Consider the following 358,545-nt stretch of genomic DNA (forward strand, 5'->3'; position numbering starts at 1 on the left):
GGCCAGGTGGACGCTGTGGTTATCGACAACGCTCCCGCTCAGGAGTTTGTGGCTGCCAACCCCGGCCTGAAGATCCTGGACACCGAGTTCGCTGTTGAGGACTACGCCATCGGTGTGAAGAAGGGCAACACCGCTCTGCTGGACGCCATCAACGGCGCTCTGACTGAGCTGATCGACAACGGTACCGTTCAGTCCATCGTGGACAAGTACATCACCGCTGACTGATCTCAATTTGGTTGTAAGACATAGGAAAGGGCGGCCCCGATCAGGCCGCCCTTTCCGTCCGTGTCAGAAAGGAGGTAACCCATGCAGGAATTTTGGATGGACATTGTCCAAAAATTCAACCTGGCTTTTGTGACAGGGGACCGCTGGAAGCTCTATCTCCAGGGCCTGGGTGTCACCCTGCAGCTCACCGTTTTCGCCCTGATCATCGGCATCGTTCTGGGCGTGGTGGTGGCCGTCATCCGTGCGGCCCACGACCAGCAGCGGCCGGGCCGCCGGAACTTCGGGCTGGGCATATTGAATGTTATCTGCAAGATCTATATCACCGTGATCCGGGGCACCCCCATGATGGTGCAGCTGCTGATCTGGGGCTTTGTCATCTTCAAGACCAGCCGGGATCACACCATGGTGGGTATCATCGGCCTGGGCATCAATTCGGGCGCCTACGTGGCGGAGATCGTCCGGGGCGGCCTGATGAGCGTGGACGTGGGACAGATGGAGGCCGGCCGCTCCCTGGGCCTGAACTATCTGGATACCATGCGCTTTATCATCATTCCCCAGGCATTCAAAAACATTCTGCCTGCCCTGGGCAACGAGTTCATCACTCTGTTCAAGGACACCTCTCTGGTCTCCGCCATCGGCGGCACCGAGCTGGTGTACTACTCCGGAGCGGTGGGCGCCAAGACCTATGAATACATGTTCCCCTATCTGGGCATTGCCGTCATGTACCTGGTGTGCGTGATGATCCTCACCTGGCTGCTGGGGATTCTGGAAAGGAGGCTGCGTCAAAGTGATAGACGTTAAACATCTGTCCAAATCCTTTGGGGACCACCTGGTGCTGGACGATATCTCCGAGCACATCTACCCCGGGGAAAAAGTGGTCATCATCGGGCCCTCCGGTTCCGGCAAGTCCACCTTCCTGCGCTGCCTCAATCTGCTGGAGATGCCCACCAAGGGTACCATCACCTTTGAGAATACCCCCATCACCGACCCCAAGACCAACATCGACCTGATCCGCCGGCAGATGGGCATGGTGTTCCAGCATTTCAACCTGTTCCCCAATATGACCATCCGGAAGAATATCACCCTGGCGCCGGTGCGCACCAAGCTGATGAGCCAGGCGGAGGCCGACGACACCGCCACTGCCCTGCTGCGCCGGGTAGGCCTGGAGGAGAAGGCGGATTCCTATCCCAACCAGCTCTCCGGCGGCCAGAAGCAGCGGATCGCCATTGTCCGGGCCCTGGCCATGAAGCCCAAGGTCATGCTGTTTGACGAGCCCACCTCCGCCCTGGACCCCGAGATGGTAGGCGAGGTGCTGGAGGTCATGAAGCAGCTGGCCGACGAGGGCATGACCATGGTGGTGGTCACCCACGAGATGGGCTTTGCCCGGGAGGTGGGCAGCCGGGTGCTGTTCATGGACGGCGGCCACATTCTGGAGCAGAACGAGCCCCACGCCTTCTTTGCCAACCCCAAGGAGCCCCGTACCATCGAGTTTTTGTCCAAGGTACTGTAAAAAGAATAAAAAAGCCGCCCCATCCGGTAGGATGGGGCGGCTTTTGCTGTATCGTGGTTATTCCGCGGAGATCATATAGTAGTACACAGGCTGTCCGCCGGACAGCAGGGTGATCTCGGCGTTGGGGCAGCACTCGGTGAACAGATCCAGGGCCTTCTGGGCCTCCTTTTCCGACACGTCCTCCCCGTAGAAGATGTTGATGAATTCTGCGTTCTGCTGGTTTTCATCCTCCGCCAGCCGGCGCAGCAGCTTATCCAGCTTGCGGTCGGTGCCGAACAGCTGGTGCTCGGTGAGCGCCAGATAGTCGCCCCGCTTGATGGCGAAGCCGTCAAAGTCGGAATCCCGGGCGGCGTAGGTGATCTCGGAGGTGTGGACGTGGCTGATGGCCTCGGTCATGGCGGAGACGTTGGCCTCCTCCTCGGCCTCAGGGTCCATCACCATCAGGGCGGAGATGCCCTGCGGCACCGTCTTGGTGGGCAGGACCACCACCTTCTTGCCCTCCGCCAGGGGGACGCACTGCTGGGCGGCCATGATGATGTTGCCGTTGTTGGGCAGCACGAACACGATCTCAGCGGGAGTGGCGTCGATCTCCTTCATGATGTCGTCAGTGGAGGGATTCATGGTCTGGCCTCCGCTGATGACGCCGTCGGCGCCCAGATCCCGGAACACGGCGGCCAGGCCTTCGCCGGCAGCCACCGCCACCACGCCGTACTTCTTCTCCGGCGCGGCCACCTTGGGCTTCTCCGGCGCGTGGTCGTGATCGTCCTCATCCAGGTCGTCGGTGCTCTGGATGTGCCGTCCGGCGGCCAGATCCTCCGCCTGGGTGCGCATGTTCTCGATCTTGGCCAGCTCCAGGGTGCCGTATTTCTGGGCCTCGGTGAGGGCGGCGCCGGGGATGTCGGTGTGGACGTGGACCTTGAAGCAGTCGTCATCCTCGCCGATGACCAGGCTGTCGCCGATGCTGTTCAGATAGGCCTCAAAGGAGGTCAGCTCCTTGTCGGTGGTCTTGCGGACGATAAACACCGTGTCGAAGGTAAAGGTGATTTCCTCGGCGGCAATGGCGGCGTAGTCGGTCTTGCTTTCCGTCTTGGTATCCCCGGCGCCGTCGGGCAGCGGCACCCCCCGCAGGGAGTCCAGCATGCCCTGGAGGATGACCAGGAAGCCCTTGCCGCCGGCGTCTACCACGCCGGCCTTCTTCAGCACGGGATTCATCTCGGTGGTGTGGTCCAGGGCCACCAGACCCTCCTGGATAGCGGCCTCCAGCACGGCCTCCGGGTCGTTGGGGGTCTTGCGGGCGGCGTCGGCCGCCCGGGCGGCGGCCAGCCGGGAGACGGTGAGGATGGTGCCCTCGGCGGGCTTCATGACCGCCTTGTAGGCGGCAGCCACGCCGAAGTCCAGGGCGATGGCCAGATCCCGGCCGTCGATGGTGTCCTTGTCCTTGACGGCCTTGGAAAAGCCCCGGAACAGCAGGGACAGGATGACCCCGGAGTTGCCCCGGGCGCCCCGCAGCAGGGCGGAGGCGTTGATGGCGGCCACCTCGCCCACCGTGCGGGGCTGCTTTTTCTTCAGCTCGGCGGCGGCGGTGGAGATGGTCAGGCTCATATTGGTACCGGTGTCCCCATCGGGGACGGGGAATACGTTCAGCTCGTTGATCTGCTGTTTCTGCAGATTGATGGAGGCGGCCGCGTGGATCAGCGCCTGGGCCAAAGACGCTCCGTCAATACGCTCTCTCATGTCTGTGTTCCTTCCTTTCGATGGCGGTGGGTCAGCCGATGACCATGGAGTCGATGCACACGTCCACATTGCGCACTTCAGCGCCGGTGGTGCGGTGCACGATATAGCGGACCTCGCTCATGATGGAGCGGCTCACCGCCATCAGGTTCACGCCGTTGTCCACGATGATGTGCAGCTCGATGGAAACGGAGGAATCCTCATTGTACGTGACCTTGACGCCCTTGCCCATGGATTCCCGCCGCAGCAGATGAACCAGACCGTCGGCCTTGGAGCGCACCGCCATGCCCTTCACGCCGTAGCAATTGGTGGCGGCGGCACCGGTGATATTGGTAAACACCTCGCTGCTGATGGTGATCTCGCCCTGTTCCGTTTGGAATTTCATTGATGCATCCCTTCCTTTCCTGGGGTGGATCCGGCAGCCGGATCAATACAGATACCCGTTTGATGGGAGAAGCTTATTTCATATTTCGTCACTCTATTGTATTCTATTTTCAGGAAAATTACAAGGGAAAAAGTTTCGGGAAAGTGGGGGCGGACACTTGTATTTTGTACCGGAAACGTGTACACTGTTACCATCCGCAAACATGTGGAAAGAAAAGGAGGCTGTTTGTTGCTATGAAGAAATTGATCTGCAGCCTGGCCAAGCTGTTTGCGCTGCTGGCCGTTCTGGGCGCGCTGGTCTATGCCGCCGTTCTTTACTGGGACAAGATCATGGAGCTGCTGTGCAAGCTGAAGGGAATGCTTGGCTGCAAGGACTCCTGCTGCTGTGCCGACGAGACGGCTGATTACGCCGACTGGGAATAATCCTGACAGAAAAAAGACGGGGCGCGCTGCCATCAGGCAGCGCGCCCTTCTTGTATTGTTACCGCTTCAGCGCAACGACAACCCCCAGCTATGCTGGGGAGAGTAAAAAGAATTATATAGTGAAAAAACCTTCTGGTAGAATGGAAGTTGCGGTCGGCCAACTGCAACACCAAAGAACCAGGAGGTTTTTTCGATGAAAGAAAAAGATATAGGGAGTTTGCAACATACGACATGGAGATGTCAATACCATATCGTATTCGCGCCCAAATATAGACGGCTAGCGATATATGGACAAATCAAGAAGGATATCGGACAAATTCTGCGGAAATTGTGTGAGCAAAAAGGTGTGGAAATTATAGAAGCAGAAGCGTGTCCGGATCATATTCACATGCTAATCAGCATACCGTCCAGGTACAGTGTATCACAAATCATGGGGTATCTCAAAGGGAAAAGCAGTCTCATGATATTCGACCGGCATGCGAATTTAAAATACAAGTACGGAGACCGGCATTTCTGGGCAAGAGGGTATTATGTGGATACAGTGGGGCGCAATAAGAAGCAGATACAGGAGTACATCCGGCATCAATTAGAGGAGGACCGGATTGCAGACCAGATCAGCATCAAGGAATTTATCGACCCGTTTACGGGTAGCAAGAATCCCAAGGCATAAAAATAGCCCCTTCAGGGGCCGGCCATGAGTCAGCAATGCAGTTGGCCGACCCATTCGCGGCCCCTTTAGGGGCGTTGTCCGTATTGTGCCCTTCTAGGGCTTACTCAAGCCCCCGGCTTAGCCGGGGGTCCTGACTTCCGGCCTTTACTTGGCAGCCTTGGCAGCCCGGATAGCCTCGATGAGCATGGGAGTGACCTTGTACAGGTCGCCGCAGATGCCGTAGGAGGCCACGTCGAAGATGGGGGCGGACTCGTTCTTGTTCACCGCGATGATGCACTCGGAATCCTGCATGCCGGCCAGGTGCTGGATGGCGCCGGAGATGCCCAGGGCAACATAGATGCGGGGGTGAACGGTCTTGCCGGTCTGGCCGACCTGGTGGTCGGCGGACAGCCAACCGGCGTCAACCACGGCACGGGAGCAGCCCACAACGCCGCCCAGGACGCCCGCCAGCTCCTCAGCCAGCTTGATGCCGCCCTCAACGTCCTTGCTGATGCCGCGGCCCACGGACACCACCACGTCGGCGCCGATCAGGTCCACCAGCTTCTTGGCGGCCTTCTTGACCTCCAGAACCTCAACATGGATGTCGGACTTGTCCAGCTTCACGTCCACGTTCTCGATCACGGTCTTGGCAGCGCCGGCCTCGTCGTAGGGCTGGGTCTGCATCACGCCGGGACGCACGGTGGACATCTGGGGACGGAACCGGGGGCAGATGATGGTGGCCATCAGGTGACCGCCGAAAGCGGGACGGGTCATCTTCAGGTTGGTGTTGCTCTCGAACACGGTGTTGTCCACGTCGATGGTAGAGGTGGTCTTGAGGAAAGCCTTGTACTTCTCCACGTCCACATCCAGGTGGGTGCAGTCGGCGGTCAGACCGGTGTGCAGCCGGGCGGCGCAGCGGGGGCCCAGGTCACGGCCGATGTTGGTGGCGCCGATCAGGAAGATCTCGGGCTTCTTGTCCTCCACCAGGTCGCAGATGACCTTGGTGTAGGCGTCGGTGGTGTACACGTCCAGCAGCTCGTGGTTGCAGTAGTAGACCTTGTCGGCACCGTAGCCGCCCAGAGCCTTCAGGTACTCCTCCTTGATGTCCTTGCCCAGAACCACGCCGCACAGCTCAACGCCCAGGTCGTTGGCCAGCTTGCGGCCCTCGCTCAGCAGCTGGTAGCTGGTGGACATGATCACGCCTTCGCGCTGCTCACAGAAAACCCATACGCCCTTGAAGGCGGCGGTGTCTTTACTATCGAAAGCCATTGTTTGCTCTCCTTTCACTTCTTAGATAATGTGCTTGTCGTTGAGGATGGAGACCAGCTTCTCAACCGTCGCCTTGTCGGCGCCCTCCATCATCATACCGGCGCCCTTCACCGGGGGAGAGAAGGACTTGTACACATTCGTGGGAGAGCCTTTCAGGCCGATGGTATCCACGTCGATGAGGGGATCGTCCTTCAGAGTCTCATAGTTGTAGATCTCCAGAGGCTTCTGGTAGCACTCCATGATGCCGCCAACGCTCATGTAGCGGGCGTCGTTCAGCTCCTTCACGCAGGTCAGCAGGCAGGGGGTCTGCACCTTGATGGTCATGTAGCCGTCCTCCAGCAGACGCTTCACGGTGACGGCCTTGCCCTCCACCTTGATCTCGGCCACATAGGAGACCTGGGGCAGGTGCAGCTTCTCGGCGATCTGGGGACCCACCTGAGCGGTGTCGCCGTCGATGGCCTGACGGCCGCAGAACACGATGTCGTCGTCGTCCACGCCGATCTTCTTGATGGCAGCGGCCAGAATCTGGGAAGTGGCGTAAGTATCGGAACCGCCGAACTCACGGGCGGAGACCAGAACGGCCTCATCGCAGCCCATGGCCAGCAGCTCGCGCAGCATGCCCTCAGCGGGGGCGGGACCCATGGAGACCACCACTACCTTGCAGCCGGTGGCGTCCTTGATCCGAAGAGCGGCCTCAACAGCGGCCAGGTCGTCGTGGTTGGTAATGGTGGCCATGGCGGCACGGTCCATGGTGCCGTCTTCCTTCACCGCAACCACGCCGGAGGTATCAGGTACCTGCTTGACACAAACGATGCATTTCATATCGTAATTTTCCCTCCCGATTTACTTTAAAGCCATATTGCTGGAGATCACGATACGCTGCACCTCGCTGGTACCCTCGTAGATCTCGGTGATCTTGGCGTCCCGCAGCATACGCTCCACGGGGAAGTCCTTGGTGTAGCCGTAGCCGCCGAACATCTGCACCGCCTTGACGGTGTACTTCATGGCGTTTTCCGAAGTGAAGAGCTTGGCCATGGCGGCCTCCATGGTAAAGGGCTGACCGGCCATCTTGCGGGCGGCGGCCTGATAGGTCAGCAGCCGGCCGGCCTCTACAGCCACTTTCATGTCGGCAAAGGTGAACTGCGTGTTCTGGAAGCGGGCGATGGGCTTGCCGAACTGGGACCGGTTCTTGGTGTAGGTGATGGCCTCCTCCATGGCGCCCTCGGTAATGCCCAGGGCCTGGGCGGCAATGCCGATACGGCCGCCGTCCAGGGTCTGCATGGCGATCTTGAAGCCCTTGCCCTCCTGGCCCAGCAGGTTCTCCTTGGGCACGATGCAGTCCTCAAACACCAGCTCGGCGGTGGGGGAGCCGTGGAGTCCCAGCTTTTCCTCGTGCTTACCCACGGAGTAGCCGGGGAAGGAGGACTCCACGATGAAGGCGGAGATGCCCCGGGTGCCCTTGGCGGGGTTGGTCATGGCGAATACCACAGCCACGTCGGCCACATAGCCGTTGGTGATAAATATTTTGCTGCCGTTGAGAACGTAGTGATCCCCCTCCAGCCGGGCGGTGGTGGTGCCCTTGGAGGCGTCGGAGCCGGCGTTGGGTTCGGTGAGGGCGAAGGCACCCACCTTGTGCCCCTGGGTGAGCATCCACAGGTACTTTTTCTTCTGCTCTTCGGTACCGTTGCGCAGGATGGGGTCACAGCACAGGCCGTTGTGGGTGGCCACGATGTCGCCGGTAGAGGCGCACACCTTGCTCAGCTCCTCGATGGCCAGGGCGGAGGACAGGTCGTCGGCGCCGGCGCCGCCGTATTCCTTGGGCACGCACATACCCATCACGCCGCAGTCAAACAGCTTCTCGATGTTTTCTCTGGGATACTCACAGGTGCGGTCTGTCTCCGCGGCAATGGGCTTAACTTCACTTTCCGTAAAATCCCGGACCATTTTTTGAATAAAGGCCTGCTCTTTTGAAAGAGTAAAATCCATGTCTGCTTCTCCTTTGACGCATTGTTCTTACAGTTTATTCAGGTTTAAATCCATCAACAAGATTTTGGGCCTCACAGTCCGGAGCGCCCCAGTGTATCAGCCTTCCGCATGGCCTGGTAGACCTCTTCGGGGGTGATGTCGGCCCGAAGATTTCGTGTGGACTGAGTGGGTACACAGGCTGCCTCGGCCGCCTTACGCAGGTTTTCTTCGATCACTGTGTGAATGCCGAGATCGGCAAATGTGGTGGGCAAGCCTACCCGCTTCATAAAGTCCAGGACGGAGGCGATTTCCGCGCTGGGCGCCTTTTCCAGCACCAGCTGGGTCAATACACCAAAAGCCACCTTTTCACCATGATACATACCGTGAGTCTGCGGCTCCTGCGCCAGACCGTCGTTCACGGCGTGGGCCGCAGCCAGACCGCCGTTTTCGAACCCCAGGCCGCTGAGATAGATGGAGGCCTCCACCGTGTCCTCCAGGTCCTGGGTGACGGTTCGCCGCTTTACCGCCTCCAGAGCACTCTCTCCGTGCTCCATCAGCAGGTCGTAGCAGAGGCGGGACATCATCAGTGCGGTGTTGGACACGTTGCCCCGTGCCATCGTCCGGGCGCCGCTCTTGTGGCAGGCCCGGGCTTCAAACCAGGTGGCCAGCGCATCCCCGAGGCCGGCGGTAAACAGCCGGGCGGGTGCCTTGGCGATGATCTCGGTATCCACTACCACCAGATCCGGATTCCGGCGCATGATGACGGCCTTTACCACCACGCCCTGCTCATTGTACAGCACGGCGACGCCGCTGCACGGCGCGTCATTGGAGGCGACGGTAGGCACGATGACGCAGGGAAGACCCAGGTTTTCCGCCACAGCCTTGGCGGTGTCCAGGGCCTTGCCGCCGCCCATTCCGATCACACCGTCACACAGCTCCGCCTTGCACAGGTCCATTTTGGAGAACACTTCCTCCTTTGTGGCCTCTCCGTGAAAGGGCGCAAATACGACCTGCTTTTCCTCTGCGGTCAAACTCTGCTGGACGCGATCACCAAAACGGTTCCAGTTGTTTTCGGAGCCGATCAACAGGAATCGTCTCCCCAGTTTTTTTAAATTGTGGCCCAGACGGTCCAGCTCTCCCGCGCCCTGAACGTAGCGCGCCGGGGCCTTTAGTGCATATGTCATAGCAGATGGCTCCTATTCAAATGTTTTTGGCCCCTCAATTTTCCTTGATGTGAGCCAGCTTCTTGGCCAGTTCCTTCTTCATGGCCAGGTTGCCCTGACGGGCGATCATGATGCGCTGGGCCTGCGGCGAGCCGGCGCCGTGCATGGACTCGGTGCGGTAGCCCACAGCGGCGGTGCCCAGACACAGGTTCTCGATGAGCCGCAGCACCCGCAGCCGGTTCTCAGTGGTCACCCCGGGAGCGGCCTTCAGGTACTTGTCGATGACGGGGCCCAGCTTGGGATCCCGGAAGTCGGCCTCGGAGGGGGCGGTGACCATCAGACCGCCGGCGATGTCCTCAGCCAGACGGACGATTTCGTAGGGGAAGCGGGTGACGTTCTGCTTGCACACGTTGGCCAGCAGCAGGTCGATCATGTAGTTGCCGCTGGCGGTGGGGTGGCCCTCGGCGGAGCAGGCGATGCCGCAGCAGTACAGGGTCTCGTTCAGGTGGGTCATCTCGATGAGCTTGTCCTTGATGTGGGAGGCCTTGGCACAGCCGTTGTAGTCGGCGGCCAGGGCGGCGGCGCCGATGAGCACATCGCCCACGCCCACCTTGCATCCGCCGTAGCTCTGGCGGTGATAGCCGGCGAAGCGCTCCACCATCATGCCGGCAAATTCGGTCTCGCCGTTGAGGAAGATCCGGTCGTTGGGCACGAACACGTTGTCAAACACGGTCAGGGCCTCCACGCCGCCGAACTCGCTGTTGCCCACGTCCAGCTCGCTGCCCTCCCGCTTGCGGGTGTCGCAGCTCTGGCGGCCGATGATCATGTAGATGCCCTGGGTGTCCACCGGCACGGCGAAGGACACGGCGTAGTCCTTGTCCTCGGGGCCCATGGAGATGGTGGGCATGACGATGACCTCGTGGGAGTTCAGAATGCCGGTCTGGTGCATCTTGGCGCCCCGGACCACGATGCCGTCGGGACGGCGCTCCACCACGCGGAGGAACAGGTCGGGGTCCTCCTGCTGGTGGGGAGCCTTGGACCGGTCGCCCTTGGGGTCGGTCATGGCGCCGTCCACCGTCAGGTCCCCGGACTGGACCCGCAGCATGAATTTCTTGAAGTTCTCGTGGTAGCTGGTGCCGTACTTCTGGTCGATCTCATAGGTGGTGGAGTACACCGCGTTGAAGGCGTCCATGCCCACGCAGCGCTGGAAGCAGGCGGCGGTCTGCTGGCCCAGCAGGCGCTGCATCTTTACCTTGTTGCGCAGATCCTCGGTGGAGCGGTGGATGTGGGTGAAGCGGTTGATCCGCTCTCCGGTCTCGGGGGAGATGACGGTCATCAGTTCCTGATACTCCGGCTTCTGCGCCAGATCGTAGGTCATGCGGACGCTGTTGAGGGCGGGGCGGAGGATGGGGTCATCCACCGGATTTTCCACCTTCTTGCCGAACATATAGACCTGCATCTTCATCTTCCGGATGCTCTCGATATACTGTTCGCCGGTCATAAGAGCCATAATTACTCACCTTTCTTTTCTGATGGCAATAATAAAAAAGGGCGCGCCGCAAAGTTCTGAATTTGCGGTACGCCCTTCTCCGGTGTGGGAGGGCCCAACTCAGCCCTGCGCCACCATGTCCCGGATGCTGGTCAGGTGCTGCTTGGAGCGGCTGCAGAAGAAGCCCAGATCATTCATGCAGGTCACGAACTGGAAGCCCTGCTTGATGCGGCGGGCGGCATCCTCTGCACTGGCGGTGACAATGCCGGGGATGACATTGTTTTTCTGGCAGGCCTTGAGGACCTTGTCGATGGCGGCCACCATCTCGGGGGAATTCACCGAGTGGCTGGCGGAGGAATCAGCCTTGAACTGAATCCCCATGTCCAGGGACAGGTCGCCGGTACCGATGAAGATGCAGTCGATGCCGGGCACGGCGGCGATCTCATCGATATTGTTCACGGCCTCCAGGGACTCGCACTGGGCGATGGCCAGCACGTTGTCGTTGCAGGTGTGGATATAGTCGGGGTAGTTGCCCCAGCGGGGGCCGCGGCCGCCGTTGGCGCCCCGCTTGCCCAGAGGCGCGTACTTGGTGAAGTTGACCATATTCCGGGCCTGCTCGGCGGTGTTGATCAGGGGGGCCATGACGCCGTTCAGACCCACATCCAGCATACGGCTCATCATGGGGCCGTCGTCGGGGTCATAGACCCGCATCAGGGGGGCCATGCCGTACATCTCGGAGGCACGGCACATATGCACCAGGGTCTCGGCGTCGGTCTGGGCGTGCTCACAGTCGATGAGCACGAAGTCCAGACCGTTGATGCCCAGAATCTCGCAGTTGGTGGCGGAGCTGGAGGCCACGAAGGCGCCCAGCGCGTAGCCGTTGGCCGCGATCTTTTCCTTGACTAGATTACGCATTTGCATAGCTGCGGCAGTCCTTTCTGTTGAACGAGAGTGGCGGAACGCTTAGGCGCGCACCTCCGCGCTGGCATCCTGAGGAGCGTCCAGATCGGGAACTTCCCGTCCGCCGGCATCCCAGTCGATATCGAACTCGGACTTCAGCCAGGCCTTGTACTCGTCACAGCTGGAGGAACGACGGGGAGACATGATGTCCATCTGATAGCAGGGGCCCTGAGAGCGGTACACGTGAGCGTAGTGTACATAGTGAGGGGGCACGTTGACCCAGCAGCCGGGAGCCAGACGATAAGGCACGCCGTCCACCCAGTAGTCGCACTCGCCCTTCACCACAGTGGCGATCTGCTCGTTGGGATGGGTGTGGGGGCCGATGGGCATGCCGTTGTACATCTTGCCGAGGCACATATGCATGTTAGCGGCCTCCATGGCGAAGCACTTCATGTAGCACATCACCTTACCGTCTACATCCTTGCGGTGGTTGGGCATCCAGGGCAGGTCGTTGTAATTGCCGTACATGATCTTGGCCATAATTGTTCTCCTTTCTAATCTGGAACTGTGATTTGGACCGACGAACGGTTCTCTGCCCTGGGTATAGTGCAAAATTGATGCCAGCTTTTCAAATCCGCATAAATCCTGTTTTCTGCGGCATTGAGCCCCATCCGGCAGGGGGGATAAGGGCGAATTAAAGCGATTTTGCATTAAAAGCGTGCATTACGATGCAAAAACAACTTGGATAAGGGGCCAATCTCCTTGAAAACAATAGGTGGGGACTTGGCATATAAATTGCACATTATTTTTACATCAAAATACTGCGCCAACCGGCGCACGATCAACGATATCAAAAAGGGTGGGTGAATCTCGCATGAGTCAGACAGTAAAAAAAGAGGTGTTCGGCACTACGGAGCGGGGTCAGGAAGTGCTGCTGTTCCGAATTCCCAACAACACCAATGATTACATTGAAGTGACCAACTACGGCTGCTCCATTCGGGGGATCTACGTCCACAACAATCAGGGCGTCATTCAGAATGTGGCATGGGGCGGGAAGAGCCTGAGCGAGTACGAGAAGACAAATCCCAGCACCATTTTCGGGGGCAAGCTGGGCCAGGCCCTGGCCCACAAGGTCTGGGATGTGGTGGACGTGGGGGAAAACTATGTGTTTATGGCCAGCCAGTGCGAGGCTGACGAGGCGGGCTGCTCCAGCGCGGTCAAGGTGGGCTGCCACATCATGTGGGTCAACCTGAACCGGCTGGTGATCGACCTGTTCGTGACGCCGGCAAAGAGCGTGGAGCTGCCCCTGTCCACCCAGCTTCTGGTGGATACCGACAGATACAAGAATCTGAAGATCCGTTCCTTCTGCCCCCAGGTCATGGAGCCGGGCAAGGAGCCCCGCCCCGTGAACGAGACCAAGTACGCCGATATGCAGTTCAGCGATGTGGACGGCGCGGCGGATACCTTTGTCAGCACCCATGAGGAGATCAAGCCCATGGCCGAAGTGGCTGATATGGGGGAGGGCATGTATCTGTCCGCCTATACCACGCTCTCCGCGCTGCGGATGGAAAAGGAGGCCGCTTCCGGCGCGGTCCGCCTGGTGCAGGAGGCCTGCCAGCCGGTGGCCCTGGGCAGCGGGGTCTCCTTTACCGCCCGGGCCATTTATGGTGTGGACTATCTCCGCCCCCAGCCCGCCAGTGAGGAGGAAGAGGTGGACATCAACCCCATGTCCGTATTCTTCGCCGGCGAATGAGAAGATCCGCCTGGGACCCGGAGACGCAAAATGGAACAGTTTAAGCACCTTTTTACCCCGCTGCGCGTGGGGAGCATGACGGTAAAAAATCGGATCTTTATGGCCCCCATCTCCACTCACATGGCGGATACGGAAGGCCGGCTCACGGAGGATGAGCTGAAGTACTACGAGGCCCGGGCGAAGGGCGGCGTAGGCTACATCACCGTGGCCAGCGTGCTGATCGAAAAGCTCAGCCGCTACGGGACCTACCGCAATCTTGGCCTGTATGAGGACTGGCATGTGGAGAACCTCCGCCGGCTGACGGAGCTGGTCCATGCCCACGGCACCATGATCGGGGCGCAGCTGCTCCATCCCGCCGTGGCGGCCCCTTCCAGCTATAACGAGGGCCGCCGGCCCGTGGCGGCCTCCCCTGTGGTGACCCGGCCCTATTCCGAACTGCCCAGACCGCTGACGGTCCCGGAGATCCGGGACTATGTGGCGCTGTTTGCCGGGGCTGCCCGCCGGGCCAGGCTGGCGGGCTTCGATGCGGTGGAGATCCACTGCTGTCACCGGCACGGCCTGCTGGGCCTGTTCCTCTCCCCGCTGCACAACAAGCGGGTGGATGAGTACGGCGGCGGCGTGGCCGGCCGGGCCCGGTTCGCGGTGGAGGTCATCCAGGCCGTGCGGGAGCAGGTGGGACCGGAGTTTCCCATCATTGTCCGCATGTCGGCCTGCGATGAGGAGCCGGGGGGACAGTCCCTCACCGAGGGGATGGAGCTTGCCCGGCGCTTCGAAGAGGCCGGGGCCTCCATGATCCATCTGTCCGACGGCTGCTTTGACAGCCCCTGGAACACGACGGCGCCCTTTGGACGGGCCCAGGGCTTCAATATGGAGTATGCCGCCAGGATCCGCCGGGCGATCCACATCCCCCTGGGTGTGGTGGGCCGGATCAACGAGCCCTGGGTGGGCGAATTGATGCTGGAGCAGGGTGCCTGCGACGCGGTCTATGTGGGCCGGGCCCTCATCTGCGATCCCGACTTTCCCAATAAGGCCCGGCTGGACCCGGAGACCATCCGCCCGTGCATCGGGTGCCTGCGCTGCCTGGCCTCGGTCAATGCCGATCAGCCCTTCTGCTGCACCATCAATCCGGAGGCCGGACGGGAGGCCATGGCGGCCTCATCCGCGCCGCCTGTGGCCGGGAAAAAGGTCCTGGTGGTGGGCGGCGGACCGGGCGGACTGACGGCGGCCATTTACGCGGCGGAGCGGGGCCACAGCGTTACGCTGGCCGAGCGGGCGGACCATTTGGGCGGGCAGATGTATCTGGCCGCGTTCCCGCCCTGCAAGCAGGAGATCGCCAAGGCCACCGCGTATTTCATCCGGCGGGCCCGGAAGGCCGGCGTGGACATCCGTCTGAACTGCCCGGTTACCCCGGCCTGGATCCGGGAGGAGCACTGGGACCTGGTCATCCTGGCCACCGGGAGCCGCAGCCTGATCCCCGGGTTCCTCCGGGGGGCGGAGCGGCTGGTCACCGCCTGGGATGTCCTGGAGGGGAAGGAGATTCCCGGACAGAACACCGTGATCGTGGGGGGCGGCTCCGTGGGCTGTGAGACGGCGGACTTCCTCCTTCCGGCCCACCGGGACCTGAAGGCCAACAGCCGCCGGGTCACGGTGCTGGAGATGGACACCGTCCTGGACCGGGAGGATCGGACTTCTGCCCGGTCCCTGCTGATGCTGCGGCTGGCGGAAAAGGGATGCAGGCTGCTGACCGGTGCCAAGGTGGTGTCCGTCAGCGGCAGGACCATCACCTATGAAAAAGACGGACAGACCCGCACCATTTCCGGCGTGGACACCGTGGTTTCCGCCGCCGGCCTTGCGCCTGAGACGGAACTCCGGGCGGAGCTGGAGCAGGCGGGCGTTCCGTTTGCGGCAGTGGAGCAGACGGCCAACATCCAGCAGGCCACCGCACAGGCCTACCTGCTGGTGCGGGAGCGCCTGTAAGGAATAAAAAAACAGGAGCGGCATCCCATAAGAGATGCCGCTCCTGTTTTTGGCTTGAGGCCGGTTACCAGTCGGTGATGCCCAGCGCCTTGGCCTTGCGCACAATGGTGGACTGGGTGGTGCCCAGCGCCTCCGCCGCCTTATACGTAGTCTTGTAGGTGGACAGGGCCTCGGAGATCAGCCTGCGCTCCAGAATGGCCACCGATTCTTTCAGGCTTACGCTGCCCGGCATGTTGACCGATTCTGTGGCGTCGTTTCCCATGGCAGCGCATACCTGGTCCACGGTGATGGCGTCCTTTTCGCCGATCACCACCAGCCGCTCCACCGCGTTTTCCAGCTCCCGGACGTTGCCCGGCCATGAATATTGTTCCAGGGTAAATACGGCCTGGCTGGTAAAGAATTTGGATTTCTGGTATTTTTTGTTGAACTGGCTGAGGAACGCGGAGGCCAGCAGGGGAATGTCCTCCTTGCGCTGGCGGAGGGCGGGAATCTGGATGGGGAATACGTTGAGCCGGTAGAACAGGTCCATGCGGAAGCTGCCGTTTTTGGTCATGGCCATCAGATCCCGGTTGGTGGCGGCGATGACCCGTATATCAATGGGGATTTTTTTGGTGCCGCCCACCCGGCGGAACTCCCGCTCCTGCAGAACACGCAGCAGCTTGGGCTGGAGGTGAAGGGGAAATTCGCCGATCTCATCCAGCATGATGGTACCCCCGTTAGCCATTTCGAACAGGCCGACCTTGGTGGAAATGGCCCCGGTAAAGGCGCCCTTCTCGTGGCCGAACAGCTCGGACTCCAACAGATTCTCCGGAATGGCGGCGCAGTTTACCGTGATAAAGGGCTTGTCCTTTCGCTGGCTCTCGCTGTAGATCTCCTTGGCAACCATCTCCTTGCCCACGCCGCTTTCGTCGGAGATCAGGACGCTGGCATCTGAGGAGGCGACCACCGTGATGAGCCGCCGCAGGGATACCATGGCCTTGGAGCTGCCGATGAGGTTGGAATCGGCCTGGTTGCTGCGGAGATACTGCAGCTCCTGCTGGAGCACGGAGTTTTTCTGCATTTCCCGTTCGATGGCATCCCGCCAGCGCCCCAGCGCGGTCAGATCCTGCACCATGGTGACCACGCAGAGCACATTATCGTCGTCCCCGAAAATAGGGGTGGCGGTGACCATCATCTGCCGGAAGTCGGGGGTTTGGGTCATACAGGTGATCTGCCTGCCCAGCTGGGCCGCCTGTACGGCGGCGGAGACGGTCTTGGGTTCGGTAAAATGCTCGTAGCTGATCTTTTCCGGCTCCTCGGAGGCCTCATCCTTCAGAGACAGGTAGAAATTCAGATGCTCCTTCTCCAGCAAATTGTGGATGTGCTGGCCTACGGCCTCCTCCGGAGACTTCCGGTACATGATGGACCAGGCCTTGTTGACAAAGCGGACAATGCCGTCCGGGGTGGTGATGTGGATGGGCTGGTTGACCAGGTCGGCCATCACGTAGATATTGAGAAAACGCGGATCTTCCCACGGCTGCGGGGTGCTGGCCATGTGGTGTCCCTCCCTTGAATCATTTTCAGATTTTTAAATTGTTTTTGCATCGCTTGCTGGGGATTCCTTCTACTCCAGCGTTTTGCGGACAGATTGCATAAAAATCCCGTTTTGAGCCGCCGGGATGTAATGCAATTTTGAATTAGAATAATCATACTCCAAATTTGAAAAAAGCACAAGCCCCCTTGAACTGCAAGGAAAAAAGAAGTTTTTTGTCGAAGATGGAATTGGCACGCGGTTTGCGTATATCATGGGCAGAAATTCCGTTAGGAAAGGGAGCAGGACAAAGAGCATGAAAAAGAACAAGAAGATTTTTATTACCGCCGCCCTGACTGGTGCTGTTCATACGCCCAGCATGAGCCCCTATCTCCCCATCACCACCCAGCAGCTGATTGATGAGGCGGTCCGGGCCTATGAGGCGGGTGCCGCCGTGGTACACCTGCACACCCGGAACCAGACTACCGGTGAGCCCGATTCCAGTCTGGATCTGATGCGGGATGCGGTGGCCGGTATCCGGGAGCGCTGCGACGTGATCTGCTGTGTCACCACCGGCGCCAGCCAGATGATGTCCCTGGAGGAGCGGCTGGCTCCCATTCCCGCGCTGCAGCCCGAGCTGGCCTCCTGCAACGCCGGCTCCATGAACTTTGTGCTGGCCGACATCGCCAAAAAGATCCCCGATGGGTTCGGCTGGGAAAAACCCTACCTGCTGGGTACCCGGGGCAACGTGTTTGCCAACAGCTATAACGGCCTGGAGCAGTACGTGCGCACCATGAACGAGAACGGTACCCGCCCCGAGTTCGAAGTCTACGACGTGGGCATGATCAACAACATCGCCTACTTCATCCGGGAGGGCGTGGTCAAGACGCCTCCCTACCTCCAGTTCGTCATGGGCATCACCGGCGGCCTGCCCGCCACGGTGGCCAACGTGAACTTCCTGTATGAGACCGCCTGCAAGCAGCTGGGCGACTTCCACTGGTCCGTGGCCGCCGCCGGCCGGCATCAGATGCCCATGGCGGCCACCGCCCTGGCGCTGGGCGGCAACGTGCGGGTGGGTCTGGAGGACAACCTCTACCTGACCCCCGGCAAGCTGGCCAAGTCCAGCGGTGAGCAGGTGGCGGCGGTGCGCACCATGGCCAACATCATGGGCCTGGACGTGGCCACTCCTGCCGAAGTGCGTCAGATGCTGGAGCTGAAAGGCGCTGACAACGTTAAGGTTTAACAGGGAGGAAGCACAATGAGCATTTGCAAAGAGCTGGATGAGGCGGTACAGAAATATCTGCGCACCGCCACTTTCCCGGTAGCGGTAAAGATCCTGGACGATGAATCCCAGTTTCCTGAGCGCACCCGCCGCCCTCTGCGGGATCTGGGCCACAAGCTGAACCTGTGCCAGGGCGTGGCGCTGGCCCGGCGCTATGGCTGGACCATCGGCTTCTGCCAGGAGGATCACCGCTGTGCCAACTCCCTGATCCTTATGGGCATCAAGGAAGTGCCTGACTTTATCAAGAACGGCAGCATCGTCTCCCCGGCCTATACCGACACCCTGGAGCACGGCGCCATCACGCAGAGCATTACCCCCCGGTCGGAGCGGCCCCTGTCGGCCATCCTGCTGGCTCCCCTCCACCGGGCGACCTTTGACCCGGACCTGGTCCTCTTCTACTGCAACCCCGGCCAGGCGGTGCGGCTGGTGCAGGCCGCCCTCTATCACTCGGGCGGCACCATTGAATCCAAGTTCATGGGCCGCTGCGCCTGCGCCACGGAGATCGCCGTGACCCTCCAGACCGACCAGTGCCAGGTTGTAGTGCCCGGCGGCGGCGAAAAGGTATTTGGCCTGCTGGGCGACGACGAGATGGTATTTGCCGCTCCGGCCAGCAAGCTGAACGACATCATCCGGGGCCTGGCCGATTCCCACAAAGCGGGGGCGGCCCGCATCCCCTCTCCCTATTTTGGACTTCAGGAAGAGCCCAGCTTCCCGCCCATCTACGCGGAGCTGGAGCGTTACTTCGGCCTGCGGGAGGAATAAAGCAGGTCCGAACACCGGCGCCATCGTCGCCGGACCGGCACACCGGTCCGGCGGGCGTACCATAAAAACGCAATTTGACCGGTAATTCAAACTGCGGCCCCATCAAAACCACGTGTAAGGAGGAAGTTGAAATGAGCGAAATCATGTCCGGCAACTGGAACCAGATGCCCTTCCGCCCTATCCGGGAAGGAATTAAGCAGGTGACCCTGGCCATGGGTGCGGATGATGTGACCATCACCATCGGCATTGTGCAGGCCGGCCACGAGAAGCGGCCCCACTCCCATCCCGAGGAGCAGGTGGCCATGGTAATCGAGGGCGAGTGCGATTACTATGTGGACGGTGTGCCCTATCACCTGACGCCCGGCGGCTTCGTGGTGGTGCCCGGCGGTGTGGAGCACTATGTGGATGTCCATGATACCGACATCCCCTGCTTCCAGATGGATATCTTTGGAACTCCCCGCCCTGAGTTCAAGGAAAAGTATACCGAATTTTTGAAGAGCTTGAAGAAATAACTTGCTGAAACCGAGAAAGGAAGAATGTATACTATGTTTGATGAGCGAGACATTTTGAAGGGTATCATCGATCTGCATGTTCACGCCGGTCCCTCCGTGGCCAACCGGGCTGTGGACGCTGCCGATATGCTGAAGGAGGCTATCGTGGCCGGTTACCGGGGCTTCCTGGTGAAGGACCACTATTTCCCCTCCTGCATGGGCGTTAAGATGGTGCAGGAGCACTGTGATGCTCAGGGCGTGGAGATTTACAGCTCTATGGCGCTGAACAACTCCATGGGCCTGTTCAACGCTCTGGCGCTGGATGCCGCCATCAACATGGGCGCCAAGATCATTTACTTCCCCACCGTGTCCTCCAAGAACCACATCGATCACCACAAGGGCAACTTCGTGGGCGCCGGCAAGATGTCCGTGCCTGAGGTCCCGGTGGTCTACGTGGACGAGAACGGTGTGATGGATCCCGCCGCTGTGGAGTGCCTGAAGATCATCGCCGAGAAGGACGTGATCCTGGGTACCGGCCACGGCACCGCCTGGGAGATTGATCACCTGGTGGAGAAGGCTGTGGAGCTGGGTGTGAAGCGCATCCTGGTCAACCACCCCCACTTCCACATCGGCGCCACCTATGAGCAGATGACCAAGTGGGCCAAGATGGGCGCTTTCATCGAGCTCAACGTGTGTGTGTTCACCTCCGGCTCCAAACTGGGCACTGTGGATGATCAGGTTATCGCCGATATGCTCAAGGCGGTGCCTCTGTCCAATATGATTCTGGACTCCGACATGGGCCAGAAGGGCAACGGCTCCCCCGTGGAGGGCATGTACCGCTTCATCCGTCTGCTGATGGATAAGTTCGGGCTGAGCGAGGCCGACATCAACCTCATTGCCAAGGAGAACCCCGCCAAGCTGCTGGGCCTGTGATCCGGCGCAAGGCACCAATCGCAATCCCCGTATACACGACACCCATCACTCATCCAAAACATTCCGCACAAAGTATTAGGAGGTAAGTATGAAAAAGAAAACTGCTCTGCTCCTGGCCGGAATCCTTTCCGTGTCCATGCTCCTCTCCGCCTGCGGCAATTCCAGCGCGCCCTCCGGTGACAACACACCCTCCGGCGACGGTGGTACCGAACAGTCCAGCGCGCCCTCCGGCGAGCCCGTCACCATCACCTTCGGCAGCTACGGTTCCAGCTCCATGCCCCCCGCAATGGGCCATGAGGACGCCATCGACTACATCTCCGAGACTTCCGGCGGCACCATCACCGTGGACTTCATTCCCGACGGCGTGCTGGGCGGCGAGTCCGATATGATGCAGCAGGTTATGGACGGCACCATTCAGGCCACTGAGTGCTCCGCCTCCTCCCTGAACCTGTATACCACTCTGTCCGAGTGCTTCCAGCTGCCCTTTCTGATCACCGACTATGAGACCGAGCAGGAAGCTCTGAGCAGCGACGCCGCTCAGGCTATCTACGACCAGATCGAGAAGGACCTGGGCCTGAAGATCATCGGCTTCTCCGAGAACGGCCTGCGTCACTTCGCCAACAACGTCCGCCCCATCACCTGCGTGGATGACCTGAAGGGTCTGAAGCTGCGTATCGCCCCCTCCAACATGCTGACCGACGCTATCGAGCGCCTGGGCGCCTCCCCCATGACCGTGGGTTACAACGACGTCTACTCCGCCCTGCAGAACAAGGTGGTGGACGGCGAGGAGATCAACATCACTTCCATCTACGCCCTGAAGCACTATGAGCAGCTCAAGTACATCTCCGAGATCGGCATGTATCCCTATCCCGCCTTCGTGGTGTTCAACCTGGACTTCTGGAACAGCCTGACCGCCGACCAGCAGCAGATCATCATGGACGGCTTCCAGCTGGGCTGCGACAACGTGTTCAGCACCTACCTGCCCGACTATGAGACCGAGGCCCGCACCGAGATCGAGGCCGAAGGCACCACCGCCTTCAACGTGATCGAGGGCGATGCCAAGCAGGAATTCATCGACATCTGCACTCCCATCTGGGACGAGTACCACGAGAAGGATCCTCTGATTGCCAACTTCATCGACTATGTGAAGTCTCTGAGCTAATTTCCAGCCTGTTGTTATCCTGTGTTCGGGTGGGGGACGGGGGTCCGTCCCCCCGCCCGGGTTAAGAGAGGAACGATTTATGAAAATAATTACGCGCATTCTGGATGTTCTGTGCAAGGTATTCAAATGGATCACTGCACTCATCCTGGCCGCCATGCTCGTCGCTTCCGTAGCGGAGATTATACGCCGTTACATCATGGGCCATTCTTTCGTATGGGCCGATGAGTTTGTCCGGTACTGCATTGTAGCCGTGGCTTTCCTGGGCGGCTCTGTCGCTTACCGGGAGGCGGGAGGCCTGGTTTCCTTTGATATGGTCCAGACCCACATTTACGGCAAGATCCGTGTGGTGCTGGAGCTGCTCATCAATACCATTGTTCTGGCCTTCTCCTGCTATATCTTCTATAACTCCATTCAGAACCTGCAGCTGCCCTCCATTTTCCGGCAGATCAGCATTGGCCTGGGAATTTCCATGGCCATCCCCTATCTGCCCATCACCATCGGCATGGGTATGCTGATCCTCCTGGCTCTGGAGAAATACTACACGATTTTCTGCAATTGCCGCTCCGGCGCATATAACAAACACCCGGCCAAGCCGGAGGAAGGGGGAACCGACGCATGACTTTGGTTGTGATCGTATTCCTGGCTGCCTTGGTGCTGGGCGTGCCCATCTGCGTAGTGCTGGGCCTGGCTGGTCTGACCCACGTTGCCACCATGGGTGTGGACACTTACTTCAACATCATTACCCAGAAAATTTTTGCAGGCGCCAGCGTCTCCAGCCTGACCTGCATTCCGTTCTTTATCATGGCCGGTGAGCTGATGAATGCCATGGGCGTGACTCAGAAGCTCATCAACTTTGTCCGCTCCCTGGTGGGCCACTTCCGCGGCGGCCTGGCCATCGTGGTGGTTCTGGTGGCCATGATCCTCTCCGCCATCCTGGGCTCCGCCAACGCGGTGGCCGCCATCCTGTGCGCCGTGGTGGTGCCTGAGATGATCCGGGACGGCTATCGGAATGACTTCTCCTCCGCCCTGGTGTGCGCTTCCGGCGTACTGGGCCCCGTCATTCCCCCCAGCGTCACCTTCGTGTACTTCAGCGTGCTGTCCGGCGTGTCCGTCACCGCCATGTTTGCCGGCGGCGCCATCCCCGGCATCCTGATCGGCCTGGGCTACATCCTGGTGATCCGTCTCCAGACCAAGCGCCTCAACCTGCCCCGCAGCACGGAGCGCTTTGACGCCAAGGAGTTCGGCATCTCCTTCGTGAAGGCCATCCCCGCCCTGCTGGTGCCCGTGATCCTGGTAGGCGGCATCACCCTGGGCATCTTCACTCCTCAGGAGTCCGGCGCCGTGGCCGTTGTGGCCGCCATCGTGGCCGGCATCATCTACCGCAAGTTCAAGCTGTCCATGCTGCCCACCGTGTTCATGCGCTCCGTGCCCGTTACCGCCGGTATCTTCATCATTATCGGCTTCGGCAACATCATGGGCTGGACCATGGCTGTGGACAAGATCCCCGACCGGATCTGCGAGGCTGTGCTGAGCTTTACCCAGAACGGCGCCATCATCATCCTGCTGATGTTTGCCATCCTGATCGTGGTGGGCTGCGCCATGGAGGCTACCGCCGCCCAGCTGATCTTCACCCCTGTTCTGATGCCTCTGGCCGAGGCCGCCGGTATGGATATGGTGCAGTTCGGTGTTTGGTTCTGCATCATGATCACCCTGGGCCTGGTTACCCCGCCCGTGGGCATGACCCTGTTTGTCACCTCCAACATCACCAAGGTTTCTCTGATCGACATTTCCAAGCAGCTGCTTCCCTTTATCGCAGTGGCTTTCGCGGTCACCTTGCTGATGGCATATGTGCCGGGAATCATCATGTTCCTGCCCAACCTGATGGGCATTACCTGATTGCTGCATGCAAACACACCCAGCGGCCGAAGCACTTCGGCTGCCAACTGTGGTGGCTGCCGCCCTTGGCGGCGGCCACCACAGTTGCTTTTTCAAGCGCTATTCCGTGTATCGGGAGGGAAATCCTATGTCACGATCCAGGAGAAAAACCGTTTTGCCCCTGTTGGACACAGGACTGATGCTGGCCATCGGCCTGCTCTACTTGCTGCGGTCGGTGACCGGCTGGGAATTGCTCTGGCTGCGTGCCGTGGTATCCGGCGCGCTGCTATTGATCTTTCTGCCCCGTATGTCCAAATCCTTCCGCATTCCTGGGTGGATCTTTACCCTCTGCGGTGCGGCCATGCTGATCTGGAAGGGAGCTCCGGCGGCGGTGTGGGCCCAGGGACTGAACTCCATGCTTCTCACCGCGGCTATCATCGTGGTGATGCAGACCCTGTCCATTGCCATTGGAGCGGGGAATTACAGTCAGGCTATTTCGGATGCCATGCGCCGGTGTGCGAAGAACCAGGGCGTTTTGTATTTCCTGGTGGAGATCTTTGCCCACCTGCTGTGCAGCATCCTGAATATCGGCGAGGTCATTATCGTCCTGGGTTCCTTTGACCGGAAGCTGACGGACCAGATTGAGGACTATCCCGACTATGTCTCCGGCGCTATTGCCCGGGGCCACTGTACCGCGTTCCTGTGGGCGCCCGGTTCAGTCACCGTGCTGATGACCCTTCAGCTGTTCGGCTTGGAGTGGCCGGGATATGTGCTGCCCGCTGTGGGGCTGGCCTGCCTGGGGATCGCGTTGGGGGGCGGCATGGAGTATCCCAAGCTGCGGGGCCGTGCGCTGGCCGGAGAGAATACGGCTCCCGCCCCCGGCTCCTTCCGCAAGCTGTGGACGCTGGCGGCAGTGATTGTGGTGATCGTGTGCGGCATTTCCTTTTTGGAGCCGCTGTTTCCTCAGACAAGCAGCGGCGAGCGCCTGATTTTAGCGGTGGCGGTGGTCTCCGTGGTTTGGCTGCTCAGTCAGGTGCGGAGCGGCAAAATAGGCGAACAGGTGAAAAAATTCTGCATAGATACCCTCCCGGATTCGGGGAGCCTGTGTGCGTTCTTTATTTCTATGGGCTTCTTTTCCAATGCGCTGCAATATATGGGCCTGGATGTGATTTTGGAGCGGGCGGCTGCCCCGCTCAGTACGCTGCCGGTCCTGCTGCTCTTGGCCGTGGTTCCTCTGGTTATTATTGCGTTTTCCCTCATCGGCGTACATCCCATGGTGTCCCTGGCCGTGCTGGCGCCTTTGTTTACTCAGCTGACGGGAAACGCCAGCGCACTGCAGCTGTCCCTGTCCACAGCGCTGGGCTGCTGTCTGTCTTATATGCTCTCTCCGTTTGCCGGACTGGTCCTGCTGCTGTCCCACCTGCTCCGTTTACCTGCCCGCCAAATCGCGCTGGCACGCAATTTTCGCTTCTCAGTCCTCTATTATGTGATTTCTGTCATCCTGATCACTGCCTTTGTCTCCTGAAAGAACGGGCTCCAAAGCCGTATGGTTTGGGGCCCGTTTTGTGTAACCGGAAAGGAAACCAGACAAAAATGATACCCAATAAGAAATGTTTGTGTTGTTGACAGAGCGCCGTGTCAGTGCTATATTGACAAACATAGGAGTGATAAAATGGAACTGGAAAATTGCATTAATTTCTTGTTAAGTACCGCACAGCATAATGTATTTCAGTATTTGAACAGCCAGCTTGCGGAATATGGCATCACTCCGGCGCAGTACGGCGTTATGAATTGCCTGTGGAAATACCGGGAGCTCACCCCCAAGCAGATTGGAGAGCTGCTGCACCTGGAGGCCTCGTCGGTGTCCGGTATTCTGGAACGGATGCAGAACAACGGCCTGCTGGAGCGGAATGTGGATCCTGAGAACCGGCGTATGATCCGTGTTTCCCCGACGCAGAAGACCCTGGATCTTCAGTCTGCCATAGAGAAGATTATTCTGGAGATGAATGAGCGGGTGCTGGCGCCGTTTACCCGGCAGGAGCAGGAGCGGATCCGCCAGAGCCTGACCGTGATCGGCAATCTGGATCTGACTTGACCGCAGCCGTACAGACCTAAAAACAGCGAAACGGGACACGCCGCAGTTTTTTGCGGCGTGTCCCGTTCTTTGGAGCAGATATAACAAAAACCCTGAAACCATCGTGGTTTCAGGGTTTCCATTTGGTGGACGATACAGGACTTGAACCTGTGACCTCCCGCACGTCAACACCAAGTTTTGCTTTTTTCTAATCTTTTTTGGAGGTTTACAGCCATTTCTATTCCGAATAGATTGTTTTCCGGTTCGTTTGAAACGCACACTTTCCGGCTGTTTCGACCCTGTCTGTGGCTGGTTGTGTGGTCAAAGAAACGATAAAAATAGAACGAGAATATCCTGGAAAGCCGTATGCTATCTTCACTCTATTGAGGGAATCTGGTGAAGGAAGATGATTTTAATACGCTGTTAACAAAGATATCCTTCTGAGGTTCTCAACGCATTTACTCAACCAGACCATATTTGACCTTTATACGATCCAGTTTTTCCAGCATAGGTTCCGCACCAAACCACAAAAACAGCCAGGTGGCCATGGCGTGGATGCAGTCAAAGGGCATTCCTACGACATAACTGCTCAGCAAGATGCCGCCTGTCAGTTCCCGGTTTGCCGTCAGAGCCGAAGCCGGATTCATGATACCACCGTAAATCAGAATCGCGCAGAGAGCACCAAAGACACACAATGCGCCCCGGGTCCTCATCAAAAGTCCCTTGCGGAACAAAATGCCCGCCAGAAATCCGATGATACCCATGGAAAACATCTGCCATGGTGCCAGGGGGCCTTGCCCGAACATGACGTTGGAAGCCAGCATCGTCATGGCTCCCACCAAAAAGCCGGTTTCCCCGCCAAAGGCCACGCCTGCAATAATGGTCACCGCCATCACCGGCTTGAACTGGGGCAGCATGAAAAAGAATGCCCGGCCTGCCACGCCAATGGCGCACAGCACCGCGATGATGACCAGCTCCCGGGCCTGGGGCTTCCGGCCTTCAAAGGCCAGGAAAAAGGGAAGCATGGTTTCCAGCAGGATCAGGAGGGAGATAAAATAATACTTCTTCCCGCCCAGATAGGTGATCCCCACAAAGAGCGTCACCGGAATGAGCAGCAAGATCAGAACCGTTGCCGCCAGTGTGCGTTTGGCCAGCTTCCGCTGTTCCTTCGGCGTCTGCTTCAGATAGTCCGGCCGATGGCTGCGGCGTGTAATACAGACGGCAAACACGATCAGGGAAATGCAAAAAATCAGGTATAGCACCAGCTGCTCGCCCGCCAGGGAAGTCAGCCCCTCGGCGGTGACCATTTCGGTTAGATCCGCCACGCCCATAAAAGAAAGAAACAGAAAAAGCGCGACCCCCGCTGACAAGGCCGCCAGAAGCTTGCGCCACCAGGGCAGCTTTTTGGGCTTTTCCGCCGCGCTTCCTTCTTTCGGCTCCGGCAGGGGAGGGATGTCGTCCGGCAGCTCCGGCGCAGGCGGCAGATACCCGCCGCACAGGGCAATCACGTCCTCCGGCGTCACAGCTTCAGGCTCCAGCTCCCGCGCCATGCGGTTGGCGGAGGTAGTATAAAAACTGTTGCCCGAAAAGAAAGCCCGGGGCGTACCCTCTGCCACGGTGCTGCCGTCAAAAAACAGAGCGCAGCGATGGGTATAGCGGGCACAGAATCCGATATCATGACTGACCATCAGGATCGTAACGCCCCGCCGCAAAAGCACCTGCAAAATCTCCGCAAGCACCTGTTTGAACTCCGCGTCCAGTCCCTTGGTGGGCTCGTCCATCAGCAAAATGTCAGGATCCAGCAGTAAGACCTTGGCCAAAGCCGCCCGCTGCTGCTCACCTCCGGACAGGTCGTAGGGGTGACGATCCAACAGGCCTTCCAGCCGGCACAGAGCGACCACATGGGCGATCCGCTCCGCCTGCTCGGCTTTTCTGCTGCCCAGAATCTCTGCCAAATCCTCCCGAACCGTTTTCTTTACAAAGAGGGCCTGGGGATTTTGGGGCAAAACACCGATTGTGCCCTGACAGTTTACCGTTCCCCGATAGGGCTTCAAAAGTCCGGCCAGCAGCTTTAGAGACGTGGATTTACCAGCGCCGTTTCCGCCCAGAAGGGCGTAGAACTCCCCTTTTTTCAGGGTAAGGCTCAATCCACGCACCACATCCGGGTTGTTTTTCTCATACTTGAACCACAGCTCCGATGCCTCCAGTACAGGATCTTCCGGATATACCCGTGACGGTTCCGGCGGTATTGGATGCAGCGGATGCTTTGCTCCATAGTCTGTCAGCCACTCCCGGCCTTCCCGAACTGTAACGGGGCATGAACCGTTCTGTTCCACTGCCGCCCACACCCGCATGGCAGTGGGCATGGCCAGAAACATGGTGTGCCCGCTCGTCCGCAGGGCAGCGCCCACCTCGGCAGGTGTGCCGCTGCACAGCAGCCGCCCTTCCTCCATGACGGCAACTCTGGTGGCCAGGGGGAAGGCGTCTTCCAAACGATGCTCGGTCAGAATGATGGTTGTGCCCAGCTCCCGGTTGATCCGCCCAAGGGTGGCCAGAAAATCCGACGCTGCGATGGGATCCAGCTGGGAGGTGGGTTCGTCCAGGATCAGTACGGAAGGCTGCATGGCCATGACGGAGGCCAGATTGAGCAGCTGCTTCTGTCCGCCGGACAGCTCGGTCACATTTTTGTAAAACCAGTTTTCGATGCCAAAGAAGGCCGCCATCTCCGCCACCCGCTGGCGGATCACCGGCGTTTCATAGCCCAGGCTCTCCAGCCCAAAGGCCAGCTCATGCCAGACCTTGTCAGTGACGATCTGGTTGTCGGGACTCTGCTGGACAAAACCGATTCGCTCCGTCTGCTGCCGCTGATCCATGGAATCCAGCGGTTGTCCTTCAAAGAGAATGGTGCCGCTCCGTCTGCCATGAGGCGCGAGAACTGTTTTCAGCTGCCGCAGCAGCGTGGACTTTCCGCAGCCGGAGGGTCCGCAAAGTACCAGAAATTCTCCCTGCCGGACAGTCAGGCTCATGTCCCGCAGGATAGCCCCGGACTGCTCCGGATAGGAAAAGCAAAGGTGTTCAATTACAAAGGTGTCTGTCATGGAATATTCTCTCTCTTCCGCAGCAGGACCTGTTGGGTCTCTACCGCTTGTACCCGCTCCGCTCTGGCACGGGAGGTCAATTCGTGGGTCAGCCATGTCGGGTCGATCCGCTCCAGAACGGGCAATATGGCTGGATCCGTCCAGGGCCGGTGCTGGTCGATCTGAAGCACATGGGCATAATTGATGGAAAAACGCTGCCCGAATTCCTCCGGCCATTCCTCTGGCAGCCGGCCCGTGTGGCTTTGGACATAGGGACCGCTGAGGGACTGATGGAAATGGACGCCGCGAATCATAGCGCTGAGGCTGCCGTGCCGATCCAGCATAGCGCTGATATAGGCGGCTCCCTCACTTTGGCTTCGCAGTTCGGTACAACAGTTTATCAGATGCCCTGTATCCAGCAGGATTCCTTTATTGGCATAGCGTATGCCGTCCAGCAGCCGCTCTGTCTGCCTGGGCTCGGTGAAGGTAAAGCCCGGCCACCATTGGTTTTCCACCAGAAAAGCAAACGGCCACTGTTTTCCAGGCAAAAGCTCGTTGATGAGCTCCACAGCGGCGGTGATGACCTGATCGTTGGTGTGGGAGAAGCGATAGGTAAAGCACTCCTCCATGGAGACGTCTGAAACATGGAACACCACATATTCGGCGCCCAGGCGTTTTGCACGTTCCAGGTCGTCACGGTACTGCCGCAGCAGCGTCTCCCGGCCCAGTCCGCCGTACACAGCGGAGGCTTGTTCCAAAGTGCCGTATTTCTCCTTCAACGCCGGCCAGTTACCGTTCCAGAGATCCACCCAGTCATGGAAAAAGATCAGGTGGTAGCCCTGTACCAGCCCGGCAGGGAGTGCTTCCGGGATGGGTTCCCCACCCCATATGGCCTCAATGCCGTCACAGCCCAGGGCGTGCACCTCCTGCTGCAGGTCCGTCCAGTCCCGGTATTCCCGCAGCGTATCAGAATAGAGCGGCAGGCTCATACTTTGAATCATGTTGCAGTCTCCTTACTATGCAGCCCAGCCCACACCCGGTCTGCATGGACGTTGATTGCCACCGGCGTCAGGCACAACCCTGCCCAGCAAAGCAGAAGGCAGACGGTCACAGGCGTCAGCGGCGCGCCTTTTATGGTTGGATAATACCGCCAGAAAAGGCCGCCTGTCAATGCGCTCCAGCCGAGAACACCCCCGCAGAAGCAGAGCCACAGCAGGATCATCTTGTCCCGCTCATCAAAGCGGTAAATGGAAAATGCCGTTCTGCCCGGCAGCCCATAGCCCCGGCTCTTCATGCTGTCCGCCGTCTCAATGGCATTTTCCAGCGCCCAGGTAACCATAATGGAGAAGATTGTCACGGCGTTTCGGATCCGCCGCAGGAGGCTGCCATCGGAGACGTCCCGCCCCACACAGCGCTGGGCCTCGCTGACCACATGAAGCTGCGCCTTGAACTTGGGCACAAAGCGCAGCGTCATGGACAGCACCAGGGACAGGGCCGGGATCACTCTGCCGAACAGATACACGAACTTGTCGGAGGTCATCACGGCGGTATAACAGGAAAACCAGGAGATCACGGCGGCCAGCATGGCGGCGGCGGAAACGCCGTAGAGAATGCTCTCCAGCGTCAGGGGGTTACCCGTGGGCAGATAGGTCAGGATTGTAATGCCCTGGTGATTGAAGGCGGGATTGATTATCAGTGTCAGGAGCATCATGGGCAGGAGAAACGCCAGGGAAAACCGCACCGCCCGCTGACCGTTGAGGTACACCGCATAGACCACGCTGCCAGCCAGAGAAAGCCCCAAAATGATAGGGTGCAGGCAGAACATGGTCACCAGCAGGACCAGCGCAAAATACAGGAAATTGATGACTGGGTGGCAGCTGGAAAAGGCATCTCGATTTTGCACGGAGGTCTCCTTTCTGTTACGCTACCGGCCTGCCGACATCAGCTCCATAATCGCAGGTATAGACCCACTCCACTACATCGCCGTCCTGCAATTGATAGCGGCTGCATCCGTAGTTGGGAAACCAGTCGTTGACACTGTACATCCAGCCGGACAGCTCGCCCACATCGAATTCGTAGAGGTTGTGGATGCCTTCGATATAGGCGGAGTTATACATAGGCGTATCCTCAAACTCCATATGGATCTTCTGCTGCTTGCAGGTGCGCTGGAGTACGTTGAAGACGCTTTCCCCCTCATAGAAGGTAACGGTCATGGGCTCCAGGATCCATCCGTCCTCCGGAACCAGTTCTTTTTTCTCCGGATCACAGAGATCCAGATTATCCAGGATGGTCGCACAGGAGATGGAAATGGTGCAACTGTACGCTGTTGTGCCGATGGTCACATCCTGAGGCTCCACCGGCAGCGGTTTGCCTTCCGGCACCGGATCGGTCAAATACTGATCTTTTCCCGTCTCCGGGTTAATGACCATCTCTGGCTGGTCGGATGGCCGGGGCTGTTGGGGCTGCTTGGAAGCGGACGGCTCAGCAGTCTGCTCCGGTGTCGCTTTTGCTGGTTCTTCCTTTGTATCATCCACCACTGCGGAGGGCTCCGGTGTATGTTCCGCAGCTGTCTCCCCGGGGGTCGGAACTGCCGGGGGCTCCTGCGTCTGGACCGGTTCCGGCGTATCGTGTAGATCACCTTCCAGCGCAGGCTGGGACGCCTCATTTGCCGGGACAGTCCAACCCCGTGCGCCGGGAGCATTACCCCCATACCAGAACGCGCCGGCCAGCACTGACGCGATCAGAACCGGTATGAGTACTTTCCATTTATGCTGTTTCCACCACATGACGGATTCTCCTTACAGCAGTTTGGCGCTGTCCAGCATACGATACAGCATTTCGGCGATCTCACAGCGCAGGATCGCACGGGCAGGCTCCACATTCAGGTCGCTCTGGTTGAGGATGTCCTCGCCATAACAGAACGCCACTCCCTCCTGAGCCCACTGGGCAATGGTCACGTAGTCGGTAAACTGTGCCAGAACGTTGAGGATCTCGTAGTTTTCCAGCTCCGTATCCATACCGCAGAGCTTGGCGGCACGGGCCACCATGACGGCGGCTTCCTGCCGGGTAATGGTGCCGTCGGGATTAAAGCGCCCATTGCCTGCCCCGGTAATGATGCCGTAGGAATAGGCAGTCCCCACATAACCGGCGTACCACGCGTTGGAGGACACATCGGTAAAGGCGTTGGTGGCCTTGGGCGTCAGCCCCAGAGCCCGCACAACGATGGCGGCAAACTCCGCACGGGTCATGGTGGCATTGGGGTCAAAGCGGTTGTCGCCCTTGCCGTTGATGATACCCCGGGAAGCCAGCGCCTCGATGGCCGTCTGGTTGGCGTGACCGGCCACATCGGCAAAGGAGACGCTGCCGCTGACGGGTACCGGCTTGACGTCGGCGTGCTTGCCGGGCAGGCCAATGGTTTCCTTCGTTACGCCAGTCACATGAATGGTCACGTCATCCATGTGGTAGAGTGTGCTCTTTCTAACAGCGGCGCGCTGGGCTGCCACCAGGCCGTAGAGGCCCTGCTCGCTGGCCATCTGGCTATCACCGTTTCCAGCGGAGGTATGGAGGAAGCTGCCGTTGTCCTGCCGGTAGCTGAGCAGATTCTCCAGCAAGGTATGGCCGTTTTTCACAAAGCGGGCGTCATTCAGATCAATGCCCAGAGCGCACAGGCCCACGATGACCTGCACCACGCTTTCGGAGCTGCTGGTATTATGGCTGGCATAGCCGCCGTTGCTCTCCTGGGCCGCGCTCAGGCAATCCAGTGCCCGGTCAATAGCCGCCTTGACCTCGGGCTGGGACTGATAGCCGGCCAGAGCCTGGAGGGCCATGCCGGTAATATCGGGGTCGCTCTGACCGGCACCGCCCTTGTCAGTCAGGTTCCAGCCGCCGTCGTCCAGCTGCCGGCCAAGGATCTCGTCCACATACATCTGCCGTGTGGCCTGGGTCTTGGCGTTCTGGTTCCGGGGCATATCATAATTTCCTGAATCCAGCGCGATCAGCGCCCAGATCGGGCCGTTGATACCCTGCCAGATGGTTTTGTCAAAGTCTCCCAGAGGAGTGAGCAGGTTATAGCCCGCCACATCGGAGGGATCGGCGCCGATGGCGGTGAGGGCCACGATGAGGCGGGAATATTCGGTGTACTTCTTGTCGTGAAGGTTACCCTTGTGCTCCTCCACATAGTCCTCCACCGTGGCATAATAATCATCCCAGTATTTCTGGGGAACGTCGTAGCCGGAACGGGCCAGACCGATGACAGCCCATTCGCCGCCCACGGATCCCACCTGAGGCTCACGAACGGTGTTGAGCATATACTTGACGCTGCCCTGTACTGCGGCGGTCAGATCCGTCTCCACCGCAAATGCGGGGACACTCAGGCTGAGCAGCAGCATGAAAGCCAGGAGAAAGCCTGTTCCGCGTTTGAAAACTGTTTTCATAGGAACTCCTTTCCGTGCCGGGGCGTCTTGCGCCCCGGCACGCCGTTTGTTATTTCGTCAATTCTGTGAAGCGCATGAGGATGGTCGCCACTTCGGCACGGGTGGCCGTACCGGTGGGATCAATGACATTGGCGGTTTTGCCGGAAATCAGTCCGGCGCCCACCGCCCACGCCATGGCATCGGAAGCCCAGGCGGCGATCTGATCGCCGTCAGCGAATTTGCTCAGGTCGCCTTTGGCGCTGGTGTCCAATTTGCTGTACTTGGCGTAGCGGTAAAGCATGGTAGCTAACTCTTCACGGGTGATCGCCTGCGTGGGTGCAAACTTGCCATCGCCGACGCCGCTGACGATACCGTTGGCGCTGGCCCAGGCCACGGCAGAGGTATACCAGGTATCCGGTGCCACATCCATAAACGTTTTACCTTCACCCCTTGCAGCAGGCTCGCCGGACAGACGATACAGGATGGTGGCCAGCATGGCCCGGTTCAGGGACTCGTCAGGAGCAAAAGTAGTGTCGCTGGTGCCGTTCATCAGGCCGTTTCCATAGACATAAGTAATGGCTTCAGCGGCCCAGTGGCCGGACAGATCGGTGAAGGGCATGGTCTTCTGTGTGGTTACCACAAAGGTGCTCAAATGGGTGATCTTCACCTACATGCTCAGTTTCCCGTTTTGCTTGATGCAGGTTCCGGAAACAGTTTCTTTGGAGCCGTCGGCCCTGAGTGCGATCACCTTGTAAGTCTCGCCGGAGACAAAGGCGGAGCCAGTCACCGGAATGGTGACGGTCAAGGATTTTCCGTCAAAAGTGGTAAGTTCCTTTTTGCCGGAGGTAATGGTCACTTCCACTACTATCGCGTCTTCCAACTGGGAAGCGCTTACCTGCTCCTTGACATCCTCAGGTTTCTTGGCTTCCACTGTGATCGTCACGGTGCTGCCGCCGGCCTGCCGGGCAATGGCGTCCAGAGCGGCGTTGGGAATGGACACGCTGCCCACACCGGTCTGCACTTCCAGGGCCGCGTCGGTGTTCTTGACCACGTCCTTCAGGGACTGGGTGGAAACTTCCGTCATCACCTTTTTGGCCTCGCCGGTGACCTGAGGCGCAATAACAATGGCGCTGCTGCCCTCGGTCTTGGCCGTAGCGATACCATGACAAACACCAGCAGCAGGCTCAATACTCGTTTCTTCATATTTCCTCCGTCTCTCCTTTCGAGTGTTGCTCTGCCAGGACATAAAAAATGCCGTGACAGATCCCAATGATCGCCACAGCCGTGTTCCCATGGTCGGGTCGCATTTCGACGACCCTTTGCATTCCTTGTAGGTCTTCTGACTTGCGCTTCCGGAGAAATTCCCCACAACGCCGGATCTGCCTTCCCAGGTCTCCCCAGTGACTGACTTTCGTCAACGATCCGGTGTCTCGGCGCTTACAGCGGCGGTTACCGTTCGGGACTTGCACCCGATTCCCTTGTTCATCCCTCCCTCTGCTTCCGCCGAGACAGGGCCACAACAAATGCTCTATTTACTTGTCAGTTATCCATCTTCGCCTCCTGCCATTTCTCAAAATGCTCCGCGGCGGCAATTACGTTCTCCCACGAACGGAATCGCTCACAGAGGATCTTCGCCTGCGGTACATCACGTTTGCGCGGCGGGTATCCAAGGCGGCATCTGCGGCGGGTCACATCCTCCAGAGCACCGCAGATCTCCGGCTCCTCCGCCAGCATCTGTGACCAATCCGGCATAATCAAATCCGGTGTTGGTAATCGCCGCATCCCGGCTGCCCGCAGTGCGCCTGGCCAGGTACCAAACCGCGCTTTCAGGTAGATGCGATACAGAGAAAAGACCTCATCCTGTGTGGGCGCACGTCCCAGGCGTGACGCCGCATCGTGCAGAACAGCCAGCAAATCCTCGTCGGAATAACTGGCATAGACCGCCCTGCCAAGCCCACTGGACAGCGTAAGAGATGTATAAGGGTGCTTTTCGCCGTTGTCTGCGTACTCTGGTGGAGCTTGCTGTGCCCATTTCTGTATCAAATTGCGGTATTGTTCTGCCTCTTGCGGCGTAAGTCTAGCTGGGCGAGCCTGCCTTCGCTTGCTGACGGTCTTCACCCCCCTTCCAGTTTCGGGATCTGCTGCCGGCTCAGAAAACAAAAAGCCGGCAGACAATGGTGTCTGCCGGTAAAAAGCAGATATCCATTGCCGATCCCTGCAAATAGAGTTTTTGTACATTAAAAATGTACAAAAACCCAAGCCATCTCCAAACATGGACATGGCTGCAAAAATCGGCAATGGATACCACCTTGATCAATTACCATGGAACAGGCTGACAATCCTGGCTTATGGCCGGAGCCAAATACAGTAGAGGTAAGACTGCGCCGGATTCTCACCGGCTTGTCAGTTGGCATATGTCAAGCATATGACCTGTTCACGAAAATATTCTATCCGCTTTTTATGACGTTGTCAAGGGAATCCGAAGACAAGGATACCTATGGCAGCCCTTGTCTTCAACTGCCGACTTTTGCCGGGCTGGTTCTTTGGGTCAAACTTGCTGTTTCCTCAGGATCGGACTTCCGGGATCCACAGCTGGGGATGCTGTGGATCCCGGAGATCCTTGAGAGGGAAGTATGCTTCAACGAGGAGGCAGTTACTTTGCCAGTTCCTCGCCAAAACGCATCAGAATCATGGCCACTTCGGCCCGAGTAGCGGTGCCTTGCGGCACAATAGTGGTTGCGGTACGCCCGGTGATCAGCCCCTCCGCGTATGCCCAGCGCAGAGCCTCAACTGCCCAGTCGCTGGCGTTCCCGGCGTCAGTGAATGCCGAGAGATCACCAGCTGCGGCTGTATCATGCTTCATAAACTTGGCGTAACGGTAAAGCATAACGACCAGCTGCTCCCTGGTGATACTGTCAGTGCCACCGAACAGACCATTTCCGTAACCTGTGACGATGCCGTTCCCATTGGCCCAGGCTACGGCGTTAGTATACCAGGTATCCGGCGCCACATCGGTGAAGGCCGGGGCTTTACCGTCTCCGGCGGGCGAGCCCGCCAGGCGGTACAGCACGGCAGCCAGCATGGCGCGGCTCATCTCCGCGTCAGGGGAGAAGGTTGTTGTACTGGTGCCGTTGAACAGGCCGTTTTTATAGACGTACTGAACCGCCTCAAAATACCAGGCATCCTTATCCACATCCGTGAAAGGCAGACCGGCATCCAGAGCCGCGAAAGCCGCCTCAGCCTCTGTCAGTACGTTGTAGTTGCGAACCAGCTTCTTCTGGGTGTCGGTCAAGGCATCATATGCTTTCCGGGCCGCTTTGATCTTATCGCCGCTGTCCTTGGTAACAGTTCCGATGGCGTTGATGAGTTTTTCCACCGCCTGGGCCGCTTTCTGGTTATCGTCATAGCCGTGAGTTCCGGGAACTGTATGGTAGTCACCGGTATAGAAGAAGGTGATTTTATCGCCGTCGCTCAGGTAATACTGGTTCAGCGTTATCTCCGGCAGTGTACCGTTGACACGGTACATCCAACCACTGCCTTCGCCATGCTCCAGTTCGGAAAGGGTAACGCCGTTGGAATCCGTCACAGCGCTGACATAGGAGCCGCTGCCCTCATAGCGATATCCCGCCTCACGCAAGGCCGCCTGCAGCGCATCCCACGCCGTCCAGTCCTGACTACCGCTGCCGGTAAAGGTGTATGCGCTTAAATCAGCAAAGTTTTCGAAGCCGCCGCCGCTGACAGAAACCGTAGCCTGAATCTGTTCCGGCTGGGGATTCGGATTCTCTCCGCCCTTGGTTCCCTTTACTGTTACCGTCACAGAAACCGGGCGTTTATAGAACTGTTCAAACTGCGCGTAAGCCGGATTGCTGCCAAATTTCTCCCAGTATTTCCCGTATGCGCTGTGGGTCAGGACACTGTCCAGCGTAACCTTTGTGTCGTACTCCGGGCGGGTGACCAGGAGATTTTCGCAGGCGATGACGGTGGGACGGCTGGAGCGATACTCCCGCCACGGCTGGGCGTTCATCGGGTCGTAACCCGGCAGATCATCCACTTCCGCTCCGCCGAAGGTCAGGTTGATCGCGCCGTAGATATACTGCGGCTGCCCCTGGTCGCCCTTTAAAACTTCCGCAAACGGTTCCAGATTCTCTGTCACCTGGGTCTTATCCGTATTCTTGCCGCGGATGCCGTTCCAGTAGGCGTTCTCCGTACAGACGCTGTCCATGAACGCCGCAGCGGAGTTGATTTCATCCTCTGTCAACGGCTGCACGGTCAGGGAAAACGTCTTCTCTCCCAGCAGGGCATTGTTGCGGCGATCCAGAATTCGCACCGTATAAGACACATCCACAGCAGGGTTGCCGGGCAGCGGGCGGTAGACCACAGCGTGGTAGCCGCTGAATTCCAGCACATCGGTGTTGCTGCTGGTCATGGTCACTTTCTGATTATAGCGATCCGGCAGAATACCGGCGGACTCCAGCTGGCCGGGTGTGGGCATTTGCAGATCTGCGGTAACCTGGGTGGGAGTCACAGGCGTCTCTTTGTCCACAAAGTCCCGCAGCAGGGAGGGATACTTCTCCAGAGCCTCGTTGATCTGAGCGGACTGATCCACATCATTGGGTGCCACTGTAATAACGAATTTTCGAATGGCAGCGTACCAGTCCTGTACAGCGCCTTCAGCAGTTGCCTCCTGAATCATGTAGTCATCCAGGCGGTTGAACCGGGCTGTGGCGATCAGCGGGAAGGTAACCGGATCGCCACCGAACGGCGGGCGGTTGAGCGTAGCGGTATAGGATCCATCCGGGTTTGTCTGCACCGTCAGCGCATCCGTGTCGGTAGACGACCACTGAATGCGCACATCGCCGTAGGTATCCAACCGTGTGGGAAGGATCAGGCCTTTGTCCACCTGGCCGTCTACGGTGACCGTGTACCACCAGCCCTCGTCCTGGGTCACTGTGGCGGTATTGGTGTTCTCGCCCCGAATCTGCTCCCAGGTGATGGAGTTTACTGCACGGGAGAGATAGTCTTCGAGATAGTCATTTGCCCAGCCGATGTGAACTGTCATCGACACCTGTACGGACTGGTCGCCCAGCAGCAGCCGGAAGGTCACATCACGATAGAGCGCATAGTTGATGCCCAGGCCGCCTTCATCCCTGTAATAGGTGATCGTACCATCGTTGGCCAGGTAGCTGCCAGCCTGAGGCAAGACTTTGGTGCCGGGCGCAACAAACTCCACTTTTATGGCACGGGGGTCATCATCATATCTATACTGGGCCATATCCACCGGGTAATCCTTTCGGAGCAGATACTGTTCCATGGCCTGGCGGATGTTGGTGTGGCCGTAAGCCTCCAGGGGCTGGATGAACGTACCGCCGGACTGGGCCTCGCCACGGATCCCCTCCAGGGTCTCCAGATCCTGCGCGCCCTGGGACCAGAGAACCAGCCGGAATTCCTTCTGCTTGGAGGCTTCTCCCTTTTTTACCTGGGCGGTCAGGGTGATTTCCAGCTTGCCGTTTTCCGGAAGGGTGAGCGCACCGTCAGGCAGTGAAATACCGCCCTCCGGCGATGTCGTCCAGGTGATGGCACTGCCATGCTCGCCCTGTCCGGGCAGTTTCAGGGTGAGGGCATTCCGGATCTGGTAGATACCCTGGCTGTCGGCGGAGAGAGTCTTGCCGTCTGTTGTTTGCAGGTTCAGCGCCGCCAGATCCGCCGCCGCGTCCTCCTCATCGGTGCTCACCACCGGCGCGCTGCCGCCCTGCCAGCTGAGGATGGGGAAGCCGCTGTTGACCCCGTCGGTATCCATATGGAAGGCGCTGCCCAGTTCGTAGGCAAAGGCGTCGGTTCGCATCTCGTCAGCGCTGATTGCCTTGGTATCAGGCGCAGTGGACGCGGTATTGTCGGCAACGGCGGGAATGGATCCGTTGGGAAGGAAGAAGGTATTCTCCACCGTGCCCGCATTGGTGCCGATCACAAGGCCGATGCCATTCTCAGGGCCGGTGACCGTGCCGGAGAAATAGGCATTTCGCAGCGTGCCGTCCGCATACAGGGTACCCACCAGACCGCCCAGGGCGGAGTTGGTATCGCGGCTGGAATCGGCCCAGACGCTTCCCGTGGCGTAGCAGTTTTCAATGATGCCGTAGGCATAGCCGGCAATGAAACCGGTATGCAATGCGGTATTATACGACGCGGTATTGTTCTTGAGCTCCGCCGAAACAGCGCAGCCGCGGATGCTGCTGCCTTTCTGCGCTCGGCCGGCGATGGCGCCCAGACTGACAGAACCATAGGAGGGGCCGTAGTTCGTGACACTGCCCTCAAAAGCGCAGTTTTCCACAGTTCCCGAAAGCGTGCTGACAATGCCGCCCAGGTGACCGCTGCCGGTAATGCTGCCCATTACCACAAGATTTTTGACGGTTCCATTTGCGTCCACTGAGTCAAAGAGCGGCGCGGTGACGCCGGAGATTACATGCCCGCCGCCGTCCAGAGTTCCGGCAAATTGCTTGATGCCGGTCCAGGGCTTTCCGTTGAGATTGATATTGGCAGTCAGTTGACCCTTAAGGCCGGTTTCGCTCTCTGTCTGCTGGGCAAACCAGGCCAACTCCGCCGCACTGCCGATCTGGTAGACGCCTTCTGCCTGCGTGGGCTCGGTCACAGCTGTGCCGTCCCAGCCCTCACCGGCATCCGTCAGGGCGCTCACTTCGATGGTGCGTTCCTCCGTCAGCGTAAAGCTGCCGCGGCTGGGCAGGCAGTTCGTCTTGGCGACTTCATAAGAGTAAGTCTCTCCGGCAGGCAGGGTAAACACATTTCCCTGACGGAAGGCATCCATGCTGCCGGCGGTGGGGTGCGTTACCGCAAGGGAAGCGCCCTCCGGCATCCGGAAGGTCACCTTGCAAGTCGGAAGTTTGTTCAGAGAGACGGTCACGCTGCTCTGGTCGGGAATCGAAAAGCTGCCCTGGGTCGTCTCGTATCCGAAAGCCGAGGCGGTATATTTATACGCGCCCTCCGGCAGAAGATAGGTGCCGTCACTCTGGGGCGCAACGGTCTCTCCCTTGGAATTGCGCACCGTAAAGGCACCGCCCTCCGGCAGGTCGGTATAGGTCAGCGGGTACAGAGCGGTCACACGGAAATTCTTAAGGCAAACCCCATCACTGCCTTCATTTCCACCGCTGTCCTTTTCATATTGAAAGGTCAGGGAGTCGCCGGCGGCTACGGAAACAGCGAACTCCGTCCATTCCCCATTGCCGCTGGCAGTGATCAACGTGTCCGTCCCATGCTTCAGCGTGAATTTGTCATACTTTTCTTCCGAAGACACCCGATAGGCAAAATCCAGCCGGGCAGCCTGGGAGAAGGTAAGGGTCATGATGGCGGACGAACTGCTCTTTCCGGCATTATCGGATATCAGCCCACCGTCCTGCTCCGTGTCCCGGACAAAGCCGTAGCGTGTGCCGTTCTCGGCGGTTATGGCAGGAGAAATAGCCTTAAAGTAGTCGGAAAGTGTCCACTGGTGTTCCAGCGTCACCGGGACGGTGACCGCGTCCTCCCTTACTGTAAAGGAACCGCTGGCCGGCTCACAGCCCTCGCAGCTGATCGTGTAGGTGTATTCGCCGGCCGGCAGCTGATACACATTGGCCTCGTCTCCGCTGTGGGCGACCGGTTCCCCCTGGAAGAGGACGCTGATCATATGCGGCGCGGAAATGTCCTCCGGACGGGTAACCTGGAATGTGACGGCTTGCCGGGTGCTGGCATCCAGCGTCACCGTCTCCGTCACGTCAGCACCGTGTACGGTGATCTGCCCCGTCCGCTCCGCATAGCCAAAGCAGGATACCATGTAGTTATATGTGCCGTCGGCCAGCGCATAGACTACCGTTCCGTTGCTGTTGGAGACAGGCGCGATGGCTTCCCCGCCGCCCCGGGGTGTCAGAACGATCTGGGCATTTTCCGGACTAAGGGTAAATGTCGCGGTATGCAGGGTCTCCAGCGTAAAGCCTTTCAGATAGACGCAGTCGTTCCCTTTGTCTAAGCTGTAATCCTTGATGTAAGACAATGTGACGGTGTCGCCGCCATTTACATCCAGGGTATGCTCCGTCCAATCCACTTCTCCGCCGATTTTGGAGCCGCCGTTGATGGACAGGCCATCGCTGGCACTGTAGCTGCTTCCCTCGGACGACACCTTGTACCAGAAGGAAAGGCTGCCCTGGGCAACGGATTCGTCAATCGTAATGGTCACGGTGACCTGGGAACTGCTCTGCCCCTTGCTGTTGGAGCGGAGAACGCCGTCCTCCTCCACAAACTCCTGACCGGGTTCTCCTTTATAGCTGGAATTGTGGCTGTACGCCACCTGGGCTTTCCCGGCCAGAGCGTTGAACACAGCGCTGGGGAAGGGCTTCTCCGACACGGTAACCGGGAATGTTGCGCTGCTTCCGCAATAGGTGACCGTGACCGTCTTCTCCCCGGCTGCCGAGGAATCAAAGCCGCTGACGTCGACGCCCTCGGAGATCTCCCGGGTGGAGCCGTCGGAGTAGCTGACTTTCACTACAAGGCCGGCAGTGTCCAGTGTGTCTCCGACGTAATAGGCCGTCTTGGCGGGCTGGTTTTTGATTGCGATGCTGGTGACCGTTTTCAGGGAAACCGCCTCAATTTTGCTCTCGGAAAGAGCGATGCTTCCCTGGGCGCTTTCCACATCCGCCGCTTTCGGCATCACCACATAGTCATAGGTCTTGTTTAGGAGCAGCGTATAAGCTCCGTTTTCCCCGGCGGTCATTTCCTGGCCATCCAGCGTCACGGTGATAGTATACTGATCCGCGCCTTCAACCTGAAAGCTCAGAGTTCCCCACCGGTTGTTATCCAGCCCCAGTGTGATGGGATCTACCCGGATTTCCGCACTGCTGTTGGCCTGCTCTTCGGAAATGGTAAGTGCTCCGTTCTGGGATGTATAGCCCTCACAGCTGACCGTATAGTTGTAGCTGCCGGCGGCCAGGGCCGCGATTCGCGTCTCCCCCTGGCTGGAGGAGTACACGACGCTGTCGCTGCTGCGGATGGTCAGCTCAGCATTGGACGGCGCGATGGTAAACACAGCGGAAGCGGTCGAGATCTGCCAGGACAGGACCGGATAGTCCCCGGTCTTTACCCGGAAGCCCTCGCCCAACACGGTGGCAAAGTCCGCACCCTTCATCTCCTCCGATGTTTTAGCGGCAACCGTCTGGTCATTACCATTGATACCGATGGTACAGCTGCTATCCAGATAATAGCAGTTTTCCGATGTGGAATTGTACATCCATCCGGCAATGGCACCAAAATTGGTGGCCTTTTCCTGCACGGTAATGGCGCCGGTGCTATAACAGTTGTTCAGGCTGCTGCCGCGACCGTAATCATCTCCTGCGTAGCCGACGATACCGCCCAGGTTTGCACCGGAACGGTTCCGTTGACTGGAAATCTCACCCTGGTTATAGCAGTTGGTAATGGCAGTGGCCTTGGTTTGACCGGCAATGCCGCCAGCGTACTGGTCAGTTCCGCTGAGCGCCACACTTCCGGTATTGCCGCAGCCGGTGATACTGCCGCCGGTACACTGTCCTGCGATGCCGCCCGCATACTTGCTGCCGGCGGTGATGGACGCCGTATTCAAACAGTTTTCAATCGTACCGGAGCTGAGGCCCGCGATGCCGCCCACCTGACTGGTACCGCTGACCGAACCGTCAGTAATGACATTGCGGACGGTCGCGCCGGAGGACAGCTCAGAAAAGAGCCCCAGCTTGCTGTCGCCGGAGATGGCGAGGGTCACCTTGTGCCCTCCGCCGTCAAAGCTGCCGCTGAAGGCCTGACCATAGGGGGCGGACACTGTAATGTCACTTGTCAAAATATAATCCCCACCCGGCTCCATGGCGGCAAACTCACCGACGCTGGACACCGGCTGCGCCGTACCGGAGGCCAGTGCCGTTGACGGCAGAAGTCCAAGGGTCAGGCACAGCACCAGAAAAAACGAAAGAATCCTTTTTTTCACAAAGCTCCACTCCTTCAAACCATTTTTATAAAAACTGTTTTCAAAAAACAGGGCTTTTGGAACGGGGCCGTACCTGACAAAAAAGGAGCGGACAATTCTGTCCGCTCCTGTGTCGTCACTGCGTGAAAGCGACAGCACAAACGTGCTGCCGCATAAGGCATTTTTTGTCAGAGCAGCCCCGGAGATCCGGGGGTAAGCTCTTAGTAGGTCTTCTGACTGATGTGTCCAGGCGGAGCTATGCCCGCCAACGCAAATCCGCCGCCTTCCCAGCTAAGCCATTACAGCCGCCAGTGACCTGCTTTCGCAGAAAACGGATTTGCTCCACAATCACAGCTATAGAATCGCCCCTTTGCCGCCGTTTTCACGGACGGGTCACGGACGAAACATGTCCAGGATTCTCACCTGATTCCCTTGTTCAGAAACAAGGATGCGTGTCCAGCTCATAAGAGCCGGGTCGCGCATTTGCCACAAAAGCCGGATTTCATATTTAATTTTCCTTGTTGCTTTTGCATTATAGCACAAGCCGTATCAAAATGCTATTCTGTTTTTGCTATTTTTTAAATTTCTTCAGAAAGGAGCCCTTGGAACCCTGTTTCTAAACAAATTAAAGAGCATTTGACAACCTGCACAAGGCGTGCTATGCTATATTCAAATCCATTCTTGGTTCCAGGCCCGGCGTTTGCCGCCGGTTTGAAAATTTCATATCACTGTATCTATTGCATGGTGTGGCTGTTTGCTGTAACGATCCTGCCAACAAGGATCAGGCAGCAGCTAAAACGAATGGGATATCCAAGTCCCGCGCGACCGGCACTGTGTACGTGAGGCCATTCCGAAGCGGCGTATGCCGTCTGGACGAAAGTCCGCCATTGCGGGGGAAGACCCTGTGAGAAGGTAGGAAATGGACGCAGAGGGCCAAGCTCTCATAACGTAAGTCAGGAGACTTGCACCATGGCAGGATGCAGGGGGAAACAGCGGGCGTGTCCTCCGTTGTGTACGTTGCTTTGCTCGCTGGCCTTCTTGTTAGGGCCAGCGTGTTTTTGTCAGAAGGAGGTGCCGCCCGGGCACCTCCTTTTTCTGTTTCACCGCCGGTCAGTATATCATGAGTGATGTATCAGTCAGTAAAATGAAAGGAGAAGCGGTATGGAATCATCGACGTCCGAAAAGCACTTTCAGTTCTTTTCCAACAGCAAATGCGAATACTTCCCCTGCCATTCCACCAATGACCCGGAAAACTTTAACTGCCTGTTCTGCTACTGCCCGCTGTATGCACTGGGAGATAAATGCGGCGGAAACTTCACCTATATTGCCGGGGGGATTAAGGATTGCAGCGGCTGCTTGATTCCCCATCGCAGGGAGGGCTATGACTATATCATCGGCAAGTATGGCGAGATCAAAAAACTGGCGCAAAAAACCAACTGACAGGAGGCAAGCGTTATGATAAGTCGAACCTGGTTTGAAAATCCGGATCATGTGGTATACGCCGTAAAGGATGAGGTAATCCCCCGGCTCTCCCGGGAGCTGGGAATCAGCGATCTGGCCCAGCGGATTGAGGATTTCAGCAAGGCTCCCACTCAGGAGGGGGAAAACATCAAGGGTCTCAAACGCACCACTCTGAAGCTGATGGTTCCTAACCTGGTTTTCGGGGAGCCCATCGAAATGGGAGAAAATGTATGGATCTATATGGGCGAGCTCTGTCCGGCCTATTGTCTGTACACGCCCTGGGAAAAATAGAAAAAGCACATGGCCTGTACCCGACGCAGGGACAGGCCATGTGCTTTTCTGCATGTCCGAATACCGTTAAGATACCTGCTCCCAACGCTTGAGGGAGGCCATCATATATGAGGCTACGTCCATATCATAAACCTCATGGAGAAACTCTCTTGTTAGAAGCATATTGGCAGGCCCCATCCCTGCCACAGAACCATTTTTCAAAAACAAAAGCTGCTCGGAGAGCATCAGGGAGAGGTTGATGTCGTGGAGTACGCCGATGACAGTCCGTCCTTTTTCCTGAGACCAGTTTTTAAGATAGCTCACCAGCTCTGTCTGGTGCTTCAGATCCAGGTGGTTGGTGGGCTCGTCCAGTAAAATGATCTCCGGTTCCTGGGCCAGCGTCCGGGCCAAAAATACCCGCTGAAGCTGGCCGCCCGACAGCTCGGAGATCTGACACTCCCGCAGCGGCTCCAACCCGGTGGCCCGCAGATACTGCTCCACACACTGCTTGTCCTCTCTGGACGGGGATGCAAAAAGTCCCCGGCGCAGCTTCTGATACCGGCCCATCATCACTGTTTCAAAGACCGAAAAAGAAAAATAGACGGTGCTCATTTGGCTCATCATGGCCATGTGAGACGCAATCTCCGGCCGGCGCATGGCGGCCACCGGCTTCCCATCCAGGGTCAGTTCCCCACGGCAGTCCAGAAGACCGGAGATGGTACGCAGCAATGTGCTTTTCCCGCAGCCATTAGGCCCCAGAATGCACAGATTTTGTCCCAGAGGCAGATCAAAGGTAATATCGTGCAGAATATCTCCGTTTCCATATCCGGCACAAATATTTTTCAGATGCAGCATACAAACTCCACCTCATTTCAGCTTTCTGCCGCGGAAGAACACCAGTGCGAAGAAGGGAGCGCCTACCAGTGCTGTCACCGCTCCTACAGGAATAATCGTGGGCGCCATCACCGTGCGGGAAACCAACTCCGCCAACATCAGAAATGTGCCGCCGAACAAGGCGGACAAGGGCAGCACCAGACGGTGGGAGGAACCGAAGATCCGCCGCACAACATGAGGCGCGATCAGATCCACAAAGCCAATAACACCCACCAGCGACACTGCCGTGCCGGTCAGCAGGGCGGCAATGCCGATCAAAAGGAGCTTGATCCGCTTGAGATCCACGCCGATGGACATGGCCTGCTCCTCTCCAAAGCTCATGATATCCATCTCCGGAGTAAAGCGCTGCAATACCAGCATGGAGAGGACCAGAACCGGGAACATCACTGCCACATGGGACCAGTTCCGGCCGGTGAAGCCGCCCATCTGCCAGAAGACCATCTGCTGCAGGTGCTCCCGGGACAGGGCGGTGATCAGCGTCAGAATGGCGTTGACAAAGAGAGAGAACACCATACCCACCAGGATGACCGTCTGATTCTCCATCTTGCCGTCCAACCGGGCGGCAAAGGCCAGGGCCAGAAACACCGTGGCCAGCCCCCCGGCAAAACCCGCTGCCGGCAGGGTGAACAGGCTTCCCAGAAGCGGGAACGTAACGCCGGTGACCATCACCAGAGCTGCGCAGAGGCTGGCGCCGGAGGAAACGCCCAGGGTATAGGAGGACGCAAGCGGATTTTTCAAAATGGACTGCATGACTGTACCGCTGGCGGACAGAGCCGCGCCGGTCAGAAAGGCCAGCACCGCCCTCGGAAAGCGCATCTCCCATACGATGGCGCTCAGATTTGGGTCAACGGTTCCGGAGCCGCCGGACAGCTTGGCCATCAAAATCTCTGTCACCTGTCCGGGAGAGAGATTCACAGAGCCGACGGCGATACTGCCCACCAGAATGAGCAGGGCCGCGGCAACGGCAAGGAGTATCTTGACGATCCGCTTCATGCCGCAGCTTCCCTGGCAAAGGGATCTTCGATCCCTGCGTATGCGTCGGGATAGATCATCTTGGCCATCTGCTTCATGCCGTCGATCACATGGAGATTGGGAAGAGATACCGCATTCGTGTTGACCAGATACACGTCCCCGTTGGCCACGGCGGTAACATGCTCCCAGCCGGTTCGCCCCAGGATTTCTGCTACGGGATCTTCCACGTAGTCCACCATGGTCAGAATAACGTCCGGATTCAGGGTGATCACCGATTCCTCTGTCACGGCGATGAACCCTTCCTGATCGGCAAAAATATTCTCCGCGCCGATGACCGTAAGCATCTCCTGCATGAAGGTGCCGCTGCCAGCGGTGTAGATGTCGGGCGCGCATGCGATTTCCACCACTACACGCTTACTGTCCTGGATGCCTGCTCCGATGTCAGACAGCTGATCCAGTTCCTCCTGGAACTGCGCAATCAGGCTCTTGCATGTTTCCTGAGCACCCACGCAGGCAGCAATAAACCGGGTGTCCTCCAGCATGGTTTCGATGCTGGAGGCGGAGGGGATATCCGCTACGCAGACGCCGATATCCCGCAGAGGTTTGAAGGGATCGGCGCCGGAGGAGGCGCTCATACCGGTGGTGAAGATCAGATCTGCACCAAGGACAGCCATTTGCTCCGTGTCCGGCTCCATCATGTCAAAGGTGGGCAGATCCTCCAGGCCAAAGTACATGGCGGAATAGGTATCCACGGCGATGAGCTTGTCCTTCATGCCGAGGTCCAGAAGCGTCTGGGTAGCAGAGGGGGCCATGGAGATGATGCTGTCCACCTGATCCGGCAGAGTAATGGGATTGCCGCTGCGATCGGTGTCCGGACGGTCGGTCGATGCGCTTTGTGTTTGCTGCGGTGTGGTGTTCGCATCCGTGTTTTCCGCCGGGGTACACCCGGCCAGGGCCGCCAGAAGCAGTACAGCCAGCGCGAACGGGAGCACATTTCGCATTTTCATTTCCAACAGTTCCTTTCGCCTTTTCCTACTTATTGTTATCTGTTATAATTTGCTCAGAACATCTCGGAGAATCCCGGAGGATGATGTATGGAACGTATTTTTGAGCTGTGCAACGGCGACCGCCTGACCTGCACAGAACAGGCTGCTGTCTTTCGGTTTTCCGGCCCCCGCATGGTGCTGTCCACGGGGGCCAACGGCGGCGGCATGCGGGACGATCTGACCGCCGCTTTCAACTACTGTGATTGCGGCATGGCCGGTGTCTGTCAGCCTATGCAGGGAAATAATCTGCGGGAACACCAGCGCACGGTGGCCAGACGTCTGGGATTGGATCCGGATCACACCACCGGCCTGGATACGGCGGCAAATCTGGACAACATGGTGGTCATCACCAAACGCTGGGAGGATCTGCAAATTACGGCCGCAGTATCCGGCGGTGCCGACGTCAACGCGCTCTGCGCCGGTGATCCGGCATTTCTGACAGAGGCAGACGGCGCGCTCACCTCTGTGCCGCCCGGAACCATCAATATCTTTCTGATCACGGATCGGCCTCTTGCTCCCGGCGCCATGGCGGAGCTGATACTCACAGCCACCGAGGCCAAGACCGCTGTGCTTCGGGATCTGATGCAGGGGAGCAGCATATCACGAGAGCTTGCCACCGGAACCGGGACAGACGGCATGGTCATCATTTGCGGAACCGGACAGGAAGGAATGCTGCTGAACGCAGGCAAACATTTTAAATTTGGAGAACTGGCGGCGCAGGCCGTCCGGGAGGCCGTCACGGAGGCGCTGTTCAGACAAACCGGCTTTTGTGCGCAGGAGCAGCATACCGTACTCAGGAGGTTGCATCGCTTTGGGATCACTGCGGACACGCTGTCCGCTTATTGCCTGGCCCGGCGACCGGGGCAGGATGCCGCAATTGCCCGAACCATAAAAAAACTGGATCAGGACGCATTCCTGGTTGGGGCTGTGGTGCTCTATGTGCATTTGGAAGATCAGCGCCGTGCTGGAATGCTGACTGAACTGGAGGCCGGAGATTGGGGCGAGCATCTGCTGCGCCAGGTTCAACAGCACTATCGCTGTGATTTACCTCTGCTTCAGGAAGCTGCACTCATGGATAAACTGGAGCATTTCCTCTGTCAGCTGCTCATGTCCAACTTGCTGGAGCAAGAGCGCCTGTATCCCAATCAGCCTCCCATTTGATACAAAAATAAAAAGCGGCAGCAAATGCTACCGCTTTTCCAGACAGAACAGGTGTTGTTTCGCAAAGAAATAACACCCGTTATTTTGTAGGTCTTCTGACTCGCATATCCCGATGCGGACAACCGCATCCGCGCATCTGGTTCGCCTTCCCAGTCAGGCCATTACAGCCTGCCAGTGACCTGCTTTCGCAGAAAAAACAGACACTCTATGCTCACAGCTACAGAATCCGAGACTACATCCGGTTCCCGGAAACGTGTTTGGGAGTTTCACCCAATTCCCTTGTTCAGCGGAACATCCCGGCGTGTCTTCCAAAAAAGAACGCGCCGGTGCCACAAAAGTCGGAGCACTATATTCGTTTGGTTACCATTATAAAGAATATTTGCAGTAAGTCAATTGAAAATGGATGATTTAAACTCTCGGCGCATTAGGGCTGCGCTGTCCGCCGCTACCTTACATTGAATAGCTGAATTTTTTATCATGCTGTTAACAAAGATGTTCTGTACATATGACCTCCAGCACAATCTGTCTGGCCCGGCGGAGCTTCCAGGCAAAGCTATTCCGGTACCGATCCCGAAGGTGTTTCAGTGCCTGATCCCTGGCTTTTTCCACGCCGGACTCCTTCATGCGGTTTCGCATGGCAATTTCCCGCAAATCTGACTTAGGGAAACCGTACACACCGAAGCATCGTCCAAGAATGTCCTGTTCCTTCTTGGAAAGCTGCATAAACTCGTCTAGCAGGCATCCCATGGTCACTAACCGAATCACAGCATCCTCCGCAGAGCCTGAGAGGTGGTTCGTGGTAAGCCGCTCAAAAATATCGCCGTCATCATCTGAATCTTGCAGGTCATAGACAGAAAAGAAATGTGTGGGGTAGGCAACTGCCCTGGCAGCCCACGGAAAGAGATTCCAAGGAATATACAGATCTCGCTAAGTTCTTTCCCTTCCTGATGATAAAGACGCTGGGCCTTTCTCACCAATCCCATGCTGTCCCGGTCCAGGGCAAGTGTCCCCATACTGCACTCCAGATGCCGCCGCATGGCTCCGTCCAGAAACGGGGTGATGTAAGTGGTAAACCGGCCCTTTTCCGTGTCATAACTGCCGGTGCGTATACACTCTATCAATGCCAGCTTTCCCACGCTCTCCAGTTCCGAGAGCGTTTCTTTTGCGTAATCGCTCAAACCACCGTATTGAGTTTGACGCAGGCAGTGATACTGGCGGGCAATCAACCGGGCACGCTCCTTAACCAATCCTATATTCATCAGACACAGCGTGGTCAGAGCCGCCTCATCGCCGTTGGCCATCTGCTCCAACAATTTCTCGTTGGTCATGCGTCGTCACCGTCCTCCACCTTGCGGGGACGTCCCCGAGGCTTGGCCTGGCGGGCTATGCCGTAAAGTGGGTAAAGGCGCTCGGAGGAGATTGACTGCTTGAAGTCCTCATTGGAGATATCGGGGCTGCTCAGTGCGTCAAACAACTCGTCCCGCACAGCGTCCTTCAGGCGGCGCATCTCTTCCTCTGTAATGGCTCCCCGCTGATAGTCCTTCCGGATGCGGTTAAAGGCGGTGATCTTGGCCTGGATTTTCGGTACATCCCGGGCCAGTTCCTTCTGGATTTCATAGCTGCCGTACTGCCTGCAGGTGAAGCGCTCATCCAACGGGCAGCGTCCCTCACAGTAGAGGGCGTGGACACCGCTGTGAACCAGAAAATATTTTTTACAGACAATGCAGCGGCGGATGTTATGTCCGGCGTTCAGCGCTGTCATGAAGTCGGCCTTCAGCAGCATCTGCAAACTGTCCGTTGTGTGCTCCTGGGCGATGGCGAAGGTTCCGTCCGGGAATTCTCTGGGCAGATAGCTTACCACACAGTGATCGTACTTCTGATAGAAGGGCCGATCCGGGCCGGTAGGGTTCGCAATCAGCTTCTCCACCAGGCGCTCGTCATTGTAAAGCTGATACAGGGCGGCGGCGTACGCCTCCGGGGAGTTTCGTTTCAATTTGGAGAGAAGAAAGTTGATAAAGTTATGGATCGTAGGATTGAACACGATAACATCATCGATGTATCGCTGATAGCGGGCCATCTGCAATTTGTAATACCGCCACTTGTCCTCTCTGCCACCATTCACAATGAGGAGAAAAGGTGGTGTCCGGTGTTCCTCTTCCTCCTTCTGGTACAGATCAAGATATCGTTCCATAGTGCATTCCTGCTCATCCATCTCCTCGTCAGTGAACAAGGAATAGCTCTCTGTGTACTGCTGGGTCTCGTTGAGAAACCGGTCATCTTCCTTCAGTAAAATCTGAAATACCCGATACCGCATCAACTGACTGCGCAGCTCGATCAACTGATTGTTCAGTTCCCACCATACGCCGCGCTCCAATGTGTCCTCGTACTGTCTGGCCAACTCCTTCATGCGGTTCAAAAGGCGTTGAATGGGCCGGTAGTCCTCGGGAGCAAAGTTCAATATGTCTGCGGTCAGTTCACCGGCCGCAAAAATTTCTCCGCCGTACTCTATGGTGCTGCTGTGGGTATAGAAGACGATATCTCCATACATGTGAACATGCCCCCTCTCAAAATTGTCCCACCTGAAAAATAAATTGTCTCACTTTTTTCCAAGTCTATCAAAATCTCCGACACAATACAAGCAGAAGGACATCAGCACCGCCGCTGATGTCCTTACTTTTTTATAAAGGAGAATTTGAAATGAAAGAATCTGTCTACAAAACCTACGATGACCTGCCGCTGTTTCTCAATGCGAATCTGGTAGCGCAGGTGCTGGGCGTGTCGCCATCCAGCGGATACGAACTCATGCACGAACCAGGCTTCCCGGTACTGCGTGTGGGCAGCCGCATGGTGGTGCCCAAGGAACAATTCATCCGATGGGTCACAGAGCACACGGAGGGAGGTGATCGCGGATGAACCGGTGTCGTTTCTCAATTCCCAATGACATCTGGAAGTGGAATCTCAAACCGCAGGGATTTGCTGTCCTTGTTTATCTCTGCTATCTCCATGTGCATTGCAAAAATTATATTGCTCCAAGTGCAGAGGAGATTGCATTCCGTTTGCACATGAGCAAAGACATGGCTGCGGAACAGATCTCTGAACTCAACCATCGCGGGCTGCTGGATCAGCACATGGTTCCCGTCTTCAAAAACACCAGCAAGAATTTTTTCTCTCTGCCCAATGAGCTGTTCTTCCTGAATATCGGTCACGGGGCCATCACCGTCTACGCTTACCTGCTCTACTGTGAAGATCGTCGGACACATCAGTGTCATCCCAGCTACCGCACGATCTCGGATGCGGTGCATCTTGCCGTGTCCACTGTGATGAAGCACATTACGAAGTTGGCGGACAGGCAGTTCATCACGGTGGAGAGCACCAGCTATATTGACAAATGTGGTATGAAGTGGAATGGGAATAACCTCTACACCATCCTGCCGATACAGATGGCGGTGGATTATTGTTATCAACAGCAGCTGCTTCGCCTGGAAGCGTAAAACGCCCGTGTACCCCGTTGTGAGGCGCTGTGTGCCCTGCTTCTGGGCAGAGTAGAGTCCCTACCCCACCTGGGGCTTTGGGAGCGGATTAGGCCGCTTTCGAGGGACGAAATAAGAAGCAGGATAAAGGCAAGGCGTCAACATCGACGCCTTTGCCAGTCACTTCTGCCCGCAGTGCGGGCAGTTTCAGGCGTTTCTGTAAGTGCTGAAAATGGGGTCAAAAGCAGAGCGAACAGGAAATTCTGCGGTCGTTATCCCGCTGTGCTTACTCCCACAAGGAAAAAATAGGGGTCAAGCCCCGGAAAGGAGGCCATTATGAGCAAAAAAGAGAAATTCCCCGTCTACCTGTCGCCGGAGAAAAAGGCGGCCCTGGAGCGGAGGTATACCGAAGACGGCAGCCGGAGCATCACCGGATTCATCGAGAACGCCATCGACTTCTATCTGGACTATCTCAGCGCCAACAACTCCGGATTGTTTCTGCAGTCCGCCGTCCAGTCCTATCTGGATGGCAGACTGGATCAGATGGAAAACCGTATGGCGTCGCTGCTCTTCAAACAGGCGGTGGAGCTGGACATGGGACTGAGTATGCTGTTCAAGTGTGTCAACGTGAGCGAGGAAGAGCTGCGCCGTCAGCGGGCGGAGAGTGTGGCCAACGTGAAAAAGACCAACGGCAAGGTGTCACTGGTACAAAAGCTGCGGGAGCTGGAGGATGACCCATGGCAAGACTGATCGTCAAGAGCCCGTATATCAAGTGCGGCGTTGGTCAGGGTGCGGACGGATACATGAAGTACATCGCAACGCGGGAACGGGTGGAGATCATCCCGGATGACCGTCCGCCTACCCGCAAGCAGGAGCAGCTTATCACAAAACTGGTAAAAGATTTTCCTGACACCAAAGATCTGCTGGAGTATGAGGACTATGCGCAGCACCCTACCAAGGCCAATGCCTCGTCCCTCATCACGCTGGCCCTGGAGGAGAACTGGTCCCAGGTTCAATCCTCGGAGGGCTACGTCAGGTACATCGCCACTCGTCCCAGAGCGGAGCGTCTGGGTGACCATGGGCTGTTCGGCGACGAGGATGGTGTGGATCTGGACAAGGCCATGTCGGAGCTGGAACACTACGCCGGAAATGTGTGGACACACATCATCTCCCTCCGCCGGGAGGATGCTGAACGCTTGGGCTATGACAATGCCCAGGCGTGGCGTGCACTTCTGCGTACACACCGCAACGACATCGCCGCCGCTATGAATATCAAGCCTCAGGACTTCCGTTGGTACGCCGCCTTCCACGATGAAGGGGAGCACCCCCACGTGCACATGATGGCGTGGTCGGTGAAACCTGGACAGGCCTACCTGTCCAGGGATGGCATCCGGCAGATCAAGTCCACGCTGACCAATCAGATCTTCAAACAGGAGATGCTCCACCTCTATGAGCAGAAGTCTGAAAGCAGAGATGAACTGGTGCGGGAGACCCGAAAGGCCATGCTGGAATTGTCCCGGCAGATGAGTGAGTCGGTCTGTGAGTATCCTGAAGCAGAGCGGATGATCTTAAATCTGGCCCAGAGCCTCGAAGATGTGAAGGGTAAGAAGTCCTATGGCTATCTTCCAAAGCAGATAAAGCAGCAGGTCGATAAGATCGTAAACCAGCTGGAGCACCTGCCTGTTGTGGACAGGTGCTACCAGAAGTGGTGGGAGCTGCAATGTAAAGTGAATGACTTCTACGCCGAGAGAGCGCGGCAGCGCCCGCCGCTCTCTGAACAGAAAGAGTTCCGCGCCATCAAAAATGCGGTAATCCAGGAGGCCGAGCACGTCCGACTGAACCACATCTCTTTCGAGGACAGAGATATGGAAGACTACGGCGACTGGGTGGATGAACGATCACTCACCTGGACCTGCCGGGAGCTGTGGAGAATTGTTGAAAACGAGGCGTTTCCATTGGAAGAACGGGACGAGGCCGCTGAGAGGCTGGAGCTGCTGGCAAAGATGGGCGATCCCTACGCCCAGACCTTCCTGGGACAGCTGTACCGGGACGGCGGTTTGCTGATTCCGGATGCAGAGAAGGCCAGGCACTGGCTGGAGCAGGCGGCCCGGCAGGAACTGCCTGCTGCCCAATACGCTTTGGGGCTACTGCTTCTATCTGACGATCCCGACGTACACGATCCGGGTGAGGGTATCCGGTGGCTGAATGCAGCGGCGCAAAACGGGAGCGACTATGCCGCCTATACCCTGGGCAAGGAGTATCTCAGTGGTGAGCATGTACTCAAAAACGCAAATACAGCGGCAGAATATCTCCGTCAGTCGGCAGAGGCACAGAACCCTTGGGCGCAGTATCTGCTGGGCAAGCTGTACCTGATGGGAGAGGGTGTGGGGCAGGATCAGGACATTGCCTATGGCTGGTTCCAGGCTGCGGCAGTTCAGGGGCACACCTATGCACAGTTTTTCAAGGAGCGCATGGAGCAGGGCCCGCCCGGACCACCCAGCCTGATGCTCTCTGCCACGCAGCTCCTCCGCCAGATGGGCAACATCTTCCGGGACAATGTGCCGGAGGATTCCACAAGCATCGGGCTGCATATTGACCACAAGCGGCTTCAGGCGCTCCAGGAAAAGCGGATCGCCCTGGGGCATAAACCGAATGACCATGTGGAGCAGACGATGGGTGGTATGACCATGAGGTAGAGGTAAAAAACTCCCCGCCAGTTATGGCGGGGAGCAAAGTAATTACAGAATGAACAAGCTGCAGCATGGTGCTGCTGCTGGGCCCCATAACCCTATTCTGCTGTCACGACATGGTCGGGCCGGAAAATGAATTATGCCCTTGCTGCAGACGAATCTGTGCCGCACAAAAGTCACGTAATTCTATAATCTCGGCCTCCGAGGTCTCCCATATTGTATCAATGTCAATATGGCCATACTCATGAGCAACTACATTTCGCATACCGCGAATTGCTTTCCACGGTATTGTGGTATGTGACTGGACAAATTCATCAGAAAGTTTCTTCACCAACTCCCCAATCTGTAAAAGGCAGAGCGCAATCGCGTTCCGATAGGTTGGATTGCTGCAAAAGGTGTTGTAGTTGCGGTCATACTCCGTATGGGTAAACATGATGTCATCACAATATCCCTGGATCTTCTGTAGGATCTGGATGTCACGATTGGGTATGGTCATATAACAGCACCTCCTCCTGCGCAATATGACTGAGGAATTGCTGGTCCAGACTGCCCGTGGTCAACAGGTCCAGCTTTTTCCCAAGCCGTTCTTCCAGGTCGCTGTATAGTGCCCCCAAAGTGAACAGCCCCTTCACATTTCCTTTGTCTATGCGCAGGTCAACATCGCTGTTTTCCGTGGCCTGTCCTCTGGCATAGGAGCCAAAAAGGAAGATGCGGTCTACACCATATTGGGCGGCAATAGGGGATATCAATGCTCTCAATTCATCTATCGCATAGATTTTACCGTCCGCCATGTAAACCTACCCCTCCCTAAAGTGTCGTAAAGTAAGGCTACATCTGCATTGTAGCATAAGAATTTTATAGTTGCAAATCGAAAACGCGGGGTGATTTTAATACAGTGTATAACAAAGAAAGTCCCCCTGCAAATGATAACAGTTTGATAACTGTGGTCAAAACCACTGGCTATTCCTCTAAGATTAGGGTATTGTGTGTTGCTGCAAAGGAGGCGGCACACATGGGCTACTACATGAGCGAACTGTACCGGCGCTACTTCCGGGCCACGGACTTCAGCGAGCTGGAGGAAGAAATTGAAAACACCCGTCAGGAGGTGCGGGACTGTCTGGATCAGGCGCAGCGGCGGGAGCTGATGCGCCTGGTGGATGCGCAAGACCAACTGAAAGCAAACCTTGCCCAAGCCAGCTTCGAAGCCGGGTTCCGGCTGGCCATGGGGCTGCTCCAGGAGGTAGAGGTGGAGCGTATCCGGCTCGAACTGAAAGAGGAGGGGCAAACGTAATGAATATACAGTTTCCCGTTCAGCAATGCCAATACTGTGGGAGCACGAATATCGGTCTGGGCTGGCAGCACGGCGAGGCGCTGGTGACCTTCAAAAAACACGGCCTGCGGGGCAACCGGCTGCAGTATCTGATTTGCCGCCGCTGCGGTGCTGTGCTCTACCAGTGCGTAGCCGAACCTCACAGATTCCCCGCTGCAAAATAAGGGCTCAGAAATTGCGCCGCAAAACAAAAATACGACTTTGGGGGTGAAGCAAAATGGCAAAGAGACGGCCATCCGGAGACGGCATGGTGCGGAAGAGGGAAGACGGCCGCTGGGAGGGCCGCATCGTCATCGGGCATAAGGAAAACGGCGACTCCATCTTCCGCTACATCTATGCCGACACCCAAAAGGAACTGACTGCCAAGCTCCGGCAGAATATCAACGCCTATCAGGGCGTGGATCTGACCGAGGAGAGCAAAATGACCTTATCCCAGTGGCTAGACAAGTGGCTGGATACGTACATGACAGGAACGGTTCGGGAGAGTACCCTGGATGGGTACCGGAGGGATCTGAACAATCATGTCAAACCCTATCTGGGAGGAAAGCCGCTGCTCAAAATTACTCCGGCAGATTTGAGTGAACTCTATCAAGCGCTTCTGGAGCGCGGACGAGTGGTGAGGAAGAAAGCCTCAGGCTTTGGCCTGAGCCCGACAACTGTCCACGGGATTCACACCACCCTGCATCACGCCCTGAGAACGGCCGCAGAGGAGGGATTGCTTCCAGCCAACCCTGCCGATGGAGCGACACCGCCTAAGGTGGTCAACAGGGCAAAGGGGATTCTCAATAACGCTCAGTTGGACACATTCAAGGCAGCAATCCAAAAGGATTGGATCTGGCGGGACTTCTTCCTCACCGAACTGACTACCGGACTGCGGCGGGGCGAACTGTGCGGCCTCAAGTGGTCAGACTTTGATGAAGAGGCCGGGACGTTAAAAGCATGCCGTACCATCCATGCCAGGAAGGGCGGCGGAGTGGAGGCGGGAAGCACAAAGACCTATGCAGGAACCCGGACAATCCTGCTTCCGTCCAGCACAGCCCAGCTTCTGAGGGAGCGAAAAAAGTCCGCACTGACGGAGTGGGTCTTTCCCAATCCTCTCTGCCCGGAGCGGCCGGTCAGCCCGGGCAGCGCCTACCGGAGGTTAAAAAGTTTACTGGATGAGGCTGGACTGCCTGACCTTCGGTTTCATGATCTGCGCCACACGTTTGCCACCCATGCCCTGACCAGCGGGGTGGACGCAAAAACGCTCTCTGGAATCCTGGGGCATACCAAGGCCAGCTTTACCCTGGATACCTATACGCATGTGACTGGGGACATGCAGCGCGGCGCCGCTGAGATCGTAGGCGGCTTTCTGACCGAACTATTGGGAGAGGAGTTGGAACCGTGGCAAAGAAACGAAAACGGGGAGATGGCAGTCTCCACCTGAGAAAGGACGGCCGCTGGGAGGGGCGGTATGTGGTGGGCCATGACGAGAAGGGCCGACCGAAAACCAAAAATGTGTTGGCAAAGACAAAAGGAGAGTGTGCGGCAAAGCTAAAAGCGCTGAAAGAGAGCCTCAAAGGCTTAGAGCTGGAGCGCCCCAGGGGAGAAGTGACCTTCGGAATATGGATGGACCGCTGGTATCAGACGTACTGCAAACCGGCCATCAAGCCCAAGACCCAGGCGGACTATGAAAACCGGATCTATCAGCACATCATCCCGGAGCTGGGACACACCCCTCTTTCTCAGCTTACCCAAAGCGACCTCCAGCAGTTTTACCACCGCCTGAAGCAGGGCGGGCGGCTTCTGCGGGCGGAGCAATACGGCCCTGGCCTGTCCGACCGTATGGTGAAAAGCTGTCATGTGGCCTGCCGCATGGCGCTGGACAAGGCGGTGGCGGATGGGTTGATTCTGAAAAACCCAGCTGCAAACTGCAAAGCGCCAGCCACCCATCCCAGAGAAATGTCTGTACTGACCGGAGAAGAAATCCAGCGGCTGCTGATTCAGGCCAAAGAGGACGGATGCTATGAACTTCTTCTGCTGGAGCTCTCCACCGGCCTGCGGCGGGGCGAAATCCTGGCCCTGCAATGGGATGACCTGGACTTTCAGACCGGAGCGCTCAGGGTGGAACGGCAGGTACAGCGGATCAGAGGAGAACTGGTGGTCTCCGAGCCCAAAACCAGAACATCCAGCCGGAGTGTCATCCTGCCCGCACCGCTTCTGAAAGTGCTGAAACAGTATCGGAAAACCTGTATCTCTCGGTGGATGTTCCCCTCGCCAAAGAAAGCGGATTCTCCCTTGGATCCGGCGGCGGTGCGGAAGAAACTGGCCGCTGTCCTGGAACGGGCGGGCTGCAAGCGTGTCCGCTTTCATGATCTCCGCCATACCTTTGCCACCAACGCCCTGGAGCATGGCATGGACATCAAGACACTGTCCGCCATCATCGGCCATGTGTCCAGCGCCACGACCCTAAATGTCTATACCCATGTGACGGACGAGATGCGGCAAAAGGCCGCCGACCGGATCGATCGGGGAATCGCCGGTGTGGAGCCGCCCTCAAAACCCACATGGAAAAAGGAATCGACACCCACGCCCTTCCGGGCGGTAAAAGGGAAGTACCGCAAGCCGGGAACCGGGTGCATGACCCAGCTGGGCGACCACCTCTGGGAGGGGCGGTACTCCCCAAAGGTCAACGGCAAGCGCATTGCCCGAAATGTTTACGCATCCACGGAGGAAGAATGTGAGCAGAAGCTGGCAGAGCTGATTAAGGAGATGAAAAAGGAGCTGGAGCCCCTTCGGGCCAAGGGAAAAGCCTGCTGAGAACAGAAAACCGCCCTCCGGAAAAGCACTTCCGGAGGGCGGCGATTTTTCCTGTCTGTGGCTGTTATGTGGTCAAAAACAATTTGGCAAAATAGCGTGAGGAAGAAAATGAATAAAAAAGTAACAAAAAACCGCTATTTTCTCTCAAAAACAGCGGTTTTTCTGGTGGACGATACAGGACTTGAACCTGTGACCTCCCGCACGTCAAGCGGATGCTCTACCAGCTGAGCTAATCGTCCAGACAGCGTAGATTATTATACCTGGAAAGAGGGGATCTGTCAATAGTTTTTTATTTTCCCTTTTCAAAATAAAGCAGGACTGTTATACTCAGGTCAGAATACCGGCGTTCAGGAGGATCGAAATGGGGTATTTTAGGGTAGGCGCCCGGCAGCTTCACCAGTCGCTGGTGGACAGCGGGGCGGAGCTGGAGGTCTATTGCCGGGAACGTACCGGCCTGCTGGCCGACGACGGACAGCGATGGGGGGTGCTCATTCTCCCCGGCGGCGGATATGAGCGTATTGCCCCGGCGGAGCGCGAGCCGGTGGCACTGGCGTTTCTGGCGGCAGGGATACAGGCCTTTGTGCTGTCCTACAGCCTGCTGCCCCAGGGCTGGCCTCAGCAGTTTCTGGAGGGAGCGGCGGCTCTGGCCTGGATCCGGGCCCACGCGGAGCAGTTTGGCCTCCGGCCCGACCGGGTGGCGGTGTGCGGCTTTTCCGCCGGCGGGCACCTGGCGGCCTGTCTGTCCTGTCTGTGGGACCATCCCCTGCTGGCAGAGCGGCTTGGCCTGACCCCGGAGCAGGCGCGGCCGGATGCCGCCATTCTGGGCTATCCGGTGGTAAACGAAATGCGCTATATCTCCCCACTGGGTGGGGAAGAGGAGCTGCGGCTGGACCGGCGGGTGAGGGGAGAGCACCCGCCCGCCTTCCTGTGGGCTACGGGAGAGGACGCCACGGTGCCGGTGCAGAACACCCTGGACTATGCCGCCGCCCTGAGAAAAGCGGGGGTGCCGACGGAACTCCATCTCTTCGCACGGGGCCCCCACGCCATGGGGCTGGCAGACCGGGAGAGTGCCCGGGACGAAGCACACTACAATGCCCACGCGGCGGCCTGGCACGGCCTGTGCGTGGACTGGCTGAAAGGAGTATAAGATGACCAAGCGTGTGGTCCTCATTACCGGCGGCAGCCGGGGGATCGGGGCGGCGGCGGCCCGGCGGTTCGCTGCCGGCGGCGACCAGGTGATCATCAATTACTGCCGCTCTCAGGAGCGGGCGGAGGCCCTTGCGGCTGAGATCGGCGGCTGGGCGGTACAGGCCGACGTGTCCGACCCGGAGCAGGTCAAGGAAATGGTTGACAATGTGTTGGAGAATTTTTGTCAACTTGACATTCTGATATGCAACGCAGGGATTGCCCAGCAGAAATTATTTGGCGATTTGACCGACCAGGACTGGCGGCGGATGTTTGCCGTCAACGTAGATGGGATGTTCTACACCATACGGGCGGCCCTGCCCCAATTCATTCACCGGAAGGAGGGGCGGATCCTGACGGTGTCCTCTATGTGGGGACAGGTGGGAGGCTCCTGTGAAGTGGCCTATTCCGCCGCAAAGGCCGCAGTCATTGGCATGACAAAGGCTTTGGCCAAGGAGCTGGGACCCTCCGGCATTACGGTGAACTGTGTGTCTCCCGGGGTCATCGACACGGAGATGAACGCCAATTTGGGGCCGGAGGACCTGGCCGCCCTGGCAGAAGAGACCCCGCTGGGTACCATCGGCCGGCCGGAGGATGTGGCAGAGGCCCTGTGGTATCTGGCTTCCCCTGGCGCGAAGTTCATAACCGGTCAGGTTTTGGCCCCCAATGGCGGGCTGATCGTGTAGAAAAAGTGCCCTGTATTCATATTTTGTTCATAGTTCCAACAATGGCCGCCGGGCTCCGGCGGCCATTGTGCAGTTTGGAGGTTGACAATTTCCGACGTTACGAATATAATTGTCAACAACTTCTAAAAGGAGGAAGATACAATGAAAAAGCTTCGCATCCTGTCTCTTGCGCTGGCGGGTGCTCTGTGCGTTTCCATGCTGGCCGGCTGCGGCAGCAATGACCAGGGTTCCGCCAATACCCCCGCTGCTGGCGGTGAGACTCCCGCCGGTGAGACCGGTTCCACCGGTGATACTACCGGTACCATCAAGATCGGCGGCATCGGCCCCCTGACCGGCTCCGCTGCTGTGTACGGCCTGGCCACCAAGCAGGGCGCCGAGGTTGCCCTGGAAGAGATCAACGCTCTGGGCGGCCTGCAGTTCTCCCTGGACTTCCAGGACGATGAGGGCGATACCGAGAAGGCCGTCAACGCCTATAACAAGCTGATCGGCGACGGCGCTCAGATCATCTACGGCTGCACCACCACCAACCCCTGCGTGGCTGTGGCTGCCGAGACCTACAACGCCCGCTACTTCCAGCTGACTCCTTCCGCCTCCTCCACCACCGTGACCGAGGGCAAGGACAACGTGTTCCAGGTGTGCTTCACCGACCCCAACCAGGGCAGCACCGCCGCCAACTACATCAAGGACAATAACCTGGGCACCAAGGTGGCCGTGATCTACAACAACGGCGACGCCTATTCCACCGGCATCTACAATGCCTTCCAGGCCACCGCCGAAGAGATCGGCCTGGAGATCGTCACCGTCCAGACCTTCCCCGACGACAGCAACACCGACTTCAACGTGCAGCTGACCGCCGCCAAGGACGCCGGTGCCGATCTGGTGTTCATGCCCATCTACTACACCCCCGCTTCCCTGATCCTGTCTCAGGCCAAGACCATGGGCTATGAGCCCACCTTCTTCGGCTGCGACGGCATGGACGGCATCCTGGACCTGGAGGGCTTCGACGTGAGCCTGGCCGAGGGCCTGATGCTGATGACCCCCTTCAACGCCTGGGGCGAGGATGAGCGCACCGTCAACTTCGTGACCGAGTATCAGGAAGCTTACGGCGGCATTCCCAACCAGTTCGCCGCTGACGGCTACGACTGCATGTACGCCATCTATGAGGCCTGCACCGCCGCCGGCATCACCGCCGACATGAGCGCGCAGGACATCTGCGAGGCCCTGATCGCCCAGTTCACCTCCGCCGACTTCAGCGTGGACGGCCTGACCGGTACCGGCATGACCTGGTCCACCAACGGCGAGGTCTCCAAGGCCCCTGTTGTTGTTAAGGTCGAGGGCGGCCAGTACGTGACCCAGTAAGTTTATTCAGTTCCGCTGACATAAGGAGTGAAAGCGGGTTGCCGGCGCGCCCGGCAGCCCGCTTTTCCCCATGTTATCCGTTTGTATGGCGGACACATCCGCAGCCCGTCCGGGCCGCTGATGTTTCTGCCATACAGAGTATTTGTTTGAGAGTATATAGAGAGGTGAATGGTTTGAGCTTCCTCAACAATCTGATCACCGGCATCAGTCTGGGCAGCGTCTACGCCATCATCGCCCTGGGTTACACCATGGTATACGGCATTGCCAAGATGCTGAACTTTGCCCACGGCGACATTATTATGGTGGGCGCCTATGTGATTTTCTTTGCCACCGGCAGCTTTGGGCTGAATCCAATCGTAGGTATTGTGCTGGCCGTGGTGGTGTGTACTGTGCTGGGTGTGGTCATCGAAGGCCTGGCCTACAAACCCCTGCGGCAGGCGTCCTCCCTGGCGGTGCTGATCACCGCCATCGGCGTCAGCTACTTTTTACAGAACGCCGCCCTGCTGCTGTGGGGCGCCGATCCCAAGGTGTTTACCTCCGTTATTCCTGAGGGCTCCCTGCCCATTCCCGGGGTGAACATCACCTATGTGTCCCTGGTCACCGTGCTGGCCTGCATCGTCATTATGCTGGCCCTGACCTGGTTCACCACCAAGACCAAGATGGGCAAGGCCATGCGGGCCTGCTCCGAGGATAAGGCGGCGGCCCAGCTCATGGGTATCAACGTCAACCGCACGATCTCCATGACCTTTGCCATCGGCTCCGCCCTGGCGGCCATCGCCAGCGCCCTGCTCTTCTCCAGCTACAAGAACCTGATCCCCACCAGCGGCTCCATGCCCGGCATCAAGGCCTTTACCGCCGCCGTGTTCGGCGGCATCGGCTCCATCCCCGGCGCCATGCTGGGCGGCATCCTGCTGGGCATTATCGAGACCTTTGCCAAGGTGATCAACACCAACATCTCCGATGCGGTGGTCTTTGCCGTACTGATCATCGTGCTGCTGGTCAAGCCCGCGGGCCTGCTGGGCAAGACCATCCGCGAGAAAGTGTGAGGTGGCGGATATGAAAAAGCTTTCTCCCGGCCGCAAGCGGCTGGTCAATAACTGCATTACCTACGGCATCGTCATTGCTGCCTTCATTATCCTCCAGGTTTGCAACGCCGGCGGCCTGCTGTCCCCTTCCATCCAGGGCCAGCTGGTGCCCATCTGCGCCTATGTGGTTATGGCCATCGCTCTGAACCTGGTGGTGGGCATTTCCGGTGAGCTGAGCCTGGGCCACGCCGGATTCATGAGCGTGGGCGCCTTCTCCGGCGTGGTGACTGCCCTCTCTCTCCAGGATTCCATCCCCAACGACGCCCTCCGGCTGGCCATCGCCATGGTGGTGGGCGCGGTGCTGGCCGGTGTGGCCGGCGTCATCGTGGGTGTGCCGGTGCTCCGCCTCCGGGGCGACTACCTGGCCATCGTCACCCTGGCTTTCGGCGAGATCATCCGCAACATCTTCAACGTGCTCTATGTGGGTGTGGATGAGAACGGCCTCCACTTCTCCCTGCAGAACGAGATGGCCCTGAACCTGGCCGAGGGCGGCAAGTCCATCCTGAAGGGGCCCATGGGCTTTACCACCAACGTGAAGATGGCCTCCTTTACCGCCGGCTTTATTCTGATCCTCATTACCCTCACCATTGCGCTCAACCTGATCAACAGCCGCTCCGGCCGGGCCATCATGGCCCTGCGGGACAACCGCATCGCCGCCGAGAGCGTGGGCATCGGGGCCACCAAGTACAAGCTGATGGCCTTCGTCACCTCTGCCGTGCTGGCGGGCGCCGCCGGCGTGCTGTACGCCATGAACTACTCCTCCATGGCTCCCAAGAAGTTCGACTTCAACACCTCCATCCTCATCCTGGTGTTCGTGGTGCTGGGCGGCATCGGCAACATCCGCGGTTCCATCATTGCCGCCGCCTTCCTGACCTACCTGCCCGAGCTGCTGCGCAACTTCAACCTGGATGAGTACCGGATGCTGGTATACGCCATCGTCCTGATCCTGGTGATGCTGGTCACCAACAACCCCATGCTGAAAAGCGTGTTTACCTTTGCCGGACGGAGGGCAAAGAAGGAAGAAGCGCAGAAGGGAGGCGCGGTACAGTGAACGAGCGGCTGAAAAACAAGCAGCCCACCAAAATGGTGCCCGTGCCCAGCCATTCCATCGTCCCCGAGCGGGACGTGGATAAGCCCCCCATTCTGGAGTGCCAGCACCTGGGCATCGACTTCGGCGGCCTGACCGCCGTCAACGAGTTCAACCTGACCGTGGGCCGCACCGAGATTGCCGGCCTGATCGGCCCTAACGGCGCGGGCAAGACCACAGTATTCAACCTGCTGACCAAGGTGTACCAGCCCACCCGGGGCACCATCCTGCTGGACGGCAAGGACACCCACGGCATGAACACCGTGCAGGTAAACAAGGCGGGCATCGCCCGTACCTTCCAGAATATCCGGCTGTTCGACAAGTTGACTGTGGAGGACAACGTGAAGATCGGCCTCCACAACCAGATCCGCTATCCCATGTGGAGCGGCGTGCTCCGTCTGCCCAGCTACTGGAAGAAGGAGAAGCTGGCCCATGACAGTGCCATGGAGCTGCTCCACATCTTCGACATGGAGGACCTGGCCAACCACCAGGCCGGCTCCCTGCCCTACGGCGCTCAGCGCCGGCTGGAGATCATCCGGGCCCTGGCCACCAACCCCTCCCTGCTGCTGCTGGATGAGCCGGCGGCAGGTATGAACCCCTCCGAGACCGCCGACCTGATGGAGAACATCCTGAAGATCCGGGACACCTTCCAGATCGCCATCATGCTTATCGAGCATGATATGAACCTGGTTATGGGCATCTGCGAGGGTATCTGCGTGCTCAACTTCGGTCAGATCATCGCCAAGGGCACCCCCGCCGAGATCCAGGCCAACCCCAAGGTGGTGGAGGCCTACCTGGGCAGCCAGAAGAAGGAGGGCTGACGCCATGCTGAAGGTCAATAACATCAACGTGTACTACGGCGCCATCCACGCCATCAAGGATGTGTCCTTTGAGGTCAACGACGGCGAGATCGTCACCCTCATCGGCGCCAACGGCGCCGGCAAGTCCACCACTCTGCAGACCATCTCCGGCCTGCTCCGCTCCCGCACCGGCTCCATCGAGTTCATGGGCAAGGATATCGGCAGTGTGCCTGCCGACAAGCTGGTGGCCCACGGACTGGCCCAGGTGCCTGAGGGCCGGCGGGTATTTCTCCAGATGACGGTGGAGGAGAACCTGGAGATGGGCGGCTTTACCCAGCCCCCTTCCACCATCGCCCCCAACCTGGAAAAGGTGTACGCTCAGTTCCCCCGCCTGAAGGAGCGCCGGAAGCAGGTGGCAGGCACGCTGTCCGGCGGCGAGCAGCAGATGCTGGCCATGGGCCGTGCCCTCATGTCCAACCCCAAGCTGCTGATGCTGGATGAGCCCTCCATGGGCCTGGCCCCCATTCTGGTGGAGCAGATCTTTGATATTATCAAACAGCTCCACAAGATGGGCACCACCATTCTGCTGGTGGAGCAGAACGCCCAGATGGCCCTCAGCGTGGCCGACCGTGGCTACGTGCTGGAGACCGGGCGGATCACCCTCTCCGGCCCCGGTAAGGAGCTGCTGGCCGACGAGGCAGTCAAGAAGGCCTACCTGGGCGGCTGAGCCCGATACATAAGGACGCGCCGGAATTTCTGTTCCGGCGCGCCTTTTTTCATTCCATTTTTCCCAGCAACGTGGTATAATATAAGAGTTGGGATTGTTTTCTTCGGATACTTAAGGAGGAACTCGAGCCGATTATGCCGAATTACTATGCACACCTGAAGTTTGGCAACAAAGTACTGGCGGATCTGCCGGTGGAGCTGGCACAGACCATCGAGCAGGAGCGGGAAGCCTTTGACCTGGGTTGCCTGGGTCCGGATCCACTGTTTTTCTATCAACCCATCCGCCCCAACGCCGTCCGGCGGGAAGGGGTCAGGATGCACCGCAATTCCGCCCTGCCGGCGGTGGAGCGGCTGCGTCAGGCCATCGAGGATGAAGTGCCCATGTCGGTGGGCTACGGGGCGGGCTTTCTGTGCCACCTGGCCCTGGACAGCGCCTGCCACGGCTATGTGAATCAGCGGGCCGTGGATGGCCCTATCTCCCACATGGCCATGGAGGGGGAGTACGACCGGATGCTCATTGAAAACGACGGCCTGGACGGCTTTGAGAAGGCCTATCTGCCCCGCATTCCCGGCCGCCGTTCCCAGGTGTGGGATGCCGCGTCCAGAGCCTATTACCATGCCTCTCCCCGTCAGATGCACTGGGCCTGCCGCTCCATGCATCTGTACCTGAACATTTTGGCCCGCTCTAACGGCCGGGCAGCAGGCAAGGTCATCGGCGCGGTGAGCCATGCGCTGCCCATTCGCTCCGCTAAGGGCGTGGCGCTGAAGCGCAAGCCCCACCCCTCTGCGGTAGAGAGCAACGCCGACCTGGACCGGCTGCTGGAAAACGCCGTTCCTGAGACGGCGGAACAGATCACCGCCTTTTTCCAGGCCATTGAGGCGGAGCGGCCCGTGCCCCGCTGGTTTGACCGGGATTTCAAGGGCGAACCTGTTCACGTGCCCATGCAGACCTATTTTCGGGCGCCCACCGGGTACTCTCTGGTCACCTGAATTGACAACAAGGCCCGCCCCGCGCGCAGCGCGGGGCGGGCCTTTGTACTAGGACGGCAGGCCCTCCTGTTCCGTCTGAAATTCCGTCATGGTACCCCAGTACCGCTTGGGCATGTGGGTCATGCGGCACTTGGGGTTGTAGCGCCCCTCGATGGCGATGGTGTCGTAAAACCGCCGCCACAGCCGGCGGTAATCCAGCTCTTCCTGTCCCGGCCGGTCCAGGTGAAACTCCGTCAGGGGGACGATAGCCCACTTGCCCGGCTTGTAAAACAGCGCCTCCTTGTGGGTGCGGTCGTACAGCACGAAGGATTCCCGGCTATACCGGGTGCAGAAGTGGGGCCGCAGCAGGGGAAGCACCCGGTTTTTGGGCTCGATCTCCCCGATGAGCAGCCCATCCTGCTCCGAGAACCGGGTAAAGCCCTTCAGCAGATGGGCCTCCCCGGTGAGGTGCTGCACGGCCTTTGTGACGGTATTCACCCGGTCGTCGGTGAGATCCCGCACCACCCCCGGCCCCCGCTGGTAGCCCAGCCGCAGGAACTCCCACAGGGCAAGCTCCTTCTCCGGCAGGCAGGTGAGGAAGCCGTGGACCACCAGCTGCCGCCCCTGTACGCCGATCTTTCTGTCCAGAGACTGGTAGACCCGTTTGGCGTGGCCCTCATCGGTGGCCACCTGCCGCTCCGGCCACAGGGAGAGCCGGTCATCCTCCGGGTCCAGAAAGCAGGCAGGTGCCTCTTTGTGGAGGTAGGCCTCAAACACGCAGCACAAAAAACCGGCAAAGCTGCCGTCGTAGTGGTAGGCCACCTGGGTCCAGTCCATAAGCGCTTCCTTTCCAGCCAACTGGCCGTAGGGACGCACACTGTGCGCCCGGCTTTTATCCCGTCTGTTCAAACAGGGACAGCTGCTCCGGTGCCCCCTGGGCCAGCATGGGCCGCTCCTGGGCTACCAGGTGGCGGAGCACCCCGTCCGGGTTGACCCGCAGCCCCTCCAGCATCTTCCCCGAGCAGGTGAGGAAATACTGGGCCCGCTTCAGCACCACCCCCAGCTTTTTCAGGCCGGCGAAGGTGAGGGGGCCGCACCGCCGGGCGGTGAGGATCCGCTTGGCCGATACCACCCCAATGCCGGGCACCCGCAGCAAGGCTTCGTAATCCGCCCGGTTGACCTCCACCGGGAAGAACTCCATATGCCCCAGAGCCCAGGAGCACTTGGGGTCCACCAGAGGGTTGAAGTTGGGCTGGTTTTCGTCCAGCAGCTCCTCCGCCCGGAAGTGGTAGAACCGCAGCAGCCAGTCGGCCTGATACAGCCGGTGCTCCCGCAGCAGGGGGGGCTTGAAATCCTGACGGGCGGGGAGGAGGGAGCTGTCCGATACCGGCATGTAGGCCGAGTAGAACACCCGCTTGAGCTTGTACTTGTCGTACAGCGCCTGGGTGAGAGTGAGAATGTGCCGGTCGCTCTCCGGGGTGGCCCCGATGATCATCTGGGTGGACTGGCCTGCCGGGGCAAACCGGGGGGCGTGTTTGTATTTGGCCAGCTCCCCCCTGGACACCTGGATGCTGTCCCGGATCTGGGCCATGGGGGCCAGAATGGCCTTTTTCTGCTTGTCCGGACACAGCTTGTGGAGGCTGTCCTCGCTGGGCAGCTCGATGTTGACGCTCAGGCGGTCGGCCAGCAGCCCCAGCTGCCGGGTGAGCCCCGGGTCGGCGCCGGGGATGGCCTTGGCGTGGATGTAGCCGTGAAAGCCGTACTCTTCCCGCAGCAGCCGGAGGGCCTGGATCATGGCCTCGGTGGTGCGGTCGGGGCTGCCCCACACGGCGGAGGAGAGGAACAGCCCCTCAATGTAGTTGCGCCGGTAAAAGCCGATGGTGAGCTCCGCCAGCTCCCAGGGGGTGAAGGCGGTGCGGGGCAGGTCGTTGGACCGGCGGTTGACGCAGTACTGGCAGTCGTAGATGCAGCGGTTGGTCATCAGGACCTTTAATAAGGAGATGCACCGGCCGTCGGCGGAGAAGGAGTGACAGCACCCGGCGGCCATGGTGCTGCCCAGCCCGCCCCGGCCGCCGCCACGATCCACTCCGCTGGAGGTACAGGCGGCGTCGTACTTGGCGGCGTCCGCCAGAATGGTCAGCTTGTCCAGCAGCTCCACAGTGCTCCCTCCTTTTTCGAACTGTTGTACGAATATTATATATCGAACAAACGTACTGGTCAAGAGGGGAACGCTGGAAAACAAAAGTCCCCGGAACGGGAAAAGACCCGTTCCGGGGACTTTGCTCAGGGCTCCTCCGGCGGGGGCACCCGGCGGTGCTCCACCGGGCCCCAGGCGGGGAGGGGCAGGCCCTGCATGGCGCCGAATACCCGGCTTTTCAGGCCGGGATACTGCTTGTCCAGGGTTTTGATGAGCTCCTTGACCTCCTGCCGCTTGGTGTAGCCGTCGGCGGGGCAGGGGTTGAACACCACCGGCAGGTGGTTGCGCTCGGCGGCGTTGCGGATGAGCCCCTCCCCGCAGTAGAGCAGGGGACGGATCTGGCTGATGCCCATCCGGTCCAGCCAGGTCACCGGCTGGAAGCAGCTCAGCCGCCCCTCGTAGAACAGGGAGAGAAAGAAGGTCTCCACCGCGTCGTCGAAGTGGTGGCCCAGGGCGATCTTGTTGATGCCGTGCTCCTTGATGGCGTTGTGGAGGGCCCCCCGGCGCATCTTGGCGCACATGGAGCAGGGGTTCTTCTCCTTTCGCAGGTCGAAGATGATGTGGTGGATCTCAGAAGGGAGGAGGGTGAAGGGCACGTCGATCTCCTTGCAGTACTCCGCCACAGGGGCAAAGTCCATCCCCACGCCCCCATCCACATGGCCCATGTCCAGGGTATAGGCCTCCACGGTGAAAGGCTTGGGGTAGAACTCCCGCAGGCGGGCCAGGGCGGTGAGGAGCACCAGGGAATCCTTCCCGCCGGATACCCCCACCGCCACCCGGTCACCGGCCTGGATCATATCGTAGTCCTCCACGCAGCGGCGGACATAGCTCAGGATCTTGTTCATAAGCACCTCGAAAAAATTGAAAATTGAAATGGAGAAAACGAGAGATCAGAAGAGTATGAGCGAGAAAACAAGAGGAAAGCAAATTATAATTTAAAAAAATCAGAAAACGTGTTGACACTTTGGAACTACGGTATTATAATACAAAACGCTCCAATCGTAAAGATTGGGGCCTGTATTCTGTTTAGACATATTTTTTAGATATCAACAAATTGGAGGTTTCACCATGTCCACTTTTATGGCCAACAAGGGGAACATCGTCCGCAAGTGGTATATCCTCGATGCGGCTGGTAAGCCCCTGGGCAAGACTGCCGCCGCCGCCGCCACTCTGCTGCGGGGCAAGCACAAGCCTGAGTACACGCCCCACGCCGACTGCGGCGACTACGTCGTGATCGTCAACGCTGAGAAGGCCGTTCTGACCGGCAAGAAGCTGGAGCAGAAGTATTACCGCACCCACTCCGGCTGGGTGGGCGGCCTGAAGGAAACTCCCTACCGCCTGCTGATGCAGCAGAAGCCCGAGCTGGCCATGCGTGTGGCCGTCCGCGGCATGATGCCCCGCAACATCATCACCAAGGATTCTCTGTCCCGCCTGCACATCTACCGCGGCGCTGAGCATCCTCACACCGCCCAGAAGCCCGAAGCCTGGGCCGCGAACTAAGCAGGAGGTACAAGAGAATGTATAAGAGCAAGAAGCCTTATCTGTATGGCACCGGCCGCCGCAAGTCCTCCGTGGCCCGTGTGCATCTGTTCCCCAATGGTACCGGCGCTATCACCATCAACGGCCGGGACATCGACGACTACTTCGGCCTGGAGACCCTGAAGCTGATCGTGCGTCAGCCTCTGGCTACCACCGACACCCTGGGCAAGGTGGACATTGAGGCCACCGTGACCGGCGGCGGCGTGACCGGCCAGGCCGGCGCCATCCGTCACGGCATCGCCCGTGCCCTGCTGCAGGTCAACCCCGAGTACCGTGCCGCCCTGAAGGCTGCCGGCTTCCTGACCCGCGATCCTCGTATGAAGGAGCGCAAGAAGTACGGCCTGAAAGCCGCGCGGCGTGCTCCCCAGTTCTCCAAGCGCTAAAATGTTTCAAATCTTCCCGGAAAACTTCGGTTTTCCGGGATTTTTTTATGTAATTGTTCTAAACTTGTTTTTTGTCATTCGCATTCCGTCGTTGCAATACGGTACTACATATAGTCTGTTAGACTAATTTTAGACACAATATATAGGGTTATTTAGAGGTTACAAAACTTAATTTCCTCGTTTGAGGTTACAAAAGAGGTTACAGGAATATCCTTAAAATGGTATTAAATTTCCGTTTTGATATACATTACTGCGAATAATCTTGCTTTGCTGGATCTCTTGTCCGTGATGGAGTAACTTGCTTGACTGTGTTCTGCAAGAAACTAACGTGGTGCAAAAGTTTTATATCAATATAACAAAATGGAAAGGGAGTAAGAGATACCTCCCGGACACCGCCATATCCTGAAAAAAGGCAACTTTAATACATCCCCGTATTCTCATTTTTCAAAAAGAAAACGGCGGCCTTGATTTCTCAAAACCGCCGTCAGGTTACTGTATTATGTCTGGGCACACAGATGACCGGCCGCCGAAACAACGGTTTTTTATTATCCCGTGTTTCGCTTTATCGCGCGATCATATGACTATATTCTTGCGTTCTTGATGCACTCTCGTTTGTAATGCAGATTAAATAATCACCATCTTCTGGAATTGTAAAGGAAATGGGTGTCACCTCATTGCTCTCAACTACCTGAGATGAAATTACCTCTGTTTTATCAGCAGTAACCAAGCTAACTTGAACTGGAATGTCCGCATAAACACACTGAATGGAAAACTCAATTACAGTATCAGCTTCATAGAAGGTATTGTTTGCTCCTGTACCGAAATTGTAGTAGATAGACGACTTGGCGGCAATCGAGGTTTTTGTGCCTTGTGTGGGGAAATTAGCAATCCCATCTTGTTCCGCAGTTGCATCATTGCCGGAATTGTTGCTTTCCTGGTCTACCTCGGCAAACGGACTTTGATCTACTTTTTGAACAGCGACCGTTCCATCACTCTTTACATTATCATCGGTAGCAGACAACTGGCCGAACAATTTCTCCTTAGAAGTGTCGGCAGTAGCATCGGAATTTGTTGCGGCAAATGCCGTTGTTGCACCAGCAATCAAGGCAAGTGCCAAAGTACACGCCAAAATAGATGTCTTTTTGAATTTCATAATTGCTTCAATCCTTTCTGAAATTGCATTTTTGCCAAAATGGCTGTATAAAGCGGACATACCGCTTCTCTTTTCCTCCATTTTAATTAACATCAGCGCATAGGAGGAACGATTTTTTTCACCCATCATTCGGATAACCCAGGCATCACACGACAACTCTATATCCCGGTTGGCGAGAACATACATGACCCAAACCAACGGATTAAACCAATGGATGCAGAGTACAGCAGCAAAGAGAATTTTTGTGATTGCGTCAAAGCGCCGAATGTGGACATATTCATGGGTCAGCACATACTTCAATGCAACCTGGTCATTCCGATCAAGTTTTTTGGGCAAGAGGATCACCGGATGCAGGATGCCATAGGTCAGCGGAGAGGAAATCAAATCGGAGCTCCGCACCGCAAGGGGTCTGGAAATTTGGTGTGCGGTCAACCAATTTTGGATATACGGCGTGTTGTCGGGGATAGACATTCTGAACTTCCGCATACTCCGATAATAGGATATGGAAAAGTAGATTGCCAACAGCAGCACGCCAACCAACCAGAGTATCTCAAAGGTAGAAATGTGTTCTGTTGCAGGACTTGGAACAGCCGTACCTATATCATAAGACGGCGGACTATCCCCCGGTAAAGTAGAAGCGATATTTCCAGAGGGTAATTCTTGAACCACATCTGAAAAAACATCAAGGCCGATATGGATGTTGAAAGGCAGCGGGATGGAGAATGGCAGGAGCAAGCGTAGAGCCGCGATCATCCACAACGCTAAAAAAGTTGTTTTAGGCAAACGCTGGATCGCCAATGCGCGGATAACCACAATGAGTAAGATCAGCACACCTCCGGCCACACTCATTTGAAATAGGCTCATGTGTTACCTCCTATTCCAATTCAGCCACCATCCGGCGCAGATTTTCAATTTGCTCCCTGGATAACTTTTGATTGTCCAGCAAGGCGGCAAACAGCTTGTCGGGGGAGCCGTCAAACAACTTGCCGATCAGCTCCTCTGCCTCCGCTTCTTGCACAACCTCTTTTGTAATCAGCGCATGGCACATGAAGTTTGGTTCGCTACGCTCAATGGCACCTTTCGCGATGCACTTTTTAATCACGGTGTAGGTGGTGTTCATGTTCCAGCCGATTTCCTCTTTGAGGATATCAGAAATTTGCTTTGCGGTCTTGTCACCTTCTTTCCATAGCACATCCATGACTTTTAGCTCGGAATCAAAGAGCTTAATTGCCATATCATCAAATCCTTTCTTCGAACTATTGCAATAGTTTACGCTATAATACTATCACAATAGTTTCACGCTGTCAACACTATTCCGATAGTATGAATGAGAACATTTTGTAAACATGAGATTATCCAGTCGATAGTACCTTTGGAAATGGTTGTTGTGATTATTATTTGGATTTTGTTATTGCCCTGGGTGGCTTTTCAATCCGCTGGAGATACTTCTCAATGTGAGCCTGCGAAAACTGTACCTTCCCTCCAGGGTATGGCTGGTAATAGCCAATCAGTCTATTGGCGCGGAGCATATCCAGTTTCCGTACTGTGATTCCCAACATGGCAGCGGCCTGACTGCGCGAGTAGAGTTCCAAGAGAAACACCTCCTGACTGAGCATAAAATATCCCTTTATATAAATGGAGAAAAAGTGAACCGAACCTTGCCCCTTTCTTCGGCCTTTTCATTGTAATTCTGGTGCTCACCTATACTTTGGCCCAAAATGAAAGACGCCTATGCTCAGCACAGGCGTCTTTGTCTTTTACAATAATGCTTGGGCAATTGGTCAGATTATTGGAATTGCCTCTGTACAATTTTCTATTGCTCGGGTGTATTGGCATCCACTGAAAGAGTAAAGCTCTTCTTTCCGGCAAAGCGTTCACGCAGCAACGCAACCTGCCGTTCCAGCTCCTCCACAATACGCGTAACCTCTTCTTCAGTATAGTCATACGACACCTTGGAAGCGCAGTTTCCCAACTTCTCAAAATCGTTGATCAGGACATCCATACGCCGCTCAACAATGCGGATAAAACGTTCATGTTTTTTCTCGTTCATCATCGTTTCCTCCGTCTTTTTCCTGCTTGCCATCAGGCTGCTCAGCCGCTGGAACTGCAAAACCTTTTGATGTAAGGAATTCTCTGCACATAGCCTCAGCTGCCTGGATCAAATCTTCATTCCATGGAAAGTCCTTTTCGTCTTTTGCTAAGAGTATTCGGAGGCTATGATAAATTGCTGCCCTTGTCACTTTCAGATGCTCAAGCCTGACACAACCGGCATAGTCCAAAGCGTCCTCGTCCGAGTGATCCTCGCGCAGTTCGCTTGGGATAAATGGCCAGAACAGCCACAGAGCATCGTTTACCTGATACTTACCATCGGAAAAATAGGCTCTCCAGTCATCGTTGTGATTTTCACCTTCGACAGACAGTTCAAAAAAAGTGTCAGGGAAGTCTTTGGAGAGCTGAATCATATCACTCTGGCAGCTATACCATGTATCGTCCTCATTCAGCCAAACCCCAGCCCCGTCTTCCATGCACTCACACATGATGTACGGAACATACTGTTTCAGTTCATCGCTGATTCTCTGATAGAGATCTTCCGTCATCGGTTTTGCCGTCAGCAAGAAGTTGCTTCTGTATCCCATATCACATTCCCTCCTCAGGGCATTCCAGGATAAACAGCGGGACAATATCCGAATCGAAATTGCCCTCTTTGGGATCAGCAATGCCGTAGAATTTCAGGACACGCTGCTGTGTCTCCTCATTCAAATCAGAAAAAAAGATTTTCAACTCTTCCATTGTTAAATTCCTCCACTCATACGGTAAGAAAGGGGGCTGCGTATGTCTCCATACACAGTCCCCTTTGCTTATAACCTTCCAAAAATCGAATCTGTGATCCGCCGGCGCTCAATAAAGGAGAGCAGCAGATCATCAATGCCCTTATAGTTCGAGCTCCAGCGTTTTGGGATAACCTCGAATCCATTTTCGCATCCGACCTGGATCACTCGATCACGAGCTTTACGAACATTTTCATTCACATGGAGATCCATATCGAAGGCAACTTTGATGGTATTGATCCCAAAGCGCTTCAATTCCTCAAGCATTCGCACATACTGATTGATATTTGAGACACCGGTTAACCCAACGAATGCACAGGGATGGCCCAGAACTGTGGAAAAGTATCGAGCAATGTCGGCCTTCATCACGCCCTCCGTCAGATAGACGGCATCTTCCTCACCGGTTACACCAGCAAAATGTGGACAGCACGAAGCCGTTGCCCCATAATACTTGTCCACACTGGTCAGTGTGTTGAACTTGGAATGAGTATCCTTGTCCAACCTGATTTGGATAGCCTCAATCTGACCTTCGCAGTTCCTGTCCGGAACCATAATACCGGTGGCTCGAATATCCAGTTTCCACTGTCCGGTCTCTTCATCCACATAGAAACCAGGCACACCTTTCAAGTCACATCCACGCTCCAGCAACTCCGTCACGATTTTAGCAGATCTGACAGCCGGCGTAGTTTTATAACCAAGCCGTATGATTTCGCTGCCAGAGAGCCCTCGTCCCAAAAGGGCTTCCCGGTGAGCAGTGCCCAGGGAAAGCATGGAGAGCAAGTTGCTGTAGGTATTGTCCCGGGCTTCAACGGAGGCCAGTTCAAGGGCCGGTTTACTCTGCTTTACCTTCGTCTGGGCCTTGCGGACTGGATGCTCCGGCGCCTTTTCTCCCGACTGGAAAATCCGGCACAGTTCCTCATACGCTGTGTTTATTGAGATGTTATTCACTTCAGCGTAGAGGTGCAGTACACCGCCGCCCGTTCCACAGCGATTGCAGCGAAACACATTTTTGCTCAGATTGATATTGAGGTGCGCCTTCCGGTCATCACAGAACGGACATCTGCAATGCAGTTGTGTCCCGGAACTGCGAACAACGGGAATGCTGAGCAAGTCTACCACATCTTCAATATTGCATGGCAGATGATTGGAAACACCCATATAGCATCACCTCTTCTCACGGGCTGCATCCTTAGCTGGCTCTCTGGGCTGCCGCATTGACCAGAAGGATCGCAGCGGCCTTCAGCGCCAGATTTCGCCCATTGTACTTCTGAACATACCAATCCAGATCACTTGGTTTCCGCATCGCCACCTCGCCCAGCGTCTTTCCGGCATTATAGCCACAATCCACTTTCACTGCCTTGGCATCCTCCAGCGTCATGGTGTTCAGATAGTCATCCAAAGACATGGGCGTAGTCTGCTGGGGCGGTTGTGTAGTGGGAATCGGCTTAGGACTCGGGGTTACCGAAGCGGGCGCCGGCTGGGGCATTGTACTACTGCTGATCTGAGTCGCCGGCACATCCTCTTCCGCATCCATCATTTCAATGGGTGCATCTGCGATAATGCCGGACAGCATATCCGTATTGCCGCAGAATTGTGTGCCATAACCGGCAGCCGCCAGCACGCGTCCAATTGCCGCCGTTTCTGCGATCTCCAGATAGCGGTCGCCGTACTTCTCTTCAGAGCAGAATCTCTGAGCTGAGGCCTGCGCCAGGAATTGGTCGGCGGCGTCCGCTTTATCCTCGTACAGCTTGCAGCTCACAACAGCCGACTTCTCGTCAACATGGACGATGTCCGGTACGATCTTGCCCTGGGGCCGGTGTAGCCGGAACCACAGAAGTCTGTATTTCACGTCCAGATAAAGGCTTGTGCTGCCATCTTCGTTGGGCAGTTGCCGTGTAAATTCCGCCGGGTCAAATCCTTCAACCGCATTGATCGTAGGGATTTTCTTTGTCACAGTTTCCGTCATGATAAAATAACCTCCATTCTGATGGAGGAACAGTGGCATTGTTACCGCCTGTTCCTCCGGACTTAACCAACCAAGTTCTGTTTCTCGCGGGCATAGTAGGCCACAATCCGATCGGACAGGATGGTATTGCGCTTGTCCACATCACTCTTGTGAATGGCCATAAAGACCGCCTGTTTCTGACCAATCAGGATCACTTTTACCTTGGCTCGGGAAATTGCGGTATACAGCAGATTTCGGCGCAGCATGATGTAGTGCTCCTTCAGTATCGGGATGATGACTACCGGAAATTCAGCGCCCTGGCTTTTATGGATGCTGATACAATATGAGAGATCCACTTTTTCCAGCATGTCCGCAGAATACTCGAACTCTCGACCGTCCAGCAGCCGGATGTGGATTGTGGGTTCCTCCTCGCCATCCTCACGAATGGCAGTGATTACCCCGACATCTCCGTTGGAGACATCACCCTCACTTTTCGTTTGGATAATGCGATCTCCTTCCCGAAACAGCCTTCCTCCGCATTTGATTTCCCGGACTCCGATACGAGGCGGATTCGCTATCTCGCGGATCTGCTCATTCAGGCGATTGGAACAGACGACTCCTTTCCTACGCTGAGGAGATAGGATCTGCACATTTTCTACGCCGTGTTTTGAGACTTCTTCAAAATAGCATTTTAGAATCAGCTGATTTGCCGCTTCACTGTCCGCCACATCATAAAACGCAAAATCCGGCCCATACTGCAGCCGCGTATCGTTATGGTTGACCGCCTGCGCATTCAGCGCAATTCGGCTATTGGATGCCTGGCGGAACACGATGTCCAATACGGCTGTCGGAATCATCTGGCTGCGGATCATCTCACGCAGCACATTCCCTGGGCCGACGGAAGGCAGCTGATCGGGATCTCCCACCAGCACCAGCTGTGCCCCTGGTTTTAACCGCTCAAATAGCGCGTAGGCCAAGCGCATATCCACCATGGAGCTTTCGTCCACCACAACAAAATCCGCAGACAGCAGATCAAAATCCGTTGATTCCAGATCATCGTCATACTTGATTCCCATGGCGGCGTGGAGCGTATAGGCTGGAAATCCAGTCTGCTCACTCATGCGTCTGCTTGCTTTGCCAGTAGGCGCCACCAACAGGATTTCATTGTCCGGCTGCGTGCGGTGGTAGATATCCAGAATCACCCGTAGGGTCGTAGTCTTACCCACGCCAGGTCCGCCCGTTATGATGGACACCGGCTGCGTCAGACATAGTTCCACGGCTCTGCGCTGAGAATCGGCGAGCTGTTGATGCAGAGCGCGCTCACTCGCCTCAATTTCGTTGCGCAGGTCATGAATTGGGGGTGCTTCACCGTATAGCAGCATAGACACCAGACGCTTTGCTGTCTGAACCTCGCAGTGCCGTTCAAAGTACGGATAGACACGTCCGTTCTCATTGTAGATCCGCTTTTCCTGGTGGGCCGTCTGCAGCGCCGCAGCGACATCATTGAGAGAAACGACCTCCTGCTCACAGTCGCGGTTGAGCAGGTCATAGCATCGCTCTGAGAGGCTCTCAAGCGGAAGGAACAGGTGCCCGGCTCCCTTTGCTTCATCCAGCAAGAATTCAATGGCACCTGCAAAGCGCAGTGGATTCTTGAGACTGACTTTGGTCTTGCGTGCTATTTCATCGACGGTCAGGAATCCAAAACCACGTATTCTACACAGTTGAAACGGATCACGCCGAACAATGGCCAGGCTGTCATCGCCAAACACCTCTTGTATCTTGGCGATCTTCTTGACCGACACGCCGAATGGGGCAAGATACTCCGTCAGATCGCGGAGTTTTCTGGTTGCCCGGTAAGATACCAGGATCTTTTCCAGCTTGGCCTTGGCAATGCCCTTGACCTCGAGCAGTTTTTCCGGCTCACTGTCCAGCACTGCAATGGCATTCGTCCCGAAACGAGCCACGATTGCCTTTGCCGTTTCAGGCCCAATGCCTTTGATCAGTCCTGAACTCAAATAGGCGATGGCTCCGGCCGCCGTGTTGGGCAGCACCTCCCGGCATGAAGTAACATTGAGCTGCATGCCGTATTTTGAGTTCTGCCACGTGCCTTCTAATTCCACGTCCACACTGCTGGTATCCGTCAGTCCATATCCCACAGCAGTGATCAGCGCCCAGTCCGTTCCGTATCTGCTATGTCTCCTCGCCTCGACAGGCACCTGCAGGTCCTGGGTGTGATACAGGAACACACAGAATCCATCTGGCCCCTTGTACCTTGCATGGCTGAATTTACATCGCATCCCGCACCCCTCCGGTTTCCGTCCGGTAGTAGATTGGAATTCCGAGTTGCTCAGCCATAGCAATTTCTCCCTGCATACCCGCCGACACTCTGGATCCATAGACCACAAGCCGTGTGCACAGCGCCAACAGTTTCTTGCCAAACTCAACTGCCAGAGCTCGTTCCTCCGGAACACCATCATCCAGTAGGTACGGCAGGAAGGCGTGGGGAGCAACAGCGCGATCCCCAAACTCCTGTTCTGCCAGCCCCATATAGTTCTTTGCCTTGGCCGCATTGGAGAGCGTTGCCGCTCTTGTGGCCGCCGACAGTGGAGAGCATACATATGTCATAGAAATTCAGTCACCTCCAAATCTTCATTGATTCCAACTTTTTGATCCGTGTTGTCATGCATACCAGTCGCACTGCAGCCCCTTTACAGGCTGCTCTTTTTCACATCGAATGTGCGGTATTCGGTCACATCCGCAAAATCGCGGTAGATCTCCGGATACTGCGCACGCAGCTGGGACAGCTGGGTCTTGGAAATGCCTTCCCGATACCCAGGGACATAGGAAACGTCATAGATTCCATCATTGCCCTGGCAGGAGGCCTTGCATGCGGTACCCATCAGCTCTACGATCGGGGCATACGCACTCTTGATTTTGCTGCCCAACTGCCGCGATTGCCGATCCAGTTCGATCTTCTCCTCTTTCCATGCGATGATCTGCTCCAGTTGGCTGGCAAAATGCTCTTCCAACTGAATGCAGGGAGCATTCTTATCTGCCAGACCCGAAAAACTGCGGATGGTCTCAAGCACCAAATCGGGCTTTTCCGTCAGCGGAGGCTCTTTACGCAGGCAGACATAATTTTTCCAGAAGTCCTCCAGGAAGTAGATCGTGTTTTCCTCGTCATCAAGGTCGCGATCAATACGCTGCCACACGAAATCATCTTCATGGTTGGAAAAGAGGCATGCAATGTATGCGACATCGATGTTCATAACGCTCATGTAGTGGCGCACCTGGAGCTCGTAATGGCGCGGCACACTTCCGTTGGCCCAGAGATACTGCATGTTGTAGTGGGCCGTCTTACACTCCAAAATGGCTTTCCTGCCATCCGGGAGGATAAGAAATCTGTCCACATCAGCCAGCAGGAACGGGAAAAGCGGATGCTGATACATCGTCTGATCCCGGTATACTGTGAACCCGGTCTTCTTGGAAAAGATCTGAGCAACCACATCCTCCAGCAGGTGGCCAATGGCAAATGTGATGGACTTGTCCGGCTGCTCGACAGTTGGTTCAACCCCAATCTTGTCGAAGTACAGATCTCGTGCCGTTTTGTATGGAGAAAGATGAAGGGCGGCAGCGACATCGCTACCGCCAATTCCCTTCTTCCGCCAGGCAAGCCACTCCTCCTCCGTTAAGGTGGAGGTATCCACAAGAGCAATCGGCTTATAATTCAAATCCAGCGCCATAGTTACATCTCCTCGCTCATTTCAAATTCGGTGCCGCCGCATTCAGAACACTCCAAATCGTCCAGGGTCTCAAAATCTGCCATGGACTCGATCTGGCCGCAGTTCTTGCAGCGAGCATTGTGTAGTGAATCTGCCTGGCATATGAGGACACCAATCCGGTTGCATTGGATCAGCTCCTGAAAACCTTCCGATGCAGCTTTTGTGCGGATTATGACATCGACCTGGTCTTCCACACAGGCATCTGCCAACCCGGCACACTGTCCGGGATACTTCATGGAATAGAGCCCCGCAAGGCAATAAGCCGCAGACCACGCAAACTCCGGATAGACTCGATACTCCCGCTCTTCGCCTTCCGGCACATCCAAAAAGACACTATCGAGATCTTCCTGGATCTTATCGCGGCTCTCATAGAGTACGCTCCGAGCAAAGTATCTTACGCCCGGTACAGTCGATGGCTCAGCATCATAGAGGAACCGGTTCAAGAACGCCTCAATGGAGGCTTTCGTCCCGGTCACATCAACGATTCCACTTGCCCAATCAGACATTTATTCACCCCCGTTCTTCTTCAAATACGCTTGAATTTCCTTGCTGCGGGCTTCATCATGGCACTCCATTGCAATGGTATCCACCATAATGGAATCATCCACATAGCTGCCTTCAGGCAACGGGCATTCCGGGCCAAGCGCATACTCGATTGCCTCGTGCAATGACTTGGCCTCCACATCCATATGCCCGTACATCTGCCAAACCAAAGGGACACGATAGATTCCCATGACGCTCACCACTTGAAGTCGCCTGGCCGATCGTACTCATGCCAGTTGATGCGCAGAGCACGCGCGATGTTTTCTTCCAGCTGTGCAATGCGGTAGGCGCTGGCGCCTTCGCACTGCGCAAGGAAAATCACATCCGACATGGCCAGATAGAGCTGATAGGCATTACATCCAGAGCTTACACCAGACTGGCCGGCGAAAAGGTCTGCCACCTCATAGCTCATTTTCTTGGTGATGCCGATACGCTTGAGAACCCCGAGCATTGTGGTATAGGGATAGCGGATCTCCACATTCAGCAACTGTTGCTGCCGTTCGATCGACTCCTTGAAGCAGGCATAGAGCTGATCCATACTGGACGCGAAGGCATCCAGGTCTGCACCGTTCTTATGGTCCAGTTTCAGAGGATCCCCCAGCGGAATGATTCGATTGCTGCCGCCCAGAAGCAGGATGGGATACAGGTTGGCCGCACTCACGCCGACATCCGACGTAGTAAAGCGCAGCCCTGGCCGGGCAGACATTGCCTCGGTCACACCCTTTTCCGCAACGGCCTGCCGGTAGGTCTCCATCAGCTCATTGGCCTGGCCATCCAGACTCCAGATGGATGTTACGATGGAATGGTCGAAATTGGCTGTCAGGAAGTGATTTCCCGCAAAGTCTCGATCCAGAATAGACCGGACACACTGGACCAGCGGAAGAATCTCCAGAATGGCGTAATCCTTCGGGTCCCCGCCGTGTACTGCAGAAACCTTGTCATCCGCCACCTTGATGAGACTGTCCCCGGAAGCGACATCCATGCAGTAGTTCAGGATCTGTGTGAAGATCGACTTGGATACCTTGTTCAGGGCGTGCCCGGAAATGCGGGCCCGTTCCAGAATCGACTTGATTGCACAGGATCGCACAGGGTAAGTCTCACCGTTGACCTTGAGCAACAAGCTGGTGTTCTCCATCGTGTCGGCAATAATTTCCGCGCGGTCGTCGTGGTCATAGAGCTTCAGGTACAGTTCGCCCATCTGCGTGTTCTTCTCCAAGGACTCGAACACGAGGTTCCGGGACGGCGCTGTCATCCAGCGGCTGTTCTCTTTCCGTTCCTTTAGGAATTGAATGAAATCACCTGGGTCATCAAATGTGCGTCGGAAGTTGTCTGCGTAAATTTTCTGGTCTGTCATTGGTCAATACCGCCTTTCAAATTATTCTCAAATCCGCTGTTCAAACGGAATTTGGACAAAAAAATAGCACTTCGATTTGCGTCATCACAAATCAAAGCGCACTTTTGCGGCCCCCTACCTGTCCGGTTGGAGTGCCTTTCCATTTTTGCGAGCCTTACATGACTCGCTAATCACTGCTTAGTTAGATTCCCAAGGGGAAAGATTTTCTAATAAGTACAAAGGAATCATACCATGTAGTGAAGATTACAACAATCATACCAGAAATTACGCCGCCGCCCATCTGCCTATAATCAGAAATCTCACAGAAGAATTCAAAAAACACCATGGACATTGTAAAGGCGCCTGCGAACATTCGCAGGCGCCTTCTAGTGCAGTTACCAGACTACATATTCCTCACAGAACCGCATGAGCATCACCGCCGCCTGGGTGCGGGTGGCCTGGCCCTGGGGAGTGAGGATGGAGCCGTCGCCGGTACCGTTGATGATTCCGGCGCCCACGGCCCACTGCATGGCAGGGATGGCATACTCACTGAGATCGGCCACATCCGTATAGGACAGGATATTGGTGTCCTCACCGATGGACACATCATAGCCCTGCTCTTGGACATTGTGTGGTTCAAACCATGTGGGAAATCTATGATACTGTTCATCCGCACCTTTCACCAGCCGGGAGGATCTGTTCTTCGTGCTTGATATCAGGTTCCATGAGCTGATATTCCTCCAGATAATATGACACGATATCCGCCAATAAATCTGTTCGATTGATTTGGCCGGCCAGTGTTCTTGCACCGTTATAATTCGTGATGTAGGTCGGATCACCGGTCAGAAGGAATCCAACGATCTGGCTAATAGGTGAATAACCACGCTGCATGAGCGCTGCATGAATCTGTTGTAATCTCTCGGCATCAGACACGTCAGAAGCCCCCTCTCGTTATTGAATCCGAAAGCCCTGTTCTACCGCATCCAACACATACTTCAGCATCTTTTCCCGCTCCTCAAATACCCGCAGCTCGGCGTGCGCGAAATCGCGGAAGGAGATGACACGATTTTCCCAATCCACCCAGCATACCTTCTCTTTGGTAGCTATCATCTTCATACCCCCATAAGGACTTTGCGTGATAGTATTTCACGGCATTCACCGGAATCTGCGGTTCAGATCAGAGGCTTACTAATATCCCGTTTGAGAAAATCCGACTGCGCAATATAGAGCGCATTGACACGATGCCCCTGTTGTTTGAGTAGTCTTAATTTGAAATCCAGAAGTTCCGGAGGTACATTCAGCAAGCTGGCCATTTGGAAAAAGTCCGCCTGACTGTTTGCCACATCAAAGAGCGATGTATCATCTATCAGGAACTCCGCAGCAAAGATATTTGCCTCCCGTTCAAGAAAATCGGTCTCATCCAGGTAGGACAGTTCATGAAACGTGCGGATCCTGCGATCCACATGCAGAACTCCATGTGCCAACTCATGCGGCAGAATCACATTTTGGATTCGTTCATCAAGATCGCTATTCAGAACAGCAACTTTGATCCTATCCTGAACCATGAAAAAACCTTTACAGGCTTTTTCACTGATTCCCATGGAGAATTTGGAAACACGAATCCCCAACGCGTCACACATCTCCGCCGCATCCGATGTCTTGAACTTGATCTTCAGACGAGCCACTTCACGCTTGATATCCTCTGCACGCATTTCCAGCACCTCGATTCAAAACAGACCGATTTCACCTGGTACGGTCATAGTAACAGTTTCGTTGTCCCATAATCTGTACTCCATCGGGGATCCCCCTAATGAGGCTCAGATTACTTGCGATACTTCTTCGGTGTGAACTTGTTGCGTGCCTCTTCTTTGCACTCCAGATACGCCTGCATGACTGCCTGGAAGAACAGATCCTTCTCTTCCTGAGGGATATCACCGCCAGCAAACATGGTTTGCACACCGGAGAGGAGACTACCCATGTCATCTGCTCCCTTCCGCCCATATTGTTCTCGTGCCGCCTCAATGTATGGAGCCTCTTCCAAGCCATAGGTTGGATCTTCAATCTCCGGATTCAGCAGATACGCTTCGGCTACACCGAGTACAGTTGCCAACTTATGCAAGTTTAGGCCACGAGGCGTGACAGAATCCGTTTCATACTTGGAAACTGTACGTACAGTGAGCCCTGTTTTTTCCGATAAATCAGCCTGTGTTAAGTTGAGACGGATGCGGCACTCACGAATCTTTTCGCCAATTGTTTTCATTGAGTCGTCCTCTTTCTGCCGGTGATCTCTCGGTCGAAATTTCAAAACTTCTATTGACAACCCTCGAGTCACCTGCTATTTTGATTATAGAACTTAAAGGAACTTTCAGGAATGTGTTAGAACTTAATTGCATTATAAAGGGACTTTATTGTGTTGTCAAGCAGAACGAACAGGAACTTTGTAGAATTTACGTTGAAATTATGTGAATGGAGCGTATGTCCGGCTGAACGATACACAAAGGGAGGTAAGCGCATTGGATAAGTTCACACTTTTTCTTCAGAAGTTAGACATTTTACAGAATGTCACAGACGAAGAAGTCCAGAAGACAGAAACCTTACTGCGGGTATATGGCCCTATGCTGCGGGCTGCCGCGCAAAGCCTGGGTGAATTGGATGAGATGTGTTACGAGGGGCGCCGACAATCCATTACCGATTTTATCAATCTGGCCATCGACTATGACCACGATACAGACCGGAAACGCATTGCGGAACGACTGACCGATATGGGTCACTCCATGCAGCTGCTCTCTATCCTGGAATCTGCACTGCTCTTAGTCAAAGAAGACCAGCGCCATGGGGAACTCTACTACAAAATCCTTTTCGGCCGGTATTTTAATGCGTATTGCAGGACAAATGAAGATGCGTTCCTGACGCTTGGTATGCCTTCATCCACATACTACCGGCACTCCAAAAAGGCTGTGCGGATGTATGCCGCCTATCTGTGGTGCATCATCATTCCCGACTTGGTTCTGAAGGAACAGATGCGAAACCATAAAACTTCTGCAGCAGCTGAGGCATGAAGTGGGAGGTGAAATGGGAGAGAATGTGGAAGTCAAATGGGAGAACAAATGGCAGTAAAATGGAGGTGAAATTGGCAGACAGCTGGCATTGAAGGTGACATTTTAACCAGGTATAATTGACTATGCTGGAGAGCATTCGGGTTCTTGGAGTCATCCAAGAGCCCTTTTTTCATACTCTCACCAGCCAATACGGGAGCATGAGCCGAGTCGCTGCACAAAGCAGCAACTCGGCTTTTTTGCTGCCCAAATTGGGGAGCATGGCCAATGCGTACGACCTGTTGGGCCCGAGGGCCTCCTTCAAGTTGTTCAAATCCCAAAAATTTGAACAACTTGGAGGAATTATGAAAACGATTAGAATTAAGGATTACTATGGCGTCGAGCAAGTGGTTCCCGTGAGTGATGAGGTCTATGAAGAGTGGCTTGAGCTTCAGCGCGAGGAAGATCGCCAGCGCAAACGGATCTCTTACCATCACTACGGTGTCCCCCTTGATGATGTGTTAATCAACATGGCTGCAACCGGCCCTGATCCCGTATCGGATGAGGTCGTGCGCCGCGATGAGGCTGTACGTCTCTACGAGGCCATCAGCAAGTTGACGCCCATCCAGCGGCGCCGCGTCATGATGCTCCTGGAGGATATGAACTGCTGGCAGATTGCAAAGGCCGAAGGCAGGGATCCCTCTGTGATCTACCGCTCTGTGGAAAAGAGTTTTCTGCGTTTACGTATTCTCCTCAAAGGTTAATTGATCCCAGGGGGGCAGCCGTCCCTGGCTGTCCCCCGCTCTCCTCGCATTGTTGTTACTTGACGACGATGTGCGTAAATAGAAATAGAGTTCAATCAGCAGGAGGTCATCGTATGATTATTTCAGTAGATCACGGCAACAAGAGCATCAAAACACCGCATTTGCTCTTCACGTCCGGACTGGTCGAATCCGAAAACCAGCCCGGAATCAAAACGGACTGTATTTTTTGGGACGGAAAATACTATTCATTGACGGAAAAGCGCATCTCTTATTTACGGGACAAGACTGAGGATGACCGGTTCTTTGTGCTTACACTGTTCGCCATTGCCAAAGAGCTGGAGTATGCCGGCATCAAGGAACCCGATGATACGGTAGATGTCACGCTCCTGATCGGGCTGCCGCCCGCACATTATGGCCAGCTTCACGCGCGGTTCGAACAGTACTTCCTGAGAAAACACGAAGTGGTAGATTTCGAGTACAATGGCCGCTACTACTCCATCCGGATCGGAAAGGTAGTGAGTTATACCCAGGCTCTGGCGGCCGCAGTTACGAGGTTCGGTGAACTTAAAAAACACGCCTCCTCCTATATCATCGATATCGGCGGCTATACCGTCGATGTCCTGAAACTGAGGTATGGCAAGCCAGACCTGGCTGTGGTCGAAAGTTTTGAGCAGGGTGTGATTACGCTCTACAACAGCATCTTCAGCCAGTGTAATTCCCAGTATGCTCTTCATCTGGAAGACTGCGATATTGACGAGGTCATCAAAGGTGAACCCACGATTCTGCCGGGAGAGGTGCAGATCCTGATTCGAAAGATGGCCAGTCAGTTCCTGACCGAGTTCTGCAATTTCCTTGGTGAGCGCAGCATCGATCTGAAGGTCAGCAAATGCGTCTTCGCCGGCGGTGGCTCTCTGCTGCTTCGTCAGATCATCGAACGCAGCGATAAGATCGGGTTCCCGATCTTTATCGAAGACATCCATGCCAATGCCGTCGGCTATGATCTTCTCTATAAGAGTGAGGTGGCAGTCCATGGCGGCCAGTAATCATCGCCCCAGAATCTCTCTCCAATTCAATGACTTCGACTTCCGGCACCGGAAGGTATTGGAGATTCTTCGAGCCAGGCCCCGCAACATGACGGATATGGTTGTGAATGCAATCCTGCACTTTATCAGCTGTCCGGATGCTGAACAGGAGTACAACAAGGAGTCCATGAAGAAGATTATTCGGGAGGTCATCTTGGAAATGCAGGCAGAAGGCAGCCTTGGCGTTTGTTCGCCGTCCTCCGAGCTGGATGAACCTGCGGCCGATCCGGATCTCAGTGATATGATGGCCGCATTCCGAAATCAAGCATGACCAGAGGGGTGCAAAATGAAGCACATCACAATCGATAACCTCGAACATATCCCGGAGTCCGCAACCTTCCAGGATCTTCGATATCTCCATGGTACAGGCCGGTCGAAAACATCCATAGGTGCATATGGGCGCAAGCATAGTGACTACCGCTTTGGTGCACAGACCGAGATCGGCGACATTGAGATTTCGGTGTGGGAAGCTGCGATGCACCGGCTCATTCAAAGCAGCGGGGAAGAGGCGCTGTACCAAGCACTTCTCGCTTGGGTTGAGGCGGATACCCCGTGGTTGCACACCAAGAAAGAGCGCGAGCTGTATGCCTTAGAACTGCACTCCGCTCGCATCTTTGAACTTCCAGAATGGGTTGCCAAGCAGGAGTTTGAAGAGAACTACATGCCCAAAAGAGATTAGGAGGGAAACTATATGCCCATGAAACAGCGCTGCGGCGTACTGGTCTACAACAAGGAGAGGGATCGGATCGATATCCGATTTGACCTTAACAACTACTATGGCGGACTGCACTGCGGCCAGTGTTTTGATGTGATGGTCGGTGGGCGCTGGGTGCCTACTCGCATTGAAATGGCCAGCACTTGGTACCTGGTGGGAATCCAGACGGATAATCTGATTGGCTTGAGGGTGAGAATCTAAGTAAATTTGAAAACGCAAAAGAAGGGCAGACTTCGTATAGAAGTCCGCCCTTCTTCCCGCTATTTGTTATTTGCAATCTATCCGCCTATTATTTCCATAGAGCTTATAGGAACGGGACAGCCAACTTTTATTACTGTCCCGTTCTCCACCTTATTTATTTCCTCAGAGTGGCCCCAGCTGGACTTCCACATTCCCCTCTCTGTCCACATTCAGTCGCATGGGTCTAAGATAGCGATCGTAAAACTGCGCCTGCTCACCGGTAGAGAGCTCGGCCCTGGTGCGGCGGATGGCCTCTTGAAACAATTCCTGGATATTGAAATGGACTGCTTCGTCCAAGCTCTTTCTGACCTCATTCAAAACCGCCTGAATGCGAATCTCGTCGCTGTTTCCGGTGCAGAAGTCGTCCATATAGCAATAGGTAATACCCGCATCAATCATGGCTCGCTTGATATCCGGCCCGCACTTGTCCGACTCCACAAGAACCAGGAAATGTGCCTCCGGCATGGCCGAGATCAGTCCCCAGTAGTCTGAGTCACTGGAGGCCAGAATGAAGGAGTCTGTGTTATTCTGAAAGAATTCGCGGCATGTGCCGGTGGTGAGCCGGATATCTACCAAGGACTTGTTTTCTTTGATGCGCTCAATCATGTTGTGCTCAATCGGGATCTGGGTGAATTTCTCAAGAATCTTCCAGGCAGTGGTGGTGTGGACATCATCATAGAGGATGATTTTGCTGATCTTCCCAAGAAGTGCAGCCTGATCCAGATTGTTCAGGGTGGCATAAAGTTTATAGGGGTCTGCGTTCTCACAGTCCACGACGATTGCTGTCCGATTGCTTCGCTCCAGGAAGTCATAGATTCCGTTTTTGGCTATGAGCCCTGCATCTGTGACCTTGCTCATGTCCGTGAAGTAGTCCTCATGGTGCTCATAGAGGAGCCGGACGAATTTCTTATCGTTATATAGGATGTTACCCACATCGGATGGAGCTGACCAGTTCATGTAAACTTGATAGGGATAGATCTCTTTATGGGCATAATAGTCAGCGGCAGCGCCTTTGGCGCCTTTCTCCGTTGTACCGCCTGGCATGATAAACAGTTGGCGGATGTAAGACCAATTCAGCCAGATGGGGAAAAGGTTCTTGCAGTTGTTGATCCGGTTTGCGATATGGCTGTTGATGTCTATAATGTACTGAATGGGCTGAGCATTGGCTCGATAGATGGAAAGGCCATCTGCCGACAGCTGATCGATACATTCTCTCGGAATATACTCCGGCATACTGGCAATGCCCTTCAAATCATACCGCATAGCCTGATAGATGTTCCGGTAGTTGCGCTCAAATGCTGTCCGCAGCATACAGAGGTTCCGAATGATCCGGGCATTCTTATCTTTTTCAAGCGCCTCATACCACTCCATCTTCGGGGGCTCATGCTCATTTTCAAAGATATGGAACGGAACACCGATGAGATATGCGAACTTGGAGATCACCATATAGGTACCATTCTCATATAACGCATATCGGGAACGATCTGCAGTTTCCTCGCCATACAACACTTCGGCAATCAGCTGCTCCTCTTTCACAAGCCATTGTCCCCCTTGCATTGATTGTCCTTTTTAGTTTATTATACGGGAATGGCAATGGAAAGACAACTGTTCACCCCGTTATCCAACCGAGTTGACTTTATACTCCTAAAGGAGTATAATTCTTTTGAGGAGGTGGCAGTATGATCCGTCAGTTATTTCATGGATCCCCCAGCATCATAGAGAAGCCCCAATTTGGTTATGGTAAAGTATATAATGACTATGGCCTGGGGTTTTACTGTACCGACAGTCTGGAAATGGCAAAAGAATGGGGCGTGGCTCAGAATCGGAACGGGTATGCCAACCGCTATGAGCTGGACTGTGAAGGTCTCAAAATTTTGGATCTGAACGGACCTTCTTTCAATATCCTCCACTGGCTCGCTGTTCTTTTGGAAAACCGTGAGTTTGACGTGCCCTCCGGACTGGCGCTGGAGGCCAAAGAATATATCCTGAATACTTTTCGCGTAGATTATCAGTCACAGGATGCCATCATCGGATATCGCGCCGATGACAGTTATTTTTCCTTTGCCCAGGACTTTATCAACGGTACGATCTCCTATCGGCAGCTCAACAATGCGATGCATCTGGGAAAACTGGGTCAGCAATTCGTTTTGAAGAGCAAACAGGCATTTGATCGGATTCAATTCCTTGGTTATGAAGTGGCTGATCATGATGAATGGTACGCAAAAAAGATGCTGCGAGATCGGTCAGCCCGACGCGAGTACTTCAGCGTTGAACGCAACAAGCGGCAGCGTGGCGATCTGTATATCACGCAGATTTTGGACGAGGAGATGAAGCCCGATGATGAACGCTTACGATAAGGTTTATCTGGAGAAGGCGCGCACTGCCCTCGGGCGTATGCTGGACTTTGCGGTGCATGACCTGGGATACAGTCTGGAGACGTTTTATGACCTCTTTTTGGCCTCCGGTATCGCAGATCGATTTGGCCGTGGTGACTTCACAGTCATCGTTGGTCAGTCCGGAGTAGAGCTTGCCTATGATGTTCTGGAGCAATCCGGCATCAGCAGAAAGCGGGTCAAACCAAACTATCCGGTTGACCGCAGCGTTGAATACTGGACTGGCTGGGCCCTGGCCTATTATCAATGGGAGACAGGACTTTCCTTTGAGGAGATCGATGCCTATATTCCCATTCGGCAAGTGTCCGCACTGTATCATCCCTACCATGAGATGGACATTCGCCAATTCTGTGATCGGATGAACGAGTTATACCGGGTTGCGAAACCGGATACCAACCTAAAGCTGCGCCGGCAGAAGGTGAAGCTCACCCAGAAAGAGTTGGCCGATGCGTCCGGAGTGCCCATCCGGACAATCCAGCAATACGAACAGCGCCAGAAAAACATCAATAAAGCACAAGTCGAATACCTTGTAATGCTTGCCAGAATTCTGTGCTGCGACATAGAAGATATTCTCGAAAAGGTCGTATAAAAACCGCTCCCTCCTTTGCTCGGAGGGAGCGGCTGCTGGTTTATAGGTATTGTTGATATGGCTCCAGTGCAGCCTCGGCGCTCTTCAGACGTCGTTCCAAACTCCCATCCATCTGCAGCAGCTTAGCGTTGCTCTGAACAAGGAGGTCGTCCTCAGTGCCCAGTCTCAGAAAGCCGCCGCCAAGCGAGGGTAAGAGCATGAATTTTTTGGGTTCTGCCTGTGCTGGGAACTGAATGGAAATAGCCTGTCCCTCCATGGAGACAATTGTGCCGGTGCCATACACCTTGTGGATGATGTTTGAGCCTGCCTGTAAGTGAGATAGGATTACTGCCCGGATTTCTTCCAGGCACTCAAAGTCGGCACGAGCTTGCTCATACGATTCCTTCAGTGCGGCTGCCTTTTCCATCCGCTCACGATGGAGTTTCTTTTCTGTTCCCTTGGGGTGATCGTACTGGATGCCATCATAGAGGTTATAGACTTGGGATGAGTAGATCATATCAAAGGCTAAAACATGATAGGCCGGATCCTCATAGAGCTGATCAGCATTTTCCTCGTATCGGCTCATGTGGGTTTGGAGCAATGCTGGTGAGTCCTTTATTGCGGCTACCAGTTCATCACACATCCGATAATACACATCCAGTTTGAAGTTTGCGCCAGCTCCCCAATCATCGAGGAACTCAACACAGTCAGCAAATTCGTGAGCCTGGGTAGCCTTATAGAGGTAATTGTGCTCTGGATCATGAAAAAACAGGTAAGCCATCACAGAGCGCTGGTCGTTAGTATATCTCCAGCTCCCAGGCGCATATTTTGCCTTTAATTCTTCGCTCGATTGGATGAATGCAATGATCTTCTCCTGCCGTTCCGCGAGATTTTCACCGTCATCAGCAAAGAGATCCCGGAACATTTTCCGAACGGTCTCCGGTTCTTCCTTTGCGTAAGATACCAAAGCATAGAAGGGCTGCTGGTTGGCACTGTCGATGAGGTTCTCGCTGGCCTTCCACGCCTCATAAAGCATTCCAGGTAGATCGGGTGCTTCCAGGTTGAAAGACTCACGGTATTGTTCAACTGCCGCCCATTTGTATGTCTCATTATTATCTGGATTATTGATGTACTCAAACTTTTCTATATAGTTGGAGAACAACTGGTTCAGCCGCATTTTATTCATATCGATCCCCCGGAGTGATTGTTAAATAGGATATATACTATTATAATCAGATTGGAATGTATTGGAAAGGTCTATTCTTGTCATGGAGCAATTTCTCGGCCTTCATCTCCCCTGTTCACATTGCATGCGACAAAAATAGTCCTACACAACTTGTCCTCGGTCCGTTATGATGATGGTACAAAGTCAAGGGGGGATAGACATGAAACCAACAGCAAACGATATCGAAGATTTTGTCCGAGATTTATTTCATTGGTTGTATATCGATTGCGCTCATTGCGTTGGATACGCCTCACCGGACGACGAGTATGATTTTTCACCAAACCCCATTGAAAAGCATGGAAAACTTCAAAAGAAAACTTTGGCCAAAGCCGCAAAATCTCTCGGGCTGCCGATTGAGGCCCTGATGCAGCTCGATGGACGAGAAATCAGTTCATGGATGACGAAATACCCCTACTTCAAACTTCGCTCTGAATTTGAGAAGGAATTGGAGAAGCTTCGCTACGGCCCACGCCTGGCCGAGCACAGGCTCCTCAAAGCCATCTTGGGTGATCAAATACACAACCATGATGTTCTTCCGGTTCAGTACAATTACCGCAGTGTATATCAAAGGCTGTTGGAATTGCTTCGGCAAATGGATAAAGAAGTACCAGGGACATTCCACGAAGGTGCTGCCATGCAGGGATTGAGAATTAGAACAGCGCAGCTTTGTCATTTCAGCAAGATCAAGGAACTGTGCACTTCCTTTCTCGACATGGTTCAACGTGAGAACGAGTTATTTCAGGCGGCGCTGACCAACGATCTCTCCGAAAGCGACATATCCGAGTTCAACAGGCTGGCCTCTGTACTGGAATTGGAGGATCGCTATGATCCAGATCAGTATCTTTATTATGATCGTCTTGTGAAGTATCGAGAAGTATATCAGTCGGAAGGCGTTGTTGAAATTGGCGACACGGTCAGACTGTCTCCATTTGGATCCTTTGCGCCATACCGCTGCGCGGAATTCCTGGACGATATAGAAACTGTCCAGAAGTTTGTGAATCTTTATCCCTCCATGAAAAAAGACATGCGAGAGTTTGCTATGGCGGTATCAAAATTTCAATTCCGCTTTAAGTGGTCTGATGCAGCGCCGGCACAACCGGAAACCGTAGAATTACCTGGGCTGGGTATGACTGTGGAAGTCGGACCAGATCCCTTTAACCCGCCGGATGAGACGGTAATCTTTGTGCCAAAGACGGACGAAGAACTTGGAACTGATAAAGTATATGTAGAGAGGTTGAAAGCGGTCTCCAGTTCCGCCTCAATAGGAGGACTCCGGGTACCTTACACACCCTCAGAAGAGAGTGACCGTGAAATGATTGCCCGTGTCTGGGCGCGTTCAAATGCTCGTGGGGGTGAAGATGATGAGTAGCTGGACTCCACAGCAAAAGGCCGGCCTGGTTCTCAAGCGATTGATTCAAGAGCGCTATTCATCTCAGGAGGAGTTTGCATTGGACTACGGCATGGAACTGCGGACAGTGAGCAGATATGTAAATCAAGGGATCAATAAAATAAGCGTTGTTCAGGAGCTTGCAGATTTCTTTGCCTTAGAATTTGAGGATTTCTTTCGGATTTAACTGAACATATGAAAAACGGGCAGTGTAGTTTCTCTGACGGAAAAAACACTGCCCCTGTTCCATATAAGCATGATAGCAAATGCTGCATGATAAATTCAGTCTCTCAATACAATGCCCACCAATAGTCGAACACTTTGCGATATCGATTCCCTTTGCCTGACAGACCGCAATACTTCCGAACCAGACGGTTTCCTCTCTGTTTCAAATACTGCTGCCGACTGCTGGATTTCATATACTTGATGTGCAGGCCGGAATGAAGCAGAGTCGTTTTCTCTTCATAATCTCCGATGATATACCCTATGTTTGGCGCATATCCGCTGTGTTGAATAAGAAACAGAAGTCGATCATCGTGTCTGACCCTTTGTATGCGCCGGTATTGCCTGCCAGTCCGACGTCCACCCGAGGTCTGACACAGCCGCGCATCTTTTTCAGATACCTTCAGGATTTCGGTAATCCGATTGTTTAACTCTTGCTCTGTCATAAGCCTTCCTGCTCTGTACAGTCCGGGAAATTGGGTTCACTCCATGCCAGGAGCCGCGCTTTTGGGCGTAAAATTCCCGCTGCGCCTTCTTGCTACGCTTGTTCAGTGGTACGAACTGCATCACAGTCTGTCACTTCCTTCTCATTATGCGATTTTCGGTTCCCCCAAATGGCACGGCAGGCATCCAGATAGTCTGTATGGCCGAGCAGCATCATTTTACCTGGTAATTCATTCAGTGCCGCAAGGAAACGCTCCTGATCCCGCTTTCGTACATGGCAGAAGATGACCCGGTATGGAGAACCATCCCGCACATATTCCTCTCGAAAATGGACCCGCACCTGGTGCTTGATAAAAAGTTGGTCAGCCAGATACGCATCTGTATCCATGTATGCGTAGTAGGCATTCAGCAGTGAGAACCGCTCAATATCCTGATAAAAGTCTGTTTGTTTCAACGAACGCCTCCTATATGACAATCTCATTACAAATGTTCAAAATCGCTTGCCATTCCGAAATATATCGGGTATTCTGAAATACTCCGCTGCGGCGGAAATCATCCTGATGAATGGAGGCGATCCATATGTCCATGATTCAGTTCCCTGTGATCGATCCTGTGGCCACTGGGGCGAATATTTGCCGGCTCCGAAAGGATCGCGGCCTGACAGTCCGAGATCTCCAGCACTATTTCGGATTTGAGGAGCCGCAGGCCATCTACAAATGGCAGCGAGGGCAGAGTCTTCCCAGCGTAGATAATCTCTACGCACTGAGCGCTTTGCTCCAGGTGCCAATGAACGAAATCATCATCCCCACTTCTCATATCGTCTCTTTCGAGCAGCAGGCAGCCGTCTGCTGCTCGGGTCATTTTATCGGAGGATTTCTTCAGGTGCAGTGGGCATGGCAGAACTTCAAAACCGCTTAGACCCTTATCCACTTGTCCAACCTGGGGCCCACCGCGACCCAGCTGAGTCACAGGCCTCCCCCAGGTGAGCAAGCGACTTGAAAAAAGATTTTCACATCATTACTATGTGTACCAAGGGAGCGTAAGATTGAATTCTGCATTTAAGGGTAAACGTGTGGAAGAAATGGTGGCAATGCGCTGAACGCAGAGGGAAACGCCTGGCGTTCCTTTCATCATGAGTTATGAGCTCATTTCACATTCATGCAAATGCTGTCCATAATCTGCTGGAGTTGCGCAGCCTCATAATTCATCTGCGCCTGAACCGATCATCACGACCTATCCATTCTGCCACGCCCACCACACCCGAAAGTGTGGTTCTGAAAGTTATGCAACTGCCGCCTTTTCAATGAAGTCGTTGAGGATCTCCTCAAAGCTGTCGTTGATATCGAAAGGAGCTTCGTAGGCCACCTCGGTATTGACCAGGCACTTATCCAAGGCCATGGAGATCTCGTCTGCCTTCTTGCTCAGCGCCGTGGCCATGCCCCGGATCTTATTCCGGTCGAAGTCGATGGTGGTGACCTGGGTGGCGTCACACCGATAAGAAACCTGGTTGCCCTCACCATTGAAGCGGAATCCGGATCCGCCGCCGGCGATGGTCTTTTCGCTGTTGCGGAGCGTGGTCATATGCCGGAAAACTTCGGCCAGTTCCTGGCGCTGCCGGTTCAGGCCGACCTCGTTGTCCATATCCAGATCCAGTCCGCTCTTGGCCGCATGAATGGCCTTGCTCAGCTTCTCCCGCTCCTCCATCAAAAGCATAATGAAGGCCGCCACTTCGTTGGCGTGCCCGGCATACTCGCTGGGCGCAGTTTCCTCCACCACGGCATCCAGAGCATCCGACATGACCTTACTGCGCAGATGGGTGGTTTTGACTTTGACAATGTTGCGCCGGTCCTGCAGGATGCTGGTGGCCTCACACATCAGGTTTTTGAGTTTGTTTTGAAAACGGAATGCATCTTTCATGTTCATGGATCATACCCCCTATGTCATGTCCGACGGAACGATTTGATGGGTTAAGCATACCGCGAACGCGCTTCGTTGTCATTGAACTGCTGGTTGAATCGCTCCCTCACAGTATCAAAATAAACCTACCTTTGAAGTGTCTCAGTCTTTGTTGCTGAAAGATCGATCTCGGCGTAAATCATAGTACTAGTTAAAACGATGGTCTATATTGAGACCATCAAGCCTTAACAACAATACGCTGTACGGAGGTAGATAAAGATGCGGTATGGCTACTGTCGGACATCGAAACCCAAGCAAAGCATCGAGAGGCAGATCCGAAATATCAAGGCGGCTTACCCTGACGCCGTTATTGTGCAGGAGGTCTTTACCAGGACGCGGCTGGATCGGCCGGAATGGCTGAAACTGATGCGCAGGATCCAGCCCGGGGATGAGATCGTCTTTGACAGTGTTTCCCGTATGAGTGGAGATGCCAAAGAAGGGTTTGCCGCCTATGAAGAGCTATATCAAAAAGGGGTAAACCTTGTTTACCTGAAAGAACCCCACATCAATACTGAGACCTATAAGAAGGCATTGGAAAACAACGTTCAACTGACCGGCAGCAATGTGGACTACATCTTGGAAGGTGTCAATCGTTACCTGTTGGAACTGGCCAAGGAACAAATTCGGCTGGCCTTTGAGCAGTCCGAAAAGGAAGTCCAGGATCTGCATCAGCGCACCAGAGAAGGAATTGAAACCGCACGCCTGAACGGGAAACAGATTGGTCGTCAGAAGAACAGTGTCGTCGTCACGAGGAAAAGCATTGAATCGAAAGACCTGCTAACAAAAGTCAAGTAAAACTTTCAAAGGAAACGAGCAAAGGAAAAGGGTGCACCAAATTAAACCGCTGTGCATTTCAAAAAATGGCGGTCAGCCAGACAGTATAGAGCTGGGAAATCAGCCATGCNAAAAGACCTGCTAACAAAAGTCAAGTAAAACTTTCAAAGGAAACGAGCAAAGGAAAAGGGTGCACCAAATTAAACCGCTGTGCATTTCAAAAAATGGCGGTCAGCCAGACAGTATAGAGCTGGGAAATCAGCCATGCTCCAGAGAATCCAGGTAGGCTTTCACAGAAGCGTAGTAGATGCGCAGGAACTTGTTGGCGGAGGCCATCATGTAGACACGGTAGGGCTTACCTTCAGAGCGTTTCTTGTTCATGAACTGGTAGACCGGCTCATCCATTGGAGCGCATTGCAGGAGGACCCCCATCACCAGAAAGAGCGTCCTTCGCAGTGAGGCAGATCCTCTCTTGGAAATGTTACGGCTACGGACATCCACTTGTCCAGATTGGTAAGGTGGGGCGTCAATGCCTGCAAAGGCCACCAGCGCTTTCTTGGAATGAAAACGGCGTACATCGCCAATTTCAGCTATGAGTTGGGGGCCGAGGGTTGGGCCAACACCAAACATCTCCATCACCACAGGATACTCCGGTAGAGAAACGGCCAGGGACTGCATCTCCTGCTTGAGAGCAGCTAACGCGGCGGAAGTTGCCCGGAGTTGGGAAACAGCCTGTTCTACCAAAAGTTTTGCCGTATCCGTTTTCGGCATGACACCGAAGTGTCCACATGCAGAGGCGTATATGTCCAGTGCCTTATCCTCGCTAAAATTGTAGCCGTGCTTTCTGCACCACTTCTGGTATTGGGTGGTAAAGGCCTTTTTAGACAAACCACAGACACACTCACAATGCCAAAAAGCGGCTACAAAATCCACCCACTTCTCGCTGCCATCGGCGCGGGGTGGACTGGTAAACAGGCGGTTTGCATCAGGGAAAGCGGTGTCCAGCAGGGAGATTAGGTTGTTCTTCAGCATGGTCCGTACTTTGGAATACTGCTGGTACTGCCGGTAGCAGGTCTTCAGCATGAGCCGGGTGTCCTCCTCCGGGACATATTTCGGTAGTGTGAGCCAGTGGTCAAGGCCGTAGTTGGCCAGTTTCGCGGCGTCCTTCTTGTCAGTCTTGCCTCGTCTTAAACTGTTGTTCCCATAGTCATGCACCAGCATTGCATTGACTACGGAGACATAAAGTCCCGCGTCGTGGAGCAGCCAGGCCACCGGCGCGTGGTAATTACCCGTGGATTCCATCACCACACGGGTCTCACCGTCCAAACTTTTGAGCAGCCCTGCCAGTTCGTTCAGTTCATTGGCGGTGTGTCGCACTTCAAAGGGTGAAACCACCACCTCACCGAAGGGGCGCATGACGGCGATCATGCTTTTCCCTTTGGAAACATCGATGCCAACGCTGTTCATCCACATTCCTCCAATACTAAAGAATCTGCAACCGGAATCCATCTTTTCTCGTTGCCGATTCAATCTATTGGGTGACGCGAACTCCCCGGCATCCGGTGGCTCAACCTGCTGAAATCGAACGCTACAACAAGAGGATGGCTGACAGTCTTTCGTACGGACTTACAAGCCCAAGGAGTGAGTGGTCAGCCAGTTGCTCCTCTTATTGTAGCTTAGGCACGAGATGGAGGGAAAGCCGGACTGGCTGCCCGGCTTTCCTGTCCAAATTTATTGTAATAGANGACAGTCTTTCGTACGGACTTACAAGCCCAAGGAGTGAGTGGTCAGCCAGTTGCTCCTCTTATTGTAGCTTAGGCACGAGATGGAGGGAAAGCCGGACTGGCTGCCCGGCTTTCCTGTCCAAATTTATTGTAATAGAAGTGATCAGAAAACTCTCCAAGGAATTCGGCGGTAATCTCAGTGATGCCGAGATTATGCGCTTGACTGGCCTGGCCCGGAATACCTATTACAAGTACAAACGCGAACTACGAGGTAAATGAAAAAACACTTAACCCCCAGGAACCGTATATCCGACTCCTGGGGGTTAAGTGCTGTTTCTCAGTATGTTTCTTTCACGAGTGAGATGATGTATCTCAATACTGAATGTTGGGATTGGAATAGTCTATAATCCGCTTTTTAAGCAGCGTAGAGATATTAACCTTGGTTTCAATTGCACGCAGGAGTGCCTCAAGGAATTCATCCTGATTGCACTCAAATTCAGAGAACTTGGGGACTTCTCCAAAGATATCTCGATACTGAGCAAGGTGCGGTCTACACTTTTTTCCAAATTCAATCGAGGTCATTGTGCCCCTCCTTCCAAAATATCCATGACTTGATCCCAGGTGTTAGGGAAGTAGGCTTTTATGAATTCACAAGACACCGTGTTGCCCTGAGCTGCCATGCTGAAAATGTTTGCAAAGACTTCACATTCCCGTGCTCCAGGATGGGCCCAGTATTCGTTAGAATGACCGTAACTATTGATAGCTTCATCGTAGAATTTTTGCTGGATGTCAGGATGATTCATGAAAAAGGCTGACAGAATATCGGATACAGCTCTATCATAGGCGGCATCTGAGTTAACCACGGCGTCAAGCATATATTTGAAGTTTTCATATCCTTCAGCTGTGCTGAGGTCATACTCAGCAAGGTCTTTATTCATGGCATCCCTGAATTCCTGGGTATTGGATGGACGATCCAAGTTGTGATCAACAAAGTGGCCATACTCATGGCTGAAAATTTCTGCGTATTCGTCGTCTTGCAGTGTGGATTCCATCCGGATAACTCTATCAAGGAGGTTATAGTGGCAGGTCTTCACGCGATCAGTCTCTTTGATATCCTCCACAGACAGATATCTGGCATATTGATTGACAAGGGTCTTAATTTCATCTGGGGCGTTTTTAAAGGCATCATAGACAGCTTCCTGCCTCTCTACCGGTACAGCGGCAAAAGAGCCTTCAACCTCAAGATTATCTTTTCCGGGGACTTCGTTGCCAAGTCCGGCAGTATCACTGACCGAATTAAGTTTTTCCCGAATATGGGTGGCCACCTCTCTGCACTCTTTGGCTTTAGTGTAATACTGCTGGGAATGGCGGTAATGATCCCACTTCTCTCCGTTGGTCTCGCCATTTTGCTCAGCGTTCTTAAAGCGAGCCCACTCTTTCTTGGCTTTGTCCTCGAAGTATTGGGCGGTACTCTCATATCGCTTTGCCAGAGTTTCCTGGGTCTTTACCCAATCCTCAGCAGAATCATAGGTTTTGCCAGTCTCTTTATCGTAATATTTGCCATCATCACCTTTTTCGAGATACTGAGAGTAGCTCTTCTGCTCTGATGATTCGGAACTCTCAGAACGATTTACCTCGTTGCTTTCCGAAGTCAATCCAAAACTTTTAAAAGCAGAGTTGAAGATATCGGATAACTCGGTAACAGAATGATTCCCTGTTTTGTCGTCAAGAATCCAGTGGGGAACGTCCCTTTGATCGAACTTTGGGATATCGGATTCATTGAGCTTCGGTGCATCAACACCTTCGGGCCGATCAGTCTGCATTGCACCGTCGATCAGGCTGGTTTCTTTTAAGAAGCTCATATAATTTCCCCCCTTGCCATACGGATTGCGAACTCGCGCCAGAGTGGGTAATCCACATAGTAGCGGTCAGTGTATTCCTTAATGATCAAGGTAATCAAGATGTTAATCTGCTCATCCTCGAACTGCATGATGGACGGATCCAGTTCGGCCATGATAGCAGTCTTCAAATCTTCAACGGACGCTTCATCCGTCGTGCTCTCAAGCACTGCCTTTGCGTTTTTGAAGTGATCGAACACCATCGACGCAAGCAGCTTAACACTTTCAGCACTTTTCTTTGTAGACAAGTAATCCATGAGTCGCAGCTTAGTTTCAGTGGGTACGGAAGACTTCAGAATAGCTTTCTTAAATGCCTCCTCTTGACTCAGGTCGTCCAACTTGGCTCTGAAACCGGAATCTAACAGATCAAATAGCAGGGTGTCGTCCTTGGGAACAGGGTAGTTGGTTTTCTCGATATACTCTTCTTCCTTTAACTTTTTAGGCTTTTCCACGCTGCACAAAACTGGGGAGATCCAGTCATTCTGATAAACTGCAGCAACACCTCGGGGAAGCTTTGCCAGTTCGATAATCTGATCATCGTTGAGGCCGGCAGCCTTGCCCACCAACTCACGGTCTGAGAAGTCGGGAAGTCGCATAATAATCTTCGTATTAGTATTGCGGATCACTGACATATCCAGTAAGCCAGGAGACTGGTCAGCGATGATAAAGCCCTCACCATAGGTACGCATCTCAGCAATGGAGTTGGCCAACATCTCAACAGACTTACCAAGCAGATTAGCAGTTTCCGAACTTTGCTCAGTGCTTGTCCTCTTTAGAAGGTTATGGGCCTCCTCCAGAACGGTCACATGGCGTAGATTGGAATTGCTCTTATCGGTACAAGCAATGCGATGTTCCTGAAGTTTCAGAATCAGTACACCCATAATTAGAGCTTTGGTTTCCATGGAACCAACACGGCTCAAATCGACGATCACATTTTGTTCAAAGAGCGCGTTGTCCTCAATATCATCCGCAGTAAAAATCAGACTGTTAATGCCGTTCGTCAGAGACTCCAGGCGAGTGAGCAGGGAACCCTTGTAGTTGCTTTTATTCTCATCGGAGTATTCACTCTTGTTGATGTATTTCTCTACTTCAAGCGCAACATCGACGAAATTGGGGAAGATATCTCCATGCTTGTTTTCAGATTTGACCAGATTCCAGCCGGCGGAACGGTACGCATTCTCCATAGCTGCTTTCAGCACAGCTGGCATAGCTGCGTACATGGGCCAGCAGACATTGAAAATCTCCGTTAGCTTGTCCAAATGCTCGTAAATGTGGATCTTGTCGCTTGGGAAACGGAAGGGATTGATTCTAAGCAGAGGAGTGATGGATGGGTTCGTTCCGTACACCTTAATTCCGAACTTTTTATTTTTGGCAAGGGCATTTTTGTATTCTCCCTTGGCCGGTTCAATAACCATGAACTTTACCGTTTCGTCGGAGTCTCCAACCGTCATCGAATTTAGCTCGTCGAGGAGTTTGTAGATCGTTGTCGATTTACCGGAACCGGTAGAGCCAGTAATGAAGGTGTGAGCCGTCAAGCTGTTCGCATCCAGATTCACGGTGCCATCTTCTTTATTGTGCATGTGATAAATCTTACCGAGAGGCAAATCCCCATTAAATTCAGCCAGAGTGACAACCTCTCGTCCAAACTCAGCACACTCCACAACGGGAACACCGGATACAGACTTTTTGGGCAGGGGCATCTGATATGGCATTTCCTTGCCACTGACAAGCATGGTGGCAGTGGTCGGATAATGATGCTCTTCATCAATCAGAGTAAGGAACTCAGGGTGATAAAAACGCATCAGGTAGTCTTTGATATAGCCGACATCCTCTTCACTCTTCCAAATGTTGACGGCAGATGATTCGATAGAGGAGTTCTCACCACGAGTCAAGGATTTAAAGGCACTGGCAGCCGCAACAGCCACATCGTAGTCTTTGGATGCAAAGTAGGCGCAGGTATCGAACATCCCAAAGTCTTCACATGACCGCATACGCTTGATTTGCTCGTCTATCCGATCGAGCAGCGTCTTCACAGCCCGGTTCTCATAGTTGAGCTGGAGAGATTCACCATTTGTTGCAGCAAGAGATTTAGAGACGGAGTTCTGCTCCGTCAAAGACTTAGCTGTTCCAGAGCTAGTCGTGTCCGTCGTAGCCTCTGTTTCACTCTTGGTGCGGGAATAGGCGTGGCTATAATTTGCAGTAGCGGAAACTGGTAACATTCTACCAGTTCCAATACTTCCACCCGCGCTATCTGTATGAGTTTTTGCCGTGGCAGTTCCATGGGTCAGAGACTTTGCAATCGTTTCATTAGTCGTATCGGTGATACCTTTCACCAGGCCTTCGGTATCGGTTTGCGTCGCCTGCGCGTTAATAGTCTGAGCAGAGGTTTTAAAGGGTGCCAGCTGCGAATAAATATCCTCGTACTCGGCGCACATTTCTTCAATCTTATCATTGCTCATGGCGTCAGCAATGATAATCATAGAATACTTTTTGCCGCGCATCGTCTCAATCAGTTTCTCCAAGCCCTGGATAAACTCCAGATTCTTCGATTCATTAGCATTTCTGATTGCAGGGACGCTGCTCACGGCAGTGATATATTTGGCCTCTTTTAAAGATTCTCTAATGATATCGGCCTTGCCTACGATTCCCTTGTCCTTTTCGGTGACATTGTTGACCATCTTTAGCTCAGTACCAGGGAAGTTGCCGATGAAAGCGTTTTTTAACACCTTGCCGGTATTCAGCAGATTTTTTTCTATTACGGACAGCTTGATTGTGGATTCATTATCTACCGATGGCACTTCACCATCCTGTTGCATATTGTCCTCATTCAACACTTCTTCTGGAGACTTTTGGCGCATAAGTAGGTTTCTTGTGACAACGCCCAAGTACAGATCAACATGATCTTTGTTTCCATTCAAGAGCATGGCCAAACCATAGTTCTGGAGCGAAAAAATCGTGGAGTAAACAGTAGTCAGTTTATCTTGTGTGTTTTCGTTCTTGTCGTAGATAATTTTGGACACTTGATACAAAGAGATATTTTCGCCAATCGCTATGGACTTTAATTCATCAGATAGTTCTATACAGGGAGCCGCAGATAACTTTGAGATGTATTTCTTCAACACAATACTATCTGCTGCCCCAAATGCAGCGTATAGATCCTTCAGATCGAGAGGATTCTGAACGTGGGGGGCGTCACTCATCTGGGTGTCCATCCTTTCTATATCGATTTGCCCGAGCTATTTGGGTGAGTTCGTTACTTGTCAGATCCGATGTTTTCGGAGTTGATGTTTTGACCGATCTCGCCCGAAGGATATCCCGCTTAGACTGCTGTATTGTATCAACCTTAAAGGTTTTGGTGGTTGATTTATCAGCGATAGTCTTTACTTCGACAGCAGTTTTACCAGAAATGCCACAACCAGCACCAGGGCGGCCACCGCTGCGATCACACCCAATACCGGGAACGGTTTTTCCTTTGCCGCTGGTGCGTGAGTAGGGTTTGCGGTGTGGCCTCCTTGCTGGCTGACACCCGACTTGGGTGCCGGCTGAGCAGGCCGGCGGTTAATAGACTCGTTATACTTCCTAGCAGTATCCCGATGCACAGCCTGGCCCACTTCTTTGATATAGCCAACCCGGCTCTTCGCGAAGTTTTCCTGGAACCAATAGGTAAGTTTGGTGAAATATCTTTTATCCCAAGCACTGCGCTCCAGGCGTTCTTCATAGTCCAGTGTGATCTCTTCTTCGAAAATCTCGGGGACCTTATCGTCTAGGATTTCCAGAACCTTTTCGGTTTCCCCACGAGTAAAAGTGGGATCATTGAGCATGGAACTAACAGTATTGATTTTTAAGCTTGTGTAATCCTTTTCCTGAATTGCCTTCCAGAAATCATTTTCGTCAAAAGATGTAAACATAAATCACGCCCCCTTAATTTTTTCTGCGAGTTCGTTAAGCCACTCGTTCGTCTTTTCGCTCTTCTCAATTTCTTTCTGCAGTTTCTCCATAGAGTTGCTCAGGGACTGAATACGCTCTTCCTGTTTCTTGATATCATTCAGGAATTGCTGGATTTCTTTTAAGAGTCTGTTGGTCAAGTCACGAACCTTCTTCTTGCCGTCATCCATAATCTCCCTGAATGAATTTGCCATTGCGTCACTTTCAGTCTGGAGATTACGCAGGTAAGTATCGAGACTTCGCACAAGGTCGGTGGTTTCATAATAACCATCTTCATAATAGGTCTCGGTTTTGGTTTCAGACATGAATAGCGAGCCGAATTTCTTAAACGGGTTCCGACTCGAACGCCATTCATCTTTCTTGTAATTGTAAACCTCCCTGGTTTTTTTCGCTTTATCAACCACGCTTTTCTTGATGTCGGAAGCAAAGCTGTCAGCGTCAATATTTTCAAAGCTTAACTTCCAGAGGACACTATCCTTAAAGCTGTATTCACCCTGCTTAAAGACACCGGAGTTCTCAAGTTCTGTTATGGTACCCTTTAAAATATTGAAGATATCAACAAGCTGCTGGTCGTGCTTCTGTTTAATCATTTCAAGCTGATGATTTGTCTTCCTAAGAGCTGAGTCAAATAATCCCTTGATATGGTCGATACGCCTGTTAATTTCGTTCATAACATCACTAGGAGATCTCTGACCAGTCCGAACCTTATGGTTTGCACGAACAAACTGAATTTCATTATCATCTTCGATATCGGCTCTGAAGTCCCCGATTGCCTTTTTCAGAGACTTATCATCGAACTTGATGCTATCCAGCTTTTTGAGCTGAATATCAATTTTACCTTTTGCCTTTTCGAGTGCGGCGATTTTTTCTTCTACGCTTTCTTTTGCTTTGCTTACCTCCCCTCTTTCGCTGTTTCTTTCCCCCAATTCATTTCTCATTTGGATGAGGTCAGCAACGACGCCGCTGGAGAATCCGCTGACATCTTCCAAAATATCCTCAAAGGTCTCTAACAGGCCTCTGACCTTGATGGGGTAAGCATATCTCTCGATATAGTCCTTTATGGCGGACTCTACTGAAACAAGACCACACTGCAGCTCAGTCGCACGAGCATCGTTTTCATCACTAATCGCATCGTTAAATTCTTTTTCGATCTCGTCTTTGCGGTAGTTCGGAATATCGCAGTATCTGGACAGATAATACTTTTCGGGGTGCCTGCCATCCACTACTTCCTCCTTGAAGGCGTCATATGCCTTTCTGAGAGGCCAGTGATCGTCGTCAATATCTCGTTTAGGAAGCTCAGTCAAATGAGAGGCAATCGCCAAAGCGGGAGCAGCAGCAGTCATAAATACACGCGGGACGAAGTGGGAGGCATCTTCTGCGAGTTGCCGGAGTTCTTCCTCGTCTCCTTTGATATTCCATTTAGAGTCGTCAGTCAAGTATTTTGCAAAAGCGGTTCTGACGTCATCCGGTGTCTCACTCTGCTTGTATGGAATCATATCACTCTTGTTCATCAGGAAAAGGAATCGGTCGTTGAAACCGCTTCCTTCTTCCTTGGCCTGAGCGATAATCTCACGCATAAATTCACCGATGCTGGTATCTTCGTATTTCTGCCCATCCACGCAGAGAATGATCATCGGCTTGCTCTCCATGGAAATGGCATTCAAGGCGATCTCCGCATGTCTGTTCATGCCGTCTTCGCTAGACTGGGCGCTATCCATACCCGGAGTGTCAATCAGCACAATTGTAAACTTGTCTTCGCTTACGCTACTGGGATAGAGATGGGACAAGTCTACACCTAATTCCATCATGCTGACATGAGGATAATTGTCCTCGCTGTTGCTACTTTTAATCGGACAGATATCAAGAAAGGCGTTTGCACAGTCAACGTCATTATCAAAAATCCTTTTTTCGACAACAACATTTTCATCATCGTCGTAGCAGACCAGAGACAGTTTTCTTCCCAGACTGCGATCGTGTCTGATTCTGCAATTTTTCGATGTGCAGGTACGGGTACTGGTCGGTAAAACATCATGTCGAATCAGAGTGTTCAATAGTGTGGACTTACCGGAACTATATACGCCAGCAAAGACGATATAAAACACACTCTCTTTGGCGATTGTGTAGTTTTCGTCGAGGTCATTATACTTCTGAGTCAACCCTTCGGTGGTTCGTTGAGCTACCAGATCATGGAAACGCTCAGACTTCAACTCTTTAACAACATCTTCGATGTTCGTTGAAAGCACCTTGTCATCCAAAACTTTCTTGTGCTTGTAGTGGTAAATAACAGGAGATACGCGTTTATTGTTTTGGTCAGCAATAGAGCGTTTCAAATCTTCAAAATCGATGACTCGACCAGAGAAGGTCACCATTACTTCATCGTTGATCTCAGGATCCGAGATCTCATTCACGAAACCAGCCCAGTCCATGTAGGGAATGGGCTCGATCCAGGTCTGCAGCGGAATTTCATTTTTGATGAACTCTCGGAACTTGTCATAGTGTCCATCTTTACAGACATCAACACCGTCGATCAATACGGTGGTTATCATTTTATACGGGTTATAATTTATCTCAACTTTCTTCATCTGGTGCATCCTCCAAACTCTCGTTATTATCTATCTCTAAAGCGTCAGAATCTTTAAGATCTTCGAGTAGCCACACCAAAGAAGGTTCTCCAATATGAGAGCATCCCATCTGTGATGCTGCACTCCCGAGGGGAGCCAATAGTGCAGTTGCACTTGAATGAAGTTGTAATCCTGTTAAACCAGCAGAAGCAATAGAGGCAATAGAAATCATTGCCGTCCGAATCTCGTCTTTGTACTCTTGGTAAACAGGTGGCATTGCAGTAAACAAAACTCCCATAACTTTACGAAGCGTTGTGTTATTTTTGTTCATAGCAACCTCGCACTCAAACACAGAGCGAATGGCAATATATTGAACCCTTGATAACTTAACTTTTTGGTTTTCCAGATTACTTATTGTTTGTTTTGTGACGCCGAGTTTCTTGGCTAGATTTTCAGCGGTCCACCCGGAAATCTTCCGTAACTCGCAAAGGTTGTCTTGCATAATCTGGATTTCAGTTTTCATTTTTCCAGACACAGAATCACCTCCATCCACCACTATTTTACATTATATTGCAAAAAGCGACATCAGTCAATATATTTGACAAGAGTTTATAAATTAGACAAGTATACATTATTTTGCTCATTGGCGTTAATAACTTATTTCTACAGAATTACTATCGAGCCGAAGCATTGACGCAATGACAGCAGTTTTGTTAGAATGTGAGTAATATTGTGTCAGGGTACATGAGTGGAGGAAATAGAAATGGCATCGTCATTATGCGAGAAACTTTCGTTGCCCGAAGTTCTCTCCAATAAAACCGTAACTGAATTACGAAAAATGGCAAGAGGGCTCTATGTGAAAGGCTCAAGTTCGATGCGAAAGCAGTTGTTGCTTAATTCTGTTTATGCGGCCTTACTTGTATCAGAGCGTCTTGAGGAATTGCTATATGTCATTGATGATGAAACCTGGACGTTATTCCAGGCAGCATATAAAGAAGAATTCATTTCATTGAGTGGGCAACACCCTGACAATTTCATGTTGCTGAAGGACCTTTGTTACCTTGTCCAGGAGCCAGACTCACATGAGCAAATCGTTTATATGACAGGCGAAATCAAGGTGCTATTCTCAGAACTGATATCAGGAGGCTTTCTCCATCGCAGACAATACTATACCGAGCTCCATACTTATGCTTTGGCCGCGGTCAATCTTTATGGCGTGATTGCTAAGACTGATTTTGTTGAAATCTATAATCTGCAAAACGAGCAACAAACAAGCATTAACGAAGTCTGTGCTGTACTCCCCCGATATATTGAAGTCGGCGCCCCGTATTGTTTTTGGAAAGACTACATTGTCAGTATCGAATTTGGCGAAAATAACTTTTCTGACGTTCAGGATCTTCTGCACCAGATTGGCGATAAACCGCGCTTTCTACCAGGCAAAACAGATTTCCTCAAATATGCGAACTGGTACTTTTTTGAGCATACACATGAGACAGACGCCGTAAAACGCTATCTGATCAATCATCTTTATGTTAATGAAGCAACAGCACTTGAGATCCTCGGAGAGATTCACTTTGCTTTTGTAGTGGAAGCGGGGATGCAGGCTGCTATTGATGTGCTGGATGAGTTCGGTATCTCTATCACAGATTCTCAATTAGAACCGCTTGCGCAGTTACTCGTTCAGATGTCCAATTCGACGCGCTTATGGTCAAATAATGGACATACCCCCGATGAAATGGCAGACCTCATGCCCAGAATGGTTGATGGCATACGGCACAGCAGAAAAATCGGCCGCAATGAACCATGTCCCTGTGGAAGCGGTAAGAAGTATAAGAAGTGCTGTGGCAGATGATCTCTGCTCAGAGTTGGAAGAAGGCAGGCGTATCATTCCTTTGGTGATACGTCCGTTTTTGAGTTTTCTGCATCTTTCCATTCCGAGTATCAAAGATAGAACATAAGCAGTAGCTCAAACAAGATAAATGGGACCAGAAAGTCTTTCTGGTCCCATTTATCTTTAACAAACTTTTTAGTTACTTTTCAGTGCTCGATAAAGGAAAGTCACAATTTGAGCTCGGGTACAATTGGCCTCTGGGCTAAAGGTGTTTGTGCCAGTACCAGAGGTAACGCCGCTTTGAGCTGCCCATTGAACCGCATCGTAATAGTATGCCGTTTCGTTCACATCAATAAACTCAGTTATTTCCGTGGCAGCAGTGCCGTCATAGCGGTATAGGAAGGTAACGACCTGGCTGCGAGTACAAACAGTATCCGGACTAAATGTTCCCGCACTGGTCCCGGCCGTAATATTGTTCTCCACAGCCCACAATACGGCATTGTAAAAATAATCGCTCTCTTGCACATCTGCAAAAGGATTGGTTATCACTTGCGGCTGAGGGCTACCGGCAGCACGCCAAAGGAACGTGACAGCCTGTGCGCGGGTGCAGGCATTGTCAGGACTAAAGGTTGTGTCCGAAGTGCCGAAGGTAACATTACGGGCCACAGCCCAGGCTACTGCATCGTAGAAATAGTCTTCCGCATCCACATCTGTAAAGGTAATGATCGTCTCAAGTTCCTGAGCAAACACGGCGTTCACAAGTACCACGCTGTCGGGCATTATAAACTGATACGTTCTGCCATCCACTTCAATGAGTTTCACATCATTGCCCTTTCCATCGGCGACAGTAAGTGTACGGAGTACATATCCCACATCAGGCTTTACTGTAATGGTAACGGTGTCGCCGGTTTTCGCGCGGCTGGGAGTTACCGTGATAGTGCCATGCTCCGTGTCGGCCATCTCAACGGCGTGGCTGACAGAACTGCTGCCACCGCTGCCTGTTCCTCCGCCAGACTGCTCTGTCCTTATCATCAGTTCCAAACGGATGGTATCACTATATACACCGTCCAGCACAGCGGCAGCCCGGAGCGTTGTGTCCGCTGTAATTGCGATAGGGCCGGTGTAGGTCAGAGCCTCGTCTTTACAGGGACAGGTATCGTTGAGAGTGTACCGGATGGTTGCTCCTTCTGTGGCGGTGGACAGAGTGATCTTGGTCCCCTTTTCCACCGTCATACCGGTGGTCACAACGGTACCGTCACTTAGGACTGCAATCACCGGCTCGGGTTTGACCTCCCCCGGCACGTCCTTTTCGGTCATGGTAATGCTCACATAGAAGGTCTCAGAGAGTCCGGAAACAGGTTCTGTAACCCGGATCTGTCCCACGCCAGGCAGGTTACCGGTGAGCATAAGCACTGCGGTTCCGTCCACATCAGTAACCACACTCTGGTCGGAGAGACTCAGTAAACTGGGTGTCAGGTTCTCCACCACCAGGGTGGTACCTGCCTCGCCGCCCACGAGGGTAACTGACAGAACTCCTTCCTCACGAACCGTCAGAGAACAGTCCTCTGCCGTGATTCCGATGGGGCGCTGGGTCGGGGCAGCCAGCGCTACGGTATATGTATTCTCCAAGCAAGCGCTGGCATAATTTTCCGCGTCGGCAGCAACCGACAGTGTGCCGGTGCAGTCCCCATCTACCGGGGTCACGGCAAACCGGGTTGCGTACTGTGTAGACCCATCCAGAGCGTACTCAGCATCCAATGTGGTTACTTTGACAGAGATGGGCTGACCGTCCCGATTTAGGGAAATGGCATCCGCTACGCTCCCAATGTTCATATACTGACTGAAGGTCACCTCGATGCGGTCGGTATAAGCGATGGTATTCTCTACCGCGGGCGCGGCGGTGGACACCATGCCTACGTTTACCCCAAACTGGGGCGGCGGTACCGGGAGCCAGCCGGTATTCCCGATGTTTCCGATGGCAGCAGGCACGCCGCTGCTGTCTGCGGATAGGTATCCATTCTTGGTAAACTTCACTTTCCACTGGCCCTCAGGGACAAACCAGGCATAGGCTCCGTCAGCTTCCGTGATCTGAGGATTGAGCTGACTGTAAGCGTCGGCATTCCATAAACTTTCGCCGCCTGTTTCATTCTGATAGTACAGGGTAGCCGTTACTCCCGTCAGCCGGTTGGACGGCACCGCCTCGTATACATAGCCGGAGGGATCCAGAATGGGGATGGTCTCCTTGATCTCACTCTCCACTGAATCGACCGAATATCCCCAATCTGTATAATTCTCGCTGCTGTCGCCTTTGCCAGTCTGATCGTCCTCCTCAGGCTCCTTATCCTCGCATTTGGTGTTCTTAAAGGAGGTGTTCAAGGCATCCAGCCGCTTTTGAAGGCCTGCAGCGGTGGAGTTGATATAGTTTTCCACACTGGCCGGTGTATACAATGCGGGGGTCAGCTGATCGATGGGAATCGTTGTGCCGTTTGGTAGCTTGATGCCGTTTACTAAAGCGTTTTCGATCTCCGGAGTAAAATACTGTTTACCGATCTCAGTGACCTGTTGCAGTAAGTCTTTCATAATGGTTGCCTTGTATTTCGCCATTTTTGAGGCAAACGGAATCTTATCAAAGGCTTTCTCAAATAACTGCTCGCCAATGATGGACATAAGTTTTGACACAGCGGCTCCGGTGGCGCGGCTGGTTGCAGTATCCTGGTATGTCTGGATATCCTGACCGATTTCGATCAATTCTGATGCCATTTGCATCTGCGTGTCCGCATCCAGGCGGTCACTTCCATCCGGACACTTGGCATCAAGAGCCTTTCCAAGAGCATTCCCTTCTATAAATAGGGCATCTACATTCCCCTGGATCTGCATTCGCCACTGAATCTGCGCATCCGTCAACTCGATGATGTCTTTGGTGATACCTGCAAGGGTCAATTTATCGGTAATCTTCCCATAAGCATCAAAGATAGAATCCATGACCTCCGCCGGGATTCCCCTTGTGTCGGCCAACGAGATAAACTGAGCGCGGGCTGTGGCTGCGGCGGCCTGTGGGTCTTCGAAGTAATAGGTCTCCGTCAAAAGAATGTGCTCAGTCAGGTCCGCATACTGCATCTGAATGGCATCCTCCCGGTAGGATGCCAGCGTATAGAGCGTCTGCTCCATGTTGACCGGATAGAATCCGGCTGCGGCCAGCTGCTGTGCGGTGCGGTTCTCCGGAGTCTGCTGCAGCCGATACCAGAAAAGGGGTTCATCGTTTTCGGTAATCTTTAGGACACCCTGCAAATCATTTTCCAGTTCAGAAGCCTTCTGCACCTCAAAAGTCAGCGGTGCATTGTCGTTCTTTTCTCCGTCAATTTCTGTTCCTATCAGATCCGCCAGCGGCTGGGTATCCGATGTTGCGAAGGAGAACATGTTGTCTTGGAACATCTCCTCCTGCACACCGAAATCATCAGATTCCTTAAAGGAATAGATAACACCGATGCCTTGCGGCGCGTCCTCGAAGGCATAGTACTGCTGGGTCCCAAGCCATCGACCGCTGCTCGCATCATAGGCGGTCTCTACATAGGTCCGGTGGCCGCCCTTGCTCTCCGTCACCACATAGACCTGATCCAACTGCGTATTGTCCCCGGAAAATTCAACCTGGAAAGTAAATGTAGGGAAATTGCCAGGCCACATACGGTAAGAACGGGTATCCTGTGCCGTATGCTCTGCTGAGCCGAAATGGAATACACTCTTGTTCTCACCGTGATCACCAATATTATACATCATCACCGTTTCCAGCACAGCCGGCATATCCTTGTCATAGATCACCAGCTGGCTGTCGATCTCAGCTGGCTGGTCCAGACCGTCTGCTGTCACGACCCCATGAACATAATGATAGGAACAAGCATACAGCGGATCTGCCAGATCAAACATACCCTGCCAGCTGCCCACTGCATTGGCGGTAGCTGTACCGATCTCTAAGTCGTTATCATAGAGAGTAACTGTTGCGTTCGGGAACGTTCGGCCTGTGATCTGTATGGTCTGATTTCCGGTTTTGGTAGGCAGGCTGATCCGCCCTAGAGAGAGAATGAGGGTCGAACCACCTAAGGGCAGAATTTGTTCTCCTGTAGAAAGAAGCGCGCTGATATGGTGTTCGCCTACTTTTCCAGCTTTACAGGCGAGGTACACCACACCTTCCGACACGCCTTCCGGAAGCGCGATCGTCACAGTATTTCCATTCGGCACCGTAACCAGAGCCTCCACGCCCAGCACTGCCGCGCCAACGGACTCCACGCCTTCTGGCATTGACAGCTGAATATTCTTGGCGACGGCATCGCCCTTAAGTGTGAAAGCCATACGAAGATAGGCCAGCTCACCAATTGTCACCTGACCTGGCGTCACATTTAGCCCACCACTGTCAAGAATACGACCGGTAAGAATATCGGTGTTCAATTCGGGTACGGTCACCGGTTCCAACTGGGTCATGATGCCGTCCGCTATGGTAACAGGGAGCAAGGTATAGTCGTTGCCTTCCGTCAGTCCAAGTTCGTTCAGACGACTGATAGCAGGCACGCTGGGAAGCAGAGCAGTCTTCTCCAAGAAAACCAGGCTGTACTGCCCAGCCGGAAGGGCATCGCTCTCCACGGGACACTGAACAGCCTTAGTAGAAACAAGGTTGCCTTCCTCGTCAAAAATCATCACATCTACCGCATGGGCAGCGGAGATGGTGGGGAGATAGAACTTTCCATGTTCCGTCAGAGTGATTTGAGCATTTCCCATCTTGCTTTCATCCAGTGTGACAGAGACATCTTTCGCAGTGTAATTTCCTTGTGTATCCTGTACCGACAACTGAATCGTATCTCCAGCATCGACCACGCCGGGAAGAAATCTCAGCGTGGTGCCCTGAACCTGAAACCCCGTCACCGGTAGCCCATCTCTGGTCAGAGTGAACTTTAGTCCGGCGGCATTGGGCAGATACCGTTTCTGAGGTGTTTCTCCACTCCTGACCGCATCAACCTGGGCCAGAGTAAGCTGGATGCAATCACTGACGGTTTTTGTCAGGGCAATCTCTCCCAAGTCATAGGAGCTGCCCGTACTTACCGTCCGTCTGGCGCTGTAATAGCCATCAGCTCGTACCACCACGGTGGTGGGAACCTGAGATATTTCCGCAGAAAAACCGCCATCTTGTTCCGTGGTAAGAGGTTGGAGATTGATGGACTGCTCTCCAAAGACCTGTACAATCTCCACATTCGCCCCCTGGATAGGCCCACCGGCCTCATCCACCACCGTTCCACTGAGACGCACAGCAGTATAGGCGTTCAGAGAAAAAACAAGCGCTCCACTATCCTCCGGTTTCACGGTCTGAGGCTCAGGTGTCTTATATAAGCGACTCAGTTCATCCCCCAGGGAAATCCGACATTCGTAGGTCTTAGACGCATCGGGCAGTATGGCGCTGGCTCCCACTGCAACCTGCTGTCCGGTGCTGATGTCGTACCAGCCCACGGTAAATCCCTCTGTCAACACCGTTCCTTCCGGGCTTTGTACCGTGGCACTTACCTGGCGGGTATCTTCTGTTCCTATCAATCGAATGGGGTGTCCATGCTCCAGAGCAAACGTATATGCATAACTGTCAGCAGTACACCAAATGGTAATATTGGCAGGCGTACTGTCATCAAACGCACTTTCGTTAATTTTTGTCAGACGATTTGGGATACGGACGGAGGTAAGATCATCGCAGAAGCTAAAAGCCCAGTAGTCAATGTTTCGAACATTCTCTGGGACATCCAGACTAACTAATCCGGTATTGTTGAATGTACTGCTGGCAATGGCAGTCAGCCCTGACGGCAGGACGAGCTCTTTCAATGCAATGCAGCCGCTAAATGCGCCTGAGCCAATGGCAGTGACGCTCTCTGGAATCTCCACGTTCCGCAGAGAGCGACAGTTCATGAAGGCTTCCTTTCCTATGGCAGTAACACCATCTGGCAAGGAAATAGACTCCAGAGCATAACTCCCACTGAATATGCTGTCTGGGATTACTTTCATATCCTGTGGAAGTGTGAGTGAATTCAGCCCGCTGGAGAGGAAAATGCGAATGCCCCATTCCGTAATTCCTTCCGGCAAAGTAAGACTTTTGAGGCTGGTACAATAAGAGAATGCCTCGCCACCAATGGCTTTTAGTCCGCTGCCAAATTTCACAGATGACAAGGTGGTGCATCCGGTAAACGCTTGGATTCCGATCTCTTCAAGACTATCCGGAAATTGGACGGATGCCAAAGCGGTACAATCCTGAAACGCATTGGCACCAATAGCTACTGTACCCTCGGGAATTACCAAATTTACTGGTTCGCCCGTATAACCGACTATGGTCTGACCAGATGTGTCCATTACCAAGTCATATTCAGAATTTCGCTTAGAAGTGGTTTCTTGGACAGCCTCAGTTGCTGCTGCTGTGAGCTCCAGTCCTCCCGGCATACTGAGCAACATCACAGCGGAGAGCAATGCCGCGATCCCTCGCCTCCAACGCAACTTCATATCCTCTCCTCCTTTTATTTTTCACAGAAAATTGCCAAATTCTTTCTATAGTTGCGTTCATTATATCATCGCCTGCTTTTCTTTTGTTCCCAAGAAACATGGGAACAGCCTCCACCCAGAAGGGTGGAGGCTGCTAACGCTTTTGATAGAATTGTCCGGTTGCTTCCGCTATCTGAGGGAAATAGGCAGCGAAAACATGACGTAACTGCTGCTTATTCTGAAGTCCCAATTTATGGAGCACGCTGGTCTGCTGATTAGCAATCGTTTTTTCCGAGGAGTGGAGTGTAACTGGCGTCCCAAGCATATACCGGAACACAGACATCTCCGCTGGAGTCAGATTTTTCAGCAGTGCGGAGCAGATCAAATGAGACTGAGGTGTGACGCCCCGAGCGGTCTCCCGGATGGTAGGTACCAACAGAGGAAATTGACTTTTTAACACATAGGCGGAGGCAAGGGCTTCCACACTCGCTCTCACCACAGTTTCCGGCTCCTCATAGGAGGTAAGCAAAATCACCTTCGCCCGAGTCTCCAGACGAATACGCCGGGCTGCCATCACTCCCTCTACGGGATCTGTTGGCAGTGCCAGATCCATTAAGACAACATCAGGTTGTTCTCGTACCGCAGCCAGGAAGGCACTTTCTCCATCCTGACAACAAGCTATCAACGCAAAATCTGAATGTTCTGACAGACTCTGCTGAATCAAATATTGAAAATCAGGATCATCTTCTACCACCAGAATCCGGATTGGTTCCATCATCCGACCTCCTTCTTTTTTTTACTGGAAACAGCAGTAAAAAAGTACTGCCTTGTCCTGGTTCGGATGTCACCCGAATGCTGCCGCCGTGGGCACTCATAACATTCCAGCAGTAATAGAGTCCCAAGCCGAGATTATTCCCCCCTGCTTTTGTTGTATAATATGGCTCAAAAATCTGATTTACTTTCTTTGCGTCCATTCCACAGCCGTTATCCGCTACCGTAATCATTGCATATCGCTTGCGGGAAAGGTTTTGATAAGAGATCGTCACCTCTCCGTTCTTGCCTGCGGCGTCCAGACCATTGGCGATTAAATTCCGTAAGACTTCCTCCACATGGGCTGGATCACACACCAGCATCTGAGAGTCACATTCAGAAACAAGAACTTTTCCCCGCTTTTCGGCAGAAACATTAAATTCCTCCGCCAAACTGCGGAGAAGCTCCGAAATGTCACACGCTTCTGGAAGAAGAGAGATTTTTTCGGAGTAGAGCTGTGTTCGGCTGATAAACTGCTTGAGATGGGCAGCAGATCGACGGAGAATATCCACCTCTCTGGAGGATGCTCCCTGCGCAGCTAAAAAATCTGTACACCACTCTATTTTTGATAAATCATTTTTTAATGCGTGCCCCACATACTGAGCATTCTTCTGCAGGACCCGGTTTCCACTGTTCCAGTCGTAGGTTTCCCTGCGAAAGCGAATCCCCCAGATACCGTCCCGAAAGGCATGATACAGGAAGTATAGTAGGACAAACAGCACCACAATCAAATTAACTTGCCAGAGCTTACTGAGATTCGGGATACCCAAGGCGTGATAGGGAAAGGCAGACACCAGCCAAAACCACAGTGGAACCAGCAGACTGGCTGCCGCCAGCCTGCGCTGGTGATAATGGGCGCTCATTCGCTCTTCCAATAACGCATGAAGGATAATCCCGGTGCCGATCAGCCCGTAGCACCAGTTATAGATTCCTACAGTCAGGCAAAAGGCGGTGTCGTGCTGAAAAGAAATTGTCTTTGTGCAGGGAAATACTACGGCAAGCAGGAAACCTGGAAGGAACACCAGCATCTGCAGGCAACGGAAACGCTGAGGGTGCGTTTGGTCCAAATGGTGAAAGTATAAACAGAAAATCAGTACCGCCGGCATGGACAGATAGTAAAACACTGCACTGAGGAGTGAATATAGTATTTCTGAAAAAGCGCTGGTCCAAATCCCACTATCAATAAGAACGGGACCCAGAGTATAGAATAGATATTCCTTTAGCGCTCCTACGCTGAACAGCATCCCACTGCAGAAACACCAAATGTTTAACCGGCTTTTTGCGTTGGAAAATAAGATCATAGCAAAAATAGCCCAAATCAAAAGCGTAAGCACCAATAGCAGTTCACCAGGGATTCCATCAGAAAAAATGTGCAACCATGCAGGTTTGCCCTCCATTGCGATACCTCCTCTCCATACAATATCTTGCTTCTACTTTACCATAGGCACACAAGGAAAGTCAGTATATTCCTAAAAAATATAGGAATGTGAGGCGTGGATTTTCATACCCATATTCTCAAGGGAGCTATCATTTTATCTGGTGCGCACAATTTGAATTGAACCCGTCCGCTATACTGATACCTATCATCCCCCCGGCTCCGTGGTATTTTCGGGCAAAATGCTTCAGGTACCTTCCAAGCGAGACACCAGATGTGATAAAAACAACGGCCCACCAGGTGTGCTATTCCTGGGTGGGCCAGTTTTGGTCTCTGTGGGCAAACAAGTAATTAAGAAAAATTTGGGCGTTCCAAACTTATGCCCCAAGAAGGTGCTATTTACAAAACTCTTCACCCACTTTTAGAAATTGTCGTGAGTGAAGTTGCACAGCTGTTTGTTACAGTGGGAGTATAAAAATGTGTGCCCACGGGCAACTCCGCTTATTTTCTCCCTAAAAGCACTCAAGGCCGCTTTATTTGGGCGTACAACCCCCACCTTGTACAGGCTTTGGGTTCACGTTCTTGTAGACGGTGTATTTACTGGGGGATGGTTTCTCTGCCGCTTTTGTCCGTATAGTGCTCCCCATCAGGGCCTTCAGTTTCTCAATTTTCTTATCCAACTTTGGGGTAGGCTGTCCGTTGCGAGTTGCTTGTGCCTTTGCCTGTGTGAGACGTTGATATTGCTGTCTCAGCGAAAGTTCCTGTTTAGCCTTAGCCATAGAGACTCCTTTCCACTCCGATCATACTCCGGCAGAAAAATCCGCATTCTGCCATGTTGCCCTCATATGGATCCACGAAATATCTAATTTTGAACGAACTCGTTTCGAATTCACACCGGTTGCAACAACCAGGCATTCCTTGATATCTTTTTCCATGCAATGCCGCTCCATGGCCTTAGCATGCTGTTGATCTAAAATAAAACTCCTGTACTGATACGGCATTATTGTCAAATCATCGTCAGTTAACACATAATCAATGAGAAGATGCTTTTTGGAATAAAACTCAATTCTTTCAAGGAGAAACGGTCTCTGTCCATAGTTATAAATCGTTATACTGTATTCAGATGCACTTGTTTTTGTACGGAGTCCCACCTCAGTCAATTCATTGTCAGGTGTGGCACTTAATTTGAAACAAAGGGCTGGCCTTGCATGTCTGGCTGCGCATACCTCGCTAAGGACACAGCCCAAAATCACGCCACTGAGCGTAAATACCCCACTGATAATCACGGTCACGATAGGATTCATTCAAGTTCCCTCATATTCCAATGCCGAACTAATTTACTTCACTCGTATCTTGCAGAAGGTTTTATTCGTCCTTGTTGATCGAACGCTGAAAAGCTTAATCCCGGCTTTGTCTGGCATTGCGCCACAATATATCCCATCAAACTCTTTCATCAGTTCTTCCATGAGTCTATCAATTTCCGTATTCGGAATGAACGGCCCTATGTTATCGACGAGGACAAACCTTGATTCGATAAACAATTCTATTGCAGGAGTTGTTGCCCGTTTCACTACACCACCCTTTCTAAACCATGGAGAAAAAGGCGCCAGAAGTGTTGCTACAAATGCTTCTGGCGCCTTTCGCTATATCTTACTCGCTGAATCCAAAGTCCTTAACCTTCAGAGTACGGCAATTCTCAGTGACCGTCCTCACAATTGGCACAGGTGTGCCATTCGGCAATTTGGCATTGACCTCAAGGTTGATTTCGATTTCAGCTCCATCGACACCAGCCACATAATTGATAATTTCCTGAACCAGATTGTTGACGTCTTTATTGATCCGCGTAGTAGTGAGCGGCGTAGACAGATAGAAATGCGTGTTTTGGGGCCGGCCAGTACTTGGATCAGGCGTTGTGGTGGTAGATCCTTCACCTGAATGCGGAGTAGCAGGCGTGCCTGTTTCAAATCCGGAGTTCTGAGGCCCGGATTCTGTTGGGCTTGGTTCCTTGCTCTTATCCGCCACAATCTGTTTTAGAGCCGCCGGAATTTTTACCAGATAACCGTATTCATCCACTCTGCTGAGGAAAGTTTGATATCTGAGGTCTAAATACCGCCCATTGCTTGTACCTTCAGCGTATGCGAAGTACTCGTCGCTGTTGACACCCGACATGATACACTCTTCCAGGACCGAGTAGCTTGAAAGTCTGGGAAGATAGCAGTAAGTACAGAAATACTCCCAGAGTTTCTTAATCTGAATCTCATTACTATCACGCCAAAGCAGATCATCCAACTTCATCAAGAGCAGTGCGGGTGCCCAATGGGTAATCAACGCATCGTTCGCCTCAAGCTTTTTTCGAACCTTCGTAATCGGCGTATCACTACCGCCGCGGATATTTTCCTCTTCCCAACAGATTGTATGGCTATCACCCTCCAGATCGATATACGGGGAGATGAGCCAGCAGTAAGTCTCCATTAGGCGAAGTTTTACGGTTTCGTTGCTGCGCGCCAGGCAGCTTTCCGTTTCCTTGTTCTGTGCTGCATCCAAGTTCAACTCAATCCGATCATTCTGAATCGATTTCCATGCCAGCCAGCGTCTGGTCTCCATGATCAACGAATCCATCCCAGCGCTATCCGGTGCGAGGAATACGAGCATATTGCGATAGATACGCGGGGAGGTTCCTCTACTATTAAGGATGCTTTCGCATTCCATGAGAGCTTCGGACTTCATTGCGTTTGCCTTGTGCGTCTTATCCGGAGAAAGAATTACAAGCCTCACTGCCTTTTCATCAGGAACATCGAGCGAGGAGGATGGGCATGTATGCAATCCTGCAAAAGGCGCCTCTCTCCGCCATTCCTTAAGCCTGCACTCAATCTCATACTCTACATCAGCACGCGACAATTGGCTGGCCCGATCTTCCATGGTTTTACGGAGGGTTGGGCGGGTATCATACCAGTAATGATCGCTACTGGCATACAGATAAGCCAAGCTCCCTTGTAATGTATTCAGAGCGTCATTGAATACTGCAATATTCTCATTGGGTTGGATGGTGCCCAAGCGTATCCGGGCAGACTCGATTCCTCGCACAGCCTGGGTGCGATCAGACGGGGCACTCCCCAGGAGGATCGTCCTCGCAAGTCTGCGGCAAGCCATCGAGGAGCCATAACGAGAAATGTTTTTGTCTTTCTGATAAGGAATCGATTTTTTACCATCGACCTCGGTGTCAACAATGCTGTTCCATTCCTCAGACAGATAGCGGGTCAGTTCATCCCTAACATTCGGGACATCCAAGGGAAGCGATCCAGGCATGATCATGGCGCTCGAATCATTGTTCATCCATAGTTCGTGGATAACCGCAGCCATCAGCCGCAGCACGCCACGAGTGCGCTGAAACCGCTCAAGAGTAGACCATTCTTCATAGAGGTGATCGAACACCTCCGGGTGGATGGGATAGCAAGAGACCATTCTCTCTCGGTATTCCACCTCCCGCGCCTGCACCGGGAAGTCGCTGGGATTGTTCTGATACATCTGGCTGAAGCTCTCGCAAACGGAGTCCCGGGCATCCGGGTTTTTGCAATCCAGGAACAGGCGCCGGCGAACGACCTCAAAGCCTTCTGTTGCAGCGACCGGCTTCCAGATCGACTCCATCCGACCAAAGGTATGCTCAATAGCTTCGAGCGCAATTTGGCCGGCTTCACCGCCAATCTCGATATCAGACTCGGGAATTGACGCAACAACCAAGCTGTTCCGACTCGTACTCGCAGCTTCCGTGATTTCTTGAATGAAACTGATAAAGTTGTCGAAGGAGCCTGCCGGCAGGCCGCTGATACCATAGATCTTCTTGGCATAAGCCACAAGTTCGTCCATGAGGATCAAGCAAGGACCACAGGCATCCATCAATTGACGCAGAGCCTCGTGGCCCGGCGAGACGCCTTTTTTATCGGCTTCCTTGACATAGTCGTATAGTTCCGGGCGGCCGGCCGAAAGGGCCAGCTGAGCAGCCATTTCGCCCCAGAGCGTGTTGATGGTAATACCCGGCATATTCTGAGGCCGACGGCTCTTAGAGGGATCCAGTGCCGTTCCTACCAGCACAGCAACATGAACCTTAACTGGTTCCGTCACACCGGCAGCTTCGAGCACAGGTTGAACGCCAGCAAGTTTATTTGCAGGTACTTTGCCTCTCAGCAAATGATAGAGTGCCAGCATACTATGCGTTTTACCGCCGCCAAAAGCAGTTTTCAACTGGATGACTGGCTCACCATCTGCACCGGACACTCGTTTCAGGGCCTGTACCAGCAGGCCCTTCATTCCCTCAGTCACATAGGTCCGCGCAAAGAATTCTACGGGATCCCGATACTCAAATGAACCCTCACCTTTTGCAACTTGTGCCAGATTGGCTGCGAATTCGGCATTCTTATATCTGCCCTGCGCCACATCGGGATGCGGCTCCATAATGGTTCTCCAGCTTGGCAAGCCATTCTGATGCGTCATCACTCCAACACTCGTGGGCTTGGCAGAGGACTCTGCATTCGCTGCCGTTACAGTGGTAGAACCTTGGGCAGATCCATAGCGGAGTTCACGCGCAAGCGTTCTAATTTCCTCGGCCGAATCATCATCAAAAGCTTCACAGAGTCTGGACATGGTATCCAAGGCTCTCCACGTATAATCATCATCCAGATCCTGGCCACCAATGTGGGCTACTTTGTTTCGGACGCCCATGAGTTCTTTCGCCCAAGTGCGATAATCCAGTGACAACTTTTTGCGGAAGATCTCATTCCAGCGCCGGTCGAAAATGCGCAGGCAGTTTGCAATATCCAAAGAATCAATCAGGTCAGCATAACTTCCGCTTGATGGCAGATCCCGCAGTTGGTCATCCAATGCGGACATTACATTCTGCCACCAACTGTCTCCATATTCTTTCCGCATCTCCTGGCCGATGTAACCAGCGAGATAGGGATGGAGGATTCTAAATCCTTTTTGGATTCGTTCAACATTTTGAGGCATGGTATTCCTCCCTTATTCGAACAGGCCGATCTGGACAGGCTCAATCGCCTGAAGCTCAGCAGCCTTGCTCTGAATTTCCGGCCAGGCGACAACAAGCGCATTATACGCATACGCTTCCTGCGCCCAGTTCTTGCGCTCACAGATAGAATATAGACGGTAGGCAAGATTTTTCGCTTCCTCAGCATTGTTGCCAAACATGGGTGCGATAATCTCTGCACACTTTTGGATGCCGCCCGTCTCCATGGCATGGGTAAGCTGCTGCGTCAGCAGCCAGATATTTTGCTCGCCAGTTTTGATTTTCTCGGGCAGCTCTTCACGGGTCAACAAGCGAACATCGCCCTTCGCCGCATAAAGAATATCCTGCCCGGCCAGCTTGGCCACAGATGTTCCTTTGGCACGTGCGAGAACGTCAGCATCGCCAAATTTCACTGTGTTAAAAGCGTACTGCGTGAACAGCTCCACGCAAAGCCGGCTATCACTGTCTATGCTGCTGTCCTGGCCTGAGAAATAGAGGTCGAGTTCCTGATTGATGATTTGCAGTGCGCTGCGCACCGTCATGGGCGAACCGTCAGACTCCAGCACCTTCTTATAGCGGCTGAACACACCAATGCCAGGCCCAATGGCCGACTGAGCCAAGTCAACAGGTGCGATGTTGCTCTGCTGAAGTTTTTGCAACGCGGGTTTCAGTTCGCGCTTTAATGTCGTCACAAAATCCCGGCGAGTGCAGGTGCGTGCGTTTTCATCACGCTTACGACAGACTAGAACGATGGACGAAGCCAGAGCATTAGTGCCTGAGGCAATAGAGCGATTGGCCATTTCTGTACGCATAGGCCAAGTTCCAGTGATCGAAAAACCAGCCTGAATCACCGCAGATAACATAGTTTCCCAACCGGTAGATGCCGTTTTCGATTCAGCCTCACTCGTCTCAGTATCACTTTGTTTGTAGGCATAATAAATGGTAACTGGAATGTCTTCCCGAGCATATTGATAAATCTGCTTGCAGGTGTGCAACATCCCTTCCTCAAAAAAATCACGAGCTTTTTCTACACTTCCATTAAAGCGATACGGGGTTGCGACTAGTTCTTCAGCTTTAGGCACCAGCATTGTGCGAAACAGATTGGGATAAATCGACTTTAAGGATTGGCGCATCCAAACATAAAAGAAATCGGATAGGTCAGCATAGCCAATATTATCATAGTAAGGGGGATCCGTAGAAACCATAATTTCGCGCAGCCCACAGTCACTTTGAGCATCAAATTGACATGTTTCGCCTTGTGTTGAGGCGGGGAACTCCAAAATACATTTGTATACCCAATCGAGCATATTATCGAAACACCCCGAAGCATTGCAAAATGGGTTGCTTTCTGCATAATCCCATGCCATCGGGATTGCTTGCCTCCCAAATGTATTTCGTAGGCCTTCACGACTAGAGTCCCAACTACAAATAGAGGACCCCCGATCTGCCATCTTGCTTATCTCAATCATGGCTTTGTTGATCATCACCGCTACCGGATTCAGATCGTGGGCGTGGGCCTCCAAGCCCAGTCGCTGAGCTTCCAACGGGATGGCTCCACCGCCAGCAAAGGGATCCAGCAACGGAGGTGGGTTGTTGCCGGTGGAGCGCAGGATTTCCGCCTTTGCTGCATCCAGAATTTCCGGATCATTGGAGTTTTCCCACTTGACCAGCTTTTCCAAAATGTTAAACAGGCGCTGTCGCTCCTTGTTCTGCTCCTCTTCGGTGGGGAACTGCTCAGGGTGCTCGGAGGGATCATCCACCAAGCTGGACCAGATCACAGCACGAGCTGCGGCCAAGGGCCGCCGGGCCCACCACAAATGCAGGGTGGACGGGTGCCCGTGGCGGATAGACTTCTCTCTGGCCGACTCTGCATTGATCGCTTCCAGGGGAAGCGCAACTTCTATCAGTTTCTTAGGCATGGCAAAGCACCTCTTCTAACAGGATAACGCTATTTCTCCTGAGGTCTTGAATGTCATAGTTCACGCTGCACGCTGTCCACTCTGGTTTCTCATGGAACGGGTGCTGCAAGTAAACAGTCTTTGTTTTTGAACCATCGACCTCAACGACAGCCAGTATGTATTCATCTGGCTTGTTAAGTGCGGTCAGGATCTCGTTTGCGGTTACGGTGACAGTAGTGGCCCCCACTGTCCTGCCTTTCACCTCAATAAACCGCAGTGTTGATTTTCCGTCTGCGAGTGTTTCTGGGATTTTCGACTCAATGTCATAGCCGCATTTCTCAAGGCTGACATCTCTGGGGGAATAGCCCAGTTTTCTCTCAATCTCCTCAACCGCTCTCATTGCGGCCATCTCGATACTCTTGCGATCTCCCTGGCTGAACAACTGAGCTGGCTGTTGGCCCATCAGCCGATTGATAAGCCCTCTGGGGATAACAAGGGCACCGCCCATAACAATCGGCGGCATGGCGGAAACCTGCTTTTCTTTCTCCAGTTCATCCAGTCGCTTATGCAATCTTGCTTCTAATTCTTCCGCGCGGCGTGCGGCATTTTGAGAATTGAGGCGAGAGTTGCTCTTGCCGGCATCTTCTTTCTTTTTGAGCTCGGAGGAACGATAATCCCAATACTGAATGGCCGCCGTCAACCGTTCCTTAACGGCTTTCATCGTCTTGTCCGCAGCTTTCACCCGACGTTCTTTAACAGCCAAGAAATGCTGAGGGATGATATTTCCAATCGCATAGTTCATGGCTTTGGACTCCACATCACCGGTTAACCACCGTTGGCTGGGGAGGAATCCTGCGATCAGCTGGCGCTCTTCCTCGCTTGGCGCACGATAGTCCAGATATGGAGCATAGCCTGCGTTTCTGGCATTCCCGTTTTCATCCAACTCTACAAAATGAAGGTTTTGGGAGATAACGCGTTTCGTACCGCTTTTGGTTAAGACACCATCTTGCACAGAACTCTCGATGTAAAAGAGCAGGCGCGGGGCTGTGCTGAGATCATTATCATCAACGAATATAGCCCCCTGTTTCATGGTGTCTGCGTTTTGCTCACGAATCAGATCGATAACAGCTTCCAGAAGCGGGTGCCCAGGGCAAATCAAATCCGCCGCAGCATGGCCAGGAAGCGTTTGGTACTGTTTGTCAAAGCAGACTCGCTCATATCGCTGCATGACAGGTTCACCAAAGCCGATAATCATGTCTCGGTTCCTGACCGCAAATGGAACATGAGTAATTTCATAGCGGCCTGTCTCACGTTTGGAGATCCTTCCGCCTAGTTTGGTGAACGCCGCAATAAAGAAACTCTCAACAAAATGCGGCTGAAGTTTATGAGCCTCAATTCGCTCCATCTCCTCACGGATGGCAACGACTTTATGGACATCCAAAGAATCCTCCGTCAATGCGCGCTCCTCAAGAAGTTTCGCCAGAGCCTCTTTGTCAAAGGAATTATCCACAACCCGGCGGAGCCTTGCCTGCACCTCAGGATCATTACCGTAGCGGATAGCCTCCACAAGCAGTTCCCTAAGCGGCTTATTATCAAAAGTGATTTTGCCAAGAATATCGAAAACTTGCCCGCCGAGGGACTGACGCTCTTGCTCCAGCTTGGCAAAAAGACGCTGGAAAACCATACCCTCACGGGTTTGATTGGAAACAAGATTCCAGAGATAGCAGACCTCCGTCTGCCCAATTCTGTGGACCCGGCCGAACCGCTGCTCCAACCTATTTGGATTCCACGGCAGGTCGTAATTGATCATGAGGTGGGCTCGCTGTAAGTTGATACCTTCACCGGCAGCATCGGTAGCCACCATGACACGCACGCCAACGTCTTGCTTGAAGAGCGCCTCCGCTTTACGGCGGTCATCTCTCAGCATCGCACCATGAATTGTGACCACAGCAGCCGGATCTCCAATCAAGGAGATAATCTTTCCGACCAGATAATTGAGCGTATCACGATGTTCCGTAAATATAATCAATTTCTCCCTGCGCCCACTTTGGTCATACATTCTTTCGTTGTCCTGCAATAGCTGGGAAAGTTCATCCCATTTGCGATCCTCTCCGCTCATTCGGACATCGTTGGCCATTCGTTCAAGCCGCTTTAGCGTTGCAATTTCTGCTTGTAGTTCATCAATTGTTCTTGCCGCCGATGCCTGATCGCTGATTGCATCCTCAGCGTTCTCCAGCTCTTCCGCCGGGAGATCTTCCCATTCGTCCGGATCATCAATAACCATGGAATCGATCTTGACCTGAGACGCCGTTTTCCCCATCTTCTCTTCAGCAAGACGGTGCTCCAGCCTTTCTCGGCGCCTACGCAGAGACTGGTAAATTGCCTCGGGAGAAGATGCCAGGCGGCGCTGCAGGATGGTTAGGGCGAAACCGACCGTGTTCTTACGTTCATTGTTCAACTGATCGGCACGATTAAACTCTTGCTGGACATAGTCTGTGACTTCCTGATAGAGGTATGCTTCCTTGGGTGAGAGGTCGTAATTGATTGTATAGGCAATACGCTCAGGGAAAAGCCGCGTCCCGTCAAATCGAAGCAGCTGCTCCTTCACAAGCCGTCGCATCACATCACTTACATCAACGGAATGGTTGCTTGTAGTCTTTCCCACGCCTTCAAAACGGTCCTGATCTACCAGGGACATAAAAAGCTGAAAGTCCTCTTCCTTACCGTTATGCGGTGTCGCTGTAAGAAGCAGGAAATGCCGTGTCGTATCCGAAAGCAGTCTTCCAAGCTGAAAGCGCTTTGTGTACCGAATCTCTCCACCCCAGATGGTTGCGGACATTTTGTGCGCCTCGTCACACACCACGAGATCCCACTCGGTAAGTTTCAGTTTCTCCTGAATGACTTCATTGCGCGCCAGCTTGTCTAGCCGGGCAATGCAGAAATTAAGCTCATTGAAGATGTTGCCACTTGCCGCAGATTCAATGCGGTCATTCGTCAGTATATCAAAATGAAGATGGAATTTCTGATAGAGTTCATCCTGCCACTGCTCCGCCAAATTACCCGGGGAGACAATAAGACACCGTTTGACATCTCCTCGAATAATGAGCTCTTTCAGCAGCAACCCAGTCATAATAGTTTTTCCCGCGCCAGGGTCATCAGCCAAAACATACCGGAGGGGCTGCCGAGGAAGCATCTCTTCATAGACCGCCGAAATCTGATGGGGAAGCGGTTCAATCGCAGAAGTATGGACAGCCAAATACGGATCAAATAAGTGGGCTAATTGAATTCGATAGGCCTCAGAGCACAGCCGCATCAAATCAGTGTCCGCAGTAAAACTCCACGGAAGTGCGTCTCCCACAATCTCTATGGATTCTTCTTGGTCCCGGAAAAGGAGCTGATTGCCTGCTTGTCCAGAAGAATTTTTGTAAGTGACTTCCATCGCAGCAGTACCAAACCACTTTACCGCGACAATCTCAACGGTGTTACTACCGATAATGCCAGTTACCGAGCAACCGACGGTTATATCTTCAAGGCGTGCCATTGAAACCTTCCCTCCAATCATAGTTGCGCTGGTAAACCTGGATTATCAACTTATCCGCATTTTTCAGGAAATGAGTGAACAATTTTCCTTGACCATTCATCGTTTACTCCTCCTGGACAGCTGCAGACTTTTTCTCCATCTGTCTATTCTTGTTTGAAACTCCAATATATCTCCCGCTTTTCACACGAGCATCCGCCGGCTTCTCTGCGTCTTTGGGGATAGCCCAGCAATAGCCCAATCGTTCAGCCCCTGGGATGCGTCCTTCTGAGCAGAGAGTCTGAATTCGGCGTTTGGAGATTTCCCACTTCTCCGCAGCATCTTTAATGGTCATAAAATCCATCGTAACACCCCATATTCATCAAAAAAAGGGCTCTGACAATGGCAGAGCCCTCAAGTTGACTGCCAAAAGCAGTGATCAAACAATGTTAGATTTCATTTTACACCAAAATGCGAATAATATCAAGGATATCTATAACCTCCCCGTTCAAGCATTTCGTCTACTTCGTCGATTCAATCTTTTAAGACCTCGTATGCAATATCTGCGACCTTATCCAATTGGATTTTCTATATCATGGTGGTGTAGGCTTTTTTTAGGGACTCGACTCGGTTTTCTACATCAATTTTATCTTCATTTTGAGGTACATGAACACGAACCAGTTCCTGACGTGTCTCCTCGTCATATAGCACAATGCCACCGTTCTCCGCCACAATAAAGCGATTTCCCAGTCGTAAGCGCTGTCCCATATCCTCTCGTGACAGTTTGGACTCGTCGATAGCCCGCAAAAAAGGCTGGTAGGTATTCTCCGACCATTTCCGCTCGGTCATCATAACCGAGAAGTGATAGGGAGCCTCAGCATAGTTCTCCCATGTATATTTCCCATAACTGCCTGGCCGGAAGAAGTCGTATTTGATGTAGTAGTATCGCCAGGGATAGATCTGCTGTTGTTCGCAACTGTCAAGGTAAGTTGCCGCCATATTATCAAGATAAGGAAAATCATCATAACCAACAAACTGCCGGACGACGGAAAAAGAAAAAAGCCGTCGTACAGCAGTCCTTTTGACACGCCATACGATCAGCGGCGGCTTTGAGAAATCAAGGCCGCCGTTTTTTATGCCCTCACGGAAACGACGCCCTGACGCTGGCAACATCGGCGGCCCACAGAGGGAGCTGCCATGAATCAGATGGCATTTCGACCAAATCCGACGAGGTTTGTGTCGGTTGTCCAAAGCCTGCACTTGGGCGGGGATAGTTTCAGCGGTACACGGCCAAAAAAATTTCCTGCCATGTAGCGGGATCGCTCACCCTTCCTGGTGAACTGTCATGCCATAATACATACGAACTAAAAAGAAACGCACTTGCTGTGTGGGGAATGGCCCCACCATGCAGGTGCGTTTTTGGTTATCACCACAGCTTATTCCCACGGTGCCGTGGCCCCCCGATCAGTCTGAATTTCTCAAAATTCAGACTGATCGGAGGTAAACAGCGTGGAAGCTGGCAAAAAAAGAATATGGATTCGCGGCCAATATGTCGAGGTCACGGATGAAGTGTACCGGGCCTATATGCAGGGCGACCGGAAAATGCGCTATTTTGAGAACGATTTGAAAACCGAGCGATTCGTTCTCGGAAAGGAGGGCCAAGTGGTGCAGATCATCCCCAGTCGCGAAGATTTTTTGGACCGGCTGGTGGATGAAAATGCCCGGCAATTCTCCGATGAGCAGGAAAGTGTGGAGAGCGTGGTGCTTCACAAGCTGGAAGTGGACAGGCTACATACTGCGCTTTCCCTGCTGGCTCCAGAAGAACGTGCGCTGATCCAGGCACTGTTCTTTGAGGAAAAGACAGAATGGTAATTTACAATAAGGATAAAGGGAGCGCGCACCCTCAAGAAAGGAGGTTACACCCCATGAAGAAACAGCCGGACAAGGGAAAAATCACAGCCCTGTACGAGCGTCTTTCCCATGACGATGAACGAGCCGGGGAAAGCGTGTCGATAGAAAACCAAAAGCGCATTTTGGAGGACTACGCCCAAAAGAACGGCTTTACGAATATCCGGCACTTCACCGATGACGGAGTGCGGGGAACGACTTTCAAGCGTCCGGGGCTGGACGCTATCTGGACGACGCTTTTGTGTGTTCCAGCTACCGCCAGCTTACCCGCGACTGCACCATGCACTATATCCCCACCGCGAAAATGGAAGCCGCCATTCTTGCTGCAATCCAGCGCGTGAGCTGGTATGTGCGGCACAATGAAGCGGAGTTTATCGAGCGTGTGCGGGAAGCGTCCGACCAGCACCAAGAGAACGCCGTCAAGGAGTACCGGCAGAAAGTGAGCAAGGCACAGCGGCGGTGTAAGGAGCTGGACGGCCTTGTAAAGAAGCTATACGAGGGCAACGCCACAGGCAAGATACCCGATAAGCACTTTACCCGTCTGCTTGCCGAATACGACGAGGAACAGACCAAGCTGGAAGCCGCTATCGCACAATGGGAGGAAGCAATCGAGAGCTGGAACGCCGACAGGCTGAAAACAGATAAGTTTATCGAGCTTGTGAGCCGCTACACTGATTTTTCCGAATTGACAACGCCCATGCTCAACGAGTTTATCGAAAAAGTCGTTGTCCATGAGGGCGAGGGACGCGGGAACAGCCGCCGCCAGAGGATAGATATTTACCTCAACTTCATCGGCGCGTTTGAAGTCCCCGCCCATATCGTTACCCCAATGGAAGCCGAGGAACAACGCCGCCAGCAGGAGGAACAGGCCGCAAAGGAAGCCCATTCACAGGAGCTTGCCAAGGCGCGGGAAGAAAAGCGCAAGGCAGAGAAACGGGAGTTTACCGCGAGGAAGAAAGCGGGCTTGCTGACCCCGGAGGAACAGGCGGCAGACGAAGCGCGGTTAGCCCATAACCGGGCATGGCAAAAGGAATGGCGGAAGAAACGGAAAGCCGCCGAGCCGCCCAAGTCCCCAAAGCCGAAATCCTTAAAGGAGCTTGCCGTGCTGCAAAAGGCCGGAGCCGACCTCACGCCGGAGGAAGCAGAACGCCTTGCCGCTTACCGCGAGAGGAAAAACCGCCAGCACAAGGCATGGTATGAACGGCAGAAAGCAGCGCAGCCGCCCAAGCCCCGGACGCTGAAAGAGCTTGCCGCCGCGCAGGACGCAGGCCAGCCACTCACGCCGGAGGAAACGGAACGCCTGGAAGCCAGCCGGAGCCGGAAGAAGAACGCCTACCAAGAACTGAAAACCCAAGCGGAAACCGACCCCGCCGCAGCCGCCGAGCTTGCAAGGCGGCGGGCATATCACAGTGAAGCTACCAAGAAATCCCGTCAGAAGATGTACGAGGAAGCCGCAGCCGGAAATCCCGAAGCTCAAGCCCGGTATGAAAACTTCCTTGCTGCAAGGCGGGAGAACTACCACAAAAAGAAGCAGGACGAGAAAGGAGAACAAATCGCATGAGAAGATTGATTGACAACGGGAACCGCCCTATTGCCCTGAAGCCCCATATCGGCCACTATGGGCGGCTGCGGAAAGCCTATCTGGAACAATACCGCCGCCGCCTTTATAACGCCCTTGTAGCCAGCGAGAAGCTATACCCCCACCTTGCGGAAACAGACCGGGCGGCGCGGGATATGCTGGACTACCTCATGCCCCGCCTTGCCAGAGAAGCGGGAGCCACCGAAGCCCTTAAAGCCGCCGACCCGATGAAATGGGTAGGTTTGATGAACAACTGCAAGGCGAGAGCCGAGGAAATCATCAGGCATGAGCTAATCTATGTCTGACGGTCAAGAGCTGGAAAAAACAGAAATCTTGCGATAACAGCCGCCCCGACGAACCATTCCCCGTCCGGGCGGTTTTTATCGTCAAAAACGCCGTTTTCTCCAAGTCAAGAGCCGGAGAAAACACCCGAAAAATGCCCCTATTGCGTAACAGTGGCGTAGAAAGGAGCTTGCATGAGAACAGGGCTTACCAAGCAGGAAAAGACCACCGATATTTGGTTTGACGAGAAAGACCCCCTTATCCATATCCGCACCCACAACACCGCCTTGAAAAAGCGTCTGCTTGCATACAGCCGCCGTTATCCGGCAATCTGCCAGCAGACCGATGCAGACCCGGAAACGGGCTGCATGGAGTTTGACATTGAGAAAGGCCGTTTCTCTTTCCGTCTGACCGCCCCATACAGTGAGGAACGCAGGGAAGCGGCGCGGCAATATGCCAGAGAGAACAACGCCGCTGACAGGCTGAAATGATGTAGATTTGTTCACAATCTTATGATATACTGTTTCTTGGGAACAAATCGGAGTTGAGGAGGCAAACCATGTATTCCTTATTGTTATTAAATCTGATTATACCTTTTGTAATGATTTTGGTTGGGGACATATTGAAAAGACATCCTGCAACTGACATAAAATCGGGTAACGGATATAACACACCAACTGCACGGAAATCACAAGAACACTGGAATTATGCACAAAGTATAGCACCAAATAATTTTATCTCTCTTGGCAAGGTATTAGGAGTAGTTGAGATTATTTTAAGTATAGGAATGTTCCTTTTACAGATTTCAGTTAATATTGCCCTTACTGTAGGAATTTGTACGGGAATAGTATTTTTGTTTTGCGGCTTTTATAAAACAGAAATAGGAATAAAGAATAAGTTTAAGGAATGAATTTTTGTTTAATCGAACAGAACATAGTAAAATCAAACACTCCACCCACAAGGGACAGCCGAGAAAATCGACTGTCCTTTTTCTATGCCGACAGGCAGAAAGGAGCGACCAGTCATGACGAAACCGAGAGAGAAAACCCGCGAGGAATTGACCGCCGAGATTGAGGAAAGCAAGAAGAAAATCCGGCAGTTTGAGAACCGGGAGAAAATCATCAAGCAGAAGTTATCCGTTGAGGAACGCAAGGCGAGAACCCACAGGCTTTGCAAGCGCGGCGGCTTCATGGAGAGCCTTGTGCCGGAGCTGATTGCCATGCCGGACGAGGACGCGAAAGCCTTTTTACGGCTTGCCTTGACGAGCGAGCCAGCACAGGAGTTTTTGAAAAAACGAGCCGGGGACGGGAACGCGGAGTAATCCCTTTGGAACAAAGGGCGCACTTATACACCCTTGCGGGCGTGTGCGCTCTGCCGAGGGCTTTATCTCCGCACAGGGAACTTTCCCCGCGCTCCGATATGGCGGCTTTGCCGCAACAAGGGGCTGCACCCCTTGCGCCGCTTCGCGGCTATCCCTGCACACCCACAAAAACAGTACACCCGCCCCGGCGTCTGTACTATTTTTGCGGGTTTTATTATCCTATCCGGGAGGTGATACCCATAGCCATTTACCATTGTAACATCGGCATTGTGAGCCGAGGAAAAGGCAAGTCAGCCGTTGCCGCAGCCGCCTATCGAAGCGGCGAGAAAATCACAAACGAGTGGGACGGAATGACCCATGACTACACCCGCAAGCGCGGCGTTGTCCATACGGAAATCCTACTGCCGCCCCATGCCCCGCCCTCTTTCTCTGACCGCGCTGCCCTATGGAACAGCGTGGAACTTTACGAGAAAGCCGGGAACGCCCAGCTTGCCAGAGAGATTGACGCAGCACTCCCCATAGAATTATCCAGAGAGGAACAGATCCGGCTCGTCCGGGAATACTGTTCCTCTCAATTTGTTTCCAGAGGAATGTGCGTTGATTTTGCCATTCACGACACCGGCAGCGGCAACCCCCATTGTCATATCATGCTTACCATGCGCCCCCTTGACGAGCGCGGCGCATGGGCGGCGAAGTCCAAAAAGGAATATGACCTTGACGAAAACGGCGAGCGTATTCGCTTGCCAAGCGGCAGATACAAGACGCACAAAGTTGACCTCACAGGCTGGAACGACAAGGGCAACGCGCTTTTATGGCGCAAGGCATGGGCGGATATTTCAAACGCCTACCTTGAACGCGCCGGAAGCCCGGAGCGTATCGACCACCGCAGCAACGCCGAGCGCGGCATTGACGAGCTGCCTACCGTCCACATGGGCGTAGCGGCTTGTCAAATGGAGAAGAAAGGCATAGCCACCGAGAAAGGCGAGCTGAACCGGAATATCCAAAAGGCAAACCGCCTTATCCGGGAAATCCGGGCGCAGATTGGAAAGCTCAAAGAATGGATTGGCGAGCTGTTCAAGGCGCGGGAAACCGCCCCGGAGCAGCCCCCGCAATCCCCCGGCCTTGCAAATCTGCTGATAAAGTATATGAGCGTTCAGAGGGAAAAGAGCCGGAAGTATTCGCAGTATTGGCAAAGGCAGCACGCAGCCGATGAACTGAAAACCGTATCACAGGCAGTCAATTTCCTTGCGGAGCGCGGCATTTCCACCCTTGCGGAGCTGGACGCTGCCCTTTCCTCTGTCAGCGACCAAGCCGACGCTATCCGGGAGGGCATGAAAACCGCCGAGAAGCGCATGAAAGAATTGCAAAAGCTGATTGAGTACGGGAGGAACTACACCGAGTACAAGCCCATTCACGACGAACTGAAAAAGCTGAAAAATGGCTGGACGAACAAGCGCGACAAGTACGAGGAAACCCACCGCGCCGAGCTTACCCTATGGAACGCAGCGAGCCGCTATCTCCATGCAAATCTGCCGAAAGGGACAAAGCCCCCCTTGCCTATTTCTGAATGGGAAAAAGAGTATGCCACCCTCAGCGGACAGAGGACAGCGGAATATACCAAGCTGAAAGAAACCCGCGCCGAGGTTGCCGAGCTGCACAATATCCGCAAGTGCGTTGATATTGCGCTGAAAGCCGACCAGCCAGAGCAGACCCGCGCCAAGCGGCATGACTTAGAACGATGAAAGGAGTTGAGATTTTTGTACTACACCCAAGAACAGATAGACCGGGCGAACCAAGCCGACCTTGTTTCTTTCCTGCAATCACAGGGCGAGCAGCTTACCCGCGCCGGAAATGAATACCGCTGGAAACGGCACGACAGCTTGACCGTCCGGGGAAACAAATGGTACAGGCACAGCCAGAGCAAGGGCGGCGGCCCCGTCGATTTTGTCATGGAGTTTTTCGGCAAGAGCTTCACCGAAGCCGTGGAACTTCTCACAGGAGAAAAGGGAGCCGTACCGCCGCCGGACAGACCTTGCCCCGCGTCCCTATCCGACTTCCGGCTACCGCCCCCAAACAGCGACAATCGAACAGCGAGGAACTACCTCACAGCAGCCCGCCGCATTGATGAAGATGTGACGGGCATTTTCTTTGCCCGCGGCGATATTTACGAGGACGCAGCCCACCACAACGCCGTATTTGTGGGGCGGGACGAGGACGGAATACCGCGTTACGCCCACAGCAAGGGGACGGCGGGAAACTTCCGGCTTGATGTGAAAGGCAGCGACAAAGCCTTTAATTTCTGCTACCGGGGCGAGGGCGACAGGCTTTTTGTCTTTGAAGCCCCCGTTGACCTGCTCTCTTTCCTCTGCCTGTTCAAAAAGGCATGGCAGAAGCAGAGCTATTTGTCATTGGGCGGCGTGGGAGAAAAAGCCCTGTTGCGTTTCCTCTCTGACCGCCCAAACATCAAGACCGTTTACCTCTGCCTTGACAGCGACCAAGCGGGAAACGACGCTTGCAGCCGCCTTGCGGAGCTTGTGCCGGAGGGATATACCGTCCACCGCCTTGTGCCGCTGTTTAAGGACTGGAACGAGGTATTGCAGCACCGGGCAGAAATCACAGACGGGAAGTATATCCGGGAAGCGGTTTACGGCTTGAAAGAGCCGCCGCAGGAAGAAACCGTCGAGATTATTCGCATGAGCGAGGTTGACACACAGACCGTTGAATGGCTATGGGAGCCGTATATCCCTTTCGGGAAAGTAACCATTGTGCAAGGCAATCCCGGCGAGGGCAAGACCACCTTTGCCCTACGCCTTGCCGCCGCCTGCACCACCGGGGGAACGCTGCCGGGAATGAAGCCCTTGCCGCCATTCCAAGTGATTTACCAGACCGCCGAGGACGGGCTGGGCGATACCGTCAAGCCCCGCTTGATAGAAGCCGAAGCCGACCTTGACCGCGTGCTTGTGATTGATGAAGCCAAGCGGGAGCTTACCCTGTCCGACGAGCGCATAGAAAAGGCAATCACGCAGAACGGGGCGCGGCTGATTATCCTTGACCCCATACAGGCGTACATGGGCGAAAAGACCGACATGAACCGGGCAAACGAAGTGCGCCCCATGTTCCGCCGCCTTGCCGATGTTGCCGAGCGTACCGGGTGCGCCGTTATCCTTATCGGACACTTGAACAAAGCCGCCGGAGGGCAGAGCGCATACCGGGGATTAGGTTCTATTGACTTCCGCGCCGCAGCAAGGAGCGTCCTGCTGATCGGGCGCGTGAAGCGGGAGCCAAATGTGCGCGTTATCGTCCATGACAAATCTTCCCTTGCGCCGGAGGGCAAGCCCGTTGCCTTTTGCCTTGACCCGGAAACAGGCTTTTCATGGATAGGCGAATACGACATAACCGCCGACGAGCTGCTATCCGGCGCGGGCGGGAACACCGCCACCAAGACCGAGCAAGCCGAGAAACTGATACTTGACTTACTCGCAGACGGGAAAGAACTTGCCAGCGAGGACATTGATAAGGCCGCAGCCGAAGCCGGGATTTCTGCCCGTACCGTCCGGGCGGCAAAGAAAAACCTTGACGGGCGCATTACCTCAAAGCGTATCGGCGCGGCATGGTATCACGCCCTCAAAAAATGAAGTGGCAAAATCCAAGTGGCAAAACCCAGATACCTTGCCACTTTGCCACTTCGCCACTTCAACCCTCAACCACCGCCCCATGTGCTGCCGCATGGGGCTTTTCTCATAGAAAGGAGCAGCCTATGAACAATGAAACCAGCAAGACCAGCGCCCCCGCAGCCGCTTCCCCTCTGACCGCCAAACCCGACCTTGTGAAGAACATCGGCGGCACGACCTTTGACATTCATATCCATTTCAGCGAAACCAGCCGGGAAACCTTTACGGACAAGGTTGTGCGCCTTATCAAGAACGACAGCGGCGATGAAACCGCTTAAAAGCAAGATACTTTTTTCTTGTTCCTTATTGACAAAACCCGAACGGCAATATGCAGACGAGCTTGGCGTGTACCGCAATGCTGTTCACGTTCGGAAAATGAAGGTCCTCAAAAAGCTCAGGACTTTATTGGAAGGCTTTATAGAGCAGCCTTGATTATTTCAAAGAGCCTATAAATACGGGCAAATCCCTGACCCGGCCCCCTGCCGGGCCGGGGATTTTGCTTGTTGGGGCATATCCCAGAACTCCTGTTCTCGTCCGACAAATTTACAATTCATCTATTCCTAAAAGTGGCCCGTCATAGTATAATGAAGTCGGCAACACTATTTGTTTTGAAAACGAGAAAAATCCACTGATTTCTGTGGTTGCAACCGCCCGTTGCGGAAAAGAAACCGCAATTTGGTGGTGTGCTATCGGTAAAAATCGTATACTGGTAGCGAAAGGAGGACACCGATATGACCTTCGGGGAAAAAATACAAAAGCTGAGGAAAGAGGCTGGACTATCACAGGAGGACCTATCCTACCAGTTGGGCGTATCCAGACAGGCTATCAGCAAATGGGAGCGTGACAACGGCTACCCGGAAACAGAAAAGATTGTTCGCATGAGTAAAATTTTTAATGTGACACTTGACTATTTATTGAATGATGAGGGTACACAGACACCAGAACCTGCTGCGGAACAAGGAATATATGTAAGCCGGGAAATGGCAGATGGTTTCCTTTTGTATCAAAAACGGAAATATCTTAAAATTGCGATTGCCATAGGTGTCATGGTTGGAAGTCTTGCACTCTCGTTTATGCTTTCGAATATTTCCATGCTTCTATTTATGCTGATATTGATTGCGGGGATTGTTCTCCTATTCTCTGTCAAATTAACAGATAATCCATATAGAAAACTCTGGAAGGAGCCACTACTATTTGACAAGACCGTAAAGGCGGAATTAAATACAGTATACGCAGAGAAAAAGAAATTCCTTCAACTATTTAACTTAATCGGAATTGCCTTAATTGCATTGGGCTTTCTGTTTTTTCCCTTAATTGTTCCGGCAGAATTACTCTTTGCAGATACGATTGCTTTAGCTGCGGGAATGATTGCTGCAGGAATTGGAACATTTTTATGTATTTATATGTCTGGCCTTGTTCGTGCCTATCGGCTATTGATTATGAATGAAGCCTATCAGCAGAAAAGAAAGTGAGGATATTATGAAAAAAATATTGGTTACATTAGTGGCAATACTGGCACTCCTTTGTGGCTGTCAAGCCAACGAAAATACAAATGCTTCCGATTATGGAGATGATATTTCAAAGGCGCAGGAAATAGCTGTTATCTCTCCTGATACAGCGGAAGTTATTGATACGATTACTGATACAGAGGAAATAGAAGATTTTGTTTCGGCGCTGGATTTAGACCAATGGGAATTAAAAACGCTGCCAGATGAAGCGTCTGAAATTGGCTCTTTTGGATTAGCACAAGAGGAAACAATCAAACTGGGGCAGACGGACACCGATGGAACGCTATATGATATTGCTACCATCACCCTATACAATGGAGCTTATATCAGTTTTGAAATTGGCGGGTTCGATATGACTTTTGAAGTGAGTGAGGATACGGCTGATTATTTGAATGGATATTTTGAATAACATTGGTTGGAATGGCAGTAGGTACTACGATGAATTCCGTTAGTTAGAGAAGTCTGCAAATAAAAAGTCAACAGGGAATTGAGGAAAGTTTGCAACCTTAGTAGGAGGCGAAAGAGAGCAAAACAAAAAGACCGCCGCGCAAGCGCCGGTCAAATTGAAAGAGTATGGAAGTGGTTAATCAGCATTTTCCCGTAAAGCCAGATACTCCTTTACACGGCCATAGTAGATGCGTAGGAACTTGTTGGCGCCGGCTGTCATGTAAACCAGATAAGGTTTGCCCTCGGCTCGCTTCTTGTCCATAAAGCAGTACACCGGGTCGTCCGCAGGCATAGTTTTTAACAAGCAGTCCATGACCAGGAAGAGTGCTTTGCGCAGTTCTGGCGGACCGCTTTTGGAGGCTCTTGTACTCTTTGCCTCATGGGTGCCGGACTGGTCAGCTCCAGGGTCAACCCCCGCAAAAGCCGTAATGGCGTTTCTGTGGGTGAACCGAGTTACATCACCAAGTTCCGCCATAAGCTGCGGGCCAAGAGAATCTCCAACACCATGCATAGCCATGACTACGGGATATTCTGGGAGCTGGGCTGCCAAGGTACGCATTTCGGCCTTGAGCCGTTCCAGAGACGCAGAGACGGCGTTCAGCGCATCAATAGCCTGCCGGATCATCGTTTTGGTCAGGGCATCTTTGGGGAGCATGGCAATCAGATCTTGTGCTCCAGCATGGATCTCAACGGCTCGGCTCTGGCTGAAGTTGTAACCATGGCGCTTGCACCACTTGCGGTAGCGCTCGGTAAAGGCAGTAAGGCTCATATTCCGAACGCAGTCCACATGCCAAAAGGCCGTGGCAAAGTCCACCCATTTCTGACTGCCGTCCTCTCGGACGGGACTGTCAAACAGGGCATTGACACCGGGATAGGTCTGGTCCAGGAGCGCAATGAGATTGTTTTTCATCATCGTCTTGGTCTTGGAGTACAGCCCCTGCTGCCGGTTCAGCGTTTTCAGTTGCATCCGAATCGTGTCCACAGGAGTATGTTGGCGCAATTCCACCCAGTTGTCAAGCCCATAGCGGGCAATCTTCCTGGCATCCGCCTTGTCTGTTTTCACTTTGCGCAGGGTGTTGTTCCCGTAGTCCTTGATGAGCTTTGGATTGACCGCGCTGACAAAGATGCCCTGATCGTGGAGAAAGCGGGCCACCGGCTCATAGTACCGCCCGGTGTGCTCCATGACCACCCGTGTCTCACCATCCAAGCTTTTCAAGTAGTCTGCCAGCTCTTTGAGTTCACTGCCGGTGTGACCAACAGAAAACGGCTTTGCCACCACTTCCCCAAAGGGACGGAGAACAGACACCGTGCTCTTTCCCTTGGAAATATCAATCCCTGCCACATTGCTCATGTACAACGCTCCTCATCATGGATTTGTCTTTGGCGACCAACCATTTCATCATTGCCGATCCAATCTATTTGATGACACGGGCGCACCGGTGTGGCGGCTCAACCTGCATAAATCGAACGCTGCGAACGAGAGGCTGGCTGACGGACTTCGTTACGGACGCGATGATCCTTGGAGGATTGCATCAGGCCAAGACACTCTCATTCTAACAGCTTAGGCAACGATACGGAAAAGACACGGCTGGCTGCCGTGCCTTAAACCGTAAATATATTGTAATAGGAGGATTCGTGGGGGCCATCATCTGGCCACCTTAATTTGTACTTTCAAAACTGAATACCAGTCGCCCACCGGCGACACCACCGAGCAGGAAATCTTTGAAAAATTTCCTGCTTTTCTTATGCCATTTTCAGAAAGGAGGGCTGCCGATGGCAAGTCTTAGGAACATGGTATCGGAATATCAAGATGACCTCTGGAACGGCATTGCATGGCTGGTACTCTGGCGTGTACCGCAATGCTGTTCATGTTCGGAAAATGAAGGTCCTCAAAAAACTTAAAAAAATTTTGGAATAATCGTTGTGCAACCTCTCACCCTCAACGGCAAATAGGGTGAGAGGTTCTTTTTATGGCCTCACGGCACCTTGAAAATTGCATACCCATTCATCAAGCACATTCCCGCTGCTTTGGCGAAAGCCAAAGCCCAGGTAGCGGCTGCGCGGTGATCTGCCGGGAGAAAACAACGAGACACCACCGAAAAAAGAAATTGTAGGTCTTTGGTTTGTTCTTCCCAGCAAGGAGCGAGAAACAGCAGGCTTCCAGTACCGGGCGGCTCCCGGTACGGCCATGACCAGCAGCGGAGCGATACTCCCGTCCAGCCTAACGTCCGAGCGTTGAAGCGGTTTGCCGCCGTGATCCGTCGCAGGCAATGGGGGCGGTTGCGTGAGAACCACGCGAGGGGTGAGATTCCCCGTGGAGCTGGTGAGCTGCCAGCCGTTTGATGACTTCCCACAGCAGTCCGGGGTGTCGAGGACAAATTGGATTGCTTTGAAATATGGCCGTGCAGCAGAGCAGGCAGAGAAACAAGAGGAATATTTATGCTTCCCCGGCCTTCCTTCTGCCCTGTTGTTCGGCCCCTACATAGGCGGCGCAGACTGCCTAAATTTCAAAGGGAGGTCACACAACATGAATAGAACATATTTGCGCGGCGATATGTATTATGCCGATTTAGGCCGGGGAGTCGGCTCCGAGCAGGAAGGCTATCGCCCGGTGCTTATTATCCAGAACAACACCGGAAACAAATACAGCACCACCGTCATTGTGGCAGCAATCTCCAGCAAGGTGGACGCAAAAGCCAAGCTGCCCACCCACTATCTGCTCAAAGCGGAAAATGGTCTGGAGCTTCCTTCTCTCGTCCTTCTGGAGCAGCTTCGCACCATTGACAAGCGTCGTCTGGGGAACTACATCGGCAGGCTGGACGAACATCACATCCGGCGGGTCAACCGCGCCCTGGCAATCAGCGTTGGGCTGATCGAAGAAGTCCCAAAGAACTTAATCATGTGCCTCTGTCCAGCCTGTGCCAACAATTTTTACGGCACGGGCTCTTATTATTTACGACGAGTCAATCCGAAGCAAGTGCAACGGGACATCTGTACCTATTGTGGACAGAATATTGGTTACGACTATGAGGTGGTCAAGAAACCAGCGAGGAGGTGAAGATTGAATATGGAAAAACTGATTACCCGTAAGGAGGCGGCAAAACTTTTAGGAATCAGCCTTGCCACGTTGGACGAAGCCCGAAACAGCGGCCTGATTTCCTATATTCAATATGTACCGAATGGCTGTGTCTACTTTACCTCTGCCGGACTCCAGGAGTATATCGCAAAATGCACCCATCGGGCAAAACCGATGGAAAAGAAGGAAACCTATCGCAATATGCGAGGAAACAAATCGCACCTTTGAGGAAATAGAGCAGTTCTGATAAAACCAAGATGCAGCACTGATACTATTTTTCGGAGGTGGAGAAAATGGCTACAAAAAGAAAGCGGATTCCAAGATACAGCAAGGTTCAAGTGAACGGCTATGAGTATTACAAAACAGATATTGAGGACGCAGACGGCAAGCGCATTATTCTTTATGGAAAGACCCGTGAGGAAGTTTACGACAAGGAAATGGCAGCTCTTGAACAGATCGACAACGCCACGTTTCGGCGTAAATCTCCTACGGTTGCCGAGTATTGCGAAAAGTGGCTGCTGATGCAGTCCGTCCATGTGCGCGCCACGACCCTGACGGATTATACATCCAAAGTGCGGCGTCACATTATCAAGGAGCTGGGGGATAAACGGATGGCGGAGGTGACACTGGATGACATCCAGGTGGCGCTCGTTCCGGTTTCCAAGAAATCTGCATCGGTTTACAAGTCCGTGGTGATTCTCTATAAATCTATCTTTCGGGCAGCAAAAGAAAGTCATGTTATTGATACAAACCCGACCATCTATCTCAAGGCAAAGGGCGGCGGTGTTCCGCAGGAGGAGCGTCGGGCATTGACAGATGAACAGGTAGAACGGCTTTTGGATGCCATTCGCGGATTGCCGCCTTATGTGTTTGTGATGCTTGGCCTGTACGCGGGATTGCGGCGTGAGGAAATTCTGGCGCTGCAATGGGATTCTGTGTATTTGGACACAGAAGCTCCATATTTGACGGTGCGACGGGCATGGCATACAGAACATAACAGGCCGATTATTCTTACTGATCTAAAGACAAAGGCTGCGGAGAGAAATATCCCTCTCCCGGATTGTCTGGCCGAATGCTTGAAAGAGGCAAAGAAAAAATCGACCTCAGACTATGTGGTTGCCAATCGGGATGGAGAGCCGTTGTCCTATACACAATTCAAGCAGTTTTGGAAGTACATTGTGACGCGAACTGCAAAACCAAGAATCGCTCGCAAGCCTGTGAATGGAAAATATGAAAAGTATATGCTTTACCCGGAACTTGGGGAAAAAGCCCGGAACAATAGCCATGTGGTTTACAGCTTGGACTTCGAGGTTACGCCCCATATGCTCCGGCATACCTACATCACCAATCTGATTCACTCGTCGGTAGATCCGAAAACAGTTCAATATTTGGCGGGCCACAAGAGCAGCAAGATTACCATGGACATTTATGCAAAGGTAAAATACAACAAGCCAGATCAACTGGCGGGGCTTCTGAACAGCGCATTTGTTCAATGGGATGCAGATGGCCGGAGCGCAGTACAATAGAATAGAAAGCGCACAAAGGGCGAGGATTTTTCCTCGCCCTTTGCGTTTTCAGGAATCGCACCTTTGAGAAGAATGAGAACTTTTGATAAAAGGGAGATGAGCAATGAGCTACATAAACTAAGGAAAGGAAATGATATTATGGCAAAGAAAAAAGAGTGCATCCCTCAGTATGGAACGATCACTCTCAACGGAACACAATATTACAGGACACGAGTTCTGGATGCGGACGGTAAGCAGGTAAGTTTGTATGCGCCTACCCGTGAGGAACTGTATCAAAAAGAACTAAAGACTCGGCGGCAGATTGAGGAAATCATTTTCAAAAGGAAACACCCAACTGTTGCAGAATATTGTGAGAAATGGCTGTTGATGCAGTCGGCAAAGGTTTCCCCAGCTACTTTAAGAAGCTACACGATTAACATGAACAAATACATAGTTGAGCCGTTGGGTTCTATGTATCTGTCAGATGTGACGGCGGATGATATTCGGCTGGCATTGATCCCGCTGACTACAAAATCGGCTGGATTGTATAGTACGGTGAATATGCTTCTGAAATGCGTCTTTTACTCGGCAGAGCGCAGCCAACTACTTGACTATAACCCCTGTGAAGGCATCTCGGCAAAAGGAGGTAAGCAAGCAAAGAAGAAGGATGCCTTGACGGACGAACAGACAAAGCTGCTGCTGGATACCGTCAAAGAGCTTCCACCATATACGTTTATCATGATTGCCCTGTATTCCGGCCTGCGCCGGGAGGAAATTCTGGGGCTTCAATGGGATTGTGTGTTTCTGGATACGCCTGCACCGTACATTTCTGTCAGGAGGGCATGGCGAACCGAGCATAACAGACCGGTGATTTCTACAACATTAAAAACCAAAGCGGCCCGCAGGGACGTACCCATTCCCAAATGTTTGGTAGACCGGCTGCGGGAAGTTAAGGAGAAATCCATATCCGAATATGTGATAGCAGACAGCAAGGGACAACCACTTTCGTATTCGCAGTTTCAGAGGGTTTGGAAGTATGTGACTGTGCGGACTGCCAAACCTCGCAACTATTATAAGTATGTCAACGGCCAAAGTATTAAGTACACTGTTACCCCAACCCTCGGTGGTCATCAAAAGAACAACCCTAAACTGATATACTCCATCGACTTCGATGTGACGCCACATCAGCTTCGGCATACCTATATTACCAACCTTCTGTATGCTGGCGTTGATCCTAAGACAGTCCAATATCTTGCCGGACATGAAAACAGCAAGACAACGATGGACATTTACGCGCAGGTGAAGTATAATAAACCCGAAGAACTTTGTAGCGTAGTGAATGGGGCATTTCAGCGGCAAAGTTCAAAATAAAGCTGGACAGACGCTATCCATTTTTACGATTAAAAAATAGGATAACTGGAGAGCGAAATCCCTGAAAAGCCCGAAATCTCAAGGAAAAACGGACGTAAGAGCATTTTAGTACGGTCTGAAGGCCGCCCGCCGTGCTCCCCAGTTCAGCAAGCGCTGATCTGTCTGCCGACTTTTCAAAAATGCCGCCCGTATGGGCGGCATTTTTCTTGCGCTCCTTCAGGGGCCCCGCCGCAGGCGGGGCGGCGCTGTGCGCCGTCCAAGCGTTTTGAGCCTTTGGCCCAAAACCTTGATGCCGGGCGAATTTACTTCGCCCGAGCAGATGAAATAGGGTTGGGGTCCCCGCGGGGTCTTGGCCCCGTGGGGCGCGCGGGAAGTACGGCCTCAAGGCCGCCCGCCGTGCTTTGCCCGCGTTGCGGCAAGCCTGTTTGCGGCTCCTGACGGACCCGCAAACAGGGCCGCTGCCTTGAACCGGCCTCGCTGCATCCGCCACAGGCGGCGCATCGGCCGTTTCCCCAGTTCAGCAAGCGCTGATCTGTCTGCCGACTTTTCAAAAATGCCGCCCGTATGGGCGGCATTTTTTTGCGCATTTTCATGTCCTTTACCCAAGGTTTGGGAAAAAGAGGAACAGGCCTGGAAAAGCGGCAGCTTTTTCCCGGCTATGGCATAGAATAAATTGCTTTTTTCCCTGGTGGGGTGTAAAATACCTTAGTATCTCTTTGACCGGGGAACCAAAGGAGGGTATTTCTATGGACGACCGGGTAAAGGAATTGCTGGAGCGGGTACGGGGCACCGCCGTGGCGGTTGGTGAGGCCGCAGGTGTGACCGCCCGCTGCGCCGGAAAGTGCGCCGGCCAGATGCTGGATACGGCCAAACTGAACATGAAGATCTTTGACCTGAAGGGGGACATCGACCGGGATCTCCAGGCCATCGGCCGGATGGTGTACGACGCCCACCGGGGTCAGGAGACCGACCACGCCGCTATGGATGGCCTGCTGGCCGGCATTGACGAGAAGTCCGCCGCCATCGAGACCCTGCGGGGACGGGTGGCCGTGCTGCGGCACAGCAGGACCTGCCCATCCTGCGGCATGGTGTGCGGACAGGAAGACAAATTCTGCAGAGGCTGCGGCGCTTCGCTCTGATGCCCGCCGGCCCGGGCCGGGCGGATCTTCCGTCCGGCCCCCTGACAGCAAATAAGGAGGACAAGCATATGCAGTATACCTTTGAACAGTATCAGCAGAGCGCCGACGCCATCCGGGCGAAGATCGGCTCTTTCCAGCCTAAGGTGGCCATGATCCTGGGCTCCGGCCTGGGCTACATGGGGGACATTGTGGAGAACGCCATTGCCGTACCCTACAAGGAGATCCCCCACTTCAAGGTGTCCACCGCCCCCGGCCACAAGGGCCAGCTGGTGTTCGGCACCCTGGAGGGCAAGCCGGTGGCCGTCATGCAGGGCCGGATGCACCACTACGAGGGCTACTCCTATGAGGAGGTGGCCTATGCCGTGCGGGTGCTGCGGCTGCTGGGGTGCGACACCCTCATCGTCACCAATGCCGCCGGCTGCGTCAACATGGACTGGAAGGCCGGCGACCTGATGCTCATCACCGACCAGATCAAGATCTTTATGGAGTCTCCCCTCCGGGGCGAGAATCTGCCTCAGTTCGGCGTCCGCTTCCCCGACGCCTCCCACCTGTATACCCCCGCCCTCCAGGAACTGGCCCGCAAGGCCGCCGGAGAGCTGGGCATCGACCTGAAGGAAGGCGTGTATATGTACTTCCCCGGGCCTCAGTATGAGACCCCCGCCGAGGTGCGCTTCGCCCGCATCGCCGGGGCTGATGCGGTGGGTATGTCCACCGCCCCCGAGGTCATCGTGACCGGCCACTGCGGTATGCAGGTGCTGGGCTTCACCCTGCTCTCCAACATGGCCGCCGGCATTCTGGACCAGCCCCTCTCCGAGGAGGAGGTGCTGGAGGCGGCAGCTGCCTGCCGGGACAAGTTCTCCCGCCTGGTACTGGCCTGCCTGAAGCAGATCGGGTAAGCAACGTACAATAACAATAAGGAGACCAACATTTTATGTCCATTCTCATTCACAACTGCACCGCCGTTCTGATGGATCAGGCGGGCACCGTGCTCCCGGGCGCCTATGTGACGGTGGAGGGGAGCAAGATCACCTGGGTGGGCACCCAGCGCCCCCAGGGGACCTTTGAACAGGAGATCGACGGCAGGGGCAATGTGCTCATGCCCGGCTTCGTCAACTGCCATACCCACGTACCCATGACCGCCATGCGGGGCTACGGAGACGGCAACAACCTCCAGGACTGGCTGAACAACTACATCTTCCCGGTGGAGGCCAAGTGGGATGACCGGGCGGTGAAGGTGTGCACCTCCCTGGGCCTGGCGGAGCTGATCGCCTCCGGCGTCACCACCATCGCGGATATGTACGGTCACACCGACGCGGTGGCCCAGGCAGTGGCGGAGAGTGGCATCAGCGCCAACCTGTCCTGCGGCGGCGTGCAGTTCTGCGACGGCCTGGACCCCGCCACCCACCACGACTGTGTGGTGCAGCGGGAGATGACCGAGAAGTGGCACGGCTACAACGACGGGCAGATCCTGGTGGACGCCTCCATCCACGCCGAGTACACCTCCCACAAGGAGCTGTGGCAGTGGATGGCCGACTACGCCAGGGAGCACAACCTGGGGATGCACGTCCACATCTCCGAGACCCGCACCGAGCACCAGGAGTGCATCGCCCGCCACGGCAAGACCCCCATCCAGACCCTGAACGATTACGGTGTGTGGGATACCCGGGCCATTGCCGCCCACTGCGTGTGGACCACCCCGGAGGACTGGGCCATCATGGCCGAGAAGGGGATCTCCGCCGTCCACAACCCCATCTCCAACCTGAAGCTGGGCAGCGGCATCGCTCCGGTCCCCGCCATGAAGAAGGCGGGGGTCAATGTGTGCCTGGGTACCGACGGGGTATCCTCCAACAACTGCACCGACTTCTTCAGCGACCTGAAATTCGCCGCCATCCTTCACAACGGGGCCAACTGTGACCCCCTGGCCATGCTGCCCCTGGATGCCCTGAAAATGGCTACCTGCGACGGTGCACGCGCCCTGGGCCGCAAGACCGGCACCATCCAGGCGGGCTATCAGGCCGACCTGATCCTGGTGGATTTCTCCCACCTGAACCTGACCCCCTGCCACAGCGTGATCTCCAACCTGGCCTATGCCGCCCACGGCTCCGACGTGGTGATGAATATGGCCCGGGGCAAGGTCATATATCAGGATGGGGAGTTCAAAACCATCGACCTGGAGCGGGTGAAGCGGGAAATGGCTGACTATGCTTTGCCCCTGCTGTTTTCTGAAAAATAAGGGGGACTATCCTTGTCTAGCCAAAAGAAAAATACCTTCTACGGCGCCGCCGCCTTCCTGACCATGACCACCATCCTGGTGAAGATCATCGGCGCCATCTATAAGATCCCGCTGACCGCCCTGCTGCCCGACGAGGCATACGGCGACTTCAACGCGGCTTACAACATCTATACCGTGTTCCTCACCATCTCCACCGCCGGCCTGCCGGTGGCCCTGTCCAAGACGGTGAGCGAGTGCAACGCCCTGGGCCTGCACAACCAGAAGGAGCGGGTGTTCCGGGTGGCCCTTGCCGCCTTCCTGGTGCTGGGCACCATCAGCTTTTTGTGCATGTCCCTGTTTTCTCCCATCGTGGCCAAGTATATCCTCCGGAACGAAAAGGCGGTCTTTGCGGTGCTGGCCCTGTCTCCGGCGGTGCTGTGCACCTGCTGCTCCGCCTTCCGGGGCTACGCCCAGGGCCACCTGAACATGGTGCCCACCGGCGTGTCCCAGGTCATCGAGGCCCTGTGCAAGATGGTCCTGGGCCTGGGTCTGGCCATCCTGATCCTCCACTCCTCCATCCAGCCGGAGGATACCCGCGACCGGCTGGCCGCCGCCGGCGCCCTGGTGGGCGTGTCCATCGGCGCCATCCTGTCCCTGGTCTACCTGATCGTGAACCACATCCGCACCAAGCGGCGGGAGAATGTCCGGGCTACCGATACACCGGACAGCAGCGGCACCATCCTGGTCAAGCTGCTCAAGCTGGCCATCCCCATCAGCCTGGCCTCTTCCACCCTGTCCATTGTCAACCTCATCGACACCAACCTGGTGCAGGGCCAGCTCCAGAGCGTATTTACCGCCATGGGAGACGGCCTCACCGGTGTAAACAACAGTGTGCTGGACATCTTCCCCAAGGCGGAGGCCCTGTTCCGGGAGAATATGGCCGCCTGGCAGGCGGAGGTGCTGGTGGATCCCGAGACAAAGCTGAACCCGGTGCTGGATTCTGCCCGGTCCCTGTACGGCATTTACAGCAAGACCATGAGCGTCTACAACCTGCCCTTCAACCTGATGGTGCCCTTCACCGCCTGCATCGTCCCCGGCGTGTCCGCCTGCATTGCCCGGCGGGACCAGCTGGGCGCCCGCCGCACCACGGAGTCTGCCCTGCGCATCTCCGCCCTGGTGGCCATGCCCTGCGGCTTCGGCCTGCTGGCCCTGGGCGGCCCCATCATCAACCTGCTCACCGTGGGCAACGTGGACGTCTCCATTGCCGGTCCTCTGCTGTCCATCCTGGGCATCGCCTCCATCTTTGTGTGCATCCAGGTGGTGGCCACCTCCATCCTTCAGGCCAACAGCATCGTCAGCCTGCCCATCATTACCATGGTGATCGGGGGCGTGTGCAAGGTCATCGTCAGCTTCACCCTGGTGGGCAATCCCAGGATCATGATTTACGGCGCCCCCATGGGTACCCTGACCTGCTTCGTGGTGGTGAGCGTGCTCAATCTGTTCATCATCAAGCGGATGGTGCCCCATCCGCCCCGGTATCATCTGGTATTCATTAAGCCGACTATCGCTGCCGCCATTATGGGCGCGGCGGCCTGGGCCGCCCACGGCCTGCTGGCCCGGGTGTTCTCCGGCTCCTTCCTGATGAACGCTGTGGCTACCGCCGGGGCCATCCTGGTGGGCGTGGTGGTGTACGCCGTTCTGGTGATCCTGCTGCGCATCCTGTCCAAGGAGGACCTGGAAATGATGCCCAAGGGGGATAAAATTGCGAAACTCTTGCATATTAAGTGAACTTTTTTGGAAAAAAAGGTTGCAGGAGGCCTTGAAATATGGTAGATTTTCAGTATAAGGATTCTTATAACGTCAAGGATCTGGAGGAGATCGTCCGTATTCTCCGCGCACCCGGCGGCTGTCCCTGGGACGCGGAGCAGACCCACCAGTCCATCCGCCGCAATTTTTTGGAAGAGGCCTATGAGGCGGTGGAGGCCATTGACGAGGAGAATCCGGAGCATTTGAAAGAGGAACTGGGGGACGTGCTCCTTCAGGTGGTGTTCCATGCCCTGATGGAACAGGAGGCCGGCCGGTTCGACCTGGACGGCGTGGCCGACGGGGTGTGCAAAAAGCTCATCTACCGCCACCCCCATGTGTTCGGAAACGTGAGCGTGTCGGGCACCGGCGAGGTCCTGTCCAACTGGGAGGAGCTCAAGCGCAAGGAAAAGGGACAAGCCACCAACACCGACGCACTGGAGGCGGTGGCCCGCTCTCTGCCGGCCCTGTGGCGGGCGGAGAAGGTGCAGAAGAAGGCCAAGAAGGCCGGCTTCGACTGGCCGGATGTGTCCGGCGCGCTGGACAAGCTGTCCGAAGAGCTGGAGGAGCTGAAGACCGCCGTGGCCCAGGGTACCAACGTGGCCGAGGAGCTGGGCGACCTGCTGTTCTCGGCGGTGAATGTGTCCCGCTTCCTGAAAGTGGACTGCGAGGATGCCCTGAACCAGGCCACGGACAAGTTTATCGACCGGTTCCGCAAGGTGGAGGAGCAGGCGGGGGACCGTCCCATGACGGAGATGACCCTGGACCAGCTGGACCAGCTCTGGGAGCGGGCCAAGGAGACGACTTAAAGGCGGAAACGCCTTAAGTATAAAAACCACAAGCGGGGCGATCCCCGAGAAACACAGGAGGAATGATCGACATGAATAAGGCTGAACTCATCAATGCGGCCGCAGAGAAGGCCGGCCTGTCCAAGAAGGATACCGAGAGTGCCGTTAATGCTGCTATTGAAGTGATTTCCCAGAGCCTGGCCGAGGGCGACAAGGTCCAGCTGGTGGGCTTTGGCGCGTTTGAGGTGAAGTGCCGTGCCGAGCGCATCGGCCGCAACCCCAAGACCAAGGAGAGCATCAAGATCCCCGCCTCCAAGGTGCCCGTGTTCAAGCCCGGCAAGGCGCTGAAGGACATCGTGTCCGAGTAAGCAATACAGTGTGGGACCGCCGCCGCAGCGCGGCGGTCCTTTTTTTGGAGGAACGATATGCGGCTGGATAAATGGCTCAAGGTATCCCGGCTCATCAAGCGGCGCACCGTGGCCAATGAGGCCTGCGACAATCAGCGGGTCACCGCCAACGGCCGGCCGGTAAAGGCCAGCTATGAGGTGAAGGAGGGCGACGTGCTGGAGCTCCGCTTCGGCGAGCGCACCGTGAAGGTGGAGGTGCTCTCGGTCACCGAGCACGCCGGCAAGGCGGAGGCCTCCGCCCTGTATAAGGAGCTGCTCTGAGCGCAAAGAAAAGGCGGTCCCGACCGTTTGGCCGGGACCGCCTTTTTATTTGTTTCTTATTTCCGGCCGCCCCGGCGGGAGCTGCGGCGCTCCGCCTGGCGCAGCTCGGACAGCTTGCTGTCCGAAGCGGCCATAAACTGCTTCAGCCGATCCTCAAAGCTGGTGGGTTCCGCCGGAGCGGGCTTGCCCCGGAAACCCATATTGCCGCCGTGGCCGGCGGGACGACCGCCGGGCCGACCCTGTCCCGCAGGACGGGGCGGGGGATCCATGGCCTTCTTAATGGAGAGGTTGATGCGGCCGTTCTCGTCAATGCCGATGACCTTGACCTTGACCTCCTGACCTTCCTTCAGATGATCCTTTACATCATTGACATAGGTATAGGCGATCTCGGAGATGTGCACCAACCCCGACTTGCCCTCCGGCAAGGCGACAAAGGCGCCGAACTTCGTGATCCCCGTGACCTTTCCTTCCACAATCGAACCAACACCAAACTCCATAACTGCCAGCAAAATCCTCTCTTTTAAATTCAATCGGTGAAATAGAAGACATACTCACCCGGCTCCACCAAACCCAGCTTATCCCGGGCGATGTCGGTCTGCCGGTCCGGATCATCGCTGTTTTCCACCGCGTCGGACAGGTCGGCGTTGACCTGCTTCTGAGCGGCCACTTCCTCCTGAGCCTGGGCCAGATCGGCCTGCGCCGCGGCGATCTTGCCCCGCAGATTCAGCAGTCCGGTGGCGGCGCCGATGAGCAGAGCCAGAACCACGATCTTTGTTAAAAGAGACGCTTTTTTGACCTTCATGGACGGCTCCTTCCCCAGCTTGCCGGTATATCTCATCCATTTCCCTGGATAGTAGTCTTATTTTATACCACTTCCGCCAATAATGGAAGGACTTTTTTGCAGTTTTTGAAAGTTTTTTGCCCAGCCGCAGAAGAAGACGCAGGGGAAAGGTTACGATCTTACAGAAAATGGTCACCAAATCCGCCAGGGCGTAGGCGCCCTTGAGTACCCATCGGCTGGCCAGCCAGAAGTAGGCTGCCGCCCCCAGCAGCACCGCGGCGATCATATAAAAACGGACCTGGCCGTTGCCGGCGGCGGTGGTGTAGACAAACAGGCCCACCGTGACCACCAGCCAGAACAGCAGGTCCAGGGCGCCCCCCAGCAGAGGCAGGGGGATGCGCACCCGCATGACCCGGAACAGGTCGTACAGCAGGCCCACTCCCACGCCCAGGACCAGGGCGCCGGCCAGAAAGAGAGCCTGCCATGCCAGCGGCCCCGCCATCTCAGCGGAACAGCCGGGCCAGCAGGCCGCCCGAGCGGTCCCGACCGCCGTCCTCGTAGGTCAGCGCGTCGATGTCCCCCTCCACCTTCAGGTCGCCGCCGTCCAGACTGAGTTTTTCGATGTGCAGGTTCTCCCCCCGGATCACCAGCGTGCCCCGGGTGGTGCCCATGACGATGGTGTTCTCGTCAAAGCTCTCCACCTCCTCCACGCCGGAGACCGAGAGCCGCTCCCGCTCCTCCAGGATGATGTGATGGGCGGCCTCCGGCCGCGCCCGGCTGTCCTCATAGGGCATGATACACCCCGCCTTTCCCACATAGTCTTGTCTATCTATATGGGACAAAAGGCGGGGATATGCCCTGTCACGGTTTCAGAGCCTTCCGCAGCCGCCGCCGCAGGAGAAAGGCCAGGGCCAGTTTGACCCCGTCAGGGATCAGAAAGGGGAACACGCAGCTGCCCAGCACCGCCCATACGCTCATCGGCCCCGTGGTGCTGGTGTAGAGCACCAGAAACCACACCGTGCCGAAGAGATAGCACACCGCCAGCCCGGCGATGCCGGAGAGCACAAAGACCAGGTCCCCCATGCCCAAGAGCCGCTCCCCCAGCCACATCACCAGGGCCATCAGCAGAAAGCCGATGAGGTAGCCTCCGGTGACCCCGGCAAAGGCCCCCAGGCCGCCGCTGAACCCGGAGAACACCGGCAGACCCACCGCCCCCAGCAGCAGATATACCCCCACCGCCAGGCTGCCCGGCTTTCCCCCCAGCAGACCAACCGCCAGAAAGATGGCGAAGGTCTGCATGGTGAAGGGCACCACTGTGGGAATGGTAAGCCAGGCACACAGGACGATGAGGGCCGCCATGATCCCCGTCCACGCCAACTGTCGTGTCTTCATAAGTACCTCCATATTGTAAACTTATTTTGGATTATAGTTTACAATGCCGGAAATGTCAACCGAAATAAAACGCAAGTTGACATGGACCGGCGGGGGAGGGTACAATGACAAAAAAGGCAGGAGGGATGGATATGCTGCGGGACGAGGTGCTGGCGCTGCTGCGGGAGCGGGAGGGAGAGCCTCTCTCCGGGGAGGCCATGAGCCGGGCGCTGGGCGTAAGCCGGGCGGCGGTGTGGAAGGCCATGGAGGCCCTGCGCCAGGAGGGGTATGAGATCTCCTCCGCCCCCAGGAAGGGGTACTGGCTGGAGGGCTCCCCCGATCGGCTTTCCCCCGGGGAGCTGGCCCGGCCCGGCCGGATGGTGGGCCGGGAGCTGGTCTGTCTGGACCGTGTGGACTCCACCAACAACGAGATCAAGCGCCGGGCGGTGGGAGAGGCAGCCGACGGCCTGGCGGTGGTGGCCGGGGAACAGACCGGCGGCCGGGGCCGCCGGGGCCGCAGCTTCGTCTCCCCGCCGGGAAAGGGCCTTTACCTGTCGGTGCTGCTGCGCCCGAACTGTCCCCTGGCGGAGGTGCCCACCCTCACCGCCTGGTCGGCGGTGGCGGTGTGCGACGCGGTGGAGGAGGTGTGCGGCGTCCGGCCGGGCATCAAGTGGCCCAACGACGTGATCCTGGAGGGCCGCAAGCTGTGCGGCATCCTCACAGAGCTGGAGCTGGAGGCGGAGACTGCCGCCCTGCGGTATGTGGTGGTGGGCATCGGGGTGAACATCAGCCAGACCGAGGCCGACTTCGGCCCGGAGGTGGCCCCTGTGGCCGTCTCCCTGGCCCAGGCCCTGGGGAAAGCCCCCCGCCGGGCGGAGGTGGCCCGGGCTCTGCTGGACAGCCTGGACCGGCTGTATGGCGACTTTCCCCGGCAGCGGGAGAACTGGCTGGCCCGCTACCGGGCGGACTGCCTGACGGTGGGGCGGCCCATCCGGGTGATCTCCGGCACGGGAGAGCGGGAGGGCACCGCCCTGGGGGTGGAGGAGGACTTCTCCCTCCGGGTGGCCTGGAAGGACGGCGGGGAAGAGGTCGTTTCCTCCGGCGAGGTGTCCGTCCGGGGGCTTTTGGGGTATGTCTGAGCCCTTCGCAACCACCGGTTGCGGAAAGTTCCAGCCGTTGCTGGTGGCCCGCAACCGCCTTTTCTGGTAGGCTGAAACCGTGGAAAGCCACCAAAACCGACCGTGAGGTGACAGATATGACGTTAGGTGAAAAGATCCAGTACTACCGCAAAAAGAACAAGCTCTCTCAGGAGGAGCTGGCCGCCCGGGTGGGGGTGTCCCGCCAGGCGGTGAGCAAGTGGGAGCTGGGAGACGCCACCCCCGAGGTGGACAAGCTGGTGGCCCTGGCCAAGGCCTTCGGCGTGACCACCGACGAGCTGCTCAGTCCGGAGGAGCCGAAAGCCGAGACCCCGCCGCCGCCCCCGCCGGAGCCCCCCTGCTATCATCGCCGGGGCTTTGGAGGTCTGGCCTGGCTCATCCGGCGGTACGGCTGGCTGGCGGGGGTGTACATCGCCCTCAGCGGCGCGGGCATCACTCTGGTGGGAGGTCTGGCCCGGTATTCCTTCCTCAGCATGACCCGGAACCTGCTGGGGGACGGCTTCTTTGACAGCCCGGGCTGGAACAGGGCCGCATCCGTGGCCCAGACCCCGCTGGTTATTGCCACGGCCATCCTGGCGGTGGGCCTTCTGATTCTGGCCGCGGGCATTATCCTGGCGGTGGTGCTCTACCGGAAGGGTCGAAAAGGGGATTGACAAATCCTTCTAACCCGCTATAATAGGACATTACAGGTGTCATGACACCTGTAATGTCCTATTTTTTGACTGGAGAGAGAAGGATATGGAAGGCATCAAAGCATTTTTAAAGCGGAAAGACGTGGTCGTTTCCGCCCGGCGCTACGGCATTGACGCCCTGGGGGCCATGGCCCAGGGCCTGTTCTGTTCGCTGCTCATCGGCACCATCCTGGACACCCTGGGGGACCAGCTGGGGCTGGCCTTCCTGGTGCAGGTGGGGGCCTACGCCTCCGCCATGAGCGGGGCGGCCATGGCCATCGCCATCGGCTATGCCCTGAAGGCGCCGCCCCTGGTGCTCTTTTCCCTGGCTACGGTGGGCTATGCCGCCAATGCCCTGGGCTCCACCACCCTGGACGGGGGCAAGGGAGCCGGTGGGCCGCTGGCGGTGCTCTTTATCGCCATCATTGCCGCCGAGCTGGGCAAGATCGTCAGCAAGGAGACCAAGATCGACATTCTGGTCACGCCTCTGGTGACCATTTTAAGCGGCGTGCTTCTCTCCGCCTGGTGGGCTCCCGCCATCGGCACGGCGGCCTCCGCGGTGGGGAACTTTGTGAAGTGGGCCACTATCCTTCAGCCCTTCTGGATGGGCATTCTGGTGTCGGTAGTCATCGGCGTGGCCCTCACCCTGCCCATCTCGTCGGCTGCCATCTGCGCGGCCATCGGCCTTACCGGCCTGGCGGGCGGGGCCGCGGTGGCGGGCTGCTGTGCCAATATGGTGGGCTTCGCGGTGCTGTCCTTCCGGGAGAACAGATGGGGCGGCCTGGTGAGCCAGGGCCTGGGCACCTCCATGCTCCAGATGGGCAATATCGTAAAAAACCCCCGCATCTGGCTGCCTGCCATCCTGGCCTCGGCGGTCACCGGCCCCATTGCCACCTGCCTGTTCCACTTTGAGATGAACGATCCCTCCGGCGGCGTGGCCTCCGGCATGGGCACCTGCGGCATGGTGGGCCCCATCGGCGTCTACGCCGGCTGGGTCAACGATGTGGCCACCGGGGCCAAGTCGGCCATTACCGCCTTCGACTGGGTGGGCATGGTACTCATCTGCTTTGTGCTTCCTGCTGTGCTGACCTGGCTGTTCGGCCTGCTTTTCCGGCGGATCGGCTGGATCAAAGAGGGGGATCTGACCCTGGAGTAAACAAAAAAGCGGCGCCCGCTGTGGGGCGCCGCTTTTTTCTATTCAGGCCAGATAGTTCTTCAGGTTGGTCAGGTAGAGAGCCGCCTCGCTGCGGGCAATGCTGCTGCCCGGCAGATAGAGGTCCTCCCGGGTACCGGCGGCAGGTATGATCCCGGCAGACAGGCAGAAATCCACCGCGGGCCTTGCCCAGGAGGAGATAGCCGCCCCGTCCAGCAGCTGGGCGGTGATTCCGGTGGCCTGGGGCATCTCCTTTCCCAGAGAGCGGACGTAGTTGTAGATCATGACAGCGGCCTGCTCTTTGGTGACTACGGTGAGAGGCAGGAATTTTCCCCTGCCGTCTCCGGTGACCACCCGGGTTTCCGCCGCCCAGATAACGGCATCGCTGCCGTTGACGTCGGTAAAGGCGTAATTGGCGCCGGGCTGGGGGCGACCGGCCAGATCGTAAAGCATCTCCACAAACTCCAGGCGGGTCAGGGGAGCATTGAACGCCTCCGGATAAATAAACCAGGTACTGGAGCGGGTGGGGACCAGTGTGCGGCTCTGATGAGCGGTGTCCTGGGCGTAGGCCGCCAGCAGGGCCGCCGCGCTTCCGCCATGGGAGGCGAAATCACGGTCGGCGGAGGCAGACCACGACACCTGACACTGGGGGAACTGGGGATCGGCCAGGCGGTCGGCGGAGACCGCCACAGTGTATTCCTGACTGTCGCTCACCGGTTCGCCGTCAAGAAGCAGGAGCCCTACCCGCTTGCCGGCCGGATTGCCCAGATAGAGGGAATAATCCATACCGTAGAGCACGTCGGCATCTTTGCCGCCCATGGGCTGACCGGCGGCATTGACAGAATAGCGGCCGGCACATACCTCCAGCCACTGGCGCAGCTGAGCACCGGTCAGCTTTACCGTCACAACCGGACTGAGATCGGGCACCAGCTGGGCGCAGTCACTGAGGGTCAGGGCGGCGGCAGTGCTCTTTTTCTCAAACAGGGAGGCGGCGGTACGTCCGCTGAGGGAGCCCAGGGAAATCAAAGCCGCGTCCGCGTCGGTGGCCCACAGCATGGTCTCCCCAACCAGGTCGGCGGTGTCGGTCTGGCGGGTGAGGGAGAAGCTGTCCTCCCACGTTCCGGACAGGGTGCCCACCCGGCGGCTGCCCGCCTGCTTGGCAGCGGCATTATGGGAGGCCAGAGCGCGGGACAGATCCCCGTCATTTTCGTAACCCGTCAGATCCAGCAGGGCACTGTCGGCCACCACCGGGGTACCGCGTTCATCCAGAGTAATCATGGTGCGGGTCAGGCTGTTGCCGCCGCCGCAGACGTAGGGGACCTTCTCCCCGTTTGCCCCGTCCAAAGAACCGGCAGCGGCCGGGCCGTCGCCCCCCACCAGCAGGTCGATCCCAGTGGTGGCGGCCGCAAGCTGGGCCAGTTCATCCGGACCGGCGTGACACACTACCACCACCAGGTCGCAGTTCTCCTGCTCCAGCTGGGGCTTCCAGTAGTTCCACTCCCACAAATAGCTGTTCTTCTCGTTGCCTGCATGGGCGAACCGCACATTGCCGTACAGCCGGTCAGGCAGCTGCCGGGCGGTATCAATGCCGCCCAGACCGAGCACGCCCACCCGCACCGACTGATTGCCCAGCGTCAGGCTGTAGACCTGATAGGGGACGGTCACGGGATTCCCCTGACTGTCCAGCAGATTGCCGGACAGCACTTCTACCGGTGTTCCCACGCCGCCGGAGGCGTTCAGAGCCTGAAGGAAGTTCTGACAGTAGCCGGCGCCCAGCCGGAATTCCTCCACGCCGGGGACCAGAGCGTCGTAGCCGATGTGCCGCAGGGCCAGCGCCACCGCCTGGCCGTCATCGTCGGTCAGACCGGTGGATACCGCGTTTCCCGCGTCCAGCAGCAGGGTGTCCGACATCTGCTTCCGTTCCTGAGCCATGGCGGTGGCCACCTTCAGGTAGGTTGCCTCCTCCGTTTGGCCGGTAAGAGGATCCTGAGCGTAAACTTCTCCCAGCATATTACTGGTCGTATAGATCGCGGCAGCGGGAGCTGCCTCCTCGGTCTGGGCAGCCAGCGCAGCGGTGCCGGGCAGCAAAGCAATCGCCAGCAGCAGAGCCAGCAGCCGGGTCAGGCCTGTATGTCTGTGAGCCAAGCAAATCACCTCGTTTTCTCACAATATCTGTTTTGATAAAACCATTATAAGAGCAGAGGCAGGGCGGCGCAAGAAAAGGCCGGTGAATGTAAAGAAAAAGAAAGATTGTTACAGAAATATAGCAAAATCCCCGCGGGTTCTTCACCCGCGGGGATAAAAGGAAGTGAAATTCAGCCCAGCTTGCACAGGGCGGCGGCAGTCTGAGCGGCCAGACGGGCGTTGTTGAACACCAGGTGGATGTTGGAATCCAGGCTGTCCCCGCCGGTGAGCTCCTTCACCTTGGCCAGCAGGAAGGGGGTGGTGGCCTTGCCGTGGATGCCCTGGGCGTTGGCCTCGGCAATGGCTTCGTCGATGGCCTTGTTGATCACGTCGTGATCCATGGAGAACTCCTCGGGGATGGGGTTGGTCACCAGCATGCCGCCCTTCAGGCCCAGCTCACGGGACACGTGGAAGGCCTGGGCCAGCTCCTCGGGGGTATCCATACGGTAGTCCACCTCAAAGCCGCTCTTCCGGGTATAGAAGGCGGGCAGCTCCTTGGTGCCGTAGCCCAGCACGGGTACGCCGTGGGTCTCAAGGTACTCCAGGGTCAGACCCAGGTCCAGGATGGACTTGGCGCCGGCGCACACCACCATCACGGGGGTGGAGGCCAGCTCCTCCAGGTCGGCGGAGATGTCCATGGTGGTCTCGGCGCCCCGGTGGACGCCGCCGATGCCGCCGGTGGCGAAGATCTGGATGCCCGCCATGTGGGCGATCATCATGGTGGTGGTGACGGTGGTGGCGCCGTCGGCCTTCCGGGCCACCAGCACCGCCAGGTCCCGGCGGCTGGCCTTGGTCACCTTCTGGCCCTGCTTGCCCAGATACTCGATCTCGTCGGGGGTGAGGCCCGCCTTCAGCCGGCCGCCCAGGATGGCGATGGTGGCGGGCACCGCGCCGTTGTCCCGGATGATCTGCTCCACCTTCAGCGCGGTCTCCACGTTCTGGGGATAGGGCATACCGTGGGAGATAATGGTGGATTCCAGGGCCACCACGGGCTTGTTGGCGGCTACGGCGGCGGCTACTTCGGGGGCTACGTCCAGATATTGATTCAGGTTCATGTTGCTTCCCTCCATATAAATTTAAACAGTTTGTTCCGCCCGGGCCTGCAGAGCCTGGGCGCTGAGATGAGGATTGATGGTTTCGGCGCTCTCCATGGCGATGGCTCCGGCCGCCATGGCCGCACGGGCGGTTTTCTCCAGGCCGGTGCCTTCCAGATAGGCCCAGGCGATGGCCGCCATGGCCGCGTCCCCGCAGCCGGTGGTGTTTACCATGGTTCCGGGGCAGCAGGGCACATGGAGCCGATGATCATGGCCGGCGGCATACACCCCGTCGGCCCCCAGACTGATGAACACCCGCCGCAGGCCGGTGCGGAGCAGTACATCCACCGCCCGGTCCAGGCTTGCCTGGTCCGTGATGGTCACTCCGGACAAGAGCTCGGCCTCCAGCCGGTTGGGCTTCAGGGTGTGGAGCTTGCCCAGTACCGGTCGCAGCTTTTCCGCCTTGGCGGTGGATACCGGATCGGCGAAGATGGGCAGCTTGATGTTGTTTGCCAGCCAGGCGATGGATTCCGCCGGAATGTTGGTGTCCACTATGATAAGCTGGGCGTTTTGCAGCAGCCTGGACCGGCCCGCCAGGAAAGCGGGGGTGACGTGGTCATAGATCTCCATATCGCTCACCGCCAGGGACATGTCTCCCTGTTCATCGGCGATGAACAGGTAAGTGGAGGTGGCCGCCCCCGGTACCGTGAGGCATTGACTGATGTCGATGCCCAGCTCGCCGCAGCTGGCGGCGATCCGCTGGGCGTTCATGTCGTCCCCAAAGGCGGTGAGCAGCCGCACGTCCATCCCAAGCAGGGCCATGTTGTGGGCAATATTTCGTCCCACGCCCCCCAGGCTCATCCGCACCCGGCCGGGGTTGGAGTCGGCGGGCACCAGGGCCTTGTTTGACCGGCCGCCGATATCCATATTCACGCCGCCCACTACCACCACATAGGGGGCGGTGCGGACGATGTACCCCTTGCCCGCGATGTGGCCCTGTTTCATCAGGTTGGAGATGTGTACCGCCGCCGACGAGCGGGTGATCCCCGCCTTGTCCGCCAGCTCCTGCTGGGAGATCAGGGGGTTTTCCTCGATCCATCTGAGGATCTGCCGTTCCCGCTGGGTCATGGCATCGCCTCCTAAACATTTATCAGTAACGTAATCATATGCTTATATTGTTTTCCTGTCAACCCTTTTTGGGAACTTTTTCTGTACCGTTTCGTCCAAAGAACAAACAAAAAAGGAGGGAGCGACCATGAAAAGAACCGTATTGCCCATACTTGTACTCTGCCTGACCCTGCTGGCCGGGTGCGGCACGTCCGCCGGGAGCGTTGTCACCCCGACCCCCACGCCGCCGGAGGACCCGACGGATACGTCTGCAGTCCTGGTAGATCAGGCTCCCTGGTTTGAAACCTTCCGGGTGGTGGCCGGGGCGGAGAGCGTGGAACTGGTGCTGGCGGCCAACGACGGGACCGCCAGCCAGGTCTATACCCTGAACACCGAGGGCCTCCCCCTGGACGCTCCGGTGAAAAACGGAGAGCTCATCAACGTGTACTACGATATGGTACTGGAGACTTTTCCCGCCCAGTTTGCCGACGTCACCGCAGTGGAGCACACCGAGACCGAGCGGGATGACCGCTGCGGCCTCTACCTCCAGGTGCTGGAGGACCTGTGGGAGGTGGACCCCGGCCTGAACACCGACCTGGAGGAGCTGGGGGTGGACCTTTCGGGGCTCACCGACCTGAGCGACAGCGAAAAGGCCGCCATTACGTGGGCCTTTGGCTGGAGCCACGGCCTGACGCCCATCACCGGCACCTGGGAGGAGCTGGTGGAGCAGGGCTATATCGACAGGGAGGAGCTGATCTGGAACGGGCACGGCTGCCTGTTCAGCCTCTCCGGCTCCGCCGACGACACCTTCCAGGCGGAGAAGTGGGCCTCCGGCCTGGGGGCGTACTTCTTTAATGACTGCACCGCCAAAATGGGGCAGGACGGCAGCTGGACCTACACCGTAGGCTCTGAGGCCATCTCCTGACCGCCTATCCTCTTATTGGGGCCGTCTGTCCGAAAACGGTGGACAGACGGCCCTTTTTTGGCTATATTGAGGGTGAAAGGAGGGGGCGGCATGAAGGTAACTATCCACATTGAGCCGGGCTGTGGGGAAGTTTCGGTGACCATCACCGCCCCCGCCCTCACCGACCAGGTGAAGGCCCTGGCCGTCCGGCTCCAGGGCGGCGGGGTGCTCACCGGCTGGCGGGGGGATGTGGCCACCCCCCTGGCGGCGGCGGACATCCTGCGGTGCTACGGGGAGGAGAAGGGGGTCAAGGTCCAGACCACCCAGGGGGTGTACGACCTGAAGGAGCGCCTGTACGAGCTGGAGGGCAAGCTGGACCGGCACACCTTCGTGCGCATTTCCCACTCCGAGCTGGTGAATCTGGAAAAAGTCACCGCCCTGGACCTGTCCCTCACCGGCACCATCCGCATGACCCTGGCGGGGGATACCGTGTGCTACGTCTCCCGGCGGTATGTGAAAAAGATCAAGGAGGCCCTGGGGCTCTGAAAGGAGGTCGTTTCCGTGACACACAGACAGAAGCAGTGGCTGGTCCGCATCCTCATCGGCGGGTTCGTCGGTATGGTTGCCCTGATCCCGGTGGGCGGGCTGTTCAACGACCTGGTCGGCGGCGGCCTCATCGCCATGGGGCCCCACACCCACTTCCGGCTGGTGAGCGATAACCTGGAGCGGCTGGCCGGTCCCGCCGCCCTGGGGATCCAGCTGGGGATCTACTTCCTGATGGGGGCGGTGGTGGGAGTGTCCACCCTGCCCTTTGCCGACGACGGAGCGACCCTGGTCCGCCGGTCCCTGGCCCACTTTGCCGTCACCGCCGGGGTTTTGGCCCTGATGGTGTGCCTGTGTGAGTGGAACTGGGGGGAGCCGGCCGTCTTGCTGGTGTATCTGGCGCTGCTGGCGGTGGTCTATCTGCTGATCTGGATGGTCCGGTGGGTGAGGTGGTACGCCGAGGTGACCGCCATCCGGGAAAAGCTGGGCCTGACCCCCGGCCCCTCTCCCCTGAAGTGGAAGGAGACCCTGCCCTATGTCCCGGTGGCCCTGGTCCTGTGCCTGGGGGTCCCCTGGCTGCTCCGGCAGCTGGAGGGCGGCGGCATGCCCCTGCTCAGGGGCGCAATCTACGCCCAGGTGCTGCTGCCCATCGGCTGCATAGCTTCCGGCATGCACCTGGGCAGACGCCGGGGATTTTGTCCCCTCTACCCGGTGGTGTGTACGGCTGCCATGCTGGCGGCTGTTTTCCTGGTCTACAACTACACCGTGCTGATCCTGTTCTGCGCCATCACCTTTGCCTCCTCTCTGCTGGGGGTGGCGGCGGGAGCCAACCCCCGAAAGAAGAAGTCTGCAAATAAAAAGTCAACAGGGAATTGAGGAAAGTTTGCAACCTTAGTAGGAGGCGAAAGAGAGCAAAACAAAAAGACCGCCGCGCAAGCGCCGGTCAAATTGAAAGAGTATGGAAGTGGTTAATCAGCATTTTCCCGTAAAGCCAGATACTCCTTTACACGGCCATAGTAGATGCGTAGGAACTTGTTGGCGCCGGCTGTCATGTAAACCAGATAAGGTTTGCCCTCGGCTCGCTTCTTGTCCATAAAGCAGTACACCGGGTCGTCCGCAGGCATAGTTTTTAACAAGCAGTCCATGACCAGGAAGAGTGCTTTGCGCAGTTCTGGCGGACCGCTTTTGGAGGCTCTTGTACTCTTTGCCTCATGGGTGCCGGACTGGTCAGCTCCAGGGTCAACCCCCGCAAAAGCCGTAATGGCGTTTCTGTGGGTGAACCGAGTTACATCACCAAGTTCCGCCATAAGCTGCGGGCCAAGAGAATCTCCAACACCATGCATAGCCATGACTACGGGATATTCTGGGAGCTGGGCTGCCAAGGTACGCATTTCGGCCTTGAGCCGTTCCAGAGACGCAGAGACGGCGTTCAGCGCATCAATAGCCTGCCGGATCATCGTTTTGGTCAGGGCATCTTTGGGGAGCATGGCAATCAGATCTTGTGCTCCAGCATGGATCTCAACGGCTCGGCTCTGGCTGAAGTTGTAACCATGGCGCTTGCACCACTTGCGGTAGCGCTCGGTAAAGGCAGTAAGGCTCATATTCCGAACGCAGTCCACATGCCAAAAGGCCGTGGCAAAGTCCACCCATTTCTGACTGCCGTCCTCTCGGACGGGACTGTCAAACAGGGCATTGACACCGGGATAGGTCTGGTCCAGGAGCGCAATGAGATTGTTTTTCATCATCGTCTTGGTCTTGGAGTACAGCCCCTGCTGCCGGTTCAGCGTTTTCAGTTGCATCCGAATCGTGTCCACAGGAGTATGTTGGCGCAATTCCACCCAGTTGTCAAGCCCATAGCGGGCAATCTTCCTGGCATCCGCCTTGTCTGTTTTCACTTTGCGCAGGGTGTTGTTCCCGTAGTCCTTGATGAGCTTTGGATTGACCGCGCTGACAAAGATGCCCTGATCGTGGAGAAAGCGGGCCACCGGCTCATAGTACCGCCCGGTGTGCTCCATGACCACCCGTGTCTCACCATCCAAGCTTTTCAAGTAGTCTGCCAGCTCTTTGAGTTCACTGCCGGTGTGACCAACAGAAAACGGCTTTGCCACCACTTCCCCAAAGGGACGGAGAACAGACACCGTGCTCTTTCCCTTGGAAATATCAATCCCTGCCACATTGCTCATGTACAACGCTCCTCATCATGGATTTGTCTTTGGCGACCAACCATTTCATCATTGCCGATCCAATCTATTTGATGACACGGGCGCACCGGTGTGGCGGCTCAACCTGCATAAATCGAACGCTGCGAACGAGAGGCTGGCTGACGGACTTCGTTACGGACGCGATGATCCTTGGAGGATTGCATCAGGCCAAGACACTCTCATTCTAACAGCTTAGGCAACGATACGGAAAAGACACGGCTGGCTGCCGTGCCTTAAACCGTAAATATATTGTAATAGGAGGATTGAATGGACAGGCTGTATCTGCTGATGATAGGAGGCTCTCCGATTCTGGGTGCTCTGCTGGGTACGCTGGCACTCACGCTGTTGATGGGGCGGCTGACCCGGCAGCGATACCACCCCTTCCGGCTGCTCCCTCTGGGCCTTCTGGCCATCCCTCTGATTGTTGCCTGGGAACAGTACCTGATAAAAAATCTGTTCTGGGAGCTGGGTGCGTTGTATTCAGCCGCCGTGGGCGGAGCCATCTTCCTGGGCTGGCTGATGGGGTGGAGGCTTTGCCGGAGGAAGGAGTGTGATTAGAGTATGGAGATACTTGCGCTGATGTTTTGGGGGCCTCTGGTCGGGACACTGGCCCTCACCCTGCTGATCGGCCGCCTGACCAAACGGCAGTTCCAGCGGCTCATCCTGTTTCCCCTGGGCCTTCTGGCCGTTCCCCTGGTGGGGGGCATACAAGAGTGGCGGGCAGGCGGGCTTTTTCGGGAACTGGTCCCTCTCCTGTGGGGAATGATCGGCGGGGCCATCTCCCTGGGCTGGCTGGCAGGGTGGAAACTCTGTCGGGGAAAGGAGAGAGTACCGTGAAAAAGAGTGTCAAGCTGTATAATATCCTGCTGCCTATCTGGATCCTGTATTTCTTCCCTCAGGTGTGGATCATCACCCTGCCGGGGAACCTGATCATCGACTGCGCGGTGCTGCTCATTACCCTGGCGGTCTTGAAGCACACAGAGAAAAAAGCGGTGCTGAAACAGCTCTGGTGGAAGTTCTGGCTGCTGGGTTTCCTGGCCGACTTCATCGGGGCGATGTTCCTGTTCGGCTTCTGGTACCTCTCCCTGCTGCCCGACCCCTTCGGCACCTGGGTGGAGGAGACCTTTTCCGCTGCAGCCCTCAACCCCTTCCGCACCCTGCCCGGCTTCCTGTACACCCTGGCGGGGGTGGCTGTGGCGGGGGTGTGCATCTACTTCTTCGACAAACGGGCCATGAGGACCTGCACCCTGCTGGACGGGCGGCAGCGGCACATCGTGGCCCTCACCATGGCCATCGTCACCGCCCCCTGGACCTTCCTCATCCCCCTCTACAACTATTAACTATTAAAGGAACTGCCCCCGGGACAAGGCTTGCGGCTTTGTCCCGGGGGCATTATAATATAGAGGTATCCAACAAACAGAACGGGGGATGGGCATGGGCAAGAGTATCAGCTATTTCGGCCTGGTGGCCATGGGCGTGGGGTGTATGCTGGGCACCAGTTGGCTGCTCCTCACCGGTACCTGGCTGGAGACGGCGGGGGGGCCGCTCAATCTGGCGGTGGCCTTCGCCCTGTGCATCGTCATCGAGCTGCCCTTCGCCTTCGCCTACATGGAGGCCATCCCCATGCTCCCCCTGCCCGGCGGCGAGGTGGTGTACTCCTACGCCGCCTTCGGCCCGAAAGGCAGCTTTGCCGTGGGCTGGGCGGGGATTCTGATGAACACCATCGTGTACTGCTGGGTGGACCTGGCGGCGGTGTCCCTGCTGGACGGGCTGTTCCCCGCCCTGGGCACCACGGCGGTGCTCTACCACGTGGGGGAGTTCGCCGTCACCCTGCCCAATGTGGTCCTTCAGCTGGCTCTGGCCGGGGCCATTTTGTGGGTACAGCTCCGGGGGGCCAACGTGTGTGCCTCCCTGGCCAAGCTCGCCACAGTGGTGCTGCTGGTCATGTGCGCCATCGGCCTTGCCATCTGCTTCACCCACTTCGACCCGGCGATCTACGCCTCCGACGGGGGCCTGGACTTCAATTTCTCCGGCTCGGCGGCCCTGCTGTCCCTGCTGGTGTTCTCGGTGGCCGGTTGGGAGACGGTGTCCAAGGCCGCCGCCGACGCCACCGGACCAGCCGCCCGCAAGGCGGGAGCTGCCCTCATTACCTGCCTGTTCCTGGTCACCGGCATCCTGTGCCTGGTGTCCACCGCTGTGGCGGGCTGTATGCCCTGGAAGGAGGCGGTGGGCCGCACCGCCCCCTTTGCCGATGTGCTGGTGTTCCTCACCGGCCAGAGCTGGGTGCGCCCCCTGTTTCTGATCACCGCCTTTGTGGGCGCGGTGGGAGTGATGAACTCCACCCTGTACTCCTCCGCCCGGATGCTGTACGGCCTGGCCCAGTTCGCCCTGGTGTCCCCAAAATTCACAAAACTCCACCCCAAATACAACACCCCCACCCGGTGCATCTGGTTCACCGCCGCCTTTGTGGTCATTACCCCCTTCACCGGCAAGCTGCTGTTCCTGCCCTTCATCAATGTGGCCTCCCTGACCACCATCGTCATGTGGGTGATGACTTACGCCGCGGTGCTCCGGCTGCGGCGGATCAGGCCGGAGCTGCGCCGCCCGGTGTCCATGCCCGGGGGCAGGGTGACGGCGGTGCTGGGAGCGGCGGCGTCGGTGTTCCTGGCGGGGAACATCCTGCTGCCCATGAGCCCCGGAGCCCTGAACGGCCTGGAATACGCCCTGGCGGCTCTGCTGGCGGTCCTGGGCGTGGGGCTCTATCTCCGCCGGGACAAGTCGGTGTCACCCCAGGAGCAGGAAAAACGGATCTTTGGGGACCTATTGCGCCGGTAATTGCCCAAAACCCCTTGCAAAATCAGGGAAAAATGATATACTTATGCCCACTGAGGCTAAATTTTACGAATCGAGGGAAATGCCCATGGAACGCAGCAAGATCGCACAGCTTTTTGCCGATAAGGAGAGCCTGGGCGGCCAGACCGTCACCGTCTCCGGCTGGGCCCGCACCATCCGGGATATGAAGGGCTTCGGCTTTGTGGAGCTCAACGACGGCTCCTGCTTCAAGAACCTGCAGATCGTCCTGGACGCCAATGTCCTGGACAACTATAAGGAGATCGCCGGACAGAACGTGGGGGCCGCCCTCACCGTCACCGGCACCCTGGTGCTCACGCCCGAGGCCAAGCAGCCCATGGAGGTAAAGGCCGCTTCCGTCGTGGTGGAGGGCACCTCCACCCCCGACTATCCCCTGCAGAAGAAGCGCCACAGCGTGGAGTATCTCCGCACCATCCAGCACCTGCGGCCCCGCACCAACCTGTTCTCCGCCGCCTTCCGGGTGCGCTCCGTGGCGGCCCACGCCATCCACTGCTTCTTCCAGGACCGGGGCTTCGTGTACGTCCACACCCCCATCATCACCGCCTCCGACTGCGAGGGCGCCGGTGAGATGTTCCAGGTCACCACCCTGGACCTGAACAACGTGCCCAGGACGGAGGACGGCCAGGTGGACTACAGCCAGGACTTCTTCGGCAAGCGGGCCAGCCTGACCGTGTCCGGCCAGCTGAACGCCGAGAACTTCGCCATGGCCTTCGGCGATGTGTACACCTTCGGCCCCACCTTCCGGGCGGAGAACTCCAACACCCAGCGCCACGCCGCCGAGTTCTGGATGATCGAGCCCGAGATGGCCTTCTGTGACCTGAAGGGCGACATGGACGTGGCCGAGGCCATGATCAAGCACATCATCAACACCGTGCTGGAAAAGTGCCCCGACGAGATCAACTTCTTCAACTCCTTTGTGGACAAGGGCCTGAAGGAGCGGCTGGAGCACGTGGCCTCCTCCGACTTCGGCCGGGTGAGCTACACCGAGGCGGTGGAGCTGCTGAAGAAGAACAACGACAAGTTCGACTACAAGGTGGACTGGGGCTGCGATCTCCAGACCGAGCACGAGCGCTACCTCACCGAGCAGATCTTCAAGAAGCCGGTGTTCGTTACCGACTACCCCAAGGAGATCAAGGCCTTCTATATGCGCCTCAACGACGACGGCAAGACCGTGGCCGCCGCCGACTGCCTGGTGCCCGGCATCGGCGAGATCATCGGCGGCTCCCAGCGTGAGGAGCGGCTGGACATCCTGGAGGGCCGCATCAAGGAGCTGGGCATGAACCCCAAGGACTACTGGTGGTACTGCGACCTGCGGCGTTACGGCGGCTGCAAGCACGCCGGCTACGGCCTGGGCTTCGAGCGGATGGTGATGTACCTCACCGGTATCTCCAACATCCGGGACGTCCTGCCTCACCCGAGAACGGTGGGCAACGCCGACTTCTAAAAAACAATACCATAAACGCCAAACGGGCGCCGGGACAATTTGTCCCGGCGCCCGTTTTTAGTATTCAGGAGAAGAACAGCTTCAGGTCGTCCTCCACGGTGCCGATGCCGGCGATGCCGAAGTTCTCCACCAGCACCTTGGCCACGTTGGGGCTGAGGAAGGCGGGGAGAGTGGGGCCCAGGTGGATGTTCTTGACACCCAGGTACAGCAGGGCCAGCAGCACGATGACCGCCTTCTGCTCATACCAGGCGATGTTGTACACGATGGGCAGCTGATTGATGTCGTCCAGCCCAAAGACCTCCTTCAGCTTCAGGGCGATGACCGCCAGGGAGTAGGAGTCGTTGCACTGGCCGGCGTCCAGCACCCGGGGGATGCCGCCGATGTCGCCCAGGTCCAGCTTGTTGTACTTGTACTTGGCGCAGCCGGCGGTGAGGATCACGGCGTCCTTGGGCAGAGCCTTGGCAAACTCGGTGTAGTAGTTCCGGCTCTTGGCCCGGCCGTCACAGCCGGCCATCACCACGAACTTCTTGATGGCGCCGCTCTTCACGGCCTCCACCACCTGGTCCGCCAGAGCCAGTACCTGGGCGTGGGCGAAGCCGCCGATGATCTCGCCGGTCTCGATCTCGGTGGGAGGAGCGCACTTCTTGGCGTGCTCGATGAGGGCGGAGAAATCCTTCGTCTCGCCGATCTCGCCGGGAATGTGCTTGCAGCCGGGGAAGCCCGCCGCACCGGTGGTGTACAGCCGGTCCTTGTAGCTGTCCTTGGGGGGCACGATGCAGTTGGTGGTCATGAGGATGGGGCCGTTGAAGCGCTCAAACTCCTCCTTCTGCTTCCACCAGGCGTTGCCGTAGTTGCCCACGAAGTTGGGATACTTCTTGAAGGCGGGGTAGTAGTGGGCGGGCAGCATCTCCGAGTGGGTGTACACGTCCACGCCGGTGCCCTGGGTCTGCTCCAGCAGCTGCTCCAGGTCCCGCAGGTCGTGGCCGGACACCAGGATGCCGGGATTCTTGCCCACGCCGATGTTGACGCGGGTGACTTCGGGGTTGCCGTAGGCGCCGGTGTTGGCCTGGTCCAGCAGGGCCATGCCGCTGACGCCGTGCTTGCCCACCTCCATGGTCAGGGCGACCAGGTCGTTCACGGTCAGACTGTCGTCCAGCGTGGCGGCCAGAGCCTTCTGCAGGAAAGCGTCCACCTCCGGGTCGTCCTTCAGCAGGGCGTTGGCGTGCTTGGAGTAGGCGGACAGGCCCTTCAGACCGTAGGTGATCAGCTCCCGCAGAGAGCGGATGTCCTCGTCCTTGGTGGACAGCACGCCCACCTGGGCGGCCTTCTCCTCCCAGTTGTCGGAGCCGTCCCACAGAGCGGCCTGGGGCAGCTTGTCCCGCCCGTCCACCTGGGCCAGCGGGGCCTGCTTAACGTCCAGGGTGGTGCGGATGCGGGCCACGATGGCGTCCTTGTCAAAGTTGGCGTTGGTGATGGTGACGAACAGGTTCAGGGTAATGAGGTGGTTGACCTCGTGGGATACTTCCTTGCCCTCGGCCCGCAGCTGAGTAGTCACTGCGGACAGGCCACGGGTCACGTAAACCAGCAGATCCTGCATGGCCGCCACGTCCGGCTTCTTGCCGCAGACGCCGGCCTGGGTGCAGCCGGCGCAGCCGGCAGTCTCCTGGCACTGATAACAGAACATCTTGTTTTCCATACTTGTTTCCTCCTGAATGGGGGTGTTTTTCTGACTTTCTGGGCAGAGTATACGATACCCGGAGGAAGAAGTATGTTGCAGAAGCAACGAAAGAACGGCTTTTTTGTATGGATTATATTGACAGCAGCTGCACCTCCCTGGGGGGTACATCCAATAGGGGGGCTCGCAGGCCCCCCTGATTGGTCGTTTCAAGGGGTGGGGTGTTGGGGCGGGGGAAATTGAAATCCCCCGCCCCAACCCTTTCTTTCCCGCCGCTTTCTTTGGAAAGAAAGTGGTGCCGCCGGAGGCCCGTGCTTCTGGAAAACAGAAAGGACAGCCGATGGATGATCAGCTGTCCTTCTCTGTCTTTACTGTGCCAGGGGCAGGGTCACGGTGAAGGTGGAGCCCTTGCCCACCTCGCTCTCCAGCGACACGGTGCCGCCGTAGAGCTGGACGATGTGCTTGACGATGGCCAGTCCCAGGCCGGTGCCGCCGTTTTTGCGGGCCCGGCCCTTGTCCACCCGGTAGAACCGCTCAAAGACCCGGCTCTGGGCCTCGGGCGGGATGCCGATGCCGTTGTCCTGGACGGCGATGACCACCTGATTGTCCTTCAGCCGGATGGTAGTATCCACCTTGCCGCCCTTTTCGGTGTACTTGATGCCGTTGCTCATCAGGTTGAGGAGCAGCTCCTTCAACCGGCTCTGGGGCACCGCCACCTCGGCGGACAGCCCGGACACCGACAGGGTCACCCCCGCGTCCTGGGCGGAGGGAGTGAGGAAGGCGGCGGTGTCCTTGGCCACCGCCAGCACGTCGGAGCGCTCGGTGCACTGGTCGATGGCCGCCGACTCCAGCTCGGACAGCTTGAGAATGTCGTTGATCAGGTCGATGAGCCGGTCCACCTCCACACCGATCATGGTGATGAACCGCTTCTGGTCCTCGGGTGAGGCCACCATGCCGCCGGACAGCATATCGGTAAAGCCCTTGATGCTGGTCAGCGGGGTCTTGAGCTCGTGGGATACGTTGGCGGTGAACTCGCTGCGGATGCCCTCCGCCTTTTTCAGCTCGGTGACGTCGGAGATGAGGATGGAGGTGCCCACCGCCTGGCCCTCGTACTGATGGCCGGCCACGGGGGAGACGAACATCCGCAGGGAGCGGGCGTTCTCGGTGAGGGCGTCCACGTCCAGCATGACGGAGCTGTGCTTTTCCTGGCACTCCCGGATGGCCTCACGCAGGCGGCGGCTGCGGGTGAGCAGCAGGGCGCCGTCGTCCTCCTCCCCCTCGGGGAAGCCGAAGATATCCCGGGCCGCCCGGTTGATGGCCAGCACCTTGCCCTTTTCGTCCAGCAGGATCAGGCCCTCCGCCATGCAGTCCAGAATGAGGGACACCTTGTCCCGCTCGTCGGTGATGGACTGGATGTAGCCGCCCAGCCGCTCCACCAGCTTGTCGATGTACCGCAGGATGGGCCGCAGCTCGTCGTCAGACTGGTATTCCTCCAGGCCGGGCTTGCCCGTGCCGTCCAGCACCCCCTGGAGGGCCTGGCTGACGGCACTGAGAGGAGCCACCACCCGGTTGGCGGTGCGCCGGGCCAGAATCAGGGCCACCAGCACCGCCGCTATGGAGGCGATGATGAAGCCCCACAGGCTGCTGATCATCAGACTGTCGATGGAGGACAGGGGCATGGAGGCCCGTCCGATCATGCCGTCGGCAAATTTCTTGGCCACGTAGAGCATGGAGGTGCCGATGGTGTCCGAGTGGCGCACCGCCTCGCCCCAGCCGGTGGCGGAGGCGGATTCCACCTCAGGCCGGTTGTTGTGGTCCTCCAGCCCCTCCGGATCGGCCTCGGTGTCGGCCAGCACGGTGCCGTCGGTGTCGATGATGGTGAGCCGCTTGTCGGGCGCCGCCTGGCTGAACTGGGCCGCCAGGCCCTGGGGATCGGTGTCGGCGCTCTGAGCATCCATCAGGATCAGCAGCTCCTGCAGGGTGCCCCGGGCGGCGTCCATCTCCCGGTTCCGGAACATCAGCGCTCCCACCACGTTGGATATGAGCAGGGCGCACACGACGGTAATCAGCGTGGCGCCGATAATACGTTTTTTCATGCAGGTTCCTCCCACTCTAGGACATTTTATAGCCCACGCCGCGGACGGTGGTGATCACATCCTCACCCAGCTTCTGGCGCAGGGCCTTGACGTGCATGTCCACGGTGCGGGTCTCCCCGGTGTAGTCGTAATCCCACACAGACTGGAGGATCTCGTCCCGGGTGAGGGCCACCCCCCGGCGGGTGCACAGCAGCTTGAGCAGCTCAAACTCCTTATAGGTGAGCTCCACCAGCTTGCCGCCCTTGCGCACCTCCCGGGCGGCGGGGTCGATCTCCAGATCGCCGCAGGTCAGCACCCGGTCGCTGCGGTGCTGGGTGCGGCGGAGGACCGCCTTCACCCGGGCCTGGAGCTCCATGATGCCGAAGGGCTTGACCACATAGTCATCCGCGCCGTTCTCCAGTCCGGAGACCCGGTCCATCTCGGCGGAGCGGGCGGTGAGCATGATGACGGGGATCTCGGAGGTCTCCCGGCCCTCCCGGAGCCGGCGGAGGATCTCCAGCCCGTCCATGCCGGGCAGCATGATGTCCAGGATGTACAGCAGAGGCAGGGGCTGATCGCTGTCCTCGAACAGCGCCTCCCCCGACTCGTAGGCCCGGACGGAGTAACCCACCGATTGAAAATAATAGCGGAGCATCTCCCGGATGCTCTCGTCGTCCTCCACTACCGCGATGGACTTGGACATGGTATCACTTCCTTACCCCAGAATCTCTCCGGTCACACAGAAAATGGCCCACTGGGCAATGTTCACCGCGTGGTCGGCAATGCGCTCCAGATACTTGGCGATGATGATCAGGTCGATGGCCTGGTCGGCCTCCTCCCGGTTTTCCACGATGAGCTCCACCAGCTCGGCCTTGATGGTGCGGAACAGCTCGTCAATCTCGTCATCCAGCTCGATGACCGCCTTGGCGGCGTCGGTGTCCCGGTTGACGTAGGAGAAAATGGCACGCTTCACCATCACGCCCGCCTTCTGGCTCATGGTGCGGATGTGGGCCAGGGCGGAGGTCTGCTTCTGGCCGGTGAGCAGCAGGGAGATCTCCGCGATGTTGGAGCACTGGTCCCCGATGCGCTGCAGGTCGGTGACCATCTTCAGGGCGGCGGAGATGGTGCGCAGGTCACGGGCCACCGGCTGCTGCTGCAGGAGCAGCCGCAGGCAGCGGTTCTCAATGTCCCGCTCCATCTCGTCCATGTGCTTGGTCATTTCCATGGCGTTCTTGGCGGCGGTGTCGTCGGCGGAGGCCAGGGATTCGGTGACCACGTCGATGGCGTCCTCCGCGGCGGCGGCCATGTCGATCATTTCATAATTGAGCTCCTGGAGCTCGGCGTCAAAGGTCTTTCTCATTACCTACTCCTTTATGACATGGGACCCGGAAAATCGGGTCATGGAAGTTCTTTTTGATTCTTTTTCTTTCAAGAAAAAGAATTATCCGAAGCGGCCGGTGATGTAGTCCTCAGTGCGCTTGTCCTTGGGCATGGAGAAGAGCTGGGTGGTGTCCCCGAACTCGATGAGCTGGCCCAGCAGGAAGAAGGCGCACTTGTCGGACACACGGGTGGCCTGCTGCATGTTGTGGGTGACGATGACGATGGTGTACTGGTCCTTCAGATCGGAGATCAGGTCCTCGATCTTGGAGGTGGAGATGGGGTCCAGAGCGGAGGTGGCCTCGTCCATCAGCAGGATATCGGGCTCCACGGCCAGGGCCCGGGCGATGCACAGACGCTGCTGCTGGCCGCCGGACAGACCCAGGGCGGATTTCTTCAGCCGGTCCTTTACCTCGTCCCAGATGGCCGCGCCCTGGAGGGACTTTTCCACGATATCGTCCAGACGGCTCTTGTTCTTGATGCCGTGGGTGCGGGGGCCGTAGGCCACGTTGTCATAGATGGACATGGGGAAGGGATTGGGCTTCTGGAATACCATGCCGATCTGCTTGCGCAGCCAGGTCACGTCCACTTTGGAGTCGTAGATCTCCAGGCCCCGGTACTGGACGGAGCCGGTGATCTTGATGCCGGGGACCAGATCGTTCATCCGGTCCAGGGTCTTCAGAAAGGTGGACTTGCCGCAGCCGGAAGGGCCGATGAGGGCGGTGACCTGCTTTTCGGGGATATCCACACTCACGTTTTTCAGCGCCTGGGTGGGGCCGTACCACAGGTCCAGCCCCTTCACAGACAGGATCGTATTTTCATCCATAATTGTGGGATCTCCTTACTTTTTCTTTAATTTCTTGCCCACCAGCTTGGCGGTCAGGTTGATGACCAGGGTGAGCAGCATCAGGATGGCGGCGATGGCAAAGGCCACGTCGAATTCCGCCCGCTCCTTGGCGTAGACGTACAGGGCCACGGTAAGGGTGGCGCCGGAGCTGTGGATGAAGTTGCTGAAGGAGGAGAAGAAGTTGTTGAGGCTCATGCCCATGCCGGCGGTGAACAGCAGGGCGGCGGATTCGCCCACGATGCGGCCGATGGACAGGATGCAGCCGGTGACGATGCCGTCCACCGAGGAGGGCAGGACCACTGTGCGGATCATCCGCCACTTGCCGGCGCCCAGGCCCAGGGCTGCCTCCCGGTAGGACTGGGGCACGGTCTTCAGAGCCTCCTGGGTGGTGCGCACGATGGTGGGCAGGGTCATGATGACCAGCGTCAGGGCACCGGCCAGCAGGGAGGCCTTCAGCCCCATGAACTGGCAGAAGAACAGCATGCCCACCAGACCAAAGATGATGGAGGGGATGCCGGTGAGGGTCTCGGTGGCGAACTCGATGACGGCCACCAGCCGGCGGTTGCGGGCGTATTCGGTGAGGTAGACGGCGGCGCCCACGCCCAGGGGCAGGATGAAGATCAGGGTGACCACCACGATGTATACCGTGTTGAGGATGTTGGGCAGGATGCCGATGGTATCCTTGATATAGCTGGTCTCGGTGGACAGCAGCTGCCAGGTGATATGGGGCAGGCCCTTGATGAAGATATAGCCGATGATGAACACCAGCAGGGCGCAGGTCAATACCGCGCAGAAATAGAGCAGGAAGCGGAGAACCCGGTCATAGGCCTTCCGCCGCCCGGAAAGCGGCTTCATTTCTATCACAGTATATCACCCCTTTTTCCGTTTGAGAAGCGAATTGAGCACGACGTTGATGAGCATGATGAAGAGGAACAGGACCAGGGCGATGGAGAACAGGGCCTGGCGCTGGAGGCCGGAGGCGTAGGACATCTCGCTGGCCACGGCGGTGGTGAGGAACCGGACGGAGGAGAACAGGGTGGGCATGTTGGCCACGTTGCCCGCCACCATGATGACCGCCATGGCCTCGCCGATGGCCCGGCCGATACCCAGCACGATGGAGGCGGCGATGCCGCTGGAGGCCGCCGGGACGGACACCCGGAACACGGTCTCGATGTGGGTGGCGCCCAGGGCCAGGGAGGCCTCCTCATACTCCTTGGGCACCGCCTTCAGGGCGGTCTCGGACACGGAGATGATGGAGGGCAGGATCATGATGGCCAGCACGATGATGGCGCAGAACAGGCTGGCGCCGTCGGGCAGACCGAACAGCTCCCGCACGGCGGGGACCAGCACCATCATGCCGATGAGGCCGTACACCACAGAGGGGATGCCGGCCAGCAGGTCCACGGCGGTACGCACTGCGGTGGCCAGCTTTTCGGGGGCCACCTTGGCCAGGAATACCGCCGTCATAAAGCCCACCGGCACGCCCAGCACGATGGCGCCGGCGGTGCCGTAGATGGAAGTCAGAATAAAGGGCAGGATCCCGAAGGAGGGCTCCGACGCGGTGGAGGCCCACTTGGTGCCGAACAGAAAGTCCACCAGCCCGATCTCCTTGATGGCAGGCAGACCGGAGATGATCAGGTAGACGGTAATAAACAGGACGAAGACGACCGCGATGAGACCGCATATAAAGAACACCAGGTTCATAAAGGCCTCCAGCGGCCGGAGCTTTTGTTTCATGACAGATGACCGGCCTTTCTTAAAAAGTAAATGACATGCCGAATGCCCCCTCGGAGGGCCGAGGGGGCGGTTCGGAAGAAGTTGCTGCTTACTCGGCCACAGGCACCGCACCGGCACCGGCGATCAGGTCGGCGGCATCGGCGGAAGTAGCCCAATCAACGAAGGCCTGAGCGGCGTCGGAGAGAGGAGTGCTCTCGTTGAGGATGAAGTTGAAGTTACGCTGAATGGCGTAGCTGCCGTCCAGAACGGTCTCCTCGGAGGGAGCCACACCGCCCACGGTGATGGCCTTCACGGTGTCATCCACGGCGGACAGGGAGGCGTAGCCGATGGCGTTGGGGTTGGAAGCCACATTGGCGATCACCTCGCCGGTGGAGGTCAGCTCGTTCTGATACTTGCAGGCGTCGGTGGTACCGGTGATGGTCTCGAAGCCGTCGCGGGTGCCGGAACCGGCCTCACGGCCGATGAACACGACCTCGGCGTCGTTGCCGCCCACCTCGGACCAGTTGGTGATCTCGCCGGTAGCCAGCTGGGCGATCTGCTCCACGCTCAGGTCAGCCACGGGGTTCTCGGGGTTGACGATGATGGCGATGCCGTCCTTGGCCACGGTGATCTGGGTCACGCCGGTCTCGTCATCCTTCAGGTCGCGGGAGGCCAGGCCGATGTCGGCGGTGCCGTCCTGAGCGGAGGTGATGCCGGCGCCGGAACCGGAACCGGTGTACTGAACCTGCACATTGGGCTGCACTTCCTTAAAGGCCTCGGTCAGGGCGCCCATCACGCTCTCCATGGAGGTGGAGCCGTTGGTGACCACGGTGCCGGACAGCTCGGTGGCGGGGGTGTTGCCGTCAGCGGCGGGGCTGCTGCCGTCGGCAGCGGGAGTGTTGGTGGTGTCATTGCTGCTGCCGCAGCCAGCCAGCATGCCGACACACAGAGCGGTGGAAAGCATCAGCGCAAGCGTTCTCTTTTTCATGTTGTTCGATCTCCAATCATGCATTATTTTCTTCATTTCCGGGAACGCTTATCAGTATATCGGGCAATTGTAAAGTTGTCCTTCAAGCCTTTGTAAAGCCTGTGTAAAGCGATCCTGAGGGGTAGGATTTCCGGACTTTACACGATCCATACCACTTTACAAAAGAAAAAGACGCGCCGCGGAAGATATCTTCCGCGGCGCGTCTTGGGTTGTTACCGCTTCAGCGCAACGACAACCCCCAGCTATGCTGGGGAGAGTAAAAAGAATTATATAGTGAAAAAACCTTCTGGTAGAATGGAAGTTGCGGTCGGCCAACTGCAACACCAAAGAACCAGGAGGTTTTTTCGATGAAAGAAAAAGATATAGGGAGTTTGCAACATACGACATGGAGATGTCAATACCATATCGTATTCGCGCCCAAATATAGACGGCTAGCGATATATGGACAAATCAAGAAGGATATCGGACAAATTCTGCGGAAATTGTGTGAGCAAAAAGGTGTGGAAATTATAGAAGCAGAAGCGTGTCCGGATCATATTCACATGCTAATCAGCATACCGCCCAGGTACAGTGTATCACAAATCATGGGGTATCTCAAAGGGAAAAGCAGTCTCATGATATTCGACCGGCATGCGAATTTAAAATACAAGTACGGAGACCGGCATTTCTGGGCAAGAGGGTATTATGTGGATACAGTGGGGCGCAATAAGAAGCAGATACAGGAGTACATCCGGCATCAATTAGAGGAGGACCGGATTGCAGACCAGATCAGCATCAAGGAATTTATCGACCCGTTTACGGGTAGCAAGAATCCCAAGGCATAAAAATAGCCCCTTCAGGGGCCGGCCATGAGTCAGCAATGCAGTTGGCCGACCCATTCGCGGCCCCTTTAGGGGCGTTGTCCGTATTGTGCCCTTCTAGGGCTTACTCAAGCCCCCGGCTTAGCCGGGGGTCCTGACTGCGTTCAGTTGAGGCCCAGCCACTGGCGCAGCTCTCCCAGGTCGGGGGCAATGTGGGTGCAGGGCAGGCCGGAGGCCTGGAAATCGGCGGCGGTGGTGGTGCCGTTGAGTACCGCGCAGAAGGAGGCGCCCGCCCGCCGGGCGGTCTCCCCGTCGATGGTGGTGTCTCCGCAGTACAGGACCTGCTCCGGGGTCAGCCCCTGGGCGGCGATGGCAGCCAGCAGACCCTCCGGATCGGGTTTGGGGTGCTTCACCTGGTCGCCGCCGGTGATGGAGGCAAACAGGGAAGCCACATCTCTGGCCTCCAGGATGGCCCGCAGGGTATCGCCCCGCTTGGTGCTGACCACGCCCACCGGCACGCCCGCCTGATGGAGGGCGGTGAGCAGCTCCACCGCGCCCGGATACAGCCGGACGGTCTCCACCTGCATGGGGCCGGCCTTCTCGGTGTAGAGCACCCGGAATCTGGCCCGGTTCTGGGGGTCGGCATCCCCGGATAGGTGGGTGTATTCATCCTCCAGCGTCATGCCGATGGTGCGCCGTACCGCCTCATAGCCCGGTTCGGGCAGCCCCATTTTGGAAAAGGCGTACCGGAACCCGGCCACAATGGCCTCGGTCCCATCGCCCAGGGTATAGTCAAAGTCAAAAAAGACCGCTTGATACTGCATTCTGTCCGTTCTCTCCCTCATTCATACTGTTTCCGGCCGGTGGTGCTGGGGATGTGCAGCTCGTCCCGGTACTTGGCCACAGTGCGCCGGGAGAGGGTGCAGCCCTGGGCGGCCATCAGCTGGCACAGCTTCTGGTCGGACAGGGGCTTTTTCTTGTCCTCCCCGGCGATGAGCTTCTTGAGCAGCGCCTTGGCCGCGTCGGGAGAGGCGGCCTCCTCCCCGGCGGAAACGGGGCCCAGACTGCGGGAAAAGAAATAGCTCAGGGGGTAGACCCCCATGGAGCACTGGATGTACTTGTCCTTGGTGGCCCGACTGACAGTGGATTCGTGGACCCCGATCCGGTCGGCCACGTCGGCCAGGGACAGGGGGACCAGGTGGCCGGGCCCCTTGCGGAAGAAGGCCTCCTGGAAGTCCAGGATGCACTCGGCGCAGGCCATCAGGGTGGAGCGCCGCTGCTCGATGGCCTTCACCATCCACTTGGCCTGCCGCACCTTTCCGGTCAGATACTCCTTGACGTGCTCATCCTCGCTCTCCTTCATCAGCCGGGTGTAGTATCCGCTGATGTTCAGGGAGGGGAAGTAGTAGTCGTTGGTCAGCAGCTCAAAGTGGTCGGGGAAGCTGACCACGATGATGTCCGGATTGATATAGGTCAGGTTTTCCCGGGCGGCAAAGCCGGTGCCGGGGCGGGGGTTGAGCTTGCGGATCCGGTCGCAGGATGAGCGCACCTCCTCCTGGGTGACCTTCAGCTCCCGGGCGATCAGCCCGTACCGGCTCTTGGACAGGGCGTCCAGATAGCCGTCCACAATGCGCACCGCCAGCTGGTCCACCGGGGTGCGGCGGACCAGCTGAAGCCGCAGGCACTCGGACAGGTCCCGGGCGCCCACACCCGCAGGCTCCAGGGACTGCACCGCATCCAGGGCCCGCTCCATGACCTCCAGGGAGCAGCCGAAGTCGGCGGCCAGGTCGGCCAGCGGCTCATCCAGCCAGCCGTTTTGGTTCAGGCTTTCCACCAGGAAGATCCCGGCGTCCATAACCTCTGGCTCCAGATCCAGGACCTTCAGCTGAGAGGACACATAGTAGTACAGATTTTCATCGTCGTCCCGCACAGTGCCGTAATTGTTCAGCGGGTCGGTTTCCTCCTCGGTGTCCTGCTGGTGGTAGTACCGATTCTGAGGGTCAGTGGATTCCAGCCACTCCAACTTCCGGCGGAGGACAGAGAATTCGTCCTGCTTATCATAATTCTGCTCCGACTCCAGCACCGGGTTTTCCTGCACGGCCTCCTCGATGTATTCCAGAAGCTCCTGGGAGCCCATCTGCAGAACCTCCATGGACTGCATCATCTGGGGGGAAAGCGTCTGCGTCTGCTTCTGAGATAGATTGAGTTCCAATGCCTTTGGCCTCCCTCTGCGAAAAACGTCACATTTCGTTCGGGAGACAGTATATCACGGAAGGGGGACCAATTTCAACCGCCCAGCCAGGCGGCGGATGTAGAAAATGCTGGCGGGCTAATCGTCAGGCCGCTCCAGAAAGGCCTCCGCCCCGTAGCGCAGGCAGCGGCGGAGCCGGGCCTCTCCCCGCTTGATGGTGCGGGAGACGGTGGACTTGTCCACCCCCAGACGCTCCCCGATCTGCCGCATATTCAGCTGTTCGCCGTAATAGAGCAGCAGAAATTCCCGCTGCCGGGGGGTGACGTCCTCCTGCAGGGCCCGCACCAGGTTGCGCTTGAGCCGGGCCATCTGCTGAGAATTGTCCGCCGCCATGGCCCGGGAATAGGCCGCCATGTCCGCGGCGTACATGCCGCCTCTTCTATAGCGTGTATTTGACATTGCGCCGGTACCCCCTCTCATAATACCGCTCACACAGGACCGCCAGATCCCTGGCCTCCCGCCACATGGTCCGCAGCATCTTGATACGGTCTTCCAGCCGCATCCGTCTGCCCTCGTCCCACTCCTCCCGCTGCTGGTTCTCCAGCAGCAGGGCCCGCTCCCGAAGCGCGGCGGCGCTGGCGCGGTACTCCACTGAAAGCTCCAATAAGGTCATGCTTCTCCTCCCTTTCCTCCTGCCGGATGACCGCCAGACAGCCGGTACACACATCCCGTTCCTGCCCGTACAGCTCGCTCCGGCACCGGCGGCACCAGCCTGCCGGCGGGACCCGCTGCATGTCCCGCAGCGGGTCCGTCCAAACCAGAACCCGGATCTCCTGTCCCTCCTCAAAAAAAGATGAAAAAAGATCGGACTTTCCCTTGACAAAACACACCCTTTCTGATAAAATAACCTTCGCTGTGGACGAGCTGATATGCTGGTGTAGCTCAGTTGGTAGAGCAGCTGATTTGTAATCAGCAGGTCGGGGGTTCGAGTCCGTCCACCAGCTCCATCGTTCAACTTCATATGGAGGAGTTCCCGAGTGGCCAAAGGGGGCAGACTGTAAATCTGTTGCGATTCGCTTCGGTGGTTCGAATCCACCCTCCTCCACCAAAAATGTCTCGCCGATAGGCGGGGCATTTTTATTTGCGGCTATCTCCGAACGGTGTCGAACGAAGAACAGTAATTAGAACACAAGTTCTAATGTAAAACTATGATAGCACCGAATGGAGATGAAAGTCAATGGAAAATTGTCGAAACATGTTGCGTTTGGTGATGAAATATGATAGAATAGCCCGTAAAATGGGACAGGGAGGGGAAAGCAGGTGAAGCAGGAGAGCAGCATTGGGGCCCGCTTGCGCACCGTAATGGCGGAACAGGGCCTGAGTTATGAGCAGCTTGGAGAGCGTCTGCATATGAATCCTCAGACGCTCAATCGCTACGTGCTGGGTCAGCGGGAGCCCAAGATCGGCACCGCCGCGGCCATGGCCCGTGCCCTGGGGGTAGACCCCCTGTGGCTCCAGGGCTTTGATGTGCCCCGGGTCCCGGCGCCCCAGCCGATGGAGACCTCGGTGGTGCCCATTCTGGGTACCATACGGGCGGGTACCCCTCTGCTGGCCCAGCAGGACCTGGAGGGGTATGCGGCGGCCAATGTGCCTGACCCGGAGGAGTGCTTTTATCTGCGGGTCACCGGCAACAGCATGATCAATGCCGGTATCCGGGAGGGGGATCTGGTGCTGCTCCGGCGGCAGGAGACCGCCGAGAACGGCCAGATCGTGGCCTGTCTGGTGGATGGGGAGGACGCCACCCTGAAGCGGTTCCGGGTGCAGAAGGGCGTGGTTATCCTTCAGCCGGAGAACCCGGACTACGAGCCCAAGATCATTCCCCTGCGCGACTTTGAGACGGGGGCCGCCCGGATCATCGGGGTGGCGGTGAAACTGGTACGGAATTTATAAAAGGAGGCAGCTGCCATGGTAACGGAAGACTGGCTGATGCGCCAGGTGGAGGCGATGGCCCGGTCCATCGCCATGCTGGTATTTCATAAGGAGGGGACGGACTACGTCCCGTCAGGCGACGAGACGGCCGACGGGCTCCACGGGGAGCTGATGCGCCGGCTGGAGGTGGGGGACCTGTGCGGCGCGGAGGACCTGCTGTTTGAGACCGCCGAGGAGGGCGGCCTGGGCTGTCTGGAGGCCGGGGTGGATTTTTACGCCCGGCTCAACGAACTGAGCGACGCCCAGCTGGAGGAGGCCGGCTTTGGCCGGGACGAGATCCAGGAGGGGCTCCAGGACCTGTCGGAGCGCTTCGGTGTGGTTCTGTAAGGAGGAAAGAGGAATGAAAATCAATTTTTCTGAGATGGTGGAAGAGGAGATCCCCCAGTTCAAGGGGGGCGAAAAGGTCACCTATGCCAAGCTGTACAACGACGAAAAGGCCCGCATCATGCATGGCCGGCTGGCGCCCGGGGCCTCCATCGGCCTGCACACCCACGTGGGCAGCAGCGAGGTGGTGTATGTCCTGTCCGGCACGGGGAAGGCCCTGTATGACGGCGGGGAGGAGCCCCTGGCCCCCGGCGACTGCCACTACTGCCCGGAGGGCCATACCCACTCCCTCATCAACAACGGCACGGAGGACCTGATCTTCTTCGCCGTGATCCCCCTGTATGAGTAAAAAGGTGCCGGACGTTTGACGTCCGGCACCTTTTTTCTTAGTGCTCCCGCTCCCGGCGGTATTCCTCCATTTCCAGCTCATCCTTGATCTCCAGGCCCCGCTCTCCGGCCAGGCCCTCGATGTGGTGGGTGAATTCGTGGGACAGGGTGGTGTACAGCTCGTCCTCCCAGTCCTCCTCCGTCCAGTTTTCCTGCTCCGCCAGGGCGGCGAAGGAGCCGTAGTAGAGGTTGATATATCTGCCCATCATGTCGTTGCAGTACTCCCCCATGATGTAGAGGTCCTCTCCCTCTGGGTCCTCCCTGGCCTCGGGCAGCAGGGAGATGCCGCCGTTGAGCTCCTGATAGAACGCCTCCGGAAATTCCTCCGCCATCTGGTCCAACAGGTCGCCTGCCTGGTCAAAGCTGAGGATCATACCACCGCCTCCTTGGGCTTCTTCATGGTCAGGGAGATGCGCTTTTTCTTCTCGTCCACCTCCAGCACCCAGACGGTGACGATGTCCCCCACGGCGCACACTTCGCTGGGGTGGCGTACCCGCCGGTTGGACAGCTGGGAGATGTGGACCAGCCCGTCCTGGTGGACCCCGATGTCCACGAACACGCCGAAGTCGATGACGTTGCGCACCGTGCCCGTCAGCTCCATGCCCGGCTTCAGGTCCTTCATCTCCAGCACGTCGGTGCGGAGGATGGGCTTGGGCAGCTCGTCCCGGGGGTCCCGGCCGGGCTTCATCAGCTCGTCCACGATATCCTTCAGAGTGGGCAGGCCCACGCCGCAGGTTTCTGCCGCCTTTTCGGGGCCGCAGGCCTGCACCTTCTCCCGCAGCCCGGAGATAGCCCCTGCCGCCACATCCTTGACCGTGTAACCGCACAGCTCCAGCAGCTTCTGGGCCGCATCATAGCTCTCCGGGTGGACCCCGGTGCGGTCCAGCACGTTCTTGCTCTCGGGCACCCGCAGGAAGCCGGCGCACTGCTCAAAGGCCTTGGGACCCAGCTTGGGCACCTTCAGTACCTGCTTCCGGGTGGTGAAAGCTCCGTTCTCCTCCCGGAATTTGACGATGTTCCTGGCGGTGGTGTGGTTCAGCCCCGCCACATAGGACAGCAGGGGGGCGGAGGCGGTGTTCAGATCCACGCCCACGCTGTTGACGCAGTCCTCCACCACGCCGCCCAGGGTCTCGTCCAGCCGGGCCTGGGGCATGTCGTGCTGGTACTGTCCCACGCCGATGGACTTGGGGTCGATCTTCACCAGCTCGGCCAGGGGGTCCTGGAGCCGCCGGGCGATGGACACGGCGGAACGCAGGTTCACGTCGTAGTCGGGGAACTCCTCGGCGGCCAGCTTGGAGGCGGAGTACACCGAGGCCCCCGCCTCGTTGACGATCATATAGCTGACCCCGCCGCCCATTTTTTTGATGAGCTCCACCGTCATCTGCTCGGTCTCCCGGCTGGCGGTGCCGTTGCCGATGGCGATGTGGGCCACGCCGTGCTTTCTGATGAGTCTGGAGAGCACGTCGATGGCCTCCTGCTTTTTCCTTTCGTTAAAGGTGGGATACACCACCGCCGTGTCCAGCACCTTGCCGGTGGGGTCCACCACTGCCACCTTGCAGCCGTTGCGGTAGCCCGGGTCCAGGCCCATGGTGACAAATCCCTTCACCGGGGGCTGCATCAGCAGGGGCTTCAGGTTGAGGCCGAACATCCTGATGGCCCCCTCGTCGGCCTGCTCGGTCAGGGTATTGCGGATCTCCCGCTCCAGGGAGGGCTTCAGGAGCCGATCCCAGGCGTCGTCCGCCGCGGCACGGACAAACTCCATGGCCGCCCGGCCGGGCACCACCGCCCGGCGCACCGCGATACGGGCGGTCTCGTCGTCCAGCTCCACGCTTACCTTTAAAATATTCTCCCGCTCTCCCCGGTTGATGGCCAGCACCTGGTGGCCCATGGCCCGGTTCACCGGGGTGCGGAAATCGTAGTACAGCCGGTAGACGGTATCCTCCGGCTCCTTTTCCGCCGCCCGGGACACCAGCACCCCCTGGCGGAGGTACAGGTCCCGCAGGCGCTTGCGGACGTTGGCGTCGTCGGAGACCGCCTCGGCGATGATGTCGCTGGCCCCCTGGAGAGCGGCCTCCGCCGTCTCCACCCCCTTGTCCGGGTCCACATACTGCTCCGCCAGAGCCTGGGGATCCACCTGGGGACCCAGGGCGAACAGGGCAGCCGCCAGAGGTTCCAGCCCCTTTTCCTTGGCCATGGTGGCCCGGGTGCGCCGCTTGGGCTTGTAGGGCAGGTACAGGTCTTCCACCTCCGCCAGGGTGGCGGCGGCGTCGATGGCGGCGGCCAGCTCCTCCGTCAGCTTGCCCTGGCTCTCGATGGAGGCCTTCACTTCCTCCCGCCGCTTGTCCAGGTTCCGCAGGTACTGCAGCCGGTCGGCCAGGTTGCGCAGGGTGGTGTCGTCCATGCCGCCGTGGAGCTCCTTGCGATAGCGGGCGATGAAGGGAATGGTGTTGCCCTCGTCGATGAGAGTGACCACGTTCCGGATATATGTCTCCTTCTGGCCCAGCTCCCGGGCCAGAATCTGGATGATGCTCTCCATAGAACTACTCCTTTTAAATAAGGTATTCCTATTTTACGTGATTTTCACGGTCAAGTCCAGCAAATCTCCTTGCGCTTTTTTGACGTAACCCGTAGAATAAAGGAAAAGGAGGGGAATGGAATGGATCCCAGACTGGAGAAGATCAACAAGACATGGACGGAACTTACCGAGCAGGCCTCCCGGCTGAGCCGGGCAGGGGCCCAGCTGGCGGAGCTGGAGCGGCAGCGGAACGAGCGGCAGCAGCGGGTGGCGGAGACCGGCGCCATCTACCGCAAGGAACAGGACGACGTGGACAAGCTGGAGCAGGGCGGTCTGCGGGCTTTTTTCATCGGCCTTACCGGGAACATGGAGGAACGGCTCACCAAAGAGCGGCGGGAGGCCATGGCCGCCAAGTACCAGTATGACCAGGCCATGTCCGACCTGGAATACCTGGACGGAAAGATCCGGGAGCTGCGGGGCCAGCAGGAGGAGCTGAAGCAGGTCCAGCAGAGGCTGGAGGCCCTCAGTCAGGCCAAGGCCAAGCTGCTCAAGGAGCTGGGCGGTGAGACCGGAGAACAGCTGCTGGAGATGGACCGGCGGCAGGCGGAGCTGGAGCATCAGCTCCGGGAGGTGCGGGAGGCCCTTTTCGCCGGCCGGCGGGCCGAGACCGCCATCGAGCAGGTGGTCAACAGTCTGGACAGCGCCGAAGGCTGGGGCATGTGGGATATGCTGGGGGGCGGGCTGCTCTCTACCGCCATCAAACACGGCCATATGGATGACGCCCAGGACGGCCTGCGGCAGGTCCAGCGGGCCCTGTCCGACTTCCGCACCGAGCTGGCCGACGTGGGGAATATCCAGATCCCCGACATCTCCATCGGCTCCTTCGCCACCTTTGCCGACTACTTCTTTGACGGTATTTTCGTGGACTGGTATGTGCAGTCCAACATCCACGACGCCCAGAGAGGGGTGTCCGAGGTGCAGGGAAAGGTCCAGGCCGCCGTTCACACCCTGGAGGCGGCGGAGGACAGCCTGGACCTGGAATTGGAGGGCCTCAAGGCCCGCCGGTCCGCTCTGCTGGACAGCGTCCAGTCTTGACAAACCGGGAGAATAGAGATAATATGTAACTGGTTACTTATTTGAACGAGGTGGGAGCATGCCAGGTCTGATGCCCTTTGGCCTGAAAATCGCGATCATCAACCGGGAGTTCCGCAGGCGGATGGACGAAAAAGCCGCCGCCATGGGGCTGACCTCCGTGCAGCTCCGGGTGCTGGGCTCGGTGAGCCGGTTGGAGGCAGCGGGAAAAGAGGAGATCCACCAGAATGATCTGGAGCGGATCGAGCATGTGACCCATCCGGCCATGACCAAGATGCTTCAGCGGCTGGAGAGCAAGGGCTTTATCCGGTGTGTGCCCAGCCAGAAGGACCATAGGTACAAAAAGGTCACCTGCACCCAGCGGTCAGCCGGTATTCACCGCCTGATCCTGGCCCAGGATGCAGAAGTGGTGGAGGAGCTGTGCAGTGACTTTTCCGGAGAGGAAAAGGAACGGCTGATGGAGCTCATCGACCTGCTGCTGGACCGGATCGGCCCGGAAAACAAGTGAATTCCAAAGGCGGCACGCCGAGGAGGAAACTCGGTGCGCCGCCTTCTTTTTTTGCCCAAATAGGTAACCTGTTACTTATATGGAGGAGGACAACAACATGGAAAAAGCAGTACCGGAAGGGAAAAGTCCCTTCGCAACAGAACCGATCGGACGGTTGATTCTGAAATTTGCCGTTCCCAGCGTCATCGCGCTGTTGGTCAATTCCCTGTACAACATCGTGGACCAGATCTTCATCGGCTGGGGCGTGGGCTATCTGGGCAACGGCGCCACGAACATCGTATTTCCCATTACCATCGTCGCCCTGGCCCTGGCCATGATGATCGGCAACGGCGGCGCCGCCTTTCTCAGCCTGAAACTGGGCGAGGGCAAGGTGGACACGGCGAGAAAAGGCGTGGGCAACGCAGTTACCCTTGTGGTGATCGTCAGCATCGTCCTGGCGGCAGTCTTTCTGATCTTCATCAATCCCATTCTGAACCTGTTCGGCGCTACTGACGTGCTTCGCCCCTACGCCCTGCAGTACGGCTATATCATCGGTATCGGCCTGCCCTTCATGATGATCTCCGGCGCCATCAATTCCATGGTCCGGGCCGACGGCAGCCCCAAGTTTGCCATGTTCTCCATGGTCATCGGCGCCGTTCTCAACGTGATCCTGGACCCGGTGTTCATCTTTGTGTTCCACATGGGCGTGCAGGGCGCGGCCATCGCCACGGTGATCGGTCAGGTGGCCTCTTTTGTGGTGTCTGTGGTCTATATGCCCCGGTTCAAGAGTGTCCGCCTGACCAAGGCCGCCTTCCGGCCCAGCGGACGGACCTGCGGGAATATCGTCACCTTCGGCCTCAGCAGCTTCATTACCCAGTTTGCCATCACCATCGTCATGGCGCTGACCAACAACCTGCTGGCCATCTACGGCGCCGCCTCCATTTACGGCGCCGAGATCCCCCTGACGGCCACCGGCATCGTCATGAAGGTCAACCAGATCATGATCGCCATCCTGCTGGGCATCGCCACCGGCACCCAGCCCATTATCGGCTACAACTACGGCGCCAAGAACTTCAAGCGGGTGAAGAAGGCCCTGGAGATCTCCCTCATCGCCTCGGAGGTCATCTCCGTCCTGGCCTTCCTGCTCTTCCAGTTCTCCCCCATGACGGTGGTGTCCCTGTTCGGCTCCGAGGAGGGCCTCTACAATGATTTCGCGGTAAAGGCCTTCCGCATTTTCCTGATGCTCTGCCCCCTGACCGGGTTCCAGACCATGGCGGCGGTCTATCTCCAGGCGGTGGGCAAGCCGGTGAAGTCGGCCATCCTCTCTCTGGCCCGGCAGATCATCTTCTTTGTGCCCGCGGCCCTGATCCTGCCCCAGTTCCTGGGCGTGGAAGGCGTCCTGTGGACGGGACCCGTGGCCGACGGCCTGGCTTTTGTCCTCTCTCTGGCCCTGCTCCTGTATGAGAATCACCACCTGAAGAAGAGCCACGCGGCCCAGCTGGCGCAAAACGGACAGACAGAATAAAAGGAGGCTATGGAACATGAAAAACAGAATCATTACCATCAGCCGCGAATTCGGCAGCGGCGGGCGCACCATTGGAAAGAAAGTGGCGGAGGCCCTGAATATTCCCTGCTATGACAGCCAGCTGATCCAGAAGATCGCGGCGGAGAGCGGCTTCAATGAGGACTACATCAAGGAGGCCGGCGAGTATGCCCCCGGCGGCTTCCTCTCCTCAGCCCTCTCCCACCGGGGAATCGCATCTACCAACGAGGACTACATCTGGGAGATCCAGTGCCGGATCATCACCGAACTGGCGGAGAAAGGACCCTGCGTCATTGTGGGCCGGTGCGCCGACTACATCCTCCGGGATAAGGCGGACTGCCTGAAAGTCTTTATCCACGCTGACATGAGTTTCCGCGCCAAGCGCATCGTAGAGGTGTACGGCGAGCGGGAGCAGTCGCCTGAGCAGCGCCTGAAGGACAAGGATAAGCGCCGGGCGGCTTACCACCGGTTCTATACCGACATGAAATGGGGCCACGCCCAGAACTACGACCTGACCCTGAACAGCGGCACCCTGGGCATCGACAAGTGCGTGGATATTATCAGACAATTGTATTAAGGAAGAGAAAACGGACGCGGGTCCACAGACCCGCGTCCGTTTTTTGTTGACAGACGGACGGACGGCGGGGCTCCTTTCGGAGCCCCGCCGTCCTTACAGAGAAAAAGAGGGGAAAAGAGAGGAAACGAAATTACTTGCCCAGACGGCGGACCATTTCCTTGGCGCAGAAGGTGGCCACATCGTCGGCGTAGGTGCCGGCGCCGAAACCGGCGTCATAGCCCAGCTCCTTGGCCAGAGCGTGGGTGATGCGGGCGCCGCCGCAGCAGAAGATATACTTCTCGCGGACGCCCTCGGCCTCGGCCAGCTCGATGAGCTCGGTCAGGTTCTTGATGTGGACGTCCTTCTGGGTGACGGTCTGGGAGACCAGCAGCACATCGGCGTTGACCTCGGCGGCCTTCCGGAGGAACTCCTCGTTGGGCACCTGGGAACCCAGGTTGTACGCCTCGATCATCTCGTAGCGCTCCAGGCCATAGTGGCCGGCAAAGCCCTTCCGGTTCATGATGGCGTCGATGCCCACGGTGTGAGCGTCGGTACCGGTGGAGGCGCCCACCACCACCAGCTTGCGGCCCAGCCGCTCCTTCAGGAACTCGTCGGTCTCGTCCATGCTCATGGCCTCGTCGGCCACGGTCTGCACCACGATCTCATTGTAGTTGATGGTATGGGTGAGAGAGCCGTACACCACATAGAAGGTGAAGGCCTCGTCCAGCTTCTGACGGAGCGCCACGTTGGGGTCGGCCAGGCCCATCTTCTGGGCGATGAGCACGGCGGCCGCCGCGCCCTTGTCGTCGTCCTTGACGGGCAGGGTGAAGGACATCTGCACCTTGCCGTCGTTCATGGTGTCGCCGTAGGGTTTCAGCCGGGTCAGGTCCAGGGTGGTGTCCAGGTCCTTATCACGGATTTGATACAGTCCGGAACTCATTTACCGGCACCCCCTTTCATCATGGGAGCCAGGAAGGGGTTGAAGTACCCGGGCGCCTTGTTCACGACGCCTTCCAGGCCCTTGCCGCCGTCGCGGGGCCGCTTGATGTCGGCGAAAATGCCCCGCTCCAGGGTCTCGAAAATACCCAGCTGCTCGATCTGGCCCAGCAGGTCGGTGGCCTTGTGGAGCACGTCGGCCGCACGGTGCTGCATGATGCCGCCTTCCTTGAACACGATCTCGTTGCCCAGGTCGTGCATGGTACGGTAGATGTACTGCGCGTTCTGGATGGCCAGGAAACGGTCGGACAGGAAGGGAGTGTGGATAGCCTCGGTCATCATGCCCAGCAGATGGATCTTCTGGTTGGTCATGATGGTCACCATGTTGAACAGGGCGTCCTGAACCTGGCCGCGGAAGATGTTGCCGGTCATGAACTTCGTGGGAGGCATGTACTTCAGCGGGGCGTTGGGGAAGATCTCGCGGGCCATTTCGGCCTGAGCCAGCTCGTACAGGAAGCCGTTCTCCACGTCGGGATCGATCTCGAAGGCGTGGCCCAGACCCATCTGCTCCTCAGGCAGGCCGGCCCGGAGGGCGAAGGCCTCGTTGAGGAACTGGGAGGCCAGCACGGTGTGGGCCTCTTCCACAGCGTCGGCGGTGGTCAGGTAGTTGTCCTCGCCGGTGTTGATGACCACGCCGGCATAGGCGTTGATGGCACGGGAGAAGGACTGGTCGATGAGGGTGCGCTGCATGTTGATGTCGCGGAACAGGATGCCGTACAGAGCGTCGTTCAGCATCACGTCCAGGCCCTCGAAGGCGCCCATGGCGGCGATCTCAGGCATGCACAGGCCGGAGCAGTAGTTGCACACCCGGATGTAGCGGCCCAGCTCCTCGCCCACCTTGTCCATGGCCTCACGCATCAGGCGGAAGTTCTCCTGGGTGGCGTAGGTGCCGCCGAAGCCCTCGGTGGTGGCGCCGTAAGGCACGTAGTCCAGCAGGGACTGGCCGGTGGTACGGATGACGGCGATGACGTCGGCGCCCTGGCGGGCGGCGGCGGTAGCCTGCACCACGTCCTCATAGATATTGCCGGTGGCCACGATCAGGTAGATCCAGGGACCCTTCTTCTCGCCGCCGTGAGAGGCGATGAAGTCCTCGCGGCGCTTGCGGCGGGCGCGGATCTTGGCCAGGCTCTTTTCCACAATGGGATCCAGAGCGGCGCGGATGTCCGCCTCGCTGTGGGCGGGGATGGCAGTCAGGTCCAGAGAACCGTTGGCCACGTCCTCGGCGATGCCCTGGGGATCCTTCCCTGTCTCCACCATGGCGTTGCCGATCCAGAACGCGGCGCCCTGGGGCAGGCCGCCCTTCTCCTGCAGGTGCTCCACCACTACGTTGGGCAGAGGCACGTCGCCGGAGTCCACACCATCAATGCCCAGCAGACGGCAGATGGTACGCTCGACAGCTACGGTAGTGCAGCCGTCGATGAAGCGCTGGGTATCGTCAGCCACTCGGGAGGCGTGAGCCCGGGCCTCGTCCACCAGCTTAAAATCAAGGTTCAGCTTAGATTCCAACATCGATCACTTCCATTCTTTGTCAGTTCAAAAACGGGGGCAAGCGGACCGTCGCATTTGGCGGCGGTCCGCTGCTTGCCCTGGGGAATGATTACTCCTCGTGATGGGAACGCTTATGCCGCTCCAGGTTGGCGGGCTCCATGGACAGGGCCTGGCCACGCTCCAGACCAGCCACACCCATGAGCTCCTTCTTCTTCTTGCCGGTGCAGTAGTCGCACTGGCAGTCGGTGTAGTGCTCGGGCTCGGTGTAGGTGGTGATAACGCCCTCGTAGTTGCGGAGGATGACCTTGTGGGGGGTCTGGGAAATCACGTACTGAGGCATGACCGGGGTCTTGCCGCCGCCGCCGGGGGCGTCCACCACGAAGGTGGGCACGCAGAAGCCGGAGGTGTGGCCGCGCAGGCCCTCGATGATCTCGATGCCCTTGCTGACAGGGGTACGGAAGTGCTCCAGGCCCATGGACAGGTCGCACTGATAGATGTAGTAGGGACGCACGCGGATCTTGACCAGCTCGTTGACCAGCTTCTTCATGGTGTAGACGCAGTCATTGATGCCGGCCAGCAGCACGCTCTGGTTGCCCAGGGGGATACCGGCGTCAGCCAGACGGGCGCACGCGGCGGCGGACTCGGGAGTGATCTCGTTGGGGTGGTTGAAGTGGGTGTTCAGCCAGATGGGGTGATACTTCTTCAGCATGTTGCACAGCTCGGGAGTGATACGCTGAGGCAGCACCACGGGGGTACGGGAGCCGATGCGGACGATCTCCACGTGGGGGATCTCACGCAGCTTGGCAATGATGTACTCCAGGCGCTCGTCGCTCACCAGCAGGGCGTCGCCGCCGGACAGCAGCACGTCGCGGATCTGGGGAGTGTTGCGGATGTACTCGATGGCCTGGTCTACCTGATCCATGGGCATGCCGGCGTCATGCTGGCCGGCGAAACGGCGGCGGGTGCAGTGACGGCAGTACATGGAGCACTGGTCGGTGATCAGGAGCAGGCAGCGGTCAGGATAACGATGGGTCAGACCGGGAGCGGGGGAGTCCTCATCCTCGTGCAGGGGGTCCAGCAGGTCGGCGGGGGACTGGTGCAGCTCCTTGGCGGTGGGGATGGCCTGCAGCCGGACAGGATCCTTGGGATCGCCGGGCTGGATCAGGGACAGGTAGTAGGGGGTGATAGCCATGCGCAGGGTGCCCAGGCAGGCCTTGACGCCCTCCTCTTCCTCAGCGGTCAGGTCCACATATTTCTTCAGGTCCTCCAGGGTCTCGATGCGGTTCTTGACTTGCCAATGCCAGTCGTTCCACTCTTCATCGGTCACGTTGGGGAAAAGAATCTTACGGCGGGACTCTACCATAACAAGGTCATCCTTTCTAAGTCAGTGTGGGGATGCGAGATCCGCGGGTCAGGCTCCCATACCGAAACGGCGGTGAAGGACAGGGTTGGGGGAGGAGAGGTGTCTCCACCGGCGCCCGGGCCGGTCGCGGTACCACGGGAATGTCACATCAAATATTGTTTGCCCGCAGAATGCGGGGAAACTACTATATTATAATTACAGGTACTTCTTCTCGAAGCAGGCCTTCAGCTGGGGATTCTCACGCAGCGCCCCACGCAATTTCATTGCGCGGGGACCCCGGGATTTTTACATCCTCGGGGCAAGTGAATTGCCCCTGCGGCAAGGTTTTGCTGCGCAAAACGCTTGGACGCGCCAAAAGGCGCGGCGCGCTTACGCGCGGGCCGAGCTGAAGATGCCCGGGAAATCTGCCGTTACAGGTACTTCTTCTCGAAGTAGGCCTTCAGCTGGGGATTCTCACGCAGCTCGGCCAGGGTGATGGCGGCGTGGTCCTTGGTGTAGCCGTTGCCGATGACCATGGTGACATCCTTGCCGCAGCCCTCGGCGCCCAGGGCGGCCTTGGCGAAGTCGGTGGCCATGGAGAAGCAGTAGACAACGCCGTTGTCCCGGACGGGGAGGATGGCGCTCATCTCGCAGGCGGGCACGTTGACGATCAGGATGGAGATGTCGTACTCCTTGCCGCCGTTGACGGCCAGGGACTTCTCCAGCACCTCCACCGGGTTGGTGGCGGAGCCCACGATGGCGTGGTGGCAGAGGTTCATGCTCTTCAGCAGGTCGGCGTCCTCCTGGCAGATGACCAGGGCGACCACGTTGCCGGTGGGGCCGACGCGCTTCATGGCCTCGTAGCAGCACATCATGCCGCCCTTGCCGGCGCCGCCCAGGATCAGCACGGAGTCACCGGGCTTCACCAGCTTGGCGGTCTGGGCAGGAGCACCGGCCACGTCCAGAGCAGCCAGGGCCAGCTCCTCGCTCATGTCGTCAGGCAGCTTGGCATACAGGCCGGACTCGAACAGGATAGCCTGGGCGTCCACGTCCACCCGGTCGATCTCGGGGTGGATCGCCTTGATCTTGTTGATCTTCAGGGGGGTCAGGGACAGGGACACCAGGGAGGCGATCTTGTCGCCCACCTTCAGGTCAATCTTGCCCTGCAGGTCCTCGCCGATCTCCTTGACGGTGCCGATGAACATGCCGCCGGAACCGGTGACGGGGTTCTGCATCTTGCCGCGCTCGGCCACGATGTCCAGGATCATCTGCTCGGTCTTGGCCAGGTCCTTGTCGCAGGCTTCGTAGATCTGGGTGAAGGAAGCGGAGTCGATGTTCAGGGCGGACACGTCGCACAGGATCTCGTTGGAGTAGCACTCCATGGTGTTGTCGATCTTCTTGGCGGCCTGGGTCAGCAGACCCTTGGGCTCGATGACGCGGTGAGTGCCGTACTTGTTGCCTTTCTTCTGCATAGAAAGTTCCTCCTGTTTCGTTTTGTTTGGTTGGGGAGATATGTACTGACAAATTTAAGAAATGCTCAGGCCAGGGAGAGGATCTTCCGGGCCTCGTCGGGGGTGGCGACCTCGCGGCCCAGCTCCTTGGCCAGCCGGACCACCTTGGCTACCAGCTCGCCATTGGAAGCGGCCTTGTGGCCCTTGCCCAGGTAGATGTTGTCCTCAAAGCCCACCCGGACGTTGCCGCCCATGATGATGCCGGCGGCCGCCATGTCCCAGGCGCTCTTGCCGATGCCGCTCACCGTCCAGGTGGAGCCGGCGGGGATCTGCTTGACCAGGTAGTCCAGGTTGCCCACCGTGGCGGGGGTGCAGCCGGATACGCCCAGCACGAAGTTGAACTGCATGGGGGCGCCGGGTACCAGGCCCTTTTTGGCCATGTTCACGATGGTATCCAGATGGCCGATCTCAAAGCACTCATACTCGGGTTTGATGTGGTTCTCGATCATGCGCTTGCCGAAGGCACGCATGGTGGGCATGTCGTTGACAAAGATATCATCGCCGAAGTTGCAGGTGCCGCAGTCCAGGGTGGCCATCTCAGGGCACAGCTCGGTGGGCTGGAGCCGCTCCTCCGGGGTCATGCCGGTGGCGCCGCCGGTAGAGGGGATGAGGATGACGCCGGGGCAGGCTTCCTTGATGGCATCCATCACGACCCGGAACCGTTCCTTGTCCTGGGTGGGAGTGCCGTCGTCTTCCCGGACGTGGACGTGAATTACGGCAGCGCCCGCTTCAAAAGCGCTCTTGGCCTCGCGGACCATTTCCTCCACCGTGTAGGGAACCGCAGGATTGTTCTCCTTGGTGACCTCTGCGCCGCAGATGGCCGCGGTGATGATAAGTTTTTCCATAACACGCCTCCTCGTAAAAATAAACGCTATCCCGCCTTTTGGAGATACTCCCGGCGGGATAGCGCTTCATGAACAAAAAAACACTACTCATGTCCGCGGGAGGGGAAACTCTCGTTCAGACACAAATAGCGCTTCATGTAACTCATGACAATCCGTAAGCGCTGGGCCCACGGCTCAGGGGGAGGGCTGTACGTTTCACGTCCCCCTTCGGCGGAACGGACATTCACAACACACATCGGGCTCGCCTGCCCTTGCCATTGTGCTGCTACCTTGCGCTCCGCGCCTCTATCCATGCATGTTATTCACTTTTGACAAATTCACTATACTCCGGCGGTTTTCGTTTGTCAACTATTTTTTAAAAATTTTACATGACAAAAATTTTCTCCGGTCTGCGCACTTTTGTACGCTGCAGCAGGACATTGCTAGCGTGCTGATAGGAAAAGCGGGCCGCCCGGCGGGCGGCCCGCTGATCGTTTACAGGTCTGCCTGGAACAGCTCCATGAGGGTGGGATCCAGCTTGGGCAGCTGCTGAGCGATTACTATATTGACGACATCCCCCAGTCCGTATTGGAACAGCCCACCGTCCAACAGATGGTGGAGGCCCTGGGGGACCCCTACACCCAGTACCTCACCGCTGAGGAGTATGCCCAGTTCCTGGGCAGCATGGAGGACGTGAGCGTGGTGGGTATCGGTCTCTCCATGCTGACCACCCAGGAGGGGCTGCTGATCCAGCGGGTCTATACGGACACCCCCGCCGCCAAGGCCGGACTGCAGGTCGGCGACCTGATTGTAGATGTGGACGGCAAGGACGCCACCGGCGACAACGTGCTGCTGGCCGCCTCCTGGCTTCAGGGGGAGGCGGGCACCCAGGTACAGGTGACCTATCTGCGGGACGGGACAAAGCACACCGTCACCCTCACCCGTCAGGCCGTCATTATTCCCGCCACCTACAGCGAGCTGTGGGACGACCACATCGGCTACATCGACTGCGACACCTTCGGTGGTGACACCCTGGACCACTTCCTGGACGGAATCAAGACTTACGGCAGCCAGGCGGATCACTGGATCGTGGATCTGCAGGGCAACGGCGGCGGGGAGATCAACGCTGCCATGTCTTCCGCTGCCTGCTTTACCGGCCCTGCTCTGATGACCTATTTCCTGGACGGCTCCGGCGAAGTTGCCTCCTATGGCAGCCAGCTGGAAAGCCAGACCCTCTATCCCGCCATCGTCCTCACCGATGAGAACACCGCCAGCGCTTCGGAGCTGTTCGCCGCCGCCATCCGGGACAACAACGCCGGCATTCTGGTGGGCGGGCGCACCTTCGGCAAGGGCGTGGCCCAGAGCGTATTTGACCAGTCCTCCCTGCCTGATTACTTCCCTGACGGAGACGCCTTTAAGATCACCACCTACCGGCTGTACTCCGCCAGCGGCACCACCGCCCAGACCATTGGCCTGCTCCCCCACCTGCTGGTGGACCCGGCCATTGCCCCCGACGTGGCCGTGCTGCTCAGCGGCACCAACCCCACGGCCGGCACGGAGGGCACCCTGCGCATCGACTTCGGCTGGCGGTGGTATGTGGATCTGGACACCGCCCTCAGCCAGGAACACCGGGCCGCCTTTGTGGCCCTGCTGGAGGCGCTGCCCGCCACCGTCCAGCTGCTGGAGGGCACCAGCAGCACCGGCGACGGCTGGACCACCGTTACCGCCGCCGGTCTGGCGGAAAAATACGGCCTGACGGAATATGAGGCCCGCACCTTCTCCGACATCGCGGATTCCCCCTACCGGGCCCAGATCCAGCAGCTGGCCACCTATGAGATCCTGCAGGGCGACGGCACCGGCGCCTTCCGGCCCGACGACGGGCTCACCCGGGCCCAGCTGTGCGCCCTGCTGGCCCAGGCCATCCACTGCACCTACACCGGACCCAGCCGCTTCTCCGACGTGTCCGGCGACAGCTGGTACTGCTCCGCCGTCAACGCCATGGCCGCCATGGGCCTGGTGGAGGGCGTGGGCGGCGGACGCTTCAACCCCGACGCCCCGGTGGATCACCAGCAGTTCATCACCATCATGGGCCGTCTGGGACAGAAGCTGAACCTGTTCCTGGACCAGGCCGCGAAGGAAAGGTCGGAGGACGCCCTCTCCGATCCCGCCCTGGCCGCCTATCCCGACTGGGCCAGGGAATCGGTGTGGCTGCTGGCCCTCAGCCAGCAGGGGCTGGTGGGCAACACCATCAACCTGCTGTGGGAGCCCCTGGCGGACATCGACCCCACCTCCGCCGCCACCCGGGAGGAGGCCGCCGCCCTCACCTGCTCCCTGCTCCACTACATCGGCATCCTGCCCGCGTAAATCTTTCCACAAAAAACCGCCTGCCGGAAATCCCGGCAGGCGGTTTTTTATCCTGTCTCAGCCCAGCAGCAGCTTGTCGTCGGCCTCGTCGGAGCCGCTGGCTTTGCTGAACAGCTCCAGCAGCTGCTCCACGGTGAGCTTTTTCTTCTCCTCCCCCGACACATCCACGGCGATGCGGCCCTCATACATCATGATAAGCCGGTTGCCGTGGGCAATGGCGTCCCGCATGTTGTGGGTGATCATCAGGGTGGTCAGCTTGTCCCGCCGGACGATCTTCTCTGTGGTGTCCAGCACCTTGGCCGCCGTCTTGGGGTCCAGAGCGGCGGTGTGCTCGTCCAGCAGCAGCAGCTTGGGCTTCTTCAGGGTGGCCATCAGCAGGGTCAGGGCCTGCCGCTGGCCGCCGGAGAGCAGGCCCACCTTGCTGGTCAGCCGGTCCTCCAGGCCCAGGTCCAGGATCTTCAGCAGCTCCCGGTACTGCTCCCGCTCGGCCTTGGTGATCCCCGCCCGCAGGGAGCGGCCCTGCCCACGGCGGGCGGCCAGGGCCAGGTTCTCCTCGATCTGCATGGTGGCGGCGGTGCCCATCATGGGGTCCTGGAACACCCGGCCGATGAATTTGGCCCGCTTGTGTTCGGGCAGGCGGGTCACGTCCTGGCCGTCGATGGCGATGGACCCGCTGTCCACCGGGAACACCCCGGCCACCAGGTTCAGCAGGGTGGATTTGCCCGCCCCGTTGCCGCCGATGACGGTGACAAAGTCCCCGTCGGCCAGGGTGAGGGACACGCCGTTCATGGCCCGCTTCTCATTGATGGTGCCGGCGTTGAAGGTCTTGTAGATCTCCCGTACCTCAAGCATCGCGGCCCGCCTCCTTCCGTACCGTCTTGGTAAAGTACCTGCCCTTCCAGTAGGGGATGGTCAGGAAGAGCGCCACCACCAGAGCGGTGAGCAGCTTCAGGTCGGTGGATTCCAGGCCCAGACGGAGGACCAGGGTGATGACTACATAGTAGATGATGGCGCCGATGACGGCGGTGAGCAGTTTGAAGGCAAAGTTCTGGCACACCTTGCCCAGCAGCACCTCGCCGATGATGACGGCGGCCAGGCCGATGACGATGGCGCCCCGGCCCATATCCACGGTGGAGCTGCCCTGGTACTGGGCCAGCAGGCCGCCGGACAGGGCCACCAGGCCATTGGACACCACCAGGCCCAGCACCTTGCACCAGCTGGTGTTGATGCCCTGGGCCCGGGCCATGCTCTGGTTGGCGCCGGTGGCGCGGAGGGCGGAGCCCAGCTCGGTGCCGAAGAACCAGTAGAGCAGGGCGATGACCACCACCGTAAAGATGACCAGCAGGAACAGGGGGTTGGTCAGATCCAGCTCCCGGATGTACCGGGAGGAGATCAGCAGGTCCTGCTTGTCCACGCTGAGGGCCAGGGTGGCCTTGGTGGTGGCCTTCTCATCGCCGATGGCCATGATCCGCAGGTTGATGGAGTAGAGGGCCAGCTGGGTCAGAATGCCGGCCAGAATGGCGGGGATGCCGCAGGCGGTGTGGAGCAGGCCGGTGACCAGCCCGGCCAGCATGCCGGCCAGCACCGCCATCAGCAGCGCCAGCCAGGGGTTCCAGCCCAGGGTGATGCACAGGGCCGCCACCGCGCCGCCGGTGGCCAGGGAGCCGTCCACCGTCAGATCGGCGATGTCCAGAATCCGGAAGGTGATGTACACCCCGATGGCCATGATGCCCCAGGCCAGCCCCTGCCCGAAGGCGCCGGGCAGGGAGTTGAAAAACGCGAACAGGACGTCCATGGATTCGCCTCCAAATGTTTAAAAATCTCCAGTAGTATACCAGAAAAGAGCGGAGAAGGGATACTCCTTCTCCGCCCTCCGGGGGTCAAGGTCAGGCAATGGGCTCGTAGTCGTCCGGCATGGTCAGCCCCAGCGCCTCGCAGTTGGCGGCGTTGTACATCTTGGTCACGTTGGGGGCGTACTCGATGGGCATGGTGGAGATGTCCGCCTGGCCGGTGAGGATCTGGGCGGCCATCTGGCCGGTGGTGTAGCCGATGTCGTAGTAGCTGATGGACAGGGTGGCCACGCCGCAGCCGGAGCAGATGCCGCTCTCACCGGCGATGACGGGCACCCCGGCGGGGATGACCACGTTGGCGATGGTCTCGGTGTTGGCGGCGGCGGTGTTGTCGGTGGGAATGTAGATCACGTCAGAGCTGTCACAGGCGGACTGGGCCACGGAGGACAGGTCGTTGACGTCGGTGAAGGCGAACTGCTCGCAGGTGTAGCCCATGTCGGTGAGGTAGCCCTCAATGGTCTCCACCTGGTACACGGAGTTGGGCTCGCCGGAGCAGTACAGCAGGCCCACGTTCTTGGCATCGGGGAACAGCTCGTGGAGCATATCCGCCTGCTGGTCCAGGGGGGCCAGGTCGGAGGTGCCCGAGATGTTGCCGCCCACGGTGCCCGTCCAGTCCTCAATGTTGAGGGCGGTGGCGTAGTCGGTCACCGAGGTGCCCAGGATGGGGATTTCGGCGGTGGCGGAGGCGGCCGCCTGGAGGGGATAGGTGGCGTTGGCCAGGATCAGGTCCACGCCCTCGGCCACAAAGCCGTCCATAATGGTGCCGCAGTTGGCGTACTCGCCGCCGGCGTCCTGCTCCTCAAAGGTCACCGCGTCGCCCAGGGCCTCGGTGAGGGCCTCCTTAAAGCCGCGGGTGGCCTCATCCAGGGCGGGATGGGTCATCTGCTGGCAGATGCCCACGGTATAGGTCTCGCCGCTGGGGGCACTGCTCTCCCCGCCGGCGGCGGGGCTCTCCGCACTGCCCTGAGTGCCGCCGCAGGCAGCCAGGCTCAGAGCCATCGCGCCGCTCAGCGCAAGAGCGGCCAGCTTGTTCACTTTCATTTCCGGTTCCTCCAATTCCTACTGTGCTTTAGCTCTTTTAAGGACTAAAGCAATATGTTGCGTTTTATTATAGTCACATTCGCACCCGTTGTCAACGGTGAACTTCACAGAATCTTAAGAATACCCGTTCCCCTTTCTTTGGGTTTCCGCATAGACTTTTGGGGCAAGTTATGGTAAAATGGCTTGAAATTATGGACACAATCCAATCGGAGGCATTTGATTTTGAGGACAGATGTATTAGGCGTCGGCTTTGACAATCTGACCCTGGAGGAGGCGGCGGCGGCGGGGGCCGCTCTGGTGGAGGCCGACGGGTTCCACTACGCCGTGACCCCCAACCCGGAGTTCATCCTGGCCGCCCGGAAGGACCCGGACTTCTCCCGGGTGCTGGGGAAGGCCGACCTGGTGCTGGCCGACGGGGTAGGCGTGATCCACTCCGCCAGGATCCTGGGCCGACCCCTGAAGGGCCGGGTGCCCGGCATTGAATTTGCCCAGCGGCTCATCGCCTGGATGGCCGCCCACGGCAAGCGGCTGTTCCTGCTGGGCGCCAAGCCCGGCGTGGCCGAGCTGGCCGCCGCCAACCTGAAGGACAAGTACCCCGGCCTCATCGTCTGCGGCACCCACGACGGGTATTTCAAGGAGGACGGACCGGTGGTGGAGGCCATCCGGCAGGCCGCCGCCGACGTGGTGTTCGTGTGCCTTGGGGCCCCCAAGCAGGAGTTCTGGATGGCCAAGAACGGCCCCGCCTCCGGCGCCCACCTGATGGTGGGGCTGGGCGGCTCCCTGGACGTGTTCGCCGGCGTGGTGGAGCGGGCCCCGGAGGGATTCCAGAAGCTGGGTATGGAGTGGCTCTACCGGCTGATGAAGGAGCCCAAGCGGATCGGCCGCATGGCCAAGCTGCCCCTGGTGCTGGTATACGCCCTGGGCAGCCGGATCGGAGGGAAATGAGATGGCGGGAAAGCTGATCGTATTGGAGGGCACCGACGGGTCGGGCAAGTCCACCCAGTTCAGGCTGCTGTGTGACCGGCTGGACCGGGAGGGGATCGCCTTCCAGAAGCTGGTGTTCCCCCAGTACCAGGAGCCCTCTTCCGCCCTGCTGCGGATGTACCTGAACGGGGAATTCGGCTCCCACCCCTCCGACGTGAACCCCTACGCCGCCTCCACCTTCTACGCGGTGGACCGGTACGCCTCCTGGAAAAAGGTGTGGGGGGACTACTACCGGAACGGCGGGCTGGTGCTCTCCGACCGGTACACCACTTCCAACGCCGTCCACCAGGCCTGCAAGCTGCCGGAGGACCAGTGGGAGGACTTCTTCCGGTGGCTGTTCGACTTTGAGTGCTCCAAGCTGGGGCTCCCCATGCCCGACCGGGTGTTTTACCTGGACATGCCCACCGAACAGGCGGTGGAGCTGCTCCGCAGCCGGGAGGCCGCCACCCACACCAAGGGGGACATCCACGAGGTGGACACCGGGTATCTGGCCCTGTGCCGCCGCACCGCCCTGCGGGCGGCGGAGGAGCTGGGCTGGACGCGCATCCCCTGCCTGACGGAGTCCGGCGCGCTCCGGAGTCCGGAGGAGATCCATGAACAGATCTGGGCCATGCTGACCCAAACCATAAAATGAGAAATGAAAGGTGCTGTTACAATGGTAGCGATTTTACTGGGAACCGGTTTTGAAGAGGCTGAGGCCATCGTACCCGCCGACCTGCTCCGCCGGGCGGGTGTGGAAGTGGCTCTGGTAGGCATTGCCGGCCGCCAGGTGGTGAGCAGCCACAAGGTCACCGTCACCGCCGACCTGACTCTGGACGAGCTGGACCGGGACCAGGTGGACATGCTCATGCTCCCCGGCGGACTGGGCGGCGTGGAGGCCATCAGCTCCGACGTCCGGGCTCAGGCCCTGATCCAGTACTGCTATGACCACGGCCGCTGGCTGGCCGCCATCTGCGCCGCCCCCACCATCCTGGCCAACCTGGGCATGCTGGACCGGCGCAACGCCGTGTGCTACCCCGGCATGGAGGACCTGATGGGCTCCGCCGTGGTGCAGAAGGGCACCCCCGTGGTGGTGGACGGCCACATCGTCACCGGAGAGGCCGCCGGCTCCGCCTATCCCTTCGGCCTGAAGCTGGTGGAGATCCTGAAGGGCGCGGAAGCCGCCGCCCAGGTGAAGGATGCCGTCCACTATCACGGCTGAGAAGGCCGCATTGCGGGCCCGGATCCGGGCCGTACTGAAGTCCCTCTCCCCGGAACAGCGGCGGGAGAGCGACCGGGCTCTGCTGGACCGGTTTCTGGCCCTGCCCCAGGTGAAGGCGGCCTCCACCCTGCTGCTCTACCACGGCATGGGGACCGAGCCGGACACGTCCCGGCTGCTGGAGCCCCTGTGGGAGGCCGGCAAGCGGGTGGCGCTGCCCCGGTGCCTGCCGGGGAACCAGATGGAGGCCCGGCTCGTCCAAAAGGATACGGTGCTCATCCCCCACCCCTGGGGGATGCTGGAGCCTGGAACGGACTGCCCCCTGGCAGGTCCGGCGGATATCGGTCTGGTGCTGGTGCCCGGCCTGGCCTTTGACCGCTCCGGCGGCCGGCTGGGCCAGGGCGGCGGCTTTTACGACCGGTGGCTGGCCGGATTTTCCGGCCTCACCGTGGCCCTGTGCCGGGAGGTGACCCTGCTGGACCGTGTGCCCCGGGAGGGGCACGACCGGCCGGTGGACCTGGTGGTCACCGAGGGGGCCGTCTACGGCCTGTCCCCCGCCGGGGACGGGGAAAGCGGGGCGTGAAGCCCCGCTCTCCTCTGGGTTACGTAGCGCCGCTCAGCAGCAGCTGTCGCCGCAGCCGCAGGAATTGCCGCAGCCGCAGGAGTTGCCGCTGGTGCTGCCTCCGCAGCAGCAGCAGATGATGATGAGGATCAGGATGATCCACAGGCAGCTGTTGCCGCCAAACCCGTTATTGCCGAAACACATTTGCTTCTCACCTCACTTGCTTTGACTGACCTATCTTATGCGTGAGGGGCGGATGTGGTTCCAGACGCACCATCGTTTTTCTGTTAGGAGTTGAATCCATGTCTCAGGAAGATTACCGCGAGAACGAGCGTTATGAGCGCCATGCCCACAGCAGCCACGGCGGAAAGCGGGTGGCGCCCTCCTCCCACTCGGAGCGCCGTCCCGCTCCCCGCCGGAAAAGGCGCCGCAGAATGGGCACGTGGGGCCTGCTGATCTATATTCTGTTCGTGCTGGGGGCCTCCGCCCTGCTGGCCGGCGTGGGCTGGATGTGGGCCAACGACGTACTGGCCCTCAACAAGGCCGAGCACACCGCCGCGGTGGAGATCGACGAAGGGGACACGGTGGACACCGTGGCCGACAAGCTGAAGGAGCAGGGGCTCATTGAGTACAAATCCGTATTCAAGCTGTTCTGCTCCCTCACCCACGTCTCCGGCAAGGCCGGCGAGGAGGACGCCAAGATCACCCCCGGCACCTACGAGCTGAGCACCGATATGGACTACCGGGCCCTGATCTCCAACATGGGCTCCGGCTCCTCCAACCGGATGACCACCAGCGTCACCATCCCCGAGGGCATGACCGAGGCCCAGATCTTCCAGTTGCTGGAGGAGAAGGGCGTGTGCACCGTGGAGCAGCTGGAGGACACCGCCGCCAACTACGACTTCAACTTCTCCTTCCTCAAGGGGGTCCAGGCCCTGGGCGATCCCAAGCGGCTGGAGGGCTACCTGTTCCCCGACACCTACGAGTTCTATATGGGCGACGACCCGGTGAACGTGCTCAACAAGATGATCCTCCGGTTCGACGAGGTCTTTACCGATGAGATGCGCGCCGACATCCAGGAGGCGGGCTACACCATCAACCAGGCGGTCATCATCGCCTCCATGATCGAAAAGGAGACCGACGGCACCGACCAGGGCAAGATCGCCTCGGTCATCTACAACCGTCTGGAGCGGCCCACCAGCGAGACGGCGGGCTATCTGAACATCGACGCCACCATCCTGTACGCCACCGGCGGCACCGAGGTGGACGTCAACGCCGACACCCCCTACAACACCCGCACCCACACCGGTCTGCCTCCCACGGCCATCGCCAACCCGGGCACCGACGCCCTGAAGGCGGCGGTGTACCCCGATTCCACCAAGTACTACTACTACGCGCTGGGTGACGACGGCAAGCACTCCTTCTTCGCCACCTACCGGGAGCAGCAGAACTTCGTCGCCACCCAGGAGCTGTACAAGAATGACAAATAAGATCGAACTGCTCTCCCCTGCCGGGGATATGGAGCGGCTGAAAATGTCCCTGGCCTACGGGGCGGACGCGGTGTACCTGGCGGGCACCGATTTCGGTATGCGGGCCTTCGCCGGCAACTTCACCCCCGACGAGATGCGCCGGGCCGTGGACCTCTGCCACAGCCGTGGGGTGTCCATCCACGTGACCTGCAACACCATGCCCCGCAACGATGAGATCGCCCGTCTGCCCGAGTGGCTGGAGTACCTCCAGGACCTGGGGGTGGACGCGGTGATCCTGGCCGACGTGGGGGTGCTCTCCCTGCTGAAGCGGTACGCCCCCCGGGTGAAGGCCCACATCTCCACCCAGGCCAGCATCTCCAACTACCAGACCGCCGCGGCCTGGTACGACCTGGGGGCCAGCCGGGTGATCCTGGCCCGGGAGCTGTCCCTGGAGGAGGTGGCTGAGATCCGGGCCAAGACCCCCAAAGAGCTGGAGATCGAGGCCTTTGCCCACGGGGCCATGTGCGTCAGCTACTCCGGCCGGTGCCTGCTGAGCAACTATATGACCGGCCGGGACGCCAACCGGGGCGCCTGCGCCCAGCCCTGCCGGTACAAGTACGCCCTGGTGGAGGAGAAGCGCCCCGGGGAGTACTTCCCCATCGGCGAGGACGAGGGCGGCGCCTATATCATGAACTCCCGGGACATGTGCATGATCGACCACATCCCCGAGCTGATGGCGGCGGGGCTCTCCTCCCTGAAGATCGAGGGGCGGGCCAAGAGCGCCTACTATGCCGCCGTGGTCACCGCCGCCTACCGCCACGCCATTGACGCGGCGGCGGAGGGGAAGCCCATGGACCCGGTGTGGCGGGACGAGGTGGAGAAGGTGAGCCACCGGCCCTACTCCACCGGCTTCTGGTTCGGCCAGCCGGGCCAGTACACCGGGGACGCCCGGTACATCCGGGAGTGGCAGGTGGTGGCGGTGGTCACCGCCTGCGACGCCGCCGGCAACGCCACCCTCTCCCTGCGGAACAAGTTCTCCGTGGGGGACGAGCTGGAGCTGGTGGGCCCCGACGTGGCCGCCACTCCCTTCACGGCGGGGGAGATGACCGACGCCGACGGCTTTGCCATCACCCAGCCGAAAAATCCCCAGATGGTGTTCCACATGAAGCTGCCCAAGCCGGTGCCCCCCCTGTCCATTCTCCGGGCCTGCCGGGAAAATTCCTGAAAGAAAAAGTCCAGGCAACTTTGCCTGGACTTTTTTGTGACCTGAGGGCGGGTCCAATCGTTATATGGCTGAAAGGAGGGCAGGCCCATGGATGAAGCACAGAAGCGGCGGTTTGAAGCAAGCTATGACGCCTACGGCGCCATGGTCTACCGCCTGGCCATGGTATACCTGGGCCGGACCGCCGACGCGGAGGATGTGACCCAGGAGGTCTTTTGCCGCCTGCTGCGGCGGACCCCGGCTTTTCTGGACGGGGAACACGAGAAGCGGTGGCTGCTCCAGGTGACGGCCAACCTTTGCAGGGACCAGCTGAAAGGGTTCTGGCGGAAGCGGGCGGCAGCTCTGGAGGCGGACATTCCGGCGGCCCGCCCGGAGGACCGGGGGGTATGGGAGGCCGTTCTGGCCCTGCCGGAGACCTACAAGGGTCCCATCCACCTCCACTACTACGAGGGGTACTCGGTGGCGGAGATCGCGGAGATCCTGGGCCTGTCCCCCTCGGCGGTAAAGATGCGGCTGAAGCGGGGCCGGGAGCAGCTGAAGCTGGAACTGGAGCTTGGAACGGAGGGATCGGTATGAATCTGGACGAATACAAAGGCGCGCTGGACCAGATGGTTCCCGCTTCTGATCTGAAGGACCGCATCCGGGACGCCCTGGACGCCCCCGCCCCTGTCCCCCGTCCCCGGCGGCGGCGGGCGGGCCTCACCGCCCTGGCGGCAGCCGCAGCGGTGGCCTGCACCTTCCTGGTGGCCATGGCGGCCAGTCCCCAGCTGCGGACGGCAGTGCTCACCTTCCTCCGGCTGGAGGATACCGAGCAGGTGCCCGCCCCCACGGGAGAACGGCCGGAGCAGCCGGAGCTGACCCAGAATACCATCGGCCAACAGGTGGAGGCGCAGTACATCCGCCTGCCTGACGCCGGGTCGGGGTGCGACTACAGCAACAATACCCTGTTCCAGGCGGACCGGGCGGAGGACGGCTCCATTCTGGACGTTCACTACTGGGGCATCGACGGAAATACCCTGGTGGCCCTGAATACCAGCACCACCAATTTTACCGCCGTCTGGGACGGGGTGACCTACACGGACACGGTCTACTGGTGCGAGTATGAGGGGGAGATCTCCTGCTATAACAACGGCACCGCCGGCATGGCCCTGGACTACGACTGCTATGTCTCCGCTCTGGACGGCCGCACCGACGCGGTGCTCCTCACCCTGAGCCAGGGCAGCCAAGTGGACTACCGGGAATACCCGGTGCTGCTGGACCTGGCCACGGGGGAGGTCACCGACCTGCTGGGCGGTACCGGCTGGGAGGGGGCCGCACCCCTCACCGAGGTACAGTGGACGGACGATCTGTCCGCCGCCATCCTCTCCAGCGACCGGATGGGCTGGTTCTACTGCGACCGGGAGGACAAAACCACTGTCAGTCTCAATGCGCTCACCGGCCTGGAGGTATCCAGCGCCTGCTTCGCCGACGACAGCACCCTGATCCTGCTGACCCGCTCCGGCCCTGACGGGGACTGCTGTGACATCTGGACCTGGCTGCCGGACAGCGGAGCGCTGAAGTGCACCTTCTCTCAGCTGCCGGTCTATCAGCCCCGGGTGGAGCAGTCCTACGGCTTCCAGTTCTTCTTCGGCGGCGGACGGGGCATTTACGTGGCGGAGGACGGCTCGGTGTCCATCCTGGACCTGATCACCGGGGAAACCACTGCCGTGGAGGGCTTCTCCCTGTCTCAGACCGACGGCACGCTGCTCCCCAATCCCACCGGCACCAAGGTCCTGTTTGCCAGCTACGACAATCAGACCAGCGGGCTGGGCATCTCCAGTCTGGGGGTGATGGACCTGGAACAGGGCACCTTCACCCTGCTGGACCGGGAGAATTATGACAGCATCTATGAGGGGGTGCTGGGCTGGTTCGACGAGGACCGCATCGCCATCACCGCCCACGGTACCGACGATTACAATCAGGCCTGTCTCTACCTCTACCGGTTCTGACCGGCCTCCGGCCCTCCCCAGGCTGGGGAGGGCCGGAACTTTTTTCAATATTTCGTATTCGTATTAAATTGTCGTTACTCTCACGACAAGGAAAAAATGGTTGCCGAATATCCCATGGTTTAAAGCAAACCGCTTGCTTCCTCTTTATTTTATTAAAGTTATATTTTTAACTTATTTGTTTTAAAAATAACAATAATTCGTTAAAAAATAAACTTTTTAAAACTTGTTGACTTCCTTTTCCAGGCAGGCTATACTGACGCCAACCGACGGGGCCCCGCCGCCCCACCGAGAAAAAGGAGGAAAACGCTCATGTCCACTTACTACTTTCTGCCCACCCGCAACGTCTTTGGCGAGGGAGCCGTCAACGAGGCCGGAGCCCTGCTGAAGAGCCTGAACGTAGGCCGCACCATGATCGTCACCGACAAATTCCTGGCCCAGTCCGGCATGGCCGCATCCATCCAGGAGATCCTGACCGGCTCGGGCATCCACTCGGTGGTCTTTGACGGAGCGGAGCCCAACCCCACCGACAAGAACGTGGAGGCGGGGGTGGCCTTCTTCCAGGCCAACGGGTGCGACTCCATCATCTCTCTGGGCGGCGGCTCCTCCCACGACTGCGCCAAGGGCATCGGCCTGGTGGCCAGCAACGGCGGGCGCATCCACGACTACGAGGGGGTGGACAAGGCCACCAAGGACGTGGTGCCCCTGATGGCCATCAACACCACCGCCGGCACCGCCTCCGAGATCACCCGGTTCTGCATCATCACCGACACCAGCCGGAAGGTAAAGATGGCCATTGTGGACTGGAGGGTCACCCCCAAGATCGCCGTCAACGACCCGGTGCTCATGAAGGGCATGCCCGCCTCCCTCACCGCCGCCACCGGCATGGACGCCATGACCCACGCCATTGAGGCCTATGTGTCCACCGCCGCCAACGTGCTCACCGATTCCGCCGCCCTGATGGCCGTGAAGATGATCTACCAGTACCTGCCCAAGGCGGTGGCCAACGGCGACTACATGTGGGCACGGGACAAGATGGCCTACGCCCAGTATCTGGCGGGCATCGCCTTCAACAACGCCTCCCTGGGCTACGTCCACGCCATGGCCCACCAGCTGGGCGGCTACTACAACCTGCCCCACGGCGTGTGCAACGCCATCCTGCTGCCCTACGTGGAGGAGTTCAACCTGATCGGCAACCTGAACCGGTTCCGGGACCTGGCGGAGGCCATGGGGGAGAAGATCGACGGCCTGTCCACCGGGGACGCCGCCGCCAAGGCCATCCAGGCCATCCGCACCATCAGCAAACAGGTGGGCATCCCCGCCAACCTGAAGGTGCTGGGGGTCAGGCCGGAGGACTTTGAGATCATGGCGGAGAACGCCATGAAGGACGTGTGCTGCCTCACCAATCCCCGGAAGGCCACCAAGGAGCAGGTCATCGAGATCTACCGCCGGGCCTACGAGGGCGAATAAGGAAACCCACACCGGGCGTACCGCTGGTACGCCCGGTGTTATCGTTTTTCAATAAAATTATATTGACTTACAGGCTGAGTTGTGTTAGGATGGCCCCGAAAGGAGGGGTGCGATATGACGCCCTCACCCGCCTCCCGCTTCGGGGGCTTTGCCGCGGGACACTTTGTGGTCACCGCCCTTTGCGCCCCCCTGCTGTTCCTGGCGCCCGTGCTGGCGGCACTGATCTCCACCCCTCTGGAGGCGCTGTGCATGATGGTCCTCTATGTTCCGGCGGGGTGGATCGTGGCCGCCCTCCGGGGCTGGAACCGTCCCGCGCCAAAAGAGGGGCTGAAGGCCGTCCTCTGCCCCGCCCTGTTCGCCTGGGGCTGGGCCCTTGGCGGGTGGCTGCTGACCCTTTACGGCCAGTACCTTCCGCCCCTGGGAATCGTGGGGATCTATATGCTCCTGTCCACCTGCTTTCTGGCCGCCCCCTCCTTTGTCCTGATGCTGAGCACCCTGGATCGGATCACCGATGTCACCGCCTGGAATGCCTTCGGGCCCGCCTGGTATCTGTGCATGTTCCTGGCGGGGCTGCTGCCCCCGCTGCTCTTCTTCCTGGGGTCCCTGCTGCCCCACCGGGTAAAGGAGGATTTTCATGAAAAAACGGATGGTACTTGCTGTGGGAATCCTTCTCCTGGCATGCCTGGCGGTCCTGTGGATGGGAAGCCGGTCCAGCCAGGCGGGGATCCGGCGGTTCGTCCTCTCCCACCGGACGGAGCTGGAGGAGATGGCGGCGGACTGCCTGAGCGGGGACGAGATACCGGAGCGGTATAAGGGCGTCGAGGTGGAAGGCGTCTTTCCCGGGAAAAGCCCCATCGTGCAGTTTTCCACGGTTGGCTTTGGGCTGGTCCCCTCCGCCTCCTATTGGGGCTTCTACTACGCGGAGAGCGGACAGCCCGCCGCCTACCAGAATGTGGACATGGAGCTGGTCCCTGTCTCCGACGAGGAGTGGACCTGGACCGACGGCACGGACAACGGTGGAGTGACCCGGCGGATCGACGAGCACTGGTTCTCCTACAAAGCGTGGTTTTAGCGGTTGACAACGGCGCAAAATGTGATAGAATAGTACAGCTAAAGGCTATGACGAAACCAAGGGGACCGCGCCGCGTCAAGCGAGAGGGGAGAGTGCAAGCCCTCCGCGATACGGGTCTCCGCGCCACTTCACCAGCCGCCCGGGAGGACCGGGACGCTTCATCCCCGTTACCGGATGCAATGAGATGCGCCTAAAGCGCAGATCAGGGTGGTACCGTGGAGTAAACTTGCTTCGCCCCTGACACCGTCAGGAGCGGGGCTTATTTTTTTGCAGAAGAGGAGATTGAATCACATGCCCAAGAAATTCGGCCTGAACGAACTGCGCGAGATGTTCCTGTCCTTCTTTGAGACCAAGGGACACCTGCGCCTGCCCAGCTTTTCCCTGATCCCCCAGAACGACGCCTCCCTGCTGCTCATCAACAGCGGCATGGCGCCCATGAAGCCCTTCTTCACCGGCGAGCAGGAGCCCCCCCGTCACCGGGTGACCACCTGCCAGAAGTGCATCCGCACCGGCGACATCGAGAACATCGGCCACACCGCCCGCCACGGCACCTACTTCGAGATGCTGGGCAACTTCTCCTTCGGCGACTACTTCAAGAAGGAGGCCATTCACTGGGCCTGGGAGTTCCTGACCAGCCCCGAGTGGGTGGGTCTGGACCCCAACCGCCTGTACCCCTCCGTGTTCGCCGGCAATGAGACCACCCCCGCCGACGACGAGGCCTTCCGCATCTGGAACGAGGAGATCGGCATTCCCGCCGACCGGATCTTCAAGTTCGGCAAGGAGGACAACTTCTGGGAGCACGGCTCCGGCCCCTGCGGCCCCTGCTCCGAGATTTACTATGACCGGGGCGAGCAGTGGGGCTGCGGCAAGCCCGGCTGCACCGTGGGCTGCGACTGCGACCGCTATATCGAGGTGTGGAACATCGTGTTCTCCCAGTTCGACAACGACGGCGAGGGCCACTACACCGAGCTGAAGCAGAAGAACATCGACACCGGCATGGGCCTGGAGCGTCTGGCCTGCGTGTGCCAGGACGTGGCCTCCCTGTTCGATGTGGACACCGTCATGAACATCACCAACAAGGTGAGCGAGATCACCCACGCCCACTACGGCGAGACCGCCGCCAAGGACGTGTCCCTGCGGGTCATCACCGACCACATCCGCTCCGCCACCTTCATGATCTGCGACGGCGTGCTCCCCTCCAACGAGGGCCGGGGCTACGTGCTGCGCCGTCTGCTCCGCCGGGCCGCCCGCCACGGCAAGCTGCTGGGGGTCAACGATCCCTTCCTGTATGAGGTGTGCGACACCGTCATCCACGAGAACGAAGGCCACTACCCCGAGCTGCGGGAGCGGCAGGACTATATCACCAAGGTCATCCGGGTGGAGGAGGAAAACTTCGCCCGCACCATTGACGGCGGCCTGAAGATCTTCAATGACATGCTCTCCGGCCACAAGGAGAAGGGCGAGACCGTGTTCTCCGGCGCCGACGCCTTCAAGCTGTACGACACCTACGGCTTCCCCATCGACCTGACCATCGAGATGGTGGCCGAGCAGGGCATGACCGTGGACGAGAAGGCCTTCCAGGACCTGATGCAGGAGCAGAAGGAGCGGGCCCGGAAGGCCCGTGAGGCCCTGGGCGACCTGGGCTGGGCCGGCGTGGAGTTCGGCAAGGACGTGCCCGAGACCGTGTTCGTGGGCTACGACCACACCGCCATCGACGACGCCAAGGTGGTGGCCCTGGTGGTGGAGAACGAACAGGCCGAGGAGCTGATGCCCGGCGTGGAGGGCATCGTGGTGCTGGACAAGACCCCCTTCTACGCCGAGATGGGCGGCCAGGTGGCCGACCACGGCACCATCACCGCCGGCGGCGCCCTCTTTACCGTCACCGACGTGCAGAAGAACAAGGGCGGCAAGTATATGCACTACGGCAAGCTGACCGGCGGCGCCATCAAGCTGGGCGACACCGTCACCGCCGCCATCGACGTAAAGCGCCGGAAGGCCGTCATGCGGGCCCACTCCGCCACCCACCTGTTGGACAAGGCCCTGCGCACCGTGCTGGGCGACCACGTCCACCAGGCCGGCTCCCTGGTGGAGGAGGACCGGCTGCGCTTCGACTTCACCCACTTCTCCGCCATGACCGCCGAGGAGCTGGGCAAGGTGTCCGCCATGGTCAATGAGGCGGTGCTGGACGGCTATGACATCCACACCGACGTGCTGCCCATCGAAGAGGCCAAGAAGAAGGGCGCCATCGCCCTGTTCGGCGAGAAGTACGGCGACACCGTCCGGGTGGTGGACATGGGCAGCGGCTACTCCGTGGAGTTCTGCGGCGGCACCCACCTGGACAACACCGCCAAGGTAGGCGTGTTCCACATCGAGAGCGAGTTCTCCGTGGCCTCCGGCGTCCGCCGGATCGAGGCCACCACCGGCGCTCAGTCCCTGAAGATCATGAACCAGAACCAGGAGAAGCTGTTTGAGGCCGCCGCCGTGCTCAAGACCAAGCCCAGTGAGCTGCGGGAGAAGGCGGAGCAGACCGTCTGCGAGCTGCGGGAACTGCGCCACATGGTGGAGAAGTTCAAGGCCAAGGAGGCCGCCGGCGAGACCGAGCGGTTCCTGATGGGCTGCCACCCGGTGGGCGATCTGAAGGTGCTCACCGCCACCCTGCCCAACGCCGACGCCGCCAAGCTGCGCCAGATGGGCGACATGCTGCGGGACAAGCAGCCCGGCATCGTGGCTGTTCTCTCCGCCGTCAATGACGGCAAGATCACCTTCCTGGCGGTGTGCGGCAAGGAGGCTGTTGCCAAGGGTATCAAGGCCGGCGACCTGGTGAAGCAGGTGTGCTGCTGCTGCGGCGGCAAGGGCGGCGGCAAGCCTGACAGCGCCATGGGCGGCGGTTCCGACGTGCTCAAGCTGGACGACGCACTGGCTAAGGTGGACGACTTCGTGGCTGAGAAGCTGGGTGTGTAATTCACCTGCCAGCTGTTTGGGATCGGCGTCGTCCAGCCCCGCCGCGAGTGCGGCGCCCCAAGCGTTTTGGCCCGGTATCGCCGGGTCAAAACCTTGATGCCGGGCGGATTCATTCCGCCCGAGCAGATAAAATCATTGGGGCCCCCGCACGACATGGTCGTGTGGGGATCGACGCACTGGCCAAGGTGGACGATTACGTGGCCGAGAAGCTGGGCGTGTAATTCACCTGCCAGCTGTTTGGGATCGGCGTCGTCCAGCCCCGCCGCGAGTGCGGCGTCCCAAGCGTTTTGGCCCGGTATCGCCGGGCCAAAACCTTGATGCCGGGCGGATTCATTCCGCCCGAGCAGATAAAATCATTGGGGCCCCCGCACGACATGGTCGTGTGGGGATCGACGCACTGACAAAGGTGGACGATTACGTGGCCGAGAAGCTGGGCGTGTAAGCCGCCCTTCCGGGAACCCAAAGCGAGCCCAGCGCAGCGGGTCGCTTTGGGAGCGGAGGAGCAAGGGAGCGCAGCGAGGGATGGCCGCCAGGCCGTCCCAAGCAGAGCGGACTTTGCGACGACGCGGCTGAGAAGCCGGGCGTGTAAGCCGATTAGAAAAGTATTAGAAAAGGCCGCCACGGATAAACCGTGGCGGCCTTTTTGTAACGTCCGGACCTATTTTTTGGTATAATAGTTGAACAACAGCATCAGGACAGCGCTTATACCGATCAGCCCGACCGGCCAGAAGAGGGCCTCAAAGTCCCCGGAAAAACTATGACCGGCAAATAGAAGGACTTCGACCGGATACAATAGGGCGGCAAGAACGGTCAGTGCGCCGACCAGATTTTTCAGCCTGATTTTATCTTCTGCGCTTACGTTTATTTGCTGGATTCTCTTCGGCGGCTGTTTCCGGAGTAAAAAAACAGCACCCGCAAGCAGAAGGATCAGAGAGACTGCCCCCTTGAAATTTTGTGGTGAAACCACCATTCTCAGTATCGCTGCCATATCAGATCCTCCGGCCGCTTTTATTTCCTTATTCCGCGTCCAGCATGGCCTGGGCGGCCGCCTTGATGACTTTCACCGCCGTGTCGATCCCGATCCGGCTGTTGATGCACAGGTCGTACTCCCGGCTCTGTCCCCACCGGCCGGTGGCAAAATAGTTGTAGTAGGACGCGCGGGCCTTGTCCTGCCGGATCACGTAGCCCTCCAGATTGGCCTCAGTCACGCCGTACTCATCCCTGGCCCGCTTGACCCGCTGGTCCAGGGGCGCGTTGACAAATACCTTCAGTACATGGGGCTCCTCCCGCAGGATATAGTCGGCGCAGCGGCCCACGATCACGCAGGATTCCCGGGCCGCGGCGGCCTTGATGACCTTGGCCTGGGCAATGAACACCTGGTCGGGCACGGAGGGGGTGGCTACCGAGGTGTAAAGATCATACAAAAAGCTGTTGGTGGGACGCTGATGCTCCGTATCCCGGATGAAATTCTCGGAAAATCCGGTCTTCTTAGCTACCTCAGTGATCAGCTGCTTGTCGTAAAAGGTGATCCCCATCTCCTCCGACAGCTGCTTGGCGATCAGCCGACCGCCGGAACCATATTCCCGGCCAATGGTGATAACGATGTGCTTCATACGGACACCTCCTATCCTGCTTTCAGTATAGAGCATTTTTCCCGGCCCGTCAAAGGTGATTTTTCCTCCCCGCCAATTTGCAACCCATATGTAATATTGGTGCACTTCTATCTGCCGGGTGCTGCCCGTTTTCGTCAAATCTGCAATTTTTTATTTTTCTCTTGCAATCCAACAGACACTGCATTATAATAACTTCATCTTGAAAAAGTGAGCGTATTCTCCCGGATTATTCCGGAAAAATTCGGCAGGTCTGCATGGCCGCCATACAAAGGGGTTTGGCAATATGGCATTTACGATCACCAATTCTTACCTTCAGGGCGTTTATGAGAACGTCTGCAAGAAGAACGCCCATGAGCCCGAGTTCCTTCAGGCCGTCGGCGAGGTTATGGAGTCCCTCCAGCCCGTGTACGACCAGAAGCCCGAGCTGGCCAAGATGGGCATTATGGACCGCATGGTGGAGCCCGAGCGCAGCCTGCTGTTCCGCGTGTCCTGGGTGGACGACAAGGGCCAGGTCCAGGTGAACCGCGGCTACCGGGTGCAGTTCTCCACCGCCATCGGTCCCTCCAAGGGCGGCCTGCGGTTCCACCCCTCCGTCAACCTGTCCATCATCAAGTTCCTGGGCTTTGAGCAGGTGTTCAAGAACTCCCTGACCGGTCTGCCCATGGGCGGCGGCAAGGGCGGTTCCGACTTCGACCCCAAGGGCAAGAGCAGCAACGAGGTCATGCGTTTCTGCCAGTCCTTCATGACCGAGCTGCAGCGCCACATCGGCCCCGACACCGACGTGCCCGCCGGCGATATCGGCGTGGGCGCCCGTGAGATCGGCTACCTGTTCGGCCAGTATAAGCGCATCCGCAATGAGTTCAGCGGCGTGCTCACCGGCAAGGGCCTGAGCTACGGCGGCTCCCTGGTGCGCACCGAGGCCACCGGCTACGGCCTGTGCTACTTCGCCGACGAGATGCTGAAGGCCGCCGGCAAGTCCTTCAAGGGCCAGAGCGTGGTCATCTCCGGCTCCGGCAACGTGGCCATCTACGCCAACCAGAAGGCCACCGAGCTGGGCGGCAAGGTCATCGCCATGAGCGATTCCAACGGCTACATCGTGGACGAGAACGGCATCGACTTCAAGGTCATGCAGGAGATCAAGGAGGTCAAGCGGGACCGCATCAAGACCTACCTGAACTACGTGCCCACCGCCAAGTACTACGAGGGCTGCCAGGGCATCTGGACCGTCCCCTGCGGCATCGCCCTGCCCTGCGCCACCCAGAACGAGCTGCCTCTGGAGGGCGCCAAGGCTCTGGTGGAGCACGGCTGCTTCGCCGTGGCTGAGGGCGCCAACATGCCCTCCACCCCCGAGGCCGTCGCCTACTTCCAGGAGCACGGCGTGCTCTTCGCCCCCGCCAAGGCGTCCAACGCCGGCGGCGTGGCCACCTCCGGCCTGGAGATGAGCCAGAACTCCATGCGCCTGAGCTGGAGCTTTGAGGAAGTGGATCAGAAGCTCCACGGCATCATGACCAACATCTACCACAACGCCGCCAAGGCCGCCGAGGAGTATGGCATGCCCGGCAACCTGGTGGCGGGCGCCAACATCGCCGGCTTCATGAAGGTGGCCGACGCCATGATCTGGCAGGGCGTGTCCTACTAAGAGGAGCGTTCCACAATATCCCGGCTTTCAAGGAGGCTGCGGCATTGCCGCAGCCTCCTTTTGCGTCGGCCGCCACGGCTCTAACATCAAAAGGGCATCGTCTGAGCAATCAGAGGATGCCCTTTTCTCTCTTTTATGGTATAATACCAACATTCTGAGAAACACGAGGACCACGCTATGCTCCGTATCCAAAACATTGCCCTACCCCTGGACGGGGGCGAGGCTCAACTGAAAAAGAAGGCCGCCCGCATCCTGGGGATCAGGCCGGACGCCATCGCCGGGCTCTCCCTGGCACGGCAGTCCATCGACGCCCGGAAGAAGAGTGACGTCCACTACGTCTGCACCGTGGACGTGACGGTGGCCGACGAGGCCAAGGTCATGGCCCGGTGCCGGGACAAGCACGTGAGCCTCCACCAGAGCGTCCCCTACGTCTTTCCCCCGGTGCGGCGGACCTCCCCCCTGCCGCCGGTGGTGGTGGGCATGGGCCCGGCGGGGCTGTTCGCCGCCCTCTTCCTGGCCCGGAACGGCCTGGCCCCCATCGTTCTGGAGCGGGGCCGCCCGGTGGAGGAGCGGACCGCCGACGTGGAACAGTTCTGGGCCACCGGCGTGCTGGACCCCGCCTCCAACGTGCAGTTCGGCGAGGGGGGCGCGGGCACCTTTTCCGACGGCAAGCTGAACACCGGCACCCATGATCCCCGGATCGCCACCGTATTCCGCACCTTTGTGGCGGCGGGGGCTCCGGAGGACATTCTGTACCAGCACAAGCCCCACATCGGCACCGACGTGCTGCGGGACGTGGTGAGAAACATCCGGCTGGAGCTGATCCGGCTGGGGTGCGACGTGCGCTTCGGCCACAAGCTCGCCGGCCTCACCCTCCGGGATGGGGCGGTGGCCGGTTTGACGGTGGAGGGCCCCCAAGGGGCCTATGACCTGCCCTGCGACGCCCTGGTGCTCTCCCCCGGCCACTCCGCCCGGGACACCTTCCGGATGCTCCACGACGCAGGGGTGCCCATGGAGCAGAAGGCCTTCGCCATCGGGGTGCGCATCGAGCACCCCCAGAGCGCCATCTCCCTGGCCCAGTTCGGCCCGGCCTGGGAACAGCTGCCCGCCGCCGACTACAAGCTGGCCTGCCATCTGCCGGGCGGCCGGAGCGCCTTCACCTTCTGCGTCTGCCCCGGCGGCCAGGTGGTGGCCGCCGCCTCGGAGGAGGGGCGGCTGGTGACCAACGGCATGAGCCATCGGGCCAGAGACGGGAAAAACATCAACGGCGGATTCCTGGTGGGGGTCAACCCCGCCGACTTCGGCTCGGACCACCCTCTGGCGGGGGTGGAGTACCAGCGCCGGTGGGAGGAGACCGCCTTCCGGCTGGGGGGCGGCGGCTATCTGGCCCCCGCCCAGACGGTAAAGGACTTTCTGGCCCGGCAGCCCTCCAGGGCCCTGGGGTCGGTGGAGCCCACCTACCGGCCCGGGGTGGTCCCCACCGATCTGGACCGCTGCCTGCCTGACTATGTGACCGACACCCTCCGGGGTGCCCTGCCGGTATTTGACCGGAAGCTCCACGGCTTTGCCGCCTCCGACAGCCTGCTCACCGGGGTGGAGACCCGCTCCTCCTCCCCCGCCCGCATCCTGCGTGGGGAGGACTTCCAGTCCCCCGTCCGTGGCCTGTACCCCTGCGGCGAGGGAGCCGGGTACGCGGGCGGCATCACCTCCGCCGCCGTGGACGGCATCCGGGTAGCCGAGGCGGTAGCCGGCCAGCCATAACGTACAGAAAAATGCCGCCGCATATTGCGGCGGTATTTTTTTCGCTTCCGATGCAATCATACGCCCGGCTCAGGTGTGTTAGGGGCAGAAAGGAGAGAGCGCCATGGCCATGCAGCTCCGGGGGGACGCCCCCTTCTCCTACGCAATGGAGCATTATCTGGATACGGTGTACCGGGCGGCCTGCCACAACGCCCCCACGGTGCAGGACGCGGAGGATGTGACCCAGGAGGTCTTTGAGGCCCTGCTGCGCAGCGGCAAGGCCTTTGCCGACGGGGAGCATCTGAAGGCGTGGCTGCTGCGGGTGGCCATCAACAAGTGCAAGAACCTCCACCGGGCCAAGCGGTCGGAGGAGGTGCCCCTGCCGCCCCAGTTCCCCGCCCCAACCGGGGCGGACGGCTCGGTGCTGGATGAGGTGCGGTCCCTGCCGGAGCCCTACCGCAACGCCATCTACCTGCACTACTTTGAGGGCTACACCGCCAAAGAGATCGGGGAGATTCTGGGGGCCAAGCGGAACACCGTCCTGTCCTGGCTGGCCCGGGGACGGCAGGCCCTCCGGGCACGGATGATCGGAGGCTTTGAAGATGAATAGATTGGATTACATGGTCCAGGTGGAGGACCTCCGCGCCTCCCCGGAGCTGCGGGCGCGGATCTCGGCCCTGGCCGGGGAGGTCAGGCGGCCCCGGCGGCGGTTCCGCCCCTGGATGGGGGTGTGCGCCGCCCTGGCGGTGGTAGTGCTGGGGGGTACCTGGCTGGTGACCAACGTGCGGATGGGCGGCAGCTCCGGCGGCGGGGCCAGCGGCCACGACGAAGCCTCCACCTTTACGTCCTACGCCGGACCGGTGTTTCCCCTCACTTTGGAGGAGGAGAACGACAGCATCACAGCAGAGCGGCACACCACCCTGGACTTTGCCCCCTGGGAGCCGGAGTGGGTGGAGGCGGATTACCTGGAGGAGGGGGGCTACTGGAGCCGCTCCACCGACATCCTGGTGACCGATTCCTACACCCTCACCAACTCCGCCGACCAGGACCAGACCGTCACCCTGCTCTACCCCTTTCTCGCCAGCCTGGACACGCTGGATCAGGCCGCGCCGGTCCTCGCCGCCGACGGGGCTGCGCTGGACACCACCCTCCGGGCGGGGGGCTACTCCGGCGGCTTTGAGGGGGCGTGGAACGGCGTCATGGACGGTGAGCCGGAGGGCAGCGTCAATCTGGACAGCGCCGGGAGCTGGGAGGACTACAAGGCCCTGCTCTCCGACGGCACCTATCTGGAGCGGGCCCTGGGTCCCCTGCCTGATCTCAGCGGCGTGCCCGTCATCGTGTACCGCTTTACCGACCCCTGGGGGGAGGCTGAGGACGAGGAGGCGGGCCGACCCAACCCCACCATCCGGGTGACCTTCCGGCTGGACTACGACAAGACCCAGGTACTCACCACCGGGTTCCACTCCGGGCTGTACGACCGGGAAAACGGGATCATGGGCAAGGGCTTCTCCATCCCCCAGCCTGAGGAACAGAACGCCACGGAGGAGTGGTGCCTCATCGTGGTGGGGGAGGACATCTCCGGTCTCACCACTCAGGGCTATGTCACCGGCGGGTGGGACACGAAGGAGACCATCGAATCCGGCGTGACCATGGAGCGGTATGAGACCGACCTGGACACCGCCCTGCGCACCCTCTACCTGGACCGGAACTGGGCGGAGCTGGAGGGTCAGCCCGGCCTGACCTACGAGATGTACTGCGGCCTGGCCTTTGACTACCTGCTCAGCTACGGCCTGCTCTCCGACACCCCCGCAGAGCGCTACGATGACGGGATGCTGAGCACCGAGTTTGCCCATGTGGACCGGGTGTGCTGGCTGGAGACCCAGGTCACCGTCCCCGCCGGAGGGAGCATTACGGTGGAGGCTTCTTTTGCCAAGCCGGCCAGCTTCAACTACACCTGTACCAATACCGAATACCGTGGGGTGTACGGCTACGACCTGGTGACCAAACTGGGCTCCAACCTAGCCTGCACGGAACAGACCGCCACCCTGGAGGACCGGGGGCTCATCCGGATCATCCGGCAGAACTTTGGCTTCGATTTGGAAAACGGGGTGAACACCGTCACCCTGGACCCAGAGCAGGAGCACTACTACCTGGAGGTCAAGCGCCTTACGGAATAGACAGCAAAAGAGCCGCCCTAACCGGGCGGCTCTTTCTGTTTGGTTCAGCGCTCTTCCATGGGCACATAGTCGGTGTGGGTACCCACATATTTATAGGCCGGGCGGATGATCTTGCCCATGTTGATGAGCTCCTCGATGCGGTGGGCGGACCAGCCGGCCACACGGGCCATGGCGAACAGGGGGGTATACAGCTCCAGAGGCAGGTCCAGCATGTGGTACACGAAGCCGGAGTAGAAGTCCACGTTGGCGGACACGCCCTTGTACATCTTCCGCTCCCCGGCGATGACCTCGGGGCCCAGCCGGGCCACCAGGGAGTAGAGCTCGTACTCCTCGTTGCGGCCCTTCTCCCTGGACAGCTTCTCCACGAATTTCTTGAACAGGTTGGCGCGGGGGTCGGACAGGGAGTAGACGGCGTGGCCCATGCCGTAGATAAGGCCCGCCTTGTCGAAGGCCTTCTTGTCCAGCAGGTCCTGGAGGTATTGGCGCACCTCGTCCTCGTCCTTCCAGTCCTTCACATGCTCCTTCATGTCCTCGAACATGCGCACCACCTTGATGTTGGCGCCGCCGTGCTTGGGGCCCTTCAGGGAGGCCAGGGCGGCCGCCATGCAGGAGTAGGTGTCGGTGCCGGAGGAGGTGACCACGTGGGTGGTGAAGGTGGAGTTGTTGCCGCCGCCGTGCTCGGCGTGGAGGGTCAGGCAGATATCCAGCACATGGGCCTCCCAGAAGGAGTAGGAGGAATCAGCCCGCAGCAGGGAGAGGATATTCTCCGCGGTGGACAGCTCGGGCCGGGGGGCGTGGATATACAGGCTGCTGCCGCTCTTGTAGTTCCAGGCCTGGTAGCCGTAGACGCTGAGCATGGGGAACAGGGAGATGAGCTGCACGCACTGGCGCATCACGTTGGGCAGGGAGATGTCGTCGCACTGGTCGTCGTAGGAGGCCAGGTTCAGGACGCTGCGGGCCAGGGAGTTCATGATGTCGTGGCTGGGGGCCTTCAGGATCACGTCCCGCACGAAGTTGTTGGGCAGGGAGCGGTAGTAGGACAGCTGTTTGGTAAAGCTGTCCAGCTCCTCCTTGTCGGGCAGGTGGCCCAGCAGCAGCAGGTAGGCGGTCTCCTCAAAGCCGAACCGGCCCTCCTTCAGGGCGCCCTCCACCAGCTGCTCCACATCGATGCCCCGGTAGTAGAGCTTGCCGTCACAGGGGACCTCCTCCCCGTTGACGATCTTTTTTGCAACAATATCGGAGACTTCGGTCAGGCCTGCCAGCACGCCCTTGCCGTTCAGGTCCCGGAGACCCCGCTTCACGTCATACTTTACAAAGTCGTCCGGATCGATGCTGCTGTTGCGCAGCGCCTCCGCCGCCAGCGCCTCGATTTCGGGGGTGATGTCACAATAATTCGGATTGCTCGCCATAGAAAACCTCCATTCTCATCCGTGCCAACGCGGCTTTTTCAGGCCGCGACATTTCGTAACTGAAATGATATCATAAAATTGTTACCATTTTGTGAATCAGCCGGTAAACTTTCCTGCAAAAAAACGGCGGAGGGAACTCCGCCGTTTTCCGGGTCAGAACAGGTCTTTCTTCTTCAGCAGGATACCGGTGATCACGATGACCACACCGGCGATCACCAGCGGGATCCACCAGAAGTGGTCCAGAGGCAGGCCGGTGGTGATGTTCATGCCGTAGAAGCCGAAGATGATATTGGGGATGGTGAGCAGGATGGTGATGGAGGTCAGCACCTTCATGATCACGTTCAGGTTGTTGGAGATCACGCTGGCGAAGGCGTCCATCATGCCCGAGATGATGGAGGAGTAGATGTTGGCCATCTCGATGGCCTGCCGCACCTCGATCAGCACGTCCTCCAGCAGGTCGTGGTCCTCCTCATAAAGGGTAATGATGCGGCCCCGGAGGATTTTTTCCAGGGTGACCTCATTGGCCTTCAGGGAGGTATTGAAGTAGACCAGCGACTTTTCCAGGTCCAGCAGCTGGATCAGCTCCTTGTTCCGCTGGGACTTGTAGAGCTGCCGCTCCATATAGTTGTAGATCTTGTCGATCTGCTTCAGGTATTGCAGGAAGCGCTTGGCCACCTGCAGCAGCATGTAGAGGATGAAGCTGGTGCGCTTCTGGGTCTCGGCGTTGCGCACCAGGCCGTCCTGGAAGTCCTTCAGGATGGAGGTCTCCTTCAGACAGACGGTAATGATGTGCTTCTGGGTGACGATGATACCCAGAGGCAGGGTGGAGTACACCACCGCGTCATCCTTCTCCACCGAGGGCACGTCGATGATGATGAGGGTCTGGCCGTCCTCGGTGTCGATCCGGGAGGTCTCCTCCTCATCCAGGGCGGCCCGCAGGAAGGAGGGCTCCACCCCCAGGGTCACCGCCACCGTATTCAGCTCGTCCTCGCTGGGGTAAGTCAGGTTGACCCAACAGCCGTCCTGGACGGATTCCAGCCGGGTCATCTTGCCGTTGATGGTCTTATAGATGGAAAGCAATCTGCTCACGCCTTTCTGGGCGCGGGTGAAAAAAGGGCACAAAAATACCCCGCCGCCCGTTTCTTGCCGCCCGGGCAGGCAGAGCCTCCCGGACACGCGGCATACAGGCGCGGGGCGTCCCGCCGGTCAGGCCGGCCGGACACAGAGCCTGTGCGCCGCGTTAAGTACATTACACGCTCGACTCAGAGGGTCACCGCTCACGGCGCATATCACTCCCTTGTTCTCAATCATTTCGCAGGCTTTATTATATGCCTTTTTCTGCCGGATTGCAAGGCTTCCGGCCAAAACGCCGCGCGGCAGTCTGCCGCGCGGCGTTTTCTTTCCGTTTGCTGCGCTGCTCAGCGGCCCCGGTTGAAGATCTTGAAGATGTCCTCGAAGGGATCGTCCTCCGCGGGAGCGGCGGCGTCCTGCTTCTGCTCCTGAGGCTGCTGGGTCTCCGCCTTCTTCTCCGCCGCGGCGGAGAAGGGCTTGCTGGGCATGGCGCCCTCCCGCTCCTCAAAGCCGGTGGCGATGACGGTGACCCGGATCTCGTCCTCCAGGGTGTCGTCGAAGGCGGCGCCGAAGATGATGAGGGCGTCGGGATGGGCGGCCTGCTGCACCAGGTTGGCGGCAGTCTCCACTTCCTCCAGGCCGATATCCATGGAGCCGGTGACGTTGACCAGCACGCCCTTGGCGCCGTTGATGGAGGTCTCCAGCAGGGGGCTGGAAATGGCCATCTTGGCGGCCTCCTCGGCCTTGTTCTTGCCGGCGGCCCGGCCCACGCCCATGTGGGCCATGCCCGCGTTCTGCATGACGGCGGTCACGTCGGCGAAGTCCAGGTTGATGAAGCCGGTGTTCTTGATCAGGTCGGAGATGGACTGCACCGCCTGGCGCAGCACATCGTCGGCGATCTCGAAGGCGTTGGCGAAGGTGATCTTCTGGTCGGTGGCGAACTTCAGCCGCTCGTTGGGGATGATGACCAGGCTGTCCACCCGGGTGCGCAGCTCCTCGATGCCCTTCTCGGCCTGGAGCATCCGCCGACGGCCCTCAAAGTTGAAGGGCTTGGTGACCACGCCCACGGTGAGCAGGCCCATCTCCTTGGCAATATCCGCCACGATGGGGGCCGCGCCGGTGCCGGTGCCGCCGCCCATGCCGGCGGTGATGAACACCATGTCCGCGTCCTCCAGAGCCTTGGAGATGGCGCTGCGGCTCTCCTCGGCGGACTTGCGGCCCACCTCGGGGTCGCTGCCCGCGCCCTGGCCGCCGGTGAGCTTCTCACCGATCTGAATCTTAAAGGTAGCGCTGGAAACGGCAAGCGCCTGCTTGTCCGTATTGACCGCGATAAAATCCACACCCTTGGTCCCGGACTTCACCATCCGGTTGACCACGTTGTTGCCGCCGCCGCCTACGCCGATGACCTTGATGGTAACGACAGTATCGGGACCGGTATCCAACCCAAACGCCATAACTGCTCCTCCTATGTGAAACGAATTCGTATATTTTGCGAGAAAAAGGGGGAAAAAGAGCTATCTTGTATGCTCTTCCTCCGAAGAAACAACATCTTGATTTATTTTAGCGCTCTTTTGCTTGGAGGTCAATAGTTCCCGCCGGATTTCCGCAAAGTTTTGGAACATTCTCGTTCCGAATACCACCACCGCCGCCAGGTACAGCGGGATACCCAGATAGCGGCCCAGCCAGGTGAGAAAAACCGCGATAACGGCGTTGCCGATGGTGCCCGACAGGAACACGTCCAATTTGAAGTCCCCCACCACTCGGCCCCGCAGGCCACCCAGTGCGGAGTCCAGGGCCGCCAGCAGTCCGGTGGCGGCGTAGAGGGAGTACTGGCTGGGGATGGTCCAGGGGAACAGCAGGCCCACCGCCAGGCCCACCAGCAGTCCGATAATCTCCAGCATATTTACTCACCCTCCTCCTCGCCCGGCGTCACCGTGTGGGCGTACTGATAGTCGATGGTCCCGTTGTACTTGGGGATGAGCAGCTGATCGCTGGCGGTGACCTTCACCGTGATGCCCCACTGGCTCAGCACGTCCACCACACCGTTGCGCATGGTCATGGCACTGTACAGGGTGTCCGGGTCGCCGATGGCGAACACCACATAGGGGGCGGCGTACCGCCGGCCGTTCACCGTCACCACCGCGCCGGTGCACCGCACCTCGCTGGTGGCCAGGATGCGCTCCCCGTTGAGGGAGATGGCCTCCGCACCCGCCGAGCGCAGCTCGTTGATCACCGACAGCAGGTCGCTGTCGTGGATCAGGTAGTCGGCCTCGTCCCCGGTGACGTTGGTGGAGCTGGAATCCTCCAGGATCACGGTGACCCCGGGGCCCTCCACGTCGGTGAGGCCGGCGGCGATCTCCAGCTTGTCCACCTCCGCCTTCAGGGCCTCGCTGCCCTCATCGCCGGAGGCCGCCTGGTCCCGGTAGAGGGCCAGCTCGCCCTGAAGCTCCTTCACCTGGTCCTCCAGGCCGTCCTTCTGATCCATCAGCTCGTTGTACAGGCTCTGCAGGGTCTCCAGCCGGGCGGCATTGGTGGCGTCCGCCGCTCCGCTGAGCTTGACGCTGCGCAGCTGGGCCGCCAGCAGGAAGCCCACCACGGCGCACACCACCACCACCGCCAGCTCGCCTTTATTCCGTCGTTTCTTCATTGGTACCATCATCTTCTCCTTGTGGGGTCATACTGGCCTGGGGCGGCGCCGATGCCTCGGCGCCCGCCTCCGTCTCAGGCGCGGGGTCGGTCTCCGCCTGGCCCGTTCCCGTCAGCTGGTCGGGCAGCCACCGCTCGGGCAGCAGGTGGCTCTCCCGGCCCTCATAGTTCTGGTCCAGGGTGCCGGTGCGGGGGATGCCCCGCTCGTCCATGCTCTCCAGTGCCCGCTTCAGCTCATAGGTCTCCTGGTCAAAGTCCCCGTTCAGGGGGAAGATCACCGTCAGGTTTTCCCCGTAGCCGAAGCGGATCTCGTTGTCGCTGCTCAGGTCGATAAAGCTGGTCAGGCTGCCCGTCATCTGACGGTTCTCAATGGCCGCCAGGAACTCCCGCAGCCGGTCCAGCTTGGTCTGCTCCTCCGGGTCCACCGTCAGCCGGTTGCCCACCGTGGCGTCCACCGGCGTCAGGCCCAATACCTCCGGCCGCCCCTGGGTGAGGGAGGAATCCCCCGCCTCCAGGATCTTGCACCGGTGGTCCAGCAGCCAGCAGGTGCCCCCGCTCCCGATCCAGGCCACCGGCGTGCTCTCGGTCACGTGGAAGATCAGGGTGTCGGGCAGCTTGCGGTCCACGGACAGGTCGTCCACATAGGGCAGACGGGTCAGGATACGGGAGACCATCTGGCTTTTATTGAGGGTGAACAGGTTGTCCCCCTGCTGCACGCCGGAGGCAATGATGATCTCCTCCGCGGTGTACCGGCTGTTGCCCTCCACCACCATGGTATTCACCCGGAAAAAGACCACGCAGCCAGCCAAAATGGCGGCAAAGATGATCAGAGTGGACAGCAGCTTATAGAGGAAGCCGAAGCGTCCCCGATTGCGCCGCCGTCCTTTTCTCTTCCGTCTTGCCGCCATTCTACCGGTCTCCTGTCTGTTGGTCTTTGATTCTCTCTGATACTATCCCACAAAAAAGATAAAAAAGTGTAAAGAAGCTCTTACGATTTTCCCGTCATTTCCCGGAAAATATGGGCGCCCAAAGCGGTCAGGTCCCCCTCCAGGCACTGGTAGCCCCGGTCGATGTGGTGGATCCCCTCCACACGGGTCCGGCCCCGTGCCCCCAGAGCGGCCACCACCAGGGCGGCGCCCCCCCGCAGGTCGGTAGCCCGCACCCGGGCGCCGTGGAGCCTGGGCACGCCGTACACCACCGCCACACGGCCCTCCACCCGGATGTCCGCTCCCATGCGGATGAGCTCATCCACGTGGCGGTAGCGGCTCTCAAACATGTTTTCCACAAACACGGTGCAGCCGCTGCCCTTGCACAGGGCCGCCATCAGGGGGGCCTGCGCGTCGGTGGGAAAGCCGGGGTAGGGGGCGGTGCGGATGGGCCGCACCCCCTTCAGGGGCTTGGTACAGGTGAGGGCAATCCGCCCCGGCTCACTGCGCACCCCGCAGCCCGCCTCGGTGAGCACCGCGGTGACGGTGGACAGGTGCCGCCAGTCCACCCCGGTGACCTCCACATGGCCCCCGGCGGAGGCCGCCGCCGCCAGATAGGTACAGGCCACGATCCGGTCCCCCATGACGGTGTAGCTGCCCCCGTGGAGGGGAACGCCCCCCTCGATGGTGATGACCGAGCTGCCCGCGCCCCGCACCCTGGCCCCCAGGGCCAGCAGGAAGTTCTGGAGATCCACGATCTCCGGCTCCCGGGCGGCGTTGGTGATGGTGGTGATCCCGTCGGCGCACACCGCCGCCAGCATGGCGTTCTCGGTGGCACCCACGCTGGGCAGGGACAGGACGATGTCCGCCCCGCGGAGGGCGCCCTCACACAGCAGCCCCCCCTCGCTCTCGGTGATGACCCCGCCCAGGGCCCGGATGGCCGCCAGGTGGAGGTCGATGGGCCGGGGGCCCAGTTCACAGCCCCCGGGGGCGCACAGGCTGGCCCGTCCCATCCGGCCCAGTACCGCCCCCAGGAAGATCACCGAGGAGCGCATCTCCCGCATCAGCCGGTCGGGCACGTCCCACCGGGTGGGGGCGGAGGCATCCACCACCACCGCATCTCCTTCCCGGCGGGCGGGACAGCCCAGGTGCCGCAGGATGGCCAGGGAGGCCTCCACGTCGGACAGGTGGGGACAGTTGTGGATCACGCACTCCCCCGGGGCCAGCAGAGCGGCCGCCAGGATGGGGAGCACGCTGTTCTTGGCCCCGTGGATCGCCACGGAGCCCTCCAGAGGGAAGCCTCCCTCCACCAGATATGTACTCATACGCCATCCTCCGCACTTCGGTTTTGGTACGCCATCCTATGCGGAGGACGGAATGGGGGTTCATTTTCCTTTTTTCTTGTTCAGCAGGCCGGAGAGTACGGCGTAGATCTGCTCCGCCGCATCGGGCACCGCCATAGCCCGGAGGGCGGCCCCCATGGCCTCCCGCTTCTCCTTATCATGCAGGATGGAAGCGGCGGCCTGGTATAGCTTCTCCCCGGAGCTCTCGCTCTCAGGCAGCAGCACCGCGCCCCCCGCCTGGGCCAGCACCCGGGCGTTCTTGGTCTGGTGGTCGGCCACCACGTTGGGGGAGGGCACCAGAATGGAGGGCTTGGCGATGGCGGTGAGCTCCGAGATGGTGGAGGCCCCCGCCCGGCAGAGCACCAGGTCGGCGGCCGCCATCACCACCGGCATGTCGTAGATGTACTCCCGCACGTCGATGGAGGGGTGGTCCCCGGTCAGGGCCTTGCACACCGTCTCATAGTCCCGGCCCGCGCCGTGGATGTGGTGCCAGGGCTCCCCGTTCTGACACTCCAGGTGGATGAAGTCCACGATCTGGCGGTTCATCTCCTCGGCGCCCAGGCTGCCCCACACGGAGAGCACCAGGGGCCGGTCGTCGGTGAGGCCCAGCTTTTCCCGGGCCTCCTTCCGGGTGTACTGGAAGAAGTCGCCCCGCACCGGGGTGCCGGTCACCACCACCTTGGAGGGGTCGTCATAGTGGTTCTTGCTCTCCTCAAAGCCCACCATCACCACGTCCACCACCTTGGACAGGGCCTTGGTGGTGAGGCCGGGGACGGCGTTGGATTCGTGGACGGCGGTGGGGATGCCTCGGGCGGCGGCGGCATTCACCACCGGGTAGGAGGCGTAGCCGCCGGTGCCCACCACCAGGTCGGGCTTGAACCGGTCCAGAATGGCGTTGGCCTGCTTCTTGGACTTGTTCATGTTCAGCAGGGTCTTGACGTTGTGGCCGATGGCCGCCGGAGAGAACGACCGGCGGAAATTGGTGATGGTCACCGTCTCGATGGGGTAGCCCTCCTTGGGCACCAGGCGGGTCTCCATGCCCCCGTCTGCCCCCACGAACAGCACCTCACAGCCCGGGTTCCGGGCCTGGAACATCTGGGCCAGGGCCACGGCGGGGTTCACATGCCCCGCGGTCCCGCCGCAGGTAAAGAGGATCTTCATACTTCCACTTCCCTCTCAAAAACAATCTATTCTTGTCGGGGCGCCGGGATCTGGCGCGAAACTGATAATACCATGCCCATCTCGGCCAGCTGGATCATCAGGGCCGTGCCGCCGTAGCTGAAGAAGGGCAGAGAGATGCCGGTGGTGGGCAGCAGATTGGTGACCACCGAGATATTCAGAAAGACCTGCACCGCCAGCAGGGTGGTGATGCCCACCACCAGCAGGGAGCCGAACCGGTCCCTGGCGTGGACGGCCAGCCAGTAGCCTCTGATAATGAGCAGCACGAAAAGCAGGATGACGATGGCGGCGCCGATGTAGCCCAGCTCCTCGCAGACGATGGCGAAGATGAAGTCGTTCTCCGGCTCGGGCAGGTAGAGGAATTTCTGGCGGCTCTTGCCCAGGCCCAGGCCCAGCAGGCCGCCGGAGCCGATGGCGTACAGGGACTGGATGATCTGATAGCCGCCCTCCTGCTTGTAGGCCCAGGGGTCCTTCCACACCAGGATACGGGTGGACTGGTAGCCCTGCATGGAGATGGCCAGCAGCAGCCCCATGGCGCCGCCGCCCAGGATGAACCAGTAGAGTTTGATGCCGGCGGCAAAGAGCACCGCCGCCGCCCCGGCCAGGATCAGGATGGTGCCCGACATGTGGGGCTCCAGCTTCATGAGGAAAAAGATGACCAGCAGGATGACGCCGTAGGGCACCAGCTCCAGAAAGCCGATCTTGTCCAGCCAGCCCACGATGCCGCTCAGGTTGGACCGGGGGCTGAGCCGGATGGGCTTCTCCTTGTTCCGTTTACTGAGCCGGGCGGAAAAGTACATGATGACCGCCACCTTGGCGATCTCCGATGGCTGGAAGGTGCCCAGGCCTGGGACGGCGATCCAGCGGCGGACGCCGTCGGCCCGGTTGGTGTGGATGCCGGGGACGAGCACCGCGATGAGCAGCAGGATGGCCAGGCCCAGGGCGAACACCGACATCCAGCGGAAGGTCTGGTAGTTGATTTTGGAGATGATGTACATGATGGCCAGGCCGGCCACGGCGAACAGGGCCTGCCGCAGGAAGTAGTAGGCCGGGTCCTTGCCCTCGTAGTAGGCGGTGGCGAAGGAGGCGGAAAAGACCATGATGGTACCGATGCCGGTGAGCAGCAGCACCAGCATGAGGAAGGGCAGGTCCATGGGACCCCGGGCCAGCTGCTGCTCCATGGTCAGATCGCGCTTGCGTTTTGCCAACGTACTTCGCCTCCTTCAGCGGGAAATCGGATGCTCAGGCCCAGCGGCCCATAACGCCCCAAAAGGCCAGCAGGCAGGTCACCAGGGTGATGCCGGAAAAGACCACCACCAGCTTGACCTCACTCCAGCCCCCCATCTCCAGGTGGTGGTGGAGGGGGGCCATGCGGAAGATCCGCTTGCCGTGGGTGAGCTTGAAGTAGCCCACCTGGATGATGTCGGACAGGGTCTCGGCGATGTAGATGATGCCCACCAGGATGAGCGCCAGGGGAATGTCCAGCCCGAAGGCCAGGCCGCACACCGCGCCCCCCAGGAAGAGGGAGCCGGTATCGCCCATGAACACCTTGGCGGGGTGGAAATTATAGATCAGGAAGGCCAGCAGGCCGCCCAGCAGGGCGCCGGAGAAGATGCCCAGCTCATAATGGCCCCACAGCACGGCCACCGCGGTGAAGAAGATCATCACCGGTACCGTCACCCCGGCGGCCAGGCCGTCGATGCCGTCGGTGATGTTGACGGCGTTGACGCCCCCCACCATGACGAAGGCGGCAAACACCATATACAGAGGCCAGGGCACGGAAAGGGTCACATTGACGAAGGGGATATAGAGATCAGGGGTCAGATAGCCGAAATTCCGCAGCAGCACGGTGAACAGCACGGCGGCCGCCAGCTGGAGCAGGAACTTCTGTGGGGCGGTGAGGCCGGTGTTCTCGTGCTTTTTCACCTTGAAATAGTCGTCAATATAGCCGATGATGCCGAACACCAGGGCGAACAGGAACACGAACACACCGCCCATGACCCCCTGGGAATAGTCCGGCCAGCCCAGCACGGCCACCATGACGGCGGCGCCGAAGATGAACATGAGCCCGCCCATGGTGGGGGTGCCCTGCTTGGTCATGTGCCAGGTGGGGCCGATCTCCTTGATGGACTGGCCCGCCTTCATCCGCCGCAGGATGGGGATGAGCACCCGTCCCGCCAGGGCGGTCACGATAAACGCCGCCACGATACTGATGACGATCCTCAACATCTCTTTTGAACCTCCAAAGCCTCTCACAGCTCGATTTGATCCGTTCCATTCAGACCGGGTAGGTATTTTATCACAAACAGGCCGGGCTTTCTACTCAAAATAGTAACAAACTTCCTGGCCTATTTGGCGAACCATGCGGCGATTTCCTCCCGCTCGTCCAGGTGGTACTGTACGCCGTTTATCTCCTGATAAGTCTCGTGGCCCTTGCCCGCCAGCACCACCGTGTCGCCGGGCTGGGCCAGGGAGAGGGCCAGGGCGATGGCGCGCCGCCGGTCCGGCTCCACGTGCCGCCGGGCCGGGGTGCCCTCCATCCCCGCCAGGATGTCCCGGATAATAGCTTCTGGGTCCTCGGTGCGGGGGTTGTCGGAGGTGACCACCGCCACGTCCGCCAGGGTACCGGCGATGGTCCCCATCTGGGGCCGCTTGGACCGGTCCCGGTCGCCGCCGCAGCCGAACAGGCAGATCACCCGGCCACCGGTGAAGTCCCGGACGGTGGTGAGCACGTTCTCCAGGGCGTCGGGGGTGTGGGCGTAGTCGATGAGGACGGTGAAGTCCGCCGGCACCGGCACCACCTCCACCCGGCCCTTCACCCCCTTGGCGTGGGCCAGGGCGTCGGCACAGCCGGTCAGGGGCAGGCCCAGCACCGCGCCGCAGGCCAGGGCCGCCAGGGCGTTGTAGATGGTGAAGCCCCCGGGGATGGCCAGGCGGACCCGGGCGATGGCGTCCATGGTCACCGCCTCGAACTCCACCCGCTGGGGGAAGAGCCGCAGGTTCTTGGCGGTCAGGTCCGCCTCGTCCCGCCGCTCGGAGTAGGTGAACACCGGGCAGGGCACGGTGGAGGCGTAGTACCGCCCGGCCTCGTCGTCCAGGTTGAGCACCGCCGTCTCACACTGGCGGAACAGCAGCCCCTTGGCCTGGCGGTAGGCCTCCATGGTCTTGTGGAAGTCCAGGTGGTCCTGGGTCAGGTTGGTGAAGATGCCCGCCCGGAAGGTGATGCCGTCCAGCCGGTGGAGCACCAGGGCGTGGGAGGAGGCCTCCATCACCACATGGGTGCACCCGGCGTCCGCCATGTCCCGCAGCAGCTTCTGCACCTCCCAGGATTCCGGGGTGGTGCGGTGGGCGGGGAGGATCTCCTCCCCGATCATGTTCTGGTTGGTGCCGATGAGGCCCACCTTTGCCCCCAGCACCCCCTCCAGCATGGCCTTCACCAGGTAGGTGGTGGTGGTCTTGCCGTTGGTGCCGGTGACCGCCAGCACGGTCAGCTCCTCCGCCGGGTGTCTGAACCAGTTGGCCGACACCGCCGCCAGGGCCGCCCTCGGCTCCGGGGTCACCAGCCAGGGTCCCTCCCGGTCCGGGGGGCGGCGGCAGAGCACTGCCGCCGCCCCCCGCTCCAGGGCCTCATCAATATATTTGTGTCCGTCGGTCTTGTAGCCCGGCAGGGCCACGAACAGGCAGCCGGGGCTCATCTCTCGGGTGTCATAGCTGATGCCGGTGATCTCCACATCTCCCACACGCCGGTCCTCCAGCGGGACCGACGCCAGCAGCTGATCAAGCTTCATGGACACACCCCCAATGGTTCGTTCTTACAGGCCGGAGCCTCCGCCGCCGCTGGCGGTGGAATCGGTAAAGCGCACTTCGATGGCGGTGCCGCGATTCACGCTGGTGCCGGCAGCCGTCTCCTGCTCGTAGGCGGTGCTGGCGCTGTAGTCGCTGGCGCCGATGGCCTTCAGGTACAGGCCGGCGTCCTCCATCTTCTTCTGGGCCTGCTCCAGGGTCAGACCCACCACGTTGGGCACCTGCACCTGGTCGGTGGGCACCTCGGCGCCCATGTAGAGCACCACTTCGCTGCCGCCGGGGATGGAGGCGCCGTAGGCCGGGATCTGGCCGGTGACGGTGTCGCCGTCGCCCACGGTGCGCACGGTCAGGTTGTTCTTCTTCAGAGCGGAGGTGGCGTCCGCCAGGGTCTTGCCGCTCAGGTTGGGCACCACCACGTCGGCGGTGGCGGAGTAGGTCTTTTCCACACCCAGGTAGTCCAGGATGTTCTCCAGCAGCTCGCCGGCCATGGGGGCGGCCATGTTGCCGCCGCTGATGTACCAGCCGCCGGCGGTGGTTTTGGCGCCGGGGAAGGCGGGCTTGGGGTTGTCATAGGCCAGCAGGATGATGACCTGGGGATCGTCCGCCGGGGCGAAGCCCAGGAAGGAGACGATGGTGTGGTCGGTCTCGCCGGTCTCGGAGGAGCCGGTCTTGCCGCCGATGCGGTAGCCCTCCACCCGGGCGTTCTTGCCGGTGCCGCCGTCCACCACCTTCTCCAGGATGGTGCGGCAGCGTTCACTGGTCTGCTCGCTGACCACCTGGCGCACCTCGGTGGGCTGGGTGGACTCCACCACGTTGCCGTTGGAGTCGGTGACCTGGCTGACCACGTAGGGCTTCATCAGGTGGCCGCCGTTCACCACCGACGCGGCGGCGGTGAGCATCTGGATGGGGGTGATCTTCAGCCGCTGGCCGAAGGAGGCGGTGGCCAGGGAGGAGATGCCCTCGGCGCTGGTGAAGTAGTCCCGGCTCCAGATCAGGCCGGCGCTCACCGGGTCGTTGGTGGGCTCGCCCTGCATGTCGATGCCGGTGGGCTCCAGCAGGCCGAAGCGCTCCAGATAGTCATAGAATTTCTCCGCACCCAGCCGCTGGCCGATGGCGATGAAGGCCGGGTTGCAGGAGTTGGCCACCGCTTTGGCCAGGTCCTGGTCCCCGTGGCCGTCCCGGTCGGAGCAGTGGATCACGTGGTCGGCCACCTGGACGCTGCCGGAGCAGTAGAAGTGGTCGCTCTCGCTGACCACGCCCTCCTCCAGGGCGGCGGCCAGCACCAGGGATTTGAAGGTGGAGCCGGGCTCGTAGGTGTCGTTGATGGCCTTGTTGCGCCACTGGGCGTACAGAGCATCGGTCTCCGCCGTGCTCACCGCCTTGTCGTAGGCCTCCTGGGTGCTGGCCCCCTCCTCCAGGGCCTTCTGATAGGCCTCCTCCTGGGTATAGGCGCCGCTCTTCACGTCCTCAATGTACTGGAGGAGCACCGGGTCGCTGACGGTCCAGGGGTCGTTCAGGTCATAGGTGGGGGAGTTGGCCCAGGCCAGGATCTCCCCCGTGCTGGGGTCCATGGCGATGCAGAAGCCGCCGTCCTGCACGTCGAACTGCTCGATGCCCTTCTGCAGAATGCTCTCGCAGTAGGACTGGATGGTGGAATCGATGGTGAGGGTCAAATCGTCGCCGTCGGTGGCGTCGTAGTAGTCCTCAAACCAGTAGAGCATCTCGGTGCCCACGCCGTTCTTGGCGGTGACCACACGGCCGCTCTCGCCGGACAGCTCATCCTCGTACAGGGCCTCCACGCCATAGGCGCCGGTGTTGTCCACGTTGGGGTTCACCCAGCCGATGACCTGGGCGGCCAGGCTGCCCTTGGGGTAGTACCGCTTGCTGGTGGGCATCAGGTAGATGCCGCTGATGTGGTTCTCGGTGATGAAGGTCTGGACCGCGTCCGATTCCTCGGCGTCCACCCGCCACTTGATCATCTCGTACAGGGAGTTCTCCTTGGCCAGCCGCACCAGGATGTCGTCCACCTCCAGGTCCAGGATCTGCGCCAGGTTCTCCGCGATGAACTGGGCGGTGGGCTCCGGGTAGTCCGGCAGGTCCTTGCCGTTCTTCTCCGCCTCCTCCACCTTCTCCTGGTAGTCCTTCTGGCACTGGATGATCTCCTTGGGGGAGAGCTGCACATTGTACACCGTGGCGCTGAGGGCCAGGGGCACCCCGTTGGAGTCGTAGATGGTGCCCCGGTTGGCCTCCACCGTGCTGTCCTTGGTCTGCTGGTCCGCCACCAGCTCGTTGTACTTGTCGTACTCATCCACCTGGATCTGCCACAGGCGGAAAAACAGCGGTACAAACACCGCCACGCCGAAAATGCCCATCAGGATCAGGGTGCGGATCAGGATGGTGCGGTTGGCCTTCCGGTCCGGCTGCTGACGGATCACCCGGTCTTTCTTTTTGTACGCCATGACTGGTCACCTCGCTTGGGTCGCTCCGCCGGAACCGGCGGATAGTTACAGTGGAGGGCGTAAGAAAATTACTTTTCTTACGCCCTCTTCCGATTCTGCTTCATGCGGGTGGGCCGCCCGGCGGCAGCCCATCTCTCTTTTTATGGGGTCTGCAAATCAATATATGGCTGCGGTCACTGGAAATATTCCACAATCTCCGTCACGATGGACTTCAGGCTGTCCAGGAAGCCCTGGGCGCCGGCGGTGGTATCCTCCTGGTTGAACAGGGTCACCGAGTCGGGCTCGGACAGATCCACATAGATGGTCTGGCCGTTCTGGGGCTTGACCATGGTGCCGTTGGTGGTCATTTCCGTCTCGATGTTCTCCAGGTCGTAGGCCAGCTCATACTGAGCCCGCAGCTTGGCCTCCTCGGAGCGCAGCTCGGTCATCTCGCTCTTCAGGTCCACCACCTGCTGGGAGATCACCGTCAGGTTCACGTAGCTGTACAGCAGTAGCAGGGCGAACACGCCCACCGCCAGGAATCCGGCCACCGCGAAGGGGGACACATGTCCCGCCTCCCGCACCCGCACCTTGGGACGGGCCACCACCCGCTCCTTGGGGCGGACCATGGGACGGGGCTGGAGGACTTCCTCGCCGGGAAGCTGCCGTACCGCCGAGCCGTCATAGGCCTCATAGGGGATGTCGTTGTATCGGTTGTATCGTGCTCTGTGCTTTACGGCAGTCGCCATTCCTGCGTCCACTCCATTCTCTTTGGTAAACTCACAGCTTTTCCGCGATCCGGAGCTTGGCGCTGCGGGCCCTGGGGTTTTCCTCCAGCTCCTCCGCTCCGGACACGATGGGCTTTTTGTTGATCAGCTTGATCTGTGGCTTTTTCCCGCACACACACACGGGGAAATCCGGCGGACAGGTGCAGCCCTTTGCAAATTCCGCCAGAGCGTTCTTGACGATCCGGTCCTCCAGGGAGTGGAAGGAGATCACCGCCAGCCGCCCGCCCGGGTTCAGCCGGGGCACCGCGGCGCGCACCATCCTGTCCACCGACGAGAGCTCGTCGTTCACCGCGATGCGGATGGCCTGGAAGGACCGCTTGGCCGGGTGCTGCTTCTCCCGCAGGGCGGAGGCAGGCATGGCCGAGCGGATCACGTCCACCAGCTGCAGGGTGGTCTCGATGGGTCCTTTGTCCCTGGCCCGGACGATGGCTCCCGCGATGGCGGGGGCATACCGCTCCTCCCCGTACTGCCAGAGGATGCGCCGCAGCTCCTCCTGGGGCCACTCATTGACCACCGTCCGGGCCGTCAGGGTATCGGTCTTGTCCATTCTCATGTCCAGGGGGGCGTCCGCCATGTAGGAGAACCCCCGGGACGGGTCGTCCAGCTGGGGGGAGGACACCCCCAGGTCGAAGAGCATGCCGTCCACCCCGTCCAGACCCAGTCCGTCCAGGATGGCGTCCAGCTCGCTGAAGTTGCTGTGTACCAGGGTCACTTTTTCCATCCAGGGGGCCAGCCGCTCCCGGGCCGCGTCCAGGGCCGCCTGGTCCCGGTCCACGCAGATCAGCCTGCCGGCCGTCAGCCGCCGGGCGATCTCCCGGCTGTGGCCCGCCCGGCCCAGGGTGCCGTCCAGGTAGATCCCCTCCGGCCTGATGTTCAGTCCCTCGATGCACTCATGGAGCAGCACCGGCTTGTGGATAAAGCTCTGTTCACTCATGTCAGAATCCCAAAGCCTCCATACAGGCCGACATCTTCTCCGGCGTCATTTCTTCCTCTTCCTGAGCCTGCCAGGCGTCGGCGCTCCAGATCTCCGCCCGGTCGTGGACGCCGATGATCACCACATCCTTGTCCAGACCGGCGTACTTGCGCAGCTTCTGGGGGATGACGATGCGGCCCTGACTGTCCAGCTCGCACTTGGCGGCGTTGGCGAACAGGGGCCGCATGGCCTTGGACTGGCTCATGGGCAGGGAGGCAAACTTTTCTGTAAACCGGTCCCAGGTGGACTGGGGGTAGATGGCCAGGCAGGCGTCCACACCCATGGCCAGGTAGAAGGTGACGCCCAGCTCCTCCCGGAGCTTGGCGGGAATGAACAGGCGGCCCTTGGAGTCGATGCTGTGCTCGTATGTCCCGGTCACGCCCTTCACTCTCCCTCCACTTTACTGAATTCCGGCGGGTTTTTCCTCCACTTCGCCCCACTTTCCCCTTTAGTATAAATGCTCTGTAACAGAATTGCAATAGTTTTTTCTTCTTTTTTGAAGAGAAAAATGGCTGTTTTCCCTCCGAAACGCCTGGTTTTCAGCATGAAAAACATATGTTCGACTTTCCATCGTTACAAATGGAAACAAAAAACCACCATACCTTGCGGTATGGTGGTCAAAAAGTACCAGATTTCGATGTTACGTAAACGGGATTTATTCGTCGGCGGCGGCGTCATAGGGCTGCCGGCCGGTGGAGGCGGACCCCCCTGCCAGCGCCCGGAACCGGGCACGGGATTTCTTGATCTCGTCGTAGGCCTCGGCCACAGCCTCCTCGGTGCGACGGAGGGCATCCTCACAGTAGTCGTTGGCCGCCTTGCGCAGGTCGCGGCTGCGCTCCTCGGCGGTACGGATCATCTCGTTGGCCTTCTGCTTGGCCTGAGCCAGCACCTCGTCCTCGGCCACCATCTGCTTGGCCTGGTCCTCCGCCTGCTTGCGGATCAGCTCACCCTCCCGCTTGGCGGAGCTGATATACTCCGTCCGGGCGGCGATGAGCTTCTTGGCCTCGGCCAGCTCCATGGGGAACTGGGCCCGGATCTCATCCAGCAGATCCAGGGCCTTGTCCCGCTCCAGAATACACTTATCGCTGCTCAAAGGCATGCTCTTGGCCTCATCGATCATCTCAAAGAGCATATCCAGTAATTCATCTACGCCGGTAGCCATCAGCTATCCCTCCTGCTGTCCATTTTCCGCTGTACGTCCTCGATGATCTCCCGGGGGAGGAAATCCGTCAGGTCCGCCCCGTAGCGGGCCATTTCCTTCACCACGCTGGAGCTGATATAGGTATACTTGGTGCTGGAGGGCAGAAACATGGTCTCCAGCCGGGGGTTGAGCTTGCGGTTGATGAGTGCCATCTGCAGCTCGTTCTCATAGTCGGACACCGCCCGCAGACCCTTCACCAGGGTGCAGGCCCGTTTCTGCCTGGCGTACTCCGCCAGCAGGGTGGAGGAGCAGTCCACCTCCACATTGGGCAGCTTGTACACCACCTTGCGGATGAGCTCCACCCGCTCCTCCGGGGTGAACAGCCCCCGGTTCACCTTCTCCGAGTTCACCAGCACGCACACGATGAGCTTGTCGAAGCAGACGGCGGCGCGCTTGATGATATTCAAATGCCCCAGCGTGATGGGATCGAAGCTGCCGGGGTAGATTGCGGTTTTCATGTGGGCTCACATCCTCATGCCGGGGGGAAAGGTCAGGCGTCCCGGTGGTACAGCGTGATCTTGATCTTGCCGTAGCGGTAGTCCTTCCCCTTCCGATAGGGGGCGGACAGCTCCGGCAGGGCCGCTTCGGCGGCACTTTCGCAGACTATTATACCATTTTCCGTCACGTTGTCAATCTTGGTAATGGTCTCCAGGGCCTTTTCCAGCATCCCGGTGTTGTAGGGCGGGTCCAGGAACACCAGGTCGAATTTCTCCCGGCAGCCGGTGAGGAAGGCCAGATAGTCCCCCTGGATCACGCGGGCGTGCTCCGCCAGGCCGGTGTGGGCCAGGTTCTCCCGGATCACGGCGGCGGCCTCCTTCCGCAGGTCCACGAAGGTGCAGTGGGCCGCCCCCCGGGACAGGGCCTCGATGCCCATCTGGCCGGTGCCGCCGAACAGATCCAGCACCTGCCGGCCCTCGATGTCGAACTGGACGATGTTGAATACCGATTCCTTCACCTTGTCGGTGGTGGGCCGGGTCTCCATGCCGGGCAGCTCCTTCAGCTTCCGGCCCCGGGCGATTCCTGTAATGACGCGCATGGCGATTCCTTCCTTTCTATGGTCAGTCGGGCAGACGGCCGGTGCCGTTCCAGCAGAACCGGACGGCGTCGGCCTCGGGCACATTGTCATAGTCCCACTGGTGGTTGGTCTGGCGCATATAGTCGCTGGTCACATTGAAGTACTGGTGGTGCACCATGTCCCACTGGTTGGGGGACACGCTCTCGCCGCCGATGGGGTCGTCCCAGGTGGGGTCCACACAGTACCATTCCCCCTCCAGCCGCACCATATTCCAGGCGTGGTCGCTGGTAGAGGAGGAAGATGCCCCCACCACCGTGATGCACTCCACATCCGCCAGGTCCATCAGCAGCTGGAAGCTGGTGGCGTAGGCCAGGCAGATGCCGTACCCCTCCACCAGCAGGCCGTAGGGGTTGGTATTGTCAGGCCAGCCCTTGCCGTCGGCATATACCGTCACGTCATACTCTCCCAGGTCCACCAGGGCGTCGTGGAGGGCCAGTTCCTTCTCAAAGTCGGTCATACCGTCGGTGATATGCTCCGCAAACAGCGCCCGGCACCGAGCCAGGATGGCGGCGTCCTTTTCGCTGAGGCCGTCCTCCTCCCCGCTCTCCCAGGCCGCCAGAATGGCCGAAGTGTCATAGAGGGTCATGTCGTGCTCGTTTGGGGGATCAAAGGGGGCGAAGGCCTCCGTATCCGGAGCGGGCTCCGTCAGGGCCGCTTCCCCGTCCAGAGCCGCCTCCAGGGCGGAACAGGCCTTCTTCGGCTCCTCACAGACCAGCAGGGCGGCATATCCGTCCAGACTGGTCACCGTCCCGTCCTCCAGCAGGTCGGCCTGGTCCGGCGCGTAGCCGGTAAAATCCCCCAGCCGGGCCTGCCGGTGGGCCTCCAGGGCGGCGGTCACCGCCTCGCCGTCCTCCGTCTGGCTCAGCCGGAGGACGATGATCTCCCGGGCGTCCACCCCGGAGGCGGTATACACCGCCGCCTCGGTCCACCGCCCTTCTTCCACGCCGCACACAGCAGTGAGGTAGTCGGTGCGTTCCTCCCCGGTGAGGGGCGTCAGCCCCGCCATATCCGGCTGGCTGTCCAGCACAGCCCGGGCCGCCTGGTCCGTACTCACATATCCCGCCGGGGCAGCAGCGTTCCCGCTGTCCGGTGCTCCGCAGGCGGTCAGCAGAAGCAGCAGGGACAGGGTCAGGGCCAGAATCCGTCTCATTTCTCCTCCTTCTTCCGAAAGAAGCCGTACACCGCCTGGGCGGTGTTCTTAGGCACCACGGCCTGGAGCTGCTCCAGGGTGGCGGCCTTGATGTTCTTGATGCTCTTGAAGTGCTTGAGCAATTCGCTCCGCCGCTTCTCCCCCACCCCGGGGATCTGGTCCAGCACCGAGCCCTTCACCCGCTGGTTCTGCTGCTGGCGGTGGAACTCGATGGCGAAGCGGTGGGTCTCCTCCTGGATCTGGCCGATGAGGGAGAAGATGGCCTGGTTGCCCTGAATGCCGATCTCCCGGCCGTCGGGGGTCACCAGGGCACGGGTGCGGTGGCGGTCGTCCTTCACCATGCCGAACACCGGGATGGTGAGGCCCAGATCGCCCAGCACCCCCACCGCCACTTTTGCGTGGTTCTCCCCGCCGTCGATGAGCAGCAGGTCCGGCTTGTCGGCAAACTTCTCGTCCCCGTCCAGATACCGCTGGAACCGCCGCCGCAGCACCTGGTCCATGGAGGCGTAGTCGTCGGGGCCGTCCATGTCCTTCAGCTTGAAGTGGCGGTAATCCCGTTTCAGGGGTTTTCCGTTCACGTACACCACCATGGAGGCCACGATGTCGTCGGAGCCCTGGTTGGAGATGTCATAGGATTCAATGCGGCGGGGGGGCGCGTCCAGATTCAGCATAGTGCCCAGCAGCTCCAGCAGCTTGCTCTGCCGCTCCTCCCGGGTGGTCCAGCGGGCCACTTCCTCCACCGCGTTCTTGTTTGCCAGTCGGATCAGGTCCATTTTGGCACCCCGCTGGGGGGTCACCAGCTCCACCTTCCGCCCCGCCGCCTCGGAGAACATCCGCATCAGGGGCACCTCGTCCTCCAGCTCGCAGGGCAGCAGGATCTGCCGGGGCAGATTTCCCCTCCCCCCGTAGTACTGCCGCACCAGGGCGGACAGGATGTCCGCCGTGTCCTCCTCCATGGGGGTGTCGATCAGGTCCCAGTCCTTGGCGGCCAGCTCACCCTCCACGAAGTGGAGCACCACAAAGCAGCTGCGGGTGGCCTCCCCCTTGTGGAAGCCCACCACATCGGTGTCCGCCAGGGACCCCGCCACCACCTTCTGCCGCTTACCCAGCAGCTCGATGGCACGGTACCGGTCCCGCAGCTCGGCGGCCTTCTCAAACCGCAGCTCCTCCGCCGCCAGCTCCATCTCCGCCTTCAGCTCGTCCCCCACCTCCTGGAACTTGCCCTCCAGCAGGCGGATGGCCTGATCGATGGCCTCCCGGTAGCGGCTCTGGTCCATCTCCTTCCGGCAGTAGCCGTCGCACTGGCCCATGTGGTAGTTCAAACAGGGCCGCTCCTTGCCGATGTCCCGGGGAAATTTCCGGTTGCAGGAGGGCAGCTTCAGGGCCACCCGCAGGGCGTCGATGATGTTCTGGGTGTTGCCCCGGCTGCCGTAGGGCCCGAAGTACCGGGCTCCGTCCTCGGCGGCACGGTTGGCCAAAGAAAATCTGGGGTACTCCTCCTTCACCGTCAGGCGGATGTAGGGGTAGCCCTTGTCGTCCTTCAGCAGGATGTTGTACCGGGGCTGGTGGCGCTTGATGAGGGAGTTCTCCAGCACCAGGGCCTCAAACTCCGAATCGGCCACGATCACGTCGAAGTGGTCGATCTGGCTCACCATGGCCCGGGTCTTTTCCGTGTGGGCGGCCAGGTTGGCAAAATACTGGCTCACCCGGTTCTTCAGGGCCTTGGCTTTGCCCACGTAGATGACCGTATTCTTCTTGTCCTGCATGATATACACGCCCGGCTTCAGCGGCAGGGCATGCGCTTTTTCTTTTAGTTCATCAAAAGTCATAGTAGGGGCACCATGCCCTCCTTTCCGTGCAATACGGCCGCTATTTCATTATCGCCAGAAACGCATAGCCCAGGGTAGCTCCGAATCCGTTTATGATCCCGTGGGTGATCATGCTGGCGCCAATGCTCCTGGTCTTCCAGGCCACGAGGCCAAGGGCCAGCGCGTCCAGTGGCACCACAAGGAAGGCGGAAATGTTGCTGCTCCCCACATAGTAGGCATGACCCACCGCGAACAGCAGCGCCTGGAACAGCCAGATCCAGTGATCTTTCCAGCCACATTTCCGCAGCCGTCCCCACAGGAAACCGCGGAACAGCGGCTCCTCCGCCGCCGCGGCATAGTCGATCTGATAGAGAACCCCGTACGACAGCTGTCCCCCATGCAGCAGCTGTCCCGCAGATGGAAGTGCCGACACATCCACCATCTCCCGAAGCTGGAAGGTCAGCAGGAATCCGGACACCACCGCCATCACCGCACCGGCCAGCACCGCCGCGCCGATACAGCGGGCCGTCCGGCCCGCTCCCCGCCGGGGCAGAACCGGCCGCCGGATGAGCAGTGCGGCCAGGAGCACAACGGCAAGGACGGCCTTGACCGCCTGCCCGGGCAGGCCATAGCCGCCGGCCATTCTTCCGATCAGCACGGCAATGGGCGCGCCCAGCAGCAGCACCAGGGCCAGACTGTCAATGTGGTACTCCTCCAGCCGCTCCCGCTCCAAAAAAATCAGAAGGCACGTCAGTAGACAGGTGCCCAATTCATAGGCAACGTTCACCACATTGTCCCCGGGGATCAAAAATTTCCCCAGGATGAGCCACGGAAACCGCAGAAACAGCAGACCACCCAACAGTATCCAGAACAGGCATCGCTCTCGTTTCAAAGCCTTTGTCGTTTCCATATTGTACCCTCATGGTCAAAAAAAGCGCCGCAATGCGGCGCTTTTTTCTTTCGCTGTTGACTTACTCGGAGAAATTGGAGGAGATCAGCTCAATCAGAGCCTCCACCGCTTCCTTCTCATCGGGGCCGTCTGCAATGAGGTTGATGGAAGTACCCTTGACGATCCCCAGAGAGAGGACACCCAGCAGGCTCTTGGCGTTGACTCTCCGCTCGTCCTTCTCCACCCAGATGGAACTCTTGAACTCGTTGGCCTTCTGAATGAAGAACGTGGCCGGTCTGGCGTGCAGGCCAACCTGGTTATTCACGACTGCCTCTTTCATATACATAAGCGTTTCCCCCCAAGATGCATTCGCATACTTCGTATTATAGGATAGCAAATTTATCCCAAACCGTCAATGACAAAATGCACAAATTCCGAACAAGAAACTGGTTTCATTGACGAAGGGTCTTACTTGAGCTCGGCAATGGTCACGCCATCCTCGCCCTCGCCGTAGCGGCCGGGGCGGAAGGACTTCACATACCGGCTGCGCTTCAGGTGCTCCCGCACCGCCTTGCGCACCGCGCCGGTGCCCTTGCCGTGGATGATGCGCACCTCGTTCAGCTTGCCCAGCACCGCGTTGTCCAGGAACAGATCCAGGGCCCCGATGGCCTCGTCGGTCATCATGCCCCGCAGGTCCACCTCCGGGGAGGCACCCAGGGAACGCAGCTTGTGCTCCGCCCGCTGGACCACCTTCTTGGCGGACTTGACGCTCTCCCCCTCCACAACCCGGACCTCGTCCTGTTTGGCGTTGATCTTCAGAATCCCCGCCTGGAGCTGGAGGGAGCCGTCCTTGTTGACGGAGATGACGGTGGCCTGGGTGCCCATCTTCACCAGCTCCACCGTGTCCCCCGCCCTGGCGGGCCGGGTGGGCGGCGGCACCGGTTCCTCCGGCCGGGCTCCCAGCTTGCCCTCCGCCTCGTTCAGGCGGTGGCGCAGGCCGGCCCGCTCGTCGTTGATCTTCTGCCAGTCCTCTTCCTTCCGCTGGCGGCGGCGCATGTCGTTGAGCTCCCTGAACACCTGGTCGGCGGTGTCCCGGGCCTCGTCCAGGATGGCCCGGGCCTCCGCCTGGGCCTTCTCCACCGCCTTCTGCCGCTGGGCCTCCATCTGGGCCTTGTACTCCCGGGAGGCCTTGGCGGTCTCCTCCATCTCCCGGCGGAGCTTGGCCGCGGCTTCCTTCTCCCGCTCCATCTCCTGGCGCTGCTCGTCCAGCTTGGTGAGCACGTCCTCGAACCGCACGTTCTCCGCGTCGATGCGGGCGGCGGCTTTCTGGATGATCTCCTTGGGCAGGCCCAGCCGCTGGGAGATGGCGAAGGCGTTGGATTTTCCGGGGATGCCGATGAGCAGCCGGTAGGTGGGGGCCAGGGAATCCACGTCAAACTCGCAGGAGGCGTTCTCCACCCCCGGGGTGGTCATGGCGTACACCTTCAGCTCGGCGTAGTGGGTGGTGGCGGCCACCAGGGCACCCATCCCCCGGGCACTGTCGATGATGGCGGCGGCCAGGGCCGCGCCCTCGATGGGGTCGGTGCCCGCCCCCAGCTCGTCGAACAGGATCAGGGCGCCCTCGTCCGCCTCCTTCAGGATCCCCACGATATTCACCATGTGGGAGGAAAATGTGGAGAGATTCTGGGCGATGGACTGCTCATCGCCGATGTCGGACAGCACCCGGCTGAACACTTTTACACAGCTGTCGTCCCCCACGGGAATGTGGAGTCCGCACTGGGCCATCAGGGTCAGCAGGCCAATGGTCTTGAGCGTCACCGTCTTGCCGCCGGTGTTGGGGCCGGTGATGACCAGGGTGTCGAAGTTCTCCCCCAGCATCAGGTCGTTGGACACCGCCTTGCTGGGGTCCAGCAGGGGATGGCGGGCCTTCCGCAGGTAGAGGCCCTTGGGGTCCAGCCGGGGGGCGGCCCCCCGCATCCGGTAGGCCAGCCGGGCCTTGGCGAAGATCACGTCCAGGATGATGAGCAGGTCGTAGTCCTGAGAGATGTCCTCCTTGAACTGGGCGCACTCGGCGGACAGCTCCGCCAGAATGCGCTCGATCTCCTTCTCCTCCCGGGACTGGAGCTCCTTGAGCTCGTTGTTGGCCTTCACCACCCCCATGGGCTCGATGAAGAAGGTGGAGCCGGAGGAGGACACGTCGTGGACCAGGCCGGGCACGTCGTTCTTGTGCTCCGACTTCACCGGCACCACGAAGCGGTCGTTGCGCTGGGTGATGATGGCGTCCTGGAGGTATTTGGCCTGGTTGGAAGAGATGAGCTTGTTGAGGATGTCCCGCACCTTGGAGGCGGTGGCACGGATGTGCCGCCGGATGGCGGCCAGCTCGGGGCTGGCGGCGTCGGCGATCTCGTCCTCCCCCACGATGGCTCCGGTGATCTTGTCCTCCAGGAACCGGTTGGCCGTCAGGGAGCGGAACAGGTGGTCGATGCAGGTTTTCGTCCGGTCCCCCTCTCCCTCGCCGTACTCCTTGGCGGAGCGGGCGGAGCGGAGGACGGCGGCGATGTCCAGCAGCTCTCTGGTATTCAGCGCGCCCCCCATGTCGGCCCGCTGGAGGGAGGCCCGGACGGGCCGCACGCCGGAGAAGGAGGGGGAGCCCCGGAGGGCGGTCATATTCACCGCGGCGGTGGTCTCGTCCAGGGCACGCTGCACGTCGTCCGGATCGGTGAAGGGCCGCAGGGCCAGGCAGCGGTCCTTGCCCTCCGCCGTCACCGCCTGGTCGGCCAGCTTCTCCAGCACCTTCGGCAGTTCCAGGGTCTGTATGGATTTTTCAAATAAATCGGTCATGTAGGTTCTCCCGTAATCAATTCACATTTCAGGGTGATGAGGGCACGGCCCCCCACCCGGACCTTGACGCCGTCCCCGTCCCCGGTGATGCGGCTCAAAATCTCGGAGGGCTTACCCATCTTCTCCCCCTGCACAAAGCGGTTGTCCGCCCCCGCCTGAATGAGGCCCCGGCGGTACAGATAATAGGTCAGGGCTCCGTTGGAGGTGCCGGTGGCCGCCTCCTCCGGGATGGCGTACAGCGGGGCAAAATTGCGGCAGTGGGCAGCGGCGTCGGGGGTGTTGGGGCAGAACATGTGGACCCCCACCACGTCATAGCGCTGGGACAGCCGGGTGACCTCGGCCTCGTTCTGCACCGCCCTGTCCAGCGTCTCCAGGTCCTTCACGGGCAGCAGGATGTCCATGAGGCCGGTGCTCACCGCCTGGGGCTCCAGCCCCGCCGGACGGTCCGCCAGGGTCAGGCCGTAGGCGGCGTACAGCTCCGCCTGCTCCGCCTCGTCGAAGGTCCGCCCGTCCCTGGGGGAAGCCATGTCCATCCACACCGCGTTCTCCCCCACCCCGATCTCCAGATCGCCGGAGCGGGTGTGGAGAAAATACTCCCCGGGCGCAATAGCCCCGGTGTCCCGCAGGACGGTGAAGGCGGCGATGGTGGCGTGGCCGCACAGGTCCACCTCCTCCGCCGGAGTGAAGTAGCGGATGTGGAAGGCCTTCTCCCCGGTCTGCTTCACGAAGGCGGTCTCGGAGTGCTTCAGCTCCCCCGCCAGGGCCCGCATCAGGGTTTCCGCCGGAAAGTCCGCCGCCCCCAGCAGGGCCACCCCGGCCTGGTTGCCGGAAAAGCGCGTGGTGGTAAAGGCGTCGGCTACGTACAGTTCCATCTTACATCCCCGCTTTCAGTTGTTTATAGAAGTCCAGGGTGCTGAATCCCCGGTCCAGCTGGGTGAGCAGGAACCGCTCGCACACCCGGCCCAGGCAGTCCAGCCCCTTCTGGTCCAGTTGGAAGGAGAACAGGCGCTTGGGGTCGCCGTAGACGATGTGCCGCATGGCGGCCAGGGTGCCCGCCTCCAGGGGCAGGGAGACCCCCTCCCCCACCTCGTCCTGGCAGGATGCGCAGTGGAGCACCCCCTGGACCAGGTCCAGCCGGGGCCGGTCCGGATCGGGCAGGCCGCAGACGGCGCAGGCGTCCAGCAGGGGCTCGTACCCCTCCAGACACATGAGCTTCAGCTCAAAGGCCGCCTTGATGAGGGCCTGTGGCTTGTTCAGCTTGTCCAGGGCGTGGAGGGAATTCAAAATTAGGGCCCCCGCTCTTATTCACAACTCCCATCGCCGAGCGAACCCTCTGTGGTTATACTACTTCCGCCCCACTCACCAGATATTAAATCTTCACCATCTCTTGTACATTCACAAACATCATCAGCTTGTACATTTTTATTCTCCTTTCTATTGTCTACTCTTGCACCCCATCCACTAACTNACGGTGTGGCCCATCATGTTGACCTCCACACACAGCTTGAACAGCAGAGTGCGCAGCCGGTTCTCGTTGTCCGCCAGCGTGCCCCGCAATGTGTCCACCAGAGCGCGGGAGAGATATTCCGAGGTGTCCTCCGTGGCTCCGTCCGATCCACGTCCAGCCACTCCTTCCGGCATTAGCTTGACCGGATGGGCGTCATTTATCAGCGGTAAAATGTGTTCATTCGTCCTTATATCCGAAATTATGGATGAGATTGATGTTGTCTCTCCAGTTCTCCTTCACCTTCACCCAGGTCTGAAGAAAGACCTTGGTGCCCATGAAGGCCTCGATGTCGGTGCGGGCCAGGGTGGAGATCTTCTTCAGCATGGCGCCCCCCTTGCCGATGATGATGCCCTTGTGGCTGGCCTTCTCGCAGTAGATGGTGGCATCCAGGTCGATGATCCCGTTGTCCCGCTCGGAGAAGCGGGTGACCTCCACGGCGGTGCCGTGGGGGATCTCCTTGTCCAGGCAGAGCAGCAGCTTCTCCCGAATGATTTCGGCGCACACCTGCCGCTCCGGCTGGTCGGTGATCATGTCCTCGGGGAAGAGCTGGGGGCCTTCGGGGAGGAATTCCGCTAGCAGGTCCAGCAGCTCGTCCACGCCCTCGCCGTTCTTGGCGGAGATGGGCAGGATGGCGGAAAAATCGTGGGCCTGGCCGTAGGTCTGCATGACCGCCAGCAGGTCGGCCTTCTCCACCGTGTCGATCTTGTTGATGACCAGCACGGAGGGCACGCCCAGCTGCTTGATGCGGGCGATGAGCTCGGCCTCCGGGCCGCCGATGTGGGGGATGGGCTCCACCAGCAGCAGGATGGCGTCCACGTCGGCCACGCTCTGCCTGACCACGTTCACCATGTAGTCTCCCAGCTTGGTGCGGGCCTTGTGGAGGCCCGGGGTGTCCAGAAAGACGTACTGGCAGTCGTTGCGGTTCACCACCGCGCAGATGCGGTTGCGGGTGGTCTGGGGCTTGTTGGAGACGATGGCGATCTTCTCCCCCACCAGGGCGTTGGTCAGGGTGGACTTGCCCACGTTGGGCCGGCCCACAATGCTTATCATACCGGATTTTTTGATTTCCATAGGTGATCCTCAACTTTCTTGAGCAATATAGTATTTGTCCTCCGCCCACTTGGCGGGGTTGGTTTCGAGATAGGTCCAGATCCGGAGATAGTCGTTCTCATCCCGGATGATGTGGTCGTAAAAGGATTTTTGCCAGACGGGCGTGCCCAGAGCCTTGGTCACCGCTTCCTTCCACCCCCGGACGATCCGGGACACCGTGGGGGCGCGCAGTGCGCGCCCGTTGTGGGCAGGCAGCGTCAGGATCATGTGGACGTGATTGGGCATGACCACATATTTGTCCACCGCAACGCCGGGATAGTGGGCGGGAATCGCCAGGAGCGCCCGTTCCGCCGCGATACCGGCGGCGGTCAGGGGTGGGAGGGGTTCGGGCGCGCAATGCGCGCCCCTACGCAGATAGAGTGCACGGTTCTTTGTGCATACCGTCACAAAATAATACCCGGCGGCGGCATAATCATACCCCTTCAGCCGCAGGGGCCTGCGGTCAGTCCCGGCCAATCCCCAATTCTCCCAGGATGGCCTCCTCACGTTCCCGCATCTGGGCCTTCATGGGTCCCTCATCCATGTGGTCGTAGCCCAGCAGGTGGAGCACCGAGTGGACTGCCAGATAGGCCACCTCCCGACGGGTGCCGTGGCCAAACTCCTCTCCCTGGGCCTTGGCCCGCTCCAGGGAGATCACCATGTCCCCCAGAGGCACCAGGCCGGTGCCCGGGTCGGCGTCCTCCTCTGTGGGGTTCTCCCCCGGCTGCAGGTCAAACATGGGGAAACTGAGCACGTCGGTGGGCCGGTCCACCTGCCGCTGCTCCAGGTTGATCTGGTGGATGCCCTCGTCGTCGGTGAACAGCACGTCCACCTCGCAGGGTACCTCCACCCCTTCCGCCGCCAGGGCGGCGGGGATCACCTGCCGCAGCAGGTCGGCGTACTCCTCCGCTCCGTCTACCTCGGTCTCAATGAGAATTTCATGGTTCACGGTTCTTCCTCCTCAGGCCCTTCCACGGGCTCGTCCAGCACCCAGGGCAGATACAGGCTGATATCCAGGTCAAAGCAGGGCTCGGGAAACTCCGGCTCGATATTGTAGCGCTCATAGCCCAGCATCATCTGGAAGGTGGGGAATTTTACCGGCGGACCCCAGGCGGAATTGCCCTGATTCTCACTCGGCTGCCCGGTCACCGCGCCTGCCACCCGCCAGCTGATCTCGTAGAGCAATCCCTTCTCCCGCCAGCTCTCGTCGTGGTAGAGCTCGCACACATAGGTGGCCTTCTCCGGCGGGATGGACAGCCCGTCCAGGATGTTCAGGATCTCCTCCGGCAGCCGCCGCTCCTTCGCCAGAGCCAGGAAATTCCGGCAGTGGCCGCAATCGCAGCCCCACTCCTCTGCCCCGGCATACCAGTCCCGGGTGGCTTTCCCGTCCACCTCCACCGTATACCCATACCAGGTCAGACGCTTCACTTCTTGTTCCTCCGGTTCTCGTCGGCCTCGTAGGCCTTGATGATCCGCTGGACGATGACGTGGCGCACCACGTCGGCCTCGTTCAGCTTGCAGATGGCGATGTCCTCCACCCCGTCCAGCACCCGCATGGCCTCCTTCAGGCCGGACACCGTGTCCCGGGGCAGGTCGATCTGGGTGATGTCGCCGGTGATGACGATCTTGGAGCCGAAGCCCAGGCGGGTCAGGAACATCTTCATCTGCTCCCGGCTGGTGTTCTGGGCCTCGTCCAGAATAATAAAGGAGTCGTCCAGGGTGCGGCCTCTCATGTAGGCCAGGGGGGCCACCTCGATGTTGCCCCGCTCCACGTACTTCTGGTAGGTCTCCGGACCCAGCATTTCAAACAGGGCGTCGTACAGGGGCCGCAGGTAGGGGTCCACCTTGCTCTGGAGGTCGCCGGGCAAAAAGCCCAGCCGCTCCCCCGCCTCCACGGCGGGCCGGGTCAGGATGATCCGGTTCACCTGCTTGTCCCGGAAAGCGGCCACGGCGGCGGCCACCGCCAGGTAGGTCTTGCCGGTGCCCGCCGGGCCGATGCCCAGGGTGATGGTATTCTTCTTGATGGCGTCCACATACCGCTTCTGCCCCAAGGTCTTGGCCTTGATGGGCTTGCCCTTGGCGGTGACGCACAGAACGTCCCGGGCGATGTCGTTGATGTGCTCCTCATTGCCCGCCCGCACCAGGTTGATGATATAGCGGACGTTCTGCTCGGTGATGCTCTCCTTCCGGCCCGCCAGGCCCAGCAGGCCCTGGAGGGCCTTCACGGCGTACATCACGTTCTCCGCCTCGCCGGTCACCTTCAGCTGGTTGTCCCGGCTCACCACCGTCACACCCAGCTCCTGTTCGATCAGCTTGATATTCTCGTCAAAGGACCCGAAGACGTCGATGACGTCCTCCATCCGCTCGATATTGATGGTCTGTTCTATCATGGATCGGCCTCGTTTTCTTGTGTGTTCTCGTCGGGCACGAACCGCCCGATCTCCTCGGTGCACTCCGCCTGGAGGGTGACACGGAGCATGCCGTCCTTCTCCACGGCGGTATAGTCGGTGCTGACGATCTTTCCCTCCCCCACCGCCTCCTCCAGGGCCTCCAGCAGGCGGCTCTCCAGCAGAGACCGGGCGGCATCGGTGTCGATCTCCATGGCGGCGGTGGTATAGGCCCGGCAGGTCTCCTTCTGGACGGTCAGGGGCATCTCCCGGCCGCCGGGGAGGGTCAGCTCCCAGACTTCGTTTATTTTATCATACTGGTCGAATGGAATTCCACTGTTTCCGAAAAAAACAAGCCGCTGGCCCAAAACTGTGGCCGACCAGCGGGTGGTCTCCTCCCCGGTGTAGGTCTTGACCCGGGTCTCCAGGGGGATCTCCGCCTCCAGGGTGCGCCAGGTGCGGGCGTACACCTTGCCCTCCGCCCGGACCTGGAGGGTGCCCAGGTCGGGGACCTCGCTGTACTGGGGGGCGGCCAGGTGGACGGTGCCCGAGATCAGGGTCTCCCCCTCCAGCACCGTGTCCCCCTCCTGCACCAGGGCCTCCCCGGACAGGGGCTCGATGCCGGTGATGATGCCGGAGGCCCGGGCCACCACGCTGCCCGTCTGGCTCAGGTCCACCACCTCCGGCTCCGGGGTGGCCTCCCGCACCAGTACCTGGGCCCGGGTGCCGTAGAGGTTGACGCTCATCCAGGACAGCTCCGGCAGCTGGAGCAGAGCCCTGGTGCGCAGCGCCTCCTCGTCCAGCCCCGGCCCGTACACCCCGGGCCGCAGGCCCTGCCGCCGCAGCTCGGTGAGGATGACGGCGGTGGGCACGCTCTCATTGCCCTCCACTTCGATGGTGAGGATGAACTGGGACAGCACACACACCGCCGTCAGGGACAGGGCCAGGCCGATGAGCAGGGCGTACCGGCGGCGGAACCGCTCCAGAAAGGCCAGGGCGCCCGACTGGCCGGCCCTGGTGACGGTGCACATGACCCGCTCCCCCAGCTCCACCGCCGCCCCGGCGCCTCCCCGGGTGACGGTGAGGCGGAGGCGGGTGGCCTCCAGCCACTCCACGTTCCAGAAGAGGATGCCCCGCTGGGCGCACAGGTTGAGGAACCGCTCGGGAAAGGCCCCCTCCACCTCCAGGCACACCTTGCCCCGGAGGGCGTTTGTCAGCCATTTCAGCATAGCGCCCTCCTCAGCTCAGGTCCACGCCCCGGATGGTGCCGGTGATGAGCAGCTGCCCGGCGTTCATGGCCCGCAGCTCCAGGCCCTCCCCCCGGACCTTTACCACCAGCTTGCCGCCGGAGATGAGGATCTCTTCACTGCCGTAGGCCAGGATGCCCTTGTGGTTCTCCATCCGCAGCTGGTGGCTGCCCGTCAGCTCGATGTGGGGCAGACCGGCCACGATCTCCCCCGGCAGATCCAGCGCCTCCGCCGTCTTTTCCAGCAGTCCTCTCCGGTTTTCCTCCATGGTCTCGCCCCCTTGTCTCCCATGCTTATGCGGGAGGGGGGCTTATTTTGCCTGTCCACCCCGGACCAGCTCCAGCAGTTTTTCCCGCTCGTTGTCCTCCGGGTGGGCCAGGATGTGCTCCGCCAGGGCTTTCTGGACAGCTCCGATCTCCTTCCCCCGGAGGCCCAGGGCGGCCAGCTCGCCCCCGGACAGGGCAAGGGTTCTGACCGCCTCCCGCTCGGGGTGGAGCACCCCCTGGCGGAGGACCCGCTCCACCGGCAGGGCCTCAATGGGGAAGCCGGTTTTTCCACAAAAACCCCGCCAGCGGGGGATACCCTCCGCCGGGAGTTCCCTCAGCTCCGTCAGATCGGGGCAGTTTCCCGCCGGATACAGGTGGGCCAGCAGGCCCAGCCGGATGGCCTCCCCCGCCCACTCCGGCCGGGGGGACAGGAGGGTCTTTTCCAGCTCGATCTTGATCCGCTCCCCCGACACCAGGGCGGCCCGGGAGGCGTTCCGCCCGATGGCGGCCAGGGTATTCTTCTCTATAGCGAAGCCCAGCTGGGCGGCGAACCGGAGGGCGCGGAACATCCGCAGGGCGTCCTCCCGGAACCGGGTGTCCGGGTCCCCCACGCAGCGGATCACCCCCGCCGCCAGGTCGACCCGCCCCCCGAAGGGGTCGATGACNCGCCGTCGATAAAGAAGGCGAAGCGGCGGACCTTGATGTTCTCGCCGATAACCAGCACCATCTCCTGCTGCTCCTCCAGCACGGTGCGGCCGTTGCCGTAGGGCAGAGCCATCAGAGCATCCAGGTCCCGGCGGGCCAGGTCCTGAGTGAGGCCCACGTCAAAGGCCACCCCGTCCGGGTGGCGGCCGTCGGCGTAGCCCCCCTCCCGGCGGAAGGTGGTCACCTCCACCGGCCCGTCCTCCGTCAGCACGGTAATGGTGCCGTGCTTCAGGCCGGTGGGCACCGTGCGGTCAAAGAGGGCCATGGTCTGCTCCGGCCGGGCGGAGGTGCACACGTCAAAATCCCCCGGAATCCGGCCCAGCAGCAGGTCCCGGACGCACCCGCCCACCGGATGGGCGGCGTGGCCCGCCCGACGCAGGGTGTCCAGACAGCGGGCCACCCCCGCCGGCAGGGTCCAGGCTTCCATTTTTCTACACCTCCAGCGGCATTTTTTCCTTGCTATTTGCCTATAATAGTTTATAATATAGTGTTCGTAACTCACATTATAATTCACAGTAAAGGGTGTGTAAACCCCATGGCAAACGCCAATATACACGACTACATCGCCCCCGGACGCCGGGCCCACCTGGCCGGCATCGGCGGGGTGTCCATGTCCCCCCTGGCGGAGGTGCTCCACAAGATGGGCATGGTCATCACCGGCTCGGATATGCACGAGAGCGCCACGGTGGAGCATCTCCGCTCCCTGGGCATCCCGGTGGCCATCGGGCACCGGGCGGAGAACATCGGCGACGCGGAGCTGGTGATCCGCACCGCCGCCATCCACGACGGAAATCCGGAGATCGTCGCCGCCCGCGCAAAGGGCATTCCGGTGTTTGAGCGGGCCCAGGCCTGGGGCTCCATCATGCGGGGATACAAGAACGCCCTGTGCATCTCGGGCACCCACGGCAAAACCACCACCACCTCCATGTGCACCCACATCATCATGGCCGCCCAGCTGGACCCCACGGTGATGATCGGCGGCACCCTGCCCCTGCTGGGCTCCGGCTACCGGGTGGGCCACGGGGACACCATCATTCTGGAGAGCTGCGAGTACTGCAACTCCTTCCTGTCCTTCTTCCCCACGGTGGCGGTGATCCTGAACATCGAGGCCGACCACCTGGACTTCTTCAAGGACCTGGCCGACGTGGAGCACTCCTTCCGGGCCTTCGCCGACCGGGTGCCGGAGAACGGCCTCATCGTGGCCAACGCCGACGACGCCAACACCATGCACACCCTGGAGGGGGAAAAGCGGCCCATCCTCACCTTCGGTCTGGAGCAGGGGGACGTCCACGCCGCCAACCTGACCTGGCACGACGGTCTGCCCTCCTTTGACGTGATCTACCGTGGGGAAGTGTTCACCCACGTGGACCTGCGGGTACCCGGGGAGCACAACGTGAAAAACGCCCTGGCCGCCGCCGCGGCCTCCATCGCCCTGGCGGTATCCCCCCAGGCGGTGAGCGAGGGCCTCAACGCCTTCCGGGGCGCTGGCCGCCGGTTCGAGCACAAGGGCACCTACCACGGCGCCGAGGTGTACGACGACTACGCCCACCACCCCGGCGAGCTCCAGGCCCTGCTGGCCGCCGCCCGCACCCTGGGCTACAAGCGGATCATCTGCGCCTTCCAGCCCCACACCTACTCCCGCACCAAGGCTCTGTTCGACGACTTCGTGCGGGTGCTGAAGGAGCCCGACATCACCATTCTGGCCGAGATCTTCGCCGCCCGGGAGACCAACGACATCGGCATCTCCTCCAGGGATCTGGCCGATCAGATCCCCGGCAGTGAATATTACCCCACTTTGCCTGAGGTCACCCAGCGTCTGCGGGAACTGGCCCAGCCCGGCGATCTCATCCTTACGGTTGGCGCCGGCGACATCTACACCGTGGGCGAGGCCCTTGTGAAGAATTAAAGTTTCTTTTCCTTGATAAAGCAGGAAAGTGTGATTATAGCATAAATATCCGCAGTTGACAAGCCCCTCAAAGAGACGTACAATGGTGGTAGTGAATCTGTTGCCATTTTTGTGCGTATTCACAACATATGAATGAGGAGTGGAATCGACATGGACGAGAAAAAGTATACCTCGATGATCCGTCTGCGCATGTCTGCCAAGGACGCCCACTACGGCGGCAATCTGGTGGACGGCGCCCACATGGTCCATCTGTTCGGCGACGTGGCTACCGAGCTGCTGATCCAGTGTGACGGCGACGAGGGCCTGTTCTGCGCGTACAACAACATTGAGTTCAAGGCTCCTGTCTACGCCGGCGATTTTATCGAGGCATACGGCGAGATCACCCACATCGGCAACACCTCCCGCAGAATGAAGTTTGTGGCCCGCAAGGTGGCTATTCCCCGTCCCGACATCAGCGACTCTGCCGCCGATTTCCTGGATGAGCCCATCGTGGTGGCTATCGCCGAGGGCACCTGCGTTACCCCCAAGAAGTGCCAGCGGAAAGAGCACTAAGTCCATATTGATCGTAAAAAGGTCCCGGAGCATGGCTCCGGGACCTTTTTTCATACCGCCGGGCCGCCCTCCCGCTCCCGCAGGATTCTGGGGAAGAAGTGGAGGAACAGGCAGGTGGTGACGGTGGCGGCCACCGCATCGGCGATGGGCTCGGACAGGAAGGTGGCCTCCGCCGACACCAGGGCGGGCAGCAGCAGCAGGCAGGCCAGGAACACCGTCTTGCGGAACAGGGAGCAGAACAGGGCCAGCCGCACATGGCCCAGGGCGGTGGTCTCATCCACCAGGGGATACTGAACGGCCAGGGGGAGGATCATGGCGGTGAACACCTTGATATAGCCCACAGTCCGCTCCAGCACCTCGGCATTCTGGGTGAACAGCCGGACGAACAGGGGGGACAGGGTGTGGGTGACCACCATCATGATGGCGCAGAAGGTGAGGCACAGCCCCACGATGGACTTTAATGCGGTCTTGATCCGCCCCCCGTCCCCCGCGCCGTAGTTGAAGCTGATGACCGGCTGGGTGCCCAGGGTCAGGCCCCCCATGGGCATGGTGATGAGGAGCAGATAGCTCTGGACGATGGTGGCGCAGGTCACCAGGGTGTCCCCCAGCTCCGGGCCGCCGAACCGCTGGAGCACAGTGTTCAGGACGATGAGCAGCACGCTGTCGGTGGCGATGATGAGGAAGGGGGACAGGCCGAAGGCCACGATCCGCCCCATGATCCGCTTGTCAAAGCCCCCCCACCGGAGCGGGACCGGCATGGTTTTCCGCAGCAGGGCGCACAGAACAAAGGCACAGGAGGCCATCTGGGAGAGCACCGTGGCGATGGCGGCTCCCGCCACATCCAGACCCAGCAGGAAGATGAACACCGGGTCCAGGGCGATGTTGAGCACCGCCCCCAGCACCACCGTGGCCATGCCCAGGCCGGAGAAGCCCTGGGCGATGAGGAAGCTGTTCATCCCCGTGGCCATCAGGGCGAAGAAGGTGCCGGCGGTATAGATGGTGAGATAGGTGTCGGCATAGCCGAAGGTGGCGGAGCTGGCCCCGAACCACATGAGCAGGTGCTCCTTCAGCAGCAGGAACAGGGCGGTGAGCACCGCCGAGAGCACCAGCAGCATGAGGAAGCTGTTGGACAGCACCCGGCTTGCCTCCTTCCTGTTCCCCTCCCCCATGCGCATGGCCAGGATGGGGGAGCCGCCCAGGCCCACCAGGGTAGCAAAGGAGCCCAGCAGGGTGACGATGGGGCCGCACACCCCCACCCCCGCCAGGGCCAGGTCCCCGATGTCCGGGATGTTGCCGATATACATGCGGTCTACGATACTATATAATACGCTGACCAGCTGGGCCAGCATGGTGGGGATCGCCAGGCGGCACACCAGGGGAAATACCGGGTCCCGGCCCAGGTCGTTGGTCCGTCGCATATCCATCCTCCTTCGCGGTATCCTGGGCATTATACCGCTTTTCCCCGCCGCCGTAAACCCCCATCCGGATTTTAGCACTCTCAAGTTAAGAGTGCTAATGTTTACAATTTGGACATAATTTAATGTATATTTGTTCATAGTCCCGCCCTATAATTTCAATCAGAAAACGAGATGAGCCCCGGATCAATGGGGCGGAAAGAGGATGAGCTCCATGCAATATCCGAGAAATTAGCAAAGCAAGTTCTTGATTGCTAACGCCATTCATCCAAAATTCCGATTGATAGATAAAGGAGAGATTCTTTATGTTTGGTATGCTTCCTTTTGAGCGCGACAACGACAACGTGTTCGACACCTTTGATAACTTCACCCGCAACTTCTTCCAGAGCAGCAACGCCAACCTGCCCGCCTTCCGCACCGACATCCGGGACGCAGGCGACAAGTTCATTTTAGAAGCTGAGCTGCCTGGCTTCAACAAAGAGGACATCAAGCTGGACGTGAAGGACGGCATCCTGACCATCACTGCTGAGCACAAGGAGCAGCAGGAGGACAAGGACAGCAAGGGCACCTACATCCGCCGGGAGCGGAGATACGGCTCCTTCACCCGTTCCTTTGACATCACCGGCATTGATGAGAGCGGCATCACCGCCGCCTACCAGAACGGCATTCTGGAGCTGAATCTGCCCAAGGCCGTCCCCGTGGTTCCTGAGACCCGTCGGATCGCCATTGATTGACCTGGATGAGCGGGAGCCGGTCAGCTTGGCTGACCGGCTCCCTGCCGTTTTCCCCCATGAAAGGAGATGTAACGCGATATGAACGCGCAGAAATATACGCAGAAGTCCCTGGAGGCGGTGCAGACCGCCCAGAGCCTGGCCACCGAGTACGGCAATCAGCAGATCGAGCAGCCCCACCTGCTGCTGGCCCTGCTGAGCGACGAGGCCGGCCTGATCCCCCAGCTGCTGGGGAACATGGGCATCACGGTTCCCTCCTTCGCCGCCGCCGCCAAGGCGGAGGTGGAGAAGCTGCCCCGGGTGTCCGGCTCCGGCCGGGAGCAGGGCAAGATCTATGTGGCCCAGGACGTGGACAAGTGCCTGAACACCGCCGAATCCATCGCCGCTTCCATGAAGGACGAGTATGTGTCGGTGGAGCACCTGCTGCTCTCCCTCATCGACACCGCCAACCGGGAGCTGAAGGAGCTGTTCCGCACCTATAACATCACCAAGGAGGGGGTGCTCCAGGCCCTCACCGCCGTCCGGGGCAACCAGCGGGTGACCTCCGACAACCCGGAGGAGACCTACAACGCCCTGAAGAAGTACGGCTCCGACCTGGTGGAGCGGGCCCGCCAGAACAAGCTGGACCCGGTCATCGGCCGTGACGACGAGATCCGCAACGTGATCCGGATCCTGAGCCGCAAGAGCAAGAACAACCCGGTGCTGATCGGCGAGCCCGGCGTAGGCAAGACCGCCATCGCCGAGGGTCTGGCCCAGCGGATCGTCAAGGGCGACGTGCCCAACTCCCTGAAGGACAAGACCATCTTCGCCCTGGATATGGGCTCCCTGATCGCGGGCGCCAAGTACCGGGGCGAGTTTGAGGAGCGGCTGAAGGCCGTTCTGAACGAGGTGAAGAAGAGCGAGGGCAAGATCATCCTCTTCATCGATGAGCTGCACACCATCGTGGGCGCCGGCAAGACCGAGGGCGCCATGGACGCCGGCAACCTGCTGAAGCCCATGCTGGCCCGGGGCGAGCTCCACTGCATCGGCGCCACCACCCTGAACGAGTACCGCCAGTATATCGAGAAGGACGCCGCTCTGGAGCGGCGGTTCCAGCCCGTCATGGTGAACGAGCCCTCGGTGGAGGACACCATCGCCATCCTCCGTGGCCTGAAGGAACGCTACGAGGTGTTCCACGGGGTGAAGATCCAGGACAGCGCCATCATCGCCGCCGCCACTCTGTCCGACCGGTACATCACCGACCGGTTCCTGCCCGACAAGGCCATTGACCTGATCGATGAGGCCTGCGCCATGATCCGCACCGAGATCGACTCCATGCCCACCGAGCTGGATGTGATCCAGCGGAAGATCATCCAGCACGAGATCGAGGAGGCCGCCCTGAAGAAGGAGGATGACGCCATCTCCAAGGAGCACCTGGCCGAGATCCAGAAGGAACTGGCCGAGATGCGGGACGAGTTCAACGCCAAGAAGGCCCAGTGGGAGAACGAAAAGAACGCCATCACCAAGGTGCAGAAGCTGCGTGAGGATCTGGAGGCCGCCAACGCCCAGCTGGAGAAGGCCCAGCGGGAGTACGACCTGAATCGCGCCGCTGAGCTGCAGTACGGCAAGATCCCCGAGCTGCGCAAGCAGCTGGAGGCGGAGGAGGCCATTGCCAACGAGGGCAAGGCCCGCTCCCTGCTGCGGGACAAGGTCACCGAGGAGGAGATCGCCCGCATCATCGAGCGCTGGACCGGCATTCCGGTGGCCAAGCTGATGGAGGGCGAGCGTGAGAAGCTGCTCCACCTGGAGGACATCCTCCACAAACGGGTAGTGGGCCAGGACGAGGCTGTGCGCCTGGTCAGCGAGGCCATTCTCCGCAGCCGTGCCGGCATCGCCGACCCCGACCGGCCCATCGGCTCCTTCCTGTTCCTGGGCCCCACCGGCGTGGGCAAGACCGAGCTGGCCAAGACCCTGGCCGAGGCTCTGTTTGACTCCGAGAAGAATATGGTCCGCATCGACATGAGCGAGTATATGGAGAAGTTCTCGGTCTCCCGTCTGATCGGCGCCCCTCCGGGATACGTGGGCTATGAGGAGGGCGGCCAGCTCACCGAGGCCGTCCGCCGTCACCCTTACTCCGTGGTGCTGTTCGACGAGGTGGAGAAGGCCCACCCCGATGTGTTCAACATCCTGCTGCAGGTGCTGGACGACGGCCGGATCACCGACAGTCAGGGCCGCACCGTGGACTTCAAGAACACCATCATCATCCTGACCTCCAATCTGGGCTCCCAGTATCTGCTGGACGGCATTGACCAGAACGGCGAGATCACGGAGGAGGCCAAGAACCAGGTCCAGGAGCTGCTGCGTCACTCCTTCCGGCCGGAGTTCCTGAACCGTCTGGACGAGATCGTGTTCTACAAGCCTCTGACGAAGGACAACATCACCCACATTATTGATCTGCTGGTGGAGGAGCTGAACAAGCGCCTGGAGGAGAAGCAGCTGAAGGTGGTGCTCACCGACGCCGCCAAGCGCTATATCATCGACAACGCCTACGACCCCGCCTTCGGTGCCCGTCCCCTGCGCCGGTTCGTGCAGCACGGGGTGGAGACCCTCATCAGCAGAAAAATCATCGGCGACCAGGTCCAGCCCGGCGACACCCTCACCGTGGACTGCGTCAACGACCAGCTGACGGTGGAGGCCAAGACCGTCCTCACCGGCGAAGTGGTGGATCAATAACACATAACGAAACAGCGCCTGCCGCATCCGCGGCAGGCGCTGTTTTTTATTTGTCCACCTGGGGGATCTCGGTCTTGTCCACCTCGTCCAGGTTCTTCAGGTAGTGCCTGGTCTCTTTGGCGATGACCCCCGACAGCAGGAGCACGGCGATCAGGTTGGGGATGGCCATGAAGGCGTTGAGGATGTCGGCGATGGTCCAAACCAGGTCCAGGGCCAGCACCGGCCCCACCACCACGATGGCCACAAAGACGATCTTGTACACCAGAATGGCCTTTTTGCCCCACAGGTACTGGGCGCACCGCTCGCCGTAGTAGGACCAGCCCAGGATGGTGGACCAGGCGAAGGTGATGATGCCCACCACCAGGATGACGGGACCCAGCACGGGGATCTGGGAGAAGGCCAGGGTGGTCAGCTTGCCGCCGTCGGTGACGTCGGCCATATTGATGGCGGGATTCTTCATGATGGTGGACACCAGCACCAGGCCGGTCATGAGGCACACCACCACGGTGTCCCAGAAGGTGCCGGTGGCGGACACCAGGGCCTGGCGCACCGGGTTGCGGGTCTGGGCGGCGGAGGCCACCAGGGGGGCGGAGCCCATGCCGGACTCGTTGGAGAACAGGCCACGGGCCACGCCGAAACGCATGGCGATCATCAGGCCCTGGCCCACCAGGCCGCCGGCCACCGCCCCGGGCTTGAAGGCCAGGGACAGGATGGCGGAAATGGCGGGGATGATGAAGTCGTAGTTGATGCCCAGGATGATGATGCAGCCCAGCACGTAAAAGGCGGCCATAAAGGGCACCAGCTTTTCACACACGCTGGCGATGGACTGGATGCCGCCGATGATGACGATGGCGGTGAGGATACCGCCCACGATGCCCACGGCGATGGGAGGGATGCCGATGGGGATGTTGTTCTCAATGACCTCGGCGATGGCGTTGATTTGGGTGCCGCAGCCGATGCCGAAGGAGGCCAGGGTGGCCAGGGCGGCGAAGAGGACCCCCAGCCACTTCATGTTCAGGCCCCGCTCCAGGGCGTACATGGCGCCTCCCTGCATCCTGCCGTCGGGGGTGCGCACCCGGTACTTGACGGCTATGAGGGATTCGGCGTACTTGGTGGCGATGCCGAACACGCCGGCGATCCAGCACCAGAACACGGCGCCGGGGCCCCCCAGGAAGACGGCGGTGCCCACGCCGATGATGTTGCCCGTGCCGATGGTGGAGGCCAGGGCGGTGGTGAGCGCCTGGAACTGGCTCACGTCGCCGGGGGAATCCGGGTCACGGGTGACGGACAGCCTGATGCCCGTAAAGGTCTTGCGCTGGATGAAGCCGGTGCGCACCGTCATGAACACGTGGGTGCCGAAGAGCAGCACGATCATGGGCAGGCCCCAGATAAAATCGTCCAGCCAGTTGATGAAGTTGATGATTGCCTCCACAGTCTCTCCTCTTTTCTCTCTGAATTTATTGGTTCTGCTCCAGCCACTTCTTCAGTTGTTCCGCCATGGCGGAGCTTCCCTTCTCCTCGTTCTGTGCCTGCTGCTGGAGATACCGGCGCACGTCCCCCTTGCCCGCCGACTTCTCCGAGCGGCGCTTCTTGAAGTCGCTGAGCTTCTCCCGGTAGCCGCACACGCAGGCGAACATCTGCTTGTCCCCCTCCCCACGCAGCTCCATCTTCTTATGGCAGTTGGGGCAGCGGGCGTTGGTCACCTGCTTCACGCTGCGGCGGTAGCCGCACTCCCGGTCGGGACACACCAGCATCTCCCCCCGCTTGGTCTTGACCCGCAGCAGGTACTTGCCGCAGTCGGGACAGGGGGAGCGGGTCTGGTTGTCGTGGTGGTAGGATGCGTCGCTGGCCTTCACCTGGCTCACCAGCCGGGAGGCGAAGGAGCGCATCTCATCCACGAAGGCGCTCTCCTTCTCCTTGCCCTGGGCGATGTCCCCCAGCCGCTTCTCCCACTTTGCGGTGAGGGAGGCCGACCGCAGGTCGGACGGGGCCAGCCCCACCACCTGGATGCCCTTGGAGGTGGGCCACAGCTCCTTCCCCCGCCGCTCAATGTAGAAGGCGGAGAACAGCTTTTCGATGATGTCCGCCCGGGTGGCGGGGGTGCCCAGGCCGCCGGTCTCCTCCAGGATGAGGCTCTGGTCCTTGTCCTGTACCTGGGCGGCGGGATGCTCCATGGCGGTGAGCAGGGTGGCCTCGGTGTACCGCTTGGGGGGCGCCGTCTGGCCCGCCTGGGTTCTGGCCCACCGGACGGGCAGTTTATCCCCCTGCCGCAGCTCCGGCAGGGTCTGGTCCTTCTCGTCCTCGTCCGGGTCCTCCTCGTCCAGGGAGAAGGAGCGGTCGTAGGCCGCCTTCCAGCCCTGGTCCTTCACGATCTTCCCCTTGGCGTGGAGGACCTCACCCCCCACCTTCACCTTCAGGGTGACCTCCTCATACTGGAAGGGGGGCAGCAGCACCGCCAGGAACCGGCGGACCACCAGGTCGTAGATGTTGCGCTCCGGCCCGGACAGCCGCCACAGCTCGGGCTGCTCCTCGGTGGGGATGATGGCGTGGTGGTCGCTCACCTTGGCGTTGTTCACCAGGTAGCGGGTCTGGAGGGGCCGGGTCAGCAAAATCTGCTGGGCCAGGGGCTTGTACTCCTCCACCAGCACGCTGCGCAGCCGCTCGGGCAGGGTGGGCACCACGTCGTCGGAGATATAGCGGGAATCGGTGCGGGGGTAGGTCAGCAGCTTGTGGACCTCGTACAGGTTCTGCATGATGCCGAGGGTCTCCTTGGCGGAGTAGGCGTACTTCCTGTTGGCGTCCCGCTGGAGCTCGGTCAGGTCATAGGCCGCCGGGGGCGGGGTCTGCTTCCAGGTCTTTTTCACCTCAATGAGGGTGCCGGTGCCGTTGCTGAGAGACGCGGCGATCTGTTCCGCCTTCTCCCGGTCGAACGTGCGGGCCTGGTTGTTCTTGTCCCGCCAGGTGGCGGTGAAGCCGTCGAACCCTGCCCGCACCGTCCAGAATTCCTTGGGCTTGAAGGAGCGGATCTCCTCCTCCCGGTCCACGATGAGGGCCAGGGTGGGGGTCTGGACCCGCCCGGCGGACAGCTGGGCGTTGTGCTTGCAGGTGAGGGCCCGGGTGACGTTGAGGCCCACCACCCAGTCGGCCACGCTGCGGGCCCGGGCGGAGTGGTACAGGTTGTCGTACTCGGCGGCGGGTTTTAAATGGGCAAAACCGTCCTTAATGGCCTTGTCGGTCTGGGAGGAGATCCACAGCCGGCGGGCCGGTTTCTTCCACCCCGCCTTCTCCATGATCCACCGGGCCACCAGCTCCCCCTCCCGGCCGGCGTCGGTGGCGATGACCAGATCACTCACGTCCCCCCGGCGCATGAGGGCCTGCACGGCCCGGAACTGCCGCCCGGTCTGGGGGATGACCACCGTTTTCATATGCTCGGGCAGCATGGGCAGGGTGAGCATGTCCCACTTGGCCCACGCCTTGTCGTAGTCCTCGGGAGGGGCCAGCTCCACCAGGTGCCCCAGGGCCCAGGTGACGATGTACCTGTCCCCCTCCAGGCAGCCGTCCCCCGCCTTTTTGCAGCCCAGCACCCGGGCCAGCTCCCGCCCTACCGAGGGCTTTTCCGCCAAAACCAGTGTTTTTGCCATATATGTTCTCCTAACCGCCGGAAACCGGCGTTTTGTCACAATTTCGTAATTTGACTTTTCCCCTGCGTCATGCTATTTTATGCTTGGAAGGATCCTCTGCCGTTTCAACCGTCTGGGAAGGAGCAGACCATGTTCGGATTTGCCGGCTTGCAGATCAAGATGAGCCAGAACCTGCCCCCCGAGGACCGGATGAGCCATGACGAAAAGGTCTGCCGGAAGCAGGCCAGGGACGCCGAGTGGCAGTTCCGGGTATCCAAGGGCTACGAGAAGGACACCTTCTGGAACCGGATGCGGTTCCGCATGACCCATAAGGACTGAACTTCCGCCGCGGGCTTTGCCCGCGGCTTTTTCTGCCTTTAGAGGGTCATACTCCAGTTCCCCAGTTCGTCCAGGATGGGGATGAGCCGCTTGCAGGGCTCGGTGATGGCGTACTCCACCCGCACCGGCACCTCCAGATACTCCCGCCGGGTCACCAGCCTGTCCTCCTCCAGCTCCCGCAGGGCGCCGGCCAGCACCGTGTTGGACACCCCGTCCAGGGTCTTTTTCAGCTGGTTGTACCGGGTGGGGCCGTTGTTGTACAGGGAGCACAGAATCTGCATCTTCCACTTGCCGCCGATGAGGGCCAGGGCCCGGTTCAGAGGGCAGGCCTCCATACAGGGGCAGTTGTCATGGGTGGGCTGCATGGTCAGTTCCTCCTTACCTGGTACGGAATTTCTGCGTTCTTGCACTGTTGTTTATTAGGTACTATAATACTACCAGGTTGGAAAAAAGGAAAGTATTTTTTGGGAGGAATTACCTATGCCGCCGTATTTGCAGGGTCTGGGCATCGGCCTGGCCTATGTGGCCCCCATCGGGATGCAGAACCTGTTCGTCATCAACACCGCCCTCACCCGCCCCCGGCACAAAGCCATTCTCACCGCCCTCATCGTCATCTTCTTCGACATCAGCCTGGCGCTGGCCTGCTTCTTCGGGGTGGGCGCCCTGATGGACCGGTTCACCTGGCTGAAAATGCTCATCCTCCTGGCGGGCGGCGCCGTGGTCATCTGGATCGGCGTGGGCCTGTTGAAGGATAAGCCCACCATGGACCACAGCGTGGACGTGGATATGCCCCTGCCCCAGGTGGCGGCCAAGGCCTGCGTGGTCACCTGGTTCAACCCCCAGGCCCTCATCGACGGCACCCTGCTCTTCGGCGGGTTCCGGGCGGGCAACCCCGGCGCGGTGAGCACCCAGCTGATCCTGGGCTCCTCCACCGCCTCCTTCGTGTGGTTCCTGGGAATCACCATTCTGATCTCCTTCTTCTCCGCCCGGTTCAACGACAAGATCCTCCGGGTCATCAACATCGTCTGCGGCATCATCATCATCTTCTACGGCGCCAAGCTGCTGTTCCAGTTCTTCCAGATGATCCTGTAAACAGAAAGGGGGCCGCTCCCACCGGGAGCGGCCCCCTTTTTCTGTTCGCTTACTGATTGCGCACCAGGTTGACCAGCACCTGGACCATCTTCTCCAGGGCCTCCACCGGGATGTACTCGTGGACGCCGTGGAAGTTGATGCCGCCGGTGCACAGATTGGGGCAGGGCAGGCCCATGTAGCTGAGCCGGGCGCCGTCGGTGCCGCCCCGGATGGGCACCTCCATGGGGGTGACCCCGGCGGCCTCCATGGCGGACCGGGCCCGGAGGATCAGGTACATGTGGGGCTCGATCTTCTCCCGCATGTTGTAGTAGCCGTCCTTCAGGGTCAGCTCCACGGTGCCCTTGCCGTACTTGGCGTTCAGGTAGTCGCTCACCCGGCCCAGGTAGGCCTTCCGGGCCTGGAACTTGTCCATGTTGTGGTCCCGGACGATGTAGTCCATGCGGGTCTCGGTCTCGTCGCCGTGCATCTCGCTCAGGTGGTAGAAGCCCTCATACCCCTCGGTGTGGGCGGGGGTCTCGGCGGGCGGCATCATGCCCACAAACTCCAGGCCGATGAGCAGGGCGTTCTTCATCTTGTTCTTGGCGGAGCCGGGGTGGATGTTGACCCCGTGGATCACCACGGAGGCGCTGGCGGCGTTGAAGTTCTCATACTCCAGCTCACCCAGCTCGCCGCCGTCCACGGTATAGGCCACCGCCGCGCCGAAGCCGGGCACGTCGAAGTGCTCGGTTCCGCCGCCCACCTCCTCATCGGGGGTGATGCACACGGCGATGCGGCCGTGGGGCACCTCGGGATGGGCCATCAGGTACTCCACGGCGGTGAAGATCTCGGCCACGCCCGCCTTGTCGTCGGCCCCCAGCAGGGTGGTGCCGTCGGTGACGATGAGCTCCTGCCCCACGTACTTGTCCAGGCTCTCGAAGTCGGCAGCCCTCATGACGATATTCTTTTCATCGTTGAGCACCAGGTCGCCCCCCTCGTAGCGGACGATGCGGGGCTTCACGTCGGCGCCGGAGGCGGAGGGGGAGGTATCCATGTGGGCGATGAGGCCCACGCAGGGCACCCCCTCGCAGCCGGCGGAGGCGGGCAGCCAGCCGTATACATAGCCGTACTCATCCATATGGGCGTTGTGCAGACCCATATGGTTCAGCTCTTCCGCCAGGGCCGCGCCCAGCACCTTCTGCTTCTCCGAAGAGGGATAGGTCTCACTATGCTCGTCAGACTGGGTGTCGTAGGAGACATACTTCAAAAAACGGTCAACGACGTTCACGATGATCTTCCTTTCTATTGACGGACATGGGCGCTTGGAATAAACTAAGTATATCTCAGTTATTTTACCACAGACGGAGGCGTATTTCCATGGTTTCCAGCCAGGTTTTTACCTTTTCTTCCAGCGACGGCATCCATGACGTGTCCGCCGTCCGGTGGCTGCCGGAGGGGACCCCCCGGGGGGTGGTGCAGCTGGTCCACGGCATCTCCGAGTATATGGGCCGGTACGACCCCTTCGCCCGGTACCTGACCCAGCACGGCTTCGCGGTGGTGGGCCACGACCACCTGGGCCACGGCAGAACCGCCAGGGATTCCACGGAGTACGGCTGGTTCGCCGACAAGGACGGCTGGAAATACATCCTGGAGGACACCCGCACCCTGCGGGAGCTGGCGGGGCAGGACTGGTCCGGCCTGCCCTACTTCCTCATGGGCCACTCCATGGGCTCCTTCGTGGTGCGGGGCTATCTGATGTTCTGGCCGGGGACGGTGGACGGGGCCATCCTGTCGGGCACCGGCCAGGAGAGCGCTCCCACCGTGGCGGCGGGCCGGGTCCTCTCCTCCCTGTTCACCCGGATCTCCGGGCCCAGGGCCCACAGCAGGCTGCTCAATACCCTGTCCATGGGGGCCTACAACAAGCAGTTCAGGCCCAACCGCACCGGGGCGGACTGGATCTCCCGGGACACGGCGGTGGTGGACGCCTACTGCGCCGATCCCCTGTGCCGGTTCCTGCCTACGGTGAGCATGTTCCACGACATGATGGTGGGGCTCCAGCTGCTGGCCAAACGGGAGAATCTGCAAAAGATGGACCGGGACACCCCGGTGTACTTCTTCTCCGGGGATAAAGACCCGGTGGGGGCCTCGGGCAAGGGAGTGCGGAAGGTGGCCGGCTGGTTCAGGGAGGCGGGCGTGAAGGACGTGACCGTGAAGCTCTACCCGGAGGGCCGCCACGAGATGCTCAACGAGACCAACCGGGACCAGGTATTCCAGGACGTGCTGGACTGGCTGGAGGTACATATGCCATAAGACAGGAAGGCCGCGGAGCCAGGCTCCGCGGCCTTCTTTTTACGCCTGGTTGAAGCTGTAGCGGAACCGGTCCCGCCGCCAGCACCAGCACCGGCGGGCCAGATCGGCCCCCACCTCCACATTGGCGCCGGGGGGCAGGCGGACCAGCAGCTCCAGGCAGCGGCCCGCCCCCCGGAGGGTGAGCACATACTCCCCCGGGGCCAGAAAGCCGAAGCAGGTCCGCCGGCTGCACAGCAGGCTCCGGCACCAGCAGCCGCAGCCTCGCCGGGGCCGCAGGCACACCGTGTCCGTGGGGCGGCAGTCCGCCAGGCAGACCGTGACGCCGCACCGCAGCCAGGGGGGAAAGGCGCACAGATCCTGCGCCGCCTCCCCCTCCGCCCTCAGGCAGAAGGGCCGCCCGGCCTGGACCCAGGTTACTGCTCCAGCTTGGCCTTGACCAGATACTGGCCGGCGGTGACGCCGCCGAACAGGTACATCCCCTGGGCGTTGGTCTTGGTGGTGGCCACCAGGGTCTCCACCTGGGTTTCCCCCGTGCCGGTCACCTGGTACAGGCCCACGAAGCAGCCCGCCACCGCCATGCCGTTCTGATCCCGGATCACGCCGCTGACGGTGCCGTTGTAGGTGCGCACGTCCTGGGTCATGGCCACGGTCAGGTTGGCGATGGAGCCGCCGGCGATGGTGGTCAGGATGGGACCGGCGGTGAAATAGCCGTCGGCGGATACCGTCAGGGTATAGGCCCCGTCGGCCACATCGTAGAACACGAACTCGCCGTCGGCGGCGGAGTAGGTGACGGCCAAAACGGTGCCGGTGGAGCCGATCAGGGACACCTTGGCCCCCGCCAGAGGCGTGCCCATGCCCGCCACAGTGACCACGCCGGCGATGGCGCCCAGAGCCAGGGTGGGCTCGGCGGCGCAGGTCAGGGCCACCTGGGCGGTGGTGCCGGGAATGAGGGCCACCCCCACCGGTGCGCTGAGCAGATAGCCGTCGGCCACGGCGGAAATGGTGTAGCTGCCGGCGGGCACGTCGTTGAGGGTGTACTGGCCGGCGGCGTCGGTCAGGGTGTGCTGGAAGGGGGTGCCGGTGCTGTCAAACAGCTTGACGGTGGCGTTGGGAATGGGGTCGGTGCCGTCGGTAACGGTGCCGGTCACCGTGGCGGCGGCGGGGGGCGCCGGCAGCAGATTCAGATTGATCTCCGCCTCCTGAATGCCCTGCACCGAAAAGTCGGCGCTGTATTCCAGGCCATACAGGTCCTGCTTGATGTCAGCCATAGAAAAACCTCCAAATCAATATTGCGCTGGAAGCGGCGGCCCCCGGTGGGAGCCGCCGCTCTTTACTCCTGAGAAGGGGGACCGGACCGGCCGGCGGGGGCCCCGATGAGCAGGCCCACGCAGCCCGACACAAAGTCCCGGAACTGAGCCACCGTGGCGGTGGCGGAGTCAGACCCGACGGCTGCCGGGTCCTCCAGGGACAGATTGCGCAGGGCCAGCAGTACCGCCAGGCAGAACAGCCCCGCGGCGGCGGCCGCCGCCACCAGGTGTCCGTCTGTCTCAGGCTCCCCCCGCCTGCCTCTGCCGCTGAGGAAGTAGCCAAAGATGGCCGCCGAAGCGGTGCGGACGATCACGTCGATGTCCCCGCGCTCCGGGCCGCTCACCGGCCCGGCAAACAGGCTGTAGGCCGACTGCCCCAGCAGAACGGCCAGGAACAGGATCAGGCAGCGGTCGGTGAGCGGAATGCCGGAAATGGCCTTCCCCATCCGCTCCCGGACCATACGCAGCCACTTCATCACAGTTCTCTTCTCCCTCCGTGCGCCAGGCAGACGAAACACCCGCCGCGCACAGCCCATCCTATGCCGGTCCCGGTCCTCCGGTTCCGGCAAAAAAAGCCCGGACCCGAGGTCCGGACTTCAGGCGGGAAAGAACAGGCGCACCGCCCAGGCGGCGGCCAGGAAACCGGCCAGATCGGCGCACAGGGCGGCGGGGACGGCGTAGCGGGTTTTCACGATCCCCGCCGCCCCGAAGTAGACGGCGATGGTGTAGAAGGTGGTCTCGGTGGAGCCCAGCATCACCGCCGCCGTGCGGCCGATGAGGGAATCGGGGCCGTAGGCGGAGATGAGCTCCGCCCCCACCCCCAGGGCGGCGGAGCCGCTGACCGGCCGCACCAGCATGAGCCCCACCGTCTCCGGCGGGATGCCCACCCCCTCCAGCACCGGGGCCAGGGCGTTGGCCGCCAGCTCCAGGGCGCCGGATGCGCGCAGCATATACACCGCCGGCAGCAGGGTCACCAGGGCGGGCACGATGCGCAGCAGCACCCCCAGCCCGTCCTTGGCCCCGGCCAGCAGGGCGTCGTACACATCCACCTTCCGGGCCATCCCGTACAGGGCCACCCCCGCCAGGATCAGGGGCACCAGCATGGTAAAAAACAGCTCCACCTTATTTCCTCCACACCCTGGACAGGGTCCAGGCCGCCAGAATCCCCACACTCACCGACAGGGCCGACGCCAGCCACACCGCCGGCAGGATGTCAAAGGGGGTCTGGCACCCCGCCGCCGCCCGCACCCCCGCCACCGTGGTGGGGATGAGCTGGATGGAGGCGGTGTTGCACACCACCAGCATGCACAGCGGATCGGAGGCCACCCCCGGCGAGCGCTTGCTCATCAGCTGGGCCGCCCGGATCCCCAGGGGGGTGGCGGCGTTGCCCAGCCCCAGCAGGTTGGCGGATACGTTGGCCGAGATGCTGTCCATCACCGCTCCGTCCCGGGCGAAGGCGGGATAGAGCCGCCGCAGCACCGGCCGCAGCAGCCGGGACAGCCCCTCCGCCAGGCCGGAGCGCTTCATGACCTCCATGACCCCCATCCACAGACAGAGGATCCCCGCCATGGACAGGCACAGCTCCACCGCCGCCCCGGCCCCCTCCACAGCAGCCGCCGCCACCTGATCCCCGGTCCCCTGAGCCAGTCCGCACAGGATGGACACCACCACCATCCCCGTCCAGATCGCCGCCATCGCCATTCCAGTCACCACCCCTTCTTATCCCCATCTATACGGACTGTCCGCTTCAAACATGCCTGCCAGTTCACATAAAGTTTTCTTAAGATTTCCAGAATGACATTGACAATTGAATACGTTATGTTATAATGATGTCAGTTTCTTGATAATGAAGGAAAATTTTGGGAACAAATAGGGAAAGGAAGTAGCAACGTATGAAGTCAACCGGCATTGTGCGCAAAGTAGATGAACTGGGGCGGATCGTCCTGCCCATCGAACTGCGCCGCACCTTGGACATCGCGGAAAAGGATTCTCTGGAGATCTATGTGGACGGCTCCTCCATCGTACTGAAAAAGTACCAGCCCGCCTGCATTTTCTGCGACGACGCCAAGGATGTGATCAACTTCAAGGGTAAAAACGTCTGCCCCAACTGCATCAGGGAACTGCAGCTGAAGTAAAACGTTTTTCCTGTAAAAAACCCCTTGCTTTTCCGAGAAAAGCAAGGGGTTTTCTATGTTTTCCGTGCCAGATTCCCGCCGAAAACACGGAATAATTAACCTATGTATATATTACATTTCGTAATATATTGGGTCTATCTGGAAGGGCCGCTCACCCCTGCTCCAGGGCCAGGGCGTACAGCTCATTTTTGGGCAGGCCGGTCTCCTTGGCGGTCTGCTTCACCGCGTCCCGCAGGGAGCTGCCCGCCGAGCGCAGGGCGGCCACCCGGGCCAGGCCGTCCTCCATGGTCAGCTCCTCCCGGGCGGTCTCAGGGGCACCCTCCACCACCAGAACGAACTCCCCACGGGGCGGATTTTCCGCATACCATGTTACCGCCTCCCCCAGGGTGGTGCGGCGCACTTCCTCGTGGAGCTTGGTCAGCTCCCGGCACAGGGCGATCCGCCGCTCCGGCCCGAAGGCCGCCGTCAGGTCGTCCAGGGTGGCGGTCAGCTTGTGGGGGGCCTCGTAGAAGATCATGGTCCGCTGTTCGCCCGCCAGGGACTCCAGGTGGGTGCGGCGGTTCTTCTTGTTCATGGCCAGGAAGCCCTCAAAGGTGAACCGGCCGGTGGGCAGGCCGGAGGCCGCCAGGGCGGTGATGAGGGCGCAGGGGCCGGGGATGGACACCACATCCACCCCGTTCCGGGCGCACAGGGCCACCAGGTCCTCGCCGGGGTCGGAGATGGCGGGGGTGCCCGCGTCGGTGACCAGGGCGCAGCTCTCCCCCGCCAGCAGCCGGTTCAGCACCGCCTGGCCTCCCGCCTCGGTGTTGTGGCGGTAGTAGGAGATCAGGGGCTTCTTCAGCCCCAGGTGGTTGAGCAGCTTCAGGGTCACCCGGGTGTCCTCGGCGGCGATAAAGTCCGCCTGGGCCAGGGTGTCCGCCATTCTCTGGGAAATATCCCCCAGGTTGCCGATGGGGGTGGGTACCAGATATAAGGTTCCGGCCATGTCAATTCCTCCGGTTCATCAGTTGTACGGGCAGCACCGTCAGACCCGGCCTGCCCTGCCGTACCCCCTCCACCAGGGCGGCGGAGGGGGGCGTATCAGGCCCGTGCTGCACCAGCCGGAGCCGCTTGGGTTCCAGCCCGGCGGCTCTCATGCATGCAAAGACCTCCGCCAGCCGCTCGGGGCGGTGGACCAGGGCAAATCGCCCGCCGTTTTTCAGCAGCCGCCCGGCGGCAGCGCACCAGTCGCTCAATCGGGCCTTCTCCGTCCGGGTGGGTCCGCCGGAGGCCCCGCTGCCCGCCTTGAAGTAGGGCGGGTTGCACACCGCCAGGGAGGCCGTCCCGGCGGGAAGGGTCAGCGCCCGGATGTCCCCGGTGAGGATGGTGCCCGCCAGGCCGTTTTCCGCCAGATTGGCGCGGGCCAGATCGCTGTCCGCCGGGGAGAGCTCCACCCCGGCCAGGGTCAGCTCAGGCTGCCGGGCGGCCAGCAGCAGGAGCAGCGCCCCCGCCCCGCAGCCCAGGTCCCACACCCTGTCCCTCCGCCGGACGGTGGCAAAGGACGCCAGCAGCAGGCTGTCCTGCCCCAGGGGGAAGCAGGTGTCCGACTGGCGGTAGGTGTAGGGGCCCAGCTGTTCCGGGGCCCTCACCCCATGTCCTCCAGCAAGCGGCGGGTGATCCGGCCGGTGAGGCCCCAGATGGGGTGGCCAGGCCAGTCGTACACCGGCACCGTGGCCTTGCCCCCCCGCCAGCGGTAGCCCTGGGGGAAGCCGATCCGCTCATAGGGGAAGTCCTCCCCCACCTGGGGGGCCAGGTCGTAGGTGTACACCGCCGGGGGGTGGGCCAGCAGCCAGTCCACCGGCACGGTAAAGGCCTCCTTCACCTCCGCCGGGCTGGGGACCACAGACACCTTGGGGTCCACGATGCCCAGGATGGGGTACATGACAAAGCCCCCCTGGTGGGTCACCAGGTCCAGGGAGGCCACCACCTCCACCGCCTGAGGCGGGACGGCCAGCTCCTCCCAGGTCTCCCGCAGGGCGCACTCCACAGGGGTCTCCCCCGCCTCCATCTTCCCGCCGGGGAAGCACACCTCCCCCGGCTGGCGGCCCAGCCGCTCCGAGCGCACCTCGTACAGCAGGCTCAGCCCCTCCGGCCGCTCCACCAGGGGCACCAGCACCGCGTATTTGGCCTTCATATCCTGTATCTCCGGCACATGGCCGGTCCACCTGGCCCGGAATTGCTCCAGATCCGCCTGTCTCCCCATGGGGGTTCCTCCTTTTGCTGCTGGTTACGATTCCGGCCGGACGAAGTGGGCCAGGGGGTCGGGGCGGGTCCACAGCACCGCATGCCCGGCGGCCCGGCTCTGCTTCACGTCGATGAGCCGCTGGTTGGCGCTCCCCCGGAACAGGGCCTCGTAGGACTTCTCCGCCAGCAGGAAGGGCCCGTCCACCAGCACGTCGGTCTGGTCCAGCAGCTCCAGGGCGCCGGGCAGGTCCCCCTCCAGCAGTCTTTCATAAGTATACCCCGTATAGGTCCACACGTTCAAGCCCTTTTCCCGGGCGATCCGGGCCAGGGCGGCGCAGTCGGCCGCCTGGCAGAAGGGCTCCCCGCCGGACAGGGTGAGGCCGTCGGTGAGGGGATTTTTGACCATCTGCGCCCCCAGCTCGGCCACGGTCACCTCCCGGCCTCCCGCCGGGTCGTGGGTGTCCGGGTTGTGGCAGCCGGGGCAGTGGTGGGGGCAGCCCTGGGTGAACACGGTGAACCGCAGGCTGGGGCCGTCTACGATGGAATCCGAAACAGTATTGGCAATGCGCATATCAAAAACCTGCCTTTCCGGAAAAAACGGGCTGCCGCGGCAGCCCGTTTTGTTTATTGGTCGTCCACCACCTGGAAGATGTAGAACTTCAGGTAGAGGGACTGGTCGGCCCCCCACAGCACCGGGTGGTCGGGGGACTGGGTGCGGTACTCCACCTGCCGCAGGCGGCGGTGGGCGTCGCGGGCGGCCTCCCCGATGGTCTTGGTAAACAGCTCCGGGGTCATGAAGTGGGAGCAGGAGCAGGTGGCCAGATAGCCCCCGTTTTTCACCAGCTTCAGGCCCCGCAGGTTGATCTCCCGGTAGCCGGTGACCGCCTTCTTGACGGAGGCCCGGGACTTGGTGAAGGCGGGCGGGTCCAGGATCACCAGATCGAACTGCTCGCCTTTCTTCTCCAGCTCGGGCAGCAGCTCAAACACGTCGCGGCACTCAAACCGCACCCGGTCGCTCATGCCGTTCAGTTCCGCGTTGCGGGTGGCCTGATCCACCCCCAGCTGGGAGGCGTCCACACCCAGCACCTCCCTCGCCCCGCCCTTGGCGGCGTTGAGGGCGAAGGCCCCGGTGTGGGTGAAGCAGTCCAGCACCCGGCCCCCTTTGGCCAGGGGCTGGATAGCCAGGCGGTTATATTTCTGGTCCAGGAAGAAGCCGGTCTTCTGCCCCTCGGCCACGTCCACCTGGTAGCGGACCCCGTTCTCCACGATCTCCACCATGGGGTCGAAGGGTTCGGACAGGAAGCCCTTCACCCGCTCCATGCCCTCCTTCAGCCGCACCTTGGCGTCGCTGCGCTCGTAGATGCCCCGGATGGCGATGCCGTCCTGGGCCAGAACATCCACCAGCAGCTTCAGAATGGTGGATTTCAGCTTGTCGATGCCCAGGGCCAGGGATTCCACCACCAGCACGTCGGCAAACTTGTCCACCACCAGGCCGGGGAGGAAGTCGGCCTCCCCGAAGATGATGCGGCAGGAGGAGGTGTCCACCGTGTCCTTCCGGTACTGCCAGGCCGCCCGGACCCGGCCCTCCAGGAAGGCCTCGTCGATGACGGTGCCCCCCTTCCGGGACAGCGCCCGCACCGCGATGGTGGAGGCCCGGTTGAGGAAGCCCACCCCCAGGGGGTAGCCGTTGTAGTCCTGGATATCCACGATGTCCCCGTCGGCGGGGTCGCCTAAAATCTCCCCGATCTCGTTGTCGTAGATCCAGGGGCCGCCGGCCTTGAAGGACCGGCCCTCCCCCCGCTTCAGGCGGATGATTCCATTCGTCATTTTCGTTCTCCCCTTACACGCTGTGCTTCACCCGGTCGTGCTCCTCCGCCCGCTTGGCGTTGTTGAACCGGTCCAGGGTGCCCACCAGATAGCCGGTGATCCGGCGGATGCGCTCAAAGGGCACGCCGTCTGCCTCGGTGCGGCCGCAGCCGGGGCACTGGTCCCCGATGATGCCGGAGAAGCCGCACACCGGGTCCCGGTCCACCGGATGGTTCACGGAGCCGTAGCCGATGCCGTTCTCCTTCATGCAGCGGATGACCTTCTCAAAGGCCTCCAGGTTGTCGGTGGGGTCGCCGTCCATCTCGATGTAGCTGATGTGTCCGGCGTTGGTGAGGGCGTGATAGGGGGCCTCGATCTTGATCTTGTCATAGGCGGAGATGGGGAAATACACCGGCACGTGGAAGGAGTTGGTATAATACTCCCGGTCGGTGACCCCCTCGATGACCCCGTAGCGGGCCTTGTCCAGCTTGACGAACCGGCCGGACAGTCCCTCGGCGGGGGTGGCCAGCAGGGAGAAGTTCAGGCCCCGCTTCTCGCTCTCCTGGTCCATCCGGGCCCGCATGTGGGAGATGATCTCCAGGCCCAGCACCCGGGCCTTCTCGCTCTCCCCGTGGTGGACGCCGATGAGGGCCTTCAGGGTCTCGGCCAGGCCGATGAAGCCCACGGACAGGGTGCCGTGCTTGAGCACCTCCCGCACCTCGTCGTTCCAGTCCAGCTTGTCGCTGTCCAGCCACACACCCTGACCCATCAGGAAGGGGTAGTTGTACACGTGCTTGCGGCACTGGATCTCGAACCGCTCCAGCAGCTGGTCCACGCACAGGTCCATCATCCGGTCCAGGGATTCGAAGAAGGCGTCCACGTCCCCCCGGGCCTTGATGGCCAGCCGGGGCAGGTTGATGGTGGTGAAGGACAGGTTGCCCCGGCCGTTGCAGATCTCCCGGCTGGGGTCGTACACGTTGCCGATGACCCGGGTGCGGCAGCCCATGTAGGCGATCTCGGTCTCCGGGTGGCCGGGCTTGTAGTACTGGAGGTTGAAGGGGGCGTCAATAAAGGAGAAGTTGGGGAACAGCCGCTTGGCGGAGCACCGGATGGCCAGCTGGAACAGGTCGTAGTTGGGCTCCCCGGGGTTGTAGTTGACCCCCTCCTTCACCCGAAAAATCTGGATGGGGAAAATGGGGGTCTCCCCGCCGCCCAGGCCGGCCTCGGTGGCCAGCATCACGTTCTTCATCACCATGCGGCCCTCGGGAGAGGTGTCCATGCCGTAGTTGATGGAGGAGAAGGGGGTCTGGGCACCGGCACGGGAGTGCATGGTGTTCAGGTTGTGGATCAGGGCCTCCATGGCCTGATAGGTGGCCCGGTCGGTCTCCTTCACCGCCCGCTTGTGGGCGAATTCCTGGGCCTTTGTCACATCCCCGAAGTCGGCGGCCAGGGCCTCCCGCTCGGCGGCTGCATAATCGTCCCAGTCCTCCAGAGTGGGCACCAGGCCGGTGCGCTCTTTGATGCCCGCCATGATCCCCTTCAGCTGGCTCTCCGGGTCCTCCCGGTCCTCCAGCAGGGTGAGGGCCCGGGCCAGGTTCTGCCGGTACAGCCGCACAAAGGTCTTGCGGACGCCGTCGGCCATGCCGTAGTCGAAGTTCACCACGCTCTGGCCGCCGTGCTGGTCGTTCTGGTTGGACTGGATGGCGATGCAGCACAGGGCGGCGTAGGAGGAGATGTCGTTGGGCTCCCGCAGGGTGCCGTGGCCGGTGGAGAAGCCCCCCTCGAACAGCTTCTTGATGTCGATCTGGCAGCAGGTGGTGGTGAGGGTCAGGAAGTCCAGGTCGTGGATGTGGATGTCCCCCTCCCGGTGGGCCCGGGCGTGGTCGGGGTTGAGCACGAACATGTCGTAGAACTGCTTGGCCCCCTCGGAGCCGAACTTCAGCATGGAGCCCATGGCGGTGTCCCCGTCGATGTTGGCGTTCTCCCGCTTGATGTCGGAATCCTTGGCGGCGGAGAAGGTGATGTCCTCATAGGTCTTCATCAGCCGGGTGTTCATCTCACGGGCCCGGCTGCGCTCCTCCCGGTAGAGGATGTAGGCCTTGGCGGTCTGCACGTAGCCGTTGTCCATCAGCACCCGCTCCACCAGGTCCTGGATGTGCTCCACGTCAGGCTGCTTCTCCCCCTCTACCTCCAGGATGGAGAGCACCTCGTCGGCCAGCTGCTGGGCCACCTCCTCCTTATTGGGCTTATAAGTGGCCCGAAAGGCCTTATTGATGGCCTGGGCGATCTTTTCCTCGTTGAAATCTGCCAGACGGCCGTCCCGTTTTCTGATCTTGGTAAGCGTCATTGCTCTTCCGTTCCTTTCCACGCCAAATCTTCCACACAATATCTTGTGCCTGTTTTTCTGCACGTTGATTCCATGATACCGTATCTTGATATCCCCGTCAAGGCGCAAAACAAAAAGCGCGCCCCAAAAAGAGGGCGTGCTTTTTGGCTGTTTCGCTGATTTTGTAAAACCGGCGGTTTTTATCTTGACGGAGCTACAGCAGGACCAGACCGTACTTTTTGGCCATCTCCCGGAGGAAATCCTCCTCCAGATCTTCGGTGCCGTCCCAGAAGGCCCGGCCCTGGTAGATCCGCAGGGCCTTCTCCAGCAGCTCGGGCACGTCGGAGAAGAGGCACAGGGCATCCTTCACCACATACTGGTTCTCGGCAAAGATGTCCAGGTCGTCCTCCTCCAGAATGGCGATCTTCAGCGCCCCCTGGGGGGAGACCTCCTCCGCCATCAGGATGTCCTCCATCAGGTCGGGGGTGCACTCGATCATCTCCCCCACGTCCACGTCGGGGGTGATGAACCGGGCCTCCTTCTCGCTGGCGCAGGGGATCACGTCCGGGTCACGCTCCACCGGGGGGAAGGAGGAGAAGTCCACCTGCTCCACCGCCCCCTTCACCGCCGCCAGGTGGTCCGGCCCGGCGCCGCAGCAGCCGCCGAAGATCCGGGCCCCGGCCTTTGCGTAGGCGGGCACGAGGGCGGCCAGCTCCGCCGGGGTGCAATAGGCCCCCGGCGCTCCGGCGTTGGGCTTGGCCAGCAGGGGTACGGTGGCGTAGGGGGTGAGGCGGGCCAGCTGCTCCGCCGTCACCGCCGGGTCGGTGCAGTTGAGGCCGAAGGCGGACGCCCCCATGCCCTGCATGACGATCAGGGCGGCCAGCACGTCGGTGCCCGAGGGAGTGCGGCCCTCCTCGTCGCAGGTGAAGGACACCCACACCGGCTTGTCGGACACGCTCCGGCAGGCCAGCACTGCCGCCCTGGCCTCCGCCATGGTGGTCATGGTCTCGATGACGAACAGATCCACCCCGGCCCCGGCCAGCGCCGCCGCCTGCTCGGTGTAGACGGCCACCATCTCCTCAAAGCTGCTCTCCCCGAAGGGGGGCAGGGACAGGCCCATGGGGGCCAGATCCCCCGCCACCAGGCACTTTCCCTCCGCCGCCTGGCGGGTCAGCTCCACCAGACGGCGGTTGTAGTCCTCCACCTGGTGGAAGGCCCCGCAGCGGCTCAGGCCCACCCGGTTGGCCCCGAAGGTGGGGGCCAGCAGGATCTGGCTGCCGGCGCGGACATAGGCCCGCTGGATCTCCAGCAGCGCCTCCGGGTGCTCCAGCACCCACTGCTCGGTGACCGCGTCCCGGGGCATGCCCCGGGCCATCAGCTCGGTGCCGGTGGCCCCGTCCATCACAATGGGCAGGGATAAGGGAATGGTGTCCATATTTTTTCCGTTCCTCTCAACAGAATATAAAATATAAGGTAGTGATAAAAATAGCCACACCCGTTGGGGTGTGGCTATTTTTATGGTACGCCCGAAGGGACTCGAACCCCCAGCCTTCAGAACCGGAATCTGACGCTCTATCCAATTGCGCTACGGGCGCGCAGGACACGCTTCATTCAACGTGCCTGATTATTATAGCAACCTTTTCCCCATTTGTAAAGAGGCTTTTTTCTCTTTTTCCAAAAACGGTGGATTTACACTTATAACCGAACAGGGCCTATCCTGTATTTGACTAAAAGAAGGAGTAAAAAGAAATGAAAATTAAAGTTATTGGCAAGGCCCACCTGGAGGGTAAATCCAAAAGAACCGGCAAGGATTACAACTTTAACCAGATTCATTATCTCGGTGCAGCTTATGGCGTTGAAGGTCAGGCGGCCTTGACCCAGAGCCTTGACCCGGCCCGGGTGCCCTATGATTCCATCGTCATCGGCGCTGAGTATGCGATTGAGTTCGACAATCGCGGCTATGTTGTCACCTTCGAGCGTGTGACTGCCCGGTAATGCGCTATGGGCCTGTCACATCTGGAAGTGGATCACCCATGTTCTGCTTACGGCCCACGGTGTTATTCCTGCCGTTTGCGGCCATGGTGCGTCCTTTTTCGTGTTCGTCCCCCACCTCCTCCTAACCCCCATCAAACCCGCCGGGCGTAGCCCGGCGGGTCGGGGAAGGCCCAGTATTACCCTTCCCCGACTTCTGTAGTTTTGTAGTTTTTTGGTGGTGATTGAAAATGGCTGACGGCATGGCTCGTGTTCAGGGCCGCAAGTGGCAAATCACAATCAACAATCCTCTGGATCATGGTTTTGACCATGAGAAGATAAAAGCCGCTCTTCATCAGTTCAAAGGCTTACTTTACCTTTGCCTTTGTGATGAAGAGGGTGACGAATGTAAGACCCGGCATACGCACGTTTTCTTTGTCCTTCGTAATCCGTGTACCGCTGAACGTGTCAACAAGCTGTTTCCAAACTTTCACCGTGAGCGTATGAATGGCACCTGTGTTGAAAATCGTGCCTATGTTCTGAAGGATGGTGAGAAGTTCAATAAACAGTCGGATGGCTCCTATCACTATACGGATTCCAGCGGTAAGGAACATGACGGTATCAACTTCTCTGACACCTTCGAGGAAGAAGGCGAAATGCCCCAGGAGCACCAAGGTAAAAGCCGGGATGCCGATAAGATCGTTGATTTGCTCAAGAATGGCGCTTCCAACATTGAGATCGTTGACGCTGTGTCCAGCGCTTACAAGGAGATCGACAAGATCGAGCGTGTTCGCTCCATGTACCGTGATGCTGAATTTGCATCGTCATGGCGTGACATGGAAGTGACCTATATGTTTGGTAAGACCGGTTCCGGTAAGACCCGTTCTGTGATGGACAAGTATGGCTATACCAACTGTTACCGTGTGACCGACTACAAGCACCCCTTTGATACCTACGACGGTCAGGATGTACTTATTTTTGAGGAATTCCGTGGCGGCCTGAAACACGGCGATATGCTCAATTATCTGGACGGCTATCCGCTTCTTCTTCCGTGCAGGTATTTTAACCGGCAAGCCTGCTTCACAAAGGTTTTCATTCTGACCAATATCCCCCCGGATAGTCAGTATTTGAATATTGACCGGGAGAGCCGTGAAGCGTTTTTCCGCCGTATCGGGAAAGTGGTTGAGTTCGATGCATCCGGTAACCGTCGTGAATGGCCCAGCGTGAAGGATTATATTCACCGCTTGGATTGGGTGGATGATGCGGTAAGTTCTCCGTGCGAACAGATTGTTCTTTAGATTGGATGTGATATTGTGCTTGATGATGGCTCTTGCATTTCTGCGGTTCGTCCTCATGGCGTAACAACTGTTTCGGTTTTTGCTTGCGGCCCGGAATATGGTGTGCTGGTTTGCTTTCGCAGTATTGTGAGAACTCTTTTAGAATCCGGGCTTCCCTTCGGCCTTTTGCTCTCGGCTCTCCGTGATGCGTCCAAGGATGTAGGTGAGCATAATGGTTGACCGGCTGCGGCACTTTCTCCCGCTCTCTCGCCGGATTCTTTTTGGTTTCGCTTCTGCTGTCCTTCTGTTCTTTTACCTTTGGTTGGATCTTCTGCTTTTCCGTGCGGAAATCCCCATTTTGGCCGTTCTCCTGGTTTTGTTTCTCGGCGCTGTCCTTATATTCTCCATCTTCCTGAATATCTTCTTTTTTCTGCTGAAAAAACCTCTTTAACCTGCCTGCCCTCCCTGTGTCGGGCGCTCAGCCGAACAGGGAGGGCAATATAAAAGCACTCCCTTTGAAAGTGCACAATCAATAAATAGATTACTTCTTTTTTGACCATGCACTTTCAAAAGTAGTGCAAAAAGGAAACCGTGATTTCTCACGGTTTCTCTTTAGATGGCTTTTTGAATAAGGTCACCATTGTGTATAAGTCCAGATATCTGTTTTAGCTCTTTTTGTTTTTGTCATATTGTTTTTGCCAAATTTCGTATGTACTTTTTGGTTTCCGGTGGAACCCAAAAAGTAAAAACTTGATTGTAGTAATAATTCCGATGATTGCGAAAATACATACGAGGCCGAAAATTAAATAGGTTAATATTCCTGATAAAGTATCTTCAAAGAAAATACCGATTGCGCCTCTGTATGATAACCTTTCCAGATATGTCCAACCGGATTCTCCAATGATAAATTTCATATGTTTTTCTCCCCCTTGATTTTTTGTTCGGCTTTCCATTCTTCATAGTTTTGTTTTTTTGTGGTTTTGCATTTTTCCCTAAAATCATTGTTTTCTTGTTGTTCTTTTTTTCTCCTTCTTTCTATTTTTCTAAACATGGTTTCGTACATTATTGCTACAATGCACAACGTTGCAATCGCTAGTAATATTTTTGATAACGTTATTAGCATTAGTATATTCCTCCTTGGTGGTGAAATGTGATGACTTTCTTTAAACGTATTTTAGCATCTTTTTTAGCTGTTGTCATTTGCATTTCTTTATTTATTTCTCCTGTTTTAGCTGCTTGGTATAATGATGCTGCCTATATTTATACTCAGTCTGGTTTTCTTAATTGGATTGTTGATTCCATTTTGGTTGGTGGTGGCTCTGCTGCTGGTGGCATTATTGGCGCTGGTGCCGGTACTATTGTTCTCCCTGGTGGCGGCACTGTGAGTGGTGCAGCACTTGGTACTGCTATTGGTACTGGTGCTGGTCTTGCTGGTAAAGACGCTTTTGATGCTTTCATGGAATATCTTGCTCAGGATTCTAGTTTTGTTTCTGAGGATGAGTATATTAAACTACTTCCTGCTGTGGAGATTTCTTCCGATGGTGAGTTAATTGTCCCTTGTTTTCATGTTCAGTTTTTCACGGGTTTTGATAGTGGCTGTGGGCACTCTATTGATTCTGATAATAATTTGACTTTTCGGCCGGATTCTTACAATAAAGATGAATTTTATTATGATTGTGATAACAATTCTATTACTTTCTTAAAAGATTTTTCCGGTATGGTTTCTATCGTTTGGGCATTCATTCCTTTGGAAGCTGGCACATATTACAATGTTTGGCCGGTCGTTTCTCCTGGTACTGCTTGGGATTATCCTGTTGTAGTTGATGAGGATTCTGTTGGTGAAATTTATGTGGTTGGTGGCACAAATCAGATTCCTGTTTCTCGTAATGCAGGCGAAACGTTGAATCTTTCCCCCTGCTATATGACGTATGGTGCCTCTTCGGTTGATCTTGAAGAGGATGAGCTTTATGGTTATTTTACTCGTCCTTCTTCTTTTACTCAGTATATTTACAACTATAACAATTCTGGTGATGGTGATACCAAATTCGGTATTGGCGTAGTTGATGATCGTGGAGATATAACAAACGTCTATGACGTTAATATTTTCGATGAAAAAACTTTGACTTTTACGGAGCCGATTACTGGTAATCAATACCTTTGTACTCGCTGGACGTACAATTATGAATCTCATACTTATCACTTGGAATTGACGGAAAAATCCATGTCTATGGAGGATTCTTCTGGTTCTTTAGTTTGGGTTACTGATGTTGACGTTACGTATGGCGATGAAGCGTTGACAATTTCTTATTGGTCTGGTTCGACTTTGATTCGTGTCGATAGTTTTGTTTATGTAACTGCTAAAAAAGGTGAAGATCCTTCTCCTGATCCGTCTCCTGACCCTTCACCCGACCCTTCTCCTGATTCGTCTCCCGATCCTTCACCCGACCCTTCTCCTGATTCGTCTCCCGATCCTTCACCCGACCCTTCACCCGATTCTTCTCCTGATCCTGGTGGTGATGATGATGGTTTTTTGTCGTGGCTTTTGGATTTGTTTAAGTCTTTGATTTCCGCCATTGTGAACGGTCTGGCCTCCGGCCTGGAATATTTGGTCGATACGGTTATTGTCACGGTGACCGATCTCTCGATTCAAACCACACAATGGGTTTTTGGTTCGCTGCACGTTGGCGATCTTACCACCTGGTTTACCTGGTTTGATGACGGCAATTCTGTGTTCCAGGATGAGTTTGGTCAGGACACAGAGGAAAAGGAGGTGGACGTATGGGCTTACTCTTTAGGCTGATTTCCGGGATTCAGCCGGTGTTTACCTTTATGCTGTCCCTCTGGTCTGCCTTCCCCTTGGCTCTAAAGTTGATTATCGCTTTGTTCTTTGCCGTGGCAATCGGCTTTGTGATGATCCGCAATCTCATTTTGTGAGGTGCCGTATGTTTGGTGTGTTGACTGCATCTATTGAGTGGATGCCATTGATCCTCCGTCTGCCGCTTTTGGCCCTGGTCGCTCTGCTTTTCCTCATTGTGTTGGTCAAGCTGGTGACTGCTGTCCTTTCCATTATTTCGGCTGTCCTTAGCTTTATCACGAGTTGGCTGTAAAGGCCCTTTTCCGGCCCTCTGCGGTGTCTCTTTTGCCTGGGGTATCCCAGGATACCCCAGGCGCTTCCCGCCCCTGTTTTTACCGCAAGAAAAAACTTTTGACCGTGCACTTTCAAAGGAGGTTTACCCATGGAAACTATGCAGGAAATCATGACCACTTTCTTTTCCGGTGTGTGGTCGTTGTTCTCCAGCTTCACCGTTCCCGGTTTTGGTATTCCTTTGGCGAAGGTTGCTATCGGCTTCTTTGTGATCCGCTTTTCGTTGTCCCTTCTCTCCCTGATAACCGGTTTCCGTTCCAACTCCGGTTATGCCGCCGATCAGTTCCGTACTTCTTCGGAAAGCCTCAATCAGTATAAAAAGGTTTCTGATCAGAATATGAAGCGTGAAAAGAATGGCGGCATCGGGTTCCATGGATAAGGAGTGTGCTATGATGTTTTTTCGATTGGCCCCCGTATTTGTTTTGCTTCTGTGCGTTGTGTCTTTTCCTTCTGCTTTGGCTGCTGAGGGTGATATGGATGTGATGGATGCTGATATCATGCCCGGCACATCTACTGAGACTTTCACCACCGATACGGATAGCGGAAATATCACGGTTAATGTGACTGTCCCTTCCGCTGATTCCGTCCCTGCTTCTCCTGAGCCGTCCTCTGAGGTCAGCCCGGCTTATGCTACCCGTATTCTGGATGATACTGCCGCTCCTGCGGATTCTGAGACTATGCCTGGCCTTGTTACCGCTCTTTTTGGTTCCTATACACCCCGGACGCAGACGGTGACGGAATATCTGCCGGATGGCTCCAGTGTGACCTATTCGGAAGTCGTTCCCGGCCTTGCCGGTCTGGATTGGCCCTGGATCGCCTCTGTTGCTCTGTTTGCTATGTCCCTGTACTGCGTGTTCCGTATGATCGGAGGGTTGTTCAAGTGGACTTGATGATATCCTTTTCTTCCTCTCTCCTGGGCTGTATCGCTGATTTTCTCAGCGCTGAGCCTATGATTTATCTCTTCTCCATTGTGTGCCTGATTGGCATTGCAAAGGTGTTTCGGCAATTTTTGCCTTAACATACAATAATCGTTGGCCACGATTGTAACTCTTAAAAAATTCCGAAAGAAAGGTGTAAAAATGACTATGACTGAACTGCTTTCTACTGTGACTGAGGTCTTTACCGCCGCTGTCGGCTGGGTTGGCACGGTTGCCACTACTATCACCGGGGAGCCTCTGCTCCTGATCGGTGTCGTGATGGGCTTTATCGGCGTAGGCGTTGGCCTGTTCCGCCGTATGCTCAATGTGTGATGGAGGTGTGAGACATGGAGGAAACGACTGCTATGGGTACCCTGCTCACCACTATCGGCGAGGTGTTCACTGCCGCTGTCGGCTGGGTCGGTACGGTTGCCGATACCATTGCCGATAACCCCATTCTCCTGATCGGTGTCGTGATGGGCTTCATCGGCGTGGGTGTTGGCCTGTTCCGCCGTATGCTCAACGTGTGACCCCACCTGTTCGGGCGGCGGCATTTGCCGCCGCCCTTCGTTTTTGAGAGAAGGTGATTTTGTGAAGTTCTGTCGTTTCGGTTTCGTCGTGTCTGCCTTGCTCTGTATTTTGATGGTTTCCGCCTTTGCAGCGGAGCCTGAATATACATATGAGTTCGGCATACATTTTCCGCCCGAATATGCTACGATTTCTTACGATGGCGATATGGTTTCTGTTTATGTGGAGGATGCGTTTTTTGAAGCTTTTGAGGAAGATGTGTCCCGTGAGGAAATTTGTTCGGTTCTTTCTGGATTTGATTGGCAACTGACTGTAAATGGAGTGCAATCGCCTAATTTTTTTCTTGATTGGTCTGTCGGCTCGTTTTCTTTCCGATATAGTGAAGATGGGATTTATGAGGTTTCTGCTGATTCTCTTGAACTTGTTTTTAGCTTGGGTGTGACCCTTGTTCCTGTCTCTTCTGATTCTGCCTCTGTTCCCGGTATTCTTTCCGCCGTATCGGATGTGTTTGCCGCCGTCCTTGGCCTGGTTGCTCTCCTTGCCGCCGCTTTTGCCGTTCATCCCATTCTCCTAATCGGTGTGGTTCTCGGCTTCTTTGGCTTAGTGATCGCCATATTCCGTCGTTTGTTTGTCTAACGTAGGAGGGGCGGCGGCGGCGTGAAAAACCCGCCCCGCCCCTCCTGTGTTTGACCGTGCACTTTCAAAAGGAGTTTTTGTATGGCTTATTTGATTCTCTTCCTGTTGTTCATTCTTTGGCGCTGTTTCCAGCGTGCCTATAATCCCCGGCATCCACTTCAGCTCAATGTGTATTTTGGCGTTCCCGGCTCCGGTAAGACTACCTTTGCCGCTTACCTTGCCCGATGGGCGCAGCGTGAAAGTATCGTGATCCGCCTGTGCCGCCGTTTTCCGTGCCGCTTGTCCGCCTGGATTTTGTCCGGCTCTCATTGGAAGCGCTCCATTCGTGTCCTTTCCAACGTTCCCATCAAAGGAACTTATAAGGTGGACTGTAAACACGACATAGGCAAATATGCCATTGATAACTGTAAGCTGATCATTGACGAGGCCGGTGTTGACTTTAACAGCCGTCAGTATAAGACCCTTTCCATGGATGCCATTGAGTGGTTTAAGTATCATCGTCATTGCGGCGTGTCTGTGGATGTCTTCTCACAATCCTATGAGGATATGGACATTACCCTCCGCCGTCTTGCTCAGCACTTTTATGTGGTCAAGCGTTCCCTGATTCCCTGGTTCGTCTGTGTCAAGTTGATTCGGCGGAAAGTAGGTATTGATGACAACACCCACCAGATCTGTGACGCCTATTCCTTTGGCCTGCCCGTCCTCGACACCAAGCGTATTTTCTGCCCGCCCCTCTGGAAGATGTTCAATACCTACGACCACAAGGAACTCCCGGAAAAGGATTGGCAGTTGTGGGATAGTGCCTCTTAGCCCCCTGGGCCGCTTCTGCGCTCTGTCTCCCTTCAGGGGTATCTCTGTATACCCCGGCACCTGTCCCGCTCTCTTTTTTCTGTAGAAAAAACTTTTGATAGTGCACTTTCAAATTGCTCTGTCTCCATAAGTATACCCCCGGAAGCTTATGCCTCCGGGGGTTGTTATGTATCAGTACCGTGCAATTGTGTAACCTAGTCGTTTTAAGAATGCTTCTGCATGATGCTCCTGGGCGAATGTCCGGCTTTTTAGCTTCTCTCTGTCCCGGCCTGGTATGCTCTGCCCACTGGCTGCCTGGACGATGTACCGCACTTTTCCTTGCTTCTCTACGATGTTGTAATAGACTGCTTGTCCCTGCTCATTGCTCAGCTTCATGCGTCTCAGCCTCCTTGTCCATGTAAATCTTAACGGTGATGCTTTCCAGCTTCGGATGCGTGAACTTGTATGCCTCCACCCATTTTGGAATGTCTTTCAGCGGCATGTCTTGTATGTGGTGTGTGTAGTTCCCTGTGCCTGGGAAATAGCATCTGATACTGAGACGATATTCTTTTGCCATGGCTTGTCCTTTCTCCCCGTGTGGCCGGTAGGTCAGCCCTTGAAAGTGCACTTTCAAACCTCTGTCATCTTCTCCATGCAGTCCCCACAAATGATGTTGACCGTCTTTGTGGCCCTGACGCTCTGCCCACACTTGGGACAAACCAGCTTCCTTGTGCTGGATGGCCGCTTGCCTCCGCCCTCTGTTCCGCTTGTAAGGCTCCCGGCTCCGCTCTGTCCCGTGCCTGTCCCGCCTGTCCGTATCGCCGGTGGAAGGTGGTTCCGCCCGATCTGGATTTCGCTCCACCCCTTTTCAAGGGCGTACTCCACCAGCTTGTCGCTTGGTCGTGTGTTCCAGCCGTATGACCCGCACTTGTAGCACTCCAGGCCCCGTTTCTCTGCTTCCTCCTTGAATTTCCCGTTGTGGTACTTCCCGCCCCGGCTGACTTCCTTGATGCCCTTCTCTCTGCAATACAGGTGCACCATTTCGTGAATCATCGTATCTAACGTCTCCTCAATGGGGTAATTGAGCACTTCGGCGGCAATATTCAGCTCATAGGTACTGCTGTCTTTGCGTTGCCATACTTTGGCTACACTGCAATGTCCATAGGTCCCTGGCTTGCTCTGCACGGTGATGATTGGTACTGGCAGCTCCCCGCTAAAGAGGTCTGTGTTGATGCTGTTGTAGATTTTCTCCAGCTGTCCCACGGCTCTGCTCATTTTGGTTGTCTCTTTCATGTTCTGCGCTCCTTTCTGTCTGTGTGGTTACGTCTACTGCCCCGCTTCCCCAAAATAAAAAGTGGGTGAAGCAAAGCTCGCTCGCGAGCTTTGTTGATGTCCCGGCGCACGGAATTCTAATATTGTCAAGACTTGGCCTCCCCCGTGAGAGGCCAACTCTGCACAAAATTTTTTAGCCGCGACCCATCGTTCTCGGGTCACGGCGTAAAAAAAATTTTGTGGTCTTGACGATATTCGATTTTCGTGCATCGCCGTCCGCGAAGGACACCCTATTCCCCACGTCCCGCCCGCAGGCGATACCTAACTGTCGAAACTTGACAGGCTCTGGAAAAACGTGGTACCATCAAGACATGAAAAAAGAGCGTCAGGCCACCAAATGGCCCGGCGCTCTGCCGCATTTATAGGCACTTTGTAAGTGCACTTTCAAAGGGGGAAAGGACTATGATCAAGCGCATGACATGGACAACTCGTCTCCAGATCGAAAAGCTGTTTAATTCCGGTGCCTCCTATCGTCAGATAGCCCGTCATGTCTCCTTTTCCGTGTCCTCTGTGTATGCTGAGATTCAGCGTGGCCTATATGACCATTTGGACGGTGCTACCTGGAAAACAGTCAAATACTATTCCGCTCAGATTGCCGATGATGATGCGTCATGGCTGGCTACTTCTCGTGGCTGTCCTGTCAAGCTGGGTAAAAATCATGTGTACGCCTCTCTTGTTTCTGCTCGTATTCGTGCCGGTGAATCTCCTGACCAGATCGTAGGTGATTTGCGGCGGCGTGGCGAATGGACAGTTTCCACTACCACCTTGTATCGCTATATCGACCAGGGCTATATCCCAGGCGTGACAAATGCTGACCTTCTTCAAAAATCCCGTAGAAAACGGCCATATCATAAAGTCCAAAAAGCCGCCCGACCACCCAAAGGCCCCTCTATTGAAGTTCGCCCCCAAGATGTTGACCAGCGTCAATCTTTCGGCCATTGGGAAATGGATAGCGTGATAGGAAAAGCAAAGGGTAAGAACCAGTCGGTCCTTACCCTTGTTGAGCGTGTGTCTCGCTATCAACTCATTTTCAAGCTGTCCAGTAAGTCCTCTGCCGCTGTTGTCCGTGCACTTTCAAAAGCTGTTTGTCAGTTTCCATCTGGCACCTTCCAGACGATCACTGTTGATAACGGTTCTGAGTTCCAGGACTATGAGGGCCTAAAGAATTTAGCACAGGAAATTTACTACTGCCACCCATACAGCAGTTATGAGCGTGGCTCCAACGAAAACGCTAATCGTATCATTCGCCGTTTCTTCCCCAAGGGGCAAAGTCTCCGTGACCGTACTCAGCGGGATTGTGATGCCGCTGCCGATGCCATGAATCGGATGCACCGCAAAATCCTCGGCTATGCCACCCCCAAGGAAATCTTTGACGAGTGGCAGGCGCAACTTCGTGCCGCTCAGTCCTCATAAAATTTTTTCAAAAAAGTGTTCGGCTATACTTGACAATTTGCGTCTTTTTCCAAAAACCTCACTCCAGCTCCCGGGGCAGGAAGGCCTGGTAGGGCAGCACCCCCGCCAGCTCCACCAGCAGGTCGGAGAAGCCGCCCCCTCTGTCGTACCCCATGGACGGGGTGCGCAGCACCTGGCTCCCCTCCGGCGGACGGATGGGCAGGGAGACCACCGCCCGGCAGCCCCGGTCCTCCTGCTGCTGGAACACCACGGCGCCGCCGTGGGCCGCCGCGATGCTCCGGGCCACCCGCAGGCCCAGGCCCGGGCCGTCCGGCCGGTACAGCGGCCCCTGGTCCTCCCCGTCCTGGGGCGGGATCAGGCCGGGCCCGTCGTCCCACACCGTCAGGGCCGCCCGGTCCTTCCGCACCGCCAGCCGCAGACCCGCCTGGCCGCCCTTCCCCGCCGCCTTCACGGCGTTGGCAATGAGCCCCAGCAGCATCCGCCGCAGCATCCGGCCGTCCCCCCGGGTGAGCAGGGAGCCGGTCTCCTCCTCATAGCGGAAGGTCACCCCCGCCAGCCCGGTGAGGGGCGCCGCCTGCTCCGCCAGCTCCCGGCACAGGCCCGCCAGGTCCAGGGTCTCCATCTTCAGCTCCTGGCCGCCGCACTGGTCCAGCTCCAGATACTCCACATTGCCCAGCAGGCGCATCATGCGGTACAGGCTCTGGTGCAGAATGGCCAGGTAGGGATCGTACTGCTCCCCGCCCTTCTCCCGCACCACCGGGGTCAGCAGCTGGATGGCCGCCGCCAGGTTATTCATCTGCTCCCGGAACTGCTCCACCAGCAGCGGTCCCAGATCACTCTGCTCCGCTCCCATCCGCACTGCCTCCTCCCGCCGGTCGTTCTCAGTTTGCCCCGGCGGTCCCTGTTCTCCGCCGTCAAAAAACTGGTAAGTTACAATCAGTATATCAAACCCGCCGCCTCCGCACAAGAAAAAATGTCGAACCATGTCGAAACTGCCACGTTTACCGATTATCCCCTCGTAAATTTATACAGTTTCCCCACTAAGTTTTCTGTTTTTTCTCTTTTCATTCCGGAAAGATTAGTCTATAATGGAAGCGCGTAAAGAATCTAGGGTTAAGACGCGATTTAGAACAAAGGAGAGATTCAAAATGAGCATTAAAGTTGGCATTAACGGCTTCGGCCGCATTGGTCGTCTGGTGTTCCGCGCCGGTATCAATCGCCCCGACATCGAGTTCGTGGGCATCAACGATCCCTTCATGACCCCCGACTACATGGCCTATATGCTCCGTTATGATACCATGCACGGTCAGTTCGACGGCACCATCGAGTACACCGATGACGCCATCATCGTCAACGGCAAGACCGTGAAGTTCTTCGCCTGCATGGACCCCAAGGACATCCCCTGGGGCGAGGTGGGCGCTGAATACGTGGTGGAGTCCACCGGCGTGTTCCTGACCAAGGAGAAGGCCCAGGCTCACCTGGACGCCGGCGCCAAGAAGGTCGTCATGTCCGCTCCTTCCAAGGACGACACCCCCATGTTCGTCATGGGCGTGAACCAGGACACCTACACCTCCGACATGAACTTCGTGTCCAACGCCTCCTGCACCACCAACTGCCTGGCCCCCATCGCCAAGGTCCTGAACGACAACTGGGGCATCACCGATGGCCTGATGACCACCGTCCACTCCACCACCGCCACCCAGAAGACCGTTGACGGCCCCTCCAAGAAGGATTGGCGCGGCGGCCGTGCCGCTGCCGGCAACATCATCCCCTCCTCCACCGGCGCCGCCAAGGCCGTGGGCAAGGTCATTCCCTCTCTGAACGGCAAGCTGACCGGTATGTCCATGCGTGTTCCCACCCTGGACGTGTCCGTGGTTGACCTGACTGTCAACCTGGCCAAGCCCGCCAAGTACGACGAGATCTGCGCCGCCATGAAGAAGGCCTCCGAGGGCGAGCTGAAGGGCATCCTGGGCTACACCGAGGACGCCGTTGTCTCCTCCGACTTCCTGGGCGACACCCGCACCTCCATCTTCGACGCCAAGGCCGGCATCGCTCTGACCGACACCTTCGTGAAGGTGGTCTCCTGGTACGACAACGAGATCGGCTACTCCAACAAGGTGCTGGACCTCATCGCTCATATGTATTCCGTGGACCACAAGTAAGTGACTGTCCCACACGGGTAAACCAAAGCCCGGCGTCCGATCGCTGATCGGACGCCGGGCTTTTTTTCTCTCTTCCCGCCGCCCTGAAGTGTTCCCTCAAAAAAAGGTGCGCAGCAGATAGAATAGTCCCATTCCCACGAGGAACAGGCCCACCAGCTTCTTCAGGCCGGTGTCGGACAGTCTCCGGAAGGCCATCAGTCCCAGGGCCAGGCCGGCCAGCACGCCCACGATGCCCACGGCGCCCAGCAGCATGGCCCGCCCGTTCAGGTTCCCGGCCAGGAAGTGGACCAGGATCAGGAACAGGGAGGTGATGGAGAAGTGGGCCTGGATGGTGGCGGAGTACTCCTCCTTTCCGTTGGAGGCCGCCAGGACGTAGGCGGCCACCGGAGGTCCGGCGATGCCGAACAAGCCGCCGAAAAAACCGCCGATCAGGCCCGCCGCCACGCCGGTGGCCGCGGTGGGCCGCAGCCTGGCCCGGTCACTGAAGGAGTGGAAGAAGGTCCCCAGGCAGATGAGCAGCAGGCCCAGCAGCCGGTAGAGCAGGGTGGTGTCCAGCTGGAACAGGGTGAAGAAGCCCAGCAGGCTGGCGGAGCAGGAGAACACCGTGGGCCACAGGAGCAGGCTCCAGCGGATCTTCCGCCGCTGGCGGATGGCCATGTAGAGCATGGACACCACGCCGGTGATGAGCTCCAGCACCACCGCCGTCTCCAACGGCAGGAACAGGCTCCAGAAGCAGACGCAGATCACGGCGTAGCCCAGGCCGCAGGTGACCTGGACGAAGCTCCCCAGCAGCGCCACGGCGATGATCCCCAAAAACGTCATGGTTCTCCTTTCCTTCTCCGCCGGCCCGGTTATCCGCCGAACCGGGCGGAGAACGCCTCCATGATCTCCGGTACGAAGCCGGAGCCGATCCGGTTGGCGCCCAGCTCGATCATCTGGAGGGTCTTGTCCAGGGTGCGCATGGCGCCGGCGGCCTTGATGCCCACCCGGTCGCCCACCACCTGCTTCATGAGGCGGACGTCGTCCGCCTCCGCCCCGCCGGGTCCGAAGCCGGTGGAGGTCTTGACAAAGTCGATCCCCTGCTCCACCGCGACCTGGCAGGCGCCCCGGATCTCCTCGGCTCCCAGGTAGCAGTTCTCCAGGATCACCTTGGCCGCCGCACCCCGGGAATGGCAGAGATCGGTCATCTCCCGCATCTCTTCGGCGATATAGCGGTAGTCGTGGTCCAGGAGCCTGCCGATGTTCAGAACGTAGTCGATCTCGTCCGCGCCCTGGGACAGGGCGATGCGGGCCTCCTCCCGCTTGGCGGCCGCGGACATCTGGCCGAAGGGGAAGCCGGCCGTGGCGCCCACCTTGACGCCGGTGCCCCGGAGCCGCTCCGCGGCATAGGGGACCCAGGCGCCGTTGATGGCGGCGGAATAGACGTGGTACCGCACGCAGCCTTCCAGGAACCGGTCGAACTCCTCCTGGCGGCAGTTGGGGCTCAGCAGGGCGAAGTCGAAATAGGATGCCAGCTGGCTGGCGGTCAGGATCTGGGATCTCATACCATCACACCTTTCTGTAGATTGGCCGGGACCCTCACGCCGGGTCCAGCACCTGCCGGCAGGCCTGGATGCGCTGGGCGCTCAGGCCGCCCTGGTAGAAGGTAAAGGCGCCCATGACCAGCATATCCGCCCCCTGGGCGGCACACAGGGGGCCGTTGTGCAGGTCCACCCCTCCGTCCACGGAGATGAGCCAGGACTGTCCGCTGGCCCGGCGGTAGGCGCTGGCCGCCCGGATCGTCTCCAGGCAGCCGGGCTGGAAGGACTGCCCGGAAAAGCCCGGGCGGACGCCCATGACCAGCAGCAGGTCCAGCTCCGGCCCATAGGGGCGGGCCAGCTCGAAGGACTCGCCGGGAGAGAGGGCCAGACCGGCCTTCATCCCCAGCTCCCGGATCCGCCGCAGAGCCCGTCCCGGATCGGGCACGCTCTGGAGGTGGATGGTGGCCAGGTCGGCCCCCGCCTCGGCAAGCCGGTCCAGATAGGTCTCCGCGTTGTCCATCATCAGGTGGGCGTCGATGGTGCAGGGGTAGCGGGTGTGGAGGGCCCGGATCAGGTCGAAATTAAAGCAGAGATTGGGCACCAGATGGGCGTCCATCAGGTCGATGTGGAAGGTGGAACAGCCCTGGCTCAGGAGCAGCTCCGCGTCCCGGGCCAGATGGAGCAGGTCGCCGCAGATGAGGGTAGAAGAGTAGATCACCGCGTACTTCCTCCCTTCAGGAGATCTTTTTCAGAAGGGCGTCCACCTGTTCCCTGCTGATGACCCGGGAGGAGGCGCCCATCTGGGAGATGGACAGGGCCGCCGTGGCGGCGGCAAAGCGGCAGCAGTCGAAGAGGGATTTCCCCTCCAGCAGGGCGCAGAGGAAACCGGCGGCGAAGTTGTCGCCGGCGCCGGTGGTATCCAGCGCTCGGGCCGGGACGGCGGGGACGAAGAACTGCTCCCGCCGGCTGCGGGCGAAGCAGCCGTCCCGCCCTGTCTTGACCACCACGTGCTTGATGCCGCAGTCCAGCAGGGCGCTGGTGATGGACTCCAGGTCCCGCTGCCCGGTCAGGAGGGAGGCCTCCTCGTAGTTGGGGAAGAAGTAGTCCAGCCGGGACAGGCCCGCTTTCAGCTCCTCCAGGGGGTAGAGCCTGCCGTTGCACATCACGTCGGCGCACAGCAGGGCGCCGCTCTCCGCCGCGGCGGCGGTAAAGCGCTCGATGGTCTCCGGCGTCAGGAAGGGCGGCGCCAGCAGGCTGCCGATGGAGATGATCCTGGCGGCGCCGGGGGCCGGCGGCACGGGGGTAAAGAGGCTGCCCGGAGCCGGGACGGCCTCGTGGATGAAGTGGCGCTGGCCGTCGTTCTGGACCAGGATGATGTTAACGCGGGAGTTTCCGGGAGAGCGGACGATGTCCTCCGTGGGGACGCCCTTGTGCTTCAGCTGCTCCAGGATCAGCGCGCCGGCCTCGTCGGTTCCCAGGCCGGTCATCAGGCCGGCGTTCACCCCCAGATGCCGCAGGGCCACCGCCTGATTGACCGCGTCCCCGCCCACCGCCAGGGCGACCTGCTCACAGTTTTTTGCCTCGCCCTGAAAAGGGGTCGTCACATCCGCGCCCCGGACCAGCACGTCCAGACAGCCGATGCCAACACACATCACATCCCACACAGGGGCTTCCTCCTCTCATAGTTGCCGCCCGGAAGGGGCGGCGGTCACCGCCGCAAGCCGAAAAAAGCGGCCGGCCTCTCATGCTGCGCAGGGAGGCCGGCCGCAGGCGGACCTGTAAGAAGACCTGCTTACTGGCCCAGATAGTTCTCCACCGCGGTTTTCATGAAGCTAAAGTTGCAGGAATCGGGGAGGGTCTTGGGGTTGCCGCTCTCCACGTTGCCCAGCTTGTCGTTGTACAGCAGGTCCATCAGCTCATAGGCGTAGCCGGTACCGTCGTCAAAGCCCTCCAGGTAGTCGGACAGATCCTGGGCGCTGTACACGATGTAGTCCTCGCAGAAGAAGGAATCCTTGGCGGACTCGGTCACCTCTTCGGCCATGTCGGCGGCCTCCTCCTGGTGGGAGTTGCGGTAATCCAGGGCCTTGACCAGGGCGTTCATGAAGCGCTGGGCCACGTCGGGGTTCTGCTCCAGCCAGTTGTTGTTGGCCACCCAGGTGTTGATGTAGGTGTAGTCGGGCATATGGGTCTCAGCGGTGGCCACCTTGATGCCGCCGGCGTTGCGGATGGTGCTGGTGGAGGGAGAGTAGCAGCAGCACATCTTGGCGTCGCCGGCCTGGAAGGCGGCGGGGATGGTGTCGTTGCTCATGCTGTAGAAGAACACACGGTAGGCCTCGTCACCGGTGGGGTTGGGGTTGGTGTAGCCCTCCAGGAAGGAGCTGTCCTCGGTGTCAATCCACAGCTTCTCATTGTCGGGTACCTCGGTGTCGCCGGGGCCGCCGTACAGGTTGACCCGGGAGACGAACTCCTTCATCCAGCCGCCGGGGGTGGTGCTGGTGTCCACGAACACGGTCTGGCCCTTGAGGGCGTTGTAGATCTCCTCCCAGGTGGAGTCGGGGGTCAGGCCCACGCTCTCATCCACCAGGAACTGCTCGTTGTTGGAGATGCAGTCCATGAATACGAAGCTGATGGGCACGCCGCTGGCGTCCATGGCGTTCCAGGCCACGCCGGCGCCGATGAAGCCGATGTCCAGGGTGGGATTGTCGGTACGCATGGCGGCCATCTCAGCGGCGCCGCCGGTGACGATGGTGTAGTTGGGGGTGATGTGCTCCTCGTCAAAGTAGCCCATCTTCACGGCGGTGGCGAAGAGGGAGGCACCGGGGGCGTTGTTGTGGATGCCCACATTGACGGTGGCCCACTCCGCGTCGCTGGTCTCCTGACCGGAGGTCTCGGGCGGGTTGGAGGTCTGGGTGTTGTCGGCGGCCGGGTCGCCGTTGGAGCAGCCGGCCAGCACCGAGATGAGCAGCGCGGCGCTGAGCAGGAGCAGAGACAGACGTTTCTTCATGGGAAATCCTCCTTTTTTATCATTGTAATATGGTTACAGGAACGTCCTGTAAGGGGACCATTACTTCCGCACTTCCAGATACATCTGATAGACGGTGTTCCAGATGCGGTTCTTCATCTCCACGAACTCGGGGAGCAGCTTGGTGGCCTGGTTTCTGGGATAGGGCAGATTCACGTCCACGATCTCCATGACCTTGCCGGGTCGGGCGCTCATGATGACGATTTTGGTCGCCAGGAGGACGGCCTCCTCCACGTCGTGGGTGATGAAGAAGCAGGTCTTTTTCTCCTCCTGCCAGGTGACCAGCAGGTCCTCCTGGAGCTGGGCACGGGTCTGGGCGTCCAGGGCGCCGAAGGGCTCGTCCATCAGCAGCACGTCGGGGGCCACGGCGTAGCCCCGGGCGATGGCCACACGCTGCTTCATGCCGCCGGACAGCTGCTTGGGGTAGGCGTGCTCAAAGCCCTGGAGGTTGACCATCTTGATGTACTTTTCGCTCAGGGCCTGCTTTTCCGCCTTGGTGAGCTTGGTGTACTCGGCCTTGGTCCGGGGAGCGTTGGTTTTGGGGTCGATCTCCCCCACCTGCCGGAGCACCTTCTTGTACTTCATGCCGTACTCGATGTTCTTCTTCACCGTCATCCAGGGGAACAGGGCGTACTGCTGGAAGATGACGCCCCGGTCGGGTCCGGGTCCCACCACGGGGATCCCGTTCATGGTGACGGAGCCGTTGTCGAACCGCTCCAGGCCGGCGATGATGTTGAGCAGGGTGGTCTTGCCGCAGCCGGAGGGTCCCACCACGCAGACGAACTCATTTTCGTAGATGTCCAGGCTCACGTCGTTCAGGGCCACCGTGTCGCCCCGGGTGGCGTCCCGGTAGACCTTGTTGACGTGCGAGATCTCGATCAGTTTCTTAGCCATGTTCCGTACCTCACTTCCAACGGGTCAGCCGCGCCTCCAGGAGGAGCAGCACCTTGTCCAGGATGTATCCGATCACGCCGATGGTTATGATGCCCAACAGCACCAAACTGGTGTTCATATATTGCTGTGCCAATTGGATTCTGGCGCCCAATCCATAGATGGTGCCCGTCATCTCGGCGGCGATCAGGGTGGTCAGGGAGGAGGCCACCGCCAGCCGGGCGCCCACCAGGATGTAGGGGAAGGCCTCGGGGACCATCACGTCCAGGAACAGGTTCATGTCCTTGGCGCCGAAGGTGTAGGCCGCCTTGACCAGGGTCAGGTCCACCTGCCGGATGCCCTGATAGACGGTGACCACCACCACCAGGAAGGAGGCGATGAAGATGATGATGTACTTGGCCTTTTCCGTCAGGCCGGCGGCCAGGATGACCAGGGGGATCATGGCCAGGGGGGGAATGGTCCGCAGGAACTGGATCCAGGGCTCCAGCAGGTTGCGCACCTTGGGATACCAGCCCATCAGGAAGGCCACGGGGATGGCGCAGATAAATCCGGTGCTGAAGCCGATGAGCACCCGCTGCAGGGAGATGGACAGGTCCTTGAAGTACCGGCCGTTGGAGGCGATCTCCTCCTGAAGGGCGTCCCAGACCTGCACGGGGCCGGCCAGGAAGGTGCTCAGGCTGGGATCGCTGGACAGCGTCAGCCACAGGATGACGGCGCACACCACGGAAACGATGTTCAGGGTGATGCGGGTGGCCCGGGTTCCGTCGCTGAAATCCTTCAGCTTGCGCGCCTTGACCTGGGGGGGTGCCGGCGCAGTTGTCCGGCTCATGTTTTTCTCCTGATCTGCCATAGTGACCTCCTGTTCCGCGTCCCCGCGCCGGGCGCTGGGAAACGCTCACACAAAAATGATGACCGATTGTACGGTTTTCAGACGACAGGCGCCGCTCAATAGACCCGGCGGCCTTCCTCGATCTCCTCCAGCATTCTGAGCCGTCCGTCGTGCTTGCCGGAGTATTTCCCGAAGAGGAATACCTCCACGATCCGCTCGAACTCGTCCGGGGTGGTGAGCCAGGCCCCGGTGGCCAGGATCCGGGCGTCGTTGTGCTCCCGGGCCATCAGGGCGGCGAAGGGGGTATAGCACAGGGCCGCTCTGGTCCCTCTGACCTTGTTGGCCGCCATGGCCACGCCCTGTCCGGTGCCGCAGATGAGGATGCCCCGGTCGAACTGTCCGTCCCGGACGGCCTCCGCCACCTTCTGGGCGGCCACCGGGTACTCCCCCGCCTGGGCGGAGTCGCAGCCGAAGTCGGTAATGTCGTAGCCCTTGGCGGACAGCCGGCGGATCATCTCGGTTTTCAGGTCATAGCCCGCCAGATCGCTGCCGATGACCAGCTTGAACTGTGTCTGCATATCCTTCACCTCTGTGTATTATGCTTCGATCCAGGACCGGAACCGCCGGCAGGCGGCCGGTATGGGAATATCCTGCTGAAAGATGGCGTAGAACCCCAGGATCAGTACGTCCGCGCCGCACAGTCTGCACTGGCGGCCGTTGTCCCGGTTGATCCCCCCGTCGATGGAGATGAGGTACTTCAGCCCCTCCTTCTCCCGGAACTCCGCCAGGGCGCGGATCTTCCGGTAGGTACCCTCGTCAAAGGGCCTGCGCACCCCGCCGGGGACGATGGACATGAGGATCACCATGTCCGCCAGGGGAAGCAGGTCGTGAAACTCCTCCGGCGTGTGCTCCGGATTGATGACGATGCCCGGCTTCATGCCCGCCTGCCGGATGTCCCGGAGGAGGGCGGCGGGGTCCCGGGCGGTGTCGGGGATGAACGAGAGGTAGTCCAGCCCTGCCGCCGCGCCGGGGGCCACATAGTCCTCCGGGTTGGTCACCATCAGGTGGGCGTCCAGGGTGATGGTGGGAAAGGTCTCCTTCAGCTCCCGGGCGGTGTCCAGGTTGGCGCACAGGTTGGGCACGTTGTGCCCGTCCATGAAGTCGATGTGGAGGAAGGGCATGTCGCCCTCGATCAGCTGCCGCACGTCCGCCTCCATGGCGATCTGCCGGGTACAGGCCAGGCTGGGCGCGTAGATCATGGAGCGCACCTCCAGCTCTTTTTCAGGGCCATGGCCCGCTTGGCCTGCTCCGCGATGGTTCCGGCGTCCAGATGGTAGCGCTCCTTCAGGTAGGGCAGGGTGCCCACCTCTCCGAAGGTGTCGGCCACTCCCACGGCGGTGATGGGTACGCTGAGCCGGTCGGCGGCCGCCTCCAGCACGGCGCTGCGCAGCCCGCCGATGACATTGTGGTTTTCCGCCGCCACGCCGCACCCCGTCTTGCTCAGGGAGGCCAGCACGGTCTCGGCGTCCAGGGGCTTGATGGTGTGTACGTTGACCACCTCGGCGTCCACGCCCTGGGCCGCCAGCCGGTCCGCCGCCTCCAGGGCCTCCCGCACCATCAGGCCGGAGGCCAGGATGGTCACGTCCCGGCCCTGCCGGAGCACGTCGGCCCGGAACAGGTCCAGGTGATAATTCTCGGGGTCGTAGAGGGGGCTCCACTCCTTGCGGTAGGTGCGCATGTAGACGCAGCCGGGGTAGTCGTTCATGGCCCGGAGGCCCTGCCGGAGCTGGACGGGGTCCGCCGGCTCAAAGATGACGGAGCCGGGGATGCTGCGCAGGACCCCCACGTCCTCCATGCTCATGTGGGTGCCGCCGTTGAGCTCGGCGGTGATGCCGGGGTCGGTGCCGATGATCTTCACGTTCATACCGGCGTAGAGCACGGAGATGGCGATCTGGTCGCACACCCGCCGGGTGGCGAAGGGTGTGAAGGAGGAGATGTAGGGCTTGAAGCCGTAGCTGGCCAGGCCGGCCGCCAGGCACACCATGTTCTGCTCGGCGATGCCCACGTCAAAGGTGCGCTCCGGGAAACGCTGGTGGACCGCCGTGGTGCCGTTGGAGGCCGCCAGGTCCGCGTCCAGCACCACGATATCGGGATCGGACTCCATCAGTTCGATCAGGGTCTGTGCCATGATGTCACGCATCCACATGGTCTGTGCCTCCGTTCTCCTTCAGGGCCTGTTCCACTTCCTCCGGGGTGAGGGCGAAGTAATGGCTCCCCTGGGCCTTGCCCTCCATTTTGGCGATCCCCTTGGCCTTGACCGTGTGGAGCACGATCATGGTGGGCCTGCCGGCGGAGGATTTCGCCTGGCAGACGGCCCGGTCGATGGCGTCCACATCGTGGCCGTCCGCCACGTCGATGCAGTTCCAGCCGAAGGCCTCCCACTTGGCGCAGACAGGCTCCAGGGTGTTGATGTCGTTGACGGCGCCGTCCAGCTGGGCTCCGTTGTAGTCCAGGAAGGCGATCATGTGGTCCAGCTTCCGGCTGGCGGCAAACATGGCCGCCTCCCAGATCTGGCCCTCCTGGGATTCCCCGTCGCCGATGATGGCGTAGATCCAGGCGCCGTCCTGCCGCAGGCGGCTGCCCAGGGCCGCCCCCACCGCGCAGGAAAAGCCCTGTGCCAGGGACCCGGCGGTCATATCCACCCCCGGGGTGCGCCGCATGTCGCAGTGGCTGGGCAGGTCGGTGCCGGGCTGATTCAGGGTCAGCAGCTTGGCCTTGGGGAAGTACCCCCGGTTGGCCAGGGCGGCGTACAGCGCCGGTCCGGCGTGCCCCTTGGAGAGGAAGAGCCGGTCCCGTCCCTCCAGCTTGGGCCGGGCGGGATCAATCCGCATATGTTTGAAGTACAGCACGCTGAGGACCTCCGCAATGGAGAGGCTGCCGCCGTAATGTCCCGCGCCCAGAGAGCCGATGCAGCGGATGGTATCCAGCCGGATATTCCGCGCGGCCTGTTTCAGATCCATGTGATCCACTCCCGCCTGTCTAATGTGGTTTCATTATAGGCACAGGTTCGTCGGGTGTCAATAATCTTCTGAAAATATTTTCAGTGTATATAAATTCAACAACGTTCCAAAATCGACAAGCAAAAGTTTCCTTATTTTTGTTATTTTTGTATTATATTAAACTTATTTCGCAGAAGCTCGCAAAACAAGACTGGCGCGTCCAAATTTTTTCTACTAATTCGGCACCTCGTCCCTGACATATTTGAAAATATTTTTTAAAACGCATAGAAAGTGAAATTAAAATTATGTGTTGTATTTATTCCATTATAATGATATTATTTGGTCAAAATCGTAAACCTAAAAAATCAGTGTCAGTTTTTGGTTTGTTTCCTGCTGTAAAAACGTTTTCAGTAAAGAGGGGGTTATTACATGGAGATAGGCGTTTTTTCCAATGTCTACTCCGGATGCACCGCCGAGGAAGGGCTTGCCCGCATGAAAGAGGTTGGGCTCACCCTGGCCCAGCTGAATCTGTGCTCCGTCTGCGGGGAGGCGCTGCCGGCGGCTCTGGACGAGGGGGCGCTGACGGCGGTGGGGCGGCAGGCCCGGGCGCTGGGCGTCCGGTTCGTCTCCCTGGCGGGCACCTTCAATCTGATCGACCCCGACCCGGAGGCCCGGCGGGAGGGCCTGCGCCGGTTTGAGGTGCTCTGTCAGGGGGCCGCCCTGCTGGGCATCCCGGTGATCCTGCTGTGCACCGGCTCCCGAAATCCCCGCAGCCAGTGGCAGTGGCACCCGGACAACGCCTCCCCCGCCGCCTGGCGGGACCTGCTGGCGGGGACGGAGCGGCTGCTGACCCTGGCGGAGCGGTACGATCTGGTGCTGGGCGTGGAGCCGGAGCCCTCCAACGTGGTGAGCGACCCCCGGCGGGCCCGGGCCTATCTGGATGAATTCCGCTCCGACCGGCTGAAGATCGTCCTGGACGGGGCCAATCTCTTCCGCCCGGAGCTGGTGTCCCGCATGGACCGGGTGCTGGAGGAGGGGATCGGCCTGCTGGCCGGGGACATCATCCAGGCCCATGCCAAGGACTTCCTGGTGGACGGGGCGGGGACGCTGACCTACACGGCGGCCGGGAAGGGGCTGCTGGACTACCCCCGCTATCTGGGGACCCTCCGCGCCGCGGGATTTGACGGCCCGCTGCTGCTCCACGGTCTGGGCCCGGACGAGGTGGCGGACAGCGTCCGCTTCCTGAGGGGGGTCCTGCATGAGTGAGCTTCGGCGGGGCGGCATGGCGATGCGCTGCCAGGTGAGGGGCGAGGGTCTCCCCTTCCTCTTTCTCCACGGCCTGGGCGGGAGCAGCACCCAGGGTCTGGGGCTGCTGGACCCGCTGGAGGGGGTCTGTCAGATCCTGCCCGACCTGCGGGGCCACGGGGAGACGGAGCTGGGCCCGGTTGAGGAGCTGAGCTTTTCCGCCATGGCGGAGGACGTGGCCGCCCTGTGGCGGTCGCGGGGCCTGGGGCGGGGGGGCCCTGTCTCTTTTTCACATCTCCGGGCCCACGAGACGGGCTCCTAAATCGCATGCCGCCCTCTGGCTGGAAAAAAAAAAAGAAGTCCTTTCGACAGTATTTCAGGTAGTTTGAGTTGAGGCCGTTGTTTCCGTCCGAACCGTTCTCCTCCTTTTCGGTGACGACGTTGACGGTCGTATCCGCGGGNGGGGCGGGTGGTCCTGGGCGGGATCTCCATGGGGGCGGCGGTGGCGGTGGCCGCGGCCCTCCGCTTCCCCGACCAGGTGGAACGGCTGGTGCTGCTGCGGCCCGCCTGGACCGACGCGCCTATGGCGGAGCGGGTCCGGGCCTGGTACCGGGCCCTGGCCGCCGCCCTGCGGAAGGGCTCCCCCGCGGCTCTGGAGGCCGACCCGGCCTTTCGGGAGATCCGCACCCACGAGGACACCGCCGCCATCTTTCTCAATGCGTTCCAGGACCGGGCCAGTCTGCGGTGGCCGGAGAAGTATGAGCTGCTCCCGGCCCAGCGGCCGCTGGGGGCCCTGGCGGAGCTGGGACGGCTGGAGCTTCCGGCGCTGATCCTGGCTGACCGGGGGGATCCCATCCATCCATTTTCCTACGCGGAACGATATGCCGCCGCCCTTCCCCACAGCACTCTGCTGGAGGTACCGTCCAAGGGCACGGAGTATCTCGCTTACCGGACCGCAGTCAACCGTGCGCTGCGGAACTTTCTGTCCGACGGGCGGCGGCCCGGGGGACCAGAGGAGGTCATGTAAATGAAGGCAAATATCGGGATCATCGGCGCGGGCGCCACGGTGGGCATCGCCCACAACCACGCGCTGGGCCTGCAGAAGGACAGCCGGGCCGCCATCGCGGCGGTGTACGATCTGGACCGGGAGCGGGCGGCGGACTTTGCCCGTCGCTTCGCGCCGGAGGCGGCGGTGTGCGCCACGCCGGAGGAACTGCTGGAGCGGGTGGACGGGGTGGATATCTGCACCCCCAACTTCACCCACGCCGACTATGTGGTACAGGCCGCCCGGGCGGGCAAGGCGATTTTTGTGGAAAAGCCTCTGGCCATCACCCTGCCGGAGTGTGAGCGGGCCGCCCGGGCGGCGGAGGAGGCGGGAGTATTCCACATGGTGGGCTTCGTCTACCGCTTCGCCCCCCACGCCCAGGCCCTCCGCCGGCTGATCCGGAGCAGGTTTACCCGGATCTACTCCGTCTCCGGCTCCTACGGCGCCCGGCGGCTGGCGGACCCCACCCTGCCCTTCGAGTGGCGGATGGACCGGACCCTGTCCGGCGGCGGGGCCCTGGATGACTTCGGCAGTCATCTTCTCGACTTGCTATTTTTCGCCTGCGGCGTTAAAATAAAGAAAATCTCCTGTCTTTCCACCATTAGTATCCCAAATCGTGCACCGGGCGCAGGGGGAAAGCAGCTGGTAGAAAATGACGATTCCTCGGCATTCACCGGTACGGGGGCGGGGGGCGAGCTGGTGTCCCTGCTCACCACCCGGGTGGGAATGGACAACATCGCCCTGCGGATCTCGGGAGACGGAGGGCTGGTGGTGCTCTCCTATGACGAGGATCATCTGATCTACTACCCCAAGGCGCCTCAGGGGGGGTATTCTGGGGAGCGGCAGTCCCTCCCCCTGCCCGACCGCTCCGGTTTTCAGGACTGGTTCGACCGGGAGATGCGCGCCTTTGTGGACGGGGTCCTGGGGCTGGGGCCGGAGGTATGTACCATCGGGGACGCGCTGGACATCCAGCGCGTGCTGGCAACGGCGGCCCGCTCCGCCGAATCGGGAAAAGTGTGCGCACTCTGAGCGGGGGCGCGCGCAGACCACAGTTTAATCATTGCTGAAGGGGTTGAGTGGTAATCTTATGGCGAAGGTAACCATTATCGACGTGGCCAACCGCGCGGGAGTATCCATCAGCACAGTATCCCGCTATCTGAAAGATGCCGGCAGCATCAATCCCGTCTCCTCCGCTAAAATCGACTTGGCCATCCGCGAACTGAACTATGTGCCCAATTCGTTTGCCCGCAACCTGAAGCGGGGGAGCGCCGATCTGATCGGCGTGGTGGAGCCGGATATTTCCCAGAGTTTCTTTTCCCGGACCGTAAAGTCGGTCAACAACATCCTGTATCAAAACGGCTATATGCTCCTGGTGTGCGACTCGGACTTTCAGCCCAGGAAGGAGCAGTTCCTCATCAACCGGCTGATCGAGCAGAACGTGTCCGGCATCCTGCTGGCCACCACGGGGAAAAACGCGGAATTCCTCCGCAAGATCTCGGAGCGTTTCCCCAACATTGTGCTCTTCGACCGGGAGGAGGAGAGCCTCAGCCTGGACTGCGTGGTGGAGGACAATGAGGAAAACGGCTACCGGCTGACCAAGCATCTGATCGACCAGGGGGGCAGGCGGATCGCGGTGCTCACCGGTATGTCCTTTGCCAGCAGCACCCGCCAGCGTCTGGCCGGCATCTGCCGGGCCGCGGAAGAGGCGGGGATCCCCCTGAGCGCCAAGGACACTTACATGAACGGCACCAACAAGGAGGTCATCCAGGAGAACGCGGCCAGGATCCTGGAGGCCGGGATCTACGACACCATCATCTTCACCATCCCCCGCAGCATTTTCGGCATCCAGAGCGTGCTGGAGAGCCGGGGGATGCAGCTGGGAAAGGACGTTCTGGTGGGGGGCTGGAGCAACCGGGAGCTGTTTCAGCAGAGCGGGGTCCGATACCCCGCCATCTTCCAGGATGCAGACCAGATGGGCACCACCGTGGCCAACCGCATCCTCCGCCGGGTGAATCTCCGGGAGGAATTCCTGCCCAGCGAGCGCATCGTCCTGGAGACGGAACTGTACATCCCCTGATTTCCGCCGAATTGCCGCAAAAAAGGCCCGGCGTCCGATCGCTGATCGGACGCCGGGTTTTTCTTACACGGTCAGAAACTGGTTTTCACTTTCCAGGTATCGGCAGAAGATAAACAGCCCGCAGAGAAAACACGCGGGGAAGGTCTGTTCCGCCTCCAGCCGCCAGCCGCCCATCGCTCCCCCATGAACGATATGAAGCATCCGCCGGCCGGCGCTGTCCTCCATGCAGTATTCCCGGCTGCTTTCCATACGCAGGATGTACTGAACCGCTCCCATCGCGATCAACGCATGGTCCGTCCGCGGCATCCGGCATATGGGCCAGCCCACCCGCTCCGGATCATCCCCCTCCGCATACCGGGGTGCGCCGGAGGCGTATTCCCGGCCGTCGTCCCGGCACATGACGTATTTGGTATAGCGCACATCCCCTCCCTGTCCGGGCGGTCCATCCAGCCGCCGGATCTCGGTACGCAGCAGCAGCGTGCCGTCCGGCCCCAGGATCTGGCGCGCGGAGCCCGGCAGCCCCATCCTGATCCTGGCCAGAGGCGGACCCCCACCCTGTCGGCAGAGCACCCCCGCTTTCAGCTCATAGTCCATAAAAACACCCCCTCACATGATCTGACAAAGGACCAGTCCGGCGGCACCGGCCCCCACCATCGCCCAGATCGGATTGATCTTCCACCGGCGCAGCGCGAAGAGTGCCCCGCAGAAGATCAACACAGATGCCGGCCGGATCCCCGTCAGATCCGCCGGCAGCGTGCGACTGCCGTAAAAAGACAGGATCAGCAGGGACAATCCGGCGGATGCGATGGTGGCCACCACCGCCGGGCGCAGGCCGAACAGGACGCCCTGCACCATGGACAGGCCTTTGAACCGATAGTAGATGTAGGCCAGCAGCATGACGATGATGCAGGAGGGGAGCACACAGCCCAGGGTGGCCACCAGCGCGCCCGGGATCCCCGCCACCTGAATGCCCACAAAGGTGGCCGAGTTGATGGCGATAGGCCCGGGGGTCATCTCCGCAATGGTCATGATATCGGCAAATTCCGTCATGGTCAGCCAGGGGTGCAGATCCACCACCTGATGCTGGATCAGCGGCATGGCGGCATAGCCGCCGCCGATGCTGAACAGGCCGATCTGAAAAAAACTCCACAGCAGCTGCAGATAGATCATTTCAGCCCCGCTCCTTTCTGGCCTTCTCCCGCCGCCAGGTGTCCAGACCGCCCAGCGCGCCGCAGATCAGGATGATCAGAATGATGTTTACGCCCCATACCCGCACCGCCAGAAAGGAGAGCACCATGACCAGAATGGGCATGACCCGCTTCAGCTGAACCACAGACCGGCCCATGGTGAACACCACGTCGCAGATCACCGCCGCCACCCCTGCCAGCATACCGTCCATGGCCAGGCTGACAAACACATTATTCCGAAAGGCGGTATAAAAAAAGGAGATCACCGTGATGATCACCAGCGGGGGCAGCACCGTGCCGCACACCGTCAGCAGCGCTCCGGGGATCCCCGCCACCCGGTAGCCCACCAGAATGGACGCATTTACCGCGATGGCACCCGGCGAGGACTGGGCGATGGCGGTCAGGTCCATCATCTCCTGCTCGTCGATCCAACCCAGCTTTTCCACAAACTTTTTCCGCATCAGCGGGATGATTACAAACCCTCCGCCAAAGGTAAACGCGCTGAGCTGCAGCGTGGATAAGAATAAGGTGCCGTACGGTTTTTTCTTTGTTTTCAAGCCGCTCCCTCCTTACCGTCATATTATACGGCTTGCAAAACAATAACAAAAATAATATTATTATATTAAATTGATATGTATAATGATATAAGAGGTGGGGCATATGACCATCCGGCACATCAAGATTTTTCTGAGCGTCTGCGATCACGGCTGCAACACCACCCACGCGGCGGAGGCGCTCCACATGGCGCAGCCTGCCGTCAGCCTGGCCATTCGGGAACTGGAACAGTATTACGGGGTGCGGCTGTTCGACCGGATCGGACGGCGGCTGGTGCTCACCGAGACCGGGCGGCGGTTTCTGGCCTATGGCAGGCGCATTGCCGGTCTGGTGGACGACATGGAGCGGGAGCTGCGCAACTGGGACCAGCTGGGCCTGCTGCGGGCGGGGGCCAGCATCACTATTGGGGCCCAGTTTCTGCCCAGCTACGTCAGGACCTTCTCACAGCTCAACCCCGGGGTGGAGATCCGGGTGGAGGTGGCCTCCTCGGACCGGCTGGAGGAGGGGCTGATGGACAACTCTCTGGACTTTGCCCTCATGGAGGGCGCGCCCCGGGGGGACTGTATCCGCACCTTGGCGTACATGGAGGACCGTCTGGCGGTGATCTGTCCCAGGGACGGCCCCTTCCGCCAGGGCCAGATCCTGACTTTGGAGGAATTCCGGACCCAGCGCTTTTTGCTGCGGGAACGGGGTAGCGGCACCCGGGAGGAATTCGAGCGAACGGTGGCCGCGGCCGGGCTGACCGTGGAGCCGGTGTGGGAGGCCATGAGCACCACCGCTCTGGTCAACGGAGTGATCTGCGGTCTGGGGATCGCGGTGCTACCCTACCGCATGGTGCTGGGTCCCCTGGAACGGGGTCTAGTGGTGTCTGTGGGTGTGAAGGGGCTGGAATTCCGCCGCCAGTTCCGCATCGCCTGGCACAAGGACAAATACCTGACCCCGCTGGCCGGCTCCTTTATCGATCTGTGTCGCCGCTATGAGCTGGATTATCCCACGCCCCGGTATAACGGACTGTACTGATCCCTTTCTGTCACTCTGTTTGGCTGTACCGCTTTGGGCCAAGGTCCCGGGTCCCCCTTGTACCGCCCCGGCACCACCCTCCCCGTTTCCCCCAAAAGGCCGGTCCACTTTGGTCTAACCAGAGAAGCCTTTCCTGCTCTCCTCCTTGGTCCACAACGGGTCAGATCTACGAGATATTGCCAGGGGGGAGGGATCGTCTGTCCGCCAGGCGGAGGTGAACTCGTACACGTTGGGCTTGCGCAGGTTCTTGTTGGAGTATACCTTCACAAAGCCCCCGTCGGCCAGCTGGCGGATGTACCGCCGCAGGCTGGTGGAGGGCACGCCGTACTTTCTGGCCGCCGTCCGGGGCAGCAGGAAGGTCCGCCGCCCGCCGCTCTCCATGGCCATGCACAGGTACAGCATCCGGGGCCCCGGCCCCAGGGCCTGGAACTTCTTGCTCAGCAGCAGGGAGTTGCCCACCTGGAGAAACCGGCGCTCCTTACCGTCGGCTCGGGCGCTCATCCAGGGCAGCATGGTGCCGCCGCTCTTTCTTCTGCTCATGTTATCCGCTCCTTTATGCATCGGCCCGCAGGCCGGGTTTACTCAGGGGGCAAAGGGGGCGGAAGTTGTCCGTTTTGATGCAAGCATCCGGAAAAATGGCAGAGGCACAGGAAATTTTCCGGCCGAAAACTGATTTTTATGTATTCTTTCGTATTCTCTTTGTTACAGCACTGTGCTATAATGTCCACATCGTCCCGGCGGTGTGTGGCCGGGACCGGAGAGCGAATGAGAAAAGGAGCGTGTTTCCATGACCACCACGGAAATCCTGATCCTGCTGGCCATCGTGGTCTACCTGCTGTTCATGCTGTGGATCGGCTGGATCTGTTCCAAGAAAAACGAATCTGTGGACGACTTCTACCTGGGCGGGCGGAAGCTGGGACCCTTCGTCACCGCCATGAGCGCCGAGGCCAGCGACATGTCCTCCTGGCTGCTGATGGGCCTGCCCGGGGTGGCCTACCTCACCGGCCTGGCGGAGGCCAGCTGGACCGCCATCGGCCTGGCGGTGGGCACCTATCTGAACTGGCTCATCGTGGCCCGGCGCATCCGCCGCTATTCCCACCGGCTGGACGCCATCACCGTGCCCCAGTTCTTCTCCAAGCGGTGGGGGGATGACCGGTGCCTGCTGTCCGCCATCGCCGCCCTGGTCATCATCATCTTCTTCATCCCCTACACCGCCTCCGGCTTCTCCGCCTGCGGCAAGCTGTTCTCCACCCTGTTCGGCATGGACTACCTCACCGCCATGCTCATCTCCGCCGCCGTCATCGTCCTCTACACCGTCATGGGCGGCTTTCTGGCCGCCTCCTTCACCGACCTGATCCAGTCCATCATCATGACGGTGGCCCTCATCGTGGTGCTGGGCTTCGGGGTGACCCAGGCCGGCGGCCTGGATGCGGTGATGGACAACGCCCGGTCCATGGCGGGCTACCTGTCCCTGGACCGCATCCACGACCCCGCCACCGGCGGCTCCAACCCCTACAGCCTGCTCACCATCTGCTCCCTGCTGGCCTGGGGCCTGGGCTACTTCGGCATGCCCCACATCCTGGTGCGGTTCATGGCCATTGAGGACGAGAAGAAGCTGAAGCTCTCCCGCCGGGTGGCCTCCTCCTGGGTGGTCATCTCCATGGGCGTGGCCATCTTCATCGGCCTGGTGGGCAGCGCCATGACCCGGGCCGGCGCCCTGGAGCAGCTGGCCGATTCCGAGACCATCATCGTCCGCATCGCCAGCCTCATCAGCCAGTTCGGGGTGGTGCCCGCCCTGCTGGCCGGCGTCATCCTGGCGGGCATCCTGGCGGCCACCATGTCCACCGCCGACAGCCAGCTGCTGGCCGCCTCCTCCTCCATCTCCCAGGACCTGGGCAACGACTTCCTCAAGCGCAACTTCAGCGGCAAGCGGGGCATGGTGGTGGCCCGGTCGGTGATGATCGTCATCTCCCTCATCGCCGCCTTCCTGGCCCGGGACCCGGACAGCTCGGTGTTCCGGGTGGTGTCCTTCGCCTGGGCCGGCTTCGGCGCCGCCTTCGGACCCACCATGCTGATGGCCCTGTTCTGGAAGCGCTCCAACAAGTGGGGCGCCCTGGCGGGCATGATCGTGGGCGGCGTGATGGTCTTTGTGTGGAAGTTCCTCATCGCCCCCATGGGAGGCGCCTGGGCCATCTACGAGCTGCTGCCCGCCTTCTGCTGCGCTCTGGCGGCCATCGTGGTGGTCTCCCTCCTCACCCCCGCCCCCAGGCAGTCGGTGCTGGACCTCTTCGAGGAGGCAAGAAAATAAAAAAACAGACGGCCGGTGCTTTTCAGCACCGGCCGTTTTCATGCCGTCAAACGGGTCAGCCCTTGTTCAGATAGTTCATGATCTCCTCGGCGGTGGGGGGGCAGCCGGGCACCTGGCGGGAGGCGCAGTTGCAGCAGGCCCCCACGCCCAGGCCGTGGAATTCCACGCCCCGCCAGCCCTGGCCGATGGCGATGGGCTCGCCGGTGGGGCGGCTGTTGTACAGGGCCCGCACCAGGCTGGCGTAGCAGGCGGAGCAGGCGCTCTTGGCCTGCACGTTCCGGGTGAGGGCGGCCACCTTGCCGGAAGGGGCGGGGTACCTGGAGGCGGCGGTGGGCTGGTTGAGCTGGATGATATCCTCCGGGCCCACCTTGGTGGTGCCCGCTCCCCAACCCTCCGCCAGGCCGATGTAGGGCACCTGGTCCAGATCCAGGCCCATCAGGCGGCAGCCGTAGGCGTCGATCTGCACCGGGTCGGTGCCCAGCATCATCCGGCCGGTGGGGACGGGGTTGCCCCCCTCCTCAAAGTTCAGGTCGCCGCAGATGCTGTCCACAATGGTCAGGTCGGGCTTGAGAGCGGCGGCCAGGGCGGCGATGGGCCGCATCAGCCCCTCGGCGTGGAACTTCCGCTTCTCCTTGTCGGGCAGGCAGCCCTTGCAGTTCTTCAGGGCGCAGGTCATCACGGTCTGGCAGTGGCCCTTGAGCACCGGCAGGTTGATGAGATAGCCCGCGTCCAGGGCCCGGCAGCAGATCTCTATGGGCCGCAGGGGGGTGTTCACCCGCCGGGTCTTGTCGTGCTTCAGGTCGTACAGGGGCACGTTGTAGCGCTTGCCCACCTGGTCGTAGCCGGCGGCCCGGAAGGCCCGGCCGGTATCGTCTCCCACCCAGGAGCCCTCGATGATGCTGATATCGGTCACGCCGTGGTCCTTCAGGTACTCGATGGCGCCGGACAGCACCCCGGCGTGGGTGGTGGCGCCGCTCTCCGGGGAGGCGGCCACCACCAGGTTGGGCTTGAGGGCCACGCTGGCTCCGGCGGGGATCTGCCCGGCCACGCCGGCCTGCTCCATCAGGGCCTTTGTCATCTCATGGGCGTCGGAGCCGAAGATTTCATAGATAACAGGCATGGAAATCCTTCCTTTTCTTGGGTTAAATGAGATCTGATTTCTCCCGGCGGAAGTTGTCCGCCGCCAGGTCGATGAAATGCCGGGCCGCCTTGGAGAGGTAGTGGTTCTTCCGGCAGCACACTGCCACCTTCCAGCTGGGGCGCCCCGCCAGGCGGAAGGTGGCCACGTTCCGCCGGTCCTTGGTGTAGTAGTAGGGCATGATGGAACAGCTCAGCCCGTTTTCCACCATGGTCACGTTGGCCCGGTTGCTGGCGGTCTCCAGGAAAATGTCCGGCTTGATGCCCGCCTTCTCGAACAGGGGGTCGATGATCTCCCGCTGGGTGGACTGCCGGTAGATCAGGCAGAAGGTCAGATCCCGCAGCCGCTCCAGCTCCAGCACGGTGAGGGGCTCTCCCGGCGGGGCGGCCAGGGCCGCCAGCGGGTGGTCCCGGGGGGTGATGAGGACGAACTCCTCCTCCAGCAGGGTGGTGCCCGTCAGGCCGGGCACATCCAGGTCCTTCATGGAGACGAAACCCAGGTCCAGCTCGTCGTTCTGGAGCATCTCCAGCTGCCGCCGGACGCTGATCTCCCGGGGAATGACGTTGATCTTCGGGTAGCTCTGGTAAAACAGCGGGTACACCGTCATGAACATCTCCATGCCCCGCTCGGGCGCGAAGGCCAGGGAGAGGGTCCCCCGCTGCTGGTCGGCCATGTCGTGGATGATGCGGTAGGCCTCATCCTTCAGGGCCACCATCTGTTTGGCGTAGTCCACATAGACCTTGCCGGCGGCGGTCAGGGAAAAGCTGGTGCGGGAGCGGTAGAACAGCTGGGTGCCCAGCTCCTTTTCCAGCTTGAGCAGCTGCTGGTCCAGGGCGGACTGGGTGATGAACAGCTTGGCGGCCGCCTTGCTGATCCCACCTTCCTGGGCAATGGTCAGAATATAGGTCATCTGTTTGACGTCCAAAACCCTCACCTCCTTGCGGTCTGGAGAAAAAAGACGCCCCCGGCCCCATCAGGGGAGCTCGGGGGCGGTGTGCGCCCGATCGTCAGCGGCGAATCAGGAGCACAGCTACATCGTTCACATTGGTGCCGGTGGCTCCGGTGACGATCAGCCCGCCACAGGCCTTCAGCGCCGTATAGGCATCGTTCTGGCGCAGCACGTCGTAGATGCGCACGCCCTGCCGGGCCAGCGCCTCCCGGGTGCCGTCGTCCACATAGCCGCCGGCGGCGTCGGTGGGGCCGTCGGTGCCGTCGCTGCCCACGGAGAACACAGCGGTGTCGGTCAGACCCGCGATCCCCTCGGCGGCGGACAGGGCCAGCTCCTGGTTGCGGCCGCCCTTGCCCTTGCCCGTCAGGTGGACCACCGTCTCGCCGCCGGCCAGGAAGGCCAGGGAGCGGCCGTCGTTCTGGTGGGCCCGGGCCACGGCGGCCAGGAAGGCCCCCGCCTCACGGGCCTCGCAGTCCAGGCTGTCGGTGAGCACCATGGGCTCATAGCCCAGCTCCCGGCAGGCGGCAGCGGCGGCGGAGCACAGCTCCCGCACGCTGCCGGTGATGACGGTCTGGACGTTGTCCAGCTCCTTGGGGGTCTCCTTCTCCAGGCAGCCCGCCGCCTCCGCCGACAGGGGCAGAGCGTACTTCTCCGCGATGGCCTTCGCGTCGGCGCAGGTGGAGGAGTCGGGATAGGCCGGGCCGGAGGCGATCATGTCCAGGGGGTCGCCGATGATGTCGGACAGGACGATGGAGCACACCCGGGCGGGGGCGCAGTGCTGGGCAAAGCGTCCCCCCTTCACGGCAGACAGCCGCTTGCGGATGGTGTTCATCTCCACGATGTCCGCGCCGCAGGACAGCAGGCTCTGGGTGATCTTCTGCAGCTCGTCCTGGGGGACCAGGGGGGCCTCGAAGAGGGCGGAGCCGCCGCCGGACAGCAGAAACAGCACGGTATCCTCCGCCGTCAGGTCCTGGGTCAGGGCCAGGGCCTCCTCCGTGGCGGAGAAGGTGTCCTGGTCGGGCACGGGGTGGCCCGCCTCACGGATACGCAGCTGGCCGATGGGGCCCTGGGCATAGCCGTGCTTGGTGATGACGATGCCGCCGCTCAGCTGATCCCCCACGCAGTCATAGGCTGCGCGGGCCATGGACCAGGCCGCCTTGCCCACCGATACCAGCACCAGCCGCCCCTGGGGGAGCGGAATGTCCTTCAGGGCCCGGCGCACCGCCGCATCGGGCTGCACCGCGGCAATGGCCTGACGGACGATCTGGTCGCAGTCGTTTCTCAGTTTCATACGTACCTCCATAGGAGCCTCCGGCGGAGGCTCAGATCAGGCCCGCCTCGTGCATGGTGCGGCGGAAGCCCTCTTTGGCCGCGCCCTCGGGGGTGGGCAGGTTGGGCAGATAGGGCACGCCCACGTCCCGGCCCCGCAGGGTGGCCATATCCTTGGCCGCCACGGGGAAGCTGGCCGGATCCATGGCCAGACGGACGGGGTTCAGCTTGAACTGGGCCTCCAGGCTGCCCTTCAGGTCGCCGGCTACAAACTTATTATACACGTCCGTGATCAGTTCGGGCATAAAATTTGCGGCGGTGCACACGCCGCCCACGGCGCCGTGGCACAGGCTGGCGTACAGCAGGGTATCCTTGCCGCCGAACACCTTGAAGTCCACGTCGCGGGTGCGGCGGATGAACTCGCTGGTCAGGGTGATGTCGCCGCTGGTGTCCTTCATGCCCACGATGTTGGGCACCTTGTGGGCCAGCTCGTCGATCAGGTCGGCGGTGAGGGTGTAGCCCACACGGCCGGGGTTGTTGTAGAGCAGCATGGGCATGTCGGGCACGCTCTCGGCGATGGTCTTGAAGTGCCGGAACAGCTCGGCATAGGTGGGCTTGAGGAACATGGGCTGGAGCACGCTGATGCCGGAGGCACCGTTGGCCGCCGCCATCTTGGCCAGGCGGCAGCACTTCTTGGTGCTGATGGCGCCGATGCCGAAGTACACGGGGACGCGGCCCGCGGCCTGATCCACCATGATCTTCAGGCCCCGCTCCATCTCGTCCTCTTCCACCATGTAGAACTCGCCGTTGCTGCCGAAGGCCAGGATGCCGGACACGCCGCCGTTGATGACGTAGTCCACCTGAGCGCGCATCTTGGCTTCGTCGATCAGCTCGTTTTCGTCAATGGGGGTCAGAATGGGCACTACCACGCCCTTGATAAAATCGGTATTCATGACAGGTTCCCTCCCCTTCTGCCGGACCGGGTCCCCTTACAGGGACTCGATGCCGGTCAGCTTCTTGTAGTACTTGATGATGGAGCTGTGGTCGTCCTGGCCGCAGCCGTTGTTGTGCAGCCACTGGAAGATCTCCTGCACGGCGGCGGTCATGGGCAGGGGGGAACCCACGGTGTGGGCGCAGTCCAGAGCGTTGTTCAGGTCCTTGATGTGCAGGTCGATCTTGAAACCGGGCTTGTCGTTGCCCTCGATCATCATGGGAGCCTTGGCGTTCATGACGGTGGAACCGGCCAGGCCGCCGCGAATGGCCTCAAACACCAGCTGGGGCTCCACGCCGGCCATCTTGGCCAGGGTCAGGGCCTCGGACAGAGCCTGAATGTTGCAGGCCACGATGATCTGGTTGGCCAGCTTGGTGGTGTTGCCGGCACCCACCTCGCCGCAGCGGACCACGGAAGCACCCATGGCGCCCAGCAGATCCTTGTACTTGTCAAAGACCTCCTGCTTGCCGCCCACCATGAAGGACAGGGTGCCGTCGATGGCCTTGGGCTCGCCGCCGGACACGGGGGCGTCCAGCATCTCGATGTTCTTCTTGGCCAGCTCAGCGGCGATCTCCTTGGAGGCCACGGGGTTGATGGAGCTCATGTCGATGAACACGGTACCGGGCTTCATGTGGGCGGCCACGCCGTCCTCACCCAGCATCACGGCCTTGACCTGGGGGCTGTTGGGCACCATGGTCAGCACCACGTCGCAGGTCTCGCCGATCTCGGCGTTGGTAGCGGCCTTGGCGCCGGCAGCCACCACTTCGTCCACAGCGGCCTTGTTCAGGTCGCTGACCGTCAGGTCATAGCCCGCCTTCAGCAGGTTCTTAGCCATGGGCTTGCCCATAATACCGAGACCAATCAGTCCGACTTTCATAGTAATTTCCTCCTAGATATTGAAAATAGAATTTATCCAAACGGGTCGCTCACAGAGCGGCCACGTTTTTGGTGATGATGACGTTGGCGCCCAGGCCGCACACGTCGGGCAGGACCACCTGTCCGATGGCGGTGGGGGCCTTTACATGGAGCTTGTTGATGGCGTCCATGACGGCGAAAATGTCCTTCTTGGGAATGGGCCGGTCCAGCCGGACGCTGACCAGGGGCAGCTCGCCCCCCTCCACCGGAATGCTGGTGGCGATGTTGCGCCGGGGATCGGTGAGCTCCTGCCGGACGTAGTCCTGACCCTTGGGGCAGGTGGCGCCCTCAATGGAGCGCACGTCGGTGCCCTCGTACTCGGCGGTGATCTCACAGCCGTTGGGGCAGATGATGCAGGTAAAGGTCCGTGTCATTGTACGCTCACCTCCAGATCTCCCGCGGTCTCCAGCTTCTCCGCAGGCACGGTGAGCTGGATCATCTCGGCGGGCAGGGCCTTGGGGAACTTCCGCCGCAGCACTTCCCGGCCGTTCTGGGTGACGGTGAGGGTGACCTTCTTCAACGGCTGGCGCACCCGCAGGGACAGGGTGAAGCTCCGGGTGCCGCTGATCCGCTGGGGGATCACGTGGCCCACGTTGGTACCGGCCTTCACCTCCAGGGGACAGGCGGGCAGGGAGCCCTTCTGCAGGTACTCCGCCGCCGCGGCCGCCAGGGCCTCCGCCTCCAGGGAGACGAAGTCCACCAGGTCGTGGACGTGGAGCACGTTGCCGGCGGAGAACACGCCGGGAATGCTGGTCTGATAGTGCTCATCCACGAAGGCGCCCTTGGTGCGCCCGTCCACCGCCAGGCCGGAGCCGTTGGCGATGTCCCCGGCGGGGATCAGGCCCACCGACAGGATGAGGGTGTCGCAGTCCACCCGCTCCTCGGTGCCGGGGATGGGGCGGAACTTTTCGTCCACCTGGGAGATGGTGACCCCCTCCAGCCGCTCCCGGCCGTGGATGTCGGTGACGGTGTGGCTCAGGTGGAGCGGGATGTTGTAGTCGTTGAGGCACTGCTCGATGTTCCGGGGCAGGCCGCTGGGATAGGGCTGGACCTCGTAGACACCCTTCACATGGGCCCCTTCCAGGGTCATGCGCCGGGCCATGATGAGGCCGATGTCGCCGCTGCCCAGGATCACCACTTCCCTGCCCACCATCAGGTTGCGCAGGTTGATGTACTCCTGGGCCACGCCGGCGGTGTAGATGCCGGCGGGACGGCTGCCCGGAATGGCCAGGGCGCCCCGGGTACGCTCCCGGCAGCCCATGGTCAGGATCACCGCGTCCCCCCGCAGCTTCTTCAGCCCGGCGGGGCCGGAGGCGGTGACGGTGCGGTCGGCCTCCAGGGAGAGCACCGTGGTGTCGGTGAGGCAGGTGATGCCCAGCTCCTCCGCCTGGTCCACAAACCGCTGGGCGTACTCCGGACCGGAGAGGGTCTCCCCGAACCGGGTCAGGCCGAAGCCGTCGTGGATGCACTGGCGCAGGATGCCGCCGGTGCGGTGTTCCCGCTCCAGCACCACCACGTCGTCAATGCCCTTCTGCTTGAGCTGGATGGCCGCGGCCAGACCGGCGGGACCGCCGCCGATGACCACCGCCTGATGGCGTTCCACATTCATGCCCGGTCCCCTCCTTTCACCGCGCCGGTGAACATCCAGGAGCCCTCCGGCCCCAGGTGGATGTCCTTAAAATCCTCACCCAGCTCCTGATGGAGGGCCTCGGTGATGCGGGTCTCGCAGTAGCCGCCCTGGCAGCGGCCCATGGTGGCCCGGGTGCGCACCTTGACGCCGTTGACGGTGTGGACCCCCAGGGGGTTGTGGATGGCCTGGAGGATCTCCGCCTTGGTGACCTTCTCACAGCGGCAGAAGATCTCGCCGTAGTCCGGGTTCTCCGCGATGGCGGCCGCCCGCTCCTCGTCGTTCATGTCGGCGAAGCGGCGGATGCCGTGGCGGACGGGGTCGAAATCGGGGTTGGGCTCCAGCGTCTCCCGCTGGGCGATGAGGGCCACGGCCCGGCGGGCCAGCGGCAGGGCGGAGGTCAGGCCGGGGGACTCGATGCCCACCAGGTTGACCACGCCGGGCACCTCGTCCCGGCACTCCAGCACGAAGTCCTGCACCGCCCCGGTCTCCGGGTCGATGCGCTTGGGCCGGATGCCGGCAAAGTTGCGGATGAAGTAGGCCCGGTCCATGTGCTTGAACATGCGGGAGCCGCTCTCGATCAGGCCGTCCATGGCGGCCTGGGTGGATTCGTAGTCCTGGAAGTCCCGGGCCAGCTGGCTGTCGGGACCCACCAGCACGTTGCCGTCCACCGTGGGGGTGGCGTGGGTGTCGAAGGTGTTGTCCGGATTGGGGGCGGGATAGACGGGGATCTTGGCGAACTGCCCCGCCAGCTTATCCAGCACGAAATACTCGCCCTTCACCGGCTTGATGACGTAGCCGGGGATGCCCAGCTGCTCGCTGACCACGGCGGAGTTGAGGCCCGCGCTGTTCACCACCCACCGGGTGAGGAAGTCGCCCCGGGTGGTGTGGAGCAGGTGGGCGCCGTCGGCCTGCCTGGTCTCGCCGGTAAAGGCGCAGTTCAGGTGGTACTCCGCACCGTTGCGGACGGCGTTTTCCGCCAGGGCAATGGTGTAGAGGAAGGGGTCCAGGATGCCGCTGGCCGGGCACCACATGGCAAAGTTGCCGCCGGCGCTGGGGTCCAGCTCATCCATCCGCTTGCGGTCGATGATCTCCAGGCCCTTCACGCCGTTGGCCTCGCCCCGGGCCTTGAAGTTCTCCAGGCGCTGCCGGTCCTCGTCGGTGAAGCCCACGATGAGCTTGCCGGTGCGCTTGAAGGGCACGTCCAGCTGGGCGGCCACCTGGTCGAACTCCTGGTTGCCCTCCACGGCGCAGATGGCCTTGAGGGTGCCGGTCTTGTACAGGAAGCCGGCGTGGAGCATGCCGGTGTTCCGGCCGCTGGTCTGGGTACAGACGTCGCTCTCCTTCTCCAGCACGGCGATGCGCAGCTTGTACCGGGAGAGCTCCCGGGCGATGGCGCTGCCCACCACGCCGCCGCCGATGATGACGACGTCATAAGTCTGCTGCATACAGGTCATTCCTTTCTTTGTTAAAGGAATAGGGTCAGAATTGGCACCGTGACCAGACTGGTCAGGGTGGAAATAAACACACACTTGGAGGCGAACTTGGCGTCCGCCCCGTATTTCTGGGCCAGAATTGCGGTGGTGGAGCCGATGGGCATACCGGTGATGACCACGCTCACCCCGATGGTGAGGGGGTCCATCCCCAGCAGCCGCAGGGCCACCAGGCAGATGCCGGGCAGCAGGAACTGCCGCACCGCCACCAGGTAAAAGCTCTTGGGATCGAACACGGTCTTTAAAGGCACATCGGCCAGGATGGCGCCCACCAGGGCCATGGCCATGGGGGAGGTGCAGGCCCCCAGATTGTCCACTGCGCTGTCCACGAAGTGGGGCAGGGGGATCTGGAGGATCATCCGCACCAGGCCGATCTCCACGGCGATGATGCCCGGGTTGAGCATCACCTTCCTGACGGCCTGCTTGGCGTCGGCCTTGGTGAACAGGGAGATGCCGGCGCTCCACATGAGGATGCGGGTGGGGATGATGAACAGGGAGCCCAGGAACAGGCCCTCGTCCCCGTAGGCCCCGCTGACCACCGGCAGTCCGGCGAAGCCGGAGTTGCTCACCAGGGTGCCGTACTGGAGGATGCTCTTCTCCTCGTAGGGGAAGCGGTTGTACAGCACCCTGCCCAGCACCAGGGCCACGCAGGCCATGACCACCGCGATGAGCAGGGCCACCGCCCCCTGTTTGAGGGCGGCCAGGCTGAATTCCATGTTGAAGGATTCAAAGATCATGCAGGGCAGGGTGATGAACACCACGAAGTCGGTGAGCTTATCCCGGGCCACATCGTTGAAGATGCCCCGTTTCCGGCAGTAGAAGCCCACCGCCATGTAGATGAACAGGACGGTCTGGACGTCCACCATTTTGAAAAAGCTCTCCATCTCAGCCCTCGATGGGGGTAAGCAGGGCCCCCTGCCCGTCGAATTCCAGTTCCTCCGGCGCCGACACCGCCTCCAGGCCGGGCCAGCGCCCCGCCTTCACGTCCTCGTAGTAGGCCGCGCTCAGCATGATGCTGCCGATGTGCAGGCTGTTGGGGATGCGGATGACGCGGGGATGGTTCTGGTCGATGCCGTTGCAGGTGCGGATACACATCTGGATGGCCTCCTTGTCGGTGGCCACCACGCAGGGGATGCGGGCGGAGGTGAGGACGGTGGAGGTGATGCAGTTGGGATACATCATCTCCAGGTCGATCTTGTCAAAGAACCGCTTGGTGATCACGTTGGCCAGGCCCACCCCCAGGGAGTTGCCGTGGCTCTCCTCGCTCAGGTCCAGGAAGCAGGTGCGCTGGACTTTTACACCGCCGTGGGCGTATTCGGTGGAAAAGGTGCCGGTGATGTTGGGGTCCACACCGGTGCCGGAGTAGTTCTTGCCGGTCTCGTCCACGACCAGCACGTCGCACTCCCCCACCAGCAGGGAGGGCATGTGGGCAAAGGCCTCCTTCAGCAGCTCGGGCTCCCGGTCCAGGATGTCGTCCTTATCGATGGCCACCAGCTTCCAGGTCTGGTCGTAGGCGTTCTCCAGACAGGGGATGGCGAAGAGGATGGGGGCTTTCTCCAGGACCACCTTGGCCATGGAGGGGATGTTGGCGCCGATCTTGCCCATGCCCTCGGCGTGGACCCGTTCGGCGCCCTTCTGCTTGCCCAGGCCCACCGTCATCATCTTGCAGGGACCGCTCTCGTAGCGGCCCCGGAAGGCGTTGTGGGGTTTCAGGCGGCAGGAAATGATGATGCCGTCGGCGTGGTAGGCGTTCTTGTCCATGTACACCGGCATGCCGGTGTCGGACACGCCCAGCTCCACCACCTCCATGCTGCTGCGGATCTCACAGCCCATGGTGTCGGGGGTGATGCCGTAGCCCGCCAGGATGTCCAGCTGGCCCTGGGCGGTGGCGCCGCCGTGGCTGCCCATGGCGGGCACGATGAAGGGGGTCGCCCCCCGGGACTTGACAAAGTCCACCACCGCTTTGGTGATGATATCCACGTTGGCGATGCCCCGGCTGCCGGCGGTAATGGCGATCTCCATGCCGGGCTGCACCTTGGAACGGAAGGGCTCGCGGGAGAGCTGCTCCATCACCGCCGCCGGGATGTCCGCCGGCTCGATGTGCTCCGAGGGGAAGATCTGCCGGGCCCGGAACATGGGCGGGATGGGCACGCCGGCCAGCAGCTGGGAGACCACGCCTCCCTGTTTGATTTCCATTGGCTTCCGCCTCCTTCAGCGTCAAGTGCGCCTATGGCTCCCGTCGGGATTGGCCGGCGGGAGCCTGGTGCGGATCTGTTTCTGATTGATTAGGTAATGGGCGCGGGGTTGAAAATGCAGATGTCGTTGTGGAAGCCGTACTGGTCGGAGTAGGGCTTCTTCACGCCGCTGGCCACGTCCAGGATGAGCTCGAAGAGCTCGGTGCCCACGTCGGCGATGGTCTTTTCACCGGTGGCGATGGGTCCGGCGTTCACGTCGATCAGATCGAACCAGTGCTCCTTCATCTCGTTGCGGGAGCAGACCTTGATGACGGGGGCGGCGGCCAGGCCGTAGGGGGTGCCCCGGCCGGTCATAAAGACCTGCAGGCCGATGCCGCTGGCCAGCTGGCAGGGTCCGCAGACGATGTCGCTGGCGGGGGTGGCGGCGTAGATCAGGCCGTGCTTGGTGGGCTTCTCCGCCGGGGAGAGGACCTCCTCGATGGGGGCGGTGCCCGACTTGGCGATGGAGCCCATGGCCTTCTCCACGATGTTGGCCAGACCGCCCTTCTTGTTGCCGGGGGTGGGGTTGGCGTCACGGTCCACGCCGCCGGCCTCCAGGTAGTCGTCGTACCACTTCATCTCGGCGGCCAGCTTGTCGCGGGTGGCCGCGTCCCGGCAGCGGGCGGCCAGCAGATGCACGCCGTCCCGCACCTCGGTGACCTCGCTGAACATCACCGTGGCGCCGCCCTTCACCAGCATGTCGGCGGCGTAGCCGGCGCTGGGATTGGCGGTCAGGCCGGAGAAGGCGTCGGAGCCGCCGCACTGCATGCCGATGAGCAGCTCGCTGAGGGGCAGTTCCTCCCGGCGGCGCTCATTGAGCTTCTGCAGCTTCTTCTCCGCCATCTCCATCAGGGCGTTCATCATGGCGTCATGGCCCTTGTAGTCCTGGAGGGTCAGGGTGTTCTCCGGGGTGATGTCCTCGGGGGGCAGCACCATGTCGTAGGTCAGCTTCTCACAGCCCAGGCCAACCACCATCAGCTCCCCGCCGAAGTTGGGGTGGCGGATCAGGTTGGTCACCGCCCGGATGGGGATGTGGGCCTCCCGGGCCTTGATGGCCACGCCGCAGCCGTAGGGGTGGTTGATGGCCACCACGTCGTCCACGTGGGGATATTTGGGGAGCAGCTCCTTCTTGATCCGCTCCACCGCCACGTTGACCACGCCGGCGGCGCACTGCACCGTGGTGACGATGCCCAGCAGGTTGCGGGTGCCGGCAGGGCCGGTCTTGTTGCGGTAGCCCATCCAGGTGGTGCGGGGCGGATCGGGCAGCTGGTCCTTCGGCACCAGATTGGTGCCGAAGGGCATGTGCTCCACAGAGGGGCTCTGGGGCAGGTCCAGCATGTGCTCGTTGATCCAGGCGCCTACGGGGATGTCATCCTTGGCATAGCCCAGCACCACGCCGTAGCGGATGATCTCGCCCCCCTTGGGGATATCGGTCAGGGCGATCTTGTGGGCCTGGGGGATGTCCTCCCGGGTGACGACGCCGGGCATGACCTGGGTCCCCTTGGAGATATCTTCCACCGCAATGGCCACATTGTCAATGTCCTTTACTTTGATGTACAGCGGTGCGCTCATAGCAGCATACTCCCTTTAACTTACTTCTGTCTTACTTCTTGTCGGCCAGTTCCTTCGCCTGGCGCTTGGCCTTGCGGTTATCCAGAATCGCGTAGACCACGGACAGGATGATGAGGGCCCAGATGACCCAGGCCATAGGACGGACAAACAGGCCGGTCAGGTAGCCGTTGTAGGCGGTGAGCACCTGGATGAAGTAGTCCTCCAGGTCGCCGCCCAGGATGAAGCCGATGAGGAAGCAGGACACGGGGAAGTGGAACTTCTTGATGAGCAGGCCCACGATACCGAAGAGCAGCAGGCACCACACATCGAACATACGGCCGTTCAGGGTGGCGTAGGCGCCCACGGTGCACATCATGAGCACCACGGGGTACAGACGCTCCTGGGGGATCAGGATGATCTTGGCCAGCAGCTTGATGGGGAAGAACATGACCAGGTACATCAGGATGTTGCAGCACAGCAGAGCCACCAGGATGGTGTTCCAGATCTCGGGGTTGCTGGAGATGAACAGGGGGCCCACCTGGATGCCCTGGAGCATGAAGGCGCCGATCAGCACGGCGGTGGTGGAGTCGCCGGGGATGCCCAGGCTCAGCAGGGGCACCAGAGCGCCGCCGGTCAGGCCGTTGTTGGAGGTCTCGGAGGCGATCAGGCCCTCAGGCACGCCGGTACCCAGCAGCTCGGGGTGCTTGGACCAGCTCTTGGCCTGGGAGTAGGCGATCAGGGAGGCAGCGGAGCCGCCCACGCCGGGGAGGATGCCCATGAAGGTGCCCAGCAGAGCGGAACGGATCACGTTGACCCACTGGCCCTTGAAGTCCCGGGTGAACTTGAACTTCACCACGTTGCTGATGCCTTTGGTATCATCCTTGGAATAGGATGCGTGCATGCCCGTCTCACATTGCTGGAGCATCTCGGACACGGCGAACAGGCCGATGAGCACGGGGAAGAGCTGGAAGCCGCTCTGCATCTCGCTCTTGAGGAAGTCGGGCACCATGCGGTACTCGTTGTTGACGGAGAACTGGTTCATCATGGCCACCAGCACGCCCAGCATGCCGATCCACAGGCCGCGGAGCATCTGGCCCCGGGACAGGGCGGCGATGACGGTCAGGGCGAACAGGATGATGAGGAATTTCTCCACAGCGGAGAACTTGATGGCCCAGCCGGCCAGGATGGGGGTGAACAGGGCCAGGATCACCAGGGAGATCATGCCGCCGAAGAAGGAGGAGGTTACGCCGATCTTCAGGGCTCGTTCACTTTCTCCCCGTGCCGCCATTGGGTTTCCGTCGAAGGTGGTACACACCGAGGAGGGGGTGCCGGGGATGTTGATGAGGATGGCGGGGACCAGGCCGCCGGAAATGCCGCCCACGTACAGGCCCAGCAGCAGGTACAGAGCCATCTCCATGGAGTAGGCGTAGGTCAGGGGCAGGAACACGGCCACCGCCATGGTGGCGGTCATGCCGGGGATGGCGCCGAAGATAATGCCGATCACGACGCCGAACAGGGCCACGGCGATGTATTCCGGGCCGATCACAAAAGGAAGCTCAAATCCCATGAATTACACCAGCCTTTCTCAGTACAGAATGAAGCCCAGAGACGGAATCTCGATGGTGCAGATACCGGAGGGCAGGGTGATGGTGAACAGGGTACCGAACACCAGGCTGATGACCACGCAGGCCACCACGGAAATGATCGCGCTGGTGATGTGATACTTGGGGTTCTTCATCTGCTCCTTGTTGGCGAACAGGGTGTTGAACAGGAACAGGCAGATAATGGACCACACGGTGAAACCGATCTTGTCCAGGAAGAAGAAATAGACAAACATCAGCACCAGGCAGCCCCAGAACTTCACCTTGTCGTAGTTCTCTTCAAAAAAGCGGCCGGGCTTGGCAAAGAAGCCCTTGCCCGCCTTGATCCGGGCCCGGCCCTCCAGGGCGATCAGCAGCACGCCCAGGATCACCAGCACGCCGATGGTAATAATGGGGAAAATCCAATGCTGGGTCGAATAGACCACATTGATACGCATCTTGTTACCTCTCTTTCACGATAATCACGGAAGCGCCCCGCTGAAACGCCAACCACCGGTCGGTTTTCAGCGGGGCGCCGTTCCAAGTTCGATTAGGTCAACTCGTCCAGGCTGGGAGCCACTTCCACGATGGCGCTGGAAGTCTCACGCTTAGCATTGATGTACTCGCGGGAAGCCTCCAGATCGGCCTCCTCGGGGGTAACAGCGGCGTACATCAGGTTGGCCATCTCGGCCTGGAAGTCGGGGTTCTCGCACACCTTCTGCATGGCAGCGGTGATCTCGTTCAGAACGCCCTCGTCCATATCCTTGGGGAAGAGCATGAAGAAGTCCTTGTTGAAGTCGAAGGGCTCGCCGTTGAAGGTGATGCCGTCGTCAGCCATGGCGATCACGCTGTCATCGGCAATCTGGCCGCAGGTGTCGAAGATCTTCATAGCCAGCTGGGAATCCACGCCCTCTTTGGTGAACTCCACGCAGGAGGAGTAGTCGGCGTAAATGATGTCGGCGTTGCCGTCCCACAGGCGCTGCTTCTTCTCGTCGGTGGTGCCGCCCACCAGAGCCTTGATGCGGGAGGCCACGTCGTCACCGTACTGCTCCTTGGTCCACATGTACCACACCACGAAGCACAGGTGGGAGGCGGAGCCGGATTCGATATTCACCCGCAGCTCCTCAGAGGGGTTGTCGGCCAGCCACTGGGCGGCCTCAGCCAGGGAGTTGTAGGGCACGGAGGCGTTGGCCGCGAAACAGCCGCCGGGGTTGACGCCGATGCGGGGACCAACGGTCAGGTTCTCCAGGGAGTACTCCTCACCCACGGCGCCGAACAGCACGCTCAGGTAGGCCATGTCGTGGAACATCATGATGGTGGTGCCGTCGCCGTCAGCCTTGCTGATGGCGTCCAGAGCCTGGGCGTTGCCCACGGCGTCGACCTTGCCGTTGAAGCCCATCTCTTCGCCCAGGTAACGGGTGACCATGTCGGCGATCATGTAGGAGTCGCCGCCGGTGGAGGTGGAACCAATCACAACACGAACACGCTTGCCCTTCAGGCTGCTCTCGCCGGAGGCGTTGCCGGCGTCGCTGGTCTGCTCGGTGCCGGCGTCGCCGGTGTTGGCGGCGTCGTTGTTGCCGCTGCTGGTGTTGCCGCAGCCGGCCAGCAGACCGACTACCATGGATGCGGAGAGGAGCAATGCGGTCAATTTCTTGAACTTCATCGTTCAATCCTTCCTATTACAATAAATTTGGACAGGAAAGCCGGGCAGCCAGTCCGGCTTTCCCTCCATCTCGTGCCTAAGCTACAATAAGAGGAGCAACTGGCTGACCACTCACTCCTTGGGCTTGTAAGTCCGTACGAAAGACTGTCAGCCATCCTCTTGTTGTAGCGTTCGATTTCAGCAGGTTGAGCCACCGGATGCCGGGGAGTTCGCGTCACCCAATAGATTGAATCGGCAACGAGAAAAGATGGATTCCGGTTGCAGATTCTTTAGTATTGGAGGAATGTGGATGAACAGCGTTGGCATCGATGTTTCCAAAGGGAAAAGCATGATCGCCGTCATGCGCCCCTTCGGTGAGGTGGTGGTTTCACCCTTTGAAGTGCGACACACCGCCAATGAACTGAACGAACTGGCAGGGCTGCTCAAAAGTTTGGACGGTGAGACCCGTGTGGTGATGGAATCCACGGGTAATTACCACGCGCCGGTGGCCTGGCTGCTCCACGACGCGGGACTTTATGTCTCCGTAGTCAATGCAATGCTGGTGCATGACTATGGGAACAACAGTTTAAGACGAGGCAAGACTGACAAGAAGGACGCCGTGAAACTGGCCAACTACGGCCTTGACCACTGGCTCACACTACCGAAATATGTCCCGGAGGAGGACACCCGGCTCATGCTGAAGACCTGCTACCGGCAGTACCAGCAGTATTCCAAAGTACGGACCATGCTGAAGAACAACCTAATCTCCCTGCTGGACACCGCTTTCCCTGATGCAAACCGCCTGTTTACCAGTCCACCCCGCGCCGATGGCAGCGAGAAGTGGGTGGATTTTGTAGCCGCTTTTTGGCATTGTGAGTGTGTCTGTGGTTTGTCTAAAAAGGCCTTTACCACCCAATACCAGAAGTGGTGCAGAAAGCACGGCTACAATTTTAGCGAGGATAAGGCACTGGACATATACGCCTCTGCATGTGGACACTTCGGTGTCATGCCGAAAACGGATACGGCAAAACTTTTGGTAGAACAGGCTGTTTCCCAACTCCGGGCAACTTCCGCCGCGTTAGCTGCTCTCAAGCAGGAGATGCAGTCCCTGGCCGTTTCTCTACCGGAGTATCCTGTGGTGATGGAGATGTTTGGTGTTGGCCCAACCCTCGGCCCCCAACTCATAGCTGAAATTGGCGATGTACGCCGTTTTCATTCCAAGAAAGCGCTGGTGGCCTTTGCAGGCATTGACGCCCCACCTTACCAATCTGGACAAGTGGATGTCCGTAGCCGTAACATTTCCAAGAGAGGATCTGCCTCACTGCGAAGGACGCTCTTTCTGGTGATGGGGGTCCTCCTGCAATGCGCTCCAATGGATGAGCCGGTCTACCAGTTCATGAACAAGAAACGCTCTGAAGGTAAGCCCTACCGTGTCTACATGATGGCCTCCGCCAACAAGTTCCTGCGCATCTACTACGCTTCTGTGAAAGCCTACCTGGATTCTCTGGAGCATGGCTGATTTCCCAGCTCTATACTGTCTGGCTGACCGCCATTTTTTGAAATGCACAGCGGTTTAATTTGGTGCACCCTTTTCCTTTGCTCGTTTCCTTTGAAAGTTTTACTTGACTTTTGTTAGCAGGTCTTNGAGCATGGCTGATTTCCCAGCTCTATACTGTCTGGCTGACCGCCATTTTTTGAAATGCACAGCGGTTTAATTTGGTGCACCCTTTTCCTTTGCTCGTTTCCTTTGAAAGTTTTACTTGACTTTTGTTAGCAGGTCTTTCATTCTCATTCGCACTACATTTGGGCACCTGCCCGGGGAAAGAGTTCTGCTTCACTACCGTGCCCATATGATAACAAAACGCCGGACCTCTTTCTATTCGCAAATAGCCTTGAATCCAACCCTAAAAATTAGAATTTCTGTTCTTGTTTCAGTTATCTGCACTTTCTCTTTCACATACCCCCGATTTTTGTTTCATCTTGAAATGTATTTTTCACGCAGATTTTTTGTAAATTTGATTTTACAGGTTCTTTTCGCCGTTTTCTTAAAAAAATGCCTATTAAAATCGTACATATTGCATAACATCGTCCGCCCTGGGGCGGATTTTTCGCCACTTGTGCATTGGTCCGGAATTTGATACACTGGACCTGATCCAAAGAAGTCTGAAATAAAATAAAGGAGTCGGTCCAAATGAACGAGAGAAAACAGGGCCTGCTGGAAGGCCTTACCGCCCAATACAAAGGCCTGCGCAGGCTCTATCTGGTCTATCTGGCCGCGGCGATTCTGGCACTGGTCTTCTTTTTTGTTGATAAGCGGGTTACGCTGGTGCTGATCGCCGCCAGTCTGATTTTCCACCTGGTGGTGGTGCGCGCCCGGTCCAGGGCCTACACCAAGGCCTTTGTCCACACCTGCCTCCAGAGCACGCTGGAGCGGACCCTCCAGGACGCCAGCCACACGCCGGAATCCCCCCTGGATCCGGAGGAGCTGCGGCAGGTGCGGCTGGTGGCCGTCAACCCGGCCAAGGGCTCCGTCCTGGCCCGGGAGGGCGGCACGGGCACCTACCGTGGCCGGGCCGTCCGGCTCAGCGACGCCGCCTTCACCCACACCTTTGATATGGAGGGCAAGCGGCACCACGAGTTCGTCGTCGGCGCCTGGGTGACGGTGGAGCTGGACCACGACACCGGCCTGGACTGCCGGCTGATCCACCCCAAGGTGATGATGAAGCAATCCCGGGACCCCTATTTCGGCGGGGAGCGGGATCTGCAGCAGGTGGTGAGCGGCCTGCCCGACTGGATGGAGGCAGGGGGCTGGCTGGTGCTCCGGCCCCGGGAGGCCCCCCAGCTGCCCGACAGCCGCTTCCTGAGCGCGGTACACACCCTGGCCAATCACACGGAGCTGCCCCTGGCCGTCTGCGTCCAGGGCAGCAGGCTCCACGTCTACGTGGTCAACCGGATCCTGGGGCAGAAGGTCAGCAGCCGGGTGGTCCCCGGCCCCGCCGTGGTGGAGACCGACTTCTTCCCCGAGCTGGGCGGCATCCTCAAGCTGTCCGACGCGCTGTAAACGCATAAAACAGGCCTGGAGCGGACCGTCAGCCGGTCTGCTCCAGGCCTGTTTTCTTATGCTCAATAGCGGTCCCGGATGCCGTACTGCTTCATCCGGCGCCACAGCGTGGTCTTGCTCATGCCCAGCTGGGCGGCGGCCTCCGCCCGGCTGCCGCCGCACCGGGAGAGGGCGGCGATGATCCGGGCGGCCTCCTCCGTGGCCGGCTGCTCCTCCTCATGGGGCAGCGGGATGTCGTCCGGGTAGAGCTGCTCCAGCAGGTCCCGCACATAGCTGTCCTTTATGGTGCGGGAGGGCGCGGTGAGGGCCATCCGCTCCAGGAAGGTGTGCAGCTGGATGTAGTTGCCCGGCCAGGGGTAGCTCATCAGCACCTTTTTGGCCTCCTTGGTCAGCACCACATAGCGGTTGAGCTTGGTGACGCAGTCGTCCAGACACATGGTGATGGCCTGCTCCAGATCGTCGGGCCGGCTGCGCAGCGGAGGCAGGTCCAGCTGGTGGGGGGTCAGGATGTAGGCCAGCTCCGGCAGGAAGCCGCCCCCCTTTATCCGGGGGACCTCCCGGTCCGCGGTGGAGACGATCACCCGCACCGTCACCGGCTCGGGGGCGCTCTCCCCCGTCAGATGGATCACCCCTTCCCGGATCAGGCGGCACAGGGCGTGCTGGCCCCCCTGCTGCAGATCCTCCAGGTGGTCCAGGTAGAGGGTGCCGGTGTCCGCGTCCTTGGCCGCCCGGATCAGGGCCCCCTGCTGGTCCTCCCAGCTGGCCCCGCAGTCAAAGGTCACGAAGGGCCCCTTGGAGCAGGGGCTGGCGTTGTGGATGCTCTGGGCGAAGAGGGATTTGCCGCTGCCCACCTCCCCCCGCAGGAGGATGGGCTGGGTGGTGCCGGCAAAGGTGCGGGCCAGGCGGACCACCCGGGCCATCTCCCGGCTGGTATGGCTCACATCCTCAAACCGGCCGTAGGCCAGGTACCGCTGGAGGCGGTACCGCTCCCGCAGGGCCCGCTCCCCCTGGCTCTCCATCTTGTGCATCTCGTAGAAGGAAAAGATCATGCCCTCTGCCGCGCCCTGGTCGGTCACCGGGACGGCGTTGGCCACCACATAGGCCCCCGCCACATTGAGCACGGAGAAGTACAGCTCCTGATTGCGGGCCAGGGCGTCGGTCCACACCTCCTGATCCTCCGGAGGCATCAGCGCCGACAGGGGCTGTCCCACCAGCTCCTCCCGGTCCCGGGCCAGGATCTTGCAGGCCATGTCGTTGCACCGGGCCACCACGCCCTTGTCGTCCAGCTCGATGATGCCGTTGAAGGAGTAGTCCAGCAGCACCTGGAGGTGGGCGGTGTTCCGCCGCTCCGCGTCGGAGGCGAAGCCCACGCTGCGGGCGTTGCGCAGGCTGGTGCGCAGGGAATCCTCCGTGCTCTCCATGAAGAGGGTGCGCTTGCCCAGCCGGCGGCAGCAGGCGTTGGCAAAATCGCCGCCCAGGATCACGTCCATCCCGTCGGCCACCGCCTGTTCCACGCCCTTTTCCGTCTCGTCCGTGCCCGCCACGAAGTAGGTGTGCAGCTCAATGCCCATCACTTCCTCAAAGCCCTGGACCTCCCCCACCATGTTGGGGATGGTCACCACCCCCACCTTGGGCCGGTTCAGGCGGGGTACCAGGCTTTTGGCCCGGTGGAGCAGCAGGGCGATCTCCAGGCCGGTCAGGCGGATCTCCACCACCGGCAGATCGGTGTGCTCCTTCAGAATGGAGGCCTGCCGGCCCCGGGCCACCAGGATGTCCGCCCCCAGCGCCCGGCAGGTCTCCGCCTGCTCCAGCACGTGCTCGGTGGCCACCGACCGGTTCAGGACCACCTCCATGCCCAGCTCCCGGGCGATCCGTCCCGCCGGTTCCACCATTTCCTCTCTGGGCAGGAGCAGCGCGAATTTCGCCACGACCCTCGCCTCCTTTTGCTCGTTTGTTTTATCATACCGGATTGCACTGCGCTTGTAAAGCAGCCGCCGCCAGGAATGCGCGTCCTCTTTTTTCTGCGCAGAACGCGGCACAGCCGGAGCAGATTGCTCTGCCCCGGCTGCGCCGCGTCTTTTGAAGGATATTGGGAAAAAAGGGAAGTCTGGAAGATTCAGCGCACCAGGCAAGGCCGCTTGGGATCGAACTTCCAGCCGGGAATCAGGTACTGCATGCCCACGGCGTCGTCACGGCCGCCCAGGCAGTTGTCCAGATACAGCTTGTGGGCCTTCATCAGCTGGTCACGGTCCAGCTCGATGCCCAGACCGGGCCGCTCGGGCAGGTCGATGCAGCCGCCCTTGATCTGCAGGGGCTCCTTGGTCAGGTGCTCGATGCCCTCCTGCCAGATCCAGTGGGTGTCGATGCCGTTGAGCTTGCCGGGCACAGCGGCGGCGCACTGGGTCATCATGGCCAGGGAGATATCAAAGTGGTTGTTGGAGTGGCAGCCCCACATCAGGCCGAAGTCGTTGCACATCTGGCCCACACGGACGGAGCCGGCCATGGTCCAGAAGTGGGGATCGGCCAGGGGGATGTCCACGCTGCGCAGGGCGATGCAGTGGCGCATCTCCCGCCAGTCGGTGTCGATCATGTTGGTGGCGGTGGGCATGCCGCTCTCCTGCTTGAACTCGGCCATGATCTCACGGCCGGAGAAGCGGCCCTCAGCGCCGCAGGGGTCCTCGCAGTAGGCCAGCACCTTCTTCAGCTCGGGAGCCAGGGCCAGGGCGTCCTTCAGCAGCCAGCCGCCGTTGGGGTCCAGGGTGATGCGGGCCTCGGGGAAGGCCTCCTTCAGGGCCTGGACGGCCTTCAGCTCCTCCTTGCCCTCCAGCACGCCGCCCTTGAGCTTGAAGTCCTCAAAGCCGTACTTCTCATAGGTGGCCTTGGCCAGCGCCACGATGGCGTCGGGGGTCAGGGCCTCCTCATGACGCAGGCGGTACCAGTCGCAGTCGGAGTCGGGCTCGGAATAGTAGGGCAGATCGGTCTTTTTGCGGTCGCCCACATAGAACAGATAGCTGAGGAAGCGCACCTTGTTGCGCTGGATGCCGTCGCCCAGCAGGGCCGCGGCGGGGACCTCCAGATACTGGCCCAGCAGGTCCAGCAGAGGAGCCTCGATGGCGGTGACCACGTGCACGCCGGTGCGCAGATCGAAGGTCTGCTGGCCGCGGACGTCGTCCTTGATGTTGGAGGTCAGCCAGTCGTTGACCTTCTTCAGGGTGTTCTTGTAGTCGCCCAGGGAGCTGCCCTCCACCAGGTGCTTCACGTCCTCCAGGGCCTTGGTGATCTTCTGGCCGCCGGGGACCTCGCCTACGCCGGTGTTGCCCCGGTCATCGGTGAGCACCACCACGTTGCGGGTAAAGTAGGGGGCGTGGGCGCCGGAGAGGTTGAGCTCCATGCAGTCCTTGCCGGCCACGGGGAAAACTTCCATCAGGGCTACTTTGGGTGTGTTACCCATTGATATGCACTCCTTTTTTCAGACAAAGGTTCCGGTTTTCTCATTTCGGTAGTGAGCAGACCAGAGTTTCTCCGTTTGAAGAGGGACGGTGCTCCTGATTTCGCCTGCATTGTATCACGCCTGATACAAGAAATCAAACTTAATAAATTTATTATACGATTAGTTTTTCTAAGTTTACTCTCCTTATCCTCAAGATCTCTTTTTCGGCCGGATAAGTTTTATGTGTAAAACAACCACTTTTTCTAATTTGCCTTTCATCCGGGCCTGCGGTATGATAAGTTGACTTTTTATATTCCCATCTGAAAAGGAGGTCTGCCGTCTATGGAGCGCCTGTTTGTCCGCACCCAGCCGGCCTTTGTGTGCGCCCCGCCGGAGCGGCGGGCGGAGGGGCTGGCCCTGGAGGCGGTCTGGCCGGAGGGCGGGGCGGCGGTGCGCCGGACCCTCTCTCCCGCCGGCATGACGGAGGAGCAGACCGGCCGGCTGCTGGAGGCCGACCAGCCGGTGGGGGCCGGCAGCATGGTGGAGCTGTGCTGGGGGGCCGGGGACCGGCTGCTGGAGGTCCGGCCCCTCTTTGTGCCCCGGCTGAAGGGACTGGGGCTGCTGAACTTTGCCGCCAGGGACTACGGGCCTGCCCTCTCCCCCACGGAGGCGGGGCCGGGCCGGGCGGTGGCCTCCGGCTGGCTCACCGGCCTGGGGGAGGACTGGCTGTCCCTGGGGGATCTGGACCTGTTTGAGGAGACCTATCCCCTCTCCCCGTCCCTCACCGTCTGCGCCTTTGACACCGGCGCCTGCACCCTCACGGTGCTGCCGGAGCTGCCCCCCCTCCAGGCCCGTCAGCAGGTCATCGCGGTGTTCGGACAGGGGGAGGACCGGGCGCGGGTGACCCAGCTCTTCTGCATCACCCCCGTTCCCCCCATCCCCCCACCATCTCTTCCTTTTAAACCTCTCACAGCCCCCGAGACGCGACACCGCATCGCATTCCGTCTTCTGATTTCAACAGCCATACGAAAACCAATGCCTGCAAGATATTGCTGACCGACAAAAAAATAAGCGTCTCTGCAACTCCTGTTATGGCTATATATTTTCATACACTAACGATTNGGTAGTCCCCCACGCCGACCCAGGTGGCGGAGGGGGTGATGTCGCTGGGCCACTCCCCATCGGTACCCACCTTGTAGCCCTGGGTCATGTTGCCCGCGGCGTTGAGCCGGGTATAGTCGGGAGCCACGTCGTCCAGGCTCACCGCCGCCCGGCCCTTCCCCATCGTGCCGGACCGGCTCTACTACGTGGGGGACAACGAGGTGGCCCTCTACCTGCTGCGGGCCGACGACGGCACCCTGATCCTGCTGGACGCCGGCTGGCCGGCGGCGGGCTACCAGTACTGGCGCAACATCGCCGCCCTGGGCTTTGATCCCGGGTCCATCCGGTGGCTGCTGCTGAGCCACGGCCACTTCGACCACTACGGCACCGCGGCGGAGCTGGCCGGTATGGCGGCCCGGCAGGGAGGCCGCCTGACGGTGTGCATGAGCCGGGAGGACGTCCGCGGCCTGGCCGCCTACGGCTGCCCGGAGATCGGCGGCATCCTGAAGGACCGGCCGGCGGCGGACCTGGTCAGCCGGTACTACGAGGACGGGGGCTGGCTGGAATTTGAGGGGGTCCGCATCCAGACCCTGCTGACCCCCGGCCACACCGACGGCACCGTGTCCTTCCGCATGGAACTCACCGTCCCCGCCAGCGGGGAGGTCCTCACCTTCGCCTACGCCGGTGGCTACGGCATCAACGGCCTGACCCGGCGGGCCGGTACGCCCGGCTTCCGCCGCCTGGCCTTCCAGTACGGGCTGCGCTGGCTGCAGCAGACGGTGGAGCCCGACTACCTGCTGCCCCAGCACACCAACCAGTACCCCATCCTGGAGCTCCAGCGGCTGGCGGAGGAGGCGGGGCGCCCCCTCCTGTCGGTGCTGGTCCGGGGCGGAGCGGAGTGGGTCAATTTCCTGGAGAAGCGGCAGGCGGCCCTGACCTATGAGGACTGCTATCAGCGGTGGCTGGCCGCCAAGGGCCGGGGAACTCCCCTCTCCCCCATCACGGACGGGGAGCTGGAGACCATCGAGGCCGCCGGGCCCTTCCGCCGCCCGGCGGGGACCTACACCATCACCCTGGCCGACGGCGGCAAGGTGATCCGGGGCTTTGACCGGGCCCTGAACCGGGCCTCCGCCCTGCCGGCGCTGGCGGAGGGGCTGGTGCTGGAGCTGGACAGCTATGTCCACGACCCGGACGGCTGGTACGTCCAGGTGGGGGCCCTGGTCCACGACGGCTATCCCGGCGCATGTGCCGGCGGGCCGGTGGAAGCGGTCCACCGGCCCTGGTTCGAGCTCCTGCGCACCGTCCGGCTGGACAGCCGGGACCAGGCCCAGGCCCTGCTGGCCGGGCTCCGGGCGGGCATGAGCTGCCGGGTGGACCTGGACCGGTCCGGGCAGATCCTGCCAGGCCGGCCGCTTTCCGATACGTTCCGCCCCGTCCCCGGGGCCGTTTGAGAAAGGAGAACCGTTATGCAAGACATTCTGAATCTGCTTGTCCTCACCCCGGAGGAGCGGGAGGCCTTCCGGGCCGCCGCCCCCGGCCTGTCCCAGCGCTTCGCGCCGGGAGGCCATCCCCTGCCCGGCCAGCCGGAGCTGACTGAGGAGGACTACGCCCGGACCGCGGTGATCCTGGGCAATCCCCCCGCCGCCCGGCTGGGGGAGGGATGCGCCCTCCGCTGGCTCCACACCCGCAGCGCCGGGGTGGACGCCTACACCGCCCCCGGCGTGCTGCCCCACGGGGCCATGCTGAGCTGCTCCACCGGGGCCTACGGCCACTCGGTGTCCGAGCACCTGTTCGCTATGCTGCTGGCCCTGATGAAGCACCTGCCGGAATACCGGGACCAGCAGAATCAGTGCCAGTGGCACGACCTGGGACAGGCCCGCACCCTGGCAGGGGCCCAGGTGCTGGTGGTGGGCGCCGGGGACCTGGGCGGCTCCTTCGCCCGGCTGTGCGCCGCCCTGGGGGCGGAGACCGCCGGCATCCGCCGCAATACCGACGTGCCTGTGCCGGGCATCGCCTCCCTCCACCCCATGGAGGCCCTGGATCAGCTCCTCCCCGCCGCCGACGTGGTGTGCCTCACCCTGCCCCAGAGCCCCCAGACCGTCCGGCTCTTTGACCGGGACCGGCTGCTGCGGATGAAAAAGGACGCCATCCTGCTCAACGGCGGCCGGGGCAGCGTGCTGGACTGCCAGGCCCTGGCCGACGTGCTGGCGGAGGGCCACCTGTGGGGAGCCGGTCTGGACGTCACCGACCCGGAGCCCCTCCCCCCGGAGCACCCCCTGTGGCGGCAGCCCAGGGCCCTCATCACCCCCCACGCCGCCGGCGGGGACCACCTGCCCGATACCGCCCGGGCCATCGCCCGCATCGCCCTCCGGGCCCTGCGCTGCTACCTGGACGGCCAGCCCATCCCCAACCGGGTGCTGTGACCCCCGGCAGGACTTTCCGGCTGCCCGTCCCACCTGCCGCAAGCGCCCCGGCGGGATGGTTCCACCCCGTCTCGGGCGGCCACGCCCAGGGGCCGAAAAACGCAGACGGCGGCAAGTCTTGCCCGTTCATATGCCGTGGGGCGGCAGCCTGCGGAACAGTCCGCAGCCGGGGACATCGAGCCCTGAGCCGGAGCGGTCCTGCCCGGCAGCGAGAACCCCTCCGCCGCCTGGACCCCTGGGGTCCGGGGCCGCGGCCCCGGCGAACTTTGGTGACTTTCCTTCGCCGGAAAGTCACCCGCCGGAGGCAGGAGCAACCATCGGAACCTGCCCGCTAAACAACAAGAAGGGCCCCCGGAACAACGTTCCGGGGGCCTAAACCTTGGCAGTTGATTCATACATGCCGCCCATGTCGGGAGCGGGAGCGGCGGGAGGAGTGGGCTCCTTCTTGTCGGCATTCCCCCGAGAAATCCTCCGATTTCTCGGGGACCCCCTCCCTTTTATCTGCTCGGGCGGAGTGAATCCGCCCGGCATCAAGGTTTTGCCTCCGGCAAAACGCTTGGCCTGGCGGCCGACAAGAAAGGCCCCCGGAACAGTGTTCCGGGGGCCCAAAGCTTGGCTATTGATTCATACATGCCGCCCATGTCGGGAGCGGGAGCGGCGGGAGGAGTGGGCTCCTTCTTGTCGGCATCCCCCCGAGAAATCCCCCGATTTCTCGGGGACCCCCTCCCTTTCATCTGCTCGGGCGGAGTGAATCCGCCCGGCATCAAGGTTTTGCCTCCGGCAAAACCCTTGGCCCGGCGGCCGACAAGAAAGGCCCCCGGAACAACGTTCCGGGGGCCTAAACCTTGGCAGTTGATTAATACATGCCGCCCATGTCGGGAGCGGGAGCGGCGGGAGGAGTGGGCTCCTTCTTGTCGGCCACCAGGGATTCGGTGGTCAGCAGGACGGAGGCGATGGAGGCGGCGTTCTCCAGAGCGGAGCGGGTCACCTTGGTGGGGTCAACGATACCGGCGGAGATCATGTCCACATAGGTCTCGTTGTAGGCGTCGAAGCCGTAGCCCACCTTGTCGGCCTTCTTCACGTTCTCCAGCACCACGGAGCCGTCGATACCGGCGTTGGTGGCGATCTGGCGCATGGGCTCGGTCAGGGCCTTGGCGATGATGCGGACACCGGTCTTCTCGTCGCCCTCGGCGCTGTCCAGCAGCTTCTCCACGGCGGGGATGGCGTTCACATAGGCGGTGCCGCCGCCGGCCACGATGCCTTCCTCAACGGCGGCGCGGGTGGCGTTCAGGGCGTCCTCGATGCGGAGCTTCTTCTCCTTCATCTCCACCTCGGTGGCGGCGCCCACGCGGATGATAGCCACGCCGCCGGCCATCTTGGCCAGACGCTCCTGCAGCTTCTCCCGGTCGTAGTCGGAAGTGGTGGTCTCGATCTGGCTGCGGATCTGGTTGGTGCGGTTCTTGATGGCCTCGGAGCTGCCGGCGCCGTCCACGATGATGGTGTTCTCCTTGGAGACCTTCACCTGGCGGGCCTTGCCCAGCATATCCATGGTGGCTTCCTTCAGCTCATAGCCCATGTCGGAGGTGATGACGGTGCCGCCGGTCAGCACGGCGATATCCTCCAGCATCTCCTTGCGGCGGTCGCCGAAGCCGGGGGCCTTGACGCACACCACGTTCAGGGTGCCGCGCAGCTTGTTGACGATCAGGGTGGACAGAGCCTCGCCCTCCACGTCCTCGGCGATGACCAGCAGCTTCTTGCCGGACTGCACCACCTGCTCCAGGATGGGCAGCAGCTCCTGGATGTTGGAGATCTTCTTATCGGTGATCAGGATGAGGGCGTCGTCCAGGACAGCCTCCATCTTCTCGGTGTCGGTGACCATATAGGGGGTGATGTAGCCCCGGTCGAACTGCATGCCTTCCACGACCTCGCTGTAGGTCTCGGCGGTCTTGGACTCCTCAACGGTGATGACGCCGTCGTGGGAGACCTTCTCCATGGCCTCGGCGATCAGCTTGCCCACGGTCTCGTCGCCGGAGGACACGGTGCCGACACGGGCGATATCGGCGGAACCGTTCACCTTCTGGCTGTTGGCCTTGATGGCCTCGATGGCGGCGTTGGTGGCCTTGGAGATACCCTTCTTCATGACCATGGGGTTGGCGCCGGCGGCCAGGTTCTTCAGGCCCTCGCGGATGATGGCCTGAGCCAGCAGGGTGGCGGTGGTGGTGCCGTCGCCGGCCACGTCGTTGGTCTTGGTGGAGACTTCCTTCACCAGCTGAGCGCCCATGTTCTCAAAGGGGTCGTCCAGTTCGATCTCCTTGGCGATGGTCACGCCGTCGTTGGTGATGAGGGGAGCGCCGAACTTCTTGTCCAGCACAACATTGCGGCCCTTGGGGCCCATGGTGATCTTAACGGTATCGGCGAGCTGGTTGACGCCCCGCTCCAGCGCGTGACGGGCTTCCTCGCCGTAGCAAATAACCTTAGCCATAACGAATTACCTCCATGAAAATTCCGCCTTGGCGGAATCAAATTTAAAATCTGTCCGGAGCAGGACATGCGCCTGCGCAGGACACCTCTGCTTGCTCCGCCACCGGCGGGCAACCGCCTTTGCGTGCAAAGGCGAGGGGGGTATCGGAACCGCTGTGCCGCCTGCGGCGCGGCGGTTTCGTATCTAGGGGGGATGCATCCCCCCTGGACGGAATTACTCCACAATCGCCAGGATATCGGACTGACGGACGATGGTGTACTCTTCCCCATCGACCTTCACTTCAGTGCCGGAGTACTTGCTGGTGATGACCTTGTCACCCTTCTTCACGGTCATGGTGACTTCCTTGCCGTCCACCAGTCCGCCGGGGCCCACCTCGATGACTTCGGCCACCTCGGGCTTCTCCTTGGCGGCGCCGGTCAGGATGATGCCGCTCTTGGTCTTTTCCTCCGCTTCCACCAGCTTGATGACCACACGGTCGGCAAGAGGCTTGAGTTTCATAATGGGTTCCTCCTTACATGTATCTTTATTTTCTTATTAACCAATTCATCGGGTTAGCACTCATTTTGTCGGAGTGCTAACCACAAGTAAGATAATACCCCTACTGCTCAAAAAAATCAACCCCCTTTTTTGAGAAAAGAGGGTTGATTTTAAAAAAGTTCAAGTTTTGTTCACAAACGCCCGGTAGGAGTGCTAACGCCAGGAGGCCCCGGCGGGGTAGATGAAGTTGACCTTCTTATCGGACAGCCGGGCGGAGAGCTCCGCAGAATCCACCCGCTCGCCGTCCAGGTTGATCATGCTCACCCGGTCGCAGGTCACCTTCATGGACCGGCCCTGTTTGAGGATGACGCCGGGGATCTCCCCCGCCTCCCCCCGGGCGAACTTCTTGATGAGGGCCAGGATGGTGAGCCGGGACACGGCGGGGATGATGACGAAGTGGAGCAGGCCGTCGTCGGGCATGGCGTCGGGGCTGGGCTGGAAGCCGCCGCCGTAGTAGCGGCCGTTGCAGGCGCAGATGAGGGTGAACTCCTCCCCCGGCAGCTCCTCCCCGTCCACCTCCACCCGGTAGGGCCGGTGGATGCCCTGGATGATGGTGCGCAGGGCGGAGAGCTGGTAGGCCATGGTGCCGTTGACCAGGGGGAGCTTCTTGAAGTCGGCCACCCCCAGGCCGATGCGGGCGTCGAAGCCGATGGAGCACACGTTGAGGGCCAATCTCCCGTTGCACTCGATCAGGTCCATGGGAGCCTGGGGGCCGTCCAGCAGCTCGTGGAGGTCGTAGAACCGGCTGGCGTCGGGGCCGAACATCCGCAGAAAGTCGTTGCCCGAGCCCATGGGGTAGTGGGTCACCGCCGCGTTGGGGTGGCCGGCGGCGCCGTTGGCCGCCTCGTTGAGGGTGCCGTCCCCGCCGCAGGCGTACACCCGCAGGGGCTCGCCCGTCTCCGCCGCCGCCCGGACCAGCTCTGTGCCGTGGCCGGCGTACTGGGTCACCTGGATCTCCCAGGGCTCCTCCCGGTCCGCCATGGCGGCCTGGATCTTCTCCCGCATCTCCTGGGTGCGGTCATATTTTCCGGCATAGGGGTTGATGAGGAACAGATGCTTCACTGCCGCCCCCGCCTCCTTCTCTCTGTGTTAATCCACCAGGGCACTGCTGTCAAAGCTCCCCCAGAGGGTGATCCGCTGCTCCGCCCGGGCGATGCGGGAGGCCAGGGCCGCCGCCTCCGCCCGGGTCATGGTGCCCCTGGGATTGAAGGTCAGGTTGCCGTCCACGCCGGACAGCAGCCCCTTCTCATACAGGGCGTATACCGCCTCCGACCCGGCCGAGCCGGGCAGGATGTCGGGGATGGAAGCCCGCACCCGGACGGCGTTGTTCAGGGCGGGCATATTCTTCACCGGACTGGTGGCGGCAAAGATCCGGGCCATCTCCAGCCGGGTGGCCGGTCGGGTATAGTCCTTCTGGGTGAACTGTCCGCTGCGGATGATGCCGCTGGCGATGCAGTAGTTCACCGCGCCGGTGTACCAGTAGGGCTTGGTCTGGCCGAGGCCCTTGTGGAAGCTGTCGTCCCGGTAGCGGCTCTCGATGGTGGCGGCCAGCTGGAGGGCCTCCGCCACGCTCATGGTGCCGTTGGGGTTGAACCGGTTGTCTCCCACGCCGGACACCAGCCCCACGTTGTAGGCGATGTCCACCCACAGGGCGTACCACTCCTTCTGGGACACGTCGGAGAACTTGGGCAGCTTGCCCCGGGTCAGGGGGAACCGGGCGGAGGGCACCCCTTTGCGCACCAGGATGCCGGGCAGGTCAAACAGGGGCACACGGGTAACGCCGTTGCCGTCCCGCAGGGTGAGCACCTGGACGCCCCCCTGCTCCTCCACCTGCACGCTGTCGTAGGTCAGGTCATAGAGCACGTTGGTGGTGCCGCCCGCCCCGTCGGAGAAGGGCAGGATGCTCACCACGCCCCAGCCGCCCCCCTTCTGGGCGATGTACAGCCCGCAGTCGATGGGCATCAGGGTGTCGTACTCCGGCCGGATCAGGTAGGATCCGTCCTGCCGGATCACCCCCAGCTTGCCGTTCAGGTTCACCGCCGCCACCCCCAGGGAGAAGGAGACGATGCTGTCGTACTGGAGGGGGATGACCACATCCCGCTTTCCGTTCACGTAGCCCCACTTGCCGCCCAGCTCGCACTGGGCCAGCCCCTCGCTGTAGCCCCACACCGTGGACCCCGCCGGGGCGGCCAGGGCCGTGCCCGTCAGGACCAGACACAAAACCAGCGCCAGCAGGCCAAATCTTCTCTTCATTTCCACACCCTTACCTTTTTATCCCGTAGAGGAACAGATCACATTTCAGCATGCCGTTGTACAGCTTCCGCTTCTTGTCCGCCGTCTTTCCGAAGGTGCGCTCGAACTCCGTGTGGGAGGAGAGCACCCCCACCTGCCAGCCCGCCGGCAGGGTGCGGACCGCCCGGCCGAAGGCGCGGTAGAGCTCCTCCGCCTCCTTTTTCTCCAGCAGCCGCTCCCCGTAGGGCGGGTTGGTCACCACCCGGCCCCGGGGCTCGTCCCGGTGGAAGCTGGCGGCGTCGGCCACCTCAAAGCGGACGCAGTCCTCCACGTCCGCCTTCACCGCGTTGTCCCGGGCGATGGCCACCGCCTTGGGGTCGATGTCCCCGCCCCAGATGTCATACGTGCCGTGGTACTCCCTGTCCATGGCCTCGTCGGCGGCCTGGAGCCACAGGCCGCTGTCCAGCCACCTCCACTTCCGGGCGGAAAAGCTCCGGTTCAGGCCGGGCGCCCGGTTTTTGGCGATGAGGGCGGCCTCGATGGCGATGGTGCCCGAGCCGCAGAAGGGGTCGCAGAAGGGGTCCTTGCCCCGGTAGCGGGAGAGCAGCACCATGGCGGCCGCCAGGGTCTCCCGCAGGGGGGCGGCCACCCCCACGGCCCGGTAGCCCCGCTTGTGGAGCCCCGGCCCGGTGGTGTCCAGCATCAGGGTGACCTCGTCCCTCATGATGGAGAACTGGACCTGATGCAGCGCCCCGGTCTCGGGCAGTTTTTCCAGGCCGTACCGCTCCCCCAGCCGGGCGGCGATGGCCTTTTTCAGAATGGACTGGCAGGCGGGCACCGCGTGGAGCTGGGAGTTCAGGGAGTGCCCCTTCACCGGAAAGGCGCCGTCCTGGGGGATGAAGTCCTCCCAGGGCAGGGCCCTGGCCCCCTCGTACAGGGCGTCAAAGTCCCTGGCCTCATACCGGCCCAGCACCAGCAGCACCCGCTCGCCGGTGCGCAGGTTCAGGTTCACCCGGGGGATGTCCCCGGGCCGGGCCCCGCAGCACACGTGGCCGTTGTCCGCCCGCACCCAGGGCAGCTCCAGCCGCCGTAGCTCCTCGGCGCACAGGCCCTCCAGTCCAAACAGGGTGGGGATCAGCAATTCCAGTTCTCTCATAGCCCGCTCCTCGTTCCATGGATTCCGCAATATGGTTAGAGTATAACCTATTTCCTCTCCGTTGGCAAATCCGGAAACGAATTTTACTTCCCTTTTCGATGGAAGTATGCTAGGATAACAGCAAGAAAGGAGGTATGCCCATGCCCATACCCAGTATCCTTTGGCTGGTGGCTCTCATCGCCCTGGTGGTGCTGGAGGCCGCCACGGTGGGTCTGGTGTCCCTGTGGTTCGCCCTGGGCTCCCTGGCCGCCCTCATCACCTCGTTTTTTATCCACAATATCTGGGTACAATTCGGGGTGTTCCTGGTGGTGTCCCTGGTGAGCCTGCTGGTCATCCGGCCCCTGGCCCGCCGCTACGTCACCCCCAAGCAGGTGGCCACCAACGCCGACCGGGCGGTGGGGGCTGAGGGAGTGGTCACCCAGGCCATCGACAACCTGAAGGCCACCGGGCAGGTCTCTGTGAAGGGCGCGGTCTGGACCGCCCGCACCGAGGATGAGACCGTGGTCCCCGTGGGCGCTACCGTCAAGGTCCTGCGCATCGAGGGGGTCAAGCTCATCGTGGTCCCCGTGCCCGCCGCTGCCCGCCAGAATTGATGGAAGGATCAGAGATCCGAGGAAACGGAGGAACGTATATGCCTAACATTCCATTCATCCCCATTATCGTCATCATCCTGGTGGTGGTCATCATCCTCATCCTGGCCACCAACCTGAAGATCGTCCAGCAGTCCAAGGCCTACGTCATCGAGCGCATGGGCGCCTTCCACGCCGTGTGGGGCGTGGGCGTCCACTTCAAGGTCCCCTTCATCGAGCGGGTGGCCAAGGCGGTCTCCCTGAAGGAGCAGGTGGTGGACTTCGCCCCCCAGCCCGTCATCACCAAGGATAACGTCACCATGCAGATCGACACGGTGCTCTACTTCCAGATCACCGACCCCAAGCTGTACACCTACGGCGTGGAGCACCCAATGAGCGCCATCGAGAACCTGACCGCCACCACCCTGCGCAACATCATCGGCGATCTGGAGCTGGACCAGTCCCTCACCAGCCGTGACATCATCAACTCCAAGATGCGCTCCATTCTGGACGAGGCCACCGACCCCTGGGGCATCAAGGTCAACCGGGTGGAGCTGAAGAACATCATCCCGCCCCGGGAGATCCAGGACGCCATGGAGAAGCAGATGAAGGCCGAGCGGGAGCGCCGTGAGGCCATCCTCCAGGCCGAGGGTCAGAAGCAGTCCCAGATCCTGGTGGCCGAGGGCGAGAAGCAGTCCGTGATCCTGCGGGCCGACGCCGCCAAGCAGGCCGCCATCATGAAGGCCGAGGGCGAGGCCGAGGCCATCCTGAAGGTGCAGCAGGCCACCGCCGAGGCCCTGAAGCTGCTGAACGAGGCCAATCCCAACGAGGCGGTGCTGAAGATCAAGGCCCTGGAGGCCTTTGAGGCCGCCGCCAACGGCCAGGCCACCAAGCTCATCATCCCCAGCGAGATCCAGGGGCTGGCGGGGCTGTGCGCCTCCGCCAAGGCCGCCTTTGAATCGGCGGGAGAGGGCAAGAAGGCCTGACAGTTTTCAGAAAACAAAGAAGAAGCGGCATGGCGCTGGCCATGCCGCTTCTTTTTTCATTCTTCCTTGGAAACAGGGGGCGGGATCACCGGGCCGTCGTGCTCGAAGGCGTCGAAGTAATCCTCGTTCTGGAGCTCCGGCTTGCGGTGGCGGATGCCCTCGGTGATGATGGGATAGAGGACGATGGCCAGCAGGCCGCCGGAGAAGCCGTTGTTGTACAGGTTGAAGCCCTCCACCGGGGTGCCCGCCCGGAGGACCACCGAGGAGTGGAGGAACCCGGCGATCACGCCGAAGGGCCAGCCGAAGTAGCCGGAGATGGGGGCCAGGGTGGTGCCGAAGAGGAGGGCCAGCTGCACGGCGCTGTCGTTGATGTGCCAGTGCATGCAGAAGCCGCCCAGCACCACGCCGGCCATGATGGGGATGATGTTGCGGGCGTGCTTGCCGAAGGCGGAGAAGCCCATGATGGTGAAGATGCCGCCCAGGGTGGGGCCGTTCAGGTCGCCGCCGGTGGCCAGGATGAAGGCCATGCCGATGAGGCCGTTGACCCCGATATTGATGAGGGTGGGGGCGGCGCCGAACATGCGCAGGTAGTCGCTGGGCGCCCGGCCGGTGGTGAGGAGCAGCCGCCGGTAGCCCGCCCAGGCCGCCCACACCGGCCGTCCGCTGAGGAACAGGCCCGCCCCGATGAGCACCGCGCACAGCACCCCCAGGAAAATGCCCAGCTGGAGGTTGTAGCCGGTGGCCCAGTGGAGGGCCACGTTGGGGTTGGCCCCCAGGGCGGTCATCACCGGAACCAGGATGGTGGCCAGCAGGCCGCAGGCGAAGCCCATGTTGTACAGGTTCATGCCGTTCTGGATCTTGTATGTATAGGCGGACAGGGGGGGCAGCACGAAGCCGATGATGGCCCCGATGAGGATGGCCCACCAGATGTTGCCCCAGCCGTTGTCCAGGGCCACATAGCTCACCACCGGCGACAGGGCGGTGGCCAGCAGGGACACCGAGGCGTACTTGCCAAAAGGCTCACGCCGCAGCTTGGCGTACAGGAAGGTGCCGCCGATGATGGGCCAGATGTTGGCGATGTTCTTGCCGAACAGGGCAAAGCCCGCCATCAGGCCGATCTCCACCAGGGTGTAGCCGTTGAGGGGGTCCTTACTCAAATGGAGGATGCCCAGGCTGATGAGGGTCACCAGGGCGGCGTTGGTGAAGGCGGCGCTGATGCCGGCGATCTTCACATAGTCGGTGATGAGGGCGTCCTCCGTCAGGATGATCTTCCACAGGCCGGGCAGGATCTGAGTGGGGTCGCCCAGGATGACCCCGATGGCAATGAGATAGGCTGCAAAGCAGATGGTGGCAGGATAGATCTTGTGGTAGCGCATACCATGTCCCCTTCCGTCTTGGGCGGTCTCTGTTTATCGGTTGCTGAAATAGGCTCTGGTCTGTTCCGCGTTGCGCATGACCTCTTCCCGCAGGGCCTCCAGGGAATCGAACTTCCGCTCCCCCCGCAGCCGCTTGTAGAACTCCATGCGCACCGTCTGGCCGTAGAGGTCCCCGTTGAAATCCAGGATGAAGCCCTCCACCGTCACCTTGTTGCCGTCGTCCACCGTGGGGCGCACTCCCACGTTGGTCACCGCCGGGTGGTTCTCTCCGTTCTCAAACCATACCTTTGTGGCGTACACCCCGTGGGCCGGCACCAGCACCCCCGGCTGGAACCGGAGATTCACCGTGGGGAACCCCAGGGTGGACCCCAGCTTCTTGCCGTGGGCCACCGTGTCCGTCAGGGTGTGGGGATGGCCCAGGAACTCGTTGGCCCGCTCCATCTCCCCCTGGGCGATGAGGGTGCGGATGTAGGTGGAGGAGATGGTGATGTGGTCCCGCTCCACCTTGGGAATGATGTCGCAGCCGATGCCCAGCTCCCCGCACAGCTCCCGCAGCCGGTCCGGGTTGCCCTCCCCCTTGTAGCCGAAGTGGAAGTCGTGGCCCGCCACCAGGTGGACCGCGCCGTGCTCCCCCACCAGGTAGTCGGTGACGAACTCCCGCCAGGGCATGTGCATCATCCGCTCATCAAAGTGGGCCACGATCACGTCCCGGATGCCGTAGTACCGCCGCATCAGCGACCCCCGGTCCAGGGGGGAGCTGAGCAGGGGCACCGCCGGGGCGTTCAGGATCAGATTCTCCGGATGGGTGTCAAAGGTCACCGCCGCCGGCACCGCGTCCAGCCGGGCGGCTTCCTCGCCTACCCGGCGCAGCAGCGCCCCGTGGCCCAGGTGGACCCCGTCAAAAAATCCCAGGGCGATGACCCGTCTCTCTTGCTCCATCTTCCTACACCTCGAAAAAACTTTTGATAGTGGTCAGTCTGTTCCCCTCCACCCGGCTCAGGGCCAGGAAGGTTCTGTCCATGCCGTACAGCCGGTAGGTGCCGTCCCCCGGCGCCGCGGGGAGGGTCACTGCCATTCCGTTGCGGATCTTTTTCTCCGCCTGGGGGCTCTTGAGGACCAGCATGGGCAGCCCGGCGAAGCAGCTGTCCACCGGCATCAGCAGGGCGGCGGGATCGTCGGCCGCCTGGACCTGTTCCAGGGTCACCGCACCGTCCAGGGTGTAGTCCCCCACCCGGGTCCGCCGCAGGGCGGACAGGCTGCCGCCGCACCCCAGGGCTTCCCCGATGTCGTGGCACAGGGTGCGCACGTAGGTGCCCTTGGAGCAGGTCACCCTTAAGTACCACAGGTTCTCCCCCGTGGGGAAGCCCGCCGGGGCGCCGTCCAGGATCTCCAGGCCGTGGATGGTCACCTGCCGGGGAGCCCGCTCCACCTCCTGTCCCGCCCGGGCCAGCTGGTAGAGCTTCTTGCCCTGGATCTTGATGGCGGAGTACATGGGGGGAATCTGGGAGATCTCCCCCCGGAAGCCGTCCAGGACTTTTTCCAGGGCCGCCCGGTCCACGTCCACCGGCCGGGTCTCCGTCACCTCGCCGGTGGCGTCCTGGGTGTTGGTGATCACACCCAGCTGCAAAGCGGCCAGGTATTCCTTCTGACCCTCCACGGCGAACTCCACCGCCCGGGTGGCCCGGCCCACGAACACCGGCAGCACGCCGGTGGCCATGGGGTCTAAGGTGCCGCCGTGGCCGATCCGCTTCTCACGGAGGATGCCTCTCAGCTTGGCGCACACGTCCATGCTGGTCCAGTCGGAGGGTTTGTCAATGATCAAAACACCGTTAGCCATCCGCTTCCACCTTCCGGATGGCGGCCAGGATCTGCTCCTCCGCCTCCTTCAGGCCGCCCGCCACATTGCACCCGGCGGCGGCGGCGTGGCCGCCGCCCCCCAGCAGGGCGCAGACTTTGGTGGCGTTGAGCCCGGCGGAGGTGCGCACGGACAGCTTGCAGCCCCCCTCGGCCAGCTCCCGGATGGTGACGGAGGTCTCCACCCCCTCGATCTGGCCCAGGAAGGCGGCAATGTCCTCCATGTCCTCCTCGGTGGCGCCCGCCTCGTCCAGGAGGGAGAGGGACACGGGGGCCACGGCGATCTTGCCGTCCTCGTACCGGTGCATCCGCTCCACGATGAGCCGCTCCACCTGGAGCCGGGCCCAGGTCTTGGTGCGGAAGTGGCGCTTGTTCAGGGGGAACACGTCGATGCCGGTGTCCATCAGGGCGGCCGTCACCCGGTGGGTGGCGGCGGTGGTGTTGCTGTACTGGAAGCAGCCGGTGTCGGTGGATACCGCCACGTACAGGGGCACGGCGGTCTCCTGGTTGATCTGCCCCAGTTCAGACAGGATATCGAACAGGATCTCCCCGCAGGCCGCACGGGAGGCGTCCAGGCAGGTCTCTTTGGCGAAGAACTCCTGGGAGGGGTGGTGGTCGATGGCCAGGTCGATCCCCCGCTCCAGCCAGGGCTTTCCGGTGTCGGTGAACAGGCCCCGGGCGGCGATGTCCACGCTGACCACGGTATCAGGCTGAAACCCCTCCGGTGCCAGCAGCCCCTCCAGGTAGGGGGTGAACAGGTGGGTCTCCCCGGTGCCGGGGCAGATGTGGGCGGTCTTGCCCAGGCCCCGCAGGCCCCTGCACAGGGCGGCGGCACAGCCGATGGTGTCCCCGTCGGGGCGCTTGTGGGTCAGGATCAGATAGCGGTCATGGGCGTTCAGCCAGGCCGCGGCTTCGGTATAGGTCATAGCTCATTCCTCGCTGTCCAGGTCGATGTGGGCGTTGGCGGGATTGGCGGGCTTTACCACCTCCGGATCCCGCAGCAGGCTCAGGATGTGGGCGCCCTTGCCGATGGAGTCGTCCTCCACAAATTGCAGCTCGGGGGTGTAGCGCAGCTTCAGGGCCGCCCCCAGCTCCCGCCGCAGGTAACCCCCGGCGGACTTCAGGCCCTTCACCACTTCGCTCACGTCGCTCTTGTCCAGCACGCTGACGTAGATCTTGGAATAGCGCAGGTCGCTGGTGGTGTCCACCGCCGTGATGGACACCAGGCCGTGGACCCGGGGGTCCTTTACCGTCCGGATCAGGGCGGACAGCTCCCGCTGGATCTCCTCATTGATGCGTCCGATTCGATTACTTGCCATGGTTTTCTCCTATCATGCAATACAGACCCGCCCCCTCCTCAAATGACTTGGGGACGGAACGGGTCTGATTTGGTTTTTGGTTGAACTTACACTTCAATTTGTTCCATCAGGTAGGCTTCGATCACGTCGCCTTCCTTGATGTCCTGGAACTTCTCGAACGTGATGCCGCACTCGTAGCCCTGAGCGACCTCCTTCACGCTGTCCTTGAAGCGCTGGAGGGAGGCGATGGAGCCGTCGTAGATGACGATGTTGTCCCGCAGCAGGCGCATCTGGGCGCCGCGCTGCATCTTGCCCTCGGTGACGTAGCAGCCGGCCACCATGCCCACGCCGGTGATGCGGAACACGTTGCGCACCTCGGCCTGGCCCAGGTCCACTTCCTTGAACTTGGGGGCCAGCATGCCCTTCATGGCGGCCTCCATCTCGTTGATGCAGTCGTAGATCACCCGGTACATCCGCATATCCACCTTGTTGCGGGCGGCGGTGTCCTTGGCGTTGTTGTCAGGCCGCACGTTGAAGCCCACGATGATGGCGTTGGAGGTGGTGGCCAGCATCACGTCGCTCTCGCTGATGGCGCCCACGGCGCAGTGGATGACCCGCACCCGCACCTCGTCGTTGGACAGCTTCTCCAGGGAGGCCTTGACGGCCTCGGCGGAGCCCTGGACGTCGGCCTTCACGATGATGTTCAGGTCCTTCATCTCGCCCTGCTTGATCTGGCTGAACAGGTCCTCCAGGCTCACCTTGCCCACGGGGGCGGAGGCGGCCATCTTCTGCTCGTGCTTGCGCTGCTCCACCAGCTCACGGGCCATGCGCTCGTCGTCCACGGCGTGGAAGTCGTCGCCGGCGCCGGGCACCTCGCTCATGCCGATGATCTCCACAGGCACGGAGGGGCCGGCCTCGGTCACCTTCTCGCCCTTGGCGTTGGTCATGGCGCGGACACGGCCCACGGCGGTACCGGCGATGATCACGTCGCCCTGGTGGAGGGTGCCGTTCTGCACCAGCAGGGTGGCCACGGGGCCGCGGCCCTTGTCCAGCCGGGCCTCGATGACGGCGCCGTGGGCGGAGCGGTTGGGATTGGCCTTCAGCTCCTGCATCTCGGCGGTCAGGTTGACCATCTCCAGCAGGTTGTCGATGCCCTCGCCGGTCTTGGCGGAGATGGGGCAGATGATGGTGTCGCCGCCCCACTCCTCGGGCACCAGCTCGTACTTGGTGAGCTGCTCCTTGATGCGCTCCGGGTTGGCCTCCGGCTTATCCATCTTGTTGATGGCCACGATGATGGGGATCTTGGCGGCCTTGGCGTGGTTGATGGATTCCACGGTCTGGGGCATGATGCCGTCGTCGGCGGCCACCACCAGGATGGCCACGTCGGTGATCATGGCGCCACGGGCACGCATGGCGGTAAAGGCCTCGTGGCCGGGGGTGTCCAGGAAGGTGATGGGCTTGCCCTGGACCTCCACCTGGTAGGCGCCGATGTGCTGGGTGATGCCGCCGGCCTCGCCGGCGGCCACGTGGGCGTGGCGGATATAGTCCAGCAGGGAGGTCTTGCCGTGGTCGACATGGCCCATGACCACCACCACGGGGGCACGGGGCTGCAGATCCTCCTCCTTGTCCTCGGCGGTGTCGATGAGCTTCTCCTCGATGGTGACGATGACCTCGTGCTCCACCTTGCAGCCCAGCTCCTCGGCGATGATGGCGGCGGTGTCGAAGTCGATCACGTCGCTGAGGGAGGCCATGACGCCGTTCTTCATCAGGGTCTTGACCACCTCGGCGCCGGTCTTCTTCATCCGGCTGGCCAGCTCGCCCACGCCGATCTCGTCGGGGATCTTCACGGTGAGGGGGGTCTTTTTGGCAATCTCCAGCTGGAGCCGGCGCATCTTCTCCTGCTCCTCCTGGCGGCGCTTGTTGCCGCCCTGGAAGTTGCCCTTGCGCTGGTTGCGGCCCTGGAACTTCTGCTTGCCGCCCTGCATCTGCTTGGTCTTGCCGGCGGCCAGGTCCTCCAGCCGCTGGTCGTACTTCTCCAGGTTCACGTTGCCGCTCTTCCGGGTGTCCACCACCTTCTTCTCCGGAATGCGGGCGCCGGGCCGGTTGCTGGGCTGCTGGGGCTGCTGCTGGGGCTTGGACGCCTCCGGCTGGGGCGCGGCGGCGGGCTGCTTGGCAGCGGGAGCGCCGCCGTTCTGGGCCGGCTTGGCGCTGGGCTGCTGGGGCTTGTTGGCCACGGGCTTCTCCTCCTTCCCCTCCGCCTTGGGTGCGGCGGCGGGCTTGGGCTCCCGGTACACGTCGGCGTAGATGCTCTCAATGCTCTCCACCTGGTTGTGCTGGGTCAGATATTCAAAAATCAGGGACAGCTCCTTGTCGTCCAGGGGCTGCATGTGGTTCTTCGGGGTCGTCGCGTATTTGGTCAGGATGTCGGTGATCTCCTTGGAATTCTTGTTGAAGTCCTTGGCCACCTCATGCACACGATACTTGTTGTTCAGCAATATAAGCCACCTCCAGTTAGGCCGGCTTGCGCCAATAGGAAAACGCGGCGCGCCGCTGCGCTTTCTTATTGGAACAAGCGGGCTCGTTCCAATGCGTTCACGCCATATCCGTTCATGGCTTTTTCTTTATGGTCAGCTTGCCCCTGGGGGCAAAGGGTTTCTTCGGGGGTTCCTTGGGAGCCGGCTTCTCCTCCTTGGGAGGGGGCGGCGCCCAGGGCTTCCTGCTCTTCTTCTGCAGGTTCTTCTCGTGGGCCCGGCGCTCCTTCTGCCGCTGGAGGGCCTTGCCCGCCGCTGTCTTCAGCTCCTCCGCCGCGGCGGCGCACCGGTCCGGGTCGGCAGCGGCCAGCTTTTCGGCGATGGCGGCGGCCAGGCCGATGTCGGTGAGGGCCAGCATGGTGCAGGCGCTGCGGCCCACGGTGCCCCCCAGCTCCCCCTTGGTGTAGGGGGTGGGCAGCACGGGCACCTTGCCCGCCTCGGCAAAGTGGGCCGCCCGGCGCAGGCTGTTGTCCGCCCCGTCGGCGGCGGTGAGGATCAGCTTGGCCTGATGGGCCCGGGCGGCGGCGCCCACCGGCTCCTCCCCCACCTCCACACGGCCCGCCTTGCGGGCGATGCCCAGCAGGTGCAGGATACTATCCATCCCGGTCACCCGCCTTCATCTGCTCCTCCAGAGCGGCGTATACCTGGTCGGGCAGGGGGGCGGAAAAGGCCCGCTCCAGCGCCCGGGATTTCCGGGCCTTCTTCAGGCACTCCGGGTCGGGGCACACATAGGCCCCCCGGCCGGGCTTCTTCCCCTTGAAATCCAGGGAGACCTCCCCCTCCGGGCTCTTCACCACCCGGATCAGCTCCGGCTTTGGCTTCATCTCCCGGCAGCCCACGCACTGGCGCAGGGGTATTTTCTTGGGCATCCTTCTGCCCCCCTTCCGTCATTTTTCCACAGACCGGCAGGCTTACTCCTGGGTCTCGGCCTCGTCCTCGATGATCACGTCGTCCTCGTTCTCCGGCTCCTCGTCGGCGGGGGCGGACTCCGGCTTGATGTCGATCTTCCAGCCGGTCAATTTAGCCGCCAATCTCGCGTTCTGGCCCTCCTTGCCGATGGCCAGGGACAGCTGGTCGTCGGGCACCACCACCCGGCAGCTCTTGCCCTCCTCGTGGACGTCCACGCTGATGACATCGGCGGGGGACAGGGCGGCGGCGATATACTCGGCGGGGTTCTCAGACCACTTGACGATGTCCACCTTCTCGCCCTTCAGCTCTTCCACGATGTTGTTCACCCGCTGGCCCCGGGGACCCACGCAGGCGCCGATGGGGTCCACGTTGGGGTCGGCGGACCAGACGGCCAGCTTGGTGCGGCTGCCCGCCTCCCGGGCGATGGACTTGACCTCCACGGTGCCGTCGTAGATCTCGGGCACCTCCAGCTCGAACAGCCGCTTCACCAGGCCGGGGTGGGTGCGGGAGATCAGCACCTGGGGTCCCTTGGTGGAACGGCGGACCTCCACCACATACACCCGCAGGCGCATGCCCTCGGTGTAGGTCTCCCCCTTCACCTGCTCGCCGGGGGCCAGGAAGGCCTCGGTGGCCTCGCTGCCGGAGCCGATGCGCAGGCTGGCGGCGCCGGACCGGGGGTCGATGCGGGTGACCACGCCGGTAAGGATCTCGTGCTCCTTGGAGGAGAACTCATCATAGATCATGCCCCGCTCGGCCTCCCGCATACCCTGGATGATCACCTGGCGGGCGGTCTGGGCGGCGATGCGGCCGAAATCACGGGTCTTGATCTCGATGCGGATCACGTCCCCCAGCTGGGCCTGGGGCAGCTTGGAGCGGGCCATCTCCAGGCTCATCTCGGTGCAGGGGTTATCCACCTCCTCCACCACGTCCTTCTTCACGAACATGCGGACGGTGCCCTTCTCCTCGTCGGCCTCCACGGTGACGTTGTCGCCGGCGCCCTCGTGGTCCCGCTTGTAGGCGGACACCAGGGCCTGGGTGATCTTCTCCAGCATGTAGGCCTTGGGGATGCCCTTCTCCTTCTCGATCAGGTCGATGGCGGCAAAGAATTCCGCCCCGTCCAGCTCATTGGTCTTCTGCGCTTTGGCATTTTTCTTCGGCATAATCTTACTCCTTATTCTCCACCCGGGCGGGCACTGCCCGCCCCCGTATCTTAAAACCGCACGTACAGCCGCACCTGGGCCACGTCCTTCTTGGCGAAGGTGTGGGGCCCGGCGGCGGTCTCTATGGTCACATCGCCGTTGTCATAGCCGGTCAGCACACCCACGTGGTCCTTCCGGCCCTCCATGGCCCGGTAGAGGCGGACCTCCACCTCGGCGCCCATGAACTTCTCAAAGTGCTCCGGCTTCTTCAGGGGCCGGTCCGCCCCGGCGGAGGACACCTCCAGCACGTAGCTGCCCTCGATGGGGTCGGCCTCGTCCAGCTGGTCGGACAGGGGGCGGCTCACCGCCTCGCAGTCGTCGATGGACACGCCGCCCTCCTTGTCGATATACACCCGGAGGAACCACTCGCCCGCCTCCCGGACGTACTCCACATCCCACAGGGAGCAGCCGGCGCCCTCCACGATGGGAGCGGCCATGGACGCCACCAGATCCGTGATTTTCGCCATCTTCGACCTCCTTGCCGGGGACTTCCAGAAAATACCTTCCCCCGTTTTTTCAATAAGAAAGAGCGGAGCCGCAACCCCACTCTCACCATACAACTACTACTATCGTATGTACTATACCACAAAAGGTACCGTCTTGCAAGGGTTTGCCCTGATTTTTTCGGCTGAGGACCCACTTTTCTCCTTTTCTGTTGACATAACGAAACACTTTGGTAGAATAATGACATAGCGCAATAAGGAGGACAGACCATGAACGGAAGCAAAGTGATCCTGAATATCCTCACCGAGGTGAAAAAAGCGGTGGTGGGGAAGGACGAGGTGCTGGGTAAGGTGCTGCTGGCCATTCTGGCCCGGGGCCACATCCTGCTGGAGGACATCCCCGGCGTGGGCAAGACCACCATGGCTCTGGCCTTCTCCAAGGCTCTGAGCCTGCAATATAACCGGGTGCAGTTCACCCCCGACGTGATGCCCTCGGACATCACCGGCTTTTCCATGCTGAACAAGGAGACGGGGAAGATGGAGTACCAGCCCGGCGCGGTGCTGTGCAACCTGTTCCTGGCCGACGAGCTGAACCGGGCCACCAGCCGCACCCAGTCCGCCCTGCTGGAGGCCATGGAGGAGGGCCAGGTGACGGTGGACGGGGTGAGCCATCCGGTGCCCCAGCCCTTCCTGGTCATCGCCACCCAGAACCCGGCGGGTGCCTCGGGCACCCAGCTGCTACCCGATTCCCAGATGGACCGGTTCATGGTGCGGCTGTCCATCGGCTATCCCGCCCCGGCGGACGAGATGGATATGGTGCGCCGCAAGCAGCAGGGCAACCCCCTGGACCAGGTGGAGCGGGTGCTGGACCTGGACGGCCTGCGGGCTTTGCGGGAGGAGGCGGACAGGGTGTACGTCTCCGACGACATTCTGGACTACATCGTGCGGCTGGTGAACGCCACCCGCACCCACACCATGATCGTCCAGGGAGCCAGCCCCCGGGCCTCCCTGGCCCTGACGGCCATGGCCAAGGCCGCCGCCCTCACCCTGGGCCGGGACTATGTGAATCCCGAGGACGTGTCCATGGTGTTTGACGACGTGGTGACCCACCGGCTTATCCTCTCCCCCCGGGCCCAGGCGGAGGGGGGCTTCCACCCGGCGGCGGAGATCCTCCAGCAGGTGCCCGCCCCCGCGGTCCGGTAAGGCCATGCTCCACCGCCGGATCTCTTACGCCGCCCTGCTGGTGGCGGCGGTCTTTTTCCAGATCTTTTTCAAATTCTATCTGTCCACCTTCACCCTGGTGCTGGTGGTGCTGCTGCCGGTGCTCTCCGTGGTGCTGAGCCTGCCCGCCCTGCTGGGGACCTCCCTGCATCTCACCCCGGAGGGCAACGTGCCCCGGGGGAGCGAGGGCCGGTTCACCCTGACCCTGGAGCGGAAAAACGCTCTCCCCCTGCCGCCGGTGAAGGTGCGCCTCACCTGGACCAACCAGCTCACCGGCGAGGGGGGCGGCCTAGTGTGCCATCTCCGGCCCCAGGACGGCACGGCCAGCCTGGCCATCCCCCTGACCCCCACCCACTGCGGGCGGCTGGTGTGCACCGTCACAAGGGCCACCGTCTGTGACCTGCTGGGCCTGTTTCCCCTGCCCATTCCGTCCAAACCCTCCGCCGCCCTGCTGTCCCTTCCCCTGCCTGCGGAGGTGCCCCTCCCCGACGAGCTGGAGGCCCCCCGCTCCGGCGGGGTGGTACTGAAACCCCGGCCCGGCGGCGGACCGGGGGAGGACTACGACCTGCGGGACTACCGGGCAGGGGACCCTCTCCGCTCCATCCACTGGAAGCTGTCCTCCAAGAAGGACGAGCTGGTGGTGCGGGAGACCCTAGAGCCCCGGCAGGCGGAGGTCATCCTGACCTACGACCACTTCGGCCCGCCGGAGGAGCTGGACCAGACCTTTGACCGGCTGGCGGCCCTGTCCCGGCGGCTGCTGGACAAGGGCCGGACCCACCATATCCAGTGGGCCGCCCCGGCCAGCGGCCAGGCGGAGGACCGGCTTGTCACCTCGGAGCAGACCCTGCTGGCCTGCCTGGACCTGGCCTTCTCCCTGAACGCCCCGGAGACCGGCCGGTCCATCCTGGACGAGGCCCTCCGGCTGTCCCCCTCCGCCGGGCCGCCCCTCCACTTCCATGTGACCGCCCGGGACGTGAAAGGAGGCCGGACATGAAAAAGCGGAAAGACCGGCCCAGGCGTCCCCCCTTCCGGCCCCCCCCCGCCTCCATTCTGGGAGACGGCATTCTGCTGTTTCTCTGCCTGTACGGCACGGTGTTCTCCTTCGTCTCCGCCTTCTCCGTCCGGACATACCCCCTCTTCCTGCTGGGGGGCTGCGGGGTGTACACGGCGGTGAGCCTGCTGACCTGGTCCCTCCCCCGCCGGTGGTGGACCCTCCCCCTGGCGGTGCTGGCCGGGCTGTGGGGTCTGGGGCTGTGGAAACTGTGGGAGTACCTGGCCCTGGGGGAGATCTCCCTGCGGTGCTCGGTGGTGAACACCTTCTGCACCAGCCTCCAGCTGGACGGCTTCATTGAGCCCATCGCCCAGCTGTCCCCCAGCACCTGGGCGGCGTGCGCCACCTTCCTGGTGCTGATGGTCATGCTGCCCCTGAGCCTGCTGCTGGGCCTGGCCATCCAGCGGGCCCGCTCCTTCTGGTTCACCTTCTGGGTGACCCTCCCCTTCCCCCTGGCCCCCATCTGCATCTCGGTCACCCCCGCCTGGTTCCCCCTGTGCGCCCTGCTGCTGGTGTGGTGCACCATGGGCCTCACCTCCCTGGTGAAAAAGCGGGACCCCCGGGGCACCGCCCGGCTCACCCTGGCGGTGCTGCCCGCCGGGGCGCTGCTGCTGGCCGGGCTCACCGTGGCCATGCCCCAGGAGAGCTACCAGCGGCCCAAGTGGGCGGACACCGCCCTGGATGATCTGACCAACTGGGCCACCCACCTGGACATCGCCCTGTTTGAGGGCAACGGCCCCTTCGGCCTGTTCGGCGGGGGCGGCTCCCTGTCCGACGCCGACGGGAAGGTGGACCTGTCCAGTACCGGCCCCCTGCGGTTCTCCGGCCGGACGGTGCTGAAGGTGGACACCGACCTGCGGGGCCGGATCTACCTGCGGGGCTTCTCCAGCGCCGTGTATGACGGGGGCAGCTGGGGTCCTCTGGACCAGGAGGCCTACGGCGCCATGTTTCTGGAGGAAGGGGAGGAGGAAGTTCCCGGCTCCAGCAGCGTCTACTACTTCCCCTCCCTGGACGGCTGGCAGCCCATGAACTTCCCCGCCCTGGCGGACCGGGAGACCTTTCCGGAAAAGGAATACGCCAAAATCACCATCCGCAACGTGGGGGCCGACCCGGGATACGTGTACGTGCCCTACCACATCCTGTCCCAGCCCGACGAGCTGGGGGGCGCCGCCTTTGTGAACGATTCCTACATCGCCCGGATGGACGACGTGTGGACCCACACCCTGTACATCCAGCCCGGCTGCTCCCCCCTGTCCGGGGCGGAGCTGCCCCGGGAGGCGGAGGACGCCGCCAAGAACTATGAGAACTTCGTGTACAGCAACTACCTGGATGTCCCGGAGGACTGCCTGCCCGCTCTGGAGCGGGCCATAGCGGAGATCAATGAGGAGATGATGTCCGGCGACACGGAGATCCCCGCCTACCAGCGGTATCTGCAGCTGGTGAGCGCCAGTTCGGTTCCCAGCTGGCAGCAGGTGGAGCTCCTCATGGCCGACGTGGTGGCCGCCTACCTGAATGAGACAGCGGAGTACGACCCGGACACCCCCGTCACCCCGGAGGGGGAGGACTTTGTCACCTGGTTCCTCACCGAGAGCCGCCAGGGCTACTGTATGCACTTCGCCTCCGCCGCCACCCTGATGCTGCGGTATCTGGGGGTCCCCGCCCGGTACGTCACCGGCTACGTGACGGACGTGCCTTCCTCCGGCAAGGTGGACGTGCCCGACTCCGCCGCCCACGCCTGGGTGGAGATCTATCTGGCGGGCTACGGCTGGGAGCCGGTGGAGGTCACCCCGGCCTACGCCGGCAGCCATCCCGGCCAGTCCGCCACGGTGGAGCCCACTCCCACCCCCACGGCCACGCCCAAGCCCTCGGCCACCGCCGCACCCCAGACCAGCGCGGCCCCTACCCCCACCCCC

At 59.3% G+C, this 358,545-nt stretch carries 351 protein-coding genes, 4 tRNA genes, 4 pseudogenes and 5 riboswitches (1 of these 364 cut by a window edge); of the genes and pseudogenes, 150 read left to right on the forward strand and 209 right to left on the reverse strand.

The window, feature by feature from the left end:
* From E0E41_RS12310 to E0E41_RS12320, 3 genes are all read left to right on the forward strand, one after another.
* A protein-coding gene (locus E0E41_RS12310) for a transporter substrate-binding domain-containing protein (RefSeq protein ID WP_242623838.1) crosses the window boundary here: on the forward strand, positions 1–225 show its final stretch. It extends 636 nt beyond the left edge of the window; the window shows 225 of its 861 coding nt (coding positions 637–861); its start codon lies off the left edge, out of view; it ends in the stop codon at positions 223–225.
* 81 nt (positions 226–306) lie between these two features.
* Positions 307–1,026, forward strand: coding sequence for an amino acid ABC transporter permease (locus E0E41_RS12315; protein ID WP_130870168.1), 720 nt, complete (start codon positions 307–309; stop codon positions 1,024–1,026).
* On the forward strand, positions 1,013–1,735 hold the full coding sequence (locus E0E41_RS12320) for an amino acid ABC transporter ATP-binding protein (RefSeq protein ID WP_130870169.1): 723 nt from the start codon (positions 1,013–1,015) through the stop codon (positions 1,733–1,735). The genes E0E41_RS12315 and E0E41_RS12320 overlap by 14 nt, the downstream gene beginning before the upstream one ends.
* 57 nt (positions 1,736–1,792) lie before the next feature.
* On the opposite strand, the gene E0E41_RS12325 is transcribed toward E0E41_RS12320, so the two are convergent.
* The gene (locus tag E0E41_RS12325; protein ID WP_130870170.1) at positions 1,793–3,469 is read right to left on the reverse strand and encodes a DAK2 domain-containing protein; all 1,677 of its coding nucleotides are present in this window, start codon (positions 3,467–3,469) and stop codon (positions 1,793–1,795) included.
* A 31-nt stretch (positions 3,470–3,500) separates the two neighbouring features.
* Positions 3,501–3,851: an Asp23/Gls24 family envelope stress response protein gene (locus E0E41_RS12330; RefSeq protein WP_130870171.1), complete on the reverse strand. Its 351-nt coding sequence runs from the start codon at positions 3,849–3,851 to the stop codon at positions 3,501–3,503.
* A 233-nt stretch (positions 3,852–4,084) separates the two neighbouring features.
* On the opposite strand from E0E41_RS12330, the gene E0E41_RS12335 reads away from it, so the two are divergent.
* A complete protein-coding gene (locus E0E41_RS12335; protein ID WP_130870172.1) occupies positions 4,085–4,273 on the forward strand; it encodes a hypothetical protein in 189 nt (62 codons plus the stop codon).
* Between the two features lie 193 nt (positions 4,274–4,466).
* Entirely contained in the window at positions 4,467–4,943 is a 477-nt protein-coding gene (gene tnpA / locus E0E41_RS12340) for an IS200/IS605 family transposase (protein ID WP_130870173.1), read from the forward strand.
* A gap of 144 nt (positions 4,944–5,087) precedes the next feature.
* Here the strand turns inward: tnpA (E0E41_RS12340) and acrA are convergent, their stop codons facing one another.
* The 7 genes from acrA to E0E41_RS12375 form a co-directional block, all read right to left on the reverse strand.
* The gene (gene acrA / locus E0E41_RS12345; protein WP_130870174.1) at positions 5,088–6,191 is read right to left on the reverse strand and encodes an acryloyl-CoA reductase electron transfer subunit beta; all 1,104 of its coding nucleotides are present in this window, start codon (positions 6,189–6,191) and stop codon (positions 5,088–5,090) included.
* 21 nt (positions 6,192–6,212) lie between these two features.
* Positions 6,213–7,013, reverse strand: coding sequence for an acryloyl-CoA reductase electron transfer subunit gamma (acrB, locus tag E0E41_RS12350; RefSeq protein ID WP_130870175.1), 801 nt, complete (start codon positions 7,011–7,013; stop codon positions 6,213–6,215).
* 21 nt (positions 7,014–7,034) lie between these two features.
* On the reverse strand, positions 7,035–8,177 hold the full coding sequence (locus tag E0E41_RS12355) for an acyl-CoA dehydrogenase (protein WP_130870176.1): 1,143 nt from the start codon (positions 8,175–8,177) through the stop codon (positions 7,035–7,037).
* Positions 8,178–8,248: 71 nt separating this feature from the next.
* Entirely contained in the window at positions 8,249–9,340 is a 1,092-nt protein-coding gene (locus E0E41_RS12360; RefSeq protein ID WP_130870177.1) for a glycerol dehydrogenase, read from the reverse strand.
* A gap of 34 nt (positions 9,341–9,374) precedes the next feature.
* Positions 9,375–10,829 (reverse strand): 4-hydroxyphenylacetate 3-hydroxylase family protein, encoded by a 1,455-nt coding sequence (locus E0E41_RS12365; protein WP_130870178.1) that lies wholly within the window; start codon positions 10,827–10,829, stop codon positions 9,375–9,377.
* Positions 10,830–10,928: 99 nt separating this feature from the next.
* The gene (locus tag E0E41_RS12370; protein ID WP_130870179.1) at positions 10,929–11,729 is read right to left on the reverse strand and encodes an HpcH/HpaI aldolase family protein; all 801 of its coding nucleotides are present in this window, start codon (positions 11,727–11,729) and stop codon (positions 10,929–10,931) included.
* A gap of 42 nt (positions 11,730–11,771) precedes the next feature.
* Positions 11,772–12,248 carry a cupin domain-containing protein gene (locus tag E0E41_RS12375; protein WP_130870180.1) on the reverse strand — a complete coding sequence of 159 codons (477 nt, stop codon included), beginning with the start codon at positions 12,246–12,248 and terminating at the stop codon, positions 11,772–11,774.
* A gap of 334 nt (positions 12,249–12,582) precedes the next feature.
* Between E0E41_RS12375 and E0E41_RS12380 the strand changes: the two genes are divergently transcribed.
* Together E0E41_RS12380 and E0E41_RS12385 are read left to right on the forward strand one after the other, a co-directional pair.
* Complete coding sequence (locus E0E41_RS12380; protein ID WP_130870181.1) at positions 12,583–13,461, forward strand: hypothetical protein; 879 nt, start codon at positions 12,583–12,585, stop codon at positions 13,459–13,461.
* Positions 13,462–13,491: 30 nt separating this feature from the next.
* On the forward strand, positions 13,492–15,438 hold the full coding sequence (locus E0E41_RS12385; RefSeq protein WP_130870182.1) for an FAD-dependent oxidoreductase: 1,947 nt from the start codon (positions 13,492–13,494) through the stop codon (positions 15,436–15,438).
* 64 nt (positions 15,439–15,502) lie between these two features.
* On the opposite strand, the gene E0E41_RS12390 is transcribed toward E0E41_RS12385, so the two are convergent.
* A complete protein-coding gene (locus E0E41_RS12390; RefSeq protein ID WP_130870183.1) occupies positions 15,503–16,972 on the reverse strand; it encodes a sigma-54 interaction domain-containing protein in 1,470 nt (489 codons plus the stop codon).
* A gap of 292 nt (positions 16,973–17,264) precedes the next feature.
* Here E0E41_RS12390 and E0E41_RS12395 point away from each other — a divergent pair, with 292 nt between their 5' ends.
* The 9 genes from E0E41_RS12395 to E0E41_RS12435 all read left to right on the forward strand — a co-directional run bounded on the left by E0E41_RS12395 (position 17,265) and on the right by E0E41_RS12435 (position 25,548).
* Positions 17,265–18,191 (forward strand): 3-keto-5-aminohexanoate cleavage protein, encoded by a 927-nt coding sequence (locus E0E41_RS12395; protein WP_130870184.1) that lies wholly within the window; start codon positions 17,265–17,267, stop codon positions 18,189–18,191.
* 15 nt (positions 18,192–18,206) lie between these two features.
* Positions 18,207–18,992 carry a DUF169 domain-containing protein gene (locus E0E41_RS12400; RefSeq protein WP_130870185.1) on the forward strand — a complete coding sequence of 262 codons (786 nt, stop codon included), beginning with the start codon at positions 18,207–18,209 and terminating at the stop codon, positions 18,990–18,992.
* Positions 18,993–19,123: 131 nt separating this feature from the next.
* The gene (locus E0E41_RS12405; RefSeq protein WP_130870186.1) at positions 19,124–19,504 is read left to right on the forward strand and encodes a cupin domain-containing protein; all 381 of its coding nucleotides are present in this window, start codon (positions 19,124–19,126) and stop codon (positions 19,502–19,504) included.
* 33 nt (positions 19,505–19,537) lie between these two features.
* Positions 19,538–20,416 carry a DUF6282 family protein gene (locus tag E0E41_RS12410; protein ID WP_130870187.1) on the forward strand — a complete coding sequence of 293 codons (879 nt, stop codon included), beginning with the start codon at positions 19,538–19,540 and terminating at the stop codon, positions 20,414–20,416.
* Positions 20,417–20,504: 88 nt separating this feature from the next.
* Positions 20,505–21,578, forward strand: a complete 1,074-nt coding sequence (dctP, locus tag E0E41_RS12415; protein WP_130870188.1) for a TRAP transporter substrate-binding protein DctP — start codon at positions 20,505–20,507, stop codon at positions 21,576–21,578.
* Between the two features lie 79 nt (positions 21,579–21,657).
* The gene (locus E0E41_RS12420) at positions 21,658–22,197 is read left to right on the forward strand and encodes a TRAP transporter small permease (protein WP_130870189.1); all 540 of its coding nucleotides are present in this window, start codon (positions 21,658–21,660) and stop codon (positions 22,195–22,197) included.
* The gene (locus E0E41_RS12425; protein WP_130870190.1) at positions 22,194–23,474 is read left to right on the forward strand and encodes a TRAP transporter large permease; all 1,281 of its coding nucleotides are present in this window, start codon (positions 22,194–22,196) and stop codon (positions 23,472–23,474) included. Before E0E41_RS12420 ends, E0E41_RS12425 begins: the two co-directional genes overlap by 4 nt.
* A 127-nt stretch (positions 23,475–23,601) precedes the next feature.
* A complete protein-coding gene (locus E0E41_RS12430; protein WP_130870191.1) occupies positions 23,602–24,978 on the forward strand; it encodes a hypothetical protein in 1,377 nt (458 codons plus the stop codon).
* A gap of 147 nt (positions 24,979–25,125) precedes the next feature.
* A complete protein-coding gene (locus tag E0E41_RS12435) occupies positions 25,126–25,548 on the forward strand; it encodes a MarR family winged helix-turn-helix transcriptional regulator (protein ID WP_130870192.1) in 423 nt (140 codons plus the stop codon).
* Between the two features lie 437 nt (positions 25,549–25,985).
* On the opposite strand, the gene E0E41_RS12440 is transcribed toward E0E41_RS12435, so the two are convergent.
* The 9 genes from E0E41_RS12440 to E0E41_RS12480 form a co-directional block, all read right to left on the reverse strand.
* Positions 25,986–28,625 carry an ATP-binding cassette domain-containing protein gene (locus tag E0E41_RS12440; protein ID WP_130870193.1) on the reverse strand — a complete coding sequence of 880 codons (2,640 nt, stop codon included), beginning with the start codon at positions 28,623–28,625 and terminating at the stop codon, positions 25,986–25,988.
* Entirely contained in the window at positions 28,622–29,605 is a 984-nt protein-coding gene (locus tag E0E41_RS12445) for a TIM barrel protein (protein WP_130870194.1), read from the reverse strand. Before E0E41_RS12445 ends, E0E41_RS12440 begins: the two co-directional genes overlap by 4 nt.
* The gene (locus E0E41_RS12450) at positions 29,602–30,507 is read right to left on the reverse strand and encodes an energy-coupling factor transporter transmembrane component T (protein WP_242623773.1); all 906 of its coding nucleotides are present in this window, start codon (positions 30,505–30,507) and stop codon (positions 29,602–29,604) included. Before E0E41_RS12450 ends, E0E41_RS12445 begins: the two co-directional genes overlap by 4 nt.
* A gap of 16 nt (positions 30,508–30,523) precedes the next feature.
* Positions 30,524–31,141 carry a DUF4430 domain-containing protein gene (locus tag E0E41_RS12455; protein ID WP_242623774.1) on the reverse strand — a complete coding sequence of 206 codons (618 nt, stop codon included), beginning with the start codon at positions 31,139–31,141 and terminating at the stop codon, positions 30,524–30,526.
* 261 nt (positions 31,142–31,402) lie between these two features.
* Positions 31,403–33,037, reverse strand: coding sequence for an S-layer homology domain-containing protein (locus E0E41_RS12460; RefSeq protein WP_130870196.1), 1,635 nt, complete (start codon positions 33,035–33,037; stop codon positions 31,403–31,405).
* A 49-nt stretch (positions 33,038–33,086) separates the two neighbouring features.
* Complete coding sequence (locus tag E0E41_RS12465) at positions 33,087–33,656, reverse strand: S-layer homology domain-containing protein (RefSeq protein WP_130870197.1); 570 nt, start codon at positions 33,654–33,656, stop codon at positions 33,087–33,089.
* Between the two features lie 27 nt (positions 33,657–33,683).
* Positions 33,684–34,103 (reverse strand): hypothetical protein, encoded by a 420-nt coding sequence (locus tag E0E41_RS12470; RefSeq protein ID WP_130870198.1) that lies wholly within the window; start codon positions 34,101–34,103, stop codon positions 33,684–33,686.
* 225 nt (positions 34,104–34,328) lie between these two features.
* Positions 34,329–34,553: riboswitch (cobalamin riboswitch) on the reverse strand.
* A 2-nt stretch (positions 34,554–34,555) separates the two neighbouring features.
* Entirely contained in the window at positions 34,556–35,314 is a 759-nt protein-coding gene (locus E0E41_RS12475; RefSeq protein ID WP_130870199.1) for a homing endonuclease associated repeat-containing protein, read from the reverse strand.
* 15 nt (positions 35,315–35,329) lie between these two features.
* Positions 35,330–35,465: riboswitch (cobalamin riboswitch) on the reverse strand.
* A gap of 204 nt (positions 35,466–35,669) precedes the next feature.
* Positions 35,670–43,004 carry an S-layer homology domain-containing protein gene (locus E0E41_RS12480; RefSeq protein ID WP_130870200.1) on the reverse strand — a complete coding sequence of 2,445 codons (7,335 nt, stop codon included), beginning with the start codon at positions 43,002–43,004 and terminating at the stop codon, positions 35,670–35,672.
* Positions 43,005–43,192: 188 nt separating this feature from the next.
* A riboswitch (cobalamin riboswitch) is annotated at positions 43,193–43,453 on the reverse strand.
* Positions 43,454–44,144: 691 nt separating this feature from the next.
* Between E0E41_RS12480 and E0E41_RS12485 the strand changes: the two genes are divergently transcribed.
* Positions 44,145–44,423, forward strand: a complete 279-nt coding sequence (locus E0E41_RS12485; RefSeq protein WP_130870201.1) for a cysteine-rich small domain-containing protein — start codon at positions 44,145–44,147, stop codon at positions 44,421–44,423.
* A 15-nt stretch (positions 44,424–44,438) separates the two neighbouring features.
* The gene (locus E0E41_RS12490) at positions 44,439–44,735 is read left to right on the forward strand and encodes a hypothetical protein (RefSeq protein WP_130870202.1); all 297 of its coding nucleotides are present in this window, start codon (positions 44,439–44,441) and stop codon (positions 44,733–44,735) included.
* Between the two features lie 66 nt (positions 44,736–44,801).
* Here the strand turns inward: E0E41_RS12490 and E0E41_RS12495 are convergent, their stop codons facing one another.
* Genes E0E41_RS12495 through E0E41_RS12505 form a run of 3 tightly spaced genes read right to left on the reverse strand, consistent with a single transcriptional unit; the run spans position 44,802 to position 47,587 of the window.
* Positions 44,802–45,569, reverse strand: a complete 768-nt coding sequence (locus E0E41_RS12495; protein ID WP_130870203.1) for an ABC transporter ATP-binding protein — start codon at positions 45,567–45,569, stop codon at positions 44,802–44,804.
* A gap of 12 nt (positions 45,570–45,581) precedes the next feature.
* The gene (locus E0E41_RS12500) at positions 45,582–46,601 is read right to left on the reverse strand and encodes a FecCD family ABC transporter permease (protein WP_130870204.1); all 1,020 of its coding nucleotides are present in this window, start codon (positions 46,599–46,601) and stop codon (positions 45,582–45,584) included.
* Positions 46,598–47,587 (reverse strand): ABC transporter substrate-binding protein, encoded by a 990-nt coding sequence (locus E0E41_RS12505; protein WP_130870205.1) that lies wholly within the window; start codon positions 47,585–47,587, stop codon positions 46,598–46,600. The genes E0E41_RS12500 and E0E41_RS12505 overlap by 4 nt, the downstream gene beginning before the upstream one ends.
* Before the next feature lie 87 nt (positions 47,588–47,674).
* Here E0E41_RS12505 and E0E41_RS12510 point away from each other — a divergent pair, with 87 nt between their 5' ends.
* A complete protein-coding gene (locus E0E41_RS12510; protein WP_130870206.1) occupies positions 47,675–48,787 on the forward strand; it encodes an adenosylcobinamide amidohydrolase in 1,113 nt (370 codons plus the stop codon).
* Between the two features lie 68 nt (positions 48,788–48,855).
* A riboswitch (cobalamin riboswitch) is annotated at positions 48,856–49,116 on the reverse strand.
* A gap of 432 nt (positions 49,117–49,548) precedes the next feature.
* On the opposite strand, the gene E0E41_RS12515 is transcribed toward E0E41_RS12510, so the two are convergent.
* A complete protein-coding gene (locus E0E41_RS12515; RefSeq protein ID WP_130870207.1) occupies positions 49,549–50,115 on the reverse strand; it encodes a hypothetical protein in 567 nt (188 codons plus the stop codon).
* Positions 50,112–51,335 carry a DUF6076 domain-containing protein gene (locus E0E41_RS12520; protein ID WP_130870208.1) on the reverse strand — a complete coding sequence of 408 codons (1,224 nt, stop codon included), beginning with the start codon at positions 51,333–51,335 and terminating at the stop codon, positions 50,112–50,114. The genes E0E41_RS12515 and E0E41_RS12520 overlap by 4 nt, the downstream gene beginning before the upstream one ends.
* Positions 51,336–51,484: 149 nt before the next feature.
* Between E0E41_RS12520 and E0E41_RS12525 the strand changes: the two genes are divergently transcribed.
* The 4 genes from E0E41_RS12525 (at position 51,485) to mobP3 (ending at position 54,953) form a co-directional block, all read left to right on the forward strand.
* Entirely contained in the window at positions 51,485–51,700 is a 216-nt protein-coding gene (locus E0E41_RS12525; RefSeq protein WP_130870209.1) for a helix-turn-helix transcriptional regulator, read from the forward strand.
* Between the two features lie 149 nt (positions 51,701–51,849).
* On the forward strand, positions 51,850–52,278 hold the full coding sequence (locus E0E41_RS12530) for a helix-turn-helix domain-containing protein (RefSeq protein WP_242623839.1): 429 nt from the start codon (positions 51,850–51,852) through the stop codon (positions 52,276–52,278).
* A 315-nt stretch (positions 52,279–52,593) separates the two neighbouring features.
* Positions 52,594–53,007: a hypothetical protein gene (locus E0E41_RS12535; protein WP_130870211.1), complete on the forward strand. Its 414-nt coding sequence runs from the start codon at positions 52,594–52,596 to the stop codon at positions 53,005–53,007.
* Positions 52,995–54,953, forward strand: a complete 1,959-nt coding sequence (gene mobP3, locus E0E41_RS12540) for a MobP3 family relaxase (protein WP_130870212.1) — start codon at positions 52,995–52,997, stop codon at positions 54,951–54,953. The genes E0E41_RS12535 and mobP3 overlap by 13 nt, the downstream gene beginning before the upstream one ends.
* A gap of 103 nt (positions 54,954–55,056) precedes the next feature.
* Here the strand turns inward: mobP3 and E0E41_RS12545 are convergent, their stop codons facing one another.
* A complete protein-coding gene (locus E0E41_RS12545) occupies positions 55,057–55,443 on the reverse strand; it encodes a HepT-like ribonuclease domain-containing protein (RefSeq protein WP_130870213.1) in 387 nt (128 codons plus the stop codon).
* The gene (locus E0E41_RS12550; RefSeq protein ID WP_130870214.1) at positions 55,424–55,738 is read right to left on the reverse strand and encodes a nucleotidyltransferase family protein; all 315 of its coding nucleotides are present in this window, start codon (positions 55,736–55,738) and stop codon (positions 55,424–55,426) included. The genes E0E41_RS12545 and E0E41_RS12550 overlap by 20 nt, the downstream gene beginning before the upstream one ends.
* Positions 55,739–55,959: 221 nt before the next feature.
* On the opposite strand from E0E41_RS12550, the gene E0E41_RS12555 reads away from it, so the two are divergent.
* From E0E41_RS12555 to E0E41_RS12570, 4 genes are read left to right on the forward strand one after another with little or no spacing between them, the layout of a single operon-like run.
* On the forward strand, positions 55,960–56,238 hold the full coding sequence (locus E0E41_RS12555) for a DUF6809 family protein (protein ID WP_009257217.1): 279 nt from the start codon (positions 55,960–55,962) through the stop codon (positions 56,236–56,238).
* Positions 56,238–56,441 carry a hypothetical protein gene (locus E0E41_RS12560; RefSeq protein ID WP_024723875.1) on the forward strand — a complete coding sequence of 68 codons (204 nt, stop codon included), beginning with the start codon at positions 56,238–56,240 and terminating at the stop codon, positions 56,439–56,441. The genes E0E41_RS12555 and E0E41_RS12560 overlap by 1 nt, the downstream gene beginning before the upstream one ends.
* 53 nt (positions 56,442–56,494) lie before the next feature.
* Entirely contained in the window at positions 56,495–57,703 is a 1,209-nt protein-coding gene (locus tag E0E41_RS12565; protein ID WP_130870215.1) for a tyrosine-type recombinase/integrase, read from the forward strand.
* Positions 57,661–59,076, forward strand: coding sequence for a tyrosine-type recombinase/integrase (locus E0E41_RS12570; RefSeq protein WP_130870216.1), 1,416 nt, complete (start codon positions 57,661–57,663; stop codon positions 59,074–59,076). The genes E0E41_RS12565 and E0E41_RS12570 overlap by 43 nt, the downstream gene beginning before the upstream one ends.
* Positions 59,077–59,239: 163 nt before the next feature.
* On the opposite strand, the gene E0E41_RS12575 is transcribed toward E0E41_RS12570, so the two are convergent.
* A tRNA-Val gene (locus tag E0E41_RS12575) sits at positions 59,240–59,315 on the reverse strand.
* A 122-nt stretch (positions 59,316–59,437) separates the two neighbouring features.
* Between E0E41_RS12575 and E0E41_RS12580 the strand changes: the two genes are divergently transcribed.
* From E0E41_RS12580 to E0E41_RS12615, 8 genes are all read left to right on the forward strand, one after another.
* Positions 59,438–60,223, forward strand: a complete 786-nt coding sequence (locus tag E0E41_RS12580) for an alpha/beta hydrolase (protein ID WP_130870217.1) — start codon at positions 59,438–59,440, stop codon at positions 60,221–60,223.
* A 1-nt stretch (position 60,224) separates the two neighbouring features.
* Complete coding sequence (gene ymfI, locus E0E41_RS12585; RefSeq protein WP_130870218.1) at positions 60,225–60,947, forward strand: elongation factor P 5-aminopentanone reductase; 723 nt, start codon at positions 60,225–60,227, stop codon at positions 60,945–60,947.
* Positions 60,948–61,088: 141 nt separating this feature from the next.
* Positions 61,089–62,306: an ABC transporter substrate-binding protein gene (locus tag E0E41_RS12590; protein ID WP_130870219.1), complete on the forward strand. Its 1,218-nt coding sequence runs from the start codon at positions 61,089–61,091 to the stop codon at positions 62,304–62,306.
* A gap of 173 nt (positions 62,307–62,479) precedes the next feature.
* A complete protein-coding gene (locus E0E41_RS12595) occupies positions 62,480–63,352 on the forward strand; it encodes a branched-chain amino acid ABC transporter permease (protein ID WP_130870220.1) in 873 nt (290 codons plus the stop codon).
* A gap of 10 nt (positions 63,353–63,362) precedes the next feature.
* Positions 63,363–64,442 carry a branched-chain amino acid ABC transporter permease gene (locus E0E41_RS12600; RefSeq protein WP_130870221.1) on the forward strand — a complete coding sequence of 360 codons (1,080 nt, stop codon included), beginning with the start codon at positions 63,363–63,365 and terminating at the stop codon, positions 64,440–64,442.
* A 32-nt stretch (positions 64,443–64,474) separates the two neighbouring features.
* Positions 64,475–65,299 (forward strand): ABC transporter ATP-binding protein, encoded by an 825-nt coding sequence (locus E0E41_RS12605; RefSeq protein ID WP_130870846.1) that lies wholly within the window; start codon positions 64,475–64,477, stop codon positions 65,297–65,299.
* A 4-nt stretch (positions 65,300–65,303) separates the two neighbouring features.
* Positions 65,304–66,005, forward strand: coding sequence for an ABC transporter ATP-binding protein (locus E0E41_RS12610; RefSeq protein ID WP_130870222.1), 702 nt, complete (start codon positions 65,304–65,306; stop codon positions 66,003–66,005).
* Positions 66,006–66,139: 134 nt separating this feature from the next.
* Positions 66,140–66,994 (forward strand): zinc dependent phospholipase C family protein, encoded by an 855-nt coding sequence (locus E0E41_RS12615; RefSeq protein WP_242623775.1) that lies wholly within the window; start codon positions 66,140–66,142, stop codon positions 66,992–66,994.
* A 48-nt stretch (positions 66,995–67,042) separates the two neighbouring features.
* On the opposite strand, the gene E0E41_RS12620 is transcribed toward E0E41_RS12615, so the two are convergent.
* From E0E41_RS12620 to E0E41_RS12630, 3 genes are all read right to left on the reverse strand, one after another.
* The gene (locus E0E41_RS12620) at positions 67,043–67,810 is read right to left on the reverse strand and encodes a TIGR03915 family putative DNA repair protein (RefSeq protein WP_130870223.1); all 768 of its coding nucleotides are present in this window, start codon (positions 67,808–67,810) and stop codon (positions 67,043–67,045) included.
* Between the two features lie 55 nt (positions 67,811–67,865).
* Positions 67,866–69,131, reverse strand: coding sequence for a putative DNA modification/repair radical SAM protein (locus tag E0E41_RS12625; RefSeq protein WP_130870224.1), 1,266 nt, complete (start codon positions 69,129–69,131; stop codon positions 67,866–67,868).
* A 125-nt stretch (positions 69,132–69,256) separates the two neighbouring features.
* Positions 69,257–70,015, reverse strand: a complete 759-nt coding sequence (locus E0E41_RS12630; RefSeq protein ID WP_130870225.1) for a tRNA lysidine(34) synthetase — start codon at positions 70,013–70,015, stop codon at positions 69,257–69,259.
* Between the two features lie 223 nt (positions 70,016–70,238).
* Here E0E41_RS12630 and rplM point away from each other — a divergent pair, with 223 nt between their 5' ends.
* Both rplM and rpsI read left to right on the forward strand, forming a co-directional pair.
* Positions 70,239–70,670, forward strand: a complete 432-nt coding sequence (rplM, locus tag E0E41_RS12635) for a 50S ribosomal protein L13 (RefSeq protein WP_130870226.1) — start codon at positions 70,239–70,241, stop codon at positions 70,668–70,670.
* A 17-nt stretch (positions 70,671–70,687) separates the two neighbouring features.
* Positions 70,688–71,092 (forward strand): 30S ribosomal protein S9, encoded by a 405-nt coding sequence (gene rpsI, locus E0E41_RS12640; protein ID WP_087346450.1) that lies wholly within the window; start codon positions 70,688–70,690, stop codon positions 71,090–71,092.
* 562 nt (positions 71,093–71,654) lie between these two features.
* Here the strand turns inward: rpsI and E0E41_RS12645 are convergent.
* The 18 genes from E0E41_RS12645 to E0E41_RS12715 all read right to left on the reverse strand — a co-directional run bounded on the left by E0E41_RS12645 (position 71,655) and on the right by E0E41_RS12715 (position 84,936).
* Entirely contained in the window at positions 71,655–73,109 is a 1,455-nt protein-coding gene (locus tag E0E41_RS12645) for a M56 family metallopeptidase (protein WP_130870227.1), read from the reverse strand.
* A 10-nt stretch (positions 73,110–73,119) separates the two neighbouring features.
* Positions 73,120–73,479: a BlaI/MecI/CopY family transcriptional regulator gene (locus E0E41_RS12650; RefSeq protein WP_130870228.1), complete on the reverse strand. Its 360-nt coding sequence runs from the start codon at positions 73,477–73,479 to the stop codon at positions 73,120–73,122.
* 579 nt (positions 73,480–74,058) lie between these two features.
* A complete protein-coding gene (locus E0E41_RS12655) occupies positions 74,059–74,295 on the reverse strand; it encodes a hypothetical protein (protein ID WP_052082700.1) in 237 nt (78 codons plus the stop codon).
* On the reverse strand, positions 74,276–74,881 hold the full coding sequence (locus E0E41_RS12660; protein WP_052082701.1) for a hypothetical protein: 606 nt from the start codon (positions 74,879–74,881) through the stop codon (positions 74,276–74,278). The genes E0E41_RS12655 and E0E41_RS12660 overlap by 20 nt, the downstream gene beginning before the upstream one ends.
* A 1-nt stretch (position 74,882) precedes the next feature.
* Positions 74,883–75,035: a hypothetical protein gene (locus E0E41_RS18545; protein ID WP_156113767.1), complete on the reverse strand. Its 153-nt coding sequence runs from the start codon at positions 75,033–75,035 to the stop codon at positions 74,883–74,885.
* Between the two features lie 68 nt (positions 75,036–75,103).
* Positions 75,104–76,231 (reverse strand): CHC2 zinc finger domain-containing protein, encoded by a 1,128-nt coding sequence (locus tag E0E41_RS12665; RefSeq protein WP_033117906.1) that lies wholly within the window; start codon positions 76,229–76,231, stop codon positions 75,104–75,106.
* Between the two features lie 31 nt (positions 76,232–76,262).
* Entirely contained in the window at positions 76,263–77,039 is a 777-nt protein-coding gene (locus tag E0E41_RS12670) for a hypothetical protein (protein ID WP_033117907.1), read from the reverse strand.
* Positions 77,040–77,101: 62 nt separating this feature from the next.
* Positions 77,102–79,315, reverse strand: coding sequence for an SF1B family DNA helicase RecD2 (gene recD2, locus E0E41_RS12675; RefSeq protein ID WP_165450549.1), 2,214 nt, complete (start codon positions 79,313–79,315; stop codon positions 77,102–77,104).
* A complete protein-coding gene (locus E0E41_RS18550) occupies positions 79,305–79,643 on the reverse strand; it encodes a DUF7768 domain-containing protein (RefSeq protein ID WP_033117909.1) in 339 nt (112 codons plus the stop codon). The genes recD2 and E0E41_RS18550 overlap by 11 nt, the downstream gene beginning before the upstream one ends.
* A gap of 83 nt (positions 79,644–79,726) precedes the next feature.
* The gene (locus E0E41_RS12680) at positions 79,727–80,761 is read right to left on the reverse strand and encodes a YqaJ viral recombinase family protein (RefSeq protein WP_033117910.1); all 1,035 of its coding nucleotides are present in this window, start codon (positions 80,759–80,761) and stop codon (positions 79,727–79,729) included.
* 2 nt (positions 80,762–80,763) lie between these two features.
* Positions 80,764–81,306 (reverse strand): hypothetical protein, encoded by a 543-nt coding sequence (locus tag E0E41_RS12685; protein WP_033117911.1) that lies wholly within the window; start codon positions 81,304–81,306, stop codon positions 80,764–80,766.
* Positions 81,307–81,534 carry a hypothetical protein gene (locus E0E41_RS12690; protein ID WP_075703406.1) on the reverse strand — a complete coding sequence of 76 codons (228 nt, stop codon included), beginning with the start codon at positions 81,532–81,534 and terminating at the stop codon, positions 81,307–81,309. It lies immediately after the preceding gene.
* A gap of 5 nt (positions 81,535–81,539) precedes the next feature.
* On the reverse strand, positions 81,540–82,697 hold the full coding sequence (locus tag E0E41_RS12695) for a hypothetical protein (RefSeq protein ID WP_033117913.1): 1,158 nt from the start codon (positions 82,695–82,697) through the stop codon (positions 81,540–81,542).
* A gap of 374 nt (positions 82,698–83,071) precedes the next feature.
* Positions 83,072–83,281 carry an S-layer homology domain-containing protein gene (locus E0E41_RS12700; RefSeq protein ID WP_033117914.1) on the reverse strand — a complete coding sequence of 70 codons (210 nt, stop codon included), beginning with the start codon at positions 83,279–83,281 and terminating at the stop codon, positions 83,072–83,074.
* Between the two features lie 61 nt (positions 83,282–83,342).
* Positions 83,343–83,609: an IreB family regulatory phosphoprotein gene (locus E0E41_RS12705; protein ID WP_033117915.1), complete on the reverse strand. Its 267-nt coding sequence runs from the start codon at positions 83,607–83,609 to the stop codon at positions 83,343–83,345.
* Positions 83,610–83,627: 18 nt separating this feature from the next.
* On the reverse strand, positions 83,628–83,786 hold the full coding sequence (locus tag E0E41_RS18555; RefSeq protein WP_156113768.1) for a hypothetical protein: 159 nt from the start codon (positions 83,784–83,786) through the stop codon (positions 83,628–83,630).
* A gap of 62 nt (positions 83,787–83,848) precedes the next feature.
* On the reverse strand, positions 83,849–84,388 hold the full coding sequence (locus E0E41_RS12710; protein WP_033117916.1) for an ImmA/IrrE family metallo-endopeptidase: 540 nt from the start codon (positions 84,386–84,388) through the stop codon (positions 83,849–83,851).
* A 110-nt stretch (positions 84,389–84,498) separates the two neighbouring features.
* Complete coding sequence (locus E0E41_RS12715) at positions 84,499–84,936, reverse strand: helix-turn-helix domain-containing protein (protein ID WP_033117917.1); 438 nt, start codon at positions 84,934–84,936, stop codon at positions 84,499–84,501.
* 253 nt (positions 84,937–85,189) lie between these two features.
* On the opposite strand from E0E41_RS12715, the gene E0E41_RS12720 reads away from it, so the two are divergent.
* The 6 genes from E0E41_RS12720 (at position 85,190) to E0E41_RS12745 (ending at position 88,473) form a co-directional block, all read left to right on the forward strand.
* Positions 85,190–85,735: a hypothetical protein gene (locus tag E0E41_RS12720; RefSeq protein WP_033117918.1), complete on the forward strand. Its 546-nt coding sequence runs from the start codon at positions 85,190–85,192 to the stop codon at positions 85,733–85,735.
* A 122-nt stretch (positions 85,736–85,857) separates the two neighbouring features.
* Complete coding sequence (locus E0E41_RS12725) at positions 85,858–86,475, forward strand: hypothetical protein (RefSeq protein WP_033117919.1); 618 nt, start codon at positions 85,858–85,860, stop codon at positions 86,473–86,475.
* Positions 86,476–86,588: 113 nt separating this feature from the next.
* Positions 86,589–87,518, forward strand: coding sequence for a ParM/StbA family protein (locus E0E41_RS12730; RefSeq protein WP_033117920.1), 930 nt, complete (start codon positions 86,589–86,591; stop codon positions 87,516–87,518).
* Positions 87,505–87,828 carry a hypothetical protein gene (locus E0E41_RS12735; RefSeq protein WP_033117921.1) on the forward strand — a complete coding sequence of 108 codons (324 nt, stop codon included), beginning with the start codon at positions 87,505–87,507 and terminating at the stop codon, positions 87,826–87,828. Before E0E41_RS12730 ends, E0E41_RS12735 begins: the two co-directional genes overlap by 14 nt.
* A gap of 15 nt (positions 87,829–87,843) precedes the next feature.
* Positions 87,844–88,236 carry a hypothetical protein gene (locus E0E41_RS12740; protein ID WP_033117922.1) on the forward strand — a complete coding sequence of 131 codons (393 nt, stop codon included), beginning with the start codon at positions 87,844–87,846 and terminating at the stop codon, positions 88,234–88,236.
* Between the two features lie 18 nt (positions 88,237–88,254).
* Entirely contained in the window at positions 88,255–88,473 is a 219-nt protein-coding gene (locus E0E41_RS12745) for a DUF5348 domain-containing protein (protein ID WP_033117993.1), read from the forward strand.
* A 162-nt stretch (positions 88,474–88,635) separates the two neighbouring features.
* Here E0E41_RS12745 and E0E41_RS12750 read toward each other — a convergent pair whose 3' ends face one another.
* Positions 88,636–90,048 (reverse strand): NYN domain-containing protein, encoded by a 1,413-nt coding sequence (locus tag E0E41_RS12750; protein WP_033117923.1) that lies wholly within the window; start codon positions 90,046–90,048, stop codon positions 88,636–88,638.
* 143 nt (positions 90,049–90,191) lie between these two features.
* Between E0E41_RS12750 and E0E41_RS12755 the strand changes: the two genes are divergently transcribed.
* Entirely contained in the window at positions 90,192–90,869 is a 678-nt protein-coding gene (locus E0E41_RS12755) for a DUF3990 domain-containing protein (protein WP_075705380.1), read from the forward strand.
* The gene (locus tag E0E41_RS12760) at positions 90,850–91,494 is read left to right on the forward strand and encodes a helix-turn-helix domain-containing protein (protein WP_033117924.1); all 645 of its coding nucleotides are present in this window, start codon (positions 90,850–90,852) and stop codon (positions 91,492–91,494) included. The genes E0E41_RS12755 and E0E41_RS12760 overlap by 20 nt, the downstream gene beginning before the upstream one ends.
* Before the next feature lie 40 nt (positions 91,495–91,534).
* Here E0E41_RS12760 and E0E41_RS12765 read toward each other — a convergent pair whose 3' ends face one another.
* On the reverse strand, positions 91,535–92,659 hold the full coding sequence (locus tag E0E41_RS12765) for a hypothetical protein (RefSeq protein ID WP_033117925.1): 1,125 nt from the start codon (positions 92,657–92,659) through the stop codon (positions 91,535–91,537).
* Positions 92,660–92,858: 199 nt separating this feature from the next.
* Here E0E41_RS12765 and E0E41_RS12770 point away from each other — a divergent pair, with 199 nt between their 5' ends.
* Positions 92,859–94,067: a hypothetical protein gene (locus E0E41_RS12770; protein WP_033117926.1), complete on the forward strand. Its 1,209-nt coding sequence runs from the start codon at positions 92,859–92,861 to the stop codon at positions 94,065–94,067.
* On the forward strand, positions 94,060–94,272 hold the full coding sequence (locus E0E41_RS12775) for a helix-turn-helix domain-containing protein (protein ID WP_033117927.1): 213 nt from the start codon (positions 94,060–94,062) through the stop codon (positions 94,270–94,272). The genes E0E41_RS12770 and E0E41_RS12775 overlap by 8 nt, the downstream gene beginning before the upstream one ends.
* A 103-nt stretch (positions 94,273–94,375) precedes the next feature.
* Here E0E41_RS12775 and E0E41_RS12780 read toward each other — a convergent pair whose 3' ends face one another.
* Both E0E41_RS12780 and E0E41_RS12785 read right to left on the reverse strand, forming a co-directional pair.
* A complete protein-coding gene (locus E0E41_RS12780) occupies positions 94,376–94,753 on the reverse strand; it encodes a hypothetical protein (protein ID WP_033117928.1) in 378 nt (125 codons plus the stop codon).
* Between the two features lie 92 nt (positions 94,754–94,845).
* The gene (locus E0E41_RS12785; protein ID WP_052082703.1) at positions 94,846–95,205 is read right to left on the reverse strand and encodes a hypothetical protein; all 360 of its coding nucleotides are present in this window, start codon (positions 95,203–95,205) and stop codon (positions 94,846–94,848) included.
* A 125-nt stretch (positions 95,206–95,330) separates the two neighbouring features.
* Here E0E41_RS12785 and E0E41_RS19290 point away from each other — a divergent pair, with 125 nt between their 5' ends.
* On the forward strand, positions 95,331–95,669 hold the full coding sequence (locus E0E41_RS19290; protein WP_341349256.1) for a helix-turn-helix domain-containing protein: 339 nt from the start codon (positions 95,331–95,333) through the stop codon (positions 95,667–95,669).
* Between the two features lie 363 nt (positions 95,670–96,032).
* Here the strand turns inward: E0E41_RS19290 and E0E41_RS12795 are convergent, their stop codons facing one another.
* Positions 96,033–96,674 carry a hypothetical protein gene (locus tag E0E41_RS12795; protein WP_033117929.1) on the reverse strand — a complete coding sequence of 214 codons (642 nt, stop codon included), beginning with the start codon at positions 96,672–96,674 and terminating at the stop codon, positions 96,033–96,035.
* A gap of 252 nt (positions 96,675–96,926) precedes the next feature.
* On the opposite strand from E0E41_RS12795, the pseudogene E0E41_RS12800 reads away from it, so the two are divergent.
* Positions 96,927–97,493 (forward strand): annotated as a pseudogene (locus tag E0E41_RS12800) (recombinase family protein); the annotation flags it as partial.
* A gap of 246 nt (positions 97,494–97,739) precedes the next feature.
* Here E0E41_RS12800 and E0E41_RS12805 read toward each other — a convergent pair.
* Positions 97,740–98,948, reverse strand: coding sequence for an IS110 family transposase (locus tag E0E41_RS12805; protein ID WP_130870848.1), 1,209 nt, complete (start codon positions 98,946–98,948; stop codon positions 97,740–97,742).
* Positions 98,949–99,367: 419 nt separating this feature from the next.
* On the opposite strand from E0E41_RS12805, the pseudogene E0E41_RS18995 reads away from it, so the two are divergent.
* Positions 99,368–99,484, forward strand: a pseudogene (locus E0E41_RS18995) (recombinase family protein); the annotation flags it as partial.
* Between the two features lie 93 nt (positions 99,485–99,577).
* Here the strand turns inward: E0E41_RS18995 and E0E41_RS12815 are convergent.
* The 6 genes from E0E41_RS12815 to E0E41_RS12840 form a co-directional block, all read right to left on the reverse strand.
* Entirely contained in the window at positions 99,578–99,787 is a 210-nt protein-coding gene (locus tag E0E41_RS12815; protein ID WP_033117931.1) for a hypothetical protein, read from the reverse strand.
* Entirely contained in the window at positions 99,784–101,067 is a 1,284-nt protein-coding gene (locus tag E0E41_RS12820; protein WP_033117932.1) for a hypothetical protein, read from the reverse strand. The genes E0E41_RS12815 and E0E41_RS12820 overlap by 4 nt, the downstream gene beginning before the upstream one ends.
* Positions 101,064–104,303: an ATP-binding protein gene (locus tag E0E41_RS19000; protein ID WP_052082704.1), complete on the reverse strand. Its 3,240-nt coding sequence runs from the start codon at positions 104,301–104,303 to the stop codon at positions 101,064–101,066. The genes E0E41_RS12820 and E0E41_RS19000 overlap by 4 nt, the downstream gene beginning before the upstream one ends.
* 180 nt (positions 104,304–104,483) lie before the next feature.
* Positions 104,484–105,011 (reverse strand): hypothetical protein, encoded by a 528-nt coding sequence (locus E0E41_RS12830; protein WP_033117933.1) that lies wholly within the window; start codon positions 105,009–105,011, stop codon positions 104,484–104,486.
* Positions 105,012–105,014: 3 nt separating this feature from the next.
* Positions 105,015–107,630, reverse strand: coding sequence for a dynamin family protein (locus E0E41_RS12835; protein ID WP_033117934.1), 2,616 nt, complete (start codon positions 107,628–107,630; stop codon positions 105,015–105,017).
* Positions 107,617–108,144: a helix-turn-helix transcriptional regulator gene (locus E0E41_RS12840; protein WP_052082705.1), complete on the reverse strand. Its 528-nt coding sequence runs from the start codon at positions 108,142–108,144 to the stop codon at positions 107,617–107,619. Before E0E41_RS12840 ends, E0E41_RS12835 begins: the two co-directional genes overlap by 14 nt.
* A 228-nt stretch (positions 108,145–108,372) precedes the next feature.
* On the opposite strand from E0E41_RS12840, the gene E0E41_RS12845 reads away from it, so the two are divergent.
* Entirely contained in the window at positions 108,373–109,461 is a 1,089-nt protein-coding gene (locus E0E41_RS12845; protein WP_033117935.1) for an SEC-C metal-binding domain-containing protein, read from the forward strand.
* A gap of 174 nt (positions 109,462–109,635) precedes the next feature.
* Here E0E41_RS12845 and E0E41_RS12850 read toward each other — a convergent pair whose 3' ends face one another.
* From E0E41_RS12850 to E0E41_RS12890, 9 genes are all read right to left on the reverse strand, one after another.
* Positions 109,636–115,959, reverse strand: coding sequence for a leucine-rich repeat protein (locus E0E41_RS12850; RefSeq protein WP_033117936.1), 6,324 nt, complete (start codon positions 115,957–115,959; stop codon positions 109,636–109,638).
* A gap of 133 nt (positions 115,960–116,092) precedes the next feature.
* A complete protein-coding gene (locus tag E0E41_RS12855; protein ID WP_242623776.1) occupies positions 116,093–116,713 on the reverse strand; it encodes a response regulator in 621 nt (206 codons plus the stop codon).
* Positions 116,679–118,145 carry a sensor histidine kinase gene (locus E0E41_RS12860; protein ID WP_033117937.1) on the reverse strand — a complete coding sequence of 489 codons (1,467 nt, stop codon included), beginning with the start codon at positions 118,143–118,145 and terminating at the stop codon, positions 116,679–116,681. Before E0E41_RS12860 ends, E0E41_RS12855 begins: the two co-directional genes overlap by 35 nt.
* A 778-nt stretch (positions 118,146–118,923) precedes the next feature.
* A complete protein-coding gene (locus tag E0E41_RS12865) occupies positions 118,924–119,427 on the reverse strand; it encodes a hypothetical protein (protein WP_033117939.1) in 504 nt (167 codons plus the stop codon).
* Positions 119,428–119,773: 346 nt separating this feature from the next.
* Positions 119,774–123,124: a DUF499 domain-containing protein gene (locus E0E41_RS12870; RefSeq protein ID WP_033117941.1), complete on the reverse strand. Its 3,351-nt coding sequence runs from the start codon at positions 123,122–123,124 to the stop codon at positions 119,774–119,776.
* 12 nt (positions 123,125–123,136) lie between these two features.
* Positions 123,137–125,059: a DUF1156 domain-containing protein gene (locus E0E41_RS12875; RefSeq protein ID WP_130870232.1), complete on the reverse strand. Its 1,923-nt coding sequence runs from the start codon at positions 125,057–125,059 to the stop codon at positions 123,137–123,139.
* On the reverse strand, positions 125,052–128,579 hold the full coding sequence (locus E0E41_RS12880) for a helicase-related protein (protein ID WP_130870233.1): 3,528 nt from the start codon (positions 128,577–128,579) through the stop codon (positions 125,052–125,054). Before E0E41_RS12880 ends, E0E41_RS12875 begins: the two co-directional genes overlap by 8 nt.
* Positions 128,580–128,682: 103 nt before the next feature.
* A complete protein-coding gene (locus E0E41_RS12885; protein WP_033117944.1) occupies positions 128,683–128,919 on the reverse strand; it encodes a helix-turn-helix domain-containing protein in 237 nt (78 codons plus the stop codon).
* A 224-nt stretch (positions 128,920–129,143) separates the two neighbouring features.
* Positions 129,144–129,806, reverse strand: a complete 663-nt coding sequence (locus tag E0E41_RS12890; RefSeq protein ID WP_130870234.1) for a hypothetical protein — start codon at positions 129,804–129,806, stop codon at positions 129,144–129,146.
* Between the two features lie 258 nt (positions 129,807–130,064).
* Here E0E41_RS12890 and E0E41_RS12895 point away from each other — a divergent pair, with 258 nt between their 5' ends.
* From E0E41_RS12895 to E0E41_RS12945, 12 genes and pseudogenes are all read left to right on the forward strand, one after another.
* Positions 130,065–130,427 (forward strand): sigma-70 family RNA polymerase sigma factor, encoded by a 363-nt coding sequence (locus E0E41_RS12895; protein WP_207303217.1) that lies wholly within the window; start codon positions 130,065–130,067, stop codon positions 130,425–130,427.
* A 53-nt stretch (positions 130,428–130,480) separates the two neighbouring features.
* Positions 130,481–130,690, forward strand: a pseudogene (locus E0E41_RS19355) (recombinase family protein); the annotation flags it as partial.
* A gap of 53 nt (positions 130,691–130,743) precedes the next feature.
* Positions 130,744–132,024: a DUF4368 domain-containing protein gene (locus tag E0E41_RS12900; protein WP_242623778.1), complete on the forward strand. Its 1,281-nt coding sequence runs from the start codon at positions 130,744–130,746 to the stop codon at positions 132,022–132,024.
* Positions 132,021–132,347, forward strand: a complete 327-nt coding sequence (locus tag E0E41_RS12905) for a TnpV protein (RefSeq protein WP_130870235.1) — start codon at positions 132,021–132,023, stop codon at positions 132,345–132,347. Before E0E41_RS12900 ends, E0E41_RS12905 begins: the two co-directional genes overlap by 4 nt.
* Positions 132,348–132,518: 171 nt before the next feature.
* Entirely contained in the window at positions 132,519–132,815 is a 297-nt protein-coding gene (locus E0E41_RS12910) for a hypothetical protein (RefSeq protein WP_087249586.1), read from the forward strand.
* 68 nt (positions 132,816–132,883) lie between these two features.
* Complete coding sequence (locus E0E41_RS12915) at positions 132,884–133,234, forward strand: SdpI family protein (RefSeq protein WP_087268227.1); 351 nt, start codon at positions 132,884–132,886, stop codon at positions 133,232–133,234.
* Between the two features lie 114 nt (positions 133,235–133,348).
* Positions 133,349–133,645, forward strand: a complete 297-nt coding sequence (locus E0E41_RS12920) for a DUF3847 domain-containing protein (protein ID WP_087249583.1) — start codon at positions 133,349–133,351, stop codon at positions 133,643–133,645.
* A gap of 230 nt (positions 133,646–133,875) precedes the next feature.
* Positions 133,876–135,387 carry a MobQ family relaxase gene (mobQ, locus tag E0E41_RS12925; protein WP_130870849.1) on the forward strand — a complete coding sequence of 504 codons (1,512 nt, stop codon included), beginning with the start codon at positions 133,876–133,878 and terminating at the stop codon, positions 135,385–135,387.
* 15 nt (positions 135,388–135,402) lie between these two features.
* Positions 135,403–137,280, forward strand: a complete 1,878-nt coding sequence (locus tag E0E41_RS12930) for an AAA family ATPase (RefSeq protein WP_130870236.1) — start codon at positions 135,403–135,405, stop codon at positions 137,278–137,280.
* Positions 137,281–137,402: 122 nt separating this feature from the next.
* Positions 137,403–137,594 carry a transposon-encoded TnpW family protein gene (locus E0E41_RS12935; RefSeq protein ID WP_087385489.1) on the forward strand — a complete coding sequence of 64 codons (192 nt, stop codon included), beginning with the start codon at positions 137,403–137,405 and terminating at the stop codon, positions 137,592–137,594.
* A 453-nt stretch (positions 137,595–138,047) separates the two neighbouring features.
* Positions 138,048–138,788 (forward strand): helix-turn-helix domain-containing protein, encoded by a 741-nt coding sequence (locus tag E0E41_RS12940; RefSeq protein ID WP_130870237.1) that lies wholly within the window; start codon positions 138,048–138,050, stop codon positions 138,786–138,788.
* A gap of 7 nt (positions 138,789–138,795) precedes the next feature.
* Positions 138,796–139,233: a hypothetical protein gene (locus E0E41_RS12945; protein WP_087168770.1), complete on the forward strand. Its 438-nt coding sequence runs from the start codon at positions 138,796–138,798 to the stop codon at positions 139,231–139,233.
* Between the two features lie 174 nt (positions 139,234–139,407).
* Here E0E41_RS12945 and E0E41_RS12950 read toward each other — a convergent pair whose 3' ends face one another.
* Positions 139,408–140,622 carry an IS110 family transposase gene (locus tag E0E41_RS12950; RefSeq protein WP_130869799.1) on the reverse strand — a complete coding sequence of 405 codons (1,215 nt, stop codon included), beginning with the start codon at positions 140,620–140,622 and terminating at the stop codon, positions 139,408–139,410.
* Between the two features lie 963 nt (positions 140,623–141,585).
* Between E0E41_RS12950 and E0E41_RS12955 the strand changes: the two genes are divergently transcribed.
* The 11 genes from E0E41_RS12955 to E0E41_RS13005 all read left to right on the forward strand — a co-directional run bounded on the left by E0E41_RS12955 (position 141,586) and on the right by E0E41_RS13005 (position 151,833).
* Positions 141,586–142,329: a type II toxin-antitoxin system PemK/MazF family toxin gene (locus tag E0E41_RS12955; protein WP_438819460.1), complete on the forward strand. Its 744-nt coding sequence runs from the start codon at positions 141,586–141,588 to the stop codon at positions 142,327–142,329.
* 9 nt (positions 142,330–142,338) lie between these two features.
* Entirely contained in the window at positions 142,339–142,575 is a 237-nt protein-coding gene (locus E0E41_RS12960; protein ID WP_021660879.1) for a helix-turn-helix domain-containing protein, read from the forward strand.
* A 65-nt stretch (positions 142,576–142,640) separates the two neighbouring features.
* Positions 142,641–143,873, forward strand: a complete 1,233-nt coding sequence (locus E0E41_RS12965) for a tyrosine-type recombinase/integrase (protein ID WP_021660878.1) — start codon at positions 142,641–142,643, stop codon at positions 143,871–143,873.
* A 138-nt stretch (positions 143,874–144,011) separates the two neighbouring features.
* The gene (locus E0E41_RS12970; protein ID WP_130870238.1) at positions 144,012–145,223 is read left to right on the forward strand and encodes a tyrosine-type recombinase/integrase; all 1,212 of its coding nucleotides are present in this window, start codon (positions 144,012–144,014) and stop codon (positions 145,221–145,223) included.
* A 746-nt stretch (positions 145,224–145,969) separates the two neighbouring features.
* Positions 145,970–146,362 (forward strand): zinc ribbon domain-containing protein, encoded by a 393-nt coding sequence (locus E0E41_RS12975; protein WP_130870239.1) that lies wholly within the window; start codon positions 145,970–145,972, stop codon positions 146,360–146,362.
* A gap of 68 nt (positions 146,363–146,430) precedes the next feature.
* Positions 146,431–147,258 (forward strand): purine-nucleoside phosphorylase, encoded by an 828-nt coding sequence (locus E0E41_RS12980; RefSeq protein ID WP_130870240.1) that lies wholly within the window; start codon positions 146,431–146,433, stop codon positions 147,256–147,258.
* A 35-nt stretch (positions 147,259–147,293) separates the two neighbouring features.
* Entirely contained in the window at positions 147,294–148,595 is a 1,302-nt protein-coding gene (locus tag E0E41_RS12985) for an amidohydrolase family protein (RefSeq protein WP_130870241.1), read from the forward strand.
* Between the two features lie 12 nt (positions 148,596–148,607).
* Entirely contained in the window at positions 148,608–150,362 is a 1,755-nt protein-coding gene (locus E0E41_RS12990) for a putative polysaccharide biosynthesis protein (RefSeq protein ID WP_242623779.1), read from the forward strand.
* 38 nt (positions 150,363–150,400) lie between these two features.
* Positions 150,401–151,186, forward strand: a complete 786-nt coding sequence (gene mazG, locus E0E41_RS12995) for a nucleoside triphosphate pyrophosphohydrolase (protein WP_130870242.1) — start codon at positions 150,401–150,403, stop codon at positions 151,184–151,186.
* Between the two features lie 71 nt (positions 151,187–151,257).
* Positions 151,258–151,533: an HU family DNA-binding protein gene (locus tag E0E41_RS13000; RefSeq protein ID WP_130870243.1), complete on the forward strand. Its 276-nt coding sequence runs from the start codon at positions 151,258–151,260 to the stop codon at positions 151,531–151,533.
* A 57-nt stretch (positions 151,534–151,590) separates the two neighbouring features.
* A complete protein-coding gene (locus E0E41_RS13005) occupies positions 151,591–151,833 on the forward strand; it encodes an RNA-binding S4 domain-containing protein (protein WP_087347698.1) in 243 nt (80 codons plus the stop codon).
* A 56-nt stretch (positions 151,834–151,889) separates the two neighbouring features.
* Here the strand turns inward: E0E41_RS13005 and E0E41_RS13010 are convergent, their stop codons facing one another.
* From E0E41_RS13010 to E0E41_RS13030, 5 genes and pseudogenes are all read right to left on the reverse strand, one after another.
* Positions 151,890–152,330, reverse strand: coding sequence for a S1 RNA-binding domain-containing protein (locus E0E41_RS13010; RefSeq protein ID WP_130870852.1), 441 nt, complete (start codon positions 152,328–152,330; stop codon positions 151,890–151,892).
* 29 nt (positions 152,331–152,359) lie between these two features.
* On the reverse strand, positions 152,360–152,635 hold the full coding sequence (locus E0E41_RS13015; RefSeq protein WP_130870244.1) for a septum formation initiator family protein: 276 nt from the start codon (positions 152,633–152,635) through the stop codon (positions 152,360–152,362).
* 220 nt (positions 152,636–152,855) lie between these two features.
* Positions 152,856–153,116 (reverse strand): annotated as a pseudogene (gene yabQ, locus E0E41_RS19295) (spore cortex biosynthesis protein YabQ); the annotation flags it as partial.
* A 1-nt stretch (position 153,117) separates the two neighbouring features.
* Entirely contained in the window at positions 153,118–153,408 is a 291-nt protein-coding gene (gene yabP, locus E0E41_RS13025) for a sporulation protein YabP (protein ID WP_130870246.1), read from the reverse strand.
* 67 nt (positions 153,409–153,475) lie between these two features.
* Positions 153,476–154,006, reverse strand: a complete 531-nt coding sequence (locus E0E41_RS13030; RefSeq protein ID WP_130870247.1) for a biotin transporter BioY — start codon at positions 154,004–154,006, stop codon at positions 153,476–153,478.
* A gap of 104 nt (positions 154,007–154,110) precedes the next feature.
* Between E0E41_RS13030 and E0E41_RS13035 the strand changes: the two genes are divergently transcribed.
* The 3 genes from E0E41_RS13035 (at position 154,111) to E0E41_RS13045 (ending at position 156,969) form a co-directional block, all read left to right on the forward strand.
* Positions 154,111–155,124 (forward strand): biotin--[acetyl-CoA-carboxylase] ligase, encoded by a 1,014-nt coding sequence (locus E0E41_RS13035; RefSeq protein WP_242623780.1) that lies wholly within the window; start codon positions 154,111–154,113, stop codon positions 155,122–155,124.
* 116 nt (positions 155,125–155,240) lie between these two features.
* The gene (locus E0E41_RS13040; protein ID WP_130870248.1) at positions 155,241–155,795 is read left to right on the forward strand and encodes a helix-turn-helix domain-containing protein; all 555 of its coding nucleotides are present in this window, start codon (positions 155,241–155,243) and stop codon (positions 155,793–155,795) included.
* Between the two features lie 85 nt (positions 155,796–155,880).
* On the forward strand, positions 155,881–156,969 hold the full coding sequence (locus E0E41_RS13045; RefSeq protein WP_130870249.1) for a PTS transporter subunit IIC: 1,089 nt from the start codon (positions 155,881–155,883) through the stop codon (positions 156,967–156,969).
* Positions 156,970–157,011: 42 nt separating this feature from the next.
* On the opposite strand, the gene E0E41_RS13050 is transcribed toward E0E41_RS13045, so the two are convergent.
* The 3 genes from E0E41_RS13050 to E0E41_RS13060 all read right to left on the reverse strand — a co-directional run bounded on the left by E0E41_RS13050 (position 157,012) and on the right by E0E41_RS13060 (position 161,312).
* Complete coding sequence (locus E0E41_RS13050; protein WP_130870250.1) at positions 157,012–159,111, reverse strand: 5'-nucleotidase C-terminal domain-containing protein; 2,100 nt, start codon at positions 159,109–159,111, stop codon at positions 157,012–157,014.
* Positions 159,112–159,281: 170 nt separating this feature from the next.
* Positions 159,282–160,205 (reverse strand): pseudouridine-5'-phosphate glycosidase, encoded by a 924-nt coding sequence (locus E0E41_RS13055; RefSeq protein ID WP_130870251.1) that lies wholly within the window; start codon positions 160,203–160,205, stop codon positions 159,282–159,284.
* Positions 160,206–160,226: 21 nt separating this feature from the next.
* On the reverse strand, positions 160,227–161,312 hold the full coding sequence (locus E0E41_RS13060; protein WP_130870252.1) for a PfkB family carbohydrate kinase: 1,086 nt from the start codon (positions 161,310–161,312) through the stop codon (positions 160,227–160,229).
* 127 nt (positions 161,313–161,439) lie between these two features.
* On the opposite strand from E0E41_RS13060, the gene E0E41_RS13065 reads away from it, so the two are divergent.
* From E0E41_RS13065 to E0E41_RS13075, 3 genes are all read left to right on the forward strand, one after another.
* On the forward strand, positions 161,440–162,216 hold the full coding sequence (locus E0E41_RS13065; RefSeq protein ID WP_130870253.1) for a hypothetical protein: 777 nt from the start codon (positions 161,440–161,442) through the stop codon (positions 162,214–162,216).
* A 90-nt stretch (positions 162,217–162,306) separates the two neighbouring features.
* A complete protein-coding gene (locus E0E41_RS13070; protein WP_130870254.1) occupies positions 162,307–162,741 on the forward strand; it encodes a LytTR family DNA-binding domain-containing protein in 435 nt (144 codons plus the stop codon).
* 15 nt (positions 162,742–162,756) lie between these two features.
* Positions 162,757–163,614 carry a DUF3021 family protein gene (locus E0E41_RS13075; protein WP_130870255.1) on the forward strand — a complete coding sequence of 286 codons (858 nt, stop codon included), beginning with the start codon at positions 162,757–162,759 and terminating at the stop codon, positions 163,612–163,614.
* Positions 163,615–163,706: 92 nt separating this feature from the next.
* On the opposite strand, the gene E0E41_RS13080 is transcribed toward E0E41_RS13075, so the two are convergent.
* On the reverse strand, positions 163,707–164,921 hold the full coding sequence (locus tag E0E41_RS13080) for an IS110 family transposase (RefSeq protein ID WP_130869799.1): 1,215 nt from the start codon (positions 164,919–164,921) through the stop codon (positions 163,707–163,709).
* 285 nt (positions 164,922–165,206) lie between these two features.
* Between E0E41_RS13080 and E0E41_RS13085 the strand changes: the two genes are divergently transcribed.
* The 5 genes from E0E41_RS13085 (at position 165,207) to asnS (ending at position 169,254) form a co-directional block, all read left to right on the forward strand.
* Positions 165,207–165,497 (forward strand): hypothetical protein, encoded by a 291-nt coding sequence (locus E0E41_RS13085; RefSeq protein ID WP_130870256.1) that lies wholly within the window; start codon positions 165,207–165,209, stop codon positions 165,495–165,497.
* Positions 165,498–165,500: 3 nt separating this feature from the next.
* Entirely contained in the window at positions 165,501–165,776 is a 276-nt protein-coding gene (locus E0E41_RS13090; RefSeq protein ID WP_130870257.1) for a hypothetical protein, read from the forward strand.
* Complete coding sequence (locus tag E0E41_RS13095) at positions 165,773–166,279, forward strand: hypothetical protein (protein WP_130870258.1); 507 nt, start codon at positions 165,773–165,775, stop codon at positions 166,277–166,279. The genes E0E41_RS13090 and E0E41_RS13095 overlap by 4 nt, the downstream gene beginning before the upstream one ends.
* 94 nt (positions 166,280–166,373) lie before the next feature.
* Positions 166,374–167,774: an APC family permease gene (locus E0E41_RS13100; RefSeq protein WP_242623781.1), complete on the forward strand. Its 1,401-nt coding sequence runs from the start codon at positions 166,374–166,376 to the stop codon at positions 167,772–167,774.
* Between the two features lie 85 nt (positions 167,775–167,859).
* Positions 167,860–169,254, forward strand: coding sequence for an asparagine--tRNA ligase (gene asnS / locus E0E41_RS13105; protein ID WP_130870260.1), 1,395 nt, complete (start codon positions 167,860–167,862; stop codon positions 169,252–169,254).
* Between the two features lie 64 nt (positions 169,255–169,318).
* Here the strand turns inward: asnS and hcp are convergent, their stop codons facing one another.
* The 8 genes from hcp to E0E41_RS13145 all read right to left on the reverse strand — a co-directional run bounded on the left by hcp (position 169,319) and on the right by E0E41_RS13145 (position 177,932).
* Positions 169,319–170,950 (reverse strand): hydroxylamine reductase, encoded by a 1,632-nt coding sequence (gene hcp, locus E0E41_RS13110; RefSeq protein WP_130870261.1) that lies wholly within the window; start codon positions 170,948–170,950, stop codon positions 169,319–169,321.
* A gap of 347 nt (positions 170,951–171,297) precedes the next feature.
* Positions 171,298–173,025, reverse strand: a complete 1,728-nt coding sequence (locus E0E41_RS13115) for an ATP-binding protein (protein ID WP_130870262.1) — start codon at positions 173,023–173,025, stop codon at positions 171,298–171,300.
* Between the two features lie 16 nt (positions 173,026–173,041).
* Positions 173,042–173,707, reverse strand: a complete 666-nt coding sequence (locus tag E0E41_RS13120) for a response regulator transcription factor (protein WP_130870263.1) — start codon at positions 173,705–173,707, stop codon at positions 173,042–173,044.
* Positions 173,708–173,719: 12 nt separating this feature from the next.
* Positions 173,720–174,364 (reverse strand): phosphate signaling complex protein PhoU, encoded by a 645-nt coding sequence (gene phoU, locus E0E41_RS13125; protein ID WP_130870264.1) that lies wholly within the window; start codon positions 174,362–174,364, stop codon positions 173,720–173,722.
* 81 nt (positions 174,365–174,445) lie between these two features.
* On the reverse strand, positions 174,446–175,207 hold the full coding sequence (gene pstB, locus E0E41_RS13130; RefSeq protein WP_130870265.1) for a phosphate ABC transporter ATP-binding protein PstB: 762 nt from the start codon (positions 175,205–175,207) through the stop codon (positions 174,446–174,448).
* A gap of 15 nt (positions 175,208–175,222) precedes the next feature.
* Positions 175,223–176,089, reverse strand: coding sequence for a phosphate ABC transporter permease PstA (gene pstA / locus E0E41_RS13135; protein WP_130870854.1), 867 nt, complete (start codon positions 176,087–176,089; stop codon positions 175,223–175,225).
* 9 nt (positions 176,090–176,098) lie between these two features.
* Positions 176,099–176,965, reverse strand: coding sequence for a phosphate ABC transporter permease subunit PstC (gene pstC, locus E0E41_RS13140; RefSeq protein WP_130870266.1), 867 nt, complete (start codon positions 176,963–176,965; stop codon positions 176,099–176,101).
* 88 nt (positions 176,966–177,053) lie between these two features.
* Complete coding sequence (locus E0E41_RS13145) at positions 177,054–177,932, reverse strand: phosphate ABC transporter substrate-binding protein (RefSeq protein WP_130870267.1); 879 nt, start codon at positions 177,930–177,932, stop codon at positions 177,054–177,056.
* Between the two features lie 347 nt (positions 177,933–178,279).
* On the opposite strand from E0E41_RS13145, the gene tnpA (E0E41_RS13150) reads away from it, so the two are divergent.
* Positions 178,280–178,756 carry an IS200/IS605 family transposase gene (gene tnpA, locus E0E41_RS13150; protein ID WP_130869097.1) on the forward strand — a complete coding sequence of 159 codons (477 nt, stop codon included), beginning with the start codon at positions 178,280–178,282 and terminating at the stop codon, positions 178,754–178,756.
* Positions 178,757–178,896: 140 nt separating this feature from the next.
* Here the strand turns inward: tnpA (E0E41_RS13150) and E0E41_RS13155 are convergent, their stop codons facing one another.
* The 4 genes from E0E41_RS13155 to E0E41_RS13170 form a co-directional block, all read right to left on the reverse strand.
* Positions 178,897–179,556: an HAD family hydrolase gene (locus tag E0E41_RS13155; protein ID WP_130870268.1), complete on the reverse strand. Its 660-nt coding sequence runs from the start codon at positions 179,554–179,556 to the stop codon at positions 178,897–178,899.
* Between the two features lie 17 nt (positions 179,557–179,573).
* Complete coding sequence (gene rpoN / locus E0E41_RS13160) at positions 179,574–180,944, reverse strand: RNA polymerase factor sigma-54 (protein WP_130870269.1); 1,371 nt, start codon at positions 180,942–180,944, stop codon at positions 179,574–179,576.
* Positions 180,945–181,061: 117 nt separating this feature from the next.
* Complete coding sequence (locus E0E41_RS13165; protein WP_242623782.1) at positions 181,062–181,352, reverse strand: sigma-70 family RNA polymerase sigma factor; 291 nt, start codon at positions 181,350–181,352, stop codon at positions 181,062–181,064.
* Between the two features lie 10 nt (positions 181,353–181,362).
* Positions 181,363–181,596 carry a hypothetical protein gene (locus E0E41_RS13170; protein WP_130870270.1) on the reverse strand — a complete coding sequence of 78 codons (234 nt, stop codon included), beginning with the start codon at positions 181,594–181,596 and terminating at the stop codon, positions 181,363–181,365.
* 258 nt (positions 181,597–181,854) lie between these two features.
* Here E0E41_RS13170 and E0E41_RS13175 point away from each other — a divergent pair.
* The 5 genes from E0E41_RS13175 (at position 181,855) to E0E41_RS13195 (ending at position 183,585) form a co-directional block, all read left to right on the forward strand.
* Positions 181,855–181,930 (forward strand) — tRNA-Thr (locus E0E41_RS13175).
* 16 nt (positions 181,931–181,946) lie between these two features.
* A tRNA-Tyr gene (locus tag E0E41_RS13180) sits at positions 181,947–182,031 on the forward strand.
* 212 nt (positions 182,032–182,243) lie between these two features.
* Positions 182,244–182,873, forward strand: coding sequence for a LexA family protein (locus E0E41_RS13185; protein ID WP_130870271.1), 630 nt, complete (start codon positions 182,244–182,246; stop codon positions 182,871–182,873).
* Positions 182,874–182,888: 15 nt separating this feature from the next.
* Positions 182,889–183,239: a DUF6483 family protein gene (locus E0E41_RS13190; RefSeq protein WP_130870272.1), complete on the forward strand. Its 351-nt coding sequence runs from the start codon at positions 182,889–182,891 to the stop codon at positions 183,237–183,239.
* Positions 183,240–183,252: 13 nt separating this feature from the next.
* Entirely contained in the window at positions 183,253–183,585 is a 333-nt protein-coding gene (locus E0E41_RS13195; RefSeq protein ID WP_130870273.1) for a cupin domain-containing protein, read from the forward strand.
* Positions 183,586–183,622: 37 nt separating this feature from the next.
* On the opposite strand, the gene E0E41_RS13200 is transcribed toward E0E41_RS13195, so the two are convergent.
* Together E0E41_RS13200 and E0E41_RS13205 are read right to left on the reverse strand one after the other, a co-directional pair.
* Positions 183,623–183,997, reverse strand: a complete 375-nt coding sequence (locus E0E41_RS13200; RefSeq protein ID WP_130870274.1) for a metallopeptidase family protein — start codon at positions 183,995–183,997, stop codon at positions 183,623–183,625.
* Positions 183,994–186,159 carry a Tex family protein gene (locus E0E41_RS13205; RefSeq protein ID WP_130870275.1) on the reverse strand — a complete coding sequence of 722 codons (2,166 nt, stop codon included), beginning with the start codon at positions 186,157–186,159 and terminating at the stop codon, positions 183,994–183,996. Before E0E41_RS13205 ends, E0E41_RS13200 begins: the two co-directional genes overlap by 4 nt.
* A 120-nt stretch (positions 186,160–186,279) precedes the next feature.
* On the opposite strand from E0E41_RS13205, the gene E0E41_RS18560 reads away from it, so the two are divergent.
* The 4 genes from E0E41_RS18560 (at position 186,280) to E0E41_RS13220 (ending at position 189,837) form a co-directional block, all read left to right on the forward strand.
* Positions 186,280–187,233, forward strand: a complete 954-nt coding sequence (locus tag E0E41_RS18560) for a hypothetical protein (protein WP_165450550.1) — start codon at positions 186,280–186,282, stop codon at positions 187,231–187,233.
* A gap of 58 nt (positions 187,234–187,291) precedes the next feature.
* Complete coding sequence (locus tag E0E41_RS13210; protein ID WP_130870276.1) at positions 187,292–187,738, forward strand: MarR family winged helix-turn-helix transcriptional regulator; 447 nt, start codon at positions 187,292–187,294, stop codon at positions 187,736–187,738.
* Positions 187,739–187,835: 97 nt separating this feature from the next.
* Positions 187,836–189,242 carry an MATE family efflux transporter gene (locus E0E41_RS13215; protein WP_130870277.1) on the forward strand — a complete coding sequence of 469 codons (1,407 nt, stop codon included), beginning with the start codon at positions 187,836–187,838 and terminating at the stop codon, positions 189,240–189,242.
* A gap of 16 nt (positions 189,243–189,258) precedes the next feature.
* Positions 189,259–189,837, forward strand: a complete 579-nt coding sequence (locus E0E41_RS13220; protein ID WP_130870278.1) for an AAA family ATPase — start codon at positions 189,259–189,261, stop codon at positions 189,835–189,837.
* Between the two features lie 130 nt (positions 189,838–189,967).
* Here the strand turns inward: E0E41_RS13220 and E0E41_RS13225 are convergent, their stop codons facing one another.
* The 5 genes from E0E41_RS13225 to E0E41_RS13245 form a co-directional block, all read right to left on the reverse strand.
* The gene (locus E0E41_RS13225; protein ID WP_130870279.1) at positions 189,968–190,756 is read right to left on the reverse strand and encodes an OAM dimerization domain-containing protein; all 789 of its coding nucleotides are present in this window, start codon (positions 190,754–190,756) and stop codon (positions 189,968–189,970) included.
* Entirely contained in the window at positions 190,753–192,321 is a 1,569-nt protein-coding gene (locus E0E41_RS13230) for a lysine 5,6-aminomutase subunit alpha (protein ID WP_130870280.1), read from the reverse strand. Before E0E41_RS13230 ends, E0E41_RS13225 begins: the two co-directional genes overlap by 4 nt.
* 88 nt (positions 192,322–192,409) lie before the next feature.
* Positions 192,410–193,663: a lysine 2,3-aminomutase gene (gene ablA, locus E0E41_RS13235; RefSeq protein WP_130870281.1), complete on the reverse strand. Its 1,254-nt coding sequence runs from the start codon at positions 193,661–193,663 to the stop codon at positions 192,410–192,412.
* A gap of 410 nt (positions 193,664–194,073) precedes the next feature.
* Entirely contained in the window at positions 194,074–195,114 is a 1,041-nt protein-coding gene (locus E0E41_RS13240) for an L-erythro-3,5-diaminohexanoate dehydrogenase (RefSeq protein WP_130870282.1), read from the reverse strand.
* 65 nt (positions 195,115–195,179) lie between these two features.
* Positions 195,180–195,998, reverse strand: a complete 819-nt coding sequence (locus E0E41_RS13245; protein ID WP_130870283.1) for a 3-keto-5-aminohexanoate cleavage protein — start codon at positions 195,996–195,998, stop codon at positions 195,180–195,182.
* A 118-nt stretch (positions 195,999–196,116) separates the two neighbouring features.
* A riboswitch (Lysine riboswitch) is annotated at positions 196,117–196,294 on the reverse strand.
* A gap of 271 nt (positions 196,295–196,565) precedes the next feature.
* On the opposite strand from E0E41_RS13245, the gene E0E41_RS13250 reads away from it, so the two are divergent.
* On the forward strand, positions 196,566–198,341 hold the full coding sequence (locus E0E41_RS13250; protein ID WP_242623783.1) for a S41 family peptidase: 1,776 nt from the start codon (positions 196,566–196,568) through the stop codon (positions 198,339–198,341).
* A gap of 57 nt (positions 198,342–198,398) precedes the next feature.
* Here the strand turns inward: E0E41_RS13250 and E0E41_RS13255 are convergent, their stop codons facing one another.
* The 3 genes from E0E41_RS13255 to E0E41_RS13265 form a co-directional block, all read right to left on the reverse strand.
* Positions 198,399–199,193: an ABC transporter ATP-binding protein gene (locus E0E41_RS13255; protein ID WP_130870284.1), complete on the reverse strand. Its 795-nt coding sequence runs from the start codon at positions 199,191–199,193 to the stop codon at positions 198,399–198,401.
* Positions 199,186–200,136: an ABC transporter permease gene (locus tag E0E41_RS13260; RefSeq protein ID WP_130870285.1), complete on the reverse strand. Its 951-nt coding sequence runs from the start codon at positions 200,134–200,136 to the stop codon at positions 199,186–199,188. Before E0E41_RS13260 ends, E0E41_RS13255 begins: the two co-directional genes overlap by 8 nt.
* A gap of 91 nt (positions 200,137–200,227) precedes the next feature.
* The gene (locus E0E41_RS13265; RefSeq protein ID WP_130870286.1) at positions 200,228–201,232 is read right to left on the reverse strand and encodes an ABC transporter substrate-binding protein; all 1,005 of its coding nucleotides are present in this window, start codon (positions 201,230–201,232) and stop codon (positions 200,228–200,230) included.
* 222 nt (positions 201,233–201,454) lie between these two features.
* On the opposite strand from E0E41_RS13265, the gene E0E41_RS13270 reads away from it, so the two are divergent.
* The 4 genes from E0E41_RS13270 to E0E41_RS13285 are packed head-to-tail and all read left to right on the forward strand — an operon-like array spanning position 201,455 to position 203,997.
* Positions 201,455–202,177, forward strand: coding sequence for a WecB/TagA/CpsF family glycosyltransferase (locus tag E0E41_RS13270; RefSeq protein WP_130870287.1), 723 nt, complete (start codon positions 201,455–201,457; stop codon positions 202,175–202,177).
* Position 202,178: 1 nt separating this feature from the next.
* Complete coding sequence (locus E0E41_RS13275; protein WP_130870288.1) at positions 202,179–202,850, forward strand: dTMP kinase; 672 nt, start codon at positions 202,179–202,181, stop codon at positions 202,848–202,850.
* 21 nt (positions 202,851–202,871) lie between these two features.
* Complete coding sequence (locus E0E41_RS13280) at positions 202,872–203,417, forward strand: DJ-1 family glyoxalase III (RefSeq protein WP_130870289.1); 546 nt, start codon at positions 202,872–202,874, stop codon at positions 203,415–203,417.
* Positions 203,418–203,427: 10 nt separating this feature from the next.
* Positions 203,428–203,997, forward strand: coding sequence for a 5-formyltetrahydrofolate cyclo-ligase (locus E0E41_RS13285; protein WP_242623784.1), 570 nt, complete (start codon positions 203,428–203,430; stop codon positions 203,995–203,997).
* A 33-nt stretch (positions 203,998–204,030) separates the two neighbouring features.
* Here E0E41_RS13285 and E0E41_RS18565 read toward each other — a convergent pair whose 3' ends face one another.
* A complete protein-coding gene (locus E0E41_RS18565) occupies positions 204,031–204,180 on the reverse strand; it encodes a hypothetical protein (protein WP_165450551.1) in 150 nt (49 codons plus the stop codon).
* Between the two features lie 98 nt (positions 204,181–204,278).
* Between E0E41_RS18565 and mltG the strand changes: the two genes are divergently transcribed.
* The 8 genes from mltG to alaS all read left to right on the forward strand — a co-directional run bounded on the left by mltG (position 204,279) and on the right by alaS (position 214,155).
* Positions 204,279–205,466: an endolytic transglycosylase MltG gene (gene mltG, locus E0E41_RS13290; protein WP_130870291.1), complete on the forward strand. Its 1,188-nt coding sequence runs from the start codon at positions 204,279–204,281 to the stop codon at positions 205,464–205,466.
* Entirely contained in the window at positions 205,456–206,670 is a 1,215-nt protein-coding gene (locus E0E41_RS13295; RefSeq protein WP_130870292.1) for a peptidase U32 family protein, read from the forward strand. The genes mltG and E0E41_RS13295 overlap by 11 nt, the downstream gene beginning before the upstream one ends.
* Positions 206,671–206,757: 87 nt before the next feature.
* Positions 206,758–207,243, forward strand: a complete 486-nt coding sequence (locus E0E41_RS13300; RefSeq protein ID WP_130870293.1) for an RNA polymerase sigma factor — start codon at positions 206,758–206,760, stop codon at positions 207,241–207,243.
* A complete protein-coding gene (locus E0E41_RS13305; RefSeq protein WP_130870294.1) occupies positions 207,240–208,655 on the forward strand; it encodes a hypothetical protein in 1,416 nt (471 codons plus the stop codon). Before E0E41_RS13300 ends, E0E41_RS13305 begins: the two co-directional genes overlap by 4 nt.
* A 309-nt stretch (positions 208,656–208,964) precedes the next feature.
* On the forward strand, positions 208,965–210,122 hold the full coding sequence (locus tag E0E41_RS13310; RefSeq protein WP_130870295.1) for an iron-containing alcohol dehydrogenase: 1,158 nt from the start codon (positions 208,965–208,967) through the stop codon (positions 210,120–210,122).
* Between the two features lie 114 nt (positions 210,123–210,236).
* Positions 210,237–210,935: a hypothetical protein gene (locus E0E41_RS13315; RefSeq protein ID WP_130870296.1), complete on the forward strand. Its 699-nt coding sequence runs from the start codon at positions 210,237–210,239 to the stop codon at positions 210,933–210,935.
* Positions 210,889–211,194, forward strand: coding sequence for a hypothetical protein (locus E0E41_RS13320; protein ID WP_130870297.1), 306 nt, complete (start codon positions 210,889–210,891; stop codon positions 211,192–211,194). The genes E0E41_RS13315 and E0E41_RS13320 overlap by 47 nt, the downstream gene beginning before the upstream one ends.
* Before the next feature lie 291 nt (positions 211,195–211,485).
* Positions 211,486–214,155: an alanine--tRNA ligase gene (gene alaS / locus E0E41_RS13325; RefSeq protein ID WP_130870298.1), complete on the forward strand. Its 2,670-nt coding sequence runs from the start codon at positions 211,486–211,488 to the stop codon at positions 214,153–214,155.
* Between the two features lie 658 nt (positions 214,156–214,813).
* Here alaS and E0E41_RS13330 read toward each other — a convergent pair.
* Positions 214,814–215,143, reverse strand: a complete 330-nt coding sequence (locus tag E0E41_RS13330; RefSeq protein ID WP_130870299.1) for a hypothetical protein — start codon at positions 215,141–215,143, stop codon at positions 214,814–214,816.
* Positions 215,144–215,171: 28 nt separating this feature from the next.
* The gene (locus E0E41_RS13335; RefSeq protein WP_130870300.1) at positions 215,172–215,768 is read right to left on the reverse strand and encodes an AAA family ATPase; all 597 of its coding nucleotides are present in this window, start codon (positions 215,766–215,768) and stop codon (positions 215,172–215,174) included.
* 283 nt (positions 215,769–216,051) lie between these two features.
* On the opposite strand from E0E41_RS13335, the gene gdhA reads away from it, so the two are divergent.
* The 4 genes from gdhA to E0E41_RS13355 all read left to right on the forward strand — a co-directional run bounded on the left by gdhA (position 216,052) and on the right by E0E41_RS13355 (position 221,324).
* Positions 216,052–217,407, forward strand: coding sequence for an NADP-specific glutamate dehydrogenase (gdhA, locus tag E0E41_RS13340; RefSeq protein WP_130870301.1), 1,356 nt, complete (start codon positions 216,052–216,054; stop codon positions 217,405–217,407).
* A 177-nt stretch (positions 217,408–217,584) separates the two neighbouring features.
* The gene (locus E0E41_RS13345) at positions 217,585–219,168 is read left to right on the forward strand and encodes an NAD(P)/FAD-dependent oxidoreductase (RefSeq protein WP_130870302.1); all 1,584 of its coding nucleotides are present in this window, start codon (positions 217,585–217,587) and stop codon (positions 219,166–219,168) included.
* 103 nt (positions 219,169–219,271) lie between these two features.
* Entirely contained in the window at positions 219,272–219,757 is a 486-nt protein-coding gene (locus tag E0E41_RS13350; protein WP_130870303.1) for an RNA polymerase sigma factor, read from the forward strand.
* Positions 219,750–221,324, forward strand: a complete 1,575-nt coding sequence (locus tag E0E41_RS13355; protein ID WP_130870304.1) for a hypothetical protein — start codon at positions 219,750–219,752, stop codon at positions 221,322–221,324. Before E0E41_RS13350 ends, E0E41_RS13355 begins: the two co-directional genes overlap by 8 nt.
* A gap of 44 nt (positions 221,325–221,368) precedes the next feature.
* Here the strand turns inward: E0E41_RS13355 and E0E41_RS13360 are convergent, their stop codons facing one another.
* From E0E41_RS13360 to E0E41_RS13525, 35 genes are all read right to left on the reverse strand, one after another.
* On the reverse strand, positions 221,369–222,733 hold the full coding sequence (locus tag E0E41_RS13360; RefSeq protein ID WP_130870305.1) for a citrate/2-methylcitrate synthase: 1,365 nt from the start codon (positions 222,731–222,733) through the stop codon (positions 221,369–221,371).
* A gap of 153 nt (positions 222,734–222,886) precedes the next feature.
* A complete protein-coding gene (locus E0E41_RS13365) occupies positions 222,887–223,813 on the reverse strand; it encodes a magnesium transporter CorA family protein (protein WP_207303218.1) in 927 nt (308 codons plus the stop codon).
* A gap of 338 nt (positions 223,814–224,151) precedes the next feature.
* Positions 224,152–225,258, reverse strand: coding sequence for a cell division protein FtsZ (gene ftsZ, locus E0E41_RS13370; RefSeq protein WP_130870306.1), 1,107 nt, complete (start codon positions 225,256–225,258; stop codon positions 224,152–224,154).
* 60 nt (positions 225,259–225,318) lie between these two features.
* Positions 225,319–225,705, reverse strand: coding sequence for a small basic family protein (locus E0E41_RS13375; protein ID WP_130870307.1), 387 nt, complete (start codon positions 225,703–225,705; stop codon positions 225,319–225,321).
* A 2-nt stretch (positions 225,706–225,707) separates the two neighbouring features.
* On the reverse strand, positions 225,708–226,451 hold the full coding sequence (locus E0E41_RS13380; RefSeq protein WP_242623785.1) for a DUF881 domain-containing protein: 744 nt from the start codon (positions 226,449–226,451) through the stop codon (positions 225,708–225,710).
* Entirely contained in the window at positions 226,432–227,358 is a 927-nt protein-coding gene (locus E0E41_RS13385; RefSeq protein ID WP_130870309.1) for a cell division protein FtsQ/DivIB, read from the reverse strand. Before E0E41_RS13385 ends, E0E41_RS13380 begins: the two co-directional genes overlap by 20 nt.
* A gap of 80 nt (positions 227,359–227,438) precedes the next feature.
* On the reverse strand, positions 227,439–228,701 hold the full coding sequence (murA, locus tag E0E41_RS13390; RefSeq protein ID WP_130870310.1) for a UDP-N-acetylglucosamine 1-carboxyvinyltransferase: 1,263 nt from the start codon (positions 228,699–228,701) through the stop codon (positions 227,439–227,441).
* Between the two features lie 60 nt (positions 228,702–228,761).
* Positions 228,762–229,880, reverse strand: a complete 1,119-nt coding sequence (gene murG, locus E0E41_RS13395; RefSeq protein WP_130870311.1) for an undecaprenyldiphospho-muramoylpentapeptide beta-N-acetylglucosaminyltransferase — start codon at positions 229,878–229,880, stop codon at positions 228,762–228,764.
* A gap of 26 nt (positions 229,881–229,906) precedes the next feature.
* On the reverse strand, positions 229,907–231,052 hold the full coding sequence (ftsW, locus tag E0E41_RS13400; protein ID WP_130870858.1) for a putative lipid II flippase FtsW: 1,146 nt from the start codon (positions 231,050–231,052) through the stop codon (positions 229,907–229,909).
* Positions 231,053–231,140: 88 nt separating this feature from the next.
* Entirely contained in the window at positions 231,141–232,127 is a 987-nt protein-coding gene (gene mraY, locus E0E41_RS13405) for a phospho-N-acetylmuramoyl-pentapeptide-transferase (RefSeq protein ID WP_130870312.1), read from the reverse strand.
* A 119-nt stretch (positions 232,128–232,246) separates the two neighbouring features.
* Positions 232,247–233,686, reverse strand: coding sequence for a UDP-N-acetylmuramoyl-L-alanyl-D-glutamate--2,6-diaminopimelate ligase (locus tag E0E41_RS13410; protein ID WP_130870313.1), 1,440 nt, complete (start codon positions 233,684–233,686; stop codon positions 232,247–232,249).
* A 24-nt stretch (positions 233,687–233,710) separates the two neighbouring features.
* Positions 233,711–236,161 (reverse strand): penicillin-binding transpeptidase domain-containing protein, encoded by a 2,451-nt coding sequence (locus E0E41_RS13415; RefSeq protein WP_130870314.1) that lies wholly within the window; start codon positions 236,159–236,161, stop codon positions 233,711–233,713.
* Between the two features lie 173 nt (positions 236,162–236,334).
* Positions 236,335–236,889, reverse strand: coding sequence for a hypothetical protein (locus E0E41_RS13420; RefSeq protein ID WP_130870315.1), 555 nt, complete (start codon positions 236,887–236,889; stop codon positions 236,335–236,337).
* A gap of 31 nt (positions 236,890–236,920) precedes the next feature.
* Positions 236,921–237,862 (reverse strand): 16S rRNA (cytosine(1402)-N(4))-methyltransferase RsmH, encoded by a 942-nt coding sequence (gene rsmH, locus E0E41_RS13425; RefSeq protein WP_130870316.1) that lies wholly within the window; start codon positions 237,860–237,862, stop codon positions 236,921–236,923.
* A 1-nt stretch (position 237,863) separates the two neighbouring features.
* Complete coding sequence (mraZ, locus tag E0E41_RS13430; RefSeq protein WP_130870317.1) at positions 237,864–238,280, reverse strand: division/cell wall cluster transcriptional repressor MraZ; 417 nt, start codon at positions 238,278–238,280, stop codon at positions 237,864–237,866.
* Between the two features lie 5 nt (positions 238,281–238,285).
* On the reverse strand, positions 238,286–238,456 hold the full coding sequence (locus tag E0E41_RS18570; protein WP_165450552.1) for a hypothetical protein: 171 nt from the start codon (positions 238,454–238,456) through the stop codon (positions 238,286–238,288).
* Between the two features lie 100 nt (positions 238,457–238,556).
* On the reverse strand, positions 238,557–239,063 hold the full coding sequence (locus E0E41_RS13435; RefSeq protein WP_130870318.1) for a hypothetical protein: 507 nt from the start codon (positions 239,061–239,063) through the stop codon (positions 238,557–238,559).
* Positions 239,063–239,560, reverse strand: coding sequence for a pantetheine-phosphate adenylyltransferase (gene coaD / locus E0E41_RS13440; RefSeq protein WP_130870319.1), 498 nt, complete (start codon positions 239,558–239,560; stop codon positions 239,063–239,065). Before coaD ends, E0E41_RS13435 begins: the two co-directional genes overlap by 1 nt.
* Positions 239,561–239,592: 32 nt before the next feature.
* Positions 239,593–240,138, reverse strand: a complete 546-nt coding sequence (rsmD, locus tag E0E41_RS13445; RefSeq protein WP_130870320.1) for a 16S rRNA (guanine(966)-N(2))-methyltransferase RsmD — start codon at positions 240,136–240,138, stop codon at positions 239,593–239,595.
* Between the two features lie 22 nt (positions 240,139–240,160).
* The gene (locus E0E41_RS13450) at positions 240,161–241,327 is read right to left on the reverse strand and encodes a DUF4358 domain-containing protein (protein WP_130870321.1); all 1,167 of its coding nucleotides are present in this window, start codon (positions 241,325–241,327) and stop codon (positions 240,161–240,163) included.
* Complete coding sequence (uvrC, locus tag E0E41_RS13455; RefSeq protein ID WP_130870322.1) at positions 241,324–243,156, reverse strand: excinuclease ABC subunit UvrC; 1,833 nt, start codon at positions 243,154–243,156, stop codon at positions 241,324–241,326. Before uvrC ends, E0E41_RS13450 begins: the two co-directional genes overlap by 4 nt.
* A gap of 40 nt (positions 243,157–243,196) precedes the next feature.
* Positions 243,197–244,045, reverse strand: coding sequence for a CPBP family intramembrane glutamic endopeptidase (locus tag E0E41_RS13460; RefSeq protein WP_130870323.1), 849 nt, complete (start codon positions 244,043–244,045; stop codon positions 243,197–243,199).
* 61 nt (positions 244,046–244,106) lie between these two features.
* On the reverse strand, positions 244,107–244,370 hold the full coding sequence (locus tag E0E41_RS13465) for an HPr family phosphocarrier protein (protein ID WP_007495691.1): 264 nt from the start codon (positions 244,368–244,370) through the stop codon (positions 244,107–244,109).
* 122 nt (positions 244,371–244,492) lie between these two features.
* The gene (locus E0E41_RS13470; RefSeq protein ID WP_130870324.1) at positions 244,493–246,865 is read right to left on the reverse strand and encodes an endonuclease MutS2; all 2,373 of its coding nucleotides are present in this window, start codon (positions 246,863–246,865) and stop codon (positions 244,493–244,495) included.
* Positions 246,862–247,737, reverse strand: coding sequence for a PhzF family phenazine biosynthesis protein (locus E0E41_RS13475; RefSeq protein ID WP_130870325.1), 876 nt, complete (start codon positions 247,735–247,737; stop codon positions 246,862–246,864). The genes E0E41_RS13470 and E0E41_RS13475 overlap by 4 nt, the downstream gene beginning before the upstream one ends.
* Before the next feature lies 1 nt (position 247,738).
* Positions 247,739–248,149, reverse strand: coding sequence for a DNA repair protein RecO (gene recO / locus E0E41_RS13480; protein WP_242623786.1), 411 nt, complete (start codon positions 248,147–248,149; stop codon positions 247,739–247,741).
* 400 nt (positions 248,150–248,549) lie between these two features.
* The gene (gene era, locus E0E41_RS13485; protein WP_130870327.1) at positions 248,550–249,443 is read right to left on the reverse strand and encodes a GTPase Era; all 894 of its coding nucleotides are present in this window, start codon (positions 249,441–249,443) and stop codon (positions 248,550–248,552) included.
* Positions 249,444–249,452: 9 nt separating this feature from the next.
* On the reverse strand, positions 249,453–249,938 hold the full coding sequence (locus E0E41_RS13490) for a transposase (protein ID WP_130870328.1): 486 nt from the start codon (positions 249,936–249,938) through the stop codon (positions 249,453–249,455).
* Positions 249,925–250,410 carry an rRNA maturation RNase YbeY gene (gene ybeY / locus E0E41_RS13495; protein ID WP_130870329.1) on the reverse strand — a complete coding sequence of 162 codons (486 nt, stop codon included), beginning with the start codon at positions 250,408–250,410 and terminating at the stop codon, positions 249,925–249,927. The genes E0E41_RS13490 and ybeY overlap by 14 nt, the downstream gene beginning before the upstream one ends.
* Positions 250,407–250,889, reverse strand: coding sequence for a hypothetical protein (locus E0E41_RS13500; protein WP_130870330.1), 483 nt, complete (start codon positions 250,887–250,889; stop codon positions 250,407–250,409). The genes ybeY and E0E41_RS13500 overlap by 4 nt, the downstream gene beginning before the upstream one ends.
* Positions 250,886–251,851, reverse strand: a complete 966-nt coding sequence (locus E0E41_RS13505; RefSeq protein ID WP_130870331.1) for a PhoH family protein — start codon at positions 251,849–251,851, stop codon at positions 250,886–250,888. Before E0E41_RS13505 ends, E0E41_RS13500 begins: the two co-directional genes overlap by 4 nt.
* Positions 251,848–253,077, reverse strand: a complete 1,230-nt coding sequence (locus E0E41_RS13510; protein WP_130870332.1) for a sporulation protein YqfD — start codon at positions 253,075–253,077, stop codon at positions 251,848–251,850. The genes E0E41_RS13505 and E0E41_RS13510 overlap by 4 nt, the downstream gene beginning before the upstream one ends.
* 10 nt (positions 253,078–253,087) lie before the next feature.
* On the reverse strand, positions 253,088–253,363 hold the full coding sequence (locus tag E0E41_RS13515) for a YabP/YqfC family sporulation protein (protein WP_130870333.1): 276 nt from the start codon (positions 253,361–253,363) through the stop codon (positions 253,088–253,090).
* Between the two features lie 42 nt (positions 253,364–253,405).
* A complete protein-coding gene (locus E0E41_RS13520; RefSeq protein WP_242623787.1) occupies positions 253,406–253,984 on the reverse strand; it encodes a hypothetical protein in 579 nt (192 codons plus the stop codon).
* Complete coding sequence (locus tag E0E41_RS13525) at positions 253,981–254,493, reverse strand: hypothetical protein (RefSeq protein WP_130870335.1); 513 nt, start codon at positions 254,491–254,493, stop codon at positions 253,981–253,983. Before E0E41_RS13525 ends, E0E41_RS13520 begins: the two co-directional genes overlap by 4 nt.
* A 108-nt stretch (positions 254,494–254,601) precedes the next feature.
* Here E0E41_RS13525 and murC point away from each other — a divergent pair, with 108 nt between their 5' ends.
* Together murC and E0E41_RS13535 are read left to right on the forward strand one after the other, a co-directional pair.
* A complete protein-coding gene (gene murC, locus E0E41_RS13530) occupies positions 254,602–255,972 on the forward strand; it encodes a UDP-N-acetylmuramate--L-alanine ligase (protein ID WP_130870336.1) in 1,371 nt (456 codons plus the stop codon).
* Between the two features lie 150 nt (positions 255,973–256,122).
* Entirely contained in the window at positions 256,123–256,524 is a 402-nt protein-coding gene (locus tag E0E41_RS13535; protein ID WP_130870337.1) for a hotdog fold domain-containing protein, read from the forward strand.
* 50 nt (positions 256,525–256,574) lie between these two features.
* Here E0E41_RS13535 and E0E41_RS13540 read toward each other — a convergent pair whose 3' ends face one another.
* A complete protein-coding gene (locus E0E41_RS13540; RefSeq protein ID WP_130870338.1) occupies positions 256,575–257,942 on the reverse strand; it encodes an MATE family efflux transporter in 1,368 nt (455 codons plus the stop codon).
* 302 nt (positions 257,943–258,244) lie between these two features.
* Between E0E41_RS13540 and E0E41_RS13545 the strand changes: the two genes are divergently transcribed.
* Together E0E41_RS13545 and clpB are read left to right on the forward strand one after the other, a co-directional pair.
* Positions 258,245–258,673, forward strand: coding sequence for an Hsp20/alpha crystallin family protein (locus E0E41_RS13545; protein ID WP_130870339.1), 429 nt, complete (start codon positions 258,245–258,247; stop codon positions 258,671–258,673).
* Positions 258,674–258,751: 78 nt separating this feature from the next.
* Positions 258,752–261,382, forward strand: a complete 2,631-nt coding sequence (clpB, locus tag E0E41_RS13550) for an ATP-dependent chaperone ClpB (RefSeq protein ID WP_130870340.1) — start codon at positions 258,752–258,754, stop codon at positions 261,380–261,382.
* A 46-nt stretch (positions 261,383–261,428) separates the two neighbouring features.
* On the opposite strand, the gene E0E41_RS13555 is transcribed toward clpB, so the two are convergent.
* Both E0E41_RS13555 and E0E41_RS13560 read right to left on the reverse strand, forming a co-directional pair.
* Positions 261,429–262,814: an alanine/glycine:cation symporter family protein gene (locus E0E41_RS13555; protein ID WP_130870341.1), complete on the reverse strand. Its 1,386-nt coding sequence runs from the start codon at positions 262,812–262,814 to the stop codon at positions 261,429–261,431.
* Between the two features lie 25 nt (positions 262,815–262,839).
* Entirely contained in the window at positions 262,840–265,023 is a 2,184-nt protein-coding gene (locus E0E41_RS13560; protein WP_130870342.1) for a DNA topoisomerase III, read from the reverse strand.
* A 129-nt stretch (positions 265,024–265,152) separates the two neighbouring features.
* On the opposite strand from E0E41_RS13560, the gene E0E41_RS13565 reads away from it, so the two are divergent.
* Positions 265,153–265,341, forward strand: coding sequence for a hypothetical protein (locus tag E0E41_RS13565; protein WP_130870343.1), 189 nt, complete (start codon positions 265,153–265,155; stop codon positions 265,339–265,341).
* A 38-nt stretch (positions 265,342–265,379) separates the two neighbouring features.
* Here E0E41_RS13565 and E0E41_RS13570 read toward each other — a convergent pair whose 3' ends face one another.
* On the reverse strand, positions 265,380–265,706 hold the full coding sequence (locus tag E0E41_RS13570) for a winged helix-turn-helix transcriptional regulator (protein WP_130870344.1): 327 nt from the start codon (positions 265,704–265,706) through the stop codon (positions 265,380–265,382).
* A 115-nt stretch (positions 265,707–265,821) separates the two neighbouring features.
* Here E0E41_RS13570 and E0E41_RS13575 point away from each other — a divergent pair, with 115 nt between their 5' ends.
* Positions 265,822–266,433 (forward strand): LysE/ArgO family amino acid transporter, encoded by a 612-nt coding sequence (locus tag E0E41_RS13575; RefSeq protein WP_130870345.1) that lies wholly within the window; start codon positions 265,822–265,824, stop codon positions 266,431–266,433.
* A 49-nt stretch (positions 266,434–266,482) separates the two neighbouring features.
* On the opposite strand, the gene pepT is transcribed toward E0E41_RS13575, so the two are convergent.
* A complete protein-coding gene (pepT, locus tag E0E41_RS13580) occupies positions 266,483–267,700 on the reverse strand; it encodes a peptidase T (protein ID WP_368019955.1) in 1,218 nt (405 codons plus the stop codon).
* A gap of 86 nt (positions 267,701–267,786) precedes the next feature.
* Here pepT and E0E41_RS13585 point away from each other — a divergent pair, with 86 nt between their 5' ends.
* Positions 267,787–268,719 carry an alpha/beta hydrolase gene (locus E0E41_RS13585; protein ID WP_130870347.1) on the forward strand — a complete coding sequence of 311 codons (933 nt, stop codon included), beginning with the start codon at positions 267,787–267,789 and terminating at the stop codon, positions 268,717–268,719.
* 39 nt (positions 268,720–268,758) lie between these two features.
* Here E0E41_RS13585 and E0E41_RS13590 read toward each other — a convergent pair whose 3' ends face one another.
* The 5 genes from E0E41_RS13590 to E0E41_RS13610 form a co-directional block, all read right to left on the reverse strand.
* Positions 268,759–269,001 (reverse strand): hypothetical protein, encoded by a 243-nt coding sequence (locus tag E0E41_RS13590; protein ID WP_130870348.1) that lies wholly within the window; start codon positions 268,999–269,001, stop codon positions 268,759–268,761.
* Positions 269,002–269,132: 131 nt separating this feature from the next.
* Entirely contained in the window at positions 269,133–269,987 is an 855-nt protein-coding gene (locus tag E0E41_RS13595) for an MSCRAMM family protein (protein WP_130870349.1), read from the reverse strand.
* 62 nt (positions 269,988–270,049) lie between these two features.
* On the reverse strand, positions 270,050–270,505 hold the full coding sequence (locus E0E41_RS13600; protein ID WP_368019920.1) for a hypothetical protein: 456 nt from the start codon (positions 270,503–270,505) through the stop codon (positions 270,050–270,052).
* 117 nt (positions 270,506–270,622) lie between these two features.
* Positions 270,623–271,147: a spore maturation protein gene (locus tag E0E41_RS13605; protein ID WP_242623788.1), complete on the reverse strand. Its 525-nt coding sequence runs from the start codon at positions 271,145–271,147 to the stop codon at positions 270,623–270,625.
* Between the two features lies 1 nt (position 271,148).
* Positions 271,149–271,727 carry a nucleoside recognition domain-containing protein gene (locus E0E41_RS13610; RefSeq protein ID WP_130870350.1) on the reverse strand — a complete coding sequence of 193 codons (579 nt, stop codon included), beginning with the start codon at positions 271,725–271,727 and terminating at the stop codon, positions 271,149–271,151.
* Positions 271,728–271,918: 191 nt separating this feature from the next.
* Here E0E41_RS13610 and E0E41_RS13615 point away from each other — a divergent pair, with 191 nt between their 5' ends.
* Complete coding sequence (locus E0E41_RS13615) at positions 271,919–272,161, forward strand: AbrB/MazE/SpoVT family DNA-binding domain-containing protein (RefSeq protein WP_087343726.1); 243 nt, start codon at positions 271,919–271,921, stop codon at positions 272,159–272,161.
* A 151-nt stretch (positions 272,162–272,312) separates the two neighbouring features.
* Here the strand turns inward: E0E41_RS13615 and rsmI are convergent, their stop codons facing one another.
* From rsmI to E0E41_RS13655, 8 genes are all read right to left on the reverse strand, one after another.
* Complete coding sequence (gene rsmI / locus E0E41_RS13620) at positions 272,313–273,146, reverse strand: 16S rRNA (cytidine(1402)-2'-O)-methyltransferase (RefSeq protein ID WP_130870351.1); 834 nt, start codon at positions 273,144–273,146, stop codon at positions 272,313–272,315.
* Between the two features lies 1 nt (position 273,147).
* Positions 273,148–273,789 (reverse strand): tRNA1(Val) (adenine(37)-N6)-methyltransferase, encoded by a 642-nt coding sequence (locus E0E41_RS13625; protein WP_130870352.1) that lies wholly within the window; start codon positions 273,787–273,789, stop codon positions 273,148–273,150.
* Entirely contained in the window at positions 273,786–274,403 is a 618-nt protein-coding gene (locus tag E0E41_RS13630; RefSeq protein WP_130870353.1) for an NUDIX hydrolase, read from the reverse strand. Before E0E41_RS13630 ends, E0E41_RS13625 begins: the two co-directional genes overlap by 4 nt.
* Positions 274,404–274,427: 24 nt before the next feature.
* Positions 274,428–274,955: an anaerobic ribonucleoside-triphosphate reductase activating protein gene (nrdG, locus tag E0E41_RS13635; protein ID WP_130870354.1), complete on the reverse strand. Its 528-nt coding sequence runs from the start codon at positions 274,953–274,955 to the stop codon at positions 274,428–274,430.
* A gap of 53 nt (positions 274,956–275,008) precedes the next feature.
* Positions 275,009–276,211: a class I SAM-dependent rRNA methyltransferase gene (locus E0E41_RS13640; protein WP_130870355.1), complete on the reverse strand. Its 1,203-nt coding sequence runs from the start codon at positions 276,209–276,211 to the stop codon at positions 275,009–275,011.
* A gap of 13 nt (positions 276,212–276,224) precedes the next feature.
* Positions 276,225–278,537 carry an anaerobic ribonucleoside triphosphate reductase gene (locus tag E0E41_RS13645; RefSeq protein WP_130870356.1) on the reverse strand — a complete coding sequence of 771 codons (2,313 nt, stop codon included), beginning with the start codon at positions 278,535–278,537 and terminating at the stop codon, positions 276,225–276,227.
* A gap of 193 nt (positions 278,538–278,730) precedes the next feature.
* On the reverse strand, positions 278,731–279,951 hold the full coding sequence (locus E0E41_RS13650; protein WP_130870357.1) for a homocysteine S-methyltransferase family protein: 1,221 nt from the start codon (positions 279,949–279,951) through the stop codon (positions 278,731–278,733).
* 83 nt (positions 279,952–280,034) lie between these two features.
* Positions 280,035–280,111: transfer RNA gene (locus E0E41_RS13655), tRNA-Arg, on the reverse strand.
* Positions 280,112–280,265: 154 nt separating this feature from the next.
* Between E0E41_RS13655 and E0E41_RS13660 the strand changes: the two genes are divergently transcribed.
* The 3 genes from E0E41_RS13660 to E0E41_RS13670 all read left to right on the forward strand — a co-directional run bounded on the left by E0E41_RS13660 (position 280,266) and on the right by E0E41_RS13670 (position 282,215).
* On the forward strand, positions 280,266–280,511 hold the full coding sequence (locus E0E41_RS13660) for a hypothetical protein (RefSeq protein WP_130870358.1): 246 nt from the start codon (positions 280,266–280,268) through the stop codon (positions 280,509–280,511).
* Between the two features lie 227 nt (positions 280,512–280,738).
* Positions 280,739–281,785, forward strand: a complete 1,047-nt coding sequence (locus E0E41_RS13665) for a replication protein (protein WP_130870359.1) — start codon at positions 280,739–280,741, stop codon at positions 281,783–281,785.
* A 211-nt stretch (positions 281,786–281,996) separates the two neighbouring features.
* Entirely contained in the window at positions 281,997–282,215 is a 219-nt protein-coding gene (locus E0E41_RS13670) for a hypothetical protein (protein ID WP_130870360.1), read from the forward strand.
* A 214-nt stretch (positions 282,216–282,429) separates the two neighbouring features.
* On the opposite strand, the gene E0E41_RS13675 is transcribed toward E0E41_RS13670, so the two are convergent.
* Together E0E41_RS13675 and E0E41_RS13680 are read right to left on the reverse strand one after the other, a co-directional pair.
* Positions 282,430–282,678, reverse strand: a complete 249-nt coding sequence (locus E0E41_RS13675; protein ID WP_130870361.1) for a hypothetical protein — start codon at positions 282,676–282,678, stop codon at positions 282,430–282,432.
* Positions 282,675–282,887: a hypothetical protein gene (locus tag E0E41_RS13680; RefSeq protein ID WP_130870362.1), complete on the reverse strand. Its 213-nt coding sequence runs from the start codon at positions 282,885–282,887 to the stop codon at positions 282,675–282,677. The genes E0E41_RS13675 and E0E41_RS13680 overlap by 4 nt, the downstream gene beginning before the upstream one ends.
* Before the next feature lie 30 nt (positions 282,888–282,917).
* Between E0E41_RS13680 and E0E41_RS18580 the strand changes: the two genes are divergently transcribed.
* The 8 genes from E0E41_RS18580 to E0E41_RS13710 all read left to right on the forward strand — a co-directional run bounded on the left by E0E41_RS18580 (position 282,918) and on the right by E0E41_RS13710 (position 287,800).
* Entirely contained in the window at positions 282,918–284,564 is a 1,647-nt protein-coding gene (locus tag E0E41_RS18580) for a hypothetical protein (protein ID WP_165450553.1), read from the forward strand.
* The gene (locus E0E41_RS18585; protein ID WP_165450554.1) at positions 284,543–284,698 is read left to right on the forward strand and encodes a hypothetical protein; all 156 of its coding nucleotides are present in this window, start codon (positions 284,543–284,545) and stop codon (positions 284,696–284,698) included. The genes E0E41_RS18580 and E0E41_RS18585 overlap by 22 nt, the downstream gene beginning before the upstream one ends.
* A gap of 302 nt (positions 284,699–285,000) precedes the next feature.
* A complete protein-coding gene (locus E0E41_RS13690; protein ID WP_130870363.1) occupies positions 285,001–285,288 on the forward strand; it encodes a hypothetical protein in 288 nt (95 codons plus the stop codon).
* 10 nt (positions 285,289–285,298) lie between these two features.
* Positions 285,299–285,799, forward strand: coding sequence for a hypothetical protein (locus E0E41_RS13695; protein ID WP_130870364.1), 501 nt, complete (start codon positions 285,299–285,301; stop codon positions 285,797–285,799).
* A gap of 195 nt (positions 285,800–285,994) precedes the next feature.
* Positions 285,995–286,159, forward strand: coding sequence for a hypothetical protein (locus E0E41_RS18595; RefSeq protein ID WP_165450556.1), 165 nt, complete (start codon positions 285,995–285,997; stop codon positions 286,157–286,159).
* A gap of 14 nt (positions 286,160–286,173) precedes the next feature.
* Positions 286,174–286,356 (forward strand): hypothetical protein, encoded by a 183-nt coding sequence (locus E0E41_RS13700; protein WP_130870365.1) that lies wholly within the window; start codon positions 286,174–286,176, stop codon positions 286,354–286,356.
* A 61-nt stretch (positions 286,357–286,417) separates the two neighbouring features.
* Positions 286,418–286,990 carry a hypothetical protein gene (locus E0E41_RS13705; RefSeq protein ID WP_130870366.1) on the forward strand — a complete coding sequence of 191 codons (573 nt, stop codon included), beginning with the start codon at positions 286,418–286,420 and terminating at the stop codon, positions 286,988–286,990.
* Positions 286,991–287,071: 81 nt separating this feature from the next.
* Positions 287,072–287,800: a zonular occludens toxin domain-containing protein gene (locus E0E41_RS13710; RefSeq protein ID WP_130870367.1), complete on the forward strand. Its 729-nt coding sequence runs from the start codon at positions 287,072–287,074 to the stop codon at positions 287,798–287,800.
* A gap of 171 nt (positions 287,801–287,971) precedes the next feature.
* Here the strand turns inward: E0E41_RS13710 and E0E41_RS13715 are convergent, their stop codons facing one another.
* Genes E0E41_RS13715 through E0E41_RS13725 form a run of 3 tightly spaced genes read right to left on the reverse strand, consistent with a single transcriptional unit; the run spans position 287,972 to position 289,072 of the window.
* Positions 287,972–288,175 carry a hypothetical protein gene (locus tag E0E41_RS13715; RefSeq protein ID WP_130870368.1) on the reverse strand — a complete coding sequence of 68 codons (204 nt, stop codon included), beginning with the start codon at positions 288,173–288,175 and terminating at the stop codon, positions 287,972–287,974.
* Positions 288,159–288,356 (reverse strand): hypothetical protein, encoded by a 198-nt coding sequence (locus tag E0E41_RS13720; protein ID WP_130870369.1) that lies wholly within the window; start codon positions 288,354–288,356, stop codon positions 288,159–288,161. The genes E0E41_RS13715 and E0E41_RS13720 overlap by 17 nt, the downstream gene beginning before the upstream one ends.
* A gap of 53 nt (positions 288,357–288,409) precedes the next feature.
* A complete protein-coding gene (locus E0E41_RS13725; protein ID WP_130870370.1) occupies positions 288,410–289,072 on the reverse strand; it encodes a SprT-like domain-containing protein in 663 nt (220 codons plus the stop codon).
* A 441-nt stretch (positions 289,073–289,513) separates the two neighbouring features.
* Between E0E41_RS13725 and E0E41_RS13730 the strand changes: the two genes are divergently transcribed.
* Positions 289,514–290,524 carry an IS30 family transposase gene (locus E0E41_RS13730; protein ID WP_130870371.1) on the forward strand — a complete coding sequence of 337 codons (1,011 nt, stop codon included), beginning with the start codon at positions 289,514–289,516 and terminating at the stop codon, positions 290,522–290,524.
* Between the two features lie 58 nt (positions 290,525–290,582).
* Here E0E41_RS13730 and E0E41_RS13735 read toward each other — a convergent pair whose 3' ends face one another.
* Positions 290,583–291,377, reverse strand: a complete 795-nt coding sequence (locus E0E41_RS13735) for a sensor histidine kinase (RefSeq protein ID WP_165450557.1) — start codon at positions 291,375–291,377, stop codon at positions 290,583–290,585.
* Positions 291,378–291,672: 295 nt separating this feature from the next.
* Here E0E41_RS13735 and gap point away from each other — a divergent pair, with 295 nt between their 5' ends.
* A complete protein-coding gene (gap, locus tag E0E41_RS13740) occupies positions 291,673–292,686 on the forward strand; it encodes a type I glyceraldehyde-3-phosphate dehydrogenase (protein ID WP_130870373.1) in 1,014 nt (337 codons plus the stop codon).
* A 96-nt stretch (positions 292,687–292,782) separates the two neighbouring features.
* On the opposite strand, the gene E0E41_RS13745 is transcribed toward gap, so the two are convergent.
* The 11 genes from E0E41_RS13745 to E0E41_RS13795 form a co-directional block, all read right to left on the reverse strand.
* Positions 292,783–293,508 carry a sulfite exporter TauE/SafE family protein gene (locus tag E0E41_RS13745; protein ID WP_130870374.1) on the reverse strand — a complete coding sequence of 242 codons (726 nt, stop codon included), beginning with the start codon at positions 293,506–293,508 and terminating at the stop codon, positions 292,783–292,785.
* 29 nt (positions 293,509–293,537) lie between these two features.
* The gene (gene deoC, locus E0E41_RS13750; protein ID WP_130870375.1) at positions 293,538–294,230 is read right to left on the reverse strand and encodes a deoxyribose-phosphate aldolase; all 693 of its coding nucleotides are present in this window, start codon (positions 294,228–294,230) and stop codon (positions 293,538–293,540) included.
* A 34-nt stretch (positions 294,231–294,264) separates the two neighbouring features.
* Positions 294,265–294,924: a ribulose-phosphate 3-epimerase gene (locus tag E0E41_RS13755; protein WP_130870376.1), complete on the reverse strand. Its 660-nt coding sequence runs from the start codon at positions 294,922–294,924 to the stop codon at positions 294,265–294,267.
* Between the two features lie 16 nt (positions 294,925–294,940).
* On the reverse strand, positions 294,941–295,870 hold the full coding sequence (locus E0E41_RS13760) for a carbohydrate kinase family protein (RefSeq protein WP_130870377.1): 930 nt from the start codon (positions 295,868–295,870) through the stop codon (positions 294,941–294,943).
* Between the two features lie 128 nt (positions 295,871–295,998).
* Complete coding sequence (locus E0E41_RS13765) at positions 295,999–297,210, reverse strand: ABC transporter substrate-binding protein (protein WP_130870378.1); 1,212 nt, start codon at positions 297,208–297,210, stop codon at positions 295,999–296,001.
* Between the two features lie 60 nt (positions 297,211–297,270).
* On the reverse strand, positions 297,271–298,122 hold the full coding sequence (locus E0E41_RS13770; protein WP_130870379.1) for an ABC transporter ATP-binding protein: 852 nt from the start codon (positions 298,120–298,122) through the stop codon (positions 297,271–297,273).
* Positions 298,123–298,132: 10 nt separating this feature from the next.
* The gene (locus E0E41_RS13775; protein ID WP_207303219.1) at positions 298,133–298,969 is read right to left on the reverse strand and encodes an ABC transporter permease; all 837 of its coding nucleotides are present in this window, start codon (positions 298,967–298,969) and stop codon (positions 298,133–298,135) included.
* A 95-nt stretch (positions 298,970–299,064) separates the two neighbouring features.
* Complete coding sequence (locus E0E41_RS13780) at positions 299,065–299,526, reverse strand: RpiB/LacA/LacB family sugar-phosphate isomerase (protein ID WP_130870380.1); 462 nt, start codon at positions 299,524–299,526, stop codon at positions 299,065–299,067.
* Between the two features lie 18 nt (positions 299,527–299,544).
* On the reverse strand, positions 299,545–300,207 hold the full coding sequence (locus tag E0E41_RS13785) for a ribulose-phosphate 3-epimerase (protein ID WP_130870381.1): 663 nt from the start codon (positions 300,205–300,207) through the stop codon (positions 299,545–299,547).
* On the reverse strand, positions 300,204–301,154 hold the full coding sequence (locus E0E41_RS13790; RefSeq protein ID WP_130870382.1) for a transketolase family protein: 951 nt from the start codon (positions 301,152–301,154) through the stop codon (positions 300,204–300,206). The genes E0E41_RS13785 and E0E41_RS13790 overlap by 4 nt, the downstream gene beginning before the upstream one ends.
* On the reverse strand, positions 301,141–301,968 hold the full coding sequence (locus E0E41_RS13795) for a transketolase (RefSeq protein ID WP_207303220.1): 828 nt from the start codon (positions 301,966–301,968) through the stop codon (positions 301,141–301,143). Before E0E41_RS13795 ends, E0E41_RS13790 begins: the two co-directional genes overlap by 14 nt.
* Before the next feature lie 408 nt (positions 301,969–302,376).
* Between E0E41_RS13795 and E0E41_RS13800 the strand changes: the two genes are divergently transcribed.
* From E0E41_RS13800 to E0E41_RS13820, 5 genes are all read left to right on the forward strand, one after another.
* Entirely contained in the window at positions 302,377–303,213 is an 837-nt protein-coding gene (locus E0E41_RS13800) for a sugar phosphate isomerase/epimerase family protein (protein WP_130870384.1), read from the forward strand.
* The gene (locus tag E0E41_RS13805; protein WP_130870385.1) at positions 303,206–303,514 is read left to right on the forward strand and encodes an alpha/beta fold hydrolase; all 309 of its coding nucleotides are present in this window, start codon (positions 303,206–303,208) and stop codon (positions 303,512–303,514) included. The genes E0E41_RS13800 and E0E41_RS13805 overlap by 8 nt, the downstream gene beginning before the upstream one ends.
* Positions 303,515–303,661: 147 nt before the next feature.
* A complete protein-coding gene (locus tag E0E41_RS13810; protein ID WP_130870386.1) occupies positions 303,662–304,219 on the forward strand; it encodes an alpha/beta hydrolase in 558 nt (185 codons plus the stop codon).
* A complete protein-coding gene (locus tag E0E41_RS13815) occupies positions 304,220–305,266 on the forward strand; it encodes a Gfo/Idh/MocA family protein (protein WP_130870387.1) in 1,047 nt (348 codons plus the stop codon). It abuts the gene before it with no gap.
* Between the two features lie 58 nt (positions 305,267–305,324).
* Complete coding sequence (locus E0E41_RS13820; RefSeq protein WP_130870388.1) at positions 305,325–306,314, forward strand: LacI family DNA-binding transcriptional regulator; 990 nt, start codon at positions 305,325–305,327, stop codon at positions 306,312–306,314.
* A 63-nt stretch (positions 306,315–306,377) separates the two neighbouring features.
* Here E0E41_RS13820 and E0E41_RS13825 read toward each other — a convergent pair whose 3' ends face one another.
* From E0E41_RS13825 to E0E41_RS13835, 3 genes are read right to left on the reverse strand one after another with little or no spacing between them, the layout of a single operon-like run.
* Positions 306,378–306,908: a hypothetical protein gene (locus E0E41_RS13825; protein WP_130870389.1), complete on the reverse strand. Its 531-nt coding sequence runs from the start codon at positions 306,906–306,908 to the stop codon at positions 306,378–306,380.
* 12 nt (positions 306,909–306,920) lie between these two features.
* Positions 306,921–307,484 (reverse strand): chromate transporter, encoded by a 564-nt coding sequence (locus E0E41_RS13830; RefSeq protein WP_130870390.1) that lies wholly within the window; start codon positions 307,482–307,484, stop codon positions 306,921–306,923.
* A 1-nt stretch (position 307,485) separates the two neighbouring features.
* A complete protein-coding gene (locus tag E0E41_RS13835; RefSeq protein ID WP_130870391.1) occupies positions 307,486–308,058 on the reverse strand; it encodes a chromate transporter in 573 nt (190 codons plus the stop codon).
* A 103-nt stretch (positions 308,059–308,161) separates the two neighbouring features.
* Here E0E41_RS13835 and E0E41_RS13840 point away from each other — a divergent pair, with 103 nt between their 5' ends.
* Positions 308,162–309,076: a LysR family transcriptional regulator gene (locus E0E41_RS13840; RefSeq protein WP_207303221.1), complete on the forward strand. Its 915-nt coding sequence runs from the start codon at positions 308,162–308,164 to the stop codon at positions 309,074–309,076.
* A gap of 114 nt (positions 309,077–309,190) precedes the next feature.
* Here the strand turns inward: E0E41_RS13840 and E0E41_RS13845 are convergent, their stop codons facing one another.
* Positions 309,191–309,616, reverse strand: coding sequence for a hypothetical protein (locus E0E41_RS13845; protein ID WP_130870392.1), 426 nt, complete (start codon positions 309,614–309,616; stop codon positions 309,191–309,193).
* A gap of 247 nt (positions 309,617–309,863) precedes the next feature.
* Here E0E41_RS13845 and putP point away from each other — a divergent pair, with 247 nt between their 5' ends.
* Positions 309,864–311,384: a sodium/proline symporter PutP gene (putP, locus tag E0E41_RS13850; protein ID WP_130870393.1), complete on the forward strand. Its 1,521-nt coding sequence runs from the start codon at positions 309,864–309,866 to the stop codon at positions 311,382–311,384.
* Between the two features lie 55 nt (positions 311,385–311,439).
* Here the strand turns inward: putP and E0E41_RS13855 are convergent, their stop codons facing one another.
* The 14 genes from E0E41_RS13855 to E0E41_RS13920 all read right to left on the reverse strand — a co-directional run bounded on the left by E0E41_RS13855 (position 311,440) and on the right by E0E41_RS13920 (position 326,794).
* A complete protein-coding gene (locus E0E41_RS13855; protein WP_130870394.1) occupies positions 311,440–312,504 on the reverse strand; it encodes a DUF362 domain-containing protein in 1,065 nt (354 codons plus the stop codon).
* Positions 312,505–312,526: 22 nt separating this feature from the next.
* A complete protein-coding gene (locus tag E0E41_RS13860) occupies positions 312,527–313,447 on the reverse strand; it encodes a LysR family transcriptional regulator (RefSeq protein ID WP_130870395.1) in 921 nt (306 codons plus the stop codon).
* A gap of 82 nt (positions 313,448–313,529) precedes the next feature.
* A complete protein-coding gene (locus E0E41_RS13865) occupies positions 313,530–314,762 on the reverse strand; it encodes a glycerate kinase type-2 family protein (RefSeq protein WP_130870396.1) in 1,233 nt (410 codons plus the stop codon).
* 31 nt (positions 314,763–314,793) lie between these two features.
* Positions 314,794–315,693 carry a dihydrodipicolinate synthase family protein gene (locus E0E41_RS13870; protein ID WP_130870397.1) on the reverse strand — a complete coding sequence of 300 codons (900 nt, stop codon included), beginning with the start codon at positions 315,691–315,693 and terminating at the stop codon, positions 314,794–314,796.
* Between the two features lie 36 nt (positions 315,694–315,729).
* Entirely contained in the window at positions 315,730–316,608 is an 879-nt protein-coding gene (gene garR / locus E0E41_RS13875) for a 2-hydroxy-3-oxopropionate reductase (protein WP_130870398.1), read from the reverse strand.
* Between the two features lie 49 nt (positions 316,609–316,657).
* Entirely contained in the window at positions 316,658–317,020 is a 363-nt protein-coding gene (locus E0E41_RS13880) for a DUF1667 domain-containing protein (RefSeq protein WP_130870399.1), read from the reverse strand.
* Positions 317,017–318,255, reverse strand: a complete 1,239-nt coding sequence (locus tag E0E41_RS13885) for an NAD(P)/FAD-dependent oxidoreductase (protein WP_130870400.1) — start codon at positions 318,253–318,255, stop codon at positions 317,017–317,019. The genes E0E41_RS13880 and E0E41_RS13885 overlap by 4 nt, the downstream gene beginning before the upstream one ends.
* On the reverse strand, positions 318,252–319,721 hold the full coding sequence (locus E0E41_RS13890; RefSeq protein ID WP_130870401.1) for an NAD(P)/FAD-dependent oxidoreductase: 1,470 nt from the start codon (positions 319,719–319,721) through the stop codon (positions 318,252–318,254). The genes E0E41_RS13885 and E0E41_RS13890 overlap by 4 nt, the downstream gene beginning before the upstream one ends.
* 20 nt (positions 319,722–319,741) lie before the next feature.
* Complete coding sequence (locus tag E0E41_RS13895) at positions 319,742–320,650, reverse strand: AEC family transporter (protein WP_130870402.1); 909 nt, start codon at positions 320,648–320,650, stop codon at positions 319,742–319,744.
* A gap of 1 nt (position 320,651) precedes the next feature.
* Entirely contained in the window at positions 320,652–321,962 is a 1,311-nt protein-coding gene (locus tag E0E41_RS13900; RefSeq protein WP_130870403.1) for a lactate racemase domain-containing protein, read from the reverse strand.
* An 89-nt stretch (positions 321,963–322,051) separates the two neighbouring features.
* Positions 322,052–323,572 (reverse strand): galactarate dehydratase, encoded by a 1,521-nt coding sequence (gene garD, locus E0E41_RS13905; RefSeq protein ID WP_130870404.1) that lies wholly within the window; start codon positions 323,570–323,572, stop codon positions 322,052–322,054.
* 31 nt (positions 323,573–323,603) lie between these two features.
* The gene (locus E0E41_RS13910; RefSeq protein ID WP_130870405.1) at positions 323,604–325,118 is read right to left on the reverse strand and encodes a tripartite tricarboxylate transporter permease; all 1,515 of its coding nucleotides are present in this window, start codon (positions 325,116–325,118) and stop codon (positions 323,604–323,606) included.
* Positions 325,119–325,136: 18 nt separating this feature from the next.
* The gene (locus E0E41_RS13915) at positions 325,137–325,589 is read right to left on the reverse strand and encodes a tripartite tricarboxylate transporter TctB family protein (RefSeq protein WP_130870406.1); all 453 of its coding nucleotides are present in this window, start codon (positions 325,587–325,589) and stop codon (positions 325,137–325,139) included.
* 92 nt (positions 325,590–325,681) lie between these two features.
* A complete protein-coding gene (locus E0E41_RS13920) occupies positions 325,682–326,794 on the reverse strand; it encodes a hypothetical protein (RefSeq protein WP_130870407.1) in 1,113 nt (370 codons plus the stop codon).
* 289 nt (positions 326,795–327,083) lie between these two features.
* Between E0E41_RS13920 and E0E41_RS13925 the strand changes: the two genes are divergently transcribed.
* Positions 327,084–328,292, forward strand: a complete 1,209-nt coding sequence (locus E0E41_RS13925) for an IS110 family transposase (protein ID WP_130870730.1) — start codon at positions 327,084–327,086, stop codon at positions 328,290–328,292.
* Positions 328,293–328,964: 672 nt separating this feature from the next.
* Positions 328,965–329,834 carry a hypothetical protein gene (locus E0E41_RS13930; protein ID WP_130870408.1) on the forward strand — a complete coding sequence of 290 codons (870 nt, stop codon included), beginning with the start codon at positions 328,965–328,967 and terminating at the stop codon, positions 329,832–329,834.
* Positions 329,835–329,896: 62 nt separating this feature from the next.
* Here E0E41_RS13930 and E0E41_RS13935 read toward each other — a convergent pair whose 3' ends face one another.
* Together E0E41_RS13935 and E0E41_RS13940 are read right to left on the reverse strand one after the other, a co-directional pair.
* A complete protein-coding gene (locus E0E41_RS13935; protein ID WP_130870409.1) occupies positions 329,897–331,762 on the reverse strand; it encodes a PrpR N-terminal domain-containing protein in 1,866 nt (621 codons plus the stop codon).
* A 188-nt stretch (positions 331,763–331,950) separates the two neighbouring features.
* Positions 331,951–333,285: an enolase C-terminal domain-like protein gene (locus E0E41_RS13940; RefSeq protein WP_130870410.1), complete on the reverse strand. Its 1,335-nt coding sequence runs from the start codon at positions 333,283–333,285 to the stop codon at positions 331,951–331,953.
* A 321-nt stretch (positions 333,286–333,606) separates the two neighbouring features.
* Here E0E41_RS13940 and E0E41_RS13945 point away from each other — a divergent pair, with 321 nt between their 5' ends.
* The 3 genes from E0E41_RS13945 (at position 333,607) to E0E41_RS13960 (ending at position 336,788) form a co-directional block, all read left to right on the forward strand.
* Complete coding sequence (locus E0E41_RS13945; protein ID WP_130870411.1) at positions 333,607–334,320, forward strand: hypothetical protein; 714 nt, start codon at positions 333,607–333,609, stop codon at positions 334,318–334,320.
* 230 nt (positions 334,321–334,550) lie between these two features.
* Positions 334,551–335,816, forward strand: a complete 1,266-nt coding sequence (locus E0E41_RS13955; RefSeq protein ID WP_242623789.1) for an MBL fold metallo-hydrolase — start codon at positions 334,551–334,553, stop codon at positions 335,814–335,816.
* 15 nt (positions 335,817–335,831) lie between these two features.
* Positions 335,832–336,788, forward strand: coding sequence for a D-2-hydroxyacid dehydrogenase (locus E0E41_RS13960; protein ID WP_130870414.1), 957 nt, complete (start codon positions 335,832–335,834; stop codon positions 336,786–336,788).
* Positions 336,789–337,644: 856 nt separating this feature from the next.
* Here E0E41_RS13960 and groL read toward each other — a convergent pair.
* The 5 genes from groL to E0E41_RS13990 form a co-directional block, all read right to left on the reverse strand.
* A complete protein-coding gene (gene groL, locus E0E41_RS13970; RefSeq protein WP_130870415.1) occupies positions 337,645–339,270 on the reverse strand; it encodes a chaperonin GroEL in 1,626 nt (541 codons plus the stop codon).
* A gap of 213 nt (positions 339,271–339,483) precedes the next feature.
* Complete coding sequence (locus E0E41_RS13975; protein WP_130870416.1) at positions 339,484–339,768, reverse strand: co-chaperone GroES; 285 nt, start codon at positions 339,766–339,768, stop codon at positions 339,484–339,486.
* 192 nt (positions 339,769–339,960) lie between these two features.
* Complete coding sequence (locus E0E41_RS13980) at positions 339,961–340,869, reverse strand: diacylglycerol/lipid kinase family protein (protein WP_130870417.1); 909 nt, start codon at positions 340,867–340,869, stop codon at positions 339,961–339,963.
* 27 nt (positions 340,870–340,896) lie between these two features.
* On the reverse strand, positions 340,897–342,060 hold the full coding sequence (locus E0E41_RS13985; protein ID WP_130870418.1) for an S-layer homology domain-containing protein: 1,164 nt from the start codon (positions 342,058–342,060) through the stop codon (positions 340,897–340,899).
* A 10-nt stretch (positions 342,061–342,070) separates the two neighbouring features.
* Positions 342,071–343,195, reverse strand: coding sequence for a THUMP domain-containing class I SAM-dependent RNA methyltransferase (locus E0E41_RS13990; protein ID WP_130870419.1), 1,125 nt, complete (start codon positions 343,193–343,195; stop codon positions 342,071–342,073).
* A 140-nt stretch (positions 343,196–343,335) separates the two neighbouring features.
* On the opposite strand from E0E41_RS13990, the gene E0E41_RS13995 reads away from it, so the two are divergent.
* Both E0E41_RS13995 and E0E41_RS14000 read left to right on the forward strand, forming a co-directional pair.
* Positions 343,336–343,788 (forward strand): NfeD family protein, encoded by a 453-nt coding sequence (locus E0E41_RS13995; RefSeq protein ID WP_130870420.1) that lies wholly within the window; start codon positions 343,336–343,338, stop codon positions 343,786–343,788.
* Between the two features lie 38 nt (positions 343,789–343,826).
* The gene (locus E0E41_RS14000) at positions 343,827–344,750 is read left to right on the forward strand and encodes an SPFH domain-containing protein (protein ID WP_207303222.1); all 924 of its coding nucleotides are present in this window, start codon (positions 343,827–343,829) and stop codon (positions 344,748–344,750) included.
* 56 nt (positions 344,751–344,806) lie between these two features.
* On the opposite strand, the gene E0E41_RS14005 is transcribed toward E0E41_RS14000, so the two are convergent.
* The 10 genes from E0E41_RS14005 to rimP form a co-directional block, all read right to left on the reverse strand.
* Positions 344,807–346,126, reverse strand: a complete 1,320-nt coding sequence (locus E0E41_RS14005; protein ID WP_130870421.1) for a DUF1576 domain-containing protein — start codon at positions 346,124–346,126, stop codon at positions 344,807–344,809.
* Positions 346,127–346,159: 33 nt separating this feature from the next.
* Positions 346,160–347,065 carry a riboflavin biosynthesis protein RibF gene (ribF, locus tag E0E41_RS14010; RefSeq protein WP_130870422.1) on the reverse strand — a complete coding sequence of 302 codons (906 nt, stop codon included), beginning with the start codon at positions 347,063–347,065 and terminating at the stop codon, positions 346,160–346,162.
* A gap of 4 nt (positions 347,066–347,069) precedes the next feature.
* Positions 347,070–347,963 (reverse strand): tRNA pseudouridine(55) synthase TruB, encoded by an 894-nt coding sequence (gene truB / locus E0E41_RS14015; RefSeq protein ID WP_130870423.1) that lies wholly within the window; start codon positions 347,961–347,963, stop codon positions 347,070–347,072.
* Positions 347,956–348,906: a DHH family phosphoesterase gene (locus tag E0E41_RS14020; protein WP_130870424.1), complete on the reverse strand. Its 951-nt coding sequence runs from the start codon at positions 348,904–348,906 to the stop codon at positions 347,956–347,958. The genes truB and E0E41_RS14020 overlap by 8 nt, the downstream gene beginning before the upstream one ends.
* A 3-nt stretch (positions 348,907–348,909) precedes the next feature.
* Complete coding sequence (gene rbfA, locus E0E41_RS14025) at positions 348,910–349,299, reverse strand: 30S ribosome-binding factor RbfA (protein ID WP_130870425.1); 390 nt, start codon at positions 349,297–349,299, stop codon at positions 348,910–348,912.
* 86 nt (positions 349,300–349,385) lie between these two features.
* On the reverse strand, positions 349,386–351,776 hold the full coding sequence (gene infB / locus E0E41_RS14030) for a translation initiation factor IF-2 (RefSeq protein ID WP_438819469.1): 2,391 nt from the start codon (positions 351,774–351,776) through the stop codon (positions 349,386–349,388).
* A gap of 109 nt (positions 351,777–351,885) precedes the next feature.
* The gene (locus E0E41_RS14035; RefSeq protein WP_130870427.1) at positions 351,886–352,410 is read right to left on the reverse strand and encodes a L7Ae/L30e/S12e/Gadd45 family ribosomal protein; all 525 of its coding nucleotides are present in this window, start codon (positions 352,408–352,410) and stop codon (positions 351,886–351,888) included.
* Complete coding sequence (gene rnpM, locus E0E41_RS14040) at positions 352,403–352,678, reverse strand: RNase P modulator RnpM (RefSeq protein ID WP_130870428.1); 276 nt, start codon at positions 352,676–352,678, stop codon at positions 352,403–352,405. Before rnpM ends, E0E41_RS14035 begins: the two co-directional genes overlap by 8 nt.
* Positions 352,679–352,720: 42 nt before the next feature.
* Positions 352,721–353,878, reverse strand: coding sequence for a transcription termination factor NusA (gene nusA, locus E0E41_RS14045; protein WP_130870429.1), 1,158 nt, complete (start codon positions 353,876–353,878; stop codon positions 352,721–352,723).
* 50 nt (positions 353,879–353,928) lie between these two features.
* Positions 353,929–354,384 (reverse strand): ribosome maturation factor RimP, encoded by a 456-nt coding sequence (gene rimP / locus E0E41_RS14050; RefSeq protein WP_130870430.1) that lies wholly within the window; start codon positions 354,382–354,384, stop codon positions 353,929–353,931.
* A 246-nt stretch (positions 354,385–354,630) separates the two neighbouring features.
* Between rimP and E0E41_RS14055 the strand changes: the two genes are divergently transcribed.
* From E0E41_RS14055 to E0E41_RS14065, 3 genes are all read left to right on the forward strand, one after another.
* Entirely contained in the window at positions 354,631–355,563 is a 933-nt protein-coding gene (locus tag E0E41_RS14055) for an AAA family ATPase (protein ID WP_130870431.1), read from the forward strand.
* Between the two features lie 4 nt (positions 355,564–355,567).
* Positions 355,568–356,575 carry a DUF58 domain-containing protein gene (locus tag E0E41_RS14060; protein ID WP_130870432.1) on the forward strand — a complete coding sequence of 336 codons (1,008 nt, stop codon included), beginning with the start codon at positions 355,568–355,570 and terminating at the stop codon, positions 356,573–356,575.
* Positions 356,572–358,545: transglutaminase-like domain-containing protein (locus E0E41_RS14065; RefSeq protein ID WP_130870864.1), on the forward strand; the 1,974-nt coding region annotated here is incomplete at its 3' end. The genes E0E41_RS14060 and E0E41_RS14065, both read left to right, overlap by 4 nt.

The organism is Intestinimonas massiliensis (ex Afouda et al. 2020), from assembly GCF_900626285.1.
Taxonomy (GTDB): Bacteria; Bacillota; Clostridia; order Oscillospirales; family Oscillospiraceae; genus Flavonifractor; species Flavonifractor massiliensis_A.

What these genes read in the sequence shown, in the direction of transcription:
- E0E41_RS12315 (WP_130870168.1), top strand. Translation starts at nt 307, where the DNA reads ATGCAGGAATTTTGGATGGACATTGTCCAAAAATTCAACCTGGCTTTT.
- E0E41_RS12325 (WP_130870170.1), bottom strand. Translation starts at nt 3,469, where the DNA reads ATGAGAGAGCGTATTGACGGAGCGTCTTTGGCCCAGGCGCTGATCCAC.
- E0E41_RS12330 (WP_130870171.1), bottom strand. Translation starts at nt 3,851, where the DNA reads ATGAAATTCCAAACGGAACAGGGCGAGATCACCATCAGCAGCGAGGTG.
- E0E41_RS12335 (WP_130870172.1), top strand. Translation starts at nt 4,085, where the DNA reads ATGAAGAAATTGATCTGCAGCCTGGCCAAGCTGTTTGCGCTGCTGGCC.
- tnpA (WP_130870173.1), top strand. Translation starts at nt 4,467, where the DNA reads ATGAAAGAAAAAGATATAGGGAGTTTGCAACATACGACATGGAGATGT.
- acrA (WP_130870174.1), bottom strand. Translation starts at nt 6,191, where the DNA reads ATGGCTTTCGATAGTAAAGACACCGCCGCCTTCAAGGGCGTATGGGTT.
- acrB (WP_130870175.1), bottom strand. Translation starts at nt 7,013, where the DNA reads ATGAAATGCATCGTTTGTGTCAAGCAGGTACCTGATACCTCCGGCGTG.
- E0E41_RS12355 (WP_130870176.1), bottom strand. Translation starts at nt 8,177, where the DNA reads ATGGATTTTACTCTTTCAAAAGAGCAGGCCTTTATTCAAAAAATGGTC.
- E0E41_RS12360 (WP_130870177.1), bottom strand. Translation starts at nt 9,340, where the DNA reads ATGACATATGCACTAAAGGCCCCGGCGCGCTACGTTCAGGGCGCGGGA.
- E0E41_RS12365 (WP_130870178.1), bottom strand. Translation starts at nt 10,829, where the DNA reads ATGGCTCTTATGACCGGCGAACAGTATATCGAGAGCATCCGGAAGATG.
- E0E41_RS12370 (WP_130870179.1), bottom strand. Translation starts at nt 11,729, where the DNA reads ATGCAAATGCGTAATCTAGTCAAGGAAAAGATCGCGGCCAACGGCTAC.
- E0E41_RS12375 (WP_130870180.1), bottom strand. Translation starts at nt 12,248, where the DNA reads ATGGCCAAGATCATGTACGGCAATTACAACGACCTGCCCTGGATGCCC.
- E0E41_RS12380 (WP_130870181.1), top strand. Translation starts at nt 12,583, where the DNA reads ATGAGTCAGACAGTAAAAAAAGAGGTGTTCGGCACTACGGAGCGGGGT.
- E0E41_RS12385 (WP_130870182.1), top strand. Translation starts at nt 13,492, where the DNA reads ATGGAACAGTTTAAGCACCTTTTTACCCCGCTGCGCGTGGGGAGCATG.
- E0E41_RS12390 (WP_130870183.1), bottom strand. Translation starts at nt 16,972, where the DNA reads ATGGCCAGCACCCCGCAGCCGTGGGAAGATCCGCGTTTTCTCAATATC.
- E0E41_RS12395 (WP_130870184.1), top strand. Translation starts at nt 17,265, where the DNA reads ATGAAAAAGAACAAGAAGATTTTTATTACCGCCGCCCTGACTGGTGCT.
- E0E41_RS12400 (WP_130870185.1), top strand. Translation starts at nt 18,207, where the DNA reads ATGAGCATTTGCAAAGAGCTGGATGAGGCGGTACAGAAATATCTGCGC.
- E0E41_RS12405 (WP_130870186.1), top strand. Translation starts at nt 19,124, where the DNA reads ATGAGCGAAATCATGTCCGGCAACTGGAACCAGATGCCCTTCCGCCCT.
- E0E41_RS12410 (WP_130870187.1), top strand. Translation starts at nt 19,538, where the DNA reads ATGTTTGATGAGCGAGACATTTTGAAGGGTATCATCGATCTGCATGTT.
- dctP (WP_130870188.1), top strand. Translation starts at nt 20,505, where the DNA reads ATGAAAAAGAAAACTGCTCTGCTCCTGGCCGGAATCCTTTCCGTGTCC.
- E0E41_RS12420 (WP_130870189.1), top strand. Translation starts at nt 21,658, where the DNA reads ATGAAAATAATTACGCGCATTCTGGATGTTCTGTGCAAGGTATTCAAA.
- E0E41_RS12425 (WP_130870190.1), top strand. Translation starts at nt 22,194, where the DNA reads ATGACTTTGGTTGTGATCGTATTCCTGGCTGCCTTGGTGCTGGGCGTG.
- E0E41_RS12430 (WP_130870191.1), top strand. Translation starts at nt 23,602, where the DNA reads ATGTCACGATCCAGGAGAAAAACCGTTTTGCCCCTGTTGGACACAGGA.
- E0E41_RS12435 (WP_130870192.1), top strand. Translation starts at nt 25,126, where the DNA reads ATGGAACTGGAAAATTGCATTAATTTCTTGTTAAGTACCGCACAGCAT.
- E0E41_RS12440 (WP_130870193.1), bottom strand. Translation starts at nt 28,625, where the DNA reads ATGACAGACACCTTTGTAATTGAACACCTTTGCTTTTCCTATCCGGAG.
- E0E41_RS12445 (WP_130870194.1), bottom strand. Translation starts at nt 29,605, where the DNA reads ATGATTCAAAGTATGAGCCTGCCGCTCTATTCTGATACGCTGCGGGAA.
- E0E41_RS12460 (WP_130870196.1), bottom strand. Translation starts at nt 33,037, where the DNA reads ATGAAAACAGTTTTCAAACGCGGAACAGGCTTTCTCCTGGCTTTCATG.
- E0E41_RS12485 (WP_130870201.1), top strand. Translation starts at nt 44,145, where the DNA reads ATGGAATCATCGACGTCCGAAAAGCACTTTCAGTTCTTTTCCAACAGC.
- E0E41_RS12490 (WP_130870202.1), top strand. Translation starts at nt 44,439, where the DNA reads ATGATAAGTCGAACCTGGTTTGAAAATCCGGATCATGTGGTATACGCC.
- E0E41_RS12495 (WP_130870203.1), bottom strand. Translation starts at nt 45,569, where the DNA reads ATGCTGCATCTGAAAAATATTTGTGCCGGATATGGAAACGGAGATATT.
- E0E41_RS12500 (WP_130870204.1), bottom strand. Translation starts at nt 46,601, where the DNA reads ATGAAGCGGATCGTCAAGATACTCCTTGCCGTTGCCGCGGCCCTGCTC.
- E0E41_RS12505 (WP_130870205.1), bottom strand. Translation starts at nt 47,587, where the DNA reads ATGAAAATGCGAAATGTGCTCCCGTTCGCGCTGGCTGTACTGCTTCTG.
- E0E41_RS12510 (WP_130870206.1), top strand. Translation starts at nt 47,675, where the DNA reads ATGGAACGTATTTTTGAGCTGTGCAACGGCGACCGCCTGACCTGCACA.
- E0E41_RS12515 (WP_130870207.1), bottom strand. Translation starts at nt 50,115, where the DNA reads ATGACCAACGAGAAATTGTTGGAGCAGATGGCCAACGGCGATGAGGCG.
- E0E41_RS12520 (WP_130870208.1), bottom strand. Translation starts at nt 51,335, where the DNA reads ATGTATGGAGATATCGTCTTCTATACCCACAGCAGCACCATAGAGTAC.
- E0E41_RS12525 (WP_130870209.1), top strand. Translation starts at nt 51,485, where the DNA reads ATGAAAGAATCTGTCTACAAAACCTACGATGACCTGCCGCTGTTTCTC.
- E0E41_RS12530 (WP_242623839.1), top strand. Translation starts at nt 51,850, where the DNA reads ATGAGCAAAGACATGGCTGCGGAACAGATCTCTGAACTCAACCATCGC.
- E0E41_RS12535 (WP_130870211.1), top strand. Translation starts at nt 52,594, where the DNA reads ATGAGCAAAAAAGAGAAATTCCCCGTCTACCTGTCGCCGGAGAAAAAG.
- mobP3 (WP_130870212.1), top strand. Translation starts at nt 52,995, where the DNA reads ATGGCAAGACTGATCGTCAAGAGCCCGTATATCAAGTGCGGCGTTGGT.
- E0E41_RS12545 (WP_130870213.1), bottom strand. Translation starts at nt 55,443, where the DNA reads ATGACCATACCCAATCGTGACATCCAGATCCTACAGAAGATCCAGGGA.
- E0E41_RS12550 (WP_130870214.1), bottom strand. Translation starts at nt 55,738, where the DNA reads ATGGCGGACGGTAAAATCTATGCGATAGATGAATTGAGAGCATTGATA.
- E0E41_RS12555 (WP_009257217.1), top strand. Translation starts at nt 55,960, where the DNA reads ATGGGCTACTACATGAGCGAACTGTACCGGCGCTACTTCCGGGCCACG.
- E0E41_RS12560 (WP_024723875.1), top strand. Translation starts at nt 56,238, where the DNA reads ATGAATATACAGTTTCCCGTTCAGCAATGCCAATACTGTGGGAGCACG.
- E0E41_RS12565 (WP_130870215.1), top strand. Translation starts at nt 56,495, where the DNA reads ATGGCAAAGAGACGGCCATCCGGAGACGGCATGGTGCGGAAGAGGGAA.
- E0E41_RS12580 (WP_130870217.1), top strand. Translation starts at nt 59,438, where the DNA reads ATGGGGTATTTTAGGGTAGGCGCCCGGCAGCTTCACCAGTCGCTGGTG.
- ymfI (WP_130870218.1), top strand. Translation starts at nt 60,225, where the DNA reads ATGACCAAGCGTGTGGTCCTCATTACCGGCGGCAGCCGGGGGATCGGG.
- E0E41_RS12590 (WP_130870219.1), top strand. Translation starts at nt 61,089, where the DNA reads ATGAAAAAGCTTCGCATCCTGTCTCTTGCGCTGGCGGGTGCTCTGTGC.
- E0E41_RS12600 (WP_130870221.1), top strand. Translation starts at nt 63,363, where the DNA reads ATGAAAAAGCTTTCTCCCGGCCGCAAGCGGCTGGTCAATAACTGCATT.
- E0E41_RS12605 (WP_130870846.1), top strand. Translation starts at nt 64,475, where the DNA reads ATGGTGCCCGTGCCCAGCCATTCCATCGTCCCCGAGCGGGACGTGGAT.
- E0E41_RS12610 (WP_130870222.1), top strand. Translation starts at nt 65,304, where the DNA reads ATGCTGAAGGTCAATAACATCAACGTGTACTACGGCGCCATCCACGCC.
- E0E41_RS12615 (WP_242623775.1), top strand. Translation starts at nt 66,140, where the DNA reads ATGCCGAATTACTATGCACACCTGAAGTTTGGCAACAAAGTACTGGCG.
- E0E41_RS12620 (WP_130870223.1), bottom strand. Translation starts at nt 67,810, where the DNA reads ATGGACTGGACCCAGGTGGCCTACCACTACGACGGCAGCTTTGCCGGT.
- E0E41_RS12630 (WP_130870225.1), bottom strand. Translation starts at nt 70,015, where the DNA reads ATGAACAAGATCCTGAGCTATGTCCGCCGCTGCGTGGAGGACTACGAT.
- rplM (WP_130870226.1), top strand. Translation starts at nt 70,239, where the DNA reads ATGTCCACTTTTATGGCCAACAAGGGGAACATCGTCCGCAAGTGGTAT.
- rpsI (WP_087346450.1), top strand. Translation starts at nt 70,688, where the DNA reads ATGTATAAGAGCAAGAAGCCTTATCTGTATGGCACCGGCCGCCGCAAG.
- E0E41_RS12645 (WP_130870227.1), bottom strand. Translation starts at nt 73,109, where the DNA reads ATGAGCCTATTTCAAATGAGTGTGGCCGGAGGTGTGCTGATCTTACTC.
- E0E41_RS12650 (WP_130870228.1), bottom strand. Translation starts at nt 73,479, where the DNA reads ATGGCAATTAAGCTCTTTGATTCCGAGCTAAAAGTCATGGATGTGCTA.
- E0E41_RS12655 (WP_052082700.1), bottom strand. Translation starts at nt 74,295, where the DNA reads ATGAACGAGAAAAAACATGAACGTTTTATCCGCATTGTTGAGCGGCGT.
- E0E41_RS12660 (WP_052082701.1), bottom strand. Translation starts at nt 74,881, where the DNA reads ATGGGATACAGAAGCAACTTCTTGCTGACGGCAAAACCGATGACGGAA.
- E0E41_RS18545 (WP_156113767.1), bottom strand. Translation starts at nt 75,035, where the DNA reads ATGGAAGAGTTGAAAATCTTTTTTTCTGATTTGAATGAGGAGACACAG.
- E0E41_RS12665 (WP_033117906.1), bottom strand. Translation starts at nt 76,231, where the DNA reads ATGGGTGTTTCCAATCATCTGCCATGCAATATTGAAGATGTGGTAGAC.
- E0E41_RS12670 (WP_033117907.1), bottom strand. Translation starts at nt 77,039, where the DNA reads ATGACGGAAACTGTGACAAAGAAAATCCCTACGATCAATGCGGTTGAA.
- recD2 (WP_165450549.1), bottom strand. Translation starts at nt 79,315, where the DNA reads ATGCGATGTAAATTCAGCCATGCAAGGTACAAGGGGCCAGATGGATTC.
- E0E41_RS18550 (WP_033117909.1), bottom strand. Translation starts at nt 79,643, where the DNA reads ATGACATATGTATGCTCTCCACTGTCGGCGGCCACAAGAGCGGCAACG.
- E0E41_RS12680 (WP_033117910.1), bottom strand. Translation starts at nt 80,761, where the DNA reads ATGGCGCTGGATTTGAATTATAAGCCGATTGCTCTTGTGGATACCTCC.
- E0E41_RS12685 (WP_033117911.1), bottom strand. Translation starts at nt 81,306, where the DNA reads ATGTCTGATTGGGCAAGTGGAATCGTTGATGTGACCGGGACGAAAGCC.
- E0E41_RS12690 (WP_075703406.1), bottom strand. Translation starts at nt 81,534, where the DNA reads ATGGGAATCTATCGTGTCCCTTTGGTTTGGCAGATGTACGGGCATATG.
- E0E41_RS12695 (WP_033117913.1), bottom strand. Translation starts at nt 82,697, where the DNA reads ATGACAGACCAGAAAATTTACGCAGACAACTTCCGACGCACATTTGAT.
- E0E41_RS18555 (WP_156113768.1), bottom strand. Translation starts at nt 83,786, where the DNA reads ATGATAGCTACCAAAGAGAAGGTATGCTGGGTGGATTGGGAAAATCGT.
- E0E41_RS12710 (WP_033117916.1), bottom strand. Translation starts at nt 84,388, where the DNA reads ATGCGTGCAGAGGATATCAAGCGTGAAGTGGCTCGTCTGAAGATCAAG.
- E0E41_RS12715 (WP_033117917.1), bottom strand. Translation starts at nt 84,936, where the DNA reads ATGAAAACAATTGGCGAAAAGATTCGTGAGTGCCGCATCCGTCTCAAC.
- E0E41_RS12725 (WP_033117919.1), top strand. Translation starts at nt 85,858, where the DNA reads ATGCTGGAGAGCATTCGGGTTCTTGGAGTCATCCAAGAGCCCTTTTTT.
- E0E41_RS12730 (WP_033117920.1), top strand. Translation starts at nt 86,589, where the DNA reads ATGATTATTTCAGTAGATCACGGCAACAAGAGCATCAAAACACCGCAT.
- E0E41_RS12735 (WP_033117921.1), top strand. Translation starts at nt 87,505, where the DNA reads ATGGCGGCCAGTAATCATCGCCCCAGAATCTCTCTCCAATTCAATGAC.
- E0E41_RS12740 (WP_033117922.1), top strand. Translation starts at nt 87,844, where the DNA reads ATGAAGCACATCACAATCGATAACCTCGAACATATCCCGGAGTCCGCA.
- E0E41_RS12745 (WP_033117993.1), top strand. Translation starts at nt 88,255, where the DNA reads ATGAAACAGCGCTGCGGCGTACTGGTCTACAACAAGGAGAGGGATCGG.
- E0E41_RS12755 (WP_075705380.1), top strand. Translation starts at nt 90,192, where the DNA reads ATGATCCGTCAGTTATTTCATGGATCCCCCAGCATCATAGAGAAGCCC.
- E0E41_RS12760 (WP_033117924.1), top strand. Translation starts at nt 90,850, where the DNA reads ATGATGAACGCTTACGATAAGGTTTATCTGGAGAAGGCGCGCACTGCC.
- E0E41_RS12765 (WP_033117925.1), bottom strand. Translation starts at nt 92,659, where the DNA reads ATGAATAAAATGCGGCTGAACCAGTTGTTCTCCAACTATATAGAAAAG.
- E0E41_RS12770 (WP_033117926.1), top strand. Translation starts at nt 92,859, where the DNA reads ATGAAACCAACAGCAAACGATATCGAAGATTTTGTCCGAGATTTATTT.
- E0E41_RS12775 (WP_033117927.1), top strand. Translation starts at nt 94,060, where the DNA reads ATGAGTAGCTGGACTCCACAGCAAAAGGCCGGCCTGGTTCTCAAGCGA.
- E0E41_RS12780 (WP_033117928.1), bottom strand. Translation starts at nt 94,753, where the DNA reads ATGACAGAGCAAGAGTTAAACAATCGGATTACCGAAATCCTGAAGGTA.
- E0E41_RS19290 (WP_341349256.1), top strand. Translation starts at nt 95,331, where the DNA reads ATGTCCATGATTCAGTTCCCTGTGATCGATCCTGTGGCCACTGGGGCG.
- E0E41_RS12795 (WP_033117929.1), bottom strand. Translation starts at nt 96,674, where the DNA reads ATGAACATGAAAGATGCATTCCGTTTTCAAAACAAACTCAAAAACCTG.
- E0E41_RS12805 (WP_130870848.1), bottom strand. Translation starts at nt 98,948, where the DNA reads ATGAACAGCGTTGGCATCGATGTTTCCAAAGGGAAAAGCATGATCGCC.
- E0E41_RS12815 (WP_033117931.1), bottom strand. Translation starts at nt 99,787, where the DNA reads ATGACCTCGATTGAATTTGGAAAAAAGTGTAGACCGCACCTTGCTCAG.
- E0E41_RS12820 (WP_033117932.1), bottom strand. Translation starts at nt 101,067, where the DNA reads ATGAGCTTCTTAAAAGAAACCAGCCTGATCGACGGTGCAATGCAGACT.
- E0E41_RS19000 (WP_052082704.1), bottom strand. Translation starts at nt 104,303, where the DNA reads ATGAGTGACGCCCCCCACGTTCAGAATCCTCTCGATCTGAAGGATCTA.
- E0E41_RS12830 (WP_033117933.1), bottom strand. Translation starts at nt 105,011, where the DNA reads ATGTTTACATCTTTTGACGAAAATGATTTCTGGAAGGCAATTCAGGAA.
- E0E41_RS12835 (WP_033117934.1), bottom strand. Translation starts at nt 107,630, where the DNA reads ATGAAGAAAGTTGAGATAAATTATAACCCGTATAAAATGATAACCACC.
- E0E41_RS12845 (WP_033117935.1), top strand. Translation starts at nt 108,373, where the DNA reads ATGGCATCGTCATTATGCGAGAAACTTTCGTTGCCCGAAGTTCTCTCC.
- E0E41_RS12850 (WP_033117936.1), bottom strand. Translation starts at nt 115,959, where the DNA reads ATGAAGTTGCGTTGGAGGCGAGGGATCGCGGCATTGCTCTCCGCTGTG.
- E0E41_RS12855 (WP_242623776.1), bottom strand. Translation starts at nt 116,713, where the DNA reads ATGGAACCAATCCGGATTCTGGTGGTAGAAGATGATCCTGATTTTCAA.
- E0E41_RS12860 (WP_033117937.1), bottom strand. Translation starts at nt 118,145, where the DNA reads ATGGAGGGCAAACCTGCATGGTTGCACATTTTTTCTGATGGAATCCCT.
- E0E41_RS12865 (WP_033117939.1), bottom strand. Translation starts at nt 119,427, where the DNA reads ATGAATCCTATCGTGACCGTGATTATCAGTGGGGTATTTACGCTCAGT.
- E0E41_RS12870 (WP_033117941.1), bottom strand. Translation starts at nt 123,124, where the DNA reads ATGCCTCAAAATGTTGAACGAATCCAAAAAGGATTTAGAATCCTCCAT.
- E0E41_RS12875 (WP_130870232.1), bottom strand. Translation starts at nt 125,059, where the DNA reads ATGCCTAAGAAACTGATAGAAGTTGCGCTTCCCCTGGAAGCGATCAAT.
- E0E41_RS12880 (WP_130870233.1), bottom strand. Translation starts at nt 128,579, where the DNA reads ATGGCACGCCTTGAAGATATAACCGTCGGTTGCTCGGTAACTGGCATT.
- E0E41_RS12885 (WP_033117944.1), bottom strand. Translation starts at nt 128,919, where the DNA reads ATGGATTTTATGACCATTAAAGATGCTGCGGAGAAGTGGGAAATCTCC.
- E0E41_RS12900 (WP_242623778.1), top strand. Translation starts at nt 130,744, where the DNA reads ATGCACTATATCCCCACCGCGAAAATGGAAGCCGCCATTCTTGCTGCA.
- E0E41_RS12905 (WP_130870235.1), top strand. Translation starts at nt 132,021, where the DNA reads ATGAGAAGATTGATTGACAACGGGAACCGCCCTATTGCCCTGAAGCCC.
- E0E41_RS12910 (WP_087249586.1), top strand. Translation starts at nt 132,519, where the DNA reads ATGAGAACAGGGCTTACCAAGCAGGAAAAGACCACCGATATTTGGTTT.
- E0E41_RS12915 (WP_087268227.1), top strand. Translation starts at nt 132,884, where the DNA reads ATGTATTCCTTATTGTTATTAAATCTGATTATACCTTTTGTAATGATT.
- E0E41_RS12920 (WP_087249583.1), top strand. Translation starts at nt 133,349, where the DNA reads ATGACGAAACCGAGAGAGAAAACCCGCGAGGAATTGACCGCCGAGATT.
- E0E41_RS12935 (WP_087385489.1), top strand. Translation starts at nt 137,403, where the DNA reads ATGAACAATGAAACCAGCAAGACCAGCGCCCCCGCAGCCGCTTCCCCT.
- E0E41_RS12940 (WP_130870237.1), top strand. Translation starts at nt 138,048, where the DNA reads ATGACCTTCGGGGAAAAAATACAAAAGCTGAGGAAAGAGGCTGGACTA.
- E0E41_RS12945 (WP_087168770.1), top strand. Translation starts at nt 138,796, where the DNA reads ATGAAAAAAATATTGGTTACATTAGTGGCAATACTGGCACTCCTTTGT.
- E0E41_RS12950 (WP_130869799.1), bottom strand. Translation starts at nt 140,622, where the DNA reads ATGAGCAATGTGGCAGGGATTGATATTTCCAAGGGAAAGAGCACGGTG.
- E0E41_RS12960 (WP_021660879.1), top strand. Translation starts at nt 142,339, where the DNA reads ATGGAAAAACTGATTACCCGTAAGGAGGCGGCAAAACTTTTAGGAATC.
- E0E41_RS12965 (WP_021660878.1), top strand. Translation starts at nt 142,641, where the DNA reads ATGGCTACAAAAAGAAAGCGGATTCCAAGATACAGCAAGGTTCAAGTG.
- E0E41_RS12970 (WP_130870238.1), top strand. Translation starts at nt 144,012, where the DNA reads ATGGCAAAGAAAAAAGAGTGCATCCCTCAGTATGGAACGATCACTCTC.
- E0E41_RS12975 (WP_130870239.1), top strand. Translation starts at nt 145,970, where the DNA reads ATGGACGACCGGGTAAAGGAATTGCTGGAGCGGGTACGGGGCACCGCC.
- E0E41_RS12980 (WP_130870240.1), top strand. Translation starts at nt 146,431, where the DNA reads ATGCAGTATACCTTTGAACAGTATCAGCAGAGCGCCGACGCCATCCGG.
- E0E41_RS12985 (WP_130870241.1), top strand. Translation starts at nt 147,294, where the DNA reads ATGTCCATTCTCATTCACAACTGCACCGCCGTTCTGATGGATCAGGCG.
- mazG (WP_130870242.1), top strand. Translation starts at nt 150,401, where the DNA reads ATGGTAGATTTTCAGTATAAGGATTCTTATAACGTCAAGGATCTGGAG.
- E0E41_RS13000 (WP_130870243.1), top strand. Translation starts at nt 151,258, where the DNA reads ATGAATAAGGCTGAACTCATCAATGCGGCCGCAGAGAAGGCCGGCCTG.
- E0E41_RS13005 (WP_087347698.1), top strand. Translation starts at nt 151,591, where the DNA reads ATGCGGCTGGATAAATGGCTCAAGGTATCCCGGCTCATCAAGCGGCGC.
- E0E41_RS13010 (WP_130870852.1), bottom strand. Translation starts at nt 152,330, where the DNA reads ATGGAGTTTGGTGTTGGTTCGATTGTGGAAGGAAAGGTCACGGGGATC.
- E0E41_RS13015 (WP_130870244.1), bottom strand. Translation starts at nt 152,635, where the DNA reads ATGAAGGTCAAAAAAGCGTCTCTTTTAACAAAGATCGTGGTTCTGGCT.
- yabP (WP_130870246.1), bottom strand. Translation starts at nt 153,408, where the DNA reads ATGCCCTATGAGGACAGCCGGGCGCGGCCGGAGGCCGCCCATCACATC.
- E0E41_RS13030 (WP_130870247.1), bottom strand. Translation starts at nt 154,006, where the DNA reads ATGAAGACACGACAGTTGGCGTGGACGGGGATCATGGCGGCCCTCATC.
- E0E41_RS13035 (WP_242623780.1), top strand. Translation starts at nt 154,111, where the DNA reads ATGACAAAAAAGGCAGGAGGGATGGATATGCTGCGGGACGAGGTGCTG.
- E0E41_RS13040 (WP_130870248.1), top strand. Translation starts at nt 155,241, where the DNA reads ATGACGTTAGGTGAAAAGATCCAGTACTACCGCAAAAAGAACAAGCTC.
- E0E41_RS13045 (WP_130870249.1), top strand. Translation starts at nt 155,881, where the DNA reads ATGGAAGGCATCAAAGCATTTTTAAAGCGGAAAGACGTGGTCGTTTCC.
- E0E41_RS13055 (WP_130870251.1), bottom strand. Translation starts at nt 160,205, where the DNA reads ATGAACCTGAATCAATATCTGGACGTAGCCCCCGAAGTAGCCGCCGCC.
- E0E41_RS13060 (WP_130870252.1), bottom strand. Translation starts at nt 161,312, where the DNA reads ATGACCCAGCGGGAACGGCAGATCCTCAGATGGATCGAGGAAAACCCC.
- E0E41_RS13065 (WP_130870253.1), top strand. Translation starts at nt 161,440, where the DNA reads ATGAAAAGAACCGTATTGCCCATACTTGTACTCTGCCTGACCCTGCTG.
- E0E41_RS13070 (WP_130870254.1), top strand. Translation starts at nt 162,307, where the DNA reads ATGAAGGTAACTATCCACATTGAGCCGGGCTGTGGGGAAGTTTCGGTG.
- E0E41_RS13080 (WP_130869799.1), bottom strand. Translation starts at nt 164,921, where the DNA reads ATGAGCAATGTGGCAGGGATTGATATTTCCAAGGGAAAGAGCACGGTG.
- E0E41_RS13085 (WP_130870256.1), top strand. Translation starts at nt 165,207, where the DNA reads ATGGACAGGCTGTATCTGCTGATGATAGGAGGCTCTCCGATTCTGGGT.
- E0E41_RS13090 (WP_130870257.1), top strand. Translation starts at nt 165,501, where the DNA reads ATGGAGATACTTGCGCTGATGTTTTGGGGGCCTCTGGTCGGGACACTG.
- E0E41_RS13100 (WP_242623781.1), top strand. Translation starts at nt 166,374, where the DNA reads ATGGGCAAGAGTATCAGCTATTTCGGCCTGGTGGCCATGGGCGTGGGG.
- asnS (WP_130870260.1), top strand. Translation starts at nt 167,860, where the DNA reads ATGGAACGCAGCAAGATCGCACAGCTTTTTGCCGATAAGGAGAGCCTG.
- hcp (WP_130870261.1), bottom strand. Translation starts at nt 170,950, where the DNA reads ATGGAAAACAAGATGTTCTGTTATCAGTGCCAGGAGACTGCCGGCTGC.
- E0E41_RS13115 (WP_130870262.1), bottom strand. Translation starts at nt 173,025, where the DNA reads ATGAAAAAACGTATTATCGGCGCCACGCTGATTACCGTCGTGTGCGCC.
- E0E41_RS13120 (WP_130870263.1), bottom strand. Translation starts at nt 173,707, where the DNA reads ATGTCCAAGTCCATCGCGGTAGTGGAGGACGACGAGAGCATCCGGGAG.
- phoU (WP_130870264.1), bottom strand. Translation starts at nt 174,364, where the DNA reads ATGAGAAAGACCTTTGACGCCGAGCTCCAGGAGCTCAATTATGAAATG.
- pstB (WP_130870265.1), bottom strand. Translation starts at nt 175,207, where the DNA reads ATGGATGAAAATACGATCCTGTCTGTGAAGGGGCTGGACCTGTGGTAC.
- pstC (WP_130870266.1), bottom strand. Translation starts at nt 176,965, where the DNA reads ATGAAACAAAAGCTCCGGCCGCTGGAGGCCTTTATGAACCTGGTGTTC.
- E0E41_RS13145 (WP_130870267.1), bottom strand. Translation starts at nt 177,932, where the DNA reads ATGAAAAAGAGAACGCTTGCGCTGATGCTTTCCACCGCTCTGTGTGTC.
- tnpA (WP_130869097.1), top strand. Translation starts at nt 178,280, where the DNA reads ATGAAAGAAAAAGATATAGGGAGTTTGCAACATACGACATGGAGATGT.
- E0E41_RS13155 (WP_130870268.1), bottom strand. Translation starts at nt 179,556, where the DNA reads ATGCAGTATCAAGCGGTCTTTTTTGACTTTGACTATACCCTGGGCGAT.
- E0E41_RS13165 (WP_242623782.1), bottom strand. Translation starts at nt 181,352, where the DNA reads ATGTACGCCGCGGACATGGCGGCCTATTCCCGGGCCATGGCGGCGGAC.
- E0E41_RS13170 (WP_130870270.1), bottom strand. Translation starts at nt 181,596, where the DNA reads ATGACCTTATTGGAGCTTTCAGTGGAGTACCGCGCCAGCGCCGCCGCG.
- E0E41_RS13190 (WP_130870272.1), top strand. Translation starts at nt 182,889, where the DNA reads ATGGTAACGGAAGACTGGCTGATGCGCCAGGTGGAGGCGATGGCCCGG.
- E0E41_RS13195 (WP_130870273.1), top strand. Translation starts at nt 183,253, where the DNA reads ATGAAAATCAATTTTTCTGAGATGGTGGAAGAGGAGATCCCCCAGTTC.
- E0E41_RS13200 (WP_130870274.1), bottom strand. Translation starts at nt 183,997, where the DNA reads ATGATCCTCAGCTTTGACCAGGCAGGCGACCTGTTGGACCAGATGGCG.
- E0E41_RS13205 (WP_130870275.1), bottom strand. Translation starts at nt 186,159, where the DNA reads ATGGAGAGCATCATCCAGATTCTGGCCCGGGAGCTGGGCCAGAAGGAG.
- E0E41_RS18560 (WP_165450550.1), top strand. Translation starts at nt 186,280, where the DNA reads ATGGATCCCAGACTGGAGAAGATCAACAAGACATGGACGGAACTTACC.
- E0E41_RS13210 (WP_130870276.1), top strand. Translation starts at nt 187,292, where the DNA reads ATGCCAGGTCTGATGCCCTTTGGCCTGAAAATCGCGATCATCAACCGG.
- E0E41_RS13215 (WP_130870277.1), top strand. Translation starts at nt 187,836, where the DNA reads ATGGAAAAAGCAGTACCGGAAGGGAAAAGTCCCTTCGCAACAGAACCG.
- E0E41_RS13220 (WP_130870278.1), top strand. Translation starts at nt 189,259, where the DNA reads ATGAAAAACAGAATCATTACCATCAGCCGCGAATTCGGCAGCGGCGGG.
- E0E41_RS13225 (WP_130870279.1), bottom strand. Translation starts at nt 190,756, where the DNA reads ATGAGTTCCGGACTGTATCAAATCCGTGATAAGGACCTGGACACCACC.
- E0E41_RS13230 (WP_130870280.1), bottom strand. Translation starts at nt 192,321, where the DNA reads ATGTTGGAATCTAAGCTGAACCTTGATTTTAAGCTGGTGGACGAGGCC.
- ablA (WP_130870281.1), bottom strand. Translation starts at nt 193,663, where the DNA reads ATGGTAGAGTCCCGCCGTAAGATTCTTTTCCCCAACGTGACCGATGAA.
- E0E41_RS13240 (WP_130870282.1), bottom strand. Translation starts at nt 195,114, where the DNA reads ATGCAGAAGAAAGGCAACAAGTACGGCACTCACCGCGTCATCGAGCCC.
- E0E41_RS13245 (WP_130870283.1), bottom strand. Translation starts at nt 195,998, where the DNA reads ATGGAAAAACTTATCATCACCGCGGCCATCTGCGGCGCAGAGGTCACC.
- E0E41_RS13255 (WP_130870284.1), bottom strand. Translation starts at nt 199,193, where the DNA reads ATGCTTGAGGTACGGGAGATCTACAAGACCTTCAACGCCGGCACCATC.
- E0E41_RS13260 (WP_130870285.1), bottom strand. Translation starts at nt 200,136, where the DNA reads ATGGACGTCCTGTTCGCGTTTTTCAACTCCCTGCCCGGCGCCTTCGGG.
- E0E41_RS13265 (WP_130870286.1), bottom strand. Translation starts at nt 201,232, where the DNA reads ATGAAAGTGAACAAGCTGGCCGCTCTTGCGCTGAGCGGCGCGATGGCT.
- E0E41_RS13275 (WP_130870288.1), top strand. Translation starts at nt 202,179, where the DNA reads ATGGCGGGAAAGCTGATCGTATTGGAGGGCACCGACGGGTCGGGCAAG.
- E0E41_RS13280 (WP_130870289.1), top strand. Translation starts at nt 202,872, where the DNA reads ATGGTAGCGATTTTACTGGGAACCGGTTTTGAAGAGGCTGAGGCCATC.
- E0E41_RS18565 (WP_165450551.1), bottom strand. Translation starts at nt 204,180, where the DNA reads ATGTGTTTCGGCAATAACGGGTTTGGCGGCAACAGCTGCCTGTGGATC.
- mltG (WP_130870291.1), top strand. Translation starts at nt 204,279, where the DNA reads ATGTCTCAGGAAGATTACCGCGAGAACGAGCGTTATGAGCGCCATGCC.
- E0E41_RS13295 (WP_130870292.1), top strand. Translation starts at nt 205,456, where the DNA reads ATGACAAATAAGATCGAACTGCTCTCCCCTGCCGGGGATATGGAGCGG.
- E0E41_RS13300 (WP_130870293.1), top strand. Translation starts at nt 206,758, where the DNA reads ATGGATGAAGCACAGAAGCGGCGGTTTGAAGCAAGCTATGACGCCTAC.
- E0E41_RS13305 (WP_130870294.1), top strand. Translation starts at nt 207,240, where the DNA reads ATGAATCTGGACGAATACAAAGGCGCGCTGGACCAGATGGTTCCCGCT.
- E0E41_RS13310 (WP_130870295.1), top strand. Translation starts at nt 208,965, where the DNA reads ATGTCCACTTACTACTTTCTGCCCACCCGCAACGTCTTTGGCGAGGGA.
- E0E41_RS13315 (WP_130870296.1), top strand. Translation starts at nt 210,237, where the DNA reads ATGACGCCCTCACCCGCCTCCCGCTTCGGGGGCTTTGCCGCGGGACAC.
- E0E41_RS13320 (WP_130870297.1), top strand. Translation starts at nt 210,889, where the DNA reads ATGGCGGCGGACTGCCTGAGCGGGGACGAGATACCGGAGCGGTATAAG.
- alaS (WP_130870298.1), top strand. Translation starts at nt 211,486, where the DNA reads ATGCCCAAGAAATTCGGCCTGAACGAACTGCGCGAGATGTTCCTGTCC.
- E0E41_RS13330 (WP_130870299.1), bottom strand. Translation starts at nt 215,143, where the DNA reads ATGGCAGCGATACTGAGAATGGTGGTTTCACCACAAAATTTCAAGGGG.
- E0E41_RS13335 (WP_130870300.1), bottom strand. Translation starts at nt 215,768, where the DNA reads ATGAAGCACATCGTTATCACCATTGGCCGGGAATATGGTTCCGGCGGT.
- gdhA (WP_130870301.1), top strand. Translation starts at nt 216,052, where the DNA reads ATGGCATTTACGATCACCAATTCTTACCTTCAGGGCGTTTATGAGAAC.
- E0E41_RS13345 (WP_130870302.1), top strand. Translation starts at nt 217,585, where the DNA reads ATGCTCCGTATCCAAAACATTGCCCTACCCCTGGACGGGGGCGAGGCT.
- E0E41_RS13350 (WP_130870303.1), top strand. Translation starts at nt 219,272, where the DNA reads ATGGCCATGCAGCTCCGGGGGGACGCCCCCTTCTCCTACGCAATGGAG.
- E0E41_RS13355 (WP_130870304.1), top strand. Translation starts at nt 219,750, where the DNA reads ATGAATAGATTGGATTACATGGTCCAGGTGGAGGACCTCCGCGCCTCC.
- E0E41_RS13360 (WP_130870305.1), bottom strand. Translation starts at nt 222,733, where the DNA reads ATGGCGAGCAATCCGAATTATTGTGACATCACCCCCGAAATCGAGGCG.
- ftsZ (WP_130870306.1), bottom strand. Translation starts at nt 225,258, where the DNA reads ATGGCGTTTGGGTTGGATACCGGTCCCGATACTGTCGTTACCATCAAG.
- E0E41_RS13375 (WP_130870307.1), bottom strand. Translation starts at nt 225,705, where the DNA reads ATGCTGGAGATTATCGGACTGCTGGTGGGCCTGGCGGTGGGCCTGCTG.
- E0E41_RS13380 (WP_242623785.1), bottom strand. Translation starts at nt 226,451, where the DNA reads ATGAAGAAACGACGGAATAAAGGCGAGCTGGCGGTGGTGGTGGTGTGC.
- E0E41_RS13385 (WP_130870309.1), bottom strand. Translation starts at nt 227,358, where the DNA reads ATGGCGGCAAGACGGAAGAGAAAAGGACGGCGGCGCAATCGGGGACGC.
- murA (WP_130870310.1), bottom strand. Translation starts at nt 228,701, where the DNA reads ATGAGTACATATCTGGTGGAGGGAGGCTTCCCTCTGGAGGGCTCCGTG.
- murG (WP_130870311.1), bottom strand. Translation starts at nt 229,880, where the DNA reads ATGAAGATCCTCTTTACCTGCGGCGGGACCGCGGGGCATGTGAACCCC.
- ftsW (WP_130870858.1), bottom strand. Translation starts at nt 231,052, where the DNA reads ATGGACCTGCCCTTCCTCATGCTGGTGCTGCTGCTCACCGGCATCGGT.
- mraY (WP_130870312.1), bottom strand. Translation starts at nt 232,127, where the DNA reads ATGTTGAGGATCGTCATCAGTATCGTGGCGGCGTTTATCGTGACCGCC.
- E0E41_RS13410 (WP_130870313.1), bottom strand. Translation starts at nt 233,686, where the DNA reads ATGAAGCTTGATCAGCTGCTGGCGTCGGTCCCGCTGGAGGACCGGCGT.
- E0E41_RS13415 (WP_130870314.1), bottom strand. Translation starts at nt 236,161, where the DNA reads ATGGCGTACAAAAAGAAAGACCGGGTGATCCGTCAGCAGCCGGACCGG.
- E0E41_RS13420 (WP_130870315.1), bottom strand. Translation starts at nt 236,889, where the DNA reads ATGGCGACTGCCGTAAAGCACAGAGCACGATACAACCGATACAACGAC.
- rsmH (WP_130870316.1), bottom strand. Translation starts at nt 237,862, where the DNA reads ATGAGTGAACAGAGCTTTATCCACAAGCCGGTGCTGCTCCATGAGTGC.
- E0E41_RS18570 (WP_165450552.1), bottom strand. Translation starts at nt 238,456, where the DNA reads ATGTTTTTCATGCTGAAAACCAGGCGTTTCGGAGGGAAAACAGCCATT.
- E0E41_RS13435 (WP_130870318.1), bottom strand. Translation starts at nt 239,063, where the DNA reads ATGGCTACCGGCGTAGATGAATTACTGGATATGCTCTTTGAGATGATC.
- coaD (WP_130870319.1), bottom strand. Translation starts at nt 239,560, where the DNA reads ATGAAAACCGCAATCTACCCCGGCAGCTTCGATCCCATCACGCTGGGG.
- rsmD (WP_130870320.1), bottom strand. Translation starts at nt 240,138, where the DNA reads ATGCGCGTCATTACAGGAATCGCCCGGGGCCGGAAGCTGAAGGAGCTG.
- E0E41_RS13450 (WP_130870321.1), bottom strand. Translation starts at nt 241,327, where the DNA reads ATGAGACGGATTCTGGCCCTGACCCTGTCCCTGCTGCTTCTGCTGACC.
- uvrC (WP_130870322.1), bottom strand. Translation starts at nt 243,156, where the DNA reads ATGACTTTTGATGAACTAAAAGAAAAAGCGCATGCCCTGCCGCTGAAG.
- E0E41_RS13460 (WP_130870323.1), bottom strand. Translation starts at nt 244,045, where the DNA reads ATGGAAACGACAAAGGCTTTGAAACGAGAGCGATGCCTGTTCTGGATA.
- E0E41_RS13465 (WP_007495691.1), bottom strand. Translation starts at nt 244,370, where the DNA reads ATGTATATGAAAGAGGCAGTCGTGAATAACCAGGTTGGCCTGCACGCC.
- E0E41_RS13470 (WP_130870324.1), bottom strand. Translation starts at nt 246,865, where the DNA reads ATGACCGATTTATTTGAAAAATCCATACAGACCCTGGAACTGCCGAAG.
- E0E41_RS13475 (WP_130870325.1), bottom strand. Translation starts at nt 247,737, where the DNA reads ATGGAACTGTACGTAGCCGACGCCTTTACCACCACGCGCTTTTCCGGC.
- era (WP_130870327.1), bottom strand. Translation starts at nt 249,443, where the DNA reads ATGGAAATCAAAAAATCCGGTATGATAAGCATTGTGGGCCGGCCCAAC.
- E0E41_RS13505 (WP_130870331.1), bottom strand. Translation starts at nt 251,851, where the DNA reads ATGATAGAACAGACCATCAATATCGAGCGGATGGAGGACGTCATCGAC.
- E0E41_RS13510 (WP_130870332.1), bottom strand. Translation starts at nt 253,077, where the DNA reads ATGCTGAAATGGCTGACAAACGCCCTCCGGGGCAAGGTGTGCCTGGAG.
- E0E41_RS13515 (WP_130870333.1), bottom strand. Translation starts at nt 253,363, where the DNA reads ATGGAGGAAAACCGGAGAGGACTGCTGGAAAAGACGGCGGAGGCGCTG.
- murC (WP_130870336.1), top strand. Translation starts at nt 254,602, where the DNA reads ATGGCAAACGCCAATATACACGACTACATCGCCCCCGGACGCCGGGCC.
- E0E41_RS13535 (WP_130870337.1), top strand. Translation starts at nt 256,123, where the DNA reads ATGGACGAGAAAAAGTATACCTCGATGATCCGTCTGCGCATGTCTGCC.
- E0E41_RS13540 (WP_130870338.1), bottom strand. Translation starts at nt 257,942, where the DNA reads ATGCGACGGACCAACGACCTGGGCCGGGACCCGGTATTTCCCCTGGTG.
- E0E41_RS13545 (WP_130870339.1), top strand. Translation starts at nt 258,245, where the DNA reads ATGTTTGGTATGCTTCCTTTTGAGCGCGACAACGACAACGTGTTCGAC.
- clpB (WP_130870340.1), top strand. Translation starts at nt 258,752, where the DNA reads ATGAACGCGCAGAAATATACGCAGAAGTCCCTGGAGGCGGTGCAGACC.
- E0E41_RS13560 (WP_130870342.1), bottom strand. Translation starts at nt 265,023, where the DNA reads ATGGCAAAAACACTGGTTTTGGCGGAAAAGCCCTCGGTAGGGCGGGAG.
- E0E41_RS13565 (WP_130870343.1), top strand. Translation starts at nt 265,153, where the DNA reads ATGTTCGGATTTGCCGGCTTGCAGATCAAGATGAGCCAGAACCTGCCC.
- E0E41_RS13570 (WP_130870344.1), bottom strand. Translation starts at nt 265,706, where the DNA reads ATGCAGCCCACCCATGACAACTGCCCCTGTATGGAGGCCTGCCCTCTG.
- E0E41_RS13575 (WP_130870345.1), top strand. Translation starts at nt 265,822, where the DNA reads ATGCCGCCGTATTTGCAGGGTCTGGGCATCGGCCTGGCCTATGTGGCC.
- E0E41_RS13585 (WP_130870347.1), top strand. Translation starts at nt 267,787, where the DNA reads ATGGTTTCCAGCCAGGTTTTTACCTTTTCTTCCAGCGACGGCATCCAT.
- E0E41_RS13595 (WP_130870349.1), bottom strand. Translation starts at nt 269,987, where the DNA reads ATGGCTGACATCAAGCAGGACCTGTATGGCCTGGAATACAGCGCCGAC.
- E0E41_RS13610 (WP_130870350.1), bottom strand. Translation starts at nt 271,727, where the DNA reads ATGGCGATGGCGGCGATCTGGACGGGGATGGTGGTGGTGTCCATCCTG.
- E0E41_RS13615 (WP_087343726.1), top strand. Translation starts at nt 271,919, where the DNA reads ATGAAGTCAACCGGCATTGTGCGCAAAGTAGATGAACTGGGGCGGATC.
- rsmI (WP_130870351.1), bottom strand. Translation starts at nt 273,146, where the DNA reads ATGGCCGGAACCTTATATCTGGTACCCACCCCCATCGGCAACCTGGGG.
- E0E41_RS13630 (WP_130870353.1), bottom strand. Translation starts at nt 274,403, where the DNA reads ATGGGGAGACAGGCGGATCTGGAGCAATTCCGGGCCAGGTGGACCGGC.
- nrdG (WP_130870354.1), bottom strand. Translation starts at nt 274,955, where the DNA reads ATGCGCATTGCCAATACTGTTTCGGATTCCATCGTAGACGGCCCCAGC.
- E0E41_RS13640 (WP_130870355.1), bottom strand. Translation starts at nt 276,211, where the DNA reads ATGACGAATGGAATCATCCGCCTGAAGCGGGGGGAGGGCCGGTCCTTC.
- E0E41_RS13645 (WP_130870356.1), bottom strand. Translation starts at nt 278,537, where the DNA reads ATGACGCTTACCAAGATCAGAAAACGGGACGGCCGTCTGGCAGATTTC.
- E0E41_RS13650 (WP_130870357.1), bottom strand. Translation starts at nt 279,951, where the DNA reads ATGGACACCATTCCCTTATCCCTGCCCATTGTGATGGACGGGGCCACC.
- E0E41_RS13660 (WP_130870358.1), top strand. Translation starts at nt 280,266, where the DNA reads ATGAAAATTAAAGTTATTGGCAAGGCCCACCTGGAGGGTAAATCCAAA.
- E0E41_RS13665 (WP_130870359.1), top strand. Translation starts at nt 280,739, where the DNA reads ATGGCTGACGGCATGGCTCGTGTTCAGGGCCGCAAGTGGCAAATCACA.
- E0E41_RS13670 (WP_130870360.1), top strand. Translation starts at nt 281,997, where the DNA reads ATGGTTGACCGGCTGCGGCACTTTCTCCCGCTCTCTCGCCGGATTCTT.
- E0E41_RS13675 (WP_130870361.1), bottom strand. Translation starts at nt 282,678, where the DNA reads ATGAAATTTATCATTGGAGAATCCGGTTGGACATATCTGGAAAGGTTA.
- E0E41_RS13680 (WP_130870362.1), bottom strand. Translation starts at nt 282,887, where the DNA reads ATGCTAATAACGTTATCAAAAATATTACTAGCGATTGCAACGTTGTGC.
- E0E41_RS18580 (WP_165450553.1), top strand. Translation starts at nt 282,918, where the DNA reads ATGACTTTCTTTAAACGTATTTTAGCATCTTTTTTAGCTGTTGTCATT.
- E0E41_RS18585 (WP_165450554.1), top strand. Translation starts at nt 284,543, where the DNA reads ATGGGCTTACTCTTTAGGCTGATTTCCGGGATTCAGCCGGTGTTTACC.
- E0E41_RS13690 (WP_130870363.1), top strand. Translation starts at nt 285,001, where the DNA reads ATGGAAACTATGCAGGAAATCATGACCACTTTCTTTTCCGGTGTGTGG.
- E0E41_RS13695 (WP_130870364.1), top strand. Translation starts at nt 285,299, where the DNA reads ATGATGTTTTTTCGATTGGCCCCCGTATTTGTTTTGCTTCTGTGCGTT.
- E0E41_RS18595 (WP_165450556.1), top strand. Translation starts at nt 285,995, where the DNA reads ATGACTGAACTGCTTTCTACTGTGACTGAGGTCTTTACCGCCGCTGTC.
- E0E41_RS13700 (WP_130870365.1), top strand. Translation starts at nt 286,174, where the DNA reads ATGGAGGAAACGACTGCTATGGGTACCCTGCTCACCACTATCGGCGAG.
- E0E41_RS13710 (WP_130870367.1), top strand. Translation starts at nt 287,072, where the DNA reads ATGGCTTATTTGATTCTCTTCCTGTTGTTCATTCTTTGGCGCTGTTTC.
- E0E41_RS13715 (WP_130870368.1), bottom strand. Translation starts at nt 288,175, where the DNA reads ATGAAGCTGAGCAATGAGCAGGGACAAGCAGTCTATTACAACATCGTA.
- E0E41_RS13720 (WP_130870369.1), bottom strand. Translation starts at nt 288,356, where the DNA reads ATGGCAAAAGAATATCGTCTCAGTATCAGATGCTATTTCCCAGGCACA.
- E0E41_RS13725 (WP_130870370.1), bottom strand. Translation starts at nt 289,072, where the DNA reads ATGAAAGAGACAACCAAAATGAGCAGAGCCGTGGGACAGCTGGAGAAA.
- E0E41_RS13730 (WP_130870371.1), top strand. Translation starts at nt 289,514, where the DNA reads ATGATCAAGCGCATGACATGGACAACTCGTCTCCAGATCGAAAAGCTG.
- E0E41_RS13735 (WP_165450557.1), bottom strand. Translation starts at nt 291,377, where the DNA reads ATGGGAGCGGAGCAGAGTGATCTGGGACCGCTGCTGGTGGAGCAGTTC.
- gap (WP_130870373.1), top strand. Translation starts at nt 291,673, where the DNA reads ATGAGCATTAAAGTTGGCATTAACGGCTTCGGCCGCATTGGTCGTCTG.
- E0E41_RS13745 (WP_130870374.1), bottom strand. Translation starts at nt 293,508, where the DNA reads ATGACGTTTTTGGGGATCATCGCCGTGGCGCTGCTGGGGAGCTTCGTC.
- deoC (WP_130870375.1), bottom strand. Translation starts at nt 294,230, where the DNA reads ATGAGATCCCAGATCCTGACCGCCAGCCAGCTGGCATCCTATTTCGAC.
- E0E41_RS13765 (WP_130870378.1), bottom strand. Translation starts at nt 297,210, where the DNA reads ATGAAGAAACGTCTGTCTCTGCTCCTGCTCAGCGCCGCGCTGCTCATC.
- E0E41_RS13770 (WP_130870379.1), bottom strand. Translation starts at nt 298,122, where the DNA reads ATGGCTAAGAAACTGATCGAGATCTCGCACGTCAACAAGGTCTACCGG.
- E0E41_RS13775 (WP_207303219.1), bottom strand. Translation starts at nt 298,969, where the DNA reads ATGGCAGATCAGGAGAAAAACATGAGCCGGACAACTGCGCCGGCACCC.
- E0E41_RS13780 (WP_130870380.1), bottom strand. Translation starts at nt 299,526, where the DNA reads ATGCAGACACAGTTCAAGCTGGTCATCGGCAGCGATCTGGCGGGCTAT.
- E0E41_RS13785 (WP_130870381.1), bottom strand. Translation starts at nt 300,207, where the DNA reads ATGATCTACGCGCCCAGCCTGGCCTGTACCCGGCAGATCGCCATGGAG.
- E0E41_RS13790 (WP_130870382.1), bottom strand. Translation starts at nt 301,154, where the DNA reads ATGTGGATGCGTGACATCATGGCACAGACCCTGATCGAACTGATGGAG.
- E0E41_RS13795 (WP_207303220.1), bottom strand. Translation starts at nt 301,968, where the DNA reads ATGGATCTGAAACAGGCCGCGCGGAATATCCGGCTGGATACCATCCGC.
- E0E41_RS13800 (WP_130870384.1), top strand. Translation starts at nt 302,377, where the DNA reads ATGGAGATAGGCGTTTTTTCCAATGTCTACTCCGGATGCACCGCCGAG.
- E0E41_RS13805 (WP_130870385.1), top strand. Translation starts at nt 303,206, where the DNA reads ATGAGTGAGCTTCGGCGGGGCGGCATGGCGATGCGCTGCCAGGTGAGG.
- E0E41_RS13815 (WP_130870387.1), top strand. Translation starts at nt 304,220, where the DNA reads ATGAAGGCAAATATCGGGATCATCGGCGCGGGCGCCACGGTGGGCATC.
- E0E41_RS13820 (WP_130870388.1), top strand. Translation starts at nt 305,325, where the DNA reads ATGGCGAAGGTAACCATTATCGACGTGGCCAACCGCGCGGGAGTATCC.
- E0E41_RS13825 (WP_130870389.1), bottom strand. Translation starts at nt 306,908, where the DNA reads ATGGACTATGAGCTGAAAGCGGGGGTGCTCTGCCGACAGGGTGGGGGT.
- E0E41_RS13830 (WP_130870390.1), bottom strand. Translation starts at nt 307,484, where the DNA reads ATGATCTATCTGCAGCTGCTGTGGAGTTTTTTTCAGATCGGCCTGTTC.
- E0E41_RS13840 (WP_207303221.1), top strand. Translation starts at nt 308,162, where the DNA reads ATGACCATCCGGCACATCAAGATTTTTCTGAGCGTCTGCGATCACGGC.
- E0E41_RS13845 (WP_130870392.1), bottom strand. Translation starts at nt 309,616, where the DNA reads ATGAGCAGAAGAAAGAGCGGCGGCACCATGCTGCCCTGGATGAGCGCC.
- putP (WP_130870393.1), top strand. Translation starts at nt 309,864, where the DNA reads ATGACCACCACGGAAATCCTGATCCTGCTGGCCATCGTGGTCTACCTG.
- E0E41_RS13855 (WP_130870394.1), bottom strand. Translation starts at nt 312,504, where the DNA reads ATGCCTGTTATCTATGAAATCTTCGGCTCCGACGCCCATGAGATGACA.
- E0E41_RS13865 (WP_130870396.1), bottom strand. Translation starts at nt 314,762, where the DNA reads ATGAAACTGAGAAACGACTGCGACCAGATCGTCCGTCAGGCCATTGCC.
- E0E41_RS13870 (WP_130870397.1), bottom strand. Translation starts at nt 315,693, where the DNA reads ATGAATACCGATTTTATCAAGGGCGTGGTAGTGCCCATTCTGACCCCC.
- garR (WP_130870398.1), bottom strand. Translation starts at nt 316,608, where the DNA reads ATGAAAGTCGGACTGATTGGTCTCGGTATTATGGGCAAGCCCATGGCT.
- E0E41_RS13880 (WP_130870399.1), bottom strand. Translation starts at nt 317,020, where the DNA reads ATGACACGGACCTTTACCTGCATCATCTGCCCCAACGGCTGTGAGATC.
- E0E41_RS13885 (WP_130870400.1), bottom strand. Translation starts at nt 318,255, where the DNA reads ATGAATGTGGAACGCCATCAGGCGGTGGTCATCGGCGGCGGTCCCGCC.
- E0E41_RS13890 (WP_130870401.1), bottom strand. Translation starts at nt 319,721, where the DNA reads ATGCAGCAGACTTATGACGTCGTCATCATCGGCGGCGGCGTGGTGGGC.
- E0E41_RS13895 (WP_130870402.1), bottom strand. Translation starts at nt 320,650, where the DNA reads ATGGAGAGCTTTTTCAAAATGGTGGACGTCCAGACCGTCCTGTTCATC.
- E0E41_RS13900 (WP_130870403.1), bottom strand. Translation starts at nt 321,962, where the DNA reads ATGGAAATCAAACAGGGAGGCGTGGTCTCCCAGCTGCTGGCCGGCGTG.
- garD (WP_130870404.1), bottom strand. Translation starts at nt 323,572, where the DNA reads ATGAGCGCACCGCTGTACATCAAAGTAAAGGACATTGACAATGTGGCC.
- E0E41_RS13910 (WP_130870405.1), bottom strand. Translation starts at nt 325,118, where the DNA reads ATGGGATTTGAGCTTCCTTTTGTGATCGGCCCGGAATACATCGCCGTG.
- E0E41_RS13915 (WP_130870406.1), bottom strand. Translation starts at nt 325,589, where the DNA reads ATGCGTATCAATGTGGTCTATTCGACCCAGCATTGGATTTTCCCCATT.
- E0E41_RS13920 (WP_130870407.1), bottom strand. Translation starts at nt 326,794, where the DNA reads ATGAAGTTCAAGAAATTGACCGCATTGCTCCTCTCCGCATCCATGGTA.
- E0E41_RS13925 (WP_130870730.1), top strand. Translation starts at nt 327,084, where the DNA reads ATGAACAGCGTTGGCATCGATGTTTCCAAAGGGAAAAGCATGATCGCC.
- E0E41_RS13930 (WP_130870408.1), top strand. Translation starts at nt 328,965, where the DNA reads ATGAACGAGAGAAAACAGGGCCTGCTGGAAGGCCTTACCGCCCAATAC.
- E0E41_RS13940 (WP_130870410.1), bottom strand. Translation starts at nt 333,285, where the DNA reads ATGGGTAACACACCCAAAGTAGCCCTGATGGAAGTTTTCCCCGTGGCC.
- E0E41_RS13945 (WP_130870411.1), top strand. Translation starts at nt 333,607, where the DNA reads ATGGAGCGCCTGTTTGTCCGCACCCAGCCGGCCTTTGTGTGCGCCCCG.
- E0E41_RS13960 (WP_130870414.1), top strand. Translation starts at nt 335,832, where the DNA reads ATGCAAGACATTCTGAATCTGCTTGTCCTCACCCCGGAGGAGCGGGAG.
- groL (WP_130870415.1), bottom strand. Translation starts at nt 339,270, where the DNA reads ATGGCTAAGGTTATTTGCTACGGCGAGGAAGCCCGTCACGCGCTGGAG.
- E0E41_RS13975 (WP_130870416.1), bottom strand. Translation starts at nt 339,768, where the DNA reads ATGAAACTCAAGCCTCTTGCCGACCGTGTGGTCATCAAGCTGGTGGAA.
- E0E41_RS13985 (WP_130870418.1), bottom strand. Translation starts at nt 342,060, where the DNA reads ATGAAGAGAAGATTTGGCCTGCTGGCGCTGGTTTTGTGTCTGGTCCTG.
- E0E41_RS13990 (WP_130870419.1), bottom strand. Translation starts at nt 343,195, where the DNA reads ATGAGAGAACTGGAATTGCTGATCCCCACCCTGTTTGGACTGGAGGGC.
- E0E41_RS13995 (WP_130870420.1), top strand. Translation starts at nt 343,336, where the DNA reads ATGCCCATACCCAGTATCCTTTGGCTGGTGGCTCTCATCGCCCTGGTG.
- E0E41_RS14000 (WP_207303222.1), top strand. Translation starts at nt 343,827, where the DNA reads ATGCCTAACATTCCATTCATCCCCATTATCGTCATCATCCTGGTGGTG.
- E0E41_RS14005 (WP_130870421.1), bottom strand. Translation starts at nt 346,126, where the DNA reads ATGCGCTACCACAAGATCTATCCTGCCACCATCTGCTTTGCAGCCTAT.
- ribF (WP_130870422.1), bottom strand. Translation starts at nt 347,065, where the DNA reads ATGGAGCAAGAGAGACGGGTCATCGCCCTGGGATTTTTTGACGGGGTC.
- truB (WP_130870423.1), bottom strand. Translation starts at nt 347,963, where the DNA reads ATGGCTAACGGTGTTTTGATCATTGACAAACCCTCCGACTGGACCAGC.
- E0E41_RS14020 (WP_130870424.1), bottom strand. Translation starts at nt 348,906, where the DNA reads ATGACCTATACCGAAGCCGCGGCCTGGCTGAACGCCCATGACCGCTAT.
- rbfA (WP_130870425.1), bottom strand. Translation starts at nt 349,299, where the DNA reads ATGGCAAGTAATCGAATCGGACGCATCAATGAGGAGATCCAGCGGGAG.
- E0E41_RS14035 (WP_130870427.1), bottom strand. Translation starts at nt 352,410, where the DNA reads ATGGATAGTATCCTGCACCTGCTGGGCATCGCCCGCAAGGCGGGCCGT.
- rnpM (WP_130870428.1), bottom strand. Translation starts at nt 352,678, where the DNA reads ATGCCCAAGAAAATACCCCTGCGCCAGTGCGTGGGCTGCCGGGAGATG.
- nusA (WP_130870429.1), bottom strand. Translation starts at nt 353,878, where the DNA reads ATGCCGAAGAAAAATGCCAAAGCGCAGAAGACCAATGAGCTGGACGGG.
- rimP (WP_130870430.1), bottom strand. Translation starts at nt 354,384, where the DNA reads ATGGCGAAAATCACGGATCTGGTGGCGTCCATGGCCGCTCCCATCGTG.
- E0E41_RS14055 (WP_130870431.1), top strand. Translation starts at nt 354,631, where the DNA reads ATGAACGGAAGCAAAGTGATCCTGAATATCCTCACCGAGGTGAAAAAA.
- E0E41_RS14060 (WP_130870432.1), top strand. Translation starts at nt 355,568, where the DNA reads ATGCTCCACCGCCGGATCTCTTACGCCGCCCTGCTGGTGGCGGCGGTC.